The following is a 461,373-nucleotide window of genomic DNA, read 5'->3' on the forward strand; positions in this document are numbered from 1 at the left end:
TTTTATTCTGAGATTTCGGGAAGGAAAGAGAAGTTCATGTACCGTTTGGGGGCGGGATTAACGAACATTCATAATAAGAGTGCCGAATCGGTTTTTGATGAGTGGACTTTTACTCCGCGTTTGCTTGTGGGCTATACGTTTAAAAACAATCAGAGCCTTCGGTTCACCAGTTCTTATAAGCCAAGCAGCCCGAGCAGTTCGCAACTGAGCCCAAATGTGGTTAATATTGCACCTAATATTATCAGAAGGGGAAATCCATTTTTGAAATCTCAAAAGTCATGGACGAATAACTTGATTTACTCGTATAATTCAAAGTATTTTGATTTTAATACGACTTTAGGCTATACTCATATCGATCGGATAGCGAACAGTTATTATGTTTTGGATCAGGATTTTGGAGGCTATGCTTTGACGTATCAGAATGCGGACTTCTACCAGAACTACCGTTGGGAGTTTAGCGGCAGTATTAAGCCTTTCGGAAATAGAACCTTGGTGATAAAAACCTACTTGAGACCTACCTCTGAGATGATAAAATTAGAGGACGGGCGAAAGTTGAAGAATACCTATCTTAAGAATTACTTCAATATTACTTCTCAGTATAAAAAATGGTTTTTGCAATACCAGTTTAATGTCCCAACTTATTCTGTAGATGGAGCGTTTTTATCTACGGAGGAAAATCAAAATCACTTGGTTATGGGATATATGCTCGGAAATTGGGTTTTGAAGGGTGGTATGTATTGGATGGGAATGCCATCAGAATATAAAACCAAGAGTCAAAAAGAAAGTTTGGTAGACTTTACGGGAAATACTCAAATTTTGAATAATAAAAATATGGTTTTATTGGGGCTTAGCTATAACTTTACTCGTGGGAAGAACGTGGAGATAGACAAAAAATTAGAAAACGAAACGGCCGAAGCTGCAAGTTTTTAAAAAAAAGGATTTAAGCATTAGTTAGATGTAGTGCGCAATACAGAGAACTAATGAGTAAATATGGCTTTCATTAAAGCAAAAACTAATAGATAATTATTAAATTTTATTGAAAAATGGAAAACAAAAAATCAGAATTTCAAGTACTAGTTTCCAATATGGAAGTACTAAGCGAAACAGAAAAAGGGAAGTTAAAGGGAGGTATTACAGCATTATCAACTGTAAGTGAATCTGAATGGGGGTTAAATGTATTTTGTCCTAAAAATTATAAGTGTACTTCTCAACCAGAAGTTCCCAAGAAAGAAGAATTAATAAATTAATTTTAATTTGGAATAGATAAGGACTTGATATTATCAAGTCCTTTTTAATAAAAAAAGAAAAATTATGAAAGCAAGTACATACAACATATTCTTTCCATATGAAGATAAAATTATAGGTTATAATTCTATTTCTGATAATTTTATAATTCTAGAAAAAATCATTTACGATTTATACAAAGCATCTATACATGAGAATAAAATAAAAGAATTACCAAAGTATCACGAAACACTGTATAATAGTCTTCTATCAAACGGATTTATAGTTGAAGAAAATAGAGATGAGCTAAAGTTAATAAAGAAAATAAGCTATCAAACGGACTTTAATGAGGAAAACTTTGAACTCATTATTAATCCAACGATGAATTGCAATTTCAAGTGTTGGTATTGCTATGAAACTCACATAAAAAAATCAAAAATGAGTGAAGAAACGGTTAGTAATATTATGAAATATGTGGAAAATATTCTTGAAGCAAAGAAGGGAAAATTAAAAAATTTCAAATTAGATTGGTTTGGTGGAGAACCGTTGTTGTATTTCAACTCTACAATTACTCCATTGCTAAAGAGTATTTTCCCTAAAATGAAAGAAAATAATATTTATTTTTCTTCTGGGTTTACTACCAATGGTTTGTTGATTAATCAAAATATTTTGGACATATGTAAAAAATATAATGTAAACTTATTTCAAATTACTTTGGATGGACACAGAGACAGGCATAATCAGGTAAGGTTTATATCTAAGACCAAAGGTTCATATGATGAAATAGTAAATAACATTAAACTTTGTTTAAAAAATAATATTTTTGTTTCGGTTAGAATTAATATTTCTGAGGAAACAATAAAAGATTTATTGAAAATAATTGATGACTTTAAGGATATTTCAGAAATTGGGAGGAAGTATATGGAATTTTCCTTTCACGAAGTATGGCAAGAAGAAAAAAACTTAACGGTTGATATATCTCAAATCGTTGATATATATAGAGGTAATGGTTTTGTGTGCTCTTATAAAGGTGAAAGGTCAGTTTCAATAAAAAACTCTTGTTACGCAGATAAGTTAAATCAAGCTGTGATTAATTATAATGGAGAAGTTTTTAAGTGTACAGCAAGAGATTTTAAATCTGAATCTAAAGAAGGAGACTTAAATGATAAAGGAGAGATTATTTGGAATACCAAATATCAAAAAAGAATTTATGATTTGAGGTTTAGTAATAAGCCTTGTCTAGAATGTAAAATCTTGCCTATTTGTAATGGAGGGTGTTCTCAGCATAAATTAGAACAAGAGGGAAAAGATTATTGTATATTTAATTATGATGAATCTACAAAACTAGAAATTATAAAGCAAAAATTTTATTCAAGACTTCATAGTGCAATAGCTTAGAAAATATGAATATTACCATTCAATATGACCAAATGGACTGTGGACCTGCTTGTCTTGCTATGGTAGCTTCACACTATAACAAAGATTTCAGTCTACAGTATCTTCGTGATAAAGCCTTTATTACACGCGAGGGCGTGTCATTATTGGGAATAAGTGAAGCTGCTAAGGAGATAGGATTCAATACTTTTTCAGCAAAGCTAAAAGTAGATGATTTTAGTAAAGACTTTTTACCTTGCATCTTGCATTGGAATCAAAATCATTTTGTAGTTCTTTATAAAGTTTCAAAAAGTCTATTTACAGGTAAAACAATATATAAAATAGCCGATCCTGCTCATGGTTTTATCACACTTTCTGAAGAAAAATTTAAAAAATCGTGGTTGTCAGATGGCGAAAAAGGAGTCGCTTTGTTTTTAGAACCTACTGATGATTTTTTTATCCAAGAACCACCTAAGGAAGAAAAGATTTCTATAAAATATCTTTTAAACTATTTGAAGCCTTATAAAAAGTCAATAGGGTGGATGTTTTTTTTACTCAGTTTAGGAACATTAATAACGCTGATATTTCCTGTTCTTACTCAAAAGCTAATAGATGATGGGGTTACTCAAAAGAATTTATCCATTGTTACCTATATTTTATTAGCTCAATTGGCTTTTTTCATTGGGAGTATTGTCATCAATATCTTCCGAAATTGGATAATGCTGGTGGTGGGTACTAAGATTAATATCCAAATCATTTCGGATTTTCTGAGAAAAATACTACGTCTTCCTATTCGTTTTTTTGATACAAAATTAATGGGTGATTTTAACCAGCGTATACACGATCACGAGCGTATAGAACATTTTTTAACCTCTCAGAGTCTTCTTACAGTATTTTCTGCCATTACTTTTACTGCTTTCTTTGGTATATTGTGGTATTATGATTTTAGGATATTATTAACATATATGACACTAACAGTGGTGTCTGTGTTGTGGTCACTCTTCTGGATGAGAAAAAGAAAAGTGTTAGATTATCATCGCTTTCAGCAGAGAAGTGAAAACCAAGAATCTATATATGAAATAATCAATGGCGTATCAGAAATGAAGCTGAATCAGTTTGAGGATTTCAAACGCAGAGAGTGGGAAAAAATTCAACAAAAACTTTTTAAAATCAATATCCGTATTTTAAAACTTGATCAAGTTCAGTTGTCTGGTTTTGAGTTTATTAATCAAATAAAAAATATTGTAGTAACCTTTTTGTCCGCTTATTTTGTAGTTCAAGGTAAAATGACTCTTGGAGAGCTGTTAGGAGTATCTTACATTGTAGGGCAAATGAATTCCCCAGTGGGACAGCTGATTTCTTTTTTTCGTTCCCTTCAAGATGCAAAGTTAAGTTTGGCAAGACTTAATGAAGTGCAAAATCATCCAGATGAAGAAGGGGAAAATCATAAGCCATTTCTTACTAAGGAATCGGCTATAGAAGGTGGGGGTATAAAAATAGAAAATGTATCTTTTCAGTATGAGGGACCTCATTCGCCTTATGTTCTTAAAGATATAAATTTGAATATTCCGAAAGGAAAAGTAACGGCTGTTGTAGGTGCGAGTGGCAGTGGTAAAACGACGCTTTTGAAGATGCTTTTGAAGTTTTATGAACCTACAAAAGGAAAAATAAAAGTCAACGGATTAGATTTAGAAGATGTTTCGCCCACTGAGCTGAGAAAAAAATGTGGCGTGGTAATGCAAGATGGATTTATATTTTCTGATACAATAGAAAGAAATATTGCCACCAGTGATGAAGAAATCAATGAAGAACGGCTCAAAAAAGCAATGGAAATAGCTAATATAAAATCCTTTGTGGATGAATTACCATTGGGTTTAAATACGAAAATAGGAGCGTCTGGTAATGGTATTTCAGGAGGACAAAAGCAAAGAATATTAATAGCAAGATCGGTTTATAAAAACCCTCAAATGATATTTTTTGATGAGGCAACATCTGCTCTTGATGCCGAAAACGAGAGAACAATTCACAATAATTTACAATCCTTTTTCAAAGGAAGAACTGTTATTATAGTAGCTCATAGGCTTTCTACAGTAAAGAACGCTGACCAAATTGTAGTACTTAAAAAAGGACAAATTGTAGAAAAGGGAAATCATAAAGATTTGGTTTATAATAAAGGGGAGTATTTTAATTTGATAAAAAATCAACTGGAGCTTGGGGAATGATTTTATGTTTTTTTAGTTATAATTTCTGATATATTCCTATTATAAAAAAATGTAGTATATTTTTGGGTGTAGAATTAACTAATTTAATTGGTTAAGACTTGCTATTAGAAAAGCCTTTTTGCTATAAAAAAATAAAATTGTACTTTTAGACTTTATAAATTAATCGTGTTTTTATGACAGTTTCAAATTTGTCAAGCCGCATGGCTTTGGGAATAGATATAGGAGGTACCAACACTAAGTTTGGTTTGGTGAACCACAGAGGGGAAATTTTAGGAAAAGGAAGGATAAAGACAGACTATGATGATATAGATGATTTTATAAACGCACTCTATAAAGAAATAGAACCTATATTAGAACAACACGATGCTAAAAGCCAATTAGAAGGTATAGGCATAGGAGCTCCTAACGGTAACTATTATAAAGGTACTATAGAAAATGCACCTAACCTCAAATGGAAAGGAATAGTGCCTCTAGCAGAGAAAATTACTGCGAAATTTGGGGTGCCGTGTAAGGTAACTAATGATGCCAATGCAGCGGCTTATGGAGAAATGATGTTTGGGGCAGCAAGAGGAATGAAAGACTTTATAATGATAACTCTAGGTACAGGTGTTGGGAGTGGAGTTATTGCTAATGGTCAGTTGGTGTATGGTCACGACGGTTTTGCGGGGGAACTAGGGCATACCATAGTAAAACCAGGGGGAAGAAAGCACTGGAGTACAGGTTCGGAAGGGAGTTTAGAGGCTTATGCATCTGCAACAGGCATTGCGATAACAGCTAAAAAGATGAGGGCAGAGTTTCCAGAATCTATGCTTAATAACTATCCAGAGGAACAGATTAACGCTAAAACAGTACACGAGTGTGCTTTGGCAGGAGACCCTACGGCAGTAGAGGTCTTTAGATATACTGGTCAAAAATTAGGGGAAGCATTGGCTAATTTTGTTATGTTCTCTTCTCCAGAGGCTATTTTATTATTTGGTGGTGTTATAAAGGCGGGAGATTTCATTCTAAAACCAACAAGGCTGCATATGGAGAGAAACTTGTTACCCATATTTAGAGGAAAAGTAAAATTAGTTTTTAGTGAACTAGACGAAGCAGATGCAGCAATATTAGGAGCCAGTTCTCTAGTTTGGGAAAAATAATTATTTACAAAGTGATATAAATAAAAAAGGAGAACCAATTGTGTTCTCCTTTTTTATTTGAATTTTATAATGATTCTTTAGCTTATAGGCTAACTCTTCTAAATCCTACGATTTCTACATCATCACCGAAAGACTTCACATATTCAGCTACTTTTTTGCTGTCGTCTTTAATGAAGTTTTGGTCTAATAATGCTTTCTCTTGGTCTAGAGTTGTGTTATCACTGATGAATCTTTGGATTTTACCAGGAATAATTTTATCCCAAATTTGCTCAGGCTTACCTTCTGCTTTTAGTTCTGCTTTAGCATCTTCTTCAGCTTGTTTTAGAACTTCTTCAGTAAGTTGTGCATAAGAGATGTATTTAGGTACATTCTTCAAAGGCTTACCTAAACGAACTAGCTCTTCGTTTTCTTTCTCGATTACAGCGATACGAGCTTCAGTTTCGCTAGCGATGTAAGCTGGATCAAAATCTTTGTAAGAAAGTGTTTCAGCTCCCATAGAAGCTACCTGCATAGACACATCTTTAGCTAAATCTGCAGCTTGATCGAAGCTTTTAGAAAGAGCAGTGATAGCAGCGATTTTATTTCCTACGTGGATATAAGCTCCTAGATAAGCACCTTTAATAGTTTCAAACGCACCGATTTCAATTTTCTCTCCGATAACTCCCGTTTGCTCGATAAGTTTATCAGCTACGGTCATTCCTCCGAAGTCAGAAGCTAAAAACTCTTCTTTGCTAGAGTAGTTAATTGCTTGTTCAGCTAATTTGTGAGCTAGTGCCACGAAATCTTCGTTTTTAGCTACGAAGTCAGTCTCACAATTAAGAGCGATGATAGCACCTGCAGTGTTGTCTGCATTTACTTTAGCAATAACAGCTCCTTCTGCAGACTCTCTGTCAGCTCTATTAGCAGCTACTTTTTGTCCTTTTTTTCTAAGGATTTCTATTGCTTTATCAAAATCTCCTTCAGCTTCTACTAAAGCTTTTTTGCAGTCCATCATTCCTGCCCCTGTAGTGTTTCTTAGTTTTGCAACATCTGCTGCAGCTGGTGAATACATAATAATAATATTTTTAGTTATTTTTTATCTCTATATTTGGGTCTCTAAATAAACCCGTGCAAAGATAATAATTTTAGCATAAACTAAAAATAGAGTTTTTGCGTTGTTTTAGATAACGAGTAAAGAGTTTAAATTATAAGAGAGATGAAAATGAAATTTAAAATCCTAATGATATGTGGACTACTTTTTAGTACGGTTTTATGGGTAAATGCACAATCAAAATATACGCCTCAACAGGTGGAGGCATCTGACGATATTAAGGTAATTGCTAATTTTATAAAGTATAATCCAGACCACCCTGATACGCCTAAATTTAAGGCTAAACTTTATAATATACTTAATGGTAATACCTCAAATGATTCTAAAAAGAAAACAGCATCTACTCCAGTAGTGGTAGAAAAAAAAACATCATCTAAGACAACTAATAATACTAAAAATAATTCTTCTAAGACAGAAAATGAGAAAGCTGCTGATATGATTAACCATCTTTTAGGCGATACACCTAACGAAAATGAGGCTTATTTTTCTGTAAGAAATAAATCTAAATGCCCTATTGTTCTTAAAATTAGTGATGGTAAAAAGGTATTGGAACTAAATATCCCAGCTTCAGGTAGAAATGCGACTTTGTTGCAAAAAGGGACTTATCAATTTTCATCTACGGTATGCAACGCTCAGTTCAGCACTTCTAAAAAGGTAACTGACGATATGGAAATGGTACTAGGGAACTAAATATAAATAAAAAAGAGGTTGATAAAAACAACCTCTTTTTTTTGTTACCCTTTAAATCTACCCATTGAAATAAATTTATCTTGTCTCTGAGATTCTAACTCTTTAGCCGAGAATTTCTTAAAGGCTTTGATGTTATTTAAGATAGAGTTTTTTACATTTTGGTAAGCTACACTTGGGTCGTAGTGGGCTCCTCCTAGAGGTTCTTCTATAATACCGTCTATAATCTTTTCTTTGAGGGAGTCTTGTGCTGTTAGTTTCATAGTAGAGGCAGCTTCTTCTTTATGCTCCCAATTTCTCCATAATATAGCAGAACAGTTTTCAGGAGAAATTACAGAGTACCAAGAGTTCTCCATCATATAAACCTTGTTGCCAACACCTATACCTAAAGCACCACCACTAGCACCTTCGCCAATTACATAGCAGAAAATAGGGGTTTTAAGTTGGCACATTTCGTAGATGTTTCTTGCAATAGCCTCGCCTTGACCTCTTTCTTCCGCTTCTAATCCAGGATAAGCCCCTGGTGTATCTATAAAAGTAACGACAGGAATATTGAATTTCTCTGCCAATTTCATTAGTCTAAGAGCTTTTCGGTAACCTTCAGGGTTACTCATTCCAAATCTTCTGTGCTGTCTTTCTTTGGTAGTTCGTCCTTTTTGAGTTCCTATAAACATTACAGATTGTCCTTCAATTTTGGCTAAACCACCCACCATAGCTGTATCATCTGCGAAGTTTCTATCGCCATGCATCTCTACAAAACTGCCTTCATCTGCAATTCCTTTAATATAGTCTAAAGTATAAGGTCGGTTAGGGTGACGAGACAACTGTACCCTTTGCCAAGGCGTAAGATTACCGTATATCTCTTTCTTTTTCTTGTTGATTTTATCTTCTATTTGGCTACATGCCGTTTTCATATCCACGCCACTTTCTTCACCTACTAGAGAGCACTTTTCGTACTGCTCCATGAGTTCTTTTATAGGGGTTTCAAAATCTAAATATTCCATATTGATGAGATAATTTACCGTTCAAATTTAATAAATTTTTAATAAAAGAGATTTTAGTTTAAAACCTTCAACGCCTTTTTTAATCTGTTAAGGCTTTCTTCTTTGCCAATGATTTCCATTAAATCAGGGACATCTGGACCTTTTAGCTCCCCAACGAGTGCCAAACGCAAAGGCATCATTACTTTACCCATACCCAAAGATTTTTCTGTTGCAAAATCATGTATGGCATTTTTAATGGTTTCTGCATCAAAAGAAATAGATTCTAGTACAGTTACTAGAGCAGACATTACTTCGTGAGTATCTTCCTTCCAAGCTTTTTTAACAGCTTTGTCATCAAAAGATTGAGGGGTTTCAAAAAAGAATTTTCCTTCCTCGTAGATGTCCTTTACAAAAGTGGCTCTTTCTTTCATTAGAGAAACTATTTTCAGCAGTACCTCGTCAGAAATTTGTTTAGAATTAACACCTTCTATTTGTTTTAATTCTTCCAAAAGTTGGTCATTAGACTTTTGTTGTAGATATTGATGGTTAAACCACTTGGCTTTGTCTAAGCTAAATCTAGCACCTGCCTTGTGTACTTTGTAGAGGTCAAACTCTTGAATCATCTCTTCCATAGATAAGATTTCTTTATCGTCTGCTGGAGTCCAACCGAGAAGAGCCACCATATTTATAAATGCCTCTGGGAAATAGCCAGATTCTCTGTAACCTTTCCATATTTCTTCACTTTCAGGGTCTTTAAAATCTAATGGGAAAACAGGGAAACCAAATTTAGCCCCATCTCTTTTGCTTAGTTTACCTTTACCTTCTGGTTTTAATATCAATGATAAATGAGCGAATTCGGGAGCGTCCCAACCCATAGCTTCATATAAGAGTACATGTAACGCCATAGACGGTAACCATTCTTCCCCTCTAATCACATGGGTAATTTTCATTTCGTGGTCATCAATAATATTAGCGAAATGATAGGTTGGCATTCCATCATTTTTAACTAAAACTTTGTCGTCTAGGTCGTTGGTGTTTACGCTGAAATCCCCTCTGATAATATCTTTAAGACTTACAATTCTGTCCACAGGCATTTTGAACCTTACTACATAAGGCGTATTTTCAGCAAGTAGTTGCTCTACCTCCTCTTTAGGAAGGCTGATGCTATTTCTCAATCTGCCACGAGTTCTATAATTGTACGCAAAAACGTCGCCTCTGCTTTCAAACTCTTTTCGGATAGCATCTAGCTCTTCTGGAGTGTCAAAAGCGATGTAAGCATAATCTGTTTTTAATATTTGGTCGGTATATTGGTCATAGATAGCTCTTCGTTCCGACTGTCTGTACGGAGCATAAGGACCACCATGTTTAGGGCTTTCATCAGGGACGATGCCACACCATTCTAATGCCTCCATAATGTATTCTTCTGCACCTTCCACATATCTAGCAGAGTCGGTATCTTCTATTCTAAGGACAAAATCGCCTCCATGATGTTTTGCAAACAAATAGTCGTATAATGCCGTTCTTACACCTCCCAAATGTAAAGCTCCCGTAGGACTTGGTGCAAAACGAACGCGTACTTTTTCCATATTTTGATAATTCTTTTTTGAATCAGCAAATTTACAGAATGTAAACGCAAGTTTCTAATATTATTGAAGTTTTTTGGCACAAAAAGAATTTGTTAAACTGATATTTGTAGGTTCTTATGATGCCCAAACAAAACAGAAAAAGTATTATCTTTGCTCGGTATGGCAACAAAGGTTCTCTTCAATACGGTGGTAAATTGGTTCATTCGCCAAAGAATGGATCAGATACAAAATTTTATTAAGCATCCTATAGAAACGCAAAAGGGTATTCTTTTTTCACAACTATTCAAAGCCGAAGAAACGGTGTACGGAAAAGAATACGGATTTAAAAACATTTCTAGTTATCAGGACTTTTGTAATCAAGTTCCCATTGTAACCTACGAAGATTTTGAACCTTATATAGAAAGGGCAAGGAAAGGCGAAAAAGATGTGATATGGAATGGCTACATTAGAAAATTCGCAAAGTCTTCTGGAACCACTAATGCCAAAAGTAAATTTATTCCCATTTCTGATGAAAGTCTAGAGGGTTGTCACTTCAAAGCAGGGAAAGATTTAGTTTCTATCTATGCCAACAATCACCCAGAAAATACTTTATTTCAATATAAAAATTTAAGACTCGGAGGAAGCTCGGAACTCTACGAAGATTTCAATACTAAGTTTGGAGATTTATCGGCGATTTTAATAGAAAATTTGCCTTTTTGGGTAGAAATTACCACCACGCCTAGCAAAAAAACCTCGCTGATGTCCGAGTGGGAAACTAAACTGAAAGCCATCGTATCCGAAGTAAGACAAGAAGATGTGGGAAGCCTTACAGGAGTGCCTAGCTGGATGATGGTGCTACTACAACGCATCTTGAAAGAAACAGGTAAAGGTTCCATCTCTGAACTTTGGCCTAATTTGGAAGTGTTTTTCCACGGGGGAATCAGTTTTAAGCCTTATAGAGAACAATACAAAGAACTTGTAGGGAAAGACATCAATTATTACGAAATTTACAACGCTTCCGAAGGGTTTTTCGGCATTCAAGATAGGTCTGATAGTGATGAAATGTTACTAATGCTAGATTATGGAATTTTCTACGAGTTTATTCCTATGGAACATTTTTCCGAGACCAATCTTAAAGCAATTCCGCTGGAAGAGGTAGAAGTAGGTAAAAACTACGCTGTGGTAATTACTACTAATGGTGGGCTTTGGCGTTACTTAATAGGCGACACCGTGAGATTTACCAGCACCGACCCTTATCGCATCAAAATATCAGGCAGAACCAAGCATTACATCAACGCTTTTGGGGAGGAATTGATGATTGATAATGCCGAAATGGCTTTACAAAAAGCGTGTGAAGCAACTGCTGCTAAGATTACCGACTATACCGCCGCTCCTATCTTTATGAAGGGAAATGAAAGTGGGGCTCACGAGTGGGTTATAGAGTTCAGCCAAACACCTAGTGATATGGCAATTTTTGAAAAGGTATTTGATGAAACTTTAAAATCCATCAACTCCGACTACGAAGCCAAGCGTTATAACGATATGACGCTTAAAAAACCCGTGATTCATATTGCTAGAGCCAACTTGTTTTACGATTGGTTGGAAAGTAGAGGGAAACTAGGCGGACAAAACAAAGTTCCTCGTCTAAGCAACGATAGAGAGTACATAGACCCTATTCTTGAACTAAATAGATAGTATCGTTAATTTTTTTGGTAAGTTAATTCTCTTACTTTTCAAAAAGCATTTTGGTAATAAAATCTTTATCGCCTTTACCTCTAGCGGGAGAGTATTCTCTACCATAGAAAATAATTTGCAGATGTAAGCTATTCCATTTGTCTTTTGGAAAAATCTTTTTGGCGTCTTTTTCAGTTTCGGTTACATTTTTTCCAGAAGTGAGTTTCCATTGAGTCATCAGCCTATGGATATGGGTGTCCACAGGAAATGCAGGAACGCCAAAGGCTTGGCTCATCACCACTGAAGCCGTCTTGTGCCCCACACCAGGTAAGGCTTCCAATTCTTCAAAAGATTGGGGAACTACGCCTTGGTGTCGCTCTACCAACAACTCCGCCATTGCTTTAAGGTTTTTAGCTTTGGTGTTTGATAGACCTATTTCTTTAATTAAATTTTTAATTTCATCAACTTCCAACTCTTTCATCTTGAAAGGTGTATCTGCTACGGCAAATAGTTGGGGGGTTACTTCATTCACTTTCTTGTCGGTAGTTTGTGCCGAAAGAGCCACGGCAACTAGCAAGGTGTATGGGTCTTTGTGGTCTAGAGGGATAGGCGTCTCGGGATATAGGCGTTCTAACTCTTGTATGATGATTTCGGCTCTTTGTTTTTTGGTCATTTTAAACTAAATTTGGGACAAAAATAAACATTATGATAAACATAGGTGGTAGCCTTCCTACTTTTACGGTAAAAAATCAAGACGGAAAAGAGGTGAGTGCATCAGACTTTAAGGGTAAAAAATTAGTAATATTCTTTTATCCTAAAGCCAACACGCCAGGGTGCACAGCAGAGGCGTGTAATTTAAGCGAGAACTACGAGGCTCTACAAAAACAAGGCTATACTCTTTTGGGTGTAAGTGCCGATTCTGTGGAAAAACAAAAGAAATTTCACGATAAATTTAACTTTCCTTATGACCTTCTAGCCGATGAAGAAAGACAAATCATAGAGGCTTTTGGGGTATGGCAACTTAAAAAGTTTATGGGGAAGGAGTTTATGGGTATTGTTCGTACCACCTTTATTTTTGATGAAAATGGCGTGTGTACGAGGATTATAGATAAAGTAAAAACAAAGGAGCATTCGGCTCAAATATTAGAATCTTAAATTATTAGTTATGAAGTTTAAATATTTGTATTTAGGAGTGGCTGCTGTGGCGTTGGCGTCTTGTAGCACTCAACAAAAAACCGCTAAAATGAATTACCCTGAAACTAAAAAAGTAAATCATACAGACACTTACTTCGGAACACAAGTAGAAGACCCTTACCGTTGGTTGGAGGACGACCGTGCGGAGGATACCAAAGATTGGGTAAAGAGACAAGTGGTTTTTACACAGAACTATCTAGACCAAATTTCTTTCCGTAACGAAATTAAAGACCAACTGAAAGAAATCTGGAACTACGAAAAAATTTCTGCTCCTTTTAAAGAAGGTGATTATACCTATTTCTACAAAAATGATGGGCTACAAGCTCAATCGGTGTTGTATAGAAAAGATAAGAACGGCAATACAGAGGTATTCTTAGACCCTAATCAGTTTTCTAAAGATGGAACAACTTCTCTAGCGGGTATTTCTTTTAATAAGAAAGGAAACTTGGTCGCTTATAAAATTTCGGAAGGTGGTAGCGATTGGAATAAAATCATCATTCTAGATGCCATTACTAAAAAACCGATAGACGAAACTTTAGTAGATGTTAAATTTAGTGGGATTTCTTGGCTAGGAGACGAAGGTTTTTTCTATTCTAGCTACGACAAACCAGACGGAAGTGTACTTTCTGCTAAGACTGATATGCACAAAGTCTATTTCCATAAATTAGGAACTAAGCAGTCCCAAGACCAGCTCATTATAGGGGGAGAAAATTTCAAAAGGAGATATATGAGTGCTGGCGTTTCCGAAGACCAGCGTTATCTTATCCTTTCTGCAGCTAATGCGACTAACGGCAATGAGCTTTATATTAAAGATTTAAAAAACAACACAGATTTTATCCCAGTTCAGAAAGGCTACGATTATAATACCGATGTGGTAGATACCAAAGGAGATTTTATCTATGTTCTTACGGATAAAGGAGCTCCTAATATGAGGTTGGTGAAGTTTGATATTAAGAATCCTAGCATTTGGACAGATGTGATTCCTGAAACGGAAAATGTCCTAAGGGTATCTACAGGAGGAGGCTATATCTTTGCTAATTATATGAAAGATGCCGTAACATTAGTACAGCAAATGGATTACAACGGAAAGAAAGTGAGAGATATTACTCTTCCTGGTAAAGGTACGGCAGGAGGATTCTCCGGTAAAGATTCCGAAAAAGAATTGTACTATGCTTTCACGAGCTACATTACACCGAATACTATCTATAAACTTAATGTGGAAACGGGAGTATCTTCGGTGTATCAAAAGCCAAAAGTTAAATTTAACCCAGAGGATTTTGTTTCGGAGCAAGTGTTCTACACTTCTAAAGACGGCACTAGAGTTCCGATGACCATCAATTATAAGAAAGGGCTTAAGCTAGACGGTAAAAACCCTACCATTCTCTATTCTTATGGAGGGTTTAATATCAGTCTAACGCCTTCGTTCTCTGTGGTAAATGCGGTGTGGATGGAAAACGGAGGTATCTATGCTGTGCCTAACATTAGAGGTGGTGGCGAGTATGGTAAAAAATGGCACGATGCGGGAACCAAAATGCAAAAGAAAAATGTATTCAACGATTTTATAGCGGCTGGCGAATACTTACAATCTAAAGGTTATACTTCTCCTGAATTTATGGCACTTTCTGGGCGTTCTAACGGAGGGCTACTTGTGGGTGCTACAATGACGATGCGTCCCGACCTTGCCAAAGTGGCTTTCCCTGGGGTGGGCGTTTTGGATATGTTGAGGTATCACACCTTTACTGCAGGAGCAGGGTGGGCGTACGATTATGGTACGGCACAAGATAGCAAAGAGATGTTTGAATATCTAAAATCTTACTCTCCTGTACACAATGTTAAGAAAGGCGTTTGCTACCCTTCTACTATGATTATTACTAGCGACCACGACGATAGGGTAGTCCCTGCACACTCGTTTAAGTTTGGAGCGGAATTGCAAGAAAAACAGACCTGTTCTAACCCAGCACTTGTTAGAATAGAAATGAATGCAGGACACGGAGCGGGGCGTTCTACCGACCAAGTGATAGGCGAAAATGCCGACTTAATAAGCTTTGCTCTTTATGAGATGGGCATCAGAAGTCTTAAAAAGTAAGGTGTAATACATGCTTTCAAAATAAAAATCCAACACGATAAGAGTGTTGGATTTTTTATTTCAAGTAATCTTCCACAATGTGCCATAGTGGAGTGTTGTAACTTCTAAAAAAGTTGATGTGTCCTATATTGTTTTTAGGAGAAAGTTCAGCTTTTATGATATGATATTCAGGTTTAAGATTGTGATAAGTGTCCATTAAACTTTTAACGCCTTTTTCTGTGAGCCAGCTGTCATCATCGGCGTAGAGAACCAAAGTATCCTGATGGAGATGCTCTGTATGGTCATAAGACATTTCTAGTAGTTTAAGAGTAGATTTTTTGTTGAGAATAAGCCTTCTCCAATCGTAAACTACACCCTTTGGAAGAGATTCTCCTAGACCAAGAATAGAGGCAGGGAAATACCCTAACATTTCGGTAAGTAGAGGTTGCAATATACCAAAACCTAGGTAAGCAGCCCATCTAGTTTTAGAATCTAAGTGTTTTACATAAGCGTCTTGAGCTCCTATAAATATTATCTTTTTAAAAAGATTAGTGTCTGGGTTCATTCCTGTAATCAAAGCTCCTACGGAATGTCCCATAATATATTTCTCGTAATGAGGAAAATGTGTTTTGATGTAGTTGGTTAATGTTTTATAGTCTTCGGTTCCCCATAGCCTCATACTGGCTTTAAAGCCTTTCATTTTAGTGGGCTTAGAAGATGCGATGCCTCTATAATCATAAGTGATTACCGTGTAGCCTTTTGCCATTAGGTATTTGGCAAAACTGTAATAGACATATTGTTTTACTCCTGTTGCTGAATTGATGAGTAATAATTTACCATTCGTATTATCTACTTCTGGTTTAAAGAGGCTTACCGCAAGAGGGTAGCCATCGGAAGTGGTAAGGGTAAATTCACTCATAAGTTGCTTAGATATTTAAGCTGAAATTGAGAGCCATCAAAAACGCCATAAGAATAGTAGGAAATCCAATCACCTAGATTAACATAAGAGGCTTCTGCTCCCACTTCCAATATCATCGGTAGGTGTCTATGCCCAAAGACGAAATAGTCTATGTGTTCCGATTTTAGTTTTTCTTTGGAATACCGTATTAAGAACTCCTTATCTTCACCCAAAAATTCTTTGTCTTCTTCGCCACTTATCATTTTGTTTTTCTGAGAAAGGTATAGGGCAAGCCTCATTGAAATATCAGGGTGAAGCCATTTGAACAACCACTGGGCTAGAGGATTGGTAAATACCTTTTTCATTCTTTTATAACCTTTATCGCCAGGACCTAAGCCATCGCCGTGGGCAAGGAGAAATCTTTTACCATTGATGGTGGCGTATCTTTTCTCAAAAAAAACGGGTATTCCGAGTTCTTTTTCAAAGTAGTCTTTCATCCATAGGTCGTGGTTACCTACAAAAAAGTAAAGGTCTATGCCTTGGTCTTTAAGTTCGGCTAGTTTGCCAAGCACCCTCACGAAGCCTCTAGGAACTACAAACTGCCACTCGTGCCAAAAATCAAACAAGTCTCCCATAAGGAACAGAACTTGGGCATCGTTCCGAATGTCTTCTAGCCATTGCACAAACTTTTGTTCTCTAAGTTTACTGGCTTCTAGAGTGGGGGCTCCGAAGTGCTGGTCGGAAGCGAAGTAGATTTTTTTTCCGTCTTCTAAGGTAATCGTCATAGCGTTGGTAACATCTGTTTTAAAAGACTAATTCTCCTCTGCAAACCATTCTCCGTAGGAGTTTTCTGTTTCGTGGAGTTTTAGATAGGCTAGTTGCACAGACTCGGGGAGCCTGTTTTTGATTTTAGCGGCAATGTCATAAAGCATATTTTCGCAAGTAGGCTGGTAGTTGCAGAATATTACTTTGTGTCCTTTGTCTTCTAACTCTTTTCCTAGACTGATGTGTGGAGAATTAGCATTAAGTAGTACAGAGTGATCCCACACATCTACAATTTCTTCTTTTACAATCTTTTTAATATCCCCAAAATCTACTACCATTCCGTTTTTGGGGTGGTCTAAATCATTGATAGGAACGCCTTTCACGGTAACAAATAGTTTGTACGAATGCCCGTGCATATTCTTGCACTTGCCATCGTAGTTGTAAAGGACGTGAGCGGTTTCAAATGAAAAAATCTTAGTAATTCTAATCATGTGGCAAAGATACTAAATAATCGGTGATGTGGTTTTATTAGTAATAAAAAAGCTCCAATCAGGGTTAGACCTTTTGGAGCTTTAGTAAGTGATTGTATGACGAAAAGCATTACATTCCGTTTCCTCCAAAGGTAAATGTGGCGGATAATCCTGCTCTAACAGTAGATAGTGGGAATGCCGTAGAAATTTTGTACTTCGTCATCAGTTGGTCGTAGAAGAAACGAATATTAAAGTTTTGTGACATATTGTAATCCGCAGATACTTTTATGCCTAGTAAACGCTGTCCTCCCGTTACTTGAGCATCATCTTTTAAGATATTGATGATAGATGTTTTGTTGTCCCTCAACGAGAAATCGGCACGAACATTAAGGTCGCTCTTAATATCTTTTGATTTACCTTTATATCTTAGTTTTAGTTTTAAATCTTTTAAAATATATCCAAAACCAAGCACATACTCAGAGCCAGAATCTTCGGTTAAGGTTTGGTTTACTAAGCCTAGTAAAAACATTCTATTTCTGTTGTAGTGAGCTCTAAACTGCATGTGGTTTCTCATAGTAACATCAGCACCTACAAAAGGAGCAAACTCTTCTACAAACATAGCTTGAGAAAATACATAAGGATTCAGTCTATTGCCTCTTACATCTAGAGCATTAGGATTGTTATAATAATCTATATTAGACTGTATTCCTGTAGCTGTATAGGTAGAAGTGTAGGCATGCTGTATATCAAACTTCTCAAACTGACTGTTGATAAATGGAATGTTTCTAAGCCCAGAGTAAGTAAGTCGCCAGTTAGGTAACGGGAAGTTAGGGCGAGTAGGGTTTTTCATAGAAACTGATTTCCCTGATAACGCAGAGCGGAATGCAGGAACCAAAACATAAGTGTTGGCAATACTATAGCCCTCCACGAAACCGTCAGTCATCAAGTTACCACTATTAAGTCTAGAAAACTCTCTAGCTCTAGCTTTAATATCGTTAAAGATGTCTGTGCTATTTTTTAGAGTAGTACCTAGTAGGAACTCTGTGTTAGAGTAGCTTATCATCTCGTTAGCAAAAGAGAATTGTATACCATTGGCACGATTGCCATCTAAGTCTATATTAAATCCGCCGTGAGTGAGCATTTTATTATAAGTTTGAAGGAAGTTAACATCTACCCTCAAATTCTTTATAGGCTCTATAACGATATTAGCCGTAACATTTCTATTGCTCATTTGGGTATAAGGGTCGTTAAGATACTCTGACTGAGTAACCCAATTATTTTCTACGGCGAGTCTTCTAATGTCAGCCTGAGAGCCTAGTAGGAAACCACTGGTAGGTCCTCCAAATCCTCTTCGTCCTATACCAAAAAAGTTCGGTTCTGAAAGTATCCCAGGAAGTACGGTTCCGTTATTTTCATTAAAATTAAGGTTAGCTTGCTTAATGGAAGTTAAAGCCGACATTACTTTCTGAGTTAAAGATAATTGATTTTTAAATCTATAAGACTTAAACTTAAATCTCTTACGGCTATTTTCATTAGCAAAAGCCTTTTCATAAACCTGATTAAGCGAGTCTATTTCTCTATTTCTTCCTTGTCGGATAGAGTCTAACTTTTTAAAATATTTAAACTTTCCTAACAACAAAGGAATGTCCACCGAAGCAGTGGCTACCTTATTATTGGTGTTTTGAGCTACATTTCCTAGATTTCCATTAGCACTATTAAGAAGTACAGTAGACCTTGCATTCCAATTGTATTGCAGCCCATAGCCTAACTCTGCATTGATGAAATCTAGGTAAGGGAAGTGTTCAAAAGGCAAACGGTAATTAAATTGTATTCTGTGGTTATAGAGTACAGGTCGTCCCACTTTAAACGGATTTTGGAAGATAGATCTGGTGTCCATAGTATTTACTGCCCAGTCATCGTTAAGAGTTCTAGTGGCAGAGAATATTTCGGCTTTGAAAGACTTAGTGAAATTAAATCCTAGGTTATACTGCCAACCAAAGAAGAAATTTCTGTTTTTAAGAACATCAAAGTTTTGAGAACCATTGCCATTGAGTAGGGCTTCAATATTTCTAAACTCTAGTTCGCTATAATTTCTATCTAGCTCTGTTCTGAAAGAAAAACGAGTTGGGATAGGGTTGATATTGAACTCTTTAATCCATTTTACATAAGGAACTATCTTAGCAGTATCACTTATAACTTTGTTGAACGGTTTTATTACCCAAGGTTTAAAGTTATAGTTGTAGTCTATATAAGCCTTTAGATTTTGTCGGTAGTTTTTCTTGGTGTAGATGTCTCTGTAATAGTCGTCGTGATAAACTGCTGTGAGGGCTAAGTTCTCTACATCGTAGAACTTAGGCTTCTTATCAGAGTTTACCCTTTCTTTTCTCATATTCACCACGCCAAAACTTCTTTGCTGAGTGTAAGTTCTCACCACTTGTTTAAGTTGGTCTTTTTTGGGGTCTTCATTAAAGAGGACATCATCATTAAGAGGATTATATTTAGGGTCCTCAATAGTTTGGGTGTAAGAGTAATTAACTGGGATTTTCATTCCTGCTTTTTCAGGAAGGAATTTATCCACATTTACTGTCGTGTTGATGGAGAATGCGGTGTTTTGTGTTTGCTGTCTTTGAGTAGGTTTTTGGTCTATAGAACCAAACCCTATGGTAGAGATAGCAGCGTTGGCATTTACATTAGCAAAATCGCCTAGGTTAAAGTTGAGGTTAGCGTTGGCTGCATAGCCTCCTTTGTTTTCTATTCCAGAAAGACGAATTTCGTTCACCCAAAGTACTAAATCTTTAGAATCAGAACCTGTATTTCTTACCCCAATCACGATGGTAGAAATGTTACCTAAACTAGGGCGTCCTTTGGTAAATATAGCTCTGTGACTATCACCATATTCTTGGTCTTTATACCTTTGGTCTAGACTTATCCCTGCGGTTTCTCTTCTTAGTTTGGCATTGATGAATTCTTTTAGATTAAAGTTAATAGTATTCTCAGCTGGCCAAATATCTAGTGGAGAAGTTGCGTTTTTAGCGGTGTATTTTAGCGAAGCCTCATACTCGTAGTAGTTGTCTATGGCATCACTTCCTAGACGGATGAAGAACTTGGCATTTTGGTCTAGCTTGTTAGATGTAACATCTTTAAGGTCTTCGGCGTGTACAAAAAGTTCTAATTTTTCGTAACGACGCATATCCAACGCTACATTCTTAAACACTCCTCTAGAGGCGTGTGATGTTTTAGAAAGATTGGTTGCCTTTAAGTAAAGAGAAGCCTCATTTTGTCTTTGTGCTCCAGTAGTTCCACTTAGTACCTGTCTGTTTATGCCAGGAGGAATAACATAAGGTGGAGTCCCTTTTGAGTTTTCCTCTAAATTAACACTTCCTACATCAAAGTTAGAGTTATCTATGTTGTAGTTACCTTCCTCAGATTCGTTGATAACTGCAATGTTTTTAGTGAATTTTCTCCAGTCTGATCTTACCAAATCAAAAGTACCAAATCTTAGTGTTGAGGTTTCGTCAAATCCTTTAAGAATCATTCTCGCAAACCTTACATTATTTAGGATAGCATCACTAGCTTCTCCAGCATCAGCATCAAACTGTTTAACAGGAATACGGAATAAAAACCATTTACTTCTACTAGTTTGTCCATTTTGGAATTTGGCTTCGGTTTCCTTTTCATCTACGATAAAGTTTTTTCCTAAAACTAAATTGGCTTTATCTAAATTGATGGTGTATTGGTTATAACTTTCGCTTTGGTCTAAGTTAAAATCACCGTTGATGTCTTCAGTGTTAGGTGTTTGAGACGATACCTCCATTGAGTTGGCTTTGGAGTTTCCGTCTGGATTTCTAAAATATCTGTAACGCTCTACTACCGAAGAAGCTAAAGCACCTTGGAATTGTGTGGAAAGGTAAAACACGAAGTCGTCTGCTGCAGGGTCGGTAAGATTAGTCACAGGATTGACGAAAGTTGTGCCGAATTTAGTGGCTTCCTGAACATTGTCTAAACCATCATAACCTACATCTTGTGCAGTTCTATTAGCACCTTCAGAAGAGAAGGCATATAGAACAGGCTGTTGGTCTGGCTGAGTTCCCCAATTACTTTCGGAAGTTCTTGCAGGAGCTTCTGGAGTAGGTAATCCGTTTTCGTATTGTAGCTTACCGTCTTTCAGAATATCTTCTGATATATTTCCTAAATGAAGTAGTAATTTAGGGTTGGTACCTAGCATTTTTCCATCAGCGTAAGGATCCATTAGCCAAAATTCAACATATTCAATATTGGCATTGGTAAAGTTAGACACAGAGATAGGTCTCATCATACCAGCCCATCTTTCCGCAGTAGATTCGTTGGCAGGATTTAGGTTGTATGGACCTCTTTCGGTAGGGTAGTAGGTAACGTCTAAGGTATTGGTATAGGTTTGGTCACCAGCAACAAAATCTCTGCTGTTGTAAAGTTCATTCATTCTCACACGGCGTGATGCGTGGTTAGACAACGCATCAGCAGTGATGCCATTAGGAGCTTTTCCGCCAACACCATAGAATCTAGGGTCTATATAATACCAAGATAATAGACCTCTACCATAGCCATTTTTAACATCATTGTCTAATGCTGAATTTCTGAATATAATATCATTGTGGTTTTTCTCCGGTTTAGATGCTAAAGCCCAAAGAGCAGGTTCTTTTAGTGATATTTTTGAAGTGGTTTGGTCAAAATCATCTACATAGGCTTGGTCGTTAATATCCTTATTTTGCCCTGGGATAAGATACGCTGCTTCTGCTTTAAAATTAAGGTAAGATGGTGCTTCGGTATTGATGAGCGGAACCTTATCAGTAAGCCTTGTAAGGAAAGGTAACTCGTTATTATACATAACATTCATACCCAACATTGTGTTATTAACTGCTTCTTGCCCCATCTGAACTTTTTGGGTAAGAGGTCTTTCGGCATAATTCATCGCAGTAGCCCCAATGATAAATTTATCACTGATTTTTCTTTCCAAATTCAATCCCCAAAATCTTCGTCTTTGGGTATTAAAGGTCATTTGGTTTTCTAAAGAGATATTGATGGCTTGTCCAGATTGTTTAAGAGCTTCGTTGATGATAGTTACTTGCCCTAGCATATAATCTACGGTATAATCTACTCCTTCTGTAAGTTGAGCTCCGTTGGCAGTTACTCGTACGGAGCCTTTAGGCACATTTATCGCCCCTAGAGAAATGCCTTGTCCTTGCCCACCTTGGTAGCGTCCTTCTATGGTATATCTTTGTGCCAGAGGGTTTTGTGTAGCTACTTGCTTTTGTTGTTGGTACAATTCCGAGAATACGAATTGAGGGTCGTTACTCCCTAAAGTACTTGCCATAAAACTACCAAAAGGCTGAGCTTTGGTAAAGATAAGCTTTCCATTGGCAGGGTCTATGGTAATGCCATTAACAAAGTCAAATAAACCGTCTCCTAAAGTACTTCCGTTGGATTGTAAGTCATTATTGAGATTGAGCCTGTCCCAATTTAGGAGTTTTAAAAGGTTGGTGTCTTGTACAGGTGTGTTAGGTAGATAGTTAACTTTACCGTTTTTAGGGTCTCTATAATATACATTGAGGAAGAACTTATCCGAAGTTACCCCGTTAGCATTAAGGCTATAGATGTTTTTCATCATCAAGTTCCACATAGGAGAAGTGGTTTTTACTAAAACATTGGGCTTTAGTAATTTGGTTACAAGAACCGAACTTTCCTCCGAAAACTCTCCCACTTTGTAAACTTGGTTAGAACCATTAACGGTGTAAGAGTAAGAAACCGCTAAGAGCTGGTTGTCATTAAGCCTTTGGTTTAAGGATATATACCCTAGTTGCGGGTGAAATGTAAATTCATTTTGATTAAGCCTTCTCGCTCTTCTGTTAAAAATGAACTGTTCACCGTCTGTATAAGTTTCAAGAGTACCTGAAGCGTTGGGAAATGATTGCTGATTGATAGTAGAATAGGCTGTATTAGCATCTCTGATACCAGCTAAGGCACTAATGCTTTGGTAGAGATTGTTTTGTGTGTTATTTGGATATTGTGCAGAACCTTCCCCTAAATCTCTTACGGCTACTATACTTTTTTGATTTTGTAGGTTACTCGCTGTTTGGTCAAGAACCCAAACTTCTATACGAGTGATATTGATTTTAGAATTGATTTGAGGGTAGTTTGCTAAGGCATTGTCGTAATTTTGGAAGAAATATTGTCCTAAATAATAGTGCTGGTTGTCTTCGTAGTCTATGGCATTTATTTTAAAGGTATTGAGTACACCTCCACCTTGTGCCACTACAGTTCTTGCTTCTCCTTGTTGTTGAGAAAGGACTAATGTACCGTAAGTTTTGCCCAACTGAAATTCAGTTTTTAAACCAAATAACGATTGTGAGCCTCGCATAAGACTAGTAGATAGAGGCATATTAACATTACCAAATTCTACATTCTTGATGATTTTATCCTCACCTGTTCTTTTGCTTTCTCCTAATGTTTTGGATTGTAGGTCTTTCCAAGTACCCTTTGCACGCCATGCTAGATTAAGTCTATTTTCAAAAGCGAAACCGCTTTGGGTATCGTAGTTGGCTTTTAGTTGTAAGTTTTCGCCTACCTTACCAAGTATGCCTAGCTGTATTCTCTGCTGAATATTAAATGCAAAATTCTTTCTGTTTTGTGGTAAAATAAGCGGATTGTCAATTCTTTGGTAAAGTCCACCTAAATCAAAAGAAGCAAATCCCTGTGGAATAAGCTCTATTTTATTACCTCCAAAAATAGTTTCAAACAGTTTGTTCTTTATGTTGATGCTAGGAAGAAGCTTTTTTTTCTCTGCATCTTTTGGCTCTTTTACATTATTAGCCAAGTCATATTGGAGTGATTTTTCTTGGTAATAATTTCGTAACCCAATAGATTTTACATAAGCACCATATTCCGAAGGAGTCATTACGATAGGTGTGCCTGTAACCACGTTTCCTACCTTAGGATAAAGGAAATAAACGCCTTCTTTTACATCGTAAAAAGCCTCATATCGAACAGGATTTGGAAGGCTAAGTTGAGGTTGAGAATTTGGAGTGTCTTTTTCTGTTTGGGAGTAGGTAAGGTTACTAAAGAACACAAACCCTAAAACCCATAGTAATTTATGTAGGGCGTAATTATGATGATGTGGCTTCACTTATTTTAAATATTTTTCAAAATTTGTTTTACTAAATCTTCCGTTTGAATTTCTGGATTTTGTTTCAAAATTTTGTCTGCTAATTTTTCTGACATTTTTTTAGGGATTCCTAAAACTTCTAATGCAGATAACGATTCTTCTTTCACTTTATTATCAATAACGGTAGAAATATCAGATTCATCTGCTCCAAAATGTAGTACTTTATCCTTTAAATCAATGATAATTCGTTGTGCAGTTTTAGTGCCTATACCCTTTACTTTTTGTAATACAGCACTATTGCCAGAGAGTATGGCTTGTGCTATTTCTCTTAATTCTAGTGAGGAAAGCATAATCATAGCAGAGGCTGGTCCTACACCATTTACAGAAATAAGTAGGTTAAACATTTCTTTCTCTTTTAGCTCCGAAAAGCCGTACAATAAGTGAGCGTCTTCTCGAATGATTTGCTGTGTGTAGATTAAAGATTCTTTCCCAATGGAGAAGTGTTTAGAAGTGTTTACACTAACGCTTACAAAGTAGCCTATGCCGCCAGTTTCTATAACTAAATGGGTTGGGCTAAGCTCCTGAACGATACCTCGTAGAGAATAAATCATATACTGCTAATTTTGAGGTGGCTAAATTAAAGTTTTTTTAGGACTAAATCTTTCTTTTGCGATTAAAAGAATGATGTTTTTTAACTTTAATATAAAATAATAAGAGAGCCTTTCTAAAAAAGCTCTCTTATTGCGGGGTTGATATTGAAGTAAAAATGAAAAAACTTATTATCTGTCTTTGTTTATATCAGAAGGAACAAAAGGGTTAGAGTCTATCTCTTGCTGAGGATATTGGTAAATGATTTTAGTGTCATTTGCCTTAAAAGATAATGGGACTTGGTGCCATGAAGATCTCTTTAAAGTAAGGGATAATCTTCTAGCATCATAGAGCTCTACCCCTATTTCACCATAAAGTTCTTTTCTTCTTTCTATAAGAATTTCTTCAAAAAGTTCTTCTCCTGTATTAGCAGATTTTACGGCTTTAGGGTCTCTATTTTGTTGTAATTGGAATAATAAGTCCTTAGCATGGCTTTCCTGTCCTAGTCTGTATCTTGCTTCGGCTTCTATTAAAATCATTTCTGAAGTTCTGATGTAAGGACACGCTGATGCATCTTTATTGAAAGTAAACTTATAAGTACTATATTTAGTATGGTTATTTACAGAAGGATTTACATCAAATAGTTTTCTTACATCTGTATCAGAGAACAAGTCATATAGAGATTTGCTGACATAGGTATTACTGTAACCATCATTCTCAAAAGATAAATCTGTAAAAGAATGCGGTGCTTGAGACCATGTGATAGACTGTCCTGCTTGTTGCCCATAACCTAGTATCCATTCTTGTGAGTCTAATTTTTTGAAACCTTCGGCGTATTCTGCAGCATTAAGTGCAGAGCTGACGGTTCCTCCATAAGCTAATTTTGCATATTCTGCGGCTTTTTGCCAGTTCTCTTTTACTTGATACACTCTAGCGGCGATAGCATAAGCAACCTGTTTGTTTACAAAAGCTTTGGATATTCTACTATATGAAAGATCTGGTAAAGCTGTTTCTAAATCGTTAGTAATGAAATTATAAACTTCTCCAGTAGTACTTAGAGGTTGAGCTTTTGTACTATAGCTGCTATAGATAGGAACTGCAGGAAGGTCTTTTGCGTACTTATATCCTAGCTGAAAGTCTTGCACAACTTCAAAATAAGATAATGCACGGAGTACTTTTGCTCTAGCAATAAGAGATTTTTTTTGAGTATCAGCTATGTTAGAACTTTTATTAACACCGTCTATAAACTCATTGCACTGGCGAATGATTTTGTAAAAATATTCCCATGTGAATTTAGCTCTACGGTAAATACTTATTCTATTGGTATTAGAATAGTCCCCCGCAAACCAGTTGCTGGGAACGATGAAATCCTCTCCTCTAACTGTTCTTGCGAAATAAACGCTTCCTAAATTTGTAGCATCTACGGTTGTACTGATATAGGTTTCGTTATCTCCTCTTAGAAGGCTTGTGATTCCTGTAAGGTTAGCTTCTGCGTTTTCTATACTTGCAAAAACTAGGCTTGGGCTAATTTCGTTTGTGGGTTGAGGTTCGTCCAAATATCTCTGGCAAGAGACGCTTCCTAGTAGTAGAGAAGCTAGAGCTAAAGTTTTTAATTTATTTAGTTTCATTTGTTTTAAAATTTTTAAAGTTCAAGTTTAAGTCCGAATGATATGGTTTTTAAATTAGAAGTTCTGTTGTTAGTAAGACCAGTTAGAGCTTGTTCTGGGTCTATATTCTTACGGGTTTGCCACGTAAATAAGTTATCTGCTTGTAAAAATAGTCTTAAGCTCTTTAATCCTATTTTTTCGCTGTCTTCTTTATTAAAATTATAACCTATGTTTAGAGCTTTTAATCTTACATAGTCATTTTTAAATAAGAATCTAGAAGATTGTTGATTTTCTTGTAATGTGGTATAGCTCAATCTAGGAACATCTGTAACATCACCTGGTTTCTGCCATCTTCTTTCTAAATCTACACTCTTAGAATATCCATCAAATTTCCCACTCATTAGTCTAGCATAGTCCCCATCATAGATATAAGAACCGAAGCTGAAATTAACGAGTGCATTTAGATCAAAATTTTTATATTTGAGATAGTTGTTTAAACCTCCTATTACAAAAGGTAAAGAACTACGATTGTAATAGCGTGTCGCTTCGGAATAACTTTCTGTAGTTACTTTGGTTACCTTTCCGTTAGCGTCGGTTACATCTTTATACCATAGTGGGTTACCATTGTCAGGGTTTACGCCTGCATACTCTTGTATATAGAAGTCATAGAGAGATCTACCAACTTCCCATCTTTTGAGAGCTGCTACAGTTTGAGGTTTGTTATCAGCACTTAGGGCAAGGATTTTATTTCTGTCGAAAGAGAAATTTAAGCCGGTATCCCATCTAAAGTTAGCAGTTCTTACATTTTTTGTGTTGATGCTAAATTCCCAGCCATAGTTTCTTAGTTTTCCTATGTTTGTAGTTATAGAGGTAGCACCAGTAGAACCAGCAGTTACAAGAGGTCCAACTAAATCTACAGAACGCTTATCATAATAATCTACATTAAGATTAACTCTATTTTGGAATAACCCTAATTCTATCCCTGCATTAAAAGACGCTGTTTTTTCCCATGTAAGAAAAGCATCTTTAGGTGAAGATAATATTACACCTATATTAGAACCTACAGAGTATCCACTAAGATAAGTACTAAGATAAGGGAAATAATTTTTTACTCCGTCAGCGTCTGTAAAATCATTGTTACCTAGCTCTCCGTAAGATGATTTTAGTTTTAAGAAACTGATGGTTTTGTTTCCTTTAAGGAAGTTTTCTTCACTTACGATATAAGCACCACCTACAGAGAAGAAGTTACCCCATCTGGTTTCCTTACTAAATACACTAGAACCATCTCTACGGAAAGACCCTTCTACGAAATATTTTTCTTTGTAGTTGTAGCTCGCTCTTCCAAGTAACCCGACCAATCTCTGTTGAAGAGGGTAACCAGAAACTGAACTAGGACTAGTGGCTCCACTAAGTGTTTCTATTCCAGAGAATAAACCTACTCCCATAGCACTCATATAGTCGTATGTTCTGTCAAAAGTTTCTACGATAGCATCAGCTGTTAGGTTGTGATTTCCTAGTTGTTTGTTATAGTTAAGGGAGTTTACAAAGTTTTTGGTACTTGCAATATCCCTTCTGCCTATTACTGCCCCTCCCTGTGCGGCATAGTCTCCAAATCTATTATTTCTATAATTGTGGTTGTTATAATTGTTCTGTTCCAAAGAGTAGTTAGAACGGAATGATAAATCTTTGGAGAAATCTATTTTTACAAAACCGTTTAAAGTAAGGGTGTTTACTCTGTAAAGATAGGTGTTGTCGTAAAGGTATCCAAGAGGGTTCACATTTCTACTAAAAGGTCTTTGGGAGTTAAGTACACTTGGGCTTCCTGCTCCATAGTCGTAGCTTAGATTGCCTTTGTCGTCATATACAAGGTTACCGTCAGAATCTCTTTTATGCACTGGATAAACCGAAGACAGAGTGTATATACTATTTATAGGGGAACCATAGGCTGTCCCTGATTGGGCTGGAATATTTCTTTTATGAGATATGTAGGCAGTGTTTAAACCTGCTGTTAACCATGGTTTTATCTTGGTTTCTAGATTTAACCTAGTTGAAAATCTTTCAAAATTAGTGGTCTTAACAGAACCTTCCTGCTTTAGATAGTTTACACTTAGGAAATAGTTGCTTTGGTCTGTTCCTCCAGAAACAGTAGCGCTGGTTTCACTTCTTTCCGCAGAACGATTAAGTAAATAGTCAGCCCAATTGGTGTTCCATAAAAGTTGAGCACCTGGCACTAGCTGTCCGTTAGCGTCTATAGGAGTTTTAACATTGTATGGGTTATACTGTAGCAATGGAATAACTTCAGCAGAGGCTTGAGCTCCTGCTAAATCTGTAGCTACTCCGTTTGCTACTTTAGAATTTCTTAATGCCTCCCAAGTGTAATTTAGGTATCTATTATTGTCTATCAATGGGTAAAGTTGATTAACTGGAGCTGCGTATCCTAAAGAAGATTGCACTGTAACTCTAGGAGCTCCTTTTCTACCTTTTTTTGTAGTTACTAATATAACACCATTAGCACCTCTAGAACCGTATAATGAGGTTGCAGAACCATCTTTCAGTACATTGATGCTCTCTATTTCCTCTTGAGATATGTTAGATAAACTCCCCGAATATTGAGCACCATCTACGATGATTAGTGGGTCTGAGCTCGCATTGATAGAGCCGATACCTCTCACTCGTATAGTAGGTGTAGCTCCTGGTGTAGAAGAGCCTATGATGTTAACACCTGGTACACTCCCTTGTATCGCTGTTGCGATATTAGAAGTTTGTTGAGTGGACAATACATCTTTCCCTACGCTAGACACGGAGCCTACTATAGCTTTGGCTTTTTGTTTGCCATAGGCTACTATTACCACTTCTTCGATAGCTCTCGTTTTTGTGCTATCTTTTACCTTTACTTGTGCTTGTATATTATTTCCAAGCACTAAAAACAGACCTAATGCTCCTGCATTTAGTAGTTTCCTTTTCATAAGTTGTATAATTTTTTATTTTTTTAAACTTCAAAATAAAAGGCCTTAAACATTGTGTTTAAAGCCTTCCGTCGGAACTGAAATATTATCAACTAAAAACTTCTCACACAAATAATGCCGTTTGTTTTCTCTTCATCATGGTCATGATAAAAAGAAATAGGTGAGGGTTTTTATTGATAGTGTTGTATAACATTATTGTAACTGGTAACTGATTATTTACACTGCAAAATTATATCATATTGAAATAAAAAACCTAATTATTGCTTAATAAAAGATATTAAATTTATTTTTGTTGTATTTTTTAGTTTATTTTTCTTTTACTTTGTATATTTGCTGAGTAAAACCGAAAAAAAATAATGAAGTTAGATCAAGTTGATATTAGTATCCTCAGGGAATTGGTTAAAGATAGTAGCCAAAGTGTGAAAGAAATAGCGGCTAAGGTGAGTTTGTCAGTAACACCTGTGCATGATAGGATAAAGAAATTAGAGGCTAATGGTTATATTAAAGGCTATACAGCTATTGTAGATGCCGAAAAGTTGGGGTATGGCTTTACCACCTATATGCAAATTAAATTAATTAAGCATCAGGAAGAGATTTTTAATAAGTTTAAAGAAGAAATATTGTCTTTTGAGGAAGTCACAGAGGCGGCATTTACTTCTGGGGATTATGATGTTATTATGAAACTTTTGCTAAGAGATTTGCACCATTATGAAGAGTTTATCCTAAGAAAAATATCAAAATTAGATATTATAGATAGTGTTAAGAGTAGCTTTACATTCAAATATATTAAGAATAATCATCAAGCGGTAAGTGTTGAAAATATTAAATAAGGAAAAGGTGTTTTCAAGGTGTTTTTTATAAAATAATCTGTATTTTTACCATGTGAAAGTAGAGAAAATTATATTGGGTATAGACCCAGGTACTACCGTAATGGGGTTCGGGATTATTTCCGTTTTAAATCAGAAGATGGAGTTGGTTTCTATTAACGAATTGATTTTAAAAAAATACCCTAACCACGAAACTAAATTGAAGTACATTTTTGAGAGAACTCTATCACTTATAGACGAGTTTCATCCAGATGAAGTAGCATTAGAGGCACCTTTCTATGGGAAAAATGTACAGAGTATGCTGAAGTTAGGGCGGGCTCAAGGAGTAGCTATGGCGGCGAGTTTATACAGAGATATTCCTATTACTGAGTATTCTCCAAAAAAAATCAAAATGGCGATTACAGGCAATGGTAACGCAAGTAAAGAACAAGTGGCGGGCATGTTGCAAAATTTACTTAAACTTAAGGAGTTTCCTACCAAATATCTAGATGCATCTGATGGATTGGCGGTGGCGGTTTGTCATCATTTTAATTCGGGTAAAATAGTAACAGGTAAAAATTATTCAGGGTGGGAAAGTTTTATAAAACAAAACCCAGATAGGGTTAAATAAATCATCTTTTATGAAAGCACTAGAAAATCGTCAGGATATAGAGACGTTAGTTAATCGTTTTTATGATAAGGTTGGGAAAGACGCTACCATAGGCTTTTTCTTTAATGAAGTTGCAAAAGTAAATTGGGACGAACATTTACCAAAAATGTATGCCTTTTGGGAAACGCTATTATTTAGTAAGGTATCCTATAAAGGAAATCCGATGGGGGCTCACTTTCCTATCAATGATTTAGTACCTATGGAAAAGCATCACTTCGAACATTGGCTAAAACTTTGGACAGAAACTATTGATGAGCTCTACGAAGGCTCTATGGCAGAAACAGCTAAATACAAAGCGGCTAATATTGCCAATCTAATGGCTTACAAGATGGAAATGGCAAGGCGATAGTTATGGTAAATGCAGAAGAAGTTTTATATTCCATTGCCCTTCGGCGAAGTCCTTTGGTGGGAGATGTTACATTTGCAAATTTAGTGGGCGAAGTTGGTTCTGCTAAAGAGGTTTGGAGTTTGCCTCAGTCGGAACTAAGAAAAATATCAGGTATAGGTAAACAAATTGCCTCAAACATCGGAGATGAAAGTCTTTTAAAGTTTGCCGAAAAGGAAGTTGAGTTCTGCATTAAAAACGAAATAAAAATCAATCTAAGACATCTTAATCAGCTTCCTCGTCTTTTAGGTGAATGTTATGATGCTCCAGCTATTCTTTTTCAAAAAGGAGATTATGAGGATACCGCTAATAATATTAGTATTGTTGGGACGAGAAATGCCACTGCTTACGGTAAGTCGTTTTTGGAGGATTTAATTGTTCAGTTTAAAGATAAAAATATTCAAGTCATTAGTGGTTTAGCTTTAGGTACAGACGGGATAGCTCATCAAGAGGCTTTAAAAAATAACATAAAAACTTCAGCAGTTTTAGCACATGGTTTACATATTGTTTATCCGTCTAAACATAAAATTCTTGCTGAAGAAATATTAAGTAATGGAGGAGCTTTGTTCTCTGAATTCTGCTCTGATGAAAAACCAGATAGAGAACATTTTTTGCAAAGGAATCGTATTGTAGCAGGGCTTTCGGCTAATACGATTGTGGTAGAGTCTGCTTATGCTGGCGGTTCTATTAGTACGGCGAGTTTTGCTAATCAGTATAATAGAGAAGTGTATGCTCTTGCGGGGCGTCTTACTGATAAGTATAGCCAAGGCTGCAATCATCTTATTTTTCAAAATAAAGCTAAAATCATATCTTCTATTAAAGGTTTGCTAAAAGACCTAGATTTGGATAATACTTCTAAAGTTTTGGAGCTTTTTCCTTCGGTTGAGGTTTCTTTAACTCCTATTCAGAAGCCTATTTATGATATTATTAAAGAGACTAATGATATTTCTTTGGACGACTTGTCAGAAAAGTTAAATCAACCCATTTCTAAAGTATTTCCAGTTCTGTTAGAATTAGAATTATTGAGGTTGATAAGAGCAAATTCTGGGAGGAGATATTCAATTGTTTAGCTAAAAAATCACTTTTTTAAAATTGATATTTTGGGCATAATAGTGTCTTTTTTTTAATTAAAACTGACTTTAATTAAAATTTTGATGTTAATGTATTTGATTTGTATAGGTTTTGATAAAAATTAAAATCAGATTTGTGTAATATCAAAAAAAGGTTATCTTTGTTGGCATCAATTAAACGCTATGGAACAATATAATGTAGAACAAAAAATTCAAGAATTTATAGCAAATGTAGAGGCTAAAAATCCTAATGAGCCAGAATTTTTACAAGCTGTGAAAGAGGTGGCTGTTACTGTAATTCCGTTCATTGCTACCAAAGAAGAATATAGAGGTAAAAAACTTCTAGAAAGAATGGTAGAGCCGGAGAGAACAATTATTTTTAGAGTTCCTTGGGTAGATGACAAAGGAGAAATACAAGTAAATAGAGGGTTTAGAATTCAGATGAATTCGGCTATCGGACCTTATAAAGGAGGAATTAGATTCCATCCTACTGTAAATCTTTCAGTACTTAAATTTTTAGCGTTTGAACAAGTGTTCAAAAACTCTTTAACTACGCTTCCTATGGGTGGTGGTAAAGGAGGTTCTGATTTTGACCCACAAGGTAAATCAGATATGGAAATTATGAGATTCTGCCAAGCATTTATGACAGAGCTTTGTAAACATATTGGACCTCAAACCGATGTTCCTGCTGGAGATATAGGTGTGGGAGCTCGTGAGATAGGTTACCTTTTCGGTCAATATAAAAAGATAAGAAACGAATTTACAGGAGTGCTTACTGGTAAAGGATTGGCTTATGGTGGTTCTTTAATTCGTCCAGAAGCTACAGGATATGGAGTGGTTTACTTCGCAGAGCAAATGCTAAGAACGGTAGGTGAGGAAGTTAAAGGTAAAACATTTACGGTTTCAGGATTTGGAAATGTGGCTTGGGGAGTAATTAAGAAAATTGACCAACTAGGAGGTAAGGCGGTTACTATTTCTGGTCCAGATGGATATGTTTATGATAAAGATGGTATCACTGGTGAAAAAATAGATTTCTTATTAGAGCTTAGAGCGAGCGGAAATAACCGTGCAGAGGATTATGTTAAAAAATATCCAGAAGCTGAGTTTCACGCAGGTAAGCGTCCGTGGGAGGTGAAGTGTGATGTGGCTATCCCTTCTGCAACTCAAAACGAGTTAGATTTAGAAGATGCTAAAAAACTAGTAGAAAATGGTTGTATTTGTGTTACTGAGGCGGCTAATATGCCTTCTACACTAGATGCAATTAATCACTTTATAGATAACAAAGTTCTTTTCTCTCCAGGTAAAGCGTCTAACGCTGGTGGTGTAGCTACTTCTGGATTAGAGATGACTCAGAACTCTATTCGTCTTAACTGGACTTCTGAAGAAGTAGATGCTAGATTGAAAGAAATCATGATAGGTATACATAAAGTATGTAGAGACTACGGAAAAGAGGAAAATGGTTATGTAAACTATGTGAAAGGAGCAAACATCGCTGGGTTTGTTAAAGTAGCAGAAGCTATGTTAGCACAAGGTGTTGTTTAATACAATAAACCTTCTCGTGGGGTAATACGAGTAAAAAGTAAAATGAAAGAAAGAAGTTTCTCAGGATTTCCTGAGAAACTTTTTGTTTATATCAGGGGCTTTAAACATACATAAAACATTTATTTTCATTAAAAAGAGTTTCTATTGAAAAATAATTTATATTTGAGTAACTAAACATTACAGTAATGGAACGCCAAAAATACATTCCTAAAAATAAAGTGAGAGTTGTTACCGCAGCTTCTCTATTTGATGGGCATGATGCTGCTATCAATATTATGCGACGTGTCATACAAAGTACAGGCTGTGAGGTTATCCACTTAGGGCATGATAAATCAGCGGAGGAGGTGGTAAATTGTGCTATACAAGAAGATGCTAACGCTATAGCTCTTACTTCCTATCAGGGAGGGCATAACGAATATTTTAAGTATATCTATAACCTTCTTAGAGAGAAAGGAGGTGCACAAATTAAAATTTTTGGCGGTGGTGTTATTCTTCCTGAGGAAATTAAAGAATTGATGGATTTTGGTATTGACCGCATCTATTCTCCTGATGATGGTAGAGAAATGGGACTGCAGGGTATGATAGACGATTTGGTTCAGAAATCGGATTTCCCTACAGGAAAACATATCAAAGTAGAAGATTTAGATTCTATTTCATTTAATGATTCTAAAAGTATAGCTCAGGTAATTTCAGCGGTAGAAAATTTTTCTGATGAAAAAAAAGAGTTAATAGAAGAGATAGATAGAAAACTTGCTATTAGAGATAGTAAAGATATTCCCGTGGTAGGGATAACAGGAACGGGAGGTGCTGGTAAATCTTCTTTGACAGATGAATTGGTACGCAGATTTCTTCGCTCTAATCCAGATAAGAATATTGCGATTATTTCTATAGACCCTAGTAAAAAGAAAACAGGAGGGGCTTTACTTGGAGATAGAATAAGGATGAATGCCATCAATGATAAACGGGTATATATGCGTTCTATGGCGACTAGAGAAACTAATGTCTCAATTTCTCCTTACATTCATTCTGCAATTAAAGTTCTTAGATTGGCACAACCGGATTTAATTATTTTAGAAACTTCAGGTATAGGTCAGAGTGGTTCTGAAATTTCGGATATAGCGGATATTTCTATGTATGTAATGACACCAGAGTATGGTGCTGCTACTCAATTAGAAAAAATTGATATGTTAGATTATGCCTATTTGGTAGCCTTAAATAAGTCTGATAAAAGAGGAGCTCAAGACGCACTTAATGCTGTAAGAAAACAGTATCAAAGAAATCATCTACTGTGGGAACAGCCTTTGGAATCTATGCCTGTATTTAGTACCAAAGCGAGCCAGTTTAATGATTTGGGAACTACCGAGCTTTTCAATGCTTTGGTAGAAAAGCTTAATAAGCAATTTTCAGAACTGAATTTGGCAAAGTATGAAGAGCATATTTTTCAGGAGGAAGTAACTATAATTCCACCAAAAAGGGTAAGATATTTATCAGAGATTGTAGATAGTAATAAGCAGTATGATGAATATGTCATCAAACAGGCAGGTTTGGCTCGCAAGATGTATCATATAAAGGGAGTTAAGGATTTGATGGAGCAAAACGATTTTCTAGTTTTAGAAAATGAATATCAAAAGCTAAAAAAAGAACTTTCTCAGGAAAATATAGACTTTTTGGAGCAATGGGAACAGACTAAAGCAGATTTATCTAAAGATAGTTTTTCTTATTTTGTGAGAGGTAAAGAGGTGAAAGTAGAAACAAGAACAGAATCTTTGTCACAACTCAAGATTCCTAAAATAGCGCTTCCTAAGTTTAGTGATTGGGGAGATTTGGTACGCTGGAAAGGGCAAGAAAATCTACCAGGAGGATTTCCGTATACAGCAGGTATCTATCCTTTTAAGCGAACGGGAGAAGATCCAACGAGAATGTTTGCTGGAGAAGGTGGTCCAGAGCGAACTAATCGTAGGTTTCATTATGTTTCTGAAGAAATGCCTGCTAAAAGGCTTTCTACAGCTTTTGATTCAGTAACACTTTATGGGCAAGATCCAGCATTTCCACCAGATATTTATGGGAAAATAGGTAATGCAGGGGTTTCTATAGCCACTTTAGACGATGCTAAAAAACTATATTCAGGGTTTGATTTGGTTAGTCCATTAACCTCTGTTTCTATGACTATCAATGGTCCAGCGCCTATGTTGTTAGCGTTTTTCATGAATGCTGCAATTGATCAAAATGTGGAGAAATTCATAAATGAAGCCGATGATAGAGCATATTATGAGGAAATTATAGAAAAAACTCTAAAAGAGAAATTTGATAAAAAAGGTTTGGTAAGACCAGCATATAGTGGTTCTTTACCTTCGTCTAACAACGGCTTGGGGCTAAAACTTTTAGGGCTTACAGGAGATGAAGTGGTGTCTAAAGAAGTCTATGAACATATTAAAAAAGAAACTATAGCTACAGTAAGAGGAACGGTTCAGGCAGATATTTTGAAAGAAGATCAAGCACAAAACACTTGTATTTTCTCTACCGAATTTGCACTGAGGCTTATGGGAGATGTTCAAGAGTATTTTATTAAAAATAAAGTAAGAAATTTCTATTCAGTTTCTATTTCTGGTTATCATATTGCAGAAGCAGGAGCTAATCCTATTTCTCAGTTAGCATTTACTTTAGCTAATGGCTTTACTTATGTAGAGTATTATTTAGCAAGGGGAATGGATATTAACGATTTTGCACCTAATTTATCTTTTTTCTTTTCTAATGGAATAGATCCTGAGTATGCTGTGATAGGTAGGGTGGCTAGGAGAATATGGGCTAAGGCGATGAAAGAAAAATATGGAGCGAACGAACGTTCACAAATGCTTAAATATCATATACAGACTTCAGGAAGATCACTGCATGCACAAGAGATTGACTTTAATGATATTAGAACAACACTTCAAGCACTATATGCTATTTATGATAATTGTAACTCTTTGCATACCAATGCTTATGATGAAGCTATTACAACACCAACCGAGGAGTCTGTGAGAAGAGCGATGGCAATACAGCTTATCATCAATAAAGAATTAGGTTTAGCAAAAAATGAAAATCCGTTACAAGGGTCTTTTATAATAGAAGAATTAACAGATTTAGTAGAAGAAGCGGTTTATGCTGAGTTTGACCGCATTACTGAAAGAGGTGGCGTATTGGGGGCTATGGAAACAATGTATCAGCGTTCTAAGATACAGGAAGAGAGTATGCATTACGAATGGCTGAAACATACGGGTGAGTATCCTATCATCGGTGTGAATACCTTTCTAAGTAAAGAAGGTTCTCCTACGGTTTTACCAGTAGAAGTAATTCGTTCTACGGAGGAAGAAAAACAAGCTCAAATCAATAATTTGGAAGCATTTCAAAAATCAAACGAAGAAAAATCTAGATATTGGATTGAACAATTGCAAAAAGACGCCATCAATCAAGAAAACTTATTTAACACTATGATGGAGGCGGTTAAATATTGTTCTTTAGGGCAAATCACCAATGCTCTTTTTGAGGTGGGTGGTAAATATAGAAGGAATATGTAATATTTTGTTAATCAAATGAATAAAATACTTATTGATAATACAGAGAAATTTGTAAAAGATAAATTAGAAGGAGCAGAGGCGGGACACGATTGGTTTCATATAGAAAGAGTGTGGAAACTTTCTCAAAAAATTCTAAGTACCGAGAAAGAGGCTGATGAGGAAGTAGTAAATCTTGCGGCTTTATTACACGATATAGCCGACCCTAAATTTCATAATGGAGACGAGGCTTTAGCACTCCAAATATCAAGAGATTTTTTAACTAAGGAAGGTGTTTCGAAAGAAATCATTGATGAAGTTTTATTTATTATCAAACATCTTTCCTTTAAAAATAAAGAAAATCAACCAAAAGAATTACCTATAGAGTTTAAAATTGTGCAAGATGCAGATAGACTAGATGCCATCGGAGCGATAGGTGTAGCAAGAGTATTCAACTTTGGTGGGTATAAAAATAATCCAATGTACAACCCTGAGATATTACCTCAAAAAATCTTTGATAAAGAGCAATATAAAAAATCAGAAGGAACTACAATTAACCATTTTTATGAAAAATTATTACTCCTAAAAGATTTAATGCAAACTACTGAAGGCAAAAGGATTGCAGAAAAAAGACATCAGTTTATGTTAAGTTTTTTAGAAACCTTCTATCGCGAGTGGAATTTATTGGAATAATTAAGAATTCATATATTTGTGCCTGTTAAATATTTTTATTAAATGTTTGGTTGATGGAAACACTGTCGTTTGTTCTTTTTATACTGTTATTGATTTCTCTGATAAGGATAAATAGGTTAAAGCTATACCGAAAAATAATTACTGTTGTGGGAGTGCTTTTTTTTGGATACTGGATTTTTACTAAAATTTATCCTAATCCTGTTGGAGGAAGTATTGCTATTCAGCTAGTTAATAAACACCCACAAACGCTGGATTTTTATAGTCTAGAGGTTTCGGATAAGGAGCATAATATTGTACATTTAGGAGATATTCGTTCTGAGCATTATCGTGTATGTCATTTGGGAATGAAGGATACAGATGAGTTTTGGCTAGTTGCTTTTTCTGGGAAGAAGATGGTTTATTTTACCCAACATATAGTAGGAAATAAAAATGAAGACCTTTATATTGAGGCTAATAACTATCTTAATCAGAGCGTTAAACTTTCCAGTATTGCAGAAAAGCAAATCAGGCTTTATAAGAGAGAAGGGCTAAGAGATGCAGTTTGGGTTACTTTCTGTTTTTTAATATTGTTCATAAATATTGTGTCTTGGGTAAAGAAAAAATAGAAAATATTTTCGGATAAATTTCTTGGTTATATAAAAAATGTCTATATTTGCACACCTAAAAATGGTTCCGTGGCCGAGCGGCTAGGCAGAGGTCTGCAAAACCTTGTACAGCGGTTCGAATCCGCTCGGAACCTCAAGTTTAAAATCTCACAACATTGTTGTGAGATTTTTTTTGTTGGTTATATTCAATAAAAAGTTACATTTGTTGATATTAAGTTGGTAGTTATGTTTTTAGATTTTTTTCTACCCAATAGATGTCTAAAGTGTAATCTTATTATTCCTTCTGAGGAAATTGTTTGCTGGGCATGTAAGTCTCATCTTAATTTTACTCATGATGATTTTGGAGGAAAGGCGGGATTTTATCAAAAAGTTATTCTTAAGTTTCCTGTAACTAAGGCTTTTAGTTTGATGAAGTATGAGAAAAAAGAGCTTTCTCAAGACATTATACATGCTTTAAAGTACCATTCTATGGAACGAGTGGGTAAGGTGCTAGCTCATTGGGTTTCTGAAAATATAGATTTATCTGGTCAAGGGATAGATATACTAACCAACATTCCACTTCATCCTAAAAAACAGAGAGAAAGAGGTTATAACCAGCTGCATTTGTTTACAAAAACATTATCTCAGTTACAGGGGATACCATACTCTCATTATCTTCTTAAAAGAAATTTCTATTCTAAGCCTCAAGCCTTAAAGCAAAAATTGGATAGAGAAAAGGTGCAAAATATATTTTCTGTAGATGAGAAAATGGAAGGTAAACACATCTTACTTATAGACGATGTATATACCACAGGAAATACAATGAGTAAAGCGGTTTGGGAGCTTTTAAAAGGAAATGGGAATCAGGTGAGTGTTTTGGTTTTAGCAATAGATAAGTAAATAAGTGTTTAATTACATTTCCTTTTTGTATTGAGGTTTATATCTTTTGTTTAATTATAAAATGTTTATTGGTGCTTTTGCCCTTATTTATAGGATTATAGAGCATTGTGGAAAACTTATATAATTAGAATCCAAAAGATTAAATAATCTCTTCATATTTCGTTTCATTTTTAGACTTTCATTTTCTATTTTTGTAAAAAGGACTTTAATAAGTCTTTTTGTAATCAATTGATTGATTTTTAAGTTATTATATAACTCTCTTCTTTTTGGGAGAATAGCTAAGGATTAAAAAACTGAATAAATAATATTATGGGGATTTTTGAGAAACGAATAAACTACAAACCTTTTGAGTATCCAGAAGTAATGCAGTACATAGAGGCGATTAATAAGTCTTTTTGGGTACATTCGGAGGTAGATTTTACAGCGGATATACAAGATTTTCATTCGCAACTCGAGCCTCATGAGAAAAACGCAGTTAAGAATGCTTTGTTAGCGATTGCTCAGATTGAGGTGTCTGTAAAAACCTTTTGGGGTAATCTTTATAATCATCTCCCTAAGCCTGAGTTTAACGGATTAGGAGCAACTTTTGCAGAGTGTGAGTTTAGACATTCAGAGGCTTACTCAAGATTGCTTGAAGTTTTAGGCTACAACAATGAGTTTCTTAATGTCATTGAAAATCCTGCTATTAGAAAAAGAATAGATTTTCTAACCGATGTACTTAAAAACTCAAATTCTTCAACGCCTAAGGAGTATGTATCTTCTTTATTGTTGTTCAGTATTTTAATAGAAAATGTATCATTGTTTTCTCAGTTTGCCATTATTCTTTCCTTTACGAGGTTTAAAGGCTATATGAAAAATGTGTCTAACATTATTGCTTGGACTTCTGTAGATGAGCAAATTCATGCCAATGCGGGGATTTATATCATCAATAAAATAAAGGAAGAACAGCCTGAGCTTCTTCAAGAGGAAGACATAGAGGCGATTTATAATATTGTTAGAACTTCGGTGGAGTTAGAGTCAGAAATATTGGATTGGATTTTTGAGATGGGAGATTTAGACCATTTGTCAAAAAAACAGCTTCTCAGTTTTATGAAATATCGTATAGATGATAGTTTGAAAAGAATCGGTATGGCTTCTATGTTTAATATTACAGAGGAAGAATATAAGCCAATGGTATGGTTTGAGGAAGAAGTTTTTGCTAATTCGTTAGACGATTTCTTTGCCAAAAGACCAGTAGATTACACAAAACACGATAAGAGTATTACCGCTAATGACTTGTTTTAGAAAAGTTTTTAATCTAAAGCAAAATAAAATATAAACAAGAAAAAAACAAAATGGAAGAACTACAAGATATATGGTGGTTAAATGAGGAGTCTGAACAAATGCTCAATAGAGGTTATCTTCTGAAAGGAGAGACGGTGCATGGAGCTATTAAAAGGATTACTACGGCCGCTGCTAGAAGACTTTATAAACCAGAGTTACAACCAGCCTTCGAAGAGATGATTGTGAAAGGTTGGATTAGCTTTTCGTCTCCTGTATGGGCGAATATGGGAACGCAGAGAGGTCTTCCGATTTCTTGTTTCAATGTTCATATTCCAGATAGTATTGAGGGGATTACCCACAAAATGGGGGAAGTTATCATGCAAACCAAAATAGGTGGTGGTACTTCTGGTTATTTTGGGGAACTTCGTCATAGAGGGACAGCAGTTACAGATAACGGTAAATCGTCTGGGGCAGTTTCTTTTATGAAGTTGTTTGATACAGCTATGGATGTGGTTTCTCAAGGAGGGGTAAGAAGAGGGGCTTTTGCGGCTTATCTAGATATAGACCACGGAGATATAGAGGAATTTTTAACGATAAAAGACATCGGTAGTCCTATTCAAAACCTATTTACGGGCGTTTGCGTGCCAGATTACTGGATGCAAGATATGATAGATGGGGACATTGATAAGAGGAAGATTTGGGCTAAAGTTTTAGAAAGCAGACAGCAGAAAGGGTTGCCATATATTTTCTTCACCGATAATGTCAACAGAAATAAACCTCAAGTTTATAAAGATAAAGGGTTGTTGGTTAATGCGAGTAACCTTTGTTCAGAAATTATGTTGCCATCTACTCAGGAGGAGTCATTTATATGTTGTCTTTCTTCTATGAATTTGGAACTTTATGATGAGTGGAAGGATACTAATGCGGTTAAGTTGGCAATTTATTTCTTAGATGCAGTATTGTCTGAATTTATAGAAAAAACAGAGGGCAACTATTATCTACAAGGAGCTAGAAATTTTGCGATGAAACACAGGGCTTTGGGGCTGGGTGTTTTAGGATATCATTCGTATTTGCAAAAAAATATGATTCCTTTTGAAAGTTTTGAAGCTACTCAATTCAATGCTAGAGCATTCAAACATATCAAAGAACAAGCGGAAGCAGCTTCTAAAGAATTGGCTAATATTTATGGTGAACCAGAATTGCTTAAAGGTTACGGTATGAGGAATACTACGCTGATGGCAATTGCACCTACCACTTCTAGTTCGGCTATTTTAGGGCAAACTTCTCCAGGGATAGAGCCTTTTGCATCAAATTATTATAAGGCAGGTTTGGCTAAAGGTAACTTTATGAGAAAAAATAAATACCTTAAAAAACTATTAGAAGAGAAAGGTTTAGAAAACGAGGAAACATGGAGAAATATTATGCTTAACCATGGTTCTGTACAACATTTAGATGGTCTTACGGAAGAGGAAAAAGCTGTTTTCAAGACTTTCAAAGAAATTTCTCCTATGGAAATCATTAGCCAAGCAGCTCAAAGACAGCAGTATATAGACCAAGCTCAATCTTTGAACTTGCAAATTCCATCTACAATGCCTGTAAAAGATGTTAACTTCTTGATGATAGAAGCATGGAAAAAAGGTGTTAAAACACTTTACTATCAGAGAAGTTCGTCTGTATCCAAAGAATTGATGGTAAACTTTGTAACTTGTTCTAGTTGTGAAGCATAGATAAATATAGAGTGTAATAATTAAAGTTGAGGAAGATAAAACCGTAGTCTTAGGGCTATGGTTTTTCTTTTTATTGAAGGTTTTATATATTTGTTCAAAGTATCAATAATATGTGGAGAATTATATTTATTGCCCTGATTTTATTTTTTGAAAGTTTTTTAGCTCAAAATTTAGAGGAACAGGCGGATAGCATTATGGCAAAATACAACATTCCCGAAATGGCGTTCGCTGTTGTAACGAAAGATACTATATTGGTGCAAAAAGTAAGGGGGCATCACAGAATTACTGAAAAGAAAGGAAAACCCAACGCTTCCTTTGAAGATTTATTTCATTTAGGTTCCAATACTAAAGCCATTACAGGGTTTATTTCTGCATATTTGGTGGAACAAGGTAAAATAAAATGGAAAACCAAGTTTTTTGATTTATTTCCAAAACTTAAAAAGAGTTCAAATCTTAAGTATCATAGCATAACTTTAGAAGATTTATTATGCCATAGAGCTAATGTTCAGCCTTTTACTAGTGGAGAGGAGTATAGTAAACTTCCTAAATTTAAAGGAACTAAGCAACAGAAAAGAACTAAATTCGGAGAATATGTTTTAACGCTTTCTCCGATAGAAAATAAAAATACTTACAATTACTCAAACGCGGGATATAGCATTGCGGCAATGATGCTTGAAAAAGTTTCGGGAAAGTCTTGGGAACAACTGATAGAAGAAGTGTTAAAAACAAAATTAGAGATAGACTTTCGGTTGGGTTGGCCTAGTAGAAGTGCCCAAAATCAACCTTTAGGACATTGGCTAGAAGATGGAAAACAAGTTGAAGTTTTACCAAATGTTAATTATGATTTGAGTTTAGCAGAACCAGCGGGAGACTTAAGTATGAATATTTACAATTATTCCAAGTTTATACAATTAAATATACAGGGGCTTTCTGGGGAAAGAAATATTTTGACTCCTGAAACTTATCAATACTTACATACTTCCAAAAAAGACTATTCTATAGGTTGGAGTAATTATCAAGATAAAACTCAAGAAACTTCAGAGCATTCAGGTTCAGATGGCACGTTTTTTTCCTATGCTCAAATTGATAGAAAAAAGCATTTAGGTTATATTATATTGGTAAATAGCGGAACAGCGGAGGCACGAAAAGGTGTTTTTGAAATGTTAGACCTTTTAAAAAGGAAGTATAAATAGAGAAAAAAAGTAATTGACTAAAACTTAAAAATGAAATTCGGAAAAGTATTAGACCCATCGGTAGTAGATTTTACATTGCCTAGTTCACATCCAGATACTCTAAGGATATTGGGAGGGAAGCCTGTTCAAAAGCTAAATATTTCAGTAGGTTGTGCCAAGTGGAATAAAGCAGAGCTGAAAGGCTTTTATCCAAAAGGGACTAAAGATGAACTGTCTTATTATTCTACTCAATTTAACTCTATTGAACTTAACGCGACCTTTTATAGTTTACCTTCCGCTGAGCAGGTTGCTGTATGGAGAGATAAAACACCCGCAGGGTTCAAGTTTTTTCCAAAAATCACAAATACCATATCTCATTACCGAAGGCTAATCAATATCAATGATGTGGTAACGCAATACGCTACTTCAATTTTAAACTTTAATGAAAAACTTGGAATGGTGTTTTTGCAACTCCATGATAATTTTCAACCTAAAAACTTTGACCGTTTAGAGAGGTTTGTATTAGATTGGCCTTGTGAAATTCCTTTAGCCATAGAACTAAGAAACGAAAAATGGTTTTCTGATGAAACAGTATTTCAAGAAACTTGTAATCTTTTTGAAAGTAGAAATATTACTAATATTATAGTGGATACGGCGGGAAGGAGAGATATGTTGCATCAAAGACTTACCACGTCCACAGCATTTATTCGTTATGTAGGAGCAAATACAGATAGCGATTATACAAGATTAGAAGATTGGGTACAACTCATTAAATATTGGAAGGAACAAGGTTTACAAAACCTATATTTTTTTGTACATCAAAATTTAGAGGAAGCCTCTCCGCTTCTTTCCGCTCATTTTATCCAAAAACTTAATGAAACTTTAGGGGAGGACTTACAAATCCCTAGAATGGCTATTCCTACAACACCAACCTTATTTTAATAAAATAAGCCTAATAAAAATGTAGGTAGTATTATATATTACTATATGTTATAATTTCTAAAATTTTTTCAATTTGTATATCAGATAATTATATATGATAGATAAAAAAAGTGTATAAAACATTTGGAGTTAATTCCGAAGAATATGTATTTTTGCAGCCTCGATACGAGAGAGTAGGAGTAGATTGATTAGATTAAATACTTAGTAGTAATAAGCCTTAAGAATAAGGAGGAGTGTTGCGAGAGGTGTTTAGCGGTGTTGAGAAAAAATATTTAAAAATTTTTTCAAAAAACATTTGGTCAATTAAAAAAAACTTTTTACTTTTGCACTCGCAAATCGGAACTGAGGTAATCAGTGAGGGATTTAGCGAGAAGAATAGAGAACATTGAAAGATACTATAACAACCAAGTAAGGAAAAAACCAAAGCGTAACAAAACTTTGAGTGAGACAGGAAAAATATACAATGGAGAGTTTGATCCTGGCTCAGGATGAACGCTAGCGGGAGGCCTAACACATGCAAGCCGAGCGGTAGAGTATCTTCGGATACTTGAGAGCGGCGTACGGGTGCGGAACACGTGTGCAACCTGCCCTTATCTGGGGGATAGCCTTTCGAAAGGAAGATTAATACCCCATAATATATTGATTGGCATCAGTTAATATTGAAAACTCCGGTGGATAAGGATGGGCACGCGCAAGATTAGATAGTTGGTGAGGTAACGGCTCACCAAGTCAATGATCTTTAGGGGGCCTGAGAGGGTGATCCCCCACACTGGTACTGAGACACGGACCAGACTCCTACGGGAGGCAGCAGTGAGGAATATTGGACAATGGGTGCAAGCCTGATCCAGCCATCCCGCGTGAAGGACGACGGCCCTATGGGTTGTAAACTTCTTTTGTACAGGGATAAACCTACCCTCGTGAGGGTAGCTGAAGGTACTGTACGAATAAGCACCGGCTAACTCCGTGCCAGCAGCCGCGGTAATACGGAGGGTGCGAGCGTTATCCGGATTTATTGGGTTTAAAGGGTCCGCAGGCGGGCTAGTAAGTCAGTGGTGAAAGCCTACAGCTTAACTGTAGAACTGCCGTTGATACTGCTAGTCTTGAGTATAGTTGAGGTAGCTGGAATGAGTAGTGTAGCGGTGAAATGCATAGATATTACTCAGAACACCGATTGCGAAGGCAGGTTACCAAGTTATAACTGACGCTGAGGGACGAAAGCGTGGGGAGCGAACAGGATTAGATACCCTGGTAGTCCACGCCGTAAACGATGCTAACTCGTTTTTGGGCTTTAGGGTTCAGAGACTAAGCGAAAGTGATAAGTTAGCCACCTGGGGAGTACGACCGCAAGGTTGAAACTCAAAGGAATTGACGGGGGCCCGCACAAGCGGTGGATCATGTGGTTTAATTCGATGATACGCGAGGAACCTTACCAAGGCTTAAATGGGAATTGACAGCTGTAGAAATACGGTTTTCTTCGGACAATTTTCAAGGTGCTGCATGGTTGTCGTCAGCTCGTGCCGTGAGGTGTTAGGTTAAGTCCTGCAACGAGCGCAACCCCTGTCACTAGTTGCCATCATTAAGTTGGGGACTCTAGTGAGACTGCCTACGCAAGTAGAGAGGAAGGTGGGGATGACGTCAAATCATCACGGCCCTTACGCCTTGGGCCACACACGTGATACAATGGCCGGTACAGAGGGCAGCTACACTGCGAAGTGATGCAAATCTCGAAAGCCGGTCTCAGTTCGGATTGGAGTCTGCAACTCGACTCTATGAAGCTGGAATCGCTAGTAATCGCGCATCAGCCATGGCGCGGTGAATACGTTCCCGGGCCTTGTACACACCGCCCGTCAAGCCATGGAAGCTGGGGGTACCTGAAGTCGGTGACCGTAAAAGGAGCTGCCTAGGGTAAAACTAGTAACTAGGGCTAAGTCGTAACAAGGTAGCCGTACCGGAAGGTGCGGCTGGAACATCTCATTTTAGAGACTCATTTGGAGTATAAACAAAAATAAGAAAGCTTACTTAAAGTAGCTTTGGTTTTTTTACTGGTTGGTATATAAAGAAATAACCCCTAAGATTAGTATCAGGGATAAGAAAGAGATTAGAAACTAGAAGTTGGAAGTTAGAAATAAGGATGAGAATCTAAATTCTAACAATCTAAACTCTGACATCTAAGACAGTCTCGTAGCTCAGCTGGTTAGAGCGCTACACTGATAATGTAGAGGTCGGCAGTTCGAGCCTGCCCGAGACTACTAATTAATAGAGGTTGGATACTAGAAGTTAGAATTTAGAAGAAGTTGAATGTCTAAAATCTAACATCTGAAATCTAACATCTACACTAATGGGGGAATTAGCTCAGCTGGCTAGAGCGCCTGCCTTGCACGCAGGAGGTCAAGGGTTCGACTCCCTTATTCTCCACTAGGGTTAGATATTTAATTTAAAAGTGACAGATGGAGCCAAACACAACATCAGTTCATTAAATATTTAGCGAGCGTAAAGCACATTGACATTAACGGTAAAAGACATCACAAAGAGAAAACCGAGCACTTATAAGTGCTTGAGTAACCAAAAATATTAGGAAAGAAATCGTTAAGGGCGTATGGCGGATGCCTAGGCTTTCAGAGGCGACGAAGGACGTGGTAAGCTGCGAAAAGCTACGGGGATTGGCACACACGAATTGATCCGTAGATATCCGAATGGGGCAACCCAATACATTGAAGATGTATTACTGCGTAAGCAGAGCAAACCCGGAGAACTGAAACATCTAAGTACCCGGAGGAAAAGAAATCGAAGAGATTCCGTAAGTAGTGGCGAGCGAAAGCGGATTAGCCCAAAAGCTTTTATATGTTTAATAGAACACTTTGGAAAGAGTGGCCATAGAGGGTGATAGCCCCGTACATGAAAGGCATACATAAGTGATAAAAGAGTAGGGCGGGACACGTGAAATCCTGTCTGAATATGGGGGGACCATCCTCCAAGGCTAAATACTCCTGAAAGACCGATAGTGAACAAGTACTGTGAAGGAAAGGTGAAAAGCACTTCGAATAGAAGGGTGAAAGAGAACCTGAAACCGTACGCCTACAAGCGGTCGGAGCAGCTTAGTGCTGTGACGGCGTGCCTTTTGCATAATGAGCCTACGAGTTAATTTTACTAGCGAGGTTAAGTAATTAAGTTACGGAGCCGAAGCGAAAGCGAGTCTGAATAGGGCGAATAGTTAGTAGGATTAGACGCGAAACCTTGTGATCTACCCATGGGCAGGTTGAAGCTTTGGTAACACAAAGTGGAGGACCGAACCGGTTGACGTTGAAAAGTCTTCGGATGACCTGTGGGTAGGGGTGAAAGGCCAATCAAACTGGGAGATAGCTCGTACTCTCCGAAATGCATTTAGGTGCAGCGTTGATGTTAAGTTTATTAGAGGTAGAGCTACTGATTGGATGCGGGGGTTTCACCGCCTACCAATTCCTGACAAACTCCGAATGCTAATAAATGTTCATCAGCAGTGAGGGCATGGGTGCTAAGGTCCATGTCCGAGAGGGAAAGAACCCGGACCAACAGCTAAGGTCCCTAAATATATGCTAAGTTGAAATAACGCGGTTGGACTGCATTGACAGCTAGGATGTTGGCTTGGAAGCAGCCATTCATTTAAAGAGTGCGTAACAGCTCACTAGTCGAGCGGTCCGGCATGGATAATAATCGGGCATAAGCATATTACCGAAGCTATGGGATGTATTAATACATCGGTAGGAGAGCATTCTATCGGCGCAGAAGCAGTATCGTGAGGTATTGTGGAGCTTATAGAAAAGAAAATGTAGGCATAAGTAACGATAAAGGGGGCGAGAAACCCCCTCACCGAAAGACTAAGGTTTCCTCAGCCATGCTAATCAGCTGAGGGTTAGTCGGGACCTAACGCGTACCCGAAAGGGGAAGTGGATGGACAATGGGTTAATATTCCCATACTTGCTCACACTAAAAAGGGGACGGATTGCCGTACTTACTGAAGACTGACGGAATAGTTGAGACCTAGCCTACGGGCGAAGTTGTTGTAGGGAAAGCAGTTCCAAGAAAAGCCGAAGTGAAGCAACCCGTACCAAAACCGACACAGGTAGTCGAGGAGAGAATCCTAAGGTGCTCGAGTGAGTCGTGGCTAAGGAACTAGGCAAAATAGTCTCGTAACTTCGGAAGAAGAGACGCCAACAGTAATGTTGGCCGCAGTGAAGAGGCCCAGGCGACTGTTTATCAAAAACACAGGACTCTGCTAAATCGAAAGATGCTGTATAGGGTCTGACACCTGCCCGGTGCTGGAAGGTTAAGGAAGGTGCTTAGCGTAAGCGAAGGCATTAACTGAAGCCCCAGTAAACGGCGGCCGTAACTATAACGGTCCTAAGGTAGCGAAATTCCTTGTCGGGTAAGTTCCGACCTGCACGAATGGTGTAACGATCTGGGCACTGTCTCAGCCACGAGCTCGGTGAAATTGTAGTATCGGTGAAGATGCCGATTACCCGCAATGGGACGAAAAGACCCTGTGAACCTTTACTATAACTTCGTATTGACTTTGAGTAAACAATGTGTAGGATAGGTGGGAGGCTATGAAGCTGGCACGCTAGTGTTGGTGGAGCCGTTGTTGAAATACCACCCTTTGTTTACTTAGAGCCTAACTCGGAAACGAGGACATTGCGTGGTGGGTAGTTTGACTGGGGTGGTCGCCTCCAAAAGAGTAACGGAGGCTTTCAAAGGTACCCTCAGCACGCTTGGTAACCGTGCGTAGAGTGTAATGGCATAAGGGTGCTTGACTGTGAGACCTACAAGTCGATCAGGTGCGAAAGCAGGACATAGTGATCCGGTGGTTCCGTATGGAAGGGCCATCGCTCATAGGATAAAAGGTACTCCGGGGATAACAGGCTAGTCTCCCCCAAGAGCTCACATCGACGGGGAGGTTCGGCACCTCGATGTCGGCTCGTCACATCCTGGGGCTGGAGAAGGTCCCAAGGGTTGGGCTGTTCGCCCATTAAAGTGGCACGCGAGCTGGGTTCAGAACGTCGTGAGACAGTTCGGTCTCTATCTATTGCGGGCGTTAGATGTTTGAGAGGGCTTGAATCTAGTACGAGAGGACCGATTTGAACAAACCTCTGGTGTATCTGTTGTGCCGCCAGGCGCACCGCAGAGTAGCTAAGTTTGGTAAGGATAAGCACTGAAGGCATATAAGTGCGAAACCTGCCTCAAGATGAGACATCTTTTAAGGGTCGTGGGAGATGACCACGTTGATAGGCTACAGGTGTAAAGTTGGTAACAGCATAGCCGAGTAGTACTAATTACCCGTAGATTTATAGCCTAATGGGTTATGTTAAAGAAGCCTTATAAGTGCGAGCAAGGTTTTGTCTTTGTGATGAAAATTACCGATAAAATAGACGTTAGATTAAAGATATTGGACGTTAGTATAATAGAAATGGTTACAACAACCGTTTTCAAACTCTAAGTTCTAATATCGAACCTCTAATCTCTTATAAAGACCTTTAGGGTGGTTTTAGCGGTGGGGCTCACCTGTTCCCATTCCGAACACAGAAGTTAAGCCCACCAGCGCCGATGGTACTACGAAAGTGGGAGAGTAGGTCGCCGCCAGTTTTTATTTTTGAAAAGCCTCTAGCAATACTGCTAGAGGCTTTTTTTGTTGGAGTGTTGTGATAGGTAATGTTGCGTGAGGGCGAAGGGCATTGTTGGAGCTCATCTTACAAAGGTGTAAGGGATAGGTGTGGGCTTTGTAAGATAGCGACTGCCCGTAGACCGACCCTTGCTAGGGCTTTAGAATTGGCAAAGGGACACGCCAAAAAAAACTCACTCCACAGAATAATGGAGCGAGTTGTAATTGTTAGCGGATTATGTAATCTTACTGAAATTTAATGTTCATTCCGAACATAAAATTAGTACCCGCTTGTGGGAAGAAGTAGGCATCTGGTGCCCAAACATAACCATTGTTAGCGTATTTCCTATTAAATAAGTTATTTACGAGTAAGCTAAAATCTATATTGGTTCTGTTGAGTTTTAAGTTATATTTTACATTTACATCAGCTAAGTAATAATCAGATAAACTATAATTTATGTTTTGTGTATTATCTAGATATTGTTTCCCTATATATTGTTGAGTAAGTCCTACTAAAAACTGTGGACTAAGTTGGTAATTTAAACCGATATTTCCTATAATATTTGGAGAGAATGAAATATCTGTGTCTTTTAAAACTACTTTTTCTCCTTTTTCGTTTTGTGAGTCTAGTTCTTTAATTTTATTTCTACTGATGGTTGCATTGGCGGTTAAGTGGAGCTGTTCTGTAATTCGAGTGGAAGTGCCTATTTCTAGACCTAAACGATAGCTGTTCTTTACATTTTGTGGAATAAATGCACCTACATCATTGATGAGCCCCGAAAGTACCAACTGGTTTTTATAAAGCATATAATAAGCATTGGTGGTGAGGGAAAAACTACCCCATTGTTTTTCTATACCAAATTCCCAGTCATTGAGGCGTTCTGATACAGTTTGAGGATTATTTACAAGTGCTGCTCTGTTTGGCTCTCTATTAGCAACGGCATAGGAAAGAAATACTTTTCCTTTCGGAATACGATAGTTGATTCCTGCTTTTGGATTGAAGAATAACCAGTTTTTATTAAAGTTTAACCCATCTTCTTTCCCTGTGAGGATTTTGGTATCATATTCAATATTTCTTAGTTGCAAATCTCCAAATATCTCCCACTGATTGAGTTTAAAAATGGCTTTAGCAAATCCTGAAACTTCGTTTTTCAAGGAACGATTGCGGTAATATTCGTGTTCGTGTATATTGGTAAATTGTACGCCTGTAACATTACCAAAGTGCCAACCGTAGTATTGATTTCCTACCAACCCGAAGTTTAAGTCTAGGTTATCTAATGAACCGTAAAGATTAGATACAATACCATAAAAATCGTTATCTAGCCATTTTTTTCTGATGAAATCGGTTCGGCTGATTTCATTGCCGTTGATGGAAATGTTAGGAAGGTTATACCTAGAGAATTTATTGTCTTGTCTATAATTTTCGTAATAGCCTGCTCCTTTAGTGTAGTGGAGTGTGGTTTCTAAATTCCAATTAGAATTAAGTTTCTGTTGCCAAAGTAATTGATAGTGGTTTTGCTGGTAGTTGTCGGTTTCATTGTCATAGTATCCAACTATTTGACTCCAATCTTTACTATATATAGCTCCAGATGGGTTATATCTTCGGTTTTCTTGCATCGTCTTCGCATTGATGCCGTTCCATGCATGATAAGTTTGTTCTTTTCCACCAAACATCTTAAGCCTTAATCTAGTTTTTCCTTCTTCAAAAAGAGCAGTGAAATTATAAGAGTTTAAATCTGAAAATGCTCGGTCTATGTAACCGTCCGAATGTATCATGGTGTATCTCCCCATAACGGAAAGCCTATTATTCCAAAATTTACCAGAGCCTATTTCCGCTGAATATTTGTAGGTGTTGAATGAACCATAACTGTTGTCTGAACGAAGATAAAAATGTTCTTCTGGCTCTCTTGAAATGATATTAACACTAGCTCCAAATGCCGCCGCACCATTAGAAGAAGTTCCCACTCCTCTTTGTATCACAATTTGTGAAGCAGAGCTGGTAAGGTCTGGAACATTAACGAAAAAAGTTCCTTGAGATTCAGAATCGTTGTATGGGACGCCGTTCATCATCACATTTACAGAAGTGCCTGCCGTACCTCTAATTCTAAAACCTGTATAGCCTACACCATTACCTGCATCGGAGGTAGAAACTACGGACATTTGATTCTTCAGTAAAATAGGTAAATCTTGTCCCAAGTTTTTAGCACCTAATTCTTTTTCTACATTGATGATGTCTTTGGAGATAGGAAGCCTTTTGGTAAAAGTTACTTCTGCCACTTCTGTGGTCTTTGTGGAGTCTTTTGGGGTTTGTTGTGCCCCAACTACGGAACTTGCGAAAAGTCCATAAAAAACAAATCCTTTCATTCTTAATTAAATTTTTTGAGGTTAAAATTTAGTTGGAATAAAAGGGGTTATATAATTATACAGTACTCCCAAATCGTGGGAGAAATTTCCCTAAACAGCATTACCTGTTCTAGGTTCATTGGGTATAATCTCAGCCTATTACAGCACCCCTTTATTTTCGGTTGCGAATATAAGCAAAAAAATATAAACTATTAGATACATAATAAAAATCCTCTTAGTGGTATGCTAAGAGGATGATTGTATGTGGTTTATAATTCTTTCCTTAACCTTGCAACAGGGATATTTAGCTGGTCTCTGTATTTGGCTATGGTTCTTCTAGCAATGTTGTAGCCTTTGTCTTTAAGAATTTTAACCAAGGCATCATCAGTATAAGGTTTTCTTTTGTTCTCGTTATCTACCACTTCTTGTAAGAAAGTTTTAATTTCCTTGGTAGAAACTTCCTCGCCATCTTCGTTGGTTAAGCTGTCAGAAAATAAATCTTTAAGTAGTACAATACCGTTTGGCGTATCTGCATATTTACTCTTGACTACTCTAGAAATGGTAGAAATGTCAAATCCTGTAATGTCTGCAACATCTTTTAAAATCATTGGTTTTAAGGATTTGTCATCACCCGTTAAGAAATACTCGTGCTGTAGTTTTACAATCGCAGAAATGGTTTGCATTAAAGTATTTTGCCTTTGGTTGATGGCATCTATGTACCACTTAGCCGCATCTAATTTTTGTTTAATGAATAGCGCCGCTTGCTTGTGGTCTTTAGACTCTTTATCGTGGGAGTAAGTATCCAAAATATCACGATACTCACTAGAAACCCTTAGTTGTGGTGCATTTTTGCTATTGAGTAGGGGCGTTACCTTATTATCTTTAACCTGAATAGTAAAATCAGGGATAATCTCTTGGTTGATGGTAATGGTTTGCGTATCAAAGTTACCCCCCAAACGAGGCGAAAGATTACTTATTTCGTCTAAAGCCTCTTTTAACTCTTCCTCTGAGCAGTCTAACCTTTGCATTATTTTCTTGTAATGCTTATTGGTGAGTGCTTCAAACTGGGTTTTAAGAATTTCCTCTGCGAGTTCTGTGTTTTTGTTAGGTGCGGTTTGCAGTTTAGAACGGATTTGTAATAGCAAACATTCCTGTAAATCTCTAGCACCTACTCCTGGAGGGTCAAGTTTTTGTACTCTGTTAAGGAGGATTTCTTCTACTCTTTCTTCCGTGGTATAGATTCCTTGAGAGAAGGCTAAGTCATCTACAATAGCTTTAAGCTCTCTACGAATGTATCCATCATTATCTAAGTTCCCAATAAGGTATTCAGCGATTACCAACTCTTCTCCAGAGATGTGTCTTAGCCTAATTTGTTCTATCAGATAGTCATAGATGGTTTGTCCCTCGGTAAGTACACTTTGTTGGTCAAACTCTTCATCATCAGGAGAGTAGTTGCTAGACGCTGTTTTGTAAGACGGTTCATCGTCAAACAAGTATTCATTTACATCAAAATCTGTTTCTATGCTGTCAGAATCCTCATCGTTCAGTTTGTCTAACTCTGAGTATTCTTCACCATAATCGGCTTCTTCTTCTACCTTTTCCAAGGCAGGGTTTTCCTCTAGCTCTCTTTCTAACTCTTCTTCAAAATCAAGAGTGTGCAGCTGTATCAGTTTCATCAGCTGTATTTGTTGAGGAGCGAGTTTCTGCCCTAGTTTGAGTTGTAAATTTTGCTTTAGCATGATTAAAATTCAGCGTTTTTAGGTGTTCTAGGGAATGGGATTACATCACGAATGTTCGTCATTCCAGTTACAAATAGCACCAATCTTTCTAGTCCTAAACCAAACCCAGCGTGAGGTACAGAACCGAATTTTCTAGTATCTAGGTACCACCATAATTCGTGTTCATCTACATTCATATCTGCCATTTTTTGCTTTAGAACCTCTAGACGCTCTTCTCTCTGTGAACCTCCAATGATTTCTCCAATACCAGGGAAAAGCACGTCCATTGCCGCCACTGTTTTTTGGTCTTCGTTAAGACGCATATAAAAGGCTTTGATTTCTTTAGGATAATCAAATAAAACTACAGGACATTCAAAATGTTTCTCTACGAGATAACGCTCGTGCTCCGACTGGAGGTCTGCTCCCCATTTTTCCACAGGGAACTGGAACTTCCCTTTCTTATTTTCTTTAGAGTTGAGTAGTATTTCTATCGCTTCTGTATAGCTTACACGCTTAAAGCGTTTTTTCACTACATTTTCTAGCTTTTCTATCAGACCTTCTTTTGCTCTATCCTTTTCAGGTTTTTGTTTTTGCTCTTCAGCAAAGCGTTTGTCTAGTAGCTCTAAATCATCTTTACAATGGTCTAGTACATACTGGATAACATATTTTAAGAAAGATTCTGCTAAATCTATGTTGTCTTCTAAATTATTGAAAGCCACTTCAGGCTCTACCATCCAGAATTCGGCTAAGTGTCTTGTGGTGTTAGAGTTTTCTGCACGGAATGTAGGTCCAAAGGTATAGACTCTCCCAAGCCCCATTGCTGCGGTCTCGGCTTCTAGCTGTCCAGATACCGTAAGATTCGTTTTCTTACCAAAGAAATCTTGTGTATAATCTACCTCTCCGTCTTCGTTTTTAGGAACCTTATTAAGGTCAAAGTTGCTCACACCGAACATTTCTCCAGCACCTTCGGCATCAGCTCCCGTAATGATAGGCGTATTGATGTAGAAAAACTGGTTTTGGTTAAAGAACTGGTGAATGGCAAAACTCACGGCACTTCTCACACGGAACACCGCACCAAAAAGATTAGTTCTGAAACGAAGATGTGCCTGTTCTCTCAGCTTTTCTAGAGTGTGTCTTTTAGGCTGAAGTATGGTAGATTGTAATTCTTCGGATAGGTTTTCTCCTAATAGTTCTATTTTTTTAGCAATAATCTCTACCGACTGCCCAGCCCCTTGGCTTTCTACCACTTCGCCTGTTACTTTTAGCGATGAAGCGGTGTGGATATTTTTAATAATCTCATCATCAAACTTCTCAAAATCTACTACGATTTGGAGGTTGTTAAGTGTAGAACCGTCGTTAAGTGCAATAAACCTGTTTGAACGGAATGCTCTTACCCAACCTTCTATGGTGATGTCGTGATGAAGAATAGTTTTATAGTTTGATAAAATATCTTTTATAGTCTGTTTTTCCATTGTATAATATGCTGTTTAGGTGCAAAGATAAAAAAAAGGTTTCATTCTAGGAGGGTTTAAAAATGACAAATCTCCATTTAGAAAATTAGGATAATACTTTCATAATAAAAAGCCTTCCCTTGTCTTGTGGGGAAGGCTTTGGTATCGTTTTTAACGGAGTTTATTACAACTCTACTTTGAATCTTTCAAATGCTGCTTTATCTAGCATTTCTCTATCATCAGGGTGAGCTATTTCTATAAGTGCTTTGGCTCTTTCTCTAAGGCTCTTTCCGTAAAGATATGCTGTACCGTATTCTGTAATCACATAGTGGATATGCCCTCTTGTAGTTACCACACCAGCCCCTGGTTTTAGTAGAGGAACAATTCTCGGAACACCTTTTTTAGTACGAGAAGAAATAGCGATGATAGGCTTACCACCTTCACTTAGAGCCGCTCCTCTCATAAAGTCCATCTGTCCACCAATACCACTGAATTGGTAAGTCCCAATAGAGTCGGCACAAACTTGCCCTGTTAAATCTACCTCTATGGCAGAGTTAATCGCCGTCATTTTTTGGTTCTTCATAATTTCGATAGGGTGGTTTACCTTTAATACATCTAAGAACGCAATAGACGGATTGTCATTGATGAAATCATACAATCTTTTAGTACCGAAACAGAAACTTGTAATGGTGCGGTTCTCGTGAGCTCCTTTGTATTTGTTATTGATGACATCATTCTTAATTAAATCTATCACCCCATCACTCAACATTTCTGTATGTATCCCTAAATCTTTATGATTGGTAAGGCACTGTAATACCGCATCTGGGATAGTACCTATCCCCATTTGTAGGGTAGATCTGTCGTCTATAAGCTCGGCAACATTCTTTCCTATTTGGCGTTCTACATCGGTTACTTTAGAGCCATAGTCTATGGTTAAAAGCTCCTCTTCGTGCCAAATCATTTTGTCTATCCTTTGTACATGTATCATACCATCTCCGTGGGTTCTTGGCATTTTAGGGTTTACCACTGCAATAATGCTCTTGGCACTATCTATGGCACTTCTAGCCACATCTATAGAAGTCCCTAAAGTACAGTAGCCGTGCACATCAGGAGGCGATACCGTAACGATAGCCACATCTAGCGGAAGTACCTTATTTTTGAACAACAACGGAATTTCACTCAAGAACACAGGAACGAAATCTCCTCTCCCGCAATTTACCGCTTCTCTTACTGGCGTAGATACGAATAAAGACTTAATGTAGAAGCTGTCTTTGTACTGTGGCTTTGCAATTTCCATATTCCCTTGTTGGGTGATGGAAACCACCTCTACATTTCTAAGCCTATCGGCTTGTCTTGCCATTTCATCTATAAGAACATTGGGGGTACAGGCACTACCGTGCAAAAATACACGGTCGCCACTTTTAACGATAGATATAGCCTCTTCGGCTGATACATAATGATGCATTGTATATTATATTTTTTAGTTTAAACTTTAGTTATTTTCATCTTCTAGCCAGCTAGTTTTGTAGCTGGTGTCTTCTACTTTAATAGCTTCCTCTGTAATCTTAAGCGGACGGAATGGGTCCACCATTACAGCGTACTCTTCGGTGGATTTTTTACCGATACTTCGTTCCATAGCTCCAGGGTGAGGCCCGTGCACTATACCACCTGGGTGTAGAGTGAAATCCATTAAATCAATATGGTTTCTACTCATAAAGTCGCCTTCGGTGTAGAAGAGTACCTCATCGCTATCGATGTTAGAGTGGTTGTAAGGAGCAGGTATGGCGTCTGGGTGGTAGTCGTAAAGCCTTGCCACAAAAGAGCAAACCACAAAGTTATGTCCTTCAAAGTTTTGGTGTACTGGTGGCGGCTGGTGGATACGCCCTGTGATAGGTTCAAAGTTTTTGATGTTGAACTTATACGGATAAAAATAGCCGTCCCAACCTACCACATCAAACGGGTGTGTGGCATAGATAAAATCGGTAATGTGATTTTCTTTCTTTACTTTAATAAGGAAGTCTCCTTTCTCATCTATAGGCGGTACAAAAGTAGGGGCTATGATGTCTCTCTCGCAGAACGGCGAATGTTCCAGCAACTGCCCAAACTCATTACGGTAGCGTTTAGGCGTATAGATAGGAGAGTGGCTTTCTAAAAAGAAGAGTACCGTGTCTTCTGTTTCGAAAGAGATTTGGTAAATCGTCCCTCTAGGGATAATAAGGTAGTCGCCTACGGAAAAATCTAAATTCCCTACAAAGGTTTTAAGCACCCCTTTACCTTGATGCACAAACAACAGCTCGTCGCACTCTGCATTTTTGTAGAAATAGTCCATCGACTGTTGGGGCTTGGTAAGTCCCATTTTAAGATCGTTATTAAGGAGTAATACCTTTCTACTGTCTAGGAAATCTTTTTCGGGAGTTACATTCATACCCTTAAACATTCTAGGGGCAATGTTTTTCTCTACCGCTATTTTGGGTGTTACATCTTTAGGGGCTCCTATAGATTTAATTTGAGTGGGTCTGTGGATATGGTATAATAAAGAAGCTATCCCATGAAACCCTTCTGTACCAAAAAGCTGTTCGTAATAAAACTGCCCTTCCTTAGATTTAAAAACGGTGTGTCTTTTTTGTGGAATGTCTCCTAGCTTGATGTATCTCATTTCTACTATTTTCAGAATTTACTCCAAAAATACGCAAAATTAGTGAAACCAAATGCGTTTTTAGGTGGTAAAATCAGAAGATAATACTTAAGCTAAGACCAAAAACTTTTGTAAAAATTTGCACACTTCTGCAAAAGGTTATAAGTTTGCCCTAGTTTTATGACACGCTATATCAGTAATATACAAATAAGTGTAAAAAAGTACTCTAATTATTTGGTAGTTTCAGATAATTGTGTAAACACACACACACACACACACACACACACACACAGATAGTTTCGTGGGTATGCGTTCGATTATTTAGTAAATTCTTCAGATTTTTATCGTTAAACCAAAATATCGTTCCACCAACTTTTGTTGGGGGCTTTTTGCGTTTACACCATTCTAAATTTAGCTTTCATCAATACTTACTAAAAGCACTATTGTTTTATCTCATAACATGGTCGTTCTTGTTGGGTGCTTTTAGTGTTCAGAGGGAGCATTCTGCTCTTTCTGTTTTAGCCTTCCTCCTCGTTTTGTGTGTGTTGAGAGGGGGGAGGCGTTTTTTTAGGTTAGAGGTGAGATATGAGAGTTTAGAACTTAGTACTTAGTACAGCCTCTCAACCCTTAAACCGAACCTTCAACCTCTAATATCCAATATCTAACCTCTATAATCTTAAACAATTAAATATCAACAATTCTAAAATTAAATATTATGAAAACAAAAACAACCAAACTAAGTGTACTCGCTTTTTTAGGCTTAAGCCTAGCAGTTTATGGGCAAGATTACAGTGGTAAAGTAGGAATTAATACCGATAAACCTAATGCCACTATGGAAATTAAGGGAAAATCTACCAACACTACTGATACTCTGGAGGGACTGATTATTCCTAATGTAAGTAAGAATAAGGCTTTACAAATGGGAAATAATAGCAGTATTAAAGAATCTACCCTTATCTATGTAAACAATTTAAGCGATTATACCACCACACCAGTAGATGCTAAAGTAGCAGACATTACTGAAAATGGTTATTATTTTTGGAATGGTACTAAGTGGCTAAAAAGTGTAGGAAGTACTATTGGAAATGAGTGGACTTATATAGGAAATGGAAACTATACAAGTCCATCAGGTCATGATATACAAGAAGAAGCTGTTGCTTTAACTCGTTCGTTACCCCAAAAAACAATTATTGCGTATTCACATAAAACAGCCCTTAATACCTTTGGAGGAAAAGTAAAAGCAACAGAATATAATAAAGATAAGGAAGTTATCTCTTTTTCTGAACTTACTAGTGATGGTGGCTTAGAGTTATATAGAGGAAATAAAACATGGGCACCTGAAATATTTGGGTATGTTGATTTTAAAGATGCTCTAGAAAGTGATTCAAACATTCGTATTATAGCTTCTAAATCCGATGGTGATTACCTTTTTTCTATTCGAAACTCTCCTTCGGGCATAACAACTTTACCTGACTCAAAACTTCCAATTCTTATTAATCTAACAAAAGGAACTCTAGGGATTAATAAGTCAAATCCCAAGGCTACTCTAGATATTAACGGTAATACTGATAATACTAGTAATAAAGTAGAGGGACTTTTGATTCCAAGAGTGGATAAAGAAAAAGCCCTAAAAATGGCTGGGAATACCTCTATTGAAGAATCTACGATGATTTATATAAACAGCTTAAATTTAACAAGTCCTGCAGATGCAAGTGTAGCAGACATTACTGAAAATGGTTTCTATTTTTGGAATGGTGCTAAGTGGGTAAAAAGTGCGACTTCCTATAAGGGTTCTGCATCTGTAGTTCTTAATGGCTCCTCTTTTGAAAGAGCGGCACTTACTGGTGATATAACTTCTACACAAAATAGTAATAGCGTTACAGTAAACCGAATCCAAGGTAAGCCTGTAGCAACAACTACACCTACTTCAGGTCAAGTACTCAAGTGGGATGGTACTATATGGGCTCCCTCTAATACTTTAGATATTAATTCAAATGGGGGAAAAGATTATGTGTGTTCTATTTCTAATGTTGGTCAACAAATAATTTTCTCTCAGGGTAACGCAATTTGTATAGACCGTTTACATGCTCCTTTTGATTCAACAATTACTTATGTTTGGATGTATCAAGGTATTGCACATTCTTCTTCAACCAGTGGTGGAGATTCTTATATAAATGGCTATGTACAGGGAGGTACAACGGGTCTTTTTAACATGGGTAAAACTATTAGTCCTAGTGGGGCAACATGGGGAATGGGTGGTGGTGAACCAGCTATGCCTGTGATTAAGGTTACAGATTATTTAGGAAAAGTTTATAAAGTACTATTAGGGTTTTCAGCTGTTGTGATAAAACCTTAACATTTAATCATCTAAAAAATACAAACATTATGAATACTTTAAAAGCGTGGTTGCGTCCCAATCTATTGACCAAAGATGACCCTAACGATTTTGTAGCCGTGCCACTTCTAGGTGGTAGCCTTGGCATTACAGAAATCATAGAAGCCCTTAAAAAAGAGGGTATGGAGATAAAAACGGAAACCGCAGTAGATATTATCACTCGTTTTAACCGCAAAGCCTCAGAGTTGGTACTCAATGGGTATAGCGTAAATACTGGACTGGTGTATATGCGTCCTGCGATTAAGGGCGTATTCTACGACAAGACTTGGGATAAGGAGAAACACTCCGTTTATGTCAATGTAAACCAAGGCACCGACCTAAGAAAAGCCGCCAACGATACCAAAGTAGAAATACTAGGTGAGCAGTCCAGCCCAATGAGCGTGTTCAGCATCACCGACAAAGCCACAGGCAAAGCAGACGGCACCCTAACCAAAGGTAAAAACGCCGAAATCAAAGGCACTTACATTAAAATAGACGGCAATGACCCTAAAAATGGCATCGTCTTCAAAAACTTAGACAACCAAAACGAGGTAAAGCTCTCAGCAGAGCATATTGTCCTTAATGAGCCGTCAAGGTTGCTTATCCTTGTGCCTTCGGATTTGGAGGCGGGTAACTACGAGCTAAGCATCACCACGCAAAGCAGTAAAGGCACCACCTTACTGAAAGAACCTCGCACCGAAACACTAAGCACACCTATTACTATTGTGTAGTGTGTTTTTGGCACTTCTAAATAAAGACCGCCCTTCCTTATCACTAAGGAAGGGTGGTCGCTTTATAAGAGGAAGCTACTTCACTGCCTAAGGCGAAGGCTCTTCTCTCGGTAAGGAGAAGAGCCTTCCCTCGTACGAGGGAACCGACTTCGTCTGTATTAAGGAAGTGAGGTGTTTTTCTGTAATAGAATAAATAGAAAGCAAAAATCCCTGCTCTGTACCATACAGAGCAGGGATTTTTTTATGCCCTTATGTTGTGAATACTCTTCAAATATTACGCATTCACGAACTCCGCTGAAAGCAACGACAAAGCCGTGAGCTAAACTGAGAGCAGTCCCAACAACAATATAATTATAAAAGACTGTTGAAATGTTGTGAATACCCTTCAAATGTTACGCATTCACGAACTCTGCTGAAAATACAACAAAGCTGTGAGCTAAACTGAGAGCAGTCCCAACTTCGGCATCTTTCAAAATAGGCTGGAATGTGTTGTGAATACCCTTCAAATGCTGTGCATTCACAAACTCCACTGAAAACACAACAAAGCTGTGAGCTAAAATGAGAGCAGTCCCAACTGACGCCAATTTCAGCGAATACATGGTTTTGTTGTGAATACCCTTCAGAATGGGAGCAGTCCCAACTTCAGTGCCTCTTCTGGCTTTTGAGCCATTGTTGTGAATACCCTTCAGAATGGGAGCAGTCCCAACATAACCATGGGACTAGAAAAAGAAATCTGGGTTGTGAATACCCTTCAGAATGAGAGTAGTCCCAACGCTACATCATTTCCTGAAAGGTCTTCTCTTGTTGTGAATACCCTTCAGAATGAGAGTAGTCCCAACAAAAGAGCGAATGAAATGGGCAGAAGAACAGTTGTGAATACCCTTCAGAATGAGAGTAGTCCCAACCTTTCTTACTAATTGATGCTACTTTAGATAGTTGTGAATACCCTTCAAATGTTACGCATTCACGAACTCCGCTGAAAACACAACAAAGCTGTGAGCAAAATGAGAGCAGTCCCAACCAAGGGTTTTCGGTAATGCATGGGTTTCAGGTTGTGAGTACCCTTCAAATGTTATGCATTCACGAACTCTGCTGAAAACGACAACGAAGCTGTGAGCTAAACTGAGAGCAGTCCCAACGAAAATAACAGAAATGTTCAAGGCACTTTCGTTGTGAATATCCTTCAAATGCTATGCATTCACGAACTCCGCTGAAAACAACAACAAAGCTGTGAGCTAAACTGAGAGCAGTCCCAACTTTAGAGCCTCCGCAGAAAACCAAAAGGTAGTTGTGAATACCCTTCAAATGTTAAGCATTCACGAACTCTGCTGAAAACTACAACAAAGTTGTGAGCTAAACTGAGAGCAGTCCCAACATAACCATGGGACTAGAAAAAGAAATCTGGGTTGTTAATACCCTTCAAATGTTATGCATTCACGAACTCTGCTGAAAACAACAACGAAGCCGTGAGTAAACTGAGAGCAGTCCCAACAGAATATCAAAACAATTAAAAGAAAAGTTAGTTGTGAACACCCTTCAAAATGAGAGCAGTCCCAACAAGTGTTTACATTTCAATTTAAAGTTCACTGTTGTGAATACCCTTCAAAAGTTACGCATTCACGAACTCCGCTGAAAACACAACGAAGCTGTGAGCTAAACTGAGAGCAGTCCCAACATAACCATGGGACTAGAAAAAGAAATCTGGGTTGTTAATACCCTTCAAATGCTATGCATTCACGAACTCCGCTGAAAACAACAACGAAGCGTGAGCTAAAATGAGAGCAGTCCCAACTCTGTATTTCGTATTTCAAGCTGTGAAATAGTTGTGAATACCCTTCAAATGTTACGCATTCACGAACTCCGCTGAAACTACAATAAAGTCGTGAGTAAACTGAGAGCAGTCCCAACCAATATAACATTAGCTACTTAAACCACGATGTTGTTAATACCCTTCAAAGTGAGAGCAGTCCCAACACGGCAATCATTGGTGCCGTGAAAGCAATTGTTGTGAATACCCTTCAAAATGAGAGCCGTCCCAACTTCTATGAGTTACCGAATGGCTGACGAAATGTTGTGAATACCCTTCAAAATGAGAGCCGTCCCAACAGAAAGTAGAAAAGGGTTTATTAGAAATTGGTTGTGAATACCCTTCAAAAGCTATGCATTCACGAACTCCGCTGAAAATACAACAAAGCTGTGAGCTAAACTGAGAGCAGTCCCAACCTAACCATAAAAGACACCAAAGAATGGAAGGTTGTGAATACCCTTCAAATGTTATGCATTCACGAACTCCATTGAAAATACAACAAAGTTGTGAGTAAAATGAGAGCAGTCCCAACTTACGAAAATAGCCCCTGAGTTTAAGTACGGTTGTGAATACCCTTCAAATGTCATGCATTCACGAACTCCATTGAAAACGACAACAAAGCTGTGAGCTAAACTGAGAGCAGTCCCAACTAATAGATGTAGAGTTTAAGTATAAAGAGAGTTGTTAATACCCTTCAAATGCTATGCATTCACGAACTCCGCTGAAAGCAACAACAAAGCCGTGAGTAAACTGAGAGCAGTCCCAACCAGACAAATCAAAGATTTGCAAGCGAAACAGTTGTGAATACCCTTCAAATGCTTAAGCATTCACGAACTCCATTGAAACTACAATAAAGCTGTGAGCTAAAATGAGAGCAGTCCCAACTTACGAAAATAGCCCCTGAGTTTAAGTACGGTTGTGAATACCCTTCAAATGTTACGCATTCACGAACTCCGCTGAAAACACAACAAAGCTGTGAGCTAAAATGAGAGCAGTCCCAACGAAAAGGAGTTTCTCCTTATGGTAGTCATAGTTGTGAATACCCTTCAAATGTTAAGCATTCACGAACTCCATTGAAAATACAACAAAGCTGTGAGCTAAAATGAGAGCAGTCCCAACTATTGGTGCAACATATTTTATTATAGATTAGTTGTGAATACCCTTCAAAATGAGAGCAGTCCCAACTTCTCTTTCATAGAAAAATGGAAATCTGTTGTTGTGAATACCCTTCAAAATGAGAGCAGTCCCAACTTATGAAATTTTTTAAAAAATTGTTTTCTAGTTGTGAATACCCTTCAAAATGAGAGCAGTCCCAACGCTATTCTATGCAAAAAGCTATACCAACTAGTTGTGAATACCCTTCAAATGTTACGCATTCACGAACTCCATTGAAAATACAATAAAGCTGTGAGCTAAAATGAGAGCAGTCCCAACTTATCATTAGATGCAAACAAATACCAGTTAGTTGTGAATACCCTTCAAATGCTGTGCATTATCGTTATGATAAGGTATTGTCTTTTTTTGGTGCTTGTTTTATCTCGGTGTTTCAAAGAACGCTTTTCTTTACAACGCTTTTAAATCGCGTTGTTCTATTTTTAGGCATTGCCTAATGCTTTGGCTCAACTTCTGATGCAGCTCCTTCATTCTGGTAGCTACCTCTTCGTTTTTTAGTCGGAACTCCGCCTCGGTGCTGTTTTGCTCTGCAAGTAGGAGCTTATAAACGATACTACGGTACTCAAAAAACTTTTTGGTGACTTCTTCAGATAAGAAGAGCCCACAGCCCTCCCCATAAAATAGCTCTGGGAGTTCCCTTAGAAAGGCTTGGGCATTGGCTCGGTTAATATAATGAATTTTATGCTTTTGCCCTTTGGGAACTTCCCATTTTAAGAGGTTTTTGGGGTTGTCTTGGTCGGTCATATACGCCAGCAGACGGTACATCTGCTTATGGGCATGGAGTATGTCCTCGTACTTTTGGCGTTCAATGTTGCCCTTAAGCTCTTGCCTAATCTTACGGGACAACACAATGGTAGATACAATGGCAGACACAATGACGGCAATGGTAGGGGTTACTATTTTTAAAACTTCTAATATCCAATACATACTATTCTAAATTTGAGATTTAACAATTTCGCAATATTCACGCAAGACTCTTAGCAACGCTTCGGCAATGCCTAAGCCGTCTTTTTCTTCGGTGGTTGGCTGGGCAACCGTAAAGAGCGGAATAGGAGCGTGGAGGGCTTCCTTGTAAAAAGGGTATTGGTTATGACAGAAGGCATTGCGTACCGAGGCGATAAAGGCGATATGCTCGTCCGTAACCTTGGAGGAAGTAGCATACTCTTTCTTCCATTCTTCTAACAATATTCGGAACTTATTCTCTAAACTGGAGAGGCTGGTATGTTTCTTCAGTAGTTTCTCTTCCAAGTCTAAGGTTTCTTTAAAGGCATCTACCCTTAGCGATTGGTAAATCTCCAACTCCCGTCTTAGTCTGAGCTGACTAATCGGGTGCTTTTGGGTGTCGTTCTCCTCTTTGATAAAACTAAACAAACCGTTAAGACGGCGGTCTTTTACCAAGGCTTTAAAGTTCCCCATTTTAAGGGCTTTGGTCTGCTCTTCTCGGATATAGACGGTTCTTATCGGTGTTTCTTGGTATTGTACTTCCCCCAATGCAGTGGCAGGATAGACTTTTACAGGCAATACCATAGGCAAGGTTTGGTTCAGCGGATTGAGCTTGGCGTCTGCTTCCTGAACATTGACCTCCAAGTTCTTTAGTTTGAGCTGGTGGTCGTTCAGTTTCAGTTCTTTAAAGTGATTTTTTGTCAGCTCTAAGGTCATCAGCCAAAGCATAATATCTTGGTTTCTGTAGAGCCTAAGTTTCTTCTCCAAATGTTGCCAGCGTTTGTAGAGGAGGTAGTCTTTCCATCGGTCAGAGGTATGCAACTCCAGCCTCTGCGACTCCGTAGGGCTTTGGGGTTTGTTCTGCTGCCAATATTCGTAGTGGTCTTTCTTCGGTAGCGGCGATGCCTTGGCTTCTAACTTGTACGGAAGGTCGTAAAAACTCTGGTGGTCGTCTTGGTACTTTTCCTTAAAGTACAGCGTAATGGCTCTGGAGATAAAGCCCACTCTGCCGTGTTTTTTAATCTCCTTTCTAATAGGTTTGGATAGCGTGAGGTCTTCCGAAAGGGTCTCTCTAATCGCTTCGGTAAACAGTCCTCTTGGCAGGCTAATGCCCCCTTGTTCCCAACCTTTAACCAGATTTTTTCTATTCTCTTTCGGTATTTTAAGAAGTAGACAGTACTGGTATGGTTCCCAAGGTTGGTTTTTGATAGCTTCTAAGAATTTTTCTCTTTGTTCCAGATACTGTTGGTAAAAGTCCACCAAATTTCTGCACGCTTTCCAATTGAATTTATTTAGGAACGGATGCGGGTTGGTATTTCCGATGAGGTTGGTTTGTTTAAAGTAGCCTTCTAATCGGTTCTTTTCGCCTCCGTACAAGGCTAATGCTCTTTGGATAAGCTGAAATTCTGTGCTGTTGGCTTTACTGCTCTCTATAGGTTGATTTTGAACATCGTAAGCCACAGGCTGAAATCGCATAAAGTCTTTCACCAGCCAATCAGCCAATACGCCTGTCTTGATGAGCTTTTCTCGTCTCTTTCCGAGCTTTGGAGAGCTTTTTAGTTTGGTGTTGAGGCGATGGGAGAGCAGCTTAGTTTCGGCTATTAGTTTTTCTATTTTGATTTTGGCTTTTTCCGAAAGGTCGGGTTGTTTGTTTTGTAGTAAGCCCAACATTTGTTTTGGAAAGGCTCCTAAAGGAAGGCGACCTTGGTTGGCTTTTTCTAAATCTTCAATCGTGTTGATGCGTTCTTCTTCAAAGTCTTTGTAAATCCTTTGGATATGTCTAACGGTTTCCTTCAACAAGTCTTCCGATTTACCAGTTAAATGCTGGTAGAACATCAGCGGTAATAATTCGTGGACACTGATAAAAGCATGAGCCACAAAATCGGAATTATAGGGATATTTGGCTATGCGGTTGGCACCGTCTTTTACCTCCAACGAAGGGTACAACTCTTTAGAAGTTCTTAAGCGGAAGCCGATTTTGTTATCGGTAATATGGTAGTGCGGAGTGGTTTTACTAATAAATGGTTGATTGGAAGTCTCTTTATAGTCGAGGTCTTTGGTGAGAGCCTTCCACTCTTGGGGACGGTTTATCTCTGTGAAATCTTGTAGCCTACCGAAGCTCAATAGGGTTCGGGTCAGGTGGCGTTTCTCTTGTTCATCGCCTATTTTCTTGTCGTAAATACAGTAATGGTAAGTGCCTAAATCCACTTGAAACCTTATGGACTTAAAAGACTCATTGAGGTCTAAATAGCGTAGAGCAAAATAAGGAAAACGGTCTTGATGCCTGATCAAGGTATCTTTAAAAGGGTTTTGTTCTTCCTCAATTTCGTCCAAAAAGCCATCAGCTTCTACCTGAAAATGTTTTTTATTCTCTTCGGAGAGTTTTTCATAGAGCAGTTTAGGGCAACGGCTCAGTTCAGAAAGCATATCCAAGAGCATTTGGTTATGGTCGTATCGGCTCTCTAACCTTAGTTTAGGAAGGAGTATGCGGCTTCTGCAAAACACTTCGGTGGTCATTTTTTCGCTTTGTTTATGACTGGATTTAAAACCACTGACTTTTTTCAGCATCCAGTAGGCATCGCGTTTGTCCAAAAATAGATTAGTGAAAAACAATAGCCCTGATTCTGTAAAAAAGCCGTCTTTTTCGAAGCGGTAGCGGTTGAAGTCAGGGTTGTCTTGCTTGTTCTTACCTTTTCTGTTTAGATGGGCAAAGTCCCGAGTGAGGTTGACGGTAAAGTGGACTTTGTAGTCCTCTTTTACCATTCGTAAAGAAGCGTCAAAGGCTTTGTAAAGATGTTTAAAAATATCTTTTTCTGCATCGAGTTTTTTGTGGCTGTGGTGGCTGTAGTAGTTCCTAAGATTGCGGAGTTGCTTTACAAGGGTTTTCAATGCCTTAATCAATTCGCTTGGATTAAGAGCCTCGGTTTGAGATTGGGCTTCATTTTCTTTCTCTTTCTGCTGCTCTTTTTGGTGCCCCTTCTTTTTTCCCTCTTTTTTAGGAGGGTGGTAGCACATTGCCGTCAGGAACGGGAAGTGTTTTAGGATAAGTTCCGTTAGTTGGCTCTTCTTGAGTAAATCGTGGTCGTTGTTGAGTATATTATTCCATGTCCCACAGACAACATCTGCGATTTTGTCATCATTTGAAGGGGTCTTAAGCCCCAACTGTTCGTTGATATGGCAGATGGTGATAAAAGCATTATGCCTCGCAATGTTAAGGAAAGCTCCCCAAAAGAACTTGTGTTTCAGTGTGTAAACATTCGGTAGTAAAGGTTTTTCCATAGTTATCTATTTAGTTGCCTAAAGTTAATTATTTTTTTTCAAAACTTCTATTGTGGTTAATATATCTCATCGCCAAAACAAAAAAGCACAAAACGAAAGTTCTGTGCTTTTATATTACTTGATGTTATCTATTCTAGTGTTTTCCAAAAGCACCGTAGTAAGCCGCTCCTGTAAGAATGGCGTTCTCATTCTTTAGAAGATAGATAGGGGTACTTTTTAAGATGTTTTCCATTTTGTCGCTAATCACAAAAGTTTGGTAGAAACTTGGCATTTTGAGTAGTGCCTCTATCTTTACTGCAAGGCTTCCTGCCAAAATAAGTCCTCCTGTTGCCTTTAGTTTTAGAACGAGGTTACTCGCTTCTCTTGCAATGAAATCAACATACGCCTCTACGGTTAAAGCACAAGCTCTGTTTTCGCCGTTGAGTGCCGCATCAATGATGACCTCGTGGCGTTCTCCTTTTTCTAGTTTTTGTGTAAGCCATTCTGGTTCTTCTTGGCGTCTCATATCTCTTACAAAACGGTACACATTGAATAATCCCTCATGAGATAACACCGACTCCCAACTTACGATGCCGTGTATTGCTTTTAAAAAACGGTAAAGTTCTAGCTCGTCTTCTGCTCTAGGAGAAAATTCGGAGTGTCCACCTTCGGTTGCAAAAGGGCGTAAACATTCTCCATCCCAAAACATACCTGCTTCACCTAAACCTCTCCCTGGAGCTAAAATAGCCACATTACCTTTAGTAGTGCTGCTGTTTTTGTGCAGAGTGCAGAAGTCTTTATCTTCCGTACCTTTAAGCCCATAGGCCATTGCTTCTAAGTCGTTGATAAGGGTAATGTGTTCTACCTCGGTTCTACTTCTAATGAGTTCTATATCTAAATCAAAAGGAAGGTTTTCGGTAGTGCATTTGCCATTTAAAACAGGACCCGGCACTGCTATAGAAACTCTAGAGGGTTTGCTTAAGCTATGCTCTTCTAAGAAAAGGTTTAGAATATCACTAAAAAGCCCAAAATCTTGAGTGTTGTATTCTTTTTTGTCTTTTAATTCTAATTTTCCGTTCTCAGAAACATAGTAGCCTAGGGTAGTGCTTTTCTGTTTTACATCAGCAGCAACGAGGCTTATGCTTTGGTTTTCAGTTGATTTTTCTCCAGGTAAATGGAGTGGAAATTTATTTTGAAAAGGCATATCAAATATTTTTAAGTGAGGTTTCAAAGATAACAGAATATTTTGTTTTATGAAAATAAAAGTAAGAGGGCTAATTTTCAGTATTGTAAGTTGGGTTGATAGTACTGTTTTATATGATTTTTGTGTAAATTTGCCACCAATTGTAATTTAGATAGTATATATAATGACTTCACAGCAGATAAGACAGGCTTTTTTAGATTTTTTTAAAAGTAAAGAACACCTTATAGTGCCTTCCGCACCAATAGTATTGAAAGACGACCCTACACTGATGTTTTCTAATTCAGGAATGACACAGTTTAAGGATTATTTTTTAGGTTACAAAACACCTAAAGCTCCTAGAATTGCAGATACACAGAAATGTTTGCGTGTGTCTGGGAAACATAACGACTTAGACGATGTAGGGAGAGATACCTACCACCACACAATGTTCGAAATGCTAGGTAACTGGTCTTTTGGAAACTACTTTAAAAAGGAGGCGATTGCTTTTGCGTGGGAGCTACTTACGGAGGTTTATAAAATCCCAAAGGAAAACTTATATGTTACCATTTTTGAAGGTGATGCTACCGAAAATCTAGAGCGAGACCAAGAGGCATACAATTGTTGGAAGTCTTACATTGCTGAAGATAGAATTCTTAACGGAAATAAAAAGGATAACTTCTGGGAAATGGGCGAATCTGGACCTTGTGGACCTTGCTCGGAAATTCATATTGATTTAAGAAGTGAGGAGGAAAAGTCCAAAGTTTCAGGTAAAGATTTGGTAAACCAAGACCATCCGCAGGTTATAGAAGTGTGGAATCTTGTATTTATGGAGTTTAACCGCAAAGCTGATGGTAGCTTAGAGAAACTTCCTGCTCAACATGTGGATACAGGTATGGGCTTTGAAAGGTTGTGTATGGCATTACAAGGTAAAACTTCTAACTATGATACTGATGTCTTCACACCTTTGATTGCTAAAGTAGAGCAACTTTCTCAAAAAAAGTACGAAGGCTTATTAGATAATGAGAAAGATATTGCAATAAGAGTGGTAGTGGACCATATCCGAGCGGTATCTTTTGCTATTGCTGACGGTCAGTTGCCGTCTAACACGGGGGCAGGTTATGTTATCAGAAGAATTTTACGCCGTGCTATTTCTTACTCGTACCGTTTCTTAGATATGAAAGAGGCGTTCTTGTACGAACTCGTAGCGGTGCTTAAAAATCAGATGGGAGCATTTTTCCCAGAGATAGAAAAGCAAGAGAAATTGGTTACAGAAGTGATTAAAGAGGAGGAAAACTCATTCCTTAAAACCATAGAACACGGCTTAGTAAGGTTAGAGAATATTATTCAAGAAACGCTTAAAAAAGGTGAAAAAACATTACCTGGAGCAGAAGTTTTTGAGTTGTATGATACTTATGGTTTCCCTGCAGATTTGTCTAGAATTATAGCGGAGGAAAAAGGACTTACCGTGGACGAAAAGGGCTTTGATGAGGAAATGGAGAAACAAAAGCAGCGTTCTAAAAAGTCTTCGGCTCAGAAAGTGTACGATTGGGTTACTTTAAAAGATGAAACGGAGTCTTTTGTAGGTTATGACCAATTAGAACATAAAGTGTTCATCACGAAATACCGAAAATTAGAAAATAAAGATGGTGTATTCTACCAAGTAGTGTTTAACCAAACCCCTTTCTATGCAGAAGGTGGGGGACAAGTAGGAGATAAAGGTTATATAGAAAGCGAGGAAGGTCAGTTTGAAGTATTAGATACTAAAAAGGAGAATAACCTTAATATTTCCCTTATTAAAGATTTGCCACAAGCTCCAGAGAAAGAGTTTACAGCGGTTGTGGATAGCAGGTTGCGTAGAAATACACAAGCTAACCACTCTGCCACACACCTTTTACACGAGGCTCTAAGAGAGGTTTTGGGTACTCATGTGGAGCAGAAAGGTTCTTTCGTGGGAGCAGATTATTTAAGATTTGATTTTTCTCACTTTAGTAAAATGTCCGATGAGGAAATAGCTTTGGTAGAAGAAAAAGTAAACGCTAAAATTAAAGAGAATATTAGCTTACAAGAGTACAGAAATATCCCAATACAGGAAGCTCTAGATAAAGGAGCAATGGCTCTTTTTGGAGAAAAGTATGGGGATAATGTCAGAATGATTCAGTTCGGAAGTTCTAAAGAGTTGTGTGGTGGTACTCACGCTAAATCTACAAGCGAGATAGGTTTGTTCAAAATTGTTTCCGAAAGCTCTACTGCGGCAGGTATTCGTAGGATAGAGGCTATCTCTTCTGAAAAAGCAAATGCTTATTTTAAAGAGTTAGAGGAGCAAATGGCTCAACTTTCTCTTGTATTAAAAACTAAAGATGTTCAGAAATCAGTAGAGAAGTTGTTGGAGGAAAATCAGAAGTTGAAATCAGAATTAGAAACTATTAAAAAAGAGTTAGCTAAAAATGAAACGGCAGATTGGAAAAATCAGTTTGTTTCCAAGGAAGGTAAAAATCTATTAGTGAAAATGACTTCGCTAGATGCAGCATCGGTTAAAGATATTGTATTTCAGCTTAAAAAAGAAGTGTCTACTTCGGTAATAGTTATCCTTTCCGATGCTAATGATAAGCCAATGATAAGTGTAGGTGTTTCTGACGATTTAGGCGATAGCTATAATGCTGGAGCTATAGTGAAAGAGTTGGCTAAAGAGATACAAGGTGGTGGCGGTGGTAACCCAGGATTTGCCACAGCAGGTGGTAAAAACCTAGAAGGTTTACCAAAGGCTTACGAAAAAGCTCAATGTTTATAAAAAACTAAAAGGATTGTTCTCTAAGAACAATCCTTTTTTAATTATAGGTCTAAAAAAACAGCTAAAACTAATTAGCTGTTTTTTGTGTTTCTTATTTGGTAAGAGCCTGTTTGTTCCAATCTACATCAAATTGGCAAGATTTGTAACGCCCATCAATAGATATGAAAGTATCTGGTAGTTTTTCAACAATCCATTTCTCCATTACCTTGCCCTTTTTTTGTTCTAGAGCATAATTTTTTATTCTTTCATAGTCTGTAGCTATATCAAGTGTATGGGCTGGAATCTCTTCTAAAACTTTGATAATGCTTACCACTTTTTTATCTCTATTGGCTACATCTTCAAATGCATCTGTAATATCTCCTACCTTTAGACCCACAATCTGATAGCTGTAAGTAGCAGGTAAGTCAAGTTTTTCCAATCTGTCAGAACCTCCAGGTGTAGAGATAACACCTGCATTAAATTTGGTAGCCTTATCATCAGAGTATTTGTAAGCTGCTTCTTTAAAGGTAAGTTTACCTTCTTCTATTTGTTTTTTGATATCGTTGAGTTCTTTTTTGGCAGTTGCTATTTCTTCAGCGTTAGGTTCTGCTTTTAGTAGTATATGTCTGGCATCGTAGAATTTACCACTTTTCTTAACAAGCTGTATAAGGTGATACCCAAACTCAGACTCTATAGGTTTAGAAAGTTCGCCTTCCTGTAAATTGAGAGCAGCAGCTTCAAAAGCTTTTACCATAGCTCCCTTTGCGATGTTTTTGTATAGTCCTCCAGTAGCAACAGACCCAGGGTCTTCGGAATATATCCTTGCCATTTTTTCAAAACTTTCACCGCCTTCTATGTCTTTCTTGATTTGGTTAAGTTTGTCAATTAATTTTTGCTGATGCTCCTTTGTTAATTTAGGATAAAGGGTAATCTTTGCTAACGAAATTTCGTCTTTCACCATAGGAAGTTGTCCCTTATAGGTATTGTAGAAATCGGTAACTTCGTTTGGTGTGATGTTAACACCGTTAGTAATTCTTTGATATTTCGCTTGTCCGTAATATTGGTCAGTATCAATTTGCTCTATTGCAGACTTCATCTCAAATGAATTTCTGAATTTGTAAGCAGCTAGAAGCTCCTTTTCTGACGGGAATTGTGCTAAAAGCTCGTTATACTTGGCTTCTGCCTGTTGCTTAATAGCTTCAGAGTGATTTTCTATTAAGGTGTCTTTCTTTGCTTCGTAGATGAGTAGCTTATTGCTTAATACTTTTTCCAAGAACTCACATCTATTAGCTGTTTGTGCCCCTTGCTGACGAGCGTAATTCTCTTGCTGTTCTATATCTGATTCTAAAACTATTTCGTTGCCTACTACTGCGGCTATCCCGTCCACTAAATCCCCAGGTTTAAGCTGTGCATGAGCGTTAAACGAAAGTAATGTGATAAAAAAACTCAGTAGGAAGGTAATTTTATGTTTATAGTTCATATTTAATTAAATTTAAAACCTAAGTTGCAAAAATAGAATTATTAAACAATAACTCTTAATATTTTATTATAATTATTTCTTAAAATTTGTAGCTGTTTAAAGTTTTACTTCAAAGGCAGTTAACCTTTTAAATTCTTGTATTCTTTCTTTAAGCATAGTTTCTGATATATTGGCAAGTCTTTCTGTACCGAATTTTTCTACCGTAAAAGAAGCAATAGCAGAGCCCATCATTAGAGCGGTTTTCATATTTTCAAAGCTGTAATCTTGGGTTTTAGCAAGGTGGGCTGCAAAACCTCCCGCAAAAGAGTCTCCCGCACCTGTAGGGTCAAACACATCTTCTAAAGGTAAAGCAGGAATTGCAAAGATTTGGTTTTTATCAAAGAGTAAAGCTCCGTGCTCTCCTTTTTTAATGATGACAAATTGAGGTCCCATCTTTCGGATTTTCTGAGCGGCTTTTACTAAAGAATATTCTCCAGAAAGTTGTCTAGCCTCTTCGTCGTTAATGCAAATGATGTCTATTTTAGAAATAATGTCTAATAACAAATCCCAAGTATGCTTCATCCAAAAGTTCATAGTGTCCAGGATAACGAGCTTGGGGCGTTTTTTCATTTTGTTAAGAACTGACATTTGTACCGCAGGGTGTAAATTCCCTAATAGTAATACCTCTGCTTCTTGAGCTTTTTCTGGGATTTTGGGGTCAAAGTTTTCGAGAACATTCAGCTCTGTGGATACGGTATCTCTAACATTTAAGTCACTGTGGTATTTCCCTGACCAAAAGAAGGTTTTTCCGTTAGGGATAATTTCTATTCCATCAATATTGATGTTTTTACGCAGCATCATATCTAATTCTTCTTGAGGGAAATCTCCTCCTACCACAGAAACCAGCCCTACACTAGCTTCCATTACAGAAGCGGCTAATCCTATATAAGTGGCAGCACCACCTAGTGTTTTGTCGGTTTTTCCAAAAGGGGTTTCTATGGCATCAAAAGCAACAGTTCCTACAGCTAAAAGTTTCATTGTTTTTCTGTTTGAATTTTTATAATTATTTCTTCCACTGGAAGGTTTCTATCAAGTGGAGTATATCTGTTTTTATGTATTCTACCGCAGGGGCAAGAGAATCTGGTTTGGGGCGAGAGTTAAAATATAAATTCCCTGTTATAAAATGGTGAGTGCTATCTGTGATAAAAAACTGAATGTTAGATGCAGACTCGCCCTTTAGTTCATAAAAGTTGCCAAATACTCTTTTTTCAGGATAGCTAAAAGATTTGGTTTCTATGGCACTGGCTTTTATGGTGTGTTCGTAAACCATTTTTTCAGCTTCCTTTACGTGTAGTTGAAAGTCGTTTCTTATAGGGAAGTAGGTTAAAAACACATTAGCTTTCATTTTAGGATAGCTGAGGTTAAACCAACATTCTCTCTGTTTAGCAGGTGTTACTTTAGCAAAATCCGAGAACTCAAAAGTATAACTACAAGTATTGTTAAAGGGTTGATAATGTGCTTTAGGATACTCTAAGCGGAGTTCTCCTTTAGGTTTGGGTAAGGTTTCGCCTTTACATCCGATGAGAGTAAAGACCAAGATAATGGAAAGTGTGATAACTTTAAACATTGTGCAAAAATAAAAAATACTTACCAATTAAGGTGGTAAAAATGCTATTTGTTGAAAGTTTTATCAATGTAGTTTTCTAAAGGTTTCGGAAACGATTTTTGTTGCGAACTTTCATAATCCACAAAATTGAAATTATGGTCGTGAGCAAGTTGTTCCAATAGTTCAATATTGGGTACACTAACGGCAATAAATTCTATTTCTAAATTTTTGTGTGTGAGTTTGTGTTTAACGGTATTATGATTGGAGATGTATTCTTCTAAATGTTTAGGTAAAAATTCTGGAAAATCATAAAGATTTTTCCAAATAGAAGAGCGGTCGCGTTTCTTTACTACAAAAAAATCATTGTGGTGGATAAAGTAGTATTTTAGTTTTATGTCTTCGGTTTTTACCTTCTTTATTTTAACAGGGAATTTATCTATTGTCCCCGTATTAGAAGCGATACAATCTTTACTTAAAGGACAAAGCTCACACGAAGGCTGTTTAGGTTTGCAAATGCCAGAGCCTAAGTCCATAATTGCTTGGTTGAAATCCCCAGGGTTATCTTTAGGAATGAGGTCTTTGGTAAGTTCCGAAAAATAATCAAACGCATTAGATTTTGAAATGTCAAAATCATCAGCGAAAAATCTAGAGAAGACACGGTAAAAATTACCATCTATGGCAGGGTAGGGCAACTGGTATGATATACTGCAAATGGCAGCGGCGGTGTATTTTCCTATACCTTTTAGTTTTAGAATGTCTTGGTATTCGGTAGGGAATTTTCCTCCAAAATCTTGCATAATTTGCCTAGCAGCATATTGTAGATTGATGGCTCTAGAGTAGTAGCCTAAGCCTTTCCAGTAGAGAAGTACTTCGTCTGTATCGGCTTCTGCTAAAGATTTTACATCAGGAAATCTGGCTACAAAATTAAGGTAATGCTGAAGCCCTTGCTGTACTTGGGTTTGTTGTAAAATAATCTCACAAATCCATATATTATAAGGGTTTGTAGTAGCTCTCCAAGGTAGGTCTCTAGCGTTTTGTTTGTACCATTGGAGTATTCTAAAGCCAATGTTTAGAAAATCAGGGTTTTGTTTGTTTGTTTTCAAAAATAAGTTATATATTTGCACACCAAAAATAAAAACAAAAAAGGAAATGACAAAAGCAGAATTGGTAAATACCATATCGAACAAGTTGGGTATTGAGAAGAATGATACGCAGAAAGTAATAGAGGCTTTTATGCAGGAGATAAGAGGTTCTCTTTATGAAGGTAATAATGTTTACTTAAGAGGTTTTGGATCTTTCATTATTAAGACTCGTGCTGCTAAAACAGGAAGAAATATCTCTAAAAATACAGCTATAGAAATTCCTGCACATAACATTCCAGCGTTTAAACCATCTAAATCTTTTGCAGAAAGAGTAAAAACTAAAGTTCCAGTAAAGGATTAATTCAATTTATTTATTAACATAAAAAATATAAACTATGCCTAGCGGAAAGAAAAGAAAAAGACACAAGGTAGCAACTCACAAGAGAAAGAAGAGAAGAAGACAAAACAGACACAAGAAGAAGAAATAAGTCATAATCTCTTATTAAATATAATATAGTTGATGTTTTATCAAGGTAAAATACATCAACTATATTTTTGTTTAACTATCTAAGATAATTTTAGAATGAAAAAAGAACTGCTAATATCTAACGAAGGCGGTGCTTCTAAGATTGCATTGATAGAAGACGGACGCTTATTTGAGCTACACGAACAAGAACAAGAGAGTGATTTTGTTGTAGGAGATATTTTCCTCGGAAAGATTAAAAAGCTAGCACCTAACCTTAATGCCGCTTTTGTAAATATAGGCTATGATAAAGATGCCTTTTTGCATTATCAGGACTTAGGACCGCAGTATCTTACCTATCGTAAATTTCTCAACGAGACTTTATTTAAACGGAAAAACGACTCAAGTCTAAAGAATTTCCCTATAGAAAAAGCGTTGGATAAAAACGGTATGGTAGATAGCGTTTTGGCTAAGGACGATGTAGTTTTGCTACAAGTAACCAAAGAGCCTATCTCTACCAAGGGAGCTAGAATTTCTACCCAAGTTTCTCTTACGGGGCGTTTTTTAGTATTGATACCATTTGACCAAAAAGTTTCGGTATCAAAGAAAATTAAAGACTCGGCGGAGAGAGAACGCCTAAGAACGCTTATAGAAAGCATCAAACCAGAAGGTTTCGGTGTAATTATAAGAACCGTAGCGGAGGGTAAAAAAGTAGCTGAGCTTCATAATGATATGAACCAGTTGGTTCAGAAGTGGGAGACTTGCTTTAAGAACATACAACGAGGCAAAGTACCTTCTAAAATCCTAAGCGAGGAAGAAAAAGCGTCTGCTATCCTAAGGGATAATTTTAATGCAGATTTTGTAAGCATCATCTGTGATGATGAGGATATGGTGCAAGAAATGAAAAATTACCTAGAGGTAATTGCACCAGAGAGAAAAAATATAGTGGAGTTTTATGACCATCATATCCCACTATTAGAATACTATAATGTAGAAAAACAGCTTAAGCAGAGTTTTGGTAAGCATGTTAATATTCCTAGCTCCAAAGGAGCCTATTTGGTTATAGAACATACAGAAGCACTACATGTAATAGATGTAAATTCTGGAAACAATATAACCGCAGGAAGCCAAGCCAATAAAGAGCATGCCTTTAATGTAAACAGAATGGCAGCTACAGAGATTGCGAGACAGCTAAGGCTTAGAGATATGGGAGGCATTATAGTAGTAGATTTCATAGATATGAGAGATGCCGAGCATCGTAGAGAGCTTTACGAGCATCTTAAAAATGAAATGAAACGAGATAAGGCAAGACATAAGATTTTGCCACCTAGTAAATTTGGGTTGATACAAATTACAAGGCAAAGGGTTCGTTCTGAAACGGTGATAGAAACCAAGGAAGAAAACCCAAATAAAGACGGTGAAATTTTAGCACCAGTAGTCATTGTAGAGAAAATGACGGAAGTCCTAAAAGGACTTATGCAAAAAGAAAAAGGAAGGCTTTATCTGCACACCCATCCGTTTGTGGAGGCTTACCTTACCAAAGGTCTTATGAGTATACAGACCAAATGGTACTTAAAGTACAAAAAGTGGGTAACTATTATCCCGAGAGACTCTTTCAAATATTTAGAATATAGGGTTTACAATAGCCAAAAACAAGAGTTAGCGAGTTTCTCAAATTAAAAAATACAATCACCTTCTCCAGCACGAGAGGGTGATTTTTGTTTCTCTTATTTTGAGAAAAAATAAGAGAATTGACTCTAAAAACTTGCATACTTGCTTAAAAGGTTATAAGTTTGCTTCATATTTATGCGATACACTATCAGTGACATACAAAAAAGTGAAAAAAACTTACACAAAAATTTGGTACTTTCAAATAATTGTGTAAACACACACACACACACACACACACACAGATAGTTTCGTGTATATGCGTTCTATTATCCAGAAAATTCTTTAGACTTTTATCGTTAATCATAAATAGAGTTCCGTCAACTTTGGTTGGGGGCTTTTCGTGTTTATCTAGTGTTAATTTTAGCCTTCATCAATATTTACTAAAAGCACCATTGTTTTGTCTAATAACATGGTCGTTCTTGTTAGGTGCTTTTAGTGTTCAGGGGGAGCATTTTGCTCTTTCTGTTTTAGCCTTTCCTCTCGTTTTGTGTGTGTTTAGAGGGGAAAGGCGTTTTTTTAGGTTAGAACTTAGAGGTGAGATATTAGAGCTCAGTATAGTCTCATCAACCCTTAAGTCCAACCTCCAACCTCTAAAATCCAATATCTATAACCTTAAATAATTAAATATTAACAATTTTAAAATTAAATGTAATGAAAGCAACAACTACAAGATTGATGAGTGTACTTGCCTTTTTGGTGCTAAGTTTAGCAACCTACGGGCAAGATTACAGTGGCAAGGTTGGTATAAATACCAGTCAACCTAATGCTACTTTGGATATTAAAAGCAAGTCTGCTAATTCTAGTAATACTTTGGAGGGTTTGGTAATCCCTAATGTAAGCAAGGATAAAGCCTACCAAATGACTACTAATACTAAAACTCCTCTTAAAGAATCTACTTTAATTTATGTAGATAACCTTTCTGATTACTCTGGAGCAGATGCTACGGTAGGCGATATCATGGAGAAAGGTTACTACTTTTGGAATGGCACTAAGTGGGTAAGAAGTGCGAGTAGCGTAGGAAATGAGTGGACTTATGCAGGGAGAAAGAATTCTATTGGTTCAACAACGGGGTATGAACATCAAACAGATTCTATTGCTTTAACCCGCTCTATGCCTGCAAATACAGTTTTGGCTTATAATGATTTGAATAAGACTTTAGGTGTTAATAGTGGAGTTTTAGGGGTGTCTAGTTACAATCCTAATAAAGAGCTTCGTTCTTATACTGAAGTAACAGGTGATGGTGGGTTGGTGTTGTATAGAGGAGATAAAGCAAACTCTAATGCGGTGATGGGATATGTAGATTATAAATATGATGGAGCTGGTTATAAAATAAGAACAATGGGGTTAGATTATAGAAATGCTACTTCAAACCCAGATGGGATTACGGGGGCTTATCAAATACTATCTAATTACAGAGATACCTCAGGAAATGCAATAAGTGGAGGTAACTTTTCCCTTACCTTATCTAATGTCGCCAATACATTTGGAAATTCAAATGCCACTGTAAGGACTGATAAAAACGGGTATTATTTTAATCCAAAAGGAATTGTAAAGTCCGATGAAGTTTCAAATACGGTTTATAGTGAAACCTTTGTTAGAACAGGTATGGATAATTTAGGTAATGCTTCAAAAATAAGATGGTCTATAAATAAATTTATGCCTGGAGCTAATTGGGATGTTACCACAGAGCGTCTCCAAAGAACAGTAGATGTTTCGCCTATGGGATTTATAGATTTTGGTATTTCGGGAGATACGCCAAATGCTGCTGGAGGACGTGATGGTTTAGGCTTTGGTTATGGGAAGAATGTATTTGCTGTAATTAGAGAAAATGGGAATTTAGGAGTGGGAACTTTAGATCCTTCTACTAAAATAGAAGCTGTAGGAGCTATACAATCAAAAAGTAGTGGAAGTCACTCAAGTACTGCTATTAATCCGGGCTCTCTTGAGATTTTTAGAGACCCTAATTCTACAGCTATTTCTTCACCAAATACAATGGGGTACTTAGATTTTAAAAGAGAGACTTCTGTTGATGCTCATGCAAGGATTGCAGCGTATGTAGATACTCGAGATAGAAAAATAATTTCATTCTCAAAATCTGACACAGGAAATATGGTACCTGGTGAGGTTGCTACACCATTTTATTTTGACTTAACAGAAGGGAAATTGGGTATCGGTATATCTGCACCGTCAGAAAAATTAGAAGTTGTAGGTAATGTAATGGCAACTGGAGAAGTGAGAAGTACAGCTGCTAATGGTTTTAGAATAGCGTATAACAACAAGGGGGTTATCTTTAGAAACGATGGAGATAAGTTCTTACTAATGACTTCTGCTGACCAAAACGGATTAGGAACATTATCTACCGATAGACCTCTAGTATATGAGTTTACAAGCAAAAACCTTTTATTGCAAAGAGATGGAACCGATGGTAATGTAGGTATTGGGGTTCTTGCTCCTACCGAAAAACTAGAAGTGGCAGGCAAAGTAAAGGCTAACACTTTTATTGCTACACAAACAGGATCTGTTTTCCCAGACTATGTGTTCCAAAAGTATTACACAGGTACTTCTAGCCTAAAGTCAGACTATAGCTTTAAAACCCTAAGTCAAGTAGAAGATTTTGTAAAAACTAATGGGCATTTACCAGGGTATCAGTCTGCAGAAGCTATCAAAAAGCAAGGTTATATAGACCTTATGGCAACTCAACTCACTAATGTGGAGAAGATAGAAGAACTTTATCTACACAGCATAGAGCAAGATAAGGCTCTAAAAGCTAAAGATGCCAAAATAGCAGAATTAGAAGCTCGTTTACAGAAGCTAGAAGCTTTATTAGTAAAATAATTTAATCTTTTCCCCATTGTGATAGGTGTCGCAATGGGGCTTTTTTATACTTCACAAAGTATTATAAACATCTAACACTAACATCAAAAATTTATACATTATGAACACTTTAAAAGCGTGGTTGCGTCCCAACCTATTAACGAAAGATGACCCTAACGATTTTGTAGCCGTGCCACTTCTAGGTGGTAGCCTTGGCATTACAGAAATTATAGATGCTCTAAAAAAAGAGGGTATGGAGATACAGACTGAAACGGCGGTAGATATTATCACTCGTTTTAACCGCAAAGCCTCGGAGTTGGTACTCAACGGCTATAGCGTAAATACGGGGCTAGTGTATATGCGTCCTGCGATTAAGGGTGTATTTTACGATAAGACTTGGGATAAAGAGAAACACTCCGTTTATGTGAATGTGAACCAAGGCACCGACCTAAGAAAAGCCGCCAATGATACCAAAGTAGAAATCCTAGGCGAGCAGTCTAGCCCAATGAGCGTGTTCAGCATCACTGATAAAGTTACTGGTAAAGCAGACGGCACCCTTACCAAAGGCAAAAATGCTGAAATCAAAGGTACTTACATTAAAATAGATGGCGATAATCCTAAAAACGGCATCGTCTTCAAAAACTTAGATACTCAAAATGAAATCAAGTTGGCTAAAGATAATATCGTAATCAACGAGCCGTCAAGAGTGCTTATTCTTGTGCCTTCAGATTTGGAGGCAGGGAACTATGAACTCAGCATTACCACACAAAGCAGCACGGGTTCTGTCTTACTAAAAGAACCAAGAACGGAGCGACTACCCAATCCTGTGGTTATTGCCTAGTAAAGTATTTTAATAAAACTAAGGCTACTCATTTAACGGGTAGCCTATTTTATTACCTCTTACCGAGTGCTACGGAACAGAGTCTCCGCACTTACCGTAACGGAGTGTCTGTCCTTAGGCTAACGGATAGCCTGTTACGGTAAGGACAGTCTCTCTGTTGAAAATGGCTCATATCTTAATAACTAAACCTATTTATAGGGCAATAGTTTTGGTTAATTCCTAAGGGATTACGCCCGTTTTTTGCCAAAAAAAGTATAACTTTGCCTCCATAATGAATATAGCAAGTTGTATTTTAGAGGCTCTTAAAACTCATGGCAGTGTAGCTGTGCCTCACTTTGGTGTTTTTTCTTTAAAGTACTCTGGTGCAGTTATCAGTAACGAGGACGGTCATATACTGCCTCCTGCTAAGCAGATTGTACTAGAAAAGAACTACCTTTTAAAAGAGAATAGTTTCGTCAATTTTGTGGCTCAAATTAAAGGCATCAGTTCCCAAACGGCTGACTTTGAGATAAAAACACAAACAGACTATTGGAAGAAAAAAATAGAAGCAGGAGAATCTTTTGAGGTAGAAGCTCTAGGGGCATTTAATTCAGACACTCAAGGGTTTTCTTTTGTAGGGCAACGGATTTATTTAGATTCGCCTGATGTCTATGGGCTAGAGGCAATCAATCTTTCTGAAATGAGTTCCCAAAAAGAAACTCAACCTTCTCAACCTAAGAAATCTAATGCTTGGAAAGTGGTACTTTGGTTACTCATTTTTATTATTCCAGCAGGGATATTGGGGTATTTGAATTTCTATCACCCTGAAATTTTATTTGGTGTGAAAAGTTTTGAAAAAGATAAAACTCAAAAGACCACTCCATCTCAGCCTGTAAAAACAACTAAGACTAATGATACTTTGGTAATAGATAGTTTAAAGCAAGACTCTTTACCAGCTAACAATTTAAAATAATATGACAAAAAAAACGCCTAAAGATAGCCTTACGGTAATGACTAATATTGTACTCCCAAACGAAACCAATCATTTGGGAAATTTGTTTGGGGGAGAGCTTCTCTCTAAAATGGATAGATGTGCTTCTATATCAGCCTCTAGACATTGCGGAAGGAGGGTAGTAACGGCTTCGGTAAACCATGTTTCCTTTAATCACCCTATTCCAGAAGGAGGTGTGGTGGTTTTGGAGTCCAAAGTAACCCGTGCATTTTCTACCTCTATGGAGGTTTATGTAGATGTATGGATGGACGACCCTATTACACAGAAAAAAGTGCATACCAACGAAGGAATATACACCTTTGTAGCGGTAGATGCGTTCAACAAGCCTGTGCCTATCCCAGAGTTAGAACCAGAAACGGATATAGAAAAAGAACGCTATATGGCAGCTCTTAGAAGAAAAGAACTTTCCCTTATCCTGTCTGGAAGAATGAAGGCTCAAGATTCTGTGGAGCTAAAAAAACTATTCATTTAATCATTTATGAAGGTTTTACAACTAGATAAAAATCACCCTCTTATTACGGAGCAGCTCACAGCTAATGGATTTACAATAGATGAAGATACCACTTCTTCTTACGAAGGAATTTTAGATAAAATAGAACCTTACGAGGGTGTGATTATTAGGAGTAGAATTCCGCTAGATGCTCGTTTTTTAACTCAAGCTAAAAATCTAAAATGGATTGCTAGAGTAGGGGCAGGAATGGAAAATATAGATACCGAAAAGGCAGAAGAATTGGGGATTTGTCTTTTTAATTCTCCAGAAGGTAACCGAGATGCGGTGGCAGAACACAGTTTAGGCTGTCTTTTAGTACTGATGAACCGTTTGTTTATTTCATCGGAAGAGGTCAAAAAAGGTATTTGGAAGCGTGAGGAAAACCGAGGGGAGGAAATTAAAGATAAGACGGTAGGCATCATAGGGTATGGCAATATGGGAAAAGCCTTAGCTCAAAGACTATCAGGTTTTGGGTGTGAGGTGATATTTCATGATATTAAAACTAACCTATCAGATCAATACGCCCAACAAGTTCCGTTAGAAGTATTACAAGAGAAAGCGGATATTCTAAGCCTGCATTTACCTTTGGCAGAGGATACCATAGGCTGGCTTAATGCTGATTCTATCCAAAAAATGAAGAAAAATTTTTATCTCATCAATACAGCTAGAGGGAAGAATGTGGTAACTGCAGATGTGGTTTCGGCACTTAAAAGCGGTAAGATAAAAGGGGCTTGTCTAGATGTTTTGGAATACGAAAAAAGCTCTTTTGAAAACTTAGAAATTCAGAATGAAGATTTAGCTTTTCTTTTAAACTCGGATAAAGTGATTGTTACACCTCATATTGCAGGTTGGACGCACGAAAGCAAGATAAAATTAGCCCAAGTGATTGTAGATAAGATTTTAGCAAAGTTTAAAAAATAATAGATTAAAAGTATGAAATGGTGGTGGATTATAGCGTTCGGATTGCTAACATTTTCTTGTTCTAAAAAACAAGAAAGTAATGATGAGGTTAAAACTAATTTGCCTCATTTTTCTAAGGTAGATGCTGAGGATATTTTTACAAAGGAGGATAATTCGGTAGCTAATGAGGATTCTCTAAAACACCTTTTGCAAGAATACTATCAAAACACTTGGGTAGGAGGTGATTTAAGTGGAGGAATCTTAATCGCTAAAGGCGATAATATTATTTTTGAACAATACAGGGGCTATGGCAGAGAAAACCAACAGATGCCCATCAATCAAAATACGCCTTTACACATTGCTTCTATTTCTAAGACGATGACGGCAATGGCGATTATGAAGCTGATAGAAGCAAAAAAAATAAAACTAGACCAAGATATTACCACTTTTTTTCCAAAGTTTCCGTATGCTAATATCAGAGTTATAGATTTACTTAGCCATAGAAGTGGACTTCCAAAGTATGAACATTTTATTGAAACTTTGGAGCCTAAACCTAAAGAGTTATCACAGTCTTTTTTAACCAATCAAGATGTTCTAAATCTACTTATTAGATATAGACCAGAACTAGCTAGACCTACTGGTACAGGGTTTATGTACTGTAATACCAACTACGCTCTACTAGCTCTCATTATAGAGAAGGTGACCCAAAAAGATTACCCTACTGCAATGAAGGAAATGCTTTTTGCACCTCTTGAAATGAAGCATACCTTTGTATTTCAGCAAAAGGATATTGCCACGGCGGCACAATCGTTCTATTATAAAAATAACAAACTGTATCCTCTTAATAATTTAGACCTTATCTACGGAGATAAAAACATTTATACCACTCCTAGAGATTTATTAAAGTTTTCACAAGCGATGTTCTCTAAAGAGTTTTTACCTTCGGATTTAAAAGAGAAGATATTCACGCCTTATAGTAATGAGAAAAAAGGGATTAACAACTACGGCTTAGGGTTTAGAATGAAAATTTTTGATAATAATAAAAAACTGACTTATCACAATGGTTGGTGGCACGGTTCTAACTCTGTATTTGTACATCTTTTAGATTCTAAGGTAAGTATTATTGCGATAGGTAATAAATTTTCTAGGAGAGTCTATTCAGCGGTTGCGTTATCTGGTTTGTTTGATGATTTCCCGTTGGAAACAGAAATTCTAAAAAAGGAGATGATGCCAAATGCATCTAATGCTCTTCCTTCATCTTCAAGTGATTCATTACAATAATAAATAGTGATCTAATAATAAACCAAAAAGACCAGTTCGTTAGAACTGGTCTTTTATATTTTAAAAGTATTCTCTTTTTTAATTAAGCTAATACTTCTTTTACTTTGTTTGCTGCTTCTTCTAGAGTAATTGCAGAATGTACTGGTAAACCAGACTCATCAATTAATCTCTTAGCTTCTTCAGCATTAGTTCCTTGTAATCTTACGATAAGAGGTACAGGAAGTTCTCCGAAGCTCTTGTAAGCATCTACTACACCTTGTGCCACTCTATCACATCTTACAATACCACCAAAGATGTTGATAAGAATTGCTTTTACATTAGGGTCTTTAAGGATAATACCAAATGCCTTTTCTACTCTTTCAGCATCTGCAGTACCACCTACATCTAGGAAGTTAGCAGGGTTACCTCCAGAAAGTTTAATGATATCCATAGTAGCCATTGCCAAACCAGCACCGTTTACCATACAACCTACATTACCATCTAGCTTAACGAAGTTTAATCCAGCTTCACCAGCTTCAACTTCTGTAGGGTCTTCCTCTCTTTTGTCTCTTAATTCAGCTAAATCTTTATGACGGAAAAGTGCATTATTATCTAAAGTTACTTTAGCATCTACTGCAGCGATTTTGTTATCTGAAGTTTTAAGAACAGGGTTGATTTCAAATAAAGAAGCATCAATTCCTACATAAGCATTGTAAAGAGCTGTAATGAATTTTACAAAATCTTTAAACGCTTCTCCTTCTAAACCTAGATTAAATGCAATTTTTCTAGCTTGGAAAGGTTGTAATCCTAAAGCAGGATCTACCTCTTCGTTATGGATAAGGTGCGGAGTTTCTTCTGCCACTTGCTCTATATCCATACCACCTTCTGTAGAATATACAATCATATTCTTTCCTTTAGCTCTATCTAAAAGTACAGAAACATAGTATTCTTTTGGTTCAGAATCTCCAGGATAATACATATCTTCTGCGATAAGCACAGAGTGTACTTTTTTACCTTCAGCAGAAGTTTGAGGCGTTACTAACTGCATTCCGATGATGTTTCTTGCGTTTTCTTCTAACTTTTCCATGTTAGGAGAAAACTTAACACCTCCACCTTTACCTCTACCACCTGCGTGTACCTGAGCTTTTACTACCCACGCTTTAGTTCCTGTTTCTGCAGAAAGCTGTTCTGCTGCTTTTTTTGCTTCCTCTACGGTGCTAGCTACTATACCTCTTTGTACTCTAACGCCGTATTTCGCTAAAATCTCTTTTGATTGATACTCGTGAAGATTCATAAATATATTTTTGTATTAAATTTTACGATTTTATAAACAGTTACAAATTTAAAGAAAATCTTTGGAAGATAGAAATCTTTTTTGTTTACCCTACTTTAGCCCTTGCTACTAACATAATGAGCATTGTCCAACTGATAATCATACACAACCCTCCTAATGGGGTAATGGGACCCAAAAACCTTAAGCTAATACCCCAAGCTTCTTGAAAAGCTAAGAAATAGATGCTTACAGAGAATAAAAAAGTCCCTACTATCATTAGCAATGATGTCCATTTTTCTAATCCATTATCGAATTTTAGAAAAAAACCAATTACTAAAAGAAATAGAGCAGAGTACATTTGATACTTTACTCCTGTTTCAAAACTTGCCAATTTTTCTATGCTTAAAATCTTTTTAAAGGCATGAGCTCCAAAAGCTCCTAAAATCACAGACATTAGCCCATAGATACCGCCTATAATGAGTGTAAATGTTTTCATACTTTTCTTATTTTCCTCTTAGCTTATTGAGTTCTGTGATTACTTCGTGGTGGCTTACCGTCTTATCTTTAAAATAGTTTACAAAGTATGATTTTTCTTCCTCAGTTGCTCCAAACTGATTAAGAATATTAAACAAATGCATTTTCATGTGTCCTTTTTGAATTCCTGTAGTTACCAACGAGCGAAGAGCGGCGAAGTTCTGAGCTAGCCCAGATACAGCCAAAATACTCATGAGTTCTTGAGCAGAAGGTTTGCCTAATAACGCTAATGAGAATTTAACCAGTGGGTGAAGATTTGTAAGACCTCCCACAACGCCTACTGAAATAGGCAAATCTATCCAAAACCTAAATATTCCGTTATCGGTAGTACAATGGGTAAGTGAACTATATTTCCCGTTACGTGCAGCATAGGCGTGAGCACAAGCTTCCGTAGCTCTAAAATCGTTTCCTGTAGCTATAACTACCGCATCTACACCGTTCATAATCCCTTTGTTGTGAGTGGTTGCTCTGTACGGCTCTATTTCAGCGATAGCAACGGCTTGTTTAAATTTCCATGCAAATTCTTCGGGAGAAATACCGCTATCATCTTTCAAATCTTCTATCTTACAAGAAACTTCCGCTCTAACAATACAGTCAGGCGTAAAGTTAGATAAGATATTCATTACCACTTGAAGAGATTGTTTTTCGTCCTCCGTGAAATCAGCAGAAAGGTTAATTTCCTCTTTAAGCGTTTTACCAAATTGCTCTAAACAAGAATTGATAAAGTTAGCTCCCATAGAGTCTTTAGTATCAAAACTAGCTTTAAGCTGGTAATAATCATTCATTTCTGAAGTCTTATCCACTAACTCTATGTCTAAAATACCACCACCTCTATTTCTCATATTTTTGGTGATGTCTTGTGTTGCTTCAAATAGTTTTTGTCTAAGATTAAAGTTGAAAAAATGTCTAATCTTATGAGATTCTGCTTTTAGTATAAAATGAGTATGTCCCAGTTTTTTAGTATCAATAATGGTAGTTTTAAAGCCCCCTTTATTAAGCCAAAACTTAGCTGCTTTGGAAGCCGCCGCCACCACCGAACTCTCTTCTACCGCCATAGGAAGTGCTAATAACTTTCCGTCTATTAAAAAATTTGGAGCAATACCATAAGGCATATAAAAGTTAGAAATGGTATTCTCTGAGAACTCATCATGAAGTTTTTGTAAATCTTGATTGTCATTCCAATATTGTTGAAGTATTTTGATGTATTCTTCATTGCCTTCCAAATACTCATTAACAATCCATTCTATTTTATTTAGCTTATTTAATTTAGAAAATCCTTCTACTGGCTGATGATTCATAGCTCTTAATTTTGAGGTATCAAAGATACAACTTGATATTATAAACACCAAAGAAGAAAATAATAATAAAAAATAAATCTGAAAACCAATATTTTAAATATGTATCAATGAATTTTTGTATATTTTTTTTGCATGAAATGAAAAAAGTTGTAAATTTGCACCACTAAAAAACAACACACCTATAGACCCATGGTGTAATTGGCAACACAGCAGATTTTGGTTCTGTTATTCGGGGTTCGAGTCCCTGTGGGTCTACAGATTTATAGTGAGCGACTGGTTATACATAACCAGTCGCTTTTTTATTTCATCAATATTTTTTTGAGTTCTTTTTACTTGTTGTAGTAATATGATTTTTGTCTGTTTTTGGTATCTGTTTGTGAGAAAATCATTCTAAAAAGTATATAAAAAGCTAAATTTGCTTTCTTTTTTAATGAAAATAGAATATTGGTTTATGAATTTAAAGATTTTAGGTTGTTCTGCGTGGTTGTTTTTGTATCCAAATATAGCTTTTGCTCAAAGCAAAGTCTCGTCAAAAGATTCTGTGAAAACAGAGAAAGAAGATTCTAAAAAAAATGAGAGCTTTGAGTCTTACGAAAAGTTATTGAAAGGAGCAGAAACCAAACAAGGGCTACTCAAAATACATAGAGTAAAGGATAAGATTTATTTTGAAATTCCTAACGAAGTGCTAGGGAAAGACCTACTCATCGTAAATAAAATATCGTCTGTACCCGCTCCCATCAATAATGCTGGGATTAACAAGGGGATGAACTATGAGAATAAAATCATCAGATTTTATAAAGACACTACCAATAAAAAGGTGTGGGTAAAAACTTTTGACCCGCAAATTACCGTTAATCCACAAGATAATATTTCGGCTTCGGTAAAGGATAATTACGGAGAGTCTATAGTGGAAGGTTTTGAAATTAAAACTCTAGGAAAAGACTCCACAGCGGTAATTCAGGTAAATAATGTCTTTGACGGAAACGCCAAAAGTTTTAACAATCTGTTTGATAATATCGGTATGGGGGGAAGCGTAAGAACCAAAGATTCTTACATAGACGAGGTAAAGGCTTTTCCTAATAATGTGGTGGTAAAGTCTTATTTCAGTACCCAAATTTCAGAGGGGAAAACTTCTGCCGAAAAAGCCGATTTAACGGTGGGGACTACCACTAATATTGTGCTATTGCCAGAGCCTATGGTAGGGCGTTTTTCGGACGATAGGGTAGGGTATTTTACGACGCCTAAGATGTACTTTACAGATAGTCAGCAAAAGGTAGAACAGAGAGAACTCATTACTAGATGGCGATTAGAACCTAAAGCGGAAGACGAAGTAAGATACCTTAGAGGAGAATTGGTAGAGCCTAAAAAACCGATTGTTTATTATATAGACCCAGCTACACCGAAACAATGGCAACAAGCCATTATAGATGGAGTACACGATTGGAATAAAGCATTTGAAAAGGCAGGGTTCAAAAATGTAATTTCAGCGAAGTTGCCAGACCCTAACGATAAAGAGTTTGATGTAGATGATGTCCGCTACTCTGTAATCACTTATGCAGCCTCTTCTATGGCGAATGCTATGGGGCCATCGGTAGTGGACCCTAGAACGGGGGAAATCTTGGAGTCTGATATTATATGGTGGCACAATGTGATGACCTTGCTCCAATCTTGGATGAGAGTTCAAACAGGAATTATAGACCCACAGGTGAGAGGAAATAAATTCCCAGACGATAAAATGGCGAATGCCATTCGGTTCGTGTCCTCTCACGAGGTAGGGCATACCTTCGGGCTTAAACATAATATGGGGTCTTCGTTTGCGTTCCCAGTAGAGTCTTTGCGTTCGCCTGAATTTACGGAGAAAATGGGTGGTACAGCTCCTTCTATTATGGACTATGCTAGATTTAACTATGTAGCACAAGAAGGTGATGGCGTGAAACAAATCACTCCAAAAATAGGAGTTTATGATGAGTTTGCCATTAACTGGGGTTACCGTTGGACGGGTAAAAAGACGCCTCAAGAAGAATTGCCAATCACGCAAAAATGGATAGAGAAACATCAAGGAGACCCACTCTACTTCTACGGAGCACAGCAAGAGGAGACGGTAGATCCTCGCTCGCAAGCAGAAGATTTGGGCGATAATGCGATGAAAGCAGGGGAGTATGGCATCATCAATCTAAAGAAAACGCTACCAAACCTTATAGAATGGAGTACCAAAAATGGAGAAAACTACAACGAAGCGAAGTCTTTTTACAACCAAGTGATTAACCAATGGTATGTTTATAACAATCATGTGTTGGCTAACATTGGAGGGATTTATCTTAATCCTACCGTTAAGGGCGACCAGCAGAGTTCTTATATACCTGTGCCGTACGAAACACAAAAAGAGGCTTTGGCGTTTATAAAAAAACACATACTAACTTTGCCAGAATGGTTATTTTTATCTCCATTGAACCAAAAAATCCGTCCAGCCAAAAATACACCTAAAGGACTGGTGGATCAGTCGCCGTACAATGTATTTAGAGAGAAACAAGCCGCTATTTTGTACGGGCTTATGAATGATAATAAACTCCTAAGAATATTAGAATTTGAGTTTCTTAATCATCAAAAAGTAATGACGGTAGCTGAATTGTTCAACGATTTAAGAGAATTTATTTTTAGTAAATCAATTAAAAAACAGCCTTTGAACATCGCTGAGAGAATGACGCAAAAAAACTACATAGATGCTCTCATTATAGATACGCAGAGAATGTACGAGAAAACGGAAAAGGGCATCTTTAGCCCAATGCCAATGATGTGCGATTATGCTTGTAGTCATACTCATTTGGATAAAGTAGGCGAACAACATCTAGAATTTTATTTTGATGGAATGAAGCGATTGTCGGAAGTGGGTTCAGCCAAGAGAGCGGAGCTGATAAAGGTACGAGCAATCATCTCAAAAGCAATGAACAAAGCCGATAACGATACGCAAAGTCATTATCAAGATATGATGGTAAGATTAAATAAAGCATTGGGTAATAACTGAAATTGATAAAAAACAAGAGATATGAAAACGAAATTACTATTAACTCTTTTGCCAGGGGTATTCTTCGCACAGAATACCATAACCGATACGGTTCAAAACAAAGAGAGAAAGATAGAAGAAGTGGTTTTAACGGGTTTTCAGAAGATTGAAAAAAGTAAACTGACTTCTTCTGTAGGTGTGGTAAAAATGAAGTCTATTGAACAAAAAGCCACCGCCTCTGTGGATCAAATGCTACAAGGTAAAGTAGCAGGGGTAATGATTACACCAGCCTCTGGAACACCTGGGCAGATAGCTCCTGTGCGTGTGAGAGGTACGGCATCGCTTTCGGGTTCTACAGACCCACTTTGGGTGGTGGACGGAATGCCCCTAGAAGGAAACCAAGCTCCCGCCTACAATGTGGGACAAGACATAAATGAGCTTAAAAATTATTCTATCGCAGGGTTCAACCCAGAAGATATAGAAGATATCACAGTGCTTAAAGATGCGTCAGCAACCGCTATTTATGGTGCTAGGGCAGCCAATGGGGTTATTTTGGTAACTACTAAAAGTGGTAAAAAAGGAAGAATGAGCATCAATTTTTCATCAAATACTTTTGTGAGCTTAAGACCAGATTTCTCTAGACTTAATCTGATGAATGCCTCTCAAAAAGTAGATATGGAATTGATGATGGCGGAAAGAGCCGACCTAGACAATTATAGAAAAGATAATGGAGCGGTGTCTAGAATTTTAACGGCTAATAACGACTGGGTGTCTTTTAGAAATGGAGGCTTCTCGGCACTTAGTCCTCTTTCGCAAAAGCAAATCAATGAGCTTAGAAATACCAATACCAATTGGGGCAATTTGCTTTATAGAAATGTGGTTAATCAGCAACAAGCCGTGAGTATCACAGGTGGTTTAGATAATTACAGCTACTATGCTTCTTTTGGATATTACGACGAAAAATCTACCGTGATAGGTTCAGGATTTAATAGATTTAACCTTACCCTAAAAAATAATTATAAAGTAAACGATAAACTTAATTTAGGCTTATCTATATTCGGAACTTCCACTAAACAGACTTCGTTTTTGTCGGATTCGGGGAGCTACACTACACCTACTTATTACTCCAGAACCGCTAATCCTTACTTAGCCCCTAGAGATGCTAACGGAAATTATATCTACGACCGAGATATAAACTATGTGGAAAGCTTTTCGGGTAATGATACCAGAATTCCGTACAACTATATAGAGGAAAGAGAGAATACCAGATATTCATTAGCGAATAAATCGTTAAGAACTATTTTAGATGTTAATTATAAAATCATTAAAGGTTTAGAATACCGCTCTCAATTCGGATTATTGATAGGTACAGGCGAAACTGAACGCTACGCTTCGGCAGAAACTTACCTTATGAGAAGACGAATAGCAGAAAGTATCCAGTCGTCTACCAATACTTCGTTTTTACCGAATGGAGATTATTTCCAAAGAACCAACTCTAATGATTTTGAATATAATTTCAGAAATATACTAGAATACAGCCCTAGATTTGGCAATCACGATTTGAATGTATTGGCAGGGTCTGAAATCAGAAGAACCAGATACTACGATATGATGAGCCAAATGTATGGCTACAATCCAAGGACTAAAACATCGGTTCCTGTAAATTTACCAGATAGCCAAGCTACTTCGCCAATCTATATTCCTAATAGAGATACCGAAGTAGAAAACTCTTTTGCCTCTTTCTTTGGGACTTTATCATACACTTATGCTAAAAAATATACTTTCTTTGGTAGTGTGAGATATGACGGGACTAACTTCTTTGGTGCAGAAACCAACAAGAGATGGAACCCTATCTGGGCAGCTTCGGTGGCGTGGAATGTTAAGAATGAAAACTTCCTAAAAGACAACGCTACCATTAGTATGTTTAAGCTAAGAGGGTCGTATGGTCTTCAAGGAAATATTGATAGAGGTACTTCGCCTTATTTCAGAGGTACTTATGGTAACACTAGAATTTTAAATACTGCGGAAACTACCATAGTACACGATGGAGCTCCAAACCCACTTTTAAGATGGGAAAGAACAGCCACTAAAGATGTGGGATTAGACTTTGGATTATGGAACAACCGAGTTAATTTCACTTTAGATTTATACGAGAGAAAGGGGACTGATATTATGGGAGTTAAAGAACTTCCGTTAGAAACAGGTTTTTCTTTGTCTAATGTCAATTGGGCAAGTCTAACGAATAGAGGTTTTGAATTTTCACTCATAACTAATAACATCAATACCGATAAATTCAAATGGACAACTACCTTCAATATTTCCGCGAATAGAAGTAATATTGATGAAGTAAATGATGGTAGATATACTTTCTTACCTTCGGGGAAAGGCTATCCTGTAAATGCAGTTTTCGGTATTAAAACGGCAGGTCTTGATGCTAATGGACTTCCGTTATTCTATGATAAGAGCGGAAATGTAGTGTCTGCTGTGGACTTCTACAAAATATCAGACCCTTGGGGAATAGGCTATGTGGCGAGTGAGTATTCTCAAGACCAAATGAAAAATTGGTTTAGTTATCTAGGAGATAGAGACCCTAAATACTTTGGAGGGATTACCAATACTTTCAATATAGGTAATTGGGATTTGAATATTGCGGCATCTTTCAACATCAAACAAACGGTATTGGGTAGAGCTCCGTACAACTTTACGGCTATAGATAGAGGGCTTAATGCTTCTGCGGATATTCTAAATGCTTGGACGCCTAACAACACTTCATCTACTTTGCCAAGAATTATTGGGGCGGATACTGTGCCAGGGCAAGAGGTGGTTTATGGTTGGTTTGCTAATTGGGACCCAACAAATTCTTACAACTATTTTGATTTATGGGCTAAAGAGATGAGCTTCATCAGAATCAATAATATAAGATTAGGGTACAACCTACCAGCGGACTTATTGAAAAGTGCAGGGATAAAATCTATGAGATTATCTTTGGAAGGAAGAAATTTATTGGTCTTCAGTAATGGACACAAAAACTTCTTTGACCCAGAAACCTACGGTAACATCTATGCACAACCTATACAGAAAGCCCTCGTGTTTGGTCTTAATGTAGGGTTTTAATTTAACTTAATAATTTAATAAAAAATGAAATCAACAATAAAAACTTTATTCATCGCAACCTCACTATCTTTGGGTGTGGTTTCTTGCGAAAGATATTTAGATATAGTACCTACGGGGAAAGTAGTACCACAGACGGAGGAAGATTTTAGAGCTTTGCTTACGAGAGCGTATCAAATTTACCCTCAACACAAGGCATTACTCAATCTTAAATCTGATGAGGTAAAGGCAGCCAACTCTTCCGAATATTTAAAAGCGATATTCACTTGGGGAGAAGCGAATGCGACGCCAGGTTCTACCGAAGTGCCTTACGCATCTTTATACGAAACTATTTTCTACACCAATTATATTATAGAAAATGCTTATAAATATGTTGGTAAAAATGAAAATACCAACCAAATATTAGGAGAGGCTTATGCTTTAAGAGCTTATGTTTACTTTGAACTCATTGGGATTTATGCTCCAGCTTATAACGGAAGCAATGGTTCTACATTAGCCGTTCCTTTGGTAACGGAAGTTAATTTGGAAGGCAGTTTTCCTAAAGCTACTTTAGATGCGGTTTATAATCAAATATTTTCGGATATAGCCACTGCGGAACAGCTACTAAATCAAGACAAGTTTTCTGCTGGGCTTAATTACAGATTCACAACTACGGCTTTACACGCATTTAAAGCTAGAGTGTATCAGTACAGAAAAGATTGGGCTAATGCTTTAAAGGAAGCAAACCAAGCACTGGCTTTGAATTCTAACTTGGAGGATTTTAATAATTTCAGCGTTTTACCTAGCGGTTATACTTCTACGGAATCTATTATGAATCTTGATTTGCCAGTAGTGCCGAGTACCTACTCTTTCTCCAGAGCGAGTGATGAGCATATTGCTTTATTTGATAAAACTAATGACCTTCGTTTTTCTAAGTATTTTAAACAAAACGGAAGCAATTGGCAAACTTTAAAATATAATGCAGGTTCTAGTGCGTATAAATGCACATTCCGTGTGGCAGAAGTTCTTTTGATAAAGGCAGAAGCACAGGCGATGCTAGGTAAAGTATCCGAGTCTAAAGCAACGCTTACTTCATTAGCCGAAAAAAGGTACAACGCTGTGGGGTTGGCTAATTTTAAAAACAAAATAAACGGTTTGTCTGATACCGATTATTACACGGAATTACTTAATGAAAGAGCGAGAGAGCTTTCGTTTGAAGGTTTGCGTTGGCAAGATTTAAGACGAACCAATCAACCTGAAATTACACATATTTTTGGTGGCGAAACCTTTAAATTAGAGCAAGGCGATGCGAGATATACCGTTCCTTTCCCTAAGGAAGCAAGGCTGAAGAACCCAGAATTGTAATGTCGTAGCAAAAATCAAAAATAAAACAGGTCGTCCGAAAAGATGACCTGTTTTTTTTACTTTAGTAATGCTTTTTACAAGGTTGCTCTATTTTCTCCTTTTACAATCGTGTTTTTCCTAGTTGCATTTCTGTTTTCCTCTGTTACATTTCTATTTTCTCCTTTTACAATCGTATTTTTCCTAGTTGCATTTCTGTTTTCCTCTGTTACATTTCTATTTTCTCCTTTTGCAATCGTATTTTTCCTAGTTGCATTTCTGTTTTCCTCTATTACATTTCTATCTTCTCCTATTACAATCGTACTTTTTATGGTTGGAGTTCTATTTCCATACACTTTTAAATCAAATAGTGATGTTGTTTTTAGTAATTTAATTAGCACTTAAGTAATTTCTCCATTTCTCTACCGCCTGTTGCATATCTTGTGGCATTGGGCTTTCAAAATACATTTCTTTTTTTGTGGTAGGGTGGGTAAAACCTAAGGTATGAGCGTGTAAGGCGTGTCTAGGCAAAACTTCAAACACATTTTTTACAAACTGTTTGTATTTTGGTAGGTTAATCCCTCTCAAAATTTGATGTCCCTCGTAGCGTTCATCATTGAATAAAGTATGCCCAATATGTCTGAAATGAGCCCTTATTTGGTGGGTTCTGCCTGTTTCTAGTTTGCATTCCACCCAAGTCATATATCTAAAGCGTTCTAAAACTTTGTAGTGGGTAACGGCGTGTTTTCCTAGACTGCCGTCTTCATAAACTGCCATTTGCATTCTGTTCTTTAAATCACGACCGATGTGTCCCTTAATAGTGCCAGTGTCTTCCGCTAAATTGCCCCATACAAACGCCCAGTAAAGCCTTTTGGTAGTCCTCTCAAAGAATTGTTTGGCGAGAAAACTCATCGCATACTCATTTTTAGCAATTACTAAAAGTCCAGAAGTGTCTTTATCAATACGATGAACTAAACCTACACGGTCTAAATCGGTTTTGAGACCGTTTTTCTCAAAGTGATAGGCTAAGGCATTTACCAATGTGCCGTCCCAATTTCCGAAACCAGGGTGTACTACCATTCCTGCCTCTTTATCTACCACTAATAAATCATCATCTTCGTAAACAATGTTGATAGGAATGTCTTGAGGTACAATTACATTTTCTCTAGGAGGATGGGTAAGGAGTACCGAGACTTTATCACCAGGTTTTACTCTATAATTTTGCTTTACAGGAGTACCATTTACAACTACATTCCCTGCTCTACAAGTTTGAGAGATTTTGTTTCTTGATGAATTTTGTCTAAATATGAGTAAATATTTATCAATCCTTAAAGGCTCTTGGTTCTTATCTACTACTAAGTTGAGATGTTCGTAGAGTTCTTCGGTCTCATCTATATCTTGTTGAGGCTTTTGTAGATGTTCTTCTTCAAAATCTGTATAGTCTTCCATTATCATATCATAAACGAAGGCTTTAGCATATTGCCAAAGCCTTTTGTGTTTTTATTGTAAAGTTATTCTATTACTACTTTTTTAACCTTTGGTTTCTCCTCTACCGGTTTTGGAGTAGGTTTAGGCTCTGGCTTTTTTTGTTCCGTTGGTTTTGGTTTAGCCGTTTCAGGTTTTGGAGTAGGTTTTACTTCTGTTTTTACCTCGGGTTTTGGTTTGGGCTGAGGAGTGGGCTCTGGTCTTACAGGCTCAGGTTCATAGGTTATGTCTTCCCCAAAATCAGGTGTGGTTACGGGAGCTATCCTTACTCTATACATTTGGTCTAAAGCGTTGATTTTACCTTGCATTTCAGCTAAAGTTTTCTTACTTGCCCAAATATCTATTTGCATACCTTGGTCTCTAAGGCTTCCCGGTGCAGGGTCTTGGTAATAGACAATATCGCTGTCGTCGCTTTTTCCGTCTTCATATTCTGCTAATCCTAGAGTAAAATAATTTTGCTCTATAATCATTTTAGCTTGTTTTACCGTCATTCCCACTACATTAGGTACAGCGATGTTTCTTCTAGGTCCACTACCAATGATTAAGTCAATCGTAGAAAATCTAGGTAATAAAGTACCTGGAGCTAGGGTAGTACCGTTGTATCTCATTCCTATAACAGCATCTGGCTGAATGCTAGGTTCGTAGATGGTATCTCCAACTTTTAGTCCGATTCTTTCTAGTTGGGTAAATACTGTGTTTTTGTATCGATTAAGAACATCAGGTACAGTTACTTTAGCCCAAGTTCTAGGGTTTACTCTTAGACGAATGGCTCTACTTTCCTTCACTCTAGAACCTGGAGAAGGGTAGATTTGTAATACTTGAAAAGATTTGTATTTTGGGTCGTATTTTCCGCTGTCTATTTCGTATTCAAGTCCTGCATCATCTAGTGCTTTTATGGCTTCGTGCATACTCATATTTACGACATTGGGTACAGGGATTTCTTTACCGTGATTGGTGTGTAGTTCTAGCCAACGGAAGGTAAGCCATACTAACCCTACCAACACGCCTATTGCTGCAACAGCATTAAGACCTACTTTCCAATGGAAAAGTGATTTAAACATAATTCTATAATTAAAACTTTTGAGCAAAGATAATATTTTCTCATCAACAACGGCTAAAAAACAAGGTTATTTTCGTGGTTGAGTTATGCTTATACTTAGGTTTAGAGGTTAGATGTAAACAATCTCTGTCCCTAGTACATTAAAGTCTAATTGCTCCAAAGCTGTTTTGTATGCTAATATTTGGTTTTGATGTTTATCGTTAGGAGCTCCTGTTTTAAAATCTAAAATGTAATGGCCGCCGTTTTTCTTTACCACTCTATCTGGGCGAAAAATCTTTCCGTCTAGCATAAAATCTCTTTCGTTGTAAACTTCTTCAATATCTTCAAAATAAAAGGAATAGGAGTGATGCTCCACTACCGAAAGAATGGTTTTTTCTATCTCCGCTTTTTCTTGTTCGGTTATAATGCCGTCTATCAGATAGCTGGATAGAACGGGCGTAATGTCTTTTTTAGTCTTGATTTTGGACAAAATTTCGTGAGTGAAAATCCCTGTACGCACCTTTTCGTTTCGTTCTTGATAGGTTTTAGAAGGTGTTGCGATTTGGATATTGCTAGAAATACAAGTGTTAGATGTAATTTCTACACTTTGTTTATTGATTTCGGTTGATTTTTTCTTGTGGGTTTGTTTTTGATAAGAATTATTTTCCTCTGGATAAAGGTCAAACTGATGCTCGGTAGCGTTAAATTGCTGTACAAAATCTAATATTTCTAGCTTATTTTCTCCTGACTGACTAGGCTTTTGGAGATACAAGAAAAGTTGCTCTACAGGTCTGGTCGTGGCAACATATTGCACACAATAGCGATCAATTTTATTTTTATAGGTGTTTTCGTCTGAAAATGATTTCAAAGTATCGTCATACACCAAAAGTTCCTTTTTGAACTGACTAAGATTAACCGATTTTAAATTTTCTAAATCTACCGATAGCCAATCATTAAAAGAACTATCTTTATGGCTGTTTTTCATTGGGAGAAATACCACAGGATACTCTAAGCCTTTGGTAGCGTGTATGGTCATCATTTTGATGGCATCTATATTTTCGGAGGATTGTATGGATTTTTCCGAGGCTTCTTCGTCCCAATATTTAATAAAATCTTTTAAAGTTTTTCCTGGATTTTGGGTAAAGGCATAGACTTCCTCTAAGAAGTTTAGTATGAAATCGGTCTCTTGTTGAGGTATAGCAAATTGTTTTACCAAATATTCTATTCTGTTATAAAGATTGAGATGTAGGTAGTGCTGATGATTAAGTTCAATGCCGTATCGGTTGTTTAATTCTTCTAAAATCGCATCGGAAGTTTTAAGTTCCAGAAGGCTTGTAATTTCTTCAGAGAACAAATTTATGTTAATTCTCCCTAAACTATTGAGGTGATACAAAGCTCTCATAAGGCTGTCGTAATTAGAAGTATCGCTCTCCCATTTAAGGTATTCTATGGTTGCCAAAAGGGTTTTGGATAAATCTAAACTTAAGCCTTTTTCAGAAATGGTTTTGATGTAGGTTTCGGTATTTTTATAATTGACTTTTAGTAGTCCTAGTCTTTGAGATAGTTGTTTTATTTCTCCTTTTGTTCGGCACATAATACAAATGTCCGAAAATTGGAAGCCGTTGTTTAGGCAAGTTTTAATATCTTCAAACATTTGGTTGGCTACCTCGTCAAAGAAAACTTCATCTTTTCGGTCGTATTCTACTAGATTTACTCTTACTCGCCCTAGTAGACCTTCTCTTTTAGCTATTTGTTGCCCTTGTTCTGTAAAAAGGTGTCTGTGTTCTTCCTGTTCCAAATCTTTTGCCATAAAGGCATAAAGTTCATTATTAAAACGAACAATATTTTGGGCACTTCTCCAGTTATTTTCAAGATTTTCAAGGTTGATGTTTACACCCGTCGCTTCTTTACCATTGATGATGTCTAGCATCTGCTCTGCATCACCACCTCTAAATCTGTAGATACTTTGTTTAGGGTCGCCTACGAGGGTAAAGCTGTGGTCTTCGGAGCTGATGGTGTGGTCTCTAAGTGGGATAATATTTTCCCATTGTAGTTTGGAAGTGTCTTGGAATTCATCAAAAAAATAATGCTGATATCTAGTGCCTATTTTCTCATAAATAAAAGCCGAAGGCTCCTCTCGTAAATTTTCTTTGATTAGAATGTTAAACTTGGAAAGAAGTACCAAATCGTCTTCGTTTTCTATGATTTCTAGCTGCTCTCGGATTTCTTTATTGATTTTGAGTGGTAGCAATTCTTTAAGAATTTTGGCTTTCTTTTCCGAAGTTACATAGTTTGTAATGATGAGTGTTCTCCATTCTATAAGGGTGCCCAAAATGGAAAATACAGCATTTATAACGGTGTTGTCCTTAGACGCAGTACCTTTTCGGAAGCGTTCTAAAGCCTTTTCTTCATCGGACGGAAAGGGAAATTTATCTCTCTGTCCAGTATAAAATTTTAGAGCTTCTTCAAAAAACTTTCCTAGCCCAGAATTTGCTCCACCTTGGAAATCTTTAATCTCTAGATTATTTTCGTTAATGAGAGCTAAAGCCTTTTTTGCATATTGCAGAGCCTCATTGTGGTGTTGCGTGAGCTGTGTTCTAAGTTTTAGTTTCAGGTTGTCATACGCCTCCCAATCAAAAGCTTCATTTTTTTGTAGTTCTTCGTAGTGGACATCGTTTACGAAGGTTTTAGCTCGGTCGTATAGTGTTTTATTTACATTGATTCGTTCCTCATTTTCTAGATTATAATTAACGAAATCCATAAACGCTTCTGAAACTTTTGGGTCTTCTCCTATTTTATCTAATAGTTGGTCAACCGCTTCTATGAGGTAGGGCTCATTATTGATTTCTAGGTTGAAATTCTGTGCTAATCCCAATTCGTAGGAAAAACTCCTTACCAGTTTTGCATTAAATTTGTCTATCGTCCCAATGTTTAAAATAGAATAGTGATGCAGTATGTAGTCTAAAACCTTTTTGGAACGGTAGTGAAGGTCTTCTATAGTGAGTTTTATCCCTTGTGTCTCCAGGTAAGATTGTATGGCTTTTAGCTCATTATTTTGAAGATAATCTTCTCTAGTAAATGCTTCTAGCCATTGCAAGATACGCTCTTTCATTTCGTTGGCAGCTTTGTTGGTAAAGGTAAGAGCAAGAATGTAGCGTATGGCTTTTTCGTCTGGCGTTCTAAGGCATAGAGAGAGTATTCTGATAACGAGGGTATAGGTTTTTCCTGAGCCTGCCGAAGCACTTATAGCGTTGTATGGATGCATATGTGATGCTTTATCTTAGATTAATATTATAATTTGATGTGGGTAAATTTATGTCTATATCAATGTTTTTTTTAAGCCTTCTAAAATTCCTTTCCAAAATAAATTAAAGAATGAGCTATGTTTTGCATGTTTTACCTCTCCTATTTCTACATCAGAGGGTCTAGGTTTTGAGTCTTTTTTTATAATGATATTGGCTATGGTTGTTAATAGTTTTCTTTTTTCTCCATCATCATTTAATATATTTACTTTTAAATCTTTGTGAGCAATCTTAAAATTACCATTAATACCATTCCTGTTACCTCGAAAATCGAACATAAGATGCTCTATTTTTCCTTCTGTTTTTATTTTTAGATAAGGTTCTAAGAAAGGATTGATTTCTGGGGCAGGTAAGTTGCTTAGACTTCCCTTTATGGTAAATGCATCTTGGAGACTTGCAGTATCTAAAGTCCAATGAGCTTGTAGAGGTGAGACTCCCATAAAAAGAGCATTTGCTTGAACGGGTATTTTGGTATTTTTGGTTTTACCAGAGTTAATGTTTTTAATATTTAGATTAAAATTAGTGAAAGTTAATTTTCCTGGTCCTTTGCTTTTTTCTGTATCTTCCTCGTATACTAGCACAGAATTTTTAATATTTGTGTTTCTTACTACTAAAGGAATTTTAATGGATCTTAATAACGTAGAATATAACGGTTTTTCAGAGTTATCATCTTTAGGTATCGTACTACGAAAAATGTTAGCGTCAATGTTAGAAATATTAAGTTGGTCAATATCCAAAGATTTACCGAATGTTTCAGGGTTTAGGTTTCCTTGTGCAGCTATTTGGTTTACACTAATAGTGTACATGTCTCTTTCTACAGGTATCATTCGAATGAATTGTGAACGAGATACTCTTGGCTTTAGAGCAAATTGATTGACTTGTAGGCTCTGATTATTTGCTTTTATAAGACCTGTATTTAGTTCATAATATTGGTTGATTTTAGAACTAAAACTTTTTGCAGTAATGCTATAATTACCTATTTTGCAGGGGATTCTATTTTTTATAGTCTGTTCATTTAACTCTATATTTTGAGCTTTTATATTAAGTGTATTAAGTGCTTGATTTTGTTCTCCTTTATTGAAGTTAATATTGGCTTTTTCTAGTATAAAATTGTTAAGTTTTATGGGAAATTGTATACCACCAAATCCTAAAGGCTTTGATTTATATTTTTGTTTTGGAAGGTCAATTGTACCATTGAAACCTAGGATGTGTAGGCTCTGTGCATCTAGTTTCAATTTATTTTTTTCAAGACTCCAGTCATTTAGTTTTAGTGATATTAATTTAGCATTAGCATTTATTAAAGTCTTATAAGAATTGGTAACTGTTGGTTTTAATAACACATTTTCAAGTTGAGCAGATTTGGTATCTAGAGTTATGTGTTCTACTTTCACTTCCTGTGTTTCCGAAATATAATTGAGTTTAGACCCTTTTATATAAAATTTTTCATACTTAAAAGGAATGTTACCTTTCGCTGTTTCTTCGTTCATTGCGAGCTTGCTAAGGTTCATGTCAAGTTGTTCTCCTGAAAAAAGTTTTCTTCCATTGGGCTTTATTATCAATATTTTTGATTGATTCATGAGCACATTCTGTAGCATTACTTCATAAGTGAAGGATTTTTCTTTTTTCTCTGGTTGAGCAGATGTGGTGTACATTTTTAAGAAAGGTTGTTCAAATCGTACTTCTGATAAGCTTATTTTTTCGTCGTTTATCTTAATGTCTTTGAAGCTCATTTCTCTAGTTTCAAAATCGAAAAGGTTTCTTTTTTTAGGAAATTTTTTGATAAACTGAGCGTAAGTAAGTAATGGCTTCAGCTGAAAATCAAGAATGTTTATTTCTCCGTTTTCTGTTTTTATCTGTTTGGCTTTCAGATCATAAATTTCATCGGGTCTTATAAAGAAGTTTTTTCCGCTGATAGAATATTGGTCAAAAACCACGGGTAATTTTTTCTCAATGCTTTCTTTGGTCATTCTAAGGTTAGATACTGTAAGATTTAACTCATTTACAGATAGGAAAGGTTTTTGTGTATGTTTTACTATGGATATATTTCCATTTTTAATAGTTATGTTTTTTAGTAAAATAGGCTTTTTCTCTTTATTAGATTTTTTATCTACAGGTTTAGCAAGGGTTATTTTAAGGTTGGGGTGTTCTAGTAAGAGTTCATCTGAACTTATTTTTTTATTAAACAAGGCATCGTACATTCCCAGTCTACTAATCTGTAAAGTGCCTATGTCACCAGATAGTCCTATAATGTCTTGATTTTTAGGGTTTAGGTTAGATATTTTAATGCCTGTGGAGCGTATATTTCCGGTACTGATGTCTACATCTATAGATTTATAACTGACCTTGTAATCAGTGTTATCTTTGATATATTTTGGAAGGTAGTAGTTTAAGGCTAAGTTTAAGACTAAATTAGCTAATAAAATAATGGCAATAAAAATGCCTAACCCTATCAATGTTTTTTTGAGAATTTTATTCATGATGGCAAAAAGAAGCAAATTTAATGTAAAAATAAAATAATAGAATAAATTTTTATATTTTTCACTTTGAAAATCAATGTTAGAGAATCTAACTAAATCATTTTAGTGCTTGAATAGCTATATTTCGATATTTAATATCAAGCTTTTACCTTACGGCAAAATATCTAAGTATTATTTTTTGTGTAAGTCTCAAAAACTTTTCTAATTTTACGCCCTTAATTCAAATGAAATAAATAATGGAATTTTTAGAAGTATTTTCATCAGCCGATGCTTGGATAGCACTCTTAACGCTGACCTTTTTAGAAATAGTATTGGGGATAGATAACATTGTTTTCATCTCTATAGTATCTAATAAAATAGAACCGAAAGATCAAAGAAAAGCAAGAAATATAGGACTTGTATTGGCAATGGTTTTTAGAATTGCTCTTTTGTTTGGTATCAAGTGGGTGGTTAGCCTTAATAGTGAGCTGTTTGGGGTTCATTTGTCTTGGTTCCATGGTAGTGTTACGGGGCAAAGTTTAATTATATTTATAGGAGGATTGTTTTTGCTTTACAAATCCGTATCAGAAATTCACCATAAACTAGAAGGGGAGGAAGAACTTAAAGTTTCAGGCACAGGTAAAACCTCTTTAGGCTCAGCTATCGCACAGATAGCTGCACTTAACTTGGTGTTTTCTTTTGATAGTATCCTTACAGCGGTAGGTTTGGTAAGTTTTAATCAGTATGGGGAGGCTGGAGCGTTAACGATAATGATTTTGGCAGTAGTGATTTCAGTAGTGATTATGATGGCATTTGCAGGCCCTGTAAGTAATTTTGTTAATCAGCATCCTACTATTCAGATTTTGGGGCTTTCGTTCCTTATTTTAATAGGGGTAATGTTACTTGCCGAAGCCTCTCATTTAGGGCATTTCTCCTTGTTTGACCAAGAGGTGGGTGTAATTCCTAAAGGGTATTTATACTTTGCGATTTTCTTCTCATTAGCGGTAGAATTCATCAATATGAAGCTCCGTAAAAAAGGTAAACCAGTAGAACTGCACAACTCCGAAAAAATAGACCAATTGTAATTTTTTATGTGGGCGTGCCCCTTGCCTAGGCTTAGTCCCTCCGCTAGGGTCGGTCTTCGGGCAGTCGCTATAATAAAACCCCAAGAGAAAAGCTTCTTGGGGTTTTATTATGAGCTCCAACAATGCCCTTCGCCCTCACGCAATGCGTTGGATATACCGTAGGTATTGTATATATTCAGTATCTGTTCCAAAAATTTGCCAGAACCCTTTAATCCTATTATCTTTGTTTCCGATTAAAAATAAGAGATGTCAGATATAAAACTCAATACCATTCCAGAAGCACTGGAGGACCTTAGAAACGGAAAAATCATCATCGTTGTAGATGACGAAAACAGAGAAAATGAAGGTGATTTTCTTTCTGCGGCGGAACTTACAACACCAGAAATCATCAATTTTATGACTATCTATGGTCGTGGGCTTATATGTACACCACTTCCAGAGGAAAGATGCGATGAGTTGGGGCTAGATATTATGGTTTCTCGCACTAGTGATCCTAAAGAAACTGCTTTTACCGTATCTATAGATTTATTGGGGGAGGGCGTTTCTACAGGTATTTCGGCGAGTGATAGAGCCAAAACTATTCTAGCACTTATGGATAGCTCTACTAAACCGACTGATTTTATGCGTCCAGGTCATATATTTCCGCTTAGAGCTAAAAAAGGAGGAGTTCTAAAAAGAGCAGGACACACCGAAGCTGCAATAGACCTTACCAAACTAGCAGGACTGAAAGAAGGTGGCGTTATCTGCGAAATTATGAATGATGATGGGACGATGGCAAGATTGCCACAATTGGTAGAGTTGGCAAAAAAACACGACCTTAAAATAGTTTCTATAGAAGATTTGATAGAATACCGTCTTAGAAAAGGAGATTTAGTAAATAAAATAGAAGAAAGAACGGTAAAGACACTTTACGGAGAGTTTAAATTCCATGCGTTTCAAGAAAAGCATACTGAGCAAATCCATTTTGCATTTACGAAAGGAGAGTGGACGGAAGAAGAACCAATTTTAGTAAGAGTTCAGAGTTCTAGTTCGTATTTTGATGTATTGAGCAGGTTTATTTCTGGAGAGCAAAATCTTTTGGAAAAAGTTACCAAAATGATAAATGAGGAAGGTAAGGGAGCTATTATATTTATCAATAATGTCTCTAACGCAGAAAATACAATGAGAAAACTCCAGCAGTTTTTAGATTATCAAGATGGTCAAGTACAGCGTCCTACACTTTCTGCTAACTATATGGAGTATGGGGTAGGTACACAAATTTTAAAACATTTAGGGATAACTAAATTTAGAGTAATTACTCAAAATCCAGATCAGAAACCTGTGATTTCAGGTTATGATGTAGAAGTTACCGAAATGGTACAGCTTTAGATTATTGTAACAAAGTTTTCATAATAAGATTTTAATGGTTAATTGAAAGCCGAAAGTGCATTTGCCTTTCGGCTTTTTTGTGGATTGAATGTTTTATTAAGCTATTTAAAGGTGTAGTTTGTTTTATGTAAGTATGTATTTCTTTTTTAAGATGATGATATTTAACAGTTTTTAAAATTTATTTCTTTTAGTTTCGATTTTTTTCTTTTATATTTGTTAGTGAATTAAAATGAAGTTAAACAAAAATACTTTCAAAATGAATCGAAATAGTTTTATCTCAGAGTTAAACAAAGTTTCTCAGTGGGACTTTATTGTGATTGGTGGAGGAGCAAGTGGTCTAGGAGCAGCACTTGATGCCACTAGTAGAGGGTATAAAACGCTATTGCTAGAATCTCATGATTTTTCTAAGGGGACTTCTAGTAGGAGTACAAAGCTAGTGCATGGCGGTGTTAGATATTTAGCACAGGGAGATGTAGGTCTAGTAAAGGAGGCTCTTAGAGAAAGAGGGCTTTTAGCGAAAAATGCGGCTCATTTGTTTAAAAATCAGTCTTTTGTTATTCCTAATTATACTTGGTGGGGAGGACCTTACTACAAGATAGGACTTTCTATCTATGATTTTCTAGCAGGAAGTTTAAGTTTAGGTAAAACAAAGTATATCAATAAAAACGAAACTATTAAAAAACTGCCAACGGTAGAGCCTAAAAGTTTGTCTAGTGGGGTAGTTTATCAAGATGGACAGTTTGATGATGCAAGGTTAGCCCTTAATATAGCACAGACAATTGTTGAAAAAGGAGGAACTGTGTTAAACTATGCTAGAGTGATAGGCTTGCTTAAAGATGAGAAAGGTAAAATCTCTGGTGTAAAAATGCGAGATGAACTCTCAGGAGAAGAGTATGAACTTTCGGCTAAAGTTGTAGTAAACGCAACGGGAGTATTTACCAATGATATTCTTAATATGAATAACCCTAAACACAAAAAATTTGTGGTGCCTAGTCAGGGGATTCATTTGGTTTTGGATAAATCTTTCTTACCATCAAATGATGCGTTAATGATACCTAAAACTTCAGATGGTAGAGTGTTATTTGCCGTGCCTTGGCATGATAAGGTAGTGGTAGGTACTACAGATACACTTATAGAAGAACCTAGTTTTGAACCAAAGGCTTTGGAGAAAGAAATAGAATTTGTGCTAGAAACAGCTAGAAGATTCTTAGTGAAAAAACCTGCTCGTGAAGATGTGAAATCTGTATTTGCAGGACTTCGTCCTCTTGCTGCTCCAGACAAAGAAGGTGGAAGTACAAAAGAAGTCTCTAGAAGCCATAAAGTAATAGTATCAGAAACAGGACTAGTCACTATTACAGGAGGTAAATGGACTACTTATAGAAAAATGGCAGAAGATACCATAGACGAAGCTCTTAAGGTACATAGTAGTATAGAAAAGAAACCTTGTAATACAGAACATCTTTCTATACATGGTAACATTCCTGCAGAAAAGGTGGATATGTCTAATCACCTTTATGTTTATGGTTCGGATATTCCTCATATTCAAAAGCTAATGAATGAAGATGGAAGACTTTCTGAAAAATTACACAAAGACTACCCTTATACTTTAGCTGAGGTCTATTGGGCTGTGCACCAAGAAATGGCACAAACGGTAGAAGATGTACTTGCAAGAAGAGTAAGATTACTATTTTTAGACGCTCGTGCAGCGATAGATGTAGCTGAGAAAGTAGCACAGTTTATAGCACAAGAGTTAGGAAAAAATCAACAATGGATAGATGACCAAGTGAAAAATTTTGTAACTTTAGCGGAGGGATATCTATTAGTTCCGTATACGGCTCAAAAATAAAATATCTTCTTGATAAAGAATTTAATAAAAAGTTTAATCCAAATATTAAGTGAATTATGAAAGACAAGTTAATTTTAGCTCTTGACCAAGGGACAACCTCTTCGAGAGCGATTTTATTCAATCACAATGGAGAAATTGTAAAGATTTCTCAGAAACCATTTGAACAGATTTTCCCAAAACCAGGTTGGGTGGAGCACAATGCTAACGAGATATGGTCTTCACAGATTTCTGTGGCGGCGGAAGTTATTGCTCAAGCAGGTATTACTGGGCGAGAAGTAGCAGCTATAGGAATTACAAACCAAAGAGAAACTACCATCGTTTGGGATAGAGAAACAGGAGAACCTATCTACAATGCTATTGTTTGGCAAGATAGAAGAACTTCTAAATACTGCGACCAACTTAAAGAGCAAGGTCATGCAGAAATGATAAAAGAAAAAACAGGGTTGGTGCTAGATGCTTATTTCTCTGGAACGAAGCTAAAATGGATATTAGATAATGTAGAAGGTGCAAGAGAAAAAGCGAAGCAAGGTAAACTTTGTTTTGGTACAGTAGACACTTGGTTGGTGTTTAAGCTGACTAGAGGTAAAATGTTCATTACCGATGTATCTAATGCGAGTAGAACGCTTCTGTTCAATATCCGAGATATGAAATGGGATGATGAATTATTGGCATTATTTGATATTCCGAAAGAAATCCTTCCAGAAGTAAAACAAAGTAGTGAGGTATATGGTGAAACATCTACTACACTATTCTCCACTAAAATACCTATCGCAGGTATTGCAGGAGACCAACAAGCGGCTCTATTTGGGCAGATGTGTACAGAACCTGGTATGGTAAAAAATACTTATGGTACAGGGTGTTTCTTGTTAATGAATACAGGAGATAAAGCCGTAATGTCTAAAAATAATCTACTTACTACGGTTGCTTGGAAGATTAACGGTCAAACAACTTATGCCTTAGAGGGTAGTGTGTTTGTAGGTGGTGCTGCAATACAGTGGATTCGTGATGGATTGATGCTGGTGCGTACAGCTCCTGCTATCAATAGTTTAGCGGAAACAGTGGAGGATAATGGTGGTGTTTATTTCGTTCCAGCACTTACAGGTTTAGGTGCACCGTACTGGGATCAGTATGCTAGAGGAGGTATCTTAGGAATTACTAGAGGTACTACCGATGGGCATATTGCAAGAGCTACACTTGAAGGTATTGCTTACCAAGTATATGATATTGTGAAAGCAATGGAAGCAGATGCAGGAGAAAAATCAAAAGAATTAAGAGTAGATGGTGGTGCTACAGCGAGTAATTTGTTGATGCAAATACAAGCTGACTTATTTGGATTTAAAATCATTCGTCCTAAAACTTTAGAAACTACAGCTTTGGGAGCAGCATATTTGGCAGGATTAGCGGTAGGCTATTGGGATAGTATAGAGGATATTAAATCTCAGTGGATTGTAGATAGAGAATTTGAACCAAAAATGGAAAGAGAAAAAGCTGACAAAATGCTTCACTATTGGCATAAGGCAGTAAAAAGAGTTCAGAATTGGGAAGAAGATTAATCTTTAAAACATTAAAGTTATGACACCATTTATAGCTGAAATTATAGGAACAGCCGTTCTAATTTTATTAGGAAATGGCGTAGTGGCAAATGTAGTTCTTAACGGAACTAAAGGTAATAGCTCAGGTTGGATGGTTATTACCACAGCGTGGGCATTTGCTGTATTTGCAGGGGTAACTATTGCGGGTCCCATAAGTGGAGCTCACCTTAATCCTGCAGTAACATTAGGGCTGGCTATTGCGGGTAAATTCGATTGGCAAGAGGTGCCTATTTATATAGCTGGCGAAATGTTAGGAGCTATGTTGGGAGCATTTTTGGTTTGGGTCTTCTACAAAGACCATTTTGATATTACAGAAGATGAGGGTGGTAAGTTGGCTTGTTTTAGTACAGGACCAGCGATTAGAAAGCCTTTAAGTAATTTATTATCTGAGATTATAGGAACTTTCTTATTGATATTTTTAATATTTTACTTAGCAAACCCTACTTTTAATTCTGATACTATGGGAAGTGCTACTATTGGTTTAGGCTCAATAGGTGCATTGCCAGTTTCTATTATTGTTTGGGTGATAGGTCTTTCTTTAGGAGGAACTACAGGATATGCAATAAATCCAGCTCGTGATTTAGGACCTCGTATCATGCACGCAATATTACCTATTAAGGGAAGTAGTGATTGGGGCTATGCGTGGATACCAGTGTTAGGACCTATTATTGGTTGTGCATTGGCAGCATTGTGTTATACAGCATTATCGTAAAAATACTTAAATTTTAAATTAAGATGAAAAAGATAGTATTAATACTTATATCTTTTCTTTCTTTAGGTATGTCAGCACAAGAGAAAGAAAAGCCAAGAGTTGATTTTACAGCTAATCTTCAAACTAACCATTTGTGGAGAGGATTAGTGATTTCTGATAAGCCAATTACTGCAGTTTATACAGCAATTAATTTAGATAAAGAAGGTGTGTTTAAAGTAGGTACTTGGGGCGGAATGGCGATGGCGAATAGAGAAGGCGAGCAAACGCAGTATAAGGAGATAGATTATTTTGTGCAATACTCCAAGAATGGGCTAACCGTTGCTCTATGGGATTTATTTAATGATGTTAATGACCGTTATGGCAAAGGAATTTGGAACTATAATGCAAGGCAGTCTGGGCATATATTAGATTTGAGAACTTCTTACTATTTAGGTAAAGAATTACCTCTAACTTTGGAAGCAGATGTTTTCTTGTTTGGTATGGTAGATAGAGAAAATGATAATACCAAACAGCGTTACTCAACTTATGTGCAAGCGGCTTACGATATAGATGCAGGTAGAGAGGTTACGGTGTCTCCATTTGTAGGGGTAGGATTCTCTCTTAATGGGGAAACTCATATTTATGGGAAAAATAAGTTTGATTTAGTAAATGTAGGTTTCACTACTAAAAAGACTTTCAAACTGTCAGAAAGCTACAGTATCCCAGTATCTGTAACTAGTATGTGGAATCCTTCATTAAAGCATGCTAGGGTACAGTTAGCAGCTACTATATTCTAAAATTAGTCAATCCTTACCTTTTCTCTATGGAAAAACGGCAAGGATTTTACTAAAACAAAAAAACTCATCTTATGTTTAGTAAGATGAGTTTTTTCTTTTCTTTTAAGTTTAATTAAATTTCGTCTTCACTTAGGACTTTATAAGTAATAGGCATTGTACCTCTTCTGTGGTCTCCTATAGCATTATAAGCAGCCTTGCTGAGGTCAAAAGAGCGTCCTTTAACATAAGGTCCTCTATCATTTACCCTAACTACTACACTTTTCCCCGTTCTAAGGTTAGTTATTTCTACCAATGTTCCGAATGGTAATCTCTTATGAGCGGCAGTAAGTTCGTTATTGTTGAAAATTTCGCCACTTGCTGTTTTTCTTCCATTAAATTTATCGTGGTAATAAGAAGCGTAGCTACTGCCTGTTTCATCATTATTACTTTTAAACGAATAAACTCCTACAAAAGAAATAATCATTATGATTACGAGAATTGTTCTTTTCATCATTTTGAATTTTTATTTGTTTTACGGGGGCAAATTTATACTTAGTCTCTCTACTCACCATATTTATATGTTAATAATAGTTAACTATATGTTAATAAAATGTTAAATTATTTCTGAAAACCTTTATTTAAAGCAATTTTGAAAGATTGTTAAAAAATGTTAAAAAAGAGTATTCAATGTTAATTATTTTAATAATGCATCGAATAGAATTTATATTGTATTTATTTAAGTATTTGATTATAAGATACAAAAAACCTCGCTTCAATAAAAGCGAGGTTTTGAAAATTATATCAAATTCAAGGGTAGTATTAACCTTGGATTTCTTTTAAGAAATCATCATGAGAGATTTTACTTTCCTTTTTAGAAGCTTTCTCTAAGATAACATCTTTTAGTTTAGCCATAGCTACTTCTGAAGATATTTGTCTTACTTGCTCTTGGTTTTTAAGCATTTCTACAGCGTACTTTTGGATTTCCTCATCAGAAAGATGGTGGATACCGTAAATAGCTAACTGATTTCTTACTAATTGTTCAGCTTGAGCTAAAACATCAGCATAATCTATCTTAACATCATTGTCAGACATTAATTTGCCTTCTATAACTTGATATTTAATTTGGTTCTTTTCCGCTTCAAATATTTCTTTAGCTTGTTCCTCTGTTGCAATATTTGGATTAGAGAACATTAACCACTTAATTAAGAATGCCTCTGGAAGTTTTACTTCTTCTTTCTCGGTGATTTGCTCCAATACCTTATTTACAAAATGTACATCTGCATTCTGTTGGAAATATTCGTCTAATTCAGATTTTACTTTAGCTTTAAGCTCTTCTTCAGACTTCACAGTATCTTTACCGTAAACAGAGTCAAATAACTCTTGGTTTAGTTCAGCTAAGTTAAGTTTGTAAATATCTTTTACAGTTACTTCAACCTCATTGTGATGTAGATGTTCTGCTTCTTCTTTAGCAAATCCTAAAAACTTAGCTAAATCTTCGTCTTTTGTAAGTTCTTCTTTAGAAACTTTTACAGACTCATCTTTTTTAAGTTTTTTAACTAATTCAAAAGCTGCTTTGTTCTCTGCGTTGATGACAACATGTTTAGGAGCGTGGTTGTGTTCACCTTCTGCATCTTCTTCCACTACTTGAGAAACCTCTAGAGAGATGTAAGAATCTTTAGTTATTTTTTCTTGAGCTTCTCTTTCTGCAAATCTCTTTTGCATATTCTCTATGCTTTGCCCTACTTCTTTATCAGAAGCCTCTATCTTGTAGTGAGGAGCTTCGTATTTTGCTAAATCAATGTTGAAACTTGGTTCAAAACCTACTTCAAAAGAAAGTTCTAACTGCTCTTGATTAGTGTCTAGCTCCTCTACAGGAACTGGTACAGGCTGTCCTAATAGTCTTAGTTTATTTTCGTTGATATAGTTATTAAGACCTTCTGAAACTTGCTTGTTGATTTCCTCGTAAGTTAATCCAGCTTCGTACTGTCTTTTAATCATTCCTAGTGGAGCTTTACCTTTTCTAAAACCAGGAATAGTAGCGTTTTTAGCGTAGTTAATTAACTGTTTTTCAACTTTGTCTTTGTAATCTTTTTTATCCAAAGTTACTGTAAGCAAAGCGCTTACTTCATCGTGATTTTTACTCGTAACCTTCATTAATTGAAATTTTTATGATGGCAAAAATAATAAAAATAACTGGCTTTTGGGCAATATTGGTATGAAAAAATCAGCCCTAAATTTTTAGAGCTGATTTCATTCTTTGTGTTTGATGATGAATAACGACCTTCTATGATATTGTAAAGTGCAATTTTGATAAACGAAAGTCGAAAAACATCAATAATCACTTACGATTATGTGGTTTTATTTAACATTAAAAGTAGCATCAATGTCCTCTTCACCACCTGTTACAGTTCCTGCTTCATCTCCGTTAGCACCGCTCATTTTTACAGAAGTAGGGAGGTGATAAAGTCTAATATTGGCTTTAGCTCCTGTTTTTGGAGCAGATGTTACTTGCCATTGTGTTTTTAGACCTATTTTAGAACCATCTTTTCTAGTGCTTTCAGCTTCATCTTTTCTCGTAACTTTAACATCTACATTAGAGAAATTATAAGTGAAAAAATGCTCCTCTTTTAGTTTGATGATCTCATCAGTTACATCGTGGGTATGGTCGTCATGAGGTGCTACTAATGATAACTGAACATCATAAGTATTGTTTTCTTTTAAAATTAACTCTTTATCAGCTCCTTCTGCATTAAATGTAGCGGTTTGGGTGCTGTTGTCAGCAGTATTGGTAAGTGTAACGGTAAGGTATTGTACTTCGTCGTGGTTGTGCACATCAGCAGGTGCTTCATCATTGTCTCTACAAGAGTTGAGTGCTAAAATACTTACTGCGGATAATACTACGGTTTTTAAAAATGAATGTTTCATAATGTTTTAAAATTGTTTTAATTAAAAATGTTAATAGTTAAAAATTAAATTGACAAGTGAAAATAATATTTCGTCCTAAAGCATCAGAGAAAAATCTTAAACGATTAAGATATTCTCTATAAGTTGTGTTGAATATATTATTAACACTTAAATTAAGCTGAATGTTTCTAGTGAGCTTTGCTCCAGCATTGAGATTCCAAATTTGATAACCTGCGGGTGGTGTACTAATGTCTAGCCACTCTTTGGTTATTGTATTGTTCTCATATACATCGTAGGATAAAAGCCTCATAGGAAATCTTTTCTGCTTAAATACCACTAGGTTTTCTATTTGTATATGCCACGGTTTTTTACCTTTACTATCATATCTTAGGGCGTTTTTAATCTGCATTGGTGGCATAAGTATCAGAGGTTCTTTATGGGTTAAATCTTGTCCGTACACATAGCTCATTGCTCCATTCCATTGTAATTTTGGAGTGATATTAAGTTCTGAATCTATGTCTATCCCATACATTTTTGCTTTAATCTGTTGATATTGCCATACAGGAAAATTCCCACGAATGGTACTTTCCACTCCGTTAGGTGTTTGGTTAATAAAACTATCGGAAGTGAAATAATACGGATTAAGATTAAGTTTAAAACCATTAAGAACGGAGGCTTTTATACCAATGCTTAGGTGGGCTTGGTAAGTTTCCTCGTTTTTGATAATCATATCTCCCTTTTCAATGATGGCAGCAGCGTGGTGTAGCCCATCAGCAAATAATTCTGCAACATTAGGACTTCGGCTATTTCTTATCAAATTAAATTTGGTAGTAAGAAAGCGAGTGGGCTGATATTCCATACCTAGCGATGCTGATATATTATGATAATAAAGTTTTGGACGTACCAATGTTTTCACGCCTTTGCTTTCAATTACAAACTGCTGAAACGCTTGGTTATAAGCTGCCCAATCTTTATTAAGGTAATATTTATAAACATCGTAGAAATTCATATCGTACCGCAAAGCTGCTTCCCATTTCCAAAGATTTTTTTGATACTTGAAAATAGAAAAAGCACCAGTATCATACCTGTGGTAATCTGGTATTAAACGAGAACGCTCCGTTTTTGGGTCGGGAAAATTAACTTGATAATTTCCTGATAAGCCTGTTTCCCACTGCCAGTTGGGTCTTTCTAATAGATGATAAAGAGCCAAACTTTGGGTGGTTAGTAGTAGGTCGGTAGCAGGTTTATCATTGTATGCTCCTCTGCGAATATCATATTCAAATCTATGATTTTGCTGAAAGGCATACTCTAAAGTAAATTTCCCTAACTTTCCTAATCTTTTGTAAGCCTCCAATTTAGCAATATGATGACTAACTTCTTGTTTAGGGTTCTCTATTTTATAACCAAAATTACCTGTAAAGTAGGATTGTCCGTTATTGATGGCATCGGCAAAGTTTCTTGCATTACTGATATGAGCCCCTTTATAAATTCCAAAATTTTGGTTGATGAAAGAATATTTAGCCGTGATTCCGTATTCGTATTCCCTTTTTTGTAGGGAAAAGTGGAAGGCGTTTTCATCTGCACCTGTATTTTGTAAACTATAATTGGGTGTTTCCAAATCTCCTAGCTTTTTGGCAGAACCTTGCGTACGCAAAGCCCAACCGTTTTGCCAAGTCTTTGTAATATCCGTATTCAGAGCTAAGCCTTTACCGTTGCTGATGCCTGATAAAGCTACTTTACCCATAAGGGTGTCTTTCTTAGGGTGTTTAGGGCTTTCTAGTAGTATAACGCCACCTATGGCATCTCCACCATACTTTAGTGCAGATGCTCCCTTTACAACATCTATATGGTCAAAAGCGTTGGGGTCCACGCTAGGAGCGTGTTCTATGCCCCATTCTTGTTCTGCCATTTTGATGCCGTTGTTCATCACTAATACTCTACTACCGTAAAGCCCTTGTATAACAGGTTTAGAAATGTTATTCCCTGTTTTAATACTATTTACTCCAGAAATTTCAGACAATATATTGCCTAAATTTTCGGTAGTTTTTTGCTCTAAAAAAGACTGTTCTAATGTTTTGATAACCGCTGTCCCTGACTTTTTATGAATGCCATGTACTACTACGGTTTCTATTTCATTAGTATGATGTTCAAGGAAAATATTGATTTTAATATTTCTATCAAGTATTATCTTTTTAGTGAAAGGTTCACAATCTAAGTGAGTTGCCAAAAGATGATGAGTGCCTTTTTTGTAAGAAAAACTAAAATTTCCTTGAGTATCAGAAGTGATAATGAGTTTTCCGTTAATACTTATTTTGGCATTAGCCAAAGGTGTATTGTCGTGCAAATCTCTTACCTGTCCTTCTATGAAGTAAAGCTGTGCATTTAGAACGGTGCTGAAAAACAGCATCATTCCAATCCAAATTGATTTCATTTAAAGATATGAAAATTAAAAGGTTAAAACCGTGTTCTAACAATGGTAGAACACCTAGAAAAAACGATATTATTTTGTTAAATAGAAGGCGGTCCTCTAAGTAAGAAATAAACAATTTGATTCTGAAGGATATCCAGTGTCTTGTAGCCTATTATAAGTGCAGTAGCTACTGATACTAAAACCTCAAAATTTACCTTTTCGGGAAGTAGAGAATGTCCTGAAATGAAAAAATGACAGATAGAACAATCATCTCCCTTTAAACTGATTATCTTGTGATTCTGTTTTTGGGAAGAACTGTAATTACTATTAAAAGTTTCTTGGTGCGAGTGGAATACACTAGCCATCAGTAAAGCCAATGTGTAAACCCATGCAAGGCTTACACTTGTAACTTTTCTAAAAAAAGGCTTCCCTGAAAACATTTTGCAAAGGTAAAAAAAACTTTTATTTAGTTAGGGTATAAATCAGCTATAATGAATAGATGTAGGAGTAATAATATGATATAAATCTTAAAATAATGTAGTTAAAATTTCTTATATTTGCTAGGCTAAAAAGTATTTAATTATGTCAGAATCAAAGTTGAAAAGGATAGGAGTTCTTACTTCTGGAGGGGATTCTCCAGGTATGAATGCGGCGATAAGGGCAGTGGTAAGAACGGCTCATTATTATGGTATAGAATGTATGGGGATTAGAGAAGGGTACAATGGGCTTATAGAAGGGAACATGATTAAAATGGGACCTAGGTCTGTTAAGAATATTATTAACCAAGGTGGTACAATTCTAAAATCAGCAAGGTCTAAAGAGTTTAGAACAGTAGAGGGTAGACTAAAGGCTTTTGAACAATGCCAAAAGCATGAAATTGGAGCTTTGGTTTGTATTGGTGGAGATGGTACTTTTACAGGAGCAAAAGTTTTCAACGAAGAGCATGGTATCAAGGTTGTGGGTGTACCTGGAACTATTGATAATGATATCTTCGGTACAGATTTTACAATAGGCTATGACACGGCTCTTAACACGGCTGTGGAAGCTATAGACAAAATAAGAGATACAGCAACCTCTCATAACAGAGTGTTTTTTGTGGAAGTAATGGGGAGAGATGCAGGTTTTATAGCACTTAATAGCGGTATTGCTTCGGGAGCTATAGACATTTTGATACCAGAGAGAAAGGATAGCCTAGAGGAAATGTTTGAGAATTTCCATAATGCTCAAAAACGAGGCAAAACATCGTCTATTGTTGTGGTGGCAGAGGGTGAGCAGTTGGCTTCTACCTATGAGTTAGCCGAGAAAACTCAAAAAGAATTCCCTGATTATGACATTAGAGTGGCTATTCTAGGGCATATCCAAAGAGGCGGAATGCCTAGCTGTGCTGATAGAGTGCTGGCGAGTAGATTGGGGTATGGTGCGGTAGAAGGGCTTAGAAAAGGTCTTACTAATGTGATGGCAGGTATCAGAGCCAATCAGCTAGTTTTTACTCCAATAGAAGATGCTATTAAAAAGCACAACGAAATCAATCAAGATTTACTGAAGATATCAGAAATTTTGGCGATGTAATTTTTGGGATACGGTAAAAAAAATGTACCTTTATACCCAATAAACTTAGAAAGAAGTAAATACGAAAATTTAATTTTAAAAAATAGAAAACAATGTCAACAATCAAAGTAGGAATTAACGGTTTCGGAAGAATCGGAAGTTTAGTGTTCAACGCAATGATGGAAAGAGATAACATCGAAGTGGTGGGTATCAATGACCTTATCAATGCGGAATATATGGCGTATATGTTGAAATACGACTCTGTTCACGGAAAATTTGATGGAGAAGTTTCTGTAGAGGGGAATGATTTAGTGGTAAATGGTAAAAGAATCAGAGTAACTGCAGAAAAAGACCCAAACAATCTAAAATGGAATGAAGTAGGTGCTGACTATATCGTAGAATCTACAGGATTGTTCTTAACTAAAGAAACTGCTCAGGCTCACATCAATGCAGGTGCTAAAAAAGTAGTTCTTTCAGCTCCTTCTAAAGATGATACTCCAATGTTTGTAATGGGAGTTAACCATAAAGATTTAACTGCTGACCAAAAAATATTCTCTAACGCTTCTTGTACTACTAACTGTCTTGCACCTTTAGCAAAGGTAGTTCACGATAACTTTGGTATCGTAGAAGGGTTAATGACTACAGTACACGCTACTACTGCAACACAAAGAACGGTAGACGGTCCTTCTATGAAAGATTGGAGAGGTGGTCGTTCAGCACTTCTTAACATTATCCCGTCTTCTACAGGTGCAGCTAAAGCGGTAGGTAAGGTAATTCCTTCGCTTAATGGTAAACTTACAGGTATGTCTTTCCGTGTACCAACGGCTGATGTTTCTGTAGTGGATTTAACAGTGAGATTAGAGAAAGGTGCTTCTTATGATGAAATTTGTGCAGCTATTAAAGCGGCTTCAGAAGGAGAACTTAAAGGTATCCTTGGTTATACAGAAGACTTAGTAGTATCTCAAGATTTTGTTGGAGATAAGAGAACTTCTATCTTTGATAAAGATGCAGGTATTATGCTTTCTCCTAACTTTGTTAAATTAGTATCTTGGTACGATAACGAAACAGGTTATTCTAATAAATTAACAGACTTATTAGTACACTCTGCTTCTTTATAATTAAAGAATGAAAATACAATAAAGTAAAAAGGCTTACATTATTAAAATGTAAGCCTTTTTTAATCTTAATGGATATGCTTTTCTGCATGGTAAGAACTTCTTACAAGTGGAGAACTCTCAACATGGCGAAATCCTAGGCTCTTTGCAAACGCACCATACTCTTCAAACTCTTCTGGAGTGATAAACCTTTTTACAGGCAAATGTTTTTTTGTGGGTTGTAAATACTGTCCAAGTGTGATAACATCTACATTTGCATTTCTAATATCCTCAATAGTTTGGAAAACTTCATCTTTCTCTTCCCCTAAACCTAGCATTATTCCTGTTTTGGTACGGCGTTGTCCTGCTTCTTTCAGATATCTTAAAACTTCTAGGCTTCTTTCATATTTTGCCTGTATCCTTACTTCTCTGGTAAGTCTTTTTACCGTTTCCATATTGTGTGAAACCACTTCTGGAGCCACTTCTACTATACGGTCGATATGCTTTGTAATTCCTTGAAAGTCGGGAATAAGAGTTTCCATTGTAGTGGTTGGCGAAATCCTACGAACGGCATTTACCGTCTCAGCCCATAGAATAGAGCCCATGTCTTTCAAATCATCTCTATCAACGGAAGTAAGCACGGCATGTTTTATTTTCATTAGTTTGATAGAACGAGCTACTTTTTCTGGTTCGTCCCAATTAACATCTAGTGGTTTTCCTGTTTTTACCCCACAAAAACCACAGCTTCTAGTGCAAATATTACCTAAAATCATAAAAGTGGCAGTGCCTTCTCCCCAACATTCGCCCATATTAGGACAAGAACCACTTTGGCAGATAGTATTGAGTTTGTATTTGTCCACAAGGGTTCTTAACTCGCGGTAGTTTTTACCTGTGGGAAGCTTTACTCTTATCCATTTTGGTTTTTGTGTTACGGTATTGTTTTCTTGTATATTATTTTCCATTGATGTTGTTTTTGAGTAGTTCTTTTAATACTTTTTTAGCTCTCATTATTCTTACTTTAGTATTAGAAACCGAAATATTCAATATATCCGAAATTTCTTTAATACTTTTTTCTTCAAAAAATCTTAGATTGATAATTTCCTGATAATTAGTCTCTAAAGATTCTATAACTTTGATGATTTCTTTATCTTCTTCTTCGGAAATTAGTAACTCTTCAGGAGATTTTACTAAAGTGTTTCTAAATTCCTCCATGTATTCTATTGATGTTTCACTATCCCTACTTTTTTTTCTCCAATAGTCTATTATGGTATTTTGGGCTATGGTAAGTACCCAAGTTTTAAATTGGAAATTAGGATCGTAAAGGTCTATTTTTGATAGTACTTTAGAGAATACATTTACTGTGATTTCGTCAGCTTCTGTCTCATTTTTTACCTTTTTCATCACAAAAGAAAAAACGCTTACCCAAAACTTATTGATAAGTTTGGTCTGGGATTTTTGGTCCTTATTCTTTGCTTTTTCGATGAGGTCTAATAAAAACTTGTCTTCCACAGTACTGAAAATATCGTACAAATATAAAGAACAAAAACTCAATAAAAAAGCAACCTATTATTTTGAAGCATTTAAACGAATAGTTGAAAAAAATAAAATTAATTATTTTGGGCGGTTAAACACTTGTTTGATTTTGTTTTTTCAAAAAAAGACTATTAAAAATGATAAATAATATATTTTATATTCATTTTATTATTGAAATGTTAATTTTAGGTATATTTAGTGAAAAAAGTTTGGCACGCTTTTGACATACAGACCCATGAAATCAAAAATAAATTTTTTACAATGAAAATGATTAAACAAACACTTCTTTTAGCTGGTATTTTAGCAGCGGGAGTGGCAGGTGCTCAGACTAAAAGTATGAAGAACATGATTAAAGTGGGTATTAACGCAGGTGTAGCTACAGGAGATAACACTTCTGCTAACTTGGGTGGTAACCTTTCTTATCAGCATTTGGTAACTCCAGGGTTTGGATTAGGTTTAGCTACAGGGTACAACCACTTTTTTGCTAAAGACAACGGAGATATCAAAAATAATGATTTTGGTGTAGTTCCTGTTGCAGCACTATTTAGAGTGTATCCACAAAAAACTGGTTTTTATGGAGGTGCTGATTTAGGTTATGGATTTATCGTAGGTAATGATAAAGTAGCTTCTAACTATACAACAGCAATGCCTGATGGTGGTTTCTACTTAAGACCAGAAATTGGTTACCATAATAGAGATTGGAATTTCTTTATCCAATATACTAAGGTATTTACAGGAGATAACGGTAAGATTGGTAATCAAGCTTTCGATACAGGAAGTATAGGAGCAGGATTCTCTTATAACATTCCGTTAGGAGAGTAAAATTAGAACTTAATTAAAGTAAATAATGTGCGGTGTAGATTCTTCTACATCGCATTTATTTTATCGTTTCTATTAGGTTGAACTTTATTATAGAAAATAACTATATTTGTTACCCATTAAACAAAACGATAATTTTATGAAAACAAAACATCCTAAAGGGCTACCTTTTTTATTCTTTACCGAAATGTGGGAAAGGTTTGGTTATTATCTTATTTTGGGTATTTTCGTGCTTTATATGATTGACCCTACGGAGACAGGAGGCCTCGCTTTTGATGATAAAAATGCTGATGATATATTTGGAACTTTTATCGCTCTTACCTATCTCACGCCATTTCTTGGAGGTTTTTTAGCGGATAGATTGCTAGGTTATATTAAGGCGGTTTATATAGGAGGATTGCTTATGGGGTTAGGTTATATAGGCTTAGGAGTTTTTAAAGATATGCCCATGTTTTATACCTCATTGGGGCTTATTATTGTTGGGAATGGTTTTTTTAAACCTAGTATTTCTACACTACTTGGGAATTTGTATTCGGAAGAACCTTATAAAGCTAATAAAGATGCGGGATACAATATTTTCTATATGGGAATAAACATTGGTGCTTTTGTCTGTAATATTATTGCGGCGTTTATGAGGAATAAATTTGGTTGGGGAGAGGCCTTTATTACCGCAGGAGTAGGAATGTTTTTGGGACTTATTATCTTTAGTCTGGGTAGAAAGCATATTTTAAATGCTAATATTCTTAAACCTGTTCAGGAAGGTGATACTAAGATTAGTGCCATACTCACAAAAGTATTTTTACCTGCGATTTTAGTGGGAGTGTTAGGTTGGTTTATTCCAGGGAATATCTTTGGAGCAGATAGTACCGATGCGTTTATTTTTGCGTGTATTCCTGTAATTATCTTCTATGTTTCTCTTTATGTGAAAGCTAATAAGGAGGATAAAGCTCCTATTGGTGCGCTTTTAGCGATATTTGCGGTAAGTCTAATGTTTTGGGCTGTGTTTAAGCAAAACGGAACTGCACTTACGAGATGGGCAAAATATTATACTGATAGAAGTGTGCCTTCTGTTGTAGAAAAACCTTTAGCTGACATCTATTTAGTAGATACTAAAGACTACAAAACTCAAGAAGTACCTGTGTATGACGAGCAATATCAGGCAGTAAAAGATGCAGAAGGTAACCCTATTAAAGAACAAGGGAAGGATATCTATTTTAGAAATATAGATGAGGTACAAAAGCAAAAATTAGAGGCTAACCCTAATGATAAGGTTTACCTTTATAATACAGAGTTATTTCAGTCCATCAATCCATTTTGGGTAATTTTGCTTACGCCAGTAGTAGTCGGCTTTTTTGTAATGCTTAGAAAGAAAGGAAAAGAGCCTACAACTCCAGCTAAAATAGTTTTAGGATTATTCATCTCTGCTCTTAGTTGTTTAGTTATGGTAGGTGCAGTATATGCAGGAGATAATGGTTTAGTAAAAGTTTCTGCTATGTGGCTCGTAGCAGCGTATGGTGTAATTACGGTTGGTGAATTATGTTTATCTCCTATGGGGTTATCTTTAGTATCCAAGCTATCACCTCCTAGAATTACAGCTCTGATGATGGGCGGATTTTTCTTATCCACAGCCATAGGTAACAAACTTTCAGGAGTACTATCTAGTATGTGGTATAGCTATGATAACAAAGCCAACTTCTTTTTGGTAAATTTTGTATTGCTTTTACTAGCAACATTGTTAGGGTTATCAATACTGAAAAAATTGAACAAAGCAATGAAAGAGTAAAACGTTTAAGAATAAATAACTTTTAGTTTTTCAAAAACTCTTTTATCAATGGGTAGCTTAAAAGGGCATTGGTCTTTTAGAGCTACCCATTTGATATTTTCTATACTAGGCTCTTTTATTTTTAGCGATGTTAAATCTTCTATTTCTACCAAATAATAGACTGTAAGTAATTGTTCGTTATCTCTGAATTTAGAAACTAAAAAATCTTCCTGTGTGTAGAAATGTTGGGCTGATTCTACTGTTAAATTTAGCTCTTCCCAAAATTCTCTTCGGAGACAATCTAGCAGTCCTTCTCCGTATTCTAGTCCACCGCCAGGGAGTTTGGTGAGGTCTTCTCCAGCATATTTCTCCTCTAAAGCTAAAATTTCAGATTCGTCATTCAGACAGATGCCATAAACTCGAATATTTATTTTGTCTATTTTCATTAGGAAGCTTTTTTCTTAATTTTGTGCCACAAAGTTAAATTATTTACCGATGTTCAAAAAACAAGTTATTCTTATTATTCTAGTATTTTTGGGGTTTTATAATGCCAATGCACAAGACCTTAAATTTCTAAAACTTAAAAAATACAAAGTAGCTACTCTAGACAAACAACTTAACGAAACTTCGGGGCTTATAGAAATAGGCGGGAAATTATTGTCCTTTAATGATAGTGGGAACTCGGCAGATATTTACGAAATTGACAGAGAGAGCGGTGATGTAAAAAAAATAGCCACTAATGCCACCAATTTTGATTGGGAAGCTATTAGTACCGATGGCAAAAACCTTTACATTGGCGATTTTGGGAACAATATGGGGACTAGAAGTAATCTAATGGTTTACAAAATTCCGTTTCACGATGGGGAGTCATCTCTCAAGTACGAGAAAAAAATGAGGTTCTATTATCCTAACCAAGAAGAATTCGTTCCTCTCAATAGGAAAAATAACTTTGATGCTGAATCTATGATTTACCATCAAGGCAATATCCAAATCTTTTCTAAAGAGTGGGCTAGCTATAATACAAGGCATTATGAAATAAAAACCGATACGGAAGAAAGACAACCTGCGGTTCTTTTAGAGGAGTATCCATTGGGCTATTTGGCTACAGATGCTACTTACAAAGATGGCAAACTCTACATTATAGGTTATACTAAAAAGGCGGAGGTTTATCTTACGGTATTTCAAGAAACAGCTCCAAACAGATTTTTTGAAGCAAAACCACAGAAATATTATTTGGGTATGAGTTTCAAATTAGGTCAAATAGAAGGGATTACTGCTACGGAGGAAGGTCTTTACATTTCTGGAGAGCGTTTTAAAACCAAAATAAAAGATGTAAAACAACCGTTGTATTTTGTGCCTTACAATAAGCTGAAATAGCTTATATTTGTAGCATAATTTAATAATATTTAAGTAATCTGTGGCAAATATTGTAGAGGAAATAAAGCGACCGATTGGTGCGGAAATGAAACTTTTTGAACAGAAGTTTTATGAATCTATGCAGAGTAAAGTACCTTTGTTGGATAAGGTAACTCGCTTTATTGTAACTACTAAAGGTAAGCAGATGCGTCCGATGTTTGTGTTTCTGTGTGCCAAGCTCGTGGGCGATGTTAATGAGAAAACTTACCGAGGTGCTTCTATGATAGAGCTTATCCATACCGCAACACTAGTACACGATGATGTGGTGGACGAAAGTTTCAAAAGGCGAAACTTCTTTTCAATCAATGCTTTGTGGAAGAATAAAATAGCTGTTTTGGTGGGAGATTACCTTTTGTCCAAATCGGTGTTGTTATCTACTGATAATAAAGATTTTGATTTGCTATCCGTAATATCCACTACTATTAGAGAAATGTCCGAAGGAGAGTTACTTCAGTTAGAAAAAGCCAGAAAACTAGATATTACAGAGGAAGTTTATTATGAAATCATCAGACAAAAAACTGCCACTCTGATAGCGGCTTGTTGCGAGATAGGAGTTTTGTCCAATGGTGTAAATGAAACTATGGCTAAAAAGATGCGAGATTTCGGGACTTATACTGGAATGGCGTTTCAGATAAAAGATGACTTGTTTGATTATTTATCTAAAAATATCATAGGAAAACCTGTGGGGATAGATATAAAGGAACAGAAAATGACGCTCCCACTTATCTATACTTTGAAAAATGCCAACGAAAAAGACCGTAAATACTATTTTGATACTATAAAACGCTACAATCATAATCCAAAGAGGGTTAAAGAACTGATTGACTTTGTGAAACAGTCGGGCGGGTTAGATTATGCCATAGGTGTTATGAAAGACTTTCAGCAAAAGGCAAAAGATATACTAGAGGAATTTCCAGATTCTGAAGCCAAAACTTCGCTCAATTTGATGCTAGATTATGTTATAGAACGGAAGTTTTAATATAAAAAGCAGTTTTTACATCTATGCGTGTTGGAAGGCAAATGAAAGGTATTTTTAGCTATTGAAGAATGCCTTAATAAAATAATTAAAGCGGAATATATTTAGGAGTGTAAATATGAAGTTTAATTTGTCTGAAGTAGAACTTTATAGAATTTTAATTGATGCTGAGCAAACACTTTTTTCTTTACCTAAAATTAAATTTGAAAGAGACATTGCTTGGCGAAAAAATTATTTAATGGATTCTGCTGGAATTTATGCTTTATTTGAAAAGGATGATTTAATTTACATTGGAGAGACAGGAAATCTGATTAAGAGGATGAGTGATATTACTAGGACTTTTAATCATACATTTAGAAAACAACTAGGTGAAAAAAGATTTAGTGGTACTATATTAGGCGGGAAATTTGATGATAATGTAGAAGCTTTATTAGATAACTATTTTGATAATGACTTATATGTATCGTTTATGGAAGTTAACTTCGGTCGATTAGAAATTGAAGACTATTTGGTTGATAAGTATAAATATCAATTACTTAATTCTGAAAAGAAACGGAAATTTAAGTATAATTATGAATTGATAAAAGAATTAGAAGATATTTACTTATAGCACTTTGGGGATAAACGGCTATTTGGTGGGATATCCTTGAATTTATTTGTATAGCTTTTATACTCTATCTTTTATGAGAAATTGGTTCTGTGGAAATTAAATTTTTAAAAAATCTAGCTGATGTTTTTTAGACTATAGGATAATGGAATATTTAAGTGTTAAAATACGAATAAAAACCTTCTATATACTATGGAGGTTTTTTATTTTTTAGCTAAATTTGTACCTTAAAATTTTTATAAAAATAAATCAATGGATATTTTTGATAGAATAAAACAAAACCCTGGTCCACTTGGTCAGTTTGCTGATTACGGAGAAGGTTATTTTGTGTTCCCTAAATTAGAAGGTCCCATAGGTCCTAGAATGAAATTTCAGGGTAAAGAAGTTATTTTCTGGAGTGCAAACGACTATTTAGGGCTTTGTAATCACCCAGAAGTAAAAGAAGCTGATGCTAAAGCAGCGGAAGAGTATGGTATGTTTTATCCTATGGGAGCTAGAGCTATGTCTGGTGAAACGCCTTATCATCAGCAGTTGGAGCGAGAGTTAGCAGAGTTTGTAGGTAAAGAAGCTTCTTATTTGCTAAACTTTGGCTATCAAGGTATGGTATCCATTATAGATGCTTTGGTATCAAAAAATGATGTTATTGTTTACGATGTGGACTCTCACGCTTGTATTATAGATGGGGTTCGTCTTCATATGGGTAAGAGATTTACTTATCGTCATAATGATATAGAAAGTGTAGAGAAAAATCTACAAAGAGCCACAAAAGTAGCAGAAGAAACAGGGGGCGGTATTTTGTTAATTACGGAAGGTGTTTTCGGTATGAGAGGGCAACAGGGTAAACTGAAAGAAATAGCCGCTCTTAAAAAGAAATACAAATTTAGAATGTTGGTGGACGATGCTCACGGTTTCGGTACATTAGGTAAAACAGGAGCAGGAGCAGGAGAGGAGCAAGGGTGCCAAGATGAGATAGATGTTTATTTTTCTACTTTTGCTAAATCTATGGCAGGTTTTGGAGCGTTTGTAGCAGGAGATAAGGAGATTATCCGCTATTTAAAGTATAATATGCGTTCTCAAATTTTTGCGAAATCCCTTACTATGCCTATGGTTATAGGTGGTTTGAAGAGATTAGAGCTACTTAGAAGTCGTCCAGAAATTAAAGCTAAACTTTGGGAAAATGTAAACAAATTACAAAACGGTCTTAAAGAAAGAGGCTTCAATCTAGGAGATACCAATACTTGCGTAACACCTGTATTTATAGAGGGAAGCCCTGTGGAAGCTACCTTATTGGTAAAAGATTTAAGAGAAAACTATGGCATCTTTACTTCCGTAGTAGTTTATCCTGTGATTCCTAAAGGAATGATTTTACTAAGGCTTATCCCTACGGCTTCTCATACAGATGCTGAAATTAATGAAACTATTGCAGCGTTTGAAGCGATACACGATAAGTTGGTAAAAGGTTACTACAAGGAGCAAGAAAAACAACTTTTGGAAGAAAAAGGATTTTCATTTAAGCCGATATAAAACTTGCTGAGAATAAATATTTAATAAGAGAGACTTTTAATTGAGTCTCTCTTTGTTTTTTGTAAATAGAATTAAATTTTCTAACAGATAAAAATGATTATCTTTGCAGTAAAATAAATAAAGAGTTATGAGTGAAGTAGTTTTATGTCCTAAATGTGGTTCAGAGTTTACTTATCCACAAGATGATTTGATGGTGTGTTCACAATGTTTTCACGAGTGGAATCCAGCGGAGGTTTCTGCTTCTGATGGAGAGAAAATATTAGATTCTAATGGTAATGAGTTACAAGATGGTGATACTGTAGTAGTAATAAAAGACTTACCAGTAAAAGGAGCACCAAAACCAGTAAAGGCAGGGACTAAAGTAAAGAATATCAGACTAAATTATGATAGCGACCATAATATCAGCTGTAAAATAGACGGATTTGGAGCTATGGGCTTAAAGTCAGAGTTTGTAAGAAAGGCTTAAGTTTTACTTTTTAATAATAAAAAAAGAGAGGTGATTTTTAAAACTACCTCTCTTTTTTGTACCTAAATTATATATTAGTTCTTAATGTAAAGAGCCTTTTTAATTTCCTCTTTTACTTTTTCTAATTTAGGGAACCACTCCGCGAATAACGCTGCCGAATATGGTGCAGGAGCATCAGGAGTTGTAATTCTCTTGATAGGAGCATCTAGGTAGTCAAACGCTTTTTGCTGAACCATATAAGTGATTTCTGAAGCTACTGAACCAAATGGCCAAGCCTCTTCTAATACTACCAAGCGATTGGTCTTTTTAACAGATGCTAAAACAGTGTCATAATCTAAAGGACGAACAGTTCTTAAGTCTATCACTTCTACAGAAATACCTTCTTTTTCTAGTTCTTCAGCTGCTTGTAAAGCCAATTTCATGATTTTACCGAAAGAAACTAAAGTAACATCTTTACCTTCTTTTTTGATGTCAGCTTTCCCTATTGGGATATAGTATTCTTCCTCTGGAATCTCCATTTTATCACCATACATTTGTTCAGACTCCATAAAAATTACAGGGTCGTTATCTTGTATAGCAGTTTTAAGTAATCCTTTAGCATCATAAGGGTTAGAAGGTACCACTACCTTTAGACCAGGGCAGTTAGCATACCAGCTTTCAAATGCTTGTGAGTGTGTAGCTCCTAGCTGTCCCGCAGAACCTGTAGGACCTCTAAATACGATTGGTATATTCCACTGTCCACCGCTCATTTGATACATTTTAGCAGCGTTACTGATGATTTGGTCTATAGCTACTAAAGAGAAATTGAAAGTCATAAATTCTACAATAGGGCGGTTACCATTCATCGCTGCACCCACAGAAATCCCCGCAAAACCACCTTCTGCAATAGGTGCATCTATTACCCTTTTAGGACCAAACTCATCTAGCATTCCTTTAGATGCTTTATAAGCTCCATTGTATTCAGCTACTTCTTCTCCTATAAGGTAGATAGATTCATCTTTACGCATCTCCTCGCTCATAGCTTGTGCGATGACTTCTCTAAATGTATATTCTTTCATTGTCTTTAAGTATTGATATGCAAAAATAGTTATTTTTATTTGATAAGGAAATTTTTGTAAACATTATCTACTTAATAAGTTTTAGCCCAATCCTTTTTCGTGCTTCGTCTATTTCTAAAACTTGTACCTCTACAGTTTGATGAAGTTTTACTACTTCATTAACATCAGATACAAAACCATCGGTGAGCTGTGAGATATGTATAAGCCCACTTTCTTTAATACCAATGTCTACAAAGCAGCCAAATGCCGTAATATTATTTACAATTCCAGGTAGAGACATACCTACTTTTATATCTGTAATTGTTTTAATGTTAGGATTAAACTCAAATACTTTAGCTTGTTGGCGAGGGTCTACCCCTGGTTTCTCTAATTCTTTCAAAATGTCTTTAATTCCTAAAATTCCTACTTCTGGAGTGGTGTATTTCTCGGGGATTATTTTTTGGATTTGTTCTTTGTTGGCAATGAGTTCTTTGGTTTTTAGTCCTAAATCTTTAGCCATTTTTTCTACGGTAGCGTAAGATTCTGGATGTACAGCTGAATTGTCTAACGGGTTTTCCGAGTCTTTAATGCGTACAAAAGCTGCCGCTTGTTGGAATGCTTTTTCTCCCAAGCGAGGAACTTTTTTCAGTTCGGCTCTTGTTCTAAAAGCACCGTTTTCTGAGCGATATTTTACGATATTCTCAGCCATTTTTTCTCCAATGCCAGACACATAGCTTAATAGAGATTGGCTGGCGGTATTTAGATTAACACCTACGGCATTTACACAGTGGATTACCGTGCTGTCTAGCTCTTCTTTAAGTTTGGTACTATCTACATCGTGCTGATACTGCCCAACTCCGATACTTTTTGGATCTATTTTTACGAGTTCTGCTAATGGGTCAGAAAGTCGTCTTCCGATGGATACAGCCCCACGAACAGTAACGTCATAGTTAGGAAATTCATCTCTAGCGATTTTACTTGCTGAATAGACTGAAGCACCTGCTTCTGATACTACAAACACCTGTAAATCTTTATCAAAGGCTATTTTTTTGATGAATGCTTCTGTTTCTCTACTCGCAGTTCCGTTTCCTATAGCGATGGCTTCTACTTGGTAGGCATTAACCATACTACGGATTTTTTTCATAGCGACTCCTATTTCATTTTGAGGAGCGTGAGGGTAAATAGTTTCGTTGTAAAGCAAATCTCCCTTTTCATCTAAACACACCACTTTACAACCTGTACGATAGCCAGGGTCTATGGCTAAAATTCTTTTTTCACCGAGTGGAGCAGCAAGTAGCAGTTGCTTAAGGTTTTCCGAAAATATACTAATGGCCTTATCATCTGCTTTGCTTTTAGCGTCTTGTAAAATTTCGTTAGCAATAGAAGGTTCTAAAAGACGCTTATAAGCATCTTTTATAGCGATGCTGATATAGTGAGCTGTTTCATTATTATTTTTAATGATACTTTTTTCTATGAAGTTAATTGCCTCATCATTATCTATTTCAATTTTAAGCTTGATGAAGCCTTCGTTTTCTGCTCTTAATAGAGCTAACAACCTATGGGAAGGAGCTTTGAGTAGTGTTTCGCTCCAATCAAAATATTGTTGATATTTCTGAGCTTCCTCTTCATTTTCTTTGGCTTTTTTTGTGATTTTACTAGTAATTTTAGCCTGTCGCTGAAACATTTGTCTTAGGCGTTTTCTTATGAATAGATTTTCGTTAATCCATTCTGCGATGATATCACAAGCACCATCTAAGGCTTCTTGAGTGGTAGATATTTTATCAGAAATATACTTTTGTGCGTTGTGTTCTAAGTGATTAGCGTTTTGAGCCATAATGATTTTAGCCAAAGCTTCTAATCCGTTTTCTCTAGCAGTATCCGCTTTAGTTTTTCTTCGTTTTTTGTAAGGTAAATATAAATCTTCTAATTCTTGTAGGCTAAATGATTGTTCAATTTTTTGTTGAAGTTCAGGCGTAAGGCTATTCTGCTCTTCTATTGATTTTAAAATACTTTCTTTTCTCTTGACGATTTCCTCGTATTGTTTTTGAAGTTTCTGAATTTGTTCTATGGCAACTTCGTCTAAATTGCCTGTTGTATCTTTTCGGTAGCGAGAAATAAAGGGAATAGTACCACCTTCGGCAAGAAGAGTTAGTGTGTTTTCTATAGATTTGGGTTGTAGTTGTGATAGAGACTGTATATATTGTACTAGAGTCATTGTTTTTTATTTTTTGATTGAGGTTCAACCGAGTCAATTATTTGGTTGAAATAAAGATAGAATTTTATACGCGTTCTAGTTCGTCAGGATTGATTTGAGTTTTAAATAACCCATAATTTACGGTTACTTTATTTTTAGAAATACTCTCAATAGTGCCTACACTGGTACTTCCTGTAATTCTCACTCGTTGTCCTACTTTTAGCCAAACAGCTCTTTCTTTCTGTTTTTTTTCTTCCAATTTTTGGTTGGTTTCTTCTATTTTCTCTTTGACATCTTTCCTTTTGAGCTGTTGAGTGATTTTGCGTTTGATTACTTGTAATTTTTTAGACTCATCTTTATCAGAGCCTAACTTTCGGTATTTCTCCTGTTCTAATATTTTTACAAAATCTTTGACAAGTTCCTTTCTAGAACGCCCATTGATGTAGTCTTTAATAAAATTTTCTACTTTGTTCCCAAATTGTAATTTTCGGTGTTCTTCTTCGTAGAGTTTTTGGAAGTTAAAAAGTTTCTGCTGTAGTTGCTCGTTAAGTTTTTGCAGATTGTCCCGTTTATCTTCTACCGATTCTTTTTTCTGAGATAAATCTGTTTTTAGTTTTTCCACCTCAAATTTTTCTTGTTGAAGTTTTACGATGGTTTTATCTAAATTAACCACATCTTTCTCTACTTTTCTTTTCGCCGAGCGAATGATGAAAGGTGGAATTTTATTTTTTTCTGCCACTTCAAAAGTAAACGAACTTCCTGCCTGTCCTATCTCTAATTTATAAAGAGGCTCTAGACTGTTTTCATCAAAAAGCATTGCTGCATTTTGGGCGTTAGGGAGTTGCTCCACTACCAGCTTAATGTTGGTGTAGTGAGTAGTAATAATAGCAAAGGATTTTTTTTCGTAGAAAAACTCCAAAAAACTTTCCGCCAACGCACCACCAAGTTCGGGGTCGGAGCCAGTTCCAAATTCATCTATAAGGAGCAATGTGTTTTTATCCGCTTTTCTGATAATGTGCGACATTTTCTTAAGTCTAGATGAATAGGTAGAAAGGTGATTTTCAATAGATTGATTATCACCAATATCCGTCATTACTTTATCAAAGAAAAACATTTCAGATTTAGGGTGTACAGGAACTAAAATTCCTGATTGGAGCATAAGCTGTAACAGCCCTACGGTTTTTAATGTAATTGATTTACCACCAGCATTTGGACCAGAAATACAAATGATTCTATTGTGCTCAGTAAGGGCAAGGGTTTGTGGGAAAATTTCTTTGTTCTCAGCCTTGTTTTGTAACCATAATAGAGGGTGATAAGCCTCTTTTAGCCTTAGTGTTTGGTGCTCATTAATTTTAGGAAGCGTCGCATTTACTTTTTCCGCAAACTTAGCTTTAGCTCTCGTAAGGTCTAGGTCAAAAATATAGTTTTGATAAGACGCTATTTCAGGTTGAAATACAGCTATTTCAGTGGTTAGCTTTCTTAAAATACGGTCTATTTCCTTTTTTTCTTCTTCTAAACTTTCTTTTAGTTTAAAATAATGTTTTACTACAGTTTCTGGTTGAATATAGGTGATGGAACCTGTCTTTGAAACGCCTAAAACTCTACCTTGCACCCTTTTTTTGAAACCTGATTTTACAGCTAATACCCTTTGGTCTTCTATAATTGTTTCTCTGATTTCGTCTAAAAAATCACTTTGAGAATAGACTCCTAAAGCCCTATTGAAATTTTCATCTATGGCTTTTTTAGCTTTTTGTATTTCATCTCGGAGTTCTTTTAAAGTAGGGGAGGCATCACTTTTAACCTCTTCAAATCGGTTAAAAACCTGGTCTATTTTCTCAATAATTTCTTTTTTGAAATCAAGAGTTTCTATGCCTTTCAATAATTCAGGGAAAATCTCCGAATACTGTGGAAAGAACTTTTGGAGTTTTCCGATTTGGGAAGTGATATTTTTAATCTTTATAAAAGCCCTATTTTCTAATCGGAAATTCTCAATAAGCATCAATTTTAGTTCTGTTTCTACATCTTCGTATTCATTGAAAGGAATAGCATTTTCACTTTCAAAGCTACTTAAAAACTCAGAAGTTTTTTTTAATGAAATTAAGGCTTCCTCTTTTTTAAGAGGTTTTAAATCCGAAATTTTTTGAGCTATTTTTGAGGAATAGGCGTATGGAACAATTTCCGCTAATAGTTGCGGAAACTCTAATTCTTGTAAACTGTCTTTAGTAATATGCACGGCACAAAAATAAGAAAAATTAGGCTTTCAATAGATAGAGTAATTTTTGAATAGAAAATAAAAAAAACACTCCTCGAAAAAGGAGTGTTTTTAGTAGCGAAGACGGGAATTGAACCCGTGACCTCAGGGTTATGAATCCTGCGCTCTAACCATCTGAGCTACCTCGCCATTAGAGTGGTGCAAATATAGAAATAATTACAATAACTACAAAATTATTTTAAATTATTTTCATGTAGAAATGCACCAAAACTGTTCGGTTTACTCAATATTTTATTATTGCTATCTAATAGGAAATAAGATGGTGTAGCGTTGATATTGTAAGTATCTGTATAGCTAGAGTTCCAACCTTTTAGTTCAGAATCGTTAATCCATGGGAGGTTTTTTACAGTCTCTTGATAAGACTCTGCATTGGTATCTAATGATAGACCTATAACTTCTATATTATTGCTTTTTAATTTGTTATAATTTTCTAAAATTAAAGGCAATTCTGAAACGCAGTGAGGACACTCTGAAGACCAAAACAAGATGAGTTTTTTATTTGATTTAATGTCACTTAGTTTTTTTGATTTAGTATTTATTACACTTTTTGAGAAGGTGTAATCCTTAAAGGTACTCCCAACCATAGTGCTTTTCATTGCCTCCAGTCTGCCTTCTAAATTTTTGTTTATAGAACATTTTAAATTAGAGGCTTGTTGGTAATATTTATCCTTTTCAGCGTCTAGACCATAGGCATCAAATAGATTCAATAGTTCAGATAAAATAGTTTGCCCTCTAGGGGATTCTATATTTACTTTATCCAACAGAGCATCTGTTTGAGAAATAACTTGATTCCTAGGGACGGAAGAAATAAAGTTAATTAATGTAGATTTTAGTAAAGAGGAGGTTTCTAACAACTCTCCCGTATTAGCTAAGAAGTTGATATAATCATCAGTAGTTTTAGGGATTTCTCGATTGGTGTATTTTACATTATCCCAATAGTAGCTTATAAAAGGGTGATTAGAGTAGTCCTTAAGATCACTTTGTTCTAGCTTTTTTATTTCTAACTTTAGAGCTTCATTAAAAGGTGAGTTATCATTGTAAATATCTCTAATTTGTACCAATACAGGTAATACTTTCTCTTTTTTTTGTTTTTCTTTGATGAGATACTGCATGGTACTATTGGCTTCATCTAAGAAATTGATTTTGTTGATAGAACTGTTATCAGTATCCAGTTTTACATTTACATCTTTGTTTTCAGAAATAAAACTGAATGATTTGCCATTCTCAGGAAAATAGGCACGCATCATACCTATGTAATTATTAGGAATAGTATAACTCCATTTACCATTAGATTTTTTAGCCTTTCCTGCTATATAATCTTTTGAACCGTTGAGGGTGTACAAAATAACCTCTTGATTACTGAAAGTATCAGGTGCTTCTATATTTATTTTAAATTGAGCAGAAGTCACTCCAAATAGAAATGACGTTCCTAATAAAATTGTTTTTTTCATAAGAACAAAAATAAAAAAACTCATAGAATTTTCTATGAGTTTCTAGATATTATAAACTTTTTAATTGTTTTTTTCTTAAGTAATAAGAAGTAACCAATATAAATCCTATTGCTAATAAAACAAGCTCTGTGGAATATAAATCTATTGGAGTTTGTGGTGGAGCACCAGGACCAGCGACACCTCCACCGCCTGGTGCTCCTCCTGTTGGTGGAGCACCAGGGCCAGCAACACCAGCACCAAAAACTAAATCTGTATTAAGAAAAGCTATGATTAGAAATAATAATCTTAGTTTGATATTGTTGTACATAATCTATTACTTTACTATTTTTTGAGAGAATTTTTGTCCATCTTTGGATATTGCTGTAACTACATAGGTTGCTTGTAGCTCAGGTAATTTAATTATAAAGTCAGAATCTGTTTTTACAGTTGGCTCTGATATAATTAGCTTTCCACTTATATCATAAACTTTTACACTTGCCTGTGTCCAGTTAGAATCAAATATTAATCTATGAGCTTTAATGCTATTATCATATAACACTACACAGTCGGAAGGCTTCTGGATATTAGATGTAGCCAAAGTTTTATTTTCAGGTTTTCCGTAGTACAGATTATAGTATTGCTGAGATACAGGATATTCTGCTCCTTGTTGCAAAGCAACTAAATTGCCTTCACCAGAACTGATGTAGAAACTTTCTCCATTAGAAAGAGTTTCTGTGTTTTTTGGAAGAAACTCAGTATTCTCTCTAATCTCAAATTTAACTTTCTTTATTTTATCACTATAGAGTCCTAGTAAAATATCTTTTCCTTTGTAATCAGTTTCGTTAGCTTCATTAATATATAACCAATAAGCATTTGCTGCTTCTTGGTCATATCCACCTGCAGGGCTTTCCTCAAATGTTCCTATGACATCAGAAGAAGTTGCTGTAACTTGAGTAGATGAAGTAACTCCTGTTCCAGTACGAGCATTAGGGTAAACAGCATAATAAGTTCTTCCTATCTCATTACCTTCATTATCTAAAGCTATAACACCTAACTGTTTTACAGAGTTAGAAGTACTAGCTGTTAAACTTTTGAAGCCATTATTTTGTACCCTTAAATTACCTGCATTTGTAGCTGATGACATAGTCCCCTCTCCTTGTTCAGTGTTAAGAACAGACGCTCTGTTGTCAAAAGTTCTAAGTGTTGCCAAATCAAGACTTCCTGTTTCTCCGTCTTTCATTTTGATAACGAAAGTTCCCATAGGTCTTACAATAGCTAAATCAATATCTCCTACAATTACTCCTCCTCCTGTAAAAGAAATATACTTATATCCAGAATAACTTGTACCTGAAGTACTATTATAAGCCACAGATTTAACCTCAACTCTAATAGCTTGAATTTTGCTTTGTAAATCAGTAGGTATCTTTGTTAAGTCTAAATTGGTTAAGAAAGGGTTTCCAAATTGATAAATATTTCTACCATAGGTTCCTTCCCATGCAGTAGGATAGCTATAGAAAGAATCATACATATAGGTATTATATTTTTCTCTATAAATATTTAAACCATTCCCTCCTGCTCCGAAGTTAATGCCATTACCTGCATTTTGTAATGAAACAGTGTGCATACTCGTAGCAGAAGCGAAAGGTGTGCCTGTTACTGTTCTTACGGAAGTAAAACTAGTACCATCAGCACCTAGCATATAATAAGCGGATCTATAATTTCCAGAGGTTGCATTCATGCCACTATTCTGACTTGATAAATCCGTAACATGCTCAGATCTTACTAAAGTATTATTATATACTAAAATTTCATTCTTACTCCATCTTGAAGTAGAAAAGGTTTTTCCTAATCCTGAAGATAAATCGTTAAAAACTTTATTCTCAAAAGGAAGAGCTAACTGTTGATAATGCCCGTTATCTGTAGTTTGGAATTCTTTCTTAACAACACCTGTTATATTACTTTGGCTGTCATTGTTTATCCATAGCTGTCCGTAGTTGCCATAAGGGTCACCAGTAACAGTAGGTGTATTTTGCTTTATTACAAAGCTACTACCCGTACTATCATCAGTAAGAAGACCTCCTTTATCTATTTGTATATTACCTTGATTTTCTATTAATCCTGTATTTTTAACCTCTACAGTACCCCCATTGTACATTAATGTTCCGGGTTTTACATATAAATTCGCCGTTGCTGCTACATAAGTCAAGGATTGAGCTTTGATGGACATTAATCCTAGAGCTAACAACCCTGCAGAGAATACACCTTTTTTCATATATGAGTTTTTTATTATAATATTGTACAAATAACCAAGCAAAGATATAAAAATATTATTACAATCAATAGATTACTGCAATAATATTTTACTATCAATGGAATCTACATTAAACATGTAGTCTTCTAAAACCTTTTCTGTAGTACCTCTGAGCCCTCTTGCACCTAATCCTTTTTCAAAAGTTTCATCTACAATTTTCTCTAGGGCTTCGTCTGTGAATTCTAAATCTACACCGTCCATCTTGAAAAGAGCTTTGAATTGATTAACAATAGAGTTTTTTGGCTCTTTCATTATTCTTACCATGGTCTCTTTGGTTAGTTGGTCTAAATAAGTAATTACAGGGAATCTACCTAAAAGTTCTGGAATTAATCCGAACTTTCTCAAATCCGTTGAGTTTACTTGTGGCAATATCTGTGCCAAATCTTTTTCGGAGTCTAATTTTTCTTTACTAAATCCTATGGCTTGCTTGTTTAGTCTCCTTTCTATAATTTCTTTTATACCATCAAAAGCCCCTCCTGCAATAAATAGAATATTCTGAGTGTTTACCTGTATGTATTTTTGATCAGGATGTTTTCTTCCTCCTTGAGGCGGTACATTTACGATGCTTCCCTCTAATAATTTTAATAAACCCTGCTGTACACCTTCTCCTGATACATCTCTTGTGATGCTTGGATTGTCTGATTTTCTCGCTATTTTATCTATTTCATCTATGAATACAATGCCTTTTTCGGCTTTTTCTACATCGTAATCTGCGACCATAAGAAGTCTAGACAAAATACTTTCTACATCTTCGCCTACATAACCAGCTTCGGTAAGTATTGTGGCATCTACAATGCAAAAAGGTACATTGAGTTCTCTAGCGATAGTCTTTGCTAAAAGGGTTTTTCCTGTGCCTGTTTCACCTATCATGATGATGTTGGATTTTTCTATCTCAACATCATTGTCTTTTTTTGTTGAAGAGTGTAGGAGTCTTTTATAATGGTTATAGACTGCGATGGAAAGTTGTTTTTTAGCTTGGTCTTGTCCGATGACATATTCGTCTAGAGTTTTTTTAATTTCTCTAGGTTTCTTTAGTTCGGAGAGGGTATTTACGGGAGAAAATTCTTCTTTCTGGATATTGTCTTTAACAAATGCGTGAGCCTGTTCTATACAATGTTCGCAGATGAGTCCGTTTTGTCCCGAAACTAGCATTTGAACTTCTTTACGATGTCTTCCGCAAAAAGAACACTGGTTATTATTCATATTTTAGTGTTGAATGAGTAGGTGAATGAGTGATAATTTATTTTAAAATTTTTTGCTGTATTTCTTTGAAATCTTCTGCTGAAAATTTCACTCTCTCTTTCTTAAAATTAAGGTCTTCTATCTTGTTGATAGGTACTAAGTGAATGTGAGCGTGAGGTACTTCTAGTCCGATAACTGCTATGCTCACTCTTTCACAAGGAATGTTTTTCTCAATTTTTTTAGCTACTTGTTGTGCAAATGCCCAAAGATTTTTAAACTCCTCCGTATCTAAATCAAAAATAAGGTCAACTTCCTTTTTGGGAATTACCAAAGTGTGTCCTTCAGCTAAAGGCATTACATCTAGAAAGGCTAAATGGTTTTCGTCCTCTGCTATTTTATACGCAGGGATTTCTCCGTTGATGATTTTGGTGAAAATAGAAGCCATAACTATTAAATTTTAAAATTATAGAGAAATATCTAAGACTTCAAACGTCAGTTGGTTGCCATTAGGTAAGGTAATTTCGGCTGTTTCACCCACTTTTTTACCTAACAAACCTTTAGCGATAGGCGTGTTTACAGAGATTTTCCCTGACTTTAAATCGCTTTCGTTATCTGGAACCAGTGTGAATACTTGCTCTTTTTTCGTTACTTTATTAAATAGCTTTACAGTAGTCAATATAGAAACTTTAGAAATGTCTAGTTGACTTTCATCTATAACTTTAGAAGTAGCTATTAAATCTTTTAGTTTAGAAATTTTCATTTCTAAAAGTCCTTGAGCCTCCTTAGCAGCATCGTATTCAGCATTTTCAGAAAGGTCACCTTTATCTCTAGCTTCGGCTATTTGTTGAGTTATTTTTGGTCTTTCTACGCTTTCTAGTTGCTCTAGTTCGGCTTTCATTTTCTCTAAGCCTTCTTTCGTTACATATGCCATAATTTCGTTAATTTAGCGTTAGTATAAAAAAATAATCCGACATTTGCCGGACAATGTTTTGTGTTTAATAATTTGGTGCAAATATATAAATTTTATTTTAAATGAAAAGAACTTTTTGGGGATTATTGGTTTTAAAAATATTAGTAATCAGTAGTTTAGTTTTTACTAATTCGTGTAAAAATAGAGAAGAAACGGTATCTTGTTTTCCTAATACAATGATTAATGTTACTCTTAACCTGAATTTACCTTTGTATCAAAAGCTAATGAATGTTGGCGGTTGGATTTATGTAAATGAGCAAAACTCGGGTACTAGAGGATTGATTGTGGTAAGAACAGGAACTGCTACATTTAAGGCGTATGATAGAAATGCTCCACATATTTGCCCAGCATCTGATACTACATTAGAAGTTAAAGATGATATTAAAATAGTTTGCCCTAAAGATGGAGCAGAATGGTATCTTTTAGCTTCCTTATCTGGACAACCTACTAAAGTTTCGCAAGTTCCGCCTAAGACTTATTTCACTTATTATGATACTGTATCTAATGTTTTAACTATAAGAAATTAACACAAATGAAAGTAGTTGTACAAAGAGTTTCCTCTGCTTCTGTAGTGGTAGAAGGAGTGGAGGTGTCAAAAATAAACAAAGGATACTTATTATTAGTAGGCGTGGAAGAAACTGATGAAGAGGCTGATGCGGATTGGCTTGTAAAAAAGATAGTTAACCTTAGAATTTTTAGTGATGATGAGGGGAAAATGAATTTATCTATAAAAGAGGTTAGTGGAGAGGTGCTTTGTGTGAGCCAATTTACACTTATGGCGGACTATAAAAAAGGGAATAGGCCTTCTTTTATTACTGCAGCTAGACCAGATTTGGCGGTTCCTATGTTTGAATATTTTAAATCAGAAATGGCTAAATATGGCGTTACTGTTAGTTCTGGCATTTTCGGGGCGGATATGAAAGTGGGCTTAACTAATGATGGTCCAGTAACTATAATTATGGACTCTAAAATAAGATAGCGGTTTCTAGAAATAATGAAAAACGAGCGGATACACTTATGTATTTCGCTCGTTTTTGTTATATATTGATGCTATTAGTTTTTTAGAAAGCTATTTTTACTGGGGACTGCATCATTACTTTAGAATTATTTTTCTTGAAGTTGTTGATGGTTTCATAAATATAGTATTGCTCGCTTCCCATTTTTTGTTTCATAAAATAAGTGGAGATGCTCTCTTCATCCATACCTTTAAAAAATTCTTCTAAAGGATTTATTTCTGAAGGATAAGAAACTATGTTATAATTTTTTACCTTTGATTGTTTAACAGCAAAGTTAATGGCATCATTTAGGCTTCCTAGTTCATCTACTAGCCCTAGCTCTTTTGCTTTTTTACCAGACCAAACTCTACCACCTGCGATTTCGTCCACTTGCTCGAAAGTTTTATTTCTGTTTTTAGTTACGAAATAGACGAATCTCTTGTAAGTTTGTTCCACACTATTTTGAAGCATGTTTTTGGTGCCATCGGTAATACCGCTTATAGGAGACATCATTTGTGAGTTGGCGTTTGTGGAAACCACATCAGAGCGAATTCCGTTTTTGTTAGCCAAATTTTTAAAGTCAGGTATCATACCAAATACACCAATAGACCCCGTAATAGTGTTGGGTTCTGAATAGATTTTGTCTCCAGCCATTGCGATATAATAACCTCCAGAGGCAGCATAATCTCCAAAGGAAACAACGAGAGGTTTTTTAAGTTTAAGCTGTTGTAGTTCAAATAGTATTTGGTCAGAAGCATTGGCACTTCCTCCAGGAGAGTTGATTCTTAAAACTACTGCTTTGATGTCATCATCATCTTTTAAATCTCTGATGTACTCTATGTATTTTTCGTCAGAAATATTGGTAACTTCATCACCATTGATAATGTTTCCTGAAGCATATAAAACTGCAATTTTTTCACTAGATTTGCTTTCGTCTTTGATGGATTTAATGTATTTTCTTATAGATACTTTATTAAGTTTCTTATCTGTGTCTATACCTATTTTTTGTTTTAATAATAGTTCATATTCTCCTTTTTGCATTAGCTTATCTACCAAACCATATTTCAAACTAAAATCAGGTATCATTCCGTAAAGACCATCTGTAATGGATTGGAAGTTTTCTATGTTAATTTTTCTAGATGAAGCAATTTTGTTAGAAACTCTACCCCATAAATCGGAAAGTAGGGTGCTTAGTTGTTCTTTATTTTCAGGAGAAATGTCATTTCTTAAAAAAGGTTCTACAGCGGCTTTATATTTGCCGTGTCTTATAACATTGATGCCGATGCCGTATTGCTCAGCAAAATCTTTTAAAAATACCACTTCTGATGCCATACCCTTAAGTTCTATTCCTCCTGCGGGGTTGAGGTAGAACTTATCTGCAACAGAACCTAAAAAATAGGATGGTTGAGAAACTGAATTGCCGTAAGAATACACGAATTTTCCACTTTTTTTGAAATCTTCTATGGCGTTTCTTATGCTTTCAATTTGAGTGATACCTGCGTTGATGTTATCATTTTCTATGCTAATACCTTTAATATTGTCGTCCGTTTTAGCTTTCTCTATAGCTCTGATAATATCGTATAGAGCAACATCTCGTACTTGGTTTTTAAAATCAAAAACATTTAGGTCTTTTTCAGTTTCGCTTTCGATGATTCTTAATTTAGAATCTAGTGTTAATATTGAATTACTTTTAATTTTTACATTATCTTTGTCTCCAATAGCGCTGCCAATTATAGCAATAATAATGAAACCAAAGAAAATAAAAAAAACGATGGTTATAGCCGTGATATTGGCTAATACACTTTTAATAAAACTACGCATACTGTAAATAATTTTGTTAATATGTCGCAAAGAAAGGTTATTTTGTTACTAGGAAGCAATATAAAAAATCCTAAAAAAAATATAGAAGAGGCTATTTCGTTGATAGAGAAAAGACTAGGGGAAATAATAAAAAAGAGTCAAATGTTAGAAACAGAGCCTGTAGAATTTGCTAGTTCTAATATATTTTGTAATATTGCAGTCTTATTAGAAACACAAATTTCACCTATTCAGATTTTAACTGAAGTGAAAAGTATAGAAAAAGCTATGGGGAGGATTAGTGATTCTAAAGAGTTAGGAGGATATGAAGATAGAGTAATAGATATTGATGTGGTGAGTATTGGTAATATCACCTACAAGTCAAGAAGACTGGATATACCTCATTATAAACATGTTCACGAACGTGACTTTTCTCAAGTGCTGTTGAGAGAAATAGGAATCACAAAGTGAAACAAAAAGAGAAAAAATATATATATGAAAATTAATTTATTGTCGCTACTGGTTATTCCTGCTGTAATGTATTCACAAAACACGGAGAAGTATCCAAATACCTTTTCTTCAGGATCTACCTATGTAAAAAAGTTTGATAATAAATCTCGATTGTTTAATGATTGGTCTATCTCCGTTGGAGGAGGTGGGGCATTCATGCAATCAGCTGATTTAACTTCTTTTTATGGCAAGGGTGTCAATTTGGGTTGGAACACTTACATAAGTTTGGATAAACAAATCTCTCATGTTTTCGGACTGAGTTTACAATATCAGCAGGGTCAAACCAATCAGCAAGGGATGATAAATCCTATTTACGGAGTTGCAAATGCTAATACTAAGTATAAACAGGTTTCTTTGATTGGAGATGTTAACTTCTCTAATCTACTACTGAGAGTAGATAATAACTCTACATATAGATGGGCTTTGCATGGGTATGCGGGATTAGGGTTGCAAGGATATAAGACCTATTTACAAGATAAGTCTGCTTTGTGGAATGGCAGAGGTGTGTTAGAGGTGAATCAGGATTTAGATATTGCTTCATTTTTCTATCAAGCAGGTGCAGGTATTAAATATAAAATTTCCAAGTTGTTAGATATAGAGGCAAGACTTATGTATATTATGTCTGGTGATGATGAATTTGATGGTGGTGGTTGGGATAATACATCTGTAGAGTATCCATATAATAGAATAAAGAATACTAACTCTGATAATATGTTTACTGCTAATTTAGGACTTACATTTAAATTAGGTAAACATCTTTCTCATTTGGCGTGGCATGATCCGCTAGAATATCTAGAAAATAGAATAAGCAAACTGGGAGCACCTATCGATTTTGTTGTTTGTGAAAAAGGAGATAATGATAATGATGGTGTGTGTGATGATTGGGATAGACAATTAGATACTCCTGCTGGAGCCAGAGTTGATGGAGCAGGTGTGGCACTTGATATTGATTTAGATGGTGTTATTGATTTATATGATAAATGTGTAACTGTACCAGGACCAGCTTCGAATAATGGTTGCCCTGAAGTACTCAAAATAAATGTAAATAAGATTGATATAAAGCAATCTGTTGTAGAGATCAATAAGAATTTTGAAGGAATAGAGTTTGATCTTAATAGTGATGTAATCAGATCTATATCTTTTGATAGGCTAGATAAAGCTGCTGCAATCATCAAAAGTTTAGATTCTAAAACTCAGTATTTAGTAATAGGGGCTACAGATACTAGAGGCTCGGCTGCTTATAATAAAAAATTATCACAAAGAAGAGCAGATGCTGTAGTTAAATACTTAGTTGATAAGGGAGTAGATCCTTATATGTTATTAGCAGAAGGTAGAGGTAAGGATGATTTGAAATATCCTGAGTGTAACCCTTATACTAAATGTCCTGAGTGGAAAAATGAAGCTAATAGAAGAGTGTATTTTTCAGAAAAATAGGAGTAAAAATATAAAAAAATATTATGAAATTAAATTTGGCAAGTATAGCATTGGTACTATCTTTTCCTGCTATTTTAGATGCTCAAGCAGTAACTGATACAACAGGTAGTAAGTACCCAAATACTTTTTCTTCGTGGTCGTCAAATGTTGTTCCTTTTACACAAGATGTAAAAAGATTCAATGACTGGTCAGTATCGGCAGGTGTAGGTATACCTTTTATTCAATCTGCAGATGTTACTTCTATCAAGAATGGTAATGGTAAAAATTTGTATGGTTATTCAATGTACCTTAGTGTAGATAGAGCAATAACTCATGCTTTTGGGTTAAATCTTCAGTATGATAGAGGAGAAACTAGACAAGGATCATATAGAACAGGAACAGGTGGTACGGGATATGCTGCTAGAACTCAGTATGATGCTATATCTTTATTAGGAGATATTAATTTTTCTAATCTATTCAGAAGAGTAGATAATCATTCTAACTATAGATGGGCTATCCATGGTTATGCAGGGATTGGAACATTAGCTTATAGAGCTTATGCAGAGACTAATGGAGGACCACAGACACTGATGACTGAAGTTAAACCGTTTAAATTTACATCTTTATTTGGACAAGCGGGAGCAGGGGTTAAGTTTAAGGTTTCTAGGAGAGTAGATCTTGAAACTAGGTTAATGTATGTAGTGACAGGAGATGATGAATTTGATGGAGGAGGAGCTCAATATAGTGATAGAAATATGACAGAGGATCAAGTGTCTGATAATTTCTTCAATGCAACATTAGGGGTTTCTTATAAATTTGGAAAGCATATTTCTCATCTAATGTGGCATGACCCTTATCAAGAACTTTATAACAAAATAGAGTTGGCTTCAGTACCTCCAGTAGTTGAAGTATGTAAGAGTGGAGATGCTGATAATGATGGTGTTTGTGATGATTGGGATAGACAATTAGATACTCCTGCAGGGGCTAGAGTAGATGGTGCGGGTGTTGCTTTGGATACAGATTTAGACGGTGTAATTGATTTACATGACAAGTGTGTAACTGTTCCTGGTCCAGTTTCTAATAATGGTTGTCCAGAAGAAAAACAAATTGTACAACAAAAGTTAGAGCAAGAAGATGAACAAATAGTAGCGATTAACAAAAACTTTGAAGGTATAGAGTTTGATCTTAATAGTGATGTCATTAGAGCTATATCTTTTGATAAGTTAGATAATGCAGTAGTTATCATGAAAACTTTAAGAACTGATAAGCAGTACTTGGTAATCGGTGCTACAGATACTAGAGGATCTGATGCTTACAACCAAAAATTATCTCAAAGAAGAGCTGAGTCTGTTGTGAGATACCTTGTTGGAAAAGGTGTTCCTAGCTCTATGTTAATTGCTGAAGGTAGAGGTAAAAAGGATTTAAAATATCCAGAATGTAACCCATACACTAAGTGTCCAGAATGGAAAAATGAAGCTAACAGAAGAGTTTACTTTAAAGCAAAATAATAGCAGAATTTGCTAATATTAGAAAGCTGTTTCACGATTGTGAGGCAGCTTTTCTTTTTTAGTTGTAACTTTGTAGCAATAGAATTAATAGTATAAAAATGAATCTACTTTTAAAAGAGTTTAGTACAAACTACCAATCAATACCTTTTGATTTAATAAAAGAAGCTGATTTTCTACCAGCATTTATTGAGCTGATAAAATCTACTGAAGAAGAAATAAAAAATATCGCTGAAAATAGTGAATCTTCTACCTTTGAAAATATAATAGAAGCTATGTCTTATTCTGGGAAACAGTTAGATGTGGTATCTAATTTGTTTTTCAATCTTAATTCGGCAGAAACAAATGATGAGTTACAAAAGATAGCACAAGAGGTTTCTCCTCTTCTTACAGAGTTTTCTTCCAAAATCTTTCAAAATCAAACACTTTTTTTACGAGTTAAGTCTGTGTATGACTCTAAGCAGAATTTAGATTTGAATGAGGAACAAACGATGTTGTTAGAACAAACCTATAAGGGATTTGTTCGTAATGGAGCTTTATTGAGTGAGGAAGATAAAAAGAAGTTAGAGGTTATCAATAAAGATTTGGCGATAAAATCTTTAACATTTGGACAAAATGTATTAGCAGCTACTAACAATTATTTTAAACATATTACAGATGTAGATAAGTTGAAAGGAATCCCCAATGATATTTTAAATCAGTATCAAGAAGAGGCTAAAAGTAGAGGATTGGAAGGCTATGTAATTACATTACAATATCCTAGTTATTTACCACTGATGACCTATGCAGAAGATAGAGCTTTAAGAAAGGAGTTAGCTGTAGCTAATGGTAAAAAAGCTTTTGATGGTGGAGAGTTTGATAATCAAAAATTGATTGAAGAAATTGTTCTTCTAAGGCAGAAAAAAGCACAGCTATTGGGTTATGAAAACTATGCAACCTATGTTCTAGAAGAAAGAATGGCTAAGTCTTCAGTAGAGGTTTTTTCTTTTCTGAATGAGCTTTTAGAAAAGGCGAGGCCTTACGCTTTAAAAGAAATAGAAGAATTAAAAACTTTAGCTGAGAAAGATGGGATTACTGATATTCAAAGCTATGATCATGCCTTCTATGCTGAAAAGTTGAGAAAACAAAAGTTTGACTTGAGTGATGAGGAACTTAAACCTTATTTTCAGTTAGATAAAGTAGAACAAGCGGTGTTTGATTTATCAAAAAATATATTTGGGTTAGAGTTTGAAGAAATAACCAATATTTCAAAGTATCACCCTGAAGTAAAGATTTACAAAGTTACGGAGCAAGGTGAATATAAAGCACTTCTTTATGTAGATTATCACCCAAGAAAAGGCAAACGAGCTGGAGCTTGGATGACAAGTTATAGAAATCAATATAAAAAGGGAAATGAGAATCATCGTCCACATATTTCGGTAGTGTGTAACTTTACTAAACCTACGGCTGACACACCTAGTTTGCTTACTTTTCAAGAGGTTACTACTTTATTCCATGAGTTTGGGCACGCTTTGCACGGTATTTTGGCTAATACACAATACCCTAATTTGTCTGGAACTTCCGTGAAATGGGATTTTGTAGAGTTACCATCTCAGTTTTTAGAAAACTATTGTTACGAGGCAGAGTTTCTTAAAACTTTTGCTAAACATTATAAAACAGGAGAGGTTCTATCTAATGAAAAGATTGAAAAAATAGCTCAATCTAAAAACTTTATGGAAGGCTATCAGACGCTTAGGCAGTTAGGTTTTGGATTGCTGGATATGCATTATCATACAACTCTTTTTTCGGACGAGGAAAAGTTGAAAATAAAAGATTTTGAAGATAAAGTAATGGCGGTTACTCAGCTTTATCCAATTCATTCCGAAACAGCAGTAAGCCCTAGCTTCTCTCATATTTTTCAAGGAGGTTATGCAGCGGGTTATTATTCTTACAAATGGGCAGAGGTTTTAGATGCAGATGCGTTTCAGTACTTTAAAGAGAACGGAATTTTTAATCAAGAGTTAGCTGAAAAATACAAACAACTTTTATCCAGCGGAGGTACTATAGACCCTATGGTTCTATATAAAAACTTTAGAGGGAGGGAGCCTAAAGTTGAAAGTTTACTAAAACGGGCTTTTGGATAAAAATAAGATAAAAAGAGGCTGCCAAAATTTTAGGGCAGCCTCTCTTACTATGAAAAAAACTATTTTTTAATTAAAAATCTAGTGTGATAGAGAATCTAGCTAAAGCACCTACAATAGATCTTGCAAAGATAATATCACCATCTTTTTTATTACCGAAAGTACCATCACCTTCTGTAAGTCCTATATTATTAGTTATATTGGTAGCGTCTAGAGCAAATCTAATATTCTTAATTTGATAGGAAGCACCAGCGTCAAGAACTCCGAATCCTTTCAATACAAAAGTATTTCCTTCGTCGTTATATTTTGTTCCGTAGTGAGAATATCTAGCGTAAACATTAAGCCCTTTAGTAATATCATAAGAAGGTCTTATAGAGAAGAATGTTTTAGGGATTCTTCTAGCCTGATTTCCTACATAAGACGCATTAGATGCGAATTTAGTATATTCTGGTTTTTGAAATGTAGCATTGGCAGAAACCGAAAAATTATGATATCTGTATTGAGCTTCTAGTTCTAGTCCTAGGTTTCTAACATCAGCAAGTAACGCTTCAGATTTACCTCCAGCTACAATGTCTCCGTAGAAAATGTTTTTCAAATTCATTAGGAAAGCACTACCATATAGGGCAAAGTTATGGCTTATTTGTCCAGTGTATCCTAGTTCACTTTGGTTAACTGTAGTAGGCTTTATTAGAGAAAGGTTTTTATTAGCGTTATCATAGAAAGCCTCCTCAATAGGTGCTCTAAATCCATGGCTCTGTCTAAAATATACTGCCATTTTATTATTGATTTTGTAGTTTAGGGCGGCAGTGTAGCCTACTTTATTTAAGTTATATGACCAATAAGTAAACGGAGCTCCTTGAACGGTAGTTACTTTATCATCAGCTGTGCTATTAGGTAATACACCTAAGTTTTCTGATGAAAATCTAGCATTGTCTCTATAGCCTTTGTACTTATTGATGTCATATCTAACACCTACATTGGCATTGAATTTATCGTTTATCTCTATATCAGCATTAGCAAAAAAAGCATTTACATTTCCTGTAAGTCCAGCTTGTCTTTCTAACCAAGTGATTTGGGAAACACCGTTGTAAGTATAGTTGGTACCTGTGGAAGTGTCTTGTAAGTTAACTAGCCTTGGTTTATCTGAAGCTGTAACAAGGAAGCTATTCCAGTTCCAATAGTGGTCAGATGACCAGTTGGAGTAATAATGTCCTACATTTAATTTTACCTTATCTAAATCTATATTGAAATTAAGATTATTGGCTAAATTTTGCATGTTTTTTCTTATAAACCAAAGGTCAGCTCTTTTAAGCTTTTCGTTAGGATCTAGAACACCTCCACCATTTACATAAGTAAAGAAAGCGTTTGCTCTGTCAATATTTAAGTTGTCAGAATATTCATTTTGAGAGACAATAGAACCCATCCAAGAAGGTGCAAAAATAGCATTGTAATCCTGATTAATTGATGTAAATTTCATGTTATTATGAACAGTAACAACATCGGATAATTTATATTTGAGCTCTGTACCTATAGCGTGAGAGACAGGGTGTACTCCATTTCTTAAATCAGTTTCAAAAAAGCCTCCACCATACTGAGGTACTCTAATTTGTGCCATTTCCATAGAGGCGAAAGTACCGTAGTTAGGATCGAAGCCAGGGTAAGCTTTTACGCCGTTTCCATTTTTAATAAAGGGAGTTACTTGGTAGAACATTGCTCTGTCATTAAGATATTTGTAATATACTCTAGCGTAACCTTTATCAAATTTGTAAGTAAGGTTTAGTTTAATTTGTCCACCCCTGTTGGCTTTAAATCCAGGAGACCTCATCCCGTTATCCTCCCTATAAAAACCTCCAGCGTTAAAGAATAATTTATCTTGAACTAAAGCACCACCAATATTAAAATCAGTTCTGAATAATCCAAATGTACTTGTAGATAATTTTAAGGTTCCTTTAGTATCATTTTGTCCTGTTTTGGAAATGAAGTTAACAATACCACCAGGAGCACCTGATGCGAATACAGATGCTGTACCACCTCTAACAGCTTCTACACCTTGTAGGGTAAGGTCTAACCTTTGGAAGTTATCAATATTAGCAAATTGTAAGGCTCCATCTTCAAATATAGGAAGCCCGTCTTCTTGAATCTGAACATACTCATAAGCTCCTGCGGAAGGGATACCTCTTGCGAAAAGGTTGTTTCCAACCTCACCTCCTGAGTTTTCAGCTAAAAACCCTGGTACATATTGTAATATGTCTGCAGTAGATTGAGGGGCTTTCTGTTGAATGTCTTTTGCTTTCATTGTTGTGATAGCAATACTAGACTCAATTCTTTTCTTAGGGTTGGCACTCCCTGTAATAATTACTTCTTCAACATTATTTACTTTAACAGAATCTTTCTGTGTAGTTTGAGCAAAGGTATTGTTGAAGTAAAAAGTAGCAACACCTGCTAGTAGTAAAAAGGATTTTCTTTTCATATCAAAAAAATTATAGGTTAAATATTTTTTTCATTTTAACATAAATGGCATTAGTCCAACCAAAGCCATCTTGATTTGGGTATTCTCCACCTGTAGCTATATTCTCGGTGTTTATAGCATCGTATTTCTCCATTAGTTTTCCAGTTTTTTTATAAGTGTTCTCTACATTAGAACACCACTTTTGAGCTATTTCTTTAGCTGTTTGGTCGTAACCGTAGTTCATTAAGCCTTTGCAAGCTATCCATTGTAGAGGAGCCCAAGCATTTGGGGAATCCCATTGTTGACCGCTATTGTTGGTAGTGGTAACTAGCCCTCCTTTGTATAAAAATTTATTTTCTATAATATCTTTTATACATTCGGCTTGTGATTGGCTTGCTACCCCGATAAATAGAGGATATGCTATACCTAGATGGTTGGTGTTTACTATTTTTTGTTTCGTGATGTGATAGTCACCATAGGTCTTAAACTCGTCACTCCATAGATATTTATGGATAGCTTTCTTTCTGTTTTCAGCTCTAATGGAGTATTCTTCTGATTTTTCTTTGTCATTTATCAAGAGATAAATTTTAGATAATAGATTTTCTGCATTCCATAAAAGGGCATTGAGGTCTGGGGTTACTAAATTTAATGTATAAATAGACTTCAAATCTTTAGAATCTTCTAACCATCTACTGGAGAAATCCCAACCAGATTCGCAAGCAGCTCTTATATTTCTATAAAAGTTACTCTTATTATTTGTATTTTGAGCTTCTTTTAAATCTATCATATAGCTTTCTGGTCTAGGAGTGTCATAGTTATCATAGTATCTATTAAGTAACTCACCATTAGGCATCTTTGTTAATCTTAAGAAATGTGTTTTAAAGTCTTCATTTTCGCCTTTCATCCAGAATTTATATTCCTTTTCTAGAACCTCAAGGTATTTTATAAGCAAGTCATTCTCATTACTTTCTAATTTGGCATAAAGTTGAAGCATTAGCGAAAAGTAAGGTGGTTGAGATCTTCCTAAAAAATAAGTTCTATTACCATTTGGAACAAAACCATATTCACTAATGAGATGAGCCGCATTATCTAGCATATTTAGAATCATATCTTTTTTTCCATATTCTTCTAAACCTAGCATAATATAATAGCTGTCCCAGTAAAAAAACTCATTGAATCTTCCTCCAGGTACTACGTAGGTGTTGGGTAATTTTATTCTTGTTCCAGTATTTTCTATTGTACTTCTTTCAAGCTTTGTCCATAGTTGTTCTATGTGATGCTCTATGGGTAATAGGGAATGGCTACTTGTTTCTACTTCAAAAACTACAGGCATATCCAAGCGAAAGTATTTGGTAACAAATTCTTTTAGATTAAAATCCTTAGAATCTTTACTTGATAGGTATGCGGCATTAATTTCTTCTATAGACATCAAAGGTATAGCATCAGCCATGGTTTTCTGATCTTTGAATATTTCTTGAGATTGTACAGCGTGAAATATATCTGATATAGAATCTATATAGTGCAACATGGTTTACGAGTTTACTTTTTTATTAACTTGATTGAATGCTATTACTGATATAAGCAATAAAGACAAAGGAAACAATGAAAAATAGAATGCTTTTTGTCCACTAAATGCTTGAAATACAGAGCCTGTAATAATGGAACCTATGGTGCCTCCTATAGCTGAAAAAACAACAATAAGACCAGACATAGAGCTATGTAAGTGTTTAGGAGTGGAGGCTAGTACAATAGAATTGATACAAGGGTATATTGGTGATAAAAATAAGCCCATAAGAGGGAAGAGATAGATGACTAAAGGAGCGTTAAGCCAGCTAATGTTTTCGGAGTGAGTTATATTCTGCGTAAGAGGAAGTACAAGTAACAGACTTACCGTAAAACCTAGTATACAAAAAATAACAATACTAATCCATGAGAATTTTTGAGAGAAAAAACCAGATAAGAACCTGCCTAGAGCAAAAGCTCCTGCTAAAATAGCACCAGCTTGTATTCCCATACTTGCAGGAACTTTTAATATCTCGTTGTAAAATGTCGGTGTCCATGTTTGGAAACTCTGCTCTACAAGCACAAACAAAAAAGCAGATGCTAAAAATATAAGAACATTAGTCATTTTAAAGAGATTGATACTAGACTTTAAATCATCTATTAAGGAATTTGATTTAAGTTTAGCTTCTGATTCGTCAAATTTGGCAGACCATAAAAATGCGAACGAAATAAGAGACATTGTTCCTAAAATCCAATAAACATTAGTCCAGTTAAGTGATTTTGAATCAGCATCATCTATAAAGAAACTGAACAATAAATTACCAAATAAAACACCTATCATAAAGAAACCTTCTAGAAATCCCATGAGGCTGGTGTGTTCTTTTGTAGATGAGGTTACTAAACCAATGGAAGTGAACACAGATATTTTAATAAGAGCAAAGGACAGTCCTACTATTAAAAATAAAAGTTTGAACATCCAAAAAGAAGAACTAAAAGGCATTAAAAAACATAGTAGTGAGACTAATGCTAAACCTATAAGCATAGATTTCTTAATGCCTATTTTGGGTAAAAAAGAAGCGAGGATAAAAGAGCCTATTGCAATAGGTAAATCTTTGAACCCTTCTAATACACTAGCATTGGCTTTGGAAATATCAAAGTTTCTTTGTACTTGTAAGATGACACTCCCTACAGAGTTAAGCAATATAGCAAAAACAAAGTAGTTTAAAAATAGGGCTATTTTAATTCTAGTAGTAGACATTCTTTTTTTTGCTAAAGTAATATGAGTAATTTAAGATAGTTTTAACAATATAAATCATTTTTTGTACTATATTAATAATTTAAATATATTTACATAGTTTTTATATAAAATATAATGAAAATAAATTTTGAGACTATTTTGCCAGATCCTCATTCTAGTTTTAAAGTAAAACATATAGACTTTTCTATAAAGGAAGTAAATTGGGAATATCACTATCATCCAGAAGTAGAAATAGTATGTGTAATATCAGGTACAGGTACTAGGCATGTTGGGTATAATAAGAGCAATTATATAGATGGAGATTTGGTATTGATTGGTAAAAATATACCTCATTCAGGGTTTGGAATAGATTCTACGGATCCTCATGAGGAGATAGTAGTTCAGTTTAATGAAAAGTTAATTCTTTCCTTATCTCATACGGAAGAATTTATACCTATTAAAAATCTTCTAGATAAAGCAAAATTAGGTATTGCTTTTACTACCGAATTTAAAAATAAAATACTTCCTAAGTTTTATAAAATGACTCAAAAAAGAGGTATGAAGCGTTTTCTTCTTCTCTTAGAAATTTTGCATCAAATGTCTAATGAAAAAGATTATACCTTGTTAAATGATAAAATAATGCCATATCAGCTTATTACAAAAAATAAAGATAAGTTGGAAAAAGTCTTTACATTTTTAGAGGAAAACTATCATAAGCCCATAGAAATAGAGTCTATAGCTAAGCTAACCAATATGACCTTACCAGCCTTTTGTAACTTTTTTAAAAAAACAACACATCTTACTTTTACAGAGTATCTTAATAGGTATAGGGTAGATAAAGCTTGTAAACTTTTAGCTGAAGACTATTCTATTTCTGATGTAGCTTATATGGTAGGTTTTAACAGTGTGAGCTACTTCAATAGAAACTTTAATAAGTTTCTTAATGAAAGTCCTACTAATTTTAAAAAAACAATAAAAAGATAAAGGTTTATATAATCTAGCCTTTAAAATAATTCCATAGCACTACAAATAGCATAGCTACCCCAAGCGAGAAATTAAATAAACTACTCGCAAGAAATCCTATAAAAGCCCCTTTGGTAGAATTGTAGGCTTTGAGGTAGTTTTTGCTGTCGTGTAACATTTCTCCAATAAAAACCCCTAGAAACATACCTATTAAAAATCCAAAAGGAATTGGTAGAAAAAATCCTACTAAAGTTCCTACAATAGAGCCAATGCTGCCCCATTTAGTGCCTCCATAGCGTTTGTTTAGCTTTGCAGGAATAAGGTAATTTAAAACTAAAGAGGCTAAAGATAGAAGTCCAAAAGTCCAAATATATATCATGGATAGATTGGCATCATTACCAAATTTGTAGAGCAGCACTCCTGCAAAACTTAATAAAATACCAGGTAATACAGGAAGTATAGTGCCTAGTATACCAATAATGACCATAATGATACTAATAATAGTTACCCAATCTTGCGTTGTCATAATACTATAAAATTTGGTTAAAAGTACATATTTAGTACCATCTAAACAAACCTATTTTCTTATTTTTGCCAATATGAATGAGGAGATAAAAGACACTAAAGATTTTTTACAAAAAATAAGTGATCAAATTCATTTTTGGATAAAGGCAGAGATGCCTGATGGAATTATTTTGTTGTGTCAAATAGCAGCAAAACTATTCTTACTTTTAGTGATATTGGTTGCCTTGGATTTTTTATTTAAAATTTCATTTAACGCCTTATTTTTAGTTTTTAGAAAGTACACACAAAAACCAATTCTTAGGGCTTTTTATGAGAGTAAAATTTTAAATTCGGTAGCTCATTTTTTTGCTATTAGAATTACTCAGGAAATGATTTATTCTATTTTCTATAGACACCCTAAAAGTCATAGTATTTTAGAAACATTCTTTTCGTTAATGTTTGTACTAGCGTTTGCTATACTGTATTTTAGGTTGCTTAAAACTACCGAAAAATATTATGTTTTTAAAGGTGACTTTTATCGAATTACAGGTATTAGAGCCGTTACACAATCCCTCAAAATATTAGGTTATATTATATTTATTTTTGTGGGAGTTTCGGTGCTATTTCATATCAAAGCGTCTACTATTTTAGGTAGTTTAGGGGCAATGACGGCGGTGATACTTCTTGTCTTTAGAGATACTATTTTGGGTTTTGTTACAGGTATTCATGTCTCTACCTCTAGAAATCTAAAAGTAGGTGATTGGATAGGAATTCCAAAGTATAACATTGAAGGTACAATAGAAGATATTAACCTATTGACGACAAAAATTCAGAATTTTGATAAAACAGTATCTACCATACCTACTTACGACTTGCTTTCTACGGAGATTAAAAATCTTCAGATAATGTCTGAAACCAATACTAGGAGAATAAAGAAAGCTATTATTTTCAATATTAAATCATTTAAGTTTATAGATAATGAAATGATGGCGAAGTTGTCTAAAATTAACCTAGTTAAAGACTATTTAGAAGAAAAAAATGCTAAAATTTCAGAAGCAAAAAAGAGAATTGCTAACTCTTCTGAGATTATCAATGGGCCACAACTTACCAATATTGGTACATTTAGAGTGTACGCTCTTAACTATTTAAAAAATAATGATAATATAGAACAAGAAAGTCCGCTGATGGTAAGACAGCTAGAAATTACAGCCCAAGGACTTCCTCTGGAAATTTATTGTTTTACGAATAACTCTAAGTGGGAGAATTACGAGCAGATACAAGCAGATATTTTTGACCATCTTCTCGTAGCGGCACAGGTGTTTGATTTGGAGGTAATGCAAGTCAGTATCAAAGTATAATGTTAAATATCAATAATATAAAATAATGACCAAACTAAGCGTAAATATAAATAAAATAGCCACTCTGAGAAATGCTAGAGGTGGCGATGTGCCGAGTGTAACTCAGGTGGCTGTAGATGCTCAAAAATTTGGAGCACAAGGAATTACCATACACCCAAGACCAGATGAAAGACATATTACCAGAAAAGATGTGTACGATTTAAAACCACTGGTAACCACTGAGTTTAATATTGAAGGTAATCCTCATCGTCCGTTTATAGATATGGTGTTGGAGGTAAAGCCAGAGCAGGTAACATTGGTGCCAGATGCAGATGATGCTATTACTTCTAATGCAGGGTGGGATTGTAAAGTGCATTTAGATTTTTTGAAAAATGTTATAGCCGAATTTAAAGCAGAAGGGATAAGAACTTCTATCTTTTTAGATCCTAATCCAGAGATGGTAAAATACGCAGCCGAGACAGGTACGGATAGAATAGAACTCTACACGGAGGCTTATGCTAAAGGTTATACTAAAAATAGAGAACAAGCCATATTGCCTTATATCAAAACAGCAGAAGAAGCAATAAATAATGGGTTGGGAATCAATGCAGGGCATGATTTAAGTTTAGAAAACTTAAAGTATTTTTCAGATGAAATACCTAATTTATTAGAGGTTTCTATTGGGCACGCACTCATCTCAGAAGCTCTTTATTTGGGACTAGAAAATACAATTCAAAGTTACCTTAAAAGATTAGCAAAATGGTAAATCAAATAGAAATATTACATTCTAAAATATACGGCGGAGAGTTATCAGCAACACCTCTTTTGGTATTCCATGGCTTGTTTGGAATGCTGGATAATTGGGGTGGTTTCGGAAGAGATTTTGGTGAAGTAATGCCAACCCATTTGATAGATTTAAGAAATCATGGCAAAAGTTTTCATTCCGAAAATATGTCTCACGATGATTTGGCAGAGGATATTCTTAACTATATGTCTGCTCATAATTTACAGAAAGTAAATCTCTTAGGGCACTCTCTTGGAGGGAAAGCGGTGATGCAGTTTGCCGTAAAATATCCCGAAAAAGTGGAGCGACTTATTGTGGTAGATATAGCTCCTAAATCTTATCCACCACATCATCAAGGGATTATTAAGGCTTTACAAACAGTAGATTTTGATACAGTGAGTACACGCCAAGAGGTGGAGGAACATTTGGCTCAATACATCAAAGAAAAACCAGTAATACAGTTCTTGGCTAAAAACCTTTATTGGACAGAAGCTAAAAAACTTAATTGGAGGTTTAATTTGGCTACTTTAGCAGAAAAGTATGGCGATTTTGTGGGGAACGCTATTAAATTTGGTGTATTTGAGGGAGAAACGCTTTTCATTGGAGGGGTATTGTCTAATTATATCTTGCCTCAAGATGAATTCTTGATAAAACAACAATTTCCAAAGGCTAAGATTATTAAAATTTCTAATGCAGGACATTGGGTACAAGCCGAAAATCCTAAAGACTTTGTCGCTGTGGTTAAGGAATTTTTAGTTTAATATAGATAGAAATTATGGTACTAATTACAGGAGCTACAGGGATTTTGGGAAGTCTTATTGTTCTAAAACTTCTTCAGCAAGGGCAGGAGGTTCGTGCCACCAAGCGTTGTAGTTCTCAAGTAGAAAAACTGAAAGATATTTTTTCTTTTTATACGAATGAAGCAGATTATTATTATCAAAAAATAGAATGGGTAGAGGTAGATTTTGAGGATTTAGATTCTTTAAGAGTGGCTTTAGATGGTGTTAAGCAAGTCTATCATACCGCGGCAAAGGTGAGTTTTCATCCTAGGGATAAAAAGTCTATGTATAAGACTAATATACAAGGGACTAAAAATCTTCTTTACATTGCTGAAGAGAAAAGTGTAGAGCAATTTTTATATGTGAGTTCCATTGCTGTTCTAGACGCTGCGAATGAATTTGAAGCCATTGATGAAGAATCTAACTTTAATCCTAAATTGGCTCATTCTAGCTATGCTATTTCTAAGCATTTTTCTGAGATGGAAGTTTGGCGTGCTTCTGCGGAAGGAATGAATGTGGTGGTGATAAATCCAGGAGTTATCATAGGTTCTGGAAATTGGGAGCAGAGTAGTGGCGTTTTATTTAATAATATTAAAAAATTACCCTTTAGCTTTAAGGGGAATACAGGCTATGTAGACGTGAGAGATGTTGCTGATATTGCTATAAAACTTATCGCTGAAGATACTAAAGCATTAGGGCAAAGGTTTATACTCATTTCCGAGAATAAAACTTACATTGAAGTCGCTAATTTAGTTCGTAAAAAGTTAGGATTGTCTTCGTCTAAAATATTCCCATCTTATTTATGGCGTTTAGGGTGTTTTCTATCCAAAATCATAGGGTGGGCTTTGCCTGTGTTAAAATTGTTTAATAAAGCTAATACTGATGCCTTAAACTCAAAAACGCTTATTTCTAACGAAAAGATAAAAAATCTTCTTCAATACGAATTTATTTCTGTTGAGGATAGTATAAATTTTCATTTAGCAAATTGGATTAATAGTAGGAAATAATAATATCACTATGGAAATCAGAAATTTATTAAGAGTTATTTTTAGAGTATTTGGATTGTACTCTGTTGTGAATTTGTCGTTTAATTTCTTTCCTCAGTCAATCAATTATTTGATAAATGCTGATATTTTCTTTCCTTTTGATGTAGAAAATGGAATTATACAAACTTGGATTTATTTGTTCATCACTTTAGTTTTTACAGTTTTAGTATTCTACTTTTTAATTATCAATCCAGATTTAATTATAAAAAGACTCAAGCCTTCAAAATTTCTTGATGAAAAAATAGACTTTGGGAATCTTGACTCCGAAAATCTTTTACAAATAGCAATCCTTTCGATTGGGATACTGGTTTTGTTTGATTCACTTCCAGAATTGATAAATAAATTATTTATTTTTTTTAAATTGAAAAATATGGATAGAAATATAAATGATGATTTAACAACAATAGGAATGAATTCTGAAATAATAGTTGAGTCTATCAAAACTTTACTTGGTTTTGTATTTGTAATTTTTCAAAATAAAATAGGAAGAATTTTATATAAGCAAAACGTAGAATAAAAAGTTACAATTAAAGATATTGGAGACTTTATGATGATTCTTATTTTTCGTTTCTGCGAATTTGGTTAACTTTATAGTCAATAACTTAATTATTATATAACTATGAAAAAACTATTTATGTTATCCACTTTGGTAGCGGGTTCGGTTGTGTTTTCACAAGAAAATGTGGTTAAAACGGAGGAGGCTCCTACCATAGAAAAAATGAATATTTTGAAAACCAATGTTACGGGCTTATTGTTTAGAAATTTTAATATTACTTATGAGCGTCCTATAAATAAGTGGTTTTCGGTTACTGGAGGTCTTAATCTTGTGCCAAAAGGAAGTGTGCCTTACGCTAGACAATTTAATCTAGATGAATCTATAAATGATGCTAAAATGTCTACTACGGCGTTTACTTTAGAAGGTAGATTTTATCTAGGTAAAGGTTATGGCAAAGGGTTTTACTTAGCACCATATTATAGATACACCAATGTTAATGTAAGTAATATTACAGTAAATATCGAAGATCAAAATAATCAAAACATACCTGTAAATGTTCAGGGGAAGATGAATGCTCATTCTGCTGGATTGATGTTAGGAACTCAGTGGTTCTTAGGTAAAAAGAAAGATTGGGTGCTAGATTGGTGGATTATTGGAGCTCACTATGGAGCTTCTAGAGGAGATTTACAAGGGTTTACTAATAGAACGCTAAATGAGCAAGAGCAAGCAGAATTAAAGAAAGAGTTGAGTGGCTTAGATGTACCTTTAGTTGATTATAGTGTAACTACCAATGCTAATGGGGCTGATGTTAAAGTAAATGGACCTTGGGCTGGTGTTAGAGGAGGAATATCAATAGGGTATAGATTTTAAGGTTTGGAATTTTTTAGTTGTAGATTTATAAATGGTGCTATTCAGCACCATTTATTGTTAAATGCTGGAGAAAATTTTATTAAGATTTATTTTAAAGCTGCCTGTTTTTGACAGTCTATAAGTTTACTTTTGCATCAGTAAATTTTTTAGTATGGAAAATATTCAATTTAAAGTAAAAGTACCAGCTCTTTTGGAAGTCTTTGTCGGATTAAAATCCAAACTATTTTCTGATGGGAATTCTCAAGAAAATAAAGACGCGGCTTTAAAATATTTATCGGAAGTTATTATTAGGAGTGTGGAAATTGGTAGTATACAAATTTTTGATTTTACAGATAACTCAGCTACTCTTGAAAGAGTAAATTGCTTAAAAGTAAAACCTTATATTAACGATAATGGATTACTCAATTTTCCAAAGTTATTCCAATGTAAAATTAAGTATCGTTATTCTGATAATTTTGTATTTCAGTTGCTTAAATCAAAAATAAAAAACAAAGAAATAAACAATTTTCTGGAGTCATTGGGCTCAGTTCAATTAAGTCTTTATCTAGAGAATAATCATAGTGAAGTAAATTTAATGTCATTTGATAATCAAACGAACTATAAAAGTTATTCAAATCTAAAGAAAGTATTTAAAAGGATAGGAATAGATTCAATTCTAAATCAGGATGAATTTTTCCAGCAGTACGATTTTAATCTTAAATTGAAAAAAAGAATGAATCTAGATTTATTCCATTCAAATAATTTTTATAATAAAGCTATTTTAGAAAAGCCTTATTTTTTTGAACTAGAGAGTGTATTTCTATCAATGATGAATAATCTCTCTACGATTAATTATATTTATGTCTTTAAAGAACAAGTATCTAATACAGAAGAAATTCTTCAAAGATTAATACAAACATATAAAACTAATGTTAGGATTAAGATAAAAAAACAAATATCATATCAGGCAAAACAGTATATACTTTTTGAACTTCATAAAAAAGGTAAAAATCAAACTTATAGTAAGTTCATATATAACCATAAAGGTCAACTTTTCTACCGAAATCTTGAAGGTATTGTGAAAGTAGATGACCAAACTAGTATAGAGAATCTAGCACAAGTTCCTCTAGATAAAGACCTTAAAGAGTTTATGGAGGTTGTTAAAAATTGAAGAGAGGATATTTTTATACAAAAAATTGTAAAATTACCTAAGACGGAATAAAAATGCTTACTTGGATAAATAAAGATAGGAATAAGGCATTTATATCAAACTATTTAAAATGAAGACTTAGGAAAGAAAAAATATCAACACTATTTGAAAGTCTTAGAAAAGTTAATGCTAAAATATGAATATATTATGGAATTACAAAAATTTAAACTTTGGTTAGAATTTAAAGGTAAGTCAAAAAAAACAATCCAAAATAGGATCTCTAATTGTAAAAATGTGGAACGATATGAAGGTTGTTTAGACAAACATTATGCTAACGACTATGGAGCAATTATTTTGTATAAGTTATCATATTCAGCAGAAGATGAAAGAAACAACTTAATCCCTAAACATAGTGTGACAATAAATGGAAAGATAAGAACAGGAACAGCTACATTAAAACAGGCAGTAAAGCTTTATATTGATTATAAGAGTGATAAAAATTTTGAAGAATTAGTCTTACATAAATAGAGAAAATTATTTATTTGTATTTTTAAATAGGAAAATGTAAATTTGAAAAAAATGCTTATGGCTACTTACGAAGGAACAATAGAAGATTTTAAAAAATTTATTGATGGCTACACAAGAAATTTGGTTCAAAAATTAACTAGGAAAGTTAAAAAGAATAGAACTTGTTCTTCACCTAAGTGTAAAAATCGTTCAAGATTACAAGCAGCTCATATAAAAGGAAGTGAAAGACCAGTAATTATAAAAAGTATTTTAGATGATATGAGTTGTAGTCTAGGTGATAACTATATAAAGGTTGATTTAAACGATTTTGAAAAAAGATTTATTGAAGCACATACACCATATGATAAAGTTATAAAAATTTTATGTTTTGATTGCCATAGAAAATATGACAATGATGAGTTTCAAGAAATAGTTCCATTAATTGATGAAGAAATAGAAATTGATGCAGATGTAATCACTGAAGAGGATATTCTAAAACCGTTTGAGGAAATTAAACCAGGAAAACTCGCTCAAAAAATTTTTTCTAATAAGATAAATACAATCTCTGACGAGGTGTTGTTAAAATTATTAGATGAGACCTATTGTAAATTATGCTTTGGAATTGGTTACAGTGTACTTAAGGAATTTCGTACAGAAAAGGATATTTATGATGATAAAGGGAAGCAGAGATATTATTCTCCTGAGAATTTACTTTTAGAAAGAATAGGCAAACAAGATGAAATCAGTAAAAAATTTATACTTTCCAATCATTGGTTTAAGAATCAAATTCCATTTTTAACTAAATGGAATACTGAAAACTAGCTAACTTAAATTCCGATTCAAAGCATCTTTCCATAGAGAAATCATTTTACATTTTAAGGAAGTTGGTTCAATAATCTTTACGGACCAACTTCTTTTCATTAGCTCCATTAGTAAATCTTCGTTAGGTTTAACAAAAAATTCAAAAGTAATGGTTTTATCATCTTCTGAAACTACTTTTTGAGAATTATGTAATGGGTTAGCTTTTAGGTAATGCCCATCTCTGTGGTCATATTGAAGAATAATTCTTTCCGCTTCGCCATTGGTAAACATTCCTAGTGCATCTCTGTAGGGTGTTTGAAAATCTATCACCTGAGATTTGAACTTTTTCCCTGTAGTTATTTCTCCTATTCGTTCTAATGCATAACTTTTAAATTGAATTTCGGGGGTTGAGTTATCTACAGCTAGTACATACCATTTAAAATCTTTCTGTTTTAATAAATAAGGCTGAATGGTTTTTATTTTTATTTTCTCTGTACTATAATCAAAATAGGAAATATTGACTTCTAAATGATTCTCTATTGCTTGTGAAATAGAATGAAAATGCTCTAATCCTGTGTTTTTCCGAGTTTCTGGTAATACAAATCTGGGCAAAAGCATATCGGTATTAAGAGAGGATAAGAAAATAGCAGAATTGAGCAAATCATTTTGAAAAACACTTTCTAAATCAATATCTATAGTGTATTTCCTTTTGTTACAAACTAAATCTATCTTCCACGCATCTCTAATAGCTCTTTTATCTTTTTCAAAAGTGTCAATAGGATAAGTATCTAGATACAAATGTTCACAATCTTTATAAGCTTTAAAAGAATTTTCTATCTTTTTACGAATTTCAGAGGAAGTAAGTTTTCCATTTTCTCGGAGTACCGTTCTTACTAAAAAAATCATTCTTAAAAATTTTCTATCCATAATTAAATTTCAAAAAGATAAATATGATAAGTTTCTATTAACAAAAATGCATTTTTTACAAAAGTAATTTTCCTATTATAAAGTTCTTGTTATATGATTCTACTTTCTTACACCTAAAAAGAAATAGCAATCTCGTCATAAACAGATAACAATAATAAGATTCTAATCAAAAAACAAATTTATGAGTTTATTTAATGAATAAAAAACAAAAAACCTCACTTGAAAAAGTGAGGTTTCTGTGAGCGCGCCAGGATTCGAACCTGGGACCGTCTGCTTAGAAGGCAGATGCTCTATCCAGCTGAGCTACGCACCCATTTAGAATTTTTAATGTAAAATTCCGAAAAACATTGTCGGGGCGGCAGGATTCGAACCTGCGACCTCCTGGTCCCAAACCAGGCGCGATGACCGGACTACGCTACGCCCCGAATATTATTCTCTGAGTTGCGGAGGGTATGGGATTCGAACCCATGCGACCCTTGCGAGTCGACAGTTTAGCAAACTGCTCCGTTAACCACTCCGGCAACCCTCCTTTTCGTTATTATTTTAAGTACTTCTGTTCTGTAATTGCGAGTGCAAATATAGAGCGTTTTTTTGAAACCTCCAAATAAAATACAAAAAAAATCTAAAATTTTTATCACTATCTTTGGCAGTCAATTTTAAAAATAAAAGTGAATAATGCGTAATATTTTGTTTATTATAAGTTTAGGTGCTGTGGTGACTTCTTGTAGCACTCAGCAAAAAATAGTTGCACCTCAACCAAAATTAGATTCAAAAGTTGCAAGTGCACCTCAAAAACCTAAAATGGAGCAATCTACTAAGGGGGATTTTTATTATAAAACTAATATTAGCGATGTTACAAAAAACGATAATACTATTAGCTATGGTTCTGTAGTTACGGCTAAACCTAAAGGCTATAAGGTAAATTATGAGAATTTCCCATCTGTAGCTCAGAATTTTAGACAGCGTTTTCTTATTCTTCATTATACAGCTCTTGATAGCGAGACATCAGTACGAGTGCTTACTCAAAGAGGCGTGAGCGCCCACTATCTTGTAAGTGATTTACCTGATGATGATATTTGGCAACTTGTTGATGAGAATAAAAGAGCCTACCATGCAGGTATTAGCTTTTGGAGAAACACCACCGAAATGAATGATAATTCCATAGGGATAGAAATAGTTAATAAAGGTTATACTGTTGGTACAGCAGGAGAGAAAGTCTTTTATCCATTTCCTGAACATCAGTTTAAGAAAGTAGCCGCTTTGGCAAAAGATATTGTAGAGCGTTATAATATTCCTCCAACCCAAATTTTAGCCCACTCTGATATTGCTCCAACTAGAAAGCAAGACCCAGGTCCATTTTTCCCTTGGAAACGCCTCTATGATGAGTATAATCTAGGAATGTGGTATGATGCAACTACTAAGCAAAACTTTTATGAAACTGCTTTAAGCGATTTAGAGTTTAATTATAACAATTCTACTTTTATTTCAAAAGTGCAAAATACTTTAAGAAGTTTTGGGTATGATATTACTCCTACTGGAACTTGGGATAAATCTTCTCAACAGGTTATTGAGGCTTTTCAATACCATTTTCGTCCAGAGAAATGTGATGGTGTTTTAGATGCAGAAACTTGGGCTATATTACAAGCTCTTGTAGTGAAATATCCCAAAAAGTAAAATAATATTATTGGAATTTGACTCTGATTTAAACCAAAGTCAAATTCCATTTTTCTATCATTTCAGAGAAACGAGAATTAGTAAATTCTTTATTTCTGATTTTATTTACTGAGAAAATACCCTTTTCGTCAGAAATCATTAAAATTTCATCAGCTTTTTGGCTTTCAAAAGCAATCATTTCCACTTGTTCTATTTCTGCCAAACGATTTTTATGAACATAGGTAATAAAGCTTTCCATCAATGGGGAAATATATGCCCCTTCCGTTTGCTTAGGGACTTTAATTGTGTTGCCTTCTAAAAACAAAAGATTGCCGTAAATACTTCTAGCAATACGCTTACTAGGATTGAGGAGAATAACATCATCTAAATCATTTTCCTGAGCGTAAATTTCAGCATAGATATTTTCTGGACAATGCGTATGTATATTGCTTAAAATATGTGTATTAACGCTTATTTCCTTAATGATATCTAGTTCTATATTTTTCTTTATTTGAAACAAGTTGTCCTCTCTAACCACTTCGTAAACAAAATGAACAGGGGTTTTAGCGGAAAAAGTATCTTCTATCTTTCTAAATGCTAACACTTTAATATAACCATTATCAAACGGGAGATTTTGGATAGCTTGAGAAAAAATGTCTGTGAAAAATTCTAAAGTAAAACTTAATGGAATGTTCATTCTCATTTTTCTCATAGAAGACATCAGAAAGAAATAAACATCTTCTGCTAAAAGCACTTTTTTATTTTTGAAAAAAAAGTAAACTTTTACAGCGTCTCCGTTCATAAAAGCTCTATTGGCATAGGCTAATGATTGTTCCTGAGAAAGTAAATTGCCATCTAAATACATGTTGTTCTATTTTAATAAAGAAAAAATGAACGATAAAAACCGCTCATTATAATTTGTTAAGTATTAAAAAACTAAGCTGCACCTAGTTTTATTTTTAGGTTTTCTACAAGGTTTTCCCAATAAAGACGGTTTTCTTCCTCATCTCCTTTTTCGCAAAAGTCTGTAATGTTAAGAGATAGGTCTTCCGTTATTTCATCTATCACAATAGACATTTCGAAGAAACTCTTAGTACCTTCATCTTCTTCCCATCTAAAACGAACAAAACTTTCAGGCTTATATCTTATAAGCGTCGCCTTTTCAGCAGGACCACCGCCCCAACTGAAATAAAAATCATCTCCTCTCTCTTCTACCTCATCAGCAAACCACTCCGCTAAACCTTCCGCAGTCGCTAGATATTCATACAAAATCTCTGATAAGCAATGCATTGCAAACTCGTAAGTTACCTTATGTTTCGCCATAATATATCGTCTTATTATAAAGTCTCGCAATATAGAAATTATTTTTGGAGAAAAACGATTTTTAGGGACGGAATTTTTTGATTTATGATTTTTTTTAGGTTATTACTGAGGACTATATGATGCAGTACTTTCGTTTTTCATAAATTTGCAAACATTATTCAATTCGTAAATAAATATGAAACATCTCCGCGTAAGAGAAATATTGGTTTTATTATATAGGGTTTTACTGGTATTTGTTTTCTTTCAAATTGCTAGATTTTTATTTTGGATTTTCAATAAAGATTTAATAAAAATCGAGAGCTTTTCTCAATATTTTAAATTGGCATATTACGGTACCGCGTTTGATACTACGGCAATATTGTATGTTAATTCGTTATTTATATTCCTAAGCCTTATTCCGCTCACTATCAATACTAAAAAAGGATATCAAAAATTACTCTTTTGGGTATATTTTATTACCAATGGCATTGCTTATTCTATGAATTTTGGCGATTTTATTTATTATCGGTTTAGTCAATCTAGATTAACCTCTGCGGTGCTAGATGTGGTAGAACACGAGTCTAATCTTTTAAAAGTATTTGGAGTTTCTTTAATAGAAAATCCATTGATTCCTTTGTTTTTTGTTGTTTTATTAGCGGTATGGATATGGCTTTATAAAAAAGTAAATATACCTTACCAAAAACCTCAAAAATTACCAGCTTATTTTATCGGTTCTATTGTAACTTTGTGTGTGATAGCTACACTTACGGTGGGTGGTATAAGAGGTGATTTTAAACACAGTACACGACCTATTAATTTGGTAGATGCTAATAGACATACGGAAAACCCAATTCACGCTAATGTTGTGCTTAATAGCACTTTTTCGTTTTTGAGAACTTTAGGTTCTAACAACTTTAAAGAGGTTCATTTTGTGGAGGAAAACTTTATTAAAGAGCATATAAAACCTTATAAATTATACCAAAGAGATGTGCCTAAAGAAAGACCCAATATTGTGATTTTTATTGTAGAAAGTTTTGGTAAAGAATATTCTGGTGCATTTAATAGTTCTAGTAAAATCAAAGACTATGTTTCATATACTCCTTTTATAGATAGCTTAGCGAAAGAAAGTCTTATTTTTACCAATGCTTTCGCTAACGGAAGGCAATCTATACACGGTATGAGTAGTATTTTGGCGGGTATCCCAAGTTTAAAAGATGCTTTTACAAGCTCTCCATATTCTAATCAAAAAATACAGTCTATTGTATCTGTGTGTAACGAATTAGGATACGACACTTCTTTCTACCACGGTGCGCCTAATGGTTCTATGGGCTTTTTGGGATTTGGGAATATCCTTGGGTTTCAAAAATATTATGGCAAAACCGAATATAATAATGATGATGATTTTGATGGTATGTGGGCAATTTGGGACGAACCTTTTTTACAATATTTTGCTAAAAATGTGCAGGAAAAAAGTCCAGAAAAACCCTTTATGGCAACTGTATTCACGGCATCATCTCATCACCCTTTTAAAATCCCTGAAAAATACAATGGGAAATTTAAAAAAGGGCATATCCCAATGCACGAGCCTATACAATACACCGATTATGCCATAAAAAAATACTTCGAAACGGCTAAAAAGCAACCTTGGTTTCAGAATACCATTTTCGTAATCACAGGGGATCATACCAATCAAACGTTCTACCCAGAGTACGAAAAGGCGATGAACCGATTTGCACTTCCCCTCATTTTCTACTCTCCTAATCTTAAATATAACCTAAAAGGAATAGATGAAAGATTAGCACAGCAGTCTGATATCTACCCTACATTAGCCGATATAATAGCTTATAACAAACCTATAAGAAGTTGGGGAAGAAGTTTAGTTTCTCCTAAAAATGAAGAAGCTATCATTATAAATTCAGATGGAATACAGGAACAATTTATTATTGGCAATTACATTTATCTTTTCAATGGTAAAGATATTATAGGCATCTACGACAAAACCGATTTAGGGTTAGAAAACAATCTTATAAGCAAGGTTAGTTCGACTGAAATAGATTATGGTAAAAAACTCTGCAAAGCGTGGTATCAAGACTATATGTATAGAGTTATCAATAGAAAGCTAAACTAAATACCGTTTAATTTTTTTTAACAATATAAAATATTGTTTTATATGTGTAAAAACGGAATGTTATATTGTTTGTTTAATTAAATTTTATATCTTTAACCCATATTTAAATTTAATAAAGCTATGAAAAAATTAATGTTTGCCACTATGGCTCTAATGTTTAGTGTGATGTCCTATGCTCAAATAGAAGGAAAATGGAAAACTATTGATGATGAAACAGGACAAGCTAAATCTATTGTAGAAATTTTCAAAAAGTCTGATGGAAAATACTATGGCAAAGTAGTACAGCTACTTATTAAGCCAGCTGACCCTAACTGCTCTTTATGTAAAGATGATAGAAAAGGAAAACCTATTTTAGGAATGGAAGTGATTAGAGGAATCAAAAAAGATGGTAATACTTTTGACGGAGGAACTATTACTAACCCTAAAAACGGTAAAGTTTACAAATGTTCTATCGAAAGGGAAGGTAATAAGCTAAATGTGAGAGGTTACATAGGTATCTCTATAGCTGGGCGTACCCAAGTTTGGCATAAAGTAGATTAAAAAAGATAAATAGATGCAAAATAAAAACAGAGAGGATTCCTCTCTGTTTTGCTTTTTATATGATTGTAATTTGAAAAATAGAAAATTACTTCAGCACTTTTCTAATCAAAGTTTTTTTACCATCAATTTGGTCTAAAGGTTTTAAGCCTAAAATTTCTAAAATAAAAGGGTAAACATCTACATTTCTAAATTCCGAAATCTCTTTGTTTGATTGAAACTGAACTCCATTAGCAATGAACATCGCGTTCATATCTTTTACTAGATAAGGATTGTAGCCGTGTTTTCCCAAAGTGGTTTTTTGTCCTTGTTCTAAAAATATTTTTGGAGCTTTGGGCAGAAGGTAAATATCTCCCATTCTGCTAAAACGGTCATCACGAGTAGCGTAATGCAATTTTTGGGGTAGTCGTTTGGCTAAAACTACCTTGTACTCTGGAGTAGCCTCTTGTTTTAGTTTCTTATAAGTTGCGTTAATATTATGTTTGTCTAAAACAGAAATTCTGACTAATGTTTGAGAATTAACATATCGGTATTGATTTTTATCCTTCAAAAAAGAGGGTATTTCTAAAGGGTTTTTAATATCTACATTCGTCATTCCGTGGTCCGATACAAATACGAAATTCACATTTGGTAGATTTAGCTCTTTTACGCGTTGTATCAGTTCGCCAATGCTTTTATCTACTAGTTGTACGGCATCTCGTGTTTCAGGAGCTTCTGTTCCGTGGATATGCCCTGCGTGGTCAACTTCGGGATAGTATAGTGTGATAAAATGCGGACGAGTTTCTTCAGGTAGTTTTAGCCAATCTATAATTTGGTTTACTTTTTCTTTGGGTGTTACTTTTCCACTATATTTATAAGCGTAGGTAGGTCTTACACCACCAGCATCGCCATCACTTGCAACCCACATCATTGCGGCAGAAAGCATACCGCTTCGTTCCGCTAAACCCCAAATAGGATAACCTCCTAACCAAGAGCCGTCACGAATATTTTTGGGATTACCAAAATAGAAAGCCTCTTTTCTTTTTTCATCATAGAAATGATTATCCACCATACCGTGGTGCGAAGGATACAATCCCGTAACTAAAGTATAGTGGTTGGGACCTGTAATAGAAGGATAAGAGGGTATCATAGCTTTGGCACGAACGCCACTTTTACCAAGATTGATGATATTTTCGGCATTATATTTTTCGGGATAGTCGTGGCGAAACCCATCGGCAGAAATCAAAATAACATAAGGCTGTTTCATTGCCCATTCGGTATTTTTTCTGTGAGGCTGTACGATTTTTAAACTATCATTTTGTGCAAAACATAATACCGAAAACAGAATGGCAATAAGCAAATTCAGTTTACTAGGACTATATGAAAAGATTAGTTTATTCTCCGTAAAATTTAATCTATGAGTTGTAAACATTTTATGAAAATATGGTATTCTTTATCATTATTTTTACGATATTACCTCCATTCTTCAGGAATATCACATATAGGGATTGGGTTCATTTTGTGCTGGGCTGCTTTGTGCATTCGGTCAAAGATGGTATAGACTTCTCGGTCTCTTCCTGTGTAATCTTCTAGGGTTTTGGTAGGGTATTCTTTCTGTATTTTTTCAAGTTCTGGGTAGGTAGCTCCTATTTGTTGCTCATCGGTTCTGTCTGTATCCCAAAGCCCATCGGTAGGAATTGCCTCTTGGATACTTTTCACGAGATTCAAGGCTTTAGAAAGGTGGTAAACCTCCGTTTTGTAAAGGTCAGCGATTGGAGAAACATCTACGCCACCATCGCCATATTTGGTGTAGAAACCAATCCCAAAATCTTCCACCTTGTTGCCTGTACCACACACGAGGAGTCCGTTAATTTGTCCGTAATAGTAGAGCGTAAGCATTCTTAATCTACTTCTGGTATTAGCAAAAGCCAATTTTTCGTTAGGGTAGAGGTCATCTTGGACATTAAAGGTCTTATAAAGCTCCTCAAAGGCAGGAGTGAGGTTTACGCTCATTGCTTCCACATTATTAGGAAAGCGTTTTTTGAGGTCTTCTATATGTTCCCACGCACGGCTCACTTGGTCTTGCTGTTGTCTAATGGGCATTTCTAGTAGTAGGGTTTTAAGTCCCGTCATCGCACATAGTGTAGAAACTACTCCAGAATCTACACCGCCAGAAACTCCCACCACATAGCCTTTTGCATTAGCTTTTTGGGCGTAATCTTTTAACCAATTTACAATGTGCTGAATTACTTTATCTGTTTGCATAGTTTTTTGTGGTATTTAAAATTAGAAGTGTAAAAATACAGAAGTTTTTGGATTATGGACTAAAATAAGCGTTTAAAAATGATTATTTTTGCGACTTAGAAAAATCTTTAGAACAATGATGAAACACATTAGTTGGTTAATCCTATTACTTGGAGTGCTAGTTTCTTGCCAAAAGGAAGACAAAGGCTGGAATATAGACCTCAAAGCACCTTTACCTAAGGTAAAAACCGTAGATATTTCTCATCAGTTTTACGATGAAAATTACTCTTTGGAAGATTTTAAGAAGGAATACCCTTGGTTTCAAGGGACGGTTTCCGATGAAGATTTTATGCTAAGAAGAAAAGACACCTTGGAGATAAACATCTACAAAGAAGCCCTCAAAAAAGTGAATGTGCCAGAGTTAGAAAAAGGTTTGAGCGAACTCTTTGCCCGTGTGCAGCACTATTTTCCTCAATTCAAAACGCCTGTGGTTTACCTTTATTCTTCTGCTGTGCAAGATGTGGAAGTTCCCGTCTTTTATCACGCCGAAAAAAATTGGCTCTTTATAGATATTGCCGCCTTTATGGGGGAGGGCAACCGCTATTATAGAGGTGTTAATCAGTATTTACAAGTTTCTATGAACCCTCAAAACTTATTACCTAAAGCTGCTTTAGCGTTGTCGGAACACATCGTGCCGATGGATAGGAGCGAACAAAAATTCATAGACAAAATGATGTACGAAGGAAAACTAATGCTTTTACAAGACGCTCTGTTACCCAACACAGCCGATTATTTAAAGATAGGTTACACACCTAAACAATACGAGTGGGCGACTCAAAACAAAAGTAACATTTGGAACTTTTTTGTAGAAAACGATTTGTTGTTTAGCGACGATATGCAGCTTTCGGGGAGATTTTTAGCACCCGCACCATTCTCTAAGTTTTATACAGAAGTAGATAACGAGTCTTCGCCTAGAGTAGGCGTTTATACAGGGTGGGAGATTGGCAGAAAGTTCTTTAAAGAAAAGCCAGAAACACCACTTCCTCAATTCTTGAATATGAAGGGCGAGGAGATTTTTAACCAATCCAAATATCAAGGTAAGTAGCATACAATTAAAAAAAATTAAAGATAGATTATGAGAAAAACACAGATAACAGTAAATGTAGAGCTAGACGAAAACCATATTCCAGAGAAAATGACTTGGCACGCCCAAGATGGCGGGATAGAAGCTCAAGAAACCAAAGCCACAATGATTTCTGTTTGGGACGACAAAACGATGGAAGCACTTAGAATAGACCTCTGGACTAAAGATATGCCTGTGGACCATATGAAACGTTTTTTCCACCAGATATTAGTTTCTTTGGGGCACACTTACCAGAGAGCCACAGGGGAAGACGATGTTGCCCAATGGCTAGAGGAGAAAGCAGAAGAATTTGCCGTAAAATCAGCCATTAAAATGTAGCGTTTTAAAAAATTAACCCAATGCAAGAGATAGTAGAAGTTTTAAAGTCTGGGGGAACAGTGCTTTACCCTACAGACACCATTTGGGGGCTAGGTTGCGACGCCACAAACCCAGAAGCTATACAAAAGATTTACAAAATCAAAAAAAGAGAGCCACATAAATCCCTCATTATTTTGGTAGATACCGAAAAAAGGTTGCAAGATTTAGTAGAAGTACCAGAAATGGCGTGGGAAATTATAGACCTTAGCGAAAAACCCGTTACGATAATCTACGATGCTCCCAAAGGCTTACCCAAAGAACTCTTGGCAGAGGACGGCAGCATAGGAATTAGGCTCGTAAAAGACGCTTTTTGTCAAAAACTCATTGGTAAGCTCAACGCCCCGCTGGTTTCCACATCTGCCAACTTCAGTGGCGACAAAAGTCCCAAGCAATTTTCGGATATTAGTCCCAAACTCATAAACGCCGTAGACTTTGTAGTAGAAGAACAAAAGGATAAAGTATCCCAATGGGCAGGGTCTTCGGTCATTAGAATATGGAAAGACAACAGAATAAAAGTCTTGAGAGAATAAACGACCCCCCCCCCCCCCCCTTTTTTTTTTCTTAAAATAGAAAAGGGGGGGTAATTTTTAATAGATTAAACATTGCCACGCTTCTTCTATTTTTGCTTCGGTAAGTAAGCGTTGAGCCTTCAGATGAGTGGCTTCATCATCGGTATAGTTTCCTTTAGGCAGTTGCTCTACATTGGCGAGCATTCCTAAATCATTCCCTGTAAATATTTTACTATTTTTTATTTCACAAGGCAGTTGGTCTATGCCAATTCCTTTAGTTACTAGGGGCTTTGGTACTTCAAATAGGTTGTCTGCATTATTTCTGGAATACCAGTTGCCTCCCAATCTTGCTACTAGGTCTAGTTTGGCTTGGTCTAGCGTGCCATTTTCGTTCAGATACTCCTCTCGGATATGTATTTTAACCACTTCCGAAATTACCAAGTTCCCCGCACCACCCTCTGTGCCTAGAGGTTTTACTTCTAAGACCTTACATTCTAGGTTTACGGGACATTCTTCTATAAGTTTGGGAGCAATTAGGTCGGCATCTTTCATTGTAAACCCTGCTTTCACAAACTCATTGATGCCCTTATCGTATTCCGTAGAAGAAAGAGACATCTGTTGCACGATAGGGTAATTTACGATACCGATATTAACTTCAGGGACTTGCAGTACATTCTCTAAAGTATCTTTAGTGCTGTTATCCCTTACCCTTCTGGCAGGAGAAAAAACCACAATAGGCGGATTAGAGCTAAAAAGATTAAAGAAACTGAAAGGCGATAGGTTAATGTTCCCTTCTTTGTCTATGGTGGATGCCAAAGCAATAGGTCTAGGAGCAATGGCGTGTTGCAGTAGCATCTGAACCTCAAATGGAGGAAGTTCTTTTGGATTGATGGATTTCATTTACATTGATTTAAAGCGTAAAAATACAAACTCTAAATGAAATTAACCATAACCGACCCCGATTGATGATAGAAAAAATCGCTTTCTTCAAATTCAATATTGGTTTTGCTTTTAAGGGTATCAAAGACTAACTTTTGCAAAACGCCATCTCCAATGCCGTGGATTATTTCTAGCTTTTTTATTTTATTGAATTTACAAAAATCAAGTGTTTCCTCCAGTTTTTGTTTTTGAATAAATAGCCGTTCAAAACTATCGTAATGGTCAGGGGTATTTACCAACTGGTCAAAATGAAGGTCTAATATCAAGTGCTGATTTTTCTTTCTAGGTAGTTTAGAGGTGTGATTGGCTTCTGGTTTTCGTACGATGGGTGTTTGTTCATACAGAGAAGCATCTCTTAAAGTGAGTAGATGCTTAGGATAGCGGTGAGTAAAATGGTATTCGTCTCGGAAAACCACCTCGTTGCCGTGTATAGAAGTAACGATGCCCCACAAGTCATCATCAATTACAGAAACGTTATCTCCTATTTTCATCTTTTACCGAGTTCTATCACTTCCAAATCTTTGATTTCTGCTCCATCAATCTTAAAACGCATCATAGTTCGCACTTGGTGCCACCCTTGAGTACCTGCTGCTCCAGGGTTGAGGTGTAGGAGTTGATGCTTTTGGTCGTACATTGCTTTTAGAATATGTGAGTGCCCACTAATGAACAGTTGAGGTGTTTTTTCTAGAATTTCTTTTCTTGCTAGAGGGCTATATTTGTTGGGGTAACCACCAATGTGAATCATCAGAATTTCTACTTCTTCACATTTAAATCTTAATACTTCAGGGAAAATCTTTCTTATTTCGGTACCATCTATGTTGCCATAAACGCCCTTTAGAGGTTTTATTTTTTCTAGAGTTTCCACCACTTCCATATTTCCAAAATCGCCACAATGCCAAATTTCATCTGCATTTTTAGCATAGTCTAAAATACGCTGGTCAAGGTAAGAATGTGTATCCGAAAGAAGTAATATCTGTTTCACGGGGCTAATTTATAAGATTTCTTTTAATTATAGGGATTATAAGTCAATATATTTTCCGATTTTTGTGGTCTAAAAATAAGATACAAGTGTCAAGATATTGCATAGAATTTTCTTACAACGGCGAAAAGTATTTTGGTTATCAGATACAACCTAAGCAGATTTCTGTGCAAGAAACCTTAGAGCAAGCACTTTCTACTATTTTAAGAGAAGAAATAAAAACCACAGGAGCAGGGCGTACCGATACGGGCGTACACGCAAAGAAAATGTTTGCTCACTTTGATACAAATTTAGTTTTAGAAGAAGAGTTATTGCCTAAAAGGCTCAATAGTTTTTTGCCACCAGATATTTCGGTGAAACGATTGTTTAGAGTATCTGATGACTTTCACGCAAGGTTTGATGCTACTTACAGAACTTACGAATATTATATTTCGTTAGAGAAAAATCCGTTTACGCAAAATTCGGCGTGGGGCTATTGGAGGCGTCCGCTAAACTTAGAAGCGATGAACGAGGCTTGCAAAATCCTTTTTGAATATACCGATTTTACAAGTTTCTCTAAACTAAATACTGATACTAAAACCAACCTCTGTGAAATTTATAAAGCCTTTTGGGTGCAAGAGGGTACGGAGCTTAAGTTTACCATTTCTGCCAATAGATTTTTGCGAAATATGGTGAGGGCTATTGTAGGGACGATGGTGGATATAGGGAGTGGCAAAATAGCACCACAAGATTTAAGAAAGGTAATAGAAGCCAAAGAGAGAAATGCCGCAGGAACTTCGGCTCCTGCACAAGGGTTATTTTTGGTAGATGTAGGGTATAATTGGGAGCAGATTTTCAGAAATTAAAACGGTATGAAGAAACAAACTACAGGAACGCTTATTAAACGCTTATTTTTCATCGGAATGAATTTTAGGCGATGGTTTCTGTTGGCGTTATTGGTATCCATTATCTTGGCGGTGGTTTCTACCTATCGTCCTATTCTCACCAAAAATATTGTTGACCACGATATTATGCAGCTGAAAAGTACTACGCTTTTGATGCAGAGTATCTATTGGTTAGTTGGTTTGGTGATTGCGGAGACTATTCTTAATTTTTTGCTGGTATTTTTGTCCAATTATATTTCTCAAAATGTAATGAGAGATATAAGAGAGAAGCTCTACCACAAACTGATTTACTTCAAGACTTCATTTTTTGATAAAACGGCTATTGGGCAATTAGTTACTCGTGCAGTGGGAGATGTAGAAACCATAGCGACGGTCTATACAGATGGCTTTCTAATGGTCTTTGGAGATGTGCTAAGGATAGTGATGGTGCTTGTAGCGATGTTTAATGTGAATGTTCAGTTGAGTTTCGTGGCGTTAGCGATATTGCCAATTATGGTACTCATCACTCGCTTTTTTCAAAAGAAACTTAAACAATCTTTTGGTGATGAAAGGCAATGGACGGCAACACAAAATTCATTCGTACAAGAACGGCTCTCGGGTATGTCTATTATTCAAGTATTTAATAGGCAAGATGCAGAATTTGAAAAGTTTGAATCCATCAATGCAAGTCTTAAAAAAGCGTTGCTAAAAACAGTGTTTTATTTCTCCTTGTTTTTTCCTGTGGTGGAGCTTATTACTTCTTTATTCATTGGGCTTATTTTGTTCTATGCGGGTTATAATGCTTTGTATAATCAAAATGCTACGCCTGGGGAAGTGATAGCGTTTATACAGTTTGTAAATATGCTGATAAGACCGCTACGCCAAATTGCTGACCGTTTTAACAATATTCAAAGAGGATTGGTAGGAGCAGAGAGAGTTCTAGGGATTATGGATCAAGACGAAGCGATGCCTAATGAAGGGAAAGAAATTATTACAGATATTAAAGGAGAGATAGACTTTAAGGCGGTGCATTTCTCTTATGATGATAAACAGGAAGTGCTTAAAGGGATTGATTTTAAAGTAAACCAAGGAGAAACTGTGGCGATTGTAGGAGCTACAGGAGCGGGTAAATCTACTATCATCAATCTTATTACTCGTTTTTATGATGTGAGTTCTGGGCAAATTTTACTAGATGGTAAAGACCTTAGAGATTACGACTTGTATAGTTTAAGGCAACATATAGGAGTGGTATTGCAAGATGTTTTCTTATTTCACGGAAGCATTTACGAAAATTTAACGTTCGGCGATGAAACCATCACTCTAGAGCAAATTAAAACCATAGCAAAAGAAATAGAGGTGGACGATTTTATAGAAAGTTTGCCTAATGGCTATCATTATGTGGTAAGTGAACGAGGGGCTTCTATTTCTTTGGGGCAGCGCCAATTGCTTTCTTTTTTAAGGGCGTATCTTTCTAATCCTAAAATTCTTATTCTTGATGAAGCCACTTCTTCCATAGACCACGAAAGTGAAAAATTGATACAAAAAGCTACGGAGAAAATTACTAGAAATAGAACTTCTATCATCATTGCTCACAGGCTTTCTACCATAGAGAAGGCGGATAAAATTCTGGTGATGGATAAAGGTAAAATAGTAGAAGAGGGGACACATCAGGAATTGCTGGTACTCAATGGTTATTATGCCTTGCTGTATCAATCTCAACTTGGGACGAAGAAAGAATAGTTATTTTTATACATTTGTTACTGATATTATTGATATATGATTTTAGATATTGTAAATCTTACTAAAAAGTTTGGGGAGCAGGTTGCATTAAACCAAATTAACCTTACCATACAAAAAAATGAAATTATAGGTTTGTTAGGACCTAATGGGGCAGGTAAATCTACTTTAATGAAGACTATTTCTGGGGTTTTGGATATAGAAGAAGGGGAAATTTCTTTCAATGGCTCTTCGTTAGTAGGAACATTAGACGCTAAGAAAAAGATAGGCTTTTTACCAGAAAATAATCCGCTTTATACGGAAATGTATGTGCGAGAGTATTTAGAGTTGGTGGCAGATATTCATCATATATCTAAACAGAGGATAGATGAAGTGATAGATTTGGTAGGGATAACACCAGAGAAATCTAAGAAAATAGGACAATTATCCAAAGGGTATAAACAGAGGGTGGGATTAGCTCAAGCCATTATCCACCAACCAGACTTGTTGATTTTGGACGAGCCAACCAACGGACTAGACCCTAACCAAATTTTAGAGATACGAGAAGTGATTAAAGAGATTGGGCGTAAAAAAACGGTTATCTTATCTACACATATTATGCAGGAGGTGGAGGCGTTGTGCAGTAGAGTGATATTGATACACAAGGGTAACATTGTACAAGATTCTCCAATAGAAGAGTTCAAAGGCAAGAATGCTTCCTTAGAAGAAGCCTTTGCGGCATATACTCATTAAAAATAAAAAAGGAAACTTAAAATCTTAAGTTTCCTTTTTTGTTACTTATAGCGTTTTAAACTGTTCTAGCATTCTTACATCGTTCTCAAAGAACATACGAATGTCGCTCATTTGGTAGAGAAGCATTACGATTCGCTCTATTCCCATACCAAAAGCATAGCCACTGTATTTGTCAGGGTCTATATTTACATTTTTAAGTACGGCAGGGTCTACCATACCACAGCCCATAATTTCTAGCCAACCTGTACCTTTAGTAATTCGGTAGTCTGTTTCGGAGTTAAGCCCCCAATAAACATCAACCTCCGCACTTGGCTCGGTGAATGGGAAATAAGACGGTCTCATTCTAATTTTAGACTTTCCAAAAAGCTCCGTAGTGAAAAACTGTATGGTTTGCTTTAAATCCGCAAAACTCACCTTTTCATCAATATAAAGCCCCTCTATCTGATGGAAAATACAATGCGAACGAGAAGAAATAGCTTCATTTCTAAATACTCTACCTGGTGATAGAATACGCATAGGAGGTTCATTTTGCTCCATATGTCTTATCTGTACAGATGAGGTATGCGTTCTAAGGAGAATATCAGGGTTTTGCTCTATAAAAAAGGTATCCTGCATATCTCTAGCAGGGTGGTATTCAGGCAGGTTAAGGGCAGTAAAGTTGTGCCAGTCGTCCTCTATTTCAGGACCGTCTGATACCGCAAACCCGATGGACTTAAATATCTCAATAATCCTATTCTTGACTAAGTTGATAGGGTGTCTGCTTCCTAGTTCCAAAGGATACCCAGGGCGAGTTAAATCTTCTTTTTCTACTACAATATTAGAGGCAGTTGCATTTTTAAGCTCTTCTAGTTTTTCGGCAACAGCTTGTTTTAGAACATTTATTTTTTGTCCAAAAGCTTTTTTTTGTTCGTTCGGAACTTGTTTAAACTCATCAAAGATGGCGTTTAAAATTCCTTTTTTACCGTTAAATTTTATCCTGAACTGTTCTATTTCATCTTTATTTGAAGACTGAAATTGTTTTACCTCTTGTAGATATGTTTCGATGTGTTCTAACATTCTTCGTTTTCTATTTGGGTGCAAAAATAAGGTTTTCCTACTAAACTTAAAAGATTAGTGTTAGATAATCTCTAGCCCATAAAAATGACTGATGATTTAAAAATATGTAAAATTTAACTTATTGTAAAATAATTAGTTATGGTGTTTTTCTTTTTAAGAAAAAAAAAACTAATAAAAAAATTTACTTCGAATATCATTTGTTTTATATTTGCGGCAAATTTCTAAAGAAACGAATTTAAGCAGAATTTAAGGTTATGGTTTATAAAATCAGAGTTATTTTAGACACGAAGGATAATGTTTTTAGAGACATTGAGGTGAGAGGAAAGCAAACCTTGTGGAATTTGCATAACGGTATCAAAAGTGCGTTCAGCCTTCAGGGAGACGAGTTGTCTTCGTTTTACTTTTCTGATGATGAGTGGACGGAGCTTAATGCGATACCACTAGAAGATATGTCTGATGATGGAGATGGGGAAATCATGTCCGATGTATACATCACGGAGGCTTTTCCAGAGAAGGGTAGCAAAATGTTATTCAAATACGGTTTTATAGACCTGTGGGAATTCTATTGTGAACTTTTAGAAGTGATAAAAGAAAAACCTGCAGTAAACTACCCTATAACTGTATTTAGATACGGTAATATGCCACTAAAGGCTCCTAGTAAAAACACTTCATCAAAACCTTCACCTACTATGATGAGTGATGATTTTGACGACTTTGATAGTTTTGAAAACGATTTTGATGATGATGAAGGCTTTGCTGATGATTTTAGTGATGAGTATTATGACGATGAAGATTAAATAATAATATGACTAAGAATAGACTACTTTTTTGTAGTCTATTTTTTTATTTTTGCAGTTATAAATAACTGATGATTAAATGGCTATAGAAGATTACATGCTCTCATGTCCTAACAAAAAAATATTTGGTATGGAATGTTTTGGTTGTGGTTCACAGAGGGCTTTACTGCTTATTTCTGAAGGTAAATTTGTAGAGGCGTTTTATATGTTTCCTGCCATTTATCCTTTGATATTATTTGTGTTAGTGAGTGCTATTAACTTTATAGATAAAAAGAGACATTATGGTAAGGTAATGATTTTTTTGGCTCTTGTTAGTGTAATCACTATGATTATTTCTTATTTTTGTAAAAATTTCTAAACTTAAAAATTCAAATTACTATGAAACAAAATTTACCAAACGCCACACTAGTGCTTGTCCTTGGGATTTTATCTATTCTAGGTTGTTGTTGTTATGGAGTTCCGGGGATTATTTTAGGAGTAGTTGCTTTAGTGATGTACAAAAAAGACAATCAGCTTTATTGGGCTAACCCAGAATTGTATGCTAATTATAGCAATCTAACTACAGGGCGTATATTGGCTATTATCGGTATTGTATTGAGTGCCTTAAATGTTTTAGCTTATGTAGTATTGATAGTATTGTTTGGCTTTGAAGCTTTAACAGACCAAGAACTTTTACAAGAAAGAATTCAAGAGATGATACAGAACTAAGATAATTTTAGTATTTAATAATTTAAACTCTTTGGAGAAGTCCAAAGAGTTTTTTTTGTGCTTTGTTTTTCTTACTTTTGGAATTACTAAAATGTTTCGCTATGCCACAATTTAATCCTAGAGATATTACTTGGCTTGCCTTTAACGAAAGGGTAATGCAAGAGGCTATGGATAAGACTGTTCCGCTCCATTTACGAATTAAATTTTTAGGAATTTTCTCTAATAATTTAGATGAGTTTTTTCGCGTTCGTGTGGCGGGACTGAAAAGAGCAATGAGTTTTAAACCTAAATACAGAGAAAATTCTTTTTTTGATGAACCACAAAAGATTTTAGATAAAATCAATAAAGTGGTGATTAAGCAACAAAACGATTTCAATACCACTTGGGAAGAAATCCAAAAAGAAATGGCTGCCGAAAAGGTTTTTATCAGAACTCCGAAGGATTTATCCGAAGCCCAAAAGCAGTTTGTAAAAGATTATTTTGATGAAGAGGTGGAAGCTAATGTAATTCCAATCCTTCTTCGGGAAGAGACACCGATGCCTTATCTAAGGGACAAAAGCCTCTATTTAGGAGTGGCGATGCGTAAAAAAGAGTGGCAATATGAGAGCAATTATGCCATTATAGAAGTGCCGTCTAGGGTAATGGGGCGTTTTGTGATTTTGCCCTCCGAAGGAGAGGAAACTAGCGTGATGTTGCTAGAAGATGTGATTAGTTTTAATCTTCCTCATATTTTTTCGTATTTTGGGTACGATGTTTTTGAAGCTCACTCCTTTAAAGTAACTAAAGATGCCGAGTTTGACCTTGATAATGATATTAACACTACTTTGGCGGAGAAAATTAAAAAAGGTGTTAAAAGTAGAAGAAAAGGCAAGCCCACTCGTTTTGTGTTTGATAAGGATATGGATAAAGCCTTGCTAGAGCTTTTAATCCGAAAGCTAGAACTTACGAAGAAAGATAGTATAATACCAGGGCATAAAATTCATAATTTCAAACATTTTATGGATTTTCCTAATGTCTTTAAAACATATAAAACACCAGAGGAAAGAACTTCGTTTAACCACCCTTACTTTGAAGGACAACAGAGGGTTACCGATGTGATTACCAAAAGAGATGTCTTGCTGACTTTTCCTTATCATAGCTATATGCCTGTGATAGATTTACTTAGAGAGGCGGCTATGGACCCAGATGTTAAATCTATTCAAATCACAGCGTATCGTTTGGCGTCAAACTCTAAAATAGCCAACGCGCTCATCAATGCTGCTAGAAACGGGAAAGAGGTTACGGTGATGATAGAACTTAGAGCAAGGTTTGATGAAGAAGCTAACCTCAAATGGAAAGAACGCCTAGAGGTGGAAGGTATCAAAATTTTGGTGGGTATTCCAGATAAAAAAGTCCACGCAAAGCTTTGTGTAATTAAAAAAAGGGTGGGAGGTAAGACCATTCAATATGGTTTTGTGAGTACAGGTAATTTTAACGAAAAAACAGCCAAAGTCTATGGAGACCATCTTTTAATGACTAGCAATAGAGCGATAATGGCGGACATCAATAAAGTGTTTAATTACTTTAGGAAACCATCGGAAGACCCTATTCTAGCCCTTAAAAATTGCAAAACTCTGCTGGTGTGTCCTCATTATATGAGAGCAAAGATAGAAGAACTAATAGATAGGGAAATAGCAGAAGCTAAGGCGGGAAGAAAAGCCAAAATTATACTTAAAGTCAATTCGTTAAGTGATAAAGGTTTGATAAAAAAACTTTACCAAGCCGCCGAAGCTGGAGTGAAAATACAAGCCATAGTGAGAGGGATTTTCTGTGTGGTGCAACAGAAAAAATTTAAAACTAAAATAGAAGCCATCAGTATTGTAGATGAGTATCTAGAACACGCTAGAGTGATGTATTTTTACAATAAAGGCAACGAGGATATTTACATATCTTCTGCGGATTGGATGACGCGTAATTTGGATTATAGAGTGGAAGCCGCCGTTAAAATTAACCAACCAGAACTAAAAGAAGAACTGAAAGATTTACTCCAAATTCAGTTAAGTGATAATGTTAAAGCACGAGTTTTAGATAACGCTCTCAATAACGATTATGTGAAAAAAGGAGCCAAGAAGAATAAAATTCGTTCACAGATAGAGATTTATCATTATCTTAAAAACAAAAAATATTAAAATCGTATGAAATTAGCAGCTATAGATATAGGCAGTAATGCCGCCAGACTTCTCATCAACGAAGTGGTTTTAAATGCCAATCATCAACCCGAATTTACCAAACTCAATTTGTTGAGAATTCCGTTGAGGCTAGGTATGGACGTCTTTGTTAAAGGAGAAATAGGAGAGGAGCGGTCTAAAATGGTGGTAGATACGATGAAAGTTTTTAGCGATTTAATGAAAATCTACAAGGTAGAACATTACCGTGCTTGTGCCACAAGTGCAATGCGTGATGCTAAAAACGGACAAGAAATAATAGAACAAGTGGCAAGAACTTCTGGGATTGAGATAGAAATTATTTCAGGAACTGAAGAGGCTAATTTGGTTTACGAAAATCACATTGCCGAAGGTTTAGACGAAGATTACGATTATCTTTATATAGATGTGGGTGGAGGTTCTACGGAGGTTACCTTTTATGAAAACGGAAAGGCTAAATTCTCTCATTCGTTTAATATAGGGACAATTAGGCTTCTAAATCATTTGGTAACCGATGCCCATTGGGAGGAGATGAAAAACTTAATCAAGAGCCATATTACGGGCAAAAAACCGATAGTAGCGATAGGCTCTGGAGGAAATATCAATAAGGTATTTTCTATGAGTAAAACTAAAGATGGTAAGGCTTTGGCAACTTCTAAACTGAAGAAATATTACAAAGAATTTTCTCAACTAAGCGTAGAGGAAAGAATGGTAAAGTACAAAATCCGTGAAGACCGAGCCGATGTAATTGTACCAGCCCTTAAAATTTTTAATAATATTTTAAACTGGGCGGATATTTCTAAAATATTTGTCCCTAAAATATCCGTTGCTGATGGGCTTATACACCACATCTATGAAACGGTGAAGAAAGAATAAGTTTTTCAATCACATTTTATTTTGCTCGTTTTCTTATCACTTAAGAAAGCGAGTTTTTATTTTGTGTCTTGTCTTCTTTTTTATCTAATACATCGGTGTAACGAGAAAAAATAGCAAAGCTGTAAGGAAAAATCTCATAGTAACAGAGACACGTATAATTGTAAAGGGTAGAAATTTAATTGTAACGGTGTAAAACTGAATTGTAATGAGTATAAATAGAAATGTAAAGGGTAAAAACTGAATTGCAACAGGGGAAAATAAAATTGTAATAAGTAAAAATAGAATTGCAGTGGGGGAAAACCGAATTGTAACGGGGGAAAATAGAAATGTAATAAGAGAAAATACAACTGTAAAGGATAAAAACAAAAATACGGTAGGGGGAAACAAAAAAGCAACGATAAAACGTTGGGAAGTTGAGCAGATATATGACAAAAATCAGTATATTTACACATCAATCCTAAAAAATAAATTCTATGAAAAAGTATTTTTCTAACCAGCAAACCCTGCAAGACTACGGTATTTTATTTGAAAATATCAAGACCCAAACCGAACTAAAATCTCAACTCGCCGAGTATGGCTACGATGATGCCGAAGTGCAAAAAGGCAAAGCTCTTTACGACAAAGCACAGGAAGTGTATCAGAAAAACATCAAAGAAGGGCAAGAAGAAACTACTGCTTATGCACAATTCACCACCGAGTTTGAACAACTGCTCAAAACCTATAAAACCGACCGAAAAAAAGCCAAAATCATCTACAAAGACCAGCCCGAAACGCTCAAAAACCTTCGTCTAAAGGGGCAAAGTTCTCGCCAGATGGCGAATTTGCTAGATGAAATAAATATTTTTTACCATAGTTTAAAAGAAGATAGTGCCCTGCTAAGCCCTCTTAACCGACTGAAGATTACGGAAGAAAGCGTAGAGGCACAACTCACCCAATTGCAAAAGACTCAAAAAGCCTATGCGACTTATACCCAAGAAAAAGGGGAAAGCCAAGACGCTACTAAGCAAAAAAATGCTGCTTTTTCTGATTTAGAAAAATGGGTGAAAGAGTTCTATAGTATTGCTAAAATTGCTTTGGAAGACCGTCCGCAGTTGTTGGAGAGTATTGCTAAATTTGTAAGGAGTTAATAAGAACTTAAAAAAATCATTCCCCAAAATTATTATTAAAATAGTTTTGGGGAATTTTATTTTGGGAAACTATTATCTCACAAGGATATTGCATTTGCGTGAGGGCGGAGGGCATTGTTGGAGCTCCTTTTTTGGGCAAGGGGAGAAGGCTTTGGCAAAAAAGAGCGACTGCCCGAAGACCGACCCATTAGCCTAGGGAATAGCAATGGCTTGGGACACGCCCTAATGAACCACTAGACTAAATAAAAAAGGAGTTTTTAAATTTCTAAAAACTCCTTTTGTGGTATTATGTAATAGCTATTTATGCTGGTGGCAAGGAATTACCAAAACAGGCACTGGGGCACTTTTGGTAAGTTCTTTAGTCAGGCTGCCTACAAAAACATCATAGATGCCGCTTCTACCGTGAGAGCCCATCACAATATAATCTGCCTTTTTCTCTTGCACATAGTCCAAAATAACCTCTTTGGCGATGCCTTGCTTTAGGATATGCTCGCAGTCTACATCTTGGGCAATGATTCTCTGTTGTAGCTCGTTGAGTTGTAGAGCTTCTTGCTGTATTTCGTTTTTCTCAATTTCAGGGAAATACTGGAAGCCCATATCGCCAATCGCAAAGCCTATATCCGAAGGTGCTACATGAATGAGGAATATTTTACCATTGGTCTTTTTTGCAAACTTTACAGTCTCATCAAGAAGGAAATCTGTGCTTTCGCCGAAATCAACGGGAAGAATAATATTAGTCATAACTACTGATTTTTAGTTCTCTAAAGTTACAAAAAAATGTTGAATTATTAAAGCCTAAAAGCCTACAATATCCTAATATCTAAAACTTTTTGGTCTTCCAGATAGCCTTCCAAAAGGTCGTTTTCTTGCACCTTGCCTACACCTTCGGGCGTTCCTGTAAATATTAAGTCGCCCACTCTTAGAGTAAAATATTTTGATACAAAGGCAATAATATCCTCAAAGCCGAACATCATATGTCGAGTGGCTCCGTTTTGCTTTTGGATTTTATTTTGGAAAAGAGAAAAATTGATATTGTTTAAATCAAAGTTTTCCTTTTTATAGAACGAACTTACCACTGCCGAGCCATCAAACCCTTTGGAAAGCTCCCAAGGAAGTCCTTTGGATTTGAGTTTAGATTGTAAATCTCTTGCCGTGAAATCTATCCCTAAACCTATTTCCTCAAAATGTTTGTGGGCATTTTCCCTTTGGATATACTTTCCACCTTTAGATATTTTTAGAACGACTTCCAGCTCGTAGTGTATCTCGTTAGAAAATTCGGGGATATAGAAATCGTTTCCTTTAAGTAGTGCCGTGTCGGGTTTTATAAAAATAACAGGCTCCTCGGGTATCGCATTGCCAAGTTCTTTGGCGTGTTCGGTATAGTTTCTTCCGATGCAAAGGATTTTCATAAATCAATTATTTTAGATTGAACGATTAAAATTTTCGTCTTAGCTGTATGCTGGTAAGCACCTTCTTGGTGTAGAGCGGGAAGTCAGCATTTTGCACCCAACCGAAATAACCTGCATCTTTGGCTAAAACTTCTTCTACCAGTTGTCCTTTATATTTCCCAAAAGTAAAAATCTCTTGTCCTTTATCATCAAAGGCAATAAAACCTGCTAAATCTGCAAATTTCTGATGGTAAGAAAACTCACTTAGACCATTGATGTCTTTAGGTAACTCCTCATATTTGCCTACTTGGGCATCTAGCACTTCAAAAGTAGCGAGGGTGTCTGCCTCTGCAGAATGAGCATCTTCTAGGGTTTTGTTACAATAGAACTGATAAGCGGCACTTAAATTTCTAGGTTCCATTTTATGGAAAATCACTTGAGCGTCTACTAGTTTCATTTTACTAAGGTCAAAATCTACTCCTGCTCTTAGCATTTCTTCGGCAAGAAGTGGGACATCAAATCGGTTAGAATTAAATCCGCCCAAGTCTGCTCCTGAAATCATTTCCATAATTTTTGGAGCAATTTCTTTCAGAGTGGGAGCGTCCTTTACATCTTCGTCGGAAATTCCGTGTACTGCAGTTGCAAACGCCGGAATGTGCATTTCTGGGTTCACAAGCCAAGTTTTGGTTTCTCTAGAAGCGTCTGGATTTACTTTTAAAATACAAATCTCTACAATTCGGTCTTTAGAAATATTGGTACCTGTGGTTTCCAAATCGAATATGCACAGGGGTTTATGTAGTTTTAAATTCATTATTGTAAAATTAGTTGAGTTGTTTTTGAAATATTAAAGAAACTAAAATATAATACACCACGATTAAAGGAATGGCATATATTTTAAAGAATGCTAGAATGAGCAATCCACCTGCTAATAAAGCTATTTTAGGGTAATTATCACTTAGTTTTTTAGATTTAAACTTCATTGCTATCATTTTAATGGGGCTAACTAGCAGCCACGAACTAAGTGCAGTTAAAGTTAAAAGTCCCCAACCGTAGTGAGGTTGCTCTAATATTTTTAACGAAAATACATCAGCCACGATATAGTAAATACCGAAAATTAAAACGGTATTACTAGGTGTATTCAGTCCTTTAAAGTAGTATTTTTGTTCTTCATCAATGTTGAAAATAGCCAGTCTTAGACAGGAGAATAGGGTAATGAAAAGCCCCAAGTATTTTATTTCAAATGGAAAGGCAAAACTGCCAATGTTTACGCCATAAGGTTCTAGGAGTTTATACATTGCCAACCCTGGTATTAGCCCAAAACTTACCATGTCTGCCAAAGAATCTAGCTGAACACCCAAAGGCGAATTGGCGTGTAAGGCACGGGCTATAAATCCGTCAAAAAAATCTAATACTAAAGAAATAATGATGCATATAGCGGTAATTTCGTAAGCTCCGTTAACTAAATGGATAGCTCCTACGCACCCCGAAAACAAATTGCCTAAAGTAAAGGCATTAGCGAGATTATTTTTAATAAAATTCATAGAGCAAAGATAAGGATTTCTTTTGAAGGTGTCTTTTAAGAAATAAAAATGAGGCTACCCTCTTAAGGTAGCCCCACTCATCGTTTTGTAAACTTTATTACCAGATTTTAATTCTATCCTCTGGTTTTTTGTAGTGTTTGTCTTTTGCTTCTACTTTAAAGGCATCATACCAAGCATCTACATTTACCAACGGTCCAAAACTACGGAAGTAACCTGGAGAGTGTGGGTCAGTTTTTACTTGGTTAATCATATATTGCTCGGTAGATTTAGTTCTCCATACAGTTGCCCAGCTCAAAAAGAATCTTTGGTCTTGGTTATAACCACTGATTTCCCCTGGGTTACCTTTATCTTTAAGATACATTTTTAACGCGTCGTAAGCAATGGCTACACCACCTAAGTCTGCAATGTTTTCTCCACTAGTGAAGACTCCATTTACGAAACTTCCTTTTACAGGCTCGTACTTGCTGTATTGGTCTGCTAGCTGTTTTACTTTAATATCAAAGTTTTTACGGTCTGCATCTGTCCACCAGTTGCTAAGGTTTCCATCACCATCAAAACGAGAACCACCATCATCAAATCCGTGAGAAATTTCGTGACCGATTACTGCACCAATACCTCCAAAATTAACCGCAGGGTCTGCCTTAAAGTTGAAGAATGGCGGTTGCAATATCGCTGCCGGGAATACAATCTCGTTGTTGGTTGGGTTATAGTAAGCGTTTACGGTTTGCGGTGTCATTCCCCATTTAGATTTGTCCACAGGTTTATTCACTTTTTCGGCTAAAGTTTTTTCGTAAGCCCAAAGAGAAACCTGCTTTAAGTTGTCATAAAGAGAAGAACCGTTATTGAAGTTAAGTTTAGAGTAGTCTTCCCATTTGTCAGGATAAGCCACTTTTACAGTAAATTTGTTTAGTTTGTCTAACGCTTTAACTTTAGTTTCAGCAGACATCCAATCTAGGTTTTCTATATGATGCTTGTAAGACTTTTTAAGGTAGCTGATAAGCGTTTCCATTTCTGTTTTAGCTTCAGCAGGGAAATATTTATCTACATACAGTTTACCGAAAGCTTCGCCAAGAACTCCATTGATGAGGCTAAGTCCTCTCTTTTCCATAGCTCTTTGCTCTTTTTGCCCTTGAAGGTATTTGCTATAAAAGTTGAAATTGATGTCGTCTAATTTCTTATCTAAATTATCTGCATTGCTAGAAAGTAATCTTAATTTAAGATAATCTTTAATTAGAGGTAGATTAGCATTGTTGATGAATTTATCCAAGTTTTGATAATAACTTAACTCTCCTAAAATGACTCTATCTGTATTTACACCAGCCTCTTTAAGATAAGTAGAAAGGTTTACATTTTTCACTAAACTTGGCAATTCAGAAGTGTTTTTAGGGTTGTAGCGTTTGTTGGCATCTCTACCTTCCTCGTTGGTAAGTAGCGTTTTTGCCATTGTTTTCTCTAAATCTACTATTTTTTTAGCGGTATCGTTAGAGTTCTTATATCCTAAAACATCTAATAGAGAAGCCACATACTTTTGGTATTCGTTGAGTGTTTTTGTGTTCTCTGCGTTCTCTTTTTGATAGTAATCTCTTCCTAAACCTAGACGAGGTCCACCTAGATAGATGGTGTTCATCTTAGAGTTTTTAAGGTCGGTGTAGGCGTACCAACTGTAAAGAGGGTTGTCCCCTGTACGAACTGCCGCTATAAGATAAGTTTGTAGGTCTGCTAAGTTTTTGATAGCCTCAATTTTAGCTAAATCATTTTTGATAGGGCTGATGCCTTCTGCATTTCTTTTATCCATATTCATAAAAGAAGCGTAGAGGGTCTGGATTTTTTTACCTTCAGTACCTTCAGCATAGGTTTCAGAAAGGATATTTTTAAGAATTGTAAGAGATGCCTCGTCTGTTTTTTCACGCAATTCGTTGAAACTTCCCCAAGAGGCTTTATCCGAAGGAATAACCGCCGTACGCATCCAACCTCCATTTACGAAATTGTAAAAATCGTCTTGAGGGCGAACATTGGTATCCATATATTCTAGGCTAATCCCGTGTTCTTCGTGGTGGTGATGTCCAGCGTGAGAAGTATGCTCCGTGTGAGCTACTTTCTTATTCACAGAGCAAGACTGAAAAGCTAATGCTCCAGAAAGTGCCAATAGGCTTAATGTAATTTTCTTCATTTGAATAGATATTTTTGTCGTTTATTTTTAACTTTAGTATAGTAACAGTTTTTAAGCTGACTCTACAAAGCTACAATTTTTTTTGTTAAAAAGTGTTTAAGGCTCATTGGGATTAAACATAAGAACTTCCACAACAGACTGTAAAACTCTTTGAGAAACGAAGTTCATAAAGTCCTCTCTATCTAGATGAGGCAGGTGCAAATGGTAGTTGTAGCTTTTGTTTTTTACTCTTACGGAATAATACACAGAGCCTATTTCGTTTTGATATTGGTCGGTTTGTGGACCTGCAACGCCTGTGGTAGAGATAGAAATATCTGTTTTAAACAACTCTTGACAACCTCTCGCCATTGCTTCGGCTACTTGTTCCGAAACTACTGTGTGTTGGTTTATCAGTTGTTCGGGAACTTTTAAGATATTGATTTTTTGATTGACCGCATAGGCAGTAATGCCTCCTTGAAAATAGGCAGAGCTGCCCGATATAGAGGTGATTAACCTTGAAATGCCGCCCCCAGTACAGCTTTCGGCGGAAGAGATGCTAAGCCCTCTTTGGGTAAGAATAAATTTAAGGATAGACGCTATATCCTCGTTATCCCAAGAAATGACTTTGTCTTGGATTAAAGGTTTTAGCGGTTCTATAATTTGGTTGAGTTGGGCTTCTAAATCGGTTTTATTATTCCCGATGGCGGTGAGTTTTAGCTTTACTCGGTTTCCTATGGGGAGGTAGGCTAGTTTTATGTTTTCGGGCAGGTGGTTTTCCCAATCTTCTATGGTTTGGGCTAAAAGACTTTCGGGGAAATCAACCACGGAGATGATTTTTACCACTATATGTGATAAAGAAAACCTTTCAGCTAGTAGCGGAATGATTTGGTCTTTAATCAAGGGCTTTACTTCATAAGGTACACCAGGGAGAACAAAGGCAATTTTTTCGTTTTCTTCCATCATTAGACAAGGAGCGGTACCATTATGATTTTGTATGACTTTGGCTTTTGAAGGGATTTCTGCCTGTGGGCGGTTAATATCAAAGAGATGCACTCTGTTTCGTTTGATTAAAATTTGCTCCAGATGAGCCAAAGTTTCGGGGTCTGTGATGAGGTTATCATCAAAAAAGTGAGCAATGGCTTTTTTCGTTTTGTCGTCTTTGGTAGGTCCTAGACCGCCTGTGGTTATCACGAGGTTGGTGATTTTGAAGGCATCGTTTAAAGCCTGTTTAATGCAGTCGGCATCATCTGAAATGGTAAAGATTTCGGCGACTTTAATCCCTATATTATGAAGTTCTTTAGCAATAAAGTTAGAATTGGTATCAATGGTATTTCCAGCTAAAACTTCATCACCTATTATGATGATTGCGGCATTTGTTACAGTCATATTTAGTTAGTATTTACGAAACACAAAGTTAGTGAATAACGAGAGGAAACTAAACTATAAAAGAGGAGGAGGCGTTTGTTTTTTTAACTTTAAGTTTACAATGGTATAAGATATAAGTCCTATATTTGCCCCTATAAGGTTTTAAAAAATGAAAAGAAGAGATTTTTTAAAGAGTGGGTCTATAGCGGCTTTAGGAGGTATGCTTATCAGCCCATTTGGTTTAAAAGCCAATACAATAAAAGAAGAGTTTAGAGGGAAAAAAGCCAAGAACATCATCTTTATGGTGAGTGATGGTATGAGTGTAGGTACTCTACATATGGCAGATATCTACTCTAGAAGAAAACTAGGTAGAGCTTCCCATTGGCTGGGTCTGTATGAGAATAATTTGGTACAAAGAGCAGTAATGGATATGGCATCGGCGAGTTCTATTGTTACCGATTCTGCGGCGGCAAGTTCTTCGTGGGGTGGGGGAGTGCGTGTAAATAACGGGAGCCTTAACATTAGCCCAGATGGAAAAGAAAATATGCCGATACTCCAAAAGTTTAAAAAGGCAGGTAAAAAGGTAGGTTGTGTAACTACGGTTCCTATCAACCACGCTACACCAGCGGGGTTTTGTGTAACTTCTAAAAAGAGAAGTGCAATGGAGGATATTGCGGTAGACTATTTAGATTTAGGTTTTGATGTGATGATGGGAGGTGGGGCTAAATATTTTGAAGCAGATAAAAGAAAAGACGCCGTAGACTTAGATGCTAAGTTCCGTTCTAAAGGTTATACGGTGGTAAAAAATAAAGCAGAGATGTTGTCCGCTCCTAAAAATAAACCTATCCTAGGTACTTTTGATGAGGAGGCGTTGCCCTATACCGTAGACCATAATAGCTGTGATAAAATGAAAGCCAATATCCCTACTCTAGCAGAGATGACGGAGAAGGCTATATCGCAGATGAAAGACCACCCTAAAGGCTTTGTAATGCAAGTAGAAGGCGGTAAGGTGGACTGGGCGGCACACGGTAATGATGTGGCGGCTCTGCTATACGACCAGTTGGCTTTTGATGAGGCGGTGAAGGTCGCTATGGATTTTGCAAAGAAAGACGGTAATACTTTGGTGGTGCTTACTTCTGACCACGGAAATGCCAACCCAGGGCTTATCTATGGTAAAACTTGTAATGATAATTTTGACCATATACAAAACTTTAAAAACTCTAACGAATGGATATTGCAAGGGATACAGCCTGATAGCACTGTTTCTTTCGTTAAAGAGAGAATAGCCAAGGCGTGTGGAGATATGGTGTTGTCTGATGACCAAGCGAAGCAGCTATTATCCTACTACTCTAAAGCAAAGCAAGAAGATGGTTTGTATAACCCTCGCCACTTGCCGTTTAAGCTCCTTTCTGAGATGCAAAAAGACTATACCTCTGTGGGGTGGATAAGTATGGACCACTCCTCGGACTATACAGAACTTGCGATGTTTGGACCAGGAAGCGAACGCTTAAAACCGCTGATGAGAAATACAGATATACATACATTCTTACTAGACGCTGCTGAAGTAGAAAATAAGTTTTAGTGGTGTTTTTATTTAATGATACAAAAGCCTCCAAATAACTTTGGAGGCTTTTATATAGAAGTCTTATGGTATATCCTTGTTGTCAGAGGTGTTCTGCTCGTACGAGCAGAACACCTCTGCTAGATAAGACAGTTCGCCTCTGCTCGTACGAGCAGAGGCGAACTGCTAAAAAACGGAACACAAATTTGTGTTCCGTTTTTATGACCTTTAATTAACCAATCACTATAGGCGTAGATAATACCTCTGTTCTTGGCTCTTTAAGTAGCGTTTTACCATTGCTGTATTGCGTGGTAATGCTGAGTTCGTAGTTCCCTGCTTCTAAATCCGAAGGCACAAGAATGAGTAATCTTGATGGCTCGTTAAGCACAATATGCTCGGCTAAGAGTTTCACTTCGTTTTGGTTGTCTAAGTTTTTAAAGACGATACCGTTTTTAAGATTGTCGCCATCTATTTTAATGTAAGTACCTTTGATTTCGGCATTCTTGCCTTTGGTAAGTGTGCCGTCTGCTTTGCCTGTAGCTTTGTCGGTAATGCTGAACACGCTCATTGGGCTGGACTGTTCGCCGAGGATTTCTACCTTGGTGTCGGCTACCGCTTTTCTAAGGTCTAGACCTTGGTTTACATTCACATAAACAGAGTGCTTCTCTTTATCCCAAGTTTTATCATAAAATACGCCCTTAATGGCAGGACGCATATACACCAGCCCCGTATTCACACTATAGCCATTGAGTACCAACTCCGAGGCTTTACGATTAAAACGAGTAATAATATCTACTGCAGTCTCGGTTTGTATCTCCATACCCTCTTTTTTAAGGGCTTCTATAATTTCTGTAATGCCAAGGCTACCACCTAGAAGGGGTACGGCTACAAAATCGTTAGGGTCATCTTTAGTCAATAGGTTGGGACGCAACCATGCTTTTAAAGTATTCATAATATTGATGTTTTTTAGTTTCGTTTTAAAGCAAATAAATAGTTTTCTCTAAATGCCATTGCGGGGTGTAGAGTTGCTGTAGGATTATTACTGAAGCTATTATTAGCCGAAATGTCAAAAGAAGTTTTTACATAGTAAGTCTTAGATATTGCACTATCATTATTGACCATCCATATTCCATTTGCTACACTATTACCGGAACGTGGTAAATTTACTGATACCAATGTAGGACCGCCTTGCATGGCTGCTCCTTGGAAATCCTCTAATTGATTTTTCTTTACTTCAGAAATAATTGCCCTAATCCAAACATTTTGTCCATCTTTTAGAGCCTCTGTTGCTGTTGCTAAGTAAGCTACATAAACAATCCATTTCCCAGGAGGTAAAGTGATAGATTGTCCTGTATATCTAAAATAGAACAATCCAAGATTAGATGGATTTTTCTCTACATCATAAAAAGTTTGCCCTTCCATTATATCTGTATACTCAAAAGTATTTGCGTAAACGATATCTACATTACTTGGTATGGTAGGGTTGGTTCTACTTACCACTCCTAAAGTACCATCGGGTTTTGCAACTACGGCTTTAGTATATTCGTTTTCTAGCGGTGTAGCATCAGTCATTTGGTTGATTTTGGCATTGCCGTTGACCTCTAGTTTTTGTGATGGGCTTTGGGTGCCTATCCCTACATTGCCATCTCCCATAAACGAAAGATTATTAGTCCCTAGAGTTACCGTTCTGTTACCTGCTAGTGTGCCGTCTGCAGTATAGATATTGGTAGTTATTGGAGAGGTTCCTCCTAGAGGCTTCCAAGTACCCCCACTAAGCGTGTTGCTTTTATTTTCATAATAGTAAAACCCAGAGGTAACATCTACATTACCGATAGCAGATTTACCCGTTGCTGTATTATATACTATCATACCGTCTAAACGGTTAGGGTAAGCTAAAGAAACTCCATTTGGAGTTGCAATTAAGGTATTGAGTTGGGTTAAATCTGTTCTCGGAAAAACTAACCCTTTTCCTATGTTGGTGGAGGTATTCCATTGAGGGGTGGACGAAGCGTCTAAAAAAGCAGTCTGATTAGGAATTACATTTTGAGATACTGTTTTGTTCGTCTTAATTTGAGCATAAGATAAAATATTGATACTTAATGCCACTAATATGAATATTTGTTTTTTCATAATAATATAAAATTAAAGACCTGTTGTATTGAGCCATTTTGTTCCTGTGGATATATAACAAGAAGAGTAACCTGCTGTTAAAGATTGTTGTTGCCCTATAGGTTGTGGGGAAATAGAAACATCATTTTCAGGGCTAAAGAAACATAACATTCTTCCTTTATTATCTGCAGTAGGAGCAGGTAAAGTTAAACTACTAGGATTAGTTAAATAGACAAAATAATCGTCATCTTTTATAGTTGGAATAGGGGTATCGTCTTCCCTGTAATTTCGTGTGAAAGATTTTGTTTCTGTGGCAGTGGCTGGTCTAACCCATTTAGTCCCATTATAAAAGTAATAGCCCTTTTCTGTAATATCTGTTACTCTAACATCGGTACCAGTGTAAGACGCTATTGTGCCACCTCCATCTTCTGCATTGGCATCATCTACTACATAGACTAATGTTCCCTCTTGAGGGGAAGGCATTTTAGCGACTCTTGTTTTAGATAACTTAGGCACAATAATGCCCTCGTTAGTTGCGCCTAATAAGTTAGTTGTATTGGGTTTTATCTCTAAAGTAGCATTGGGAGATGAGGTGTTAATCCCCACTTTACCATCGGTTTGTCCGTAAGCTATTAGACTTAGACCTAAAAAGGCACTTACACTTAGTTTGGTTGTTTTTTTCATAATGTTTAATTTTAAAAGTTGATATTTAAAGTTTATAGATGTTAGATATTGGATTTTAGATTTTAGAGATTGTATTCTAGACTTAAAGGTTGAGGAGATACTAAGCTCTAACCTCTCATATCTCACCTCTAACCTAAAAAAATGCCTTTCCCCTCTAAACACACACAAAACGAGAGGAAAGGCTGAAGCAGAAAGAAAGTAAAAACTCCCTCTCTGAACGCTAAAAGCACCTAACAAAAACGACCATGTTATGAGACAAAACAATGGTGCTTTTAGCATGTATTTATGAAAGCTAAATTTAGAATGGTATAAACGCAAAAAGCCCCCAACAAAAGTTGGTGGAATTATATTTACAATTAACGATAAAAGTTGAAGTAATTTTCTAGATAATACGACGCATACCCACGAAACTATTTGTGTGTGTTTACGAAATTATTTGAGATAGCCAAATAATCTTGTAACTTTTTTATACTTGTTTGTATGTAATTGGTATCGTGTATCATAAAACTGAAGCAAACTTATTACCTTTTGGGGAAGTATGCAAATTTTTGAGAGAAATTTTAATGATACCCACTTCTAATTGATTATTGAAAGAGGAGCTAAAAGGGGACAGGTTTGGCTACACTATTTACCTGTCTACTCTAACTAAACTAAAAATCTAGACTCACACTGATTTTTTTTACAGTTAATTCTGCTTCGGAATACATAATGAGGTCTACATTCATAATATCAATTTTATTCCAATAGAATCCTCCAGAAAATCTACTTTCTAGCACTGTGGCGGTGTATGTTCCGTTTGGGGATTCTTTGATTTCGTTAGGATAATAGAAGTTTTTAGAACATTGTAGAATTTCTTTCTGTTGTTCGGTTAGGATATTTACCTCTCCAAATAATTTGGCAACATAGCTGTTGCTAGGCTTTTTATATAACTCTTGTGGTGTGCCATTTTGAACAATTTGCCCATCTTTTAAAATTAAAATTTCATCTAGCCAAGGCATTACTTCCTGTAAATCGTGGGTAGAGATTAGAAGCGTGATGTTTTGTTCTTTAACATAATTAAACAATTTCTTTCTAATATCTATCGTTCTAGAAACATCTAAATTACTGAAAGGTTCGTCTAGTAATAAGAGTTTTGGTAATAGAGAAAGGGCTCTTGCAATGGCAACTCTCTGTTGTTGTCCACCGCTGAGGAATTTAGGCTTTTTATCTATTTCATTACTAAGACCCACAATGTCTAAAAGCTGATTGACTTTGTTCTTTTTCTCTTCAAGATTGATGTTAGAAATAAATTTACCCACATTATCATACACCGTTCCGTAGGGCATCAAATCGTAGTTTTGAGCCACCAATTTCATTTCTTTTTCACCAGGGACGATGTTGGCTTTTGGACCAAATAAGGGTTTGCCTTCAAAATAGATATGCCCTTCTTGCCAATCCATAAGACCATAGATAAGGCTTAGGAGAGTGGATTTTCCGCAACCGCTTTCTCCAGCTATGGCAATGATTTTCCCTTTCTCAAAACTCCAATTGAAATTAGTGAAAATAGAGCGTTCCGAATGATACGAAAAAGATAGATTCTTTATTTCTAAAAACATAAGGGCAAAAGTAAGGATTTTTACCTTCGGAGATGAGGTTATTGTAGGTTTTTGAGTGTTGAAATTTCATATTAGTTGTAAAACCCCTATTTTAGCGGTCTAATAGTTTTCTTGTAATTGACTTTAGAAACTTCCATAGAATACCTTAAAGGAGTAGGTCCAGAGCGGGCAAAACTCATCAAAAATCTGCTGGGAATAAGTACGGTGGAAGACTTGCTTACATTCTACCCAATAAGATATTTAGATAAAAGCCGATTGTATAGAGTAGCAGATTTGCAGAAAGATGCAGATGTTGAGATGCAATTAAAGGGTAAGATAAGAGAATTACAAGAAGTGGTTTATGGTAAGGGACAAAAGCGATTGTCTGCAAAATTCTACGATGAAACAGGCGTGATAGAACTGGTTTGGTTTAGATATACCAAATGGATGGTGGAGCAGATGCCCCTTAATAAAGAAGTATTTATTTTTGGTAAGGTCAATTGGTTTAATGGAGTTTTTTCTATGCCTCATCCAGAGATAGAGCTGGACGAGAAAAAAGCCTTGTCAGAAACTCTATTACCCATCTATTCAGGGAGTGAAAAGCTCATTAAAAGAGGGGTTAATAATAAATTTTTCCAAACCATTATTAGGGAAGTTATTAAACAGACTTCTTTCTTTTTAGAAGAAAATTTGCCGAGTAATATCCTTAGTTCGCTTAAACTAATTGGTAGAAGAGAGGCTTATCAAAATATCCATTTTCCTCAAAATATAAATTGGATAGATGAGGCTAATAAACGACTGAAATTTGAGGAAGCCTTTTTCTTTCAGCTAGGATATGGTCTTAAAAAGCAATATCAAAAAGTATCCAATGTAGGGATTCCCTTTCCGTTGGTGGGAGATTATTTTAATAGTTTTTATCAAAATAAATTACCTTTTGAACTCACTAATGCCCAAAAGCGAGTTCTAAAAGAAATCAGGAATGATATGAAAAAGCCTATCCAAATGAACAGGCTTTTGCAGGGCGATGTAGGCTCGGGTAAAACTATGGTGGCGTTGCTTTCAATGCTATTGGCGTTGGATAATGGGACACAGGCGTGCCTTATGGCTCCTACGGAAATTTTGGCTCAACAACATTATAATAGCATCGCTCAACTTTTGGAAGGAACAGGCATCGAAGTAAGACTTTTAACAGGTTCTACAAAAAAATCGGAACGAAAAGACATTCACGAGGGATTAGAATCTGGGAGATTATCTATCTTGGTAGGAACCCACGCGATATTAGAAGATGCGGTTAAGTTTAAAAATTTGGGCTTGGGCATTATAGATGAGCAACATCGTTTTGGGGTGGCACAAAGAGCGAAACTTTGGTCTAAAAATAAAATTCCACCACATATTTTAATTATGACGGCAACGCCTATCCCTAGAACTTTAGCGATGAGTTTTTATTCGGATTTAGATGTCTCGGTAATAGATGAGTTGCCGATGGGGAGAAAGCCTATCATTACAGCTCATAGGAGAGAAAAAGACAGGCTTTCGGTTTACCAGTTTGCAAAGGAAGAAATCCAAAAAGGAAGGCAAATTTATTTTGTGTATCCACTAATAGAAGAATCTGAGACTTTAGACTATAAAAACTTGATGGAAGGCTTTGAAATAGTACTAGACTATTTTAAAGATTACGAGGTTACGATGCTACACGGCAAAATGAAACCTCACGAAAAAGATGAAGCGATGAATTATTTTGCTTCAGGTAAGGCTCAAATTATGGTGGCTACTACGGTTATAGAGGTTGGGGTAAATGTACCCAATGCTTCGGTAATGGTAATAGAAAGTGCCGAAAGGTTTGGGCTTTCGCAGTTGCATCAGCTTAGAGGTAGAGTAGGGCGAGGGGCAGAGCAGAGCTATTGTATTTTGATGTCCTCGGACAAACTATCCACGGAAGGACGAAAACGAATTAAAACGATGTGCGAAACCAATGACGGGTTTAAAATCTCGGAGGTAGATATGCAACTTAGAGGTCCTGGGGATATATTGGGAACTCAGCAAAGTGGTATTGTAGATTTTAAAAAGTTGGATTTAACTAAAGATGCTTCGGTAATTAAAGTAGCACAGAAAATAGTAACCCTATTGGTACAAAGCGACCCTAATTTAACTCACCCAGCACACGCTCAATTAAGAAATTACTACATAAAGCAATATAAGGGTAAAAACAAATGGGGAAAAATTAGTTGATTTTTCCCCAAGTATTAAGTGTTTTATTTCTTGTAAAATTAATCGCTAGTTCTAGCAGAAGTTTTATAAACTTGGAAGTTGAATACAAAAGTTCTGTCGTTTAAAGAGTAACCAGCATAATTAAAATGAGCATCTCTAGCAAAAGCCGCTTTTGATGGCACTATAATTACTCCTTGTAAGTTGTAAGCTGCTTCAGCTCCTTGATTAAAACTTTTAAAATATTTCAAAGCCTCCTGGAAACCTTCTATTTCGTAGTAACTTCTAGTCTTTCCGCTACTTGTTAGCACCGAGTTTTTAACATAATAGAAAGAAGGATCTTCTTGTGGTGTCCCTGTACCACTAATAGTGTTGTAGAAAGTATATGGACTTCTGAGTTTTACACTTTCATTTTCTTTAGTAGCAACATAGGTCATTGTCTTATGCATTAGGCTTATGTTGTCTGTAGCACCTATAGTGGTGCCATTGTCAGGTTGTGCGTTTGGTCTTACAATGTATACCACTCCAGATTCTAAAGTTTGAGGATTATAATCAGATAAAGGTTTCTCATTATCATCAGTTGTACTACTAGAGTCGAAAGCCACAATATTTCCTCTAGAATCAAAATAATTGTCCTTTAGAAATTGCTGAATGGCTTGTGCATCATAATCGTTTTGTACACTAATATCTACTGTTGTAGTGGTAGTAGTGGTAGTGTCTCTTTTACAAGAGGTAGCGGTAAGTCCTATAGCCAAAAGGCTGAGTGCAATGCTTTTTTTCATTAGAATATCTTTTTGCTTAATAAGCAATTTTCTTAAATTGCGATTTTATTTTTTAGTAACGACAAAAATATAAATAAAATATGAGAATAGATAAATTTTTGTGGAGTGTGAGGTTTTTTAAGACAAGAAGTATAGCGGCAGAAGAAATAAAAAAGAATAGAGTTTCAGTAGGAGAGCAAGTTGCAAAGCCTTCTAGAGAAGTGATGGAGGGCGATATAATTAAAATTAGAAAAAACCAAATTGATTATAAAATAAAGGTAATTCAAATCCCTAAAAGTAGGATAGGAGCTAAGTTAGTTCCACTTCACATCAAAGATATGACGGATAAAGAGCAGTACGAAATCCTAAAAATGCGAAAATTATCACAGGACTACTATCGCCAAAAAGGAGAGGGAAGACCTACGAAGAAAGACCGTAGAGATATGACCGAATTTATCAATACAGATGATGAGACTTTCTTCGATGAAGACGATTGGGACTCGTTTTTTAATGAAGCTGAAGATTTAGAAGACTAATAATTTCATTAACGATTTCGTCGGGAGATTTATCATCAGTATCTACAATATATTTTGCTTTGAAGTAGTAGGCTTGTCTTTCAAACAAGTGTTTTGCAATAAATTCTAGCAGTTGGTCACTGTCTTCTATATGAGCTATAAGTGGTCGGCTGCTTTTTTCTTTTATTAACCTTTTATGAAGGTTTTTCACAGAAGTTCTTAGATAAATACTTTCAGAAAGGGCGTTAATGGCATCTATGTTATTATAATAAACAGGTGTGCCACCTCCCAAACTAAGGATAGTAGATTTTTGAGTGTTGAGTAGGTGTTCTAAGGTTTCTTTTTCTCTTTTTCTGAAATAAATTTCACCCTTTTCTTTAAAAATTTGAGGAATTTCTCTCATTTCTTGCTCAGAAATTACCTTATCTAGGTCTAATAAATTAAAATTTATTTTTTCTGATAATTTTTTGGAAATTAGTGATTTACCACTTCCCATGTAGCCTATTAGAGAAATAATCATGATTTATTTTTAAACAAAATTGCAGAAAAATTTTGAGAAAACAAAAAAAGCCGTATCTTTGCACCACTTTTGAGAACGGAATTATCCTAACTCAAATGACTCGGTAGCTCAGCTGGTAGAGCAATACACTTTTAATGTATGGGTCCTGGGTTCGAATCCCAGCCGAGTCACAAGATAAAAATCTTAATAAAAGATTTTTGCCTGTGTGGTGAAATTGGTAGACACGCCATCTTGAGGGGGTGGTATCCTTAAGGATGTGCTGGTTCGAGTCCAGTCGCAGGCACACAGAAAAAACTTAGACTCGGTAGCTCAGCTGGTAGAGCAATACACTTTTAATGTATGGGTCCTGGGTTCGAATCCCAGCCGAGTCACAATTTGCTGAAAAGTAAATTTTTTTCATATTAATATTTTGTGATTTGGTGTTCAGAAGTCTCCTTGTTTATTATAAGGAGACTTTTGGTTCTTGTATATGTTTGTAGACTTAGTAAAAAGTGGGTAATCTAAAATTAATAATGAGTAACCTAATTGTAGGCCTTTTTAGGTAAAGTTTGATAATAGAAGTAAGGTGAAAATATTAGAAGATAATATATAAAAGCTTGATTTTCAAACATGAAAAAAGCACCAACTAATTATTGGTGCTTTATATGTGGTCCCACCTGGGCTCGAACCAGGGACCACCTGATTATGAGTCAGGTGCTCTAACCAACTGAGCTATAGGACCTATAAAATTCAGTGGTTGAATTTTGTGTTTGCAAAAATACGCTTTTTTATTTAATCTCCAAATTTTTTATTACTTTATTTAATGTGTTTTTACTGAAAATCTATAAGCATAATAAGTAATAAATATATAATTATTTTATTATCAGTTTTTTATTTGATGCTGTGGCTAAAATAAAAATTATATATTAAACAATCGTTTTGTTATTGTAGGTTCATTTTGGTGATTTTCCATATATTTAAAACAAATATGCTAACTTTGCACTAGTTATGGAAAGTAATAGACAAAGAAAGATAGCTCAAATTATACAGGAAGATTTTTCCGAGCTTTTTAGAAAACAAGCGGCTGATAGTAAAGCACAATTTTTAATATCTGTTTCTGATGTAAAGGTAACAGCCGATTTAGGAATTGCTAAGATTTATCTAAGCATTTTTCCTCAGAATTATCGCGAAGCAATAATGAAAGAAATAGAGGCGAATAAATCTCAATATCGTCATTTTATAGGCAATAAAATGGCAAAGCAGGTTCGTGTAATTCCTCAGTTAAGCTTTTATTTAGACACTAGTTTAGACGAAGTAGAAAGAATAGAAAAAGAACTAAAAGGAGAAGGTGATAACCCTATACTCTAAAAAGTAAAACATTGAAAAACACTCCTTTTTATATAGCAAAGCGTTATTTGTTGGCAAAAAAAGGTAGCCAAGCAGTAAGTTTTATTACTGGTTTGGCAGCTATAGCTATGATGGTGGCGGTAGCAGCTATGTTTATTATTGTGTCTGTTTTTTCAGGTTTAGAAGAACTCAATAAGGATTTAGTAGAAGATTTACACGCCGATTTAACCATTACTAGCACTCGTGGAAAGACTTTAGAGAATATAGATAAAATCACAGATGCATTAAAACAGAACCAATCCATATTATTTTTTTCTAAAATTATAGAAGAAAAGGTCTACCTAGACTATAATAATAATGGAGAAATAGCCTATATAAGAGGCGTAGATTCGGTTTACACTAAAGTTAATCCTATACAGAATAGTATTTTTTTCGGAAGCTATCTCTCGTTTGATTATACCAATGATATTGTTATGGAGAATGGGCTTAACTCTAGGCTTTCCATTCCTGTAGGGTCTGATAGAGATTATGCACAGCTTTTTATGCCTAAACCTGGGAAAGGTATTATAAACAAAGAGTCTGATATATTTAACAAAAAAGAAGTTTTTGTGACGGGGGTTTTTAATGGTAAAGACCAACTTAATAGTTATATTATAGCTCCTATAGAGCTGACTCAGGAACTTCTAAACCTGCCCAAAGGTACCGCTTATAGCATTGTGATTAAACTGAAAGATAGTACTGATGCTAACTTTATTAAAAAAGATTTAGAGGGCAGACTTACAAATGTTAAAATAAGTACCAAAGAGGAAGAAAATGCAGCTTTTTGGAAGATGATAAACACCGAAAAATTGATGATTTATCTCATTTTCGGGCTGGTAATTTTCATTACAACATTCAATTTGGCTGGAGCTATTATTATTCTTCAGTTAGATAAAAAAGAACAATCTAGAACTTTAGTTTCTTTGGGAATGACCAAGCAGGAACTGAGAAGAATTTACTTCTATACCGGAAGTCTTGTAGTTATTTTTGGTGTTATTATGGGGCTTGTTATAGGAAGTTTAATTTGCTTATTTCAAATCCAAACGGGATTGTTTAAAGCGGGGGAATTATTACCTTTCCCTGTAAAAATAGAATTAAGAAACTATTTGATAGTTACAGGGATAGCCTTATTTTTTGGATTGCTAATCTCTTTTATATTTTCAAAAATAAATAAGAACTACTTAAACTATAAGTAATTTATAATCACTAAATTTGTACAAGATTAAATTCAATAGGTTATGAAGAATATTTATTTAATAGTAGCTTTTCTGATAGGAGGATTCGGATTGGCTCAAATCCCAGATGGTTATTATGACAGTGCAGAAGGACTTTCGGGATACACTCTTAAAAGTAAATTAAGCGAAATTCTCAATGACAAACACAAAGACAAAGGATACGATGCACTTTGGACGGCTTATGCTACGGCAGATATAGATAAATATTATGAAAACGACAATACCATCTTAGATATTTACTCTGAAAATCCTAGTGGGAAAGACCCTTATTCGTATAGATATAGAACTAACCAATGTGGCAATTATTCTGGAGAAGGGAGTTGCTATAACAGAGAACATATAGTGCCTCAAAGTTTGTTTAGTAAAGCAGCTCCTATGAGAAATGATGCTCATTTCGTGATTCCTACAGATGGTTATGTTAATGGTAAAAGAAGTGATTATCCATTTGGAGTAGTAGGCAACGCTAGTTGGACTTCCAAGAATGGTTCTAAACTAGGCAAAAGTAGCACTAGTGGGTATGGAGGAACTGTTTTTGAACCCATAGATGAGTTTAAAGGCGATGTGGCAAGAATGGTATTCTATTTTGTAACAATGTACGAAAAACGAATTCCTAACTTCAAGTTGGGTGATATGCTTAATGGGACCACTACACAAGGTTTAGAAGATTGGCAGTTAGCAGTTTTACTCACTTGGCACAACCAAGACCCTGTGAGTAAAAGAGAAATAGACAGAAATAATGCTGTTTACAATTATCAGGGGAATAGAAACCCTTTTATAGACCACCCAGAATGGGTTAATCTAATTTGGAAGAAAGAGCTTTCCACCCAAGAAGTGTCTAAAAAAGACAATATTTTGAGTATTTATCCCAATCCAGTAACTGGAGGAAAACTGTATTTTTCTAATTGGAACGATTATGATAAAATAGATATTTTCAGTACAGAAGGGAAGAAAGTGAAATCAGTTAAGTCTTCTAATGAAATAGATGTTTCTAATCTTCCAAAAGGAGTTTATTTATTAAAAGCAGACTCAAAGACTATAAAATTCATAATTAAGTAATATATTTTTTATAGCTAATCTAACCGCATAACCACAGTGTTGTGCGGTTTTTCTTTTTACACTCATATTACAATATATATGTAACTAAAGTTACGCTCTAGACCAACTAATAAGGATAGTTTTGTCCTAAAATAAAATAATATGAGACGATTCTTTTTTACAGGAATAACATTACTAGCTTCATCACTTATGTATTCTCAAGAAGTGGTTAGTGTTTCCCAAGAGGATTTAGAAAGAAAAATAGGACAGCAGAATCTACAGCTAAAACTAGCAGAAGCAGAAGTTAATTCTGCCAAGGCAGATTTACTTATGTCTAGAGCGATGTATTTGCCTAATGTCAACCTTTCTTATACGGGTATTTCTACCAATAATCCTTTAATGGCATTTGGTTCAAGGCTTAATCAGGAGCGTGTCACTATGATAGATTTTGAGCCTAAAAGACTCAATAACCCTGATAATATTTTCAATTTTGCTACTAAGCTAGAGGTGCAACAACCCATCTTTAATCAAGATGCGATTTATCAAAAAAAAGCTGGAGAAGTGCGAGTAGAGGCATTAACTCTAAAGCAAGAACGAACTAAAGACTATCTTCTCTTTGAAATTAAAAAAGCCTATATGCAACTACAAATGGCCTATAAAGCAGTTGCGGTGCTAGAAGGAGCTAGAGAAACCGTCTTATCAAATAAAAAAGTTATTGATAACTATTATAAAAACGGAATGCTACAAAAATCTGATGTTTTGGATATGAATGTGAGAGTTGCTGAAATAGAGAGCCAAATTCAGTTTTCAAAGTCCAATGTTAAAAACGCTTCAGATTATCTTTATTTTTTATTAAATGAAAATTCCCAAGGCAAAGTATTAAAACCAACAGAAAGTTTAAACTATAAAGGTGATGCTCTTGTAAATACTCCAGAGCTTAAAAAAGATAGAAAAGATTTACAAGCCTATCAAAAATCTTTAGATGCTTACGATTATATGATAAAATCAGCTAAGTCCAAACTATTACCTAGATTAAATGCCTTCGGAAGTTTTGAAATGTATGACAATAAGCCTTATCAGTTTGATGCCAACGGCTATCTAGTAGGCGTTCAGTTATCGTGGAATGTATTTGATGGCATGAAGTCTAATAGCGAAATCGCTAAGCAAAAAGCCGAAATATTAAAAACTCAAACCGAAATACAACAATACCAAAAACAAGCAGAATTAGAATTAGTGAAAGCTTACAGGCAAGTACAAGATACTGATAATAAAGTGAATCTAACCAAATTAGCATGGGAGCAAAGTGCAGAGGCGTACAGAATCAGAAAAAATAGATACGAACAAGGTCTAGAAAAGGTCTCCGACCTTTTGAATACCGAAACCGCAATGTCTAAAAAAGAATTAGAATACCAACAAACTATTTTTGAATATAACATCGCATTAGAATACTTTAATTTTTTAAATAAATAATTATGAATAAAATAAAAACAGGCATCTTAGTGGTGGCAGTAGCCGTTTTGGGCAGTTGCTCTTCCGATTCAAAAACAATTACAGATAACAGCCAACTTATTAAGGTACAACTCAGTAACTCTTCAGTTACAAACAATTTGGGTTACGCTATGGCAAGTGGCAAGCTGGTTGCCAAAAAATCAGTAAATATTTCTACAAGAATGATGGGCTACATTACTGGTCTAACGGTAGAAGTAGGTGATTTCGTAAAAGCAGGACAAGGTCTCGTAAGTATTAACAATACTGATATCCAAGCTAAAGGCGGACAGGTAAACGCCCAAATTGCACAAGCCAAAGCCAATTTTGAAATCGCTCAAAAAGACTATCAGCGTTTTCAAAATCTATACAAAAACCAGAGTGCTTCTCAGAAAGAGTTAGACGATATGAAAGGGAGATACGATATGGCAAAAGCAGGACTAGACGCAGCCCAAATGATGAAGTCTGAAGTAAACTCACAATACAAATATACCAATATCACTGCTCCTATTTCTGGAGTAGTAACTGCTAAATATGCTAACCAAGGAGATATGGCAAGCCCAGGAATGCCTATTTTAACTATTGAAAGTTCAGGCGATTTACAAGCTCAGGTTTTAGTTTCGGAGCAAGATATTACTTTAGTTAAGAGTGGTATGCCCGTTAAAGTTTTAATGAAATCTACCAACCAAGAAATAGCTGGCACCGTGGCAGATGTGAGCCTTTCCGCTACGAATACAGGTGGACAATATTTAGTAAAAATCAACCTTCCACAAAGTAGCAGTTATTTACCAGGTATGTTTGTGAATGTTCAGTTTCCATTCAAAAGGAACGGAAAACTTAACCAAGATTTACCAGAGTCTGTAAGTATCCCAAAATCAGCTCTAGTAGAACAAGGACAGCTTACAGGAGTTTACACCGTAAGTGCTAATAATACCGCAATGCTCCGTTGGATAAAGGTAGGGAAAGTAATGGGAGATCAAGTAGAAGTTCTTTCAGGGTTATCCTCTCAAGAGCCTTATATTATTTCCTCTCAAGGAAAACTCTATAACGGTGCTAAAGTAAGTATAAAATAAAGCGTTTAACAGCGGAATAAATTTAATATTTAAACCGCTAAAAAATTAATTAAAAATATGGAAAAAGGATTTGCAGGACGCATTGCCGAATTTTTCATCAATTCCAAACTCACCATTTTATTGATGATTGCATTGATGATAATAGGCGTATATAGCTCTACCCTAATACCTAGGGAAGAAGAACCACAGATTATAGTTCCGATGGCAGATGTTATGGTAGGCTATCCTGGAGCTAACCCTACAGAAGTAGAAAATAGAGTGGTAAAACCGCTTGAAAAGATAATATCCAACATCAAAGGAGTTGAGCATGTACATTCTATGGCAATGAATGGAAAAGCCATGCTTATCGTACAATTTTATGTAGGTGAAGATACAGAACGCTCTTATGTAAAACTCTATGACGAGCTTATGAAACATAAAATGATGTTTCCTAAAGGAGTTTACGAACCTATAGTTAAAACAAGGTCTATAGATGATGTCCCAATGCTAGGGCTTACACTTTGGAGCGAAAACTACAATGATTATCAGTTAAGACAAATAACAGAGGAATTAGCTTCAGAAATAAAAAAAGTAAAAGATGTTTCTCTTACGAATGTTATTGGAGGAAGAGCCCGCCAACTCAAAGTAATTTTAGATAAAGCTAAAATGGCAGAATCTAGTGTAGATGCTCTTTCTGTAATGCAAATGATACAAGCGAGTAATGGTAGCTCTCAAACAGGAAGTTTTGTTAATAATAATCAGGAATATTTACTGACTACAGGACAATTTTTAACCTCTAAAGAAGATGTAGAAAACCTTGTCGTAGGGACTTCTCAAAATATGCCTGTGTACCTAAAGCAAATTGCTAAGGTAGAAGATGGTGCTTCTTCTCCTGCCAATTATGTAAGTATGGGGTTTGGTCAAAATACTGAAAAAGGACAGAAAAACCCTTCGGAATATCCAGCCATCACACTATCTGTTTCTAAAGTAAAGGGGGCTGATGCTATGAAAATATCAGAACAAATTCTAGAAAAAGTAGAACATTTAAAGAAAAATCTTATTCCTGCAGATGTACATGTGGAAGTAACTAGAAACTATGGTGAAACAGCTTCCCATAAAGTATCCGAGCTACTCATGCACTTAGGCGTTGCTATTTTAGCAGTGACTATTTTGGTAATGCTTGCTATGGGTTGGAGAGGCGGTTTAGTGGTCTTCCTTTCGGTACCTCTTACATTTGCACTTACACTGTTTAGTTATTATGTTTTAGGGTACACTCTTAATAGGATTACACTATTTGCATTAGTATTTGTAGTGGGTATCGTGGTAGATGATAGTATTATTATCGCAGAAAATATGCACCGCCACTTCCACATGAGAAAGCTCCCATTTAAAGAAGCGGCTATCTATGCTATCAACGAGGTAGGAAACCCTACTATCTTAGCGACTTTTACCGTAATTGCTGCTATTTTACCAATGGCTTTTGTTTCTGGAATGATGGGACCTTACATGAGTCCAATGCCAATAGGAGCTTCTATAGCAATGTTACTCTCACTTTTTGTGGCACTTACAATCACTCCTTATTTAGGCTATCATCTGCTTAAAGTAAAAGATGATGAGGAACATAAAGAAGAACAAGGTCTAGAAACGAGCTTAATTTATAAATGGTACAAAAAAATAGAACAGCCACTATTAGATAGTTCCAAGAAACGATGGACAATATTAGGAGTTACTACAGTATTATTGCTGATTTCTGTATTGGCATTTTTCACCAAATGGGTAGCGGTTAAGATGCTTCCTTTTGATAATAAAAATGAAATTCAGGTTGTAATAGATATGCCAGAAGGTACACCTTTAGAAAAAACGGCAGCTGTTACCAAAGATGTTGCACAGTATTTAAGAACCGTCCCTGAAGTAGTAAACTATCAAAATTATATTGGAGCTTCATCACCCATTACCTTTAATGGTTTAGTAAGACACTACGATATGAGAGGGCAAAGCAATACCGCAGATATTCAAGTGAATCTTTTGGATAAATCGGCTCGTTCCAAACAAAGTCATGATGTAGCTAAAACCATTAGACCAGAAATACAAAAGATAGCGAAAAAGTACGGTGCTAATATCAAAATTGTAGAGGTGCCACCAGGTCCACCTGTGCTTTCTACCATAGTAGCTGAAGTCTATGGTCCTAATTATGAGGAACAGGTAAAAATTGCCGACCAAGTACAACAAATTTTAAAACAAGCAGATGATGTAGTAGATGTAGATTGGATGGTAGAAGCTCCACAAACAGAGTTTAAAATAATCCCTGACAATGAGAAAAGTATGCTAAATGGCATCGCACCTCAGCAGTTGGTGGGTAACCTTACTTATCTTATGGGAGAGTATCCTATCTCTACATTGTACGATGAAAAGTCCAATCAGCCTGTTAATATGGTTATGAAGCTAGATGATGCCGAAAAAGCTACGCTACAAGACATCACTGCTCTTAAAGTAAAGGGACAAATGGGTAACATGCTTCCTATAAGCGATATTGCTAAAGTGGAAAAACACACCTTAGAGAAGAGTATTTATAGAAAAGATCAAAAGCGAGTAGTTTATGTTTTAGCTGATATGGCAGGTGTCTTAGAAAGTCCAGCCTACGCTATATTGGGTATGGAAGAAAAACTCAAAAAAATGAATCTCCCTGAAGGATATAGCATCAATGAGTTGTATATGGCACAGCCTTCTGATGAAAGCGATTTTACCGTAAAATGGGACGGAGAGTGGCAAATCACTTTAGAAGTATTTAGAGACTTAGGAGCTGCTTTTTTAGTAGTTATCATCATTATTTATATGTTGATTGTAGGTTGGTTTCAGAACTTTAAAACACCTATTGTTATGATGGTTGCTATACCTCTTTCTTTAGTGGGTATTGTACTAGGGCATTGGTTGTTAGGAGCATTCTTTACCGCCACTTCATTTATCGGAATGATAGCCTTAGCTGGTGTAATGGTAAGGAACTCAGTATTGTTAATAGACTTTATAGAAATTAGATTGAAAGAAGGTGTACCTATGAAACAAGCAATTATAGAAGCTGGAGCGGTAAGAACAACGCCTATCTTGTTAACTACTGGAGCAGTTGTGATAGGAGCGGTAATTATTCTCTTTGACCCTATTTTCCAAGGTCTAGCAATATCATTGGTTTTTGGAGCTATAGTTTCTACAGTTCTTACCCTTCTTGTAGTCCCTTTGGTATATTATATGACAGAGAAAAAGAAATGGGATAAAATCCAATCGGAACAATCTGCAGAAATACCAGAGTAACTTTAAAACAAATTTTCACATAAACATTGCTAGGTGTTTTTTAAAATAACTTAGCAATGTTTTCTAATTTAAGAGATAAATAACAACAGAAATACATTAGTTAAAAAATGAAAACAAGAATAATACACGCTGTAGCAGGAACTATGGTTTTAACCAGCTTACTACTGGGACTTTATGTGCACGAAAATTGGTTTTTCCTTACAGGTTTTGTGGGGCTTAACTTATTACAATCCTCTGTAACTAACTGGTGTTTACTCAAAACTATTTTAGAAAAAATAGGTATTGAAGATGATAGCAATAGTTGTGGCTATTAGATGTTGCTAGACACTTAAATAAAAATAGGCTACCTTTTAAGGGTAGCCTATGCTTATTAGAAACAATTTATTTATTGTAGGTGATGGTATAGGTATTAGTATCACTGCTACTGCCATTGCTGTTATTTGAGTAAGTATAAGTACTAACTATATTAGTAGGGTAGCTATTTGAGTTATAGGTATTTTGATATGTTGTTTTATAGGTATTGCCGTTGCTATCAATTGAGGTATAGGTAGTATAATTATTTTGTGTAAAAGATAATTCGCCCTCCATAATAAGATTTAGACCTAATAGAGCTTCCTTAAACCCAGCTATATTCTTGAAAATACCATTTTTATCATCATAAGAAATAGTGCTATTAAAAACACTTGTGGAATATTGAGATGTATGTGTACTTACATATTTAGAAACCTGTCCGTCTGTGAGTGTGTAGACATAAGACCCACTACTAGTGTAAGTGCCACTTGGATAGGTATAAACTTGAGTTTCTTCAGTTGTTACAGTACCATCGGTATTATAGGTATAATTAGTTTCTATCTTTAAACTATATTGTTTGTTGTTTTTAGTTCCTGTTGATATGGTTTTGGTAAGTCTACCATTGAGGTATTCAAAGGTAGTAGTAGTAATATCTACATCTTTTTTTTCAATAATTTTAGAAATAAGGTTGTTAGAGTACTCAAAATTGATAGTGTTAGTATCTGAACCATAAGCTCCAACTATTTCTAATAGTTTATTTCCGTTATAGGTAAGAGTGATAGTGGAATCGTCGCCGTCTTCTGATGTAGAATGAATTTTAGTAGGAAGTATAGGGATACTTTCGGTTACGGTTTCATCATTTTCACTTCTGTTACAAGACATTAGGGCTGCTGCCATAGCAGTCATTAGGATATATTTTTTCATAGTAAATATTTTTCTACAAATTTAAGAATAATATAGACCTTATAAAACCTACCTAACAGAAAAATTAAGAGAGTTTTGCATAAAATTTCTCTCAAAAACTTGCATACTTGCTTAAAAGGTTATAAGTTTGCTCCAGTTTTATGACACACGATACCAATTACATACAAACAAGTATAAAAAAGTGCCCGAATTATTTGGCTATTTCAAATAATTTCATAAACACACACACACACACACACACACACACACACAAATAGTTTCGTGGGTATGCGTCGTATTATCTAGAAAATTACTTCAACTTTTATCGTTAATTATAAATATAATACCGCCAACTTTCGTTGGCGGGTTTTCGTATTTACACCATTCTAAATTTAGCTTTCATAAATATCTACTAAAAGCACCATTGTTTTGTCTTAAAACATGGTCGTTCTTGTTGGGTGCTTTTAGTGTTCAGGGGGAGCGTTATGCTCTTTCTGTCTTAGCCTTCCTCCTCGTTTTGTGTGTGTTTAGAGGGGGGAGGCGTTTTCTCATTGGTTCAAGAGTTCAAGGTTTAAAGTTCAAATATTCAAGGGGTAAGGGTTTAAGGTTTAAAGTTCAAAAATTCAAGGAATCATCGGAGCTATTGAACTACGCCCCCAGAACTTTAAACTTTTTTACAACTTCACCATTAGCAATTTTACAATTTCACAACCAACAACTAGCAATTAACAATTTCACAACTTAACATCTATAAACTTTAACATTATGAAAAAAACTTTGTTATGCGCGGTGTTTCTGCCTTTGGTGCTGAACGCCCAAGATTACAGTGGCAGAGTGGGCATCAATACCGATAAGCCCAAAGCTACTTTAGAAATTTCTAAGGTGGCAGTAAGCCCCACAATGCCTGCCACTAAAGCACAGGGAGTGCTATTTCCTAAATTTACCTCGGAGGAGCGTACGAAATTTTCGGGGACTGCCGAAGAGGGAACTATAATCTACAACATAGAGAAACGCTGTCTAGAAATGTACTTGGGTCTAGTCTCAGGCGTGCCCCACTGGGCGTGTTTGCCCGATGTGGCATCGGCAAAATCTCAAAGTGTAGCGGTAACGGCGGCAGGTTTTGAGGGCTCTTATGTGGGAGGCGTTCCGTTTACTGGCGCCAACAAAGCCAAATTTAAACTAGAGAACAACTCGTTTTCTACTGTTAGCTCGTCTTTTGCCGATGCGGTTACGGTGCAGAATGGTATGGCTACTATTTCGGCAGGTAATTGCCAATGGCAAAAGCTCAATGGTTCTACGCTCATAGGTAGTGCGGCATCGTGTGCCTCGCCCAACCTTATCACTTTGAACTCGGGGGAGTCGGCATTATTAACGTATACGATGAGTGGCACGCCAGCCACAGGTACTTTGACGGCAAACTTTAGCAAGTTGGGAGCTCAAGCCGACCAACAGACCCAAGTAGGCTTAGGCACTGCCACCATTACCAGCCCTAAAACGGAGTATGTGGTTTCGCTCACTTATGACGGAACGACCCCAAAAACAGAAGTTCAAGGCAAAATCAACAATACCTCCAATAAACTCATTGTAAAAATACCTTACGAAAATGGTAGTGGTTCTTATAATGCCGTAACCTCTCAACCAGTAGCTACCACTGCAGGACAAGGTAATGATACCAATACGCTTACACTTAATATCCCAGCAGGAAACTTTGGCGTGAATGGGGTTTTAGAAGCCACTATAAGTGTAGATGGCGATGGGGAGTATCTCGTAAAAATGTTACCACCAGGGGAAGAGTACATTATTGCTACCATACCTTACACGCTTAATGGTAATAATTACGAAGTGGTGCTTAAAGGTATTGGGGGTGTTCCAGATAAGAAGTTTAATGTCCTAACCAACGGAAAATTAGAGCATCAGTTTATCTATATTCCTATAAAAGGGAGTGATGGTAGAACGTGGCTTAATAATAACTTAGGGGCAGACTATGCTAACCTCAATTCTCCTGTTTTTAACCCTTTACAGCAAGCCACTAGTATAAGAGATAAAAACGCTTATGGTTCTCACTTCCAGTGGGGGCGTGATGCTGATGGGCACGAGCTGGTAACTTATCCAACGGAAACCACAGGAAATAGAGTGTATCCTAATATTCCGTTGTATGATGAGGTCCAGTTGTGGACTTATACTAATAATCCTTGCCCTAATGGTTATCGTATGCCTACCACAACCGAATGGAATGCATATAGGGCTTTACTTCCTTCACCAGCCAATGCCCCTGTTTGGTTTAACGACCCATTAAAACTGACGGCTACTGGTATGGCAGACTACCCTGGGGGATGGATGCTAACTCCAGGTAACTATGAATTGTGGGCTAGGTATGGCTCATCAACTGTGAGAGAGAATAAGTTTTGGCAATCTTTGACTATATTTTACCAAACCTCATATGCTAACTATGATGCGGCGGGTCCTTATTATTTAAAGTACCCACGAACAATCCGCTGCGTTAAGGATTAGCCAACCTTATAAATTAGACTTTATGATAAAAAATATTTAACCTTTAAATACTATATATTATGAATACTTTAAAAGCGTGGTTGCGTCCCAACCTACTCACCAAAGACGACCCTAACGATTTTGTAGCCGTGCCACTTCTAGGCGGCAGCCTTGGCATTACAGAAATTGTAGAAGCTCTTAAAAAAGAAGGTATGGAGATAAAAACCGAAACTGCGGTAGGATATTATCACCCGTTTTAACCGTAAAGCCTCAGAGCTGGTACTCAACGGTTATAGCGTAAATACTGGGTTAGTCTATATGCGTCCTGCCATTAAGGGTGTGTTTTACGACAAAACTTGGGATAAAGAGAAGCACTCCGTTTATGTCAATGTAAACCAAGGCACCGACCTAAGAAAAGCCGCCAACGATACCAAAGTAGAAATCCTCGGCGAGCAGTCCAGCCCAATGAGTGTGTTCAGCATCACCGATAAAGCTACAGGCAAAGCAGACGGCACACTTACCAAAGGTAAGAATGCGGAAATCAAAGGTACATTCATTAAAATAGACGGCGATAACCCTAAGAACGGCATCGTCTTCAAAAACCTAGACAACCAAAATGAGGTCAAGTTGGCTAAAGACAGTATCGTAATCAACGAGCCGTCAAGGGTGCTTATCCTTGTGCCTTCGGATTTAGAAGCAGGTAACTATGAGCTAAGCATCACTACGCAAAGCAGTAAAGGTTCTATTTTATTAAAAGAGCCAAGAACCGAAACTCTAAACACGCCTATTACTATTGTGTAGTGTATTTTTGGCACTTCTAATAACGAATGCCCTTCCTTAATATTAAGGAAGGGCATTCCCCTTATAAGGGGAAGACACCTCACTGCCTAAGGCGAAGCCTCTTCCCTCGGTAAGGGGAAGACGCTTCACTCGTACGAGCGAAGCGTCTTCCGTTTGGGACAAGGCTATCCCCCTCCAAATAAAATGAAATGCCAACATCCCAACGGATAAGGTCAATGGGGTACTATTACCACCTCCGTTCTGCCTTACCGAGCAGAGAGGTCCTGCCTTATCTAGCAGAGGTGTTCTGCTCGTACGAGCAGAACACCTCTGACAATAGGGATAATTCTATAAGAAATACTTCCACAAAATAAGGCTACCTTTGGGGTAGCCTTTGTTTTAGTTTATCTCAATAGTTTTCACTATTTTTTTATTGCTTTCCCATTCGGAGAATTGGTTGAGTTCTTTCATTAAGAGCGGAAGCACCAATGCCAAAATACCCAAGTCGTCCACAACACCAATAGCAGGTATAAAATCTGGTAAAATGTCTATAGGCGAAATAATATAAACTAAGGCTATGGCAGGAAGTAAAACATTCTTAACCGAAGGTTTATACTGTTTGCTAATGATGGCTTTTATCATTCGCAAAAGCTCGGGCATTCTTCTTAAAAGCCCTTTGTTTTGAAACAAAGCCAATCCCAAAAACTTTAATCTAGATTTCATTTTTTATATGATTAAATAATTCGGGAGCAGAATACTCAAAATCCGTTCCAAAATATTATTTGGCTATTGTTTCTACCAGTTGGTGTACATTGGCAGAGTTCCAATCGTTGGCGGTATCGTCCTTTTCTACAATTCTCCCCATTTTGTCTATAATAAAAGTGGTAGGGAAAGATTTGGGCAGTAGCTTGTCTAAAATAGGGCTTTGGGCAATATAGACAGGAGCGGTGTAGTGGTTATCCGCTAGAAATTGCTTCACTTTTTCCTCATCGTCTTGCATAGCGATAAGTACAAAGCTCATTTTGTCATTTTGTTTATCGTAGAGTTTTTGGATAGAACCCCATTCTGCACGGCAAGGCGGGCACCAGCTCCCCCAAAAGTTAAGAAACAGCGTTTTACCTTTAAAGTTTTTTAGATTGGTATCGGGTACATTAACGCCTTTTAGACTAATGTCAAACTCTTCATCAGTAATGAGTAAAGCATTGTCTAGCTTTTCTATGGCAGGTTTCATAAGAAGCTGACTCCTTACAAAATCTCCAAATTTAGGAAATAAAAACACCGACAATAGCAAGGCGGTAAGTAGTAAGAAAATGAAATTCTTTTTTAGAAAATTCATAGCAGGTATATTTAATTAAATTATAGCAGTTCTAAAATTTCGTTTAGGGTATCTTTACCTTTGTTTTTGGCGTAATAGACTTGCAAATCGTTGTGGAATTGCTCTTTAGAATAAGTTTCAGGAGAGGTTTTAAACTTTTCAAATAGCTCTACACCATATTTAGGGCGAGGTCCCCAAGTTTTAATCACATTAAAGGTTTCATCTAAGATTAAGACTTTCGGGATAGACCTGCCTCCGTTGGTTAAAAATTGGTCTATAAGGGAAGTGTCAGAATCTCTATAAAATAGTCTTACATCATTTCTACCTTCAAAAAAACGAGCCAATACAGGCACAAGCTGACTGGCATCTCCACACCAAGGCTCCGAAATAATGAGTATTTTACCATTGAATTTTTTGGATTCTAAAGTTTTAAAATCTTCGTCCGTAGGCTTAAATACCTTCAGCATCCGGTTCATTCTTTGGAGCCCCAGTTCGTAGTAAGGTTTTTTCTCTGCCTCTTCTTCTGTTTTGGGGTGGTCTATTCTGTGGTAAGTTTCTTCTAAATAAGCCTCAAAAGAAACGGCTTTATCCCAATAGTTTTTCATAGTTACCTTCTTCTTATTTGGTTAATTAAAAATAAATCGGCAAGTACAAAAGCGGTAAGATTTTCTACCACAGGTACTGCACGAGGAAGTACGCAAGGGTCGTGTCTGCCTTTACCTTCCACTGTTACTTTATTGCCTAGTTTATCCACGCTTTCTTGCGGTCTTAAAATAGTTGCCACAGGCTTAAAAGCCACACGGAAATAAATATCCATTCCGTTGGAGATACCGCCTTGTATGCCACCTGATAGATTGGTTTTGGTAGAAAAATCAGTGTTAAATAAATCGTTGTGTTCTTTACCCGTCATAGAGGCTCCGCAAAACCCACTGCCGTACTCGAAGCCTTTAGCTGCATTGATGTTGAGCATTGCCTTAGCAAGTTCTGCCTGAAGTTTGCCAAACACAGGTTCGCCTATGCCTACAGGTAGATTTTTAATCACGCAAGTAATGGTGCCTCCTATGGTGTTGCCTTCTTTTTTAATCTCTTTAATTCGGTCAATCATTTTCTTTGCGACATTCTCGTCTGGGCAACGGATTTCGTTGTTTTCTGTTTTAGAAAAATCCAAATCTTGGTAAGGTTTTTCGCAAAAGATATTTCCTACGGAAGACACATAGGCGTGTATTTCAACCTCTTTAGGGAGAATGTTTTTTGCTAAAGCTCCAGCGGCTACCCAATTGATGGTTTCTCTAGCCGATGATTTGCCACCACCACGGTGGTCTCTATGTCCGAATTTTTGGTCGTAAGTAAAATCGGCGTGGCTAGGGCGATAAGCTGCCGCTAAGTGGTCGTAATCTTTACTTTTTTGATTTTCATTTTCTATAATAAAGCCGATTGGAGTGCCTGTGGTTTTACCTTCAAAAATACCAGACAGAAATTTCACTGTATCGCTTTCCTTTCTTTGGGTTACAATGGCAGACTGCCCAGGTTTTCTTCTGTCTAATTCTCTCTGTACGGCGTCTAAATCTACTTCTATTCCCGCAGGAAAATTGGTGATGATGCCTCCGTAAGCTAAACCGTGACTTTCTCCAAAGGTATTCAAAGAAAGAAAATTACCTAATTGATTATGCATATTGCAAAGTTAATATTTTATAAGGTTATAATTAAGGATATTTATCCTTTGGCTAAAGATTCAAATTCTACTAATACAGGGAAATGGTCGCTATAACCGCCCAAATACCTCGTCCCAGAGTAGGTTCTGAAAGGTCTGTTTTTCATTTTATCCCAATTTTTTATCTCGGTTGGGTTAAATATCTCTGCTTTTTTATAGGTTAGCCCGAAAGAAGTTTGAAAAAAATCTCTTGAAAACATAATTTGGTCAAATAGCAATCCTTCTTTTTTGTGATAAGTGGAGTAGTCTCCTAAATAATATAATGCTGAAAACGGATTGTGTAATAGTTCTAAAATCCCCTCGTGGTAAGTAAATTGAATGAGGTTGTCTTCGTTAGGGTTTTCATTAAAATCTCCCAATACGAGTACCGCTTCTTTGTCTTTGATGATGATGTTTTCTATCAAAGTATTGATTTTTTCTAAAATTTCATTTCGTTTAGGGAGGTTGATGTCTTGCTCTCTTTTGGAAGGTAGATGCATCACAAAACAATGGAATGTTGCTCCGTTATATTCTAATACAGAATGTAGAACATCTCTGGTGGTGTCTTCATAAAGCTCTCCTTGTTCGTTTTTCATTTCAAACTTAAACCTGATGGGTTCAGAGTGCTTCACCGTGATTTTGTTCTTGTCGTAAAGAAGAGCGACATCTATGCCTCTTTCGTCAGGAGATTCGTAGTGCAGGTAGTGATAGTTTCCTCCGAAAACAGGTTTCGCCAATAAGTCTTCTAGCACTGTTTTATTTCCTATTTCAGCTAGTCCTACTAGCATCGGTAGGGTATTATTATATTGCTTTATAAGTTCAAAAATGTGTGCGGTTTTATGGAGTTTATTGTGGTATTTGTAATTATCCCAGTGAGGCAAATATGTCGTGTGTGGCGGAAAAAAATTCTCCACATTATAAAAAGCAACAATTTCTTTTTTTATGTTCATTATTTAAAGACTTTTGTGGTCTTATGACTAAGTGAAAAGTTTAAAAAAGCCCTCAAATCATCGAGAGCTTTTTTTTTAGTTTGATTATTTCTTTTCTGGGATATTGGCTAAAATTTCTTTCAGGAACTTCCAAAACTTCTGTGTTGAAGAAATACTTGCTCTTTCATCAGGAGAGTGAGCCCCTTTGATGGTTGGTCCAAAACTTACCATTTCCATTTTAGGGTAATTAGCACCAATAATTCCGCACTCTAGACCAGCGTGGCAAGCCACTACATTAGGTTTAGAATTAAATTCTCTTTGGTAGATTTCTTCCATTACTTTAATGATTTCAGCTCCTGGCTTTGGCTTCCACCCAGGATATGAACCACTGAATTTTACTTCCATTCCTGCCAGTTCAAAACTTGCTCGGAGTTGGTTGGCTACTGCCAACTTGCTAGACTCCACAGATGAGCGAGAAAGGTTGAGGATTTGTAAAGCTCCATCTTTGAGTTCCACTCTAGCGATATTATTAGAAGCCTCCACCAAGTCTTCTACATCTGGAGACATACGGTAAACGCCATTGTGAGCAGCATTAAGTGCTAAAATAACTTTAGTGCTATCCTCTACGCTTAGAGCGTTACCTTCTATATCACAAGATTCTATGCTGATGTTTAAGTCTTTTTCTAGTGTAGCAAATTCCTCTAATATTTCAGACTTTAAAGTTTCAAATTCGGTAGCAAATACCTCCTTATTAGCGACTAAAATAGACACGCTACCTTCTCTTGGGATAGCGTTTCTAAGGCTTCCTGCGTCTATACTTACTAATCTAGGCTCGTGAGCAATGGCTAACATTAAGAACCTTGCCAAAATCTTGTTAGCGTTACCTAAACCTTTGTGTATATCCATTCCAGAATGTCCGCCTTTAAGACCTTTTACTGTAATTCTGAAGCCGTTTTCTGTTACTTTTTGAGTATTGTATTTTTGAGTGGCGGTAACATCTATCCCTCCAGCGCAGCCTATATCAATCTCATCGTCTTCTTCTGTATCTAAGTTGAGGAGAATCTCTCCGTTTAGAGTGTTAGGCTCTAGTCCAAACGCTCCAGTCATACCTGTTTCTTCATCTATTGTAAATAGGGTTTCTAATGCAGGATGGGCAATATCTGTACTTTCTAGAATACTCATCATTGCTGCAACGCCTAGACCATTATCTGCTCCTAGAGTGGTTCCTTTAGCTCTTACCCAATCGCCATCTACATACATTTCAATCCCTTGGTTGTCAAAATCAAAATTAACATCATTATTTTTTTGGCAAACCATATCTAAGTGAGATTGGAGGACAATAGGCTGTCTGTTCTCCATACCTTGTGTGGCAGGCTTTCTAATGATGACGTTTCCTGTTTTATCTACAGAAGTTTCTAAGCCTAAGTTTTCTCCAAAATTTTTGATGAAATTTATAACCCTTTCCTCCTTTTTTGAAGGTCTAGGGACTGCATTAAGAGCAGAGAAATTTTTCCAAATTATTTGTGGTTCTATTTGTGATAAACTCATAATTGATATATCTTTTTTTATTTTTCCAAAGTTACAAAAAATCCGCTGATGTCCAGATGTTCTAGTTGAAATGAGAAGATATCAAACGGTTAGTTCATAGAAACATCTTCGGGCGTATTTGCCCAAATTAAGTGAAGCCCTCCCAAGTTCTCCATAATATTCTTCCAAAGAGTGTGGCTGAAACTTGCAGTTAAATCTATCTCATAGTTTTCTACAGGAATCCAATATTTATTCTCTATTTCTGTGTCCAATTGCATGGCTCCCCAACCAGAATAACCATAGAATATTTTTATATCCTCAGGGGCGATAGTTCCCATCATGATTGCACCGATGACTTTAGAGGCATTTTCTGTAAAGGTGTAACCTTCTGTAATCTTTTCGGCGTCTAAGGCAGGTTCATTTCCTTTAATAATAAAAAACATTTGAGTAGTACCCACAGGACCACCTGAATAAACTTCTAGTTGTGGTGATAAGGATTTTTGAAAATGGTGACTTAACACAGGGTTTTTCTTGTTGAGAATAAGTCCGAATGCTCCTTCCTCGTCATGATTGATGATTAAAACGACCGAACGAGAAAATATATCCCCAGAAACATCAGGAGTAGAAATTAAAATTTTACCTTTGTAAGACCGATTCATAACCCAAAAATAAATAAAATTTATGGAAAATCTACACGATAAAAGAAAAGTTTATGATAAAGGTGCTTTGTTAGAAGAGCAAGTGAAACCTAACCCAATAGAGCAGTTTAGAGATTGGTTTTCTGATGCTGAAGAACACCCTGCCATTGCTGAGGCTAATGCTATGAGTATTTCTACCATAGATAAAGACGGTTGTCCTAGAACGAGAATGGTACTGCTAAAGGCGTACACTTGGGAAGGTTTTATTTTTTACACCAACTATGATAGCCAAAAAGGGAAAGCCATAGAGGAGCATCATAAAGCGTGTTTACATTTCTTTTATCCACCGTTAGAGCGTCAAATTACAATTAAAGCCAATATAGAACGCTTGGCAGAAAATTTAAGTGATGGTTATTTCCATTCTCGTCCTAGAGGAAGCCAGTTGGGAGCGGTAGTATCGCCACAAAGTCAAGTGATACCTGATAGAAATTTTCTAGAAAATAAACTTCAATTACTAGAAAAAGAACTAGAAGGAAAAGAAATCCCAAGACCCGAAAACTGGGGTGGCTACTTAGCAAAACCTTACGAAATAGAGTTTTGGCAGGGAAGACCTAACAGGTTACACGATAGAATAGTCTATAAATTAATTGATGATTTTGATTGGCAAATAGTTAGGTTAGCACCATAAAAATTTTGAGTACCCAAGCAGAATAATGTAGGTATATATTGTTGGTGTAATTTGAAAATTAATTTCTTATGGGGTACAAACTGTAATTTAAAAGAGTTATTATCTAATAGATTACCTCTGATTTTTGAAAGTGATTATGTAGGAGGTCTATCAGGTAGTGTTAAAAACTAAACTTTATATAAAAAACTTATAAATAAAAGTCGCTTCTGTAAAACAAAAGCGACCTATTATTTCGTTGATGAAATAAATTATTTTTTCTTAGCACCTGCTACAGCGTCAGCAAGTTCAGAACCAGCTTTAAATTTAGCTACTTTTTTAGCAGGGATTTTAATAGCTTTCTTAGTTGCAGGGTTGATACCTTGTCTAGCAGCTCTTTCAGCTACAGAAAAAGTTCCAAAACCAACTAAAGAAACTTTACCATCTTTTTTCTTAAGAGTTTCAGTTACAGCGTTAACGAAAGATTCTAGAGCTTTCTTAGCTGCTACTTTTGTGATTTCGGCATCTTTTGCCATTACGTCGATTAATTCAGACTTGTTCATAATGTTATAATTAAAAGTTAAGTTCTTATTGATAGCAAATATAAAAGTTTTTTTGAAGTTTACAAATTTTTTATAGAAAAATAATTTTAAATTGATAAAATATACCTTTTTTCTTCTAAATATTTTAAATTCATTTTTTTGTTTTATATAGGCTTTACATATGGTGTTTTGTTTTTAAGTAGTTGTTTTATAGTTGTTTAATTATATTTAATTTAATTGTTGTTAAATTGAATAATACAAAAAAATACCACATCTAAAAATAGAGACTGTTTTGATAATTTGGTTTAAATTTGCAGCATGTTAATAGAAGTATTTAAATCAAAGATTCATAGAGTAAAGGTAACAGAGTCTGACCTTAACTATATGGGTAGTATTACAATAGATGAGGAGCTTATAGAAGCGGCAGGTATTGTAGTTGGTGAAAGAGTTTATATTGTAAATGTGAACAATGGTGAGCGTTTTGATACCTATGTAATTAAAGGTAAGAGAAAATCTGGAGAGGTTTGCCTCAATGGTCCTGCGGCGAGAAAGGTGCAGAAGGGAGATATCATCATTATTATTTCTTATGCACAGATGACTCCAGAAGAAGCACAGAATTTCCAACCTAAAATTGTTTTCCCTAACGAAGAAACTAACCTACTTACTTAGATGACGGCTAAAAGTAATCATAATCCGCTTAAGACATTACTTACCATAGTTATATCTATTGGTTTTGCAGGATTGTTTATGTGGTTGGCTGTAAAAGGGTTAGATTTAGAAAGTATTAAGCAATCTCTTGCCAAAGCAAATTACTTTTGGGTAGCGGTGGCCGCTTTTTTTGGAGTGCTGGCGTATTGGGTAAGAGCGATACGCTGGAATTTACTGCTAGAACCTATGGGATACACTATTTCTAATGCCAATGCACTTTGGACTTTATCCTTTGGTTATTTAATGAACCTTACCATTCCTAGAAGTGGCGAAGTAGCAAGAGCGACCGCCCTCTATGGTGTTGAAAAAGTGCCTGTGGATAAATCGTTTGGGACTATTATTCTAGAGAGAGTGGTAGATTTAGTGTGTATGGGGCTTTTTTTAGCATTGACTCTATTGTTTAAATACGATGCTATACTTTCTTTCTACAAAATGGCATCGGCACAAAAACAAGAACAGCAATCCTTACAAGAAGGGAACTCATATAGTATGATTATTTCTTTAGTTTTATTGATGTTGGGTACTTTGGCTTTAATTCTTTTTAGAAAAAAAATACAGCAGACTACAATATATCAGAAAGTAATAAGTTTTATTAAAGGAATTATAGATGGATTAAAGACCATCTTTCAAATCAGGCAAAGGTTGAAGTTTATCCTTTTATCTTTGGGGATTTGGGTATGCTACTATCTAGCGGCGTATTTGGTTTGTTTTGCTTTGCCCGAAACTTCTAACTTGGGTATAGCTGATGGCTTCTTTATTATTGTGGTAGGAACATTAGGAATGATGGTTCCCGCAAGTGGTGGGATAGGAGCTTTCCATTTCGCACTTAAGATAGGATTTATGGCATTGTTTCTATCGTTTGGGTTATCGCCAGAAAAAGGTGGCGAGGTAGGTTTATCTTATGCGTTTATATCTCATACAATGCAGTTGGTAATTATGCTAGTAATGGGGCTTATCGCAATTCCTATGTTAGCGAAGGCTAAGAAAATAGCATTCAAATAATGATTTAATATTTTGAAAAAGGTATTTTTATTTTTAGGATTAGTTATAAATGTGTTGGTGTCGGCTCAAGACGGTACTACGGTTTATAACTTCCTCAATATGCCTTTTTCTGCGAGACAAGCTGTTTTAGGTGAGGTGGTTTCGGTAAGAGATTACGACCAAAACTTAGCGGCAGTTAATCCAGCGTTGCTCAATGTGGAGATGGATTCTAGACTATCCGTAAACTATGCTAGTTATTTGGCTGGTGCTCATTATGGTACAGTAAGTTATACTAAAGACTTGGAGTATGGACATTTAGTTTCTGCCAATGTAAGGTATTTGGATTATGGTAATATGCCTAGAACAGATGAGTTTGGGAATATCAATGGTGATTTTTCTGCGATGGATGCCTCTTTAGGTCTGGGCTATGCTTATCAGTTTGAAGACAATTGGACGATAGGCTCTAATCTTAATCTAGTAACTTCCAAAATAGACAATTATAATTCTATGGCGGTAGTTGGGAGTCTAGGAGTGGCTTATCATAATGATAAATCTAAAGAAACAGTAGGTCTAGTAATAAGAAATTTTGGCTATCAATTCAAGACTTATAATGGTGTTAGAGAAAAGTTACCATTAAGGATAGATTTAGGCTATACCAAACAATTAGACGAATTTCCTTTAGCATTTACTATTACCGCACAAAATCTCCAAAAATGGAATGTTTCTCAAGATTACAACAGAAACGGACAAGAAACTAAATGGACGAGGAAATTGTTTGACCACTTTTCATTTGGAGCAGAGCTATTTCCTGAGCAAAGTTTTAACCTTCGTTTGGGGTATAATGTGAAACGAGGTAACGAGCTAAGTATAGAGGAACAAAGGAATTTCACAGGATTATCTTTCGGATTTGGATTAAAGGTATCCTATTTCCGTTTTGATTATACCCACAGTCGTTATCACAATGCGTCTAACTTTAATTTGTTGGGCGTTTCGTTGGATTTAGTAGAGTTAAGTGGCTACAGAAGATAATAAAAATTAAAAACAACTATGATGACAAAATTACCCGTAATCGCTATAGATGGCTATTCTTCCACAGGGAAAAGTTCTATTTCTAAAGAGATAGCCAAAAGATTGGGGATTATCCATTTAGATACAGGGGCTTTGTATAGAGCCATTACTTATTTTGCCCTTCAGAACTGTCCTTCTACTGATGGATTTAATACTGTTGCTTTGGTGGAACAGTTGCCTAATATTCATTTAGAATTTAAAGAAGAACAGCATCAGTTATCACTTTTCCTTAATGGAGAGAATGTGGCAGAGAAAATCCGTTCTATGGAGGTGAATCAAAAAGTGAGTGATGTTGCTAAAATGCCCGAAGTAAGAAACTTTCTGTTACAAACCCAAAGGGACATTGCGGCTAACGGAGGTGTGGTAATGGACGGTAGGGACATAGGTAGTGTGGTGCTTCCGAATGCTGATTATAAATTTTTCCTCACGGCGAGTGTTGAGGAAAGAACTAAACGAAGATTTCTAGAACTAAAGGCTTCTGGGGTGGAAACTACAATGGACGAAGTGAGAACCAACCTTATTGAACGAGATAAAAAAGACTCGGAGAGGGCGGTAGCTCCTTTAGTCCAAACAGAAGACGCTATTTGTATAGACAATACCAATTTAGATAAAGAGCAGACAATAGAAGCTATCCTAAGCTATATTAAAAAATAAAAAAGAGAGGTTTTTCCTCTCTTTTGTGTTTATGATAAGTATTGGTCTAGCGTTCTCTTAGCCGAAGCAACATCGTGTACTCGCAGAATGCTAGCCCCTTGTTGGAGGACTTTTAGATGCAGTTGTTGCGTTTCTTCGTCTATTTCCAAGGGCGATTTTCCCAAAGGTTTATAGATAAACGATTTTCTAGAGATACCAATTAGTATAGGGTATCTTCCAAATCCGATGTGCTCTACCTCGTCTATCATTGTCATTTGGTCTTCTATGGTTTTGCCGAACCCAAATCCAGGGTCTAGTATCACATCGTGAATGCCTAGAGCTTTCAACTGATTTATTTTTTCAGAAAAATAGAAATTGATGCTTTTAGTAATATCATCGTAAGCTATTTTTTCGTGCATAGTTTGATATTCTGGGTTAATGTGCATTAGTATATAAGGGAGTTTTAGCTGGGCTACGGTCTCCCATACTTTGGGGTCAAACTGTCCACCAGAAATATCATTGATGAGGTCTATACCTTCCTCATAACCAAAACGCATTACTTCACTATAAAAGGTGTCTAAAGAAATAAGTGCCTCGGGGAATTCTTTTTTTATAAGACTGATGAGGTTTCCTATGCGTTTAATTTCTTCTTGTGTTGAAACTAATTGGGCATTAGGGCGTGTAGATTGAGCTCCCAAATCAATAAACGAAGCCCCTTCTTTAAGCATTTTTTCAGTTTGAATTAAAGCAGAAGTTTCTGTATTAAATTTTCCGCCGTCAGAAAAAGAATCTGGGGTAAGGTTAAGGATTCCCATAATTTTTGGAGTAGAAAAATCTACAAGTCTTCCCCGACAGTTGATAGAATGAATTTTCATCAATAATAATTTATTTTAGAATAGCCAATTTACAACAATAGGAGCTAGTAATGCAGTGAAAATCCCATTAAGTATCAGTCCTACACTTGCAAAACCAGCGTGTTTTTCGCTCATTTCTATTGCCATCATTACGCCTAATCCGTGCGAAGAGGCTCCTAGCGAAATACTTTGCCCCATTGGGCTGTTAATTTTGGTGTATTTTAGAACTTGTAATCCTATAATACCGCCTACTAATCCTGTAATGATAACGGCAGAAACCGTAAGCGGAACAATACCGCCAACAGTGTTAGAAACTTCTATGGCAAGTGGTGTGGTAATAGATTTCGGAGCTAACGAAATTACTATTTCTCTATTGGCTCCGAGTAATTTAGCTATAGAACAAACACTAATCACTCCCACTACGCTTCCAAACAAATGCGAGATAAGGATAGGGAGGAGTTGTTTCTTAATTCTTTCTAGTTGTAAATAGAGAGGCACTGCAAGAGCAACTACAGAAGGTTTAAGCCAAAAATCTATATAGTTACCTGCCACAGCATAGGTATTGTAAGGGATATTAAATACCATTAGATAGCCGATAATGACAGCGGAGGCAATAAGTACTGGATTGAGAAAAGGTGATTGTATTTTTTTGTTGAGCATAATGGTGCCGTAGTATATCACAAAAGTAAGCCCTAACAACCAGATTGGATTCTCTAAAAAAGCCATCATACTTATTTTAATTTTTTTCGAATGAACTGATAAACCTTGCCCGTTACTAAAATTACCAAAGCACTACTAATAATAATGGATACCATAATAGGAATAATATTATCCCATAACAAATCAAAATAGAGCATTATTGCGACACACACAGGGATAAAAAATAGCCCTAAATTGCCTAAAAGAAAATCCGAAATGCCTTTGACCCATTCTAGTTTTATCCATTTTTTGTGGAGAGCGAAAGTCAGTAGAAACATACCGATAAGGCTTGAAGGGAATTTAATTTCGGTAAGGAAAACTACTAATTCTCCCAACGCTAAAAATCCTAAAATAATGGCACAATATCTAGCTAAAATCATAAATTCTTTTTATAGATTTTACAAGTAGGGCAAATATACAATATAATATTGGGTATTGATAAAGTAGCATTATGAAGCCTTGTAAGTTGCTAAATATTATGTAAATTTGGGGCTATGATAAAGGCAAAAAAGATACATAAATACTACGGTGATTTAGAAGTGCTAAAAGGAGTAGATATTGAGATAAAACCAGCAGAGGTGGTATCTATAGTTGGGGAGTCTGGTGCAGGTAAATCTACACTATTACATATTTTGGGAACGCTGGATATGCCATCTGATGTGGGGATATATGGTACAGAAATAAGCATCGCTGGGCAATCTTTTCTCACGATGAACGACAAAGATTTGTCTAAATTCAGAAACGAAAATATAGGTTTTGTGTTCCAAAGCCACCAGTTGTTGCCAGAGTTTACCGCCTTGGAAAATGTTCTATTACCTATTAAAATAGCAGGGAAGCCTGAAAAAGATTATATAGAAAAGGCACACGCATTATTTGAAGAGCTCAAAATAGCAGAGAGGCTTAACCATAAACCTAAGCAACTTTCTGGGGGAGAAGCCCAAAGAGTAGCGGTAATCAGAGCGTTGATAGGCAGTCCCAAAGTTATTTTTGCTGATGAGCCTACAGGGAATTTAGACTCCAAAAATGCTGATGCGTTGCACCAACTGTTTTTTGACCTTAGAGACAAATATCAGCAGACATTCATCATTGTAACGCATAACAACACGCTCGCCGATAGTACGGATAGAAAACTTGTTATGAAAGATGGGTTGATACTATAAAAGTATGAGAACGCTTTGTCTCTTTTTGTTTTTAAGTATTTGGCATTCTTGTGATAAAGAGAATGTTTCGCTAGATTCAGAAAAATCAACGGTTCTAGATGATTCTTTTCAGCAAAAAAGACTTAAAGAGAAAATTCTAATTGTAAAGAAATATATCCAAAATAAAAATTATAATCAGGATATTGTGATGCTGATAGATTATAAAATTCCATCAGGAAAATATCGCTTCTTTGTTTATAGTTTTAAAACGGATAAAATCGTAGATAGGGGCTTGGTAGCTCACGGCTCAGGTTCGGTAAATAAAGCAGATAATACTCTTGTATTTTCGAATATAGAAAATTCGTATCAATCTTCTTTGGGTAAATTTAAAATAGGCAATAGTTATAGAGGTCAGTTTGGCAAATCTTATAGGCTGGTAGGGTTAGATAAATCTAATAGTAATGCCCTTCGTAGAGCTATTGTTTTACACAGTTATCATAGTATTCCGAATCAAGAAATAGATGGAGAGATTTCTTTGAGTTTGGGTTGTCCTATGGTTTCTCATTTGTTTTTTAATCGATTAGAAAATTATATAGATACTTCGGAAAAACCTATTTTGCTTTATTCTTATTATTAAATAAATATCAAGTCATCATGTCCATAAAAAATCTATCGGAAGACGACCGCCCTAGAGAGAAATTTTTAACCAAAGGTAGAGATGCTTTATCTGATGCAGAACTATTAGCGATTATTATGGGGAGTGGCAATAGGGAAGAGTCGGCGGTAGATTTGGCGAGAAGAATTTTGCAAACTTATGGGCATAATTGGAATGCGTTGAGCGAGGTAAGTGTTGCGGATTTGATGAAGTTTAGAGGCATAGGAGAAGCCAAAGCCATTAGTATTACAACGGCTCTCGAAATAGGCAGACGGCGAGCAATGCAGGAACAGCCCAAAAGGTTACAGATTACGCAAAGTTCGGATATATTTGAAATGATGGCGCCGCTTTTAAGCGATTTACCCAATGAAGAATTTTGGGTGATATTTCTTAATCAAAGCAATAAAGTTTTGCAGAAGAAACCTTTATCCAAAGGTGGAATATCAGGTACGGTAGTAGATGTAAGATTGATGTTCAAAATGGCGTTAGAGCATTACGCTACGGCGATTATAGTGGTGCATAATCACCCATCGGGGAGTATTTCACCTAGTGAGCAAGATTTGGAAATCACTAAGAAAATAAAAGAAGCGGGAGCCTTGTTGGATATTAGATTGCTAGACCATATTATTATTGCTAAAAATAAATATTTCAGTTTCGCAGATGAAGGCGTGTTATAAGATGAGGTTGCTGAAAAATCATCAGATTGATATTGAAAAATACACTCAATGTTTAAGAGTTTCCGAACAGTATCATTTTCAAGCTGAAGCGATTTACCTTAATGCTTTAAATAGAGGAAGTTGGGAAGTTATAGTCTTAGGAGATTATGAAGCCGTAATGCCTGTGCCGATTGTCAAAAAGTTTGGGGTTAAATGGGTGTTGTTTCCTCCGTTTTTACAGCAGTTGGGCGTTTTTTCAAAAAAGGATAATTTGGAGATTAACGAGTTGTTTTTTAGCTTTTTGAAAAATAATTATAAGGTAGTTTATTATGCATTTAATGCTAAAAATAAATTGAATTCAGAGCAATGGAGGAAGAATTATAGACTTCATAAATCCTCTTACGCAGAAGTGTTTAGTAACTATTCCAACAGCCGAAAGAGAAATCTTAAGTCTCCAAAAAACAATGAAATTAAAACTTCCTCACTAGAAAATTTATCCGAAATAAAACCTTTCTTTTTTCAGTTTGTAGAGTGGTTATCGTCAGATAGATTGAAAGAGAAGTATTTCAAATACTTAGAATATCTAGAACGAAAAAATCTACTAGAAATTTATGCAGTTAGAGATTTGCAAGGGGCTTTGCTTTCCGTAGCAGTAATTTCTAATTTGAGTGGAGAGAAGGCTTTGCTCTGTTTTATAAATAATAAGGGCGAAAAGACAAATGCTCCTTCAGTAGTTTTAGATGAAATCATCAAACAATTTATTGAAACTCATCAGTTTAATTTCTTTGGGAGTAATATTCCTTCTGTGGAGCAGTTTAATCAGCGATTTGGAGCGGTTTTAGAGAAATATACAGTCTATCATCAATCCAAAAAACAACTTCTTTTACAATTTATAGGGTTGCGTTAGAAAGACTGTTTTTAAAATCAGTTTAAATCACTAACTTTGCCCTTATTTTTTCTGAAAAATGAGTTATAAAGAATTTTTGCCGTATGCATTTGCTTTGGTGTTGGCGTTTCCCTTTTTAGTTTTTATTAGACAGGGGCTTCATTACTATATGAAAGCAAAAGCAAAGGAATTGGAACTTTTAACTTTAAAAAAAGGAAAAGAAATAAATACACAGGCTCATGAGAGAATGGCGATTTTTTTGGAGCGTATAAAACCCGCTTATCTTATCCAAAATTTTGATAAAAACTTAGCTACCCACGAGTTTTTGTATTTAACAGAGAAAAACATCAATCAAGAGTTTGAATACAACATCTCTCAACAAATCTATATAGATAAAGTGATTTGGGAAAATATAACCGATGCTAAAAATAGTATAATTAAGCTACTCAAAGATACTTATCAAGGGCTTAATGAGGCTAGTTTAGAGGAGTTTAAGACTGTTTTTCTGATGAGTTATATCAATGGCGAAGATTACATCGGTCTTTGCCTAGACGAGTTGAGGAAAGAAATATTAAAAGCAAAATAAAATTAAATATAATCAAATGATTCCAAGTTTTAAAGCACACCCGTGGCACGGTATTTCTGCGGGAGAAAAAGCACCAGAAGTGGTAACAGTATATGTAGAGATTGTACCTTCGGATACTATTAAATACGAAGTGGATAAAGAAAGTGGTTATTTAAAAGTAGATAGACCACAGAAGTTTTCTAACATTATTCCTGCTTTGTATGGTTTTATCCCAAGAACTTATTGCGATGAGGAAGTAAAGAAATTGGCAGTAGAAAGCGGTGCTAAAGATGTTACAATGGGAGACCACGACCCACTTGATATTTGCGTGTTGAGCTCGCACAATATACAGTCAGGAAACTTGTTGATGGATGCTATTCCAATCGGTGGGTTTAAAATGATAGATAAAGGTGAGGCTGACGATAAAATCATAGCAGTAATGGTGGGCGACCAGTCTTACGGACACGTTAGAGATATTTCTGAACTTCCAGAGGCAGAAATAAAAAGGCTAAAACACTACTTTTTGACTTACAAAAACCTGCCTTACGAAGAAGCATCTTGCAGAATAGATGAAACTTATGGGGCAGAACACGCTAAAAAAGTGGTAGAAGCGTCTATTAAAGATTATCAAACAAACTACGGAGAATAATTTTTAAGACTCATAGTAAAAACTAAAGAAGAAGAACCTAAAACTGAATAATATTCGGTGGAGGTTCTTTTTATATTTTTAAATAAACGAGTAAATATTTGTTTTATAAATTCATTTTTACTTATTTTTGACCAATGGAAAATTTCATAGTATCTGCGAGAAAATATCGTCCACAAGAGTTTGACACTGTTGTGGGGCAGTCGCATATCACAGATACTTTGGAGCACGCCATTGCCGAAAACCAGTTGGCTCAGGCATTGTTATTCTGTGGTCCTCGTGGCGTAGGTAAAACAACTTGTGCAAGGATTTTAGCCAGAAAGATTAACGAAAAAGACGGCGCTACGAGCGAAGATGGTTTTTCTTATAATATCTTTGAACTAGATGCCGCGTCTAACAACTCTGTAGATGATATACGAGAACTTACCGACCAAGTGCGTTATGCACCGCAAGTAGGCAAGTATAAGGTATATATTATAGATGAGGTGCATATGTTGTCTTCACAGGCATTTAATGCATTTCTTAAAACTTTAGAAGAGCCACCTGCACACGCTATTTTTATTTTAGCAACTACGGAGAAGCACAAAATTATCCCTACCATTTTGTCTAGATGTCAAATTTATGACTTCAAGAGAATTACTATAGAGGATATCCAAGCACACCTTAGGAAAATAGCAGATAAAGAAGGCATTAGCTACGAAGACGATGCACTTTTCCTTATTGCTCAAAAGGCAGATGGAGCTCTTAGAGATGCTTTGTCTATTTTTGATAGATTGGTAACATTTACCCAAAAGAATATTACCCTTGCAAAAGCAGCGGAGGTACTTAACATTTTGGACTATGACCAATACATTAAAATAGTAGATTTAATCCACGCTAATGATATTCCTAATGTTTTGGTAGCATTCAACGAAATTGTGAAAAAGGGTTTTGACCCTCATATTTTCATTGCAGGGTTGGGGAATCACTACCGAGATTTAATGATGGCTCAAAATTCATCTACTTTAAACTTGATAGAGGTAGGCGAGAAAACTAAAGCCAAATATGCAGAACAAAGCCAAAAATGGACAGCTCAGCAGTTGGTAGATGCGATAGAAATTTGCAACTATGCAGACATCAATTACAAGAGTTCCAAAAATCCTCGTCTTACAGTGGAGATAGCCCTGATGCAACTGGCTAGTCTTACCCACGGGACAGAAGGAACTAAAAAAAAAAGTTTCTGATTTTAGCACCTCTCGTTAAAGAAGGGGCAGTTCAGAAAGCTAGTGAAAAGGCTTCCTCGGTTCATAAAGAAACCTCCAAACACATTTCCGAAACACTAGAGATAGAAGTCAAAAAGGCTAAAGAACCTATTTTGAAAGAGTCTGTAAAGTCTTCATTTAGCATTAAAGAGGCTATAAACAAAACAGAAGAGTTACAGGTAGAAGAGGAAATAAAAGAAGAGGAGCTTCCCGATGGACATTTTAGTGAGACCGATTTACAAAAAGAATGGAAGCATTTTTTGAAAAAATTAGCTAGTGATAGTGAGGGTATGGTAACCTTTAATGCCGTACAAAATTTTACCATAGAAAAAGCAGAAGAAAATAGAGTTTGTATTAGATACACATCTGAATCTGCTAAGGTGGAGTTTGAAAAGGTTAGCCCTCAGTTTTTTAATGATTTTAAGCATAAGTTTAACAATTATCGTGTAAAGTTTGATTTTGAAAAAGCGGAGCAAGTAATCATTAAAAAAGATACAAAACGAGATTTATTTAATAAAATGGTGGAGGTAAATCCATTATTGAAAGACTTGCAGGAACTGATGCAGTTTGATTTTAATTAAGTGTAAATACAATGAATTTAAGAGATTTAAAAAACGATTGGTTGCAAAATTATCCGCAACCAATGGTGATAGCAGGACCTTGCAGTGCAGAAAGTGAGGAGCAGATGCTAGAAACAGCTAGAGGAATTAAAGAAGCTAATGCAAAGATAGATGTTTTCCGTGCAGGTATTTGGAAGCCAAGAACTAAACCAGGCTCGTTTGAAGGGGTAGGTGTAATAGGGCTTAGTTGGCTTAAAAAAGTTAAAGAAGAATTTGGCTTTAAAACGGCTACCGAAGTAGCTAACGCTCACCATGTGTATGCGGCTTTGGAGGCAGATGTAGATATTCTTTGGGTAGGAGCTCGTTCTACGGTAAATCCTTTTACGGTACAAGAAATTGCAGTAGCTCTCAAAGGTACAGATAAACCTGTGTTGGTTAAGAACCCTGTTAATCCAGATTTAGCTTTGTGGGTGGGTGCTTTAGAGAGGCTTTTGGCACAAGATGTTAAAAATTTAGGCGCAATCCATAGAGGGTTTTCTACTTATCAGAAAACTCAATATCGTAATATACCTAACTGGCATATCGCATTAGATTTTAAAAATCAGTTTCCTAATATACCAATGTTTGTAGACCCTTCACACATTTGTGGGAATAGAGAAGGGCTGTTTGACATTACTCAAGAAGCACTTAATGTAGGTTATGAAGGAGCAATGATAGAAACTCATTGTACTCCTGATAAGGCTTGGAGTGATGCTTCGCAACAAATTACACCATCAGTTTTAGATGAAATGATAAGTCGCTTAAAGGTAAGAACTTCGGATATTTCTGGCTACGAAGATGATATGGGAAAACATAGAGCTTTAATTTCTGATATAGATTTTCAGTTAATGGAGCTTCTTTCTAACCGAATGAGAATATCGGAGAAAATAGGAACTCTAAAGAAAGAAAATAATATTGCTATTTTCCAACCTGAAAGATGGAAAGAGATTACAGAATATGCTAGAAAAAAGGCTGATGAAACGGGTATGAGTCAGGATTTTATAGAAAAAATATTTAAAGCTATCCACGAAGAGTCTATCGAGGTTCAAAATAAAGTAATGATAGGTTCAAAATAAATTTCGAAAAATAAATAAAAAATCGGTTGTCATTATTTACACAACCGATTTTTTTATTAAATATGCTGTTGTCTTTAGAACGGATAACCAAAGGCAAAGTTAAGTGTAGGCTTAAGTGGTTTTATATGGCTGATTCTCCAGCGTTCTCCTTCTGGTTGGTTTGGGTCGTACATTTTGTAGGCAAAATCTACTCTAAGGGTAACATAGGCAACATTTATTCTTACGCCAAAGCCACTACCAACGCCTAACTGCTTGTAAAATTTATTGAACTTAAAGGCATCTCCTAACCCTGTATCTTTAAGTGACCAAATGTTTCCTGCATCTGTAAATAAAGCTCCTTCAAACATATTATTGATAGGAAATCTGTACTCTATATTAGAAGTTAGTTTTACATTTCCCATAATAAAAGACCTTACCTTTTCATTTATTTGAGAATCGGCAGGTCCAAGACCTCCAAAGGCAATCCACGCACGGATATCATTAGAGCCACCATTAAAATAAGATCTTACAAATGGCATATTTGATGAATTTCCGTAAGGAATACCTACGCCGATAAACTGTCTGAAGACAAGAGTTGATTTATTGATACTAAGATGCTTTCTGACATCTGCATCAAATTTTACAAACTGAGAATAAGGAATATTGAATATTGTTTTTTCATTGTTGGTCAAGATGCTTTGGGAGTCTTTAGTTTTTCCAAACAGGCTAATGAGGTTCCCTGCTAATTCCATTTTTCCACTGAAGTAGAATGGGTGTCTAAAATATTTTTTACCAATCTCGTTATACAAAAATTGATAGTTTAACGAAGAAATAAGTACATTCTGCGTTTGTCTATCTCTATTGAGTAGAGATTGTAAGAAAGTGTTGTAAATATCTCTATTTTCAGTAGTTAAAGAGTTTAAAAAATCCCCGTCAGAAACTATTGTCCTAGAAACATCATCATAGGAGTAAGCTTTAACATCGTAAGAAGGATTAAAGGCTTGGTAAAGATTAAATATATTTTGCCTTACCTCATTATCTCCGCGGAATAGGTCGTAATAGCTGTCTTTATTTCTAGTTAAACTCAGCTGTGTGTTGAATAGAGAAAGCCTATGGGAAACTACATCGTTAACATTGGCAGTGTAGTTTAGACTTCCATTAAAGTTAATTCTATCCATACCAATATTATTTTGGATAGAGGTGCCTAAAATAATGGAGGAGGTAGGTGAGTAGCGTTTAGGAATCAATTTGTAATGTTTAAAAGGTAGTAAAAGCCTCGGAACATTAAGAGCTACTTGGGCAGAAAGCTCATAAGCGTTGAATATTTTACCAGGGTCTTTAGCGTTTTTGGTAGTACCTATGATACCTGAGAAACTTGTGGATAGGTTTTCTGCACCACCAAAGACATTTCTTGAAGTTAGCTCAACAGATGGAGAAAAACCAAAGTTTAATATCTGAGAATAATGAGCATCAAAAGCGGTTTTGAACTCATATTTAGAAAGTGGTTTCAGAATATATCTTACATCTAAAATACTATCGTTATTTTTTCTTAGACTCTCTTTATAATCTATGATGCTAAAATTATTCATTGCATTAACATTCCTTTTGGTGAGGTCTAAAAACTTTTGATTGTAAACCTCTCCATTTTTAAGAATGATAGGAAGCCATAGAGAGCGGGTAGAGTATTGTTTGTCAACTTGGTGTACTCTTACACTGTCGTCCTCGGGTATTCTATCAAAACGATAAGGTTTAGTGCTTAGTGTATCACTAATATGGTTTACAACAAATACATCTACCTTGCCTATAGTTGTTTTTTTATAGGAGCTGTCTTTGTCGTTCTTATGTATATCCATAGTGAGAGGCACATTTTTGTTACTCTCTAGTGTATCAGCTGTAAAGTAAATTTCCTCATTAGTTCTGTTGAAGCTATAATAACCAACCTCACGCATACGCTCGGTAATTCTTTTTACTTCCTCTTCTAGGTTCTTTTGGTCAAGAATATCACCGGTTTTTATTTTACTTTTATCAAATTCGCTTTCATATATACTTCTGATATTGCTATCAGGGATAGAATAATAATAGTTTTTTATTCTAGTAGGTTCGTTAAAGGTAAGTTTATAAGTTACTTGAGCTTTCTGTTTTGCGGTATCAATATCTTGTTTGTAAGTTACTTTAGCATCCCAATAGCCTCTGTAACGCATAAACTGTCTCATGTTTTTTGCACTAGCTGTAGTTTTTCCTTGTTCTAATATTTTAGGAGCTTCGCCTACAGTGTGTAGAAAACGGTCTTTAGTTAAAGATTTCCCTACATATTCAGGGTGACCATACTTAATAAATAGAGAATCTCTTAAACTTTGATTTCTCATTTGGTTAGGGTAGGTCATATATTCTGTAAGAATAGTGTCATATTTAGGGTTAGCAGCATTATATAACCATAATCCTATAGGAACTACGAAAAGAACTTTTTTATTGGGTCTCTGTTGTGTGTAATTAGATATTTCGCTGGCAAATAGCTTTTTATCTTCGTAAATTATAGTGTTTTTCGTAAGTAAGGCTTCGCCGTGAGGTACTTTTTTGGTGCTACTACAAGCGTACAAAAAAGCAAGTAAAATTGTGAGTGCGGAAAATAAATAATACTTTTGAAAATATTTTCTGATATGCTTACGAGTCATAAAGTTAAAATTTTACAGTCTTTGGATAAGAAAAAATTCAGACAAAAATACAATTTGTTTTTGGTTGAAGGTAACAAAATTATCAAAGAATTAAAAAACACTAATATAGAAATAGAGTCTGTTTACTCTGTAAATAGTGATGGAATAGAATTTTTAGCTGATGTTTTAGTTCCCATTACAGAAAAAGAGCTAAAGAAGATAAGTTTTCTTAAAACACCTAAAGATAGTGTAGCCGTTTGTTATTTGCCTACTCCAAAAATCACAGAAGATAGTAATATAAATTTGGTTTTAGATGGGCTTCAAGACCCAGGTAATTTAGGGACTATTATCCGCTTAGCAGATTGGTTTGGTATAGAACAGATAGTATGCAGTACAGATACCGTAGATGTTTACAATCCTAAAGTGATACAAGCTACCAAGGGCTCTTTTACCAGAGTTAATGTGGTGTATAGTGATATAGAGCAGTTTTTATCAAATTCTCCTGCAGAAAATATAGGTACAGATATGGAGGGCGAAAATCTATATAAAACTAATTTTCCCAAAAAGTTCAATCTGGTGTTAGGAAATGAAGGTAATGGAATGCGACCTAACATAGAACTACTGATGAACCGAAATATCACGATTCCTCGTTTTGGCAATCACAGAGCTACGGAAAGCCTTAATGTGTCTATGGCGGCAGGGATTATTTTGGGGCAAATATTTTCTGATAAATAAATTAGTGTTATAAAGACTTTGAGAGGGAGGTATGTGTTAGATTATTTAGAAAATTTTTTAGGCTTTTATCATTAAAACAAAAATCGTTATACCAACGATACCAAAGTAGAGATCTTAGGCGAGCAATCCAGCCCAATGAGTTTGTTTAGCATTACCTACAAAGCCACTGGCAAAGCAGATGGTACACTCATCAAAGGTAAGAATGCGGAAATCAAAGGCATATTCATTAAAATAGACGGGGACAACCCTAAGAACGGCATCATCTTTAAAAACTTAGACACTCAAAACGAGGTCAAGTTGGCTAAAGATAGTATCGTAATCAACGAGCCATCAAGGCTACTTATCCTTGTGTCTTCGGATTTGGGGGCAGGTAATTACGAGCTAAGCATCACCACACAAAGTAGTAAAGGTTCTGTTTTATTAAAAGAGCCAAGAACCGAAACTCTAAACACGCCTATTACTATTGTGTAATGTATTTTTGGTACTTCTAATAACGAATGCCCTTCCTTAGTGATAAGGAAGGGCATTCCTCTTATAAGGCGAAGCCTCTTCACTCGTACGAGTGAACTATCTTCAGATTTACTAAATAAATAAGGTTAGATATTTTACTGTTATTTGGGGGTATATGTATGTATTTTCATCTGTATATTAGTGTCTATAATGTGTTAAAATAGGGTTATTTTTAAATTTTACAGTAAAAATTTTTTTTATTCTATTTTTTTTACAGAACTTTGTTCGCATAATAATGGAAATAAATACTGATAACATGGTAAAATCAAACATTTTAGGGTATCCTCGTATTGGGGAGAAAAGAGAACTCAAAAAGGTTAATGAGCAATTTTGGGCAGGTAAGATAACCGAAGACGAGCTACAGAAGGTAGCGAAAGAAATTCGTACTAACAACTGGAAACTGCAACAAGAGGCAGGAGTAGATTTGGTTCCGTCTAACGATTTTTCGTTGTACGACCAAGTATTAGATGCTACTTTTAGCTTTAATGCTATCCCTACGCGTTATTTGGAGTTAGAAAAAGCTAAAAAAACAGATTTAGAACTGTATTTTGCTTTGGCTAGGGGGTATCAGAAGGAGGGGATAGATATTACTGCAATGGAAATGACCAAGTGGTTTGATACTAATTATCACTATATCGTTCCTGAATTTACTAAAGACCAATCGTTCTCGTTGCGTAAAAACTTTGCACTAGAGTATTACAAAGAGGCAAAAGATTTAGGGATTGAAACTAAACCTGTTTTGATAGGGGCTGTAACTTATCTTTTGTTAGGTAAAGAGAAGGAGGAAGGGTTCCACCGTTTGGAGCTATTACCTTCTCTATTGGAGGTCTATCGTAAGATTTTAGCCGAGCTGCAAGAGGCGGGGGTAGAGTGGGTGCAGATAGATGAGCCTCTATTGGTATTAGATTTAGATGAGAAGGCACAGAAAGCCTATAGAGAAGTTTATCAGAAGTTTCAAGAAGAGTTTCCTAAGCTTAAGATTATTTTAACTACTTATTTTGAAGCCGTGGGAGATAATTTAGAGTTGGCACTTTCTCTTCCTACAAAGGCACTCCATATCGACTTGGTGAGAGCACCGCAGCAATTAGAGCTTGTTTTAGACAAATTTCCAGAGGATAAGATTTTATCGGTAGGAGTGGTGAACGGACGAAATGTATGGAAAAATGATTTTGAAGATTCGCTTACGCTTATCAATAAAGCTAAAGAAAAGTTAGGAGCAGAGCGTGTATTTGTCGCAAGTTCGTCGTCATTATTACATTCGCCTTGTAATTTGGAGCTGGAGGATAACGAAGCTGTCCTGACTCCAGAAATTAAACAGTGGCTAGCGTTTGCAAAGCAGAAAGTTACCGAGGTGGCTACACTTACTTCTATCGTTAATGGGGTAGTTTCAGAATCGGCACAAAAACTTATAGCAGAAAATAAAAAAGCCGCAGAAAGTAGAAAGGTATCAGAGCTTATTCATAACAAAGGGGTTAAGGAGCGTCTTTCTAAGATTACAGATAAAGAGGCACAGCGTAATAGTACTTTTGCTCATCGTAGAGAGCTACAACATCAGTCATTAAATTTACCATTGTTCCCTACAACTACTATAGGCTCGTTCCCGCAGACTCCAGAAGTTCGTAGCTGGAGAGCACAGTTTAAAAAAGGACAGCTAACCCAAGCAGAGTATGATGGGCTTTTGGAGAAAGAGATAGAAGAGTCTATCCGTTTTCAAGAGGACGCAGGTATAGATGTGCTAGTTCACGGGGAGTTTGAGCGTAATGATATGGTGGAATACTTTGGAGAGCAGCTAGAAGGCTTTGTATTTACTAAGTTTGGTTGGGTGCAGAGCTATGGGTCTCGTTGTGTAAAGCCACCTATTATCTTTGGAGATGTATCTCGCCCAGTACCAATGACGGTGCGTTGGTCTAAGTTTGCCCAGTCTTTAACGGAAGTTCCTGTAAAGGGTATGCTTACGGGTCCTGTTACTATTTTGCAATGGTCTTTTGTAAGGGACGACCAGCCTCGTTCTGCTACTTGTACCCAAATTGCTTTAGCAATTAGAGACGAAGTGGTAGATTTAGAAAAGGCGGGTATTAAAGTGATTCAGATAGATGAACCTGCAATTAGAGAAGGTTTGCCGTTAAGAAAAAAGGATTGGCAAGATTATCTACAGTGGGCAATTAGAGCTTTTCGTATTTCTGCTTCGGGAGTTCAAGATGCTACCCAGATACATACGCATATGTGCTACTCGGAGTTCAACGATATTATTTCTAATATCGCTGATATGGACGCCGATGTGATTACGATAGAGTGTTCTCGTTCGCAAATGGAGCTTTTAGATGTATTTGCAGATTTTAAGTATCCTAACGAGATAGGTCCTGGTGTGTACGATATCCATTCGCCTCGTGTACCTTCGGTTGAGGAGATGTCTGGACTGATGGATAAAGCAGTAGCGGTAGTCCCTAAAGAACAACTTTGGGTAAACCCAGACTGTGGGCTTAAGACACGCCATTGGGAAGAAACCAAAGCCGCTCTTGTAGCGATGGTAGAAACAGCGAAAGAATTAAGAGCGAAGTATTCTAACTAATAGTACAGACAGAAGTATATCCGTCTAAAAAAGATATTGCCACCTTTCTAGGGATAATAAATAATAATTCCCTATTAGGTGGCAATATTTTGTTTTATACTCTATTTTTTATGCCCTATGTACTGGATTCCTACTATTACCTCTTTGGCATCTACCTTTATGCGATTTCTTCCTATATCCACACCTTTGGCACGTACGGTTCCATTACTTCCAATTTTTATTCCGCCTACACTCACGCCATCTTTTCCCACACTTACAGGTCCATAATCATCTAAACAATCCGCTTTATTGTTTAGAGATATGGTTAATCTTCCACCATCTTCGTCATCATTATTAAAAACGATGCACCCTAAGTTTATTCTATACGAACCTGCAGTTTGTTTTGGTACAGAGTAGCTCGAACCTCTCTCACCTTTTGTATCTAGTATGGCATAAAATCTACTATTGGGAATGAGGTTGGCTATCCATATTTTCTTTGATGCTTTGGCATCTCTAGTAATTACTACATCATCTTCACTGTGCTTATATTCATCAGGAGCATCTAATGCAGATTGTTCATATTTTCCCAAAATTGACTGGGCTTTACCCACTGTTACCGTTGCTATTAGAAATAAGGCTAAAAGAATTTTTTTCATAATCTGTTAGTATTTAATGTTTATTGCCAAAGTTAGCATTATATGTTTATAAGTAGATTAAATTTTTATTAAGCATTTATGATAGCTTCCATTTATCAATTCAGAAGATACTTGTTAGCTAGAAAGTTATCGAAGTGATGTTTGTGGCGGATAGCCTTAGGAATTGGAAAAATAAGACGTATCTTAAAATGATTATGTAATGATTTTTATCAAATGTTAAGAAAAATTAACATTAGAATTTCTCTAGTTCCGAGTTTATGCAGATATTTGCCACCTATAAAATAAAAATAAAATGGGAATAGGTAACATATTCAAAGTTTTTCAGCCAAAAGATAAAGTGTTTTTTGTGCTGTTTGAAAAAGTAGCTGATAATTTGGTGGAAATGTCTAGGATTTTCCACGAAGGGATTAAAGATTTTGATATAAATGATGACTCTCTATTGAAAAAAATAAGTGATTTTGAGCATCAGAATGATGATATTACTCACGAAATCTATGTGGAGTTGGGTAAAAACTTTATTACCCCTTTTGATAGAGAAGATATCCATTATCTAGCGAGTGCTTTAGATGATATAGCTGATTATATCTACGCCTCTACTAAGTATATATTCTTATATAAAAGTCCTGAAACTAATGCGTTCCAAGAGCTTTCGCTACTCATCCATAAATCTTGCTTACAAATAAAAGTAGCGATAGAAAATCTTAAAGAATTTAAAAATCCTGCGGCGGTTAAAGAGGCTACCATCAAAATCAATAGCATTGAAAACATTGCTGATGATGTGCATAGCCAAGCGATGATAAAACTATTTGAGTCTGGAGACCCTATCAATGTTATTAAGGTAAGCCAAGTGCTTAATTACCTAGAGGAGGTAACAGATAAGGCAGAAGATGTAGCTAATATCTTGGATAATATTATCATCAAATACGCTTAGAGGTTTTTTAAATTTAACTTAAAACAAAAAAAGTATGGAATTTCCTATACTGCTCATTGTCATTATTGCGTTAGCACTTATTTTTGACTATATCAATGGCTTTCACGATGCCGCTAACTCTATAGCGACTATTGTTTCTACTAAAGTTTTAACCCCTTTTCAAGCAGTACTTTGGGCTGCTGTGTGGAATTTCGCCGCTTTCTTTATAGCCTTCTACATTGTAGGAGAGTTTAAGATAGGTAATACTATTGCCAAGACGGTGAACGAAGACTTCATCAATCTAGAAGTTATTTTTTCAGGATTGATGGCGGCTATCGCTTGGAATCTTCTAACTTGGTGGTTTGGGATACCATCATCTTCTTCACATACGCTTATAGGTGGGTTTTTAGGAGCCGCTCTTATGCACGCTTTGGTTTTGGATTATCACGAGATTGTATCGGCACAACCAGAGTTGTCTACCTTCGAAACAATGAAACTGGCTTTTAAACAGTTGTTTTCTCAAGATGTAGTAAAGTATAGTAAGGTAATACCAATATTCTTATTCATTTTTATGGCTCCTTTTATTGGTATGGTAGTATCTATTATTATTACACTCATTATCATCAATATTTGTAAAAAGTCTAATCCTCACAAGGCGGAAAAAGCATTTAAACAACTTCAGTTGGTTTCTTCAGCTTTGTTCAGTTTAGGGCATGGGCTTAATGATGCTCAAAAGGTGATGGGGATTATCGGAGCAGCAGTGATTTTCTACCATGTAGATATGGTAGGTGGTACAGATATATACGCACAAATGCTTCCTACTGATAGGTTCAACTATTTTGCGAAAGATTATGTATGGGTTCCGTTAGCATCGTTTGTGGCTATTGCGTTAGGAACTATGAGTGGTGGTTGGAAAATCGTGAAAACAATGGGAACTCGTATCACCAAAGTAACACCATTAGAAGGTGTAAGTGCAGAGACAGCGGGTGCGGTTACTCTATTTTTAACCGACCACTTTGGTATTCCTGTATCTACTACCCATACGATTACGGGTTCTATTATCGGAGTTGGGCTTACAAAGAGGGTTTCTGCAGTGCGTTGGGGTATTACAGTGAGTTTGCTTTGGGCATGGATACTTACAATCCCAATTAGTGCGATAGTGGCAGGGATTACGTACCTTATTGTGATAATGTTTTAAAAATACAAAATTGATAAATGCCTCTTTACAAAGAGTTTTCTACGAAAGAAATAGCTGTTCTTGTTTGGAAACACGATGAACAAAAGGAGGTATGGCATGAGGAAATAGATACTCAATCTAAAATTTCAATAAAAAAACAATACGAACGACTGATGGTAAGGAGAATGCTCAATTCGGCATTGCCTCTCCATCAGTTGTTTTATTTGGAAGACGGAACACCCTACTTGGAGCCTTCTTCTGCGTTTATTTCAATCAGTCATTCATATCCTTATGCGGTTTTGGCAATATCTCCTAAAAAAATAGGCGTGGATATAGAAAAGAAATCTGATAAATTGGTTAGTTTAAAGGAGAAAATACTCTATCCTTCTGAAAAAATTTGGGTTTCTTCCCAAGATGAAGAATCTTACCTGACGGCATTATGGACGATTAAGGAGAGTTTATATAAAATCCATTCGGCTAAATATTGGTCTTTTAGAGAGCATTATGAAGTACTTCCTTTTTCTTTGGATAATCTATCTTCGGTGGAATGTAAGGTTTTTAATAACCCAACCGATAACGCGGATACATACAGAGCAAAGTTGGAAATTATAGATGAAGATTATTACTTAGCCGTAGTAGAGGAAGCGTAGTATTTTCTTAGTTCTAAACTTACTTTTCTTTGTTTTTTTGCAGTACTAAAAATCAGTTCTAGGAGTTCTTGTATGTTTTTGAGTTCGGTGAGGTAAGTTACCTTTTTGGAATCTCGTGTATTATAAAATTCGTTTTCGGAAATTTCCGTTTTCCTTTTGTTTAGAAGTTGGTGTACATAATCTTCAGGTGTCAGTTGGCTTTGCTTGTCTAATGTTTCATCGTAGAACTCATTATTTAGAGCAATCTCTATTTTGCTTAGTTCGGCGTTTATCTTGGTGTCCCACGCTTCAAAATCTATTTCAGGGTAATCTTTTGTGGTTTTAGCGTATTGCGATAAAGAAGCAATATAAGCTGTTAATAGATGTGAGGTATTAACGAATTGATGAATATGTTCCAGCTTTTTCTGTTGATTTTTAGGATCAGATAACATTCTTTGAAAATTGTCGGATAAATTGGCCAAAGCAATGGTCGCATTTTTTCTTAGTAAACGGTATTTTTCATCGGTGATGTTTTTATGTTGTAGCGTTTTTATAATCTCTTCAAAATAGGCTTTATTATGATTGATGGCATTGAGCATAAGGGTTTGGTTTTGGGTATGCTCCCAAACAGGAAAGATAAAGTACGAAGTGAAAAGAGCGATAATTCCAGCGATGATAGTATCTATAATTCTGTCTTTTAAGATAGTTTCAAAGTTGCTTGGATTTAAAAAATTGAATGCCAAAAAGATGTAAACCGTCATAAAAAGAACTGCCCAAAAATAGCGTGTCCTAAAAGTTGCAAAGCAGAATACCATAGAAATAAATAATACGGAAACCTGTGCAACAGGGTGAGTAATCCAATAGATAGCCGCTGTCCCTAAAAAAGCACCTACCAAAGTACCATAGAGTCTAAGGAGGTTTCTACTTTTAGTGATGCTATACGCAGGACGCATAATGGCGACAATAGTAATGAGAATCCAGTAAGAGTGTCCTATGTTGAGGGCTTCTATTTTAGAAACAGCATAACCCATTAGCATCGCCACAGTTACCCTAATGGCATATCTAAATTGTGCAGAATCTAAGGAAAGGTTATTTTTAAATACCTTGAAATTGATAGGATTTTCCTTTGGTAGAAATTTAGATAAATCCAATCCCGAAGATAGGCTCTTAGCGAGTTTAGTATCTTGAGACGAGACTTTGTAAATCTGATTGATATTTTCGGTAAGTTCTGCTAGTCTCATCATACTTTGTCGTAGGAGTAAGAAATAGTCTAAAGTTTCTGCCGATAGCTTTTGGTTTCTTAAATCAAAATAGGTATTAAAGCAATTTTCTAACTCTAGCGTAAGAGCGTGTTTTGGTTTTGGAGTGCTGCTTGTTTGTATACTTATACCAATATTTTTAAGCTCAATGGAGAGTATAAGCAACATTCTCTGTATCTTGTTAAATACTTCTTCGTTGCCGAAAAATTGTCTTATTTTAGAATAATCATTATCGGAAGTGAGGAGTTTTTCGTACAAATCAATACTACTAATGAAACTCATCATTAAAAGTCGGCTAGCAGTGGTAGATTCATTAACAAACTTTCTGGTTTTAAAAAGGAGTTCCCTTGTTTCCTCTTGAATATTTTTAATGAAAATTTGTTGTGTGGTAAGTTGTGTTACCAGTTGGTCTAAATCTGAATCTTTAGAGTAGAACTTAGACTTCTGCTCTAAGAACTTAGCGAGTTCTAAGTAGTTTTCGCCTACGAGTTGTTTGGCGAGTTTATAAGGTTGTAGTCTAGATAGTAATAGTAATAAAAGTAAGTACCAAAGCGTCCCTAATGTGAAGATGAATAAACTTTTAATGATATGATTACCAGTAAGGTGTCCGTCAATAAAAATAGCTAATACCACCAAAGAAAGTCCACCAACGGAAGCCAGTCTCGCACCATAGACTCCTATCATATTGAAAAACATTCCAAAAATGATAATCTCCAAAAACACTAGTAGGCTGTAATCTTTGAGTAAGCTAGCGGTAACAGATACCACTAAAAAAGCGATAATAGCAGCAATTAAAGTGTTTCGTCTTCTCACGAATGAGCCAGGTAAATCCACCAAGGCAATAAAACTCGTACCTAAAGGAAATAGGAAGAAATCTTTAAAAATTCCTAAATAGCTAAAAATAATAGACGGTATAATGATAGCTAAAGAAATCCTTACCCCAGCATATAAATATTGACTAGAAAAGAAGTTTTTGAGTTCTGTGGTATATTTCATATAGCTAACATCGAGGTAGGTTTTATTTTTCTTTCTTTTTTTTCTTCTTCTTTTTTTCTTTTTTACAGAATTTAGAAAGGTCTTTGGTAGTGATGAGTTCTTCGTTTAAAAGCCTTTCTATAAGTAGTTTTTTGTTATTGGTATAATAAGTTTCTACAAAATTTTTGAGTAAGAAAAGCTCATATTCCTGTTTAGAAATTTCTATTTTGTAGAAAAAAATTCGACCTTCTTTCTCTGTGCTTATGAATCCCTTTTCTACTAATATTTTAAGGAAGGTAGAAATGGTATTTTGGTGAGGTTTGGGCTCTGGGTAGGCTTCCACAATATCTTTAAGGAATGCACCCTGTAATTCCCATACAACTTGCATAAGTTGCTCCTCAGCGGTAGTGAGTGGTGTTATCATTGATGAATAGTTTGCTACAAAAATAGCTAAATGTTAGCTAAAACCCTTATGTCTAATGTGAAAAATATAAGGGTTTTTGTTTTTTTTGTATTGAAGTAAGTGAGTTTCATAGTTTCAGTTTAATAAACTTTTTGAAAGAGTATTATATTAAATGAGATTTTTCTTACTTTTGCAATATATTTGAAAATAGCTATGAAAGAATTTTCCAAAGAAGTTTACCTTAAGTGGTATGAAGATATGACTATGTGGAGACGCTTTGAAGATAAGTGTCGTTCTCTTTACTTAAAACAGAAAATTAGAGGTTTTTTACACCTTTATAATGGGCAGGAAGCGATACCAGCAGGATTTACTCATGCTATGGATTTAACTAAAGATAGTATGATAACTGCTTACCGTTGCCACATACATCCTATGGCGATGGGGGTAGACCCTAAGAGAATTATGGCAGAACTATGTGGTAAAGCTACAGGGACTTCGCAAGGTATGGGAGGTTCTATGCATATTTTTAGTAAAGAACACCGTTTCTATGGTGGACATGGTATTGTTGGTGGGCAAATTCCTTTGGGAGCAGGTATTGCATTTGCTGATAAATATTTTGATAGAAAAGCAGTTAATATTTGTTTTATGGGAGACGGAGCCGTTCGTCAAGGGTCTTTACATGAAACATTCAATATGGCAATGAACTGGAAACTACCAGTAGTTTTTGTTTGTGAAAACAATCAGTATGCTATGGGAACTTCTGTGAAAAGAACTGCTAACCACGAAGACATCTATAAACTAGGTTTAGGTTATGAAATGCCTTGTTTACCAGTAGATGCTATGGATCCTGAGAAAGTTGCTGAGGCTGCTTTTGAAGCTATAGAAAGAGCAAGAAGAGGAGACGGACCTACATTTATAGAAGCTAGAACTTATCGTTACAGAGGACACTCAATGTCTGATGCAGAGCCTTATAGAACTAAAGAGGAAGTGGCCATTCATAAAGAGCAAGACCCTATTGAGCTTGTAAAACAAAGAATTTTAGACAACAAATGGGCTACAGAAGCAGAGCTAGAACAACTTGATGAAAATTCTAGAGCTTTTGTAGAGGAGTGTGTGGAATTTATGGAGAGCTCTCCTTTCCCAGATGCTGAGAAGGTTTATGAATATGTCTATTCTACACCAGATTATCCTTTTTTAGATAAATTAGAAAACTAAAATTTAAGTGAAGATTATTTTAAGGAATATTTTTTATTCTTTAAATTAAATCTAAAACATAATAAATAAAACAACATGGCAGAAATAATTACAATGCCTCGCCTTTCTGATACAATGACAGAAGGTAAGGTTTCCAAATGGCATAAGCAGGTTGGAGATGCTGTAAAGGAAGGAGATATTCTTGCAGAAATAGAAACAGATAAAGCCGTTCAAGATTTTGAATCAGAGGTTAACGGAACACTACTTTATGTAGGTGTAAGTGAAGGAAGTGCCGCTCCTGTAGATACTATTTTGGCAATTATAGGGAAAGAAGGCGAAGATATTTCAGGGCTTGTGGGCGGTAATCAAAGTACGTCTCAATCAGCTTCATCAGAAAATACTTCTGTAGAAAATACGGTAACTGAAACTACATCATCAGTAGAGATACCTAAGGGTGTTGAGGTAATTAATATGCCTCGTCTGTCTGATACAATGACAGAAGGTAAAGTAGCTAAATGGAATAAAAATGTAGGAGATACAGTAAAAGAAGGAGATATTTTAGCTGAAATTGAAACAGATAAAGCCGTTCAAGATTTTGAATCAGAATTTAACGGAACTCTTTTATACCAAGGTGTAGGAGAAGGAGAAGCGGCTGAAGTAGATAAAATATTAGCCATTATAGGACCTGCTGGAACAGATGTTTCTGCTATTGTTTCTAATGGTGGAGTATCTAGCACACCTCAAACTAAACAAGAACAGTCAAGTGTAGCTTCTAGCACAAAAGCAGAAAATGTTTCAAAATCTAATGCTAGTGTTTCAACAGATAGAGTGGCTATTTCTCCATTGGCTAGAAAAATGGCAGAGGAGAAAGGTATAGATATTACAAATCTAAAAGGTTCTGGAGAGAACGGAAGAATCGTAAAAAAAGATATAGAAAACTATCAGCCAAACGCAACAGAACAGCGTTCTGCCTCTGTAACACCAGCTGCACAAGTAGCTATGAATTTTGTAGCTGGAGAAACTACAGAAACACCTAACTCTCAGGTTAGAAATGTAATTGCAAAAAGACTTTCTGAAAGTAAGTTTTCAGCACCTCACTACTATCTAATGGTAGAGGTGAATATGGATAAAGCTATCACTGCTAGAAAAGAAATTAACTCACTTCCTGACACTAAGGTATCGTTTAACGATATGGTGATTAAGGCGACAGCTATGGCTCTTAGAAAGCACCCTCAAATCAATAGTAGCTGGGCAGGAGATAAGATTATTCACCATGGTAGCATCAATATTGGTGTGGCAGTGGCTATTCCAGACGGATTAGTAGTACCTGTATTGAAGAATGCAGACTTTATGAATTATAGTCAAATTTCTGCAGGAGTTAAGGATATGGCTTCTAGAGCAAAATCTAAAGGTCTTAAAGCTAATGAAATGGAAGGCTCTACATTCTCAATATCCAACCTTGGAATGTTTGGAATAGAGACATTTACTTCTATTATCAATCAACCAAACTCTTGTATTCTTTCGGTAGGAGCTATTATAGAGAAGCCTGTAGTTAAAGACGGACAAATTGTAGTAGGTAATACTATGAAGTTGTCTTTAGCATGTGACCACCGTGTGGTAGATGGTGCTACTGGTGCAGAGTTTTTACAAACATTAAAGACTTACCTAGAAAATCCGTTTGCATTATTAGTTTAATATTTGCAAATACTTTAATAAAAATAAAACTCCATATCAAAAGGATATGGAGTTTTTTTATAGTTTGTATTTAGGATAAAAAATAACCTCTGCTTCTTAGCAGAGGTTATTTTTAATAATATGTTTTTATTTCTTAGTATCCTTCCGAAGTATTTTCGCCTTTTACAAGAGCCATTGCTGAAGAAGTACCTATTCTTTTCACGCCTAAAGCAATCATTTTTTCAGCGTCCTCAAGAGTTCTTACACCGCCTGCTGCTTTCACAGGAAGTTTCCCTGCGTTTTCTAGCATTATTTCAATGCCTTCAAAAGTAGCACCATTAGGTTTGCCACCTTCTGTTTGATAGAAACCAGTGGAAGATTTTACAAAAATATTTTCTAGGTCTTCTTCCTTAAAAGTATCTGTAGCCCAAGTTGCTATTTTTTTAGTCAAATCCGCTATTTGAGCATCTGTAAGAGCTGCGATTTCAATAATCCACTTTGCTATCTTTTTGTGATTTAAGCAAAGTTCTGTACAACGCAAAAATTCGTCTTTAACTAAATCATTTTCGCCGTTTTTGTAAGCAGTATAATTGATAACAAAATCTAGTTCATCAGCACCATCTTCTATTGCTTTTTGAGCTTCATTTAGTTTTGATTCTATACTCGCTGTACCTTCGTGAAACCCAATTACAGTACCCAATACTACTTTAGCATTTTTTTGAGCTAAATAATTTTTGGTTTCTTTAACAAAATCAGGACGAATCATCACAGCGAAAAGTCCATTATCAATTGCTTCATCAGTTAGTTCTCTTACCTTTGCTTTAGTTTCTTCTAGAGTAATTCCAGCCTGTTCAGGGGTTTTAAGATAAGTAGAGTCTAGATAGTTTTTTACGTTTATCATTGCTTTATTTTTTAAGGGTTAAAATAGGGGTCAAAGATACGAAAGTTTCTTCTTTTCTAAATGAGTAATCTAATGACTTTTGTAATGAATTTAAAAAAAGAAATATTAAGGACAAATGGTTGCAATAAATATAAAAGTTTACCTTTGTACAGCTAAACTAAAAACAGAATGGAGTGTCTACAGAGAAAGGAAGTGAAGGATTTTATAGAAGCACACCTCGAAGAAGATGTGATGAAAATTCTTTTGAAAAAACCGATTTTTGAAGGAGTTAATAATCAAGATTTAGTTCAGCAGATAGAAGGGCGGAGGGTGGCTCGTAAAAAGTTCCCCTTTTTAGATAGAAGTGGTATTTTGTTTCCTCCTCATCTTAATTTAGAGCAATCTTCTTCGCAATCTACGGCTTCTTTTAAAGGAGAATGGTTTAGTGGAAATCACTTTTTGGATTTAACTAGTGGCTTCGGAATAGATGCTTTTTTTCTGTCTCAAAATTTTAAAAAAGTAACTCTTGTGGAGCAGAATAACCCTCTTTTATCATTAGTTAAACATAACTGGACGGAACTTGGGAGAGAGGCTGATTTCATCAATACAAATCTAGAAACTTTTCTAGAAAATAATAATGAGGTGTATGATTTGGTCTATCTAGACCCTGCTAGAAGAGATAATAATAAAAATAAAAAATTTCTTTTAGAGGATTTATCGCCTAATATCTTAGAGATTAAAAATCAACTTTTGGAGATTTCTCCCAAGGTGTTGGTTAAACTTTCTCCTCTTATTGATATTAAATATTTGATTTCCGTTTTGTCTCATATCGTCTCCATAGATATTATAGCGGTAAAAAATGAAGTGAAGGAAGTTTTAGTTTTGATGGACAGAAGTGTAGAGGAAAACAGCTCTCCGCTTTGCAGATGTTTTAATTTAGAAACAAACGAGCCCGATTTTTCGTTTGTTATAAAAGATGAGGAGGATACTCAAGTATCTTTTTCTGAAGCGAAGAAATATCTGTATATTCCTAATGGAGCTATACTTAAATCGGGAGCGTTCAAGAGTATTGCACAAAAATACCAACTGAATAAGCTACATATTAACACACACCTCTATACTTCGGAAGAAAAAATATTAGATTTTCCAGGGCGAGTTTTGGAGGTAGAAGAGGTTTTGTCTAAGGAAATAAAAAAGGGAGAGCAGTATAATATTATTTCAAAAAATTACCCACTAAATCCTGTAGAAATTAAGAAAAAATACAAACTTAAAGATGGGGGACAGAACTATCTTATTTTTACTCAAACCATAAAAGGTAAAGTGATTTTGAGATCTAAATAAAAATTAAAAATAAATATTTAGGCTATTAAAAAGAGATTTATTAACTTTGGGACAAAATTTAAAAGAATGAAAAAATATATTTTTGCAGTAGCTGCTATTTCGTTTATGGTATCTTGTAAGAAGATTCAGCCAGGAGGCAATAAGAATATTCTTAAACTAGAAGAAGGAGTAGAAAGATATACAGATGATGCACAAGGTAATGGGCATTCTGCTCACGCGGAAGGTTATCATGCTTCAGGAGTTAAAGAAGAGGTAACTATAGACTTGGAAGGTGTTACGCTGAAAGGATATAAAGGTGGAATGGAAGATACGATGTTATCTTTCCTTAAGTCGGGGAAGTATGCATCTTCTTCAGACGATGTTCTTAAGAATGTTTGGTATGATTTTGACCATGTTAACTTTAAAATGGGTTCTACCAATCAGTTAGAGTCTGGTGCAGAACAAATAGATAACTTAGCGAAAATATTAAAGGCATATCCAGACGCTAAAATTAAAATTGGAGGTTATACAGATAAAACAGGTAGCGAGGAAACTAATGTTAAAATATCTCAAGCTAGAGCAGAATTTATTAAGGCTCAGTTAGAAAAAGCAGGCGTAGGAGCTCAAGTGGTATCGGCAGAAGGGTATGGAAGTAAATTTGCTAAAGTAGCAGCAGATGCTTCTGATGAAGAAAGAGCTTCGGATAGAAAAATGTCTGTAAGATTCACAAAATAAGAAAAGTACAAGTACATAATCTGCGTCTCTCCTAGCTTTGGGAGGGGCGTTTTTTTATTTCATTAAAAATAATTACTTTTACTACATCAAAAATAAACTGATGCAAGAAACACAAAATTACATTCAAAACCACAAGAAAAGATTTTTAGACGAACTTATAGAATTGCTTAAAATAGCTTCTATTAGTGCAGACCCAGCTTATAATCAAGATGTGCTTAACTGTGCTGAAGAGGTAGCAAAACACCTAGCTAATGCGGGAGCAGATGCGGTGGAGGTATGCGAAACTAAAGGTTACCCTATTGTATTTGGTGAGAAAATTATAGACCCGTCACTTCCTACGGTATTAGTTTATGGGCATTACGATGTGCAGCCGCCAGACCCTTTGGAATTGTGGGAAAGTGGTCCTTTTGAGCCTGTAGTTAAAGAAACTCCTCTGCACCCAGAAGGAGCAATTTTTGCAAGAGGAGCGGCAGACGATAAAGGTCAGTTTTTTATGCATTTAAAGGCGTTTGAAGCGATGATGAAGACCAATGTCCTTCCTTGCAATGTTAAATTTATCATAGAAGGCGAGGAAGAAGTTGGTTCGGCTAGTTTGGCAGATTTCCTTAAAGAAAACCAATCTAAACTGTCTTGTGATGTTATTCTGATTTCGGATACGGGGCTTTACTCTATGGAGCAACCTACGGTAACTACGGGGCTTAGAGGTCTTAGCTATGTGGAAGTAGAGGTAGAAGGTCCTAACCGAGATTTACATTCTGGGCTTTATGGAGGAGCTGTTCCTAACCCTATCAATGTGTTGTCTAAGATGATAGGTAGCCTTATAGATGATAATGGGAGAATAACAGTGGAAGGTTTCTACGACAATGTAGAAGTTGTTTCTCTTGAGGAAAGAGCAGAAATGAATAAATTGAAAGACGATGTAGAGTCTTTTAAAAAGTCAATTGGGCTTAATGGTATACAAGGAGAAGAAGGCTATACTACTTTGGAAAGAACTTCTATTAGACCAACTTTAGATGTTAATGGTATGTGGGGAGGCTATATTGGGGAAGGTGCTAAAACCGTAATACCATCTAAGGCATTTGCTAAAATTTCAATGAGGTTAGTGCCTAACCAAACACCAGAAGAAATTACGGAGAAATTTGTAAATCACTTTAAGAAAATAGCATCAGATAGCGTTAAAGTAAAAGTAACACCACACCACGGAGGAATGCCTTATGTTTTAAAGAGTGATACCAATGAGTTTTTAGCTGCTAAAAAAGCAATGGAAAAAGCTTTTGGAAAAGAAGTTTTACCATTTAGAAGTGGTGGTAGTATCCCAATTACGGCGTTGTTTGAGGAAGTTTTAGGAGCTAAATGTGTATTGATGGGCTTTGGTTTGGATACAGATGCAATACATTCTCCTAATGAGCATTATGGTTTATACAACTTCTATAAAGGTATAGAAAGTATCCCATATTTCTTCCAATACTATACAGAGATGAAAACTAAGTAAATACAATTATACTTGGTAACATTATAAAAAATACGGCTACTCCTAAAGGAGTAGCCGTATTTATTTTATATAAAATAAGTTATTTGGTTATTTGGAAATTATTTTACTCATAGAGTGGCTTTCTTTTTCTATACTGCTGTAAGACAAGTCAGATAAATCTATTTTAGAAGCTCCACTAGCACGGGCTATTATTTTGTTAGAACTTCCTTTTAAAACAACTTCAGAAGCACTAGAAACTTCCAAAGTAGTTACATTAGCTGCATTTATTTTACTGTTGATGTTAGATGCACCGCTTACTTCAATTTTAGCACTCTTAACGGTAATAGTTCCAGAGGTATTACTTGCTCCACTAATCTTAATGGCAGTATTGTCGGCATTTAGGTTACCTTTAAAGTCACTTGCGCCACTGAGCTTAATGATAGTACTGTCGGCATTTAGGTTGCCTTTAAAATCACTTGCACCACTGCAACTAAGGTTGATGTTTTTAGCATTAAAGTTTCCAGAAACATTAGAAGCTCCGCTCAAACGAATATCACTAGTACTGAATGTGTCTTGACTCTCTACCGAAGAAGCACCGCTCAATTCCATTTTGTTGATGTTTTTGGTATAGACGATGGCTTTGGTTTTAGCATTTTTTAGAGAGGTGTTAGGCTTGTATTTTAATGTAAGCACACCATTGCTAGAAACAACGGTAAGGTAATCTAAAGCGTTAGAAGTTACCTCCACTTTCTCTTTATTAGATTTTACTAATTTAACTCCTATATTGGACTGAACTTTAAGCTGGTTAAAACTAGCCACATCAAAAGTTTGTGTTTTGGTAGGTACATTGGTAAGGTTTACTTTTTGCGAATACACGCTAACCACAAACAAGGTAAGGAACAATAAGGTCCAATTTTTCAGATTTTTCATAATATACTTTTTTAGATTGTTATGCTTCAAATATAATAAATTATTTAAAACATAAAAGTGATTTTGGATATAAAGTATGGAGATGAAGCTCCATTTGATATAGGATATTATACCAATGATGAACAAAGTATAAAATAATGACTTTGTTTTTAGTGTGAGAATAGAGGGAATGCAATTATAAAGTATTAGGATTTGTCTTTTATTATTATGCTTTGTCTGTATAAATCATTATTTTTGTGGCAATATTCACGGATAAAAAAGACTTATGAAATTCTTAGACAGATACCAAGACCTAGTAGCGGAAGCAATAGAAAAGCATCAATTCAAAAACGAGCCGAAAGAACTCTATGAGCCTATGAACTATATCATTTCTCATGGAGGGAAACGCCTGAGACCTATTATGGTACTAATGGGGTGTGAACTTTTTGGAGGTAGTTTAGAAAAGGCGATGAAACCAGCTTTGGCTATAGAGTTTTTTCATAATTTTACGCTTATCCACGACGATATTATGGACGATGCCCCACTTAGAAGAAATAAACCTACAATACATACGCTACACGGCATCAATGTAGGTATTCTGTCGGGAGATGCATTACTCATTAAAGCCTATCAGTTTTTTGAAGATTTAGAGCCAGAACTATTTAAAAAGTGTATCACTTTATTTTCCGAAACGGGAGCAGTGCTTTGCGAGGGGCAGCAGATGGACGTTAATTTTGAAACCAACTCTAGCGTTACCTACGAAGATTATATAAAAATGATAACCTATAAAACGGGGGTGCTTAGTGCCGCTTCGTTTAAGATAGGAGCTATGGTAGCAGGAGCTACCGAGCAGGAGGCAGAGGCATTGTATCAATTTGGTAAACATATCGGGATTGCGTTCCAGATTATGGACGATTATTTAGATGTCTTCGGAAATCAGGAGCAGTTTGGAAAGAAACACGCAGGTGATATTTTTGAAAATAAAAAGACAGTACTTTACCTATTAGCAATGGAAAACGCGACTGAGGAAGAGCGAAAAGAGCTTAACTATTGGTACTCTAAAAAGACGGATAATATAGACAAAATCTACTGTGTAGAAAAGATTTTTAGAAGAACAAAAGTAGATGAAAAGGTGCTGAGATTGATACAAAAGCACAACCAAATCGGTCAAGATTGTTTAAAAACCATTAATCTACCAGAAGATAAAAAACAACCTTTTATAGAGTTGGCTAATTACCTTTTGAAAAGAGAATCTTAATTCTCCAAAATCTTAAAATATGATTGTACTAGGTAGTAATTCAGAAGTGGCACAAGCCTTTGTGGAAGAGGTGTTGTCTGAGGGGCAAAGATTTAGGAATCTTTATCTTTTCACTTCTAATAGAGAAAGTGCAGAGAAATTTGCAAAACATATAGAAGTAAAATATCTTCAGCATAGCCAAGTTATCATGTTGGATTTAATGCAACCTATTGATTTCAAAGTATTAGAAGAAGTAGATTCGGAGCTTTTATTCTGTGCTTCTGGTTACTTAGGTAAAGGCACCGAAGAGGGATTATTAAATCACAAAAATACAGAAGCTATCGTTGATATTAACTACGCCAAACTTATTCCGTTGCTCAATTATTTTGCTGAAAAAATGGCATCTAAAAGAGCTGGAACTATGGTGGTTTTGTCTTCAGTAGCGGGAGATAGAGGCAGACAGAGTAATTTTATTTACGGAAGTGCTAAGGCGGGATTAACCGCTTATCTAAGCGGACTTAGAAATTATTTGTTCCACAGAAAAGTGCACGTAATGACGGTGAAGCCAGGTTTTATGGCAACCAAAATGACGGAAGGTATGCCACTTAATCCAAAACTCACCGCAACACCTAAACAAGCAGCGGCGTCTATATATAAAGCTTACAAAGCCAAAAGGAATGTGGCGTATGTATTGCCTGTATGGTGGGCTATTATGCTGATTATAAAAAACATTCCTGAGTTTATATTTAAAAAACTGAAACTTTAAAATTAGCTCCTAAAGTACCTTTCTTTATTTATGAAAAAACTATATCTATTCGACTTTGATGGTACACTTACCACAGAGGACACTTTATTTCTATATCTTAAATTCTATAACAGCAGTAAATATAGAATACAATTTTTAAGGTACATTCCACTTTTTATTCTTTTGAAAATGAAACTTCTCAAAGCAGAGAAGGTCAAAGAGAGCTTTATTGCTTCTATACTTGCAGGAGAATCTAAAGAACGAATAGAGAAGAGGTCTAAAGCCTTTTTTGAAGAATATTATCCAAAACTTTTCAGGACTAATGCTTTGGAATTTATAGAAAAAATAGATAAAGAGAAGACGGTGGCGTTCATTGTAACAGCATCGTTGGATATTTGGGTTCGTCCTTTTGCGGAGCATTTTGGTATGGGGCTTTTGGCTACGGAAGCCGAGTTTAAAGATGGGAAATTTTCAGGTAAGTTTAAAACCAAAAATTGCAACGGAGAAGAAAAAGTAAAAAGAATAAAACAGGCTACAGAAGGGCTTAAATATGATAAAAGTATAGCCTTTGGAGATACAGCAGGAGACCACGCAGTGCTGAAATGGGCTAATGAAGGTTTGTTTCAATTTTTTCATTAAATTAGCCAAAAATATTGGTGATGAAAAATTTACTTTTAACCTTGGGTTTAGGCATCTTTACGATGTGTACTCCTCAAAAGCGGAAAGTTATGAAACAAGAGATTAGTAATCAGCAAAAACAAGAGGAAAGATTGTTTTATTCGGAAGCTTCTGGAGGGGAAGAAAAGAGGGGATTTAGACTTATAAACTCTCAAGAGGAACTTAATAGGGTTTTATCTGCGAATCAATTTGTAGTTTTAAATCCAAACGAGGAGAAGAGTAAAGAGCCTAAATTAATTTTTCCTAAAAATCAACAAGTAATTCTTTATCATTTAGGAACTTTTAGAGCAGGTATGCATAAGCCTCAGGGGATTGATAGTGTTAAGTTGGTAGGTAATACTTTGGAAGTTTATATGAAAAAAAATCAGTCTTCTTCGCCCCAAAAAACATCTATTAGAGAACCAGAAATGCAAGTGCAGGTCATTACCACACCGTGGATGGTTTTTTCAGTTTCTAAAGATTTAAAGTTTAATAATATTATACTGAAATAAAAAATGAGTAAAATATATTTAGATAATGCGGCTACTACGCCACTTTTAGACGAAGTAATAGAGGAAATGGTAAACTCTATGAAATTTTGTTATGGTAATCCTTCTTCTACGCATAGTATAGGGCAAGAGGCTAAAACTAGGATAGAAGCTGTGAGACGCCAAATCGCCGATTATTTAAAGGTGCAACCTGGCGAAATTATCTTTACTTCGTGCGGTACAGAGTCTAATAATATGATTATTAAATCTTGCGTGGAGCATTTGGGGGTGGAGCGAATTATTACCTCTCCTATAGAGCACAAATGCGTGGCGGAGACTTGCTTGGATATGAAGAAACGCAAGGGAGTGGAGTTGGTATATCTTCGCTCTAATGCACAGGGGGATATAGATTTGGTAAAACTAGAGCAAGAGTTAAAGAAATCGGATAAAAAAACTTTGGTTACTCTAATGCACGCCAATAATGAGATAGGTAATATTTTAGACATCAAAAAGGTATCTACACTGTGTAAAGAAAATGGAGCTTTATTCCATTCGGATACGGTGCAAACGGTAGCTCATTTAGATTTAGATTTTCAAGAAGTGCCTTTGGATTTTGCCTCTTGTAGTGCTCATAAATTCCACGGACCTAAAGGAGTGGGGTTTGCTTTTGTTAGGAAAGCTTCAGGGCTTCAGTCGCTTATAACAGGAGGACCTCAGGAGAGAAGTCTTCGTGCAGGTACGGAAAATGTGAGTGGTATTGTAGGACTTGGTAAGGCTTTAGAAATTGCAATGAGCAACCTAGAAAGCTATACTTCTCATATTAAAGAAATAAAGAATTACGCAATAGAGCAATTATCTGAAAATATTTCAGGAGTTAAATTTAACGGAAGAAGTGCAGAACAGAATAGTAGTCTTTATACGGTATTGAGTGTTTTATTACCGTTTAAAAACCCATTATTGAGCTTGCAGTTGGATATGAAAGGGATTGCTATTTCTCAAGGGAGTGCTTGTAGTTCTGGGGCTGGTAAGCCTTCTATGGTAATGATGATGGTGGTAGATGAAGATGATATGGAGCATACTACACCTCTAAGAGTATCTTTTAGTCATCTTACCACTAAGACAGATATAGATGCGTTAGTACAGGCTCTTAAAGAAATACAGCAAGAATTATAGAAATAAACGATATTAACTATCGATATATAAATACTAAAATAAAAGAATAAAGTAATATATTTGCAGACTAAAAATGTAAAATTATGGCATTAGAAATTACAGACAGCAATTTTAAAGAAGTAGTAATAAACTCAGACAAGCCTGTATTAGTAGACTTTTGGGCAGTATGGTGTGGGCCATGCAGAATGTTAGGGCCTATCGTAGAAGAATTAGCAAATGATTTTGAAGGTAAAGCGGTTGTGGGTAAGGTAGATGTAGATAACAATCAGCAGGTAGCTATGGAGTACGGTATTAGAAATATACCTACAGTTCTTATCTTCAAGAATGGAGAAGTGGTAGATAAGTTAGTAGGCGTGTCTCCTAAGGAGGTTATTGCAGAAAAATTATCAGCACATTTATAAAAAAAATAAATTGATTTATAAGCACTTTCTAAAATGAAGGTGCTTTTTTTTATATAAAATTTTGTTTGTATTGAAAAAAGTTATACTTTTGCAACCACATTATTCAGATAAGCGTTCTGATACATAATTAAGAATAATGTTCTTATAAAAAGATCCGGTAGTTCAGCTGGTTAGAATACCTGCCTGTCACGCAGGTGGTCGCGGGTTCGAGCCCCGTCCGGATCGCTTTTTTATAACTATTTAATGATCCGGTAGTTCAGTTGGTTAGAATACCTGCCTGTCACGCAGGTGGTCGCGGGTTCGAGCCCCGTCCGGATCGCAGTATTTATGGTTAGAACCTCTAGTAGTAACTGGAGGTTTTTTTGTTTTTAGACTTTTCTTGCTGTTAAAAATCATCTTAGATACTTTTCATTTTTAGCTAAATAATCTTAACTTTATAGAGTAAAATAAAAGTAAGATTATTATATGATACCAAAGACTGATTTAGAGAAAATGAAAACCAAGGGGGATTTGATGAAATACCTCTATAAGCATCAAGATGAAGATTCCAAATATGCTGCTCTTATAGAAAAAATAGAGTATGAAGATGAGTTAAAATTGTTACAAGCTGAACTTGTAAATCTTCAGAACTGGATTAAAAATACAGGTAAAAAAGTTGCTATTATTTTTGAAGGGAGAGACGCTTCTGGTAAAGGCGGAACTATTAAGCGTTTTGCAGAACATCTTAACCCTCGTGCTATGCGTATTGTAGCTCTTAATAAGCCTACGGATGTGGAGCGAGGACAATGGTATTTTCGTAGGTATATTAAAGAACTTCCCAATTCTGGTGAGATTGTTTTCTTTGATAGGAGTTGGTATAATAGAGCGGTAGTAGAGCCTGTGATGGGGTTCTGTACACCAGAGCAATATGAGGAATATATGGTTCAGGTGCCAGAGTTTGAGCATATGCTTTACGAATCGGGGACACATATTATTAAATTTTGGTTTTCTGTAAGCAAAGATGAACAGTTATTCCGTTTTAATAGTAGACTTCAAAATCCGCTGAAAAAATGGAAATATAGTCCTGTAGATGAAAAAGGACAGGAACTATGGGATGAGTTCACAAAATACAAAAATCAGATGTTTTCTAGAACTCATAATGCCTTTTCGCCTTGGGTAGTGGTGAAGTCTGATAATAAAAAGAGAGCGAGGTTAGAAGCGATAAGATATGTGCTTAGTCAGTTTAATTACGAAGGAAAAGGAGAGAATGAGGTTTCTCTTAATCCAGACCCTAGTGTGGTACAGAGGTACTTTAGAATGATTAAGCAAATAGACTTTTAATTATAAATAAACATCAATATGGAACTTACAGATACACAATATAAAAAACTAGATACTAAAAAGGGGCTTTACGCTCTATTGCAGTCAGATACGCTTAATCCAGACAAAGCATTGCGTACGATAAAGTACGAGAAAAGATTGGCCAAATTACAAGAAGAGCTTATCAAAATGCAAAATTGGGTAGTTGAAAATAAACAGAGAGTAATCATTATTTTTGAAGGTAGAGATGCCGCTGGTAAAGGAGGAGCGATAAGAAGAATTACTGAGCATCTTAACCCTAGAGAGCATCGTGTGGTTGCTCTTCCAAAGCCTAACGAGGTAGAACAAGGTCAATGGTATTTTCAGCGATACATCAGTCAGTTGCCAAAAGCTGGGGAAATTGTATTTTTCGATAGAAGTTGGTACAACCGTGCAGTAGTAGAGCCTGTTAATGGTTTTTGCACAAAAGAAGAGTATGATATTTTTATGTCACAAGTCAATGAGTTTGAAAAAATGCTAGTAAACTCGGGTACTTATTTGCTCAAATTGTATTTCTCCATTTCAAAAGAAGAACAAGCAAAGAGATTTGCTGATATTATAGAAAACCCTCTTAAAAAATGGAAGTATAGCCCTGTAGATGCTAAGGCTTTAGATTTATGGGATGTTTATACGGAATATAAGGAAAAAATGTTTGAGGTTTCGGATACAGAAATTGCACCGTGGAAGGTACTAAAAGCCAATAAAAAATCTAAGGCAAGAGTAGAGGCATTAGAGTATATATTGGATAAAATTCCGTACGAACCGAAGAATTCGGAGGTGATAACTCACGAAGAGTTAGAAGATTAAGATAGTTTATAAAAGGTGGCTTATTAGTCGCCTTTTTTGTTTTAGGCTTGCGGAATATCTAGGTTGGTGGTTCATATAAAAATTAGTACATTTGTCAAGGTAAAAACAAAAATAAATTTGAATTATAATGAGTCAATTTGATGTTACTGTTATCGGTTCTGGACCTGGAGGTTATGTGGCAGCTATTCGTTGTGCACAATTAGGTTTTAAAACAGCTATTATAGAGAAATATCCTACTTTGGGAGGGACATGTCTTAATGTAGGGTGTATTCCGTCTAAGGCACTTTTGGATAGTTCGGAACATTTTGAAAATGCTAAACATAACTTTGCAAACCACGGGATTGTTATCAACGAGCCTAAAGCAGATTTGGCTAGAATGATAGAGCGAAAAAACGAAGTGGTAGACCAAACTACTAAAGGAATCAATTTCCTAATGGACAAAAACAAAATTACAGTTTTTGAAGGAGTAGGAAGTTTTGAGACGGCAACTAAAATTAAAGTAACAAAAAATGATGGCTCTACAGAGTCTATTGAGTCTAAATATACCATTATAGCTACAGGTTCTAAGCCTTCTTCTTTACCTTTCATCAGTTTAGATAAAGAAAGAATCATAACCTCTACGGAAGCTCTTAATTTGAAAGAAATACCTAAACATCTTGTCGTAATTGGTGGTGGTGTGATAGGGTTGGAGCTTGGTTCTGTTTACAAAAGACTTGGTTCTGAGGTAACAGTGGTAGAGTATTTAGATAAAATTATCCCAGGAATGGACGGTTCTTTGTCTAAAGAATTACAAAAAGTTCTTAAAAAACAAGGAATGAAATTTATGCTTTCTACAGCAGTTTCTGCGGTGGAAAGAAAAGGTGATACAGTAGTAGTAACGGCTAAAGATAAAAAAGGAGAAGAAGTAAGTGTAGAGGGAGATTATTGCTTAGTATCAGTAGGAAGAAGACCTTATACGGAAGGTTTAGGCTTAGAAAATGCAGGTGTAGATTTAGACGAAAGAGGAAGAGTAAAAGTAAACGACCACCTTCAGACTAATGTGTCTAACATCTATGCGATTGGTGATGTGGTTAAAGGAGCTATGTTAGCTCACAAGGCGGAAGAAGAAGGTGTTTTTGTAGCAGAAACTTTAGCAGGGCAAAAACCTCATATCAACTACAATCTAATACCAGGGGTGGTTTACACTTGGCCAGAAGTGGCTGGAGTAGGGAAGACAGAAGAGCAGCTTAAAGAAGAAGGCGTTTCTTATAAGGTAGGAAGTTTCCCAATGAGAGCTTTGGGTAGGAGCCGTGCGAGTGGAGATATTGATGGACTAATTAAGGTATTGGCTGATGAAAAAACAGACGAAATTTTAGGAGTTCATATGATAGGAGCTCGTGCTGCGGATATGATTGCAGAAGCTGTGGTGGCTATGGAGTTCCGTGCGAGTGCCGAAGATATTTCAAGAATCTCTCACGCTCACCCAACATTTACAGAGGCTATTAAAGAAGCTGCTTTAGATGCTACAGGAAAAAGAGCATTGCATATGTAGTTGATTTAGAGTTAAATTAATATAAAAATCGCTGTTAGGAAAATTTCTCTAACAGCGATTTTTTTTATAAAATAAAATTATCACTAAAAAAATAGTTGTATATTTAAAATATAGTTATATATTTGTATCACTAAATTTATAGTGATATGAAAATAAAACAACTTACCAAAGCAGAAGAACAGGTAATGCAATATCTATGGCAGTTAGAAAAGGGTTTTTTAAAAGATATCTTAGAGTTTTTTCCAGAGCCCAAACCTCATACCAATACAGTATCTACAATACTTAAGGTTCTTAAGGAAAAAGGGTTTGTAGATTATCGTGTGTATGGTAGACAACACGAATATTTCCCTATAATTTCCCAAAGAGAGTATAGTAAAAAATCTTTTGGAGGTATTATTAAAAACTATTTTGGAGGGTCTTATAAAGAAGCTGTTTCTTTTTTAGTAGAAGAAAAACAGATGTCGGTGGAAGATTTAGAGTTATTATTAAAAGAACTTAAAAAATAACCAGTTATGGAATCTCTAATTATCTACATTATCAAATCTTTGGTTTGTTCGGGAGTTTTATACGCTTATTATTTTATCTTTTTGAAAGATAAGACTTTTCATCGTTATAATAGATTTTATTTAATGTTTACTTTATTTGTAAGCGTATTACTTCCTTTGCTTAAAGTAGAGTATTTTACCATTGAAGTGAATCCAAAGGTATTTATGTTAATGAGTGAATTTAAGATCTATGCATCCAAGTATGAACAAGAATCTTATGCTATTCTGTTTTACTTCTTAGAGGTAATAGTGGCTTTGGTATCGGTAATGTTTTTATTCAGATTATTGTTGGGAATGTGGCGATTGTTAAAGCTGAAAAATAAATATGAAAAAATTAATTTTCAAGGGATTAACTTTTATAAAACCGATTTAGAAGAAGCTCCATTTTCATACTTTAAAAATTTATTTTGGAAGAATAGTATTGCTATTGATACAGATTTAGGGAGGCAAATCCTAAAACATGAGATGGTACATATAGAGCAAGGTCATTCTTGGGATAAGTTTATAGTTTCTCTATTTCAATCTATATTTTGGTTCAATCCTATTTTTTATTTAATTAAGAAAGAGTTGAGTTTAATTCACGAGTATTTAGCTGATAGTCAATCTATAAAAAAAGGCGATACTAAGTCGTTTGCGAAAATGATTTTAGAGCATCATTTTTCGGAAAAAGTTTTTCCAGCAACCAATCCACTTTTGTCATCTAACCTTAAAAAAAGAATTATTATGTTAAAAAAATCAAAAACAAAGTTTGCTTACATTAGAAAAGTGTTAGCCTTACCGTTAGTGTTTAGTATGGTATTTATCTATGCTGTTAATACCAAAAACAAAGAGATTGTAGCCTTAAACAAAGTCATAGAACATAAGGTTAATGATTTGAATAATGATAACAATCCTAAAGAAGAAGCTAGTAAGTTAGTTTCACAAAAGAGTAAGAATAGAAGTAATGATAATGCAATGTCACAAGAATTTGTGTATGAAGTTGAAAATAAAAGTGTAGGAGTCAAAATCGATACATTGAGAAAGTCCAATGAAGATTTTAGAAAGGCTATTCAAAAGGAGCGAAAAAAGATTGAGAAGTACAGAAAAGCCTTGGAATCAGAAAGAAAAAAGGAGGGAAAAATAAGAACCAAAATAGACGAGTTGAGAAGCTCTATTTCTACAAAATCAAATTCTGAGGAGCAGTTTAAAGAGTTGGAACACTTGTATAGTCAGTTGGACAGAATTTACGATGCTCCTCGTTATAAGCGTATTTTAGAAGGTATAGAAAAGTCTTCTTCCAAAATAGGAGAATATTATCAATCTTATTACGAAGAAGCAAAGCAGAGAGAAAGCCTTTCTAAATTACGAGAAAAAGAAGCAAAAAATGTGGAAAAATTGGCTAATGAACGTAGAAGAGCTGCTGAAGAAGCCTCAAAAATATCTAAGGATGCTGCTAAAAAAGCAGAGGAAGCTCGCCGTGTCGCTTTAGAAGCAGTAAAAGTTATTCAACTAAAAGAGTAATAATTACAATTGTTTAGTTATTAAAAAAATCAAGGATGTGTAATTATAATCACATCCTTGATTTTTTTAATCTTTATAAACAATATACTTCTGACGAATTTTTTCAAAATCTTGTAAGTCTTTTTGCCAAGATTTTTTGATTTCCGTTTCGCTTTTTCCTTGTATAATTTGAAGCCTTAGTTGGTCAGTCCCTGCTAAAGTATCAAACCAAAGATTTTTGATGAAAAATGGTTTATTAGGGTTTTTATAGTTTTTGTAAGCCGTAATTATCCATTCTAAATTAAGTTCTCTCAAATCTTTAGAGTATTCAGAGAGGTTTTCGCCATAGCATAATTGTCCATTAAAAGGCGGATTTTTAGCTCCAAAGTTAGGCTTTGGAGTGAATTTATAACTTAATTTTTTAGCCCATGGTGAACCATAAATTTGGAAAGGATAGTCAGTGCCACGTCCTACCGAAACCTCGGCTCCTTCAAAAAAACATAGGGAAGGATATAGGTTGATAGACTTATCATTTGGTAAGTTAGGAGAAGGGCGTCTAAGTATAGGATAGCGTTGTTTTTTATGGTAATTTTTCATTGGGATTAAGGTGTATTTGGCTTTTATTTTATTTTTAAGCCAGCCTTCGCCGTTTACCATATTACCATACTCGCCAATGGTTAGTCCATAGACTATAGGAACTGGGTGCATACCCACAAAACTTGTCCATTTTTCCTTTAATACAGGTCCATCTGTGTAGCCGTCGTGAGGGTTAGGTCTATCTAGCACAATAACCTCTACATTATGCTCTGCGGCAGCTTCCATCACATAGGCAAGGGTTGAAATATAGGTGTAAAATCTTACTCCAACATCTTGAATATCAAAAAGAATAATGTCTAAATCTTGTATTTGTTCTGCAGTTGGTTTTTTATTTTTACCATAAAGAGAAATAATGGGAATACCCGTTTTGGTATCTACGCCATTTTTTACATATTCCCCTGCATCGGCTTCGCCTCTAAAACCGTGTTCTGGAGCGAAAACTCTTCTAATATCTATAGTGTTTTCTCTTAGGAAATCCACAATGCTGAGTGTATCTAGGGTAGTAGGATTATGTTTTTGTGGTTTTAGCACCAGCCCTGTTTGATTGGTTATCACGCCTACTTTTTTGTTTTTTAGTAGAGGGAGATAAAGCTCTGGTTGGTCGGCTCCTGTTTTAAAATCAGGACAGTTGTTACCATTTTGAGCATAGTTTCTACCAGATAACCCTAAATAAATTAGGCAAATCAACAGTAAATTTTTAATTTTGAGGCTTAAATACATAGGTTTTGAAATTTCCATTATATTTTTCTAAAAAAATAGCATTCTCCAAAGATAACAAAAATAATCTTTCTAAGGTAATTGTGTTTATTGGCAGGTTGTCGGTTGCCTTGGGTGTCATTGTTTCTTTAATTACGGTAGCTACAGGTTTGGGAGCTAAAAAAGCCATCAAAAATAAGATGGGAGATTTTTCGGGGCATATTTCTGTGAAATCTACTAGGTCTAATTCATCTTATAACTCTTCAGTTTTAGACTTAAAAGAAATCAATATAAATCAAATTAAGGCTTTACAAGAAGTAGAAGGTATGCAGTCTTATGCGTCTGTAAGTGGTATTCTTAGGACAGAAGAAAATTTCTCTGGGATTTTATTAAAAGGTGTTGGGAAAGATTTTGATGCTAAAAGATTTGAAAAGTTTTTGGTGGAAGGTAGCGTTCCGAACTTTACAGAAAAGGGATATAATAATGAGGTCATCTTACCAGAAAAAATAGCCAATGATTTAAGACTTAAACTAAACGATGAAATCGTGGCTATTTTCTCTAAAGAAGACCAAAAGCCAATCTACCGAAAATTTAAAGTTAAAGGGATTTACAAAACGGATATCAAAATGATAGACGACCTGTTTATCATAGGAGATATCAACCATGTGAGGAGGATACAAAATATGGATAAAACTGCCATAGGTGGTATAGATATTTTCCTTAAAGATATGGGAGAAATAGATGAGGTTTTTCCAAAGATTGAAGAGAAAATAGGATATAAAAACTATGCTGAAAAAATAACAGATAAGTATCCAGAAATTGTAAATTGGATTAACATTTTTGATACCAATATAGCTTTAATTATCACAATTATGTTGGTGGTTGTAATCATCAATATTGTAATGGTGTTGCTTATTTTAATTATAGAACGCACCAATTCCATAGGGGTATTGAAAACTTTGGGAGCAAATAATGCTCAAATACGAGCTATTTTCATCAATTACACTTTACTTATTATGGTTCCAGGATTGTTAGTGGGGAATTTCATAGGATTGGGACTACTACTTTTACAAAAATGGACGGGCATTGTTCAGCTCAATCCTGATAATTATTATATCAGTACAGTACCAATAGACTTAAATCCTATTTATATTGTGGCAATTTCTTTAGGGATTTTGTTGGTGTCTGCGGTATCGCTTATTTTTCCTAGTTATTTAATTAGTAAAATATCACCAGTTAAAGCGATTAAATACAATTAAGGTACATCAGCGATTTTTCTGTACTTTTGTGGAAACAATACATTAGAATGCAATCTTATTTAGAATTCAAATTTACCATTACGCCACCGCAACCTTGGAGTGAGATTTTAATGGCAGAACTTATACATATTGGTTTTGATAGCTTTACAGAGGAAACTAACGGTATTTTAGCCTACATTCCGAAGAACGATTTAAACGAAGACACTATCAAATCACTCTATATTTTTGAACAAGAAGGCGTAGAGATAGATTATACTTATACCGAAATGCCCAATATCAATTGGAATGAGGAATGGGAAAAGAACTTTCCGCCCATCAATGTAGAAGATAAAGTTTACATTAGAGCGGAGTTCCACGAGCCTCAACCGTTGGATTATGAAATTATCATACAACCTAAAATGTCTTTTGGTACGGGGCATCACGCCACTACTTACCTGATGATTCAGCAAATGTTGGAGATGGATTTTCAAGGCAAAAAAGTCTTGGATATGGGGTGCGGGACTTCAGTATTGGCAATCTTTGCTAAACTGAAAGGAGCAGGAGATACTTTAGCCATAGATATAGACCCTTGGTCGGTAGAAAATTCTAAGGAAAATGCAGAGCGAAATCAAGTCCGTTTAAGGATAGAAGAAGGTACTGCCGAGAATCTAGGACAGGAAAAATTTGACATCGTATTGGCAAACATCAATAGAAATATCCTTATTTCCGATATTCCAATCTATGTTTCGGTGTTAGAAAAAGGCGGTCAGTTGTTATTATCAGGCTTATGTTTTTTTGATGTAGAAGACATTATGGAAGTTTGCACGGCACAGAACCTTAAACTCAACAAAAAAGTACAAAGAGAAGAGTGGGTAAGTCTACTTTTAGAAAAACTATAACTCAAAAATCAAATTTATAATGGCTAAAAAAGATAAAAAATCAGCAATCAGCGTGGGCGTTTTAGGTAGCGGAAGTTTTGCTACAGCCATAGTAAAGATGCTTCAAGAGAACTCAAAAATGGTACATTGGTGCGTTCGTAATGAGTTTGTAAAGGGAGCCATAGAACTTAGAAAACACAATCCTACTTACTTGCAATCGGTGATGTTTAATACGCGTCATCTTAGTATTACTACCGATGTTAATCAGCTTGTGTCCGCTTGTGAGGTTATTATTTTGGCGACGCCGTCTATCTATTTGTCGGACAGTTTAGAGAAAATGACTTGCGATTATTCCAACAAGTTGTTTGTATCCGCTATAAAGGGGATTGTCCCTAAGCACAACGATATAGTGGCACACTACCTTAGAGACCAATTTCGGATAGGATTTAGAAATCAGGCCGTAATTGCAGGACCTTGCCACGCGGAGGAAGTCGCTATGGAACGCCTTTCGTACCTTACCGTCGCTACTGTAGAAGAAGAAAATGCTCAAAAACTGAAAGATTTATTCTCGTCTAGTTATATTAAAGTGAGTACCAGCAGCGATATACTAGGCAACGAGTACAGTGCAATACTAAAGAACATTTACGCCATAGGAGCAGGTATGGCAAGCGGTTTGGGCTACGGCGATAATTTCCAAGCGGTATATGTATCCAACGCCATTCGTGAGATGGAAATCTTCCTAGAAGCCATTTACGAAGCCCCAAGAGATGTTAACGAAAGTGCCTATCTAGGGGACTTATTGGTAACGGCGTACTCGCTGTTTTCCAGAAACAGGTCTTTAGGAAATTTGGTGGGCAAAGGCTACACGGTAAAATCGGCGATACAATCTATGAATATGGTAGCAGAAGGCTACTACGCTGCGGCATCTATCTACAACACCGCCAAAGAAAAGGGGCTTAAACTGCCTATCATCAGCACGGTATACAATGTTCTCTACGAAGGCAAAAATGTAGAAAAACAGTTCAAAAAGCTCACTGCCAAACTAAACTAATAGGGCGTAACCCCTTTCCATCAGCCGAAAATCCCACCGCTAGGGGTCGGGCTTTCGGCTTTATCTTTACCTTTTGCCCTTAGCGAAGGCTTTGGCGGTCAAAAGATAAAGGATATCGCCTCTATCCCTTACGCATAGCAGAGCGTGAAGATTTAGAAGTAGCAAAGTATCATATTGAAAAACGGGAATAGATGTTTCAACCAGCGAGAATAGAAGATATAGATATTATTTGGGAGATGCTTCAGCAAGGCATTAGAAGAAGAAAGGAAGATGGCAGTAACCAATGGCAAGATGGCTATCCTAATAGGAGTGTGGTAGAAAAAGACATTCGTGATGGGGTGGGCTATGTTTGGGTTCAAGGTGATGAGGTCTTGGGCTATGCCGCTCTAATGCTCAATAACGAACCAGCCTACGATAATATAGAAGGCGAGTGGTTATCCAATGGAGATTATATAGTGGTGCATCGTGTGGTAGTACACGATAGGTACTTAGGCAAAGGGATTGCTAAGCAGATGTTCTTGTGGGTAGAAGGTTGGGCGAAACAACAGAATATTTACAGTATAAAAGTAGATACCAATTACGATAACCAACCAATGCTCCACATTTTACAGCATTTAGGCTATCAGTATTGCGGGGAGGTTTATTTTAGAGGTAGCCCTAGGAAAGCCTTTGAGAAAGTTCTTAAATAAACAAAGGTGGCTTATTGCCACCTTTGTTATGAGTTAGTAAAGGTTTAGAGGTTATCTAAAACTTCCTTTAAATCAACATAGCCGCCACCATTATAGACATTGGTAAGCCCAAGGGATTTAAAATATTCTACGGCTTTGCCACTTCTGTTACCACTTCTACAAAACAAGATTACATTGCCGTCTAGGCTGGTAACTTCCTCTTTTCGGTCTTCTAATTCTCCTAGTGGAATGTTTTTAGCGGCTTCTATATGTCCATTCATTTCTAACTCCATCGGCTCTCTTACATCTATAAGGTGGTAATTTCCTGATTTTAATACTTCTTCAATCATAATACGGTTAAATTATAAGGTTTCGAGGCGTAAAGATAGAAGAGATTAGCACAATACCCAAATTTTAGGCATTAAATTTATACTTTTGCACCTGTGAACAAAAAAGCCCACTATACCCAGCTGATAAAAAATAAAGCCAAAGCTTTTGGCTTTCAGTCTTGTGGTATTTCGCAGGCTGCATTTTTGGAGGAGGAAGCGCCTCGGCTAGAAGCGTGGCTAAAAAAGGGCTATCACGGTAAGATGTCTTATATGGAAAACCATTTTGACAAGCGTTTAGACCCAAGGCTATTGGTGGAAGGCTCTCGCTCCGTTATTTCGTTGTCGTATAATTACTTTCCGCAAGAGGAGTTGCCCACCATAGATAACTTTAAAATATCAAAGTATGCGTATGGTAGAGATTACCACGAGGTTATTAAAGATATTTTGAGGGATATGGTTGCAGAACTTCAGGAAGAGATAGGAGCTTTTGGCTTTAGAGTGTTTGTGGACTCTGCACCTGTATTGGAACGGGCGTGGGCAAAAAAATCTGGAATTGGCTGGGTGGGGAAGAATGCCAACTTAATTTCTAAGAAAAGCGGGTCTTTCTTCTTTCTAGCCGAAATTATTTGCGATTTGGAGCTAGAGCCAGACGCTCCTACAACCGACCATTGTGGGCGTTGTACGCGTTGCATAGATGCCTGTCCTACCAATGCTATCGTTAATGAAAAAATTATAGATGGCAGCCGTTGCATTTCGTATGCCACTATAGAACTCAAGGAGGAAATCCCTGTAGCGTTTAGGTCTAATATGCAAGACTGGATGTTTGGGTGTGATATTTGCCAAGAGGTTTGCCCGTGGAATCGCTTTTCTAAACCTCACAACCAGCCTTTGTTTAACCCAAATCCTGCCCTTAAAAACTTTACTAAAAAGGAATGGAGAGAGCTCACCCAAGAGTTGTTTTCCGAAATATTTAGAAAATCGCCTGTTAAAAGGACTAAGTTTGCAGGGTTACAGCGGAATATCTCTTTCTTAGACCAAGAGCTACCAGACTAAAGACTGGCCACCGAGATAGTTTTGTTATGGATTATTTGAAGAAAATTGACCGTATCGTAGAAATTTTGTCTGCCAACAATAGGAATGTTGAAGTGGAGCGGATTCAGGATTTAAGGCAGGCTGCTTTTACTGTTACAGAGCTATTGTAGTCTGCGGGATACGAATTAAGTAGAATGGTGAAAACCCCCGTTATAAAAAATATGATAGGAAACGAGGTTGAGGATTTAATACAGTATTGTAAAAGAATAAACTTACTGATAGATGAGGCGTAAGGTCAGTTGGTTGTTAGAGCAGCATCGGTCTTGCGTGAAAATTCCATCGGGCAGGAAATTTTACGCGAGGCCGACGGAAAAATCACGCGAGGCCGATGGAAATTTTACGGGAGGCCGATGGAAAAATTATGCAAGGCTAAATATAAGATAATATGGGAGTCAATGTAAGAATAGGAGATGTGTTTTCGGTTAATATAGGGAATGGGTTCAAAAAATACTTTCAGTATGTGGCTAATGATTCAACCCAATTGAATAGTGATGTAATTAGAGCTTTCAAAGAAACCTATTGTATAAATAGTAATCTAAATTTAGTAGAAATAGTGAATGGAGAAGTAGACTTTTATGCCCATTGCATTACTAAATTGGGATTGAAAATGAAGGTTTGGGAAAAGGTTGGGAATAGTGATGAAATAGGAGATATAGCAAAGGTATTGTTTAGAGATACAAAAGATTATGGTAGTGAAGATAGGGTCATAGTATCACAAAATTGGTATGTGTGGAATATCAATGATAAAGATTTTACTACGGTGGGAAAATTAGAAGGTGGAAACCGAAATGCATACATTGGAATTGTGATAAATCCTTTAGGTATAATAGAGCTTCTGAAAGGCAATAAATATCCTATGAATTATCCTGAATTTGGATAGGCTCGTGCATCATATCAAGTGCTATTTAGCCCCTGTTTGCCCCTCGATGGAATGAAATGGGCTTCGGGGTGGCGAGTTTTGTTGGGCTTTGGGCATTGTGGTAACGGTAGGGTATGGAGGTGTGGAAAGTAGGTTTCGGTGGAATGATTGGAGCGGGGAGTGCGTAAGGGATAGGAGCGGCTACCCCGCAGCCACAGAGGGTAGGCACCGTGCGAGGGCTGTGGCGAGGAGTAATAGCGGATAGCCCGACCCGAGCGGCGGGTTTAAGCGTTGGCGAGGGGGACGCCCTGTAAATTTTTTTGGGAAATGTGCAAGTTTTTGGAGAGAGAGGTGCCTGTGAATAAAATAAAAAGCTATCTTCGTGGTCTATAATTCTGATGAAAAATGAAAAAGCTGTTGTTCTTCCTACTAAAGACACTGGGGGTTGTGGTAGGCTTTGTGGTGGTGTATGTATTGCTAGCGCTACTATTGCCGCTGATACCTGTTTCGGAGGAGCGGGTGAGTGAGGCGAAGACCATTCCTATTTACATCTATACCAATGGCGTCCATACCGATTTGGTGATGCCTACCCAGACGCCACTCGTTAATTGGAGCGAGGTGGTGCCTTACAAAAATACGCGTTCGCAAAACGAAAACTTACCCTATCTAGCAGTAGGCTGGGGAGATAAAGGCTTCTACCTAGATACGCCAGAATGGGCAGACTTAAAGTTTTCTACGGCGTTTAATGCGGCATTTGGGCTGGGCGAGTCGGCAATGCACTGTACTTACTACGCTAAAATGAAAGAAGGCGAAGACTGCAAGAAAATAATGCTTACAGAAACGCAATACGCTAACCTTGTTCGCTTTGTAAAGGACAGTTTCGATACCGATGAAAGCGGCAAGACGATACTCATAGAAACCGATGCGGTGTATGGCGCTAACGACGCCTTCTACGAGGCTAAAGGCAGTTATAGTTTTATGCATACCTGCAACACTTGGGCAAATAATGGTCTAAAGGCGGCGGGGCAAAAGGCAGCACTGTGGACACCTACAGATTTCGGTATTTTTAGGCACTACCGATAGCCTCTAAAGGGTTAAAAATAACTTCGGATTAACAGGAGTACCGTTCTTGTGGACTTCGTAATGCAAGTGCGGTCCTGTGGAGCGTCCTGTATTTCCTGATTTGGCAATGGTTTCTCCTGCTTTTATCTTATCGTTAGCCTTTACCAAGACTTGCGAGAGGTGTCCGTAGAGAGTGGCTAGTCCGTTGCCGTGAGAGATAATCACGCATTTGCCGTAGCCACTTTTCTCTCCTGCAAAAAGGATAGTTCCCGCAGCGGCACTTTTGATGTCTTTACCAATGCCTACCGCAATGTCTATTCCTTTATGAAATTGCATTTGCTCTGGCTCTTTTGGGGTGGTGCTGGTTTTGGTAGCGGTAGAGTCTGTATTCGCTTTAGCAGAAGGCTTTACAGAAGCCAAAGCGGTTTGGGGTGGGATAGGATTTTTTCTTTTCCCAAAATGAGATGATATATAGCCCTCCGTAGGTATGCCTAGTGGTACAGTCTGGAGTTTCTCTTGTAAATCTACCAAGTATTGGCTGTATCTGTTAGCCGTTTTGGCGAGGTAAACACTATTGTTGAGGCTGTCTTGAGCGAGGTTTTCTAGGTTAGAATTAACCACTTGCTTAGAAGCTAAGAAACGATGCAAATCCTTTACAGTCTTGTGTATAAGTCCTAAATCTTGTTTCATTTTGGAGTAGTCTACACTATCCTTTTGGGTGTTGATTTTAACGAGATTAACTTCGTAGGCTTTGTCGTCTTTTTCGGAATAGAGTTTAACTATAAAAAGCGACTGGAGTAGCACTACTAAAAATAGCCCTCCTAATATATATTTATTATTGATATTTTTCATTAGCGAATTTAGTACAGTTTAACGAGTTTTAGCCTTAATAATTGTGTTCTTATGGGTTAAAAAGTGATAAACTTTTGTCTACTCATTGCAGCCTTCAGTAATACAATCCCACTGCATAGTACCAGAGCCGAAGTCTTTATAAAGCTCCAAACATTGTTTGGTAGTGTTCCATATCAGCATACCTTCTTTGGGGTCTGCTATTTGGTTCCTTTCGTCGGTAGTGAGCCTTGTGATGACGAAAGGTTTGTTATGAGATACCAATTTTATAAAGCCTCCTTTGGAGCTATTTGTAATTTGGTCGTTATTACTAAGGGTAGAGATAACAACTTTGGTAGGTAGAGCCTCTTTGGAGGTGTTGGCAGGCTTGTGGCATTTGCTTTTAGGAGTACTGATGGCTGCTGTAGGGGTAAGCGTAAAACCACCTAATACCGTAGCATCAGGCTCATTAGAAGTGTAGGGTTGGTAATTGGTCAGAGCGAAGATGATGCTGTTCTTAGGTTTTATTTTGATGATACCCGCAGGGACCTCTCTATCTCGTACAGAAACGGTACCTATACTTCTGTTGGGCAAGGTGAGTTGGTATTGCCCAGTATTCGGGACATCATCGGCCAAAAGCGTATAAGTCTTTCCAAAATCGTTGGAGATAGAGATGCTTACCTTATCGTATTGAGCCCTCATACTTTCGTCCATCTCCCAAGTCAGCGGAATCGTTTCTCCTCCGTTGTAGCTCGGTTGTAGGGTGGAGGTAATGCGAAATGGTTTATAGCTCGGGTTGGCCATAACCGTAATGTTTTTGACGTCATACATCGTGATATGAGGAGTGTTAGGGTTTGCCTTTTGGTCGGCTACGGCAACCCAAAAATCCGCAATAGCTCCCGATGAAGAGGAGGGTAAGCCGAACAAGTAAAATCCATCGACATATTCGTCTTTAAATTCTACTACAGAGTTTGGACTCATTTTTCGGGATACGAAAAGGGCTTGCCTTCGAGGGCGTAGCCGTGAAGGGTTGAAGTCAGACTGGTGGGCTAGGTAGAAGAGGCGGTCGCCATCTTGGTCGGAGGCTTCAATATCAAACTCAAAACAAGTGTTGAGGGGTATGGTATAGGTAGATTCAAAATTATTGAGGATTACGGGAGCGGTATTGTTGAGGACTTCGCCGTAAGGGATATTGGAGAGTAGGGTAGTTTCGCCAACCACAGTGGTTCTTTCTCTATCTGTATAATAAGGCGTTTTGGTAAGTCGTTTCTTAATTTGATAGACACTAGGGAGCGAAAAGAAATCTCTCGGATTACCATAGCTCATGATAGAGGTTCCCCTTAATGGTTCCGTTTGTATAGACCCAGAGTTAGAGTTGGATTCAGTAAAGGTATGGTCTGCGCCAAAAAGGTGTCCTATCTCGTGGGCGATAGAGGCTAAGAGAGGTCTAGCGGTTGCTCTTGCTTTCTCATAATTGATATAAGCACCTCCCAGTCTTGCCAATCCATTATAGTTAATGTTGGCAACTACAAGTCCTATATCGTAGTTTTCTGTTCCAATGAGTTGATTTATAACGCTTGTAGAGCTGCTAATTAAAATAGAGGCATCATAAACATTATCATTAGGATATTGACTTATGTTGATAAGCCTATCGTCTGTAATTACCTCAAACTTAACGCCAACATCTCTAAGGTAGAGTTCATTTAGGTACGCTTCCACTCGGCTCCAAAAGGCGTAGACTTTATCGTTACTACTATCAAATATTTGACTTTTGAAAATCGTGGGCGCAATGGCAAGAGCCAGTCTGTAAGTTCTTAGCACATTGTCTTTGAAGAATAAAGTTTCGTCAGAGCTGATGTTTTGTAGGGTTCTGTTTTCTAGGTTGTTTAGGTCTCTTCTTTTGCGAGATGGTTCCTTTTTTTCTAGCTCCACAGGGCAGTAGTGTTCGTCATTGTGTTCTCCTACATTACTACATTCTACATTAGTTCCTTGCATAGAAGCCACTACGGTCAGTTGGTTATTTGTATTGTACCCCAAGTAGACACTAATATTTTTTTTAGAGGGCGTGGTAGAGCTTTTTTTCCAAATTAAAGTTTCTTTAGATTGGGCACAACTATTTAGAAGTTCAATGGTTAAAGAATCTTTTATCTGTGCCATTATATTGTGCAAACCAAAAAATAAAAAAATGAGTAGTAAAATAGTGAGTTTATTCATAATCATTTTCAAAAAAAGGGGAACAAAGGTACAAAATTTAGCCTCCAATTAAAAACAGCGGGCATCTGAAAAGGCTTTTGGCTATATTCAAATTATCGTCTTCTCCTCTAATAACCTACGGAGTTTGGAGCGAGTATGGTTATGTTTAGTGTCATCAAAGCTTTTTTGCTAAAAATAATTACGGTATATATAGCTGCCTGAAATGTATTATGCATTATTTCAGTCTTTAAGTTGTTTCAAGATTAGCATTGCTAAATTTTCATGGCATTAAGTTTTTTTATCCGTCAGTATTGTGTGAGATTGATAGAGAAATGCTTCTCGATAAAATGGAAAGTAGCTTCTCAAGAAATTTATCCCTCAGTATTTATCAAATCCAAAAATTCTTGTTCGTCTAATATGGTTACTGTGCCTAGAGTTTGGGCTTTTTTAAGTTTGCTCCCTGCCTTTTCACCTACCACTAAATAGTTGAGGTTTTTGGATACCGCGGAAATGTTTTTTCCACCATGCTTTTCTACCATTTCCTCGGCTTGCTCTCTAGTGAATAGGGATAATTTGCCAGTAAATAGAAAGGTCTTGCCTTCTAAAACATCACTTACTTTTGTGTTGGTATTTTCTTCTTGTTCTAGTTGGATACCGTAAGATTTTAGTCTATCTAAGATTTCAATATTTTCTTCATTCTGAAAGTAATTCACGAGGCTTTCAGCTATCTTTATTCCTACATCTTCTACTTCTGTGAGTTCCTCTAAAGTAGCTTTTTTTAGTCCGTCAATAGTATGAAAGTTTTTTACCAATTTTTTGGCTACAGTTTCACCTACATGTTTAATTCCTAAGCCAAATAGCACTTTTTCAAATGGAATTTGTTTGGATTTTTCAATGCCGTCCAAAATGTTCTGAGCAGATTTTTCTGCCATTCTATCTAAGGGGAGTAGCTGCTCTTTAGTAAGTGTATAAAAATCAGCAATGTTAGAAATGAGCCTTTCTCTGAAAAGTTGTTCTATAGTCTCGGAGCCTAAATTTTCTATATTGAGGGCTTTTCTAGAAACATAATGTATCATTTTCCCAACCACTTGTGGAGGACAATGGGCTTCGTTGGGACAAAAATGTGCGGCTTCTCCTTCGTTTCTCACTAGTGGCATATGGCACTCTGGACAGTGGCTGATGTAGGCTACCGACGTTGCATTTGGCAATCTTTTTTCTTCATTAACGCCCACTATTTTGGGAATAATTTCTCCACCTTTTTCTACATAAACAAAGTCTTGAGTGTGTAGATTGAGTTTTCTTATAATATCCTCGTTGTGTAGAGAGGCTCGTTTTACGATTGTCCCTGCCAGAAGTACGGGTTTTAGATTAGCTACAGGGGTTATGGCCCCAGTACGTCCCACCTGATAAGAAATGCTTTCTAATTGTGTTTCTACTTTTTCTGCTTTAAATTTATGAGCCATTGCCCATCTTGGAGATTTGGCAGTGTAGCCTAGTAGCTGTTGTTGATTAAGATTATTGACTTTAATTACAATCCCGTCTATTTCAAAATCAAGATGTTGTCTTTCTTTGTCCCAATAGTCAATAAAATCTTTTACTTCATCTAGATTTTTACAGAGTTTAGCTTGTTGAGATGTTTTAAATCCCCAGTCTTTAGTTTGTTCTAGTAGTTCCCAGTGTGTTTTTACAGGAGTGTCTTCTGCTACTACTTGGTAGAGTACTGCCGAAAGTTTTCTTTTTCTGACCTCTGTGCTGTCCTGCATTTTAAGGCTTCCGCTAGCGGTATTTCTAGGATTCATAAAAAGGTCTAAACCCTCTTTTTCTCTAGCTTTATTGATGAGGTTGAAGTGTTTTTTTGTGAGATATATTTCTCCTCTGATGTAGAAGGTGTTAGGGTATTCTCCTTTGATTTTTAGCGGAATATCCGAAATGGTTTTTACATTGGCTGTAATTTCGTCGCCTTGGAAACCATCGCCTCTAGTAACCGCTTGCTTGAATGCACCGTTTTCATAAAGTATAGAAATAGATGCTCCATCATACTTTAGTTCTGCTACATATTCTATATCGGTTGTATCTAAACTTTTAATCAGTCTGTTTTGCCAGTCGGATAGGTCTTCGAAGTTATAAGAATTATCTAAGGAATACATTCTGTGACGGTGTTCTACCGTGGGGAAATTTTTGGTAATGTTACCACCTACTCTTTGTGTGGGAGAGTTATCATCTGCAAATTCGGGGTGAGCTAGCTCTAGGTTTTTTAGTTCTTCCAGCATTACATCAAATTCATAATCAGAAATACTTGGAGTGTCTAGAACATAGTAATTATAATTATGCTGGTGCAGAGTTTCTCTAAGGTTCTCTATTCTGCGCCTTATATCTTCTTGGAGCATTTCTATTTTTTTTACTTGGTGGCAAATTTATAAAAAAGATTATATTCTGTTAAAAAAAATGAATATACTTGAAGGTAATTTTAAATTATTTTTATTGGTTCTTGTTTAATAAAACGACAGAAATGAGTTATCTTTGATCCCATTGAAAACTTTAAGAAAGTAAATGAGGGCAGAAGTAAAACAGTTTCAGTACGAAGTACAAGCATATCAAGAAGATTGTGTTGGGAACATCATTAGTTTTTTTGAAGATTTCAGAAATGAAGTACCATTCACTAAAGCATTACAAACCCATCAAGAGCCCGTAATCTCTAGCATCACCATAGAACGCCTCAAACGAGCAGGGCGGAGCATCGCCCAAAAAATAGAAGAAGAAAACACCCGCAGAAGCACCTCTGGCGAAGACCCAAAACCAATGCCCGACTTAGGATTTAAAGTGTTCGACAGTACAGAAGCTCCCCAACTAGAGCTCAACGAGGAAGAAATAGTTTTCCCAGACCTCTCCAACGATGCCCTAAGCCGCATCTACAATATGATATTTACCGTAGGTATAGACGAGCCTACACAAGCCCCAGAAGTAGTAGTAGAAGACGCCATCTACAAAATAGGCCACCACTACTACATTACCAATAGCCATAGCCTAACCCCAGAACAGTATGCTATGGCAATAAAAAACGGTAAAGTATTTATAGACGGCTGGACGGCAAGCCTCAACGGCACAATGCAGAGCTATAAAGAAGAAGTAAAAATCGTGTTTTAGGCACAAGACCTCATTTCAGTTTCCGTTTACCAGCACTTGCGGGCTTACTCACTAGAAGTCGGCAAGTGTTTTTTTTATCGCCCAAGCAAAGTAGGGGCTACCCTCCCAACCGCATAAACACCCACCACTTGATTAACCTCTACCACCACTGTTTTATAGGACAAGCTGTCTTGTTTTGCCTTTCACACAAGTGTATTTAAGTTCCCGCAGGTTGATTAAACCAAACCACCACCGTTTTATAGGACAAGTTGTCTTGTTTTGCCTTTCGCACAAGTGTATTTAAGTTCCCTCAGGTTGATTAAACCAAACTACCACCGTTTTATAGGACAAGTTGTCTTGTTTTACCTTTCACACAAGTGTGTTTAAGTTCCCGCAGGTTGATTGTACTCAACTCCACATAACATTAGAATAAAAAAAATAGAAAAAAATTTTGCAGAGTCAATTATTGTAGATACATTAGCCTCGCTGAAATTATCCGCTAGACGGGCAATAAATTGATAACTTAACTTACTATGAACATTTTAATTTTAACATTAGTTTTTGCTCTAATTATAGCAAACTTTATTTGGGCAGTCGTAAATATTGGAAAAAACGAACCTAACAGACTATTATGGCATTTATTTGTATGTTTTTTTCCTGTATTTGGTCCGCTTGTATTCTTAGCGAAGAGTAGAAAATAATACAGAAACAGAGGTAAATGAGGCGAAGAGCCTCATTTTCTATTAAAATTTGTAAAAGAGAGAAGAGTAATTCAAGAGGGAGCTAAGACATATTATTCTGTAAAAAAAAATCTTCTCGCAAATTGGTTTAGCTCTGTAAAGCCAAAAATACATTTACTACAATAGAATTGAATAAGCAGCTGATTTTAGTTTGTGTACCAATAGTTTCCGTTTAATAAATCCGTTTCTTAGAACAAAACTTCTCCTTGTTTGCCCATTCACCAACCAAATTTTAAGGAGAATAAAACCAATTTTAAGAGGCATTAGCTTCTTTAAGCTATAAGGTATCGGAATAGATAGTTCTATTTCACAGATAAATTTAATTTTGGGGAAGATATTCTCCAAATAAGCCCTAGACTAAAGCAATACGGAACGAAACTAATGCTACCACATCAGTACGATAGTAAAAAAAATAGAACAAAAATTTTGCAGAGTCAATTATTGTAGATACATTTGTCCCGTTAAAATTACTCACTAGATGTACAACAGTCTTTCAATAATGCCGTGTTTTATAATGTGTCTTGCACAAGATGCGGCGATAGATGGTACACCAGTGTTTTAGACAACAATAACAAATTAAGCACTTGTATATAGCCGCTACTTAGTAAAAGTAAGCGGCTTTTTTATTATCACGAATTTAATTTTTAAAAAGTATAATTATTATGAAACAGTCATTACGAACAAAATCTTACCTCATTACAGCCTCGGCGTTGTTTTTTGTGGGAGAAGGACTTTATGGACAAAGCAGAAAGGATACTGTAAAGACCAAACAAGTAGAAGAAGTAGTACTACTAGGGAGCCGTTCTGGAGCTCGTTCTAAAACGGATAGTCCCGTGCCAGTAGATGTGTTTGATGTTCAAAAAATGGGGGTTACATTGCCTCAAACCAATATCAACCAAATGCTGAATGTGGTAGCCCCATCATTTACTTCCACCGTACAGACGGGAGCTGATGGTACAGACCACCTAGACCCTGCACAGCTTAGAGGCTTAGGTCCAGACCAGGTCTTGGTATTAGTTAATGGTAAAAGGAGGCATACCTCTGCCCTCATCAATGTTAATGGGACACCAGGGAGAGGTACCGTAGGTACCGACCTCAACGCCATACCAGCCTTTGCACTTAGCAAAATAGAAGTGCTTAGAGATGGTGCTTCGGCACAATATGGCTCTGATGCTATTGCAGGGGTAATGAACCTCAATCTTAAAAGAAATACAGGCAAACTAGAAGGGCAACTCTCCTTTGGAGCTAATCCGAGCAACGCCTCTAATAACCACACCAAAGGGATAGATGGCGAAACCTTTCAGGTAGATTTAAACTACGGTAATAAGATAGGTTCTAAAGGTGGTTTCTATAACCTTACTTGGTCATCTCAATTCAGAAATCCTACCTATCGTGCCAACGAGGAAGAAGGTAAAATCTTTAACGCCTATAATGCTATAGAACGAAGAGCGGCAGAGGGAGGCGTTAATCTATCCTCACTATTCACGAATATCAATACCACGCCCAACCAGCAGCAGTTGGTAGATTATATTCATAATTATGCCCAAAAGGTAGCCTACTTTGCACCAGATTTTCAGAACAAGATACAGGCTGCCAACAGCATTAGTGCTTTGCAGAAAATACTCTCGGAAGACGTTACCAACCAAGAATTAGCGTATCGAGGGCTTAACCGAAAAGATTTTAATATGCTCGTGGGGCAATCTAAACTAAGCACTCACCAGTTTTTTGCCAACATAGAAGTCCCCTTGAATGACGAGTGGAAGGTCTATACCTTTGGGGGATATGGCTTCAGAAACGGGACTTCAGGAGGTTTCTACCGAAGACCCAACCAATCCAGAACCTTTACAGGGTTTAATCTTGATGGCTTCTTACCTAATATCAATACCAATATAGAAGACCTCTCGCTAGCGGCAGGTATCAAAGGTAATTTAGGAGCGTGGCAAGTAGATTTGAGCAATACTTTTGGGCAGAACAGTTTTGATTATAATGTAAGAAACTCTGGCAATACCTCGTTGAGGTTCAACTCTCCAAATGAATTTAATGCTGGAGGGTTGCGTTTCCTTCAAAACACGCTTAATTTAGATGTTTATAGGAATTATGATGTTTGGGCAGGGCTTAATCTGGCTTTTGGAGCAGAGCAGAGAACCGAAAACTTTAAAATTAGAGAAGGCGAGCCTGCTTCTTATCTTTCCTATGATGTGTTTGGTAACCCACAAACGGCACAAACGCCCAATAGCCAAAAACCAACGGATTTCTTTGGGAATACTCTACCTGGTGGCTCACAAGTATTTGGTGGCTTCCGTGCAGAGAATGCAGGTAGTAATGGTAGGAGCTCCTACGCATTCTATGCCGATGTAGAAGCTAACTTTACCAAAAGGTTTCTAGTTGCAGCAGCTACTCGCTTTGAAAATTATTCGGATTTTGGGTCTACACTAAACTACAAGTTAGCTTCCAGAATAAAAGCAACGGATAATCTTAATTTCCGTCTAGCAGGTTCTACTGGATTTAGAGCTCCATCTGTACACCAGATTTATTACAATACCACTTCTACACTTTTCCTTAATGGGCAACTGCAAGAGGTAGGGACTTTTAACAATCACTCTAGAATAGCCAATCTGTTAGGGATTCCTAAACTCAAGCAAGAGACTTCTCAATCTGTAAGTGCAGGATTTACTTATCGTATTCCTATTGCAAGATTAAGCATTACAGGAGATGCCTACTTTACGCGTATCAACAATAGAGTGGTGCTTACGGATACCTTCAAAGCAGGAGCTAATACAGAGCTGCAAAATCTATTTGCACAAGCTAACGTAAATGCGGCACAGTTTTTTGCTAATGCCATAGACACAGAAACTAAAGGGCTAGATGTAGTGATAAGCCACGATTTTAAAAATAATGATTTTAAACTAACTAATGATTTTGCTCTTAACCTTAGCCAAACAAGAAGGGTAGGAGAGATACATTCTTCACCAGTGCTTAAAGCAGCAGGTTTAGACGAGACTTATTTCTCCGAGCGTTCTAGAATTTACGTAGAAGAAGCTATTCCTAGATTCAAGGCGGGGCTTTCTCATACCCTTAGTTACAAAAAACTGAATGTTTATTTAAGAAATAGCTATTTCGGAAAAGTAACAGGAGCTGATGTTGTAGATGCAAACGGCGATGGTATTACGTTGCCTAACGAGCACCAAATAATGACGGATAGAGTAGTTACAGATTTATCTATTGGATATGCTTTTTCTCCTAAAATTACCTTTACACTAGGAGCCAACAACCTATTTGATGTTTATCCTAGCCGAAATCTTCCTGCTTCTACCAGTAATGGACAGTTTGTTTACACACGAGCGACCTCACAGTTTGGGCTCAACGGAAGATATGTGTTTTCTAGATTAAGCTTTAATTTTTAAACTTTATGAAAATGCTACTTTATAAAAATGGGGTAGCATTTTTACTTTGATTTTGGATGAATTTAACATTTTTTAACTTAGTTTCTTTGTAGAACTCCAAAAAAGACTATATTTGTTGGTCTTTTTTAAGAAAAATATAACAATTATTATAGAATATGGATACAACAGTCAGTAAAAAGGGGCATCCAGCAGGATTATACCTTTTATTTGTAACGGAAATGTGGGAACGTTTCAGTTATTATGGTATGAGAGCTTTATTTGTATTATTTATGACTAAAGCTTTAATGTTTGATAAGGGGCTAGGTGCTCAGATTTATGGTAGTTACACTGGACTAGTATACTTAACTCCTTTAATTGGAGGATATATAGCTGATAGATACTGGGGTAACAGAAAATCTATAATTGTTGGAGGTATTTTAATGGCTTTAGGTCAATTCCTTATGTTTATGTCGGGGTATTTATATGAAAGTAAAGAAATTGCACCTTTATTTATGTTTTCTGGTTTGGGATTCTTAATTTTTGGGAATGGCTTTTTTAAACCAAATATTTCGTCCATGGTTGGGCAACTGTATTCTGAAAACGATAGTAGAGTAGATGGAGCTTTCACTATTTTTTATATGGGGATTAACCTTGGTGCTTTTATAGCTCCTTTATTATGCGGATATTTAGGAGATACAGGTAATGCCGCAGATTTCAAATGGGGGTTCTTAGTTGCTTGTATAGGAATGATTCTGAGTGTTATTATCTTTGTACTATTTAAAAATAAGTATTTAGTTACTCCAGAAGGAGAAGCTATAGGAGGGAAACCAACTATTAGTGAAACTTCTGTGAAGGATGATGTGGCTGGGGCTAATTTGGTGGATAATACCAATGCTACAAAAAAAGCTGCTGCTACAAAGTTGATGATAATATGGGGTGCTATTTGGTTAGTTTTATTAGGTGCTTTTTACTTTTTAATGAGTGGAGATGATGGTAATAAGGATCTAATAGGTGCTTTTATTTTCTCTCTAACATTAGCAGCACCGGGGTATATCATATCTGACCCATCATTAACTAAAATTGAAAAGAAAAGAATTTGGGTAATATATATAGTAGCTTTCTTTGTTATATTCTTTTGGTCTGCTTTTGAGCAAGCGGGAGCTTCATTAACTTACTTTGCAGAAGAACAAACGGATAGACATTTATTAGGGAAAGTAGTACCAGCATCTTATTTTCAGTCAATCAATGCAGTAGCAATTGTTGTTTTTGCTCCCATATTTGCTGTTATATGGTCTGCTCTGAGTAAAAGAAAAATGGAACCAGCTTCTCCTTACAAACAAGCTATCGGTTTATTTTTACTAGCTTTAGGATATTTGGTAATTGCTTTTGGAGTAAAAGGTTTAGCTCCTGGGGTAAAAGTAAGTATGATGTGGCTTGTGAGTTTATATACTATACATACATTTGGAGAGTTATGTCTTTCTCCTATAGGTCTATCTATGGTTAATAAACTTGCTCCTGTAAGATTTGTTTCATTACTAATGGGGGTTTGGTTTTTAAGTACAGCAACGGCTAATAAATTTGCAGGAACGTTATCTTCTTTTTATCCACAATCATATGTTTCTGTAGATAAGGTTCAGAATTTTGAAAAAGAAGTAAATACTTCCCTCATAAATAAAGATTTTAATATCAAAGACAAGAAGAATGTTGTTCAGATTGATGGACAAAATATGATACCTTTTGATAAGATTACTGTAGCAGATATTAAGAATGAAGACTTGAAACAAAACATAAAATTAGAAATAGAGAAAGCTCAAGTAGTAAAAGAAAAATCTTTTTTAGGATTTAAAGTAGCTAGCTTATATGATTTCTTTATGTTATTTGTATTTATGTCTGGTATATCTTCAGTTATTTTATTTTTACTAAGTAAGTATTTGGTTAAAATGATGCACGGCGTTAAATAGCATATTAAAAAAAACTCTGAACTTCAAAGTTCAGAGTTTTTAATTTTATATTTATTTTGGTTTAAAAAAGAATTATGTACATTTGTTACCTAATTAAAGAAAATTGATAATGAAAAAGGTAATACTAATATTTAGTTTATTTTTAATTAACTTAGCTTTGGCACAAGAGGTTAAATGGCTTACTTTCGATGAAGCTATGGCGGCTCAAAAGACTAAACCTAAGAAAATCTTATTAGATGTATATGCTCCATGGTGTGGTCCTTGTAAACTAATGGAGAAAGAAACTTATGGACACCCAGAAATAGCTAAAATTATCAATGAGAACTATTACGCTGTTAAGTTTAATGGAGAAGGTAATGAAGTGACACATTATCAAAATAGAACATTCTCAAATCCTAATTACAGAGCTAATATTTCAGGCAGAAATGCCCCACATGAGTTGGCTAGATTTCTAAATGTGAGTGCTTACCCAACAACAGTTTTTTTAGACGAAACAGGTAAGCCTATTACTAATTTGGTTGGAGCTTTTAGACCTAAAGAGTTAGAACTTTATCTTTCTCTATTTTACAAAGATGAATATAAAAAGATAGAAACAAAAGAGCAATGGGAAAACTTCCAAAAGAAGTTTAAATCGGTTATTAAATAAATTGTTTTACACAAGTCATTCATATTAAAAGCCTCATTACTAAATGAGGCTTTTATTTTGAATCAAGGTTCGTTACCTCGGATAATAAAATTATTTTCTTTAGAAGATTTTTTATCTGTTTTAGTGAAAATCTTAATAAAGTTCATGTTTTTTAAGCTATTGATTTTGTCAAGTTGGTATACTGTAATCTGTGTGATGTTTTTCTCGTTGATAAAGGTAGAATCAGCATCAGAGTTGATGATTTCTTTATTAACGCTATAAATGTAATTATCGCTATCTTTTAAATTAGTATACTTTGATACTAGCTGTTTAACTGTTATTAAGTTAGAATTAAACTTTGATTTCGTTTTTATAATAATTTTTCCAGTATAACTTTTTCCATCAAGTTCAAAACTTCCCTTATTTATATTTATAGATTCAATATCTAGATTTTTTAAAGTGGATAAAACTAGCGAAGGGTATAGTTCCCCATTCATTTCAAAAAGAGGTGTACTAATTTCATTTTTATAAATTACTACAGGCTTTTCTTGATTGTTTGATTGTGCAAATGACTTTAAACAAATTAGAATCATGCAAATTCTCAATAATATTTTTTTCATTATTAACTAATTTCTATGTTATTTTTATTCTCCAACAATTGAATATTACTAATTTTTATATTATTCCCTAAAGTCCGCCTTTTGCAAATGCTATGTTAGCCGTAGTTTTACTTTAAATTCAATTCTTCATAAAGTATTTGAATTAATTTGTCAACTTCTAGATATGATTTAAAATAAATTTCTTTTAAGTCGATTCTTTCGTCTAATTTATCATCGACAATTTGAATTTCCATATTACATAATAAACTCAGATTATTTATTAATTTTTCAATTGATATTCTACTTTTTTTGGAAACAAAAATCGAATTTTCTTCATAAACTTTAGTTATGCTTTTTCTAAATTCAAATGCACCAATATCTTCATACCAATATGGAGAAAGTTCATTTCCTTCAAAATAAGCAACTCTTCCTAAACAAAATATTTTATATTCAATCAATTTTTCATTTATGTTTTTAAATGCAGGAATTTTGTTTGCATAAAGAATGTCAAATTTTTTAGATTTTAAAGTGAAAAAAAATGTTAGTCTCGCAGCAATAAATGCAGCGATAAAAGGAGATAGTAAAGTGAATATTTTGAAAAATTCTATTTGATCTAAGTTTGACATAAAATTACGGCTAACCCACAAATATACGCAAACTCTAGCAAATCTTAAAAACCAAATCTTATGATTTTTAGAGTTTTACTGCGTGAGGGCGGAGGGCATTGTTGGAGCTCCTTTTTTTGGAGGTGGAGAAAGGCTAGGCTTAGCTGCTGGAGAGCTTCGGCTAAAAAGAGCGACTGCCCAAAGACCGACCCATCAGCCTAGGGAATAGTCTCGGCTTGGGGCATGCCTAAATATTTACTTATACGCCTAATGTTATAATAGTTCTTCGTCTAAGGTTTCTAATATAATTTGGCAACCTTTCTTTATTTCCTCTTTTGTGAGGGTAAGCGGTGGCGAAATTCTCAGATATTCGTTTCGGTACAGTTGCCAAAATACAATAAGCCCTTTATCCATACATCTTTTAGCTACTCTGAGGGTATATTCTGGTAAACCTAGATTAACGGCTAGCATTAGCCCTTTACCATTGATATTTTTGATTTTTGGGTGTACTAATAGTTGCCTAAAAAGAGCTTCTTTTTCTTCTACTTCTTCCATTAGCCCACTTTCTAGGACTTCTTTTAAAGTCGCATAACTAGCGGCAGCTATCAGAGGGTTACCTCCAAAAGTGGTGATATGTCCTAATTTAGGTGAATGAGAAAGGCTTTGCATAATTTCCCTAGAACTCATAAATGCTCCTACTGGAACGCCTCCGCCCATACCTTTGCCCATCACTAGAATGTCTGGCACAATACCAAAATGTTCAAATGCGAACAGTTTGCCTGTTCGTCCAAATCCTGGCTGTATTTCGTCTAGTATAAGTAAAGCTCCTACCTCTTCACATTTTTTTTTCAGCTGGATAAGATAATTAGGACTAGGCACTAGAAAACCTGCTGCTCCTTGTATGGTTTCTACAATAACGCCTGCTGTTTTTTCTGTGATTTGGTCTAAATCTTTCTCATTATCAAACTCTATGAACGAAACCATAGGTAACAACGGACGAAATTCTCTTTTATGAACCTCATTACCAGAAACACTCAATGCTCCGTGGGTATTACCGTGATAAGAATTTTTGAAAGCTACGATTTCCTCTCTCCCTGTGTATCTTTTAGCGAGCTTCAATGCTCCGTCTATGGCTTCGGCTCCACTATTAACTAAATAGGTTACCTCTAATGGAGCAGGAGTAGCCTCTGCTAGTAGTTTACACAATGCCACAGGTTTCTCTTGTGCATACTCTCCATAGACCATTATATGAAGATATTTATCTGCCTGTTCTTTGATTGCATTGATGATTTTTGGGTGCGAATGTCCCAAAGTATTGGCAGATACTCCTGCTACAAAGTCTAGATAGGCTTTGCCATCTTTGCCGTAAATATAGTTTTCTTCTGCTCTTTCGGCTTCAAACCCAGAGGCAAAAGGTGTGGTTTGAGCTTGATATTTAAAGAAATCTTGTTGCATGGTCTAATGAGAGGTTAAAAAGTAAATATTAGTTTCGTTTTTTTCTTTTGGGTTCGTTTTTCCTTTTTGCTTCTTCTTGCTTTTGTTTCAGCTCTTGAGCTTTTTGGTAAAGGCTATCATCAGAAGTATACTCTGTCTCGGGATAGTTAGGTGTGTCTAGGAAAATATCTTTCCAATGTTTCAGTCGGTCTTTGGTATTCCAGTTGAAATCTGGGAAAAATCGTTTTTCTTTGTTTACCATACTCATCGGATACACATCGGTATTCGCACCAATATTACACGAGATGATTTGCACCTTTTTTTCTTCAAACAAAGCTTCTATCGCTCCACAAGTAGAAAACGAGATGCCAATACGGTCAACTTGTTTTGTTTTTTCGTCTTGAGAATCAGCATAGGTAATGGCTTGTGCATTGCCCACCACTTTGGTAAGTTTTAGTTCTCCATCTACAAAAAACGCCGTCATAAAATTACCCTTCACTTGGTTGAACTCATCTTTGTTATTGAGCGAATCGGCTTTACTAATTGCAAAAGCATTCCCTATTACTTTGATGGAATCTAATTCTTCCTTTTGGGTATTCATATACACCTCTATTTTATCCCCTGAGATTTGTTTTTGTCCTGTCCAAAATATCGGTTTTCCCATGAGATGTAAAATACCGTCAGTTTCGTTGAAACTTAGAGAATCGGCTCTACCTTGGAAATTAGCTTTGAAAATTCTAGCTTTATGAAAGGCTCTAAGGTAGCTTTTTTTAATTCCTGTGCTATCTGGCTTTTGAAAGGCTAATATTTTTTCTGCTCCGAAATAGATTGAATCTTCCTTCATTATCTTCACCGCATAAGGTTTTTCTGTTACCATAGCTGAATCTCTGAACTCATAAATTTCTCCGTAACCTCCTTTGATAAATCGGTTCTCTTTTGGGTCGTCTAAATAGACATTTCCCTTAGCTGTACCGTAGCCTGTATTTTGGTTGTAATACATAGTTTCTCCCGTGAGGACTTTCCCATTGTAATGTATTCTAGAGTTTTTATTAAGATATACCTCTTTGGAAGTCATAAGGTAACGCCCCTTTTCTGTATAAACATAATTTCTAGGATTTTGTTTATTGATAACTTTTGTTGCTCCTAAAAATTCTGCTATATTAGTTTTCTGATTTTGAATGATTTTAGAACCTTCTACACGATATTTATCGTTGTCAATACTTACATTACCCGAAACATCTACCGTCTGTGTGTTGATGTTATAGGTGCCCACTTGCGTCCAAATGGTATTTTTACCATTGTAAATGGTTCCACCCGAATTAAAATAAGCCGTATTGGGTAAACGGTCGTAATAAAGTGTTTCTGTTTTTATGGTTTGCTGTGGGTCTGTAAGCACCACATTTTTTCTTGCGATACCTCTTTGAGTTTTACCATCATATTCCATTTCTTGAGAAGTAATGCGGTTACCTTCGGCAGTGGTAAGCACTACATTATCTATTGCTTTTACAAAGTTGTCATTTTGATAAAATACAACCTTATCTGCCTTTAAAACTGAACCTTGATGCTGAAACTCTACATTACCAATAAATACAGGATTACCTTCATATAAATCAGGACGTCTAACCAAAGAGTCTGAGTGAATATGTTTTAACTTTTCTTCATTTCCTGCAACGGTACCTTTGGTATTAGGGTTTGGTTTAAAATACGCATCTTTTACCAATGGTGTTGTAGAGGTTTTCTCTTTCTGCTGTGCCAATGCAGAAAACCCTAAGCACATTAGTACGAGTATAATTAGCCTCATTATGCTTTTTTATGACCGTAGAAATAAAGCGAATGATTTTCTATTTTCACTCCAAATATTTCTTCTATAGAATCTTTAATTCCTTGGATACGAGGGTCGCAAAATTCTATAATTTCTGCAATTTCTTTGCTACCTTCCTTTTTATAGATTACCAAATGGTCGTGCTGTTTATCAAAGAAAGATTTTTCATAAGAAGCCGAAGTCATAGATTTTTCACCAAACTGGTGTTTACGAATAAGCCCTGCATCTAGAAAAATTTCTATACTATTGTAGATGGTGGCTTTACTCACATGATACTTCTTATTAAGCATAATGAGGTAGAGGTCATCTACATTAAAGTGTTCATCAAGTTTATAGATTTCCTCCAATATAGTGTATCGCTCAGGCGTGTTTCTAAATCCGTTTTCTTGTAAATACTGTTTTAGAGCGTCTTTTATTATTTCTATATCTTTCTCTTGATGTTCCATTAGGTACTATTATTTTCTAGATTTATTTAGTTACTTGTTTTAAAATTATCCATTTGTATACGCTTGTCTCCAGCTGCTGAATACAAAAGTGGAGCAGATTCTACTACCACATTATGAGTGGCAAGCCCAAAGGCTTTAAAATCATTGCTACCTAATTTTTTTACAAAGTTATAAATATTCATCGTAATTTTTTCCTTTATGGTGAAAAGATTGTCATTTATATAGACATTATCTATAATCACATACTTCATATCTGGAGGAATATTATGGCTTCTAAGAGATGGATAGTTACTCTTATCAGAGATAATCTCAGAGTTCATCATATCTTCCAGTACGTCTTGGAAATAATCGTTAATTCTTCTATCTATTTTAAACCCTAACAAGAAATTGATTTTATAAATCGTTCCAGGTAATACTTCATCTATTTCATATTTGAAAGTATAAGGGTTTTCTTGATTGATGATGTTCAGTATAAAATAATGATCAGCTCTCTTAGGTTGAGCCCTAATTATGGAATAAATAATTTTAGATTCTATTTCATCTTCCCTTTTAGCACGGCTGAAGAAGGCTAAGTTGGTAGCATATTTAGGCACACTATCATCTAGTTTTAAGTCTCTAATCGTAGAAATATAATTCTCTAGTTTTACAAATTTTATAAATCTGTTTTTTATCATTCTACCATTATACCAAGCATACATACAAATGCCTATAAAACCAGCAAGAACTACCGTAATCCAACCGCCTTCGTGAAATTTTATCACATTAGCACTGAAAAAGCCTAGCTCTATTGTACCATAAATGCCTAAAAATAAAAAAATCAATAACTTATTAACTCGTTTTTTGATAAGGAAGAAAGATAGTAGCAAGGTAGTAGTAAGCATAGTTACCGTGATAGAAAGTCCATAAGCGGCTTCCATTTTTTCGGATTCTTTGAAGTAAAGTACCACTACTATACACATAAGGAGAAGTCCCCAATTAATTTTAGGAATATACATTTGTCCTTTAACACCAGAAGGGTAATCTATTTTATGGATAGGCCAAAAATTGAGCGACATTGCTTCTGAAAATATCGTAAAAGAACCTGTAATAAGGGCTTGACTAGCAATAATAGCTGCTAAAGTAGCCAGTATTACTGAAGGTAAAACAAACCAATCTGGCATTATTCCAAAGAAAGGGTTGAGGCTACCAAGAGTTTCGTGATTATATTTTAGTATCCAAGCTCCTTGACCTAAATAGTTGAGAATAAGCATTATTTTAACAAATACCCAGCTCACTCTAATATTTTTAGCGCCACAATGTCCCAAATCAGAGTAAAGAGCTTCTGCTCCTGTAGTACAAAGGAATACCGCTCCCATGATAATAATGGCACTAGGCGAATGTGCTATAAGTTTATAAGCATAGTAAGGATTAAAGGCTTTTAAAACTTCTAAGTCTTCCGTTAAACGAAAAAAACCGAAGCCTCCTAGTGCTAAAAACCAAAGTACCATTACAGGTCCAAAAAATTTACCTATAAACGAAGTTCCAAATTGTTGCACAAAGAAGATTGCCACCAGTATCCCTAATGTAATGGGAACTACCGGAGTTTCGGGATTGTAGATTTTCAACCCCTCAATAGCAGACATTACTGTAAGTGATGGTGTTATTACTCCGTCTGCAATCAATGCAGAAGCGCCTAGTATTGCAATTAGGTATAGCCACCCTTTTTTTAGATTTTTGACTAATGAAAATAATGCTAAAATACCACCTTCACCTTTATTATCCGCTCTTAAAGAAACGAGTACATATTTTATAGTGGTTTGAATTGTAAGCGTCCAAATGATACAAGAAAGAGCTCCTTCTATATATTCATCAAAAGGAATAGAAGCATCTTTTCTAGCATTAACAATGGCTTTCATTACATAGAGAGGAGAAGTACCTATGTCTCCGAAAACAATACCTAAAGAGACTAATACTCCGATGAGTGAGAGCTTTTTTGTGTCAAAATGAGAATGCTCTCCGTTAAGTGTAGACATTTAATATTTGAATTAAAAATAAGGGCAAAATTAAATCAAATTTCGATATAGCTAAAGAAATTTTTAAACTTTCTTTTACAACTAGAAAAGATGAATGGTTTATGAAGTATAACAAAAATACCCCATATTGTTAAAATATAGGGTTTTGTTATATCATTATAATGAAGGATTAACCTTCTTTTTTATAAATATTGGTATCGTAGTAAGGGAACTTACCTTCCGTAGGTGAATGGTATTCCTTATCCTTATCTCCTCCTAAAGTAACTACTAATGTATAGCACCAGTAGATGAAGAACCCACAACCTAGTAAGAATAAAACCCAGTTTAAAACATTACCAGCAACATCGTAGAATCCAAAAGACCATTTAAATAAATCGCTTAAAAATAACCAGAAAGAAGTCATTGTTTTTCTTTTTTAAATTAACTTTGCACAAAATTATAAAAAAATGTTCAGATTACTCTCAAATGAAATTAAAATTTTTTCTATTCCTATCTATATAGGTGTTTTGTTTCTTATGGTAATCGGGTTTAATGCTTTAAATTTCAATACTGTAGAGGCTTTTTCTGGTTTGTTTAGCTTCACGGGTATTGCTTTAGGGTATTTTTTATTTAATAAGATAGGACTGAACTATAATAGACACGTACCGTTTTTTATTTATACTTTCGTTGTATTTGCTTTTTATGAAGGAAATTTAGATATTGGGATAGCCTTTAATCTTTTCACTAATGCATTTGTATTACTTATTTTAACCACTGGAGAGGAAGTTTTTAAGAAAAATTACTATCTGATTGTGGGGGCGTTACTTGCTTTGGGATATTTATTTTTACCTACGGTGTGGGCATTTACCATTTTTGTAATTATCCATCTAATAGCAACTTCAGATAAAATAGGGCTCAATATATTTAGGCTAGTTTTTGGTTTTATGCTAGTATTATTGTCTTACTTTGGAGTAATGTATCTCCTTGGGAACAATTCATTTAATCCAGCTTATCTACCTTTAATTACGCCTCGACTTCAAGAGAATTACTATCCGTTATATTTTCTGCTACCTGTTTTACTGATGGTGTTTTATGCCGTTGCCAATCATTTTATTCATTTTAATAAGAAAAGCCCTATTAGTAGGTTTAAATACACCTTTATATTGTTATACACACTTACTCAATCTATAACGATATTTTTATATATGGGTACAGTGTATGAGTATCTGTTATTCATTGCCTTACCAGTAAGTATCATTGTAAGTAGAGCACTAAGATTTATGCCTAAATATTGGATGCAAGAGCTAGGGCTTTGGGTGGTAGTTTTGAGTTTAGTTTTGTTTAAAATAGGAACTTTTTTAGATATTAAAGAAATAATAAATTTATGATTCAGATAGAAGATAAACTAATTTCAGAGGATTTGTTCTCAGAGGAATTTGTATGCAACCTTAACAAGTGTAAGGGAGCTTGTTGTATAGAGGGCGATGCTGGGGCTCCACTAGAGCAGTCGGAAGTAAAGATATTAGAGGACATTTATCCTAAAATTAAAAGCTATCTTCGTCCAGAGGGAATTAAAGCCATAGAAGAGCAAGGAACTTCCGTGGAAGATTTTGAGGGCGATTTGGTAACACCATTGATTGATAATAGAGATTGTGCTTATGTTATTTTTGATGAAAATGGTATCACCAAATGTGGTATAGAGAAGGCTTATGAAGAAGGAGCTATCGATTGGCAAAAACCAATCTCCTGCCATTTGTACCCCATTAGAATTACAGAATACTCTACTTTTACAGCGTTCAATTATCATGAGTGGAAGATATGCAGCGATGCCTGTACTTTAGGAAAAGAACTTAAAGTACCTGTGTATAAGTTTCTAAAAACACCTTTAATCAGAAAGTATGGAGAAGGTTTTTACCAAACATTAACGGAAGCTGCGGAAGAATACGAACGAGCTTTTGGAAATCGTGAGTAGTAGAAACTTGGCTTCTTTGAAGAATATGGCTTATCTTTGCAAAAATCTTAACTAAAAAACAACTAAAACAGATGAATAATAAGTATATTAAACTTGTGGTAGCTGCCCTTATGATAGCTTTTGGTGTTTATTTGATGTTTAATAGAAATATAGGTTGGGGCATTGTGATGGTGTTATTATCCTCGTTGCCTATTATATTATTCTTCAAAAATGAGTTTATCCTTCTTGCGTTTTGGCAGTTAAGAAAGCAGAACTTCCCTAAAGCCGCACAATGGTTAGCTTCTATAAAGAATTATAAAAGTCAGTTGCACCGTTCACAATACGGTTATTATCATTACTTACAAGGGCTTACTCTAGCTCAAGATGAGCCTAGAAAGGTAGAACCTCTAATGAAAAAGGCTTTGGAATACGGTCTGAATATGAAACACGACCGTGCAATGGCAACCCTTAATTTAGCGGCAGGAGCAATGCAAAGAGGACGCAAACAAGAGGCACAAAGACTTCTAGAAGAAGCGAAAAGGCTAGATAGTTCGGGTATGATGACTGAGCATATTAAAACAATGAAAGACCAACTTAAAATGCCTACTATGCAGAAACATATGCATAACCCAAATATGAGACAAAGAGGTAAATTCTTTTAAAATAGAGGTTAATAAAAATAAAAATCCCTTAGCTTTTTGCTAAGGGATTTTTTATTGATAAATAATTATTTCTCTTGAAAGGTTTTGTAATGGTCTTTGGTAATCCATACTTTACCATCTTTTGTAAAGACAAGCCTGTCTGCATTTCTTCTGCCACATTGATAGTTAATGTCCGCTTCGTAGTAATGGTCTCCTCTAGGAAGCTGATTTTCTCTGTTTCGGAATTTATCTCCACCAATAGCTTTCCCAGGTAGCACTTCGCAAAGATTACCAGAGGAAGGGGTCCACCCTGATTTTTTAGCTTCACTTTTGGTAATGTAGTATGCTGGAAGTTCGTGATGTTCTTTTATATAAGTAATTACGGTGTTTTCTTCTGTAAGAGTTTCAATATCTTGCTGAGTGTTTTCTTGAGAAGACACACTTGTGCTAACCTCTGAGGTAACATTATTTAAAGTATCAGGGCTAGATTTCTGAAAGCATTTAACTCCTATTAAAGTCCCTGCTAATAGTCCTAAAACTAGGAAAATCCATTTATTATTAAGGTATTTCATTGTATTATGATTTGTGTGATTAAATTCCTATTTCTACCTGAAATCTAGCGTACCAATTATTATCCTTTCTTCCATCTATGTATAGGAAATTATTTTTACTCACTTCCACTTGGGCTTTAAAGGCGTGTTCCCAAATATACTTGGTAATACCAAAGGAAAGTTGATTTTGTTTTGGTATCAAGTTCTGTATATTTTTATTAGGTGTCATTTCAGAGAAACGCCCGATAACTTCCCAATTCTTAGGGAAAATATAACTCAGTTGAGTATCGTAACCGTGTCCTGCTGCCACAGGTATTACTTTAGAAAAATCGGCATTATGTGTGAGAGGGTTGCTGGTGCTTCTGCTCATATAAGCAACGGTAGCTGTCCAGCCATTGTATTTCATCATACCATCTAAAAGAACAGACTGCAAATCTCTACTTTCCAACAACTCTTTACCCCTTTGTCCTTGCGAAAAATTAGACCTTTGGTTGAAGTGATAAGTACCTCCTAGATAAATCTTAGGCGTAGGCTCTCGGTATAAATCGCCTTCAAAAAACTCCCCATTGTTTTTAAAAGCTCCTAGAGGGTAGAGTTCTACTCTCCCAGTGTAGGCAAGTCCGTCGGTTTTGTCATTAAAGTTTCTTCCTTCTCCAGTAGTTATGGCAGTTTTTAAGCTGTACCCAAACTCGTTAGCTTTGGTATTGTTATAAATGGCTTGGAAACCAAAATCCCTATCAATATTAAACATAGCGTTGTTGATAGAACGGTCGGTAAGGTCTAATGCTCCCGATGAGTTTACCCTTTGTCTGTTCCCTGGGAGTTTTGTTTGTCCGAAACCAAGCATGAGTTTATTGGTAGCTTTATAAAATACAATCGCATCTCTTATGATGTTAAGCGGACTCCCTTCTTTAATTTCGCCCACATCATCAGGAGCAAAGGAAAGCTGTATAGCATACAAAAACCTAGGATTACCCACATACCCATCAAACCTTAAACGAAGACGGCGAATGGCAGCCTTATATTCTGTATTTTCATTGTCATTAAAATCGGCTTCTAGTCTGTTCTGCATTCTAAAACGAATATTAAATTGGAATAGACTATCAGGAGAAGTAATCCCTACACCTTTACCAAAGTTATAGTAGGGTAGAGCCTCCAAATGGAGTTGTTTAACCGTCTTAGAAGATAAAACAGTATCTTTTTTAAGTAGAATAATGGTATCCGAAACCTTAGTTTTTTGAGACTTGGCTACTAGAGGTAGAGCAAACAAGCATAGCCAAAACAAATATTTCATCTTAATATATTATTTAGGAGTGCAAATTTAAACAAAAATAAGCAGGCGATTGTAGGGAATAAACTAAGTTTTGCATAAAATATTTCTCAAAAACTTGCACACTTCTTCAAAAGGTTATAAGTTTGCCTTAGTTTTATGACACGCAATATCAGTAACATACAAACAAGTGTAAAAAAGTACTCCAATTATTTGGTAGTTTCAGATAATTGTGTAAACACACACACACACACACACACAGGTAGTTTCGTGGGTATGCGTCCGACTATTTAGCAAATTCTTTAGACTTTTATCGTTAAACCAAAATATGGTTCCGCCAACTTTCGTTGGGGGCTTTTTGTGTTTACATCATTCTAATTTTAACTTTTATACTTACTTACTAAAAGCACCATTGTTTTGTCTCATAACATGGTCGTTCTTGTTGGGTGCTTTTAGTGTTCAGGGGGAGCATTCTGCTCTTTCTGTTTTAGCCTTCCTCCTCATTTTGTGTGTGTTGAGAGGGGGGAGGCGTTTTTTTAGGTTAGAGGTGAGATATGAGAGTTTAGAACTTAGTACAGTCTCATCAACCCTTAAACCGAACCTACAAAATCTAAAATCCAATATCTATAAACTTTAAATATGAACAATTTTAAATTAAATATTATGAAAACAAAAACAACCAAACTAAGTGTATGTGCCTTTTTAGGTCTAGGTTTAATGGCTTATGGACAATATGATGGTAAAGTAGGCATCAATGAATCTCATCCCCAAGCCACTTTGGAAATAAAACCGAATACCGCTAATAGTCTAAGCACAGCCTCTACTGTAGAAGGGGTGCTAATTCCTAGGGTCAGCCGTTTGAGGGCTGCCAATATGGGGACGGGTGTAGCAGAATCTACTTTGCTTTACATTAGCTCAGTGGCAGACGGTACAGCTTCGGGAACCACGGCTAATGTAGATGCTACAGGATTTTACTTCTTTAAAGGAGGGGTTTGGGTAAAGTTGGGAACAGAAGCTAGTAGTACCACAGGAGGAGCTACGCTACAATCTATTACTGGTAATATTAGAGAAGTAGCACATGCCAATATTGCAGAATGGAGCGTACCTAATACTTTTGCTTTAGCACAAACTGGAGACCAACAAATAGTACTTCCAGACCCTAAAAAATATATAGGGAAAATAATTTCTGTAAACAATCAGCACAATACTGCATTAGCTTACTCTGGAACCAATCAGCCTAAGAATGTTAGCACTTTGGCTTCTGGCAAAGCCCATATCCTCATGGCAGGATTACAAGATCCAAAAGATGAAAATAGTGCTATTTGGTACCTTATCGGTGGTAGCTATTAGCCTAGGTATTATCTTAAATTATATCATTATGAAAAAAATCATCTTATTAGGGTTATTGGCTTTTTTTACAGCTAATGCCCAAATTCAAGTTCAAAATCAATCTACTAATACTATAGGAGGAGAAAATCCTTTTATGGACGCCTCTTACTATAATCAGTTTTCTAATACTCTAGGAAAGGGGTTGTATTTTCCTACTACTAATTTAACTACTTGGGAGTTTAAACTCTCCTCAATTGATCCAGGTAAGTTTTCTAACTACTTTGATGGTATGGTGGTGTATAACTCGGGGACAGGTCTTACAGTATCTAATACCAGTAAAGGTGGCAAACAAGTGAGTGTAAGCCCAGGGTTCTACTATTTTAAAAACCCTAACCAAACTTTTCCTACAGGCAGTGTTGCCAATGGGGAATGGGTAAGATTGAGTAGTGACGGTGGGGTATCTACTAACCTCTACACTGCAGATGGTACTCTAGCAGGTAACAGAACGGTAACTCTAGGGTCTAATAACTTAGTGTTTAAGGGAGCAGGGAATATAGGGGTTGGTACTGATGCCCCAACTACTAAACTAGATGTGGCTGGAGGGGTAAAGATAGCAGACGGTACCCAAGGCGCAGGAAAAGTTTTAACGAGTGATGCTGAAGGTAAGGCTACTTGGACAAGCACTGCTCTAAAAGCCCCTAACTATGCTGTCCCTGATGCTTTATGGAACGCTAATGGAACGCCAAACGAAAGAGACAAACAAAATATAGTAGTAGTTTATGGTCCTTATACTGTTCCTAAAACAGGCTGGTACACTTTAGTTTCCCGATGGTTTTATGTGCAAAATAATAATCCCAATAATGGAGGAAATGCGGATGAAGGCTCTGCATCAGTATGGGTACAAATAAGTGAAAGTGCCCTTGGAATGGATGAACCTGGTTTCTTTTATGAAGATAGAAAAGTTGTAAATACTTCTGCAACCACCGCAGGTAATGGGATATTTGTTTATTTAAAACAAGGTGCAAACTATTACATCTATCAGGTGGCAAAATATACAATGAAACCTGGAACAGGCGAGCGAAACTTTCGTTTACATTTTGTACAATAATTATCATATAAATATCTAATACTAAAATTTTACACTTATGAATACACTAAAAGCTTGGTTGCGTCCCAACCTACTCACGAAAGACGACCCTAACGATTTTGTAGCCGTGCCTCTCTTAGGTGGTAGCCTTGGCATTACAGAAATTATAGAAGCTCTTAAAAAAGAGGGTATGGAAATACAAACCGAAACGGCAGTAGATATTATCACTCGTTTTAACCGTAAAGCCTCAGAGCTAGTACTTAATGGTTATAGTGTAAATACAGGACTGGTGTATATGCGTCCTGCCATTAAGGGCGTATTTTACGACAAAACTTGGGATAAAGAGAAGCACTCCGTTTATGTGAATGTGAACCAAGGCTTAGACCTTAGAAAAGCGGTAGCAGACACTAAGGTAGAAATCCTAGGCGAACAATCCAGCCCTATGAGTGTGTTCAGCATTACCGACAAGGTTACAGGCAAAGCAGATGGCACACTTACCAAAGGCAAAAACGCTGAAATCAAAGGTACTTATATTAAAATAGATGGAGACAGTCCTAAAAACGGCATCGTCTTTAAAAACTTAGACACTCAGCAAGAAGTGAAGCTCTCAACAGAACATATTGTGCTTAATGAGCCGTCAAGGTTACTCATACTGGTTCCTACAGATTTAGAAGCGGGTAACTACGAGCTAAGCATTACCACACAATATGCTAAAGGTGGCATCACCACCAAAGAGCCTCGTGTGGGTGTACTTTCGTCGCCAGTGGTTATTGGCTAAATAGGGTGCTATTCCCTAGCTTAAAGAGAAACGCCTCCCCACGACTGTGGGGAGGCGTTCCCTATATCCATAGGGAGGTCTTCCCTAAAAATGTATTTAGCTTGATACAGCTTTCAGCCCGATAATAGAGCCTATAAGAGTGACTAAGAAAAAGAGCCTTAGTGTGGTGGCAGGTTCTTTAAATACAAAGATGCCCATCAGTACAGTGCCTACCGCTCCTATTCCTGTCCATACAGCGTAGGCGGTTCCTATGGGAAGTGTTTGGGTGGCTTTAATGAGTAACCCCATACTTGTAGTCAGGGCAACTAAAAAGCCTAGATACCACCAAACCGCTTCTGTACTTTCCGAAGTTTTGGCTTTTCCTAAACAAAATGCAAATAAGGCTTCAAAGAGTCCTGCAATGATTAAAATAATCCAATTCATCTTAATGGTATAAAAAAGGGTTTTGATGAGTTGCTGTAAAATAAAAAACTGTTTCTACATCTGTTGTAGAAACAGTTTTTACCTATAATTTTAGTTTATATATGCTCTGTTTTAAAGAGCTTGTTGTAGTTATGGAGTTCGTTATTGGTAAAACCTTGAGATTCCATCCACTCATCATTATAGACTTTGCTGATGTATCTAGAACCGTGGTCTGGGTAGATAAGCACCACTAAATCATCTTCTTTAAACGGATTCTCCTCTGCATACTGCATAAGAGCTTGGGTAACGGCTCCTGTAGTGTAGCCTCCCATAATGCCTTCTTTTATAGCAATTTCTCTTGTGCGGTAAGCACTTTGTTCATCGTTCACTCTTACAAATTCGTCTATTAAATCAAACCTAAGTGCAGTTGGGATTAAATTTTTGCCCAATCCTTCTATTTGGTAGGGGTGAATATCCTCTTTGTTGATAGCCCCTGTTTCGTGGTAAGTTTTAAGTATAGAACCATCTGCATCTACTCCAATGATTTTAATGTCAGGGTTCTGCTCTTTAAGGAATTTAGCAGAGCCAGAAAGTGTTCCACCAGTACCAGTACACGCAATTAGGTGTGTGATTTTCCCTTGGGTCTGTTCCCATATCTCAGGACCAGTAGTGGTGTAGTGGGCGTCTATATTTAGTTCGTTAAAATATTGGTTGATGTAGATAGAGTTAGGCGTTTCTTTAGCAATTCTTTTAGCGACTTCGTAATAAGAGCGAGGGTCGTCCGCAGGTACATTCGCAGGGCAAACATATACAGTAGCACCTAATGCTTTTAGATAAGCTATTTTTTCAGGCTTGGTTTTATCGCTTACAGATAAGATGCACTTGTACCCTTTGATAATGCTTACCATGGCAATAGAGAACCCTGTGTTACCAGAGGTGGTCTCTACAATAGTAGCACCTGGTTTTAGTAATCCTTTTTTTTCTGCTTGTTCTATAATATGCAGAGCTATCCTATCTTTAGTAGAGTGCCCTGGGTTAGAAGACTCTATCTTCGCATAGACTGTAGCTGCTATATTTTCGGTAATTTTATTTAATCTAACAAGAGGAGTATTTCCTATTAAACCGAGAATATTATCATAAACATTAGTCGCCATATTACATTTTCTCAAAAACTGGGTGCAAAGTTAATAAAAAAATAAGGAATATAAGACTTAAATATCTGTTTAGTTTTGGTGGTATTTTGTATCATTAGTTACAGTTGATTTGCTTTTTTACTTCAAGGCTTCCATATTTATAGCTGTACTCCCAAGGTTTTTTAATATTTTTGCGGTTCTATTTTTAATTCTATGATTATTATTCTTCTCATTCTAAGTGTGATACTGGGGGTATTGTTAGGTAAGTTTTTTGGGGCTAAAGAGAAGCTAGCAAAGAATTTACTTATTCTAAGTGCGGGGTTTCTTATTACGATTTGTCTTAACGAAGTTTTTCCTCAGGTGTACCACGAACAGAATCATAATATAGGGATTTGGATTGTATTAGGAGTGCTATTACAGATGGTTTTAGAAAGTTTTACCAAAGGTTTTGAGCATGGGCATATCCACCATCACAATGAAGCTAAAAATATACTGCCTGTGGCACTTATGGTGGGTTTGTTTTTTCATGCTTTTATAGAAGGTATCCCTTTAGCTAACGAAACAGAGGTTTTGTCGCCCTATCTTACAGGTATTTTGTTTCATAACCTTCCTATTTCCTTTGTTTTGGGAGCGTATTTGTTTGGTAAAGGGTCATCAAAGCGTTATTCGTGGAGTATCATTAGCATTTTTGCTTTGGCTTCTCCTCTTGGAGTGCTTTTGGGAAAATATATCCCAATGGAATGGCAGTCTTATTTTCTAGCTATAGTGGGAGGGATATTTCTGCATATCTCCGCTGTAATTATATTTGAAAGCAATAAAAACCACAAAATGGATTGGATGAAGCTCTTGCTAGTAGTGTCAGGGATTCTGATTGCTTTGCTAGGGCATTTATTCCATCATCATTAAAGACTAAATCTGATTGATATAATAAAAAAAATAAAACCTTTGTAGTAAATGTTACAAAGGTTTTATTTTTATAAATATAGGTTGGTTAGATAACCCCTAGTTCTTTTCCTACTTTTTCAAAGGCAGCTATAGCTTTATCTAAATGTTCTCTTGTGTGTGCGGCTGATAATTGTACTCTAATTCTAGCCTTGCCTTTCGGAACCACAGGGTAGAAAAACCCGATAACATAGATGCCTTCGTCCATAAGTTTTTCTGCCATTTTTTGTGATAGTGGGGCATCATAAAGCATTACAGGTACAATAGCGGCATCGCCATCAGGAATGTCAAAACCTTTGGCTTTCATTTGGGTTCTAAAATATTGGGCGTTATCCATTACCTTATCTCTTAGGCTGGTATCTTCGGAAATCATTTCTAGAACTTTGGTTGCCGCACCTACAATGCCAGGGGCTAAAGAGTTAGAAAACAGATAAGGTCTAGAACGCTGTCTTAACATATCTATAATTTCTTTTTTACCAGAAGTAAAGCCACCCAACGCTCCACCTAGTGCTTTCCCTAGTGTAGAAGTAATGATGTCCACTCTTCCCATAACTTCGTTTGCTTCGTGAGTACCTCTTCCTGTTTTGCCGATAAAACCTGTGGCGTGGGAGTCGTCCACCATCACTAGAGCATCGTATTTTTCAGCTAAATCACAAACGCCTTTTAAGTCGGCTACGATACCGTCCATAGAGAACACTCCATCGGTAACAATGATTTTAAATCTGTGGTTGTGTTTACTTGCTTCAATAAGCTGAGCTTCCAAATCTGCCATATCATTGTTTTTATAACGATACCTTGCCGCTTTGCAAAGTCTTACTCCATCAATAATAGAAGCGTGGTTAAGTTCATCAGAAATGATGGCATCTTCTGCTGTAAATAGTGGTTCAAAAACCCCACCGTTGGCATCAAAACAAGCGGCATAGAGAATAGTGTCTTCCATGCCCAAAAACTCAGATATTTTAGCCTCTAGGTTTTTATGAATATTTTGTGTGCCACATATAAAACGCACAGAAGACATACCGTAACCGTGAGAAGCAATAGCATCTTGTGAGGCTTTCATAACTTCGGGGTGGTTGGATAGCCCGAGGTAGTTATTGGCACAGAAATTAAGTAGTTTTTTACCATTGGCTACAATTTCAGCTGATTGTTGAGAGGTAATGATGCGTTCGTTTTTATAAAGACCTTCGTTTTTGATGTTTTGAAGTTCGGTTTGTAAATACTCTAGATAATTTTTAGAAATCATATTTAGTTTATTTTGGTTATAAAATCGTTGGCTAATTTAATAAAAAAAGCCTTCACTGTTGGAAGACTTTATAGATTATTTTACAAATACTAGAGATTGAGTGCCGGCTCTAGTAGTTTTTCCATTTTAGCTTTAATCTGATTTACAGACCCTGTGTAGTTATTGATTAAAAGTGAGAAGGTAAGCGTTCTGCCAGATTTGGTATTGATGTAACCTGCTAGACATTTTACAGCTCTTAATGTGCCTGTTTTAGCAAAGATTTGTCCGTAGCCTTCGTTATAGAGAAACATTTTCCTTAATGTACCTGTTTGCCCTGCAATAGGCAACGAATCAAAGTAGGATTTGTAATATTTCTCTTTCATAAGACCTGCCAAAAACTTAACCTGTGAAATAGGGGTTACCAGATTGTTTCTAGATAAACCGCTACCGTCCATTAGGTTTAAACCGTTGAAATCATAGCCGTTAGCATTTAGATGTTCTACGATTGTTTGTCTGCCTGTTGCTAGAGACTCGTCTCCGTTTTTGTAAAATCCTACTGAACGAAGTAAGGCTTCTGCAAATCTATTATTACTTGTTTGATTAACGAAATACACAATCTCCTCTAAACTAGGTGATTGGTATTTGGTGATAAAAGTTCTGTCTTCGGGTGTGATATCAATTGTTTTTCCCTCTACTTTGCCTGTTACAGATATCTTATTTTTAAGTAAAGAGGCCTTTAATGTATTAGCGAGAGAATAAGGTGCTGAAGGTATCTTACCAGTTACAGTATTGCCTTCAAAAGATTCTGTATAAACCATTTGGTTGGTGTATGGAGAAACATAGAAAAATCTTTTTTCATCGGCTTTAAATTTGCGTTTGGTGATTTTTCTCTCTTTGGTTGGGTCTATATTGGCTGTCTTGCCTACAGGGAGATAGTAGTTCTCTCTTTCTAACCATACAATGTTAGCAGGAAGGTTGTCATTATTACCTTTGAAAACTGCAGTTTGTACGAAAATGCTACCGTTGATTTTGGTAATTCCTAAGCTCTTTATTGAAGATATAAAATCAGAAGCAATGCTACTATAACTAGAAGAACCAGCCATACCAGTTCCTAAAGTAGGGTCGCCGCTACCTATAATATATAGGTTGCCTTCTAGAACTCCTGTTTCAGATATTTTACCAGAGTATTCTAGCTGTGTATTATACTTAAACTTGGGACCTATAATGTTCATGGCTGCATCTGTAGTTAATAACTTTGTGGTAGATGCAGGAACTAATGGAGTAGCCTCATTATAAGAACTTATGATTTGCTTACTTTTAGGGTCATAAACTACAAACCCCCATTGACCATTTTTTACCATAGGGTCACTTGCCAGTCGATTGATAGCGATGTCCAGTTCTTCTTTAGCCGAAAGAGTTACTTTTTCAGTAGTTGGTGTTTCGTAGGTAGGGTACGAACTAGAGTATTGAGCAAATGAAACGGAAAATATAGATATACAGGCTGTTAAAAGTCCTTTTTTTATTAAATTCATACTTTTAAATTTTATTACTTTGAGGTTTTCTATTGGAAAACAACGAAACAAAGGTAAAAAATATTATAAGTCTAGACCTATGCCAAGGTGGTAAATAGACTTAAATTATGTTAAAAAGAGTTAAAAATCTACAAACACTTCTATTTTCACAGATTGATAAGCGGAGATTTCTCTGAACTCGTCCAATGATTGTGAAATGTACTCTTTGAAAGTAAAGTATTTATTATTTCTAGGCAATTTGAGTAATATTTGGTATTGATATTTGTTTTTCAACTTTGAGATAGGCGCTTTTTCTGGACCTAAAACACAGTCTAAAGGTAAGTATTTTCTAAGAATAGAGCCTAAAAATTGTGATGCTCTATCTGCTTTACCTTCTTTGGAGTGTTTAATTTCTAAAAGTACCACTTTGGTAAATGGTGGATAGAGGAATTTTTTTCTATCATTTAGAAAATGCTCATAGATTTCTTGAGTGCTATTGTCTTTAATCAAGCTGAACAAAGGGTGTGTTGGGTTGTAAGTTTGTATAACTACTTTACCTTTTCCTGAAGTTCTACCTGCTCTTCCGGATACCTGAGTGATGAGTTGATAGGCTCTTTCTTCCGCTCGAAAGTCTTGTACATAGAGAAGTGCATCAGCTTTAGGAATTGCCACTAGGTCTATATGGTCAAAGTCTAAACCTTTAGAAATCATCTGTGTGCCAACAATGATGTCGGTCTCTCTATTTTCTATTTTTTCGTAGAGTTTTTCATAGGCAAACTTTTTTCTCATAGAGTCTATATCCATTCTGTCCACTTCTGCTTCTGGAAACAGCCTTTTGATTTCCTCAGTTACTTGTTCTACTCCGATGCCTTTGGTATTGAGTTGTTGAGACTGGCACTTAGGACATTGGTTAGGTTTAGAAGCTCTTTGTCCACAATAATGGCACTTCAATTCGTTAGAAGATTTGTGATAGGTCATTACTACATCACAGTTAGAGCAATAGGTTACATGTCCACAAGCCTCACATTCTACCACATTGGCATAGCCTCTTCTGTTATGGAGGACGATGATTTGTTTGTTCTCCTCTAAATTTTCCTGAACTTTTTGAACTAATGCTGCCGAAAAATTACCATTTAGAGTTTTGGCTTCCTGTTCTTCTTTAATATTGATGATTTCAAAATCTGGTAAATCTACATTGCCGTATCGTTCGCCTAAATAAAGGTATTTAAGTTTTCCTTTTTGGGCGGCGTAATAAGACTCCAAAGATGGCGTAGCAGAGCCGAGCAGTAGATGTGCTTTATAATGATGAGCTAGGATTTGAGCTGCATCTTTAGCATTAAAGTAAGGGCTAGCTTCTCTAGGTTTGTAGGCAGAATCGTGTTCTTCATCTACAATCACTAAATCTAAATTTTGGTAGGGCAGGAACAATGCGTTTCTAGTTCCAATAAGAACTTTAATCTTGTTGAGTTTTACTTTTCGCCAAACTTCCACTCGTTCAAAATCGGTGAGTTTTTGATGATAAAAGCCAATTAAATCGCCGTATTTTTTTTCTAATCTGCGGATAATTTGTTTGGTTAATGCAATCTCGGGTAATAATAATAATGTGTTTTTATTCTCTTTGATGAGTTGCTCTATCAAGTGGATATAGATATGTGTTTTCCCCGAAGAAGTTACGCCGTGTAATAATACTTTCTGATTTTGAGCAAAAGCTTCTTCTATTGCTTTAAGTGTATTGTCTTGAGTTTCAGTAAGAGGTTCAAGGTCTTCTATATCACCATTGTAAGTCTCTAGTCGGTCGTGCTGGAGGTAATATTCATCTACTAGACCTTTATCTATCAGAGCTTTCATTTGGGCGTGAGCGAAATTGCCTTCCTCAAACAAAATAGATTTTTTAATAGGAACTTCAGGCGAAGTCGTTTGTTTAGACAAAATGAGCAGGAAAAGTTCTTTTTGTTTTTCCGCTCTATTAAGGCTAGAAATGACCTCTGCTAAAGACTGATTGCCTAGCAATTCCTCTTTAATTTTTACATAAGCTACCTCCTTTATTTTGTACTTTTCTACCACTTTTTCATCTATCTCTATATAGTGCATATCTATAAGAGCGTTGATGGTTTTAATTAAATTTTTCTTCGGAATAAAGGCTTCCATTTCAGAAAGATTGACCAATTGTTGGACTTCCAACGCTTGTATTAAAAGTATTTCGTTGGCATCTAGAAGTTCATAATCTATGTTAGCATTTGGTTTGAGTTTTAGATAAGTCTCACTCTCCAATTTTAATGATGAAGGAAATGCTAAACGGTAAATTTCGCCTAAATTACACAGATAGTAAGAAGATAGCCATTGCCAAAACTCAAGCTGTGGGAGAGGTAAAATAGGGGTGTCGTCTAAAATGCTGTAAATTTCCTTTGGAGAAAACTCTTCGGGAGTGTTTTGGTGAAGGTCTGAGATAATTCCAGTATAGATCTTCTTTCCTCTAAACGGAACAAGAACGCGCATACCCAACGCTATTTTATCCTGTAAATCAATGGGAACTTTGTAAGTGAAAGTTCCTTTTAAATTAAGCGGTAGTATGACTTGAGCGTAAAGCATAAAAGGGAACAAAAATAAGCGATTTTTATTAAAAATATTTAAAGGGAAGTAAATATTGATAATTGTCTATATGAAAAAATACAATGCTACTGACTGAAAAAACCATATCTAGGCAAATGATGATGCTTGATACTGTCATTTTGTCATAAAAAAGGGAGTGGCATATTCTTGGTAAAATTGGAGGTGTACTAAAAATGAATATTAACAAAAAAATACATAATTAAAATGAGTAAAATTATAGGAATCGACTTAGGTACTACTAACTCTTGTGTGGCAGTAATGGAGGGTAAAGACCCTGTGGTAATCCCTAATGCAGAAGGAAAAAGAACAACGCCTTCTATCGTAGCTTTCACTGAAGATGGTGAGAGAAAAGTAGGAGATCCTGCAAAAAGACAAGCGGTTACAAACCCTAAAAATACAGTTTATTCTATCAAGAGATTTATCGGAGCTAACTTTAAAACAGATGCTAACGAGGTGTCTAGAGTTCCGTATCAAGTGGTAGAAGGTTCTAACGATACTGTTAAAGTTAAAATTGGAGATAGAGAATACACGCCTCAAGAAATTTCTGCAATGATTCTTCAAAAAATGAAGAAAACGGCTGAAGATTATTTAGGTCAAGAAGTTTCTCGTGCGGTAATTACTGTGCCTGCTTACTTTAACGATGCACAAAGACAAGCAACTAAAGAAGCTGGAGAAATTGCAGGTCTTAAGGTAGAAAGAATTATCAATGAACCTACTGCAGCAGCTTTAGCTTATGGTCTAGATAAGGTAGGTAAGAAGGATATGAATGTAGTGGTGTTCGACTGTGGTGGTGGTACTCACGACGTTTCTGTACTAGAAATGTACGAGGTAGATGGTAACGCATCTTTCGAAGTAAAAGCTACCGATGGGGATACACACCTAGGAGGAGACGACTTTGATAATGTGATTATCGACTGGATGGTGGCTGAATTCCAAGCGGAAGAGGGTGTAGATTTAAAATCTGACGCTATTGCTCTTCAAAGATTGAAAGAAGCAGCAGAAAAAGCAAAAGTTGAATTATCATCTTCTACTCAAACAGAAATCAATTTACCGTATATCACAGCTACAGCTTCAGGTCCAAAACACTTGGTTAAAACATTAACTAGAGCTAAGTTTGAACAATTAGCAGGAGATTTAATTCAAAGAACTATCGAGCCTTGTAAGTCTGCTCTTAAAAATGCAGGTATGAGCGTTTCTGATATTGATGAAATTATCCTAGTAGGTGGTTCTACAAGAATTCCTGCGATACAAGAAGCGGTAGAGAAATTCTTCGGTAAAGCTCCATCTAAAGGAGTAAATCCAGATGAGGTAGTGGCTATAGGTGCGGCTATCCAAGGGGGAGTTCTTACAGGAGATGTTAAAGATGTATTGTTATTAGATGTTACACCTCTTTCTTTAGGTATAGAAACTATGGGTTCTGTATTCACTAAGTTAATAGAAGCTAATACCACCATTCCTACTAAAAAATCAGAAGTATTCTCTACTGCGGTAGATAACCAGCCTGCGGTTACTATTAGAGTAGGACAAGGGGAAAGACCAATGTTTAACGATAACAAAGAAATCGGTAGATTTGAGCTTACAGATATTCCACCAGCACCTAGAGGTGTACCACAAATTGAGGTAACTTTTGATATAGATGCTAACGGTATTTTGAGCGTTTCTGCTAAAGATAAAGGTACAGGTAAAGAGCAATCTATCAAAATTCAAGCATCGTCTGGTCTTTCTGATGAAGAAATTGAAAGAATGAAGAGAGAAGCTGAAGAAAACTCAGCAGCAGATGCTAAGAAAAAAGAAGAAGCTGACCTTATCAACAAAGCAGATGGACAAATCTTCCAAACTGAAAAGCAAATAAAAGAATTTGGAGATAAGATTTCTGCGGATAAAAAATCAGCGATAGAAACAGCTTTAGCTGAATTAAAAACAGCTTATGAAGCTAAAGATATGGCAAATATTAAAACTAAATCTGAGGCTTTAGATGCGGCTTGGATGGCAGCATCAGAAGAGTTGTACAAAGCACAAGCTGAAGCACAAGGAGGTGCAGAACAAGCACAAGCTAACACAGGTAATGCTGCAGATGATGTACAAGATGCAGATTTTGAAGAAGTGAAGTAAGAGTTGATTGTCAACGATTAGTAAATATTAAAAACTACTATAAAATATTGATTTATAGTAGTTTTTTTATTTTATACTTTATTGTATTTTATTGTTCTTCTTATTTTTTAATTATAAATTTGTACCATATTTGTAGCGGGTCTTAATTTACTATAATGTGAGTCTTAAAAGTCTTAAATAAACTTATTGCTACTTATTATATATGAAAAATGGGGTTTAGTAATTTGAAAATACCTAAAATTTGCGAACAATGTGAAAAACCATTTGAGGCAAAAACAATGACAACTCGTTTTTGTTCGCATTTATGTGCTGATAAAAACTATAAGAATCGGAAAAAAAAAGAAAAAGAATTAAAGGAAAGAGAAAAGGTTTTAGAAAAATATGTAGATAAAATTGCAGTTCTTCAACTCAGAGAATTTATTTCTGTGGGGGAGGCTGTTGTTTTATTTGGTATTTCAAAAAGCACAATTCATAGATTAATCAAACGGAAAGTAATTCGTAGTGTAAATTTGGGAGAAAGACTTACAAGGATAAATAAATTGGAATTGGAAAAACTCTTTTCGCCAATTATCATTGATGAAAAAGAAAAACAAGAAAGTGAATTTCGTAAAAAATATAAAAAAGAAGATTGCTATACAATATCACAGGTAAGTGAAAAGTTTGGGGCAAATCCTTCAACGGTTCATCGTGTAATTGATAAGTTTAAAATTCCAAAAGAAAAAATAGGAAATTTTGTATATGTTCCTAAAAGTAAAATTGATAAAATATTTATTCGGCAATGAAGAGAAAACCTACTAAATCTACCGTGAGGCTTCGTAAGGCAGAGTTCCGAAAAGAATGGTATGTGTATATTGAGAGCTATCCTGTTTATGAATCCAATGATGAAAACCCCAAACGAGTGCGAGAATACTTAAACAGAAGTGTAAGTTCGGTGGTTTTTGACAAAAATCGCCAAGCAAGAACCGATGAAAACGGCAATATTTCCTATAAACCCAAACGAGATGAAAACGGAATAATTATCTGTAAAAGTGATTTGGATAAAGAAACAATGCTATTTGCTGATGCAGTTCGTAGAAAATTGCAGAAACAATATGATGATGAACTATTGTTTGGAGATAATCAAGAGTTGAAACAAAAAGAATTATTGGAAGAGAATTTTTTGGCATATAGTGAAGAACTTTTAAAAAAACGCCACAAAAATAGTTCGGATTCCATTCGGATAACTTGGAAAAGAACCATAGAACTCTTGAAATTATTTGCAGGAGAAGATATAAAATTTGTTCAAATTGATTTAAAATTTTCGGAAGATTTTAAATTGTTTTTACTTTCTGCACCTTGTAACGGAAATAAAAAAGGAACTATTTCTGTCAATACTTCGGCAACTTATTTATCTATTTTTAAAGCAATCCTAAAACAAGCTTTTATTGATGGATACTTTGTTTCAGATATATCAGGCAAAATAAAAGGAATTTCCATTAGAGCATCAAGGAGGGAATATCTCACGGAAGAAGAGTTGAATATTTTGGCAAAAACTCCTTGTGATAATGATGTTTTAAAACGAGCATCACTTTTTTCGGCTCTCACAGGATTGAGGCATTCGGATATTCAAAAATTAAAATGGAAAGAAATTGTAGTGAGTAAAGAAAAAATAGAACTTCATTTTACACAGAAGAAAACCAAAGGTGTGGAGTATAAACCAATCTCCAAACAAGCATTGGAATTGTGTGGAGAAAGAAGAGGTTTGGAAGATTTTGTTTTTGAGGATTTACCCAATTCTTCGTGGATTTCTCGCCCTTTGAAAAAATGGATTGAAAAAGCTGGTATTCATAGAAATATCACTTTTCATTGTTTTAGACACACTTTTGCGACTTTGCAATTAGCCAATGGAACGGATATTTACACCGTGAGCAAAATGCTGGGGCATACCAATGTGAATACAACACAAGTTTATGCAAAATTAGTTGATGAAAAGAAAATAAAAGCAGCGGAAGCAATTAAGTTAAATTTTTAAAATATAGAATATGATACAAGAGAAACATTTGATTTTGGGAGCAAAAGAGTTGGGACTTATCACATCAATATTAGCAACTACCATACCCATTATGGTAAAACTGGAACTGAATAAAGAAAGTGTTTATATGACTATCTTCGTGTTTATACTATCAATGGTCTTTTTATATTGTAATTTTCAACTTTTTCTTTTAGAAATTTTTAGATTTGTTAAAAGGTTGAAAGAAAAATCCAAAAAATCAATTAAGGAACTGGGAGATAAAATAGCTGAAAGTAAAAAATATTTTTTAAATAAAGAAAACATTTCATACCAACTTGTAAAGGCGGAAATTCCTATTGTAAATATTTATAATATGAGTTGTCCAAGCCTTCAACAGCCTAAAAAAGAATTGATTGAAAAACAAACTGAGCCAACAGAAAAACAAGAAAAAGCCATAGAATACACTCAAAAAGTTTTTGAAAATCACATAGAAAATCCCCAAGATTTGGAAAATTTTTACAAAGAAATCATTGCCTATTCTAACGGAAAAACAGATTTTTCAAATTCAAAATCTATAATAGTAAAAGATTTAACAAATTATGATTTGTATCATTTTGGCTGGAATATTTGGAATCATTTCAAAGTTGGAAAACAGGAAATTATAGCCAATTTCTTGCAGAATATTTTCACTGAAAAATTAGGAAATCAAACAGAAAGTACCATAATAAAACATTTACGCGATGATGAAAAAAAGGGAAAAATCATTTTACTGAAAGATATTACTAAATTTTCACAAAATAAATTGTTGTGCTTTTTGATGTGATACAATGTGTTTTATGTTTTCACATAAAAAATTATGAAAAAGAAATAAAAATTAAAACTACTAATGATAATTAGGAATTAAGCACAAAATTAAACACCATTGATGATAAAAAACAATGTGTTTTTAATAATGTGATGATGTGTTTTTTTAATCACAATTAAAATACATCATAGTTTTGCGGACATAATTTTGAAAATTAAAAATATTATGAATGCAAACGAAATTTCATTTGAAAATCTGCCAAAAGCAGTTGCCTTTCTATCTCATCAGATAGAAGAATTGAAAGTTATTGTAAAAAGTAAAGAAGCTATTGAAATCAATAACAAGAAAATTCCCATAAGCATAGATGAAGCCTGTGAGATTATTAAAAAGGCAAAACCAACAGTTTATACATTAGTACGAAAACGACAAATTCCACATTATAAAAATGGGAAAAAACTCTATTTTTATGAGGAAGAATTGCTAGAATGGATTGCAAAAGGCAAAAGAAAAACCATTCAGGAAATAGATGAAATAGTATTTCAAAACCGAAAAAGGGTTTAAGTAATTTTAATCTAAAAGTATATCAAAATGGAAAAATTACTTTTGCCTTATCTTCGTGTGGGCACGACTTACTATAAAATCATAGAACGCCCTCAAATCTCTGGTGATAAAATCACTTCACTGGTGAAGTGGTCAAGGGAAACTATTGTTCAAGACCACAGCAAGAAAATCATTTACGATATTCCGAAATACGACGGCTTTTGTTGTATTCCCAATCATTTGAAATATCAAAAAACGATTGAAAATTTCTATAATATTTACAATGAAATTCCGCATCAGCCGAGTGTTTCCAGAGTTTCAGTTGATGAAATTCCGTTTTCTATTTCTTTTCTGCAACATATTTTCGGCAGTCAAGTGGATTTAGGACTGGATTATCTGAAAATCCTATTGGAAAATCCTACTCAAATTCTGCCTATTTTATGTTTGGTCAGCAAAGAAAGAGCCACTGGAAAAACTACTTTTCTTAAATGGCTCAAAGAAATTTTTGGATTGAATATGACCTACATCAAGGGCGATGCTTTTGGTAGTCAGTTTAATTCCGATTGGGCTTCAATGCTTTTGATTGCGATTGATGAAGTCTTTTTTGACCGAAAAGAAATTACCGAACGGCTGAAATATCTTTCCACTACCAATAAAGATAAATTAGAAAACAAGGGCAAAGACCGAGAAGAAATTGATTTTTTCGGGAAATTCATTCTTTGTTCCAACAACGAAGACAATTTTATTCAAATTGATGAAAATGAAATCCGATTCTGGATTCTTAAAATCAATCCAATAAACTCCGAAAATACAGAATTTTTACAAAATTTAATTTCGGAAATTCCACAATTTTTAAGTTTTTTAATTCATCGGAAATTCCATTCTGAAAAGAAAAGCAGAATGTGGTTTTCGCCTGATGAAATCAAAACCAAAGCTCTGCAAAAATTAGTGTTCAAAAATGGGAATAAATTAGAAGCCAGGATGGTGGAACTCCTTTATGAATTTTTTGAGAGTAATGAAGTTCAAGAAATTAGCGTTGTGCCACAAGATGTTCTCAATATGCTCAATAGAATGTTTCGGCAACTGAATTTTTCTCGTAATGATGTACGAACGATTTTGAAAGACAAATGGAAGTTAGAACCGCAGAAAAGTGGATTGACTTACATTCGCTATGACATTGATTATTCAGGAAATTTCTACGAAAACAATGCGGTGGGAAGATACTTCAAAATTTCCAAAAATTTTATTCTTGAAAAATATGTTGATTTGTTGAATTAAGTTTTAATGTTTTAAAAATCAATTCAATACAAAATCAACAAAAGTCTCAACAAATTTTAAGACCTATTATTTTGTTGAGTATTCGTTAAATGGAAAAAATCAACTTTGTTGAATTGTTGAAAATATGTTGAGGTATTAAATCCTTATCAATCAAAATATTGTAATAAAAACTCAACAATTCAACGAAAAATAAGGATTTTATCATACGGAAATACTGATAAAATGTTCTGCTTTTAATTGTTGGCGTTAATTTTTTCTTTTCAAAAGATAAAACACAATCCTTTGCCACGGAGTTAGTGCAAAAAGTACCCATTGTTTACAAAAAGCGTGGGCTTAATGTAAAAATGGAACTTTTTGGTTTTTTCCTATCGTCAAAAACATTTGCTAACCGCTAAAAATATGAAAAATGAAACAAAACTTTTTAACCCAATTTATCACGAAAATTCAAGAAGAACAAGAGCAAAAAAATGCAGAAGAAAAGAGGAAAAATCATTTTAGAACGATTGGGAGAAAAGGAGGTTTAGCCAAGAAAAAATCAGCGGTTTTTTCTAAGACTATCTCAGCAAAATTGACCGAAAAAGAGTTTCAAATCATCAAAGAAAAAGCCGAAAAACTAAACCTTAAAATCTCCAAATATGTGCGATTGATTTTAACTGAAAAAGAACTGAAAATCAATGAATATAAGACAGATGAAGTACTTCTTTCTTACGGAACTCATTTTAATAGAATAAGCAATTTATTGCGAAATCGTGAATTTTCAAATTTGGAAAATAAAAATGAGATTTTACAGGAAATTATAAATACTACCAATTTGATTTACAACTATCTATATCAAAATAAAATCAGAGATGAATAATTCTGCCACTACAAGAAGAATTTCCAAAATCGCTTTGGAATATAACGGAAACGATAAAGGTACAGCTGAGATGGTATATTCTAATAATTTATTATCAAATACAGCTGAAAATCAATATAAAGAAATGAAAGCCATTGCAAACCGAAACAAAAATGTAAAGAATTGGGCTTTAACAGGATATATTTCGCCTGAAAGAAGCAAAGAAAATGAAGTTTCTGATGAAGTTTTGGTAAAATTAACCTTAAAAGCCTTACAAAAAGTAGGAGTTACAAAGGATAATCAAATTCGGTTAGATATTCATAATTCTACCAAGCATAAGCATATTCATTTTGTGGTAAATAGAGTGAATACGCACGGTATCAACACTATAAAATCCCATAAAATTGGCGAGAATTTTGGAAAAGCTGTAAGAGAAATTTGCACAGAAATGAATCTGAAAACAGATGTAGAAATCAGCAAAGAAAAGAAAGAGCAAATGCTTGAAAATTTGCAAAATTCCCTAAAAATAGCTACTGATTTTGATGAATTGATTGAGAAAATGGATAGAAGAGGTTATAAAATCACTTTGTCAGAAAATGTAAAAGTAGGCGTTTCGGGAATGCGGATTGTAAGACATTCGGACATCAATACGGAAACGAAGCGAGAATATTTAGCAGGATACAAACTTTCGGAGATTACCAATAATTTGAAAATCAGTAATATAAAAGAGATTTTAGAGCAAAATAACGCTAAGAAAATTAGGAGAGATAAAGAATTAGAAATCAAAGAAGAATTACATAAACCCAATAGAAGAAAATTTTAATAAAAATGGAAAATAAAGAAATAGATGACGGCTTGGAATTGCTGAAAAAAGTGATAGAAACCAATGAAGAAAATATTGATAATAACTCGCGGATATTAATGGCTTTTGAAGATTTATTGAATTTATTAGGGGAGGCTGAAAGCACATTAAGAGGAGCTTCTTATACTTTGGAAAACTCCAAGAAAGTTCTTGTGAGAACGAGCCATATACTAGAAAATACTCCAAAAACCTTTGAATTTAAAGCATCAAAAGAAGAACTCAAAGCACGGGAGCGATTTATTCATTCTATTCCCAAAAGTATTGAGGTTCATATTCCTGAAAAGTTAGAAAAAGACCTGATATTGCTGAATAACACTATATCAAAAGTAAATGGAAAATCTAGTGTTTTCAAATATTCTATTTTGGGAGGAATGGGGAGTTTGATTTTATCTATAATATTGCTGGGAGCTAGCGGATATTTTACTCAAAAATGGTATGCTGAAAGTATTAAAACTAAGGAAGAAATCAGGAAGGAATTACTAAAAGAATTTGAGAATAAAGGTAAAGGAATTTATGATGTGAAATCTTATGAAAAATTGCAATATAATACAGATTTGGTTAATAAATGGATTGAGAAATATCCAAACGATGCAGATAAGTTTCTACGCTTTAAAGAGGGCTATGAAACAAGGTAAAATTCATTATATTTGCTTTGTTTTTAATTTTTATAGATAACTGATGAATTTCACAGAAGACTCACGCGTAAAAATTCCTGCTATTCTACATTTAGCAAGATTAGGGTTTGAATATATTCCTCGAAATCAGCATTCACTTCGTAATGAGAGAAACAATATTTTCCCTGATATTTTCAAGGATAGTATCCAGAAAATCAATATCAATATGAGTGATGATGAAGTGGGTAGGTTGTTGGAAGATATTGCGGTGTCATTAGAATTTGATGATTTGGGGAGAGATTTTTATCAGCGTTTGACTTCTTCAAGTAGCGTAAAGCTCATCGATTTTGAAAATTTTAATAACAATTCTTTTCACATTACTACGGAATTGGCTTATAAAAGTGGTGAGGAGGAATTTCGTCCTGATATTACGATTTTTATCAACGGACTTCCGTTGGTGTTTGTAGAGGTAAAGAAACCCAATAATCGTGAAGGTATTATCGCGGAAAGAAACCGAATGAACCGCCGTTTTGGAGCCAAGCATTTCAAAACTTTTGCGAATATTACCCAATTGATGGTTTTTTCCAATAATATGGAATACGAAGATGGCACCACAGCACCTATTATGGGAGCCTTTTATGCAACTTCGGCGTATGGGAATATCCATTTTAATTATTTCCGAGAAGAAGAAATTTTCAATTTAACCCATATTTTAAAACCTGAAAATTCAGAATTTGAAGATTTTATTTTGAAGGATAATAACATTCCGCAAATAAAACATTCTCCTGAATTTAAGGAAAATAAAGACCACAATACCCCTACGCATCGGTTGCTTACCTCTTTGTTTAGTAGGGAACGATTGGCTTTTATGCTAAAATACAGCATCGCCTATGTGAGAGAAGAAAACAAAGAAACTGCCCAGCAGGAGTGGCAAAAGCACATTATGCGTTATCCACAAGTGTTTGCTACCTTGGCGATTGAAAAGAAACTAAATGAAGGTATTCATAAGGGGATTATTTGGCATACGCAAGGTTCTGGGAAAACGGCATTGGCGTATTATAATGTAAAGTTTTTGACCGATTATTTCCAGAAAAAAGGCATTATTCCTAAGTTTTATTTTGTGGTGGATAGGCTGGATTTAGCCAATCAAGCTCAGTCGGAATTTGCAAAACGCGGTTTGGAAGTCAAAAGAATTAACTCTCGCCGTGATTTTGTAGAAAATATGAAATCTACCAGCGTGGTAATGGGAAGTGCTGGGGGAGCAGAAATTTCGGTGGTGAATATCCAGAAATTCAGTGAAGAAAGCGTGGCTTCGGAAAAATTAGATTACGATGTGAATATCCAACGAGTTTATTTCATTGATGAAGCCCACAGAAGTTTCAATCCGAAAGGAGATTATTTTCTTAATCTTCTAAAATCGGACGAAAAAGCCATAAAAATTGCTTTAACAGGTACACCTTTGTTGAAAGAAACCGCTAAATTATACGATTCCAAAACTCTTTTTGGTGATTATATTCACAAATATTATTACAATAAATCCATTGCTGATGGCTATACGCTTCGCCTTATCCGTGAAGAAATTGATACCGAATACAAAATAAAAATGCAAGAGGTAATGGAGCAGATTTCGGTGAAAATGGGTGAAATAGACAAAAGCACTATTTTCTCTCATCAGAAATTTGTTTCGCCAATGTTGGATTATATTGTGAAGGATTTAACCGAATTTCGGGAGCGAAACGCTGATAGTTCCCTTGGGGCGATGGTGGTTTGTGATAGTTCTGACCAAGCCAAAGAATTATATCATCAATTTACAGAAAAATATTCTAAAAGTGAAGTGATGAATCCCTATGCTCCACAGAAAGCATCGGTTATTCTTCACGATGTGAATGATAAAATCACACGAGAGGGTGAGATTAAGGATTTCAAAAATGGGAAAATTGATATACTTTTCGTGTATAATATGCTTTTGACAGGTTTTGATGCCAAGCGATTGAAAAAATTATATTTGGCTCGGGTGGTGAAAGACCATAATTTATTGCAAACACTTACGCGAGTAAATCGCCCATACAAAAATTATCAATACGGTTTTGTAGTAGATTTTGCCGATATTTCCAAGCAATTTGAAAAGGCAAATTATAATTATTTGGAAGAATTGAAATCCGAATTGGGCGATGAAATGGAACATTACTCTAATCTTTTCAAAACCAGAGAAGAAATAGAGCGAGAAATTGCCGAAGTAAAGGAAATTTTGTTTCATTATAATACACAAAATAAAGAGATTTTCAATTCTCAAATTAGTGAAATTACGGATAAAGAACAATTAGCATCGCTTTTAAAACAACTTATCAATGCCAAAGAACTTCGGAATATTATCCGTTTGCAAGGCGAGGAAGATTTGCTTAAAAATGCAGATTTTGCTCTTTGGTTTGATTTGTTAAAAATTGTCTCGGCACGAATGGAAATCTTGAAATTTGCCGAAAGTGCTGAGCAGGGACAAACCATTGAAAATCTTCTGAATGTAGCATTGGAAGATGTGTATTTTCAGTTTGTGAAAGTCTCGGAAGAGGAGTTAAAAATAGCCGATGAATTACAAGAAAAACTCCGCAGGACGCGTGAGGAAATGCAACGAAATTTTGACCCAAAAGACCCAGAATTTATTTCACTTCGGGAGGAATTGGAGCGGATTTTCAGAAATAAAAACTTACAAGAAACCACCCAAGAAGGAATGCAAGAACATATTGTGATTTTGGATAAAATCTACAATAAAGTTAAGGAAATTAACCGAAAAAATGCACTTTTAAAAGAAAAATATAAAAATGATGAACGCTATGTGCGTATCCATAAGGAATTAAAAAGCAATCAATTAAAAAACGAAAAAGAAAGCCAAATTCACGAGGCACTTTTGGCAACCAAAGAAATGTTGGATGAAATGGTTTTAAGAAGTAGTCATATTTTGAGCAATACAGAATATTTTACGCAAGAGCTTATTAATCAAATTATTGTTAATTTTATGGATAAACATAAAATCATCAAAGAAGAAGATGAAAACGCATTTTTGGGCATACAAAATATTGGAAATTTGATTTCTGCAGAATACCAAAACAGTTGGAAATCTTGGAGATAATTTTTTATAAATTGAAATTAAAAGCAAATGAATGCTTCATAAAAAACTAAAAAATGACGGATATAAAATACATTACCGAAACTAAAAAACTTATTGACGACCTAAAAAGCGTATGTGCTAACTATGGTCTGGGCAACGATGGAAATGAATTCAAAATCATTTCTCAGGTGTTTTTGTACAAATATATGAACGATAAATTTTCCTATGAAGTAAAGCAAATGAGCCCAGAATTGGCTTCTGCGGAAAATTTTCAGAAGGCTTACGAGGAAATGCCCGAAGTAAAAAGGCAATTTCTGTTGGCTCGTTTGGGGAATAAAGCCCCGCATTTAAAGCCCGAACAACTACTCTCGCATTTGTTTAATAATTCTAATCAGCCCAATTTTTCGGAAATTTATTTTGATGGAACGTTGAGAAACATTAGCCAAGAAAATATCAATTTATATTCTATCAAATCTACTTCTGGGGCAAAGGATACAATGTTTGATGAACTGAGTAAATTCATTACCGACCCTTCGCAACGCGATAATTTCTGTAAAGCATTGGTGAATAAGTTGGTGAATTTCAGTTTTGAAAAAATGTTTTCGGAAAAATACGATTTTTTTGCAACCATTTTTGAATATTTAATCAAAGACTACAACTCGGATTCTGGCGGAAAATATGCCGAATACTATACACCCCACGCGGTGGCTCGGATTATGGCGTCTATCTTGGTAGGAAAAGAAGAAGATGTTAAAGATGTTAAAATCTACGACCCATCGGCAGGGTCGGGGACTTTGTTGATGAATATTGCTCACGCCATTGGAGAGAAAAATTGCACGATTTATTCCGAAGATATTTCGCAAAAATCCAGCAATATGCTTAGGCTAAATTTGATACTCAATAATTTATCGCATTCCATTCCTAATATTGTAAAAGGGAATACCATTTTAGAGCCTTCGTATCTGAATACAAAGTTCGATTATATTGTTTCCAATCCGCCATTTAAGTTAGATTTTTCTGATTATAGAGATAATTTAGACAAAGATAGCAACCGCGGACGATTTTTTGCAGGAATTCCGAATATTCCTAAAAAAGACAAGGATAAAATGGCTATTTATTTGCTTTTTATTCAGCATATTATGTATTCGCTCAGTGAGAAAGGTAAGGCAGCAATAGTAGTACCTACGGGCTTTATTACGGCACAAAGTGGTATTGAAAAGAAAATTCGCCAGAGATTGATAGATAATGGCTGGCTTCGCGGAGTAGTGAGTATGCCGAGTAATATTTTTGCCAGTACAGGAACTAATGTTTCGGTATTGATTTTAGATAAAAATGCAGATAATGAGCATATTGTGTTAATGGACGCTTCTAAATTAGGGGAAACCATTAAGGAGGGAAAAAACCAACGCACGGTACTAACGACAGAAGAAGAGCAAAAAATAACCGATGTTTTCAATGAGAAAAAAGCGGTGGAAGAGCTATCGGTAGTGGTAACCGCCGAAGAAATAAAAGCGAAAAATTATAGCTTTTCGGCAGGGCAATATTTTGAAATTAAGATAGAATATGTGGAAATTTCTGCTGAAGAATTTGCCCAGAAGATGAATGAGTTTGAAACTACACTAAAAAATCTCTTTGAACAAAGCAATCAATTGGATAAAGAAATTTTAGAAAATTTTAAAAAGTTAAAATTTAAAGGGTAATTGGGAATGAGTGATTATATAAATATAAATACTTTTATAGAAACAGATATTTCTGGGGATTGGGGAAAGGAAGAAGAAGATAAAAAACATAAACTCAAAGTTTTTTGTGTGAGAGGAGCTGATATAAATAGTCTGAATATGGGAAATTACAAAGAGTTTCCTATCAGATTTGTACAAGAAAAAAGTAAAGATAAATTTCTGAAAGAAGAAAATATAATTATTGAAATTTCGGGAGGAAGTCCCACTCAATCAACTGGGAGAGTAGCTTTTTTAGAAAATGTAGATAAAGATATAATTTGTTCTAATTTTTGTAGAGCTCTACAAATCAAGAAGGAATTTTCAGCGAAATATGTATTCTATTTACTTCAAAATATTTACAAATCAGATATATTTTTCAATTTTGAGAGTAAAACGAGTGGGATAAAAAATTTATTATACAATTCAGCATTTGAAAACATTAAAGTTCCCAATAGAGATTATGCAATACAGGAGAAAATTGTGATGACTCTGTCATCAATAGATAAAAAAATCCAACTTCTCCATCAGCTAAATGATAATTTAGCACAATGCCATAAAAAAGAGACCAAAATTTTGGTCTCTTTTTTATTCTATTTCTATTTGTCCATTCATAAGCATTGGTAGAAGAGTGTCGCGGAGGGATTGTAGGTGGTGGATTTGTTTAGTATTTAATTTTACTTGTTTATCCCAATTATTTACAATTTTTTCAAAATTTTTCAAAATTTCTTTTGCAGGATAAGATAATTTTAAATTATATAAATCATCTTTTGTTAAAGAACCAAATGTTGTACCTATGAAATTCAAATAGTCAAATTTGTACTTAAAATATTCTATTTGATAAATCAAAAATGAATTAAATCCATCTTTCGAATTGATCGCACATAATCCTCTACCAATACAGCATCGTTCTATTGCCAAATTTATGGTGCCAACAGGAGCTCTCACACTTAATAAAATATCATTTTCTTCTGCAAATCTTGTTGGTTTTGTTGTATAAACTCTATTTAAGGGAAATCTCCAACCAAAATCCGTAGAGCCTTGGAAAAATATAATTCCTTTTTTATTTTCATTATATGAAGAACCTTCAGGTGACTGTCCCATAGTAATGTTTGCAATTTCATAAAGACTTTTCATCTCCCACTCCTCTGGAATTTCTCGTTTTAGGATTTCATTATAAACCATTTTTCCACCACTAGATTTATAAGGTTTTCCGTTTTCATCGGGAAAATCAAATTGTACAAACCAATAATCATAGATAGTCTTAGCTAATTGTGCTAAATTATCATTTAGCTAAAAAAAATCGTTCTTTTGCGGATTTTAATTTTATCTAAAAATGAAAGAGCTTTTTAAACAAAAAATCCTTAGTCAGATGAGTGATAGTTTGAATTTCCAACAAATGGAGTTATTAGAATTTGTGCTAAGACAAAATATTGAATCTCTCAATATCAGCGATTTAACAGAAAAAGCATTAAACGAAACTCCCATTAATTTACTTCATTCTTTTCTTTCTGCAAAGAAAATAGAAGGTTGTTCTGAAAAATCTCTGAAATACTATTTCTCCACCATTGAGGCACTTCTCAATAAATTAAATAAAAATATTAGTGATATTTCTACCAATGATTTGAGATTGTATCTGTCTGATTACCAAAACAAAAACAACAGTAGCAAAGTGACTATTGATAATATTAGACGAATTTTTTCCAGCTTTTTTTCGTGGTTAGAAGATGAAGATTATATCTTAAAATCCCCCGTTAGGAGAATCCACAAAGTAAAAACAGCCAAAACTATTAAGGAAATTTTAACCGATGAAGAGATTGAAAAATTAAGAGACAACTCTCAAAATATCAGAGATTTATCTATTATTGAAATTCTTTCTTCCACAGGAATGCGTGTGGGAGAATTGGTAAAAATTAATATAAAAGATATTGATTTTCAAGAGCGTTCGTGCATTGTTACAGGAAAAGGAAACAAACAACGAGAGGTATATTTTGATGCCCGAACAAAAATTCATCTTTTGGAATATATCAACCAACGGAAAGATAACAATGAGGCTCTTTTTGTATCTCATTCAAAACCTAATAAAAGACTTACTATCAATAGTATAGAAACTATTTTGCGAAAATTGGGAAAAAAATGTAACATTAATAAAGTGCATCCGCATAAATTTAGGAGAACTCTCGCTACAATGGCTATTGATAAAGGAATGCCAATAGAACAAGTACAGAAATTACTGGGACATACCAAGATAGATACCACAATGCACTACGCAATGGTGAATCAAATCAATGTAAAAATGGCTCATCGCAAATTTATTAGTTAGTTATTTTTTTCAAAACCATCTTCATTATTGTAATTTTATAGAATTAATTTTCAATAATATTTTTCATATTGAAAAAAAACATAAAAATTTTCAATAACGATTTTTTTGTTGTAATTTTGCTCAAAATATTTTCACGCAATGGAAAATTTCAATTCAGGGCAATATATCAACCAAGGTTATTATAAAAGTTTTCAACCAGAATTTATCCATAGAGACTGGAATATTCTGGATATGAGTATTTTACAACTTCTTAGTAAAGCTGATAGACATTTGGGAAGGCTGGATATGTATTCGCATTATGTAAATATTGAATTATTTATCAAAATGCACATTGCCAAAGAAGCCACGCAATCTTCCAAAATAGAAGGTACACAAACCAATATGGAAGAGGCTTTTTTGAAAAAAGAAGAGATTAACCTTGAAAAACGAAATGATTGGGAAGAGGTTCAAAATTACATTTCGGCAATGAATGAGGCGGTGAAACTTTTGCATACGCTTCCATTTTCATCACGGTTGATTAAACAAACGCATAAAATTCTTCTACAAGGTGTGCGTGGCGAACATAAACACCCTGGAGAGTACCGCACAAGCCAAAACTGGATTGGAGGAGCGTCCATTTCTGATGCAGTTTTTATTCCGCCTGTGCATACAAGTTTGAATGAATTGATGTCGGATTTGGAAAAATTTGCCAATGATGAACTCAATCCATTGCCTGATTTGATAAAAATTGCTCTTATTCATTATCAATTTGAAACCATACATCCTTTCTTGGACGGAAACGGGCGTGTGGGCAGACTTCTTATTACCCTATATTTGGTAGATAAAGGTATTCTAAAACAGCCTATTCTCTACCTTTCAGACTTTTTTGAAAAACACCGAACACTATATTATGACAATCTAATGCGTGTAAGAACGCATAATGATTTGGGGCAATGGCTTAAATTTTTCTTGACAGGTGTGATTGAAACTTCTCAAAAAGGAGTGGAAACTTTTGACGGAATTTTACAACTTCAAAAAAACATTGAGTTCAAAATAAAGGAATTGGGCACGAAAAGTAAGGATGCTAGCAAAGTGATAGAATATTTATATCTCAACCCAATCATAGACGCCCAAAAAGTGGCAGAAATCACAGGAAAAACCCTACGAACAGCTTATAATCTAATAGCAGAATTAGAAAAATTAGGCATTATTAGAGAAATTACAGGAGCTTCTCGTGGGAAACTCTATGTTTTTGAAGATTATATGAATTTATTTAATTAATAAAGATAAGGATGAATATTATAAATATATACTGTGATGAAAGTTGTCATTTACAAAATGATAAACAAAAAGTAATGGTTTTGGGAGCGGTTTCTTGTCCTGCTGAAAAAAAAGAAGAAATTTTTAAAAGACTTTTAAGTTTTAAGAAAAAACATAAGCTTATTCCCAAAAACAAAAAAAATGAAAAGGAAAATCGTTCGTATTATGAACTGAAATGGAATAAAGTTTCTCACTCTAAATTAGACTATTACAAAGATGTTATCAATTATTTTTTTGATGATGATGATTTGAGCTTTCGGGTATTGGTTGTTCCAAATAAAAATGAATTAGACTGCGAAAAATTCAATCATACTCACGATACTTTTTATTATAAAATGTATTTCGGAATGCTCAAAGCTATTTTAAGTCCTGAAAACTCGCATTGCATCTACATTGATATAAAAGATACACGAAGCAGAGAAAAAGTACATAAATTAGAGCGAGTTCTTAGAAATGATAAATATGATTATCAAAAAAAAATAATCAAACGCGTGCAACAAGTCCGTTCGCACGAGGTAGAAATTCTCCAACTTACTGATTTGCTTATTGGTGCTGTGAGTTATATCAATAGAGGATTAAATACCAGTCAAGCTAAAAATGAACTCATAGATTTAATAAAAGAGCGATCTAAATATTCTTTGATAAAATCTACTTTGTTGAAAGAAAAGAAATTTAATATTTTCATTTGGGAATCTCAAAAACCTTATTTTTTATGAGTTTGAATACAGAATTAATTTTTCCCAATTTAATTTTATTTGAAGAATATAAAGGGAATTTCAAAAAATATTTTGATGTGATATACAAAATATTTATCAATGACTTTCTACTAACACAGCCTTTGTATAATGGAATGAAAGTTTTTGCTCAAAAAAAGCCAGAAGTAGATGGTATCCATAGGACATTTTATCACATTACACATGAGGGGGAAGATGAAAAGAATAGAAAGCCAGATTTTAGAAGAATGGAACGCATACAATTTCCTAAATTTGTGATAGAAAATTGCGAACATAATGATTTTTTAATTTGGGAAAAAGTTGTTGGAAGAGATAATAGAGTTCATATATTGAATGAAAAAGAAAGATATTTAGTTGTACTAGCCGAAAGAAAAGGATTTTATTTATTTTGGACAGCATTTTATATCAAGGATAATGAACAACATACCATAAATAAGAAGAAAAAGGAATATGAAGCCTATAAAAAAGCCAAAACCGCTTAGCGAACTAAACGGTTTCTAAACTCCTTTAACACTTACTTAATGGTTACTGAGCTGGCGCAAAGGTACAACAAATTTTGAAATAAATAATATTTTTGTTCCATTTTTTAGAACAAAAAATTAAAATATAATTTTTAAACATTTAAAATTGAAAGATTGGATAAAAACTACGATAGGTGAATTTATTGATTTTAATCCTTCGGAAAAGTTACAAAAAAACACAATTGCCAAAAAAATTCCTATGGATAAATTAGGAACTTTTGAGCGAAAAATAAAAGGATTTGAATTATCAGAATATAAATCGGGACCAAAGTTTAAAAACGGAGATACGCTCTTAGCTAAAATTACTCCTTGCTTAGAAAATGGAAAAACAGCTTTAGTGGATATTTTAGAAGATAATGAAATCGCTTTTGGCTCTTCTGAATTTATTGTGTTGAGAAACAATGAATTATCAGATTATAGATTTGTATATTATTTAGCAAGAAGTCCTTATTTTAGAGAAAAAGCCATTAGTTGTATGGAAGGAACTTCTGGAAGAAAAAGAGTTAACGAAGGAACTTTAAAAAATCTAAGCATCAATGTTCCACCACTCACTACTCAGCAAAAAATCGCCAAAATTCTTTCGGATTTAGACGATAAAATAGAGGTTTTAAGTCAACTAAATGATAATTTAGCACAATTAGCTAAGACTATTTATGATTATTGGTTTGTGCAATTTGATTTTCCCGATGAAAATGGAAAGCCCTATAAATCCAGTGGTGGAAAAATGGTTTATAACGAAATCCTAAAACGAGAAATCCCTGCGGAGTGGGAGGTGAAGTCTGTGGGAGAAATATTGAAAAAGAACAAGCCTACTATAAAAATTAATGCTAAAGATTATTTATTATTTGGAAAAATACCGGTTATAGATCAAAGTATAGATTTTATTTGTGGATATACAAATAAAATAGAAAGTCTTATTGAATCTTCTGATATTCCTGCTATCATTTTTGGAGACCATACGAGAATTCTAAAATTGGTGGATTTTGATTTCGCAAGAGGTGCTGATGGTACCCAGATCTTATTTAGTAATAATAAAAAAATGCCTCAATACTTATTATATCATTCTTTATTAAAAATAGACTTATCAAATTATGGTTATGCTCGCCATTTTAAATTTTTGAAAGAACACAAAATCTTACTTCCAAATGATAGAATTGCTGAAAAATTTGTTGAAAGGGTCAAAATACTTCATAAAAAAATTAAAACAAACAGAAATGAAATCCATCACTTACAAACCCTTCGCGATACCCTATTACCAATGTTGATGAATGGACAAATAGAAGTAGAATAAAAAAGAGACCAATGTTTGGTCTCTTTTTTATGGCATTGTGCTAAATTATCATTTATTACAAAATTTAAAATTATCTCATTTTTGTACCACTATACATTTAAGTTATTAATAATCAAATGATATTATTTTTGAAGAAGAAAATAATAGTTGATTGTATATTCAACAAAAGAAAAAGGGAACTCGTTTAGAGTTCCCTTTTTTACTATATAAATAATAGGAGAGTAATTCTTTTTATAATTTTTCTTCGGAATTTAGCTTGTGGCGTCTGATTTCTTTATTCATCTTTTTTAACATACCTATAGTCCCTATTTTTACGGAGTTTTCAGCATTTCCCAGTAATCTAGCATTTCCTTTATAAGTGTCATAAGAAGTTTCAATGATAAAATTTCCTTCTGCGTCATAAAGTTTAGCACTTACAAGCACTTGGTTAGAAAAAACATAGCGTCCGAAACCTACTTTAAAATACTTTACTTTTGGGATTAAAGCCACCTCAGCATTATTATTAAGGCAGATTTCTTTGATATACTCAGTATCGATATTATCGTAAGACATAGCACAATCTACTCTTACAATTTTACCACTGTTTTTGTCTTTTAAAAAATCGCTTGCGGCACTATAGAATGCATGATAGGTAGGAGCATATATTTCAGGGATTTCAGGCACGACGAGTGGATTAAAATAAACCACCTTTTTTACTTTTTTTATTTTGATATTCTTATTCAGGTAGCCAAGGCTATCTCCCCAAGCTGTACACCCAACAGTACAAATAAAAAAACTAGATATACCTATTAAAATTAGTGCCTTTTTCATATATATATTATGCTACAAATATACTCTTTTAAAGCTCATTGGTGCAATACCTTAAGTTAAGATTTGTGTCTACATTATATAATCATAAAAAAAGAGCCTTTATTTAAAGACTCTTTTTTATTGAAATTGAATTTTATTCATATTCATCGTAACCACCATTATTCAGTACAGAGTTGCGTCTTCCGTAGAGGAAGTAAACCAAAATACCAAATATTAGCCAACCTATCGCCATATAGATAGCAGAGGTTTCTAAATTCCAAATAAGATAAATGTTGGTTAAAATCCCTAGACTTGCTATCACAGGAAGCATAGGTGTTTTAAAATCTCTTTTAAGTTCAGGTTTCTTAACCCTCAATAACCAAACTGCAAAACAAACCATCGCAAAGGCGAAAAGTGTCCCAAAACTACACATATGTACCAAAGTACTGATTGGTGTAGAAGCGGCTACTGTTGCTACAATAGCACCTACTAGCAGGGTGTTTTTATAAGGTGTTTTTCTTACAGGGTGAATATCTTTAAACATTTTTGGGAGTAGTCCATCTTTTGCCATGCCTAAGAAAATTCTAGACTGACCAAGCATCATTACTAATAGAACAGAGATAAGACCTACTGTTGCAGCCACTGTGATGAGAATTACTGCCCAACTCATTCCTGTCGCTTTTTCAAAAGCAACGGCAACAGGTGCAGTGAGTGCATCAGGTACAGAACCAAAATCTTTATAGTTCATCATTCCCGTAAGGACTAACGACATTAGTATGTAAAGAGCCGTACACACCAAAAGTGAGGTGATGATAGCAAAAGGAATATCTTTTTTAGGGTTTTTAGCTTCCGCTGCTTGGGTAGAAACAGCATCAAATCCAATATAAGCAAAAAATACGGCAGAAGCTCCTGCTATAATGCCTGAAATACCATAGGCTTTACCGAGGTGTCCATCGGCTTGTTTAATCAGTGTTTCTTCAGGAATAAAAGGTGTAAGGTTATCCATATTGATGTACAATGCCCCAACAATGATAATGAAAACTACTACTGAAGTTTTTAATAAAACAATCATATTATTAGCTCCAGCAGCTTCTTTAGTGCCTCTCACTAAAATAGCGGTTACTAATAGTACAATAAGAAAGGCAGGGAGGTTAAAAGCAAAAGATGGTTCAGTTAAGCCGTGGTTAATTGCATATTGTTTGGCACTAGCAAAATCGTTAGTGAGATAGTAAGGTATTTCTATGCCTATTATTTTTAATAATTTATTAAAGTAGCCCGACCAAGACACAGCCACTGTCATAGAACCCATAGCGTATTCTAGCACAAGTCCCCAGCCTATAAGCCATGCGAAAATTTCACCAATAGTACCATAAGCGTAGGCATAAGCAGAGCCTTCCACAGGAAGTAATGAGGCAAATTCAGCATAGCATAAAGCTGCAAAAATACACGCTATCCCAGCGATTACAAATGAAAGTGCTAGGGCAGGACCAGCATGATAGTAAGCTCCTGTACCTGTAAGTACAAAAATACCACCACCTATAATGGCTCCCACTCCAATAGCGGTAAGACTCCATTTTCCAAGAACTCGTTTGAGTTCACTTTTTTTCATATCAGCTTCGTAGGCACCTATGGGTTTTTTCCTCCAAATATTAGACATAGTTTATTGGGTTAAATTTTATTAAACATTGCGAATATAAAACAAATTAGCTTAAGTAGCTTATCTTTATAATAAAAATAATGAATGATAGATGCGTTTTAGCTGATTTTAGTTTTAAGTAATTGATATTTTTTTAATCTGTTTTTTGATGATTTTTAAACGACCATAAAGCTCAATATTTTGTACTATATTTGGGGCTATGAATTTTGAGGAGCTTTTTTTGAAACCTTACGAAACCTATGCGACTTACCAAATCGTTCTAGAAATGGTAGCTAGTATTTTTGGGTTGTTGAGTGTTTATTTTTCTATGAAGAAAAATATTTTGGTGTATCCTACGGGCATTGTAAGTACCATTATCTATGTTTATCTATTGTTCAAATTTGGGCTTTTAGGAGATATGATGATTAATTTCTACTATACCGTTATGAGTATTTATGGTTGGATATTATGGTCTCAGAATTCAGTGGATAATGTTTATATTCAAGCGACTAAGGCTACGGCAAAAGATTGGTTAATATCTGTGGGGCTATTTGTATTGAGTGTGGTTTTGGTAGGAATTATCTATTACTTTAAACCCTATATAGACCAAAATTTTTCTATGGAAGGCGTTGAATTGGGTTGGTATCATCTAGATTGGATGAACTGTACCGACATTGTAACAACGGCTATATTTTTAGTAGGGATGTGGCTGATGGCGAAAAGGAAAGTTGAGAACTGGCTGTTTTGGATTTTGGGAGACCTTATTAGTGTACCTATGTATCTCTATAAAGGTTTAGGGATAACCTCAGTACAGTATTTTATATTTACCATATTAGCAATTATAGGGTATATAAAATGGAAAAAAAATATTTCAGTTGAAAATACATAGTTTATGAAAATAGTACATATAAAAGCGAATGATTTTTTTGAATTACTAAAGTTAAAAGATGTTTCTATGTGGGATATTTTTGCCCAAATGATAGATGGCGAAGAAAAACAACTTCAGTTTATGGATAATAACAGTGAAGTTTTGTTTTCCTATAATCTACCCACCGCAACGGAACAACTACAGGAAGATAAAGCTATTTTCTCTAAACAATATGCCGAAAAACTAGCTCAGAGTAACTAATATATTTTTCTTTTTTATATCCGTTTCGGGGCTTCTGTTGGGTTGGAAAAAGCATAGTGGTGGGCTTATTCTGTCTAAATCCTACAAAGGGTACTTCCACCGAACTCAAAGACTGGCTTCCGTTGGACAGTCTGCACCGTAATGCTTGTAAAATATTGCACGATTCTATTTCGCCAGACTTATCTCTTGAGTTGGATAGGATAGATGTCCGCAAGGATAAGGGTATGGTAAAGTTTGTATTCAGCCATCATTTTTTGGGCGTTCAGCTTGATGGTTCTACGGGAAAGCTATTGCATATTGAACGGAGGCGGTCGGATTATCTTGAAAAAATCCACGATGGTTCTATTATCGACTTTTATTTGGGAACCGATGGCAGTCTGTTTAAACTAATATACACCACCGTCATAGGGATTGCTCTTTTGATATTTACGATTACAGGCTTTTGGCTTTGGTATGGTCCTAAAAGAATGAGAAAGACTGCCAGACAATAGTAATAACATAACTCCCACGCTTATAATAAATCAAGGCTGGTTCTACACAGAATCAGCCTTGGTTTTATCTAAAAGGAGGCTTCTAATTGGTAAAGAAGAAGCCTCTTTTTAGACAAAAAGAAGCTTCCTTTTGTAACCCCTATGGCTAGGGACTTTCCGAAGATAGGTTAAGTAGGCTAAAAAACCTGCGCAGGTTTCATCAAAAACTACCGCAAGTTTCAAGAGAAACCTGCGGTAGTTTTTTAAGGCGTATAGATAAGGCGGGTTACTTTGCTTTTTCAAAACCTGCCGCCGTTATACTATCTAAGATGCGTTTACCGGGGCGATAGTTTACGCCTACCGATTTAATGAGACTTTGATTAAAATCTTTCTCTGTAGCCGCTCCGCCACTGCTAAGGGTAGGATAGAGGGTACCTAGCTTTTCTAAACGAACTATATAGCCATTGGCTAAGGCTTCTTGGGCTACATTTTCTAAAGCAACCAATACCCCTTTGATATCCGCCTCACTTAGAGCAGAGAATTTTTCTATTTGTTTTACCATATCGTCTATGGTGAGCTCACCTGCACTTACAGCTTGGGCATACCATTTTTTAATGCCACCACCTGCTATCCCAGGCTGTGGTTTTTCTACTACTGTGAATTTTACTGGCATAATACTTTTATTTTTATGGGTTATACTTTAAGTTTATTTATCTTATATATAAGGAAGGTGTTTTATCTTTTTGTTTTTTTGAGCTAAGTCCGCTTAGTTATCCTTAATGCAACGAACTCCAAAAGAAGAAGTCCAATTATCAACATTTCCCACAGTGACTTGATAACTATTAAATATTAGATTTATAGCATTGGTACCATAGCCATACTCACTACTCCACAACCAACCGTGTTTGCTCTGTTCATATAACCCTCCATTGCTGTCACGAGCACCACTCACAGAGAGGCGAAGAACCGTCTCTTTCCAAAATACATCGGTATATAATACTTCCCCACGATTAGTTCTTCTACCTATGATACCATCCTGTAAAGTCAAAAGTTCATTGTATATAGGTACATGATACCCCGAAGGACAAGGGTTAGTCTTACCTACACCTGAAGATTGCCATAAATTATAAGATCCTGAACTAGCCAATGAACTATTTACCCAACCACTAGAAATAAGTTTGTTAGACCCTGCATCCGTCCAAGAATTAGATGAAGTAGAAGTAATTCCATATTTAGAAATCCCACTTGTGGAATTCGTCCAATTGATAAGCTCATGTCCATCAGGCTGCCTTTGCCACTGGAAAAGTGAACCATACGCCCTCCAATCTTTTTTAATCTGTTCAGCAGAGGGCGTATCTAAAACTACCGCAATATTGGTATTATTTGGGTCTAAAGCTCCCGCTTGATAAGCTGGGTTAAACCATGGTGAATCTACTTTAGCATAATCTGCACCTAGGTTATTGTTTAGCCAAATTCTACCATCGGGTCCTTGGATTGGAAGATAGACAAAATTATGCTCCTCTACATCTTCTCCATAGCCAACACATTGCAATGTGGTTTCTTTAAAACATCGGTCAGGAACACCTGTAAGGGTTTGTACTCTGAGTGTGGTGGTACTGCTCCCATTTAAACTAATGGTGTAAGCATTCGCATTGCTAATAACATTGCGGTATATGCCATCTTCTGGAGCTAGGGCAGGGTAGTAAGTAGCCCCACTTACATTTTTCAGCTTAGCAGGTATAGTACCCGATGACCCTGTAAAGTTACCCGCTGGGTAAGACAACTTAAAATCTTGCATATAACCACTCTCATTTTTTAGGGCTAAGGTTTGTTCGTAAGCTGTATAAGCTCCATTAGCAGGCTGTGCATCGCTGTAAGGAATATTTACTATTATTTCCGCTCCAGCAGCTATTCCTACATCTTGTAAACTACTCCCCTGTAACAAGTAGTTTTTTCCTTTATTTTTAAAGATAATCCACTTAATATCTTGTACCACTCCTAGAGTAGCTGTAGCTGGGGCAAAGGGATTACTCACTTCACTACCTACATTCGTATTGGTACAAGTCCACTCGTGTACCCCATTGATAAAGCCTCGGTACATCTCTATGCAGTTTTTTTCCTTATTGTAAATAAGAGTCCCCTTTTTGGTGCTAGGCGAAAAAGTAAGTCTTTCTTCCGTTGTAAATTCAGGGAACAGCACCCCTTGAGGATACCCCTTGGGCAGAGTATTTAATTCTTTTCTAGAAATTTCCAAAGTAGCTTGGGGCGTATTGGTATTGATGCCCACTCTGCTTCTGTAATCTTCTTGGGCGTTCAGCACCAAAGGCAGAAACACCGCGCATAACAAAGTTTTTTTCATAAGATGTTATAGTTTAATGTTTAAAGTTCAATGTTTAAGGGTTTAAAGGATTAAAGGTTAGATATTGGATATTAGATTTTAGAGGTTGGAGGTTTAGCTGTTCAAAGTTCAAGGGTTCAAAGTTTAAAGTTCTGGGTTCGTAGCTCAATAGCTCCGATGATTCCTTGAATATTTGAACTTTAAACCTGAAACCAATGAGAAAACGCCTTCCCCCTCTAAACACACACAAAACGAGGAGGAAGGCTAAGACAGAGAGAACAGAATATCCTCTCTGTATGCTAGAAGCCCCTAACCAAAACAACCCATTCAGCTTATGAAAAAGACGGACTTCTAGCGGATATTTATGAAAACAAAACTTAGAGTGTGCTAAACACAAAATACCCCTAACGGAAGCTAGAGGAATATTATTTACAATTGATGATAAAAATTTAGATAAAAAGTGGTATAATACGCGTACGCACGCAACTATTCTTCTGTGTCTTGCTGTGTGTGTGTGTGTGTGTGTGTGTGTGTGTGTGTGTGTGTGTGTGTGTTTACGAAATTATTTGAGATAGCCAAATAATTTTGCAACTTTTTTTTACTTTTTTGTATATGGTTGGTATTGTGTCTCATAAACTGGGGCAAATGTATAAGCTATTTTTTAGATATGCAAATTTTAGGAGTTTGTTTTTTCTTTCAGAGGATACCATTATCCAATAGTTTTGCTAAAGATTGGGCTAAATTTTTTCTAGAAAAAGCAGAGATATCTTGTGGAGCTTTAATAAAATCGGTTTGTTTCCAAAGCTGGTATTGCTGTAATAAATACTGCTTTAGAGAGGCTTGGTCTTGGTAAGAAAAATGTTTGCCTGTTTGGGTTTCTTCTAATATCTTCTCTACATCAGCTTGGGCAGGTCCAAAGGAAATAATGGTATTTCCAGAAGCCAGATACTCAAATATTTTACCAGGGATAATCCCTTTAGAGCTCTCTTGTGGGAAGTTGGTTATCAGAAGTAGCGTAGAATGGTGCATCTCTTCCACCGCCTTATGGTGTGGGAGGTATCCTAAGTCGTTAATGTGGTTTTTAAGAGGCGTGTGTTCCCAACTTTCGGAGATTTTGACATCAATTCTACCGACTAGTTTTAGCTCAAAATCGGCTTTAAAATCGGTAGATTCATTAAGTAGTTCATTTAGCGTTTCCCATAATATTTCAGGATTTCGCAGTTGTTCTAGTACCCCAATATAGCTTAATGTAAATTTAGTTTTAGGCTTTCTTTCGGTGGTATTAAGAGCTTCAGAATCGTAGCCATTGGTAATACATACTGCATTTGCTCCTTTTTTTCTAAAGTTTTCGGCGTCAGTATAGCTGGTAGCAAGGGTAATATCTGCATGATTAAATACCTTCTGCTCTAGTTCCCGATGTTTTCTATCGGCTATTTTGGAGAGTTTAAGGTGTTTGTAGTAGGATATTTCTGTCCAAGGGTCACGGAAATCGGCAATCCATTTTAATTTTGGAAACTCTTTCTTGAGTTTAAGTCCAATTAAGTGCAGGGAGTGTGGTGGTCCTGTAGTTACTAAAGCATCAAAATGATGTTCCTCCAAATACTTTTTTAGAAACTTTACCGAAGGATTTACCCAAAATACCCTAGCATCAGGAATAAAAAAATTTCCTCTTATCCAAATAGAAAGTTTGGATTTCCAACTTTGGTTAGTGCCAATATCAAACTGTCCTGTCTTAAATTTTTTGTTGTTTTTGTTGAGTTTTTCGGCAATTTGGTAAGGCTCCCAGATTTTTGTTTTTATAATATCAATATCTTTTGGTACTTCCTTTAGCAGGCTGTTGTCTAATAAAGGATAGCTTGGATTTTCTGGAACAAATAAGGTAGGTTGCCACCCAAATTCTGGGAGGTATTTGGCAAATTTGAGCCATCGTTGCACCCCTGGACCTCCTGCGGGAGGCCAGTAATAAGATATGATGAGTATTTTTTTAGGCTGTGGCATTCTGCTCTTTGTAGAGTTTTAAAATTCCCAAGATACTTAGTAAGATGAATACTCCAAAAGCACCATAAGACCAAAGTTTACCTTTGTGCAGAACTTCAGGGTCAAAAACCATTTTGATGGTATGATTTCCAGCAGGAACATAAACGGCTCTAAGAAGGTAGTTCGCCTTTATATAAGGGACTTCTTGATTGTCCACAAACATTTTCCAACCTTTCGGGTAGTAAATTTCGGAGATTACTGCAAGTTGAGGTGTTTTAGACTGGCTCTTAAGCTGTATTTCGTTTGGCTGGTATTGGGTAAGCTGGATATAGGCGGTACTGTCAGGCTGAATGTTTTTGCCATTAAAGTAGCTTTTGTCTTCGGTGCTTACCACGGCTGTTCTTTTGTTGTCTATTGTGCCGATAGCTTTGATTTCCTCGTTAGGCGTATTAGCCCATAAAATATCAGAAACAAACCAAGCGTTGCCATTAGCATCAGGGTTAGGGTAGGCTTGTGGATTGTCCGCACTACCTACCACGAAATACTTAGCATTAAGCATATTCAATACTTTTGGTAATGCTACGGTGTCTTGTTTGCTAAAATATTCGTTGATTAAATCATCATATCTTCTCAGCTTAGCAGCACTATAACCTCCAATAGAAGCTTTGAAATAAGAAGTGTTGGTTTCGCCAAAAGTTCCTAAAGTATTATTGAAAATTCGGTAATGACTCTTATCTTTTTCGGCTAGAGTTTCCAAAGTCTTATTGATGTTCACTTGAGAAAGAAGCCCTTGTATGTAAGGATTGTCTCCTGCCTTTCCTATGAGATAGTCGTTATTTTCTTTTTGGAAAGGGTTTTCTGCAAAGGTTTTATCTACAAAATTACTGCTGTTAAGATAACGCTGATTTACCGTCCATAAATCAAATAAACTTACCAAACCAATGATAACTAAAGCGATATTTTGAGATAATTTTTCCTTTAAACTAAGCCAAAGCACTATCGCAGTAATGCCTACATATAAAATTGCTTTTATGGCATCTGCTCGGAAAAATTGCCATCTTTCGTCTTGTAGATAGTTGAGTAGATAGGGTGGGAGATAGGTCTTTTCGGTATCATTGTAAAAGTCCAAAAGAGATTTGCCTCCTACGAGTAAAATCACTGTAAATCCGAGAACGGAAGCTGTGGTATAGATGAGGTACTTTTGTTTTAACTCTTTGGAAAGGTTTTGATTTTTAAAAAACTGATACAAACCTAAAATCCCAATGAGCGGAAATAAAAGTTCTACCACAACTAGGATAGAAGATGGTGCTCTAAATTTGTTATAGAGCGGAACATAATCTATAAAAAAGTCGGTAAGTGGCATAAAATGATGTCCCCAAGCCAACATAATCGTGAGGGCGGACGCTCCCAAAATCCAATATTTGTATTTTCTTCTAGCAAACACAAATCCTAACACCGCCAGAAAACAAACCACGGCACCTTGATAAGCTGGTCCAGAAGTCATAGGCTGGTCTCCCCAATAGGTAGGACTGCTAAGCCCTCTGATGATATTATTAACTTCCTCTTGTGAGGTTGCATTTTCTTGTACAAGTTCTTGGATACGCCCCATCATTCGTTCCGAGTCTTTTTCTTGGCTTCCGCCTCCCATAAGTCTAGGAATAAATAGATTGAGTGTTTCTAGCTTTCCGTAACTCCACATGGTAATACTTTCTTTATCCATACCAGACTTTTCAGTATTGCCTTTTTCGGTGTTTAGAATTTGCTTTCCTCTTACGGTTTCCTTAACATATTCGGCATTAGCCATAAGCCTTTGGGCATTCATACCTACCCCTAGAGCAATAGCAAGGGCTAGTACACCAGAAGAAATACCGAAGTGTTTCCAAGTGGTATTGCCTTTAATGGCTCTAACAAGCTCTGAAATAAACAAAAACCCTAATGCTATAAATAGGTAGTAAGTCATTTGGATATGATTCGCTGCTATCTGTAACCCCATAAACAAAGCGGTAACAATGAATCCTAAAATGTACTTTTTCCTGATGTACACTAATAGAATACCTGCGAGTAAAGGTGCAAAATAGGCTACAGTGTGCACCTTACCATTGTGCCCAGCAGCGATGATGATGTAAAAATAAGTAGATAGTCCAAAAAACGAAGCTCCAAGTAAAGCGTATTTCCAATTTCTCACGGCTACCATACCCAGTAGGAAAAATCCTGAAAACAACAAAAACAGATAATTGGCTGGTTTAGGAAGGAAGTTTAAGATATTATCCACCTGTTTTATAAGGTCGCCTCTAAACTGTGCACCTGTTTGGTAGGTTGGCATTCCTCCAAACATTGCATCACTCCAATAGGTTTCGGTGCTATATTTAGCTCTGTAATCTAATAACTCTTTTGCACCGCCTTTGTAGTGCACAATATCGGGTTGCATAAGCTGTTTACCAGAGATAATAGGATTGGCATAAAGTACAGCAATTAGCACAAAAATAACCAAACTGCCAATGATAAAAACGAGGTTTTTGTGTTTCAGATTCATATCACTTCTTGAGTTTTGTAGCGTATTATTCTTTTATTTCTTCGTAATCTACAGTTTCTGCTTCCCATTTTATGTTGCTCTTTTTGGAAGTGCTTTTTTGCTGAGACTGATTTTGAGCCTTCTGATGAGGAAAATAATTATAGAATTTGTTAAAGAATAGTCTTTTTAGAATATTCCATACAAAAAATATAATAATGGTAGTCAAAATTATCTTTAAAATAAATTGCATAATTTGTTGTAAATAATACGGTTTTAAAGAGTTTTAAAAAATCAAAATACACCTACACTAAAAAATAGAGTAGGTGTATTTATAATATGGTTAAGGATTAAGCGTAATGCTAGACTGTGTGGTCTGCGTCATCGTTTGGCTTTGTTTACCATCAGATAAACTTTCCTTTTGTGTAGTAGTCATATTTTGTTTAGATGAAAGAATCCAACCTGTGTTGGCATCTAAAATAATTTTACCATTCTGAGAACCTTCTACACTAATGCTGTGTGTGATACCTTCTTGCTTTTTAGAATCAGATTTTTTTGGAATGCCACCTTTTATGCTTACTTCTGCCTTTCCATCGGCTACTTTTTCTAGTTTATAAGTGGTGCTAATTTTTAGTTTTCCGTCAGGTGTTAAATTATCGGTTTCTGTCCAAGTTTCGCCTATTTTAACTCCTTTTTTAGGTAGAATGTTAAGGCTTTGAGTAAATTGTTCCTTAAACATTTTCTCATTAAATCCTTGCTTGAAACCGTCCATAAATTGTTTTCTTTCCTTGGCATCTTTGATAAGGCTAGTGATGTTCTGTTCCACCTTTTTATAAACTGCATCAAATCCCGAAATGGAAATAACATTCCCCTTTTCGTCCATTTTCATTTGGAGCTTGTTACCAGAAAGAGCTTTGTTTACCGTCCACATACCTTTTAGTTGTTCCTCTTTTGGTGCTGCTTGCTTGGTATCAATAACTACTGTTTTACCTTGAGAAGAAGATTTATTAACTTTTCCCACGAGGTTTACGGTAATATCGTAAGTACCATTAACAAAATCGTTTACGGTAAAAGTAATTTCATCGGTCATTTCTTGTGTACCACTAATGCTTTTTCCAGAAGGGTCTTTTACAGTAGTAACATCTTTTTGAAAGGAAGTTAAAGGATAGGTTTTACCTTTTTCTAGTTTAAAAGATAAAGAGTATACCCCAGCGGAATCAGTGATGGCAGGTTTTGCTTCAGGAATTTTAGCTCCTTCTTCTTGTGGAGTATCTACTGTAATGGTTTCAGCTTTACCTGTTTCTTTATCTTTTTTACAAGATGTTAATGCGAATGCAACGATGCTAAGTGCAATTATTTTTTTAATCATTTTAAATATTTCAAATTTTAGTTGTGTTATTTTAATTTTTAAAGTCCCATTCTCTGTCTTACTACTTCGTACAAGATAGCTCCACAAGCTACGGACACATTTAGGGATTGCGTTTTACCTTCTATAGGTAGTTTTATTTTTTCGTCAGAATGGTGAAGTACTTCTTTAGATATGCCTTTTTCCTCGTTCCCCATTACTAGGGCAAAAGGAATTTTAAAATCTATATCATAGATTAGTTTTTCTGCTTTTTCGGTTGCAGAAAATACAGAAACACCCGACTGTTGAAGGAAATCTACGGTGTGTGCTAGATTTTTTTCTTTACATATTTTAACATTGTATAGGGCTCCAGCAGAAGTTTTAATAGCATCTGAATTGATGGGAGCTGCACCTTTCTCTGGAATGATGATGGCATCTACGCCTACACATTCTGCAGTTCTACAAATAGCTCCGAAATTTCTAACATCTGTTAGTCTGTCCAAAATGACCAAAAAAGGTGTTTTACCTTGTTCAAATATTTCAGGGAGTACCGCTTCTATACTATAGAAAGGAATGTCTGAAATAAAAGCCACCACGCCTTGATGATTTTTTCTCGTAAAACGGTTGAGTTTTTCTATGGGTACATAGTTAGGACGGATTTTATGCTTTGCTAAAAGTGTTTTGAGTTCCGCATAAATGCTCCCTTGTAATCCATTTTGTAAGAATACTTTATCTATGGTTTTGCCAGCCTCTATGGCTTCTATTACAGGTCTTAAACCGAAGATAAAATCCTCTTTTTTATCGTTGTTTTTTTTGTGCGATGTATAATCTTGCCTCATTTTTTATTATTTAATCAATCATCAATGCTCTTTTCTGTGCTAATATATAGCCGTAGTGCATACCTTCGTGTAAGTTGTTGAATATAATGGCTTCTTTGATACTTTTAATATCTATCCCAAAACTAGTAGAATATGGTGAATAGTCCGAAAATAAACCATTATCATAGTCTTTCATTAAAATTTTGGAGGTTTCCGAGAGTAAAAATCCTAAATCTTCCACTTCAGAATCCTTTACATCTAAGTTTGGGAGTGTTCCTTTTTTGTATCGTTCTATCCAGTAAGAGTCTATACGAAAAGGGTTGCCACTAAGATAGTAATGCAACAACTGTTGAGTGGCTACACAATGAGCAATGTTCCAATAGATGTTATTATTAAATCCATCAGGAATTATGAGCAATTGCTCCAAAGGAGTGCTTTGCAGGACATCTAACAGATTTTTTCTGACAGCTTTATGGTTTGAAAAATGATAATTCATTTCAACTTTATTAAAAATGTATTTAATCCTCAAAAATAGTTTAATTAGTTGAAAATGCCAAAGTTTTATTATAAATTAACTATTTTCTAGAGAGAGCTTGATTAAGTATGATGAATAAAGGATTTAATTTAACAAACTTTAACACAAATTTAGCTTAATTTATTTTGAGAATATTCTCGAATTATTGCACTTTTACCAAATATTTTTGAATAAAAATGGCAGAATTACATCAAGCGGAAGAAATAAAGATTTTAAGTGAACAGATTCAAGTTCAGAACTATCATTTTAGGCTCTTAAAAGAAGAGATGGGGAAGGTGGTTATAGGGCAGTCTTATATGGTGGATAGATTGCTAGTAGGGCTTTTGGGTAATGGGCATATCCTTTTAGAAGGCGTACCAGGCTTAGCAAAAACTTTGGCTATAAAAACACTTTCGGAGGCCTTACAAGGGCAGTTTTCAAGAATACAGTTTACGCCAGACCTTCTACCTGCAGATGTGGTAGGTACAATGATTTATAATGTTAAAGAGAATGATTTTTCTATAAAGAAAGGTCCTGTGTTCGCTAATTTTGTGTTGGCTGATGAGATTAACCGTGCTCCGGCAAAGGTGCAGTCGGCACTATTGGAAGTGATGCAAGAAAAGCAGGTAACCATAGGTGATGAAACATTACAGTTGCCAAAACCATTTCTTGTAATGGCAACGCAAAACCCTATTGACCAAGAAGGAACTTACCTTTTACCAGAAGCACAAACCGACCGTTTTATGCTAAAGTGTAAAATAGAATATCCTGAATTTGAGGATGAAAGAACGGTAATGAGAATGGTGTCCACATCAGATATTCCTAAGGTAACTCCTGTGGTGTCTTTAGAGCAAATTACAGAGGCTAAGCAACTTATCAATAAAATCTATTTGGACGAAAAAATAGAGAAATATATTTTGGATATGGTCTTTGCAACTCGTTTTCCTGAGCGTTATGGCTTATCCGATTTAAAAGATTATATCAGCTTCGGTGCGTCTCCTAGAGCATCTATTAGTTTAGCGGTGGCATCTCGTGCGATAGCCTTTATTAAAGGAAGAGCTTTCGTGATTCCAGAAGATGTTAAAGAGATTGCAAAAGATGTTTTAAGACACCGAATTGGACTTAGCTTTGAAGCTGAAGCCGAAAACATCACTACAGATGAAATTGTAGATAGAGTTTTAGCTAGAGTTCAAGCTCCGTAAAACTTTATTTTATTTGATACAGAAAAAATAGATGCAGGTAAAAGACATCATAAAGAAAGTTAAACAGATAGAAATTCGCACCAAAAAAAGGACAGATACGGCGCTTATGGGGCAGTATCATAGTGCTTTTAAGGGGCAAGGAATGGCTTTTTCTGAGGTGAGGCAATATCAGTTTGGAGATGATATCAGAAGGATTGACTGGAATAAAACGGCTCGTTTCAAAGAACCTTTTGTTAAGGTGATGGAGGAGGAAAGGGAGCTTACTATTATGCTATTGGTGGATGTTTCTGCGTCTATGGATTATGGGACAAAGGTTCAACTGAAGAAAGAATTTGTAGCAGAGATTTGTGCTAGCTTAGGATTTTCGGCGGTGGGGAATAATGATAAGGTAGGCGTGGTACTTTTTGCAGATAAAGTATATAAAGTCATTCCGCCACAGAAAGGTAGGAAGCATATTTTAGCTATTTTGAGCCAGATTTTGTCAGTAGATTATGTACCCGCAAAATCTAATATAGATGTAGCTTTAGAATATGTGATGAATGTTTTTAAGAAGAAATCGTTTTTGTTTTTACTATCCGATTTTAATGATGAGATAGATGAGAAAACATTAAAAGTAGCTTCAAGAAAGCATCAACTATTAGGAATAAGGGTGGCAGATGAAAAGGATAACGAAATTCCAGATGTAGGATATGTGTTTTTTCAAGATATAGAAACGGGAGAAAATATCTGGGTGAACACTTCTAACCGGAGATTTAGATATCATTTTGCTGAAGAGCAAAAGCAGAATTTAAAAAAGATGAAGGAAACTTTTGATAAAAGTTCTGCCTATTTTATAGACCTTAAAACAGGAGCTGATTACACGCGAGCATTATATCAATACTTCCAAAGGAGATGAAATTAAGAATAATTTATACATATATAGCAGTATTTCTTTTACAGTGCTTTGGGGCTCAAACACTTTCCTCTAGTCTTACAAAAAATAAAGTAGGAATGGGAGAGCCTACGGTGCTTAAAATAACCATCAATGGTCTTCAAGGGAAAGATGTAGTATCTGCTCCTAAAAATGAGTTGTTACCTTTTCATTTTGAGGAAATTAAAGATGATATAGATAAAAAAGAAGACCAATACACGAGGCTGATAGAGTTTGCTATTTTTGAGGAAGGAACTTTTAAGATTCCACCTTTGGAATTCAAAATTGGAGGGCAGGTACAAACAACGATACCTTACGAAATACAAGTGGTAAATACGGCTCAACAAGGAGATGAGGTAAAGGATATTATGAATAACAAGCAGGTAGAGCTTGGAGTAAGAGATTATTGGGAGCTGTATAAATATTATGTGTTGGGTGTTTTGGGCTTTTTAGCATTGGTATTTCTGATAGGATTCTTTGTTAAATACGGAAGAAAAAAATCGGCAGAGGCTAAATTACCAACTAATAAAACTCTGAAAGCACTAGAGTTATTAAAGAAGAAAAAGTATATTCAGTCAGGTAATTACAGAAGTTTTTATGTGGAACTTATAGAGATTAGTAGGACTTTTTTACAAGAGCAGTACCATATTCCTGCGGAAGTTTTACTAACAGATGATTTATTGGCTTTAATGAAAGAAGACTCTAAAATATCCATAGAAAACGAAAAGATAATAGAGGAAGTCTTTTTGAGAGGAGATTTAGTGAAGTTTGCTAAAACCATTCCTGATGCCGATTTAATGGAAACCGACTATCAGAAAATAGTGGATTTTGTGAAGCGTTCATATCAAGATATAGAATTTGAAAACTTAAGGAAAGATGTTTAATTTTGAGTTTCATAGTCCTTGGTTTTTATTACTTTTTTTAGGTTTTATACCTCTTATTTTTAGGGATTTAAGTCATAAGAAAAGAAAAGGAATTGCTGTATCTTCTACTAAGAATATGCAAGTGATTTCTTATTTTGGAGCGGTATTGTGGTTGCTTAGAATTTCCAAATATATTATTCTTTCAGCTCTTATTTTGGCAATAGCAAGACCTAGGACTTTCAGTATTTCGGAAGATAGAGATGAGACTAAAGGTATGGATATTGTGCTTTCTATAGATGTGTCGTTGAGTATGTTGGCTAAAGATTTAGAACCTGATAGACTAACGGCTCTCAAAGAGATTGCAAGGACTTTCATTAAGCAAAGAACTACGGATAGGATAGGCTTGGTAGAATATTCTGGAGAGGCGTTGATGAGAGTGCCTTTGACTTCGGATCATAGGGTAGCAGAGGAAGAATTGATGAGTTTTAACCCGATGGATTTGGAAGGTGGAACTAATATCGGCGATGGTTTGGCGGTAGCTGTGAGTCATTTAAGAAAATCTAAAGCAAAGTCAAAAATCATTATTTTGATGACAGATGGTGTAAATACCATAGACAACGCTATGTCTCCACTAACAGCGGCAGAACTGGCACGAAATAATGATATTAAAGTTTATACCATAGGTATTGGGAGCAATGGTTTGGCATTGATGCCTACACAGCAAGATATTTTTGGTAATTTGGTGTTTACGGAGGAACAGGTGAAAATAGATGAATATCTTCTGAGAGATGTAGCTCAAATTACAGGAGGTAAGTATTTTAGAGCGACTTCTAATGAGAGTTTAAAGCAGATTTACGAAGAAATAGACACTTTAGAAAAATCTAATATTAAAACTTCTAAGATTTACAATTACCAAGAGTATTTTAGATGGTTTTTATGGATAGCATTGGTAACTTTAGTTTTAGATGCTTTGTTGAGATGGAGGGTGTTTAGAGTATTAAATTAACAAGAGAAACTTTATGTTATAGTGATGGATTGGTATTTGGGTAATTATTGGTATGCATTATTGATGCTTTTGTTACCATTATTGGGGTATCTTTTGTTTCGTTATTTAAAATGGAAAGAAAGGGTTAGAGGCTATTTTGCAGATGAACGCTTTCAGAGTACACTATTTGAAAAAACAAAATGGTATCCTAAGTTTTTCTTGGTGATGTATTTTGTGGCGTTTTTGTTTTTAATTTTTGCGATGATGGATTTAATGGGAGGGAAAGAAGAAATTAAAGTACAACAAAAAATGAATAATGTGATGTTTCTCGTAGATGTTTCTAACTCTATGAATGCTCAAGATGTTGCTCCAGATAGACTTTCGTTAGCGAAAAATATTGTAATATCATCTATGCAAAAAATGACTAACGATAGGGTAGGTTTGGCTGTTTTTGCAGGAGAGGCTTTTTCGGTAATGCCATTAACTACGGATTATTTGGCGGCGGAATCTTTCGTTTCTGGGTTAGAGACTTCGGCAGTGTCTACACAAGGAACAGATTTTTATAAAGCCATGCAGGTAGCGGTTTCTAAATTTAAGACCGTTTCCAAAGGGTCTGGCAGGATAGTACTGATAAGTGATGGTGAAGATAACGAAGGTAATGAAGCTGCAGCTATAAAAGAAGCTCAATCTAATGGAATACAAGTTATTACCGTAGGTGTAGGTACAGAGGAAGGTGCTCCAATTCCTGAATATATTTTTGGACAATTGATGGGATATAAGTCTAGTCTAATGGGGGAAACGGTAATTTCTAAAAGACAAACTCAGGCTTTAATAAATATTTCTGAAAAGACAGGAGGTGTTTATATTGATGGTAATCATATAGATAAGGCAGTTAATGGGATTTTAGAAAATCTTAAAAAACAGTCTTCTACAACAGAAAGTTTTGTGAAATCTCAAACGGGGGTACATTACTATCAATACTTTTTGGCGGTGTCTTTGCTTTTATTTTTTATCATTTATTTAACAAATCCTAAGCGAGATTTTAACATTTAAAATCGTTATTTTTGCATAGTAAATGACTAGGAATCTATTTATTAGTTTTTGTTTAACTTTCTTTTGTATCTGTATCTTGCAAGGGCAGGGTAGTTACAATGCTTTGTCCTATAAGGGAAATAGAGAATATGATTCTAAAAACTATGATAAAGCTTCGTCTTACTTTTTAGAGGCTATTAAAAAGAAGCAAGACTTCGGTGGTCATTATAATTTAGGTAATACTTTGTATAAGAGAGAAATGTATTCTGAAGCAAAGGCAGAGTACCAGAAAGCTTTATCTCTAGCGAAAACCAAGGAAGATAAAATGGCTGCTCTGTACAACTTAGGCAATGCAGAAATGAAGGCTCAAAATTATGATAAGGCAGCTGAGTTCTACAAGAAAGCTTTGCAACAAGACCCTTACAATGAGTCTATAAGAAAGAATTATAATATTTCTAAGTTAAAACAAAAGGAGAAGAATCAATCAAAATCGAATAATAAATCTCAAAATCAAAATTCGGAGCAGGATAAACCACAAGATAATCAGCAAAAAAAATCTGAACAAGAGTCGCCTCAAAATTCAGATAAAAATAAAGATGGTGGAGCTAATGAGAAAGATAAAGGTCAGGGTGCAGGACAGACTCCTAAACCTAATAATAACAGCTCTGAAAATAAAAGAGGAATGTCTAAGGAAGAAGAAAATAGAATTATGCAACGCTTGGAAAGTAAAGAGCGAGATGCTGCAAGAAGAATTCTTAATAAAAATTCATATATAGACCCCAAAAGTAATGAAAAGGATTGGTAGCCATAATGCGTAAGGAGTTTTGGAGTATATTACTATTCTTATTGTCCGTAAAATTGTACGGGCAAGTCTCTTTTTATGCAGAAACTAATACCAAAGAAATCAAAGCAAATGAGCCTGTATTATTTACAATAATGCTAGAGCTTAATGGTAACGAATACAGACAAGAATCTCTCATAAGGTTGCCCGACCTTTCAAAATTTGAAGTTCTAAGCGATGGTTCCTCTAGAAATACCTTCTTAGACCCTGATAAAAATATTACGGTAGACCAGATTGTTTATCAAATACTTATAGCACCCAAAAAAACAGGTAAACTAAAGATTGGGAGTGCTTTGGTAACTGTAAATGGGAAAATATATAAAACAGAGCCGTTTGAAGTATCTGTAACAGGAAGAGAGGCGTTGAGTAATAATAAAATTTCCGATGATATTCAACTAAAATTACAGGTTAAAAATCACTCTGTTTATCAACATCAAGGAGCGGTGGTAGAGCTTAAAGCGTATGCTAAGAATATAGACTATTTTCAAAGAATCCATGATATTAAACTTCCAAAAGACGGAACGAATAGATTTTATCTTATATCAGGGAGATCAGACGATATAGAACCGTTAGAGGGGAATATACTTTTGTCTCAAGTGTTGGGAGTTTATGTAATGTTTCCTGAAAAATCTGGTCAGTTAGAGCTTCCTAAGATTTCCGCTAAGGTAGCAGGAACGGGGAAAGATGAGGTTATATATGCTAACTCAAAAAACTCTATAAGAGTTAAACCATTACCAAAAGAGGCTCCTGTTGGGTTCAAAAATGCAGTTGGGCAGTTTGAAATAGAATCTGATAATGTTGTAAAAGAGGTGAAAAAGGGAGTGCCGTTTTATTTTACGGTGCGTTTAAAAGGGGTAGGGAATTTGGATAGGTTGCAATTTCCTTCGCTTGTGACTAGTAAAGACTACAAGGTTTATCCTCCAAAAATCACAAAAAATATAGCCGTTACCCAGCACGGAATGAAGGGGAGTTTAGTGGCTAGATATTTGGTAGTGCCTAATGTACTTGGTGATATAAAATTAGAATTGGAGCCTTTGGCTTATTTTGACCCTAAAAAAGAATCTTATCACACATTAGAACTTAATGAAGTGAATATATTGGTGGCTTCCGATAGTCTAGATAAAGCAAAAACAAACACTTTGGATAAAGTGATAGATAATACTAACTATGTCTTAGAAACCGTACAACTTCCTAAAATTAAAAATGAAACTTTTAAAAGTTCTGAAAATACTAGATGGTATCTTCTAGGAGGGTTACTACTGTTAAGTAGCTTTTTAGGTGGTTTTTTATTGAGTAAGAGATTGAAGAAAAAAGGTAATGCAGCTGATGTAAAATCTGATTTGAAAGTGCAACATTACAGTATAATTGATTTTGAAGATGATTATAGAGTTCTGAGAGAATCTCTAGAGTATAAAAACTACCCAATGTTTTTTGATACTTTTGATAAAATGAAGATAAAAGTTCAGCACTATTTTAATTCAAATAGTATCAATATTCAATCTGTAATAGAAGAGAAGAAGGGCTATTTTATAGCTGAAGAATACAGGCAATTAGTTTCTAATATAGAAATAGAAAAGTACGCTCCTGTTAAAGATGCTGAACAATTAAACGAATTATATTATAAAATCATCAATTTGCATAATAAGATGGTGGTGTAATCATTTTTTATTCCTATTTTTGCCCCCAAAAACATAATAATAAAGATGGGATTTTTAGAAGAATTTTCGCTTAAAGAGTCAATGACGAGTTTCATGGTATTGTTTGCCGTAATAGATATTATCGGTTCTATTCCAGTGATTGTGTCGTTAAGGAAAAGATTCGGACATATAGAGTCAGAAAAGGCTTCTATAGTATCGGGTATTCTAATGATTTCTTTTCTTTTTATTGGAGATAAAATTTTGCAGTTTATTGGGGTAGATGTTAACTCATTCGCAATAGCAGGGGCTTTAGTTATCTTTGTAATTGCTTTAGAAATGATTTTAGGAATTGAAATCCATAAGGCAGGAGAGGTTAATGCTGCTTCTATAGTTCCTATTGCGTTTCCTTTGGTTGCAGGAGCAGGTACGCTAACTACTACTCTTTCGTTAAGAGCAGAATATCATATTGTAAATATTATTATAGGTATATTACTCAATATTTTAGTGATTTACCTTGTGCTTAAATCTGCTAACTGGCTAGAGAAAAAACTTGGAGATGCTACACTTATGATTTTCCAAAAGGTATTTGGGATTATATTACTAGCCATTTCTATAAAACTATTTACAGCTAATTTTGCACAACTAATAGCAAACTATATCAATATCTAAAAAAGTTACGAGTATGAAACTAGTATATAAAATATTTTTAGTGTTATTCGTTGTATTTATAGGTCTTAACCTTTATGCAATAGATTGGGAATTAGGATTTATGGATAATGAGAATACTAAATTTGTGTTTTCTATTTCTGCAGCGTTGTTGGGAGTGCTTTTAGTTTTTGTACTCAATACATGGAGTAAACTGTCTCCTAAAAAATAAAATTGAAAGAGGTCTTTTCAAACTGAAAAGACCTCTTTTTTATTTACTTCTCTAAGTTTCTGTAGTAATCAAGTGCAGAAATTACTTGTTTTTCATCCACTTTATAATCAAATAAGCAACTACCTATCCCATTGATGAGTGCGAAATTAACAATACCATTTTGGTTTTTCTTGTCATTTTTCATTAGGGTTATAATGTTTTCGTTAGAAAGCTCTTTTATAGAAATATAAGGGTAAAAACGAAGCAACTGTTTCTCTATATTATGATAAGTTTCGTTATCTATAAGACCTTCTGTAAGAGCAAGGTAGCTTTCTGTAATCATACCTAGAGCTACGGCTTCACCGTGAGGAATAGGCTTTTCTAGTGCCATAAAAAGGCTTTCTACGGCGTGTCCAATAGTATGTCCAAAATTGAGTGTCTTCCTTACATTTTGTTCTTTAAAGTCTCTATTTACGACCTCTTGTTTTATTTTCATAGAAGTTTCTATAAAAGGAGCAATGCTTTCTGGTGTGAGTTCGGTAATGGAGCTTAGAGTACTCCAATGTTGCCTATCAGCTATTAGACCATGCTTTAGCATTTCTGCAAAGCCACTTCTTAATTCAATGAAGGGTAATGTTTTTAAAAAATCCGTATAAACAAATATCTGTTCAGGAAGAGCAAAAGTCCCTACGATATTTTTAAGGTATTGGTGGTCTATTCCTGTTTTTCCGCCTATGGAAGCATCACACATAGAGAGGAGCGTGGTTGGGAGGTTAATAAAACTAAAACCTCGTTTGTAGGTAGAAGCGATAAAGCCACCTAAATCGCTAATAACACCGCCACCAAGGTTGATAAGTAATGATTTTCTATCTACTTTGAAGTCTGAAAGTATCTCCCAAATTTGTATGGCTGTACTGATGTTTTTATTTTCCTCACCAGCTTCTATTTCTACAATTTCAAAATGAATATCGGTTTGTAAATTTCCTAGAAGAGTGGGGAGACAATATTCGTGAGTGTTTTCATCTACCAAGATGATGATTTGGCTTGGCTTGGTCTTTTCTAAAAACTGATTAAGACTGCTAAAATCGGAATCTAAACGACTAATCATAAGTGCTAAATTTCAGCAAAGATAACTATATTTTTGGAGTAGATATTTTAAGATAGAGCTTTTAAAAAGATGATACTATCAAGTTGAAAATTCTAAAAATACCGTAGTCCATAAAATTCATACTCCAAAGGATAACTAAAAATACTAATAGAACAGTGGTTTGCTGTTTCTTATCAAATTTCCTCCAATACGAAGTAAAGGTGTAATATAACAGAAGGGTATTGATTAGAAAGTTAATAGCTCTAAATATAGAGCTTTGTTGAATACTCTTATCACAATGAAGGCTAAACGCGTCAATTATATTAAAAGTTGATAAGCTTAATACTACAATAATAATTGATATTATTGGGATATTATCAAAGAATAATTTATGCACAACTAACAGTAAAACAGAACAGAGAAACGGTACAACCCAAACTTGTACGGCAGCTAAGCTATAGATACGGATATAAAAATCAAGAATTCCTATTCCCCAAATAATAAAAGAAGAGAGAATTAAATTTTTAATAAAATGATAAATAAAAATGGGTTTGATTTGCATTTAATACGCTGGTAGTTTTTTGAAAAGTAGAATGGGCTTGAGCCTTAAAATTAATTTAGTCTTAACAATATTTTTTGATGCTACTAATTAGGCGGTCTCATTCGTCTTGTTCTATTTTTTTCATATTCTGGTATTTGTGGATCTCTGCCACGTTCCCAACCTGTTATAAAAATGTATGTAATACCGATTAGAAAAAATAAGATAATAAAGATTATAATTGATAATTTTTCTGTTTTTGTTAATATTGAACTCCTCAGTACCCAAAAAATCAAAAACAATATAAGTATTAAAGAAAGAATTAAAATGCCCATATAGTTGAGTTTTTTTTAATTATAGCTAATAATATCTCATAATCACAGCAAAGTCATTTTCATCACAGCTAAATTAGAAAAATAAATTAAACTCTGTTGGTTTATTTGGAGCATTTGCTATTGTCAACGATTATTTGAAAAGGAACTAAATTTTAATAAAGAAATTAGTTTTAAATCGGATAAATTAGATAAATTTGCCGTCATATAAAAAACAACTAATAATGAGCCTTTTTAACGATACCAAAGTCGCTTTTGCAGATAAAACAACAGAACAACTAGAGAAAGCAAAGTGGATGTTTACTATGATTAAGTTTCCACAATTGACTAATGTGGGGATAAACCTACTTAACTTTAGTATTAAAAATAATTTCCCTTTTGTGGAGGGGATTGTTGAAAAAACATTATTCCAGCAGTTTTGTGGTGGCGTTACTAGAGAGCAAAGCCAGAAAGTAGTTAATGAGATGTATCAGCGTCATATAGGCAGTATCTTTGATTATGCTATAGAAGGTAAAGAAGAAGAACAAGCCTTTGACCATACTTGCGAAGAAATAAAACAAAATATTCTGTACGCCGCAGGGAATCCAGCCATTCCTTTTGTGGTTTTTAAACCAACAGGATTTGGAAGGTTAGATTTATATGCAGAAGTTCAGGCGAAAAAAGAGCTAACAAGTTCAGAAAAAGAAGAGTGGAGCAGGGTAGTGAAACGCTACGAAGAAGTTTGTCAGTTGGCATACGACAAAGGCGTTATAGTAATGGTAGATGCCGAAGAGTCTTGGATACAAACAGCTGTAGATGATTTGGTAAACGAAATGAAATCTCGTTATAATAAAGAGAGAGCCATCGTGTGGAATACCATTCAGATGTATAGAACAGGAAGATTGGAGTATCTAGCCGAAGACTTAGAGAGAGCTAAGTCTAAAGGTTACTACTTAGGCTACAAGTTTGTGAGAGGGGCTTATATGGAGAAAGAAAGAGAGAGAGCAGAAAAAATGGGCTATCCATCACCTATCCAGCCAACAAAACAGGCATCTGATGACAATTATAATGCAGGGATAGATTTTGTAATGGCTAATTTAGATAAGGTTTCGGCGTTCTTTGGGACTCATAATGAGAAATCTACGGAGCTGGTGATGGATAGAATGAAAGAAAAAGGTCTGCCGAATGATTTCCAACAAATCCATTTTGGACAACTTTATGGAATGAGTGATAACATCACTTACTACCTAGGAAACAAAAAATACAATGCGTGTAAATATCTGCCTTATGGTCCAGTGAAAGATGTAGTGCCATACCTTACAAGAAGAGCCCAAGAGAATACTTCTGTGGCGGGGCAAACAGGTAGAGAGCTATCTCTAATAGAAAGAGAACTTAAAAGAAGAAAAACAGAAAGATAAAATCTATCTAAGATATACAAAAAAAAAGCCAAAGTAAAGCCTTTTACTTTGGCTTTTTTATTTTAGGGCAGGATTATTAGGCCAAAGTTGCACTTGTGTCAAAAAAAGTTTTGTTTCTTTTGGATATTCAAAACCTAAGGTCTATATTTGTGTTGTATTTGTACCTTAACATCATCGGAAATGTTATCAAGAAAGGCGGAGGGACTAGACCCTGTGAAGCCTTAGCAACCCTTTCATCAAGAAAGAAGGTGCTACATTCTACCTATTTGGGGATAGATAACTAAAAGATTTCTACTTTACCTTTTGAGCTTTCTTTTTAACATTTCAATGATTTTTTAAACTTTATTGAAATGGAAATTAGCATATTTAATCAGCTCGATGCCTTGCTCCAAAAGAGGATACTTATTTTGGACGGTGCGATGGGCACTATGATACAACGGTATAACTTTACCGAAGAAGATTATCGTGGCGAACGCTTTAAAGACTGGGAACACCCTGTTAAAGGGAATAATGACTTGCTATCCCTCACACAGCCACAAGCCATAGAAGAGATACACCGCCTATATTTGGACGCAGGGGCAGATATTATAGAAACCAACACCTTTTCTAGCACTACCATTGCAATGGCAGACTACGCTATGGAGTCTTTGGTGGAAGAGCTCAACTATGAATCGGCTAGAATCGCTAAGAAACTTTGTGAAGTTTACACCGAAAACAATCCTGATAAACCTCGTTTTGTGGCAGGAGCAATGGGACCTACTAACAGAACGGCATCGTTGTCTCCAGATGTTAATGATCCAGGGTATAGGGCAATTACCTTTGAAGATTTAAGAAAAGCCTATAAGCAACAGGCAAAAGCATTATTAGAAGGTGGTGCTGATATTTTACTCGTTGAAACCATCTTTGATACGCTTAACGCCAAAGCCGCTTTGTTTGCCATTGATGAACTAGCAGAGGAGAGAAATACCAAAATCCCCATTATGGTATCAGGTACAATTACCGATGCATCTGGGAGAACTCTTAGCGGACAAACAGCGGAGGCTTTTCTTATTTCGGTTTCTCATTTAGACTTGCTGAGTGTAGGGCTTAATTGTGCTTTGGGAGCTAAGCAGCTCACGCCTTATTTACAGGCTTTGTCAGAACATTCCAACTTTTACATTTCGGTGTATCCTAACGCGGGGTTGCCTAATGCTTTTGGAGCATACGATGAAACGGCAGAACAAACGGCAGAGCAAGTTAAAGAGTATTTAGACAAACAGTTAGTTAATATCATTGGGGGCTGTTGTGGTACAACGCCAGAGCATATCCGTGCCATTGCCGAATTGGTAAAACATTATGAACCTAGAAAACTTAATCTCGTATGAAAGGAAATCATCATCAGTTAGAACTTCCTGCGAGACCACTTAAATTATCAGGATTAGAGCCGCTTATCATCACTCCCGAATCTAACTTTGTGAATGTTGGGGAGAGAACCAATGTTGCAGGGTCTAAACGATTTTTAAGGTTGGTAAAAGAAGGCAACTATTCCGAAGCATTAGATATTGCAAGGCATCAGGTAGAAGGTGGAGCTCAGATTTTAGATGTCAATATGGACGATGGACTTATTGACGGTAAAGAAGCCATGGTAAAGTTCTTAAACCTCATTGCTTCCGAACCTGATATTGCTCGTATTCCGATTATGATAGACTCATCTAAGTGGGAGATTTTAGAGGCTGGGTTACAGGTAGTGCAGGGTAAAGCGGTGGTCAATTCCATTAGCCTTAAAGGTGGCGAAGAAGAATTCATCAATCAAGCTAAAAAAATAAAAAGATACGGTGCGGCAGTTATTGTTATGGCTTTTGATGAGGTGGGACAAGCCGATACTTACGATAGAAGGATAGAAATCGCGGAGCGGTCTTATCGCCTTTTGGTGGATAAAGTCAACTTTGCTCCAGAGGATATTATTTTTGACCTTAATATATTTCCTGTGGCTACGGGAATGGAAGAACATAGACGAAACGCCATAGATTTTATTGAAGCGACGAGATGGGTAAGACAAAATTTACCGTATGCTTCGGTAAGTGGGGGCGTGAGTAATGTGTCGTTTTCTTTTAGAGGTAATGATACCGTGAGGGAAGCTATGCACTCGGTGTTTTTGTACCACGCCATACAAGCAGGAATGAATATGGGGATTGTAAATCCTACTATGTTAGAGGTGTATGACGAAATTCCTAAAGAACTTCTAACCCTAGTAGAAGATGTTATATTAGACCGAAAAGATGATGCTACAGAACGCCTATTAGAATATTCAGAAACGCATAAATCTACCAAAAAGGAAAAGGTAGAAGACTTATCGTGGAGAGAACAATCTTTACAAGAACGAATTACCTACTCATTAGTAAAAGGGATTGACCGCTTCGTGGAGGAAGATATGGACGCCGCTCTTAAAGTGAGTGAAAAGCCTTTAGATATTATAGAAAATAATCTTATGACAGGTATGGGCGTAGTGGGCGATTTGTTTGGAAGTGGGAAAATGTTTCTGCCTCAAGTGGTAAAATCGGCTAGAGTGATGAAAAAAGCCGTGGCTTACCTTCAGCCTTTCATAGAGCGTGAAAAAGATGCTACACGACCGTCCAATGGTAAAATTTTAATGGCAACCGTAAAGGGAGATGTGCATGATATTGGTAAAAATATTGTGAGTGTAGTATTGGGTTGCAACAATTACGATATTGTAGATTTGGGCGTAATGGTACCTGCTGAAAAGATAATCCAAACAGCGATAGACGAAAAGGTAGATGTTATAGGGCTTAGTGGACTAATTACTCCGAGTTTGGACGAGATGGTACACATTGCTTCTGAATTAGAGAGGCAAAATCTAGAATTTCCTTTAATGATAGGAGGTGCTACAACTTCAAAAGCTCATACAGCGGTTAAAATTGCTCCTCAGTATCGCAATACGGTAGTTCATGTTAATGATGCTTCTAGGGCGGTAAATGTGGTGAGTTCTCTACTTAATAAAGAGAAATCTAATGCTTATGCTCTTAATTTGAGAGAGGAATATGATGAGTTTAGAGAGAAATTTCTTGGGAGAAAAATAGATAAAGAATATGTCTCAATAGAAGAGGCAAGACAAGAACGCTTTAAAATTGATTGGGAGAAAGAAACTATTTCCAAGCCTAATAGTTTAGGAATAAAGGCGATTGAAAATCAAGATTTGGAAGCGTTGTTACCTTATATAGATTGGTCGCCGTTTTTTAGAAGTTGGGATTTACACGGTAAATATCCACAGATTTTAGAAGATGAGGTCGTTGGTATTCAGTCTCAAGAATTGTATCATGATGCTCAAAAAATGCTCAAAAAAATCTTGAAAGAAAAAACACTTACAGCGAAAGCCGTTTTTGGGATTTTCCCTGCTCAATCTAATGATAAAGACGATATTATCATCAATAAAAATGAGGAAAAAATAGCCTTTAGAACATTAAGGCAACAGCTTAAAAAATCCAAAGGAAAGCCTTACTATGCCTTATCGGATTTTATTGCTCCAGAAACTTCGGGTAAGCAAGATTATTTGGGATTGTTTTGTGTAACGGCTGGTTTTGGTACGGAAGAATTAGCTAAATCCTACGAAGCTCAAAATGATGACTATAACGCCATTATGGTAAAGGCTCTTGCGGATAGGTTTGCAGAAGCTTTTGCAGAATATCTGCACCGTGAGGTAAGATTAAAATATTGGGGATATGCCCAAGATGAAAGTTTAGATAACGAAGCGCTTATTGCCGAAAAATATAGAGGGATTCGTCCAGCTCCAGGGTATCCTGCATGTCCAGACCATTTGGAAAAAGAAACCATTTGGGAAGTACTCAAAGTAGAGGAAGAAATAGGGGTTTACCTCACCGAAAGTTTAGCGATGTTTCCTACGGCATCGGTGTCGGGTTATTATTTTGGAAGTCCTCATGCTAAATATTTTGGTGTAGGCAGAATTACAGAAGACCAATTAGAAGATTACGCTAATAGAAAAAACATCAGTATAGAAAAAGCAAGAAAATGGCTTACTCCTAACTTATCAGAGTAGTTTAGTTTTTGTGTAAAATATTAAAATTTGATTATGAAAGTAACAGAACATATAAAAAAATCAGAAGGTAAAACTTTATTTTCGTTTGAGATATTACCTCCATTAAAAGGTCAAAACATACAATGTATTTTTGATGCCATAGACCCTCTTATTGAGTTTAATCCTAGCTTTATAGATGTTACCTACCATAGAGAAGAGTATGAGTATGTAGAGGTAAGAGATGGCTTGTTAGAAAAAAGAGTGGTAAGAAAACGCCCTGGTACAGTGGGGATTTGTGCTGCGGTACAGAATAAGTATAAGGTAGATGCCATTCCGCATATCCTTTGTGGGGGCTTTAATAGAGAGGATACTGAGAATTTTTTAATTGATTTAGATTTTTTGGGGATAGATAATGTGGTGGCATTGAGGGGAGATGCAGTAAAGTCCGAAATTTATTTTAAACCAGAGAAAAATGGTCATATCTATGCTTCAGATTTGGTAAAGCAGATACAGGATATGAATAAAGGAATTTACTTAGATACTAGTTTGGAGAAAGCGGCTCCAACTAATTTTTCTGTAGGTGTGGCAGGATATCCAGAAAAACATATGGAAGCTGCTAGTTTTTCTCAAGACATAGGTCATCTTAAGAAAAAAGTGGAGGCAGGTGCAGATTATATCGTGACCCAAATGTTTTTTGATAATCAAAAATACTTTGATTTTGTAGATAGATGTCGTTCTGAAGGGATAGAAGTCCCAATTATACCAGGACTTAAGCCTATTGCTACTAAAGCTCAGTTGAGTCTTATTCCGCATAGATTTAAGGTAGATTTGCCAGATGATTTGGTGACAGCTATTACTAAAGCCAATAACAATAATGAAGCTAAAGAAATCGGTGTAGAATGGTGCATAGAGCAAAGTAAGGATTTAATGAAAAACGGAGTGCCTATTCTCCATTATTACTCTATGGGCAGAAGCGAAAGTGTGAGAAAAATAGCAGAAGTTATATTTTAAGATTGATATTGATTTAGGCTATCTTACGATAGCCTGAACGTTTTTATTAGTCAATTTCTTTTGAAATCAATAGGCTTACAGCATTTCCTCCAAATCCAACAGCATTTACTAGTATATTATTGATTTTCTTTTCTTTGGTTATGTTTTGTTTTTCAATAAAAGGAACTTCAATGAGTTGTTGGTGCTCTAACATTAGCAAAGCCAATTCTAAACTCAAAATTCCAGAAGCTCCAAAGGTGTGCCCTATTTTCCATTTATTAGTGGTAAAGAAAGGAATGTTATGAGGTGTAAAAACATCTTCTATGGCAAATTTTTCGGAGGTATCACCTTTAATAGTTCCAGGAGAATGCATCACGATGGCATCTACTTTAGACTTGTCAATATTTCGAGTTGCTATTTCCATCGTCATTCTAAGGCATTCAGCCCTTTCGGAAATAGAAATGTTATGGGTTAAAGACTCCGAAGCAACGCCTATTCCTGTAATATAAGCGAATGGTGGTCTTTCGCTTGTGAGTTTACCAATCGCCATAGCACCAGCACCTTCGCCTAAGACCATCGTATTTTCTGTTTTAGAAATATCTCCAGCAAGGCAAGGATAATTTTTGTCTAGGCGATGAGAATAGATTTTAAGGGCTTTCATTTGAGCGATACTAAACGGCGTTAAAGAAGCCTCGGCACCACCTACTAAAAACTGATTGGTAAATCCTGCTTTTATCCACGCAATGCCGTTGACTACAGAATGTAAAGCCGTAGAGCAAGTAATGGAATGAGAAAAGTCTGGACCTGTAATGCCTAAATCCTGAAGCACCCAAGTTGAAATATTACCCAAAGTGGTAAGCGGAGAGGTTAGGGTAGGCGTTTTTCCTGTTTCTAAAAAGGTTTGGTAGAATTTTTCAAAACTTTCAGTAGCACCTCTGGAGGAGCCTAAATTTACCCCAATATTATCGTTAGTATCCCATTGAGCTTCTTTAAAAGCCATTCTTGAAGCAAGTATACCGTACAGTACAGAAGGGTCTAGCTTTTTGTAAGAAGGGTGTTCCTCTTTTAAAGCATTCAGATGAGGTATTATGCTATCGTGCAGTTTTCCCATTAAAGTAATCTCTCCGTTGGAAAGTTCTTTTTTTAAGTAAGATTTGTCATCACAATAGGCATTCCAAATATCTGTTTTGTTCATGCCTAGAGCAGATACACTGCCAAATCCGTAAATACCAATAGCCTCGTCTAGCTTCATCTGTCTAAATCTGTGTTAAGAAAGAGCAAAGATAAAAATATGAGATGGACTGAATCTACTTTTTAGCGATATTTTTGTACTTTAGCCCCAGAATTATTCCCTTTGAAATGAATATTCCCAAAAGATTGTTAGATAAAATTTCCGAACGAAAAGAAAAAAATGCGTGGCGAGTGTTAACGGAATACACAGGCGAATATGTAGATTTTTTTTCTAATGATTATCTAGGTTTTTCTAAAGAAGTTGTGTTAGAAGATGATAAAGTTGCTTCGTATCCAAAGGCATTGGGAGGCTCTACGGGGTCTAGACTATTGTCTGGTAATCTGTCTATTTTCAGAGAAGCGGAAGAGGTTATCAAAGACTTTCATCAGTCGGAAGCAGCTCTTATTTTCAATTCGGGATATAATGCTAATTTAGGCGTGCTTAGTGCTTTACCTCAAAGGAATGATTGGGTATTGTATGATGAACTTTCTCACGCTTCCATACGAGATGGCATTCGGTTGTCTTACGCACAATCTAAAAAGTTTAAACATAACGATTTAGAAGATTTAGAAAATTTACTTAAAACCAAAAAAGAAACATCAGTTACAGGAGAGATTTACATCGTTACAGAATCTGTTTTCTCTATGGACGGCGATGCTCCTGATATTGAAGCCCTGCTCAATCTTGCTCAACGCTATGGAGCTTATGTTATCATAGACGAGGCTCACGCTTTGGGTGTTTTTGGGGAGTATGGGAGCGGGCTAAGCCAAGTATGGTGTCAGCATTCGGCTTTGCTTTGTAGGGTGGTTACTTTTGGTAAAGGTCTAGGGTGTCACGGTGCGGCGGTGCTTTGTTCGGAATTGTTGAGAGAATATCTTATCAACTTTGCGAGGAGTTTTATTTATACTACGGCTTTGGATAGGTATTCGGTGTACTCTATTTTAAAGGGATATAAAGCACTTAAAACTCAAACCCACCAAAGAGAAAAATTACTCGCGAATATTACTTTTTTTAAAAGAGAAGTAGAACGCCTAGGGCTTAGTGATTACTTTATTCCTAGTGTTGCACCTATACAAGGTATGCTGGTACAGGGCAATAGTCAAGCTAAACTATTGTCTAAAACTTTGGAAGAAAACGGCTACATTGCCAAAGCGATACTCTCGCCTACCGTTCCCGAAGGTAAGGAACGATTGAGATTTTGCATACACGCTTACAACACACCTTCGGAGATAACGGGAGCTTTAGAAATTGCCCACGATTTTATCATTTCTAATGTAAAGAAATAAACTTATGAAACTATTTGTTACAGGCATAGGTACAGAGGTTGGCAAAACTATGATTTCTGCCATATTGGTAGAGGCTTTAGGAGCTGATTATTGGAAACCTATACAAGCAGGAGATTTAGACTTTTCGGATACAGATAAAGTGAAAAATTTAGTTACTCGTACAGATGTATCGTTTCACCCAAATGCTTATACCCTTAATACACCTGCTAGTCCGCATTATTCAGCAGAATTAGATGGTATATCTATCAATCTTGAATCTATGATAGAACCTCTTACCGATAACGATTTGGTGATAGAAGGTGCAGGTGGTGTGATGGTTCCCATAAATGATAAGGATACTTTTTTAGATTTTATTAAGGAAGATTATAAGGTGGTTTTAGTTTCTAGAAACTATTTAGGAAGTATCAACCATACTTTAATGACTTACGAAGTGCTTAAAAATAAAGGCGTTGATTTTTTAGGTATTGTATTTAATGGAGAAGCTAATCCTTCCACAGAACAGATTATCATCTCTAAAACTCAACTAGAAGTAATAGGTAGGGTGGCGGAAGAACCAATATGGAATAAAGAAACAGTACGAAAATACGCTTCTATTTTTAATGCTAATTTTTTCAAAAAATGAATTGGAGCGAAAAAGACTTAGAATACAATTGGCACCCTTACACACAACATAAAGGGCTAAAAGAACTCCCTGTGATTGTGAAGGGCAAAGGTGAGTTTTTATGGGATACTAATGGTAAATGCTATATAGACGGCATTGCCAGCTGGTGGGTTAATCCGTTTGGGCATAGTAATCCTGTTTTGGCGGAAGCGATTTATAACCAGCTTAATACTTTAGAACATGTGTTGTTTGGAGGTTTTACGCATACCAAAGCAATTGAACTTTCGGAGCGGTTACTAGGTTTATTGCCCTCTAATCAAAAAAAGGTATTTTACTCGGATAATGGTTCTACGGCGGTGGAAATAGCTATCAAGGCTGCTCTCCAATTTTTTTATAATAAAGGTTTAAAAAAAACAAAGATTATTGCTTTTGAAAATGCTTTTCACGGAGATACCTTTGGGGCAATGGCGGCTAGTGGGATTTCATTTTTTACTGAAGCCTTTAAAAACTCTCTTATAGAAGTAGAAAGAATTCCTGTACCTACCAAAGGAAACGAGGTAAGATGCATTAAACAATTTGAAACTTTGGTAAAAACAGATGGGTTTGCGTGTTTTATTTTTGAACCATTAGTGCTTGGTGCGGCAGGAATGCAAATGTACGATGCAGAGCCTCTCAACCAATTGATTACTATTGCTAAACAAAACGAAGTGTTTACCATAGCCGATGAGGTTATGACGGGTTTTGGTAAAACGGGCAAAACTTTTGCTAGTGAATATCTTTCTCAGCAGCCAGATATGATGTGCCTCTCTAAAGCTCTAACGGGAGGAACTATACCTATGGCGGTTACTAGCTTTTCGGAGGCGGTATTTCAAGGGTTTTATGATGATGATGTTAATAAAGCCTTATTTCATGGGCATACTTTCACGGCTAATCCTACGGGCTGTGCGGCGGCTTTAGCAACGATAAATCTCTTGCTTACAGACGAAATGCAAGGGCATATTAAACGGGTTCATCAGTCTCACCTTAAATTTTTGAAACAACTAGAAGGAAAAAAAGTTGCTAATATTAGAGTGCTAGGTGTTATTTTAGCATTTGAGTTAGAGGTAGATGGTAAGCACGATTATTATGGAGATTTAAGAAATAGACTATATCAGTTTTTTATAGAGCAAGGGGTAATTCTTCGTCCAGTAGGTAATACGATTTATGTGTTACCGCCTTATACTATTTCTGATGAAAGTCTCAATATCATTTACCAAAAAATATTGGAGGGTGTAGATAAATTTGGAGAGGTTTTATGATGAGAATTATAAAGAATAATTACCTGTTTCAATAAAAAATAATTTAAAGATATGATACATCAGTATAAAAAAATAGGTTATTCCTTTTTAATAATAGTAATGACTTCGCTAGTGGCGTGTAAAGAGGGTAAATCTAATCCTAACCCTTTACCAAAAGAAGATGATAAATCGGTAGTAATTCAAAAAACAAAAGAGGTTAAAGGTCTTGCCAATTTTCTTATACACGAAGTAGTGAACAAACTATCTGCATCTGATACTCTTCACATTGCGGTGGAAAAGCAGTATTCCATTTGTGGGAACGATGAGCGTTTAATGGTATAATGGCTCCTACTACTGAAGTAAAAGAAATTGTTATAAACTCCACAGAGGCTTATGAAGCACTTTATAAAGTTAAAAATACAACAGTAGTAACGGGTGGTCTTGTAGATGGGGATTATTTTAATGCTGATTCAACGGAGTTTAGTAGCTTTAACCTTTCAGAAGAAAAAAAGCCAGTCTATTTATTAGATTTTGTTTCAATTAAAAACGATAAGGTAGAAGTAGTGATAAAGCATAATGATAAAGAAAAAGCTCGTATCACTGTAGTTTTTAAGAATAATCAGTGGGTGGTTTTAGATTAAAACTATATACTTGACTTAATGGTTAGAAATAAATCTCTCTAGTGAATTTCAACAGCGTGTCTGTTCTTACCGTAACAGACACTCCGTTAGCCTAAGGACAGACACCCTGTTACGGTAAGGACGGATACGCTGTAGCGAAGCATACCAAATATAAAATTTGTAAATTTGCTGAAACTAAATTATAGATGGCTGTAGTAAGTAAACAACATTTAAAAAAAATCAAATCTCCTCTTAATTATATCGGTGGTAAAACTAAGATTTTAGACCAAATTTTACCGTTATTTCCGAGAGATATTGATACCTTTATTGATTTGTTTGCTGGTGGTTGTAATGTTGGTATAAATGTAACAGCCAATAAGGTTTATTTCAACGATAATCTAACTTATCTAATAGAAATGTATAAAGCGTTTCAAAAAAATGAGTTAGACAAAACGATTGCTCATATTGAAGGAAGAATAAACGAATTTCAGCTTTCTTTAACAAACGAAGAAGGGTACAAGTGTATGCGAGAAACATACAATAAGCAAAAGCATCCATTAGATTTATTTGTCCTCATCGCTTTTTCTTTTAATCACCAAATTCGCTTTAATAATAACCACGAGTTTAATAATCCTTTTGGGAGAGATAGAAGTAGCTTTAACCCTTCTATGAAACATAATTTGGAAAGGTTTATTATTAGTTTAAAAGAAACAGAAGCTTATTTTACTCATTTCTGCTTCAATAACTTTGATTTTAGTTCTCTCACAAGCAGGGATTTTGTTTACTGTGACCCTCCTTATCTCATTACAACTGGAACCTATAATGATGGGAAGAGAGGTTTTAAGGGTTGGACAGAAAAAGAGGAAAAACAACTTTTAGGATTGTTAGATAATTTAGATAAAAGGAATGTGAAATTTGGCTTATCTAATGTACTGGAGCATAAAGGAAAATCAAATAATATTCTAAAAAAATGGATAGAAAACAACCCTAGCTATTACGTCAATTACATTAGCACTCACTATTCTAATTCAAACTATCAAACAAGAAATAAGCAGGCAAGCATTGAAGTTCTGATAACAAACTACCAACCACAGATGCAACAAAAAGAAAAAACGCTTTTTGACGACTTCTAACATATAGCATCTATGAGATATATTGGAAATAAAGAAAACTTACTAGATAAGATCTATCAAGTAATTCGTTCAAAACATATTCAAGGAAATTCCTTTTTTGATTTTTTTGCTGGCACAACAAGTGTAGGTAAATTTTTTAAGAAAATGGGGTATCAAGTGTACTCCTGTGATTTAATGTATTTTTCCTATGTTTTACAGCAAGCATATATTTCAAATAATCAGGAACTAAAGTTTGAAAAATTATTAACTCACTTAAATTTTCAGAGTGCCTCACTTTTTACCTCTCCTTTAAATACTATTTTGGAGTATTTGAATCATATTGAACCTATAGAAGGTTTTATTTCAAAAAATTATACTCCATTAGGTACTTCCCACCTACAAACTCCGCGAATGTATTATTCAAATGAAAACGGAAAAATAATAGATTCTGTTAGACAAAAAATTGAGACTTGGAAAACAGAGGGTTTGATAGACAAGAACGAATATTTTGTCTTACTAGCGTGCTTAATAGAGACAGTGCCCTATTACGCAAACATTACGGGAGTTTACGCTGCTTTTAGAAAAAAATGGGATCCAAGGGCGACAAAAAAAATGATTTTAAGACCTATTGAATTTATTGTAAACAATAAGGAAAACTTTGCCTATAATCAAAACTCTATTGAATTATTAGACCAAGTAGAAGCAGATATTTTTTATCTCGATCCGCCTTACAATCAAAGACAATATGCCCCTAATTACCATTTATTAGAAACCATTGCAAAATATGATAATCCTACCATTAGAGGCGTAGCTGGATTAAGGGATTATCAAAATCAAAAATCAAAATTTTGCAATGCTACTACTGCTGTTAAAGAACTTGAAATAATTGCTCAAAAGGGAAAGTATAAAACTTTGATATTAAGTTATAATACGGAAGGAATTATGAAACAAGAAAACATAATTGCTACATTAGAAAAATTTGGGAAAGTAGAACTTATAGAGTTTGAATATCTGAGATATAAAAGTAACAATAACGGGGAAAGTAAAACAAAAAAATTTATTAAAGAACAATTATATATACTGCGAAAAAATGTCTAAAAATCTTTGGCTTTTAACAGAAGAACGACCTAAAAAAACGGTTTTGCAAACTATTTTTCAAAAGTTTGCAAAAGACCATAATTTTGCCGTTTTTGTTGATACAATTCGTATTCTTCCAATCCTAAAAGACAATAAGTTTACTTTTACTTACGAAGTAACGGGGTTTCGTTGTAACAAAGTTGATAAAGTTTATATAAAAACTGTTTCGGGAAACTCAAGCTTTACTGACTTTTTGATTTTTTACCAAAAGGACGAACCAACATTGGGAGATGAACCAATTTACGCAATAGAAGAAACTAAAACAGATGATAAGGAAAGTAGAAATACTGGAGTTTATCAACGATGTAGCAAGTTTGTATTTATTGAAAGTTATTATCCCAATACCAAAAAGATAATGCTTTATAATCTTCAGATTAGTCAAAAAGAAAAGCCAACAGAAACCTATATTTTTGGTACAAGATTACTTTTAACCTTAGGTGTTGAAATTTTAGGAAAAGAACTTGATAGCAAATTATTTATTCCTTTCAACTCTATTGATGAAATTGTAGAAGCAAAAGCAAAAATGAGAAAAGCACCTAAGGGGAATATTCCGATATTATTAACAAAATCGAAAGATAAAATTGAAATTTCTGGGAGACTTTTTAAAAATAACGGACTCTCTTACGACCCTAATATAGGAGCTTTAAGTATCATTAGTGCTGTTTTGCGAAAATTAGGTTGGGTGAAAAATATCGTTATCACCCAACACGGTTTGGAACAAAAACATATTGGAAAAAGAAATAAATTTATACAAATCGCAAATAAAATAGGAATAGAGTTGGAGGGGTTGAAAATCCCTAAGGTAGAAATGCATAAAGATTATTGGAAATATGACAAAGATGGAGAAAAGTTGGGGACAATTTTTATACATCTAGTCGTTGAAGAGTTTACGCAAGGATATTCAATATTTGAAAATCATGCGGGCTCCGAAAAGGGTTATTTTTTTCCTCTAGACGGTACTCCTATTCCATTAAAAAAGTATAAGGATAGAGAAAAATATAAATCGGGCGACAAAAAACAAATCATAGAAATACCAGACCTTATTTTACTAGATTCAAATGAAAATGAAATAATAAATATTGAAGGTGAGAAGTATGTAAATAGGGGTAATGGAATACAACAAATAAAAACTTTTGACTTTATAGAAAAAGCTTATATCAAGCCACACTATCCTAAATACAAAATTATTAGAACCGTTGTCCTTTTTGGGAGCGAAGAAACTTCTATTGTAGAAATAGAAGTTGGGTTCCTACTTAACAAAAACGGACAGTTGGTTTTAAGTGTAACATCTCCTAAATTATTTCAAAAAGCTATACAAAATCTATTAGATTTTTGGAATTAAATAAATATTACATCAACAAAATAGGCTACTCATCTAATGAGTAGCCTTAGTTTTATTAAAATACTTTTTACTAGACAATAACCACGGGATTAGGCAGTCGTTCTGTTCTTGGTTCCTTTAGTAAGACGGAACCAGTGCTGCTTTGTGTGGTAATACTTAGCTCATAGTTACCCGCTTCTAAATCCGAAGGCACGAGAATGAGTAACCTTGATGGCTCGTTAAGCACAATATTGTCTTTGGTTAGCTTTACCTCGTTTTGGGTGTCTAGGTTTTTAAAGACGATGCCATTTTTAGGATTGTCGCCGTCTATTTTAATATAAGTGCCTTTGATTTCCGCATTCTTGCCTTTGGTAAGGGTGCCGTCTGCTTTGCCAGTAGCTTTATCGGTGATGCTGAACACACTCATTGGGCTGGATTGCTCGCCGAGGATTTCTATTTTGGTATCGTTGGCAGCTTTTCTTAGGTCGGTGCCTTGATTGACATTTACATACACCGAGTGCTTCTCTTTATCCCAAGTTTTGTCGTAAAACACACCTTTGATGGCAGGACGCATATACACTAATCCAGTATTTACGCTGTACCCATTGAGCACCAACTCCGAAGCCTTACGGTTAAAACGAGTGATAATATCTACTGCGGTCTCGGTTTGTATCTCCATACCCTCTTTTTTGAGGGCATCTATGATTTCTGTAATGCCAAGGCTACCACCTAAGAGAGGCACGGCTACAAAATCGTTAGGGTCATCTTTGGTGAGTAGGTTGGGACGCAACCACGCTTTTAAAGTATTCATAAGTGTGAAATTTTAATGTTAGATATTTATATGATAATTATTGTACAAAATGTAAACGAAAGTTTCGCTCACCTGTTCCAGGTTTCATTGTATATCTTGTATACTGATGTATGTAATAATTTGTGCTTTGTTTTAAATAAATAAATGCCCCATTACCGATATTAGTTGAAAAAAAAGTATTTATAACTTTTCTATCTTCATAAAAAAGACTACCCACATCCATTGAAGGAGTGTTTACATCAGATACTTGTATCCATGCTGATGCAGAGCCATCATCTGCATTTCCGCCATTATTCGGATTAGGATTCTGCGTATAAAACCATCTGGAAACTAAAGTGTACCAGCCTGTTTTAGGAACAGTATAGGGACCGTAAACTACCACACCTTGCGAGTCTATTTCGTTTGGTTTTCCATCAGCACCCCACCAAACATCAGGAGCAGCATAGTTAGGAGCTTTCAGAGCAGTACTTGTCCAAGTAGCTTTTCCTTCAGCATCACTTGTTAAAACTTTTCCTTCGCCTTGGGTGCCGTCTGCTATCTTTACTCCTCCAATTATATCTAGCTTAGTAGTTGGGGCATCAGTACCAACCCCTATATTCCCAGTTCCCTTAAACACTAAGTTATTAGACCCTAGAGTTACTGTTCTATTACCTGCTAGAGTACCATCTGCAGTGTAGAGGTTAGTAGATACCCCACCGTCACTACTCAATCTTACCCATTCCCCATTGGCAACACTGCCTGTAGGAAAAGTTTGGTTAGGGTTTTTAAAATAGTAGAACCCTGGGCTTACACTCACTTGTTTGCCACCTTTACTGGTATTAGATACTGTAAGACCTGTCCCCGAGTTATACACCACCATACCATCAAAGTAATTAGAAAATTTACCTGGGTTAATATTACTTGTTTTAAACTCCCAAGTAGTTAGATTAGTAGTAGGAAAGTATAAGCCTTTCCCCACATTATTATTAGATGTTCTATAACCTGAAGCATCTATAAAAGGATTTTCTTGTGATATCGAAGCATTAGGGGCAGACTGTAAATTAACTTGAGCGGAAGTAAAAACAACTCCCCATAACCCTATTAAAGTAAATATTTTTTTCATGACTTTATGATTTAGTATTAGTAGCTTCCTCCTATAACATACCAGTTAGCCCCGTCAGACATTAGTATATGCCCCTTACCTGCATCTATAGTAGAATTATTTGCTGGAGAATTAGTCCCTGAGTAATCCAGTTTTGTTCCTGCTTGATTATTCACCGCTATAATTTTATTGGTGTAGCCCGAAGGATTAGGAAGGTTAATAGTAGCCGTTGTAGTTTGTACCAAACAAAATGTACCAGGCACAGCCCATTCTGTAGAGTTGGCTTGGTCTACCACTCTAATTCCTCCTGTAATAGATTGTAGTGTCGTTCCTCCTGTAGTACTACTAGCTCCTGCTCCCAATTTTACCCAAACGCCTCCTTTAAAGAAGTAAAAACCCGTAGCATCTACATTAGCCGTGGTTCCCGAAGCAGTACCGTCTGCCACTGAGCTAATGTAAAGCAAAGTAGATTCTGCTACACCCGACCCCATGTTGGCAGCCCTCAAACGGCTGACCCTAGGAATTAGCACCCCTTCTACAGTAGAAGCTGTACTTAGACTGTTAGCGGTATTCGGTTTTATTTCTAAAGTGGCTTGGGGGTGAGATTCATTGATGCCTACTTTACCGTCATACTGCCCATAAGCCATTAAACCTAGACCTAAAAAGGCACATACACTTAGTTTGGTTGTTTTTGTTTTCATAACATTTAATTTTAGAATTGTTGATATTTAATTGTTTAAGATTATAGAAGTTAGATATTGGATTTTAGATTTTGTAGGTTCGGTTTAAGGGTTGATGAGGCTGTACTAAGTTCTAACCTCTCACATCTCACCTCTACCCTAAAAAAATGCCTCCCCCCTCTCAACACACACAAAACGAGGAGGAAGGCTAAAACAGAAAGAGCATTACACTCCCCCTGAGCACTAAAAGCACCCAACAAGAACGACCATGTTATGAGACAAAACAATGGTGCTTTTAGTAAGTATTGATGAAAGCTAAATTTAGAATAGGATAAATACAAAATGCCCCCAACGAAAGTTGGCGGAACCGTATTTGGGTTTAACGATAAAAGTTTAAGTAAATTTCTATATAATACAACGCATACCCACGAAACTATTTGTGTGTGTGTGTGTGTGTGTGTGTGTGTGTGTGTGTGTTTACGAAATTATTTGAGCTAGCCAAATAATTTTGCAATTTTTTTACACTTAGTTGTATGTTATTGATATAGTGTGTTATAAAAACTATGACAAACATATTACCTTTTGCGGAAGTATGCAAGTTTTTTTTGATAAATTAGAAACTCTAGGTGTTTTTAAAACTAAAAAAGGTCGTTTAAACTTGTTTTAAACGACCTTATAATGCTTTACTGTTAATCTTCCAATCTTTCTATAAGAGCCATGTAGAAACCATCGTAGCCCTCGCTAGGGAGGAGGCTTTGGTCTTTGATAAGTCTAAAGTTAGGGTTTGTAGCCAAGAATGTTTTTACCTGATTTTGGTTTTCTGATGGTAGGATAGAGCAGGTAGCATACACCATCTTACCTCCTTTTTTTAGGATTTTAGAATAATCTTGGAGGATTTGTTGCTGCTCTTTCTTTATTCTTTCTATAAAATCGGTATCTATTTTCCATTTAGAATCGGGGTTTCTTTTTAGAACGCCCAATCCAGAACAAGGTACATCTAGTAGAAGGCGGTCAGCTTTTTCGTGTAGCCTTTTAATAACTTTGTTGTCCTCTATAAATCTAGTTTCTATGTTGTGAGCTCCCGCTCTTTTAGCTCGGCGTTTTAGTTCGGCAAGTTTCCACTCAAAAATATCTAAAGCAATAATTTGCCCTTTGTTTTTCATCAGGGCAGCGATGTGAAGTGTCTTGCCGCCTGCACCTGCACAAGCATCTACCACTCTCATACCTTCTTTAACCTCTAAGAAATGAGCAATTTTTTGAGACCCTGCATCTTGTACTTCAAACAATCCGTCTTTAAAAGCAGAGATAAGGAAAACATTTTTCTTTTCCTTTAGCTCTATGGCTTCAGGGTAGTTTTTGAGGTTGTGGCATTCCACGCCCTCGTCGTTTAAGTCTGCTACCAACTCCTTTGGCGTTGTCTTGAGTGTGTTGGCTCTTAGTACAGTAGCTGCTTGTTGGTTAAGGGCTATCATTTCTTTTTCCCATGCTTCGCCAAGTTCTTTTTCTAGTGTTTCCGCGAGCCATTCAGGGATAGAATGTTCTATGGCTTTGGTAGGGACGGTATTTTTTTTCAGTTTGGTGATGATGTCGGCTATTTTAATTCCGTCAAATTCTTCAAACTTTTTATAATGCGTTTCGCTCCAAAGCAAATAAGCGAGGATAAGCCTATAGATATTGTTGGGCTTTACGCCTTCGCCCATATAGTATTCTAGGCGTTTTTTCCAACGGATAATGTTATAAAATATCTCTGAAACCACCGCTCTATCTTGGCTCCCCCATTTTTTGTTGGCTTTTAGCAGTCGTTCTATGACCTTGTCGGCGTATTTGTTTTTCTCAAAAAAGGTTTCTCTAAGTGCGTCGTGTATGCCAATAAGTAGGTTGCGGTGTATAAGTTGCATAAGTGTTTTATTGTTTTTAATTCTAAAATGAATGGAAGTAAGTCAATACTCATGATAAAGGCATTGACTTATCCTCTGCAAAAGTACTAAAATGAAACCATAACTCCATACAGAAACGGATATTAAAGCGTAAAGGATAGAGGCGGTATCCTTTTTTGAGGAGGAACGACGAGAAAAAGATAAAGCCGAAAGCCTGACCCTAGCGGTAGGGAATGCTTCGGCGAGGGGTACGCCCTAATTATTGGGAGCAAAAGGGTGGGGGTTTGTTTTCTCTTTTTTATCTTTGCAGGGTTAAATAGCTAGTTGGTTCTTAGAATTCATGGAAAAATATATCAATCTTAATCAGAATAGAAATCTTAAACTGTTTAAAACTATCTCTAAAGTAGCGGAGGAGAGAGGGCAGACGGCGTATATTGTGGGAGGTTATGTGAGGGATTTGCTTATGAAAAGACAAGTGCCTACGGATATAGATTTTGTAACGGAGCAAAGTGGGATAGAGTTGGCACAAGCGGTGGCAAAGGAGCTGGATTCTAATCTGAAAGTATCGGTATTCAAGACCTATGGGACTGCTATGATAAAGTGGAAAGGGCTAGAATTGGAATTCGTAGGTGCGAGAAAAGAAAGCTATTCGGAAGATAGCCGAAAGCCTGCTGTGGAGCAAGGAAGCCTAGAAGATGACCAAAAACGCCGCGATTTTACCATCAATGCGATGGCAATCTCTCTAGGAAAGGAAGATTTTGGACGTTTGGTGGACCCTTTTGGTGGAGTACAGGATTTAGAGTTAAAAACTCTGAAAACTCCGCTAGAGCCTCTGCAAACTTATTCTGATGACCCTCTTAGAATGATGAGAGCGATTAGATTTGCTTCTACGCTTAATTTTAAGGTGGAACAAAATTCTCTAGATGCGATAAAACAGGAAGCCAACAGGATAAAGATAGTCTCAATGGAGCGTATTATGGTAGAGTTTAACAAAATAATGCTTTCCGAAAAACCATCTATAGGCTTGAAACTCTTAGATGATACAGGACTTTTGGAGAAGATTATCCCCGAACTTACCGCTCTTAAAGGTATAGAAGAAATAGAAGGACAAACGCATAAAGACAATTTTTACCATACACTAGAAGTAGTAGATAACATCTCTAAACATACGGATAAACTTTGGTTGCGATGGTCGGCACTATTGCACGATATTGGGAAAGCACCTACCAAGAAATTTGTAGATGGTACTGGGTGGACTTTCCACGGACACGAGTTTTTAGGTTCTAAGATGGCTAAACCTCTTTTTCAGCGATTGAAGTTGCCTCTAGGGGCAGACTTAAAGTATGTGCAGAAAATGGTAAAACTTTCATCTAGGCCTATTGCTCTGGTAACAGATGATACTTCTGATGCGGCTCTTAGACGCTTGTTGTTTGATGCAGGGGAAGATTTGGAAGACTTGTTCACGCTATGTAAGGCTGATATTACTACTAAAAACACCAAAAAACAAGAACGCTTTAGAAAGAACTTTGAGTATGTTGCTCAAAAAATAAAAGAGGTAGAGGAGAAAGACCAAATAAGAAATTTCCAGCCGCCTATTTCTGGGGAGGAAATAATGGCTTTGTTCCAACTACAACCAGGTAGAGAAATTGGGATTTTAAAGGAAAAAGTAAAAGAAGCAATTTTGGAAGGTGAAATTTCTAACACTCCCGAAGAAGCTAAAGATTTCGTAATAAAAGAAGCGGAAAAAATAGGATTGAAACTTAGTGTTTAAGATGATAATAAAAAAAAAGCAGAGCCATTGGCTCTGCTTTTTTACTATACAGATTATAAATTATTTCTGTTGCTGTTGCTTAATCAAGTTCAATGCAGAACCAGCTCTAAACCAACCTATTTGTCCATCGTTATAAGTGTGGTTAGCTAAGATAGTATCTTTAGAACCATCTGTGTGTACTAACTCAATAGTAACAGGCTTACCTGGAGCGAATTCAGCTAAATCTACAAAGTTGAAAGTATCTCCTTCTTTGATTTTGTCATAATCAGCTTCGTTTGCAAAAGTAAGAGCTAACATACCTTGTTTTTTAAGGTTAGTTTCGTGGATACGAGCGAAAGATTTTACTAGAACCGCCATAGCTCCTAAATGTCTAGGTTGCATTGCAGCGTGCTCACGAGAAGAACCTTCGCCGTAGTTGTTGTCCCCAACGATAACCGTTTTAATACCAGCTGCTTTGTAAGCTCTCGCTGATGCAGGAACTTCCATATATTCGCCAGTAAGTTCGTTTTTAACCTTGTTGGTTTCCATATTGAATGCGTTTACAGCACCAATAAGAGTATTGTTAGCGATATTATCTAGGTGTCCTCTGTATTTTAACCAAGGTCCAGCCATAGAAATGTGGTCTGTAGTACATTTACCAAAGGCTTTAATTAACAATTTAGCACCCATTACATTTTCTCCGTTCCAAGCAGGGAAAGCGTCTAGTAATTGTAGTCTGTCAGACTCTGGAGCTACTTTTACTTGAACTTGAGAACCATCTTCTGCTGGAGCAATATAGCCTGCGTCTTCAACATCAAATCCTCTTGGAGGAAGTTCAAACCCTTGAGGTTCGTCTAATAAAACTTCTTCTCCGTTTTGGTTAGTTAATTTGTCTTTTCTAGGGTCAAAAGTTAAATCTCCTGCAATAGCTAACGCCGTTACTAATTCTGGAGAAGCTACGAAAGCATAAGTGTTAGGGTTACCATCTGCTCTCTTAGAGAAGTTTCTGTTGAACGAGTGTACAATCGTATTTTTTTCTTGTTTTTCAGCACCTTCTCTAGCCCATTGTCCAATACAAGGTCCACAAGCGTTAGCAAATACTTTACCTCCGATTTTATCAAAAGTATCTAAATAGCCATCTCTTTCTACAGTAAATCTTACTTGTTCAGAACCTGGTGTAATAGTGTATTCTGCAGCTACTTTTAAGTTTTTCTCTTGAGCTTGTTTCGCTACGGAAGCGGCACGAGAAATATCTTCGTAAGAAGAGTTGGTACAAGAACCAATTAATCCTACTTCAACCTTAGTAGGCCAACCGTTTTTCTCTGCCTCCTCTTTCATTTTTGAAATAGGTGTTGCAATATCTGGAGAGAAAGGTCCGTTTAAGTGTGGTTCTAATTCAGAAAGGTTGATTTCAATAACTTGGTCGTAGTATTTTTCAGGATTAGCGTAAACTTCCTCATCTGCACGAAGTACATTTTTGATAGCGTCGGCAGCTTCAGCTAAATCTTCTCTGCCTGTAGAACGAAGATACTCCCCCATGTTATTATCGTAAGCGAAAATAGAAGTAGTAGCACCTATCTCTGCACCCATATTACAGATAGTACCTTTACCTGTACAAGATAAAGCTTCAGCACCTTCACCAAAGTATTCTACAATAGCACCAGTACCTCCTTTTACGGTAAGGATACCTGCTACTTTTAGAATAACATCTTTAGCAGAAGTCCAACCATTAAGTTTACCTGTAAGTTTGATACCTATCATTTTTGGGAATTTAAGTTCCCACGGCATTCCTGCCATTACATCTACAGCATCAGCACCACCTACACCTATGGCTACCATACCCAAACCACCTGCGTTAGGTGTGTGTGAGTCGGTACCAATCATCATACCACCAGGGAATGCATAATTTTCCAACACTACTTGGTGGATAATCCCAGCTCCTGGCTTCCAGAATCCAATACCATATTTGTTAGATACCGATTGAAGGAATTGATAAACTTCGTTATTTTTATTTTCAGCTTCTTGTAAATCTTTATCTGCTCCTACACGAGCTTGTATAAGGTGGTCTGCGTGTACTGTAGAAGGTACTGCCACTTTAGCCTTACCTGCTTGCATAAACTGTAAAAGAGCCATCTGTGCCGTAGCATCTTGCATTGCTACTCTATCTGGAGCAAAGTCTACATAAGATTCTCCTCTCTTGAAAGCTTCTGGTTTCTGTTCAGAGAAAAGGTGAGCACAAAGGATTTTTTCAGAATAGGTAAGAGGTCTTCCCATAAACTCTCTCGCAGCGTTTACTCTGTTCTCAAAATCAGAGTAAACTTTCTTAATCATATCAAAGTCAAAAGTCATATTATTAAATGATTTATTTTTCGTATTAAAGTTTAATATCTACAAAAATACGAATTTTATATGGAATAGTTATTTTAAGGAGTTTAGATTGATTATAAATAAGAAGGTGAAATAGGTTTACTCTATCCAATCTTGCTCTATGAAACTATTTTCTCGTTTCATCTTTTCTTTAGCACTTTTTTCCATCTTTTTTATGAGTTCGCTTTGAGAAACTTCTTTTCCGTTGATAGAGGCTTTTAATATTACATTACCTCCCATCATCCTAAGGGATTTAGTAGGGTCTGAACGGTTTTCCTGAAATGCTTTCTTGAATTGTTTTCTATCTATTTTAACTAAATTTATTAGTTTGTCGGTAAGGTTCACTTCTTGAGTATTGTTTATTTTTTGGCTACCAACGAGTTCAAATGAAAACATTTTTTGGTGATCTTCCATTTTTACAATTAACCCTGGTAGGCCGTGAAACTTGTATGGTCCGTCTGGAATAGGAATATCTGTGGTAAACCACGCTGTCCATTTTCTACCTGCAAATTCAGTGGTAGCTTTTTGAACTTTCCAATTCTTAAAGGTTTCGTGTTCTGGAATGATTTTCCATTGCATTTTTCTTTCATCACGTACGGCATAATCATCAAAACCTATTTTGGTATAAAGCTCTACTTCATAATTTGGATAAGTTTTTAGTACCCAATCTTTAACCTTGGCTCTTTTCATATCTTTCAGATGACCAAGGTTAATGTTACCAGAAGAAATTTGACTTTGTTTTTTAAATTCTTGATTGATTATAGAATCATTTTCTTGTTTTATTTTACTATAGAATACCGATTTTTCCTTATAAATATCTAAATTCATAATTTCTGAAATTAGAGAGTCTTTTTTAGTAGAATCCACAGTAAATTTGTACTCATAAGTGAATCTTTGGTTTTGACTCAAGCCCCAGTTCATTACGAATAAGCAGAGGGTTGATAGAATAAAATGTTTCATAGCAAATATTTTTCTGTGAAAATAGAAAAATATTTTACATCAAGTATTGGTTTTGTGTGTTAAAAAAAGTTAAATAAAAAATTATCGTTTCAATTTTTTTAATAGAGGGGCAATGAGTTGTTGGGTTGGGTAAATTTTGAAGATATAATTGCCTAAAAGAATAATACTAAGTGCAAGTGCAGGACGATAAATAAAGTCTATTATTGCCCAAGTTGAAGCAGGTAGATTGTATGTCAGTAGTATTGTTCCACCACATAATAAAGACATATATAGCATCTTTAAAGAAAGTGGAAATACCCCAAAATATATTCGGTTGAATATAATTTTAATAATGTTAAAAGTGGTGAGAGAAATAGCGGTTGCTAAGGCTATTCCCATAATTCCTAAATTGGTATAGCGTAAAAATACGAGATTAAGCCCTATTGTAGCAAATGCTAAAAACAGCATAACTACTATGTTGAATTTGAAGTATTTGGACATTGAAATAATATGCCCATTGAAACCTGTGGCTAAATCAAAAAGAATGGCAGGTCCTAGTATCCATAGTAGATATTGGTGGTCTAATAGTTCGTTTCCGTTTTTAATCATCTGTCCTAAAAATGGAAATCCAGCCAAAAGACAGGTGTAAAGAATAATCCCTATACAGAAAAGGTTAAGAGAAGTTTTTTGATGAGAGGTTTGGAGTTTAGCCATGTCGTTTTCTTCAAAACACTGGTTTATCAGTGGAGCGTAGATGGTGTAAAGTCCCATAGCAGGTACGGCAATAAGTTGTAAGATAGAGTAAATGTTGGAGTAAACACCATTGAGGGTAAAGTTGAGAAATTCGCTTATCATTACATTATCTATTTTGATAGCGATATAGTTGCCTATGTTTCCTAAAAATCCATAAAAACTGTACTCTAAAAATTTTTTCCAAGTGTTATTAGCTCTAAAAAATTGTGTAGAAAAATCCCATTTAAACCCAGTTAATTTTTTATTATACCAAAAATATCCTGCCAAAGACAATACAAATATTCCTAGAAAAAAAGCCAAAGCACCGTATTCTGGAATTCCTAGAAAGAAAAACAACGAAAATGCTCCTATATTAGCGATTTTAGGGAATAAGTTTTCAAAAATGTTAGGTATTGCTATTCTTTTGTAATTTGAAATGTATTTGTTGAGGACTGAGGAAATGGAAAGTAGAAAAAGTAATGGTAATATGAGGTATTTCATATTCCAAAACTGAGTTTCTTTAAGACTAGGAAATAGGAAACAAGCAAGAAAGAACGCTCCAGAAAATACTATGAAATTAAAAACTACAGCTAGCAGAGAGAGAGAGAGCATACTTGGGTTGAGCCCTTGTTTTTCTGCGGAAAAAAAGAATTTTACATTAGAAAAAGAAATTCCAAAGACAATAATAGGTAAAAATGTCTCTGCCATAGGAAGAATATACCTTAGTTTTCCATAAAATTCATAATCATTTGGAAATAGAAATATAGAGGATAGAGTGCCTATTATAAAGCCTAAATAACCTATGATAGAGTACTTTATTCCTTGTCTTGCAATAACATTCATCAATCAAACAATGAACTGCAAAATTAACAAAATAATTAACATTTGTTTTAAAATTCTTAATCTATACTAATTGGTATTTATACAAGATAAGTGTCTTTTTGTAATAGAATGAAAAAAAATTACTTAAAAAGAAACAGAACAAAAAATTGTTGATGTCTTATCTAATTTATTGATTAAAATTTCTTAACTTACATCAATGATACTGTTACGATATAAAGAGTATTTTTGTTAAAATAATTAAGATAATGAAATATATAAGTATAGCAGGAAGTAATAGTAGTACTTCTATTAACCAAAAATTGATTGGGTATCTTTCGCAAAAATTAGGCTTTGGAGAAGTGTTTCTTACACAATACGAAATCCCCATATATAGCATAGACGAGGAACAAAAGGGTTTTCCAAAAGATTTGGAGGTTTTGTATAATGTAATATTTGATGCAGAGGTAGTTATGATTTCTGTGGCAGAGCATAATGGTAATCTAACGGCGTTTTTTAAAAATATTATAGACTGGCTATCTCGTTATAAAAGAAATTTTTTAGAAAATAAAAAAGTGGTGCTCCTAAGTGCTTCTCCTGGGAAAATGGGAGCGAAGTCTGCTTTGGAAATAACTAAGAATATGTTGCCTCGTTTTGGAGGAAAAATAATCTATGCTAAAAGTATTGCTAATTTTAATGGTAATTTTTCAGGAGAGGAATTTAGAGAATTGGTACAAGATATTAGAAGTCTTTTGTAATGTTAAAAAAAATGATCTCTAAATAATTATGCGTATTAGGTGTTTATTTTGTTCTCTAAATTAGGGTTCATTCTTATAAAAATAATATAAAACACGCAATAATTATTTTTATTTATATATTTAGTTATCAATAATTTAATTGATTTCTTTTTAAGAAATTAGCTAAATTTATTTCTGATTGGAAATATTTCGTATATTTGTGTGTTAGCAGATATATTTATGAAACAACCGTTAATAACACGAATATTTAAAATATTAAAGATTGTAACCATTACAATAATTTCTTCTATTATTATTTTTTTATTAGTTTTCGGGATTAATATAGAATATCAAGATGGGACACATTCCACTTGGTCAGGCTTGAGAGTTTTATTTGAAGATAGAGACTTTGAACTTTGTTACAAAAAGAAACATATTGTAAAACTAAATGGTTTTGACGGTCCTTATATTATTGGCTCAACAATGTATTATGTAGATTCTTTAAATATTTTAAGAACAACGAGATATAAAAAAAATGACTCTATTTTAGTTAGGGTAAATAATAAAGATTTAGATAAATTTTACTTCTTAAAAAAAGCAATAATTCAAAAAACTGCTGATTCTTATGCAATGCCACAAAAGTTAATTGCAATTTCAGATATTGAAGGAAATTTTGATGCTTTTTCAAGTTTTCTCATAAACAATAAAGTAGTAGATACTAATTATAACTGGATTTTTGGTAATGGACATTTAGTCCTTACGGGGGATTTTGTAGACAGAGGTACAGATGTAACCGCAGTACTTTGGCTAATTTATAAATTGGAAGAACAGTCTGAAAAACAAGGTGGAAAAGTACATTATATATTAGGTAACCACGAGATAATAAATTTTCAAGGACGATTTAAATATAATAACGAAAAATATATTAAGGTTGCTAGTTTAATTAGTAAAACAGAGGATTGGAAAAAAGCAACTCAATATATATTTTCTGAAAAAACAGAATTAGGAAAATGGTTGCGTTCAAAAAATGGAATAGAAAAAATAGGAAATTACATTTTTGTTCATGCGGGATTGAGTCCAAATATTTTAAAGTATAATTTATCAATTTCAGATATTAACAGTCTTTCTCAACAAAACTGGTCAAAAGATTTATACAACGAACCAGGAAGTAATGAAAAAGCCAATTTTTTAATTGGTAGAGAAGGCATATTTTGGTATAGAGGCTTAGCAATTGATTATAAACACTACAACAAAATATCTGAAACCGAATTAAACAAAGTCTTGAATTTTTATCAAGCAAAAAAAATAGTATTTGGTCATACAATTAGCGACAATATCAAAAAAGAATATAATGGAAAATTAATAAATATTGATGTTGCTCACGGACAAGAAAAGAACTCTGACAAAACCAAAGGTTTGTTAATTGAAAACGGTAATGAATATATAATTGATGGAAATGGAAGAAAAACAAAACTATAAAAAATACATCTGCTAACATAGTATTTGCAAAAGGCGGAGATATGGTGTTAAATTGAAAAGCTGAACATTTATTCCGCATATGCTTTTCAATTCAACTATTTTGAGTAATTTAGCTTCATCGAAAAAGCATATGCTACGGTTGGTCGAAATTGAACTTTTCGTTCAATTTAGCCCGCCCTTCGCAAATACTTTTTCCGTTAGCTGTAATTTTACCAAAAATGCGTACAAATATGACTTTTAAAACTGGTGTGTTAATTTTTATTTTGATTTTTGTTTCTAAAATTAATGCTCAACAATTTCCTGTGAATTTCGATATTGACAGTCTTAAATCGGCAAAAATTAATCCTGAAAAATGGAATGGAAAATTAATTTCTGTACAATGTGCTATTAAGAACATTGAAAAAGGACCGAAGAAAAAACCTTATTACAAATGTAACATTGATAACGATAATTTCATTTGGATAGGTTCATTGATGAACGACAAAGACAGGCTAAAATTAGAAGAGAATGTTAGAGTTTTAGGATATTTTTCATTGATAGAAAATCAAGACAAAATTTCTACAAAATACAATACAGATAAATTCCATTTATTAACTTTTGCTGTAATAAATCTTACAATGAAAAAAGCATATCATTTACCAGGAGCGGAAACCCAATTTGAAGAATGGAAGAACGGAATTATTCAACAGACTGATAATTAAACTACAGCTAACATAGTATTTGCAAAAGGCGGAGTTTAGGGGGTAATAGAAAAATTAGTAATATTTACTCGCAAAATGCTTTTCATTACCACAATTTTGTTTAATTTAGTGGCATTGAAAAAGCATTTGCTACGGTTGGACTGAATTGAACTATAGGTTCATTTCAGTTCCGCCCTTCGCAAATACCTTTTCCGTTACCAGCTATACACTCCAAACATTTCGCTAAGGACTTGAAACGATTAAAAAACGCTCTAAATTGTGAATAATAAGAAACTGAATTCAGACCCAACCGAGCAGTGCGTGTTAGGGGTCTAAATTCATTTTCTACCACGGACGACTTAAAAGCATATTTTGAATGAGCCGACTCCTAAAAAATGTTGGAGAGTACAGCTGATAACTTTTAACGCTCGACAGAATGTTGGACTTTTAAAACCTAAAAAAAGAGGAAAAATCCCAAAGGAAAGAACCTCAAACTGACGAAAAGCGAAAAAACGAATGGATTTCGGAGCTGAAAACGAGTAACCCAAAAACTACGGAACTGACTTAAAGGCTGAAAAATTAAACGGTCAAATTGTGGACTTGAACGCTGAAAATGTGAAAAACGTGCGGACTGAAAACTATGCGGAAAAGACACCACGCAGAAAAAAATAGTACAGCTGGTAACAAGGTATTGCCGCAAGCGGGGGATATTTGCATTTTAGAAAATTTTGTTTACTTTTGAAGTATGGTATTTTGTTTGAAGTTAGGTGCTATAAGCCCCGCCTTCGGCAATACCCGGACCGTTAGCCGTAATTTTATGAGAGATACCCTTACAAAACGAGAAGTTGAAGATTTTTTAAGGTCATTTAGAATAATGATTCAAGAGTTAATAAATTGCACTTCAAATGTTGAAAAAATAGTAGAAGAAAATAAAAATAATTACAAACAGATTAATTTTATTAGACCTTTTCTAAACCATTATGTAAATTTATGTTACACACAAAGCGTAATAACAATTTCAAAACTTTTTGCGGAATCCGAAAAAAGAAGTTTTAACAAGTTATTAAATAAACTTGAAAATTTTACTTATGATGATGAATTAAAAGCAGTTTTAAACCAAAATAAAGAAAAATTTGAAGAAGGAGATGTTGGTGAATATGACTATTTATTTAAGAACAAACAAGAAATCAAAATAGAAATATCAAGGATAAGACTTGAAATTTCTAAAGTTGAAGAAATTTTAAACAAAATAAAAAGTCGTAGAGATTCATATTACGCACATCTTGACCCATCAAAACAAAATGAAATTGAAGTTGAAACTCTTTCGGATTTGAAAATCTGTCTTAACCTTGCAGAAGAAATATTTAATAAATTTTTCGTAAGTCTATTAAATACAACATTCATTTTTAATATTTGTGGAATAGACGATATAATTGACTTAGCAAAAGAAAGTTATATTGAATCAATAGAAAATTTTAAATAAAAAAACTACGGCTAACATAGTATTTGCAAAAAGCGGGAGTCAAATTCAAGTTGAACTTTTTGTAAAATTTAGCCGCAACTTGCTTTTCGTTACATATTTTTTTGTAATTTCGTTCCACGAAAAAGCAATTTGCTTCGGTTGGTTGAAATTGAACCTTTCAGTTAAATTTAGTCCGCCTTTCGCAAATACTCAACCGTTATGTGCCATTTTTGAATGACAATGCGAATAGATACAGACAAACAAATGAATTTACTTAGTGATAAGAACGTTGCAATAATTGGTGGTGGACCCGTTGGACTGACTATGGCAAAATTATTACAGCAAAACCGCGTGGACGTTACAGTTTACGAGAGAGACAAAGACCGAGATGCAAGGATTTTTGGTGGGACACTTGACCTGCACAGGGATTCGGGACAGGAAGCAATGAAAAGAGCGGGATTGTTACAAACTTATTATGACTTAGCTTTACCAATGGGTGTAAATATTGCTGATGAAAAGGGTAATATTTTAACCACAAAAAATGTAAAGCCCGAAAATCGGTTTGACAATCCTGAAATAAACAGAAATGACTTAAGAACTATCTTATTAAATAGCCTACAAAATGACACCGTCATTTGGGATAGAAAACTTGTTACGCTTGAACCTGATAAGGAGAAGTGGACACTAACTTTTGAAGATAAACCGAGTGAAACAGCAGATCTGGTTATTATTGCCAATGGTGGAATGTCTAAAGTAAGAAAATTTGTTACCGACACGGAAGTTGAAGAAACAGGTACTTTCAATATACAAGCCGATATTCATCAACCAGAGGTGAACTGCCCTGGATTTTTTCAGCTATGCAATGGAAACCGGCTAATGGCTGCTCATCAAGGTAATTTATTATTTGCGAATCCTAATAATAATGGTGCATTGCATTTTGGAATAAGTTTTAAAACACCTGATGAATGGAAAAGCAAGACTCTGGTAGATTTTCAAGACAGAAATAGTGTCGTTGATTTTCTCCTGAAAAAATTTTCCGATTGGGATGAACGCTACAAAGAACTGATTCGTGTGACATCATCTTTTGTAGGGTTAGCGACACGAATATTTCCCTTAGGTAAGTCTTGGAAAAGTAAGCGTCCATTACCCATAACGATGATTGGAGATGCTGCTCATTTGATGCCTCCTTTTGCAGGACAAGGCGTAAACAGCGGGTTGATGGATGCCTTGATATTGTCGGATAATCTGACCAATGGGAAATTTAACAGCATTGAAGAGGCTATTGAAAATTATGAACAGCAAATGTTTATCTATGGCAAAGAAGCACAAGAAGAATCAACTCAAAACGAAATTGAAATGTTTAAACCCGACTTTACGTTTCAGCAATTGTTAAATGTATAAAATGGAATAAAACGGCACATAACAAACAAATTGGCAATAGAGCCGGTGAAGTACTTCTATTGAACTTTTGTGCAATGTTGAAGATTAGTAATTCTATTCAACATTTGTGCTAAAAGTCGGCTCCATCGCCAATTTGCCAAACGTTAGCGGGCATTGTGAAAGATACCAGCATAACAGTTAAACATTGATAAATGAAAAAAAAACTACTTTGGATATTAATTTTAGGACTGATAATAATCAGTTGCAAACAAAGGAAAACAGAAATGAAAGAGAAAATAATTAAAACAAACGGCATTGAACTCTGTACGGAAAGTTTTGGAAATAAGAAAAATCCAGCAATCCTTTTGGTAGCAGGTGCAACCGTATCAATGCTGTATTGGGACACTGAATTTTGCCAACAATTATCTGAAAAAGGATTTTTTGTTATTCGTTACGACAACAGAGATGTAGGAAAATCCACTAATTATGAACCAGGTTCTACTCCATACGATATTGTTGACTTAACTAATGACGCTATTTCAATATTGGATGGCTACAAGATTGACAAAGCACATTTTGTGGGGATTTCTTTGGGCGGACTAATTTCTCAAATAGCATCAATAAAGTTTGCCGACAGAGTTAACTCCTTAACTCTTATGTCATCAGGCCCTTGGGGAGACTCAGACCCAACTATACCTGAAATGGACACGAGTATTTTAGATTTCCATAGTAAAGCAGGTACAGTCAATTGGACAAATGAAGACAGTGTGGTAAACTATTTAATTCAGGGTGCAGAATTAATGAGTGGCAAGAAACAATTTGACAAACAAAGAAGTGAAAAACTGATAAGAGCTGAGTTCAATAGAGCCAACAATTATATAAGTATGTTCAATCACGCTGCATTGCAAGGTGGTGAAGAATATTGGAACAGATTAAACGAAATCAAACAACCCACCTTAATTATCCACGGAACAGACGACAAAATTTGGCATTATAAGAATGCAGGTTTTTTACTAGAAAAAATAAAAGGTTCAAATCTAATCACCCTTGAAGGTACAGGACACGAATTACACGTTGATGATTGGAAATCAATTATTGATGGAATAGAAAAACACATAAATGACTGATAAACAAAAACAACGACCCGCTAACAATGTATATAAAAAATAGGCGAAACAGTAGTAAATTCAAGGCTTTTGGCTCGTATTATACTTTGTGCTTAACCGAAAATTTGGCACTTCGAAATCGCCTACTTTTCATATACTAACCGTTATGCGACATTTTATCCAATCACATTAAATTGACAAAATATTAAATAAAATGCTAAAACTTTACAAAGAAATTAATGGAGTTCTTCATTATTGGGAAACTTGGGATGAAGATGACAAAACAGGTCTTGTTCATTGGGGAACTGTTGGAGAAAATGGAGAGCAAAAAAAAGTAAAATCCACACTTTTAAAAAATTTTCATAAAATAATTCAACAGGAAATTAATGAGAAGATTAATGAAGGTTATGAGCAAATAGACGAAGATGATTTAAAATTTCTAATAATTGAATATAAACTAAATTCTGACTTTGGAAATGAAGAAGACTTGGAAAAACGGCACAGACTTGAAGCCAAAATGAATGAAGATTTGGGATGGAACCTATCATTGGGTAATTGGTTATTTTCTCACGGAAGAAGAGGCCAGGGGAACACAGGTTCACGATGCAGTAATTCCAAATCCCCGCATGGTGTTCATTTCACCTACAATTTACAAAGTACTTCCATGAAAGTAGCATTGATTGTTGCTGTTGATCAGCAATTCGGTATTGGAAAGAACAATGATTTGATGTGGCATTTGCCTGCAGATATGAAATTTTTCAAAGAAACAACCACGGGACATATTGTGGTTACAGGTAGAAAAAACTACGATTCCATTCCGGAACGTTTTCGGCCGTTGCCCAACCGCGAGAATGCGGTCTTAACACGCAATACCGAATATCATGCTCCTGGAGCAGTTGTTTTTTCTTCCTTGGAATCCTGTTTGGATCATTATAAAAATGAAGTGGAACGAACCGTTTTCATAATTGGAGGCGGACAAATTTACCGAGAAGCTTTAGCGCTTGATTGTGTTCAAGAGATGTTTATTACCCATGTGCAGGGCGAATTTGGTGCAGATACCTTCTTCCCGAAATTCGAAGCTGTCGCTTGGAATGTTGAAACGGTAGCAACCCAAGTAGTGGATGAGAAAAATGCCTATGCGTTTGAAGTGAAAAGGTATTGGAGGTAACGTGATTACTTGATGAGAAATAAGAAATCATTGTCTACCTACTTTCGTTATATTTGATCAAATAAAGAAACAAACCTGCACAAAAACATCAAGTATTATGCTGTTTTGTACAGAAAAGCCGTATCAATAAATAAGTTGTACGACATAGTAAAACCGAACCAAACAAAATGAAAGTCAGAGAAGAAAAGTTAAGAACAATTATAGAATGGTCGGAGAAAAACGAAGATGTAAGAGTTCTTCTTCTGACAAGTTCACTTGTAAATCCTTTAGCACTTGTTGACGAATTTAGTGATTTAGACATTGAATTTGTTTTTGAGGATAATACAAATTACATTTCAGACAAAAGCTGGACGCTTAAATTCGGAAATCCAATTGCTATGATTGAAGAAGACGAAAGTTGTTTTAACCATAAACACGCAATGAAAATGCTACTTTATGAAGACGGTGTGAAAGTAGATTTTAAACTTTACAGCAAATCAAAATTTATAAAGGAAACGCAAGAGAAAGAATTACCAGAAGATTGGGATATTGGTTATAAAATTTTAATTGATAAAGATGGTATTACAAAGCAAATGCTGAAACCAACTTATCAAATTTCCATTATCAAAAAACCGTCTGAAAAAGAGTTTCAAAATCTAATAAACGATTTTTGGTGGGACACAACTTACGTGGCAAAGTGTCTTGTGAGAGATGAAATATTCTATGCGAAATTTATGTCGGAAACCGTTATTCGCACAGAATATTTAATTCCTTTAATTGAATGGCACATTGCAAGTGAACACAATTGGAACATAACGACCAATAAATATGGACGACTTTTCAAAAAGTATCTTAACCAGGAAATGTGGGCTAAAACAGAACAAACATTTTCAGGGAGCAATATAAAGGAAAATTGGACTGCTCTATTTTCAATGACTGATTTAGTTTCAGAAATAGGAACTGAATTGTCAAAAAAATTAGAGTACAAATACCCGGATAAATTAGAAAATGACATACGAAAATATTTAGCTGGACTAAAACCCAAAACATAACTACGTCGTACAACATCGTATTGGCAATAGGCGGGCTGAACGGCTTCGTATCAACGGAAGTGCAAAATTCAATTTCTGTTCTTCGATTAAAGTTCAGTGCTAAAAATCCCGCCCATCGCCAATACGCGGCACGATGTAGCGAAATCCGCTTCGCTCCTTTCGCTACATCGGCTCGGCGGCTTACACCGCCTGATGAGCTCGTCGCTTCGCGAACTTCGCACATCAAGCGGTTTTGCAAAATTCCCTCTCGGAAGCAGAGCTTCCAGAGGAAACTTCGCAAAGCCGCCGAGCCGTTATCTGCTATTTTATAAAAATCTCGCAAATTAAATGAAAATCAAAATTTTTATTCTTTTTTTATTAACATTTATAAATCTGAGTTCACAAATCATTAATGGGAAAATAGTTTCTGCCGATACAAAATTACCAATTCCTTTCGCAAGAATTGGAATTGAAAAAAGCGAATATGGAATAAATTCGGACGAAAATGGAAACTTTTCAATTGACTTGTCAAATAAAGACAAAAATCAGAAAATAAAAATTGAAGTTGGAGGTTATGAGCCATACTCAAATTCCATTGAAAAATTCTTGCTTGAAAACAATAAGACTTTTTTTCTTTCCGAGAAAGTTGTAAACATAGAGCAAGTTGTGATTACACCTAAAAAATTTATTGCAAAAAATTGGGGAATTAATGCCAAAACAAAAAAAATTCAATTTAGTTATAATCCTGAGAAAAATCAGCAAGATATTTCAAAGGAACTTGCTTTGCCGTTTGAAACAAAAAAACGAGCGACAATTGAAAAAATTAACATTAACATTGCTTATTTTGAAGCAGACCGCCCCGTTTTTGTAAGATATAATGTTTATGATGAAAATTGGAATTCAATTTTAGGTGAAGATATTTCTATTTTAATGAATCCAAAAGACATAAAAGACAGTGAATTTTCATTAGATGTATCTGACAAAAATATTTGGGTAAAAAATAAGTTTTATGTTTCTTTCCAAATATTAAATTCTTTCAAAGGATCCATAGCTTTGAGCGGAACTGTTTTCAAACCTGCATTTTACAGAAAAAATCTTGGACTATGGGAAAAGACACCAACAGTTTGTCCTGCTCTAAATATAGACGTGAAAGTTGAGAAATAAAAAAACGGCAGATAACATCGTATTGCTAAAATGCGGGACTGAAGGCTCTTGCGTTGAAAGTTTTGTGAAATTTAGTTGCAAAAAATGTTTCCGCTTCCATTTTTTTATTAATTTAGTCAGCGGAAAACATTTTTTGCTTCGTGCAGGTTTTAATAGAAATTTTAGGTGTAAAAGCCCGCACTTCAGCAATACTTTTTCCGATGTAGCGAAATCCGCTTCGCTCCTTTCGCTACATCGGCTCGGCGGCTTACACCGCCTGATGAGCTCGTCGCTTCGCGAACTTCGCACATCAAGCGGTTTTGCAAAATTCCCTCTCGGAAGCAGAGCTTCCAGAGGAAACTTCGCAAAGCCGCCGAGCCGTTACCTACAATTTTACCCAAAAATCGCCAATAATGACTGAATATGAGAATAAATCAATTTTTCAAGGCTCAAAAGAGTATCTTGAAAAAAGTTTTTTAGAAGAATTAAATTATAAGATTTGGTCAACAAAAGGTGCCAGATTTGAAGCAGATAAAAGGTTGACAATCGTTTCGAAAACTTCCAGCATAACTTTATCAATATTCTCCGCTTATTTGATAATATCGGGGTTGATTTCCGTGTATAATATTAATTCCGACATAAAAATTGATGTAATAAATTATGTTGTTACTGCCTTAAGTATTTTACTTTTAGTGTTATCACAATATGAAAATTCGCAGAATTATAATTTGAGGGCGAATAATTATCATAATTGTGGTTTGGAATTAAGCAAACTTTATAACGAATTACGAAACTTTAAAACATTACACGAAAACCCTTCCGAATATACAAAAAGAGAATTCGCGTTAAAACTTTCTCAAGAGTATCAAAATATATTATCAAAATATGAAAATCATTTGACTATTGATTATCAAAATTTCAAGATAAGCCACCGTGAATATTTTACAGAAATTCAACAAAAAGATATTAATAAGATAAAGCGTATAAATTTTTGGATTAGATACGGTTGGTATACATTAATTTTAATTTTAACGCCAATACTTATATTTATTATTTGTTTAATTTAAAAAACTGTAGGTAACATAGTATTTGCAAAAGGCGGGGAGAAGTGTTGAATTGAAAAGCGGAAATATTTAGTCGCATATGCTTTTCAATTCAACTTTTTTTTAATAATTTAGTTTCATTGAAAAAGCATCTGCTTTGGTTTGTCGAAATTGAACTTTTCGTTCAATTTAGTCCGCCCTTCGCAAATACTTTTTCCGTTAGCTGTAACTTTTCCCAAGCATACGCATAAATTTGATGAAGCATAAATTTGAACATAAACCTACTAATACACAACTTTTAATACAGAGCTTTGTATTTACACTAATTTGGTTCGGATATATGGCTTTCATCTTTCCTAACGCCTTTATAACAATTGGAGAATGTGAAGGAACTCCTGGGGTGGACAACTCTTTGGCAATTATTATCTTGCCTTTGTATTTGCTAATTTTTGGTGGAATATTTTTGTATTTTATACGAAGTTTGAAACAATGGTCTATCAAAATAGTTTCAACAATATTTTTCATTATACTCTTTCCAGCAATATTGTTCATTGGTTCTTTCATTTTTTTGAGCATCGATAATATTTGTGACGTAGCGAATAAACTTGACATATGGAGTTATATTTACTATTACGGATGTTATAATGATATTGAAGTACACGAAATTCCTGTTTTACTTATTTCATCTATACTCCTTCTTTTTTTCTCGTTTTTATTTTTCAAATCCATCAATCAAAAAACATCAAAAATAAATGACAAAACTTAACAATAAACTATTGACACTTTTTCTTATTATGGGAACTATATTTTTTATAGCAATTATTTACACATTCGTTACCAAAGAATTGTTGCCTGAAACTACAAACCATAAAGTCAGTTTTGACGGTATTACATTTGTGAAAAATGATTACGCTGACTTGACAATCATTGAACAAGAAGAAAACTATGAAGATGAGCATTCTGAAAATTTTCAAGAAAATAGAAACACTCAAAGTTGCCATATATCTATAGTAAATCTAACAGACAATCTTCCGTATGCCAAAACGGATGATTTCAGTCTAAAAGCAATTAGAAAAACTCCCGAAAAAATTTCTGTTCAAAATCTAAATGAGATAACTCTACCAAGTTCCTCATTAAAGGAGAATTATAAATTAAAAATTATCTGTGAAAATCAAACAATAGAAGAGTTTCATCTTGGAAAAATTGACGAAATTTTAAACCTGAAAGATAAGAGAAATGCAGACACTGAAAAAAAGGATATAAAACTAATCTCGAAAGATAAGAAGCTGATAATATTTGTAAACTTTACAATTGACTAAAAAAGCTACAGCTAACATAGTATTTGCAAAAGGCGGGGTAAAGGTGTCGAATTGAAAATTTGGTTACATTTATCCGCTCCTGTTTTTCCGTATTACTTTTTTTCTTAAATTAGCAATACGGAAAAAGCATCCGCTTCGGTTGGTTGAAATTGAACGAATAGTCCAATTTAGCCCGCCCTTCGCAAATACTTTTTCCGATGTAGCGAAATCCGCTTCGCTCCTTTCGCTACATCGGCTCGGCGGCTTACACCGCCTGATGAGCTCGTCGCTTCGCGAACTTCGCACATCAAGCGGTTTTGCAAAATTCCCTCTCGGAAGCAGAGCTTCCAGAGGAAACTTCGCAAAGCCGCCGAGCCGTTAGTGGCAACCTTTGAAGAACCGTACAAACAAAGAGACTATTGAATAACTGAAATAATTATTTAAAAGATGTACTTTTCAAGGCAACTAAAAAACTAAAAATATCTGACGACTCTGGATTTTTAGCAATCGTAAATTCCGAAACTTACAAATCATTCGTTGACGAAGATTGGCAACTAACTCAACTTATGCAACATTTTGTTCACGAAATGAACAATAAGAATATTATTTTTTGGGCTACAGGAACACAAAGCAATTGGACAGTTTCGTTTGTTGACAAACCTTCCAATAAAAATGCTTTTCGTGAATTTACATCAACCATACACGTAACGAACGAAAAACTTTATCTTACGAATTATGATGACCTAACAATGTCTGCACAATTTGAAGACACAAAAATTCCATCTAAACACAATTCCGACCTCATAATAAAATTGGAAAATGGACTTTATAATTTAACTATTCGACAGTTTTTTGACCCAGAAGATTACGATTATGAGGCAGATGGAAAAGTAAATTTTGAAATTGTAATGCAGAAAACTGAGAAAGAAACTAAAAAAATTGACAAAATATATTGGTGGACAGAATAAGGCAGCCACTAACAAGGTATTACCGAAAGCGGGGGGTAATTGCTTTTTTAGAAAATTTTGTTTACTTTTGAAGAGTGGTATTTTAGTTGAAGTTGGGTGCTAATAAGCCCCGCCTTCGGCAATACCCCGCCGTTAGCTGCAAGTTTATGAAAGATACCGTTGAAAAATTATTAAAATTTTTACCATTATTATCAATAATAATTTTATTGAGTAGCATATTAAAAAATTATATTTATTTTTCAAATTTTAGCGTAAATATAAATGAATATATAGACCTTTCTGAATTCCCTTTGCTTTTTATAAATGATGTTCTATTTTATTTTTTATTCATAATATCATTTATAATATATTTACCTTTTATATATGCCAGAACATATTTTAGAAATAAGTATGGATCAGAAAACTTCAGCTTCAAATATTCAAATAAGTTCACAAACTTTGCAATACCTGCTGTTATAATTTTAACAATCTATACTTGTTTTGATAATTCACCTTTGGATATAAAGTTGATAAAAATAATGATCTATCTAACTTTAATATTCGCTTTTATACTTCTATACTTAGATAAAGACATAGAATTTTCTAAGAATTATTGCTTAGTATTTAGTATATTCTTCATGTTTCTTTTCTCTGTATTTAACGCATTTTCAGATATATACAAAATAGAAAACGGAAAAGCTAAACAAGAGGTATCTTTTGAAATCAATGATGAACTTATTAAAACTGATAAATTGAATAATATTTTTTTTGGGAAATCAAGAAATTTTATTTTTATATACAATAAGAAAACTAAAGAAACTGAAGTATATAAATTTGACGAACTGAAGAATTTTAAAATAAAAACCTGCAGCTAACATAGTATTGCCAAAAAAGCGGGGTTGAAGAAATTCTTTGAGCATTTAGTGAAAATAGTCGCAAAAAATTTTCCCTTTTCCAAAGAAATTTGGAAGTTTGAAAAAGGGAAAAATTTTTGCTTCGGGAAGTGTTTCTTTTGAAATCTCAGTTATAAAAAGCCCGCTTCTTCGGCAATACTTTTCCCGTTGTAGGCAATGCTATCAAAATAACCGTTTAACAAAAAGATTATGAAAAAAATCGGATTAATCATTTCTTTTCTAATTCATATCATTACTTTTTCTCAAACTTATAGATTTATCTATCAACTTGATATGAAACTTGATGATAAAGTTGAAAAATTTAATATGGTTCTTGATATAGACAAAGATTTCGTGAAATTTTATGATTACAAGTTCCTCGAAATGGATTCTATTAGTAAAAAAACAGGTGAAAATTGGCAGACAAATACAATGACAGACCAACTTGTGTTAAGAAAAATAAACTCTAATGAGAATACAACTTTTCACGACAATGATTTTGATTATTTCGCATTGCATTCGACTGACAAAATAAATTGGAAAATTGAAAAAGAAATAAAAAATCTTCATAATTACAAACTTCAGAAAGCAACAACTAGTTTTGGAGGAAGAAACTGGACTGCTTGGTTTTCAGAAGAAATACCTTTTCAAGAAGGACCATATAAATTTCGCGGACTTCCTGGGCTAATCTTTGAATTGAGTGATGAAACAAATGACTTTAAGTATTCTTTAATTAAAAGTTTAAATTTGTCAGTAACCTTTGATACGAAAAATTTTTTAGAAACACACTATGGAGTAAAGCCTATTTCCATAACTTTAAAACAGTATCATAAAATAAAAATTGACAGTTATAATGATCCAGTTGCAGAGGTAAGGAAAACTTTGAAAAATGGAGGAGTTGTAAATATCAATGGTCAAAATATTACTTCTTTAGAAGAGCTTGATCAAAAACGAAAGTTTTTACAGGAAATGATAAAAAAATATTATAAACCTATAGAAAAAAACAAAGCGATTCCCTACCCATAAAAATAAAAAGCACTGCCTACAACATAGTATTTGCAAAAGGCGGGGTTAAGGTGTTGAATTGAAAAGCTGAAATATTTAGCCGCATATGCTTTTCAATTCAACTATTTTAAGTAATTTAGTTTCATTGAAAAAGCATCTGCTTCGGCTGGTCGAAATTGAACTATCCATTCAATTTAGCCCGCCCTTCGCAAATACTTTTTCCGTTACCTGCAAGTTTAACCAAATATACCGACTTAATGAAGAACACAACTGAAGAGCGAATTGAAAATGCTAAAAAAGTTTCAACTGAAAATTTAATTGAAATTATTAAAAATAATTATCCTGAAAGATTTGACCAAATGTTGATTGACGAAGAAGAGAGAAAAATCTACTATTATGTCAAATACAAATCAATTGCATTTAAAAGAGAACCTTTTGTATTGAAATTCCCCCTTTTCACTTCTTGGAAAAAGGATTTTGATGATAACATAAATTATTACGGTGAACCAACAGTCTTAAATGATTCATTGTTTTTAGAAAGTATTCTATCCAATGGATTTTCTCCAAATCTCAATGAGAAATATATAGATGAAAAAATTCCTTTCAATAATTTAGACTTCAAAACTGAAAATGGTGAGATTTCTTTTCAACAACCATTCTATTACATACCAACAGAGAGCGAAAAACATACTTGCAACAATTGTAATGGAGAAAAATATACAGTTTGTACAGAAAGTGAATGTCAAGGACAACATATTTATGACTGTAACAATTGCAACGCTACAGGAAAAGTAGATTGTACAAATTGCGGTAGTTCGGGTTGGATTGATTGCAGAAAATGTAATAAAAGAGGAGAATATACTTGCTCTAGTTGTAATGGAAAAGGTGAAAAGAAGTGCTATTCTTGTTATGGAAAAGGTAGAAATAGTAATGGTGAAAAATGTGGGAAATGTTCTGGACGAGGTTATGAAAAATGTTCTAAATGTAGAAATGGAATGATACGTTGTGAGAAATGTGCAGGTAAAGGCGAGTATAGATGTGGTGATTGTTCGGGACGTGGAGAAATAACTTGTAAAAAATGTGACGGTAAAAAAAGAATCACATGTACAGTTTGTTATGGTGACCATTTAGATAATCGTTACGGTAAAGTGGATTGTGAAAAGTGTCAAACTGCTGGTGAACTTGCTCAAATTTCTTATGTAGAAACTACATTGTATTCCAATAATGATGAATTGTTTTTCACAGACAAAACTGAAATAAATGCACCAAATTTTGGTTTAGAAAAAATTAGATCTTTTGCTAATACAAATTTGAAATTGGAAACTATCTATAGAAATTACAATAATGAAAATTTTGAAAACTATGACGAACATAGTCTTTTTTGTTCCACTAAAGCATTAGATAATTTTGGTATTAGTAAGAATAATTATCCAAAACTTCTACAGGAGAATATTTATTATGAAGCAATTCCTTGCGTTACCTTTACGTATACTCATATACTTTCTGCTACACAACATAAAGTATCCATATTAAGTATTGATGAACAAAGAGAAGTTTTATTTCATAGTAATCCTGCTGAAATTGCAGAAGAAAAAGATAGTTTCAAAGACAGATACCTTGAACTATTAAATAAAGCATTTTCAACAAAAAAATATCTTGACAAAATTGATAGAAAACATGAAATGTTTTTGATGTTGCATGTGGCAAAAGCAGACGGAAAAATTGAAGAAGAGGAAAAAAGATTTTTATCTCAAACCATAACTGGCTTGAAAGGTTTTACAAAAAAAGAAAAACAAGAATTGTTTGGATTAATGACATCAAATACATTACCTCCATTATTACCATCAAATGCTTATTTTTCTTCAGTTGAGCGTTCTGAAGATGCAAAAAGAAAAATTGTGGAATTAGTTGCCAAACTTGATGGTGAATATGAGGAAAATGAGAAACAAAAATTAAACGAAATTAATTCCTTAATAGAGCAAGGACATTCAATAAAGCCTTCTAAAATTGCAAATTTTTTCAAGACTTGGCAAGTAAGTTTTCCAATAATTTTGTTAATATTTCTCATAATTATATTTCTAATTTACACTAATATCAGATAAATGGAAGCATTGCAAAGTATAAATCTTAAATTAGATCAAATAAAAATTGAATTAGAAAATTTCGTTGAAAATTTAGAACTTACTGAAATTTGTAATTTCAATATGGAAAATTGTGGTGATATTCCGTGGGATCTGATAAAATTTCAAGGAATTTATTTCATCGAAATTCAAATAAGAAATAAGGAATTAACATTCGACGAATGGTTACAAAATTTTAAAAATGATTGGGAAGATGAACGCTATAAAAGAAAATTTGTCCCAAATATCAAATTGAAGAGAATTAGAAAACATAAAGAATTAGATGAGTGGATACCTTTATATTTAGGAAAATCTAAAAATATAAGTAGTAGGATATTTCAACACATTTATAAAGACATTAACAAAACGACATTTGCTCTAAAATTAAGGGCAAGAGAAAATATTTGGAAAGAAAATTTTCGACTGAGTGTAATAGAAGTTAATTCAGATAGTTATGATTGGGTTGTTCCAGTTATAGAAAGAAAATTGAGGGACAAATTAAATCCAATTTTAGGAAAACAATAAAAAAAACCTGCAGGTAACATCGGTTTTGCAAAAGCGAGGGTGAAGTTCCCTTGCGGTGAAAGTTTTGTAATTTCTATCCGCAAAAAACTTTTCCATTTTTTATTTTTTTGTAATTTTAAAAATGGAAAAAGTTTTTGCTCAGGTTCGTGTTTATAGAAAGTTTCGAACTTCTTAGCCCCGCCTTCGCAAAGCCGTTTCCCGTTATCTGCAATGAAATTAAAGCAAGCCGTAAACATGAAATTTTTGATTTTCATATTCTTGACAATTCCTATGTGGTTTTTATGTCAAGAGACAAGTAAGGTGAAATTTACGATTGAAAAGGGAAGATTTATTTTTGACAAAGAAAGTTACCTGCTCCATAAAAAGCAGTCTGAAGAAATAGCTGAAAGCCAAAGAAAGGCGGACAGCATCTCTAAAGCAGATCCAAAAGTTCACATTAATTTTATAGATGACAGAATTCTTGAATATCCAAGATTTGACTCTGCTACTGTAGCATTCAGAAATAAAATACTTGAGAACATAAAACTTGATAATGTAAAATTTGGTCAAAATATAATGTCCATTGTTATCGACAAATACGGAAAAGTAAAAAAAATTAAATGTCTGAAAATAGCGGACAGAAAAATTTGCGATCAAATAAATAAAATGGTCGTTAAAAAAGATCTTGACAAATGGAAACCTGCAATTTTTTATGGAACAATTGTAGAATATGATTTTAGATTTTCTATTATTATTGATTCTAACCTTGCAAATTATGACTTGAAAAACAAATGGTCTCAGGAAAGTAATTTGCAGGATTTCATAAAATAAAAAGTCACTGCAGATAACAGTGTATTTGCAAAAAACGGGGTTGAATTTTTCCTTTGAGAATTAATTTTTTTATATCCGCAAAAATGCTTTTCATCTTTCAATTTTTAGTAATTTAGAAATCTGAAAAAGCATTTTGCTCCGCGGGGTTTTTCCTTATCACTTTTGGTTTGCAGTAGCCCGTTCTTCGCAAATACTTTTTCCGATGTAGCGAAATCCGCTTCGCTCCTTTCGCTACATCGGCTCGGCGGCTTACACCGCCTGATGAGCTCGTCGCTTCGCGAACTTCGCACATCAAGCGGTTTTGCAAAATTCCCTCTCGGAAGCAGAGCTTCCAGAGGAAACTTCGCAAAGCCGCCGAGCCGTTGCACGCCACACTACTGAAAATCACTCAGCTGAAATAAAGTTAAATTTTTGAGTTATAAAAGAAACTGAATCCAAACCGAACAAAGAGAATGTAGAAAGGTTTGAATTCATTTTCTGTTTTTGTATCACGGAATAGAATTGACTTTTCCTCGGAGTGAATTTTCAATAGTATAGCGTATAACGAAGCAGACTCTGAATTGACTTTACTAACTTAGTGACTATAATTCCTATGAAAAGCTGAATTGAAAATAGAGAAGAATTGAATTTGAAAAACAGGAATTGATTTTAGGAAACCGAAATTGACTGAAAAATCTTGGAAAATTGAATTTTAACTTGTGTGAATATACCATATTGTGAATACTAACTAACAACTGAAACGAAAGTCCAGCGTGCAACACGGGTTTTGCAAAAAAGCGGGAGCGGTTTTATTTGGACATAATGAAATTTTTATTACCTTTGTGTAATTGGGGGAAGGTTAGCGGTTTTTAGCCCGCTTCTTCGCAAAGCCCCACCATTACCAGCTATACACTCCAAACATTTCGCTAAGGAACCGAAACGATTCAAAATGCTCTAAATTGTGAATAGGAAGAAACTGAATTCAGACCCAGCCGAGCAGAACGTGTTAAAGGGTCTAAATTCATTTTCTACTACGGACGACTTAAAAAGCATATTTTTGAATGAGCCGACTCTTAAAAAATATTGGAGAGTACAGCTGGCAACTCATAACACTCGACTGAATGTTGGACTTTTAAAACTTGAAATAGAGAATAAAACCCAAAGGAAAGAACCTCAAACTGACGAAAATCGGAAAAACGAATGGATTTCGGAACTGAAAACGAGTAACCCAAAAACTACGGAACTGACTTAAAGGCTGAAAAACTAAACTGTCAAATTGTGGACTTGAACGCTGAAAATGTGAAAAACGTGCGGACTGAAAACTATGCGGAAAAGACACCACGCAGAAAAATATAGTACAGCTGGTAACAAGGTATTGCCGCAAGCGGGGCTGATTTTGCATTTTAGAAAATTTTGTTTACTTTTGAAGAGTGGTATTTTAGTTGAAGTTAGGTGCTAAGAGGCCCCGCCTTCGGCAATACCCGGACCGTTGTGTGCAATTCTCCCAGCAAAATGTCATGATACATAAGTGGATCAAAGAATATAAAGATAAAAGAGACCTTAAAAAATCTAACTGGGGAAGAGAATATGGTTGGTATATTGAATATAATGGTGAAATTATAGGAGAGCTGGTAGATTGTAAATGGAAGGATGTGTTTTGGGATACATATATATTAAAATCTGTGCATGAAAAATGGAATCAGATATTGACAGACTCTAAATCTTGGGAAGACTTTAAATATAAAAATCAACATTATAATCAATATGCAATTAATGCTTTTCATGGAGCAGGATATGAATGCAAGATTAAACTTAATGAAAGAATAAGTATGAGAAGTTTATATTTGACCGAAATAGAACCTGAAAATATTACTAATTGATTTTTTCATCTATTAAAATTAATCGCAAAAAACAAAATTTAGTTATCTTTATAAGATAATTACTAAAATCAACGTAATGATTTGTTTGTTAACATTTTGAATGCCGTGGAAATTCTTGAATATGACAGATGTAAATTTTGAAATAAAAATTTTAAGACAGCATTGGATTAAAGATGATGGATTTGATGATAAATCAGATTTATGTTCACATGGAGAGCTTTATCTTAGGATAGGAAATGAAATATTATCAGATGTTGACTCTGGTTCTTGGTGTTTAAGTGCAACAGGGCTTTATTTACTTCGTACCATAAAGCAAGACCATTGTGTTGGAGATTTTGATAATTATTTAGTTCCTTGTTGTGGACATTTTATGATTCCTAATGAAAAAACGAATTGTGTTATGATTTATGGTTGTAATACAGGGATTGATTGGAATATTAAGCATGAAAAAGGAATGGTTGAGTTGACTACCGAAAATGGTAACAGGGTAGTAATAACGTTTGATTATTATGTAGCTCAAGTAATAGAATTTACAGATGAGATAGAAAAATTTTATGGGGACCCAAGTAAAAAGGAGCTTCCTAACGATAATTTTGAACAAGAGGGGTTTCGCCAATTTTGGATAGAATGGAAAAAATTGAGGCAGGATTTAATATAACTGCACACAACAAGGTATTGCCGCAAGCGGGGGATATTTGCATTTTAGAAAAATTTGTTTATCTTTGAAGTATTGCATTTTGTTTGAAGTTGGGTGCTGAGGAGTCCCGCCTTCGGCAATACCTGGACCGTTGTGCGAAATGCTAAATCAACATTCGCTAAAGATAAATTAATAGAAAAATAAATGAGGACAATCTTAATATTATTTGTAATTTTTCCTTTATTGGCATCTTGCCAGTCAAGTTTAGAAGATGGAAATCTTGACTTTGAAAAACTGAATTTTGATACATTCAACACAAGAAAATATTACTCAAAATCTTTGAAAGCAGAATGGGCAGATTATCATAAAATGAGGAAGAGTAATCAAAAAGAAATTTATTTCTTTCAATCTGAGTCAGATACAATTGATATTGATGGAAATGATTTTAGAATTGTTGAACCATATGCAATCATTTATAGTCAAACAGGTATAGGCAGAAGCAATTGGAATAAAGATTACTGTGTTGGTTTTTTAAAAAATTTAAAATTCGATGAAGTAAATGCAATAACAGATTTAAAAAACAATCTGCTTATGATTTTAGGTGAAACCGGCAGTATAAGGACTGAAGATATAGAAAAATTCTCAATGGAACTAACCAAATTATATGGTAATCCAACTTTAACAAATGTTTCATTTGGAATGTCATCTTATGATATAAAAAAATGGAATTTCGAAGATAAAATAATTTCTCTAGTCTCATTCGGTAAAATAGATTATCAAAATGTTATCTTAGACGAGAATCAAAAAAAATATATCAAGGAAATTGAAAGTAGAAATCATACTTTTGCCACATTATTCATTTGCAGAAGTGGATATTATGATGTTTTTAGAAAAATGAATACGAGAAAAGGGTTTATGGTAAGATTCGAAAAATAAAATTTGAGAAGCACAATCGCACAACAAGGTATTGCCGCAAGCGGGGGTAATTGTTTTTTTAGAAAATTTTGTTTACTTTTGAAGTATGGTATTTTAGTTGAAGTAAGGTGCTGGGAAGTCCCCGCCTTCGGCAATACCCTGACCGTTACCAGCTATACTCTCCAAACATTTCGCTAAGGACTTGAAACGATTAAAAAAACGCTCTAAATTGTGAATAATAAGAAACTGAATTTAGACCCTGCCGAACAGTACGTGTTATGGGTCTAAATTCATTTTCTACTACGGACGATTGAAAAGTATTTTGAATGAGCCGACTCTTAAAAAATGTTGGAGAGTACAGCTAGTAACTTTTAACGCTTGACTGAATGTTAGATTTTAAAACCTAAGAAGAAAGGAAAAGCCTAGAAGGAAGGGAATTCAAATTGACGAAAAGCGAAAAAGCAACTGAATTTCGGAACTGAAAAATGAAAAAGAATAACTAAAAACTATACGAAACTGACTAAAATCGGAGAAACTAAAAAGACCGAAATGAATAGATTGCGGGCTTGAACGCTGAAAACGTCTAAAACGTACGGATTTAAAAATTATACGGAAAGACACCACACCGAAAAAATAGTACAGCTGGTAACAAGGTATTGCCGCAAGCGGGGTTTATTTCTTTTTTAGAAACTTTTGTCTATCTTTGGAGTATGGTATTTTAGTTGAAGTTAGGTGCTAAGAATCCCCGCCTTCGGCAATACTCTTCCCGTTATCTGTAATTTTTAATCAAAATCAACAATTTGAAATGAACGCAAAAGTTTTAAAATTAATTTTCATCCTAATAACATCCTATATGTTTTCTCAAAATAATAGGTTTGTGTATGAATATACCTTTAAATTAGATTCATTACATAGAAATGTAGATGAAAAAGAATTCATGTATTTGGACATTTTAAAAGATAAATCTAATTTTTATAGTAAAAACATGTTTGATTACGACTCTTTAGTTAGTAAAAGAATTGATAATGGAGTTGCTATCTCAGGCAGTAACATAATTATCCCCCGAAATAACACCAATCCGATTTTACGGTTCAGGCTAGAGAAAAGATATCCTAGTTATGAAATTGTATTGCACACACAAATAAGTGGTCAAGCATATTCAATAACTGAAAATAGTAAAATCAATTGGAAAATCATACCAGAAACAAAAATAATCGAAGGAATGAAGGTACAAAAGGCTATAACAAGTTTTATAGGAAGAGAATGGACAGCATGGTTTACCGAAGACTATCCATTTAATGACGGTCCTTACAAGTTTCATGGTTTACCAGGTTTAATTATTGAATTACATGATTCTAAGGATGATCACCATTTTAGATTCATTGGGAACAAAAAACTAAATTACACTCCCCAATCAATCAATATTTCAAGAACTCAAGAATTAAATATTAGTCCAAAAAAGTTTAAAAAAGCTTGGTATAATTATCTTGCTGATCCTGTAGGAAAAATGCGAAATTTATTAAATGATGGTGAAGCAAAAATAACTATTAAAGATGTAGCAACAGGTAGAGATAAACCTATAAGTGAATTTATTCGTGAAAAAGAGCAGGCAGCCAAAAATATTAAAGAAAAAACAAATAACTATTTAGATTTGGAATTATATAGAAATTAAAAAACTACAGATAACATAGTATTTGCGCAAGGCGGGGAGGAGTAATGAGTTGAAAAGTAGAAATATTTATCCGCATCTGCTTTTCCGTATTACTTTTTTGAGTAAATTAGCAATACGGAAAAAGCATCCGCTTCGGTTGGTCGAAATTGAACGAAAGGTTCAATTTAGTCCGCCCTTCGCAAATACTTTTCCCGATGTAGCGAAATCCGCTTCGCTCCTTTCGCTACATCGGCTCGGCGGCTTACACCGCCTGATGAGCTCGTCGCTTCGCGAACTTCGCACATCAAGCGGTTTTGCAAAATTCCCTCACGGAAGCAGAGCTTCCAGAGGAAACTTCGCAAAGCCGCCGAGCCGTTGTCTGCAATAATTTACCAATTATTACGCTGAATCCAATTTTATTAAAAATTTGTACGTATATTTGTACAAAATATTAAATCATGTTTGTAGCAAGTGTATCAGATTTTAGGAAAGACATTAAAAGTTATTTCGACCGAGTGACGAAAAACTTTGAAACCTTAATCATCAATCGAGGAAAGGATTCAGGTATTGTCGTGATGTCTTTAGACGAGTATAATTCTTTAATGGCAACGAATCATGAACTCTCATCAAAGAAAAACGAAATGAGACTTGATACTGCTATTGAAAAACTTAAAAAAGGTTCTTCTTTTCAAAAAGAATTAATTGAAGAGTGATGAAATATGTTTTTGTAGACGAATCTTGGGAGGATTATTTATACTGGCAAAAAATTGATAAAAAGAAACTAAAGAGAATTAATGATCTACTCAAAGACATTTCAAGAAATCCATTTGAGGGCATTGGCAAGCCTGAACCTCTAAAGCATAAATATTCCGGTTTTTGGTCAAGAAGAATTGATGATGAGCATAGACTGATTTATAAATTTGAGGACGACCAAATATTAATAGCAAAGTGCAGATTTCATTATGATTGAGAATTACTGCAGACAACATAGTATTTGCAAAAGGCTGGGTTAAGTTCAGGGTTGAAAGTTTGGGAATATTTATCCGCTCCTGCTTTTCCGTATTACTTTTTTTCTTAGTTTAGCAATACGGAAAAAGCATCCGCTTCGGTTTGGTCGAAATTGAACTATTGGTTCAATTTAGTCCGCCCTTCGCAAATACTTTTCCCGTTGTAGGCAATGCTTCCAGAACACGTAAAACATCAAAAAAAATAATTTTATAAATTTGACAGTAAATAATAAAAAAATGACATACGCAGAAAGACATATAGTTGAAACATATTCAGGTATTTTTGAAAGGTTAAGTTCTGTGAGTAAACTTGAACTAATTGAAAGACTTGCCAAATCCATCAGAAAAGAATCTAAATCAAAGGATGAGGAATTTTTTAAATCATTTGGAGCGTTTGTTTCAAACAAATCAGCAGAAGATATCGCTCGAGAAATAAAGGAAAGTAGAAAGTTTAGAAAGAAAGATTTGAAATTTTAGCGATTATGCAATATTTGCTTGACACTAATATCTGCGTATTTTTTCTGCGTGGACAACTTAATTTAAATGAAATCATCAGGGAAAAGGGAGTTGAAAATTGCTTCATATCCGAACTGACTATATTTGAATTAAAGTTTGGTGCAGAAAATAGCGACAACCCGAAAAAATCCCACGAAGCAGTTGATAAATTCATAAACGGATTAAATATAATTCCAATTTTGGGCTCTGTTAAAGAATATGCTGAAACTAAAGTTTATCTAAGGAAAAACGGAACACCAATGCACGATGAATTTGATTTGATAATTGGCGTGACTGCTCTTGCAAACGAATTGATTTTGGTAACTGACAACGAAAAGGATTTTAGACACATTAAGAACCTAAAAATCGAAAATTGGTTTGAAAGAAAATAGCACTGCCTACAACAAGGTATTGCCGCAAGCGGGGTTAATTGTTTTTTTAGAAACTTTTGTTTATCTTTGAAGTATGGTATTTCAGTTGGAGTTAGGTGCTAATAAGCCCCGCCTTCGGCAATACCCGGACCGATGTAGCGAAAGGAGCGAAGCGGATTTCGCTACATCGGCTCGGCGGCTTACACCGCCTGATGAGCTCGTCGCTTCGCGAACTTCGCACATCAAGCGGTTTTGCAAAATTCCCTCACGGAAGCAGAGCTTCCAGAGGAAACTTCGCAAAGCCGCCGAGCCGTTACCTGCAAGTTTATGAGAGAACCGCATCAAATCATAGTTTCTGAAAAATATGTCATTGAATTATTTAACTTAAACTATTCTGATAATTATGGTGATTTTAAAATTATTTATGCCAATCTTGAAACTCAATCTAACCTTATTGGTATAAAAATTTTTGAAAATAATAAAGAAATTAATTCTTGCATTATTGGTTCTGAAGGTGGTTCAACAGCAATTCATAACAACTCTAACCTTTTAAGTTATGATGGAATTGTTTTTTGTTGTGGAAATTCAATAATCAAACTTACAGTTCCAACTCTTAAGTTAGAATGGAAAACAATATCTGACACAATGACTTGCTTTGAAATTTTTTATCTTGAAAATGATTATTTAATTCACGGTGAACTTGAAATTACAAGAATGGACAGAAATGGAAAAATCGTATGGCAAAATGGTGGAAAAGATATTTTCACTACACCAGAAGGAAAAAAAGATTTTTACTTTACAGAAAATGAAATAATTGCTATGGATTGGAATTATGAAAAATACATATTTGACTATAGCGGAAATTTAAAATCAATAACTAAATCAGAAAATATAAATCTAGCCAAAAAGGAAAAAAATAAGTGGAAATTTTGGAAATAGAGAAAAACCTGCAGGTAACATAGTATTTGCAAAAGGCGGGTTAAGTGCAGGGTTGAAAATTTGGTAATATTTATCCGCTTCTGCTTTTCCGTATTACTTTTTTTCTTAGTTTAGCAATACGGAAAAAGCATCCGCTTCGGTTGTGCTGAATTGAACTTGTTGTCCAATTCAGTCCTGCCCTTCGCAAATACTTTTCCCGTTGTACGCAATTTTAGAAAAACATACGCATAAAATTGAAATACGATAATGTCTAAATTTATACAATTATGAGAAAAATTCTGTTAACTTTTGCTCTAATTTGTCTATTTATTTCTTGTAGCAGGGACGAGAACAATACTGCTCTCAACGGAACGTTTTCCGAAATCACACCTATTGGAAACAGGACAAAGATGAATTTTAAATCACAGAATATACTTTCCATAATCAAACCCGTATAATCGGCAAAACGAAATGTACAAAAATTTAATTTGAAATGTACATTTTTTGACACAAAAAGAGGGCTTATTCAGTCCCTTTTTTATAGTGATACATCAAATCTATATAGCTAGATTTACTAGTAATTTGGTTGTTCACTGCGGTGCATGTTGCTCCCTTGAATGGATTAGCATTATCTACCGTTCGAGTTTCCAACCATTGGCAAAGTTCAATTATCTGCGACTTGTTACTCGTAAAGTAGAAGTAATTAGCACCCTGCAAGGTCTCTAGCACTTCCAAATAATCCGTTAGGTGCCAGTAACTGTCATTCTTGTAAGTAGCGGTATCTGTCGATAAGTACGGAGGGTCAACCAAAAATACCACATTATCTATATCTTTCCATTTTGCAAATAAGTGCTTGTAATCCTCTGAAACCACCTCTATACCTGCGAGGCAATCGTTCAAAATAAGTAGGATAACTATTTACGAGGATTGGTCCACAATAGTCCCACCAGTCTATGCCTACCTCCTTGTATTTTTCTGTGAGCCTTTCGCCTTTCTGAAACAACTCTAATTCACTTTTTAGTTTCAGCCTTGCAATACCGTGCCCCTCAAATATCTCCAATAAATCGGCAGGTTTGAGCTTAAGCTGTTGGTCTAGTAGATATTTAATTTTACCCTTTTTATTTTCTTGTACCTTACCTTTGGTAAGTATTTTTTGCAATATTTCGTGATATTTATTCATAGTTATTTATTGATTATTCTTATATTAGTGCCTCTGACCACATAACTAAAAACCCAACAGGTACAGAAGACTTATTGTCCTCCATAGCCTGTTAGGTTCTTGTTTTTAAAAGTGGTCAGATATTTTTAAAAAGCGGAGAACATTTTTTAATCCTCCTATTTTTTTCACTTGCAGAGTTAAGGCTACTGCTTAACTGGACAAGGGCGATTTGAAGGCTCGTTTCCCAACCTGTTTATTTATCTTTAAATCTTTTTTAAACGGCTTTTAAACCACCTAAAAAGACCTGCTTGTTCGCATATCCATATAACAGCTATTAGCAATAGCAACCAAAGTGCATACTTGAAATTATTAGCAAGTTTATTACCTTCCACTCGTATCTGTTCTTGTTCTCGCTTTAGTTGTTTTATTCGCAACTCTTGTTTTTCTGAAAGCTCTTTTAATTGTGTGTATCGGCTCTCGAAATCCGTTACCTTTTTATTTTCTGTACTATCACTTATCGCTTTGCCTTCCGTGTAGGTGGCGTTTTTGACCTCTAAAGTTCTAAAAGGCTTTCCTTCTCGGTATTCTGTGAGCCGTGCAGGTTGGGTAGTGTCTTGACTTTTCAGCGTGAAATTATAGTTAAACAGTTCCACTTTCTTAATAGCCTCTTGAACACTTTCGGAGTGGTTCTGTACCTGCTCCAAACTCTCGAGCTTTTCCGTTTTGGTTACTTGGACACTTTCCGTTTTAGTGTCTATAGTTACTTTCTTTGTCTTACAACTTACCGCTAATAAGGCGATAAGTAGTGTAAATAATAATCTTTTATGCATTTCTATCATATTTGATTAATAATTGAACTAAAAATTCCGCAATATGCTCTTTATTCGTAATAAACTTTTGCATATCTGATTTGTTCGTGATAAAGCAAAACTCTATTAAAATCGCCGTGCCTCGTAGGTTCAAAATACCAATTCTATTATGTTGACTTTGCCCTTCTGTCTTCACTCCTCGATTTGTAATGCCCATAATCTTAGCCAACCCGTTCGCAGCTTCTTGTGCCATTGCACGGCTGTCAGCTCCTGCATTACGACTTATGAATACTTCGACACCAGTGGCTGTTGGAGGACCTACATTCAGATGCATGTCCATTACCACATCACCAGTTCTTAGCTCTCTCCTAATTCTACCTTGGTATTGTCGGTTATTCTCGCTATTGTCGTCTGTATTAAATGGGTGTCCTTTTCCTCTCAACTTCGCAACTATCATATTGCGAAGTTTATCCATTTCGTCTCTCTCAATGTAGCCATTGGCTACCGCTCCAGGGTCGGCTGAATGATGCCCAGCCGAAGGGAATACTTTAGTATTTATTTGTATCATTTTCCGTATGCTTTTCGTGAGTGATTTCTTTCAATTAAAAACAAGAATAGGTTCAGAATCGCTCCTGTTCTGGACATCGTCATTTCTTGGTCTTGTTGACCTAAATCGGCGGATAATGTGCGATTGCTGACGCCTATTTTAGCTCCCTCTTTGGTTTTTAGTGTAGCGTTCCAAAGGGTTCGGTACTCCGAACATAGATAAACATCTTTTCGGAGAGCGGATTCTTTAAAGTAGTTTGAAATACCTATGAGTGCGTTTTTAAACCCTCTTTTATTCCAATCTTTTGCAAAGACAATAATTACATTGATGGGCATAAGTAATATTTCTAATACTGGAGCTATCAAAAACAATAGTAAGTTTATGATAAAATTTTTCATAGTCTTGTTTTTTAGTCTCTAACAATTTCCCAATCATTTATACTCTCACAACCATACCATTTTAAATCTTTATTCTCAATTTCATCTTTGGTAATTAAGTATAAACCTTGTCTAAATGCTTCTATAATAGCTTCATCTAAATCTATTTGTTTAATTTGAGTTTTTGATTGTAATAATTGAACTAATTGTTTTGTCTGTTCATAAGTTTGTATAGAAAATCTAACATTAGGAGTACCTAATATTTTTGTAACTTTTTGTTTTCTAGTTTCAAAAGTTACTTTATTTTGATTTTCTTCACTAAAATCTGTATGGTCAAAATTATCTGGATATATAGGAACTTGTATTTCTTCTTCAACTTCCTTAGTACAAGTATCTACAATTCTTAGTTCATATTTTTCTTCTTTTGGTTTATTTTGAATTAAATCCACATCTATAGTTATATATCCTTTATGGAATGGTGGAAAATTTAATTCCTTTGTACTTCTTAATTGTATTTTAGCCATTTTGTCTTATTTTTAAATTGTTATTTCTTCAACTTCTATAAATGTACCTCTACCTAATGTTATAAAATAATCAGTACTATTATTATTCTGTACTTTTAAATTATTTTTTATTATAGTATCCACATTAGTTTCTAATAAAAATTCATACACAAAAGACTGTGCATTTACTGTGGGGGGATTTAGAGAATAATTATCAGGAGTGTTAAATATAGAGAACTGTCTCATATTAACTATGAAAGAATCATATCTTTGGCTTAAATCTGTAGAGTAAAAACCTAAAAAAGGAGATACTACATTCTTATTACCAAATTTTACACAAATTTTTACTTTATATAGTTTATTTGCTTGAACTGGGAAGAATAAATCAGTAGCTTCTTTAACTTCTGTATTATTAGCCACAACATCATTTCTCAATACATACCTTTTGATTTTAGGTTTATCTTCATAACCTATCCACCCATTATCTTTTATAACTAATGACTTATTATATAATAGGTCTCCATTAGCATTAGGCATATCACTTAATCTGACTTCAAATCTACCATTAATTCTAAACCATCTTTCATCAAACTTTCCTGTTATTAAACCATCATCTATTTTTGTGAAATTATGTTTATCATTGTGTATGTATATTGTCTCTAAATCCAGAACCTACTCCGAAGTCCAAATTATTTCCTATAACAACAGAGTTAAGGTACTGCACTCTACCATAAGTAGAGTAATTACCAGAACCTATGAAAAGGTTATTATAACATCTGTATAACAGATTCCAATAAGGAGATTGACCTATGATAGTAGACATTATAGCTTTATCTGGTCCATTAGTGCTTGTAAGAATATTTCCTACAAATGTGTTCATTCCAGAGTGCAATGTATAATTATCATTAGGGTCATTGGGGTCTATACCAAAATATTGCTTACCTACATTATTTTTTGCCACAAATGCAGATTTAGCTATTACGGGTGATAAAGATTTAATATCATCTATATCAATAGTTTCTGTTTTTAGACTATAAGCAGTTGCTTGCCCAATGAATGTATTAGAATAAGATTTAGGTAAACTATTAGCAGTTGCTTGTCCTATAAAGGTATTTCTACCTCCTTTTTTTAGACTAAAGCCAGAATTACTTCCAATAGCTAGATTGTAACTATTATCATTAACATCAGTAGATTCATCATTTAATTTTTGTAGTGCTGAAGTACCTATTGCTGTATTATATTTTCCTACCGTATTACTATACAATGCATATCCTCCTATTGCTGTATTTGTTTCTCCCGTAGTATTATTTTCTAATGCACCAATACCATAGCTTACATTATAATTTCCTGTACTTAACTTATTAAAAGTACCAAAATAGAGTGAAGCTGTAGAGATGTCTGTTCCAAATCTAATTTCTTTTATATCCTCAGATTCTTTTCGGAATAGTATGTCTCTAGGAGTATAATTCTCATTATTAACAGCCTTTTCTAGGGTTATATCATTAAGAATCCCCATAATTTGCTCTTTGGTGTGGACGTTACCCTCTATATCGTCACTATCTACGGTAGCTATGTTAGAGGGAAGCTCTCCAACACCCAAGGCCTCTTTCCAAGAGATTATATTTTCTTCCGTTAGTCCCGAAGCATCTTTCTCCGCTTTTCCGTTTAATTGGCTTGCATCAGCTTTGTTAGCCAAGCTCTCGTCAAGCCCTTCTATCTGCATTTGCGGTATTTTCTCGCTTTTATGAAAATAGCTATCCATCCACACCCAAAATTGCTCTTGGGTAGGTTTTAGGTTGTTGCGGAACCAGTTCTTTATTGTATTTTTATCTGTCATTGTTTTAGTTTTTGGATATTAGACGCCAACAAATTCAATAAATCTGATGACGCGGTAAGGAGGCATGTTGTTGTGAGGCTTATTACCTCCTGTTGCCTCTATGCCCGTGTGTTTGAAATCACGCCCTCCGTGTATAGACAATGCATTTGTGTTACCTGTTCCCACCCTGTCTCTTTGAAACCCCATCGTGTGGGTATGGCTCGGCATCTCTTCTACCGTGAGAGTATGATGCCTTTCCCCACCTTCGTAGCCTATTTCATTTAGGTGCGAGTTGAGACCCTCTCTGTCAAAATTGTAATCTGGGTCTTGTCCAATAGGGAATTTACCTCTAAGCGGCACATACTCTCGCCAACCTTCTGGAATAGGCTCACTCGCAGGCTTGCCCCAAATAGCTATTAAGCCAATAGGAATAGGGTATTTTTTCTTTTCTAAGGTTTCTATTCTATCCTCTAAGCTCTTTTTGAAAGCAGCTATTTCAGTGGTTGGGAATACCCTTTTGAAATCTGCCCAACGATAAGTTTGGTCGGGCGTTGATGAGCCAAAAGTGGCGTATCTTTCGGCATATACAGGTTTGGCAATTTTGTCTTTGAACTCTCGCTCAGTAACTATTTCCTTGATAATAATATTATTGCCAATACTTCCACCTTTAAAAGGGTAAAGTTCTCCGCCTATACTTACATAACCATCCGAAACTTGCGAGCCTATAACCTCACAGCCTTTAATAATAGCTAAATCTCCAGCCAAGCCTGTAAGCCCATTGAACACGCTCCAGCCTTTCTGGGCTTCCGCCAAAGTGTCGGTATAGAGAGGGAAGCCGTCCGTCCCAATTTAATATTAGTCTATCCATTTATTTGAGTATTATTTTATATTTTTTTCCTGCTAATTTGTAATAATCCACCACAGCCTCTATGGCATAGAAACGATACTCTCCAAAGTCCACTTCGGTCTTTTCGTTATTCCAAACTTCCAGCGGCACTTTTATTAAAAAGTCCACACCGCCTTTCTTAGAAATGCCCTCGGAATAGAGGTATATATTTGTATTAGGAGCTGGATTTATAAACTTTGGAGTTCTTTCTGCCTCAGAAAAAATGTAAAAAGGCTCTTTTCTATCCACATCTACAATTCTAATCCTCCGCTCCGAAACATCAAACCTATCGTTCAAAACTTTTTCAATAGAGCAAACTTGTGCGGTGTGTTCTAGCTTGTACAAATCTTCCGCTCTCTCAGACAACCCCCTTTCCTGTATAGGTTTTATAGGAAACAATAAGCATCTCAACCACGCCATAAATCGCTCCTTTCTTAAAAAGGTTGGCGTCAGCAATACAGCTAATTTCTCTATGTCTGTATTATATATTTGGGACATACTCTACGGTTAGATTAGTTAGTTTAAAATACCCGCTATTGGGTATTATTCTCGTATTTATCGTTTTAAAACTTACATCATCCACCCATTTGGTTTCTGCCAAATAGATTTCTGGGATAGCCACACCTTTGACCTTTTGTAAGTAGTCGGTCAAATGGGCAAGGACCAGCTCTCCATTAAACGGGAGTTGCTTTAAATATTCCTTTACGGCATTTTCAACAGGTGTCCCTTCCTTGCCGTCGGGTTGAATGTAATGACCGTCTTTTTTAATAACTAACGGGTCATAATAAACTTTTAAACCGAGAGACAATAAATCCGGCTCTGCGTTGATAATCCTTACTTCAACGCCTCCAGGCTTTATCCTGCTTATATAGTAGGAGAAAGAGCTTTCTTGTTCGCCATTAATCCTCCGTTGTTCGCCGTCAATTTCTGTGGCTATTTTGAGTACTAAAACGCCCTCCACCTCGTTAATGGCGGCATATTTTATAATTTTGGAGGCTTCAACCTCCTGCGGGTCTTTTCCTGTATTGTCGTAAAAATCCTTACCGTCAACCAATTTAAAAGCATCTCCATACTGAAACCTTAGAGCCATATCTCTGTACCATGGAAGAGAGAAAACCCTTTGCGTTCTAAGTTTCTCGTTGATTTCTTCTCTATGCGCGTCAAAAAGTTTCTCCAACACCCAAATTGCGAAAGCTGTTATGTAAATCCATAACCTCCAAATAGAGGTTTTACTGGTGCTATTAAGCTCTGCCAAAGCGGCTTCATTCTGCTTTGCGGTTAGTATTTCGTTCTGTATTTCTTCTACGCTTCTTTCCATAATTAACTTACTTTGAAATCTACGCCTATTGCCCAACACCCAATACCTTCGCACTTCTCCACAACTTCCGTTATCGCTGTGGCAGGCTGTATGCCTTTGGCGGCGTAATAATTGAAAATATCTCTATCTCTCTTGATGTCTTCTGGAAGTTGCGGAACCGCCCCAGCTTGCACATCGTCCGTAATGCTCAAATCGTTAGCCATTGCCAATTCAAAAACACATTCTATGGTGCCTGTGTGCTGTAGGCATACATCTAACAAGGTTTGATTATGTAGGGCTGTTATTTGCATATTGTTTTAGTTTACTTCTAAGCTCAGAGTTTTCTGCTTTCAAGTTGGCGATTACTCTTTTATGTAACTTTATTTCGTCTTCAAGAAGCTGTACCTTTCTGTTGTGCATTTCTTCAAACTCCTTGTACTTCGCCTCATAGCGAGCTTGAAGGTCATTGAGCATATCTTGGTACAAATCGACCTTTTTTCGCTCGTTTTCGATTTCTATACTTTCGTTTGCTACGGCTATTCCCCTCGTTTCCTCGTTGCGTTTTCTTCGCTCCAAAATTCAACCAAGCCCTGTAATTGCAGAGCCTCCTCCAAATAATAGAGTAATCCAATCCTGTATATTCATGTTATTTAGCTTAAATTCGCAATCTTTATCTCTGTTGTAGCACCTGTTTGGGAGGTTGCCGACCCTGTGGTCGCTACCTTTATTCCCACTGGAACTTCCACACGAAGCTCCAATATTTCTTGCACGATAGCTGTGGCTATTTTATCCGACAATCGCTCCACTGAGCTGTCCCAACTTTCCTCTTCGTTTTGTTCTTGTAGGAAGGCTGATTTTATTTTTTGTTTTAGTCTTTCTTTGTTAAGTGGCATTTTAATTATCTTTTAAAAAGTTTTTAAATCGGTTTTCAATTGCCGTAAACTGAGGTTTATTTATTAGCCTGATGGTTGGTCCCGCATTGGTAGTGAATTTCATTTTCTTAATTTCTTGTATCAAGTCCACCATCAACGCCTTTAGCGTTTCGTTTTCTTTGCGGAGGAGAAAACCCTTATCATTTATTTTTATTTGGGAGTTTTCAGTTTTAAAATCAAATTCTTCCACTTCACTGAAAAACTCTACATAAAGCCTATTTATATCCTCTTCAATAGGAGAAACAAGCACGAAACTTCCAACTTTTGGGTATAAATAAAATCGCTTCGCTTCGTTATCAATAGTAGCAGACAACCGCACATCAGTAAACTCTATTTCTCCATCGCTAACGGTGCATGTTCCAGCCGTTTTATCTACCGAAATTACCTGCACTGGAAAAGTATCAACCTCTCTTTTAGCTAACTCCCTAAATGCGTCTTGTAGCTCTTTACTCATAACTTATTACTTATTGTTACCTCTCGTCTCGCTCCACTTGTTCCAAAAGTGGTAACTACTTTTTTTATAAAGTATTTACCCTCACGATTCTTATGCTCATTATCTATAATTTTGGCAGCCATTCCGGGAGTGGCAAAAGGTATTAGGAATGTTTTTACAGAGCCTTCAAAACCGTCATATTTTAATTTTTGCATTTCGGCATTAGCAAGCTCCCTCATTTTCTTTTCGTCTGACAATACAGATGTATGAAAGGTTCTTAATTCTCCATCTTGGTCGCCCACTTCAATACTTTTTTTCTTATTTTTCTTGTCAATATAGGTATAGCGAACCTTTAACCTTTTTTGATCCGCAGATTTATACTCTAAGTTGTTTTCCACCAGATTATAATTTAGGTCATACAAGACCTCCTTACCTATATTGTTGACTTGTTCTAATCCCGCGTACAATTTACCCTCATCATCTAGATAAATGCTTATTCCCAAATTTTGCTTTAAATCCTGCAAAACTTTAGCACCGTTATTATTTCTAATTACCATTTTTTCTATCGGTACATGAGGTATCTTATCAGATAGCTCTACAGAAGTGTCTTTTACGACTTCTTTTAAAATTTCTTTCAGCGTAGTTTTTTGGTTGAACGCCTTGTTTATATTTTTCCTTCTTAATAACCAAATGGCATCTTCACACTTTATTTCAAGCGGTATTTTTGAACCTATGGAAGTCACAAAACCCATAAACTCGACGCCCTCATATCTTCGCTCGTAGCCTAAAGTTATTTTTACTTTATCGCCTACTTTTATTGCCTCTTCTACCTTTTTAAACTCTCCATTTTGTCTAACTCTAAACTTTGACGGCATTTTAATTTTTGCCGTATTGGAAAGCTCCTCCACGCTTTTCATTACTTCTACTTCGGTAATGGAGTTAAAAACAAAATTTCCAATTTCTATTTTTGAAGTCAATACAAACATTATTGTAATCTTGAAAGGTTATTTGCCATCGCATTTTTCTCTGTTAAATCGGCGTAAAAATCTTGGTCGCTTACCGCTTTGATGGTATATTTTTGCACCCCTTGATTTCCTGCCATTTCTTCCCATTCAATATCTTTTAAAACCAAACTTTTAATATCAAAGAGCAGTAGAAAAGGATTATTAACTATTTCTAAAGTATCGTTGATTTCAAATAGGCGTTGGAGGTTTTGCACCTGCTCCGCTGGATACTCATCCCGCTTATTAACATCCTCATACATACACACGCCTCTAATGGTAATTTGATAGTCCTCCGTACATATATACTCCTTTACTGTTCCTTTCCTCTCTTTACCTACGGTTGCCGTTTCTACTATGGTTTTAGCTAGGCTCATTGAAATAAGAGGCTCGTTAGGAAATGGAAATTCTTCTCCATTGTAACTCAGCTTTAAGGTTTGAAAAAATAATCTACCTAAAAGAAGCTCCCGAGCAATACCTGTCAACGAAGGCAAAACAAATTTGGTTTTATTCTGCCCCCACCATTGCGGAAATGTAGCACCTACATAATCAAAATGAGCCTTTGCTACTAATTCTTTTACATCAAATTCCATTTATTCTATCCTGATTGTAATTGATTAACACTATTCACTGAACGCAATAACATTTCTTGCACTTTGTCTCCAAGTGTATTAAGCCCTTTTTCTGTACTATCTACATGTATGACTGTTTGGTCTTGAAGTTTCCCTATATTTACAATGATGGACATTTGTTTTGAGCCCCCCGAAATAATACTATCGGTTTTTTGTTTTCCCGTACCGTTACCTTTTGTTTTTTTATCTGTTTTAGACGCTCCAGCATTTCCACCTAAATACCCTCCTTTATTGCCCACGGTAGGCATTACTTTGCTCATTATTCCATCTTTCACATCAGACATTGACGCCCCTTTCCACGAAAGCGATTGACCTACCTTTCCAAACTCATTTTTAGCGGCAGTTCCTAATGCCACCGTTTTTTTTATACCGTCGACTATTTGCTTTTTTCTATTATTGGTATCTTGAGCAATGGCATTTAGGGCAGCATTATTTTCAGCCTCATTACCCAAGCCAACGGCGTTTTTAAACTCATACCAGCCCTCCTTAATTTTGTTAAGTCCTAACATTAAGTCATTAACGAGATTATTCCACTGTATTTCTATACCAGATACAAAAGCCTGAAATAATAGCTTTACGCCTTCGGTAGTATGCTTCCACGCTTTACCCCACCCGTCTATATTGTAAATACAATAGGCAATAGCTGCTACTAGAGCTACTATTCCCATAATAATTAAGCCAATAGGATTAAGTGACATTGCCAAGTTCCAAGCCCATTGGGCTGCTGCAAGTCCCAATATTCCTGCGGATAACGCACCTATACCAATGGCTAAAGGCTCTATAAAAGGACCGAAGAAATCTGCCGCTGTACTAAATAGGTCTAAAAGAGCCGAAACAATAGGAATGAACACCGTTCCTATTTTTACCATGATTTGCTCAAGCTTTCCCTTAAACCCTTCCATTTTACCATAGGGAGTGTTAGCAACATTGGTAAGCATATTATGAAACTTACCACCCTTACCTGTTGCTAAATCAAAAGCCTTTCTTACCTCGCTAACCGAGATTCCCCCTTGCTCCATTCTTTTGGTGAGGCTTTCCATACTTTCCCCAGTTTTTTCTGAAAGTACTTGTAATGGATTGAACCCTGCATTAATGAGCTGGAGAAGTTCCTGTCCTGCGAGCTTACCTTTGCCGTTAATCTGAGCGAAGGCTAATGATAAACTTCCTAATTTATTAGCATCGCCCATAGATATATCGCCAAGCTGTTGCATAATAGGAAGTACATCGGCATCTTTTATCCCATTGGCAAGCATTTGATTTGCCATATCGTAAACTTCCGTTCCGAAAACCGTGTCCGTAGCAAATTTTGTCAGACCGTCATATAAAGCCGTTCCTACTTCTTGAGTACTTGCTAAAGTTTGGAGCTTCATTTTTTCTTTTCCAGCCTCCATTGATTTTTCCGTAGCACTCCATAATCCTCCCATTGCGGCACCTGCCATAGTAAGAGGGTTTTTAATAAGGTCCGCACCAGGTAAAGAGTTGGCGAAATCGTTTCTCCAGCCTTTCATCTTAGAACCAATACCGTTTCCAGATATCCCTTGTTCTAGTCTTCGGACCTGCTTTTCTAATCTCTCAGCCTATGTGGTAAAAAGTATTTTTTACTCGCCTGTAACAATAGCAAACTCTGTAAATGGCATTGCCTTAACCGTACATCTTCAAAAGCCGAAGATTGAACCTCAATAGAGGTGATTTTCTCTGAAAGTGTCCAGCTCCATAGGTTTTTACGCTCTATAATTCTGTAAACTCCTATTTGTGTGCTGGGCACTATTTTTATTTCTATCTTTATCATAATTATATGAGTTTATAATTTTGCTAGGGTTTTATTGATTTCCACTTCTGCTTTTCTGTAATCCTCGCAGATTTTTATGGAGGTTTCGCTAGTTCGGTCGCCCCGTAAACTGGCATAAATAAAGTGTGGCGAAGTGCCGTACTTCTTTCTGAGCTTTCGGATAATATCTTTGTTATAGATGTTATACGATTTTCTTTTAGTACTTTTGTCCATTGTTTAAATTGGTTAGAATTATTTCACAGGGCAATATAATGTAAAATTTTACATTAAAACAAATTATTAGCGTAAAAAAAACACGATTATTTTATGGGAGCAACTGAAAGAGTGGTTCAATTTATTGAATATAAAGGTATTAGTAAATATAAATTTTGTAAAGATTTAGGTTTTTCTAACAAATTTTTAGATAATAGCAGCAATATGGGAACCGACAAGGCGTGTAAAATTTTACATTATTTTCCCGAAATTAATCCTGAATGGCTCCTTACAGGAAAAGGGGAAATGATAAAAAGTAAACAGGGTGGCGAAGTAGAAAAATCTAAAAATTTAATCCCTTTCTATGATGATGTAGCAACCATTGGAGGAACAGATTTGGTCGCAGATACCTACAACGTAGTATCCGTAGCCACAGACTATATAGACGCAGGAGATTGGTTCCCGAGTGCCACAGCTGCTATTAGACACTATGGAACCAGTATGGTAGAATATCCTAACGGCTGCATACTAGCCTTAAAGCGTATCTACGACACTAATAGTATTGTTTGGGGGAGAAATTATGTGATAGAAACTGACGAAATAAGAGTAACAAAGCGAATGCAAACCTGTAAAACAGATGATGAGTGCATTATGGCGTATAGTACCAATACAGAAACTTATCCCGACGGACAGCTAGTCCACGAGCCATTTAAAATAAGAAAAGAAAATATCAGAAGAATTTTCTTGGTCTTGGGTAGGGTGGTAAAAGAGTACAGCTCAGACCCTGTATTTGTAGGGTAGTACGGTAAAAAGATGTAAGAAAAAAAAGCACCATTTATACGGGGCTAATGGCTTACGCACATGTTTTTTTACTGCTTTATCTATTATTTTATTTAAAATCAGTTATTTACAAAAATACCACGATACACTAAAGGGGTGCGAGTTTTGAAAAAACGGCTATTTTTTGCGTTTTTTTTACACTTAAATATATCCGAGTTAGCTTCAAAAATATAAGTTTTGTAACCCCAACTGTAACCCCAACTTTAAAAACGCAATTTTTAAGGGGTTCCGCATACCATTTTGTTAATGCCACCTAAAAGGTCCATCATTTGCTCATTATAGGGCATAAAAAAAGCCCCAAAAGGGGCGTTTTTATTAGGTTTTCGGTAGTTTTACGGGGGTAATGGTAGTTATTGCCCTTAAAAGAGAAATTAAAGCTCTTTGCAATGGTAATAAAATGGTAGTAAATGGTAGTTTCTGTACATTTCGTTTATTTCCTTTTTTCGGGCTTTTTTCTTTGCAAAGCCTTTATTCATCGGCTTTTTTCGGGCTTTTTTATTTATTATGTTATTGTATATTTCTATTTATGCCCTATATAATTCCATTAACTGTTTTTGAAAATGTGAGATTGTCTTGAGTTTTTTTCCATTCTCTAGAAGTTTCAAGACTTTGCAAAATCTTCAGACAGTCCTCTTCATTTGTTATAAACTTGTAATACAAGGAGTAGTCAGGACCTGCATCTTCAAATCTATCCTGAATTACTTCGACAGAATCTGGAAACTTAATTCCTGTATTTTTTTCAAATCTAACATTGCTTTTTGTTCGATAATTACATGAATTAAAAAAAATGAAAATCCAAAAATCAAGAGAAATATTTTTGTTCTCATAAATTATATTTTTTAATCTCTATAAACTAGATTTGTCTTTCTGGTGCTATATTTTTCAGAAAATTGCACACAACAACTATATCTACGCAGAATTTCTACTCGCATTAATGTTTCCAAATAGAGACCTTACCACCATATTTTCATAAACCTCGGAAAGAGGATTTCTGTCTTGTACTTTTTTTAGGGCATATTGTTGTATGGTAAGTAGAGGCAGAACCATTTCTTCTCTCATTTGTATAGAGGCTTTACCAGCTAGGTGGTCTTCCATAAGGCTTTTAAACTCTGTAAGTTTTAGGAGCATCTCTTTAGAAAGTTGGTATTCTTGATAAATTTCTTGCCAAAAAGCACCAAATTCCGCATCGTCTTTCATATACTCCGTGAGTTTAAAGAAAGATTTGGTAAGGCTCATCATACTATTTTCTAGTAAAGTTCTGAAAAATAGAGATTTTTTGTATAGTGCCTTTAGTTTTTCAAAATTTCCATTAGCATCATAATGAGCCAAAGCAGTACCCACACCATAAAAACCAGGTACGTTTTGTTTTAGTTGGCTCCAGCTACCCACAAACGGAATGGCTCTTAAATCACTAAAGTTGAGTGTATCTGAATTACCTCTTTTGGAAGGTCTGCTGCCTATATTGGCTTTAGCATAATACTTTAGCGTACTCATCTTTTCGAGGTACAGGACAAACTTAGGATGATTTTTAAATTCCGTATATTTTTGATAGCTAATGTCTGCTAAATCTTGTAAAATTTCTTTCTCTTCAGAAGAAATACTAGCTTGTTCACTAGTGAAAATTTTATTATTAACACCAGCACTAATAAGCTGTTCTAAGTTATACTGAGAAGAGTCTAAAGTCCCAAAGTTAGAGCTAATGGTTTGCCCTTGTATTGTAATTTGTATAGCGTCAGATTCTATATCTTTACCAAAAGAAGCATAGAACTGGTGAGATTTGCCGCCACCTCTAGCTGGAGGTCCACCACGCCCATCAAAAAACAGAACTTCTATACCATATTCTCTAGAGATTTTGGTAAGTCTTTCTTTAGCGGTATAGATGCTCCAGTTGGCTTTTAGATAGCCACCGTCTTTAGTTCCGTCAGAAAAACCGAGCATAATGGTTTGTTGATAGCCTCTAGATTTAAGGTGTTCTCTGTAATCTTTATTTTGGTAAAGCGTTGTCATTACCTCTTCGGCATTGTTCAAATCATCTATGGTCTCAAAAAGTGGTACAATATCTACGGTAGGGTTCTGCCAACCACAAAGCTTTAGTAAAGTATATACCTCTAGTACATTAGTTGCGTTTTGATTATTACTAATGATGTATCTGTTGCAACCTTTTTCTCCATTTTCTTTTTGGATAGCCATCATCATTAGAATAGAACCCAAGGTATCTTTAGTAATTTCTTGGTTAAATGAGGTTAAGTCTAAGACGCCATTTGCCTTTGATAGGGTTTGGATTTGTTCTTCATAGGAAAGACTTGAATAGTTCTCAGGAATAATTTTTCCAGAGGTCGATTTTGCAATATCTTCTATCACACTTCGGTGGATTCTAGAATCTTGTCTAATGTCTAGGCTTGCAAAATAGAATCCAAAAATATCAATTTTATAGAGTAAAGCATCTAGCTCATCTACAAATAGAGATTGATGTTCTGAGATTAAAATGGCTCGTATTTCTTCAAGAGATTGTCTGAACTCTTGAAGCGTTAGAGTGTTTTCTTCTTCTAAAAATGCTGCTTTATAGAGTTGGTCTTCTAGATTTTTTACTAAATGTTCCACTCCTTTAAAAGTGAGTCTTCTTTTTAGGACTCTGATGTCTTTATAGTAGTTTTTTAGAATACTTTTTTTGAGTCTTTCCGCTACTTTTAGAGTGGTTTCTGGTTTTACAAAAGGGTTACCATCTCTATCGCCTCCGGGCCAAAAGCCTAGTTCTACCACAGGGTTTTTAAGAGCTTCATCTTTCAAAATATGTTTTTTAAGATAGCTGTAAATATTCCCCATAGAATGGTAAAACACATTTTCTAAATACCAAATAAGCCCAATAGCTTCATCTAACGGACTTGGTTTTTCCTTTTTATAAAAAGGTGTTTTCCCTAGCTGTGCTAGAAGTTTTTTGATAGTGGTTAAGTCATTATCTTTAATCGCTTGGGTTAAATCGTTAATGATAACCAATACAGAGTCTGGATAGAATTGAGTTGGGTGAGCAGTAAGTACAGGTCTTACTTTAAGTTTTTGTAGAGTAGCTTTAAGTTCAGTAACCTTGTTACGAGCTTCGGCTTTCTCTTTCATATTTCGGATACTGCCCAGTCCGTCCATATTATTTACTGTGGAGAAAGCGGCATCTTCTATAGCGTCAAACAAAACTACTTGCCTTTCAATATATTGTATAAACCTAAACAGAAGGTCGTTAGTTTCTTTTTCGGAGGATTGTGGAGCGTATTTTTTGAAAAACTCTTCTACGATTTCGGTAGGTGTTTTATTATCTTGATAGCCTTTTTTACATTCTTCGCCAAACAGAGGCAAAAATCTCCCCACATTAGACACACCACTAAAAGGTAATGTCATAAAAATACTGTTGTAAATCTGATATTTAGATAACACACTTTCTTCAAAACGCTCTAGTTTTGTTTTTCTATCCTCCATAATATATATTTGTTTTAGTCTAAAACTATTTCTGGGATTTCTCCTTCTATAATGAGTTTCCCTGCTGTTGCTTTTTTAATATCGTCTAGGCTTACATTAGGTGCTTTTTCTAATAATTTAAAGCCTCCTTCGGGTACTATTTCGTAAACGCCAAGCTCTGTAACTACTTTTTTGATACATTTAACTCCTGTAAGAGGTAAGCTGCAGTTTTGGAGGAGTTTAGACTCGCCGTGTTTATTCACTTGCTGCATTGCTACAATAATATTCTTTGCGGAAGCAACTAAATCCATTGCTCCTCCCATACCTTTTACCATTTTACCCGGTATTTTCCAGTTAGCGATGTCTCCATTCTCGGAAACTTCCATCGCACCTAGTATGGTTAAATCTACTTTTTGAGCTCTAATCATACCGAAACTCATCGCCGAGTCAAAAACTACTGAACCTGGTAAAGTAGTAATGGTTTGCTTACCTGCGTTTATTAAATCTGCATCCTCTTTGCCTTCCTCTGGAAAGGGTCCCATTCCTAATAATCCATTCTCGGATTGTAGTACCACATTTATGCCCTCTGGAATGTAGTTGGCAACTAGGGTAGGAATACCTATGCCTAGATTAACATAGGAATTATTTTTTATTTCTTTAGCAATTCTTTGTGCTATTTGTTCTTTTGTTAAAGCCATAATTGAGGTTAGTCTTGATTGGTTTTTCTTACGGTTCTTTGCTCTATTCTCTTCTCGTAGTTTTCTCCTTGGAAAATGCGGTGTACATAAATTCCAGGAGTATGTATTTGGTCAGGGTCTAATGTTCCTGCAGGTACAAGCTCTTCTACTTCTGCAATCGTAATTTTACCTGCCATTGCCATTGGTGGATTAAAGTTTCTAGCGGTAGAACGATAGATTAAATTCCCAGCTGTGTCGCCTTTCCATGCTTTAACGATGGCAAAATCAGCATCAAAGGCATACTCTAAAAGATAATCTTTACCATTAAAGTTTCTGACCTCCTTACCTTCGGCAACTTCTGTTCCCACGCCAGCTGGAGTGAAAAAAGCAGGCATACCATACCCCGCAGCCAAACATCTAGTTGCTAGAGTCCCTTGTGGGATAAGCTCTACTTCTAACTCTCCGCTTAGTAGTTGCCTTTCAAATTCGGCATTTTCTCCCACATAGGAAGAAATCATTTTTTTAATTTGCTTTTTTTGAAGTAAAAGTCCTAGTCCAAAATCATCAACACCTGCGTTATTAGAAATACAAGTAAGTTTTTTTACATTTTTTCTTACTAGCTCGGCAATGCTATTTTCTGGGATGCCACACAGCCCAAATCCGCCAAGCATAATGGTCATTCCGTCTTTGATGCCTTCGCAGGCTTCTTGCACATTTTTAACAGTTTTATCTATCATTTTTCAGATTTAATTCTATTGATTTATTAAATTTTTATATCTTTTTTCATACTTATTAAAGCCCACAAAGTAGTAGTACAAGCTAAGAATAGCCGAAGCCACCAACCAAATAATCCCATTTTTCCCTAAAAAGGCTTTGAAATCATCAGGTTTAGTAATGAAGTAATTGATAGGAGCAGCAATAAGTATAAACATAAAGGCGATTACGACGCCTTGCCTTACCGAAAATTTGAGTCTACTTTGTCGTAAGTTTTGCCATAAAGTGATGAATCGTTTGTCTTTTTCGTTCATAGTTTCAATTTCGTTTTTATAGTTAATTTTTATGAGAAAGCATTAATACCCGTGATATCCATACCTGTTATTAAAAGATGAATATCGTGAGTGCCTTCGTAAGTAATTACAGATTCTAGATTGGCAGCGTGTCGCATCATAGGGAAGTCTCCCATAATCCCCATAGCACCTAGTATTTGTCTGCTTTCCCTAGCAATGTCTAATGCCATTTTTACATTATTTCTTTTAGCCATAGAAATTTGTGCTGGAGTAGCTTTGTTTTCATTTTTAAGCAGACCTAAACGCCATGAAAGAAGTTGAGCTTTAGTAATTTCTGTGAGAAACTCGGCTAATTTCTTTTGTTGAAGTTGAAAGCTACCAATAGGTTTCCCAAATTGTGTACGCTCTTTGGCGTATTGTACTGCGGTGCAATAGCAATCTATAGCAGCACCTATAACGCCCCAAGAAATCCCATATCTAGCAGAGTTAAGACAGGACAATGGACCTTTAATTCCTTTTACATTCGGTAGGAGATTTTCTTTAGGGATTTTTACATTTTGGAACACCAATTCTCCCGTTCTAGAAGCTCTTAGACTCCATTTATTGAGTGTTTCTGGAGTAGTGAAACCTTCCATTCCTCTTTCTACGATTAGCCCTCTAATGGTATTGGTTTCATCTTTAGCCCAAACAATAGCGATGTCGCAAGTAGGAGCATTGGTAATCCACATTTTAGCTCCATTCAGCAGAAAATAATCGCCCATATCTTTAATGTGAGTTTCCATATCAGACGGATTAGAACCGTGGTTGGGTTCGGTAAGTCCGAAAGCTCCTGTGATTTCACCCGCTCCGAGTAAAGGTAGGAATTTTCTTTTTTGTTCTTCTGTTCCAAATTCAAAAATAGGATACATTACCAATGATGATTGCACCGAAGCCGCAGAACGCACCGCAGAATCTCCTCTTTCTAACTCTTGCATAATGATGCCGTAGGAAATTTGGTCTAGCCCAGTACCTCCATACTCTTTTGGGATATAGGCTCCTAGAGCTCCTATATTGCCCAATTGTTGCATCAGGTTTGGGATTTCTTTGTGTGTTTGTGCAGCGTTATCTATCTGAGGAATTACAGAACTTTGTATCCATTGTCTCACAGAATTTCTAACCAATTTATGCTCTTCGGTAAGAAGGCTATCTAGCATGTAATAGTCTGGGATACTACTAAGTGGATAATAACTCATACTAATGTGATAAGGTTATGTTTAAACGCTACTAATATAGTTAAAATTATTATATTTGAATAAAATAAATTTGGTTATGGTAAAAATATTTGAGTCAGGATTTCTATACGAAGTAGAGATTATGAAGTCTAAACTTTCGTCTGAAGGTATAGAAAGCTATATCAAAAATGAGTATGTTAATAATGTAGCTGTAATGCCTGTAAACCAAAACTATATTCTTGTAGTAGATGAAAGTTTGGCAGACCAAGCAAAAGAGATTTTGGATAGGGTAGAAGAGTAAATTAAAAAGATATGCAGTGGAATAGCTCCTTATACCAAACGAAAGTTGGAGAACATCGTGAGAAAAATGTGATATGGATTTCTTTTCCGTATCAGAAGGAGCTTATTGACCTTCTTAAAGAACATACCACTGCCCGTTGGTCGGCTAGTCAAAAAAGTTGGTATGTCCCTAACAATAGACATTACAGAACCCTTTTTAGTATTACAGAAGAGCCTTTGGTTGGCAAAATGGTATTTTCAAAAATAAAAGCGGTTAATCGCTCTGCTTTTGAGCGTTTTCAGGAGCATTTAAAACTAAAAGGATACAGTCGAAATACGCTTAGAACTTATGCCGTAGAGTTTGCCCAACTGCTTTATGTTCTAAAAGATTTTCCAGTAGATGAATTGTCCGAAGAACGCTTAAGGTCTTATTTTCTCTATTGTTTTGAGAATTTAAAACTTTCGGAGGCGGAAATAAACAGCCGTATCAATGCGATTAAATTTTACTTTGAGCAAGTCTTACATCGCAAAAAAATGTTTTTTGATATTCCTCGTCCTAAAACAAAAAAACAACTACCAAAGAGTTTAAATAAAAAACAAATTTTAAAAATATTTGAAGTAACCACCAACCTCAAACATAGATGTATGTTACAGCTTTGTTATGGTATGGGTTTGAGAGTGAGTGAGATTGTTAATTTAAAACTAGAGGATATATGTAGCGAAACTATGCGTGTGCGGATTGAGAATGCTAAGGGTAAAAAAGACCGTATGGTGCCTTTACCTGAAAGTATTTTGCCTGAACTTAGAGCCTACTATCGGGAATATAAACCTAAAAAGTATCTATTTGAAGGACAATATGGTGGTATGTATTCGGTAAGGTCGGTTCAGTCGGTTTTTAAGACTGCGATGAGAAAGGCAGGTATAAATAAGACAGTAGGCATACACGGTTTAAGGCATAGCTATGCTACTCATCTTTTGGAAATGGGGACAGATATAAGATATATACAAGAGTTTTTGGGACATAATAATATCAAGACTACTCAAATCTATACACAGGTTACTTCTGAACATCAGCGGACAATAAAAAGCCCATTGGATAGTTTAAAGTAATGATTATTGTTTCTTTTTTACCAAAAGAAGCCATTCTTCATCTAATGGCAGGTAGCCTTGGTCATAAACAAAAAAGTAGGTTTTGCCGTTTTGAGTATTGATGATGGAGGTGATTAAATCAAAATTAAATCCTTTGTTATAGAGTTTTATTTTAGGAACTTTAGTTTTTTCCTCTATATTTAGTTCAGATAATATTCTGTAATTTTTCCTTAGTTGATTGTTTGTATTTCTCATAAGGTTAGTATAGTCCTTATTCATACGGTTGTTGTAGGAATTTCGGCAACTATCTGAGCAAAATTTTTTATCTTCTCTACCTACTATTGTTTCGTTACATTCTAGACATTGTTTCATTATAACTGGTGTTTATGTGGAGCTGTTAACTTAACAAATATAGGCTAAATGTCTGTTATACACTACTGATTTCTCAGTTTAATGATGTCTCAGAGATTATATCAATATTTCAATATTAATAGATTTATTTTACGGCCGTGAAATAGACAAGCAATGCTATCCCTACGATAATTCTATACCAGCCCCAAGGTTTAAAACCGTATTTTTTTATCACTCCTATAAAAAATTTAATAGCTATCACAGCAACTACAAAAGCCACTAGATTACCCGCTAAAAATAGTTTTAGGTTATCACCGTGTGTAAGCATTTCGTAGCCTTTTTGTTCTACGCCTAAGTATTCCCATTTTTTTACAAAAATAGAATATACCGTAACGGCAAGCATGGTAGGTACAGCTAGAAAGAAAGAAAACTCGGCAGCAGCTTCTCTAGATAGTTTTTGTTGCATACCTCCAATAATGGAAGCTGCACTTCGGCTAGTACCAGGCATCATAGCTAAACATTGCCAAAAACCGATGGTAATAGCTTTTTTTATACTGATTTCTTTTTCTGTATGTATTTCAGGAGTTTTGAACACTTTGTCAATAAATAGAAGAACCACGCCACCTAAAACTAAAACTATGGCGATGGGAATAGGGTTTCCTAAAACATCGTCAATCATATCATCAAACAGATAGCCTAAAACCAATGCTGGAATTACGGCAAAACCAAGTTTGATATAAAAATTGAAATTCTGAAAATTGAAAAATTTTTTCCAATATAAAAAAACTACAGCAAGGATCGCCCCCAACTGTATCGATACTTGAAACATTTTAACAAATTCGTCTTCTTGTATTCCGAATATAGAACTTGTGAAAATCATATGTGCTGTAGAGGAAACAGGTAAGTATTCTGTTAAACCTTCAATAATGGCAATAATAATAGCTTCTAAAAAATTCATAACTTAAAAAGTTTAAAGCAAAAGTCAATTGCATTATATAACAATTGACTTTAATTTTTGTATTATAAAAAATAATTATTTTCTTTTCAAAATAGCATAGACTTGTATCACAAATCCTGTAATTACCAATAGTGGAGCAATGCGTATTCTTCTGATAGAAAAAATATCTTCATTCCAGTAGTTTGGGTCAAATTTACCATCAGGTGTTGTGTTAGCCCCAGAACCCATCATAAGAATAAATCCTAAAACGATACACACCAAGCCTATAAGCATCCACTTATAATTGTCTTTTTTGAAATAAAAACTATTTTCGTTTGTTTTATTTTGTTCTGCCATAGTTTAAGAATAGTATAAATCATCAATATTAGTTCTAAGGAACCTCCAAGTTGCAAAAATAGTACTTAGAACAGTGATAAGAACTCCCACTCCAAAAACAGCTAAAACCAATTGTATGTACTGATTAGTATCTTGTACAAACGGAGTTCCTATTTGGTTAGTAAAATAATACCAAACTCCAAATAGTGCTAAAAGCCCAATAACAGCACCAATGAGTCCTAAAATAACGGCTTCTATGATGAATGGTTTAAGGATAAAACGTCGCTTAGCACCCACAAGTTGCATGGTTTTAATAATGAATCTTTTAGAGAATATTTTTAGTCTAATGGAGTTGTTTATCAGTACAATCGCTAAAATTAAAAATACTAAAGAAAATGCTAATATCCAAGTGAGTATTCTATTAAGGTTGTTGTAAACCTCAATCATTAGGTCGCTATTGTTTTTTACTTCTACAATGCCATCTACTTTTTCTAATTCTTTAACTACGCCTTGTATTTCTTCAGGGCTTACGAAGTCTGGCTTTAGAGAAACCTCTACTGAAGACGGGAATATGTTTTCTTCAAAAAGAGCATCAGCATCTATACCCATACTTTTTTTAGCCTCTTTAGACGCTTGCTGTCTTGAGATAAAAGTAGTTTTTTTAACAAACGGAAGTGCTTGTATGGTCTTTATAGCTTCTTGTTCTTGTTTTGCTATTTTTAGAGAATCTTTAGCATCGTAGTTTTCGGAGAAAAAGGCGTTTACTACAAGTTGTTCTTTAATATAGTCTGAATATTTTTGAGCATTGATAAGAATAAGACCAAAAAGCCCTACCAAAAACAAAACTAATGCTATACTAATAACTACCGTGATATTGCTGGATCTCAGCCTTCTTTTGTTAAAATCGTCTACTGTATTAGCCATTAAATGAAATTTTTCGGCTAAAATAGAAAAAATCTTCCGAAATTTGCTCCCAATAAGACTAAAATCATTGTTAATAAAATCATAAAAAATAATTTCATTTTGACAGTAAAAGCTAAAAAACACCTCGGGCAACATTTTCTTAATGATGAAAATATAGCTTCTAAAATCGTAGAAGCCCTAGATACTAATGCTCAGGATTTCGTTTTAGAAGTAGGTCCAGGGATGGGTGTTTTAACCAAATATCTTCTTAATAAAAGTTCAGAAATATTTGTGGCAGAGATAGATGTTGAGTCTATTGCCTATCTTAAAGAACACTACCCAAAACTAGAAGAAAAACATTTTGTAGGTGATTTTTTAAAAGCTAATTTGACCGAAATTTTCAATTCGGAGCAGGTTTCTGTTATAGGGAATTTCCCATACAATATTTCATCACAGATTTTATTTAAAATAATAGATAATTACGCCCAAATACCAGAAATGGTGGGAATGTTCCAAAAAGAAGTCGCTGAAAGAACTTCCGCTGAACCTCGTACCAAAAGCTATGGAATTCTGTCGGTAATGGTTCAAGCGTATTACGATGTAAAGTATCTTTTTACCGTTAGCGAAAATGTTTTTACGCCACCACCTAAAGTGAAATCTGGAGTTATCAGGCTTACCAGAAATCCTAAAAAAGGTTTGGAAGGCAATGAGATTTTGTTTAAACAAATTGTAAAAGCAGGTTTTAATCAAAGACGAAAAAAATTAAGCAACGCTCTTAAAGGACTCAATATTCCTGAGGCTTTATTAACGCATAATTTCTTAACTTTGCGAGCGGAAGAACTTAGTGTAGAAGATTTTATCATCTTTACTAATGAGTGGCAAAATGCACTAAAATCGTCAGCCGTTTAACTACTAAATAAATCTTATTTTGACTGAAACCGTTGCTCTTAGAGAACTGATAAAAAATCTCATCAAGGAGAAAAATGCCAAAGAGGTGGCTCTGATGCTTTCCGAAATGGAGGCACCAGACATTGCTTCTATATTTGAAGATTTGGAGGAGGAAGAACAGCATTTTCTCTATGATTTAATGAGCAATGAGAAATCTGCGGAAGTACTCTTAGAGATAGACGAAGATGAGCGAAAGAGCTTTATGAAAGGTCTCTCTTCACAAGAAATTGCCGATGAAATTATTAATGAGATAGATTCTGACGATGCGGCAGATATTATCTCTGAGCTTCCAGAACATCAGCAGACCGAAATTATCCAAAGGTTAGATGACGAGGAACACGCTCAAAGTATCGTAGACTTACTTAGATATGACGAAGACGAGGCTGGAGGTCTTATGGCAACGGAAATGGTAAAAGTTAACCAGAACTTAACCATTATTTCTGCGGTCAAAGAGATGAGAAAGCAAGCCGAGGATTTAGATGAGGTGTATTCTATCTATGTGGTAGATGATAATGATAAACTGCTAGGACTTTTAAGTTTAAAAAAACTACTTACAACCACTTCTTCTACTAAAGTTTCGGAGGTTTATAATCCTAAAATCCGTTCGGTGATGGATACGGATACGGCTGAGGAAGTAGCAAGATTTATGCAAAAGTACGACCTTTTTGAGGTTCCTGTGGTTGATGCTAGAGGTAACTTGGTAGGGCGTATTACGATAGATGATGTTATTGACTTTATAACCGAAGAAGCAGAAAAAGACTATCAGTTAGCATCGGGTATCTCCCTAGATGTGGACTCTACGGATACTATTTTTTCGCTTACAAAGGCACGGTTGCCTTGGCTTTTTATAGGTATGGTAGGTGGTTTAATAGGCTCGCAGGTATTACAAGGGAACCAAGATGCCCTACAAAAGATACCTGCTCTTATGTTTTTTGTGCCTCTAATAGCTGCAACGGCAGGTAATATTGGGGTGCAGGCATCAGCGATTATTGTGCAAGGTTTAGCTAATAATACTCTAGGAACAGATACTATTAAAACCTTGATAAAGGAAGTAAGTGTTTCCGCAGCATCTGGATTTATTTTATCAGTGATTATTCTTTCGTTTAATTTGCTTGTCAATAGGCACGATATGATGGTGTCTATTGCTATTTCGGTTTCGCTGTTGGCGGTTATTTTGGTGGCTGCTGTTATTGGGACTATAGTGCCTATTCTTCTTAATAAAAACAAAATAGACCCAGCAATAGCCACAGGTCCATTTATTACGACTTCTAACGATATTTTAGGGGTTTTGATTTACTTTACCATAGCAAAACTAATGTTGCATATTTAGAGGGGTTACCTGCAAGTCTTTTCAAAATAACATATAAAACTAGCAATTTTGAAAAAGTTTATAACAGAAGTTAAAAACACTAACTTCATCGAAGAAATAAATAATACTAAAGAATTCGATAAGAGAAAATATACATTTTTAATTGGATTGGAAATATTTTCAATGATTTTGGTTGCATTAATCCAATATTTTATAAGACCCAAAAAAATTACTTTTTTACAAATTAACGATTTTTTACTTGGCACATTACCAAGTTTATTTGGAGCTATTGGTTATGTCGCTTTAGTCTTTGTCATTCATAGAATTGTTAAAATAAAGTATCATAAATATAAGATTTGGAAAAGCCTTCTATTCGCAAATTTATTTACTGTTATAGGTTTTACAATTTGGGAAGTTATAAGAATGGCATTATATTCATTTGATGTAAATGATATTTTAATGACAATTTTTGGCTGTTTTATTGCATCTTTTTTAATTTTAATAATTTTTTACAATGACTTAAAATAAGCCCTGCAGGTAACATAGTATTTGCAAAAGGTGGCGAGCGGTGTTGAATTGAAAAGCAGAAATATTTAGTCGTATATACTTTTCAATTCAACTATTTTGACTAATTTAGTTTCATTGGAAAAGCATCTGCTTCGGTTGGTTATAAAAAATAGAGATGAGAATCATTAAGGAAATATTGAAATATTTGACACTAGTTTTTCTTCTGTTAATACTATTTAAGCTAACAAAGTATTATGGGGATTACGTAGAATCAGTTTATGATATTATAATAATTCCGTTTGTGGTTTGTTTAATATTGGTTAATGGTTTGGTTTTATATTTCTATCAAAAGCGAAGAAAAAAACTCAGAACACTAAAGCTTATTTGTTTGTTTGGTATGACTGGGGTTTTGTTTAACATATTTAATAATTGTCACTCAAAAAATAGAGAAGTACTATCAACATATTCTATTGGTACTGAAACGAAAGTAGAAATAACATTATTTGAAAATCAAACATTTCAAATTACAGAATACTCGCCTCATGCTTTTCATCATTGGAACGGAAAGTATAAAATTTCTAATGATACCTTGTATTTAAAAAATATTGACTTTGAAAAGTTATCTTATTTACAACTCACGGATAAATACTTATACGATACAAATACTAAAAATTTCTTTTCAGAAGGGTATAGTCCTCTTATGAAAAAGTAGTAAATTAGTAGCAACTCTAAAAGAGTATTTAAAATGAAATTAAGAGAAAAAAATCCTGCATTAGTTTTAATTGATGTTCAAAAGGCTTTTCTTGAAGAAGATTATTGGGGCGGAAATCGTAATAATAAAAATGCTGAAGAAATTTGTGGTAAAATTTTGAAAAAATGGAGAGAATTAAATTTACCAATCTTCCATATAAGGCATAGTTCAGATAATCCTAAATCAAAACTTCATATTACAAACGCAGGATTTGAATTTAGTGGGTATGTTACCCCAAATGATTCTGAACCTATCATTACTAAAAATGTAAATAGTGCATTTATTGGAACTACATTAAAAGAGCAAATTGATAGCTTAAATATTAACACATTGGTAATTGTTGGAATAACTACCAACCATTGCGTTTCTACAACAACTAGAATGTCTGGAAATTATGGTTATGAAACTTATCTTATTTCGGACGCGACAGCAACATTTGATAGGGTTGGAATTAATGGAGAAAAATACGATTCAGAGTTAATCCATCAAACAACGCTTGCAAATCTGAATGAGGAATTTGCAACTGTTTGGAATTCCGAAAAGTTATTTAAAGAGATTTAAAAGAATTAAAGTGTATATATGGCAAAAAAAGTTTTAAATTTTAAGTTAGTATTGATACTAATAATACTGGTGTCTTGTTCAAGAAATGACGAAATTACAAATGAATCACAATTACCAGAAGAGGTAAAGGATGTTATTATAACTTCTTATTCTAAGAACTATGCATATTCGGGGGAGGAAGTAATTATTTATGGAGAAAACTTTCCTATAAAAGAAAAGTGTAAAATATTATTTGATGATGTGTATTCTGAAATACTTAATGTAAGCAAAGACTCTAGACAAATTACTATTAAAGTTCCAAATGTTGCTAGGTCCATTCCAACATTAAAATTTATTTTTGAAAATCGAAATGTCGTCAATAACATTACAAATGATTATAACAAAAATATTGCTGTTATTAATAAGAGTATTGGAAACTGGACCTCTACAGAGTCTGCAATATTTATTTCTGATAATGATTATATTAGAGGGATACAGATAAAAAATAATGGAAAAATATATTATAATGTTTCAAAGAGAACTTACAGTTCACCTGACGATGGGATTACTTGGAAAGTATGGTATAACTCTAGTTTCTTAAGCGATTTTCATGCTACTGATAATGATGAAGGATTTGCGGATAGTGGTTTTGGTCTTGGTAAAGTCCCTAAGGGAGGAAGTCCCTTATCTTTAAATATTTTTTTTACTACAGATTCAAGAACATCTGAAAAATTCGCTACTGTATTTGTTGAAAATGATATGAGAACGGGCTTATTAGTTACGACAAATAGGAATGTTTATAAAACATCGGATGGTGAAAACTTTGTTAAAGTCTATAACTCAGGCTCTACAAAGATTGATATTCAGAGAGCTCCATTTAAATTAGATTATCAAAATATTTGGACAATTGGGTATGATCAGGCAATTGAAACAGGTCTAATTTTTTATTGTAACGGTAATAACGAAAATTGGCATAGTTACTTATTTACCGCTTATCCCAAAAGTATGGTAAACAATATTTATTTTGTTAATGATAGGGTAGGATACTGTTCACTTTATACTTTTGATGCTAATCCAAAGGTTAAAATGTTTAAATCATTAGATGGTGGAGCATCATGGAATCTAATTAGTGATATTCCAAATGCTCAAAGAAATATCTCTATGGTTTTCATAAATGAATCAATAGGTTATGTCTCATCAGATAATCAAATATTTCTTACTAAAGACGGAGGAAATACTTGGTCTTTAGATTTTACTGCAGATGAAAATATTCAAAAATTGGGATATTCAAATAATTGCGTTTATGCACTAACAAATGGTAAAATAAATAGAAAATTTTTAAAATAATTTTATATGTTCTCAGATTAGCATTTAATGTGTATAAATTAAACTGTTTTTTTTATAGTTTGTGTTTAGAGAAATAGTAATTTCACTATAAAAATTATCTCATGAAAAAAAGATTAGTAGTACTTTCTGGGGCGGGTATTTCTGCTGAAAGTGGCATTAAAACATTTAGAGATTCTAATGGGCTGTGGGAAAACCACCGTATAGAAGACGTGGCGAGCCCAGAAGGGTTTGAAAGAAATCCGCAATTGGTTTTAGATTTTTATAATCTTAGAAGAAGGCAATTAGCAGAGATTAAACCAAATTTGGCTCATAGCATTTTAGCAGAATTAGAAAAGTACTATGAGGTAATTGTTATTACTCAAAATGTAGATGATTTGCACGAAAGAGCCGGATCTTCTCATATTATTCACCTTCACGGAGAGCTTAAAAAGGCGAGACCTATAAACTCTGAAAGCGAGATTATAAATTGGGAAACCGACCTTAATCTAGGAGACAACAATGAAAAAGGCGTTCAACTTAGACCTCATATTGTATGGTTTGGTGAGGCTGTGCCTGAAATGGAAAAGGCTATAAACCTAGCAACTTCGGCAGATTTATTTTTAGTGATAGGTACTTCATTACAGGTTTATCCTGCGGCATCTTTGGTGCATTATATTCCACAACATTGTGAGTTGTTTCTCATTGACCCTCAAATTCCCGAGCATTATACAAAAAAGGCTACTTGCTTTGCTACTTCGGCAACGGAAGGTATGATGAAATTAAAAGAGCTACTTTTAGCTGAGTTTTAATCTAGCTTTACTAAAAGAGCATCACAAACTACCTTGCTGAAAGAGTGGGAAATACCGTTTATAGTAACCATCATAGAAGCGTCAAATTTTTCTTTTTTGTTTACTGCAAGTTGGCTTCCTAAATTGAGTTGTTTATCATTCAAAAAGCTAAGGAAATCTTTGGTATCTACAGTTACAGCGGCTAGTGTTACCTTAGAGCCTTCGGTACATTCGCTGAGTTTCTTTAGATTTTGTTCAATAATATTGCCCTCTTTGTCGGGGATAGGTTCTCCGTGAGGATCTACCTTAGGGTAATTAAGCAACTCGTCCATTTTATCAAAAAACTCTTCGGAGTGTATATGTTCTAGCTCCTCGGCTATTTTGTGCACATTTTCCCAACCGAAGCCCATTTTTTCTACCAAAAACATCTCTGTAAGCCTATGTTTTCTAATCACTAACGCTGCTTCTTTTTGTCCAATTTCGGTAAGGATAATGGGTTTGTAACTTTCGGTAATCACCCAGTTCTTTTGAGCGAATTTTTTCATCATACTATTAACACTCGGCATTTTAATGTTCAAAAATTTGCTGAGTTCGTTTACTGTAACCTCGTTGTTATCAGTCTTTAGATGAAATAAAGCCTTTAGGTAATTTTCTTCTGTAAGAGAGTTCATAGACACAAAAATAAAAGATTTTTTTGTGTGGGAGATAGAATTCTAAAACTTTTTCTTTTTAAAATAAATGAATGTGGCTATAATAATGCTTAGCATTACACCTAAAGTTGCAAAATAACCATATTTATGATGAAGCTCTGGCATAAATTCAAAGTTCATTCCGTAAAGTCCAGCGATAAAGGTAATTGGTAAAAAATAGACCGAGTACATTGCTAATAGCTTCATTACTTGGTTGGCTTTTTGGTCAGATAAGGCAATGTAGACCGAAATGAGGTTGGTAATCTGAGCACTAATATGGTCAAAATCGGACATCACATCTTTTTGTTTATCTACAAGGTCTGCTATTTCAATGTCTTTTAGATTAAGTTTCTTAAAAGCACCTATCCAATCTGAAGACATGTTAAGTACTCTAGCATTAAGCCCTGCCTTTCTTTTAATTTTGTAGAGTTTTTTTATAGGGTTGAGCTGAGGGCTATTTTGCATAAAAATCTCAGTCTCTAACTTGTCAATAATCTCTATAAGTTTTTTACTTTCGTCATCAAAGGATTTCATTATCTTGAGTCCTAAGATTAGAGCTAACTTATCTGGAGAATATTTCTTGTATTTATCAGGATTTTTGTTAAGGTCTTCTTTAATTTCTAGAATACTCTTATTATCAGTTCTATGTATAGTGATAATTATTTTTTCTATGATAAATATGCCTAATTTAGTACTTACATCATTGATGCCATTTAAGTTTTTTCTTTGAAGTTCTACATTTTCTCTAGTTAAGAAAAATTTTACGCCTTCTACTTCTTCAAATTTAGGAAGATGACTCGGGTCTACAGTATCATCTAAGTGTAACTTATTGATATGAAACTGATGATGCAGGGAGTCTAAATCTTCTTTAGTAGGAGCTGTAACATCAATCCACTTACAGAGGTCGCTTTCAAAAATAGTATCTATAGGCATTATAGAGTTTTTAATGGTATAAAAGCTACCCTAAAGAGGATAGCTCTAGTTAGATTATTTGATATTCTATCAATTATTTAAAAACAGAGTTTAGTCTGTCAACCTCTGAATTTATTTTTTGTTGTAGACTTTCTGAAGCTTTAACTAAAGGTAATCTAAGGTGATTTTTAATGATGCCTTTATGTGCTAAAACAGCTTTGATACCAACAGGATTACCCTCAGCAAAAATAAGGCGTGTGATTTCCACCAGTTGATTATGGATGGCATAAGCCTCTTTTACTTTGTCATTTTTTGCGAGTTTTATCATCTCAGAAAATTCTTTAGGGTAGGCTTGTCCAATTACTGAGATTACTCCATCACCTCCAGCGAGTGTTACAGGAAGAGTGTACTCGTCATCACCAGACATTAGCGAGAAATTTGTAGGCTTTTTTCTTAAAATATCAAAGTACTGCGTAAGGTTAGGAGCAGCTTCTTTTATCATAAATAGGTTAGGAAACTCCTTAGCCAATCGTAGTGTAGTTTCAGCTTCTATATTTTGTCCTGTTCTCCCTGGTACATTATAAATAATGATGTTTTTACCTGTTTCTGCCAAAGCCTTATAGTGCTGATAAAGCCCTTCTTGGTTAGGTTTATTATAGTAAGGAGAAACTGATAAAATAGCCTCAAAATCATCAAGATTAGTTTGTTCGATTTCTTTTTTTACGGCTAAAGTATTGTTGCCACCAATACCTAGAACTAAAGGAAGTCTTTTATTGTTAACTTTAACAATGTGTTGTATAACAGCTTCTTTTTCTTCTTTGGAGAGAGTAGCTGTTTCTGCAGTTGTACCAAGAACTACGAAAAAATCTGTTCCGTTAGCTATGTTGTATTCTATGAGCTTTGTAAGAGCATCAAAATCGATAGATAAATCTTCGTTAAAAGGAGTTACTAAAGCAACCCCTAGACCTGATAAATTTTTCATTTCCGTTTCTTATTCTAAAATTTAGAGGACCAAAATTAAGTTTTTTTTCGATATAAACAGAAGATTATTTCTTTTTTGTACTATCTTAGAGTTATAAATAAAATCTGCTTTTTCTGTGTTCGAAAGATGAAATTTGATTTGTTATTCTGTACTTTATGATATTACTCAGAGTAGTTAATTATTTCATAAATATATTGTAATTTAGCCCCCTCGATTTTATTGAGTTGAATAAATATTAAATTTATAACTATTGATTTTTAATAAAATACAATGAAAAACTATTCAGTATTAAAGATTGCTCCAGCTTTTCTACTAGCGGGAGCGATGCTACAAGCACAAAAGGTAGATTCTACCAAAACCAAAAGTATAGATGAGGTAGTGCTTATAGGTTACGGAAAGAAGAAAAAATCAGATCTTACAGGTTCTGTAACGGCAATTTCTTCTAAAGATTTTAATGATGGTATGTTGTCTTCGCCAGAACAGCTTATTCAAGGTAAAGCGGCAGGTGTACAGATTACAACTAATGGTGGTGCTCCTGGTAGTGGCTCTACAATTAGAGTAAGAAGTGGAGCGTCTCTTAATGCATCTAATGACCCACTTATCGTTATAGACGGAATGCCATTAGATACCAAAGGAATTGATGGAGCCGCTAACCCATTAGCCCTTATTAACCCTAACGATATAGAATCTTTTAACATTCTTAAAGATGCTTCTGCAGCGGCTATCTATGGTAATAGAGCTTCTAATGGGGTTATCATCATTACCACTAAGAAGGGAACTAGAGGAAAATTTAGAGTAGGCTATAATTCCACAACATCTGTTTCTCAGAGATTTGGAACGGTGAATATGATGGATGCTAACGAATTCAGAACTTTAGTAAAAGATAAAGCATCAGCGGATTATATTTCTAAATTAGGTAATGCAAGTACCAATTGGCAAGAAGCCTTTTATCAATTAGCGACAGGTTTTGATAATAATTTAACGCTATCTGGAGGAATTGGTAAAGTACCATTTAGACTATCTTTAGGATACCTTAACCAAGATGGTATTATTAGAACTAATAATATAGAAAGAAGCACTGCAGGTTTAAACTTAAATCCAAAATTATTTAATAATCATTTGGATATTAATTTTAACTTAAAAGGGACTTATGTAGAAAATAGGTTTACTGATGGAGAAGCTATCAATGCAGCTGCGTCTTTTGATCCAACACAAAATATTTACGATGCTTCTAATCAAGCGATGGGCGGTTATTGGGAATGGATGGATAATGGAATACCTAACCAAAATGCAACCAGAAACCCTCTTTCTATGCTTTACCAAAGAAGAGATGTTTCTTATGTAAAAAGACTCTTGGGGAATGTTCAATTTGATTATAAATTCCATTTCTTACCAGAGCTAAGAGCTAACTTAAATTTAGGTCTAGACCTATCTAATTCCAACGGAACAGTTACTACTTTACCTACATTAGCTTCATCATACTTCCAAAAAGGAACAAATAGAAACTATGAGCAAGAAAAGAAAAATAGGCTTTTAGAATTTTATCTAAACTATTCTAAAAAACTACCTTCTATAGAGTCTGATATTGATGTAATGGCGGGGTATTCTTACCAAAAATGGAATGAAACTAAACCTTTTGCACCTACAATCTATGGAGATGGAACTAATGATCCTGCAAGTGGTGTGGATTTCTTTACGCAAAACTTATTACTCTCTTACTATACTAGATTAAACTATACATTCAAAAATAGATACTTACTAACGGCTTCTGTGCGTAGAGATGGTTCTTCTAGGTTTAATAGTAATAATAGATGGGGCTATTTTCCATCTGTATCATTAGCGTGGAGAATTGATCAAGAAAGCTTCCTTAAAGGTAACACTACAATCTCTACTTTTAAACTGAGAGGGGGTTGGGGAGTAACTGGTCAACAAGATATTTCAGGTGATTATCCTTATTTGGCAGTATATAGTATCTCTAACTCTGGAGCTAATTATCTTTTTGGAGGTGTACCTTACACTCTTTATCGTCCAGAAGGCTATGACCCAAATATCAGATGGGAAACTACAAGAACTACCAATATAGGATTAGACTTTGGTATCTTAAAAGATAGATTACTATTTAATGTAGATGCTTACAAGAGATATACAGTAGATTTACTAAGTGAGGCTCCAACCCCAGGAGGTGCTAATTTTACCAATTTACTTTTATCAAACATAGGAAATATGGAATCTAAAGGGCTTGAAATTGGTGCATTGTGGAAGGCTATTCAAAACGAAAATTTCTCTTGGGATATTTCCGCTAATGCAACATTCCAAGATGCTAAAATTACCAATTTAGCAGCTAATGAAGGAGCAGGTCAAAGAGTGCTTGTTGGTGGTATATCAGGTATTACAGGTGGTTTGATACAAACACATTCTGTAGGTTATAGACCAAATTCTTTCTATGTTTATCAGCAGAAATATGACGCTAGCGGGAGACCAATAGAAGGCGAATATGTAGATAGAAATGGAGATGGTATTATAAACGAGCAAGATATGTACGAACATAAGTCGTCTATGCCAAAAGCCTTGTTTGCATTTACATCTAGAATGACTTATAAAAATTGGGATATGGGATTTGCTCTTAGAGCTAGTTTAGGTAACTATGTTTATAATAATGCTAACGCTAGATACGGAAATCTACAAAACATAGGAACTAATGGCTATCTACAAAATGTGACTAGAGACTATCTTAATACAGGGTTTACTAAGGCTCAATATTTTTCAGACTATTATGTAGAAAATGCTTCATTCCTAAGAATGGATAATATCAACATAGGTTATAATTTCCCTCAATTTATAGGGAATGCAAGATTGAGAGTGAATGCTTCTGTAAACAATGTTTTTGTGATTACTAAATATAGTGGGGTAGATCCAGAAGTTTTCAATGGTATTGATAATAACTTCTACCAAAGACCTCGTGTGTATTCATTAGGTTTCAATCTTCAGTTTTAATTAAAAGTTATACAAGTTAAAAATTTAAAATAATGAACTTAAAATATTTAAAAATAGGGATGGCTGCTTTAGCATTCAATTTCTCTCTTACTTCGTGCGAAAGAGATTTGGATCAAGTGCATAGTAGTGATGTTACTTCCGTAAGCGTTTACTCAGATTTTGCTAATTACAAAAATGTCTTAGCGAAATGTTATGCTGGGTTAGCAATAGGTGGACAAGAAGGAGGTGATGGTAAACCCGATGTAAAAGGTATTGATGGAGGTATGTCTAACTATTTAAGACAGTATTTCCAGCTACAAGAATTACCTACTGATGAAGCAGTGATAGGTTGGGGAGATGCCAATTTACCAGAAATGAACACAATGAAGTGGGGTTCTGATAACCAGTTTATTACAGCAATGTATTACCGTGTTATATATCAAGTAACACTTACCAGTGAATTTATTAGAGAAACTTCTGACGATAAACTATCTTCTCGTGGTATTACTGGAGCTCAAGCTGAAGAAGCTAGACTTTTCAGAAATGAAGCTCGTTTTTTAAGAGCATTGAGTTATGCACACGCTATAGACTTATTTGGTAATGTTCCTTTTGTAAATGAAAACACAGAAATAGGTTTAACACCTCCTGCGAGAATAGAAAGGAAAGCTTTATTCCAATATGTAGAAAAAGAATTAAAAGACTTAGAGGGATTATTAAAAGCGCCAAGAGCTAACGAATACGGAAGAGCAGATAAAGCTGCTGTATGGATGCTACTTGCTAAACTTTATCTTAATGCAGAAGTTTATACAGGAGAAAAAAGATATACAGAAGCAGCTGATTATGCAGAAAAGGTAGCAACAGCAGGGTATAGCTTAAAAGGAAATTATGAAGAGCTTTTCTTAGCAGATAACCATTTGGATAATAATGAGGTGGTATTTTCTATCAACTATGATGGTATCAGTACTCGTACTTGGGGTGGGACAACTTTCTTAGTTCACGCTGCTGTAGGAGGAAATATGAAAGCTTCTGATTTTGGTATCAACGGTGGTTGGTGGGGACTTAGAACTACTAAAAATTTAGTGGAAAAATTCCCTAATGCTTTAGGAGATATAGATAAAAGAGGTAGATTCTTTACTAATGGACAGAATTATGAAATTAACGATATAGCATCATTTACAGATGGTTATGCATTCATTAAGTTTAAAAATATAGATAGAGCAGGTAAAGCAGGTTCTGATGTTTCAGGAAACTTTACAGATACAGATTTCCCTCTATTCCGTTTAGCAGATGCTTATCTTATGTATGCGGAAGCTGTATTGAGAGGAGGTTCTGGAGACCTTAGCAAAGCTCTTACTTATGTAAATAAAATTAGAGAAAGAGCTTATGGCAATACTAATGGAAATATTACTGCATCACAATTGACTTTAGACTTCATTTTAGATGAAAGAGCTAGAGAGTTGGCTTGGGAAGGTACAAGAAGAACCGATTTAATTCGTTTCGGTAAATTTACTTCTGGTGCTTATCTATGGCCTTGGAAAGGAGGTGTTAAAGGCGGTACTGCAGTAAGTGATACTAGAAACCTTTATCCAATTCCTGCAAAGGATATAATAGCTAATACTAACTTGATTCAAAACCCTGGTTACTAGTGTAATTATAACCTAAATATAGCAAAAGTGTTGCCTAAAACAACACTTTTGCCGTTTAATTCAACTATATATAAATATCAGTTATGAAGAAAAGAAATATCGCCATAGCATTCTTAGGACTTTCTTTCGGAGTCTTGTCTGCACAGAGCCTAAAATCGCCTGATGGCAAATTTGAAATGAATTTCAAACTAGAGAATGGGATTCCGTATTATAGCCTTAGTTATGAAGGTAATCCTGTATTAGAACCGTCAAAATTAGGCTTTGAAGTTTTTAAGAAATCAACTTATAACTATAAAGACATCAGCAATCAAGAGAGCTTAAACTTAAGTTCAGGCTTTGTAAAGGTAGATGAAAAAAGAGATTCTAAAAATGAAGAATGGCAACCTGTTCTAGGTGAAAAAAAGTTCTATAAAAATCATTATAATGAACTTGCGATTACTTTAAATCAAAAGGAACAGAATAAAAATATCGTTGTTAAATTCAGGCTTTTTAATGATGGTTTAGGTTTCCGTTATGAATTTCCACAACAAGAAAATCTCAACTATTTTATCATAAAAGAAGAGCTTACCGAGTTTGATTTCCCTACGGATATGAAGGCGTGGTGGTTGGCTGGAGATTATGATACGCAAGAGTATGTTTATCAGACGAGTAATGTTTCCGAAATACCAGCAAAATGGGCTGCTGCTGTGGAAGACAATGTTTCGCAAAGTCCTATCAAAAACGGAGTTCAGACACCGTTAATGCTTAAAAGAGAAGGTAAGAAGCCGCTCTATATTAACTTGGCAGAAGCTGCTGTGATAGATTATCCTGCGTCTAACCTAGATGTAAGTGCTAAAGATTACAAATTTACAATTCATCTTACACCTGATGCACAAGGAGCAAAAGGTTATGTTCAAACTTCTGCGGTTACACCTTGGAGAGCCATTATTGCATCACCAAAAGCAGAGGAAGTTTTAGCTTCTAAAATGTTATTCAACCTTAATGAGCCTACCAAGTACAAGGATACTTCTTGGATTAAACCGACTAAATACATGGGCGTATGGTGGGAAATGATTATAGGTAAATCTCAGTGGGCGTACTCTACGGCAGACAATGTAAAAATAGGAGAAACCGATTTTACTAAGCTAACGCCTAACGGAAAGCATGCAGCTAATAACGAAAAGGTAAAAAGCTATATAGACTTTGCTTCTAAACACGGTTTTGATGCACTTTTAATTGAAGGTTGGAACATTGGTTGGGAAGATTGGTTTGGTAAATCAAAGGAATTTGTTTTTGATTTCGTTACACCATATCCTGATTTTGATATAAAAATGCTTAACGATTATGCTCATAAAAAAGGAATTCGTCTAATGATGCATCACGAAACATCGGGGGCAGCAACTAACTACGAAAGATGGGCAGATGAGGCATTTAAACTGATGAATAAATACGGATATACAGCTGTTAAAAGTGGTTATGTGGGGAATATTATTCCTAGAGGAGAACATCATTACAGTCAATGGATGATTAACCACTACAACCGTATCGCAGAAAAAGCAGCAGATTACAAAATTATGGTTAACTCTCACGAGTCTGTAAGACCTTCTGGACTTAATAGAACTTATCCTAACTGGGTAGCTGCTGAAGCTGCTAGAGGTACTGAATACGAAGTTTTTGGAGGTAACCCACCAGAACACCAGACCATATTGCCGTTTACGAGATTTATGGGTGGTCCAATGGACTATACGCCAGGTATTTTCCAAACTAAAATGAACTATTATTTCCCTAACGATACTAGATTTGTTAAAACCACTTTAGCAAAACAATTAGGGCTTTATGTTGTGATGTATTCGCCTCTACAAATGGCTGCAGATTTACCAGAAAACTACGAGAAACATTTAGATGCCTTCCAGTTTATCAAAGATGTTGCTGTGGATTGGGACGATACTAAAATCCTAGCTGCAGAACCGGGAGATTACATTCATACTGCTAGAAAGGCTAAAGGAAAAGAAGAATGGTTTGTAGGCGGTATTACAGACGAAAATGCTAGAGATTTTGTGGTAGATTTCTCATTCCTTGATAAAGGTAAAAAATATGAAGCAACTATCTACGAAGATGGTAAAGATGCTGATTATGTTAATAATCCACAATCGTATCATATTTACAAAAAGGTGGTAACTAGCAAGTCTAAAATTCCTGTTAAAATGGCAAGAAGTGGAGGATATGCCATTTCTATTAAACCAGTAAAATAAATTTAAAGATTTATTCAATTTTAAAGACTGTCTTTTGAGGCAGTCTTTTGTTTTTCCATTGATTTTAAGAGGAAAGCCTATTTATATATTTTTTGTATTTTTGGGGAGTGAGGTCTTTAGTGAGGGTTCACTTTCTACTGATTAACCAAGAATTTATTATAAAAAACGATGAGAAAGTTAAATTTTGCTTTACTATTGCTACTGGTTTGGGCTAGTGCTTTGGGGAATAATTCGCCCTTATGGCTGAGGAATACAGCTATTTCTCCTGATGGAAAAAAAATTGCGTTTACCTATATGGGAGACATTTATACAGTATCTTCGGAGGGTGGTTCTGCAGCAAGGCTTACTACACATCCAGCTTACGATTCAGACCCTGTATGGTCTCCTGATGGGAAATTTATTGCGTTTAGTAGTGATAGAGAAAATGGGTTTCAACGAGTTTTTATTATGCCTTCACAAGGTGGAGAAGCCAAGCAAGTAACCTTTCATTCTCAGACGGCATTGCCATTAGCTTTCTCCAAAGATGGGAAATACATTATTTATTCGGCTAACCTTCAAAATAGTCCTCAGAATGTTATTTTTCCATCAGCTTCTATACAGTTATATCAAATTTCTATTGATGGAGGACAACCAGAACGAATTTTTAATTCTTCTACTAAGTCTATTAGCTTGACTTCTAATGGGGAGGCTATGTATTATGAAAACATTAAAGGTAATGAAAATCAGTGGCGTAAGCATCATACCTCTTCAGTTACGAGAGATATATGGAGATACGATTTTAAGTCTAAAAAGCACACTCAAATTATCAATTGGAAGGGAGAAGACCGAAATCCTGTATTGAGTTCAGACGGGAAGGCTTTATATTTCCTTAGTGAAAGAGCGGGTAATTTTAATGTGTTTAAAACCTCTGTTGCACAGCCTTCTAAGATAGAACAGGTTACTTTTCATAAAGATTTTCCAGTACGTTATTTATCTGTAGCGAATAACGGCTCTATAGCTTACAGTTATGATGGTGAAATCTACTTATCTAAACCAATGGGCAAACCTCAGAAGGTAAATGTAAATATCATTAGTGATGTTTCTAATCAGCAGAGTAAATTTATGGCGTTCAGTTCAGGGGCGACTTCATCTTCAGTTTCTCCAGACGGTAAACAGATAGCTATGGTAATTAGAGGTGAAGTTTTTGTAAGTTCTACCGACTATAATACAACCAAACAAATTACCAAAACAGCAGCAGCAGAGCAAGGTGTAAGTTTTTCAGCAGATGGGAGAAGTCTTGTTTACGCTAGTTATAGAGATGGCTATTGGGATTTATACAAGGCAAGTATTCAAAGAAAAGAAGACCCTAACTTTTCTAATGCAACTCTAATTACTGAGGAAAAGCTCATTCCTAGTGATAATTCGGAGAAAATGTATCCTCAATATTCGCCTGACGGTAAAGAGGTAGCTTTTGTCCAGAACCGAACACATATTGCTATTTACAATTTTGAAACTAAAAAAATCAGAAAAATTACAGATCCTAAGTATCAAACAGAGAGAAATGGATACATCAATTACGAATGGTCGCCTGATGGTAAATGGCTTGTGGTACAGTATATTGCGAGGGATAGGGTGCCTTATTCCGATATAGGTATCATAAGTACAGAAGGTGGTAAGGAGATTGTGAATATTACAGACTCTGGTTATTTTGATACCAATCCTCATTGGGCGTTAGATGGTAATGCTATTATTTGGAAATCTGAACGCTACGGAATGCGTAATCACGCTTCTTGGGGGTCTATGAGCGACCAAATGATAGTGTTTCTTAATAGAGAAGCCTACGATAAATATCGTATGAACAAAGAGGAATACGAACTTTTAACTGAGGCTGAAAAGAAGGAAAAAAAATCCGAAGCGGAAGATGCTAAAGACAACAAAGACGATAAAAAGGAAACGCCTAAGAAAGATAAGAAATCTAAAGACATCAATATAGAATGGGAGAATCTATCCGAACGAGTGGTAAGGCTTACACCAAATTCTTCGGAGCTTGGCGATGCTATTATCAGTAAGGACGGAAAGAAACTCTATTATCTAGCTTCTTTTGAAAAAGGGTTTGATTTGTGGGTACACGATTTAAGAGAAAGGTCAACAAAGCTATTGTCTAAACTCAATGGTTCGTCGGCTTATTTAGAGGCAAGTAAAGATGGTAAGAAAATCTTTTTACTAAGCGGACAAAAAGCCAAACTTTTAGAATTGCCATCAGAAAAGATAAAAGACCTTAGTTTTTCAGCGGATATGAAGCTGGATTTAACTAAGGAAAGAGAATTTATGTTTGATATGGTAAAAAGAGAACTCAAAGAGCGTTTCTATGTTAAAGATATACACGGCGTTAATTGGGAAAAACTCACAGAACAATACCGAAAATACCTTCCATACATCAATAACAACTACGATTTTTCGGAAATGCTTAGTGAACTTTTAGGAGAGCTTAATGTATCACATACAGGGTCTAAATACCGTCCTTCAGCATCATATCAAGCGGCAACAGCAGAATTAGGTGTGTTTGTTACCCCAAAGGATAATGGACTTTTGATAGAAGAAATACCTGTAAATAGTCCGTTCGATAATTATCGTTCTAAAGCGAAACAAGGGCATATTATTGAAAAAATAGATGGAGAAGCTATTACACCTAAAGTAGATTATTATCAGTATTTGGAAGGTAAAGCAGGAAAGAAGATTTTAATTTCTCTTTATAATCCTAAAGATGGAACACGCTGGGACGAAGAAATAAAAGGGATAAATGCGTGGAGATGGAACGAAATCCTTTATCAAAGATGGATTAAGCAAAGAGCCGCAGATGTAGAAAAATGGTCTGGCGGAAGGTTAGGCTATGTGCATATTCGTTCTATGGGAGATGATAGTTTCCGTGAGGTGTATTCTGATGTTTTAGGGAAATATAATAATAAAGAAGGTATCGTAATAGATATTAGAAATAATGGAGGAGGGCGTTTGCACGAGGATATAGAGGTTTTCTTTAGTGCTAAAAAATACCTTATTCAGAAGGTTCAAGGGAAGAAGTATGGGGTAATGCCTAGTCGCCGTTGGACGAAACCATCTATTATGGTAATTAACGAAGCCGATTATTCTAATGCACATGGTACGCCGTGGGTTTATAAGCATTTAAAGTTAGGTAAATTGGTAGGTGCACCGGTTCCTGGTACAATGACTTCGGTTAATTGGGTTACATTGCAAGACCCAACATTAATCTTTGGAATTCCTGCGGTAGGCTATGAAAAAGAAGATGGTACTTATTTAGAAAACTTTGAACTTCAGCCAGATATAGAAGTTTATTTGGATCAAGAAAAAGCCAATCAAGGTGAGGATAATCAGCTTAAACGAGCAGTAGAAGAGCTACTGAAAGATTTGTAGAACTAAATAAAAACTAAAATCCCTGTTATAGAATTGTAGCAGGGATTTTTTTATATAAAAAACACTATTTTTGGATATTCTTTTAACATAATATGATTAAAACAGAAAAACAGGGATTATTACAACTATTTAAAATAGCGTTACCATATCTTATTTACACAACGCTGTATGCCATGCTTGTGTTAGGTCTAGAAGAGCTTTTTGGAGACCATATTTATAAAATATCGGGGCAAATAGGCTCTGTATTTGGTCTTGCGATTGCATTTTTCTTGGGATTTAGAATGAATTCCGCATACGACCGTTGGTGGGAAGCGAGAAAGATATTTGGGGAACTTACCAATAATTCTAGGAGTTTTGTAGCTAAAATCTATGCTTATTACAGTAATGATGAGAATATCAACTTGGCTACTCTAGAAAAAAACGCTAAAATATATGACCTTATTCAATTGACTATCGCTTATATACAACAGTTTAAAAATGAAATTCATAATAATCCTAAACCTATCTTTGATGAAAAATCAAAGGTGTTATTAGAGAGGTATAATATCAACGAGGAACATAAAATTTCTAATGAATTGTTGGTAAGTATTTCTAAAGAGATAGAAGAAGACTTTAAGAATACTGCAAACATTGAAAAAAGCGATTTGATGCAACATATCAATCGTTTTTACGATATACAAGGTAAGGCAGAAAGGATAAAAAATACTCCTTTTTTAATGATTTATAGTGCTTTCACTAAGATTATTGTGAGTTTTTATGTGATTTTGATTCCTTTGTTTATAGGAGATATAGATTTGGGTGGAGAGCAAAGTGGATTTGAGTTTTTAGCCATTCCTATTATGGTGGTTATTAGTACTTCTTTTTTAACTATAAATAAGCTGGCTAACCTTTACGGAGAAGCTTTTTCTGAAAATAAGACTTCTGTAACGGTAACCGAAATTTGCAATACCATAGAAAGTAATTGTAAAGAAGTGCAATCTAAATTATCAGTTAAAAACTAGCACATTATTTAATGAAGAATAAGAAAAAAAGGGCTTATCAGTCTTCGGATTTGGTTAAAATTTTTGCGAAGAAATTTGGGTTTGAAGAGAAGCTATTAGCTTTCCAAATCAAAGATTTTTTAGAAGATTATTTGGACGATGAACTTTTTGAAGAAATAGGAGATGTTAATCTTTTGGACAAAATTTTAACCATAAAAGTAAAATCCCCATTGCTAAAAAATGATTTTAGAATGAGGAAAACTTTTTTTATTCAAAAATTTAAAGAAGTAGCAGGTGAAAATGTAGTAGAGGAGGTCTATTTTGTTTAGTTTTTCCCCTCTTTTTCTAGTTCTACTACCATTTTTTCAGCATTGGTATTTACACCAGAAGGTAATGGAATGAAAAATTTAGCTGGATTTTTAACAAAGGTGTTAAAAATTTCTCTGTAGATTAACCCTACTTCTCCAAATTTAACCTTTCTAGAACGGAACGCTAACGACATTGATAGCCCAAAACTTACGATAAAGTTGAAAAATCCGATTAGAAATACTGTAATGAAACTAATCCAAAAAGTTCCCATATCAATATCGAACCCTTTTCCGTATATGGCTAAAGCGAGGTTGCCAGCGGCAAAGGTAATGTGCCTAATATCCAAATCTAATCCTAAAAAGTTACCAATAGGAGCTGTGGCACCTAAGAATACTCCGAACCAAAAGTTAGAAACAACACCCGCCCAGTTTTTAGAATAAAATGCAGAAATGCTTCGGGCAGCCTTTGCTCCAAAGGCTTTGTTAAGGTAAGGATTTTTAATTATTCGTTGAGGAATTTGGTAAAACCTAGAGTTGTTGCTGATATTTCCAGATATAATCCCTGAAATAAATAAAAATACCCCAGCTATACTAGCGTGTAGTATAGCCTTGGATTCTACAGGGTTTAAGTCCCTCAAAAGTTTATTAGCTTTATCTGCGGCAAGGTTTTGTTGGAAGATAATATCCAATCCATAGATAATAAGTAGAGCTACTGGGAAGGCAAGCAATACATTGCCTACAAATGCAATAAATTGTGTTCTGAATAATTTTGATACTAAATCTGCAAAATCAGTGTAGTTTTTAGAAGTGTTTTTATCTTCGGATAATACTTTCGCCATAGTAGCTGCTGTCATAGCAGGTTGTTTAGTCGCCAAAGTGTAGTGCAAGAGATAGATGAGTACAAAGCCCATAGCATAGTTGAACGAGTACAAAAATGCGTGGGTAAATTCACTACCATTACTGTAGCTATAAAGCATCTTTAGTACACATAAAAATCCTACGATGATACCACCTCCGGCCGCTTTTTTAAACATATCCATATACTGCTTATAATTGAAAGCGATATAATGAGTTCCTGCCTGTGCGGTATGAGTAGTAATGAGGTGAGAAAGTTGTAAGGTGCTATCCGCAAATAGTTCGCTGAAATTGTTTCTGTGAGATTTGTACCTTAGAATGTTTTCTACTAAAGTTTTAGACTGTTCAAGATGAGCGGTCTTATCCTCTGTAACCAGTAGCGGTAATATTTCAGAAATTCTTACCAGCTGTTGTCTAATTTTCATTAAAGACTGGTTGGTCTTGCTAGATAGCCCGTATTTAGAGGTGTTTTTAAATGCTATTTTAATGAAATCTAAACATTGGTTAAGGTAAACTTTAGCTTGTTTATAATGTTCGTTTTTAGTAGAAATTTTAACTTCTGAAGTTTCTTGAAATAACTCTAGTAGGCGGTCAATTTCATTTTGTAGGGCAATAAAAGGGTTGTCAAAATTTTTATATTCTGGAGCCATTTTAAGTACTTCTACATCTAGGGCATTTCCTATGGCTCTCCAGGCTAAAATGTTGATGGATAAAAATAAATCTTCTTGAACGACCTTTTGTGCAAAAAGGCTCTCAAACCCCATAATTTGTAGAAAAGTATTTTTTTCTTCTTTGGAGAGGTTAAGCAGAAAATCAAAATTGGTTTTAGAGCTAAGTAATATTTTTTCTATGACGAAAGAAACTGTGTCTTCATCTTCTACTGCTGGGAGTACTTTCGCAATTACTCTCTTTTTAAACTCTGCAAAGAAAGAATTTTCGGATAAAATATTAGCCTCTGTAAGAGCCAGAACCATTCGTTTTCCTCGGAAAATATTTTTTAGATAATGAGCAAAATTATGCTTTAAATCTTCATTTTGGGTGAGTATATCTAATAAATGGCTGAAGCCTTCCTTTTTAGTAGCTTCGAATATTTCAGACAAAGGTTCTAGTGCAGAGGTTTCGTTCTGAAATTTAAAATATTTTGTAATGAGAGATTCTAGTGATTCTATAGGACGATTACTAAATATATTCATAAAAACTATTTTAAAGAGATAAAGTTCATTTGTCTCATAATCCACTTATGCTTTCTGTTGAGATAAGGCGTGGGGTTTTTAGGGTCGTACTTCTTTGGGTTAGGCAATACGGCAGCTATCCAAGCGGCTTCGCTTTTGGTGAGGTCTTTAGCTGGTTTGTTAAAATAGTATTGCGATGCCGCTTCTACCCCAAAAACGCCCTGTCCCATTTCTATAGAGTTAAGGTATCTTTCTAGAATAATATCTTTAGACCAAATCTTTTCAATAATAAAGGTATAGACAGCCTCTAGCCCTTTTCTTATCCAACTTCTGCCATTCCATAAGAAGATGTTTTTGGCAGTTTGTTGAGAAATGGTGCTGCCTCCTTGTATGCTTTTGCCTTTTTCGTTGTGTTTCATAGCCCTTTCAATAGCTTTAAAATCAAAGCCGTTGTGGGTGTAAAAATTTTGGTCTTCGGAGGCTATAACGGCTTTTTTTACATGGTTGCCCATTTCAGAAAATGCAATATAATCTCTATCTAGTTTGTGGTATTTTATCAATCCTTCTACCTGTGTAATGGTAATGATGGGATTGAAAAACCGCCCACTAATTAGCATTAGTATATTTATCAGTACAGCTAAAAACAGTATTTTCTTAATGAATTTAAACATAATTGATTTCCAAAAAGTAAAAAATTTCTCACAAAAATAAGGTATAATTTTTAAATACTGCCTCGTCGTGCATTTTAAAAATGGTTTTGTTTTAATGTTATTGACTTTACTACTAAAAGACGGATAGTCGCAACTGGAAACGGTATCTTATCACTAAAAAATAGATAGCCGCGATATTGCCCCTTTTCTTATTCTAAGACAAATAGGGTGATTTCTGGATTGATGCCCACTCTTCCAGAAAATCCTAATACTCCAAAACCTCTGTTTACATAGAGATATTTCCCATTGCTTTCGTAGAGGTCTGCCCATTTAGGATAGCGGTATTTTACGGGAGACCACTTGATGTTTTTTAAATCAATTCCGAACTGCATTCCGTGGGTGTGTCCAGAAAGTGTGAGCTGTATATCTTTGGGGTGATGTTTTACTATGTGGTCAAAGTGGGTAGGGTCGTGGCTCATAAGTATTTTAGTGGCTTCTTCGGGAATGCCTTTAGTCGCTAAGTCTAAATCTCCGAGTTGAGGAAAAGGCAATTCTCCCCAGTTTTCCACGCCGATAAGGTACAGAGAAGCTCCATTTTTATTGATGGTATGGTGTTCATTTCTTAACATTTTGAAACCAGCTTTGTGTTGTAGTTCTATGAGTTTGGGGATATTTTGGGCTTTTTCTTCTTTGGAGTTCCATTGTCCATAATCTCCGTAGTCGTGGTTTCCGAGTACAGAATATTTACCGTCTTTGGCTTTAATTTTAGAAAATAAATCAACGAAAGGTAAAAATTCTTCTGCATAATTATTCACCATATCTCCTGTAAATAGAACCAAATCTGGATTTTGAGAATTGATGAGTTCAATGGCTTTTTGCAATTTTTCGGGCTGACTAAAACTACCACTATGGACATCAGAAATTTGAATGATTTTGTAACCTTTAAATTCTTTCGGTAGATTTTTTAGTTTCAGTCTTACTTGTCTTAAAGTATGGCGGTATTTTCCGAAAATAATCCCGTCAATCACAGAGGCTGAAAACAAAGCTGCTGCGCCCATACCGATTAAGGTAATGAAGTTTCTTCTTTCTGGATAGAAAGCGGATTTGGACAAAATGCGTTTAGTCCCAAATTGTAGAACTCTTATAATATCATCAAATAAAATAAAAGCGAGTAGGAGTAGCTTTGGAAGTATAAAAATCATAAGAATACTAGAGATAATAAACACTTTTTTATTATTTCTAGCGGAAGCATCAAAGGTTAGTATTTCAAAAAGTAGCCAACCATATAATGAAATAGTGATAAGCCAGTAGGTGATTTTAAGCCAAGGGCTAGAGTAAAGTGTTCTAATGGCATTATAAATGTAAAACTCTAGTAAGAAAAAAATAACAATAAAAGGAACTATGTTTTTTAGCATAATGTTTAGTTTTAATAAGGCAATTTGTAATTAACGATTATCTATTTTTTAGTAAAAACGACTGTTTCTGATTGCGACACTCTATTTTTTAGTAATAAATTATCATTTCCGAACTGCGACGCTCTATTTTTTAGTAAAAATGACTGTTTCCGATTGCGACACTCTATTTTTTAGTGATAAATCATCATTTCCGAACTGCGACGCTCTATTTTTTAGTAATAAATGACTGTTTCCGATTGCGACACTCTATTTTTTAGTAATAAATTATCATTTCCGAACTGCGACGCTCTATTTTTTAGTAAAAATGACTGTTTCCGATTGCGATTATCCATTTTTTAGTAATAAACGACTGTAGCCATTAGTAAACATTTAAAGTAAAACTATTTTTAAATGTACAGAGAGTAAAAAAGCACTCTTTTAATATTGTGAGTGCTTTGTATTATTCGGTTATGAGTTATTATTATTCAAATTTAAGTACAAACATAAAACTTCTCCCTTGGGTAGAGGTAAGTGCAGATGTCCAGTAAGGTAGAGTGTTGGCATTATCTCTCACAAGTTCGTTGCCCATAGTGAAAGTGCCTCTAAAGGCTGGCGTAAGTTTAAATTTACTGAAATAAAATTGTATGCCTACCTCTCCAGAATAACCAAAATTGTGGGTGGTACTACGGAAGGTGCCATTGGCATTATCATCTTCGCTACTAGAGTTGGATTGTAAATTCACCAGCCAATTAACACCAGCTGCTACATAAGGTCTAGAGTTAAACCATCTATCGGCGTGTATTTCTAGCAGAAGCGGAATGTCTATTGTAGTTGCCTTAATTTTTCTCACTTTATCTTCTTCGGTAAGTTTTTTTGGAGTGAATGGCGCTTTGGCATCAGTAGCGTAAATATCATTAACTTGGGTATCAAAATATAAATCTCGTTCTATAAATTGCATTCCAGGTTCTAGCCTCAAATCTAGATTTTTGTTGATTCTCATTCTCCCTATCAATCCTGCACCAAAGCTATAAGTAGGCTTGGAGGAAACCAAATTTTTATTTCCTCTAGTGCCGTATTTAGGGTCTAGTACCATTTTATAATCGTTTTGGCTACCATTAAGGAAAAATCCGTAGCTGAACTTTTTATCATCAATACCTTCCATTCTGTCCATTCTATCCTTTATTCTAAACTGTGCAGAAGCGATGGCAGTAACACTAATGAGGATTAAAAAAAGTGTTTTTTTCATAAAATAATGTCTTATTGTAAGATATTAAACAGAGAATATGGTTTTTTATTTTGTTGCTTTGTAAATAGTCGCAATACCTAAACTTTGTTTTTTGTATTCTACCTTTCTAAAGCCTACATTTAGCAAGATTTCTTTCATTTTTTCACCATAAGGGAAGGCATTTACAGAATCGGGTAAATAGGTGTATGCACGGCTATCTTTGGAGATAAGTTTGCCTATTCTAGGGAGAATGTTTTTAAAATAAAACATATAGAAAGGAGCCAAGAAGCCTTCTACCTTAGAAAACTCAAGAATGTAGATGCTAGAACCTTCTTTTACCACTCTTCGGAATTCGGACAACCCTTTCTCTAAATTTTCAAAGTTTCTAACGCCAAAGGCAGAAGTTACAGAATCGAATTTATTATCCTCAAAAGGTAGATTTTCGGCATCGCCTTTCATCATTTTTATTTTGTCAGAAAGATTTAGCTTTTTAACTTTCTCTATTCCAATATTTAACATTTGTTGCGACAAATCTAGACCTACAATTTCGGCTTTAGTACCTTTTTCCATAGCGATGGCGAGATCTCCTGTACCAGTGGCAATGTCCAATATTAGTTTAGGTTGGTCTTTTTTAAGCCAATTAACGAGTTTTTTTCTCCAAATTAAATCTACTTTTAAAGAGAGTACTCTGTTTAGAAAATCGTACTGTGGAGCTATATTATCAAACATAGCTTCTACTTCTTTTTTCTTTCCTGCTTCGGTGTTATATGGAGTAACTTGTGTTTTCAATTTTAATGTTTTTTAAAATTTATAATATTCGTTATAATAATTTAGAAAATCTTGTTTTCTGAATAGCTTGGTTCTTGACTCTACTTTCTGTATGTTTTTTACCACAGCATCGTAATCTTCGTCTACATTATAATAGAAATCTTCGATGTATAGTTTGTTATAATGGGTTACATCGCCTAGATAATCTTTACCGTCTATTACAGTTTTTCCGTGAGATAATAAAAGAGAATCTTTGTTAGGAATATAGCCATAAAACTGCCTATTAACATAGTAATCTTGATGAGCGATATTAAGTAAACCTCTTAATTTATTTACTTGAAAAGCAGAGTCGTAAATGATTTTTTTGTTATTATCAAAAACTTGAATGCTGTTTTTACCTTTAGATAAATCTACTTGTACAGATTGCCCTGCACTTATAATCTGTTCAGAACCATTATTTATTTTAAAATAATAAGTGTTAGGCGTTGGGTTATCTACCAAATAGTAATTTTTCTTAGCCAAGAAAAAGAAGTAAATAGCAAAGGCTAAAATAACCGCAAGAAAGGAAAAAATAAACCCTTTTACAGGAGCAGATAAATTCATAATCTTAAAAATTTACAGCCACAAAGGTAACATAAAACCACGATTTGAGCAATTTTACTCGTAAAACATAAAACTTTCCCTAAAGTTAAAGTGTTTATCATTATAATTATTAAATTTGCAGTCTAATTTATCCAAAATACTTATGCCAAATACAGTCATTATAGGTTCAGGAAGTTGTGTGCCAAGCAATATAATTAAAGGGTCAGATTTCTTAGATTCTGTTTTTTTTGATGATAATAAAGAGTTGATTGATAAACCTGTACAGGAAGTTATAGACAAGTTTGTAGAAATTACAGAAATAGAAGAACGCCGTTATAGTAATCTGGAAGAGTATAACTCTGACTTAGGACTAAAGGCTTCTCTAGAGGCTTTGGAGGACGCTGGTATAGATAAAGAAGAACTAGACTATATTATTTATGCAAGTAATTTTGGTGAGGTAAGTAATAGTGGTGTTTCTGATTTTATGCCTAGTATGTCTGCAAGGCTAAAAAATAAACTAGGAATTAAGAAACTTAGTTGTATTAACTATGATATGATATTTGGTTGCCCAGGCTGGGTAGAAGCTATGATTTTGGCGGATAGTCTTATTAAAGCAGGGAGAGCTAAATATATTTTGGTTGTAGGAGGAGAGACTCTGAGTAGAGTAACCGACCCTTACGATAGAAATAAAATGATTTTTGCTGATGGAGCTGGTGCCGTAGTGGTAAAGGCTGACGAGAGTAAAGATAAAGGCATTATTGCGGATAGTACTTTGTGTTTTAATGGGGAAGAGCTAAGTTATTTAGAAAACTCGGCTTCGTTGAACCCAAATGCACCTCAAGATAAAAATTATATCAGAATGCGTGGGAGAAAAATTTATGAGTTCGCTCTTAAATATGTCCCAGACGCTATAAAATCTACAATAGATAAAGCTGGTTTAAGCATTCAGGATATTGATAAAATTTTAATTCATCAGGCTAATGCTAAGATGGATCACGCCATTATTTCTCGTTTGCATCGCCTTTACGGAATAAAAACCTACGATGAGGCAATAGCACCAATGACGATTCAGAAATTTGGTAATTCTTCCGTGGCTACTGTGCCTACGATGTATAATCTTATCAAGAAAGGGAAGCTAGGTAATCATCAATTTAAACAAGGAGGATATATTGTGTTCGCTTCTGTAGGAGCAGGAATGAATATCAATGCAATTCTCTATAAAATGGACTAAACTTCTGTTATTATGAAACTGATTATCAAACTTCTTATTGTAGCGGTAAGTGCCTTTGTGCTTCAGAATGTCCTATCAGGAGTGCATATTGCTTCATTTGGCACTGCAGTTATATTTGCTATTATTTTGGGTCTGTTAGACATCACGGTAAAACCTATCTTGAAAATTTTAGGTTTTCCATTAACTATTATTACTTTGGGTTTGTTTTCGTTAGTGATTAACGCCTGTATTATGCTTTTAGCAGAATATCTAGTCAATGGTGTTGTGATTGATAGTTTTTGGTGGGCATTAGGTTTTAGTATTGCTTTGTCTGTCGTTACTTCTGTGCTTAATGGCTTGTTTTTGAGTAAGAAATAAACACTTTTATTTCGTGTAGAATAATATAGTTTCTAACATAGCATCTGTACATACAGGGCAGAAATTTTCTGGAGTGTTAGACTTCATTCTGCAATCTTGTACAGGGCTGTAGATACCTTTTGAAGTGTAGCCTCCGCCTTCAAATACCCCAATACTATTCTTATATAACTCCGTTCTAGGCGTTGGTATAGGTGTATTTTTATTAACCTTATGCTTCCATTTTTTGCCAAAATCTACTAGAGTAGTAAGGTTAGGTTCCCAAGGTTCTACTTTTAGATTGTATAAATCGGTAGTTCCGCCAGAATTGTTGTAATATTCATCTCCGAGACCAGCAAAGCCGTGTCCAAATTCGTGCACAAAAACTTTTTCAGATAAGTAGTTATCCGCTGATACCAAGTTAATCACATTATAAAAACCACCGCCACCATATCTTGGTGTATTTACGATAACAAAAATTTGGTCATAAGGTACATTGGCGGCTATATCCGAAATTTTAAAAGAGGATAAAGTGGTAAGATAGCGAGGCTCTCCGAAGGTATAAAAATGAGAGTTTAAAATGGTGTTTTTATAAATATTTTCTCCAGGAATATCCGTTCCAGATTCTTGGGAAGACGACTCTATAATATATACATTAAAGTGATTTTTATTTGATTTAAAAGGCTCTACGCTCATCATATAATCAATAAAGCGTTGAGCATCTTTTTTAAATTTAGGCATTTCTTCGGCGGTATAGCCTTCTGCTAAAATGGCAATATCTACTGCGTTTTGTGGAGGTTTATGACCGTAAATTTTAGTCGAAGGATAGAAAGAAGGTGTTTCTTTGATGATATCAAACTGATTAGGATTGATGGTTTCTGTAAGAAGATTAGAAAACGAACCATCTCTTTCTCTAGACTGTACTTCAAGAATAATGTTTTGTTTAGGGAAAGGTATGGTGAAAGTGTTTTCAAAAGACTTGTATTTGTTTTTAGCTTCTTCGGTGGCTTGCCATTCGCTGAATATGGGGCTGAAACCTTTAGAAAAAATCACTTTTTTTGAAAGCTCATCTTTTATCACAATTCTATAATTACCCAAATTAGGAAAAATAAGCTGTGCTGAAGTCCCACCACCATAATGAGGTTCTTTTTTTAGTTGATGTATCGTAGCTGTTTTGTGGGTATGGTTACCTGTGAGTAACAAATCTATGCGGAGACTTCCACTGGTGAAATAATCATCAAAATTAAGAGTTTGTGCTATACTTATCTGTGATAAGATGAGCATTGTTATAATGAGTAAATGGTATTTTATTTTCATAAAAGTAGAATATGCTTCACACAAAGTAATGAAAAAATCCTCAAATAACTTTAAAAAACAGAGGTCTTATTTTCTAATCCAATCTTACTTAACTATATTTGCAAAATTATAATATATCTGATTATGAAATGTGGAATTGTAGGTTTGCCTAATGTAGGAAAATCAACCTTGTTTAACTGTCTTAGTAA

General features: G+C 35.4%; 405 protein-coding genes, 14 tRNA genes, 3 rRNA genes, 3 pseudogenes, 1 CRISPR repeat array and 1 riboswitch (2 of these 427 running past the window's edge). Of the genes and pseudogenes, 249 read left to right on the top strand and 176 right to left on the bottom strand.

Annotated features, from left to right (window positions below; genetic code table 11):
• From D1J36_RS06150 to D1J36_RS06170, 5 genes are all read left to right on the top strand, one after another.
• Nucleotides 1–930 carry the 3' end of an outer membrane beta-barrel protein gene (locus tag D1J36_RS06150; RefSeq protein ID WP_154137633.1) on the top strand. 1,146 nt of this gene lie to the left of the window's left edge, so only the last 930 of its 2,076 coding nucleotides appear in the window; its start codon lies off the left edge, out of view; its stop codon occupies nt 928–930.
• Between the two features lie 113 nt (nt 931–1,043).
• The gene (locus D1J36_RS06155; protein ID WP_154137634.1) at nt 1,044–1,247 is read left to right on the top strand and encodes a hypothetical protein; all 204 of its coding nucleotides are present in this window, start codon (nt 1,044–1,046) and stop codon (nt 1,245–1,247) included.
• Between the two features lie 64 nt (nt 1,248–1,311).
• The gene (locus D1J36_RS06160; RefSeq protein WP_154137635.1) at nt 1,312–2,622 is read left to right on the top strand and encodes a radical SAM/SPASM domain-containing protein; all 1,311 of its coding nucleotides are present in this window, start codon (nt 1,312–1,314) and stop codon (nt 2,620–2,622) included.
• Nucleotides 2,623–2,627: 5 nt separating this feature from the next.
• The gene (locus D1J36_RS06165) at nt 2,628–4,820 is read left to right on the top strand and encodes a peptidase domain-containing ABC transporter (RefSeq protein WP_154137636.1); all 2,193 of its coding nucleotides are present in this window, start codon (nt 2,628–2,630) and stop codon (nt 4,818–4,820) included.
• A 173-nt stretch (nt 4,821–4,993) separates the two neighbouring features.
• On the top strand, nt 4,994–5,959 hold the full coding sequence (locus D1J36_RS06170; RefSeq protein ID WP_154137637.1) for an ROK family protein: 966 nt from the start codon (nt 4,994–4,996) through the stop codon (nt 5,957–5,959).
• Between the two features lie 82 nt (nt 5,960–6,041).
• On the opposite strand, the gene tsf is transcribed toward D1J36_RS06170, so the two are convergent.
• On the bottom strand, nt 6,042–7,010 hold the full coding sequence (gene tsf / locus D1J36_RS06175) for a translation elongation factor Ts (protein WP_154137638.1): 969 nt from the start codon (nt 7,008–7,010) through the stop codon (nt 6,042–6,044).
• A 144-nt stretch (nt 7,011–7,154) separates the two neighbouring features.
• Between tsf and D1J36_RS06180 the strand changes: the two genes are divergently transcribed.
• Nucleotides 7,155–7,739 (top strand): DUF6759 domain-containing protein, encoded by a 585-nt coding sequence (locus tag D1J36_RS06180; protein ID WP_154137639.1) that lies wholly within the window; start codon nt 7,155–7,157, stop codon nt 7,737–7,739.
• 44 nt (nt 7,740–7,783) lie between these two features.
• Here D1J36_RS06180 and D1J36_RS06185 read toward each other — a convergent pair whose 3' ends face one another.
• Both D1J36_RS06185 and gltX read right to left on the bottom strand, forming a co-directional pair.
• Complete coding sequence (locus D1J36_RS06185; RefSeq protein WP_064969922.1) at nt 7,784–8,740, bottom strand: acetyl-CoA carboxylase carboxyltransferase subunit alpha; 957 nt, start codon at nt 8,738–8,740, stop codon at nt 7,784–7,786.
• A 53-nt stretch (nt 8,741–8,793) separates the two neighbouring features.
• Nucleotides 8,794–10,305, bottom strand: coding sequence for a glutamate--tRNA ligase (gene gltX / locus D1J36_RS06190; protein ID WP_154137640.1), 1,512 nt, complete (start codon nt 10,303–10,305; stop codon nt 8,794–8,796).
• Between the two features lie 159 nt (nt 10,306–10,464).
• Between gltX and D1J36_RS06195 the strand changes: the two genes are divergently transcribed.
• Nucleotides 10,465–11,979, top strand: coding sequence for a GH3 auxin-responsive promoter family protein (locus D1J36_RS06195; protein ID WP_154137641.1), 1,515 nt, complete (start codon nt 10,465–10,467; stop codon nt 11,977–11,979).
• Between the two features lie 31 nt (nt 11,980–12,010).
• On the opposite strand, the gene nth is transcribed toward D1J36_RS06195, so the two are convergent.
• Nucleotides 12,011–12,631 (bottom strand): endonuclease III, encoded by a 621-nt coding sequence (gene nth, locus D1J36_RS06200; RefSeq protein WP_154137642.1) that lies wholly within the window; start codon nt 12,629–12,631, stop codon nt 12,011–12,013.
• Nucleotides 12,632–12,663: 32 nt separating this feature from the next.
• On the opposite strand from nth, the gene bcp reads away from it, so the two are divergent.
• Complete coding sequence (gene bcp / locus D1J36_RS06205) at nt 12,664–13,113, top strand: thioredoxin-dependent thiol peroxidase (RefSeq protein WP_154137643.1); 450 nt, start codon at nt 12,664–12,666, stop codon at nt 13,111–13,113.
• 10 nt (nt 13,114–13,123) lie between these two features.
• Nucleotides 13,124–15,238: a prolyl oligopeptidase family serine peptidase gene (locus tag D1J36_RS06210; protein WP_154137644.1), complete on the top strand. Its 2,115-nt coding sequence runs from the start codon at nt 13,124–13,126 to the stop codon at nt 15,236–15,238.
• A gap of 55 nt (nt 15,239–15,293) precedes the next feature.
• Here D1J36_RS06210 and D1J36_RS06215 read toward each other — a convergent pair whose 3' ends face one another.
• The 7 genes from D1J36_RS06215 to D1J36_RS06245 form a co-directional block, all read right to left on the bottom strand.
• Nucleotides 15,294–16,136 carry an alpha/beta hydrolase family protein gene (locus tag D1J36_RS06215; RefSeq protein ID WP_154137645.1) on the bottom strand — a complete coding sequence of 281 codons (843 nt, stop codon included), beginning with the start codon at nt 16,134–16,136 and terminating at the stop codon, nt 15,294–15,296.
• A complete protein-coding gene (locus D1J36_RS06220) occupies nt 16,133–16,900 on the bottom strand; it encodes a UDP-2,3-diacylglucosamine diphosphatase (protein WP_154137646.1) in 768 nt (255 codons plus the stop codon). The genes D1J36_RS06215 and D1J36_RS06220 overlap by 4 nt, the downstream gene beginning before the upstream one ends.
• 27 nt (nt 16,901–16,927) lie before the next feature.
• Nucleotides 16,928–17,371 carry a 6-pyruvoyl trahydropterin synthase family protein gene (locus D1J36_RS06225; RefSeq protein WP_154137647.1) on the bottom strand — a complete coding sequence of 148 codons (444 nt, stop codon included), beginning with the start codon at nt 17,369–17,371 and terminating at the stop codon, nt 16,928–16,930.
• Between the two features lie 109 nt (nt 17,372–17,480).
• A complete protein-coding gene (gene sprA, locus D1J36_RS06230; RefSeq protein ID WP_252339347.1) occupies nt 17,481–24,509 on the bottom strand; it encodes a cell surface protein SprA in 7,029 nt (2,342 codons plus the stop codon).
• A gap of 5 nt (nt 24,510–24,514) precedes the next feature.
• A complete protein-coding gene (ruvA, locus tag D1J36_RS06235; protein ID WP_154137648.1) occupies nt 24,515–25,099 on the bottom strand; it encodes a Holliday junction branch migration protein RuvA in 585 nt (194 codons plus the stop codon).
• 168 nt (nt 25,100–25,267) lie between these two features.
• A complete protein-coding gene (locus tag D1J36_RS06240; protein ID WP_154137649.1) occupies nt 25,268–26,704 on the bottom strand; it encodes a RagB/SusD family nutrient uptake outer membrane protein in 1,437 nt (478 codons plus the stop codon).
• Between the two features lie 14 nt (nt 26,705–26,718).
• Nucleotides 26,719–29,649 carry a SusC/RagA family TonB-linked outer membrane protein gene (locus D1J36_RS06245; protein ID WP_154137650.1) on the bottom strand — a complete coding sequence of 977 codons (2,931 nt, stop codon included), beginning with the start codon at nt 29,647–29,649 and terminating at the stop codon, nt 26,719–26,721.
• A 356-nt stretch (nt 29,650–30,005) separates the two neighbouring features.
• Here D1J36_RS06245 and D1J36_RS06250 point away from each other — a divergent pair, with 356 nt between their 5' ends.
• The 19 genes from D1J36_RS06250 to rrf all read left to right on the top strand — a co-directional run bounded on the left by D1J36_RS06250 (nt 30,006) and on the right by rrf (nt 50,552).
• A complete protein-coding gene (locus D1J36_RS06250) occupies nt 30,006–30,479 on the top strand; it encodes an Lrp/AsnC family transcriptional regulator (protein ID WP_154137651.1) in 474 nt (157 codons plus the stop codon).
• Between the two features lie 52 nt (nt 30,480–30,531).
• Nucleotides 30,532–31,086 (top strand): crossover junction endodeoxyribonuclease RuvC, encoded by a 555-nt coding sequence (gene ruvC / locus D1J36_RS06255; protein ID WP_014938003.1) that lies wholly within the window; start codon nt 30,532–30,534, stop codon nt 31,084–31,086.
• A 10-nt stretch (nt 31,087–31,096) separates the two neighbouring features.
• Complete coding sequence (locus tag D1J36_RS06260; protein ID WP_154137652.1) at nt 31,097–31,474, top strand: group III truncated hemoglobin; 378 nt, start codon at nt 31,097–31,099, stop codon at nt 31,472–31,474.
• A 2-nt stretch (nt 31,475–31,476) separates the two neighbouring features.
• The gene (gene dprA, locus D1J36_RS06265; RefSeq protein ID WP_154137653.1) at nt 31,477–32,580 is read left to right on the top strand and encodes a DNA-processing protein DprA; all 1,104 of its coding nucleotides are present in this window, start codon (nt 31,477–31,479) and stop codon (nt 32,578–32,580) included.
• Nucleotides 32,581–32,763: 183 nt separating this feature from the next.
• Nucleotides 32,764–34,122 carry an NADP-specific glutamate dehydrogenase gene (gdhA, locus tag D1J36_RS06270; RefSeq protein ID WP_049334426.1) on the top strand — a complete coding sequence of 453 codons (1,359 nt, stop codon included), beginning with the start codon at nt 32,764–32,766 and terminating at the stop codon, nt 34,120–34,122.
• A 185-nt stretch (nt 34,123–34,307) separates the two neighbouring features.
• Nucleotides 34,308–37,679 carry a methylmalonyl-CoA mutase family protein gene (locus D1J36_RS06275; protein ID WP_154137654.1) on the top strand — a complete coding sequence of 1,124 codons (3,372 nt, stop codon included), beginning with the start codon at nt 34,308–34,310 and terminating at the stop codon, nt 37,677–37,679.
• Nucleotides 37,680–37,694: 15 nt separating this feature from the next.
• On the top strand, nt 37,695–38,348 hold the full coding sequence (locus D1J36_RS06280) for an HD domain-containing protein (protein WP_154137655.1): 654 nt from the start codon (nt 37,695–37,697) through the stop codon (nt 38,346–38,348).
• Between the two features lie 146 nt (nt 38,349–38,494).
• Complete coding sequence (locus D1J36_RS06285) at nt 38,495–38,953, top strand: hypothetical protein (protein WP_252339348.1); 459 nt, start codon at nt 38,495–38,497, stop codon at nt 38,951–38,953.
• 63 nt (nt 38,954–39,016) lie between these two features.
• Nucleotides 39,017–39,087: transfer RNA gene (locus tag D1J36_RS06290), tRNA-Cys, on the top strand.
• A gap of 91 nt (nt 39,088–39,178) precedes the next feature.
• Entirely contained in the window at nt 39,179–39,832 is a 654-nt protein-coding gene (locus D1J36_RS06295) for a ComF family protein (RefSeq protein WP_154137657.1), read from the top strand.
• A gap of 309 nt (nt 39,833–40,141) precedes the next feature.
• Entirely contained in the window at nt 40,142–41,116 is a 975-nt protein-coding gene (locus D1J36_RS06300; RefSeq protein WP_153929509.1) for a ribonucleotide-diphosphate reductase subunit beta, read from the top strand.
• A gap of 50 nt (nt 41,117–41,166) precedes the next feature.
• Nucleotides 41,167–42,822 (top strand): ribonucleoside-diphosphate reductase subunit alpha, encoded by a 1,656-nt coding sequence (locus D1J36_RS06305; protein ID WP_154137658.1) that lies wholly within the window; start codon nt 41,167–41,169, stop codon nt 42,820–42,822.
• Nucleotides 42,823–42,932: 110 nt separating this feature from the next.
• Nucleotides 42,933–44,015, top strand: a complete 1,083-nt coding sequence (locus D1J36_RS06310; RefSeq protein ID WP_004918073.1) for a serine hydrolase domain-containing protein — start codon at nt 42,933–42,935, stop codon at nt 44,013–44,015.
• Nucleotides 44,016–44,045: 30 nt separating this feature from the next.
• Entirely contained in the window at nt 44,046–44,936 is an 891-nt protein-coding gene (locus tag D1J36_RS06315; RefSeq protein WP_154137659.1) for a DUF72 domain-containing protein, read from the top strand.
• 460 nt (nt 44,937–45,396) lie between these two features.
• A 16S ribosomal RNA gene (locus D1J36_RS06320) occupies nt 45,397–46,913 on the top strand.
• 198 nt (nt 46,914–47,111) lie between these two features.
• Nucleotides 47,112–47,185 (top strand) — tRNA-Ile (locus D1J36_RS06325).
• A 92-nt stretch (nt 47,186–47,277) separates the two neighbouring features.
• Nucleotides 47,278–47,351, top strand: a tRNA-Ala gene (locus D1J36_RS06330).
• 161 nt (nt 47,352–47,512) lie between these two features.
• Nucleotides 47,513–50,262: ribosomal RNA gene (locus D1J36_RS06335) — 23S ribosomal RNA — on the top strand.
• Between the two features lie 182 nt (nt 50,263–50,444).
• Nucleotides 50,445–50,552, top strand: a 5S ribosomal RNA gene (gene rrf, locus D1J36_RS06340).
• Together the 16S, 23S and 5S rRNA genes with 2 tRNA genes alongside form the textbook arrangement of a ribosomal RNA operon.
• A gap of 262 nt (nt 50,553–50,814) precedes the next feature.
• On the opposite strand, the gene D1J36_RS06345 is transcribed toward rrf, so the two are convergent.
• The 5 genes from D1J36_RS06345 to D1J36_RS06365 form a co-directional block, all read right to left on the bottom strand.
• Nucleotides 50,815–52,932, bottom strand: coding sequence for a TonB-dependent receptor (locus D1J36_RS06345; protein ID WP_154138030.1), 2,118 nt, complete (start codon nt 52,930–52,932; stop codon nt 50,815–50,817).
• Between the two features lie 248 nt (nt 52,933–53,180).
• Nucleotides 53,181–54,650 (bottom strand): RNA polymerase factor sigma-54, encoded by a 1,470-nt coding sequence (gene rpoN / locus D1J36_RS06350; RefSeq protein ID WP_064971138.1) that lies wholly within the window; start codon nt 54,648–54,650, stop codon nt 53,181–53,183.
• Between the two features lie 2 nt (nt 54,651–54,652).
• On the bottom strand, nt 54,653–56,101 hold the full coding sequence (gene asnS, locus D1J36_RS06355) for an asparagine--tRNA ligase (protein ID WP_052910182.1): 1,449 nt from the start codon (nt 56,099–56,101) through the stop codon (nt 54,653–54,655).
• 163 nt (nt 56,102–56,264) lie between these two features.
• Complete coding sequence (locus D1J36_RS06360; protein WP_014937397.1) at nt 56,265–57,545, bottom strand: acetyl-CoA hydrolase/transferase family protein; 1,281 nt, start codon at nt 57,543–57,545, stop codon at nt 56,265–56,267.
• Nucleotides 57,546–57,572: 27 nt separating this feature from the next.
• Nucleotides 57,573–58,736, bottom strand: a complete 1,164-nt coding sequence (locus tag D1J36_RS06365; RefSeq protein ID WP_154138031.1) for a homogentisate 1,2-dioxygenase — start codon at nt 58,734–58,736, stop codon at nt 57,573–57,575.
• Nucleotides 58,737–59,430: 694 nt separating this feature from the next.
• Between D1J36_RS06365 and D1J36_RS06370 the strand changes: the two genes are divergently transcribed.
• A complete protein-coding gene (locus tag D1J36_RS06370) occupies nt 59,431–61,071 on the top strand; it encodes a hypothetical protein (RefSeq protein ID WP_252339349.1) in 1,641 nt (546 codons plus the stop codon).
• Nucleotides 61,072–61,100: 29 nt separating this feature from the next.
• The gene (locus tag D1J36_RS06375) at nt 61,101–61,820 is read left to right on the top strand and encodes a DNA-binding domain-containing protein (RefSeq protein ID WP_154138032.1); all 720 of its coding nucleotides are present in this window, start codon (nt 61,101–61,103) and stop codon (nt 61,818–61,820) included.
• Between the two features lie 605 nt (nt 61,821–62,425).
• Nucleotides 62,426–62,726: a CRISPR direct-repeat array (repeat unit 36 nt; unit sequence GTTGTGAATACCCTTCAGAATGAGAGTAGTCCCAAC).
• 2,464 nt (nt 62,727–65,190) lie between these two features.
• Here D1J36_RS06375 and csx28 read toward each other — a convergent pair.
• From csx28 to D1J36_RS06390, 3 genes are all read right to left on the bottom strand, one after another.
• Complete coding sequence (gene csx28 / locus D1J36_RS06380) at nt 65,191–65,727, bottom strand: type VI-B CRISPR accessory protein Csx28 (protein ID WP_154138033.1); 537 nt, start codon at nt 65,725–65,727, stop codon at nt 65,191–65,193.
• A 6-nt stretch (nt 65,728–65,733) separates the two neighbouring features.
• Entirely contained in the window at nt 65,734–69,021 is a 3,288-nt protein-coding gene (cas13b, locus tag D1J36_RS06385) for a type VI-B CRISPR-associated RNA-guided ribonuclease Cas13b (RefSeq protein WP_154138034.1), read from the bottom strand.
• A 133-nt stretch (nt 69,022–69,154) separates the two neighbouring features.
• Entirely contained in the window at nt 69,155–70,204 is a 1,050-nt protein-coding gene (locus D1J36_RS06390; RefSeq protein ID WP_154138035.1) for a glucokinase, read from the bottom strand.
• Nucleotides 70,205–70,367: 163 nt separating this feature from the next.
• Here D1J36_RS06390 and alaS point away from each other — a divergent pair, with 163 nt between their 5' ends.
• The gene (gene alaS, locus D1J36_RS06395; protein ID WP_154138036.1) at nt 70,368–72,971 is read left to right on the top strand and encodes an alanine--tRNA ligase; all 2,604 of its coding nucleotides are present in this window, start codon (nt 70,368–70,370) and stop codon (nt 72,969–72,971) included.
• Nucleotides 72,972–73,062: 91 nt separating this feature from the next.
• Here the strand turns inward: alaS and D1J36_RS06400 are convergent, their stop codons facing one another.
• The 4 genes from D1J36_RS06400 to mutY all read right to left on the bottom strand — a co-directional run bounded on the left by D1J36_RS06400 (nt 73,063) and on the right by mutY (nt 77,118).
• Nucleotides 73,063–74,430 (bottom strand): peptidylprolyl isomerase, encoded by a 1,368-nt coding sequence (locus D1J36_RS06400; protein ID WP_154138037.1) that lies wholly within the window; start codon nt 74,428–74,430, stop codon nt 73,063–73,065.
• Nucleotides 74,431–74,526: 96 nt separating this feature from the next.
• The gene (locus tag D1J36_RS06405) at nt 74,527–75,447 is read right to left on the bottom strand and encodes a PfkB family carbohydrate kinase (RefSeq protein ID WP_154138038.1); all 921 of its coding nucleotides are present in this window, start codon (nt 75,445–75,447) and stop codon (nt 74,527–74,529) included.
• A gap of 25 nt (nt 75,448–75,472) precedes the next feature.
• A complete protein-coding gene (gene gldD / locus D1J36_RS06410) occupies nt 75,473–76,036 on the bottom strand; it encodes a gliding motility lipoprotein GldD (protein ID WP_154138039.1) in 564 nt (187 codons plus the stop codon).
• 44 nt (nt 76,037–76,080) lie between these two features.
• Nucleotides 76,081–77,118, bottom strand: coding sequence for an A/G-specific adenine glycosylase (gene mutY / locus D1J36_RS06415; protein WP_154138040.1), 1,038 nt, complete (start codon nt 77,116–77,118; stop codon nt 76,081–76,083).
• Nucleotides 77,119–77,164: 46 nt separating this feature from the next.
• On the opposite strand from mutY, the gene D1J36_RS06420 reads away from it, so the two are divergent.
• The 8 genes from D1J36_RS06420 (at nt 77,165) to D1J36_RS06455 (ending at nt 86,548) form a co-directional block, all read left to right on the top strand.
• Nucleotides 77,165–77,458: an HU family DNA-binding protein gene (locus D1J36_RS06420; protein WP_004919742.1), complete on the top strand. Its 294-nt coding sequence runs from the start codon at nt 77,165–77,167 to the stop codon at nt 77,456–77,458.
• Between the two features lie 222 nt (nt 77,459–77,680).
• Entirely contained in the window at nt 77,681–79,240 is a 1,560-nt protein-coding gene (locus tag D1J36_RS06425) for an Rne/Rng family ribonuclease (RefSeq protein ID WP_154138041.1), read from the top strand.
• A 642-nt stretch (nt 79,241–79,882) separates the two neighbouring features.
• Complete coding sequence (locus D1J36_RS06430; RefSeq protein WP_154138042.1) at nt 79,883–82,066, top strand: hypothetical protein; 2,184 nt, start codon at nt 79,883–79,885, stop codon at nt 82,064–82,066.
• Nucleotides 82,067–82,166: 100 nt separating this feature from the next.
• Entirely contained in the window at nt 82,167–82,886 is a 720-nt protein-coding gene (locus D1J36_RS06435) for a DNA-binding domain-containing protein (RefSeq protein WP_154138043.1), read from the top strand.
• Nucleotides 82,887–83,157: 271 nt separating this feature from the next.
• Nucleotides 83,158–83,838, top strand: a complete 681-nt coding sequence (locus tag D1J36_RS06440) for a hypothetical protein (RefSeq protein WP_154138044.1) — start codon at nt 83,158–83,160, stop codon at nt 83,836–83,838.
• 1 nt (nt 83,839) lies between these two features.
• Entirely contained in the window at nt 83,840–84,349 is a 510-nt protein-coding gene (locus D1J36_RS06445; RefSeq protein WP_004919712.1) for an acyl-CoA thioesterase, read from the top strand.
• A 6-nt stretch (nt 84,350–84,355) separates the two neighbouring features.
• Entirely contained in the window at nt 84,356–85,288 is a 933-nt protein-coding gene (locus D1J36_RS06450; RefSeq protein ID WP_154138045.1) for a 2-hydroxyacid dehydrogenase, read from the top strand.
• Nucleotides 85,289–85,300: 12 nt separating this feature from the next.
• Complete coding sequence (locus tag D1J36_RS06455; protein ID WP_154138046.1) at nt 85,301–86,548, top strand: serine hydrolase domain-containing protein; 1,248 nt, start codon at nt 85,301–85,303, stop codon at nt 86,546–86,548.
• An 82-nt stretch (nt 86,549–86,630) separates the two neighbouring features.
• Here D1J36_RS06455 and sucC read toward each other — a convergent pair whose 3' ends face one another.
• From sucC to D1J36_RS06470, 3 genes are all read right to left on the bottom strand, one after another.
• Nucleotides 86,631–87,821 (bottom strand): ADP-forming succinate--CoA ligase subunit beta, encoded by a 1,191-nt coding sequence (gene sucC / locus D1J36_RS06460; protein ID WP_004919719.1) that lies wholly within the window; start codon nt 87,819–87,821, stop codon nt 86,631–86,633.
• 85 nt (nt 87,822–87,906) lie between these two features.
• Entirely contained in the window at nt 87,907–88,296 is a 390-nt protein-coding gene (locus D1J36_RS06465) for a DUF423 domain-containing protein (protein ID WP_154138047.1), read from the bottom strand.
• A 7-nt stretch (nt 88,297–88,303) separates the two neighbouring features.
• Nucleotides 88,304–89,632: a hydroxymethylglutaryl-CoA reductase, degradative gene (locus D1J36_RS06470; RefSeq protein WP_252339351.1), complete on the bottom strand. Its 1,329-nt coding sequence runs from the start codon at nt 89,630–89,632 to the stop codon at nt 88,304–88,306.
• 183 nt (nt 89,633–89,815) lie between these two features.
• Between D1J36_RS06470 and D1J36_RS06475 the strand changes: the two genes are divergently transcribed.
• The 4 genes from D1J36_RS06475 to D1J36_RS06490 all read left to right on the top strand — a co-directional run bounded on the left by D1J36_RS06475 (nt 89,816) and on the right by D1J36_RS06490 (nt 97,088).
• Nucleotides 89,816–89,887 (top strand) — tRNA-Gln (locus D1J36_RS06475).
• A 175-nt stretch (nt 89,888–90,062) separates the two neighbouring features.
• On the top strand, nt 90,063–92,654 hold the full coding sequence (locus D1J36_RS06480; protein ID WP_154138049.1) for a zinc-dependent metalloprotease: 2,592 nt from the start codon (nt 90,063–90,065) through the stop codon (nt 92,652–92,654).
• A 21-nt stretch (nt 92,655–92,675) separates the two neighbouring features.
• On the top strand, nt 92,676–95,747 hold the full coding sequence (locus D1J36_RS06485; protein ID WP_052910195.1) for a SusC/RagA family TonB-linked outer membrane protein: 3,072 nt from the start codon (nt 92,676–92,678) through the stop codon (nt 95,745–95,747).
• Nucleotides 95,748–95,771: 24 nt separating this feature from the next.
• Entirely contained in the window at nt 95,772–97,088 is a 1,317-nt protein-coding gene (locus D1J36_RS06490; protein ID WP_154138050.1) for a RagB/SusD family nutrient uptake outer membrane protein, read from the top strand.
• A 74-nt stretch (nt 97,089–97,162) separates the two neighbouring features.
• Here the strand turns inward: D1J36_RS06490 and D1J36_RS06495 are convergent, their stop codons facing one another.
• From D1J36_RS06495 to D1J36_RS06515, 5 genes are all read right to left on the bottom strand, one after another.
• On the bottom strand, nt 97,163–97,465 hold the full coding sequence (locus D1J36_RS06495; protein ID WP_252339352.1) for a hypothetical protein: 303 nt from the start codon (nt 97,463–97,465) through the stop codon (nt 97,163–97,165).
• Complete coding sequence (locus D1J36_RS06500) at nt 97,455–98,513, bottom strand: RluA family pseudouridine synthase (RefSeq protein ID WP_004919730.1); 1,059 nt, start codon at nt 98,511–98,513, stop codon at nt 97,455–97,457. Before D1J36_RS06500 ends, D1J36_RS06495 begins: the two co-directional genes overlap by 11 nt.
• A gap of 62 nt (nt 98,514–98,575) precedes the next feature.
• On the bottom strand, nt 98,576–99,610 hold the full coding sequence (locus D1J36_RS06505) for a PASTA domain-containing protein (protein WP_154138051.1): 1,035 nt from the start codon (nt 99,608–99,610) through the stop codon (nt 98,576–98,578).
• 108 nt (nt 99,611–99,718) lie between these two features.
• Entirely contained in the window at nt 99,719–102,853 is a 3,135-nt protein-coding gene (locus D1J36_RS06510; protein WP_154138052.1) for a UvrD-helicase domain-containing protein, read from the bottom strand.
• Between the two features lie 54 nt (nt 102,854–102,907).
• Complete coding sequence (locus D1J36_RS06515) at nt 102,908–105,367, bottom strand: DUF748 domain-containing protein (protein WP_154138053.1); 2,460 nt, start codon at nt 105,365–105,367, stop codon at nt 102,908–102,910.
• Nucleotides 105,368–105,603: 236 nt separating this feature from the next.
• Here D1J36_RS06515 and D1J36_RS06520 point away from each other — a divergent pair, with 236 nt between their 5' ends.
• The 6 genes from D1J36_RS06520 (at nt 105,604) to D1J36_RS06545 (ending at nt 112,725) form a co-directional block, all read left to right on the top strand.
• On the top strand, nt 105,604–106,431 hold the full coding sequence (locus D1J36_RS06520; RefSeq protein WP_154138054.1) for a TerC family protein: 828 nt from the start codon (nt 105,604–105,606) through the stop codon (nt 106,429–106,431).
• A gap of 246 nt (nt 106,432–106,677) precedes the next feature.
• On the top strand, nt 106,678–107,799 hold the full coding sequence (ribB, locus tag D1J36_RS06525) for a 3,4-dihydroxy-2-butanone-4-phosphate synthase (protein ID WP_154138055.1): 1,122 nt from the start codon (nt 106,678–106,680) through the stop codon (nt 107,797–107,799).
• A gap of 256 nt (nt 107,800–108,055) precedes the next feature.
• Nucleotides 108,056–109,645, top strand: coding sequence for a glycerol-3-phosphate dehydrogenase/oxidase (locus D1J36_RS06530; protein WP_154138056.1), 1,590 nt, complete (start codon nt 108,056–108,058; stop codon nt 109,643–109,645).
• A gap of 56 nt (nt 109,646–109,701) precedes the next feature.
• Entirely contained in the window at nt 109,702–111,198 is a 1,497-nt protein-coding gene (gene glpK / locus D1J36_RS06535) for a glycerol kinase GlpK (protein ID WP_154138057.1), read from the top strand.
• 19 nt (nt 111,199–111,217) lie between these two features.
• Nucleotides 111,218–111,949: an MIP/aquaporin family protein gene (locus D1J36_RS06540; RefSeq protein ID WP_154138058.1), complete on the top strand. Its 732-nt coding sequence runs from the start codon at nt 111,218–111,220 to the stop codon at nt 111,947–111,949.
• 23 nt (nt 111,950–111,972) lie between these two features.
• Nucleotides 111,973–112,725, top strand: coding sequence for a hypothetical protein (locus D1J36_RS06545; RefSeq protein ID WP_154138059.1), 753 nt, complete (start codon nt 111,973–111,975; stop codon nt 112,723–112,725).
• Between the two features lie 112 nt (nt 112,726–112,837).
• On the opposite strand, the gene D1J36_RS06550 is transcribed toward D1J36_RS06545, so the two are convergent.
• From D1J36_RS06550 to D1J36_RS06570, 5 genes are all read right to left on the bottom strand, one after another.
• Nucleotides 112,838–113,218: a septal ring lytic transglycosylase RlpA family protein gene (locus tag D1J36_RS06550; protein ID WP_154138060.1), complete on the bottom strand. Its 381-nt coding sequence runs from the start codon at nt 113,216–113,218 to the stop codon at nt 112,838–112,840.
• A gap of 305 nt (nt 113,219–113,523) precedes the next feature.
• A complete protein-coding gene (locus D1J36_RS06555) occupies nt 113,524–114,858 on the bottom strand; it encodes a trigger factor (RefSeq protein ID WP_154138061.1) in 1,335 nt (444 codons plus the stop codon).
• A gap of 204 nt (nt 114,859–115,062) precedes the next feature.
• Nucleotides 115,063–115,629: a hypothetical protein gene (locus D1J36_RS06560; RefSeq protein ID WP_154138062.1), complete on the bottom strand. Its 567-nt coding sequence runs from the start codon at nt 115,627–115,629 to the stop codon at nt 115,063–115,065.
• A 37-nt stretch (nt 115,630–115,666) separates the two neighbouring features.
• Nucleotides 115,667–118,018, bottom strand: coding sequence for a TonB-dependent receptor (locus D1J36_RS06565; protein ID WP_154138117.1), 2,352 nt, complete (start codon nt 118,016–118,018; stop codon nt 115,667–115,669).
• Between the two features lie 98 nt (nt 118,019–118,116).
• Nucleotides 118,117–118,458, bottom strand: coding sequence for a hypothetical protein (locus D1J36_RS06570; protein ID WP_154138063.1), 342 nt, complete (start codon nt 118,456–118,458; stop codon nt 118,117–118,119).
• Between the two features lie 142 nt (nt 118,459–118,600).
• Here D1J36_RS06570 and pfkA point away from each other — a divergent pair, with 142 nt between their 5' ends.
• Complete coding sequence (gene pfkA, locus D1J36_RS06575; protein ID WP_154138064.1) at nt 118,601–119,587, top strand: 6-phosphofructokinase; 987 nt, start codon at nt 118,601–118,603, stop codon at nt 119,585–119,587.
• Nucleotides 119,588–119,679: 92 nt separating this feature from the next.
• Complete coding sequence (gene gap / locus D1J36_RS06580) at nt 119,680–120,684, top strand: type I glyceraldehyde-3-phosphate dehydrogenase (RefSeq protein ID WP_154138065.1); 1,005 nt, start codon at nt 119,680–119,682, stop codon at nt 120,682–120,684.
• Between the two features lie 65 nt (nt 120,685–120,749).
• Here the strand turns inward: gap and lipA are convergent, their stop codons facing one another.
• Nucleotides 120,750–121,622, bottom strand: coding sequence for a lipoyl synthase (lipA, locus tag D1J36_RS06585; RefSeq protein WP_154138066.1), 873 nt, complete (start codon nt 121,620–121,622; stop codon nt 120,750–120,752).
• Nucleotides 121,612–122,169, bottom strand: a complete 558-nt coding sequence (locus tag D1J36_RS06590) for an RNA polymerase sigma factor (RefSeq protein WP_252339355.1) — start codon at nt 122,167–122,169, stop codon at nt 121,612–121,614. The genes lipA and D1J36_RS06590 overlap by 11 nt, the downstream gene beginning before the upstream one ends.
• A 285-nt stretch (nt 122,170–122,454) precedes the next feature.
• On the opposite strand from D1J36_RS06590, the gene D1J36_RS06595 reads away from it, so the two are divergent.
• Both D1J36_RS06595 and D1J36_RS06600 read left to right on the top strand, forming a co-directional pair.
• The gene (locus D1J36_RS06595; RefSeq protein WP_064971252.1) at nt 122,455–123,015 is read left to right on the top strand and encodes a hypothetical protein; all 561 of its coding nucleotides are present in this window, start codon (nt 122,455–122,457) and stop codon (nt 123,013–123,015) included.
• 136 nt (nt 123,016–123,151) lie between these two features.
• On the top strand, nt 123,152–124,795 hold the full coding sequence (locus D1J36_RS06600; protein ID WP_154138068.1) for a peptide MFS transporter: 1,644 nt from the start codon (nt 123,152–123,154) through the stop codon (nt 124,793–124,795).
• Between the two features lie 5 nt (nt 124,796–124,800).
• Here D1J36_RS06600 and D1J36_RS06605 read toward each other — a convergent pair whose 3' ends face one another.
• Nucleotides 124,801–125,220, bottom strand: a complete 420-nt coding sequence (locus tag D1J36_RS06605; RefSeq protein ID WP_154138069.1) for an NUDIX hydrolase — start codon at nt 125,218–125,220, stop codon at nt 124,801–124,803.
• 49 nt (nt 125,221–125,269) lie between these two features.
• On the opposite strand from D1J36_RS06605, the gene D1J36_RS06610 reads away from it, so the two are divergent.
• The 5 genes from D1J36_RS06610 (at nt 125,270) to D1J36_RS06630 (ending at nt 129,763) form a co-directional block, all read left to right on the top strand.
• Nucleotides 125,270–126,151, top strand: coding sequence for a hypothetical protein (locus D1J36_RS06610; protein WP_154138070.1), 882 nt, complete (start codon nt 125,270–125,272; stop codon nt 126,149–126,151).
• Nucleotides 126,152–126,191: 40 nt separating this feature from the next.
• Entirely contained in the window at nt 126,192–127,169 is a 978-nt protein-coding gene (locus D1J36_RS06615) for a polyprenyl synthetase family protein (RefSeq protein WP_252339356.1), read from the top strand.
• A 127-nt stretch (nt 127,170–127,296) separates the two neighbouring features.
• Nucleotides 127,297–127,776: a hypothetical protein gene (locus D1J36_RS06620; protein WP_154138071.1), complete on the top strand. Its 480-nt coding sequence runs from the start codon at nt 127,297–127,299 to the stop codon at nt 127,774–127,776.
• A gap of 249 nt (nt 127,777–128,025) precedes the next feature.
• Nucleotides 128,026–129,297 (top strand): aminotransferase class I/II-fold pyridoxal phosphate-dependent enzyme, encoded by a 1,272-nt coding sequence (locus D1J36_RS06625; protein ID WP_154138072.1) that lies wholly within the window; start codon nt 128,026–128,028, stop codon nt 129,295–129,297.
• A gap of 127 nt (nt 129,298–129,424) precedes the next feature.
• A complete protein-coding gene (locus D1J36_RS06630; protein ID WP_064971209.1) occupies nt 129,425–129,763 on the top strand; it encodes a zinc ribbon domain-containing protein YjdM in 339 nt (112 codons plus the stop codon).
• Nucleotides 129,764–129,837: 74 nt separating this feature from the next.
• Here the strand turns inward: D1J36_RS06630 and D1J36_RS06635 are convergent, their stop codons facing one another.
• From D1J36_RS06635 to greA, 10 genes are all read right to left on the bottom strand, one after another.
• Entirely contained in the window at nt 129,838–130,821 is a 984-nt protein-coding gene (locus tag D1J36_RS06635; RefSeq protein WP_013446847.1) for a pyruvate dehydrogenase complex E1 component subunit beta, read from the bottom strand.
• Nucleotides 130,822–130,888: 67 nt separating this feature from the next.
• Nucleotides 130,889–133,015, bottom strand: a complete 2,127-nt coding sequence (locus tag D1J36_RS06640; protein WP_154138073.1) for a Tex family protein — start codon at nt 133,013–133,015, stop codon at nt 130,889–130,891.
• A gap of 64 nt (nt 133,016–133,079) precedes the next feature.
• Nucleotides 133,080–135,227 carry an endonuclease MutS2 gene (locus D1J36_RS06645; RefSeq protein ID WP_252339357.1) on the bottom strand — a complete coding sequence of 716 codons (2,148 nt, stop codon included), beginning with the start codon at nt 135,225–135,227 and terminating at the stop codon, nt 133,080–133,082.
• A 94-nt stretch (nt 135,228–135,321) separates the two neighbouring features.
• Nucleotides 135,322–135,395: transfer RNA gene (locus D1J36_RS06650), tRNA-Met, on the bottom strand.
• 44 nt (nt 135,396–135,439) lie between these two features.
• Complete coding sequence (locus tag D1J36_RS06655; protein WP_252339358.1) at nt 135,440–136,717, bottom strand: TlpA family protein disulfide reductase; 1,278 nt, start codon at nt 136,715–136,717, stop codon at nt 135,440–135,442.
• Nucleotides 136,718–136,766: 49 nt separating this feature from the next.
• The gene (locus tag D1J36_RS06660) at nt 136,767–137,024 is read right to left on the bottom strand and encodes a hypothetical protein (protein WP_154138075.1); all 258 of its coding nucleotides are present in this window, start codon (nt 137,022–137,024) and stop codon (nt 136,767–136,769) included.
• A gap of 6 nt (nt 137,025–137,030) precedes the next feature.
• A complete protein-coding gene (locus D1J36_RS06665; protein ID WP_154138076.1) occupies nt 137,031–138,968 on the bottom strand; it encodes a T9SS type A sorting domain-containing protein in 1,938 nt (645 codons plus the stop codon).
• A gap of 72 nt (nt 138,969–139,040) precedes the next feature.
• The gene (gene clpX, locus D1J36_RS06670) at nt 139,041–140,210 is read right to left on the bottom strand and encodes an ATP-dependent Clp protease ATP-binding subunit ClpX (RefSeq protein ID WP_154138077.1); all 1,170 of its coding nucleotides are present in this window, start codon (nt 140,208–140,210) and stop codon (nt 139,041–139,043) included.
• A gap of 37 nt (nt 140,211–140,247) precedes the next feature.
• Nucleotides 140,248–140,634 (bottom strand): HIT family protein, encoded by a 387-nt coding sequence (locus D1J36_RS06675; RefSeq protein WP_004916969.1) that lies wholly within the window; start codon nt 140,632–140,634, stop codon nt 140,248–140,250.
• An 18-nt stretch (nt 140,635–140,652) separates the two neighbouring features.
• On the bottom strand, nt 140,653–141,120 hold the full coding sequence (greA, locus tag D1J36_RS06680; RefSeq protein ID WP_064971058.1) for a transcription elongation factor GreA: 468 nt from the start codon (nt 141,118–141,120) through the stop codon (nt 140,653–140,655).
• Nucleotides 141,121–141,221: 101 nt separating this feature from the next.
• Here greA and D1J36_RS06685 point away from each other — a divergent pair, with 101 nt between their 5' ends.
• Both D1J36_RS06685 and dtd read left to right on the top strand, forming a co-directional pair.
• Nucleotides 141,222–141,686, top strand: a complete 465-nt coding sequence (locus D1J36_RS06685; protein ID WP_154138078.1) for a hypothetical protein — start codon at nt 141,222–141,224, stop codon at nt 141,684–141,686.
• 5 nt (nt 141,687–141,691) lie between these two features.
• On the top strand, nt 141,692–142,138 hold the full coding sequence (gene dtd / locus D1J36_RS06690) for a D-aminoacyl-tRNA deacylase (protein ID WP_154138079.1): 447 nt from the start codon (nt 141,692–141,694) through the stop codon (nt 142,136–142,138).
• A gap of 82 nt (nt 142,139–142,220) precedes the next feature.
• Here the strand turns inward: dtd and sppA are convergent, their stop codons facing one another.
• Nucleotides 142,221–143,975: a signal peptide peptidase SppA gene (gene sppA, locus D1J36_RS06695; RefSeq protein WP_154138080.1), complete on the bottom strand. Its 1,755-nt coding sequence runs from the start codon at nt 143,973–143,975 to the stop codon at nt 142,221–142,223.
• A 21-nt stretch (nt 143,976–143,996) separates the two neighbouring features.
• On the opposite strand from sppA, the gene folK reads away from it, so the two are divergent.
• The 4 genes from folK (at nt 143,997) to D1J36_RS06715 (ending at nt 149,502) form a co-directional block, all read left to right on the top strand.
• Nucleotides 143,997–144,422 (top strand): 2-amino-4-hydroxy-6-hydroxymethyldihydropteridine diphosphokinase, encoded by a 426-nt coding sequence (gene folK, locus D1J36_RS06700; RefSeq protein ID WP_154138081.1) that lies wholly within the window; start codon nt 143,997–143,999, stop codon nt 144,420–144,422.
• Nucleotides 144,423–144,446: 24 nt separating this feature from the next.
• Entirely contained in the window at nt 144,447–145,895 is a 1,449-nt protein-coding gene (locus D1J36_RS06705) for an OmpA family protein (RefSeq protein ID WP_154138082.1), read from the top strand.
• A 23-nt stretch (nt 145,896–145,918) separates the two neighbouring features.
• Complete coding sequence (locus tag D1J36_RS06710; protein ID WP_154138083.1) at nt 145,919–147,382, top strand: OmpA family protein; 1,464 nt, start codon at nt 145,919–145,921, stop codon at nt 147,380–147,382.
• A gap of 98 nt (nt 147,383–147,480) precedes the next feature.
• Nucleotides 147,481–149,502 (top strand): M3 family metallopeptidase, encoded by a 2,022-nt coding sequence (locus tag D1J36_RS06715; RefSeq protein WP_154138084.1) that lies wholly within the window; start codon nt 147,481–147,483, stop codon nt 149,500–149,502.
• A gap of 70 nt (nt 149,503–149,572) precedes the next feature.
• On the opposite strand, the gene D1J36_RS06720 is transcribed toward D1J36_RS06715, so the two are convergent.
• From D1J36_RS06720 to D1J36_RS06730, 3 genes are read right to left on the bottom strand one after another with little or no spacing between them, the layout of a single operon-like run.
• Nucleotides 149,573–151,969, bottom strand: coding sequence for a TonB-dependent receptor (locus tag D1J36_RS06720; RefSeq protein WP_154138085.1), 2,397 nt, complete (start codon nt 151,967–151,969; stop codon nt 149,573–149,575).
• Nucleotides 151,970–151,979: 10 nt separating this feature from the next.
• Nucleotides 151,980–153,476 (bottom strand): trehalase family glycosidase, encoded by a 1,497-nt coding sequence (locus tag D1J36_RS06725; RefSeq protein ID WP_154138086.1) that lies wholly within the window; start codon nt 153,474–153,476, stop codon nt 151,980–151,982.
• 3 nt (nt 153,477–153,479) lie between these two features.
• Nucleotides 153,480–154,709: an MFS transporter gene (locus D1J36_RS06730; protein WP_154138087.1), complete on the bottom strand. Its 1,230-nt coding sequence runs from the start codon at nt 154,707–154,709 to the stop codon at nt 153,480–153,482.
• Between the two features lie 114 nt (nt 154,710–154,823).
• Between D1J36_RS06730 and D1J36_RS06735 the strand changes: the two genes are divergently transcribed.
• The gene (locus tag D1J36_RS06735; protein WP_109475120.1) at nt 154,824–155,672 is read left to right on the top strand and encodes an AraC family transcriptional regulator; all 849 of its coding nucleotides are present in this window, start codon (nt 154,824–154,826) and stop codon (nt 155,670–155,672) included.
• A 13-nt stretch (nt 155,673–155,685) separates the two neighbouring features.
• On the opposite strand, the gene D1J36_RS06740 is transcribed toward D1J36_RS06735, so the two are convergent.
• On the bottom strand, nt 155,686–156,177 hold the full coding sequence (locus D1J36_RS06740; protein WP_154138088.1) for a DUF456 domain-containing protein: 492 nt from the start codon (nt 156,175–156,177) through the stop codon (nt 155,686–155,688).
• 73 nt (nt 156,178–156,250) lie between these two features.
• Here D1J36_RS06740 and D1J36_RS06745 point away from each other — a divergent pair, with 73 nt between their 5' ends.
• From D1J36_RS06745 to D1J36_RS06785, 9 genes are all read left to right on the top strand, one after another.
• On the top strand, nt 156,251–157,513 hold the full coding sequence (locus D1J36_RS06745) for a mechanosensitive ion channel family protein (protein WP_154138119.1): 1,263 nt from the start codon (nt 156,251–156,253) through the stop codon (nt 157,511–157,513).
• A 25-nt stretch (nt 157,514–157,538) separates the two neighbouring features.
• The gene (locus D1J36_RS06750) at nt 157,539–158,258 is read left to right on the top strand and encodes a pyridoxine 5'-phosphate synthase (protein ID WP_154138089.1); all 720 of its coding nucleotides are present in this window, start codon (nt 157,539–157,541) and stop codon (nt 158,256–158,258) included.
• Nucleotides 158,252–159,037 (top strand): alpha/beta fold hydrolase, encoded by a 786-nt coding sequence (locus D1J36_RS06755; protein ID WP_154138090.1) that lies wholly within the window; start codon nt 158,252–158,254, stop codon nt 159,035–159,037. Before D1J36_RS06750 ends, D1J36_RS06755 begins: the two co-directional genes overlap by 7 nt.
• A 14-nt stretch (nt 159,038–159,051) precedes the next feature.
• Nucleotides 159,052–160,062 carry an NAD-dependent epimerase/dehydratase family protein gene (locus tag D1J36_RS06760; protein ID WP_154138091.1) on the top strand — a complete coding sequence of 337 codons (1,011 nt, stop codon included), beginning with the start codon at nt 159,052–159,054 and terminating at the stop codon, nt 160,060–160,062.
• Nucleotides 160,063–160,072: 10 nt separating this feature from the next.
• Nucleotides 160,073–160,618, top strand: a complete 546-nt coding sequence (locus D1J36_RS06765) for a hypothetical protein (protein WP_154138092.1) — start codon at nt 160,073–160,075, stop codon at nt 160,616–160,618.
• 102 nt (nt 160,619–160,720) lie between these two features.
• Nucleotides 160,721–161,467, top strand: a complete 747-nt coding sequence (locus D1J36_RS06770; protein WP_154138093.1) for a DUF3575 domain-containing protein — start codon at nt 160,721–160,723, stop codon at nt 161,465–161,467.
• A 151-nt stretch (nt 161,468–161,618) separates the two neighbouring features.
• Nucleotides 161,619–162,617 (top strand): hypothetical protein, encoded by a 999-nt coding sequence (locus D1J36_RS06775; protein ID WP_154138094.1) that lies wholly within the window; start codon nt 161,619–161,621, stop codon nt 162,615–162,617.
• A 186-nt stretch (nt 162,618–162,803) separates the two neighbouring features.
• The gene (locus tag D1J36_RS06780) at nt 162,804–163,124 is read left to right on the top strand and encodes a hypothetical protein (RefSeq protein WP_153926906.1); all 321 of its coding nucleotides are present in this window, start codon (nt 162,804–162,806) and stop codon (nt 163,122–163,124) included.
• Between the two features lie 57 nt (nt 163,125–163,181).
• Nucleotides 163,182–163,925: a hypothetical protein gene (locus D1J36_RS06785; protein WP_154138095.1), complete on the top strand. Its 744-nt coding sequence runs from the start codon at nt 163,182–163,184 to the stop codon at nt 163,923–163,925.
• Here the strand turns inward: D1J36_RS06785 and D1J36_RS06790 are convergent, their stop codons facing one another.
• The 4 genes from D1J36_RS06790 to D1J36_RS06805 form a co-directional block, all read right to left on the bottom strand.
• Entirely contained in the window at nt 163,926–164,810 is an 885-nt protein-coding gene (locus D1J36_RS06790; RefSeq protein WP_252339359.1) for a WYL domain-containing protein, read from the bottom strand.
• Nucleotides 164,811–165,070: 260 nt separating this feature from the next.
• A tRNA-Arg gene (locus D1J36_RS06795) sits at nt 165,071–165,144 on the bottom strand.
• A 37-nt stretch (nt 165,145–165,181) separates the two neighbouring features.
• A tRNA-Pro gene (locus D1J36_RS06800) sits at nt 165,182–165,256 on the bottom strand.
• A 19-nt stretch (nt 165,257–165,275) separates the two neighbouring features.
• A tRNA-Ser gene (locus tag D1J36_RS06805) sits at nt 165,276–165,360 on the bottom strand.
• Between the two features lie 146 nt (nt 165,361–165,506).
• Here D1J36_RS06805 and D1J36_RS06810 point away from each other — a divergent pair.
• Nucleotides 165,507–166,505: an N-acetylmuramoyl-L-alanine amidase gene (locus tag D1J36_RS06810; RefSeq protein ID WP_154138097.1), complete on the top strand. Its 999-nt coding sequence runs from the start codon at nt 165,507–165,509 to the stop codon at nt 166,503–166,505.
• A gap of 28 nt (nt 166,506–166,533) precedes the next feature.
• Here the strand turns inward: D1J36_RS06810 and D1J36_RS06815 are convergent, their stop codons facing one another.
• Both D1J36_RS06815 and D1J36_RS06820 read right to left on the bottom strand, forming a co-directional pair.
• Nucleotides 166,534–167,349: an aminotransferase class IV gene (locus D1J36_RS06815; RefSeq protein WP_154138098.1), complete on the bottom strand. Its 816-nt coding sequence runs from the start codon at nt 167,347–167,349 to the stop codon at nt 166,534–166,536.
• 71 nt (nt 167,350–167,420) lie between these two features.
• A complete protein-coding gene (locus tag D1J36_RS06820; protein WP_064971198.1) occupies nt 167,421–167,807 on the bottom strand; it encodes an START-like domain-containing protein in 387 nt (128 codons plus the stop codon).
• A 175-nt stretch (nt 167,808–167,982) separates the two neighbouring features.
• On the opposite strand from D1J36_RS06820, the gene D1J36_RS06825 reads away from it, so the two are divergent.
• Together D1J36_RS06825 and D1J36_RS06830 are read left to right on the top strand one after the other, a co-directional pair.
• Nucleotides 167,983–169,914 carry an LTA synthase family protein gene (locus D1J36_RS06825; protein WP_154138099.1) on the top strand — a complete coding sequence of 644 codons (1,932 nt, stop codon included), beginning with the start codon at nt 167,983–167,985 and terminating at the stop codon, nt 169,912–169,914.
• 120 nt (nt 169,915–170,034) lie between these two features.
• Nucleotides 170,035–170,454: a DUF2147 domain-containing protein gene (locus tag D1J36_RS06830; RefSeq protein WP_038693982.1), complete on the top strand. Its 420-nt coding sequence runs from the start codon at nt 170,035–170,037 to the stop codon at nt 170,452–170,454.
• A gap of 85 nt (nt 170,455–170,539) precedes the next feature.
• On the opposite strand, the gene D1J36_RS06835 is transcribed toward D1J36_RS06830, so the two are convergent.
• Together D1J36_RS06835 and nadE are read right to left on the bottom strand one after the other, a co-directional pair.
• On the bottom strand, nt 170,540–171,790 hold the full coding sequence (locus tag D1J36_RS06835) for an ectonucleotide pyrophosphatase/phosphodiesterase (protein WP_154138120.1): 1,251 nt from the start codon (nt 171,788–171,790) through the stop codon (nt 170,540–170,542).
• 113 nt (nt 171,791–171,903) lie between these two features.
• Nucleotides 171,904–172,695: an NAD(+) synthase gene (nadE, locus tag D1J36_RS06840; protein WP_014937321.1), complete on the bottom strand. Its 792-nt coding sequence runs from the start codon at nt 172,693–172,695 to the stop codon at nt 171,904–171,906.
• 115 nt (nt 172,696–172,810) lie between these two features.
• On the opposite strand from nadE, the gene D1J36_RS06845 reads away from it, so the two are divergent.
• Genes D1J36_RS06845 through D1J36_RS06855 form a run of 3 tightly spaced genes read left to right on the top strand, consistent with a single transcriptional unit; the run spans nt 172,811 to nt 174,705 of the window.
• The gene (locus tag D1J36_RS06845; RefSeq protein ID WP_154138100.1) at nt 172,811–173,779 is read left to right on the top strand and encodes a gliding motility protein GldB; all 969 of its coding nucleotides are present in this window, start codon (nt 172,811–172,813) and stop codon (nt 173,777–173,779) included.
• Between the two features lie 30 nt (nt 173,780–173,809).
• The gene (gldC, locus tag D1J36_RS06850) at nt 173,810–174,136 is read left to right on the top strand and encodes a gliding motility protein GldC (RefSeq protein WP_004919606.1); all 327 of its coding nucleotides are present in this window, start codon (nt 173,810–173,812) and stop codon (nt 174,134–174,136) included.
• Between the two features lie 20 nt (nt 174,137–174,156).
• Nucleotides 174,157–174,705, top strand: a complete 549-nt coding sequence (locus D1J36_RS06855) for an L-threonylcarbamoyladenylate synthase (RefSeq protein WP_153936008.1) — start codon at nt 174,157–174,159, stop codon at nt 174,703–174,705.
• Between the two features lie 57 nt (nt 174,706–174,762).
• Here D1J36_RS06855 and D1J36_RS06860 read toward each other — a convergent pair whose 3' ends face one another.
• Genes D1J36_RS06860 through D1J36_RS06870 form a run of 3 tightly spaced genes read right to left on the bottom strand, consistent with a single transcriptional unit; the run spans nt 174,763 to nt 176,605 of the window.
• Complete coding sequence (locus D1J36_RS06860) at nt 174,763–175,584, bottom strand: flavin reductase family protein (protein WP_154138101.1); 822 nt, start codon at nt 175,582–175,584, stop codon at nt 174,763–174,765.
• A gap of 32 nt (nt 175,585–175,616) precedes the next feature.
• A complete protein-coding gene (locus D1J36_RS06865; RefSeq protein WP_154138102.1) occupies nt 175,617–176,114 on the bottom strand; it encodes a Smr/MutS family protein in 498 nt (165 codons plus the stop codon).
• Nucleotides 176,111–176,605, bottom strand: coding sequence for a metallophosphoesterase family protein (locus D1J36_RS06870; protein WP_252339361.1), 495 nt, complete (start codon nt 176,603–176,605; stop codon nt 176,111–176,113). The genes D1J36_RS06865 and D1J36_RS06870 overlap by 4 nt, the downstream gene beginning before the upstream one ends.
• An 86-nt stretch (nt 176,606–176,691) precedes the next feature.
• On the opposite strand from D1J36_RS06870, the gene truA reads away from it, so the two are divergent.
• The 3 genes from truA to D1J36_RS06885 are packed head-to-tail and all read left to right on the top strand — an operon-like array spanning nt 176,692 to nt 179,934.
• Nucleotides 176,692–177,447 carry a tRNA pseudouridine(38-40) synthase TruA gene (truA, locus tag D1J36_RS06875; RefSeq protein ID WP_252339362.1) on the top strand — a complete coding sequence of 252 codons (756 nt, stop codon included), beginning with the start codon at nt 176,692–176,694 and terminating at the stop codon, nt 177,445–177,447.
• 6 nt (nt 177,448–177,453) lie between these two features.
• Nucleotides 177,454–179,205, top strand: a complete 1,752-nt coding sequence (locus tag D1J36_RS06880; RefSeq protein WP_154138104.1) for an ABC transporter ATP-binding protein — start codon at nt 177,454–177,456, stop codon at nt 179,203–179,205.
• A gap of 36 nt (nt 179,206–179,241) precedes the next feature.
• Nucleotides 179,242–179,934 (top strand): ABC transporter ATP-binding protein, encoded by a 693-nt coding sequence (locus tag D1J36_RS06885; RefSeq protein WP_154138105.1) that lies wholly within the window; start codon nt 179,242–179,244, stop codon nt 179,932–179,934.
• A gap of 45 nt (nt 179,935–179,979) precedes the next feature.
• On the opposite strand, the gene pheS is transcribed toward D1J36_RS06885, so the two are convergent.
• Entirely contained in the window at nt 179,980–180,990 is a 1,011-nt protein-coding gene (pheS, locus tag D1J36_RS06890; protein WP_154138106.1) for a phenylalanine--tRNA ligase subunit alpha, read from the bottom strand.
• A 254-nt stretch (nt 180,991–181,244) separates the two neighbouring features.
• On the opposite strand from pheS, the gene D1J36_RS06895 reads away from it, so the two are divergent.
• From D1J36_RS06895 to D1J36_RS06920, 6 genes are all read left to right on the top strand, one after another.
• Entirely contained in the window at nt 181,245–181,787 is a 543-nt protein-coding gene (locus D1J36_RS06895; RefSeq protein WP_064970107.1) for an IS1096 element passenger TnpR family protein, read from the top strand.
• Between the two features lie 79 nt (nt 181,788–181,866).
• Nucleotides 181,867–182,145, top strand: a complete 279-nt coding sequence (locus tag D1J36_RS06900) for a DUF2752 domain-containing protein (RefSeq protein ID WP_064970108.1) — start codon at nt 181,867–181,869, stop codon at nt 182,143–182,145.
• Nucleotides 182,146–182,165: 20 nt separating this feature from the next.
• The gene (locus D1J36_RS06905; RefSeq protein ID WP_154138107.1) at nt 182,166–182,495 is read left to right on the top strand and encodes a CCC motif membrane protein; all 330 of its coding nucleotides are present in this window, start codon (nt 182,166–182,168) and stop codon (nt 182,493–182,495) included.
• A gap of 101 nt (nt 182,496–182,596) precedes the next feature.
• Nucleotides 182,597–184,663, top strand: coding sequence for a polyphosphate kinase 1 (gene ppk1, locus D1J36_RS06910; protein ID WP_154138108.1), 2,067 nt, complete (start codon nt 182,597–182,599; stop codon nt 184,661–184,663).
• A gap of 6 nt (nt 184,664–184,669) precedes the next feature.
• Entirely contained in the window at nt 184,670–185,554 is an 885-nt protein-coding gene (locus D1J36_RS06915) for a Ppx/GppA phosphatase family protein (RefSeq protein WP_154138109.1), read from the top strand.
• A 473-nt stretch (nt 185,555–186,027) separates the two neighbouring features.
• A complete protein-coding gene (locus D1J36_RS06920) occupies nt 186,028–186,681 on the top strand; it encodes a hypothetical protein (RefSeq protein ID WP_153936069.1) in 654 nt (217 codons plus the stop codon).
• 297 nt (nt 186,682–186,978) lie between these two features.
• Here the strand turns inward: D1J36_RS06920 and D1J36_RS06925 are convergent, their stop codons facing one another.
• The 6 genes from D1J36_RS06925 to D1J36_RS06950 all read right to left on the bottom strand — a co-directional run bounded on the left by D1J36_RS06925 (nt 186,979) and on the right by D1J36_RS06950 (nt 193,145).
• A complete protein-coding gene (locus tag D1J36_RS06925) occupies nt 186,979–187,422 on the bottom strand; it encodes a universal stress protein (RefSeq protein WP_004920337.1) in 444 nt (147 codons plus the stop codon).
• Nucleotides 187,423–187,484: 62 nt separating this feature from the next.
• On the bottom strand, nt 187,485–188,090 hold the full coding sequence (locus D1J36_RS06930; protein WP_154138111.1) for a fumarylacetoacetate hydrolase family protein: 606 nt from the start codon (nt 188,088–188,090) through the stop codon (nt 187,485–187,487).
• 25 nt (nt 188,091–188,115) lie between these two features.
• On the bottom strand, nt 188,116–188,880 hold the full coding sequence (locus D1J36_RS06935) for a 3'-5' exonuclease (RefSeq protein ID WP_004920332.1): 765 nt from the start codon (nt 188,878–188,880) through the stop codon (nt 188,116–188,118).
• A gap of 10 nt (nt 188,881–188,890) precedes the next feature.
• Nucleotides 188,891–189,610: a CDP-alcohol phosphatidyltransferase family protein gene (locus tag D1J36_RS06940; RefSeq protein WP_154138112.1), complete on the bottom strand. Its 720-nt coding sequence runs from the start codon at nt 189,608–189,610 to the stop codon at nt 188,891–188,893.
• Between the two features lie 97 nt (nt 189,611–189,707).
• Nucleotides 189,708–191,780 carry a M13 family metallopeptidase gene (locus D1J36_RS06945; protein ID WP_154138113.1) on the bottom strand — a complete coding sequence of 691 codons (2,073 nt, stop codon included), beginning with the start codon at nt 191,778–191,780 and terminating at the stop codon, nt 189,708–189,710.
• 96 nt (nt 191,781–191,876) lie between these two features.
• Nucleotides 191,877–193,145, bottom strand: coding sequence for a CinA family nicotinamide mononucleotide deamidase-related protein (locus D1J36_RS06950; protein WP_154138114.1), 1,269 nt, complete (start codon nt 193,143–193,145; stop codon nt 191,877–191,879).
• A gap of 148 nt (nt 193,146–193,293) precedes the next feature.
• Here D1J36_RS06950 and D1J36_RS06955 point away from each other — a divergent pair, with 148 nt between their 5' ends.
• On the top strand, nt 193,294–194,706 hold the full coding sequence (locus D1J36_RS06955) for an alkaline phosphatase (protein WP_154138115.1): 1,413 nt from the start codon (nt 193,294–193,296) through the stop codon (nt 194,704–194,706).
• A gap of 211 nt (nt 194,707–194,917) precedes the next feature.
• Here the strand turns inward: D1J36_RS06955 and D1J36_RS06960 are convergent, their stop codons facing one another.
• The 4 genes from D1J36_RS06960 to D1J36_RS06975 all read right to left on the bottom strand — a co-directional run bounded on the left by D1J36_RS06960 (nt 194,918) and on the right by D1J36_RS06975 (nt 199,073).
• Nucleotides 194,918–195,637, bottom strand: a complete 720-nt coding sequence (locus tag D1J36_RS06960) for a DNA-binding domain-containing protein (protein ID WP_154138116.1) — start codon at nt 195,635–195,637, stop codon at nt 194,918–194,920.
• A 14-nt stretch (nt 195,638–195,651) separates the two neighbouring features.
• Complete coding sequence (locus D1J36_RS06965; RefSeq protein ID WP_252339363.1) at nt 195,652–196,815, bottom strand: hypothetical protein; 1,164 nt, start codon at nt 196,813–196,815, stop codon at nt 195,652–195,654.
• Between the two features lie 12 nt (nt 196,816–196,827).
• Nucleotides 196,828–197,478, bottom strand: a complete 651-nt coding sequence (locus D1J36_RS06970) for a hypothetical protein (RefSeq protein ID WP_252339364.1) — start codon at nt 197,476–197,478, stop codon at nt 196,828–196,830.
• Between the two features lie 650 nt (nt 197,479–198,128).
• Nucleotides 198,129–199,073 (bottom strand): sulfate/molybdate ABC transporter ATP-binding protein, encoded by a 945-nt coding sequence (locus tag D1J36_RS06975; protein ID WP_154137886.1) that lies wholly within the window; start codon nt 199,071–199,073, stop codon nt 198,129–198,131.
• Nucleotides 199,074–199,190: 117 nt separating this feature from the next.
• Here D1J36_RS06975 and recG point away from each other — a divergent pair, with 117 nt between their 5' ends.
• Nucleotides 199,191–201,281 carry an ATP-dependent DNA helicase RecG gene (gene recG, locus D1J36_RS06980; RefSeq protein ID WP_154137887.1) on the top strand — a complete coding sequence of 697 codons (2,091 nt, stop codon included), beginning with the start codon at nt 199,191–199,193 and terminating at the stop codon, nt 201,279–201,281.
• Between the two features lie 38 nt (nt 201,282–201,319).
• Here recG and D1J36_RS06985 read toward each other — a convergent pair whose 3' ends face one another.
• Nucleotides 201,320–202,039 (bottom strand): hypothetical protein, encoded by a 720-nt coding sequence (locus D1J36_RS06985; protein WP_154137888.1) that lies wholly within the window; start codon nt 202,037–202,039, stop codon nt 201,320–201,322.
• Between the two features lie 80 nt (nt 202,040–202,119).
• Here D1J36_RS06985 and D1J36_RS06990 point away from each other — a divergent pair, with 80 nt between their 5' ends.
• Entirely contained in the window at nt 202,120–202,554 is a 435-nt protein-coding gene (locus D1J36_RS06990) for an RNA-binding S4 domain-containing protein (protein WP_154137889.1), read from the top strand.
• Here D1J36_RS06990 and D1J36_RS06995 read toward each other — a convergent pair.
• Nucleotides 202,526–203,053 (bottom strand): shikimate kinase, encoded by a 528-nt coding sequence (locus tag D1J36_RS06995; RefSeq protein ID WP_154137890.1) that lies wholly within the window; start codon nt 203,051–203,053, stop codon nt 202,526–202,528. The genes D1J36_RS06990 and D1J36_RS06995 overlap by 29 nt on opposite strands.
• Nucleotides 203,054–203,150: 97 nt before the next feature.
• Between D1J36_RS06995 and D1J36_RS07000 the strand changes: the two genes are divergently transcribed.
• The 3 genes from D1J36_RS07000 (at nt 203,151) to D1J36_RS07010 (ending at nt 203,424) form a co-directional block, all read left to right on the top strand.
• Nucleotides 203,151–203,223: transfer RNA gene (locus D1J36_RS07000), tRNA-Lys, on the top strand.
• Nucleotides 203,224–203,252: 29 nt separating this feature from the next.
• Nucleotides 203,253–203,336 (top strand) — tRNA-Leu (locus tag D1J36_RS07005).
• A gap of 15 nt (nt 203,337–203,351) precedes the next feature.
• Nucleotides 203,352–203,424 (top strand) — tRNA-Lys (locus tag D1J36_RS07010).
• Between the two features lie 276 nt (nt 203,425–203,700).
• Here D1J36_RS07010 and D1J36_RS07015 read toward each other — a convergent pair.
• Nucleotides 203,701–203,774: transfer RNA gene (locus D1J36_RS07015), tRNA-Ile, on the bottom strand.
• A gap of 266 nt (nt 203,775–204,040) precedes the next feature.
• On the opposite strand from D1J36_RS07015, the gene rbfA reads away from it, so the two are divergent.
• The 7 genes from rbfA to D1J36_RS07050 all read left to right on the top strand — a co-directional run bounded on the left by rbfA (nt 204,041) and on the right by D1J36_RS07050 (nt 212,842).
• The gene (gene rbfA, locus D1J36_RS07020) at nt 204,041–204,400 is read left to right on the top strand and encodes a 30S ribosome-binding factor RbfA (RefSeq protein WP_153936817.1); all 360 of its coding nucleotides are present in this window, start codon (nt 204,041–204,043) and stop codon (nt 204,398–204,400) included.
• Between the two features lie 11 nt (nt 204,401–204,411).
• A complete protein-coding gene (locus D1J36_RS07025; protein ID WP_154137891.1) occupies nt 204,412–205,614 on the top strand; it encodes an ABC transporter permease in 1,203 nt (400 codons plus the stop codon).
• A 42-nt stretch (nt 205,615–205,656) separates the two neighbouring features.
• Nucleotides 205,657–206,709 carry an endonuclease gene (locus D1J36_RS07030; RefSeq protein ID WP_154137892.1) on the top strand — a complete coding sequence of 351 codons (1,053 nt, stop codon included), beginning with the start codon at nt 205,657–205,659 and terminating at the stop codon, nt 206,707–206,709.
• A gap of 141 nt (nt 206,710–206,850) precedes the next feature.
• A complete protein-coding gene (locus tag D1J36_RS07035; RefSeq protein WP_154137893.1) occupies nt 206,851–208,158 on the top strand; it encodes a TolC family protein in 1,308 nt (435 codons plus the stop codon).
• 2 nt (nt 208,159–208,160) lie between these two features.
• The gene (locus tag D1J36_RS07040; RefSeq protein ID WP_154137894.1) at nt 208,161–209,246 is read left to right on the top strand and encodes an efflux RND transporter periplasmic adaptor subunit; all 1,086 of its coding nucleotides are present in this window, start codon (nt 208,161–208,163) and stop codon (nt 209,244–209,246) included.
• A gap of 57 nt (nt 209,247–209,303) precedes the next feature.
• Nucleotides 209,304–212,528: an efflux RND transporter permease subunit gene (locus D1J36_RS07045; RefSeq protein WP_154137895.1), complete on the top strand. Its 3,225-nt coding sequence runs from the start codon at nt 209,304–209,306 to the stop codon at nt 212,526–212,528.
• Between the two features lie 107 nt (nt 212,529–212,635).
• Entirely contained in the window at nt 212,636–212,842 is a 207-nt protein-coding gene (locus tag D1J36_RS07050) for a YgaP family membrane protein (RefSeq protein ID WP_154137896.1), read from the top strand.
• A 67-nt stretch (nt 212,843–212,909) separates the two neighbouring features.
• Here D1J36_RS07050 and D1J36_RS07055 read toward each other — a convergent pair whose 3' ends face one another.
• Nucleotides 212,910–213,743 carry a hypothetical protein gene (locus tag D1J36_RS07055; RefSeq protein ID WP_154137897.1) on the bottom strand — a complete coding sequence of 278 codons (834 nt, stop codon included), beginning with the start codon at nt 213,741–213,743 and terminating at the stop codon, nt 212,910–212,912.
• A 744-nt stretch (nt 213,744–214,487) separates the two neighbouring features.
• Between D1J36_RS07055 and D1J36_RS07060 the strand changes: the two genes are divergently transcribed.
• Nucleotides 214,488–216,233 carry a hypothetical protein gene (locus D1J36_RS07060; RefSeq protein ID WP_154137898.1) on the top strand — a complete coding sequence of 582 codons (1,746 nt, stop codon included), beginning with the start codon at nt 214,488–214,490 and terminating at the stop codon, nt 216,231–216,233.
• Nucleotides 216,234–216,292: 59 nt separating this feature from the next.
• Nucleotides 216,293–217,013 (top strand): annotated as a pseudogene (locus D1J36_RS07065) (DNA-binding domain-containing protein).
• 378 nt (nt 217,014–217,391) lie between these two features.
• Here the strand turns inward: D1J36_RS07065 and D1J36_RS07070 are convergent.
• From D1J36_RS07070 to D1J36_RS07100, 7 genes are all read right to left on the bottom strand, one after another.
• A complete protein-coding gene (locus D1J36_RS07070) occupies nt 217,392–217,715 on the bottom strand; it encodes a YkvA family protein (RefSeq protein ID WP_154137899.1) in 324 nt (107 codons plus the stop codon).
• A 55-nt stretch (nt 217,716–217,770) separates the two neighbouring features.
• Complete coding sequence (locus tag D1J36_RS07075) at nt 217,771–218,328, bottom strand: TlpA family protein disulfide reductase (protein ID WP_154137900.1); 558 nt, start codon at nt 218,326–218,328, stop codon at nt 217,771–217,773.
• Nucleotides 218,329–218,348: 20 nt separating this feature from the next.
• The gene (locus D1J36_RS07080; protein ID WP_154137901.1) at nt 218,349–218,912 is read right to left on the bottom strand and encodes a thioredoxin family protein; all 564 of its coding nucleotides are present in this window, start codon (nt 218,910–218,912) and stop codon (nt 218,349–218,351) included.
• 2 nt (nt 218,913–218,914) lie between these two features.
• The gene (aroC, locus tag D1J36_RS07085; RefSeq protein ID WP_154137902.1) at nt 218,915–219,979 is read right to left on the bottom strand and encodes a chorismate synthase; all 1,065 of its coding nucleotides are present in this window, start codon (nt 219,977–219,979) and stop codon (nt 218,915–218,917) included.
• A 41-nt stretch (nt 219,980–220,020) separates the two neighbouring features.
• On the bottom strand, nt 220,021–220,947 hold the full coding sequence (locus tag D1J36_RS07090; protein ID WP_154137903.1) for an endonuclease/exonuclease/phosphatase family protein: 927 nt from the start codon (nt 220,945–220,947) through the stop codon (nt 220,021–220,023).
• Between the two features lie 84 nt (nt 220,948–221,031).
• Nucleotides 221,032–222,474 carry an aminoacyl-histidine dipeptidase gene (locus D1J36_RS07095; protein WP_154137904.1) on the bottom strand — a complete coding sequence of 481 codons (1,443 nt, stop codon included), beginning with the start codon at nt 222,472–222,474 and terminating at the stop codon, nt 221,032–221,034.
• A gap of 89 nt (nt 222,475–222,563) precedes the next feature.
• Nucleotides 222,564–223,112: a YqgE/AlgH family protein gene (locus D1J36_RS07100; RefSeq protein ID WP_154137905.1), complete on the bottom strand. Its 549-nt coding sequence runs from the start codon at nt 223,110–223,112 to the stop codon at nt 222,564–222,566.
• Nucleotides 223,113–223,134: 22 nt separating this feature from the next.
• On the opposite strand from D1J36_RS07100, the gene pdxH reads away from it, so the two are divergent.
• Nucleotides 223,135–223,779, top strand: a complete 645-nt coding sequence (pdxH, locus tag D1J36_RS07105; RefSeq protein ID WP_154137906.1) for a pyridoxamine 5'-phosphate oxidase — start codon at nt 223,135–223,137, stop codon at nt 223,777–223,779.
• A gap of 248 nt (nt 223,780–224,027) precedes the next feature.
• Here pdxH and D1J36_RS07110 read toward each other — a convergent pair whose 3' ends face one another.
• Nucleotides 224,028–224,318: an HU family DNA-binding protein gene (locus D1J36_RS07110; protein ID WP_153928676.1), complete on the bottom strand. Its 291-nt coding sequence runs from the start codon at nt 224,316–224,318 to the stop codon at nt 224,028–224,030.
• 297 nt (nt 224,319–224,615) lie between these two features.
• Between D1J36_RS07110 and panD the strand changes: the two genes are divergently transcribed.
• The 4 genes from panD to cmk are packed head-to-tail and all read left to right on the top strand — an operon-like array spanning nt 224,616 to nt 227,708.
• Entirely contained in the window at nt 224,616–224,966 is a 351-nt protein-coding gene (gene panD, locus D1J36_RS07115) for an aspartate 1-decarboxylase (RefSeq protein WP_038694027.1), read from the top strand.
• Nucleotides 224,967–226,007 carry a lysylphosphatidylglycerol synthase transmembrane domain-containing protein gene (locus D1J36_RS07120; protein ID WP_154137907.1) on the top strand — a complete coding sequence of 347 codons (1,041 nt, stop codon included), beginning with the start codon at nt 224,967–224,969 and terminating at the stop codon, nt 226,005–226,007.
• A gap of 12 nt (nt 226,008–226,019) precedes the next feature.
• Complete coding sequence (gene porQ / locus D1J36_RS07125; RefSeq protein ID WP_154137908.1) at nt 226,020–227,015, top strand: type IX secretion system protein PorQ; 996 nt, start codon at nt 226,020–226,022, stop codon at nt 227,013–227,015.
• Nucleotides 227,016–227,036: 21 nt separating this feature from the next.
• Complete coding sequence (gene cmk / locus D1J36_RS07130) at nt 227,037–227,708, top strand: (d)CMP kinase (RefSeq protein ID WP_154138024.1); 672 nt, start codon at nt 227,037–227,039, stop codon at nt 227,706–227,708.
• Between the two features lie 29 nt (nt 227,709–227,737).
• On the opposite strand, the gene folP is transcribed toward cmk, so the two are convergent.
• The 3 genes from folP to D1J36_RS07145 are packed head-to-tail and all read right to left on the bottom strand — an operon-like array spanning nt 227,738 to nt 229,620.
• Complete coding sequence (folP, locus tag D1J36_RS07135; protein WP_154137909.1) at nt 227,738–228,562, bottom strand: dihydropteroate synthase; 825 nt, start codon at nt 228,560–228,562, stop codon at nt 227,738–227,740.
• Nucleotides 228,563–228,577: 15 nt separating this feature from the next.
• Nucleotides 228,578–229,270 (bottom strand): LrgB family protein, encoded by a 693-nt coding sequence (locus D1J36_RS07140; RefSeq protein ID WP_154137910.1) that lies wholly within the window; start codon nt 229,268–229,270, stop codon nt 228,578–228,580.
• Nucleotides 229,271–229,272: 2 nt separating this feature from the next.
• On the bottom strand, nt 229,273–229,620 hold the full coding sequence (locus D1J36_RS07145; protein ID WP_154137911.1) for a CidA/LrgA family protein: 348 nt from the start codon (nt 229,618–229,620) through the stop codon (nt 229,273–229,275).
• A gap of 114 nt (nt 229,621–229,734) precedes the next feature.
• Here D1J36_RS07145 and D1J36_RS07150 point away from each other — a divergent pair, with 114 nt between their 5' ends.
• From D1J36_RS07150 to D1J36_RS07190, 9 genes are all read left to right on the top strand, one after another.
• Nucleotides 229,735–230,400: an ABC transporter ATP-binding protein gene (locus tag D1J36_RS07150; RefSeq protein ID WP_153936552.1), complete on the top strand. Its 666-nt coding sequence runs from the start codon at nt 229,735–229,737 to the stop codon at nt 230,398–230,400.
• Nucleotides 230,401–230,404: 4 nt separating this feature from the next.
• A complete protein-coding gene (locus D1J36_RS07155) occupies nt 230,405–231,016 on the top strand; it encodes a murein L,D-transpeptidase catalytic domain-containing protein (RefSeq protein ID WP_154137912.1) in 612 nt (203 codons plus the stop codon).
• 17 nt (nt 231,017–231,033) lie between these two features.
• Complete coding sequence (gene radC / locus D1J36_RS07160; RefSeq protein WP_154137913.1) at nt 231,034–231,711, top strand: RadC family protein; 678 nt, start codon at nt 231,034–231,036, stop codon at nt 231,709–231,711.
• A complete protein-coding gene (locus D1J36_RS07165) occupies nt 231,695–232,597 on the top strand; it encodes a hypothetical protein (protein ID WP_154137914.1) in 903 nt (300 codons plus the stop codon). Before radC ends, D1J36_RS07165 begins: the two co-directional genes overlap by 17 nt.
• A 58-nt stretch (nt 232,598–232,655) precedes the next feature.
• Nucleotides 232,656–233,162: a hypothetical protein gene (locus tag D1J36_RS07170; protein WP_052910448.1), complete on the top strand. Its 507-nt coding sequence runs from the start codon at nt 232,656–232,658 to the stop codon at nt 233,160–233,162.
• Between the two features lie 16 nt (nt 233,163–233,178).
• Nucleotides 233,179–233,790: an inorganic pyrophosphatase gene (locus D1J36_RS07175; protein ID WP_004920235.1), complete on the top strand. Its 612-nt coding sequence runs from the start codon at nt 233,179–233,181 to the stop codon at nt 233,788–233,790.
• 134 nt (nt 233,791–233,924) lie between these two features.
• A complete protein-coding gene (dnaX, locus tag D1J36_RS07180) occupies nt 233,925–235,010 on the top strand; it encodes a DNA polymerase III subunit gamma/tau (RefSeq protein WP_154137915.1) in 1,086 nt (361 codons plus the stop codon).
• A gap of 131 nt (nt 235,011–235,141) precedes the next feature.
• Nucleotides 235,142–235,609: a hypothetical protein gene (locus D1J36_RS07185; RefSeq protein WP_154137916.1), complete on the top strand. Its 468-nt coding sequence runs from the start codon at nt 235,142–235,144 to the stop codon at nt 235,607–235,609.
• 11 nt (nt 235,610–235,620) lie between these two features.
• Nucleotides 235,621–236,703 (top strand): chorismate mutase, encoded by a 1,083-nt coding sequence (locus D1J36_RS07190; protein ID WP_153936541.1) that lies wholly within the window; start codon nt 235,621–235,623, stop codon nt 236,701–236,703.
• Between the two features lie 74 nt (nt 236,704–236,777).
• On the opposite strand, the gene D1J36_RS07195 is transcribed toward D1J36_RS07190, so the two are convergent.
• Nucleotides 236,778–239,354, bottom strand: coding sequence for a BamA/TamA family outer membrane protein (locus D1J36_RS07195; protein WP_154137917.1), 2,577 nt, complete (start codon nt 239,352–239,354; stop codon nt 236,778–236,780).
• On the opposite strand from D1J36_RS07195, the gene D1J36_RS07200 reads away from it, so the two are divergent.
• The 3 genes and pseudogenes from D1J36_RS07200 to metE all read left to right on the top strand — a co-directional run bounded on the left by D1J36_RS07200 (nt 239,340) and on the right by metE (nt 243,147).
• On the top strand, nt 239,340–240,068 hold the full coding sequence (locus tag D1J36_RS07200) for a TrmH family RNA methyltransferase (protein WP_154137918.1): 729 nt from the start codon (nt 239,340–239,342) through the stop codon (nt 240,066–240,068). The genes D1J36_RS07195 and D1J36_RS07200 overlap by 15 nt on opposite strands.
• A 93-nt stretch (nt 240,069–240,161) precedes the next feature.
• Nucleotides 240,162–240,539: pseudogene (locus D1J36_RS07205) on the top strand (DUF4469 domain-containing protein); the annotation flags it as partial.
• Between the two features lie 295 nt (nt 240,540–240,834).
• Nucleotides 240,835–243,147, top strand: a complete 2,313-nt coding sequence (metE, locus tag D1J36_RS07210) for a 5-methyltetrahydropteroyltriglutamate--homocysteine S-methyltransferase (RefSeq protein WP_154138025.1) — start codon at nt 240,835–240,837, stop codon at nt 243,145–243,147.
• Between the two features lie 101 nt (nt 243,148–243,248).
• Here the strand turns inward: metE and D1J36_RS07215 are convergent, their stop codons facing one another.
• Nucleotides 243,249–243,782, bottom strand: coding sequence for a hypothetical protein (locus D1J36_RS07215; protein WP_154137920.1), 534 nt, complete (start codon nt 243,780–243,782; stop codon nt 243,249–243,251).
• A gap of 292 nt (nt 243,783–244,074) precedes the next feature.
• Between D1J36_RS07215 and D1J36_RS07220 the strand changes: the two genes are divergently transcribed.
• The 3 genes from D1J36_RS07220 to D1J36_RS07230 are packed head-to-tail and all read left to right on the top strand — an operon-like array spanning nt 244,075 to nt 246,519.
• Nucleotides 244,075–244,713, top strand: a complete 639-nt coding sequence (locus D1J36_RS07220; RefSeq protein WP_052910473.1) for a DUF47 domain-containing protein — start codon at nt 244,075–244,077, stop codon at nt 244,711–244,713.
• 34 nt (nt 244,714–244,747) lie between these two features.
• Complete coding sequence (locus tag D1J36_RS07225) at nt 244,748–245,890, top strand: inorganic phosphate transporter (protein WP_064969941.1); 1,143 nt, start codon at nt 244,748–244,750, stop codon at nt 245,888–245,890.
• A gap of 17 nt (nt 245,891–245,907) precedes the next feature.
• Entirely contained in the window at nt 245,908–246,519 is a 612-nt protein-coding gene (locus D1J36_RS07230; protein ID WP_154137921.1) for a 4'-phosphopantetheinyl transferase family protein, read from the top strand.
• Here the strand turns inward: D1J36_RS07230 and D1J36_RS07235 are convergent.
• Together D1J36_RS07235 and D1J36_RS07240 are read right to left on the bottom strand one after the other, a co-directional pair.
• Nucleotides 246,492–248,753 (bottom strand): FUSC family protein, encoded by a 2,262-nt coding sequence (locus D1J36_RS07235; protein ID WP_154137922.1) that lies wholly within the window; start codon nt 248,751–248,753, stop codon nt 246,492–246,494. The genes D1J36_RS07230 and D1J36_RS07235 overlap by 28 nt on opposite strands.
• A 22-nt stretch (nt 248,754–248,775) precedes the next feature.
• Nucleotides 248,776–249,156, bottom strand: a complete 381-nt coding sequence (locus D1J36_RS07240) for a BlaI/MecI/CopY family transcriptional regulator (RefSeq protein WP_153928664.1) — start codon at nt 249,154–249,156, stop codon at nt 248,776–248,778.
• Nucleotides 249,157–249,348: 192 nt separating this feature from the next.
• Here D1J36_RS07240 and pdhA point away from each other — a divergent pair, with 192 nt between their 5' ends.
• On the top strand, nt 249,349–250,350 hold the full coding sequence (gene pdhA / locus D1J36_RS07245) for a pyruvate dehydrogenase (acetyl-transferring) E1 component subunit alpha (protein WP_154137923.1): 1,002 nt from the start codon (nt 249,349–249,351) through the stop codon (nt 250,348–250,350).
• Nucleotides 250,351–250,425: 75 nt separating this feature from the next.
• Nucleotides 250,426–252,024 carry a 2-oxo acid dehydrogenase subunit E2 gene (locus D1J36_RS07250; protein ID WP_154137924.1) on the top strand — a complete coding sequence of 533 codons (1,599 nt, stop codon included), beginning with the start codon at nt 250,426–250,428 and terminating at the stop codon, nt 252,022–252,024.
• A 133-nt stretch (nt 252,025–252,157) separates the two neighbouring features.
• Here D1J36_RS07250 and deoC read toward each other — a convergent pair whose 3' ends face one another.
• Complete coding sequence (gene deoC, locus D1J36_RS07255; protein WP_154137925.1) at nt 252,158–252,904, bottom strand: deoxyribose-phosphate aldolase; 747 nt, start codon at nt 252,902–252,904, stop codon at nt 252,158–252,160.
• 168 nt (nt 252,905–253,072) lie between these two features.
• On the opposite strand from deoC, the gene D1J36_RS07260 reads away from it, so the two are divergent.
• From D1J36_RS07260 to D1J36_RS07270, 3 genes are all read left to right on the top strand, one after another.
• Nucleotides 253,073–254,224 carry a class I SAM-dependent methyltransferase gene (locus tag D1J36_RS07260; RefSeq protein WP_154137926.1) on the top strand — a complete coding sequence of 384 codons (1,152 nt, stop codon included), beginning with the start codon at nt 253,073–253,075 and terminating at the stop codon, nt 254,222–254,224.
• A gap of 66 nt (nt 254,225–254,290) precedes the next feature.
• Nucleotides 254,291–254,938 carry an OmpA family protein gene (locus D1J36_RS07265; protein ID WP_154137927.1) on the top strand — a complete coding sequence of 216 codons (648 nt, stop codon included), beginning with the start codon at nt 254,291–254,293 and terminating at the stop codon, nt 254,936–254,938.
• 100 nt (nt 254,939–255,038) lie between these two features.
• Nucleotides 255,039–256,430 (top strand): dipeptidase, encoded by a 1,392-nt coding sequence (locus tag D1J36_RS07270; RefSeq protein ID WP_154137928.1) that lies wholly within the window; start codon nt 255,039–255,041, stop codon nt 256,428–256,430.
• 87 nt (nt 256,431–256,517) lie between these two features.
• Here D1J36_RS07270 and D1J36_RS07275 read toward each other — a convergent pair whose 3' ends face one another.
• Nucleotides 256,518–257,339: a GIN domain-containing protein gene (locus D1J36_RS07275; RefSeq protein WP_154137929.1), complete on the bottom strand. Its 822-nt coding sequence runs from the start codon at nt 257,337–257,339 to the stop codon at nt 256,518–256,520.
• Nucleotides 257,340–257,604: 265 nt separating this feature from the next.
• Here D1J36_RS07275 and D1J36_RS07280 point away from each other — a divergent pair, with 265 nt between their 5' ends.
• The 13 genes from D1J36_RS07280 (at nt 257,605) to D1J36_RS07340 (ending at nt 267,740) form a co-directional block, all read left to right on the top strand.
• Nucleotides 257,605–258,576, top strand: a complete 972-nt coding sequence (locus D1J36_RS07280; protein ID WP_154137930.1) for a polyprenyl synthetase family protein — start codon at nt 257,605–257,607, stop codon at nt 258,574–258,576.
• A gap of 19 nt (nt 258,577–258,595) precedes the next feature.
• Complete coding sequence (locus D1J36_RS07285; protein WP_154137931.1) at nt 258,596–259,321, top strand: SDR family NAD(P)-dependent oxidoreductase; 726 nt, start codon at nt 258,596–258,598, stop codon at nt 259,319–259,321.
• Nucleotides 259,322–259,351: 30 nt separating this feature from the next.
• Nucleotides 259,352–259,939 carry an HAD family hydrolase gene (locus D1J36_RS07290; RefSeq protein ID WP_154137932.1) on the top strand — a complete coding sequence of 196 codons (588 nt, stop codon included), beginning with the start codon at nt 259,352–259,354 and terminating at the stop codon, nt 259,937–259,939.
• A gap of 20 nt (nt 259,940–259,959) precedes the next feature.
• On the top strand, nt 259,960–260,469 hold the full coding sequence (locus D1J36_RS07295; RefSeq protein WP_154137933.1) for a hypothetical protein: 510 nt from the start codon (nt 259,960–259,962) through the stop codon (nt 260,467–260,469).
• A gap of 3 nt (nt 260,470–260,472) precedes the next feature.
• Nucleotides 260,473–261,618, top strand: coding sequence for a cysteine desulfurase family protein (locus D1J36_RS07300; RefSeq protein ID WP_154137934.1), 1,146 nt, complete (start codon nt 260,473–260,475; stop codon nt 261,616–261,618).
• Nucleotides 261,619–261,701: 83 nt separating this feature from the next.
• Nucleotides 261,702–262,019: a thioredoxin gene (trxA, locus tag D1J36_RS07305; protein WP_013446810.1), complete on the top strand. Its 318-nt coding sequence runs from the start codon at nt 261,702–261,704 to the stop codon at nt 262,017–262,019.
• Between the two features lie 151 nt (nt 262,020–262,170).
• Nucleotides 262,171–262,244 (top strand) — tRNA-Asp (locus D1J36_RS07310).
• Between the two features lie 20 nt (nt 262,245–262,264).
• Nucleotides 262,265–262,338 (top strand) — tRNA-Asp (locus tag D1J36_RS07315).
• A 146-nt stretch (nt 262,339–262,484) separates the two neighbouring features.
• On the top strand, nt 262,485–263,339 hold the full coding sequence (gene ppk2 / locus D1J36_RS07320; RefSeq protein ID WP_014938445.1) for a polyphosphate kinase 2: 855 nt from the start codon (nt 262,485–262,487) through the stop codon (nt 263,337–263,339).
• Nucleotides 263,340–263,357: 18 nt separating this feature from the next.
• Entirely contained in the window at nt 263,358–264,164 is an 807-nt protein-coding gene (gene ppk2, locus D1J36_RS07325; RefSeq protein WP_015345470.1) for a polyphosphate kinase 2, read from the top strand.
• Between the two features lie 127 nt (nt 264,165–264,291).
• The gene (gene lpdA / locus D1J36_RS07330; protein ID WP_154137935.1) at nt 264,292–265,695 is read left to right on the top strand and encodes a dihydrolipoyl dehydrogenase; all 1,404 of its coding nucleotides are present in this window, start codon (nt 264,292–264,294) and stop codon (nt 265,693–265,695) included.
• Nucleotides 265,696–265,841: 146 nt separating this feature from the next.
• Entirely contained in the window at nt 265,842–266,201 is a 360-nt protein-coding gene (locus D1J36_RS07335) for a BlaI/MecI/CopY family transcriptional regulator (protein ID WP_154137936.1), read from the top strand.
• Between the two features lie 6 nt (nt 266,202–266,207).
• Nucleotides 266,208–267,740: a M56 family metallopeptidase gene (locus D1J36_RS07340; RefSeq protein ID WP_154137937.1), complete on the top strand. Its 1,533-nt coding sequence runs from the start codon at nt 266,208–266,210 to the stop codon at nt 267,738–267,740.
• A 66-nt stretch (nt 267,741–267,806) separates the two neighbouring features.
• On the opposite strand, the gene D1J36_RS07345 is transcribed toward D1J36_RS07340, so the two are convergent.
• Nucleotides 267,807–269,036, bottom strand: coding sequence for an exo-beta-N-acetylmuramidase NamZ family protein (locus D1J36_RS07345; RefSeq protein WP_185147751.1), 1,230 nt, complete (start codon nt 269,034–269,036; stop codon nt 267,807–267,809).
• A 5-nt stretch (nt 269,037–269,041) separates the two neighbouring features.
• On the opposite strand from D1J36_RS07345, the gene D1J36_RS07350 reads away from it, so the two are divergent.
• The 4 genes from D1J36_RS07350 to D1J36_RS07365 all read left to right on the top strand — a co-directional run bounded on the left by D1J36_RS07350 (nt 269,042) and on the right by D1J36_RS07365 (nt 272,868).
• Nucleotides 269,042–270,271 (top strand): ABC transporter permease, encoded by a 1,230-nt coding sequence (locus D1J36_RS07350; RefSeq protein ID WP_154137939.1) that lies wholly within the window; start codon nt 269,042–269,044, stop codon nt 270,269–270,271.
• Between the two features lie 47 nt (nt 270,272–270,318).
• Nucleotides 270,319–271,149 carry a 50S ribosomal protein L11 methyltransferase gene (gene prmA, locus D1J36_RS07355; RefSeq protein WP_154137940.1) on the top strand — a complete coding sequence of 277 codons (831 nt, stop codon included), beginning with the start codon at nt 270,319–270,321 and terminating at the stop codon, nt 271,147–271,149.
• 19 nt (nt 271,150–271,168) lie between these two features.
• Nucleotides 271,169–272,179 carry an NAD(P)H-dependent glycerol-3-phosphate dehydrogenase gene (locus tag D1J36_RS07360; protein ID WP_154137941.1) on the top strand — a complete coding sequence of 337 codons (1,011 nt, stop codon included), beginning with the start codon at nt 271,169–271,171 and terminating at the stop codon, nt 272,177–272,179.
• A gap of 191 nt (nt 272,180–272,370) precedes the next feature.
• Nucleotides 272,371–272,868, top strand: coding sequence for a GNAT family N-acetyltransferase (locus tag D1J36_RS07365; RefSeq protein WP_154137942.1), 498 nt, complete (start codon nt 272,371–272,373; stop codon nt 272,866–272,868).
• Nucleotides 272,869–272,912: 44 nt separating this feature from the next.
• Here D1J36_RS07365 and D1J36_RS07370 read toward each other — a convergent pair whose 3' ends face one another.
• Nucleotides 272,913–273,197, bottom strand: coding sequence for a rhodanese-like domain-containing protein (locus tag D1J36_RS07370; protein ID WP_154137943.1), 285 nt, complete (start codon nt 273,195–273,197; stop codon nt 272,913–272,915).
• A gap of 93 nt (nt 273,198–273,290) precedes the next feature.
• On the opposite strand from D1J36_RS07370, the gene queG reads away from it, so the two are divergent.
• The 3 genes from queG to D1J36_RS07385 all read left to right on the top strand — a co-directional run bounded on the left by queG (nt 273,291) and on the right by D1J36_RS07385 (nt 276,210).
• Nucleotides 273,291–274,229, top strand: a complete 939-nt coding sequence (gene queG, locus D1J36_RS07375) for a tRNA epoxyqueuosine(34) reductase QueG (protein ID WP_014937359.1) — start codon at nt 273,291–273,293, stop codon at nt 274,227–274,229.
• Nucleotides 274,230–274,653: 424 nt separating this feature from the next.
• Entirely contained in the window at nt 274,654–275,148 is a 495-nt protein-coding gene (locus D1J36_RS07380; protein ID WP_079207621.1) for a hypothetical protein, read from the top strand.
• Nucleotides 275,149–275,532: 384 nt separating this feature from the next.
• A complete protein-coding gene (locus D1J36_RS07385) occupies nt 275,533–276,210 on the top strand; it encodes a TIGR02117 family protein (protein WP_079207625.1) in 678 nt (225 codons plus the stop codon).
• Between the two features lie 3 nt (nt 276,211–276,213).
• Here the strand turns inward: D1J36_RS07385 and D1J36_RS07390 are convergent, their stop codons facing one another.
• The 3 genes from D1J36_RS07390 to ligA all read right to left on the bottom strand — a co-directional run bounded on the left by D1J36_RS07390 (nt 276,214) and on the right by ligA (nt 281,597).
• Complete coding sequence (locus D1J36_RS07390) at nt 276,214–277,041, bottom strand: M23 family metallopeptidase (RefSeq protein ID WP_154137944.1); 828 nt, start codon at nt 277,039–277,041, stop codon at nt 276,214–276,216.
• A gap of 78 nt (nt 277,042–277,119) precedes the next feature.
• A complete protein-coding gene (locus tag D1J36_RS07395) occupies nt 277,120–279,174 on the bottom strand; it encodes a reprolysin-like metallopeptidase (protein WP_185147749.1) in 2,055 nt (684 codons plus the stop codon).
• A 407-nt stretch (nt 279,175–279,581) separates the two neighbouring features.
• On the bottom strand, nt 279,582–281,597 hold the full coding sequence (ligA, locus tag D1J36_RS07400) for an NAD-dependent DNA ligase LigA (RefSeq protein ID WP_154137946.1): 2,016 nt from the start codon (nt 281,595–281,597) through the stop codon (nt 279,582–279,584).
• A 163-nt stretch (nt 281,598–281,760) separates the two neighbouring features.
• On the opposite strand from ligA, the gene D1J36_RS07405 reads away from it, so the two are divergent.
• From D1J36_RS07405 to D1J36_RS07425, 5 genes are all read left to right on the top strand, one after another.
• Nucleotides 281,761–282,354, top strand: a complete 594-nt coding sequence (locus D1J36_RS07405) for a hypothetical protein (RefSeq protein WP_154137947.1) — start codon at nt 281,761–281,763, stop codon at nt 282,352–282,354.
• A gap of 512 nt (nt 282,355–282,866) precedes the next feature.
• Complete coding sequence (locus tag D1J36_RS07410; protein ID WP_013447143.1) at nt 282,867–283,034, top strand: PLDc N-terminal domain-containing protein; 168 nt, start codon at nt 282,867–282,869, stop codon at nt 283,032–283,034.
• A 701-nt stretch (nt 283,035–283,735) separates the two neighbouring features.
• Nucleotides 283,736–286,477 carry a TonB-dependent receptor plug domain-containing protein gene (locus D1J36_RS07415; RefSeq protein WP_154137948.1) on the top strand — a complete coding sequence of 914 codons (2,742 nt, stop codon included), beginning with the start codon at nt 283,736–283,738 and terminating at the stop codon, nt 286,475–286,477.
• A 155-nt stretch (nt 286,478–286,632) separates the two neighbouring features.
• Nucleotides 286,633–288,417 carry a peptide MFS transporter gene (locus D1J36_RS07420; protein ID WP_154137949.1) on the top strand — a complete coding sequence of 595 codons (1,785 nt, stop codon included), beginning with the start codon at nt 286,633–286,635 and terminating at the stop codon, nt 288,415–288,417.
• 109 nt (nt 288,418–288,526) lie between these two features.
• Nucleotides 288,527–289,063 carry a thioredoxin family protein gene (locus D1J36_RS07425; protein ID WP_154137950.1) on the top strand — a complete coding sequence of 179 codons (537 nt, stop codon included), beginning with the start codon at nt 288,527–288,529 and terminating at the stop codon, nt 289,061–289,063.
• Between the two features lie 62 nt (nt 289,064–289,125).
• Here the strand turns inward: D1J36_RS07425 and D1J36_RS07430 are convergent, their stop codons facing one another.
• The 7 genes from D1J36_RS07430 to D1J36_RS07460 all read right to left on the bottom strand — a co-directional run bounded on the left by D1J36_RS07430 (nt 289,126) and on the right by D1J36_RS07460 (nt 296,363).
• Nucleotides 289,126–289,662 carry a hypothetical protein gene (locus D1J36_RS07430; protein ID WP_154137951.1) on the bottom strand — a complete coding sequence of 179 codons (537 nt, stop codon included), beginning with the start codon at nt 289,660–289,662 and terminating at the stop codon, nt 289,126–289,128.
• A gap of 107 nt (nt 289,663–289,769) precedes the next feature.
• A complete protein-coding gene (locus D1J36_RS07435) occupies nt 289,770–290,267 on the bottom strand; it encodes a hypothetical protein (protein ID WP_154137952.1) in 498 nt (165 codons plus the stop codon).
• Nucleotides 290,268–290,519: 252 nt separating this feature from the next.
• Entirely contained in the window at nt 290,520–291,701 is a 1,182-nt protein-coding gene (locus tag D1J36_RS07440) for an aspartate aminotransferase family protein (RefSeq protein WP_154137953.1), read from the bottom strand.
• Nucleotides 291,702–291,729: 28 nt separating this feature from the next.
• Entirely contained in the window at nt 291,730–293,481 is a 1,752-nt protein-coding gene (locus D1J36_RS07445) for an OstA-like protein (RefSeq protein WP_154137954.1), read from the bottom strand.
• Nucleotides 293,481–293,948, bottom strand: a complete 468-nt coding sequence (locus tag D1J36_RS07450; RefSeq protein ID WP_004919622.1) for a Fur family transcriptional regulator — start codon at nt 293,946–293,948, stop codon at nt 293,481–293,483. The genes D1J36_RS07445 and D1J36_RS07450 overlap by 1 nt, the downstream gene beginning before the upstream one ends.
• Nucleotides 293,949–293,974: 26 nt before the next feature.
• Nucleotides 293,975–295,960 carry a KUP/HAK/KT family potassium transporter gene (locus tag D1J36_RS07455; protein ID WP_154137955.1) on the bottom strand — a complete coding sequence of 662 codons (1,986 nt, stop codon included), beginning with the start codon at nt 295,958–295,960 and terminating at the stop codon, nt 293,975–293,977.
• A gap of 169 nt (nt 295,961–296,129) precedes the next feature.
• Complete coding sequence (locus D1J36_RS07460) at nt 296,130–296,363, bottom strand: hypothetical protein (protein ID WP_154137956.1); 234 nt, start codon at nt 296,361–296,363, stop codon at nt 296,130–296,132.
• A gap of 43 nt (nt 296,364–296,406) precedes the next feature.
• Between D1J36_RS07460 and D1J36_RS07465 the strand changes: the two genes are divergently transcribed.
• The 3 genes from D1J36_RS07465 (at nt 296,407) to D1J36_RS07475 (ending at nt 298,552) form a co-directional block, all read left to right on the top strand.
• Nucleotides 296,407–297,327 carry a DUF6427 family protein gene (locus D1J36_RS07465; RefSeq protein WP_154137957.1) on the top strand — a complete coding sequence of 307 codons (921 nt, stop codon included), beginning with the start codon at nt 296,407–296,409 and terminating at the stop codon, nt 297,325–297,327.
• Nucleotides 297,324–297,911: a DUF3109 family protein gene (locus D1J36_RS07470; RefSeq protein WP_154137958.1), complete on the top strand. Its 588-nt coding sequence runs from the start codon at nt 297,324–297,326 to the stop codon at nt 297,909–297,911. The genes D1J36_RS07465 and D1J36_RS07470 overlap by 4 nt, the downstream gene beginning before the upstream one ends.
• A 71-nt stretch (nt 297,912–297,982) precedes the next feature.
• Nucleotides 297,983–298,552: a membrane protein gene (locus D1J36_RS07475; protein WP_014937336.1), complete on the top strand. Its 570-nt coding sequence runs from the start codon at nt 297,983–297,985 to the stop codon at nt 298,550–298,552.
• A 65-nt stretch (nt 298,553–298,617) separates the two neighbouring features.
• Here D1J36_RS07475 and D1J36_RS07480 read toward each other — a convergent pair whose 3' ends face one another.
• Both D1J36_RS07480 and D1J36_RS07485 read right to left on the bottom strand, forming a co-directional pair.
• Entirely contained in the window at nt 298,618–299,103 is a 486-nt protein-coding gene (locus D1J36_RS07480) for a ribonuclease domain-containing protein (protein ID WP_154137959.1), read from the bottom strand.
• A 19-nt stretch (nt 299,104–299,122) separates the two neighbouring features.
• Entirely contained in the window at nt 299,123–300,376 is a 1,254-nt protein-coding gene (locus D1J36_RS07485) for a porin (protein WP_154137960.1), read from the bottom strand.
• A 639-nt stretch (nt 300,377–301,015) separates the two neighbouring features.
• On the opposite strand from D1J36_RS07485, the gene D1J36_RS07490 reads away from it, so the two are divergent.
• From D1J36_RS07490 to D1J36_RS07500, 3 genes are read left to right on the top strand one after another with little or no spacing between them, the layout of a single operon-like run.
• Nucleotides 301,016–301,702 carry a hypothetical protein gene (locus D1J36_RS07490; protein ID WP_154137961.1) on the top strand — a complete coding sequence of 229 codons (687 nt, stop codon included), beginning with the start codon at nt 301,016–301,018 and terminating at the stop codon, nt 301,700–301,702.
• 28 nt (nt 301,703–301,730) lie between these two features.
• Nucleotides 301,731–302,789: a hypothetical protein gene (locus tag D1J36_RS07495; RefSeq protein WP_252339366.1), complete on the top strand. Its 1,059-nt coding sequence runs from the start codon at nt 301,731–301,733 to the stop codon at nt 302,787–302,789.
• A 37-nt stretch (nt 302,790–302,826) separates the two neighbouring features.
• On the top strand, nt 302,827–303,546 hold the full coding sequence (locus D1J36_RS07500) for a DNA-binding domain-containing protein (RefSeq protein WP_154137962.1): 720 nt from the start codon (nt 302,827–302,829) through the stop codon (nt 303,544–303,546).
• Between the two features lie 96 nt (nt 303,547–303,642).
• Here D1J36_RS07500 and D1J36_RS07505 read toward each other — a convergent pair whose 3' ends face one another.
• Both D1J36_RS07505 and D1J36_RS07510 read right to left on the bottom strand, forming a co-directional pair.
• Nucleotides 303,643–303,969 carry a DMT family transporter gene (locus D1J36_RS07505; protein WP_154137963.1) on the bottom strand — a complete coding sequence of 109 codons (327 nt, stop codon included), beginning with the start codon at nt 303,967–303,969 and terminating at the stop codon, nt 303,643–303,645.
• A 95-nt stretch (nt 303,970–304,064) separates the two neighbouring features.
• Nucleotides 304,065–305,102, bottom strand: coding sequence for a PLP-dependent cysteine synthase family protein (locus D1J36_RS07510; protein WP_154137964.1), 1,038 nt, complete (start codon nt 305,100–305,102; stop codon nt 304,065–304,067).
• 192 nt (nt 305,103–305,294) lie between these two features.
• On the opposite strand from D1J36_RS07510, the gene D1J36_RS07515 reads away from it, so the two are divergent.
• On the top strand, nt 305,295–305,987 hold the full coding sequence (locus D1J36_RS07515; protein ID WP_154137965.1) for a ZIP family metal transporter: 693 nt from the start codon (nt 305,295–305,297) through the stop codon (nt 305,985–305,987).
• A gap of 85 nt (nt 305,988–306,072) precedes the next feature.
• Here the strand turns inward: D1J36_RS07515 and kbl are convergent, their stop codons facing one another.
• From kbl to priA, 3 genes are all read right to left on the bottom strand, one after another.
• Complete coding sequence (gene kbl, locus D1J36_RS07520) at nt 306,073–307,266, bottom strand: glycine C-acetyltransferase (protein WP_154137966.1); 1,194 nt, start codon at nt 307,264–307,266, stop codon at nt 306,073–306,075.
• Nucleotides 307,267–307,355: 89 nt separating this feature from the next.
• Nucleotides 307,356–308,777, bottom strand: a complete 1,422-nt coding sequence (gene dacB / locus D1J36_RS07525; RefSeq protein ID WP_154137967.1) for a D-alanyl-D-alanine carboxypeptidase/D-alanyl-D-alanine endopeptidase — start codon at nt 308,775–308,777, stop codon at nt 307,356–307,358.
• A gap of 120 nt (nt 308,778–308,897) precedes the next feature.
• Nucleotides 308,898–311,345 carry a replication restart helicase PriA gene (gene priA, locus D1J36_RS07530; protein WP_154138026.1) on the bottom strand — a complete coding sequence of 816 codons (2,448 nt, stop codon included), beginning with the start codon at nt 311,343–311,345 and terminating at the stop codon, nt 308,898–308,900.
• A gap of 225 nt (nt 311,346–311,570) precedes the next feature.
• Here priA and dnaK point away from each other — a divergent pair, with 225 nt between their 5' ends.
• The 12 genes from dnaK to D1J36_RS07590 all read left to right on the top strand — a co-directional run bounded on the left by dnaK (nt 311,571) and on the right by D1J36_RS07590 (nt 325,847).
• Nucleotides 311,571–313,478, top strand: coding sequence for a molecular chaperone DnaK (dnaK, locus tag D1J36_RS07535; protein ID WP_154137968.1), 1,908 nt, complete (start codon nt 311,571–311,573; stop codon nt 313,476–313,478).
• Nucleotides 313,479–313,702: 224 nt separating this feature from the next.
• A complete protein-coding gene (locus D1J36_RS07540) occupies nt 313,703–314,260 on the top strand; it encodes a helix-turn-helix domain-containing protein (RefSeq protein ID WP_252339367.1) in 558 nt (185 codons plus the stop codon).
• Complete coding sequence (locus D1J36_RS07545; protein WP_079206385.1) at nt 314,257–315,489, top strand: site-specific integrase; 1,233 nt, start codon at nt 314,257–314,259, stop codon at nt 315,487–315,489. The genes D1J36_RS07540 and D1J36_RS07545 overlap by 4 nt, the downstream gene beginning before the upstream one ends.
• 10 nt (nt 315,490–315,499) lie before the next feature.
• On the top strand, nt 315,500–316,291 hold the full coding sequence (locus tag D1J36_RS07550) for a hypothetical protein (RefSeq protein ID WP_154137970.1): 792 nt from the start codon (nt 315,500–315,502) through the stop codon (nt 316,289–316,291).
• A gap of 207 nt (nt 316,292–316,498) precedes the next feature.
• Nucleotides 316,499–316,834, top strand: a complete 336-nt coding sequence (locus tag D1J36_RS07555) for a helix-turn-helix domain-containing protein (protein ID WP_079206381.1) — start codon at nt 316,499–316,501, stop codon at nt 316,832–316,834.
• Between the two features lie 27 nt (nt 316,835–316,861).
• Nucleotides 316,862–318,091, top strand: a complete 1,230-nt coding sequence (locus D1J36_RS07560; protein ID WP_154137971.1) for a primase-helicase family protein — start codon at nt 316,862–316,864, stop codon at nt 318,089–318,091.
• 406 nt (nt 318,092–318,497) lie between these two features.
• A complete protein-coding gene (locus D1J36_RS07565) occupies nt 318,498–318,947 on the top strand; it encodes a plasmid mobilization protein (protein ID WP_092736831.1) in 450 nt (149 codons plus the stop codon).
• Nucleotides 318,940–319,749: a relaxase/mobilization nuclease domain-containing protein gene (locus D1J36_RS07570; RefSeq protein ID WP_154137972.1), complete on the top strand. Its 810-nt coding sequence runs from the start codon at nt 318,940–318,942 to the stop codon at nt 319,747–319,749. The genes D1J36_RS07565 and D1J36_RS07570 overlap by 8 nt, the downstream gene beginning before the upstream one ends.
• Before the next feature lie 5 nt (nt 319,750–319,754).
• Nucleotides 319,755–320,423 (top strand): hypothetical protein, encoded by a 669-nt coding sequence (locus D1J36_RS07575; protein WP_154137973.1) that lies wholly within the window; start codon nt 319,755–319,757, stop codon nt 320,421–320,423.
• A 43-nt stretch (nt 320,424–320,466) separates the two neighbouring features.
• Nucleotides 320,467–323,526, top strand: coding sequence for a type I restriction endonuclease subunit R (locus tag D1J36_RS07580; protein ID WP_154137974.1), 3,060 nt, complete (start codon nt 320,467–320,469; stop codon nt 323,524–323,526).
• Nucleotides 323,527–323,579: 53 nt separating this feature from the next.
• Nucleotides 323,580–325,205: an HsdM family class I SAM-dependent methyltransferase gene (locus D1J36_RS07585; RefSeq protein ID WP_154137975.1), complete on the top strand. Its 1,626-nt coding sequence runs from the start codon at nt 323,580–323,582 to the stop codon at nt 325,203–325,205.
• 6 nt (nt 325,206–325,211) lie between these two features.
• Nucleotides 325,212–325,847 (top strand): restriction endonuclease subunit S, encoded by a 636-nt coding sequence (locus D1J36_RS07590; protein ID WP_252339368.1) that lies wholly within the window; start codon nt 325,212–325,214, stop codon nt 325,845–325,847.
• Here D1J36_RS07590 and D1J36_RS07595 read toward each other — a convergent pair.
• Entirely contained in the window at nt 325,809–326,405 is a 597-nt protein-coding gene (locus D1J36_RS07595) for a restriction endonuclease subunit S (protein ID WP_154137981.1), read from the bottom strand. The genes D1J36_RS07590 and D1J36_RS07595 overlap by 39 nt on opposite strands.
• 151 nt (nt 326,406–326,556) lie before the next feature.
• Between D1J36_RS07595 and xerA the strand changes: the two genes are divergently transcribed.
• The 5 genes from xerA (at nt 326,557) to D1J36_RS07620 (ending at nt 331,388) form a co-directional block, all read left to right on the top strand.
• Nucleotides 326,557–327,543, top strand: coding sequence for a site-specific tyrosine recombinase/integron integrase (gene xerA, locus D1J36_RS07600; protein ID WP_154137977.1), 987 nt, complete (start codon nt 326,557–326,559; stop codon nt 327,541–327,543).
• Between the two features lie 138 nt (nt 327,544–327,681).
• On the top strand, nt 327,682–328,803 hold the full coding sequence (locus tag D1J36_RS07605) for a Fic family protein (protein ID WP_154137978.1): 1,122 nt from the start codon (nt 327,682–327,684) through the stop codon (nt 328,801–328,803).
• An 11-nt stretch (nt 328,804–328,814) separates the two neighbouring features.
• Nucleotides 328,815–329,558, top strand: a complete 744-nt coding sequence (locus D1J36_RS07610; RefSeq protein ID WP_154137979.1) for a DUF3800 domain-containing protein — start codon at nt 328,815–328,817, stop codon at nt 329,556–329,558.
• A complete protein-coding gene (locus D1J36_RS07615) occupies nt 329,555–330,058 on the top strand; it encodes a hypothetical protein (protein ID WP_154137980.1) in 504 nt (167 codons plus the stop codon). Before D1J36_RS07610 ends, D1J36_RS07615 begins: the two co-directional genes overlap by 4 nt.
• Before the next feature lie 145 nt (nt 330,059–330,203).
• Complete coding sequence (locus tag D1J36_RS07620) at nt 330,204–331,388, top strand: restriction endonuclease subunit S (protein ID WP_252339369.1); 1,185 nt, start codon at nt 330,204–330,206, stop codon at nt 331,386–331,388.
• 231 nt (nt 331,389–331,619) lie between these two features.
• On the opposite strand, the gene D1J36_RS07625 is transcribed toward D1J36_RS07620, so the two are convergent.
• Together D1J36_RS07625 and D1J36_RS07630 are read right to left on the bottom strand one after the other, a co-directional pair.
• Entirely contained in the window at nt 331,620–332,198 is a 579-nt protein-coding gene (locus D1J36_RS07625) for a pyruvate decarboxylase (RefSeq protein WP_154137982.1), read from the bottom strand.
• Between the two features lie 133 nt (nt 332,199–332,331).
• The gene (locus tag D1J36_RS07630) at nt 332,332–333,834 is read right to left on the bottom strand and encodes an APC family permease (protein ID WP_154137983.1); all 1,503 of its coding nucleotides are present in this window, start codon (nt 333,832–333,834) and stop codon (nt 332,332–332,334) included.
• A gap of 199 nt (nt 333,835–334,033) precedes the next feature.
• Between D1J36_RS07630 and pnuC the strand changes: the two genes are divergently transcribed.
• From pnuC to D1J36_RS07645, 3 genes and pseudogenes are all read left to right on the top strand, one after another.
• The gene (gene pnuC / locus D1J36_RS07635; protein WP_154137984.1) at nt 334,034–334,702 is read left to right on the top strand and encodes a nicotinamide riboside transporter PnuC; all 669 of its coding nucleotides are present in this window, start codon (nt 334,034–334,036) and stop codon (nt 334,700–334,702) included.
• Nucleotides 334,703–334,705: 3 nt separating this feature from the next.
• Nucleotides 334,706–334,942, top strand: a complete 237-nt coding sequence (locus D1J36_RS07640) for a hypothetical protein (RefSeq protein ID WP_154137985.1) — start codon at nt 334,706–334,708, stop codon at nt 334,940–334,942.
• Nucleotide 334,943: 1 nt separating this feature from the next.
• Nucleotides 334,944–335,433 (top strand): annotated as a pseudogene (locus tag D1J36_RS07645) (PepSY domain-containing protein).
• Between the two features lie 265 nt (nt 335,434–335,698).
• On the opposite strand, the gene D1J36_RS07650 reads toward D1J36_RS07645, so the two are convergent.
• From D1J36_RS07650 to D1J36_RS07685, 8 genes are all read right to left on the bottom strand, one after another.
• A complete protein-coding gene (locus D1J36_RS07650) occupies nt 335,699–336,085 on the bottom strand; it encodes an HU family DNA-binding protein (RefSeq protein ID WP_154137986.1) in 387 nt (128 codons plus the stop codon).
• Between the two features lie 93 nt (nt 336,086–336,178).
• Nucleotides 336,179–337,771, bottom strand: a complete 1,593-nt coding sequence (locus D1J36_RS07655; protein ID WP_154137987.1) for an FISUMP domain-containing protein — start codon at nt 337,769–337,771, stop codon at nt 336,179–336,181.
• A gap of 675 nt (nt 337,772–338,446) precedes the next feature.
• Entirely contained in the window at nt 338,447–339,748 is a 1,302-nt protein-coding gene (locus D1J36_RS07660) for a glycosyl transferase family 1 (RefSeq protein WP_154137988.1), read from the bottom strand.
• Complete coding sequence (locus tag D1J36_RS07665) at nt 339,735–342,260, bottom strand: YfhO family protein (protein ID WP_154137989.1); 2,526 nt, start codon at nt 342,258–342,260, stop codon at nt 339,735–339,737. The genes D1J36_RS07660 and D1J36_RS07665 overlap by 14 nt, the downstream gene beginning before the upstream one ends.
• A gap of 25 nt (nt 342,261–342,285) precedes the next feature.
• Nucleotides 342,286–342,489, bottom strand: a complete 204-nt coding sequence (locus D1J36_RS07670) for a hypothetical protein (protein ID WP_154137990.1) — start codon at nt 342,487–342,489, stop codon at nt 342,286–342,288.
• A 90-nt stretch (nt 342,490–342,579) separates the two neighbouring features.
• Complete coding sequence (locus D1J36_RS07675; RefSeq protein ID WP_154137991.1) at nt 342,580–343,605, bottom strand: DUF6263 family protein; 1,026 nt, start codon at nt 343,603–343,605, stop codon at nt 342,580–342,582.
• A 38-nt stretch (nt 343,606–343,643) separates the two neighbouring features.
• Nucleotides 343,644–344,420, bottom strand: a complete 777-nt coding sequence (gene rlmB, locus D1J36_RS07680) for a 23S rRNA (guanosine(2251)-2'-O)-methyltransferase RlmB (RefSeq protein ID WP_154137992.1) — start codon at nt 344,418–344,420, stop codon at nt 343,644–343,646.
• A 10-nt stretch (nt 344,421–344,430) separates the two neighbouring features.
• Nucleotides 344,431–344,895 (bottom strand): DinB family protein, encoded by a 465-nt coding sequence (locus D1J36_RS07685; protein WP_052910378.1) that lies wholly within the window; start codon nt 344,893–344,895, stop codon nt 344,431–344,433.
• Between the two features lie 215 nt (nt 344,896–345,110).
• Here D1J36_RS07685 and D1J36_RS07690 point away from each other — a divergent pair, with 215 nt between their 5' ends.
• The 9 genes from D1J36_RS07690 (at nt 345,111) to D1J36_RS07730 (ending at nt 353,260) form a co-directional block, all read left to right on the top strand.
• Entirely contained in the window at nt 345,111–346,115 is a 1,005-nt protein-coding gene (locus tag D1J36_RS07690; RefSeq protein ID WP_154137993.1) for an AAA family ATPase, read from the top strand.
• Nucleotides 346,116–346,146: 31 nt separating this feature from the next.
• Nucleotides 346,147–347,010: a DUF58 domain-containing protein gene (locus tag D1J36_RS07695; protein ID WP_154137994.1), complete on the top strand. Its 864-nt coding sequence runs from the start codon at nt 346,147–346,149 to the stop codon at nt 347,008–347,010.
• The gene (locus D1J36_RS07700) at nt 347,007–347,909 is read left to right on the top strand and encodes a BatD family protein (RefSeq protein ID WP_154137995.1); all 903 of its coding nucleotides are present in this window, start codon (nt 347,007–347,009) and stop codon (nt 347,907–347,909) included. The genes D1J36_RS07695 and D1J36_RS07700 overlap by 4 nt, the downstream gene beginning before the upstream one ends.
• Complete coding sequence (locus tag D1J36_RS07705; protein WP_154137996.1) at nt 347,902–348,894, top strand: vWA domain-containing protein; 993 nt, start codon at nt 347,902–347,904, stop codon at nt 348,892–348,894. Before D1J36_RS07700 ends, D1J36_RS07705 begins: the two co-directional genes overlap by 8 nt.
• Nucleotides 348,895–348,918: 24 nt before the next feature.
• Nucleotides 348,919–349,926, top strand: coding sequence for a VWA domain-containing protein (locus D1J36_RS07710; protein ID WP_154137997.1), 1,008 nt, complete (start codon nt 348,919–348,921; stop codon nt 349,924–349,926).
• A 76-nt stretch (nt 349,927–350,002) separates the two neighbouring features.
• Entirely contained in the window at nt 350,003–350,710 is a 708-nt protein-coding gene (locus tag D1J36_RS07715) for a tetratricopeptide repeat protein (RefSeq protein ID WP_154138027.1), read from the top strand.
• Between the two features lie 5 nt (nt 350,711–350,715).
• Nucleotides 350,716–352,404 carry a BatD family protein gene (locus D1J36_RS07720; RefSeq protein ID WP_252339372.1) on the top strand — a complete coding sequence of 563 codons (1,689 nt, stop codon included), beginning with the start codon at nt 350,716–350,718 and terminating at the stop codon, nt 352,402–352,404.
• A 45-nt stretch (nt 352,405–352,449) separates the two neighbouring features.
• Entirely contained in the window at nt 352,450–353,052 is a 603-nt protein-coding gene (locus D1J36_RS07725; protein WP_154137998.1) for a MarC family protein, read from the top strand.
• Nucleotides 353,053–353,065: 13 nt separating this feature from the next.
• Entirely contained in the window at nt 353,066–353,260 is a 195-nt protein-coding gene (locus tag D1J36_RS07730; protein WP_015345573.1) for a hypothetical protein, read from the top strand.
• A 43-nt stretch (nt 353,261–353,303) separates the two neighbouring features.
• On the opposite strand, the gene aroB is transcribed toward D1J36_RS07730, so the two are convergent.
• A complete protein-coding gene (aroB, locus tag D1J36_RS07735; protein WP_154137999.1) occupies nt 353,304–354,347 on the bottom strand; it encodes a 3-dehydroquinate synthase in 1,044 nt (347 codons plus the stop codon).
• A 1,073-nt stretch (nt 354,348–355,420) separates the two neighbouring features.
• Here aroB and D1J36_RS07740 point away from each other — a divergent pair.
• The 4 genes from D1J36_RS07740 (at nt 355,421) to metF (ending at nt 361,634) form a co-directional block, all read left to right on the top strand.
• Entirely contained in the window at nt 355,421–356,593 is a 1,173-nt protein-coding gene (locus D1J36_RS07740; RefSeq protein ID WP_154138001.1) for a proline dehydrogenase family protein, read from the top strand.
• Between the two features lie 180 nt (nt 356,594–356,773).
• Nucleotides 356,774–356,876, top strand: a riboswitch (SAM riboswitch).
• Between the two features lie 67 nt (nt 356,877–356,943).
• Nucleotides 356,944–357,957 (top strand): homocysteine S-methyltransferase family protein, encoded by a 1,014-nt coding sequence (locus D1J36_RS07745; RefSeq protein WP_154138002.1) that lies wholly within the window; start codon nt 356,944–356,946, stop codon nt 357,955–357,957.
• Nucleotides 357,954–360,644: a methionine synthase gene (metH, locus tag D1J36_RS07750; RefSeq protein WP_154138003.1), complete on the top strand. Its 2,691-nt coding sequence runs from the start codon at nt 357,954–357,956 to the stop codon at nt 360,642–360,644. Before D1J36_RS07745 ends, metH begins: the two co-directional genes overlap by 4 nt.
• A 33-nt stretch (nt 360,645–360,677) precedes the next feature.
• Nucleotides 360,678–361,634 (top strand): methylenetetrahydrofolate reductase [NAD(P)H], encoded by a 957-nt coding sequence (gene metF, locus D1J36_RS07755; protein ID WP_154138004.1) that lies wholly within the window; start codon nt 360,678–360,680, stop codon nt 361,632–361,634.
• Nucleotides 361,635–361,680: 46 nt separating this feature from the next.
• On the opposite strand, the gene D1J36_RS07760 is transcribed toward metF, so the two are convergent.
• Nucleotides 361,681–362,865, bottom strand: coding sequence for a beta-ketoacyl synthase N-terminal-like domain-containing protein (locus tag D1J36_RS07760; RefSeq protein ID WP_154138005.1), 1,185 nt, complete (start codon nt 362,863–362,865; stop codon nt 361,681–361,683).
• A gap of 107 nt (nt 362,866–362,972) precedes the next feature.
• On the opposite strand from D1J36_RS07760, the gene D1J36_RS07765 reads away from it, so the two are divergent.
• The 8 genes from D1J36_RS07765 to D1J36_RS07800 all read left to right on the top strand — a co-directional run bounded on the left by D1J36_RS07765 (nt 362,973) and on the right by D1J36_RS07800 (nt 370,219).
• On the top strand, nt 362,973–364,130 hold the full coding sequence (locus tag D1J36_RS07765) for an aminotransferase class I/II-fold pyridoxal phosphate-dependent enzyme (protein ID WP_154138006.1): 1,158 nt from the start codon (nt 362,973–362,975) through the stop codon (nt 364,128–364,130).
• A 4-nt stretch (nt 364,131–364,134) separates the two neighbouring features.
• Nucleotides 364,135–364,752 (top strand): dethiobiotin synthase, encoded by a 618-nt coding sequence (gene bioD, locus D1J36_RS07770; protein ID WP_154138007.1) that lies wholly within the window; start codon nt 364,135–364,137, stop codon nt 364,750–364,752.
• A complete protein-coding gene (gene bioA / locus D1J36_RS07775; protein WP_154138008.1) occupies nt 364,749–366,029 on the top strand; it encodes an adenosylmethionine--8-amino-7-oxononanoate transaminase in 1,281 nt (426 codons plus the stop codon). Before bioD ends, bioA begins: the two co-directional genes overlap by 4 nt.
• A gap of 51 nt (nt 366,030–366,080) precedes the next feature.
• Nucleotides 366,081–366,350, top strand: coding sequence for a hypothetical protein (locus tag D1J36_RS07780; protein ID WP_252339374.1), 270 nt, complete (start codon nt 366,081–366,083; stop codon nt 366,348–366,350).
• The gene (locus D1J36_RS07785; RefSeq protein ID WP_252339375.1) at nt 366,350–366,649 is read left to right on the top strand and encodes a hypothetical protein; all 300 of its coding nucleotides are present in this window, start codon (nt 366,350–366,352) and stop codon (nt 366,647–366,649) included. The genes D1J36_RS07780 and D1J36_RS07785 overlap by 1 nt, the downstream gene beginning before the upstream one ends.
• A 185-nt stretch (nt 366,650–366,834) precedes the next feature.
• Nucleotides 366,835–367,761 (top strand): DNA adenine methylase, encoded by a 927-nt coding sequence (locus tag D1J36_RS07790; protein ID WP_154138009.1) that lies wholly within the window; start codon nt 366,835–366,837, stop codon nt 367,759–367,761.
• Between the two features lie 12 nt (nt 367,762–367,773).
• On the top strand, nt 367,774–368,838 hold the full coding sequence (locus tag D1J36_RS07795) for a DNA adenine methylase (RefSeq protein ID WP_154138010.1): 1,065 nt from the start codon (nt 367,774–367,776) through the stop codon (nt 368,836–368,838).
• A complete protein-coding gene (locus D1J36_RS07800; RefSeq protein WP_154138011.1) occupies nt 368,831–370,219 on the top strand; it encodes a hypothetical protein in 1,389 nt (462 codons plus the stop codon). Before D1J36_RS07795 ends, D1J36_RS07800 begins: the two co-directional genes overlap by 8 nt.
• Nucleotides 370,220–370,289: 70 nt before the next feature.
• Here D1J36_RS07800 and D1J36_RS07805 read toward each other — a convergent pair whose 3' ends face one another.
• The 4 genes from D1J36_RS07805 to D1J36_RS07820 all read right to left on the bottom strand — a co-directional run bounded on the left by D1J36_RS07805 (nt 370,290) and on the right by D1J36_RS07820 (nt 374,668).
• Nucleotides 370,290–371,009 carry a DNA-binding domain-containing protein gene (locus tag D1J36_RS07805; RefSeq protein WP_154138012.1) on the bottom strand — a complete coding sequence of 240 codons (720 nt, stop codon included), beginning with the start codon at nt 371,007–371,009 and terminating at the stop codon, nt 370,290–370,292.
• A gap of 37 nt (nt 371,010–371,046) precedes the next feature.
• Nucleotides 371,047–372,111 carry a hypothetical protein gene (locus tag D1J36_RS07810; RefSeq protein ID WP_252339377.1) on the bottom strand — a complete coding sequence of 355 codons (1,065 nt, stop codon included), beginning with the start codon at nt 372,109–372,111 and terminating at the stop codon, nt 371,047–371,049.
• Nucleotides 372,112–372,128: 17 nt separating this feature from the next.
• Nucleotides 372,129–372,791: a hypothetical protein gene (locus tag D1J36_RS07815; protein WP_154138013.1), complete on the bottom strand. Its 663-nt coding sequence runs from the start codon at nt 372,789–372,791 to the stop codon at nt 372,129–372,131.
• A 668-nt stretch (nt 372,792–373,459) separates the two neighbouring features.
• Nucleotides 373,460–374,668, bottom strand: coding sequence for an RsmB/NOP family class I SAM-dependent RNA methyltransferase (locus D1J36_RS07820; RefSeq protein WP_154138014.1), 1,209 nt, complete (start codon nt 374,666–374,668; stop codon nt 373,460–373,462).
• Between the two features lie 319 nt (nt 374,669–374,987).
• Here D1J36_RS07820 and D1J36_RS07825 point away from each other — a divergent pair, with 319 nt between their 5' ends.
• Nucleotides 374,988–376,418: a CCA tRNA nucleotidyltransferase gene (locus D1J36_RS07825; protein WP_154138015.1), complete on the top strand. Its 1,431-nt coding sequence runs from the start codon at nt 374,988–374,990 to the stop codon at nt 376,416–376,418.
• A gap of 60 nt (nt 376,419–376,478) precedes the next feature.
• On the opposite strand, the gene D1J36_RS07830 is transcribed toward D1J36_RS07825, so the two are convergent.
• The 3 genes from D1J36_RS07830 to D1J36_RS07840 form a co-directional block, all read right to left on the bottom strand.
• Nucleotides 376,479–378,746, bottom strand: coding sequence for an aconitate hydratase (locus tag D1J36_RS07830; RefSeq protein WP_154138016.1), 2,268 nt, complete (start codon nt 378,744–378,746; stop codon nt 376,479–376,481).
• 117 nt (nt 378,747–378,863) lie between these two features.
• Nucleotides 378,864–379,724 (bottom strand): GLPGLI family protein, encoded by an 861-nt coding sequence (locus tag D1J36_RS07835; RefSeq protein WP_154138017.1) that lies wholly within the window; start codon nt 379,722–379,724, stop codon nt 378,864–378,866.
• Nucleotides 379,725–379,805: 81 nt separating this feature from the next.
• Nucleotides 379,806–381,278, bottom strand: a complete 1,473-nt coding sequence (locus tag D1J36_RS07840; RefSeq protein ID WP_154138018.1) for a lipopolysaccharide biosynthesis protein — start codon at nt 381,276–381,278, stop codon at nt 379,806–379,808.
• A 245-nt stretch (nt 381,279–381,523) separates the two neighbouring features.
• On the opposite strand from D1J36_RS07840, the gene D1J36_RS07845 reads away from it, so the two are divergent.
• The 10 genes from D1J36_RS07845 (at nt 381,524) to D1J36_RS07890 (ending at nt 392,486) form a co-directional block, all read left to right on the top strand.
• Complete coding sequence (locus D1J36_RS07845; RefSeq protein WP_154138019.1) at nt 381,524–382,012, top strand: NADPH-dependent FMN reductase; 489 nt, start codon at nt 381,524–381,526, stop codon at nt 382,010–382,012.
• Between the two features lie 219 nt (nt 382,013–382,231).
• Nucleotides 382,232–383,470 carry a metallophosphoesterase gene (locus tag D1J36_RS07850; protein WP_154138020.1) on the top strand — a complete coding sequence of 413 codons (1,239 nt, stop codon included), beginning with the start codon at nt 382,232–382,234 and terminating at the stop codon, nt 383,468–383,470.
• Nucleotides 383,471–383,772: 302 nt separating this feature from the next.
• On the top strand, nt 383,773–384,171 hold the full coding sequence (locus tag D1J36_RS07855; protein ID WP_154138021.1) for a hypothetical protein: 399 nt from the start codon (nt 383,773–383,775) through the stop codon (nt 384,169–384,171).
• A gap of 796 nt (nt 384,172–384,967) precedes the next feature.
• Entirely contained in the window at nt 384,968–385,633 is a 666-nt protein-coding gene (locus D1J36_RS07860; RefSeq protein WP_154138022.1) for a hypothetical protein, read from the top strand.
• A 213-nt stretch (nt 385,634–385,846) separates the two neighbouring features.
• Complete coding sequence (gene tet(X) / locus D1J36_RS07865; protein WP_252339378.1) at nt 385,847–387,013, top strand: tetracycline-inactivating monooxygenase Tet(X); 1,167 nt, start codon at nt 385,847–385,849, stop codon at nt 387,011–387,013.
• A gap of 191 nt (nt 387,014–387,204) precedes the next feature.
• Nucleotides 387,205–388,119, top strand: a complete 915-nt coding sequence (gene estT, locus D1J36_RS07870) for a macrolide hydrolase EstT (RefSeq protein WP_006744646.1) — start codon at nt 387,205–387,207, stop codon at nt 388,117–388,119.
• 193 nt (nt 388,120–388,312) lie between these two features.
• Complete coding sequence (locus tag D1J36_RS07875) at nt 388,313–389,266, top strand: dihydrofolate reductase (protein WP_216650029.1); 954 nt, start codon at nt 388,313–388,315, stop codon at nt 389,264–389,266.
• A gap of 167 nt (nt 389,267–389,433) precedes the next feature.
• Nucleotides 389,434–390,297, top strand: coding sequence for an AadS family aminoglycoside 6-adenylyltransferase (locus D1J36_RS07880; protein WP_010257826.1), 864 nt, complete (start codon nt 389,434–389,436; stop codon nt 390,295–390,297).
• Nucleotides 390,298–390,624: 327 nt separating this feature from the next.
• Complete coding sequence (locus D1J36_RS07885) at nt 390,625–391,440, top strand: carboxypeptidase-like regulatory domain-containing protein (RefSeq protein ID WP_154138121.1); 816 nt, start codon at nt 390,625–390,627, stop codon at nt 391,438–391,440.
• Between the two features lie 392 nt (nt 391,441–391,832).
• Entirely contained in the window at nt 391,833–392,486 is a 654-nt protein-coding gene (locus D1J36_RS07890) for an SLATT domain-containing protein (protein WP_153937001.1), read from the top strand.
• Between the two features lie 195 nt (nt 392,487–392,681).
• Here the strand turns inward: D1J36_RS07890 and D1J36_RS07895 are convergent, their stop codons facing one another.
• Nucleotides 392,682–393,026: a hypothetical protein gene (locus D1J36_RS07895; protein ID WP_154138123.1), complete on the bottom strand. Its 345-nt coding sequence runs from the start codon at nt 393,024–393,026 to the stop codon at nt 392,682–392,684.
• A gap of 188 nt (nt 393,027–393,214) precedes the next feature.
• On the opposite strand from D1J36_RS07895, the gene D1J36_RS07900 reads away from it, so the two are divergent.
• The 17 genes from D1J36_RS07900 to D1J36_RS07980 all read left to right on the top strand — a co-directional run bounded on the left by D1J36_RS07900 (nt 393,215) and on the right by D1J36_RS07980 (nt 407,934).
• Nucleotides 393,215–393,781 (top strand): hypothetical protein, encoded by a 567-nt coding sequence (locus tag D1J36_RS07900; RefSeq protein WP_154138124.1) that lies wholly within the window; start codon nt 393,215–393,217, stop codon nt 393,779–393,781.
• Between the two features lie 545 nt (nt 393,782–394,326).
• Entirely contained in the window at nt 394,327–394,728 is a 402-nt protein-coding gene (locus tag D1J36_RS07905; RefSeq protein ID WP_154138126.1) for a hypothetical protein, read from the top strand.
• Nucleotides 394,729–394,874: 146 nt separating this feature from the next.
• A complete protein-coding gene (locus D1J36_RS07910; protein WP_154138127.1) occupies nt 394,875–395,582 on the top strand; it encodes a hypothetical protein in 708 nt (235 codons plus the stop codon).
• 228 nt (nt 395,583–395,810) lie between these two features.
• Nucleotides 395,811–396,626: a GLPGLI family protein gene (locus D1J36_RS07915; protein ID WP_052911704.1), complete on the top strand. Its 816-nt coding sequence runs from the start codon at nt 395,811–395,813 to the stop codon at nt 396,624–396,626.
• Between the two features lie 236 nt (nt 396,627–396,862).
• Nucleotides 396,863–398,707: a TerB family tellurite resistance protein gene (locus D1J36_RS07920; protein ID WP_154138128.1), complete on the top strand. Its 1,845-nt coding sequence runs from the start codon at nt 396,863–396,865 to the stop codon at nt 398,705–398,707.
• Complete coding sequence (locus tag D1J36_RS07925) at nt 398,708–399,250, top strand: hypothetical protein (RefSeq protein WP_154138129.1); 543 nt, start codon at nt 398,708–398,710, stop codon at nt 399,248–399,250.
• A gap of 210 nt (nt 399,251–399,460) precedes the next feature.
• Nucleotides 399,461–400,060 (top strand): hypothetical protein, encoded by a 600-nt coding sequence (locus tag D1J36_RS07930; protein ID WP_185147754.1) that lies wholly within the window; start codon nt 399,461–399,463, stop codon nt 400,058–400,060.
• Between the two features lie 940 nt (nt 400,061–401,000).
• Nucleotides 401,001–401,291: a hypothetical protein gene (locus D1J36_RS07935; RefSeq protein ID WP_252339379.1), complete on the top strand. Its 291-nt coding sequence runs from the start codon at nt 401,001–401,003 to the stop codon at nt 401,289–401,291.
• Nucleotides 401,292–401,556: 265 nt separating this feature from the next.
• Nucleotides 401,557–401,919, top strand: coding sequence for a hypothetical protein (locus D1J36_RS07940; protein ID WP_154138132.1), 363 nt, complete (start codon nt 401,557–401,559; stop codon nt 401,917–401,919).
• 121 nt (nt 401,920–402,040) lie between these two features.
• Nucleotides 402,041–402,577: a hypothetical protein gene (locus D1J36_RS07945; protein ID WP_154138133.1), complete on the top strand. Its 537-nt coding sequence runs from the start codon at nt 402,041–402,043 to the stop codon at nt 402,575–402,577.
• A gap of 183 nt (nt 402,578–402,760) precedes the next feature.
• Entirely contained in the window at nt 402,761–403,492 is a 732-nt protein-coding gene (locus D1J36_RS07950; protein ID WP_154138134.1) for a hypothetical protein, read from the top strand.
• Nucleotides 403,493–404,276: 784 nt separating this feature from the next.
• Entirely contained in the window at nt 404,277–405,143 is an 867-nt protein-coding gene (locus D1J36_RS07955) for a GLPGLI family protein (RefSeq protein ID WP_154138135.1), read from the top strand.
• A gap of 437 nt (nt 405,144–405,580) precedes the next feature.
• On the top strand, nt 405,581–405,835 hold the full coding sequence (locus D1J36_RS07960; protein WP_004917649.1) for a type II toxin-antitoxin system Phd/YefM family antitoxin: 255 nt from the start codon (nt 405,581–405,583) through the stop codon (nt 405,833–405,835).
• The gene (locus D1J36_RS07965) at nt 405,835–406,092 is read left to right on the top strand and encodes a Txe/YoeB family addiction module toxin (RefSeq protein WP_004917651.1); all 258 of its coding nucleotides are present in this window, start codon (nt 405,835–405,837) and stop codon (nt 406,090–406,092) included. Before D1J36_RS07960 ends, D1J36_RS07965 begins: the two co-directional genes overlap by 1 nt.
• 274 nt (nt 406,093–406,366) lie before the next feature.
• Nucleotides 406,367–406,606, top strand: coding sequence for a hypothetical protein (locus D1J36_RS07970; protein WP_154138137.1), 240 nt, complete (start codon nt 406,367–406,369; stop codon nt 406,604–406,606).
• A 5-nt stretch (nt 406,607–406,611) separates the two neighbouring features.
• Nucleotides 406,612–407,016: a PIN domain-containing protein gene (locus D1J36_RS07975; protein WP_081274806.1), complete on the top strand. Its 405-nt coding sequence runs from the start codon at nt 406,612–406,614 to the stop codon at nt 407,014–407,016.
• A gap of 231 nt (nt 407,017–407,247) precedes the next feature.
• Complete coding sequence (locus tag D1J36_RS07980) at nt 407,248–407,934, top strand: hypothetical protein (protein WP_154138138.1); 687 nt, start codon at nt 407,248–407,250, stop codon at nt 407,932–407,934.
• 501 nt (nt 407,935–408,435) lie between these two features.
• On the opposite strand, the gene D1J36_RS07985 is transcribed toward D1J36_RS07980, so the two are convergent.
• From D1J36_RS07985 to D1J36_RS08080, 20 genes are all read right to left on the bottom strand, one after another.
• Nucleotides 408,436–408,813, bottom strand: a complete 378-nt coding sequence (locus tag D1J36_RS07985) for a hypothetical protein (protein WP_252339380.1) — start codon at nt 408,811–408,813, stop codon at nt 408,436–408,438.
• Nucleotides 408,734–409,093, bottom strand: a complete 360-nt coding sequence (locus D1J36_RS07990) for a hypothetical protein (protein ID WP_252339381.1) — start codon at nt 409,091–409,093, stop codon at nt 408,734–408,736. The genes D1J36_RS07985 and D1J36_RS07990 overlap by 80 nt, the downstream gene beginning before the upstream one ends.
• 242 nt (nt 409,094–409,335) lie before the next feature.
• Entirely contained in the window at nt 409,336–409,902 is a 567-nt protein-coding gene (locus D1J36_RS07995; RefSeq protein ID WP_154138139.1) for a hypothetical protein, read from the bottom strand.
• A complete protein-coding gene (locus D1J36_RS08000; protein ID WP_154138140.1) occupies nt 409,895–410,449 on the bottom strand; it encodes an N-acetylmuramoyl-L-alanine amidase in 555 nt (184 codons plus the stop codon). Before D1J36_RS08000 ends, D1J36_RS07995 begins: the two co-directional genes overlap by 8 nt.
• A complete protein-coding gene (locus D1J36_RS08005) occupies nt 410,446–410,826 on the bottom strand; it encodes a hypothetical protein (protein WP_154138141.1) in 381 nt (126 codons plus the stop codon). Before D1J36_RS08005 ends, D1J36_RS08000 begins: the two co-directional genes overlap by 4 nt.
• Nucleotides 410,827–410,837: 11 nt before the next feature.
• Nucleotides 410,838–411,329 carry a hypothetical protein gene (locus tag D1J36_RS08010; protein ID WP_154138142.1) on the bottom strand — a complete coding sequence of 164 codons (492 nt, stop codon included), beginning with the start codon at nt 411,327–411,329 and terminating at the stop codon, nt 410,838–410,840.
• A gap of 12 nt (nt 411,330–411,341) precedes the next feature.
• Entirely contained in the window at nt 411,342–411,845 is a 504-nt protein-coding gene (locus tag D1J36_RS08015) for a hypothetical protein (protein WP_154138143.1), read from the bottom strand.
• Nucleotides 411,846–411,945: 100 nt separating this feature from the next.
• Nucleotides 411,946–413,145: a hypothetical protein gene (locus tag D1J36_RS08020; protein ID WP_154138144.1), complete on the bottom strand. Its 1,200-nt coding sequence runs from the start codon at nt 413,143–413,145 to the stop codon at nt 411,946–411,948.
• A gap of 18 nt (nt 413,146–413,163) precedes the next feature.
• Nucleotides 413,164–413,937: a hypothetical protein gene (locus D1J36_RS08025; RefSeq protein WP_154138145.1), complete on the bottom strand. Its 774-nt coding sequence runs from the start codon at nt 413,935–413,937 to the stop codon at nt 413,164–413,166.
• Nucleotides 413,938–413,992: 55 nt separating this feature from the next.
• Nucleotides 413,993–414,508, bottom strand: a complete 516-nt coding sequence (locus D1J36_RS08030) for a hypothetical protein (RefSeq protein ID WP_154138146.1) — start codon at nt 414,506–414,508, stop codon at nt 413,993–413,995.
• On the bottom strand, nt 414,492–415,328 hold the full coding sequence (locus tag D1J36_RS08035; RefSeq protein WP_154138147.1) for a nucleotidyltransferase: 837 nt from the start codon (nt 415,326–415,328) through the stop codon (nt 414,492–414,494). The genes D1J36_RS08030 and D1J36_RS08035 overlap by 17 nt, the downstream gene beginning before the upstream one ends.
• A 2-nt stretch (nt 415,329–415,330) precedes the next feature.
• On the bottom strand, nt 415,331–415,618 hold the full coding sequence (locus D1J36_RS08040) for a hypothetical protein (protein ID WP_154138148.1): 288 nt from the start codon (nt 415,616–415,618) through the stop codon (nt 415,331–415,333).
• Nucleotides 415,596–415,883 (bottom strand): hypothetical protein, encoded by a 288-nt coding sequence (locus D1J36_RS08045; RefSeq protein WP_154138149.1) that lies wholly within the window; start codon nt 415,881–415,883, stop codon nt 415,596–415,598. The genes D1J36_RS08040 and D1J36_RS08045 overlap by 23 nt, the downstream gene beginning before the upstream one ends.
• Nucleotides 415,884–415,957: 74 nt before the next feature.
• Complete coding sequence (locus D1J36_RS08050; protein ID WP_154138150.1) at nt 415,958–416,200, bottom strand: hypothetical protein; 243 nt, start codon at nt 416,198–416,200, stop codon at nt 415,958–415,960.
• 1 nt (nt 416,201) lies between these two features.
• Nucleotides 416,202–416,693 carry a hypothetical protein gene (locus tag D1J36_RS08055; protein WP_154138151.1) on the bottom strand — a complete coding sequence of 164 codons (492 nt, stop codon included), beginning with the start codon at nt 416,691–416,693 and terminating at the stop codon, nt 416,202–416,204.
• Nucleotides 416,690–417,658, bottom strand: a complete 969-nt coding sequence (locus D1J36_RS08060) for a late control protein (RefSeq protein ID WP_154138152.1) — start codon at nt 417,656–417,658, stop codon at nt 416,690–416,692. The genes D1J36_RS08055 and D1J36_RS08060 overlap by 4 nt, the downstream gene beginning before the upstream one ends.
• Nucleotides 417,658–418,266 carry a DUF6046 domain-containing protein gene (locus D1J36_RS08065; RefSeq protein WP_154138153.1) on the bottom strand — a complete coding sequence of 203 codons (609 nt, stop codon included), beginning with the start codon at nt 418,264–418,266 and terminating at the stop codon, nt 417,658–417,660. The genes D1J36_RS08060 and D1J36_RS08065 overlap by 1 nt, the downstream gene beginning before the upstream one ends.
• Nucleotides 418,267–418,271: 5 nt before the next feature.
• The gene (locus D1J36_RS08070; protein ID WP_154138154.1) at nt 418,272–419,813 is read right to left on the bottom strand and encodes a tape measure protein; all 1,542 of its coding nucleotides are present in this window, start codon (nt 419,811–419,813) and stop codon (nt 418,272–418,274) included.
• A 56-nt stretch (nt 419,814–419,869) separates the two neighbouring features.
• Nucleotides 419,870–420,094: a hypothetical protein gene (locus D1J36_RS08075; RefSeq protein ID WP_154138155.1), complete on the bottom strand. Its 225-nt coding sequence runs from the start codon at nt 420,092–420,094 to the stop codon at nt 419,870–419,872.
• A 12-nt stretch (nt 420,095–420,106) separates the two neighbouring features.
• Nucleotides 420,107–420,307 carry a hypothetical protein gene (locus D1J36_RS08080; RefSeq protein WP_154138156.1) on the bottom strand — a complete coding sequence of 67 codons (201 nt, stop codon included), beginning with the start codon at nt 420,305–420,307 and terminating at the stop codon, nt 420,107–420,109.
• 93 nt (nt 420,308–420,400) lie between these two features.
• On the opposite strand from D1J36_RS08080, the gene D1J36_RS08085 reads away from it, so the two are divergent.
• Complete coding sequence (locus D1J36_RS08085) at nt 420,401–421,087, top strand: helix-turn-helix transcriptional regulator (protein ID WP_154138157.1); 687 nt, start codon at nt 420,401–420,403, stop codon at nt 421,085–421,087.
• Nucleotides 421,088–422,035: 948 nt separating this feature from the next.
• Here D1J36_RS08085 and D1J36_RS08090 read toward each other — a convergent pair.
• Genes D1J36_RS08090 through D1J36_RS08110 form a run of 5 tightly spaced genes read right to left on the bottom strand, consistent with a single transcriptional unit; the run spans nt 422,036 to nt 427,486 of the window.
• Nucleotides 422,036–424,591, bottom strand: coding sequence for a phosphoenolpyruvate carboxylase (locus D1J36_RS08090; RefSeq protein WP_154138158.1), 2,556 nt, complete (start codon nt 424,589–424,591; stop codon nt 422,036–422,038).
• A 14-nt stretch (nt 424,592–424,605) separates the two neighbouring features.
• Nucleotides 424,606–425,268 carry a 3-oxoacid CoA-transferase subunit B gene (locus D1J36_RS08095; protein ID WP_154138159.1) on the bottom strand — a complete coding sequence of 221 codons (663 nt, stop codon included), beginning with the start codon at nt 425,266–425,268 and terminating at the stop codon, nt 424,606–424,608.
• An 8-nt stretch (nt 425,269–425,276) separates the two neighbouring features.
• Complete coding sequence (locus D1J36_RS08100; RefSeq protein WP_154138160.1) at nt 425,277–425,984, bottom strand: CoA transferase subunit A; 708 nt, start codon at nt 425,982–425,984, stop codon at nt 425,277–425,279.
• 15 nt (nt 425,985–425,999) lie between these two features.
• Complete coding sequence (locus D1J36_RS08105) at nt 426,000–426,275, bottom strand: hypothetical protein (RefSeq protein WP_154138161.1); 276 nt, start codon at nt 426,273–426,275, stop codon at nt 426,000–426,002.
• A 29-nt stretch (nt 426,276–426,304) separates the two neighbouring features.
• Nucleotides 426,305–427,486, bottom strand: coding sequence for an acyl-CoA dehydrogenase family protein (locus D1J36_RS08110; protein ID WP_154138162.1), 1,182 nt, complete (start codon nt 427,484–427,486; stop codon nt 426,305–426,307).
• 76 nt (nt 427,487–427,562) lie between these two features.
• Between D1J36_RS08110 and D1J36_RS08115 the strand changes: the two genes are divergently transcribed.
• Both D1J36_RS08115 and D1J36_RS08120 read left to right on the top strand, forming a co-directional pair.
• A complete protein-coding gene (locus D1J36_RS08115) occupies nt 427,563–427,766 on the top strand; it encodes a putative signal transducing protein (RefSeq protein WP_154138163.1) in 204 nt (67 codons plus the stop codon).
• A gap of 11 nt (nt 427,767–427,777) precedes the next feature.
• A complete protein-coding gene (locus D1J36_RS08120) occupies nt 427,778–428,854 on the top strand; it encodes a tyrosine-type recombinase/integrase (protein ID WP_154138164.1) in 1,077 nt (358 codons plus the stop codon).
• A gap of 3 nt (nt 428,855–428,857) precedes the next feature.
• On the opposite strand, the gene D1J36_RS08125 is transcribed toward D1J36_RS08120, so the two are convergent.
• From D1J36_RS08125 to D1J36_RS08140, 4 genes are all read right to left on the bottom strand, one after another.
• Entirely contained in the window at nt 428,858–429,205 is a 348-nt protein-coding gene (locus D1J36_RS08125) for a hypothetical protein (RefSeq protein ID WP_064970705.1), read from the bottom strand.
• Nucleotides 429,206–429,329: 124 nt separating this feature from the next.
• A complete protein-coding gene (locus D1J36_RS08130) occupies nt 429,330–430,142 on the bottom strand; it encodes an undecaprenyl-diphosphate phosphatase (protein ID WP_154138165.1) in 813 nt (270 codons plus the stop codon).
• 75 nt (nt 430,143–430,217) lie between these two features.
• On the bottom strand, nt 430,218–430,478 hold the full coding sequence (locus tag D1J36_RS08135; protein WP_004918031.1) for a DUF3098 domain-containing protein: 261 nt from the start codon (nt 430,476–430,478) through the stop codon (nt 430,218–430,220).
• Nucleotides 430,479–430,481: 3 nt separating this feature from the next.
• Nucleotides 430,482–431,381, bottom strand: a complete 900-nt coding sequence (locus D1J36_RS08140; protein WP_154138166.1) for a cell division protein FtsX — start codon at nt 431,379–431,381, stop codon at nt 430,482–430,484.
• 99 nt (nt 431,382–431,480) lie between these two features.
• On the opposite strand from D1J36_RS08140, the gene rsmA reads away from it, so the two are divergent.
• The 7 genes from rsmA to D1J36_RS08175 all read left to right on the top strand — a co-directional run bounded on the left by rsmA (nt 431,481) and on the right by D1J36_RS08175 (nt 437,550).
• A complete protein-coding gene (gene rsmA, locus D1J36_RS08145; protein ID WP_154138167.1) occupies nt 431,481–432,269 on the top strand; it encodes a 16S rRNA (adenine(1518)-N(6)/adenine(1519)-N(6))-dimethyltransferase RsmA in 789 nt (262 codons plus the stop codon).
• 19 nt (nt 432,270–432,288) lie between these two features.
• Complete coding sequence (mgtE, locus tag D1J36_RS08150) at nt 432,289–433,638, top strand: magnesium transporter (RefSeq protein WP_153926700.1); 1,350 nt, start codon at nt 432,289–432,291, stop codon at nt 433,636–433,638.
• A gap of 48 nt (nt 433,639–433,686) precedes the next feature.
• The gene (locus tag D1J36_RS08155) at nt 433,687–434,145 is read left to right on the top strand and encodes a hypothetical protein (RefSeq protein ID WP_154138168.1); all 459 of its coding nucleotides are present in this window, start codon (nt 433,687–433,689) and stop codon (nt 434,143–434,145) included.
• A 154-nt stretch (nt 434,146–434,299) separates the two neighbouring features.
• A complete protein-coding gene (locus D1J36_RS08160; protein WP_154138169.1) occupies nt 434,300–434,836 on the top strand; it encodes a hypothetical protein in 537 nt (178 codons plus the stop codon).
• Nucleotides 434,837–434,869: 33 nt separating this feature from the next.
• Nucleotides 434,870–435,436, top strand: a complete 567-nt coding sequence (locus tag D1J36_RS08165; protein WP_154138170.1) for a cysteine hydrolase family protein — start codon at nt 434,870–434,872, stop codon at nt 435,434–435,436.
• A gap of 18 nt (nt 435,437–435,454) precedes the next feature.
• A complete protein-coding gene (locus D1J36_RS08170; protein ID WP_154138171.1) occupies nt 435,455–436,762 on the top strand; it encodes a sialidase family protein in 1,308 nt (435 codons plus the stop codon).
• Nucleotides 436,763–436,863: 101 nt separating this feature from the next.
• Nucleotides 436,864–437,550: an SIR2 family NAD-dependent protein deacylase gene (locus D1J36_RS08175; RefSeq protein ID WP_154138172.1), complete on the top strand. Its 687-nt coding sequence runs from the start codon at nt 436,864–436,866 to the stop codon at nt 437,548–437,550.
• On the opposite strand, the gene D1J36_RS08180 is transcribed toward D1J36_RS08175, so the two are convergent.
• From D1J36_RS08180 to dapA, 3 genes are all read right to left on the bottom strand, one after another.
• Nucleotides 437,547–438,200, bottom strand: coding sequence for a metal-dependent transcriptional regulator (locus D1J36_RS08180; protein WP_154138173.1), 654 nt, complete (start codon nt 438,198–438,200; stop codon nt 437,547–437,549). The two genes, D1J36_RS08175 and D1J36_RS08180, sit on opposite strands and share 4 nt — an antisense overlap.
• 42 nt (nt 438,201–438,242) lie before the next feature.
• Nucleotides 438,243–439,151, bottom strand: coding sequence for a magnesium transporter CorA family protein (locus D1J36_RS08185; RefSeq protein ID WP_064964578.1), 909 nt, complete (start codon nt 439,149–439,151; stop codon nt 438,243–438,245).
• A gap of 73 nt (nt 439,152–439,224) precedes the next feature.
• Nucleotides 439,225–440,112, bottom strand: a complete 888-nt coding sequence (dapA, locus tag D1J36_RS08190) for a 4-hydroxy-tetrahydrodipicolinate synthase (protein WP_154138174.1) — start codon at nt 440,110–440,112, stop codon at nt 439,225–439,227.
• A gap of 270 nt (nt 440,113–440,382) precedes the next feature.
• Between dapA and D1J36_RS08195 the strand changes: the two genes are divergently transcribed.
• The 6 genes from D1J36_RS08195 (at nt 440,383) to D1J36_RS08220 (ending at nt 451,679) form a co-directional block, all read left to right on the top strand.
• The gene (locus tag D1J36_RS08195) at nt 440,383–443,106 is read left to right on the top strand and encodes a SusC/RagA family TonB-linked outer membrane protein (protein ID WP_154138175.1); all 2,724 of its coding nucleotides are present in this window, start codon (nt 440,383–440,385) and stop codon (nt 443,104–443,106) included.
• 32 nt (nt 443,107–443,138) lie between these two features.
• Entirely contained in the window at nt 443,139–444,731 is a 1,593-nt protein-coding gene (locus tag D1J36_RS08200; RefSeq protein WP_154138176.1) for a RagB/SusD family nutrient uptake outer membrane protein, read from the top strand.
• 83 nt (nt 444,732–444,814) lie between these two features.
• Nucleotides 444,815–446,962, top strand: coding sequence for a glycoside hydrolase family 97 protein (locus D1J36_RS08205; protein WP_154138177.1), 2,148 nt, complete (start codon nt 444,815–444,817; stop codon nt 446,960–446,962).
• A 168-nt stretch (nt 446,963–447,130) separates the two neighbouring features.
• Nucleotides 447,131–450,370 (top strand): S41 family peptidase, encoded by a 3,240-nt coding sequence (locus D1J36_RS08210; RefSeq protein WP_154138178.1) that lies wholly within the window; start codon nt 447,131–447,133, stop codon nt 450,368–450,370.
• A gap of 92 nt (nt 450,371–450,462) precedes the next feature.
• Nucleotides 450,463–451,371, top strand: a complete 909-nt coding sequence (locus D1J36_RS08215; RefSeq protein WP_154138179.1) for a bestrophin family ion channel — start codon at nt 450,463–450,465, stop codon at nt 451,369–451,371.
• Nucleotides 451,372–451,382: 11 nt separating this feature from the next.
• A complete protein-coding gene (locus tag D1J36_RS08220; protein WP_154138180.1) occupies nt 451,383–451,679 on the top strand; it encodes a hypothetical protein in 297 nt (98 codons plus the stop codon).
• Here the strand turns inward: D1J36_RS08220 and D1J36_RS08225 are convergent.
• The 6 genes from D1J36_RS08225 to D1J36_RS08250 form a co-directional block, all read right to left on the bottom strand.
• On the bottom strand, nt 451,676–453,706 hold the full coding sequence (locus tag D1J36_RS08225; protein WP_154138181.1) for a recombinase: 2,031 nt from the start codon (nt 453,704–453,706) through the stop codon (nt 451,676–451,678). The two genes, D1J36_RS08220 and D1J36_RS08225, sit on opposite strands and share 4 nt — an antisense overlap.
• Nucleotides 453,707–453,711: 5 nt before the next feature.
• Nucleotides 453,712–454,356: a monofunctional biosynthetic peptidoglycan transglycosylase gene (gene mtgA / locus D1J36_RS08230; RefSeq protein WP_154138182.1), complete on the bottom strand. Its 645-nt coding sequence runs from the start codon at nt 454,354–454,356 to the stop codon at nt 453,712–453,714.
• Between the two features lie 188 nt (nt 454,357–454,544).
• Nucleotides 454,545–455,750 (bottom strand): metallophosphoesterase, encoded by a 1,206-nt coding sequence (locus D1J36_RS08235; protein WP_154138183.1) that lies wholly within the window; start codon nt 455,748–455,750, stop codon nt 454,545–454,547.
• A gap of 460 nt (nt 455,751–456,210) precedes the next feature.
• Nucleotides 456,211–456,975: a porin family protein gene (locus D1J36_RS08240; RefSeq protein WP_154138184.1), complete on the bottom strand. Its 765-nt coding sequence runs from the start codon at nt 456,973–456,975 to the stop codon at nt 456,211–456,213.
• 45 nt (nt 456,976–457,020) lie between these two features.
• A complete protein-coding gene (ubiE, locus tag D1J36_RS08245) occupies nt 457,021–457,743 on the bottom strand; it encodes a bifunctional demethylmenaquinone methyltransferase/2-methoxy-6-polyprenyl-1,4-benzoquinol methylase UbiE (RefSeq protein WP_154138185.1) in 723 nt (240 codons plus the stop codon).
• Between the two features lie 12 nt (nt 457,744–457,755).
• Nucleotides 457,756–458,325, bottom strand: a complete 570-nt coding sequence (locus D1J36_RS08250; RefSeq protein ID WP_153927903.1) for a hypothetical protein — start codon at nt 458,323–458,325, stop codon at nt 457,756–457,758.
• A gap of 142 nt (nt 458,326–458,467) precedes the next feature.
• Here D1J36_RS08250 and D1J36_RS08255 point away from each other — a divergent pair, with 142 nt between their 5' ends.
• Nucleotides 458,468–459,535: a 3-oxoacyl-ACP synthase III family protein gene (locus D1J36_RS08255; RefSeq protein ID WP_154138186.1), complete on the top strand. Its 1,068-nt coding sequence runs from the start codon at nt 458,468–458,470 to the stop codon at nt 459,533–459,535.
• Nucleotides 459,536–459,547: 12 nt separating this feature from the next.
• The gene (locus D1J36_RS08260; protein WP_154138187.1) at nt 459,548–459,892 is read left to right on the top strand and encodes a phage holin family protein; all 345 of its coding nucleotides are present in this window, start codon (nt 459,548–459,550) and stop codon (nt 459,890–459,892) included.
• Nucleotides 459,893–459,898: 6 nt separating this feature from the next.
• Here D1J36_RS08260 and D1J36_RS08265 read toward each other — a convergent pair whose 3' ends face one another.
• Nucleotides 459,899–461,185, bottom strand: a complete 1,287-nt coding sequence (locus D1J36_RS08265; protein ID WP_154138188.1) for a M64 family metallopeptidase — start codon at nt 461,183–461,185, stop codon at nt 459,899–459,901.
• Nucleotides 461,186–461,308: 123 nt separating this feature from the next.
• On the opposite strand from D1J36_RS08265, the gene ychF reads away from it, so the two are divergent.
• A protein-coding gene (ychF, locus tag D1J36_RS08270; protein WP_154138189.1) for a redox-regulated ATPase YchF crosses the window boundary here: on the top strand, nt 461,309–461,373 show its 5' portion. The gene runs 1,027 nt beyond the window's last position; 65 of the gene's 1,092 nt are visible here — the first part of the coding sequence; it begins with the start codon at nt 461,309–461,311; its stop codon lies off the right edge, out of view.

Source organism: Riemerella anatipestifer (genome assembly GCF_009670965.2).
GTDB lineage: Bacteria > Bacteroidota > Bacteroidia > Flavobacteriales > Weeksellaceae > Riemerella > Riemerella anatipestifer_B.

Bases quoted from the DNA above. Each gene is read 5' to 3' on its own strand.
- D1J36_RS06245 (WP_154137650.1), bottom strand. From the start codon at position 29,649: ATGAAAAGGAAACTACTAAATGCAGGAGCATTAGGTCTGTTTTTAGTG.
- D1J36_RS06510 (WP_154138052.1), bottom strand. From the start codon at position 102,853: ATGCATCCATACAACGCTATAAGTGCTTCGGCAGGCTCAGGAAAAACC.
- pnuC (WP_154137984.1), top strand. From the start codon at position 334,034: ATGAATTTTGAGGAGCTTTTTTTGAAACCTTACGAAACCTATGCGACT.
- D1J36_RS07340 (WP_154137937.1), top strand. From the start codon at position 266,208: ATGGAATCTCTAATTATCTACATTATCAAATCTTTGGTTTGTTCGGGA.
- D1J36_RS06390 (WP_154138035.1), bottom strand. From the start codon at position 70,204: ATGCCTTTTCAAAATAAATTTCCACTCCATTTACCTGGAGAAAAATCA.
- D1J36_RS06675 (WP_004916969.1), bottom strand. From the start codon at position 140,634: ATGGCTTCTATTTTCACCAAAATCATCAACGGAGAAATCCCTGCGTAT.
- D1J36_RS06185 (WP_064969922.1), bottom strand. From the start codon at position 8,740: ATGGAATATTTAGATTTTGAAACCCCTATAAAAGAACTCATGGAGCAG.
- D1J36_RS06420 (WP_004919742.1), top strand. From the start codon at position 77,165: ATGACAAAAGCAGAATTGGTAAATACCATATCGAACAAGTTGGGTATT.
- D1J36_RS06365 (WP_154138031.1), bottom strand. From the start codon at position 58,736: ATGAGATACATCAAGCTAGGAGACATTCCACAAAAAAGACACACCGTT.
- D1J36_RS07700 (WP_154137995.1), top strand. From the start codon at position 347,007: ATGAAATTAAGAATAATTTATACATATATAGCAGTATTTCTTTTACAG.
- D1J36_RS08185 (WP_064964578.1), bottom strand. From the start codon at position 439,151: ATGCCTATAGATACTATTTTTGAAAGCGACCTCTGTAAGTGGATTGAT.
- D1J36_RS08020 (WP_154138144.1), bottom strand. From the start codon at position 413,145: ATGACAGATAAAAATACAATAAAGAACTGGTTCCGCAACAACCTAAAA.
- D1J36_RS06780 (WP_153926906.1), top strand. From the start codon at position 162,804: ATGGAATTACAAAAATTTAAACTTTGGTTAGAATTTAAAGGTAAGTCA.
- D1J36_RS08065 (WP_154138153.1), bottom strand. From the start codon at position 418,266: ATGGAATTTGATGTAAAAGAATTAGTAGCAAAGGCTCATTTTGATTAT.
- sppA (WP_154138080.1), bottom strand. From the start codon at position 143,975: ATGCGTAGTTTTATTAAAAGTGTATTAGCCAATATCACGGCTATAACC.
- D1J36_RS07155 (WP_154137912.1), top strand. From the start codon at position 230,405: ATGAGAACGCTTTGTCTCTTTTTGTTTTTAAGTATTTGGCATTCTTGT.
- D1J36_RS08255 (WP_154138186.1), top strand. From the start codon at position 458,468: ATGCCAAATACAGTCATTATAGGTTCAGGAAGTTGTGTGCCAAGCAAT.
- D1J36_RS08160 (WP_154138169.1), top strand. From the start codon at position 434,300: ATGAGAATCATTAAGGAAATATTGAAATATTTGACACTAGTTTTTCTT.
- D1J36_RS06935 (WP_004920332.1), bottom strand. From the start codon at position 188,880: ATGAATTTAAAACTACATAAACCCCTGTGCATATTCGATTTGGAAACC.
- D1J36_RS06400 (WP_154138037.1), bottom strand. From the start codon at position 74,430: ATGAACTATAAACATAAAATTACCTTCCTACTGAGTTTTTTTATCACA.
- D1J36_RS06970 (WP_252339364.1), bottom strand. From the start codon at position 197,478: ATGAAAAAAACAACCAAACTAAGTGTAAGTGCCTTTTTAGGTCTAAGT.
- D1J36_RS07500 (WP_154137962.1), top strand. From the start codon at position 302,827: ATGAATACACTAAAAGCTTGGTTGCGTCCCAACCTACTCACGAAAGAC.
- panD (WP_038694027.1), top strand. From the start codon at position 224,616: ATGTTAATAGAAGTATTTAAATCAAAGATTCATAGAGTAAAGGTAACA.
- D1J36_RS08135 (WP_004918031.1), bottom strand. From the start codon at position 430,478: ATGGCAGAACAAAATAAAACAAACGAAAATAGTTTTTATTTCAAAAAA.
- D1J36_RS07970 (WP_154138137.1), top strand. From the start codon at position 406,367: ATGACATACGCAGAAAGACATATAGTTGAAACATATTCAGGTATTTTT.
- D1J36_RS07550 (WP_154137970.1), top strand. From the start codon at position 315,500: ATGATACAAGAGAAACATTTGATTTTGGGAGCAAAAGAGTTGGGACTT.
- glpK (WP_154138057.1), top strand. From the start codon at position 109,702: ATGAAAGACAAGTTAATTTTAGCTCTTGACCAAGGGACAACCTCTTCG.
- D1J36_RS07840 (WP_154138018.1), bottom strand. From the start codon at position 381,278: ATGAATGTTATTGCAAGACAAGGAATAAAGTACTCTATCATAGGTTAT.
- D1J36_RS07880 (WP_010257826.1), top strand. From the start codon at position 389,434: ATGAAAGTCAGAGAAGAAAAGTTAAGAACAATTATAGAATGGTCGGAG.
- D1J36_RS06370 (WP_252339349.1), top strand. From the start codon at position 59,431: ATGAAAACAAAAACAACCAAACTAAGTGTACTCGCTTTTTTAGGCTTA.
- D1J36_RS07480 (WP_154137959.1), bottom strand. From the start codon at position 299,103: ATGAAATACCTTAATAATAAATGGATTTTCCTAGTTTTAGGACTATTA.
- metE (WP_154138025.1), top strand. From the start codon at position 240,835: ATGGTAAAATCAAACATTTTAGGGTATCCTCGTATTGGGGAGAAAAGA.
- D1J36_RS06735 (WP_109475120.1), top strand. From the start codon at position 154,824: ATGAAAATAAATTTTGAGACTATTTTGCCAGATCCTCATTCTAGTTTT.
- D1J36_RS07545 (WP_079206385.1), top strand. From the start codon at position 314,257: ATGAAGAGAAAACCTACTAAATCTACCGTGAGGCTTCGTAAGGCAGAG.
- D1J36_RS08130 (WP_154138165.1), bottom strand. From the start codon at position 430,142: ATGAATTTTTTAGAAGCTATTATTATTGCCATTATTGAAGGTTTAACA.
- alaS (WP_154138036.1), top strand. From the start codon at position 70,368: ATGACTTCACAGCAGATAAGACAGGCTTTTTTAGATTTTTTTAAAAGT.
- D1J36_RS06530 (WP_154138056.1), top strand. From the start codon at position 108,056: ATGAATCGAAATAGTTTTATCTCAGAGTTAAACAAAGTTTCTCAGTGG.
- dapA (WP_154138174.1), bottom strand. From the start codon at position 440,112: ATGAAAAATTTATCAGGTCTAGGGGTTGCTTTAGTAACTCCTTTTAAC.
- D1J36_RS06195 (WP_154137641.1), top strand. From the start codon at position 10,465: ATGGCAACAAAGGTTCTCTTCAATACGGTGGTAAATTGGTTCATTCGC.
- D1J36_RS06560 (WP_154138062.1), bottom strand. From the start codon at position 115,629: ATGAAACATTCATTTTTAAAAACCGTAGTATTATCCGCAGTAAGTATT.
- deoC (WP_154137925.1), bottom strand. From the start codon at position 252,904: ATGATAAACGTAAAAAACTATCTAGACTCTACTTATCTTAAAACCCCT.
- D1J36_RS06610 (WP_154138070.1), top strand. From the start codon at position 125,270: ATGTTCAAAAAACAAGTTATTCTTATTATTCTAGTATTTTTGGGGTTT.
- gap (WP_154138065.1), top strand. From the start codon at position 119,680: ATGTCAACAATCAAAGTAGGAATTAACGGTTTCGGAAGAATCGGAAGT.
- pdhA (WP_154137923.1), top strand. From the start codon at position 249,349: ATGAAAGAATTTTCCAAAGAAGTTTACCTTAAGTGGTATGAAGATATG.
- D1J36_RS07070 (WP_154137899.1), bottom strand. From the start codon at position 217,715: ATGAAATCTAGATTAAAGTTTTTGGGATTGGCTTTGTTTCAAAACAAA.
- D1J36_RS07605 (WP_154137978.1), top strand. From the start codon at position 327,682: ATGGAAAATTTCAATTCAGGGCAATATATCAACCAAGGTTATTATAAA.
- D1J36_RS07580 (WP_154137974.1), top strand. From the start codon at position 320,467: ATGAATTTCACAGAAGACTCACGCGTAAAAATTCCTGCTATTCTACAT.
- D1J36_RS07670 (WP_154137990.1), bottom strand. From the start codon at position 342,489: ATGCAATTTATTTTAAAGATAATTTTGACTACCATTATTATATTTTTT.
- D1J36_RS08140 (WP_154138166.1), bottom strand. From the start codon at position 431,381: ATGGCTAATACAGTAGACGATTTTAACAAAAGAAGGCTGAGATCCAGC.
- clpX (WP_154138077.1), bottom strand. From the start codon at position 140,210: ATGAATAATAACCAGTGTTCTTTTTGCGGAAGACATCGTAAAGAAGTT.
- D1J36_RS07945 (WP_154138133.1), top strand. From the start codon at position 402,041: ATGACAGATGTAAATTTTGAAATAAAAATTTTAAGACAGCATTGGATT.
- D1J36_RS08100 (WP_154138160.1), bottom strand. From the start codon at position 425,984: ATGATAGATAAAACTGTTAAAAATGTGCAAGAAGCCTGCGAAGGCATC.
- D1J36_RS07090 (WP_154137903.1), bottom strand. From the start codon at position 220,947: ATGAACATAAAAAAAGAAATTGTTGCTTTTTATAATGTGGAGAATTTT.
- D1J36_RS06790 (WP_252339359.1), bottom strand. From the start codon at position 164,810: ATGATTTTTTTAGTAAGAACGGTACTCCGAGAAAATGGAAAACTTACT.
- pfkA (WP_154138064.1), top strand. From the start codon at position 118,601: ATGTCAGAATCAAAGTTGAAAAGGATAGGAGTTCTTACTTCTGGAGGG.
- D1J36_RS07905 (WP_154138126.1), top strand. From the start codon at position 394,327: ATGCAACATTTTGTTCACGAAATGAACAATAAGAATATTATTTTTTGG.
- D1J36_RS07650 (WP_154137986.1), bottom strand. From the start codon at position 336,085: ATGCCAGTAAAATTCACAGTAGTAGAAAAACCACAGCCTGGGATAGCA.
- D1J36_RS07225 (WP_064969941.1), top strand. From the start codon at position 244,748: ATGGAATTTCCTATACTGCTCATTGTCATTATTGCGTTAGCACTTATT.
- D1J36_RS06975 (WP_154137886.1), bottom strand. From the start codon at position 199,073: ATGTTTTTAGAAATAAAGAATCTATCTTTTTCGTATCATTCGGAACGC.
- D1J36_RS07110 (WP_153928676.1), bottom strand. From the start codon at position 224,318: ATGAACAAGTCTGAATTAATCGACGTAATGGCAAAAGATGCCGAAATC.
- D1J36_RS06640 (WP_154138073.1), bottom strand. From the start codon at position 133,015: ATGACTCTAGTACAATATATACAGTCTCTATCACAACTACAACCCAAA.
- D1J36_RS07495 (WP_252339366.1), top strand. From the start codon at position 301,731: ATGAAAAAAATCATCTTATTAGGGTTATTGGCTTTTTTTACAGCTAAT.
- D1J36_RS06425 (WP_154138041.1), top strand. From the start codon at position 77,681: ATGAAAAAAGAACTGCTAATATCTAACGAAGGCGGTGCTTCTAAGATT.
- lipA (WP_154138066.1), bottom strand. From the start codon at position 121,622: ATGGAAAATAATATACAAGAAAACAATACCGTAACACAAAAACCAAAA.
- D1J36_RS06715 (WP_154138084.1), top strand. From the start codon at position 147,481: ATGAATCTACTTTTAAAAGAGTTTAGTACAAACTACCAATCAATACCT.
- D1J36_RS08080 (WP_154138156.1), bottom strand. From the start codon at position 420,307: ATGGACAAAAGTACTAAAAGAAAATCGTATAACATCTATAACAAAGAT.
- dnaK (WP_154137968.1), top strand. From the start codon at position 311,571: ATGAGTAAAATTATAGGAATCGACTTAGGTACTACTAACTCTTGTGTG.
- bioA (WP_154138008.1), top strand. From the start codon at position 364,749: ATGAATTGGAGCGAAAAAGACTTAGAATACAATTGGCACCCTTACACA.
- D1J36_RS07570 (WP_154137972.1), top strand. From the start codon at position 318,940: ATGAATAATTCTGCCACTACAAGAAGAATTTCCAAAATCGCTTTGGAA.
- D1J36_RS06250 (WP_154137651.1), top strand. From the start codon at position 30,006: ATGAAGTTAGATCAAGTTGATATTAGTATCCTCAGGGAATTGGTTAAA.
- D1J36_RS07200 (WP_154137918.1), top strand. From the start codon at position 239,340: ATGCTTACGAGTCATAAAGTTAAAATTTTACAGTCTTTGGATAAGAAA.
- metF (WP_154138004.1), top strand. From the start codon at position 360,678: ATGAAAGTAACAGAACATATAAAAAAATCAGAAGGTAAAACTTTATTT.
- D1J36_RS07955 (WP_154138135.1), top strand. From the start codon at position 404,277: ATGAACGCAAAAGTTTTAAAATTAATTTTCATCCTAATAACATCCTAT.
- D1J36_RS07740 (WP_154138001.1), top strand. From the start codon at position 355,421: ATGAGCCTTTTTAACGATACCAAAGTCGCTTTTGCAGATAAAACAACA.
- D1J36_RS08090 (WP_154138158.1), bottom strand. From the start codon at position 424,591: ATGGAGGATAGAAAAACAAAACTAGAGCGTTTTGAAGAAAGTGTGTTA.
- D1J36_RS07730 (WP_015345573.1), top strand. From the start codon at position 353,066: ATGAAACTAGTATATAAAATATTTTTAGTGTTATTCGTTGTATTTATA.
- D1J36_RS07275 (WP_154137929.1), bottom strand. From the start codon at position 257,339: ATGAAAAATCTGAAAAATTGGACCTTATTGTTCCTTACCTTGTTTGTG.
- D1J36_RS07080 (WP_154137901.1), bottom strand. From the start codon at position 218,912: ATGAAAAACTATTGGGATAAAGCCGTTTCTTTTGAGGCTTATTTAGAA.
- dtd (WP_154138079.1), top strand. From the start codon at position 141,692: ATGAAAGTAGTTGTACAAAGAGTTTCCTCTGCTTCTGTAGTGGTAGAA.
- D1J36_RS06465 (WP_154138047.1), bottom strand. From the start codon at position 88,296: ATGAAAACATTTACACTCATTATAGGCGGTATCTATGGGCTAATGTCT.
- D1J36_RS06845 (WP_154138100.1), top strand. From the start codon at position 172,811: ATGATGAAACACATTAGTTGGTTAATCCTATTACTTGGAGTGCTAGTT.
- asnS (WP_052910182.1), bottom strand. From the start codon at position 56,101: ATGGAAAAACAGACTATAAAAGATATTTTATCAAACTATAAAACTATT.
- D1J36_RS07445 (WP_154137954.1), bottom strand. From the start codon at position 293,481: ATGAGGCTAATTATACTCGTACTAATGTGCTTAGGGTTTTCTGCATTG.
- D1J36_RS07625 (WP_154137982.1), bottom strand. From the start codon at position 332,198: ATGAAAAAGGCACTAATTTTAATAGGTATATCTAGTTTTTTTATTTGT.
- D1J36_RS06725 (WP_154138086.1), bottom strand. From the start codon at position 153,476: ATGTTGCACTATATAGATTCTATATCAGATATATTTCACGCTGTACAA.
- D1J36_RS07280 (WP_154137930.1), top strand. From the start codon at position 257,605: ATGAAATTCTTAGACAGATACCAAGACCTAGTAGCGGAAGCAATAGAA.
- D1J36_RS08050 (WP_154138150.1), bottom strand. From the start codon at position 416,200: ATGCCACTTAACAAAGAAAGACTAAAACAAAAAATAAAATCAGCCTTC.
- D1J36_RS07920 (WP_154138128.1), top strand. From the start codon at position 396,863: ATGAAGAACACAACTGAAGAGCGAATTGAAAATGCTAAAAAAGTTTCA.
- D1J36_RS07370 (WP_154137943.1), bottom strand. From the start codon at position 273,197: ATGATTGAAGAAGTATTAAAATCAGGAAATTACCACCTTATAGATGTA.
- D1J36_RS07470 (WP_154137958.1), top strand. From the start codon at position 297,324: ATGATTCAGATAGAAGATAAACTAATTTCAGAGGATTTGTTCTCAGAG.
- D1J36_RS07725 (WP_154137998.1), top strand. From the start codon at position 352,450: ATGGGATTTTTAGAAGAATTTTCGCTTAAAGAGTCAATGACGAGTTTC.
- D1J36_RS06860 (WP_154138101.1), bottom strand. From the start codon at position 175,584: ATGAAATCCATCAATCCAAAAGAACTTCCTCCATTTGAGGTTCAGATG.
- D1J36_RS07460 (WP_154137956.1), bottom strand. From the start codon at position 296,363: ATGACTTCTTTCTGGTTATTTTTAAGCGATTTATTTAAATGGTCTTTT.
- D1J36_RS07050 (WP_154137896.1), top strand. From the start codon at position 212,636: ATGAAAACAAGAATAATACACGCTGTAGCAGGAACTATGGTTTTAACC.
- D1J36_RS07610 (WP_154137979.1), top strand. From the start codon at position 328,815: ATGAATATTATAAATATATACTGTGATGAAAGTTGTCATTTACAAAAT.
- D1J36_RS06315 (WP_154137659.1), top strand. From the start codon at position 44,046: ATGAAATTCGGAAAAGTATTAGACCCATCGGTAGTAGATTTTACATTG.
- D1J36_RS07925 (WP_154138129.1), top strand. From the start codon at position 398,708: ATGGAAGCATTGCAAAGTATAAATCTTAAATTAGATCAAATAAAAATT.
- D1J36_RS06295 (WP_154137657.1), top strand. From the start codon at position 39,179: ATGTTTTTAGATTTTTTTCTACCCAATAGATGTCTAAAGTGTAATCTT.
- D1J36_RS07780 (WP_252339374.1), top strand. From the start codon at position 366,081: ATGATACATCAGTATAAAAAAATAGGTTATTCCTTTTTAATAATAGTA.
- D1J36_RS07685 (WP_052910378.1), bottom strand. From the start codon at position 344,895: ATGAATTATCATTTTTCAAACCATAAAGCTGTCAGAAAAAATCTGTTA.
- D1J36_RS06595 (WP_064971252.1), top strand. From the start codon at position 122,455: ATGAAAATGATTAAACAAACACTTCTTTTAGCTGGTATTTTAGCAGCG.
- D1J36_RS07415 (WP_154137948.1), top strand. From the start codon at position 283,736: ATGAAACAGTCATTACGAACAAAATCTTACCTCATTACAGCCTCGGCG.
- D1J36_RS08115 (WP_154138163.1), top strand. From the start codon at position 427,563: ATGGTAAAAATATTTGAGTCAGGATTTCTATACGAAGTAGAGATTATG.
- D1J36_RS07785 (WP_252339375.1), top strand. From the start codon at position 366,350: ATGGCTCCTACTACTGAAGTAAAAGAAATTGTTATAAACTCCACAGAG.
- D1J36_RS07825 (WP_154138015.1), top strand. From the start codon at position 374,988: ATGGAAAAATATATCAATCTTAATCAGAATAGAAATCTTAAACTGTTT.
- D1J36_RS07390 (WP_154137944.1), bottom strand. From the start codon at position 277,041: ATGAAAAATATCAATAATAAATATATATTAGGAGGGCTATTTTTAGTA.
- D1J36_RS08120 (WP_154138164.1), top strand. From the start codon at position 427,778: ATGCAGTGGAATAGCTCCTTATACCAAACGAAAGTTGGAGAACATCGT.
- D1J36_RS06985 (WP_154137888.1), bottom strand. From the start codon at position 202,039: ATGAAAAAAAGCATTGCACTCAGCCTTTTGGCTATAGGACTTACCGCT.
- D1J36_RS08260 (WP_154138187.1), top strand. From the start codon at position 459,548: ATGAAACTGATTATCAAACTTCTTATTGTAGCGGTAAGTGCCTTTGTG.
- D1J36_RS06490 (WP_154138050.1), top strand. From the start codon at position 95,772: ATGAAATCAACAATAAAAACTTTATTCATCGCAACCTCACTATCTTTG.
- D1J36_RS07850 (WP_154138020.1), top strand. From the start codon at position 382,232: ATGAAACAACCGTTAATAACACGAATATTTAAAATATTAAAGATTGTA.
- D1J36_RS07590 (WP_252339368.1), top strand. From the start codon at position 325,212: ATGAGTGATTATATAAATATAAATACTTTTATAGAAACAGATATTTCT.
- D1J36_RS08200 (WP_154138176.1), top strand. From the start codon at position 443,139: ATGAACTTAAAATATTTAAAAATAGGGATGGCTGCTTTAGCATTCAAT.
- D1J36_RS07705 (WP_154137996.1), top strand. From the start codon at position 347,902: ATGTTTAATTTTGAGTTTCATAGTCCTTGGTTTTTATTACTTTTTTTA.
- D1J36_RS07195 (WP_154137917.1), bottom strand. From the start codon at position 239,354: ATGACTCGTAAGCATATCAGAAAATATTTTCAAAAGTATTATTTATTT.
- D1J36_RS07190 (WP_153936541.1), top strand. From the start codon at position 235,621: ATGAATTTAAGAGATTTAAAAAACGATTGGTTGCAAAATTATCCGCAA.
- D1J36_RS07800 (WP_154138011.1), top strand. From the start codon at position 368,831: ATGTCTAAAAATCTTTGGCTTTTAACAGAAGAACGACCTAAAAAAACG.
- D1J36_RS08085 (WP_154138157.1), top strand. From the start codon at position 420,401: ATGGGAGCAACTGAAAGAGTGGTTCAATTTATTGAATATAAAGGTATT.
- D1J36_RS07360 (WP_154137941.1), top strand. From the start codon at position 271,169: ATGGCTAAAAAAGATAAAAAATCAGCAATCAGCGTGGGCGTTTTAGGT.
- D1J36_RS07960 (WP_004917649.1), top strand. From the start codon at position 405,581: ATGTTTGTAGCAAGTGTATCAGATTTTAGGAAAGACATTAAAAGTTAT.
- D1J36_RS07995 (WP_154138139.1), bottom strand. From the start codon at position 409,902: ATGCATAAAAGATTATTATTTACACTACTTATCGCCTTATTAGCGGTA.
- D1J36_RS06310 (WP_004918073.1), top strand. From the start codon at position 42,933: ATGTGGAGAATTATATTTATTGCCCTGATTTTATTTTTTGAAAGTTTT.
- D1J36_RS08105 (WP_154138161.1), bottom strand. From the start codon at position 426,275: ATGAACGAAAAAGACAAACGATTCATCACTTTATGGCAAAACTTACGA.
- D1J36_RS06940 (WP_154138112.1), bottom strand. From the start codon at position 189,610: ATGAATTTTATTAAAAATAATCTCGCTAATGCCTTTACTTTAGGCAAT.
- D1J36_RS06865 (WP_154138102.1), bottom strand. From the start codon at position 176,114: ATGAAAATAGGAGATAACGTTTCTGTAATTGATGATGACTTGTGGGGC.
- D1J36_RS07455 (WP_154137955.1), bottom strand. From the start codon at position 295,960: ATGTCTACACTTAACGGAGAGCATTCTCATTTTGACACAAAAAAGCTC.
- aroB (WP_154137999.1), bottom strand. From the start codon at position 354,347: ATGATTAGTCGTTTAGATTCCGATTTTAGCAGTCTTAATCAGTTTTTA.
- D1J36_RS08010 (WP_154138142.1), bottom strand. From the start codon at position 411,329: ATGGCTAAAATACAATTAAGAAGTACAAAGGAATTAAATTTTCCACCA.
- D1J36_RS06830 (WP_038693982.1), top strand. From the start codon at position 170,035: ATGAAAAAATTAATGTTTGCCACTATGGCTCTAATGTTTAGTGTGATG.
- D1J36_RS07575 (WP_154137973.1), top strand. From the start codon at position 319,755: ATGGAAAATAAAGAAATAGATGACGGCTTGGAATTGCTGAAAAAAGTG.
- D1J36_RS07930 (WP_185147754.1), top strand. From the start codon at position 399,461: ATGAAATTAAAGCAAGCCGTAAACATGAAATTTTTGATTTTCATATTC.
- D1J36_RS07860 (WP_154138022.1), top strand. From the start codon at position 384,968: ATGAGAGATACCCTTACAAAACGAGAAGTTGAAGATTTTTTAAGGTCA.
- D1J36_RS08175 (WP_154138172.1), top strand. From the start codon at position 436,864: ATGAAAAAAAGATTAGTAGTACTTTCTGGGGCGGGTATTTCTGCTGAA.
- priA (WP_154138026.1), bottom strand. From the start codon at position 311,345: ATGCTTTACGCTCAAGTCATACTACCGCTTAATTTAAAAGGAACTTTC.
- D1J36_RS07265 (WP_154137927.1), top strand. From the start codon at position 254,291: ATGAAAAAATATATTTTTGCAGTAGCTGCTATTTCGTTTATGGTATCT.
- D1J36_RS07385 (WP_079207625.1), top strand. From the start codon at position 275,533: ATGAAAAAGCTGTTGTTCTTCCTACTAAAGACACTGGGGGTTGTGGTA.
- folK (WP_154138081.1), top strand. From the start codon at position 143,997: ATGTCGCAAAGAAAGGTTATTTTGTTACTAGGAAGCAATATAAAAAAT.
- D1J36_RS07220 (WP_052910473.1), top strand. From the start codon at position 244,075: ATGGGAATAGGTAACATATTCAAAGTTTTTCAGCCAAAAGATAAAGTG.
- D1J36_RS08265 (WP_154138188.1), bottom strand. From the start codon at position 461,185: ATGAAAATAAAATACCATTTACTCATTATAACAATGCTCATCTTATCA.
- D1J36_RS07345 (WP_185147751.1), bottom strand. From the start codon at position 269,036: ATGTATTTAAGCCTCAAAATTAAAAATTTACTGTTGATTTGCCTAATT.
- D1J36_RS06430 (WP_154138042.1), top strand. From the start codon at position 79,883: ATGAAAGCAACAACTACAAGATTGATGAGTGTACTTGCCTTTTTGGTG.
- D1J36_RS07250 (WP_154137924.1), top strand. From the start codon at position 250,426: ATGGCAGAAATAATTACAATGCCTCGCCTTTCTGATACAATGACAGAA.
- D1J36_RS06750 (WP_154138089.1), top strand. From the start codon at position 157,539: ATGACCAAACTAAGCGTAAATATAAATAAAATAGCCACTCTGAGAAAT.
- rpoN (WP_064971138.1), bottom strand. From the start codon at position 54,650: ATGCTAAAGCAAAATTTACAACTCAAACTAGGGCAGAAACTCGCTCCT.
- D1J36_RS06280 (WP_154137655.1), top strand. From the start codon at position 37,695: ATGAATAAAATACTTATTGATAATACAGAGAAATTTGTAAAAGATAAA.
- D1J36_RS06635 (WP_013446847.1), bottom strand. From the start codon at position 130,821: ATGAAAGAATATACATTTAGAGAAGTCATCGCACAAGCTATGAGCGAG.
- D1J36_RS07170 (WP_052910448.1), top strand. From the start codon at position 232,656: ATGAGTTATAAAGAATTTTTGCCGTATGCATTTGCTTTGGTGTTGGCG.
- D1J36_RS07560 (WP_154137971.1), top strand. From the start codon at position 316,862: ATGGAAAAATTACTTTTGCCTTATCTTCGTGTGGGCACGACTTACTAT.
- D1J36_RS06540 (WP_154138058.1), top strand. From the start codon at position 111,218: ATGACACCATTTATAGCTGAAATTATAGGAACAGCCGTTCTAATTTTA.
- lpdA (WP_154137935.1), top strand. From the start codon at position 264,292: ATGAGTCAATTTGATGTTACTGTTATCGGTTCTGGACCTGGAGGTTAT.
- D1J36_RS06555 (WP_154138061.1), bottom strand. From the start codon at position 114,858: ATGAAGGTTACGAGTAAAAATCACGATGAAGTAAGCGCTTTGCTTACA.
- D1J36_RS08035 (WP_154138147.1), bottom strand. From the start codon at position 415,328: ATGGAAAGAAGCGTAGAAGAAATACAGAACGAAATACTAACCGCAAAG.
- D1J36_RS07595 (WP_154137981.1), bottom strand. From the start codon at position 326,405: ATGGTTTATAATGAAATCCTAAAACGAGAAATTCCAGAGGAGTGGGAG.
- D1J36_RS07270 (WP_154137928.1), top strand. From the start codon at position 255,039: ATGCAAGAAACACAAAATTACATTCAAAACCACAAGAAAAGATTTTTA.
- D1J36_RS08205 (WP_154138177.1), top strand. From the start codon at position 444,815: ATGAAGAAAAGAAATATCGCCATAGCATTCTTAGGACTTTCTTTCGGA.
- D1J36_RS06960 (WP_154138116.1), bottom strand. From the start codon at position 195,637: ATGAATACTTTAAAAGCATGGTTGCGTCCCAACCTATTGACTAAAGAT.
- metH (WP_154138003.1), top strand. From the start codon at position 357,954: ATGAAAGGAAATCATCATCAGTTAGAACTTCCTGCGAGACCACTTAAA.
- gltX (WP_154137640.1), bottom strand. From the start codon at position 10,305: ATGGAAAAAGTACGCGTTCGTTTTGCACCAAGTCCTACGGGAGCTTTA.
- D1J36_RS06505 (WP_154138051.1), bottom strand. From the start codon at position 99,610: ATGTTTAAATCACTTTTCCATTGGAAAGTAGGTCTTAATGCTGTTGCA.
- trxA (WP_013446810.1), top strand. From the start codon at position 261,702: ATGGCATTAGAAATTACAGACAGCAATTTTAAAGAAGTAGTAATAAAC.
- D1J36_RS06210 (WP_154137644.1), top strand. From the start codon at position 13,124: ATGAAGTTTAAATATTTGTATTTAGGAGTGGCTGCTGTGGCGTTGGCG.
- D1J36_RS07845 (WP_154138019.1), top strand. From the start codon at position 381,524: ATGAAATATATAAGTATAGCAGGAAGTAATAGTAGTACTTCTATTAAC.
- D1J36_RS06455 (WP_154138046.1), top strand. From the start codon at position 85,301: ATGAAATGGTGGTGGATTATAGCGTTCGGATTGCTAACATTTTCTTGT.
- ribB (WP_154138055.1), top strand. From the start codon at position 106,678: ATGTCAGATATAAAACTCAATACCATTCCAGAAGCACTGGAGGACCTT.
- D1J36_RS07565 (WP_092736831.1), top strand. From the start codon at position 318,498: ATGAAACAAAACTTTTTAACCCAATTTATCACGAAAATTCAAGAAGAA.
- D1J36_RS08070 (WP_154138154.1), bottom strand. From the start codon at position 419,813: ATGAAAGGCTGGAGAAACGATTTCGCCAACTCTTTACCTGGTGCGGAC.
- D1J36_RS07990 (WP_252339381.1), bottom strand. From the start codon at position 409,093: ATGAATAAATATCACGAAATATTGCAAAAAATACTTACCAAAGGTAAG.
- nadE (WP_014937321.1), bottom strand. From the start codon at position 172,695: ATGCAAACAGATAAAGTAATTCAGCACATTGTAAATTGGTTAAAAGAT.
- D1J36_RS07895 (WP_154138123.1), bottom strand. From the start codon at position 393,026: ATGAAAGAACCAATGAACAATATTGCTGGAAAGAGTATAATGAAAAAT.
- D1J36_RS07890 (WP_153937001.1), top strand. From the start codon at position 391,833: ATGACTGAATATGAGAATAAATCAATTTTTCAAGGCTCAAAAGAGTAT.
- D1J36_RS07795 (WP_154138010.1), top strand. From the start codon at position 367,774: ATGAGATATATTGGAAATAAAGAAAACTTACTAGATAAGATCTATCAA.
- D1J36_RS07885 (WP_154138121.1), top strand. From the start codon at position 390,625: ATGAAAATCAAAATTTTTATTCTTTTTTTATTAACATTTATAAATCTG.
- D1J36_RS06710 (WP_154138083.1), top strand. From the start codon at position 145,919: ATGAAATTAAATTTGGCAAGTATAGCATTGGTACTATCTTTTCCTGCT.
- D1J36_RS06945 (WP_154138113.1), bottom strand. From the start codon at position 191,780: ATGAAGAAAATTACATTAAGCCTATTGGCACTTTCTGGAGCATTAGCT.
- D1J36_RS07765 (WP_154138006.1), top strand. From the start codon at position 362,973: ATGAATATTCCCAAAAGATTGTTAGATAAAATTTCCGAACGAAAAGAA.
- D1J36_RS08060 (WP_154138152.1), bottom strand. From the start codon at position 417,658: ATGTTTGTATTGACTTCAAAAATAGAAATTGGAAATTTTGTTTTTAAC.
- D1J36_RS07120 (WP_154137907.1), top strand. From the start codon at position 224,967: ATGACGGCTAAAAGTAATCATAATCCGCTTAAGACATTACTTACCATA.
- D1J36_RS07830 (WP_154138016.1), bottom strand. From the start codon at position 378,746: ATGACTTTTGACTTTGATATGATTAAGAAAGTTTACTCTGATTTTGAG.
- D1J36_RS07260 (WP_154137926.1), top strand. From the start codon at position 253,073: ATGGAGTGTCTACAGAGAAAGGAAGTGAAGGATTTTATAGAAGCACAC.
- D1J36_RS06165 (WP_154137636.1), top strand. From the start codon at position 2,628: ATGAATATTACCATTCAATATGACCAAATGGACTGTGGACCTGCTTGT.
- D1J36_RS07075 (WP_154137900.1), bottom strand. From the start codon at position 218,328: ATGAATTTTCTAAAAAAGAATTTCATTTTCTTACTACTTACCGCCTTG.
- D1J36_RS06825 (WP_154138099.1), top strand. From the start codon at position 167,983: ATGAAACATCTCCGCGTAAGAGAAATATTGGTTTTATTATATAGGGTT.
- D1J36_RS06240 (WP_154137649.1), bottom strand. From the start codon at position 26,704: ATGAAACTAAATAAATTAAAAACTTTAGCTCTAGCTTCTCTACTACTA.
- D1J36_RS06745 (WP_154138119.1), top strand. From the start codon at position 156,251: ATGAATGAGGAGATAAAAGACACTAAAGATTTTTTACAAAAAATAAGT.
- D1J36_RS06545 (WP_154138059.1), top strand. From the start codon at position 111,973: ATGAAAAAGATAGTATTAATACTTATATCTTTTCTTTCTTTAGGTATG.
- nth (WP_154137642.1), bottom strand. From the start codon at position 12,631: ATGACCAAAAAACAAAGAGCCGAAATCATCATACAAGAGTTAGAACGC.
- D1J36_RS06775 (WP_154138094.1), top strand. From the start codon at position 161,619: ATGGAAAATATTCAATTTAAAGTAAAAGTACCAGCTCTTTTGGAAGTC.
- D1J36_RS06820 (WP_064971198.1), bottom strand. From the start codon at position 167,807: ATGGCGAAACATAAGGTAACTTACGAGTTTGCAATGCATTGCTTATCA.
- D1J36_RS07285 (WP_154137931.1), top strand. From the start codon at position 258,596: ATGATTGTACTAGGTAGTAATTCAGAAGTGGCACAAGCCTTTGTGGAA.
- D1J36_RS07815 (WP_154138013.1), bottom strand. From the start codon at position 372,791: ATGAAAACAAAAACAACCAAACTAAGTGTATGTGCCTTTTTAGGTCTA.
- D1J36_RS06405 (WP_154138038.1), bottom strand. From the start codon at position 75,447: ATGAAACTTTTAGCTGTAGGAACTGTTGCTTTTGATGCCATAGAAACC.
- csx28 (WP_154138033.1), bottom strand. From the start codon at position 65,727: ATGTATTGGATATTAGAAGTTTTAAAAATAGTAACCCCTACCATTGCC.
- D1J36_RS06470 (WP_252339351.1), bottom strand. From the start codon at position 89,632: ATGAATCATCAGCCAGTAGAAGGATTTTCTAAATTAAATAAGCTAAAT.
- D1J36_RS06810 (WP_154138097.1), top strand. From the start codon at position 165,507: ATGCGTAATATTTTGTTTATTATAAGTTTAGGTGCTGTGGTGACTTCT.
- D1J36_RS07835 (WP_154138017.1), bottom strand. From the start codon at position 379,724: ATGAAACATTTTATTCTATCAACCCTCTGCTTATTCGTAATGAACTGG.
- D1J36_RS07745 (WP_154138002.1), top strand. From the start codon at position 356,944: ATGGAAATTAGCATATTTAATCAGCTCGATGCCTTGCTCCAAAAGAGG.
- D1J36_RS06920 (WP_153936069.1), top strand. From the start codon at position 186,028: ATGAAAAAGTATTTTTCTAACCAGCAAACCCTGCAAGACTACGGTATT.
- D1J36_RS06880 (WP_154138104.1), top strand. From the start codon at position 177,454: ATGAAGAAACAAACTACAGGAACGCTTATTAAACGCTTATTTTTCATC.
- D1J36_RS06605 (WP_154138069.1), bottom strand. From the start codon at position 125,220: ATGAAAATAGACAAAATAAATATTCGAGTTTATGGCATCTGTCTGAAT.
- D1J36_RS07555 (WP_079206381.1), top strand. From the start codon at position 316,499: ATGAATGCAAACGAAATTTCATTTGAAAATCTGCCAAAAGCAGTTGCC.
- D1J36_RS08005 (WP_154138141.1), bottom strand. From the start codon at position 410,826: ATGAAAAATTTTATCATAAACTTACTATTGTTTTTGATAGCTCCAGTA.
- D1J36_RS07690 (WP_154137993.1), top strand. From the start codon at position 345,111: ATGGCAGAATTACATCAAGCGGAAGAAATAAAGATTTTAAGTGAACAG.
- D1J36_RS06625 (WP_154138072.1), top strand. From the start codon at position 128,026: ATGGATATTTTTGATAGAATAAAACAAAACCCTGGTCCACTTGGTCAG.
- D1J36_RS06900 (WP_064970108.1), top strand. From the start codon at position 181,867: ATGGCTATAGAAGATTACATGCTCTCATGTCCTAACAAAAAAATATTT.
- ruvA (WP_154137648.1), bottom strand. From the start codon at position 25,099: ATGATTTATTCTCTACGAGGTATCGTTCAGGAGCTTAGCCCAACCCAT.
- D1J36_RS08235 (WP_154138183.1), bottom strand. From the start codon at position 455,750: ATGCTAAAAAACATAGTTCCTTTTATTGTTATTTTTTTCTTACTAGAG.
- D1J36_RS07175 (WP_004920235.1), top strand. From the start codon at position 233,179: ATGATTCCAAGTTTTAAAGCACACCCGTGGCACGGTATTTCTGCGGGA.
- rlmB (WP_154137992.1), bottom strand. From the start codon at position 344,420: ATGAGGCAAGATTATACATCGCACAAAAAAAACAACGATAAAAAAGAG.
- pheS (WP_154138106.1), bottom strand. From the start codon at position 180,990: ATGTTAGAACACATCGAAACATATCTACAAGAGGTAAAACAATTTCAG.
- D1J36_RS06275 (WP_154137654.1), top strand. From the start codon at position 34,308: ATGGAACGCCAAAAATACATTCCTAAAAATAAAGTGAGAGTTGTTACC.
- D1J36_RS06450 (WP_154138045.1), top strand. From the start codon at position 84,356: ATGAAGGTTTTACAACTAGATAAAAATCACCCTCTTATTACGGAGCAG.
- D1J36_RS08110 (WP_154138162.1), bottom strand. From the start codon at position 427,486: ATGAGTTATTATCCACTTAGTAGTATCCCAGACTATTACATGCTAGAT.
- D1J36_RS06345 (WP_154138030.1), bottom strand. From the start codon at position 52,932: ATGAAAGGATTTGTTTTTTATGGACTTTTCGCAAGTTCCGTAGTTGGG.
- D1J36_RS08165 (WP_154138170.1), top strand. From the start codon at position 434,870: ATGAAATTAAGAGAAAAAAATCCTGCATTAGTTTTAATTGATGTTCAA.
- D1J36_RS07040 (WP_154137894.1), top strand. From the start codon at position 208,161: ATGAATAAAATAAAAACAGGCATCTTAGTGGTGGCAGTAGCCGTTTTG.
- D1J36_RS07215 (WP_154137920.1), bottom strand. From the start codon at position 243,782: ATGAAAAAAATTCTTTTAGCCTTATTTCTAATAGCAACGGTAACAGTG.
- D1J36_RS06435 (WP_154138043.1), top strand. From the start codon at position 82,167: ATGAACACTTTAAAAGCGTGGTTGCGTCCCAACCTATTAACGAAAGAT.
- ppk2 (WP_014938445.1), top strand. From the start codon at position 262,485: ATGATACCAAAGACTGATTTAGAGAAAATGAAAACCAAGGGGGATTTG.
- D1J36_RS07515 (WP_154137965.1), top strand. From the start codon at position 305,295: ATGATTATTATTCTTCTCATTCTAAGTGTGATACTGGGGGTATTGTTA.
- D1J36_RS06360 (WP_014937397.1), bottom strand. From the start codon at position 57,545: ATGCATCATTATGTATCAGCCGAAGAGGCTATATCTATCGTTAAAAGT.
- D1J36_RS06600 (WP_154138068.1), top strand. From the start codon at position 123,152: ATGAAAACAAAACATCCTAAAGGGCTACCTTTTTTATTCTTTACCGAA.
- D1J36_RS07435 (WP_154137952.1), bottom strand. From the start codon at position 290,267: ATGTCAAACTTAGATCAAATAGAATTTTTCAAAATATTCACTTTACTA.
- D1J36_RS06930 (WP_154138111.1), bottom strand. From the start codon at position 188,090: ATGAAAATCCTTTGCATCGGAAGAAACTATACCGAACACGCCAAAGAA.
- D1J36_RS08055 (WP_154138151.1), bottom strand. From the start codon at position 416,693: ATGAGTAAAGAGCTACAAGACGCATTTAGGGAGTTAGCTAAAAGAGAG.
- D1J36_RS07810 (WP_252339377.1), bottom strand. From the start codon at position 372,111: ATGAAAAAAATATTTACTTTAATAGGGTTATGGGGAGTTGTTTTTACT.
- D1J36_RS08210 (WP_154138178.1), top strand. From the start codon at position 447,131: ATGAGAAAGTTAAATTTTGCTTTACTATTGCTACTGGTTTGGGCTAGT.
- aroC (WP_154137902.1), bottom strand. From the start codon at position 219,979: ATGCATAATCAATTAGGTAATTTTCTTTCTTTGAATACCTTTGGAGAA.
- D1J36_RS06995 (WP_154137890.1), bottom strand. From the start codon at position 203,053: ATGATTATTTCTCTAATAGGCTACATGGGAAGTGGTAAATCACTAATT.
- D1J36_RS06765 (WP_154138092.1), top strand. From the start codon at position 160,073: ATGGAAATCAGAAATTTATTAAGAGTTATTTTTAGAGTATTTGGATTG.
- D1J36_RS07490 (WP_154137961.1), top strand. From the start codon at position 301,016: ATGAAAACAAAAACAACCAAACTAAGTGTATGTGCCTTTTTAGGTCTA.
- D1J36_RS07290 (WP_154137932.1), top strand. From the start codon at position 259,352: ATGAAAAAACTATATCTATTCGACTTTGATGGTACACTTACCACAGAG.
- D1J36_RS07365 (WP_154137942.1), top strand. From the start codon at position 272,371: ATGTTTCAACCAGCGAGAATAGAAGATATAGATATTATTTGGGAGATG.
- gldC (WP_004919606.1), top strand. From the start codon at position 173,810: ATGAGAAAAACACAGATAACAGTAAATGTAGAGCTAGACGAAAACCAT.
- radC (WP_154137913.1), top strand. From the start codon at position 231,034: ATGTCCATAAAAAATCTATCGGAAGACGACCGCCCTAGAGAGAAATTT.
- D1J36_RS07235 (WP_154137922.1), bottom strand. From the start codon at position 248,753: ATGAAATATACCACAGAACTCAAAAACTTCTTTTCTAGTCAATATTTA.
- D1J36_RS06905 (WP_154138107.1), top strand. From the start codon at position 182,166: ATGAAACAAAATTTACCAAACGCCACACTAGTGCTTGTCCTTGGGATT.
- D1J36_RS07420 (WP_154137949.1), top strand. From the start codon at position 286,633: ATGGATACAACAGTCAGTAAAAAGGGGCATCCAGCAGGATTATACCTT.
- D1J36_RS07055 (WP_154137897.1), bottom strand. From the start codon at position 213,743: ATGAAAAAATATATCCTAATGACTGCTATGGCAGCAGCCCTAATGTCT.
- dnaX (WP_154137915.1), top strand. From the start codon at position 233,925: ATGGAAAATTTCATAGTATCTGCGAGAAAATATCGTCCACAAGAGTTT.
- ppk2 (WP_015345470.1), top strand. From the start codon at position 263,358: ATGGAACTTACAGATACACAATATAAAAAACTAGATACTAAAAAGGGG.
- D1J36_RS07760 (WP_154138005.1), bottom strand. From the start codon at position 362,865: ATGAAGCTAGACGAGGCTATTGGTATTTACGGATTTGGCAGTGTATCT.
- D1J36_RS08240 (WP_154138184.1), bottom strand. From the start codon at position 456,975: ATGAAAAAAACACTTTTTTTAATCCTCATTAGTGTTACTGCCATCGCT.
- D1J36_RS06570 (WP_154138063.1), bottom strand. From the start codon at position 118,458: ATGTTTTCAGGGAAGCCTTTTTTTAGAAAAGTTACAAGTGTAAGCCTT.
- D1J36_RS07335 (WP_154137936.1), top strand. From the start codon at position 265,842: ATGAAAATAAAACAACTTACCAAAGCAGAAGAACAGGTAATGCAATAT.
- D1J36_RS06990 (WP_154137889.1), top strand. From the start codon at position 202,120: ATGAGAATAGATAAATTTTTGTGGAGTGTGAGGTTTTTTAAGACAAGA.
- D1J36_RS06655 (WP_252339358.1), bottom strand. From the start codon at position 136,717: ATGAAAAAAACAATTTTATTAGGAACGTCATTTCTATTTGGAGTGACT.
- D1J36_RS06965 (WP_252339363.1), bottom strand. From the start codon at position 196,815: ATGAAAAAACAAATATTCATATTAGTGGCATTAAGTATCAATATTTTA.
- D1J36_RS07585 (WP_154137975.1), top strand. From the start codon at position 323,580: ATGACGGATATAAAATACATTACCGAAACTAAAAAACTTATTGACGAC.
- D1J36_RS08095 (WP_154138159.1), bottom strand. From the start codon at position 425,268: ATGGCTTTAACAAAAGAACAAATAGCACAAAGAATTGCTAAAGAAATA.
- D1J36_RS07465 (WP_154137957.1), top strand. From the start codon at position 296,407: ATGTTCAGATTACTCTCAAATGAAATTAAAATTTTTTCTATTCCTATC.
- D1J36_RS06730 (WP_154138087.1), bottom strand. From the start codon at position 154,709: ATGTCTACTACTAGAATTAAAATAGCCCTATTTTTAAACTACTTTGTT.
- D1J36_RS07240 (WP_153928664.1), bottom strand. From the start codon at position 249,156: ATGATAACACCACTCACTACCGCTGAGGAGCAACTTATGCAAGTTGTA.
- D1J36_RS06755 (WP_154138090.1), top strand. From the start codon at position 158,252: ATGGTAAATCAAATAGAAATATTACATTCTAAAATATACGGCGGAGAG.
- D1J36_RS06565 (WP_154138117.1), bottom strand. From the start codon at position 118,018: ATGATGCTGTTTTTCAGCACCGTTCTAAATGCACAGCTTTACTTCATA.
- D1J36_RS07295 (WP_154137933.1), top strand. From the start codon at position 259,960: ATGAAAAATTTACTTTTAACCTTGGGTTTAGGCATCTTTACGATGTGT.
- ligA (WP_154137946.1), bottom strand. From the start codon at position 281,597: ATGCTCCAAGAAGATATAAGGCGCAGAATAGAGAACCTTAGAGAAACT.
- D1J36_RS07665 (WP_154137989.1), bottom strand. From the start codon at position 342,260: ATGAATCTGAAACACAAAAACCTCGTTTTTATCATTGGCAGTTTGGTT.
- D1J36_RS06225 (WP_154137647.1), bottom strand. From the start codon at position 17,371: ATGATTAGAATTACTAAGATTTTTTCATTTGAAACCGCTCACGTCCTT.
- D1J36_RS06630 (WP_064971209.1), top strand. From the start codon at position 129,425: ATGAGTGAAGTAGTTTTATGTCCTAAATGTGGTTCAGAGTTTACTTAT.
- D1J36_RS06915 (WP_154138109.1), top strand. From the start codon at position 184,670: ATGAAATTAGCAGCTATAGATATAGGCAGTAATGCCGCCAGACTTCTC.
- D1J36_RS08075 (WP_154138155.1), bottom strand. From the start codon at position 420,094: ATGATAAAGATAGAAATAAAAATAGTGCCCAGCACACAAATAGGAGTT.
- D1J36_RS07100 (WP_154137905.1), bottom strand. From the start codon at position 223,112: ATGAATCGGTCTTACAAAGGTAAAATTTTAATTTCTACTCCTGATGTT.
- D1J36_RS07660 (WP_154137988.1), bottom strand. From the start codon at position 339,748: ATGCCACAGCCTAAAAAAATACTCATCATATCTTATTACTGGCCTCCC.
- ppk1 (WP_154138108.1), top strand. From the start codon at position 182,597: ATGCCACAATTTAATCCTAGAGATATTACTTGGCTTGCCTTTAACGAA.
- D1J36_RS06815 (WP_154138098.1), bottom strand. From the start codon at position 167,349: ATGTATTTAGATGGCAATTTACTTTCTCAGGAACAATCATTAGCCTAT.
- cas13b (WP_154138034.1), bottom strand. From the start codon at position 69,021: ATGGAAAAACCTTTACTACCGAATGTTTACACACTGAAACACAAGTTC.
- D1J36_RS07425 (WP_154137950.1), top strand. From the start codon at position 288,527: ATGAAAAAGGTAATACTAATATTTAGTTTATTTTTAATTAACTTAGCT.
- D1J36_RS08040 (WP_154138148.1), bottom strand. From the start codon at position 415,618: ATGCAAATAACAGCCCTACATAATCAAACCTTGTTAGATGTATGCCTA.
- kbl (WP_154137966.1), bottom strand. From the start codon at position 307,266: ATGATTTCTAAAAATTATCTAGAGTATTTACAAACCGAACTTCAAAAC.
- D1J36_RS08000 (WP_154138140.1), bottom strand. From the start codon at position 410,449: ATGATACAAATAAATACTAAAGTATTCCCTTCGGCTGGGCATCATTCA.
- D1J36_RS07940 (WP_154138132.1), top strand. From the start codon at position 401,557: ATGATACATAAGTGGATCAAAGAATATAAAGATAAAAGAGACCTTAAA.
- D1J36_RS06440 (WP_154138044.1), top strand. From the start codon at position 83,158: ATGAATATAGCAAGTTGTATTTTAGAGGCTCTTAAAACTCATGGCAGT.
- D1J36_RS07900 (WP_154138124.1), top strand. From the start codon at position 393,215: ATGACAAAACTTAACAATAAACTATTGACACTTTTTCTTATTATGGGA.
- D1J36_RS07300 (WP_154137934.1), top strand. From the start codon at position 260,473: ATGAGTAAAATATATTTAGATAATGCGGCTACTACGCCACTTTTAGAC.
- gdhA (WP_049334426.1), top strand. From the start codon at position 32,764: ATGGAACAATATAATGTAGAACAAAAAATTCAAGAATTTATAGCAAAT.
- D1J36_RS06685 (WP_154138078.1), top strand. From the start codon at position 141,222: ATGAAAAGAACTTTTTGGGGATTATTGGTTTTAAAAATATTAGTAATC.
- D1J36_RS06770 (WP_154138093.1), top strand. From the start codon at position 160,721: ATGAAAAAACTATTTATGTTATCCACTTTGGTAGCGGGTTCGGTTGTG.
- D1J36_RS06220 (WP_154137646.1), bottom strand. From the start codon at position 16,900: ATGACGATTACCTTAGAAGACGGAAAAAAAATCTACTTCGCTTCCGAC.
- D1J36_RS06170 (WP_154137637.1), top strand. From the start codon at position 4,994: ATGACAGTTTCAAATTTGTCAAGCCGCATGGCTTTGGGAATAGATATA.
- D1J36_RS06760 (WP_154138091.1), top strand. From the start codon at position 159,052: ATGGTACTAATTACAGGAGCTACAGGGATTTTGGGAAGTCTTATTGTT.
- D1J36_RS07030 (WP_154137892.1), top strand. From the start codon at position 205,657: ATGAAGAATATTTATTTAATAGTAGCTTTTCTGATAGGAGGATTCGGA.
- D1J36_RS06785 (WP_154138095.1), top strand. From the start codon at position 163,182: ATGGCTACTTACGAAGGAACAATAGAAGATTTTAAAAAATTTATTGAT.
- D1J36_RS07510 (WP_154137964.1), bottom strand. From the start codon at position 305,102: ATGGCGACTAATGTTTATGATAATATTCTCGGTTTAATAGGAAATACT.
- D1J36_RS07975 (WP_081274806.1), top strand. From the start codon at position 406,612: ATGCAATATTTGCTTGACACTAATATCTGCGTATTTTTTCTGCGTGGA.
- D1J36_RS06480 (WP_154138049.1), top strand. From the start codon at position 90,063: ATGAAAATAGAATATTGGTTTATGAATTTAAAGATTTTAGGTTGTTCT.
- D1J36_RS07230 (WP_154137921.1), top strand. From the start codon at position 245,908: ATGCCTCTTTACAAAGAGTTTTCTACGAAAGAAATAGCTGTTCTTGTT.
- mtgA (WP_154138182.1), bottom strand. From the start codon at position 454,356: ATGTTTAAATTCATTAAGAAAATACTGTTTTTAGCTGTACTGATAAAT.
- bioD (WP_154138007.1), top strand. From the start codon at position 364,135: ATGAAACTATTTGTTACAGGCATAGGTACAGAGGTTGGCAAAACTATG.
- D1J36_RS06215 (WP_154137645.1), bottom strand. From the start codon at position 16,136: ATGAGTGAATTTACCCTTACCACTTCCGATGGCTACCCTCTTGCGGTA.
- D1J36_RS07505 (WP_154137963.1), bottom strand. From the start codon at position 303,969: ATGAATTGGATTATTTTAATCATTGCAGGACTCTTTGAAGCCTTATTT.
- D1J36_RS07475 (WP_014937336.1), top strand. From the start codon at position 297,983: ATGAATAATAAGTATATTAAACTTGTGGTAGCTGCCCTTATGATAGCT.
- D1J36_RS07805 (WP_154138012.1), bottom strand. From the start codon at position 371,009: ATGAATACTTTAAAAGCGTGGTTGCGTCCCAACCTACTCACCAAAGAT.
- xerA (WP_154137977.1), top strand. From the start codon at position 326,557: ATGAAAGAGCTTTTTAAACAAAAAATCCTTAGTCAGATGAGTGATAGT.
- bcp (WP_154137643.1), top strand. From the start codon at position 12,664: ATGATAAACATAGGTGGTAGCCTTCCTACTTTTACGGTAAAAAATCAA.
- D1J36_RS07140 (WP_154137910.1), bottom strand. From the start codon at position 229,270: ATGATGGCTTTTTTAGAGAATCCAATCTGGTTGTTAGGGCTTACTTTT.
- D1J36_RS08030 (WP_154138146.1), bottom strand. From the start codon at position 414,508: ATGTCCCAAATATATAATACAGACATAGAGAAATTAGCTGTATTGCTG.
- D1J36_RS06925 (WP_004920337.1), bottom strand. From the start codon at position 187,422: ATGACTAATATTATTCTTCCCGTTGATTTCGGCGAAAGCACAGATTTC.
- D1J36_RS07145 (WP_154137911.1), bottom strand. From the start codon at position 229,620: ATGATTTTAGCTAGATATTGTGCCATTATTTTAGGATTTTTAGCGTTG.
- D1J36_RS07095 (WP_154137904.1), bottom strand. From the start codon at position 222,474: ATGAGTTTATCACAAATAGAACCACAAATAATTTGGAAAAATTTCTCT.
- D1J36_RS07630 (WP_154137983.1), bottom strand. From the start codon at position 333,834: ATGTCTAATATTTGGAGGAAAAAACCCATAGGTGCCTACGAAGCTGAT.
- D1J36_RS07615 (WP_154137980.1), top strand. From the start codon at position 329,555: ATGAGTTTGAATACAGAATTAATTTTTCCCAATTTAATTTTATTTGAA.
- rbfA (WP_153936817.1), top strand. From the start codon at position 204,041: ATGGAAAGTAATAGACAAAGAAAGATAGCTCAAATTATACAGGAAGAT.
- D1J36_RS07485 (WP_154137960.1), bottom strand. From the start codon at position 300,376: ATGAAATATTTGTTTTGGCTATGCTTGTTTGCTCTACCTCTAGTAGCC.
- D1J36_RS07655 (WP_154137987.1), bottom strand. From the start codon at position 337,771: ATGAAAAAAACTTTGTTATGCGCGGTGTTTCTGCCTTTGGTGCTGAAC.
- D1J36_RS06500 (WP_004919730.1), bottom strand. From the start codon at position 98,513: ATGGAAGACTATACAGATTTTGAAGAAGAACATCTACAAAAGCCTCAA.
- D1J36_RS08195 (WP_154138175.1), top strand. From the start codon at position 440,383: ATGAAAAACTATTCAGTATTAAAGATTGCTCCAGCTTTTCTACTAGCG.
- D1J36_RS08125 (WP_064970705.1), bottom strand. From the start codon at position 429,205: ATGAAACAATGTCTAGAATGTAACGAAACAATAGTAGGTAGAGAAGAT.
- D1J36_RS07035 (WP_154137893.1), top strand. From the start codon at position 206,851: ATGAGACGATTCTTTTTTACAGGAATAACATTACTAGCTTCATCACTT.
- D1J36_RS06520 (WP_154138054.1), top strand. From the start codon at position 105,604: ATGGAATTTTTAGAAGTATTTTCATCAGCCGATGCTTGGATAGCACTC.
- D1J36_RS07910 (WP_154138127.1), top strand. From the start codon at position 394,875: ATGAAAGATACCGTTGAAAAATTATTAAAATTTTTACCATTATTATCA.
- sucC (WP_004919719.1), bottom strand. From the start codon at position 87,821: ATGAATCTTCACGAGTATCAATCAAAAGAGATTTTAGCGAAATACGGC.
- D1J36_RS07915 (WP_052911704.1), top strand. From the start codon at position 395,811: ATGAAAAAAATCGGATTAATCATTTCTTTTCTAATTCATATCATTACT.
- D1J36_RS07410 (WP_013447143.1), top strand. From the start codon at position 282,867: ATGAACATTTTAATTTTAACATTAGTTTTTGCTCTAATTATAGCAAAC.
- D1J36_RS06550 (WP_154138060.1), bottom strand. From the start codon at position 113,218: ATGATGAAAAGAACAATTCTCGTAATCATAATGATTATTTCTTTTGTA.
- D1J36_RS08015 (WP_154138143.1), bottom strand. From the start codon at position 411,845: ATGCCTAATGCTAATGGAGACCTATTATATAATAAGTCATTAGTTATA.
- D1J36_RS07820 (WP_154138014.1), bottom strand. From the start codon at position 374,668: ATGCAACTTATACACCGCAACCTACTTATTGGCATACACGACGCACTT.
- D1J36_RS06300 (WP_153929509.1), top strand. From the start codon at position 40,142: ATGGGGATTTTTGAGAAACGAATAAACTACAAACCTTTTGAGTATCCA.
- tsf (WP_154137638.1), bottom strand. From the start codon at position 7,010: ATGTATTCACCAGCTGCAGCAGATGTTGCAAAACTAAGAAACACTACA.
- cmk (WP_154138024.1), top strand. From the start codon at position 227,037: ATGACAAAATTACCCGTAATCGCTATAGATGGCTATTCTTCCACAGGG.
- D1J36_RS07710 (WP_154137997.1), top strand. From the start codon at position 348,919: ATGGATTGGTATTTGGGTAATTATTGGTATGCATTATTGATGCTTTTG.
- D1J36_RS07395 (WP_185147749.1), bottom strand. From the start codon at position 279,174: ATGGCACAGATAAAAGATTCTTTAACCATTGAACTTCTAAATAGTTGT.
- D1J36_RS07380 (WP_079207621.1), top strand. From the start codon at position 274,654: ATGGGAGTCAATGTAAGAATAGGAGATGTGTTTTCGGTTAATATAGGG.
- D1J36_RS08170 (WP_154138171.1), top strand. From the start codon at position 435,455: ATGGCAAAAAAAGTTTTAAATTTTAAGTTAGTATTGATACTAATAATA.
- D1J36_RS06515 (WP_154138053.1), bottom strand. From the start codon at position 105,367: ATGAATAAAATTCTCAAAAAAACATTGATAGGGTTAGGCATTTTTATT.
- D1J36_RS07965 (WP_004917651.1), top strand. From the start codon at position 405,835: ATGAAATATGTTTTTGTAGACGAATCTTGGGAGGATTATTTATACTGG.
- prmA (WP_154137940.1), top strand. From the start codon at position 270,319: ATGCAATCTTATTTAGAATTCAAATTTACCATTACGCCACCGCAACCT.
- D1J36_RS08180 (WP_154138173.1), bottom strand. From the start codon at position 438,200: ATGAACTCTCTTACAGAAGAAAATTACCTAAAGGCTTTATTTCATCTA.
- D1J36_RS07640 (WP_154137985.1), top strand. From the start codon at position 334,706: ATGAAAATAGTACATATAAAAGCGAATGATTTTTTTGAATTACTAAAG.
- dacB (WP_154137967.1), bottom strand. From the start codon at position 308,777: ATGAATTTAATAAAAAAAGGACTTTTAACAGCCTGTATATCTATATTT.
- D1J36_RS07150 (WP_153936552.1), top strand. From the start codon at position 229,735: ATGATAAAGGCAAAAAAGATACATAAATACTACGGTGATTTAGAAGTG.
- D1J36_RS06720 (WP_154138085.1), bottom strand. From the start codon at position 151,969: ATGAAAAGAAAATCCTTTTTACTACTAGCAGGTGTTGCTACTTTTTAC.
- D1J36_RS08215 (WP_154138179.1), top strand. From the start codon at position 450,463: ATGATTAAAACAGAAAAACAGGGATTATTACAACTATTTAAAATAGCG.
- estT (WP_006744646.1), top strand. From the start codon at position 387,205: ATGAAAAAAAAACTACTTTGGATATTAATTTTAGGACTGATAATAATC.
- D1J36_RS06955 (WP_154138115.1), top strand. From the start codon at position 193,294: ATGAAAAGAAGAGATTTTTTAAAGAGTGGGTCTATAGCGGCTTTAGGA.
- D1J36_RS06895 (WP_064970107.1), top strand. From the start codon at position 181,245: ATGGTTTATAAAATCAGAGTTATTTTAGACACGAAGGATAATGTTTTT.
- pdxH (WP_154137906.1), top strand. From the start codon at position 223,135: ATGGAAAATCTACACGATAAAAGAAAAGTTTATGATAAAGGTGCTTTG.
- D1J36_RS06180 (WP_154137639.1), top strand. From the start codon at position 7,155: ATGAAAATGAAATTTAAAATCCTAATGATATGTGGACTACTTTTTAGT.
- D1J36_RS06950 (WP_154138114.1), bottom strand. From the start codon at position 193,145: ATGACTGTAACAAATGCCGCAATCATCATAATAGGTGATGAAGTTTTA.
- D1J36_RS07675 (WP_154137991.1), bottom strand. From the start codon at position 343,605: ATGATTAAAAAAATAATTGCACTTAGCATCGTTGCATTCGCATTAACA.
- D1J36_RS06375 (WP_154138032.1), top strand. From the start codon at position 61,101: ATGAATACTTTAAAAGCGTGGTTGCGTCCCAATCTATTGACCAAAGAT.
- D1J36_RS06660 (WP_154138075.1), bottom strand. From the start codon at position 137,024: ATGTACAACAATATCAAACTAAGATTATTATTTCTAATCATAGCTTTT.
- D1J36_RS08250 (WP_153927903.1), bottom strand. From the start codon at position 458,325: ATGAATTTATCTGCTCCTGTAAAAGGGTTTATTTTTTCCTTTCTTGCG.
- D1J36_RS06305 (WP_154137658.1), top strand. From the start codon at position 41,167: ATGGAAGAACTACAAGATATATGGTGGTTAAATGAGGAGTCTGAACAA.
- D1J36_RS07165 (WP_154137914.1), top strand. From the start codon at position 231,695: ATGAAGGCGTGTTATAAGATGAGGTTGCTGAAAAATCATCAGATTGAT.
- D1J36_RS07720 (WP_252339372.1), top strand. From the start codon at position 350,716: ATGCGTAAGGAGTTTTGGAGTATATTACTATTCTTATTGTCCGTAAAA.
- D1J36_RS07695 (WP_154137994.1), top strand. From the start codon at position 346,147: ATGCAGGTAAAAGACATCATAAAGAAAGTTAAACAGATAGAAATTCGC.
- D1J36_RS06155 (WP_154137634.1), top strand. From the start codon at position 1,044: ATGGAAAACAAAAAATCAGAATTTCAAGTACTAGTTTCCAATATGGAA.
- D1J36_RS07450 (WP_004919622.1), bottom strand. From the start codon at position 293,948: ATGGAACATCAAGAGAAAGATATAGAAATAATAAAAGACGCTCTAAAA.
- D1J36_RS07430 (WP_154137951.1), bottom strand. From the start codon at position 289,662: ATGAAAAAAATATTATTGAGAATTTGCATGATTCTAATTTGTTTAAAG.
- gldD (WP_154138039.1), bottom strand. From the start codon at position 76,036: ATGTTTAAAGTTATCACACTTTCCATTATCTTGGTCTTTACTCTCATC.
- D1J36_RS07045 (WP_154137895.1), top strand. From the start codon at position 209,304: ATGGAAAAAGGATTTGCAGGACGCATTGCCGAATTTTTCATCAATTCC.
- D1J36_RS06445 (WP_004919712.1), top strand. From the start codon at position 83,840: ATGACAAAAAAAACGCCTAAAGATAGCCTTACGGTAATGACTAATATT.
- D1J36_RS07405 (WP_154137947.1), top strand. From the start codon at position 281,761: ATGAGGGCAGAAGTAAAACAGTTTCAGTACGAAGTACAAGCATATCAA.
- D1J36_RS06665 (WP_154138076.1), bottom strand. From the start codon at position 138,968: ATGAAAAAAGGTGTATTCTCTGCAGGGTTGTTAGCTCTAGGATTAATG.
- D1J36_RS06855 (WP_153936008.1), top strand. From the start codon at position 174,157: ATGCAAGAGATAGTAGAAGTTTTAAAGTCTGGGGGAACAGTGCTTTAC.
- D1J36_RS07950 (WP_154138134.1), top strand. From the start codon at position 402,761: ATGAGGACAATCTTAATATTATTTGTAATTTTTCCTTTATTGGCATCT.
- D1J36_RS06740 (WP_154138088.1), bottom strand. From the start codon at position 156,177: ATGACAACGCAAGATTGGGTAACTATTATTAGTATCATTATGGTCATT.
- D1J36_RS06705 (WP_154138082.1), top strand. From the start codon at position 144,447: ATGAAAATTAATTTATTGTCGCTACTGGTTATTCCTGCTGTAATGTAT.
- D1J36_RS06260 (WP_154137652.1), top strand. From the start codon at position 31,097: ATGAAAGCACTAGAAAATCGTCAGGATATAGAGACGTTAGTTAATCGT.
- D1J36_RS08220 (WP_154138180.1), top strand. From the start codon at position 451,383: ATGAAGAATAAGAAAAAAAGGGCTTATCAGTCTTCGGATTTGGTTAAA.
- D1J36_RS07440 (WP_154137953.1), bottom strand. From the start codon at position 291,701: ATGCAACAAGATTTCTTTAAATATCAAGCTCAAACCACACCTTTTGCC.
- D1J36_RS06485 (WP_052910195.1), top strand. From the start codon at position 92,676: ATGAAAACGAAATTACTATTAACTCTTTTGCCAGGGGTATTCTTCGCA.
- D1J36_RS07875 (WP_216650029.1), top strand. From the start codon at position 388,313: ATGCTAAAACTTTACAAAGAAATTAATGGAGTTCTTCATTATTGGGAA.
- D1J36_RS06160 (WP_154137635.1), top strand. From the start codon at position 1,312: ATGAAAGCAAGTACATACAACATATTCTTTCCATATGAAGATAAAATT.
- D1J36_RS06885 (WP_154138105.1), top strand. From the start codon at position 179,242: ATGATTTTAGATATTGTAAATCTTACTAAAAAGTTTGGGGAGCAGGTT.
- D1J36_RS08225 (WP_154138181.1), bottom strand. From the start codon at position 453,706: ATGAATATATTTAGTAATCGTCCTATAGAATCACTAGAATCTCTCATT.
- D1J36_RS07790 (WP_154138009.1), top strand. From the start codon at position 366,835: ATGGCTGTAGTAAGTAAACAACATTTAAAAAAAATCAAATCTCCTCTT.
- D1J36_RS07060 (WP_154137898.1), top strand. From the start codon at position 214,488: ATGAAAAAAACTTTGTTATGCGCGGTGTTTCTGCCTTTGGTGCTGAAC.
- folP (WP_154137909.1), bottom strand. From the start codon at position 228,562: ATGAAAATTCATTCTATCAACTGTCGGGGAAGACTTGTAGATTTTTCT.
- greA (WP_064971058.1), bottom strand. From the start codon at position 141,120: ATGGCATATGTAACGAAAGAAGGCTTAGAGAAAATGAAAGCCGAACTA.
- dprA (WP_154137653.1), top strand. From the start codon at position 31,477: ATGGTAAATGCAGAAGAAGTTTTATATTCCATTGCCCTTCGGCGAAGT.